420 protein-coding genes, 3 tRNA genes and 1 pseudogene (1 of these 424 only partly in view) are annotated in these 441,696 nt (G+C 67.7%); 216 read left to right on the forward strand and 208 right to left on the reverse strand.

Annotation, left to right across the window (positions count from 1 at the left end):
- Positions 1–91 precede the first annotated feature (91 nt).
- Both ACZYRS_RS07940 and ACZYRS_RS07945 read right to left on the reverse strand, forming a co-directional pair.
- Positions 92–168 (reverse strand) — tRNA-Pro (locus ACZYRS_RS07940).
- Between the two features lie 53 nt (positions 169–221).
- The gene (locus tag ACZYRS_RS07945) at positions 222–1,214 is read right to left on the reverse strand and encodes a polyprenyl synthetase family protein (protein ID WP_463418797.1); all 993 of its coding nucleotides are present in this window, start codon (positions 1,212–1,214) and stop codon (positions 222–224) included.
- Between the two features lie 183 nt (positions 1,215–1,397).
- Between ACZYRS_RS07945 and rplU the strand changes: the two genes are divergently transcribed.
- The 4 genes from rplU to proB all read left to right on the forward strand — a co-directional run bounded on the left by rplU (position 1,398) and on the right by proB (position 4,346).
- Positions 1,398–1,709, forward strand: coding sequence for a 50S ribosomal protein L21 (gene rplU, locus ACZYRS_RS07950; protein WP_042578903.1), 312 nt, complete (start codon positions 1,398–1,400; stop codon positions 1,707–1,709).
- Between the two features lie 12 nt (positions 1,710–1,721).
- Complete coding sequence (rpmA, locus tag ACZYRS_RS07955) at positions 1,722–1,982, forward strand: 50S ribosomal protein L27 (protein WP_013543198.1); 261 nt, start codon at positions 1,722–1,724, stop codon at positions 1,980–1,982.
- A gap of 71 nt (positions 1,983–2,053) precedes the next feature.
- Complete coding sequence (gene cgtA / locus ACZYRS_RS07960; RefSeq protein ID WP_198785126.1) at positions 2,054–3,130, forward strand: Obg family GTPase CgtA; 1,077 nt, start codon at positions 2,054–2,056, stop codon at positions 3,128–3,130.
- Between the two features lie 76 nt (positions 3,131–3,206).
- Positions 3,207–4,346, forward strand: a complete 1,140-nt coding sequence (proB, locus tag ACZYRS_RS07965; protein WP_463418798.1) for a glutamate 5-kinase — start codon at positions 3,207–3,209, stop codon at positions 4,344–4,346.
- Positions 4,347–4,411: 65 nt separating this feature from the next.
- Here the strand turns inward: proB and ACZYRS_RS07970 are convergent, their stop codons facing one another.
- On the reverse strand, positions 4,412–4,948 hold the full coding sequence (locus tag ACZYRS_RS07970; protein WP_463418799.1) for a CNP1-like family protein: 537 nt from the start codon (positions 4,946–4,948) through the stop codon (positions 4,412–4,414).
- Positions 4,949–4,952: 4 nt separating this feature from the next.
- Positions 4,953–5,621, reverse strand: coding sequence for an RNA pyrophosphohydrolase (locus ACZYRS_RS07975; protein ID WP_198785305.1), 669 nt, complete (start codon positions 5,619–5,621; stop codon positions 4,953–4,955).
- A gap of 145 nt (positions 5,622–5,766) precedes the next feature.
- Here ACZYRS_RS07975 and ACZYRS_RS07980 point away from each other — a divergent pair, with 145 nt between their 5' ends.
- A complete protein-coding gene (locus ACZYRS_RS07980) occupies positions 5,767–7,512 on the forward strand; it encodes a proline--tRNA ligase (RefSeq protein ID WP_463418800.1) in 1,746 nt (581 codons plus the stop codon).
- Between the two features lie 53 nt (positions 7,513–7,565).
- Positions 7,566–8,246, forward strand: a complete 681-nt coding sequence (locus ACZYRS_RS07985) for a lytic transglycosylase domain-containing protein (protein ID WP_463422466.1) — start codon at positions 7,566–7,568, stop codon at positions 8,244–8,246.
- Between the two features lie 60 nt (positions 8,247–8,306).
- Here the strand turns inward: ACZYRS_RS07985 and paeA are convergent, their stop codons facing one another.
- From paeA to hemA, 6 genes are all read right to left on the reverse strand, one after another.
- Positions 8,307–9,590, reverse strand: coding sequence for a polyamine export protein PaeA (gene paeA, locus ACZYRS_RS07990; RefSeq protein WP_463418801.1), 1,284 nt, complete (start codon positions 9,588–9,590; stop codon positions 8,307–8,309).
- Positions 9,591–9,642: 52 nt separating this feature from the next.
- Entirely contained in the window at positions 9,643–10,167 is a 525-nt protein-coding gene (locus ACZYRS_RS07995; RefSeq protein WP_198785131.1) for a cupin domain-containing protein, read from the reverse strand.
- Positions 10,168–10,183: 16 nt separating this feature from the next.
- Complete coding sequence (gene grxD, locus ACZYRS_RS08000; protein WP_093438925.1) at positions 10,184–10,510, reverse strand: Grx4 family monothiol glutaredoxin; 327 nt, start codon at positions 10,508–10,510, stop codon at positions 10,184–10,186.
- 32 nt (positions 10,511–10,542) lie between these two features.
- Entirely contained in the window at positions 10,543–11,391 is an 849-nt protein-coding gene (gene prmC, locus ACZYRS_RS08005) for a peptide chain release factor N(5)-glutamine methyltransferase (RefSeq protein ID WP_463422467.1), read from the reverse strand.
- Complete coding sequence (gene prfA, locus ACZYRS_RS08010; protein ID WP_463418802.1) at positions 11,391–12,479, reverse strand: peptide chain release factor 1; 1,089 nt, start codon at positions 12,477–12,479, stop codon at positions 11,391–11,393. The genes prmC and prfA overlap by 1 nt, the downstream gene beginning before the upstream one ends.
- 98 nt (positions 12,480–12,577) lie before the next feature.
- Positions 12,578–13,849 (reverse strand): glutamyl-tRNA reductase, encoded by a 1,272-nt coding sequence (hemA, locus tag ACZYRS_RS08015; protein WP_463418803.1) that lies wholly within the window; start codon positions 13,847–13,849, stop codon positions 12,578–12,580.
- 124 nt (positions 13,850–13,973) lie between these two features.
- Here hemA and ACZYRS_RS08020 point away from each other — a divergent pair, with 124 nt between their 5' ends.
- Positions 13,974–14,252, forward strand: coding sequence for a hypothetical protein (locus tag ACZYRS_RS08020; protein ID WP_198785135.1), 279 nt, complete (start codon positions 13,974–13,976; stop codon positions 14,250–14,252).
- Between the two features lie 7 nt (positions 14,253–14,259).
- Here the strand turns inward: ACZYRS_RS08020 and ACZYRS_RS08025 are convergent, their stop codons facing one another.
- The 4 genes from ACZYRS_RS08025 to ACZYRS_RS08040 are packed head-to-tail and all read right to left on the reverse strand — an operon-like array spanning position 14,260 to position 17,467.
- The gene (locus tag ACZYRS_RS08025; protein ID WP_463418804.1) at positions 14,260–14,781 is read right to left on the reverse strand and encodes a GNAT family N-acetyltransferase; all 522 of its coding nucleotides are present in this window, start codon (positions 14,779–14,781) and stop codon (positions 14,260–14,262) included.
- Positions 14,781–15,575: an ABC transporter ATP-binding protein gene (locus ACZYRS_RS08030; protein ID WP_463418805.1), complete on the reverse strand. Its 795-nt coding sequence runs from the start codon at positions 15,573–15,575 to the stop codon at positions 14,781–14,783. Before ACZYRS_RS08030 ends, ACZYRS_RS08025 begins: the two co-directional genes overlap by 1 nt.
- Entirely contained in the window at positions 15,575–16,471 is an 897-nt protein-coding gene (locus ACZYRS_RS08035) for an ABC transporter permease (protein ID WP_463418806.1), read from the reverse strand. The genes ACZYRS_RS08030 and ACZYRS_RS08035 overlap by 1 nt, the downstream gene beginning before the upstream one ends.
- A gap of 15 nt (positions 16,472–16,486) precedes the next feature.
- Positions 16,487–17,467 carry an ABC transporter substrate-binding protein gene (locus ACZYRS_RS08040; protein WP_463418807.1) on the reverse strand — a complete coding sequence of 327 codons (981 nt, stop codon included), beginning with the start codon at positions 17,465–17,467 and terminating at the stop codon, positions 16,487–16,489.
- A 220-nt stretch (positions 17,468–17,687) separates the two neighbouring features.
- Here ACZYRS_RS08040 and ACZYRS_RS08045 point away from each other — a divergent pair, with 220 nt between their 5' ends.
- The gene (locus tag ACZYRS_RS08045; protein WP_144299149.1) at positions 17,688–18,158 is read left to right on the forward strand and encodes an Lrp/AsnC family transcriptional regulator; all 471 of its coding nucleotides are present in this window, start codon (positions 17,688–17,690) and stop codon (positions 18,156–18,158) included.
- 16 nt (positions 18,159–18,174) lie between these two features.
- On the opposite strand, the gene ACZYRS_RS08050 is transcribed toward ACZYRS_RS08045, so the two are convergent.
- The 6 genes from ACZYRS_RS08050 to ugpB all read right to left on the reverse strand — a co-directional run bounded on the left by ACZYRS_RS08050 (position 18,175) and on the right by ugpB (position 25,687).
- Entirely contained in the window at positions 18,175–20,685 is a 2,511-nt protein-coding gene (locus ACZYRS_RS08050) for a DUF3772 domain-containing protein (RefSeq protein WP_463418808.1), read from the reverse strand.
- 62 nt (positions 20,686–20,747) lie between these two features.
- The gene (gene ugpQ, locus ACZYRS_RS08055) at positions 20,748–21,494 is read right to left on the reverse strand and encodes a glycerophosphodiester phosphodiesterase (protein ID WP_463418809.1); all 747 of its coding nucleotides are present in this window, start codon (positions 21,492–21,494) and stop codon (positions 20,748–20,750) included.
- A 3-nt stretch (positions 21,495–21,497) separates the two neighbouring features.
- Positions 21,498–22,505 carry a sn-glycerol-3-phosphate ABC transporter ATP-binding protein UgpC gene (gene ugpC, locus ACZYRS_RS08060; protein WP_198785142.1) on the reverse strand — a complete coding sequence of 336 codons (1,008 nt, stop codon included), beginning with the start codon at positions 22,503–22,505 and terminating at the stop codon, positions 21,498–21,500.
- A gap of 3 nt (positions 22,506–22,508) precedes the next feature.
- Positions 22,509–23,360: a sn-glycerol-3-phosphate ABC transporter permease UgpE gene (gene ugpE, locus ACZYRS_RS08065; RefSeq protein ID WP_093438956.1), complete on the reverse strand. Its 852-nt coding sequence runs from the start codon at positions 23,358–23,360 to the stop codon at positions 22,509–22,511.
- 36 nt (positions 23,361–23,396) lie between these two features.
- Positions 23,397–24,278, reverse strand: coding sequence for a sn-glycerol-3-phosphate ABC transporter permease UgpA (ugpA, locus tag ACZYRS_RS08070; RefSeq protein WP_198785143.1), 882 nt, complete (start codon positions 24,276–24,278; stop codon positions 23,397–23,399).
- A 98-nt stretch (positions 24,279–24,376) separates the two neighbouring features.
- Positions 24,377–25,687: a sn-glycerol-3-phosphate ABC transporter substrate-binding protein UgpB gene (gene ugpB / locus ACZYRS_RS08075; protein WP_198785144.1), complete on the reverse strand. Its 1,311-nt coding sequence runs from the start codon at positions 25,685–25,687 to the stop codon at positions 24,377–24,379.
- Positions 25,688–25,913: 226 nt separating this feature from the next.
- Between ugpB and serA the strand changes: the two genes are divergently transcribed.
- The 20 genes from serA to ACZYRS_RS08175 all read left to right on the forward strand — a co-directional run bounded on the left by serA (position 25,914) and on the right by ACZYRS_RS08175 (position 45,740).
- Positions 25,914–27,146 (forward strand): phosphoglycerate dehydrogenase, encoded by a 1,233-nt coding sequence (serA, locus tag ACZYRS_RS08080; RefSeq protein ID WP_198785145.1) that lies wholly within the window; start codon positions 25,914–25,916, stop codon positions 27,144–27,146.
- Positions 27,147–27,287: 141 nt separating this feature from the next.
- On the forward strand, positions 27,288–31,166 hold the full coding sequence (locus ACZYRS_RS08085) for a DUF3683 domain-containing protein (protein ID WP_463418810.1): 3,879 nt from the start codon (positions 27,288–27,290) through the stop codon (positions 31,164–31,166).
- Positions 31,163–31,603 (forward strand): HIT family protein, encoded by a 441-nt coding sequence (locus tag ACZYRS_RS08090; RefSeq protein ID WP_463418811.1) that lies wholly within the window; start codon positions 31,163–31,165, stop codon positions 31,601–31,603. Before ACZYRS_RS08085 ends, ACZYRS_RS08090 begins: the two co-directional genes overlap by 4 nt.
- 74 nt (positions 31,604–31,677) lie before the next feature.
- Positions 31,678–32,091, forward strand: a complete 414-nt coding sequence (locus tag ACZYRS_RS08095) for a gamma-butyrobetaine hydroxylase family protein (protein WP_463418812.1) — start codon at positions 31,678–31,680, stop codon at positions 32,089–32,091.
- Between the two features lie 157 nt (positions 32,092–32,248).
- Positions 32,249–32,980 (forward strand): bifunctional demethylmenaquinone methyltransferase/2-methoxy-6-polyprenyl-1,4-benzoquinol methylase UbiE, encoded by a 732-nt coding sequence (ubiE, locus tag ACZYRS_RS08100; protein WP_198785149.1) that lies wholly within the window; start codon positions 32,249–32,251, stop codon positions 32,978–32,980.
- A gap of 32 nt (positions 32,981–33,012) precedes the next feature.
- Positions 33,013–34,038: a Tim44 domain-containing protein gene (locus tag ACZYRS_RS08105; protein ID WP_463418813.1), complete on the forward strand. Its 1,026-nt coding sequence runs from the start codon at positions 33,013–33,015 to the stop codon at positions 34,036–34,038.
- 51 nt (positions 34,039–34,089) lie between these two features.
- On the forward strand, positions 34,090–34,647 hold the full coding sequence (locus tag ACZYRS_RS08110; RefSeq protein WP_198785151.1) for a ubiquinone biosynthesis accessory factor UbiJ: 558 nt from the start codon (positions 34,090–34,092) through the stop codon (positions 34,645–34,647).
- Entirely contained in the window at positions 34,644–36,209 is a 1,566-nt protein-coding gene (gene ubiB, locus ACZYRS_RS08115; protein WP_198785152.1) for a ubiquinone biosynthesis regulatory protein kinase UbiB, read from the forward strand. The genes ACZYRS_RS08110 and ubiB overlap by 4 nt, the downstream gene beginning before the upstream one ends.
- Before the next feature lie 12 nt (positions 36,210–36,221).
- Positions 36,222–37,670: a high affinity choline transporter 1 gene (locus tag ACZYRS_RS08120; protein ID WP_463418814.1), complete on the forward strand. Its 1,449-nt coding sequence runs from the start codon at positions 36,222–36,224 to the stop codon at positions 37,668–37,670.
- An 83-nt stretch (positions 37,671–37,753) separates the two neighbouring features.
- Positions 37,754–38,095, forward strand: coding sequence for an FmdB family zinc ribbon protein (locus ACZYRS_RS08125; protein WP_198785154.1), 342 nt, complete (start codon positions 37,754–37,756; stop codon positions 38,093–38,095).
- A 10-nt stretch (positions 38,096–38,105) separates the two neighbouring features.
- A complete protein-coding gene (locus tag ACZYRS_RS08130) occupies positions 38,106–38,738 on the forward strand; it encodes a DUF502 domain-containing protein (protein WP_042579585.1) in 633 nt (210 codons plus the stop codon).
- Positions 38,739–38,775: 37 nt separating this feature from the next.
- Complete coding sequence (gene aspS, locus ACZYRS_RS08135) at positions 38,776–40,581, forward strand: aspartate--tRNA ligase (RefSeq protein ID WP_463418815.1); 1,806 nt, start codon at positions 38,776–38,778, stop codon at positions 40,579–40,581.
- A gap of 7 nt (positions 40,582–40,588) precedes the next feature.
- Positions 40,589–41,062, forward strand: coding sequence for a dihydroneopterin triphosphate diphosphatase (gene nudB, locus ACZYRS_RS08140; protein ID WP_463418816.1), 474 nt, complete (start codon positions 40,589–40,591; stop codon positions 41,060–41,062).
- Positions 41,059–41,829 carry an endonuclease/exonuclease/phosphatase family protein gene (locus ACZYRS_RS08145; RefSeq protein ID WP_198785157.1) on the forward strand — a complete coding sequence of 257 codons (771 nt, stop codon included), beginning with the start codon at positions 41,059–41,061 and terminating at the stop codon, positions 41,827–41,829. Before nudB ends, ACZYRS_RS08145 begins: the two co-directional genes overlap by 4 nt.
- Before the next feature lie 73 nt (positions 41,830–41,902).
- Positions 41,903–42,634: a GTP cyclohydrolase I gene (folE, locus tag ACZYRS_RS08150; protein ID WP_042579581.1), complete on the forward strand. Its 732-nt coding sequence runs from the start codon at positions 41,903–41,905 to the stop codon at positions 42,632–42,634.
- Positions 42,635–42,636: 2 nt separating this feature from the next.
- A complete protein-coding gene (locus ACZYRS_RS08155) occupies positions 42,637–43,059 on the forward strand; it encodes a BLUF domain-containing protein (RefSeq protein ID WP_042579580.1) in 423 nt (140 codons plus the stop codon).
- Between the two features lie 12 nt (positions 43,060–43,071).
- On the forward strand, positions 43,072–43,953 hold the full coding sequence (locus ACZYRS_RS08160; protein WP_198785158.1) for an EamA family transporter: 882 nt from the start codon (positions 43,072–43,074) through the stop codon (positions 43,951–43,953).
- Between the two features lie 4 nt (positions 43,954–43,957).
- Positions 43,958–44,815, forward strand: a complete 858-nt coding sequence (locus tag ACZYRS_RS08165) for a DUF429 domain-containing protein (RefSeq protein WP_463418817.1) — start codon at positions 43,958–43,960, stop codon at positions 44,813–44,815.
- A gap of 121 nt (positions 44,816–44,936) precedes the next feature.
- Positions 44,937–45,134, forward strand: coding sequence for a CsbD family protein (locus ACZYRS_RS08170; RefSeq protein ID WP_198785160.1), 198 nt, complete (start codon positions 44,937–44,939; stop codon positions 45,132–45,134).
- Positions 45,135–45,221: 87 nt separating this feature from the next.
- Entirely contained in the window at positions 45,222–45,740 is a 519-nt protein-coding gene (locus tag ACZYRS_RS08175; protein WP_463418818.1) for a BON domain-containing protein, read from the forward strand.
- An 84-nt stretch (positions 45,741–45,824) separates the two neighbouring features.
- Here the strand turns inward: ACZYRS_RS08175 and ACZYRS_RS08180 are convergent, their stop codons facing one another.
- The 6 genes from ACZYRS_RS08180 to ACZYRS_RS08205 form a co-directional block, all read right to left on the reverse strand.
- Positions 45,825–46,385: a ferritin-like domain-containing protein gene (locus ACZYRS_RS08180; RefSeq protein WP_463418819.1), complete on the reverse strand. Its 561-nt coding sequence runs from the start codon at positions 46,383–46,385 to the stop codon at positions 45,825–45,827.
- On the reverse strand, positions 46,382–46,882 hold the full coding sequence (locus ACZYRS_RS08185; RefSeq protein WP_463418820.1) for a hypothetical protein: 501 nt from the start codon (positions 46,880–46,882) through the stop codon (positions 46,382–46,384). Before ACZYRS_RS08185 ends, ACZYRS_RS08180 begins: the two co-directional genes overlap by 4 nt.
- Positions 46,869–47,252 (reverse strand): phage holin family protein, encoded by a 384-nt coding sequence (locus tag ACZYRS_RS08190; protein WP_463418821.1) that lies wholly within the window; start codon positions 47,250–47,252, stop codon positions 46,869–46,871. Before ACZYRS_RS08190 ends, ACZYRS_RS08185 begins: the two co-directional genes overlap by 14 nt.
- 38 nt (positions 47,253–47,290) lie before the next feature.
- The gene (locus ACZYRS_RS08195; RefSeq protein ID WP_093438163.1) at positions 47,291–47,668 is read right to left on the reverse strand and encodes a hypothetical protein; all 378 of its coding nucleotides are present in this window, start codon (positions 47,666–47,668) and stop codon (positions 47,291–47,293) included.
- A 54-nt stretch (positions 47,669–47,722) separates the two neighbouring features.
- On the reverse strand, positions 47,723–47,887 hold the full coding sequence (locus ACZYRS_RS08200; protein ID WP_013543146.1) for a DUF1328 domain-containing protein: 165 nt from the start codon (positions 47,885–47,887) through the stop codon (positions 47,723–47,725).
- Between the two features lie 209 nt (positions 47,888–48,096).
- Complete coding sequence (locus ACZYRS_RS08205; RefSeq protein WP_463418822.1) at positions 48,097–49,416, reverse strand: CHASE3 domain-containing protein; 1,320 nt, start codon at positions 49,414–49,416, stop codon at positions 48,097–48,099.
- Between the two features lie 131 nt (positions 49,417–49,547).
- Between ACZYRS_RS08205 and ACZYRS_RS08210 the strand changes: the two genes are divergently transcribed.
- Positions 49,548–50,180, forward strand: a complete 633-nt coding sequence (locus tag ACZYRS_RS08210) for a response regulator (protein WP_007837167.1) — start codon at positions 49,548–49,550, stop codon at positions 50,178–50,180.
- Positions 50,181–50,187: 7 nt separating this feature from the next.
- Here the strand turns inward: ACZYRS_RS08210 and ACZYRS_RS08215 are convergent, their stop codons facing one another.
- Positions 50,188–50,598, reverse strand: coding sequence for a response regulator (locus ACZYRS_RS08215; protein WP_463418823.1), 411 nt, complete (start codon positions 50,596–50,598; stop codon positions 50,188–50,190).
- A 238-nt stretch (positions 50,599–50,836) separates the two neighbouring features.
- Between ACZYRS_RS08215 and ACZYRS_RS08220 the strand changes: the two genes are divergently transcribed.
- Positions 50,837–52,864, forward strand: a complete 2,028-nt coding sequence (locus ACZYRS_RS08220) for an AsmA family protein (protein WP_463418824.1) — start codon at positions 50,837–50,839, stop codon at positions 52,862–52,864.
- A gap of 9 nt (positions 52,865–52,873) precedes the next feature.
- On the opposite strand, the gene ACZYRS_RS08225 is transcribed toward ACZYRS_RS08220, so the two are convergent.
- The 3 genes from ACZYRS_RS08225 to gpmA all read right to left on the reverse strand — a co-directional run bounded on the left by ACZYRS_RS08225 (position 52,874) and on the right by gpmA (position 56,011).
- Positions 52,874–53,641 carry a HesA/MoeB/ThiF family protein gene (locus tag ACZYRS_RS08225; RefSeq protein ID WP_463418825.1) on the reverse strand — a complete coding sequence of 256 codons (768 nt, stop codon included), beginning with the start codon at positions 53,639–53,641 and terminating at the stop codon, positions 52,874–52,876.
- Between the two features lie 77 nt (positions 53,642–53,718).
- A complete protein-coding gene (locus ACZYRS_RS08230; RefSeq protein WP_093438276.1) occupies positions 53,719–55,161 on the reverse strand; it encodes a S41 family peptidase in 1,443 nt (480 codons plus the stop codon).
- Between the two features lie 106 nt (positions 55,162–55,267).
- Positions 55,268–56,011 carry a 2,3-diphosphoglycerate-dependent phosphoglycerate mutase gene (gene gpmA / locus ACZYRS_RS08235; protein WP_463418826.1) on the reverse strand — a complete coding sequence of 248 codons (744 nt, stop codon included), beginning with the start codon at positions 56,009–56,011 and terminating at the stop codon, positions 55,268–55,270.
- 105 nt (positions 56,012–56,116) lie between these two features.
- Between gpmA and ACZYRS_RS08240 the strand changes: the two genes are divergently transcribed.
- From ACZYRS_RS08240 to nadA, 6 genes are all read left to right on the forward strand, one after another.
- Positions 56,117–56,500, forward strand: a complete 384-nt coding sequence (locus ACZYRS_RS08240; RefSeq protein WP_233101659.1) for a rhodanese-like domain-containing protein — start codon at positions 56,117–56,119, stop codon at positions 56,498–56,500.
- 21 nt (positions 56,501–56,521) lie between these two features.
- Complete coding sequence (gene grxC, locus ACZYRS_RS08245; RefSeq protein ID WP_042579566.1) at positions 56,522–56,782, forward strand: glutaredoxin 3; 261 nt, start codon at positions 56,522–56,524, stop codon at positions 56,780–56,782.
- A 118-nt stretch (positions 56,783–56,900) separates the two neighbouring features.
- Positions 56,901–57,365 (forward strand): protein-export chaperone SecB, encoded by a 465-nt coding sequence (gene secB, locus ACZYRS_RS08250; protein ID WP_093438142.1) that lies wholly within the window; start codon positions 56,901–56,903, stop codon positions 57,363–57,365.
- Between the two features lie 25 nt (positions 57,366–57,390).
- A complete protein-coding gene (locus tag ACZYRS_RS08255) occupies positions 57,391–58,425 on the forward strand; it encodes an NAD(P)H-dependent glycerol-3-phosphate dehydrogenase (protein ID WP_463418827.1) in 1,035 nt (344 codons plus the stop codon).
- Positions 58,426–58,447: 22 nt separating this feature from the next.
- On the forward strand, positions 58,448–59,326 hold the full coding sequence (gene nadC, locus ACZYRS_RS08260; protein WP_463418828.1) for a carboxylating nicotinate-nucleotide diphosphorylase: 879 nt from the start codon (positions 58,448–58,450) through the stop codon (positions 59,324–59,326).
- Between the two features lie 7 nt (positions 59,327–59,333).
- Positions 59,334–60,452, forward strand: coding sequence for a quinolinate synthase NadA (gene nadA, locus ACZYRS_RS08265; RefSeq protein ID WP_463418829.1), 1,119 nt, complete (start codon positions 59,334–59,336; stop codon positions 60,450–60,452).
- 119 nt (positions 60,453–60,571) lie between these two features.
- Here the strand turns inward: nadA and ACZYRS_RS08270 are convergent, their stop codons facing one another.
- From ACZYRS_RS08270 to ACZYRS_RS08300, 7 genes are all read right to left on the reverse strand, one after another.
- Entirely contained in the window at positions 60,572–60,934 is a 363-nt protein-coding gene (locus ACZYRS_RS08270) for a 6-carboxytetrahydropterin synthase (protein ID WP_176659427.1), read from the reverse strand.
- A gap of 12 nt (positions 60,935–60,946) precedes the next feature.
- Positions 60,947–61,585 carry a 7-carboxy-7-deazaguanine synthase gene (queE, locus tag ACZYRS_RS08275; protein ID WP_463418830.1) on the reverse strand — a complete coding sequence of 213 codons (639 nt, stop codon included), beginning with the start codon at positions 61,583–61,585 and terminating at the stop codon, positions 60,947–60,949.
- A complete protein-coding gene (gene panC / locus ACZYRS_RS08280; protein ID WP_463418831.1) occupies positions 61,582–62,421 on the reverse strand; it encodes a pantoate--beta-alanine ligase in 840 nt (279 codons plus the stop codon). Before panC ends, queE begins: the two co-directional genes overlap by 4 nt.
- Before the next feature lie 20 nt (positions 62,422–62,441).
- Entirely contained in the window at positions 62,442–63,338 is an 897-nt protein-coding gene (panB, locus tag ACZYRS_RS08285; protein WP_463418832.1) for a 3-methyl-2-oxobutanoate hydroxymethyltransferase, read from the reverse strand.
- A gap of 73 nt (positions 63,339–63,411) precedes the next feature.
- Positions 63,412–64,989 (reverse strand): L-aspartate oxidase, encoded by a 1,578-nt coding sequence (gene nadB / locus ACZYRS_RS08290; RefSeq protein ID WP_463418833.1) that lies wholly within the window; start codon positions 64,987–64,989, stop codon positions 63,412–63,414.
- Between the two features lie 135 nt (positions 64,990–65,124).
- Positions 65,125–65,961 carry a segregation and condensation protein A gene (locus ACZYRS_RS08295; protein ID WP_198785176.1) on the reverse strand — a complete coding sequence of 279 codons (837 nt, stop codon included), beginning with the start codon at positions 65,959–65,961 and terminating at the stop codon, positions 65,125–65,127.
- A 71-nt stretch (positions 65,962–66,032) separates the two neighbouring features.
- The gene (locus ACZYRS_RS08300) at positions 66,033–66,239 is read right to left on the reverse strand and encodes a DUF3460 family protein (RefSeq protein ID WP_198785177.1); all 207 of its coding nucleotides are present in this window, start codon (positions 66,237–66,239) and stop codon (positions 66,033–66,035) included.
- 69 nt (positions 66,240–66,308) lie between these two features.
- Here ACZYRS_RS08300 and ACZYRS_RS08305 point away from each other — a divergent pair, with 69 nt between their 5' ends.
- Positions 66,309–66,785, forward strand: coding sequence for an outer membrane protein assembly factor BamE (locus ACZYRS_RS08305; protein WP_198785178.1), 477 nt, complete (start codon positions 66,309–66,311; stop codon positions 66,783–66,785).
- Here the strand turns inward: ACZYRS_RS08305 and ACZYRS_RS08310 are convergent.
- Complete coding sequence (locus ACZYRS_RS08310) at positions 66,782–68,425, reverse strand: SulP family inorganic anion transporter (protein WP_463418834.1); 1,644 nt, start codon at positions 68,423–68,425, stop codon at positions 66,782–66,784. The genes ACZYRS_RS08305 and ACZYRS_RS08310 overlap by 4 nt on opposite strands.
- Positions 68,426–68,574: 149 nt before the next feature.
- Here ACZYRS_RS08310 and ACZYRS_RS08315 point away from each other — a divergent pair, with 149 nt between their 5' ends.
- Entirely contained in the window at positions 68,575–70,305 is a 1,731-nt protein-coding gene (locus ACZYRS_RS08315; RefSeq protein ID WP_463418835.1) for an enoyl-CoA hydratase-related protein, read from the forward strand.
- Positions 70,306–70,316: 11 nt separating this feature from the next.
- Here the strand turns inward: ACZYRS_RS08315 and ACZYRS_RS08320 are convergent, their stop codons facing one another.
- A complete protein-coding gene (locus tag ACZYRS_RS08320; RefSeq protein ID WP_463418836.1) occupies positions 70,317–70,514 on the reverse strand; it encodes a hypothetical protein in 198 nt (65 codons plus the stop codon).
- A 31-nt stretch (positions 70,515–70,545) separates the two neighbouring features.
- Positions 70,546–72,642: a methionine--tRNA ligase gene (gene metG, locus ACZYRS_RS08325; protein ID WP_463418837.1), complete on the reverse strand. Its 2,097-nt coding sequence runs from the start codon at positions 72,640–72,642 to the stop codon at positions 70,546–70,548.
- 208 nt (positions 72,643–72,850) lie between these two features.
- Here metG and ACZYRS_RS08330 point away from each other — a divergent pair, with 208 nt between their 5' ends.
- From ACZYRS_RS08330 to ACZYRS_RS08350, 5 genes are all read left to right on the forward strand, one after another.
- Complete coding sequence (locus ACZYRS_RS08330) at positions 72,851–73,882, forward strand: isocitrate/isopropylmalate dehydrogenase family protein (protein ID WP_463418838.1); 1,032 nt, start codon at positions 72,851–72,853, stop codon at positions 73,880–73,882.
- 22 nt (positions 73,883–73,904) lie between these two features.
- On the forward strand, positions 73,905–74,612 hold the full coding sequence (locus ACZYRS_RS08335; RefSeq protein WP_463418839.1) for a phosphodiester glycosidase family protein: 708 nt from the start codon (positions 73,905–73,907) through the stop codon (positions 74,610–74,612).
- A gap of 50 nt (positions 74,613–74,662) precedes the next feature.
- Positions 74,663–75,349, forward strand: a complete 687-nt coding sequence (locus tag ACZYRS_RS08340) for a YceH family protein (protein ID WP_463418840.1) — start codon at positions 74,663–74,665, stop codon at positions 75,347–75,349.
- A gap of 69 nt (positions 75,350–75,418) precedes the next feature.
- Complete coding sequence (locus tag ACZYRS_RS08345) at positions 75,419–75,643, forward strand: hypothetical protein (RefSeq protein WP_463418841.1); 225 nt, start codon at positions 75,419–75,421, stop codon at positions 75,641–75,643.
- The gene (locus ACZYRS_RS08350) at positions 75,640–76,008 is read left to right on the forward strand and encodes a hypothetical protein (protein WP_463418842.1); all 369 of its coding nucleotides are present in this window, start codon (positions 75,640–75,642) and stop codon (positions 76,006–76,008) included. The genes ACZYRS_RS08345 and ACZYRS_RS08350 overlap by 4 nt, the downstream gene beginning before the upstream one ends.
- Before the next feature lie 21 nt (positions 76,009–76,029).
- Here ACZYRS_RS08350 and ACZYRS_RS08355 read toward each other — a convergent pair whose 3' ends face one another.
- Entirely contained in the window at positions 76,030–76,509 is a 480-nt protein-coding gene (locus ACZYRS_RS08355) for an Lrp/AsnC family transcriptional regulator (RefSeq protein WP_198785192.1), read from the reverse strand.
- 82 nt (positions 76,510–76,591) lie between these two features.
- On the opposite strand from ACZYRS_RS08355, the gene ACZYRS_RS08360 reads away from it, so the two are divergent.
- On the forward strand, positions 76,592–77,761 hold the full coding sequence (locus ACZYRS_RS08360; protein ID WP_463418843.1) for a M20 aminoacylase family protein: 1,170 nt from the start codon (positions 76,592–76,594) through the stop codon (positions 77,759–77,761).
- Between the two features lie 31 nt (positions 77,762–77,792).
- Positions 77,793–78,998 (forward strand): diaminopropionate ammonia-lyase, encoded by a 1,206-nt coding sequence (locus ACZYRS_RS08365; protein ID WP_463418844.1) that lies wholly within the window; start codon positions 77,793–77,795, stop codon positions 78,996–78,998.
- Between the two features lie 4 nt (positions 78,999–79,002).
- On the opposite strand, the gene ACZYRS_RS08370 is transcribed toward ACZYRS_RS08365, so the two are convergent.
- Positions 79,003–80,196, reverse strand: coding sequence for a patatin-like phospholipase family protein (locus ACZYRS_RS08370; RefSeq protein ID WP_463418845.1), 1,194 nt, complete (start codon positions 80,194–80,196; stop codon positions 79,003–79,005).
- A gap of 74 nt (positions 80,197–80,270) precedes the next feature.
- On the opposite strand from ACZYRS_RS08370, the gene apbC reads away from it, so the two are divergent.
- The 5 genes from apbC (at position 80,271) to tsaA (ending at position 85,185) form a co-directional block, all read left to right on the forward strand.
- Complete coding sequence (gene apbC / locus ACZYRS_RS08375; RefSeq protein ID WP_198785196.1) at positions 80,271–81,362, forward strand: iron-sulfur cluster carrier protein ApbC; 1,092 nt, start codon at positions 80,271–80,273, stop codon at positions 81,360–81,362.
- A 74-nt stretch (positions 81,363–81,436) separates the two neighbouring features.
- Entirely contained in the window at positions 81,437–82,384 is a 948-nt protein-coding gene (locus ACZYRS_RS08380) for a LysR substrate-binding domain-containing protein (protein WP_198785197.1), read from the forward strand.
- A gap of 187 nt (positions 82,385–82,571) precedes the next feature.
- Positions 82,572–84,227, forward strand: a complete 1,656-nt coding sequence (locus ACZYRS_RS08385; RefSeq protein ID WP_463418846.1) for an OFA family MFS transporter — start codon at positions 82,572–82,574, stop codon at positions 84,225–84,227.
- 119 nt (positions 84,228–84,346) lie between these two features.
- Entirely contained in the window at positions 84,347–84,694 is a 348-nt protein-coding gene (locus ACZYRS_RS08390) for a winged helix-turn-helix domain-containing protein (protein WP_042580543.1), read from the forward strand.
- Positions 84,691–85,185 (forward strand): tRNA (N6-threonylcarbamoyladenosine(37)-N6)-methyltransferase TrmO, encoded by a 495-nt coding sequence (tsaA, locus tag ACZYRS_RS08395; RefSeq protein ID WP_463418847.1) that lies wholly within the window; start codon positions 84,691–84,693, stop codon positions 85,183–85,185. Before ACZYRS_RS08390 ends, tsaA begins: the two co-directional genes overlap by 4 nt.
- Here the strand turns inward: tsaA and ACZYRS_RS08400 are convergent.
- Positions 85,146–85,814 (reverse strand): nitroreductase family protein, encoded by a 669-nt coding sequence (locus ACZYRS_RS08400; protein WP_463418848.1) that lies wholly within the window; start codon positions 85,812–85,814, stop codon positions 85,146–85,148. The two genes, tsaA and ACZYRS_RS08400, sit on opposite strands and share 40 nt — an antisense overlap.
- A 17-nt stretch (positions 85,815–85,831) precedes the next feature.
- Complete coding sequence (locus tag ACZYRS_RS08405; RefSeq protein ID WP_463418849.1) at positions 85,832–86,071, reverse strand: hypothetical protein; 240 nt, start codon at positions 86,069–86,071, stop codon at positions 85,832–85,834.
- Between the two features lie 117 nt (positions 86,072–86,188).
- On the opposite strand from ACZYRS_RS08405, the gene modB reads away from it, so the two are divergent.
- The 12 genes from modB (at position 86,189) to fdhD (ending at position 98,779) form a co-directional block, all read left to right on the forward strand.
- Complete coding sequence (gene modB / locus ACZYRS_RS08410) at positions 86,189–86,872, forward strand: molybdate ABC transporter permease subunit (RefSeq protein WP_463418850.1); 684 nt, start codon at positions 86,189–86,191, stop codon at positions 86,870–86,872.
- A 31-nt stretch (positions 86,873–86,903) separates the two neighbouring features.
- Complete coding sequence (gene modA, locus ACZYRS_RS08415) at positions 86,904–87,665, forward strand: molybdate ABC transporter substrate-binding protein (protein ID WP_463418851.1); 762 nt, start codon at positions 86,904–86,906, stop codon at positions 87,663–87,665.
- Positions 87,662–88,450, forward strand: a complete 789-nt coding sequence (locus tag ACZYRS_RS08420; RefSeq protein WP_463418852.1) for an ABC transporter ATP-binding protein — start codon at positions 87,662–87,664, stop codon at positions 88,448–88,450. Before modA ends, ACZYRS_RS08420 begins: the two co-directional genes overlap by 4 nt.
- A gap of 106 nt (positions 88,451–88,556) precedes the next feature.
- Positions 88,557–89,216 (forward strand): response regulator, encoded by a 660-nt coding sequence (locus ACZYRS_RS08425; RefSeq protein WP_463418853.1) that lies wholly within the window; start codon positions 88,557–88,559, stop codon positions 89,214–89,216.
- Positions 89,213–90,628, forward strand: coding sequence for a sensor histidine kinase (locus ACZYRS_RS08430; RefSeq protein ID WP_463418854.1), 1,416 nt, complete (start codon positions 89,213–89,215; stop codon positions 90,626–90,628). The genes ACZYRS_RS08425 and ACZYRS_RS08430 overlap by 4 nt, the downstream gene beginning before the upstream one ends.
- A gap of 142 nt (positions 90,629–90,770) precedes the next feature.
- Positions 90,771–91,136, forward strand: coding sequence for a DUF4148 domain-containing protein (locus tag ACZYRS_RS08435; protein ID WP_463418855.1), 366 nt, complete (start codon positions 90,771–90,773; stop codon positions 91,134–91,136).
- A 13-nt stretch (positions 91,137–91,149) separates the two neighbouring features.
- Positions 91,150–91,833 carry an aldehyde dehydrogenase iron-sulfur subunit PaoA gene (paoA, locus tag ACZYRS_RS08440; RefSeq protein ID WP_463418856.1) on the forward strand — a complete coding sequence of 228 codons (684 nt, stop codon included), beginning with the start codon at positions 91,150–91,152 and terminating at the stop codon, positions 91,831–91,833.
- Positions 91,830–92,816 carry an FAD binding domain-containing protein gene (locus tag ACZYRS_RS08445; protein ID WP_463418857.1) on the forward strand — a complete coding sequence of 329 codons (987 nt, stop codon included), beginning with the start codon at positions 91,830–91,832 and terminating at the stop codon, positions 92,814–92,816. Before paoA (ACZYRS_RS08440) ends, ACZYRS_RS08445 begins: the two co-directional genes overlap by 4 nt.
- Positions 92,817–92,834: 18 nt before the next feature.
- Positions 92,835–95,066: a molybdopterin cofactor-binding domain-containing protein gene (locus ACZYRS_RS08450; protein ID WP_463418858.1), complete on the forward strand. Its 2,232-nt coding sequence runs from the start codon at positions 92,835–92,837 to the stop codon at positions 95,064–95,066.
- 60 nt (positions 95,067–95,126) lie between these two features.
- On the forward strand, positions 95,127–97,481 hold the full coding sequence (locus ACZYRS_RS08455; protein ID WP_463418859.1) for an FdhF/YdeP family oxidoreductase: 2,355 nt from the start codon (positions 95,127–95,129) through the stop codon (positions 97,479–97,481).
- 55 nt (positions 97,482–97,536) lie between these two features.
- Positions 97,537–97,824, forward strand: a complete 288-nt coding sequence (locus ACZYRS_RS08460) for a hypothetical protein (protein WP_463418860.1) — start codon at positions 97,537–97,539, stop codon at positions 97,822–97,824.
- Between the two features lie 37 nt (positions 97,825–97,861).
- The gene (gene fdhD, locus ACZYRS_RS08465) at positions 97,862–98,779 is read left to right on the forward strand and encodes a formate dehydrogenase accessory sulfurtransferase FdhD (protein WP_463418861.1); all 918 of its coding nucleotides are present in this window, start codon (positions 97,862–97,864) and stop codon (positions 98,777–98,779) included.
- Here the strand turns inward: fdhD and mnmH are convergent.
- The 5 genes from mnmH to ACZYRS_RS08490 form a co-directional block, all read right to left on the reverse strand.
- Positions 98,713–99,783, reverse strand: coding sequence for a tRNA 2-selenouridine(34) synthase MnmH (gene mnmH / locus ACZYRS_RS08470; protein WP_463418862.1), 1,071 nt, complete (start codon positions 99,781–99,783; stop codon positions 98,713–98,715). The two genes, fdhD and mnmH, sit on opposite strands and share 67 nt — an antisense overlap.
- A gap of 199 nt (positions 99,784–99,982) precedes the next feature.
- Positions 99,983–100,780 carry a phosphonate ABC transporter, permease protein PhnE gene (gene phnE, locus ACZYRS_RS08475; RefSeq protein WP_463418863.1) on the reverse strand — a complete coding sequence of 266 codons (798 nt, stop codon included), beginning with the start codon at positions 100,778–100,780 and terminating at the stop codon, positions 99,983–99,985.
- Positions 100,777–101,568: a PhnE/PtxC family ABC transporter permease gene (locus ACZYRS_RS08480; RefSeq protein WP_463422468.1), complete on the reverse strand. Its 792-nt coding sequence runs from the start codon at positions 101,566–101,568 to the stop codon at positions 100,777–100,779. Before ACZYRS_RS08480 ends, phnE begins: the two co-directional genes overlap by 4 nt.
- A gap of 47 nt (positions 101,569–101,615) precedes the next feature.
- Entirely contained in the window at positions 101,616–102,428 is an 813-nt protein-coding gene (locus ACZYRS_RS08485; RefSeq protein WP_463418864.1) for a phosphonate ABC transporter ATP-binding protein, read from the reverse strand.
- Between the two features lie 14 nt (positions 102,429–102,442).
- Positions 102,443–103,297: a putative selenate ABC transporter substrate-binding protein gene (locus tag ACZYRS_RS08490; RefSeq protein ID WP_463418865.1), complete on the reverse strand. Its 855-nt coding sequence runs from the start codon at positions 103,295–103,297 to the stop codon at positions 102,443–102,445.
- Between the two features lie 110 nt (positions 103,298–103,407).
- On the opposite strand from ACZYRS_RS08490, the gene selD reads away from it, so the two are divergent.
- Complete coding sequence (gene selD, locus ACZYRS_RS08495) at positions 103,408–104,487, forward strand: selenide, water dikinase SelD (RefSeq protein WP_463418866.1); 1,080 nt, start codon at positions 103,408–103,410, stop codon at positions 104,485–104,487.
- A 150-nt stretch (positions 104,488–104,637) separates the two neighbouring features.
- Here the strand turns inward: selD and ACZYRS_RS08500 are convergent.
- From ACZYRS_RS08500 to ACZYRS_RS08550, 11 genes are all read right to left on the reverse strand, one after another.
- A tRNA-Sec gene (locus tag ACZYRS_RS08500) sits at positions 104,638–104,730 on the reverse strand.
- An 11-nt stretch (positions 104,731–104,741) separates the two neighbouring features.
- Positions 104,742–106,637 carry a selenocysteine-specific translation elongation factor gene (gene selB / locus ACZYRS_RS08505; RefSeq protein WP_463418867.1) on the reverse strand — a complete coding sequence of 632 codons (1,896 nt, stop codon included), beginning with the start codon at positions 106,635–106,637 and terminating at the stop codon, positions 104,742–104,744.
- Between the two features lie 13 nt (positions 106,638–106,650).
- Positions 106,651–107,865 (reverse strand): ferritin-like domain-containing protein, encoded by a 1,215-nt coding sequence (locus ACZYRS_RS08510; protein WP_463418868.1) that lies wholly within the window; start codon positions 107,863–107,865, stop codon positions 106,651–106,653.
- Positions 107,831–108,691, reverse strand: coding sequence for a phosphate/phosphite/phosphonate ABC transporter substrate-binding protein (locus ACZYRS_RS08515; RefSeq protein WP_463418869.1), 861 nt, complete (start codon positions 108,689–108,691; stop codon positions 107,831–107,833). Before ACZYRS_RS08515 ends, ACZYRS_RS08510 begins: the two co-directional genes overlap by 35 nt.
- Positions 108,692–108,702: 11 nt before the next feature.
- Positions 108,703–109,818, reverse strand: coding sequence for an acyl-CoA dehydrogenase family protein (locus tag ACZYRS_RS08520; RefSeq protein ID WP_463418870.1), 1,116 nt, complete (start codon positions 109,816–109,818; stop codon positions 108,703–108,705).
- Between the two features lie 50 nt (positions 109,819–109,868).
- Positions 109,869–111,317, reverse strand: coding sequence for an L-seryl-tRNA(Sec) selenium transferase (gene selA / locus ACZYRS_RS08525; RefSeq protein ID WP_463418871.1), 1,449 nt, complete (start codon positions 111,315–111,317; stop codon positions 109,869–109,871).
- On the reverse strand, positions 111,317–112,348 hold the full coding sequence (gene fdhE, locus ACZYRS_RS08530; RefSeq protein WP_463418872.1) for a formate dehydrogenase accessory protein FdhE: 1,032 nt from the start codon (positions 112,346–112,348) through the stop codon (positions 111,317–111,319). The genes selA and fdhE overlap by 1 nt, the downstream gene beginning before the upstream one ends.
- Positions 112,349–112,358: 10 nt before the next feature.
- Positions 112,359–112,982, reverse strand: a complete 624-nt coding sequence (locus ACZYRS_RS08535) for a formate dehydrogenase subunit gamma (protein ID WP_463418873.1) — start codon at positions 112,980–112,982, stop codon at positions 112,359–112,361.
- 10 nt (positions 112,983–112,992) lie between these two features.
- Entirely contained in the window at positions 112,993–113,970 is a 978-nt protein-coding gene (fdxH, locus tag ACZYRS_RS08540; protein WP_198785224.1) for a formate dehydrogenase subunit beta, read from the reverse strand.
- Positions 113,971–113,973: 3 nt separating this feature from the next.
- Entirely contained in the window at positions 113,974–117,051 is a 3,078-nt protein-coding gene (gene fdnG, locus ACZYRS_RS08545) for a formate dehydrogenase-N subunit alpha (RefSeq protein WP_463418874.1), read from the reverse strand.
- Between the two features lie 110 nt (positions 117,052–117,161).
- Positions 117,162–117,440 (reverse strand): hypothetical protein, encoded by a 279-nt coding sequence (locus ACZYRS_RS08550; protein WP_233101642.1) that lies wholly within the window; start codon positions 117,438–117,440, stop codon positions 117,162–117,164.
- A 197-nt stretch (positions 117,441–117,637) separates the two neighbouring features.
- Between ACZYRS_RS08550 and ACZYRS_RS08555 the strand changes: the two genes are divergently transcribed.
- A complete protein-coding gene (locus ACZYRS_RS08555) occupies positions 117,638–120,154 on the forward strand; it encodes an ABC transporter permease (protein ID WP_463418875.1) in 2,517 nt (838 codons plus the stop codon).
- A 107-nt stretch (positions 120,155–120,261) separates the two neighbouring features.
- Positions 120,262–121,722, forward strand: a complete 1,461-nt coding sequence (locus tag ACZYRS_RS08560) for an AAA family ATPase (protein WP_463418876.1) — start codon at positions 120,262–120,264, stop codon at positions 121,720–121,722.
- A 39-nt stretch (positions 121,723–121,761) separates the two neighbouring features.
- Here ACZYRS_RS08560 and ACZYRS_RS08565 read toward each other — a convergent pair whose 3' ends face one another.
- From ACZYRS_RS08565 to ACZYRS_RS08575, 3 genes are all read right to left on the reverse strand, one after another.
- A complete protein-coding gene (locus ACZYRS_RS08565; RefSeq protein WP_463418877.1) occupies positions 121,762–122,085 on the reverse strand; it encodes a type II toxin-antitoxin system RelE/ParE family toxin in 324 nt (107 codons plus the stop codon).
- Complete coding sequence (locus ACZYRS_RS08570; protein ID WP_463418878.1) at positions 122,082–122,354, reverse strand: type II toxin-antitoxin system Phd/YefM family antitoxin; 273 nt, start codon at positions 122,352–122,354, stop codon at positions 122,082–122,084. The genes ACZYRS_RS08565 and ACZYRS_RS08570 overlap by 4 nt, the downstream gene beginning before the upstream one ends.
- Before the next feature lie 78 nt (positions 122,355–122,432).
- A complete protein-coding gene (locus ACZYRS_RS08575) occupies positions 122,433–123,332 on the reverse strand; it encodes a LysR family transcriptional regulator (RefSeq protein ID WP_463418879.1) in 900 nt (299 codons plus the stop codon).
- Positions 123,333–123,458: 126 nt separating this feature from the next.
- Here ACZYRS_RS08575 and ACZYRS_RS08580 point away from each other — a divergent pair, with 126 nt between their 5' ends.
- The 3 genes from ACZYRS_RS08580 to ACZYRS_RS08590 are packed head-to-tail and all read left to right on the forward strand — an operon-like array spanning position 123,459 to position 125,441.
- Entirely contained in the window at positions 123,459–124,214 is a 756-nt protein-coding gene (locus ACZYRS_RS08580) for an SDR family oxidoreductase (RefSeq protein ID WP_463418880.1), read from the forward strand.
- Positions 124,215–124,266: 52 nt separating this feature from the next.
- The gene (locus tag ACZYRS_RS08585; RefSeq protein ID WP_463418881.1) at positions 124,267–125,163 is read left to right on the forward strand and encodes an SDR family NAD(P)-dependent oxidoreductase; all 897 of its coding nucleotides are present in this window, start codon (positions 124,267–124,269) and stop codon (positions 125,161–125,163) included.
- A 53-nt stretch (positions 125,164–125,216) separates the two neighbouring features.
- Positions 125,217–125,441, forward strand: coding sequence for a SlyX family protein (locus ACZYRS_RS08590; RefSeq protein WP_463418882.1), 225 nt, complete (start codon positions 125,217–125,219; stop codon positions 125,439–125,441).
- Positions 125,442–125,451: 10 nt separating this feature from the next.
- Here ACZYRS_RS08590 and trhA read toward each other — a convergent pair whose 3' ends face one another.
- From trhA to cyoA, 8 genes are all read right to left on the reverse strand, one after another.
- Positions 125,452–126,153, reverse strand: a complete 702-nt coding sequence (trhA, locus tag ACZYRS_RS08595) for a PAQR family membrane homeostasis protein TrhA (protein ID WP_463418883.1) — start codon at positions 126,151–126,153, stop codon at positions 125,452–125,454.
- Between the two features lie 62 nt (positions 126,154–126,215).
- A complete protein-coding gene (locus ACZYRS_RS08600; RefSeq protein ID WP_463418884.1) occupies positions 126,216–126,776 on the reverse strand; it encodes a response regulator transcription factor in 561 nt (186 codons plus the stop codon).
- Positions 126,773–128,173, reverse strand: a complete 1,401-nt coding sequence (locus ACZYRS_RS08605; protein ID WP_463422469.1) for an ATP-binding protein — start codon at positions 128,171–128,173, stop codon at positions 126,773–126,775. The genes ACZYRS_RS08600 and ACZYRS_RS08605 overlap by 4 nt, the downstream gene beginning before the upstream one ends.
- Complete coding sequence (locus ACZYRS_RS08610) at positions 128,157–128,948, reverse strand: SURF1 family protein (protein WP_463418885.1); 792 nt, start codon at positions 128,946–128,948, stop codon at positions 128,157–128,159. Before ACZYRS_RS08610 ends, ACZYRS_RS08605 begins: the two co-directional genes overlap by 17 nt.
- Positions 128,949–129,056: 108 nt before the next feature.
- Positions 129,057–129,476, reverse strand: a complete 420-nt coding sequence (cyoD, locus tag ACZYRS_RS08615; RefSeq protein WP_463418886.1) for a cytochrome o ubiquinol oxidase subunit IV — start codon at positions 129,474–129,476, stop codon at positions 129,057–129,059.
- The gene (gene cyoC, locus ACZYRS_RS08620; RefSeq protein ID WP_198785238.1) at positions 129,473–130,138 is read right to left on the reverse strand and encodes a cytochrome o ubiquinol oxidase subunit III; all 666 of its coding nucleotides are present in this window, start codon (positions 130,136–130,138) and stop codon (positions 129,473–129,475) included. The genes cyoD and cyoC overlap by 4 nt, the downstream gene beginning before the upstream one ends.
- Entirely contained in the window at positions 130,131–132,155 is a 2,025-nt protein-coding gene (gene cyoB / locus ACZYRS_RS08625) for a cytochrome o ubiquinol oxidase subunit I (RefSeq protein ID WP_198785239.1), read from the reverse strand. The genes cyoC and cyoB overlap by 8 nt, the downstream gene beginning before the upstream one ends.
- Positions 132,156–132,159: 4 nt before the next feature.
- The gene (gene cyoA, locus ACZYRS_RS08630) at positions 132,160–133,191 is read right to left on the reverse strand and encodes a ubiquinol oxidase subunit II (RefSeq protein ID WP_198785240.1); all 1,032 of its coding nucleotides are present in this window, start codon (positions 133,189–133,191) and stop codon (positions 132,160–132,162) included.
- A 182-nt stretch (positions 133,192–133,373) separates the two neighbouring features.
- Here cyoA and ACZYRS_RS08635 point away from each other — a divergent pair, with 182 nt between their 5' ends.
- Entirely contained in the window at positions 133,374–134,726 is a 1,353-nt protein-coding gene (locus ACZYRS_RS08635) for an MFS transporter (protein WP_198785241.1), read from the forward strand.
- A gap of 86 nt (positions 134,727–134,812) precedes the next feature.
- On the forward strand, positions 134,813–135,493 hold the full coding sequence (locus ACZYRS_RS08640; RefSeq protein WP_463418887.1) for an HAD family hydrolase: 681 nt from the start codon (positions 134,813–134,815) through the stop codon (positions 135,491–135,493).
- Positions 135,494–135,547: 54 nt separating this feature from the next.
- Here ACZYRS_RS08640 and paoC read toward each other — a convergent pair whose 3' ends face one another.
- The 9 genes from paoC to ACZYRS_RS08685 form a co-directional block, all read right to left on the reverse strand.
- Positions 135,548–137,758, reverse strand: coding sequence for an aldehyde oxidoreductase molybdenum-binding subunit PaoC (paoC, locus tag ACZYRS_RS08645; protein WP_463418888.1), 2,211 nt, complete (start codon positions 137,756–137,758; stop codon positions 135,548–135,550).
- Positions 137,759–137,760: 2 nt separating this feature from the next.
- Complete coding sequence (locus tag ACZYRS_RS08650) at positions 137,761–138,711, reverse strand: FAD binding domain-containing protein (RefSeq protein ID WP_463418889.1); 951 nt, start codon at positions 138,709–138,711, stop codon at positions 137,761–137,763.
- Positions 138,708–139,361: an aldehyde dehydrogenase iron-sulfur subunit PaoA gene (paoA, locus tag ACZYRS_RS08655; RefSeq protein ID WP_463418890.1), complete on the reverse strand. Its 654-nt coding sequence runs from the start codon at positions 139,359–139,361 to the stop codon at positions 138,708–138,710. The genes ACZYRS_RS08650 and paoA (ACZYRS_RS08655) overlap by 4 nt, the downstream gene beginning before the upstream one ends.
- 209 nt (positions 139,362–139,570) lie before the next feature.
- The gene (locus ACZYRS_RS08660) at positions 139,571–140,557 is read right to left on the reverse strand and encodes an AraC family transcriptional regulator (RefSeq protein ID WP_463418891.1); all 987 of its coding nucleotides are present in this window, start codon (positions 140,555–140,557) and stop codon (positions 139,571–139,573) included.
- Between the two features lie 132 nt (positions 140,558–140,689).
- The gene (locus ACZYRS_RS08665; protein ID WP_463418892.1) at positions 140,690–141,691 is read right to left on the reverse strand and encodes an isopenicillin N synthase family dioxygenase; all 1,002 of its coding nucleotides are present in this window, start codon (positions 141,689–141,691) and stop codon (positions 140,690–140,692) included.
- Entirely contained in the window at positions 141,688–142,431 is a 744-nt protein-coding gene (locus ACZYRS_RS08670) for an amino acid ABC transporter ATP-binding protein (RefSeq protein WP_463418893.1), read from the reverse strand. The genes ACZYRS_RS08665 and ACZYRS_RS08670 overlap by 4 nt, the downstream gene beginning before the upstream one ends.
- Positions 142,428–143,156, reverse strand: a complete 729-nt coding sequence (locus ACZYRS_RS08675) for an amino acid ABC transporter permease (protein WP_463418894.1) — start codon at positions 143,154–143,156, stop codon at positions 142,428–142,430. The genes ACZYRS_RS08670 and ACZYRS_RS08675 overlap by 4 nt, the downstream gene beginning before the upstream one ends.
- A gap of 13 nt (positions 143,157–143,169) precedes the next feature.
- A complete protein-coding gene (locus ACZYRS_RS08680) occupies positions 143,170–143,865 on the reverse strand; it encodes an amino acid ABC transporter permease (RefSeq protein ID WP_463418895.1) in 696 nt (231 codons plus the stop codon).
- A 171-nt stretch (positions 143,866–144,036) separates the two neighbouring features.
- Positions 144,037–144,864: an ABC transporter substrate-binding protein gene (locus tag ACZYRS_RS08685; RefSeq protein ID WP_013543072.1), complete on the reverse strand. Its 828-nt coding sequence runs from the start codon at positions 144,862–144,864 to the stop codon at positions 144,037–144,039.
- Between the two features lie 176 nt (positions 144,865–145,040).
- On the opposite strand from ACZYRS_RS08685, the gene ACZYRS_RS08690 reads away from it, so the two are divergent.
- Positions 145,041–145,460, forward strand: a complete 420-nt coding sequence (locus tag ACZYRS_RS08690; RefSeq protein WP_093437920.1) for a group II truncated hemoglobin — start codon at positions 145,041–145,043, stop codon at positions 145,458–145,460.
- A gap of 32 nt (positions 145,461–145,492) precedes the next feature.
- The gene (locus tag ACZYRS_RS08695; protein ID WP_463418896.1) at positions 145,493–146,716 is read left to right on the forward strand and encodes an NAD(P)/FAD-dependent oxidoreductase; all 1,224 of its coding nucleotides are present in this window, start codon (positions 145,493–145,495) and stop codon (positions 146,714–146,716) included.
- Positions 146,717–146,843: 127 nt separating this feature from the next.
- Here the strand turns inward: ACZYRS_RS08695 and ACZYRS_RS08700 are convergent, their stop codons facing one another.
- Both ACZYRS_RS08700 and radC read right to left on the reverse strand, forming a co-directional pair.
- Entirely contained in the window at positions 146,844–147,500 is a 657-nt protein-coding gene (locus ACZYRS_RS08700; protein WP_198785253.1) for a Smr/MutS family protein, read from the reverse strand.
- A complete protein-coding gene (gene radC, locus ACZYRS_RS08705) occupies positions 147,500–148,177 on the reverse strand; it encodes a RadC family protein (protein WP_463418897.1) in 678 nt (225 codons plus the stop codon). Before radC ends, ACZYRS_RS08700 begins: the two co-directional genes overlap by 1 nt.
- 129 nt (positions 148,178–148,306) lie before the next feature.
- Here radC and ACZYRS_RS08710 point away from each other — a divergent pair, with 129 nt between their 5' ends.
- The 5 genes from ACZYRS_RS08710 (at position 148,307) to ACZYRS_RS08730 (ending at position 152,276) form a co-directional block, all read left to right on the forward strand.
- Positions 148,307–148,750 carry an FKBP-type peptidyl-prolyl cis-trans isomerase gene (locus ACZYRS_RS08710; RefSeq protein WP_463418898.1) on the forward strand — a complete coding sequence of 148 codons (444 nt, stop codon included), beginning with the start codon at positions 148,307–148,309 and terminating at the stop codon, positions 148,748–148,750.
- Positions 148,751–148,805: 55 nt separating this feature from the next.
- The gene (ispH, locus tag ACZYRS_RS08715; protein WP_463418899.1) at positions 148,806–149,774 is read left to right on the forward strand and encodes a 4-hydroxy-3-methylbut-2-enyl diphosphate reductase; all 969 of its coding nucleotides are present in this window, start codon (positions 148,806–148,808) and stop codon (positions 149,772–149,774) included.
- A 2-nt stretch (positions 149,775–149,776) separates the two neighbouring features.
- Complete coding sequence (locus ACZYRS_RS08720; protein WP_463422470.1) at positions 149,777–150,736, forward strand: threonine/serine dehydratase; 960 nt, start codon at positions 149,777–149,779, stop codon at positions 150,734–150,736.
- 52 nt (positions 150,737–150,788) lie between these two features.
- Positions 150,789–152,120, forward strand: coding sequence for a serine--tRNA ligase (serS, locus tag ACZYRS_RS08725; protein WP_463418900.1), 1,332 nt, complete (start codon positions 150,789–150,791; stop codon positions 152,118–152,120).
- A 66-nt stretch (positions 152,121–152,186) separates the two neighbouring features.
- A tRNA-Ser gene (locus ACZYRS_RS08730) sits at positions 152,187–152,276 on the forward strand.
- A gap of 65 nt (positions 152,277–152,341) precedes the next feature.
- On the opposite strand, the gene ACZYRS_RS08735 is transcribed toward ACZYRS_RS08730, so the two are convergent.
- From ACZYRS_RS08735 to ACZYRS_RS08750, 4 genes and pseudogenes are all read right to left on the reverse strand, one after another.
- Positions 152,342–152,767, reverse strand: a complete 426-nt coding sequence (locus ACZYRS_RS08735) for a hypothetical protein (protein WP_463418901.1) — start codon at positions 152,765–152,767, stop codon at positions 152,342–152,344.
- A gap of 103 nt (positions 152,768–152,870) precedes the next feature.
- Positions 152,871–153,656: a response regulator transcription factor gene (locus ACZYRS_RS08740; RefSeq protein ID WP_463418902.1), complete on the reverse strand. Its 786-nt coding sequence runs from the start codon at positions 153,654–153,656 to the stop codon at positions 152,871–152,873.
- A 200-nt stretch (positions 153,657–153,856) separates the two neighbouring features.
- The gene (locus ACZYRS_RS08745) at positions 153,857–154,258 is read right to left on the reverse strand and encodes a phage holin family protein (RefSeq protein WP_463418903.1); all 402 of its coding nucleotides are present in this window, start codon (positions 154,256–154,258) and stop codon (positions 153,857–153,859) included.
- Positions 154,252–154,401 (reverse strand): annotated as a pseudogene (locus tag ACZYRS_RS08750) (VOC family protein); the annotation flags it as partial. The pseudogene ACZYRS_RS08750 and the gene ACZYRS_RS08745, both read right to left, overlap by 7 nt.
- Before the next feature lie 258 nt (positions 154,402–154,659).
- Between ACZYRS_RS08750 and shkS the strand changes: the two are divergent.
- Complete coding sequence (gene shkS, locus ACZYRS_RS08755) at positions 154,660–156,075, forward strand: surface-behavior sensor histidine kinase ShkS (RefSeq protein WP_198785262.1); 1,416 nt, start codon at positions 154,660–154,662, stop codon at positions 156,073–156,075.
- 69 nt (positions 156,076–156,144) lie between these two features.
- Here the strand turns inward: shkS and ACZYRS_RS08760 are convergent, their stop codons facing one another.
- The 8 genes from ACZYRS_RS08760 to ACZYRS_RS08795 form a co-directional block, all read right to left on the reverse strand.
- Positions 156,145–156,741 (reverse strand): LuxR C-terminal-related transcriptional regulator, encoded by a 597-nt coding sequence (locus ACZYRS_RS08760; RefSeq protein ID WP_013543036.1) that lies wholly within the window; start codon positions 156,739–156,741, stop codon positions 156,145–156,147.
- 75 nt (positions 156,742–156,816) lie between these two features.
- Positions 156,817–158,148 (reverse strand): tryptophan--tRNA ligase, encoded by a 1,332-nt coding sequence (locus tag ACZYRS_RS08765; RefSeq protein ID WP_463418904.1) that lies wholly within the window; start codon positions 158,146–158,148, stop codon positions 156,817–156,819.
- A 13-nt stretch (positions 158,149–158,161) separates the two neighbouring features.
- On the reverse strand, positions 158,162–158,833 hold the full coding sequence (locus ACZYRS_RS08770) for a site-2 protease family protein (RefSeq protein WP_198785264.1): 672 nt from the start codon (positions 158,831–158,833) through the stop codon (positions 158,162–158,164).
- A gap of 47 nt (positions 158,834–158,880) precedes the next feature.
- The gene (locus tag ACZYRS_RS08775; protein WP_463418905.1) at positions 158,881–159,516 is read right to left on the reverse strand and encodes an L-threonylcarbamoyladenylate synthase; all 636 of its coding nucleotides are present in this window, start codon (positions 159,514–159,516) and stop codon (positions 158,881–158,883) included.
- Between the two features lie 17 nt (positions 159,517–159,533).
- The gene (locus ACZYRS_RS08780; RefSeq protein WP_198785266.1) at positions 159,534–160,511 is read right to left on the reverse strand and encodes a DMT family transporter; all 978 of its coding nucleotides are present in this window, start codon (positions 160,509–160,511) and stop codon (positions 159,534–159,536) included.
- Positions 160,508–161,365 carry a 3',5'-nucleoside bisphosphate phosphatase gene (locus ACZYRS_RS08785; protein ID WP_198785267.1) on the reverse strand — a complete coding sequence of 286 codons (858 nt, stop codon included), beginning with the start codon at positions 161,363–161,365 and terminating at the stop codon, positions 160,508–160,510. The genes ACZYRS_RS08780 and ACZYRS_RS08785 overlap by 4 nt, the downstream gene beginning before the upstream one ends.
- 221 nt (positions 161,366–161,586) lie before the next feature.
- On the reverse strand, positions 161,587–162,633 hold the full coding sequence (locus ACZYRS_RS08790) for a transporter (protein ID WP_463418906.1): 1,047 nt from the start codon (positions 162,631–162,633) through the stop codon (positions 161,587–161,589).
- A gap of 9 nt (positions 162,634–162,642) precedes the next feature.
- Positions 162,643–164,286, reverse strand: a complete 1,644-nt coding sequence (locus ACZYRS_RS08795; protein WP_463418907.1) for an inorganic phosphate transporter — start codon at positions 164,284–164,286, stop codon at positions 162,643–162,645.
- A 159-nt stretch (positions 164,287–164,445) separates the two neighbouring features.
- Here ACZYRS_RS08795 and ppk2 point away from each other — a divergent pair, with 159 nt between their 5' ends.
- Both ppk2 and ACZYRS_RS08805 read left to right on the forward strand, forming a co-directional pair.
- On the forward strand, positions 164,446–165,366 hold the full coding sequence (ppk2, locus tag ACZYRS_RS08800) for a polyphosphate kinase 2 (protein ID WP_463418908.1): 921 nt from the start codon (positions 164,446–164,448) through the stop codon (positions 165,364–165,366).
- A gap of 141 nt (positions 165,367–165,507) precedes the next feature.
- Positions 165,508–166,554 carry an extracellular catalytic domain type 1 short-chain-length polyhydroxyalkanoate depolymerase gene (locus ACZYRS_RS08805; protein ID WP_463418909.1) on the forward strand — a complete coding sequence of 349 codons (1,047 nt, stop codon included), beginning with the start codon at positions 165,508–165,510 and terminating at the stop codon, positions 166,552–166,554.
- 9 nt (positions 166,555–166,563) lie between these two features.
- Here the strand turns inward: ACZYRS_RS08805 and ACZYRS_RS08810 are convergent, their stop codons facing one another.
- Entirely contained in the window at positions 166,564–167,490 is a 927-nt protein-coding gene (locus tag ACZYRS_RS08810) for an AraC family transcriptional regulator (protein ID WP_463418910.1), read from the reverse strand.
- Between the two features lie 113 nt (positions 167,491–167,603).
- Between ACZYRS_RS08810 and ACZYRS_RS08815 the strand changes: the two genes are divergently transcribed.
- Both ACZYRS_RS08815 and ACZYRS_RS08820 read left to right on the forward strand, forming a co-directional pair.
- The gene (locus tag ACZYRS_RS08815; RefSeq protein WP_463418911.1) at positions 167,604–167,990 is read left to right on the forward strand and encodes a hypothetical protein; all 387 of its coding nucleotides are present in this window, start codon (positions 167,604–167,606) and stop codon (positions 167,988–167,990) included.
- 84 nt (positions 167,991–168,074) lie between these two features.
- The gene (locus ACZYRS_RS08820; RefSeq protein ID WP_463418912.1) at positions 168,075–169,532 is read left to right on the forward strand and encodes an MFS transporter; all 1,458 of its coding nucleotides are present in this window, start codon (positions 168,075–168,077) and stop codon (positions 169,530–169,532) included.
- 37 nt (positions 169,533–169,569) lie between these two features.
- Here the strand turns inward: ACZYRS_RS08820 and ACZYRS_RS08825 are convergent, their stop codons facing one another.
- Genes ACZYRS_RS08825 through ACZYRS_RS08845 form a run of 5 tightly spaced genes read right to left on the reverse strand, consistent with a single transcriptional unit; the run spans position 169,570 to position 174,282 of the window.
- Positions 169,570–170,583, reverse strand: a complete 1,014-nt coding sequence (locus tag ACZYRS_RS08825) for an FAD-binding oxidoreductase (protein ID WP_463418913.1) — start codon at positions 170,581–170,583, stop codon at positions 169,570–169,572.
- A complete protein-coding gene (locus ACZYRS_RS08830) occupies positions 170,580–171,533 on the reverse strand; it encodes a PdxA family dehydrogenase (RefSeq protein ID WP_463418914.1) in 954 nt (317 codons plus the stop codon). The genes ACZYRS_RS08825 and ACZYRS_RS08830 overlap by 4 nt, the downstream gene beginning before the upstream one ends.
- A 2-nt stretch (positions 171,534–171,535) precedes the next feature.
- Positions 171,536–172,000 (reverse strand): aromatic-ring-hydroxylating dioxygenase subunit beta, encoded by a 465-nt coding sequence (locus ACZYRS_RS08835; protein ID WP_463418915.1) that lies wholly within the window; start codon positions 171,998–172,000, stop codon positions 171,536–171,538.
- Positions 172,001–172,035: 35 nt separating this feature from the next.
- Complete coding sequence (locus ACZYRS_RS08840) at positions 172,036–173,280, reverse strand: Rieske 2Fe-2S domain-containing protein (protein ID WP_463418916.1); 1,245 nt, start codon at positions 173,278–173,280, stop codon at positions 172,036–172,038.
- 21 nt (positions 173,281–173,301) lie between these two features.
- Positions 173,302–174,282 (reverse strand): Bug family tripartite tricarboxylate transporter substrate binding protein, encoded by a 981-nt coding sequence (locus tag ACZYRS_RS08845; RefSeq protein ID WP_463418917.1) that lies wholly within the window; start codon positions 174,280–174,282, stop codon positions 173,302–173,304.
- Positions 174,283–174,364: 82 nt separating this feature from the next.
- Between ACZYRS_RS08845 and ACZYRS_RS08850 the strand changes: the two genes are divergently transcribed.
- Positions 174,365–175,165, forward strand: coding sequence for an IclR family transcriptional regulator domain-containing protein (locus tag ACZYRS_RS08850; protein WP_463418918.1), 801 nt, complete (start codon positions 174,365–174,367; stop codon positions 175,163–175,165).
- Between the two features lie 42 nt (positions 175,166–175,207).
- On the opposite strand, the gene ACZYRS_RS08855 is transcribed toward ACZYRS_RS08850, so the two are convergent.
- From ACZYRS_RS08855 to ACZYRS_RS08870, 4 genes are all read right to left on the reverse strand, one after another.
- Positions 175,208–177,703 carry a DUF6351 family protein gene (locus ACZYRS_RS08855; protein ID WP_463418919.1) on the reverse strand — a complete coding sequence of 832 codons (2,496 nt, stop codon included), beginning with the start codon at positions 177,701–177,703 and terminating at the stop codon, positions 175,208–175,210.
- A gap of 187 nt (positions 177,704–177,890) precedes the next feature.
- Entirely contained in the window at positions 177,891–178,436 is a 546-nt protein-coding gene (locus tag ACZYRS_RS08860; protein ID WP_463418920.1) for a GAF domain-containing protein, read from the reverse strand.
- Positions 178,429–179,394: a Bug family tripartite tricarboxylate transporter substrate binding protein gene (locus ACZYRS_RS08865; protein ID WP_463418921.1), complete on the reverse strand. Its 966-nt coding sequence runs from the start codon at positions 179,392–179,394 to the stop codon at positions 178,429–178,431. Before ACZYRS_RS08865 ends, ACZYRS_RS08860 begins: the two co-directional genes overlap by 8 nt.
- A 44-nt stretch (positions 179,395–179,438) precedes the next feature.
- Entirely contained in the window at positions 179,439–181,274 is a 1,836-nt protein-coding gene (locus ACZYRS_RS08870; protein WP_463418922.1) for a gamma-glutamyltransferase family protein, read from the reverse strand.
- Between the two features lie 93 nt (positions 181,275–181,367).
- Here ACZYRS_RS08870 and ACZYRS_RS08875 point away from each other — a divergent pair, with 93 nt between their 5' ends.
- The 9 genes from ACZYRS_RS08875 (at position 181,368) to ACZYRS_RS08915 (ending at position 190,899) form a co-directional block, all read left to right on the forward strand.
- Entirely contained in the window at positions 181,368–182,309 is a 942-nt protein-coding gene (locus ACZYRS_RS08875) for a LysR family transcriptional regulator (RefSeq protein ID WP_198785284.1), read from the forward strand.
- A 138-nt stretch (positions 182,310–182,447) separates the two neighbouring features.
- Complete coding sequence (locus ACZYRS_RS08880; protein WP_429612001.1) at positions 182,448–182,777, forward strand: nucleotide pyrophosphohydrolase; 330 nt, start codon at positions 182,448–182,450, stop codon at positions 182,775–182,777.
- A gap of 127 nt (positions 182,778–182,904) precedes the next feature.
- Positions 182,905–183,588: a tetratricopeptide repeat protein gene (locus ACZYRS_RS08885; protein ID WP_463418923.1), complete on the forward strand. Its 684-nt coding sequence runs from the start codon at positions 182,905–182,907 to the stop codon at positions 183,586–183,588.
- A 117-nt stretch (positions 183,589–183,705) separates the two neighbouring features.
- Positions 183,706–184,974 carry an urea ABC transporter substrate-binding protein gene (gene urtA / locus ACZYRS_RS08890; RefSeq protein ID WP_176659534.1) on the forward strand — a complete coding sequence of 423 codons (1,269 nt, stop codon included), beginning with the start codon at positions 183,706–183,708 and terminating at the stop codon, positions 184,972–184,974.
- Positions 184,975–185,156: 182 nt separating this feature from the next.
- Positions 185,157–186,704 (forward strand): urea ABC transporter permease subunit UrtB, encoded by a 1,548-nt coding sequence (urtB, locus tag ACZYRS_RS08895; protein WP_463418924.1) that lies wholly within the window; start codon positions 185,157–185,159, stop codon positions 186,702–186,704.
- A complete protein-coding gene (gene urtC / locus ACZYRS_RS08900) occupies positions 186,701–187,927 on the forward strand; it encodes an urea ABC transporter permease subunit UrtC (protein WP_463418925.1) in 1,227 nt (408 codons plus the stop codon). The genes urtB and urtC overlap by 4 nt, the downstream gene beginning before the upstream one ends.
- The gene (gene urtD / locus ACZYRS_RS08905) at positions 187,924–188,802 is read left to right on the forward strand and encodes an urea ABC transporter ATP-binding protein UrtD (protein WP_463418926.1); all 879 of its coding nucleotides are present in this window, start codon (positions 187,924–187,926) and stop codon (positions 188,800–188,802) included. The genes urtC and urtD overlap by 4 nt, the downstream gene beginning before the upstream one ends.
- A gap of 12 nt (positions 188,803–188,814) precedes the next feature.
- Positions 188,815–189,507 (forward strand): urea ABC transporter ATP-binding subunit UrtE, encoded by a 693-nt coding sequence (gene urtE, locus ACZYRS_RS08910; RefSeq protein ID WP_042581180.1) that lies wholly within the window; start codon positions 188,815–188,817, stop codon positions 189,505–189,507.
- Positions 189,508–189,660: 153 nt separating this feature from the next.
- Complete coding sequence (locus tag ACZYRS_RS08915; RefSeq protein WP_463422471.1) at positions 189,661–190,899, forward strand: MFS transporter; 1,239 nt, start codon at positions 189,661–189,663, stop codon at positions 190,897–190,899.
- Here the strand turns inward: ACZYRS_RS08915 and ACZYRS_RS08920 are convergent.
- On the reverse strand, positions 190,875–191,834 hold the full coding sequence (locus tag ACZYRS_RS08920; RefSeq protein ID WP_463418927.1) for a sugar-binding transcriptional regulator: 960 nt from the start codon (positions 191,832–191,834) through the stop codon (positions 190,875–190,877). The genes ACZYRS_RS08915 and ACZYRS_RS08920 overlap by 25 nt on opposite strands.
- 137 nt (positions 191,835–191,971) lie before the next feature.
- Here ACZYRS_RS08920 and ACZYRS_RS08925 point away from each other — a divergent pair, with 137 nt between their 5' ends.
- The 17 genes from ACZYRS_RS08925 to ACZYRS_RS09005 all read left to right on the forward strand — a co-directional run bounded on the left by ACZYRS_RS08925 (position 191,972) and on the right by ACZYRS_RS09005 (position 213,543).
- Positions 191,972–193,324 (forward strand): sn-glycerol-1-phosphate dehydrogenase, encoded by a 1,353-nt coding sequence (locus tag ACZYRS_RS08925; RefSeq protein WP_463418928.1) that lies wholly within the window; start codon positions 191,972–191,974, stop codon positions 193,322–193,324.
- 31 nt (positions 193,325–193,355) lie between these two features.
- Positions 193,356–194,684, forward strand: coding sequence for an extracellular solute-binding protein (locus tag ACZYRS_RS08930; protein ID WP_463418929.1), 1,329 nt, complete (start codon positions 193,356–193,358; stop codon positions 194,682–194,684).
- Between the two features lie 28 nt (positions 194,685–194,712).
- On the forward strand, positions 194,713–195,618 hold the full coding sequence (locus tag ACZYRS_RS08935; RefSeq protein ID WP_463418930.1) for an ABC transporter permease subunit: 906 nt from the start codon (positions 194,713–194,715) through the stop codon (positions 195,616–195,618).
- A 24-nt stretch (positions 195,619–195,642) separates the two neighbouring features.
- Entirely contained in the window at positions 195,643–196,563 is a 921-nt protein-coding gene (locus ACZYRS_RS08940; RefSeq protein ID WP_198786704.1) for an ABC transporter permease subunit, read from the forward strand.
- A gap of 32 nt (positions 196,564–196,595) precedes the next feature.
- Entirely contained in the window at positions 196,596–197,348 is a 753-nt protein-coding gene (locus tag ACZYRS_RS08945) for a glycerophosphodiester phosphodiesterase family protein (RefSeq protein ID WP_463418931.1), read from the forward strand.
- Positions 197,345–198,892 carry an alkaline phosphatase D family protein gene (locus ACZYRS_RS08950; RefSeq protein WP_463418932.1) on the forward strand — a complete coding sequence of 516 codons (1,548 nt, stop codon included), beginning with the start codon at positions 197,345–197,347 and terminating at the stop codon, positions 198,890–198,892. The genes ACZYRS_RS08945 and ACZYRS_RS08950 overlap by 4 nt, the downstream gene beginning before the upstream one ends.
- A gap of 88 nt (positions 198,893–198,980) precedes the next feature.
- Positions 198,981–199,991, forward strand: a complete 1,011-nt coding sequence (locus tag ACZYRS_RS08955; RefSeq protein ID WP_463418933.1) for an aldo/keto reductase — start codon at positions 198,981–198,983, stop codon at positions 199,989–199,991.
- A gap of 482 nt (positions 199,992–200,473) precedes the next feature.
- Positions 200,474–201,958 carry an efflux transporter outer membrane subunit gene (locus tag ACZYRS_RS08960; protein WP_463418934.1) on the forward strand — a complete coding sequence of 495 codons (1,485 nt, stop codon included), beginning with the start codon at positions 200,474–200,476 and terminating at the stop codon, positions 201,956–201,958.
- A 4-nt stretch (positions 201,959–201,962) separates the two neighbouring features.
- Entirely contained in the window at positions 201,963–203,171 is a 1,209-nt protein-coding gene (locus ACZYRS_RS08965) for an efflux RND transporter periplasmic adaptor subunit (RefSeq protein ID WP_198786709.1), read from the forward strand.
- On the forward strand, positions 203,168–206,344 hold the full coding sequence (locus ACZYRS_RS08970) for a multidrug efflux RND transporter permease subunit (protein WP_463418935.1): 3,177 nt from the start codon (positions 203,168–203,170) through the stop codon (positions 206,342–206,344). Before ACZYRS_RS08965 ends, ACZYRS_RS08970 begins: the two co-directional genes overlap by 4 nt.
- A 29-nt stretch (positions 206,345–206,373) precedes the next feature.
- Positions 206,374–207,111 (forward strand): heavy metal response regulator transcription factor, encoded by a 738-nt coding sequence (locus ACZYRS_RS08975; protein WP_198786711.1) that lies wholly within the window; start codon positions 206,374–206,376, stop codon positions 207,109–207,111.
- On the forward strand, positions 207,108–208,490 hold the full coding sequence (locus tag ACZYRS_RS08980; protein ID WP_463418936.1) for a heavy metal sensor histidine kinase: 1,383 nt from the start codon (positions 207,108–207,110) through the stop codon (positions 208,488–208,490). Before ACZYRS_RS08975 ends, ACZYRS_RS08980 begins: the two co-directional genes overlap by 4 nt.
- A gap of 117 nt (positions 208,491–208,607) precedes the next feature.
- The gene (locus ACZYRS_RS08985; protein ID WP_463418937.1) at positions 208,608–209,546 is read left to right on the forward strand and encodes a VTT domain-containing protein; all 939 of its coding nucleotides are present in this window, start codon (positions 208,608–208,610) and stop codon (positions 209,544–209,546) included.
- Positions 209,547–209,669: 123 nt separating this feature from the next.
- Positions 209,670–210,941 carry an MFS transporter gene (locus tag ACZYRS_RS08990; RefSeq protein WP_463418938.1) on the forward strand — a complete coding sequence of 424 codons (1,272 nt, stop codon included), beginning with the start codon at positions 209,670–209,672 and terminating at the stop codon, positions 210,939–210,941.
- Positions 210,942–210,963: 22 nt separating this feature from the next.
- Complete coding sequence (locus tag ACZYRS_RS08995) at positions 210,964–211,989, forward strand: hypothetical protein (RefSeq protein ID WP_463418939.1); 1,026 nt, start codon at positions 210,964–210,966, stop codon at positions 211,987–211,989.
- Between the two features lie 92 nt (positions 211,990–212,081).
- A complete protein-coding gene (locus tag ACZYRS_RS09000) occupies positions 212,082–213,086 on the forward strand; it encodes a M35 family metalloendopeptidase (protein WP_463418940.1) in 1,005 nt (334 codons plus the stop codon).
- The gene (locus ACZYRS_RS09005; protein WP_463418941.1) at positions 213,076–213,543 is read left to right on the forward strand and encodes a hypothetical protein; all 468 of its coding nucleotides are present in this window, start codon (positions 213,076–213,078) and stop codon (positions 213,541–213,543) included. Before ACZYRS_RS09000 ends, ACZYRS_RS09005 begins: the two co-directional genes overlap by 11 nt.
- 57 nt (positions 213,544–213,600) lie before the next feature.
- On the opposite strand, the gene ACZYRS_RS09010 is transcribed toward ACZYRS_RS09005, so the two are convergent.
- Positions 213,601–214,020 carry a hypothetical protein gene (locus tag ACZYRS_RS09010; RefSeq protein WP_463418942.1) on the reverse strand — a complete coding sequence of 140 codons (420 nt, stop codon included), beginning with the start codon at positions 214,018–214,020 and terminating at the stop codon, positions 213,601–213,603.
- 196 nt (positions 214,021–214,216) lie between these two features.
- Between ACZYRS_RS09010 and ACZYRS_RS09015 the strand changes: the two genes are divergently transcribed.
- The 9 genes from ACZYRS_RS09015 (at position 214,217) to ACZYRS_RS09055 (ending at position 221,915) form a co-directional block, all read left to right on the forward strand.
- Entirely contained in the window at positions 214,217–215,587 is a 1,371-nt protein-coding gene (locus ACZYRS_RS09015) for a cache domain-containing protein (RefSeq protein WP_463418943.1), read from the forward strand.
- The gene (locus ACZYRS_RS09020; RefSeq protein ID WP_463418944.1) at positions 215,584–216,303 is read left to right on the forward strand and encodes a response regulator transcription factor; all 720 of its coding nucleotides are present in this window, start codon (positions 215,584–215,586) and stop codon (positions 216,301–216,303) included. Before ACZYRS_RS09015 ends, ACZYRS_RS09020 begins: the two co-directional genes overlap by 4 nt.
- A 435-nt stretch (positions 216,304–216,738) precedes the next feature.
- Positions 216,739–216,981 carry a hypothetical protein gene (locus ACZYRS_RS09025; protein ID WP_463418945.1) on the forward strand — a complete coding sequence of 81 codons (243 nt, stop codon included), beginning with the start codon at positions 216,739–216,741 and terminating at the stop codon, positions 216,979–216,981.
- A 113-nt stretch (positions 216,982–217,094) separates the two neighbouring features.
- On the forward strand, positions 217,095–218,207 hold the full coding sequence (locus tag ACZYRS_RS09030; protein WP_463418946.1) for a GmrSD restriction endonuclease domain-containing protein: 1,113 nt from the start codon (positions 217,095–217,097) through the stop codon (positions 218,205–218,207).
- Between the two features lie 41 nt (positions 218,208–218,248).
- Positions 218,249–218,926 (forward strand): HEPN domain-containing protein, encoded by a 678-nt coding sequence (locus tag ACZYRS_RS09035; protein ID WP_463418947.1) that lies wholly within the window; start codon positions 218,249–218,251, stop codon positions 218,924–218,926.
- A 121-nt stretch (positions 218,927–219,047) separates the two neighbouring features.
- Positions 219,048–220,022: a hypothetical protein gene (locus tag ACZYRS_RS09040; protein WP_463418948.1), complete on the forward strand. Its 975-nt coding sequence runs from the start codon at positions 219,048–219,050 to the stop codon at positions 220,020–220,022.
- 69 nt (positions 220,023–220,091) lie between these two features.
- Positions 220,092–220,736, forward strand: coding sequence for a DUF938 domain-containing protein (locus ACZYRS_RS09045; protein ID WP_463418949.1), 645 nt, complete (start codon positions 220,092–220,094; stop codon positions 220,734–220,736).
- A gap of 85 nt (positions 220,737–220,821) precedes the next feature.
- Positions 220,822–221,121 carry a hypothetical protein gene (locus ACZYRS_RS09050; RefSeq protein ID WP_463418950.1) on the forward strand — a complete coding sequence of 100 codons (300 nt, stop codon included), beginning with the start codon at positions 220,822–220,824 and terminating at the stop codon, positions 221,119–221,121.
- A 215-nt stretch (positions 221,122–221,336) separates the two neighbouring features.
- The gene (locus ACZYRS_RS09055) at positions 221,337–221,915 is read left to right on the forward strand and encodes a nucleotidyltransferase family protein (protein ID WP_463418951.1); all 579 of its coding nucleotides are present in this window, start codon (positions 221,337–221,339) and stop codon (positions 221,913–221,915) included.
- Between the two features lie 19 nt (positions 221,916–221,934).
- Here ACZYRS_RS09055 and ACZYRS_RS09060 read toward each other — a convergent pair whose 3' ends face one another.
- Both ACZYRS_RS09060 and ACZYRS_RS09065 read right to left on the reverse strand, forming a co-directional pair.
- A complete protein-coding gene (locus tag ACZYRS_RS09060; protein WP_463418952.1) occupies positions 221,935–222,225 on the reverse strand; it encodes an excalibur calcium-binding domain-containing protein in 291 nt (96 codons plus the stop codon).
- A gap of 142 nt (positions 222,226–222,367) precedes the next feature.
- Complete coding sequence (locus ACZYRS_RS09065) at positions 222,368–223,198, reverse strand: class I SAM-dependent methyltransferase (protein ID WP_463418953.1); 831 nt, start codon at positions 223,196–223,198, stop codon at positions 222,368–222,370.
- A gap of 259 nt (positions 223,199–223,457) precedes the next feature.
- Here ACZYRS_RS09065 and ACZYRS_RS09070 point away from each other — a divergent pair, with 259 nt between their 5' ends.
- The 3 genes from ACZYRS_RS09070 (at position 223,458) to ACZYRS_RS09080 (ending at position 225,804) form a co-directional block, all read left to right on the forward strand.
- On the forward strand, positions 223,458–224,564 hold the full coding sequence (locus tag ACZYRS_RS09070; protein ID WP_463418954.1) for an SMP-30/gluconolactonase/LRE family protein: 1,107 nt from the start codon (positions 223,458–223,460) through the stop codon (positions 224,562–224,564).
- Between the two features lie 118 nt (positions 224,565–224,682).
- A complete protein-coding gene (locus tag ACZYRS_RS09075; protein ID WP_463418955.1) occupies positions 224,683–225,099 on the forward strand; it encodes a nuclear transport factor 2 family protein in 417 nt (138 codons plus the stop codon).
- Between the two features lie 57 nt (positions 225,100–225,156).
- Entirely contained in the window at positions 225,157–225,804 is a 648-nt protein-coding gene (locus tag ACZYRS_RS09080; protein ID WP_463418956.1) for a hypothetical protein, read from the forward strand.
- A gap of 23 nt (positions 225,805–225,827) precedes the next feature.
- Here the strand turns inward: ACZYRS_RS09080 and map are convergent, their stop codons facing one another.
- The 3 genes from map to ACZYRS_RS09095 form a co-directional block, all read right to left on the reverse strand.
- Positions 225,828–226,622, reverse strand: coding sequence for a type I methionyl aminopeptidase (gene map / locus ACZYRS_RS09085; protein ID WP_463418957.1), 795 nt, complete (start codon positions 226,620–226,622; stop codon positions 225,828–225,830).
- A complete protein-coding gene (locus ACZYRS_RS09090; protein WP_463418958.1) occupies positions 226,619–226,876 on the reverse strand; it encodes a ParD-like family protein in 258 nt (85 codons plus the stop codon). The genes map and ACZYRS_RS09090 overlap by 4 nt, the downstream gene beginning before the upstream one ends.
- 77 nt (positions 226,877–226,953) lie before the next feature.
- Positions 226,954–227,349, reverse strand: a complete 396-nt coding sequence (locus tag ACZYRS_RS09095) for a RidA family protein (protein ID WP_463418959.1) — start codon at positions 227,347–227,349, stop codon at positions 226,954–226,956.
- Positions 227,350–227,463: 114 nt separating this feature from the next.
- On the opposite strand from ACZYRS_RS09095, the gene ACZYRS_RS09100 reads away from it, so the two are divergent.
- Positions 227,464–228,369, forward strand: a complete 906-nt coding sequence (locus tag ACZYRS_RS09100; RefSeq protein WP_463418960.1) for a LysR family transcriptional regulator — start codon at positions 227,464–227,466, stop codon at positions 228,367–228,369.
- 18 nt (positions 228,370–228,387) lie between these two features.
- On the opposite strand, the gene ACZYRS_RS09105 is transcribed toward ACZYRS_RS09100, so the two are convergent.
- Positions 228,388–229,131: an SDR family oxidoreductase gene (locus tag ACZYRS_RS09105; RefSeq protein WP_463418961.1), complete on the reverse strand. Its 744-nt coding sequence runs from the start codon at positions 229,129–229,131 to the stop codon at positions 228,388–228,390.
- Positions 229,132–229,232: 101 nt separating this feature from the next.
- Here ACZYRS_RS09105 and ACZYRS_RS09110 point away from each other — a divergent pair, with 101 nt between their 5' ends.
- A complete protein-coding gene (locus ACZYRS_RS09110; protein WP_463418962.1) occupies positions 229,233–230,129 on the forward strand; it encodes an AraC family transcriptional regulator in 897 nt (298 codons plus the stop codon).
- Between the two features lie 30 nt (positions 230,130–230,159).
- Here ACZYRS_RS09110 and ACZYRS_RS09115 read toward each other — a convergent pair whose 3' ends face one another.
- The 4 genes from ACZYRS_RS09115 to ACZYRS_RS09130 all read right to left on the reverse strand — a co-directional run bounded on the left by ACZYRS_RS09115 (position 230,160) and on the right by ACZYRS_RS09130 (position 234,503).
- A complete protein-coding gene (locus ACZYRS_RS09115) occupies positions 230,160–231,233 on the reverse strand; it encodes an NHL repeat-containing protein (protein ID WP_463418963.1) in 1,074 nt (357 codons plus the stop codon).
- A gap of 439 nt (positions 231,234–231,672) precedes the next feature.
- Positions 231,673–232,701, reverse strand: a complete 1,029-nt coding sequence (locus ACZYRS_RS09120; protein ID WP_463418964.1) for a MerR family transcriptional regulator — start codon at positions 232,699–232,701, stop codon at positions 231,673–231,675.
- Between the two features lie 79 nt (positions 232,702–232,780).
- Entirely contained in the window at positions 232,781–233,392 is a 612-nt protein-coding gene (locus ACZYRS_RS09125; RefSeq protein ID WP_463418965.1) for a DUF4329 domain-containing protein, read from the reverse strand.
- Positions 233,393–233,528: 136 nt separating this feature from the next.
- Positions 233,529–234,503, reverse strand: coding sequence for an AraC family transcriptional regulator (locus ACZYRS_RS09130; RefSeq protein ID WP_463418966.1), 975 nt, complete (start codon positions 234,501–234,503; stop codon positions 233,529–233,531).
- Positions 234,504–234,627: 124 nt separating this feature from the next.
- On the opposite strand from ACZYRS_RS09130, the gene ACZYRS_RS09135 reads away from it, so the two are divergent.
- The gene (locus tag ACZYRS_RS09135; protein WP_463418967.1) at positions 234,628–235,464 is read left to right on the forward strand and encodes an oxidoreductase; all 837 of its coding nucleotides are present in this window, start codon (positions 234,628–234,630) and stop codon (positions 235,462–235,464) included.
- Positions 235,465–235,507: 43 nt separating this feature from the next.
- On the opposite strand, the gene ACZYRS_RS09140 is transcribed toward ACZYRS_RS09135, so the two are convergent.
- Entirely contained in the window at positions 235,508–236,404 is an 897-nt protein-coding gene (locus ACZYRS_RS09140) for an SDR family oxidoreductase (RefSeq protein WP_463418968.1), read from the reverse strand.
- Between the two features lie 100 nt (positions 236,405–236,504).
- Between ACZYRS_RS09140 and ACZYRS_RS09145 the strand changes: the two genes are divergently transcribed.
- Both ACZYRS_RS09145 and ACZYRS_RS09150 read left to right on the forward strand, forming a co-directional pair.
- Complete coding sequence (locus ACZYRS_RS09145; protein ID WP_463418969.1) at positions 236,505–237,326, forward strand: helix-turn-helix transcriptional regulator; 822 nt, start codon at positions 236,505–236,507, stop codon at positions 237,324–237,326.
- A 31-nt stretch (positions 237,327–237,357) separates the two neighbouring features.
- Complete coding sequence (locus tag ACZYRS_RS09150) at positions 237,358–238,275, forward strand: LysR family transcriptional regulator (protein WP_463418970.1); 918 nt, start codon at positions 237,358–237,360, stop codon at positions 238,273–238,275.
- A 9-nt stretch (positions 238,276–238,284) separates the two neighbouring features.
- Here ACZYRS_RS09150 and ACZYRS_RS09155 read toward each other — a convergent pair whose 3' ends face one another.
- The 3 genes from ACZYRS_RS09155 to ACZYRS_RS09165 form a co-directional block, all read right to left on the reverse strand.
- Positions 238,285–239,151 carry a 2-keto-4-pentenoate hydratase gene (locus ACZYRS_RS09155; protein WP_463422472.1) on the reverse strand — a complete coding sequence of 289 codons (867 nt, stop codon included), beginning with the start codon at positions 239,149–239,151 and terminating at the stop codon, positions 238,285–238,287.
- A 2-nt stretch (positions 239,152–239,153) separates the two neighbouring features.
- Positions 239,154–240,365, reverse strand: a complete 1,212-nt coding sequence (locus ACZYRS_RS09160) for an L-dopachrome tautomerase-related protein (protein ID WP_463418971.1) — start codon at positions 240,363–240,365, stop codon at positions 239,154–239,156.
- 233 nt (positions 240,366–240,598) lie between these two features.
- Positions 240,599–240,748, reverse strand: coding sequence for a hypothetical protein (locus ACZYRS_RS09165; protein ID WP_463418972.1), 150 nt, complete (start codon positions 240,746–240,748; stop codon positions 240,599–240,601).
- On the opposite strand from ACZYRS_RS09165, the gene ACZYRS_RS09170 reads away from it, so the two are divergent.
- Complete coding sequence (locus ACZYRS_RS09170) at positions 240,747–240,995, forward strand: hypothetical protein (RefSeq protein WP_463418973.1); 249 nt, start codon at positions 240,747–240,749, stop codon at positions 240,993–240,995. The two genes, ACZYRS_RS09165 and ACZYRS_RS09170, sit on opposite strands and share 2 nt — an antisense overlap.
- Positions 240,996–241,052: 57 nt before the next feature.
- On the opposite strand, the gene ACZYRS_RS09175 is transcribed toward ACZYRS_RS09170, so the two are convergent.
- Entirely contained in the window at positions 241,053–243,143 is a 2,091-nt protein-coding gene (locus tag ACZYRS_RS09175) for an alpha/beta hydrolase (protein WP_463418974.1), read from the reverse strand.
- Between the two features lie 210 nt (positions 243,144–243,353).
- On the opposite strand from ACZYRS_RS09175, the gene ACZYRS_RS09180 reads away from it, so the two are divergent.
- Positions 243,354–244,409: an AraC family transcriptional regulator gene (locus ACZYRS_RS09180; RefSeq protein WP_233101835.1), complete on the forward strand. Its 1,056-nt coding sequence runs from the start codon at positions 243,354–243,356 to the stop codon at positions 244,407–244,409.
- Positions 244,410–244,469: 60 nt separating this feature from the next.
- Here ACZYRS_RS09180 and ACZYRS_RS09185 read toward each other — a convergent pair whose 3' ends face one another.
- From ACZYRS_RS09185 to ACZYRS_RS09210, 6 genes are all read right to left on the reverse strand, one after another.
- Positions 244,470–245,642, reverse strand: coding sequence for an ABC transporter substrate-binding protein (locus ACZYRS_RS09185; protein WP_198786942.1), 1,173 nt, complete (start codon positions 245,640–245,642; stop codon positions 244,470–244,472).
- Positions 245,643–245,671: 29 nt separating this feature from the next.
- Complete coding sequence (locus ACZYRS_RS09190; protein WP_463418975.1) at positions 245,672–246,379, reverse strand: ABC transporter ATP-binding protein; 708 nt, start codon at positions 246,377–246,379, stop codon at positions 245,672–245,674.
- The gene (locus tag ACZYRS_RS09195; protein WP_463418976.1) at positions 246,366–247,130 is read right to left on the reverse strand and encodes an ABC transporter ATP-binding protein; all 765 of its coding nucleotides are present in this window, start codon (positions 247,128–247,130) and stop codon (positions 246,366–246,368) included. The genes ACZYRS_RS09190 and ACZYRS_RS09195 overlap by 14 nt, the downstream gene beginning before the upstream one ends.
- On the reverse strand, positions 247,123–248,160 hold the full coding sequence (locus ACZYRS_RS09200) for a branched-chain amino acid ABC transporter permease (RefSeq protein ID WP_463418977.1): 1,038 nt from the start codon (positions 248,158–248,160) through the stop codon (positions 247,123–247,125). Before ACZYRS_RS09200 ends, ACZYRS_RS09195 begins: the two co-directional genes overlap by 8 nt.
- Positions 248,160–249,026, reverse strand: coding sequence for a branched-chain amino acid ABC transporter permease (locus tag ACZYRS_RS09205; protein ID WP_093437738.1), 867 nt, complete (start codon positions 249,024–249,026; stop codon positions 248,160–248,162). Before ACZYRS_RS09205 ends, ACZYRS_RS09200 begins: the two co-directional genes overlap by 1 nt.
- Positions 249,027–249,262: 236 nt before the next feature.
- Positions 249,263–251,479, reverse strand: a complete 2,217-nt coding sequence (locus ACZYRS_RS09210) for a DUF6351 family protein (RefSeq protein WP_463418978.1) — start codon at positions 251,477–251,479, stop codon at positions 249,263–249,265.
- 131 nt (positions 251,480–251,610) lie between these two features.
- On the opposite strand from ACZYRS_RS09210, the gene ACZYRS_RS09215 reads away from it, so the two are divergent.
- Positions 251,611–252,711 (forward strand): AraC family transcriptional regulator, encoded by a 1,101-nt coding sequence (locus ACZYRS_RS09215; protein WP_463418979.1) that lies wholly within the window; start codon positions 251,611–251,613, stop codon positions 252,709–252,711.
- 31 nt (positions 252,712–252,742) lie between these two features.
- Here the strand turns inward: ACZYRS_RS09215 and ACZYRS_RS09220 are convergent, their stop codons facing one another.
- The gene (locus tag ACZYRS_RS09220; RefSeq protein ID WP_198786747.1) at positions 252,743–253,387 is read right to left on the reverse strand and encodes a GntR family transcriptional regulator; all 645 of its coding nucleotides are present in this window, start codon (positions 253,385–253,387) and stop codon (positions 252,743–252,745) included.
- Between the two features lie 394 nt (positions 253,388–253,781).
- On the opposite strand from ACZYRS_RS09220, the gene ACZYRS_RS09225 reads away from it, so the two are divergent.
- Genes ACZYRS_RS09225 through ACZYRS_RS09240 form a run of 4 tightly spaced genes read left to right on the forward strand, consistent with a single transcriptional unit; the run spans position 253,782 to position 257,692 of the window.
- Entirely contained in the window at positions 253,782–254,849 is a 1,068-nt protein-coding gene (locus tag ACZYRS_RS09225) for a TauD/TfdA family dioxygenase (RefSeq protein ID WP_198786748.1), read from the forward strand.
- A gap of 54 nt (positions 254,850–254,903) precedes the next feature.
- Complete coding sequence (locus ACZYRS_RS09230) at positions 254,904–255,779, forward strand: ABC transporter substrate-binding protein (RefSeq protein ID WP_463418980.1); 876 nt, start codon at positions 254,904–254,906, stop codon at positions 255,777–255,779.
- Between the two features lie 17 nt (positions 255,780–255,796).
- A complete protein-coding gene (locus tag ACZYRS_RS09235) occupies positions 255,797–256,936 on the forward strand; it encodes an amino acid ABC transporter permease (protein WP_463418981.1) in 1,140 nt (379 codons plus the stop codon).
- A gap of 12 nt (positions 256,937–256,948) precedes the next feature.
- Positions 256,949–257,692 (forward strand): amino acid ABC transporter ATP-binding protein, encoded by a 744-nt coding sequence (locus tag ACZYRS_RS09240; protein ID WP_198786751.1) that lies wholly within the window; start codon positions 256,949–256,951, stop codon positions 257,690–257,692.
- A 123-nt stretch (positions 257,693–257,815) separates the two neighbouring features.
- Here the strand turns inward: ACZYRS_RS09240 and ACZYRS_RS09245 are convergent, their stop codons facing one another.
- Together ACZYRS_RS09245 and ACZYRS_RS09250 are read right to left on the reverse strand one after the other, a co-directional pair.
- Positions 257,816–259,024 (reverse strand): PrsW family intramembrane metalloprotease, encoded by a 1,209-nt coding sequence (locus ACZYRS_RS09245; RefSeq protein WP_463418982.1) that lies wholly within the window; start codon positions 259,022–259,024, stop codon positions 257,816–257,818.
- Positions 259,021–259,581: a hypothetical protein gene (locus ACZYRS_RS09250; RefSeq protein WP_198786753.1), complete on the reverse strand. Its 561-nt coding sequence runs from the start codon at positions 259,579–259,581 to the stop codon at positions 259,021–259,023. Before ACZYRS_RS09250 ends, ACZYRS_RS09245 begins: the two co-directional genes overlap by 4 nt.
- 90 nt (positions 259,582–259,671) lie before the next feature.
- Between ACZYRS_RS09250 and ACZYRS_RS09255 the strand changes: the two genes are divergently transcribed.
- On the forward strand, positions 259,672–260,106 hold the full coding sequence (locus ACZYRS_RS09255) for a DUF3806 domain-containing protein (RefSeq protein WP_463418983.1): 435 nt from the start codon (positions 259,672–259,674) through the stop codon (positions 260,104–260,106).
- Between the two features lie 78 nt (positions 260,107–260,184).
- Complete coding sequence (locus ACZYRS_RS09260) at positions 260,185–260,697, forward strand: C40 family peptidase (protein WP_463418984.1); 513 nt, start codon at positions 260,185–260,187, stop codon at positions 260,695–260,697.
- Here the strand turns inward: ACZYRS_RS09260 and kdsA are convergent.
- The gene (kdsA, locus tag ACZYRS_RS09265) at positions 260,694–261,539 is read right to left on the reverse strand and encodes a 3-deoxy-8-phosphooctulonate synthase (protein WP_463418985.1); all 846 of its coding nucleotides are present in this window, start codon (positions 261,537–261,539) and stop codon (positions 260,694–260,696) included. The two genes, ACZYRS_RS09260 and kdsA, sit on opposite strands and share 4 nt — an antisense overlap.
- A gap of 188 nt (positions 261,540–261,727) precedes the next feature.
- Between kdsA and ACZYRS_RS09270 the strand changes: the two genes are divergently transcribed.
- From ACZYRS_RS09270 to ACZYRS_RS09285, 4 genes are all read left to right on the forward strand, one after another.
- Positions 261,728–263,800: a carbon starvation CstA family protein gene (locus ACZYRS_RS09270; protein WP_463418986.1), complete on the forward strand. Its 2,073-nt coding sequence runs from the start codon at positions 261,728–261,730 to the stop codon at positions 263,798–263,800.
- 7 nt (positions 263,801–263,807) lie between these two features.
- On the forward strand, positions 263,808–264,014 hold the full coding sequence (locus ACZYRS_RS09275; RefSeq protein WP_013542989.1) for a YbdD/YjiX family protein: 207 nt from the start codon (positions 263,808–263,810) through the stop codon (positions 264,012–264,014).
- 117 nt (positions 264,015–264,131) lie between these two features.
- Positions 264,132–265,403 carry a glutamate carboxypeptidase gene (locus ACZYRS_RS09280; protein WP_463418987.1) on the forward strand — a complete coding sequence of 424 codons (1,272 nt, stop codon included), beginning with the start codon at positions 264,132–264,134 and terminating at the stop codon, positions 265,401–265,403.
- A gap of 131 nt (positions 265,404–265,534) precedes the next feature.
- Positions 265,535–265,954 carry a sel1 repeat family protein gene (locus tag ACZYRS_RS09285; RefSeq protein ID WP_463418988.1) on the forward strand — a complete coding sequence of 140 codons (420 nt, stop codon included), beginning with the start codon at positions 265,535–265,537 and terminating at the stop codon, positions 265,952–265,954.
- A gap of 12 nt (positions 265,955–265,966) precedes the next feature.
- On the opposite strand, the gene ACZYRS_RS09290 is transcribed toward ACZYRS_RS09285, so the two are convergent.
- The 5 genes from ACZYRS_RS09290 to ACZYRS_RS09310 all read right to left on the reverse strand — a co-directional run bounded on the left by ACZYRS_RS09290 (position 265,967) and on the right by ACZYRS_RS09310 (position 272,384).
- Complete coding sequence (locus tag ACZYRS_RS09290) at positions 265,967–267,622, reverse strand: ankyrin repeat domain-containing protein (RefSeq protein WP_463418989.1); 1,656 nt, start codon at positions 267,620–267,622, stop codon at positions 265,967–265,969.
- 177 nt (positions 267,623–267,799) lie between these two features.
- Positions 267,800–269,008, reverse strand: coding sequence for a cystathionine beta-lyase (gene metC / locus ACZYRS_RS09295; protein WP_463418990.1), 1,209 nt, complete (start codon positions 269,006–269,008; stop codon positions 267,800–267,802).
- A gap of 53 nt (positions 269,009–269,061) precedes the next feature.
- On the reverse strand, positions 269,062–270,081 hold the full coding sequence (locus tag ACZYRS_RS09300; RefSeq protein WP_463418991.1) for a Bug family tripartite tricarboxylate transporter substrate binding protein: 1,020 nt from the start codon (positions 270,079–270,081) through the stop codon (positions 269,062–269,064).
- Positions 270,082–270,135: 54 nt separating this feature from the next.
- Positions 270,136–271,710, reverse strand: coding sequence for a rhodanese-like domain-containing protein (locus ACZYRS_RS09305; protein WP_463418992.1), 1,575 nt, complete (start codon positions 271,708–271,710; stop codon positions 270,136–270,138).
- 83 nt (positions 271,711–271,793) lie between these two features.
- Complete coding sequence (locus ACZYRS_RS09310) at positions 271,794–272,384, reverse strand: cysteine dioxygenase family protein (RefSeq protein ID WP_463418993.1); 591 nt, start codon at positions 272,382–272,384, stop codon at positions 271,794–271,796.
- Between the two features lie 106 nt (positions 272,385–272,490).
- Between ACZYRS_RS09310 and ACZYRS_RS09315 the strand changes: the two genes are divergently transcribed.
- Together ACZYRS_RS09315 and ACZYRS_RS09320 are read left to right on the forward strand one after the other, a co-directional pair.
- Positions 272,491–273,369: a LysR substrate-binding domain-containing protein gene (locus tag ACZYRS_RS09315; RefSeq protein WP_198786765.1), complete on the forward strand. Its 879-nt coding sequence runs from the start codon at positions 272,491–272,493 to the stop codon at positions 273,367–273,369.
- Between the two features lie 102 nt (positions 273,370–273,471).
- The gene (locus ACZYRS_RS09320; RefSeq protein ID WP_463418994.1) at positions 273,472–275,559 is read left to right on the forward strand and encodes a TonB-dependent receptor; all 2,088 of its coding nucleotides are present in this window, start codon (positions 273,472–273,474) and stop codon (positions 275,557–275,559) included.
- 17 nt (positions 275,560–275,576) lie between these two features.
- Here ACZYRS_RS09320 and nikR read toward each other — a convergent pair whose 3' ends face one another.
- The 5 genes from nikR to ACZYRS_RS09345 all read right to left on the reverse strand — a co-directional run bounded on the left by nikR (position 275,577) and on the right by ACZYRS_RS09345 (position 280,288).
- Positions 275,577–276,059 carry a nickel-responsive transcriptional regulator NikR gene (gene nikR, locus ACZYRS_RS09325; protein WP_463418995.1) on the reverse strand — a complete coding sequence of 161 codons (483 nt, stop codon included), beginning with the start codon at positions 276,057–276,059 and terminating at the stop codon, positions 275,577–275,579.
- An 85-nt stretch (positions 276,060–276,144) separates the two neighbouring features.
- Positions 276,145–277,296: a HupE/UreJ family protein gene (locus ACZYRS_RS09330; protein WP_463418996.1), complete on the reverse strand. Its 1,152-nt coding sequence runs from the start codon at positions 277,294–277,296 to the stop codon at positions 276,145–276,147.
- A gap of 10 nt (positions 277,297–277,306) precedes the next feature.
- On the reverse strand, positions 277,307–278,494 hold the full coding sequence (locus ACZYRS_RS09335; protein ID WP_463418997.1) for a tetratricopeptide repeat protein: 1,188 nt from the start codon (positions 278,492–278,494) through the stop codon (positions 277,307–277,309).
- A 5-nt stretch (positions 278,495–278,499) separates the two neighbouring features.
- Positions 278,500–278,793 (reverse strand): hypothetical protein, encoded by a 294-nt coding sequence (locus ACZYRS_RS09340; protein ID WP_198786769.1) that lies wholly within the window; start codon positions 278,791–278,793, stop codon positions 278,500–278,502.
- Positions 278,794–278,803: 10 nt separating this feature from the next.
- Positions 278,804–280,288, reverse strand: a complete 1,485-nt coding sequence (locus ACZYRS_RS09345) for a DUF4331 domain-containing protein (protein WP_463418998.1) — start codon at positions 280,286–280,288, stop codon at positions 278,804–278,806.
- A 225-nt stretch (positions 280,289–280,513) separates the two neighbouring features.
- On the opposite strand from ACZYRS_RS09345, the gene ACZYRS_RS09350 reads away from it, so the two are divergent.
- The 4 genes from ACZYRS_RS09350 to ACZYRS_RS09365 all read left to right on the forward strand — a co-directional run bounded on the left by ACZYRS_RS09350 (position 280,514) and on the right by ACZYRS_RS09365 (position 286,624).
- On the forward strand, positions 280,514–283,009 hold the full coding sequence (locus ACZYRS_RS09350) for a type VI secretion system Vgr family protein (RefSeq protein WP_463418999.1): 2,496 nt from the start codon (positions 280,514–280,516) through the stop codon (positions 283,007–283,009).
- An 8-nt stretch (positions 283,010–283,017) separates the two neighbouring features.
- A complete protein-coding gene (locus ACZYRS_RS09355; RefSeq protein WP_463419000.1) occupies positions 283,018–285,453 on the forward strand; it encodes a hypothetical protein in 2,436 nt (811 codons plus the stop codon).
- Positions 285,450–285,962 (forward strand): hypothetical protein, encoded by a 513-nt coding sequence (locus ACZYRS_RS09360; protein ID WP_463419001.1) that lies wholly within the window; start codon positions 285,450–285,452, stop codon positions 285,960–285,962. Before ACZYRS_RS09355 ends, ACZYRS_RS09360 begins: the two co-directional genes overlap by 4 nt.
- Before the next feature lie 80 nt (positions 285,963–286,042).
- A complete protein-coding gene (locus ACZYRS_RS09365; RefSeq protein ID WP_463419002.1) occupies positions 286,043–286,624 on the forward strand; it encodes a hypothetical protein in 582 nt (193 codons plus the stop codon).
- Between the two features lie 19 nt (positions 286,625–286,643).
- Here ACZYRS_RS09365 and ACZYRS_RS09370 read toward each other — a convergent pair whose 3' ends face one another.
- The 3 genes from ACZYRS_RS09370 to ACZYRS_RS09380 are packed head-to-tail and all read right to left on the reverse strand — an operon-like array spanning position 286,644 to position 289,077.
- Positions 286,644–287,474 carry an urease accessory protein UreD gene (locus tag ACZYRS_RS09370; RefSeq protein ID WP_463419003.1) on the reverse strand — a complete coding sequence of 277 codons (831 nt, stop codon included), beginning with the start codon at positions 287,472–287,474 and terminating at the stop codon, positions 286,644–286,646.
- A gap of 38 nt (positions 287,475–287,512) precedes the next feature.
- Positions 287,513–288,043, reverse strand: a complete 531-nt coding sequence (locus ACZYRS_RS09375; RefSeq protein ID WP_463419004.1) for a nucleoside deaminase — start codon at positions 288,041–288,043, stop codon at positions 287,513–287,515.
- Positions 288,040–289,077 (reverse strand): ABC transporter substrate-binding protein, encoded by a 1,038-nt coding sequence (locus ACZYRS_RS09380; RefSeq protein ID WP_463419005.1) that lies wholly within the window; start codon positions 289,075–289,077, stop codon positions 288,040–288,042. Before ACZYRS_RS09380 ends, ACZYRS_RS09375 begins: the two co-directional genes overlap by 4 nt.
- Positions 289,078–289,444: 367 nt before the next feature.
- Between ACZYRS_RS09380 and ACZYRS_RS09385 the strand changes: the two genes are divergently transcribed.
- Positions 289,445–290,572: an aromatic ring-hydroxylating dioxygenase subunit alpha gene (locus tag ACZYRS_RS09385; protein ID WP_463419006.1), complete on the forward strand. Its 1,128-nt coding sequence runs from the start codon at positions 289,445–289,447 to the stop codon at positions 290,570–290,572.
- A 23-nt stretch (positions 290,573–290,595) separates the two neighbouring features.
- Here the strand turns inward: ACZYRS_RS09385 and ACZYRS_RS09390 are convergent, their stop codons facing one another.
- A complete protein-coding gene (locus ACZYRS_RS09390; RefSeq protein WP_463419007.1) occupies positions 290,596–291,897 on the reverse strand; it encodes a D-amino acid dehydrogenase in 1,302 nt (433 codons plus the stop codon).
- Positions 291,898–292,025: 128 nt separating this feature from the next.
- Here ACZYRS_RS09390 and ACZYRS_RS09395 point away from each other — a divergent pair, with 128 nt between their 5' ends.
- Both ACZYRS_RS09395 and ACZYRS_RS09400 read left to right on the forward strand, forming a co-directional pair.
- Positions 292,026–292,493 (forward strand): winged helix-turn-helix transcriptional regulator, encoded by a 468-nt coding sequence (locus tag ACZYRS_RS09395; RefSeq protein ID WP_257861421.1) that lies wholly within the window; start codon positions 292,026–292,028, stop codon positions 292,491–292,493.
- An 84-nt stretch (positions 292,494–292,577) separates the two neighbouring features.
- Entirely contained in the window at positions 292,578–292,979 is a 402-nt protein-coding gene (locus tag ACZYRS_RS09400; protein WP_463419008.1) for an OsmC family protein, read from the forward strand.
- A 4-nt stretch (positions 292,980–292,983) separates the two neighbouring features.
- Here the strand turns inward: ACZYRS_RS09400 and ACZYRS_RS09405 are convergent, their stop codons facing one another.
- Complete coding sequence (locus tag ACZYRS_RS09405; RefSeq protein ID WP_463419009.1) at positions 292,984–293,331, reverse strand: winged helix-turn-helix transcriptional regulator; 348 nt, start codon at positions 293,329–293,331, stop codon at positions 292,984–292,986.
- Between the two features lie 114 nt (positions 293,332–293,445).
- On the opposite strand from ACZYRS_RS09405, the gene ACZYRS_RS09410 reads away from it, so the two are divergent.
- A complete protein-coding gene (locus ACZYRS_RS09410) occupies positions 293,446–294,315 on the forward strand; it encodes an NAD(P)-dependent oxidoreductase (RefSeq protein ID WP_463419010.1) in 870 nt (289 codons plus the stop codon).
- A 15-nt stretch (positions 294,316–294,330) separates the two neighbouring features.
- Here ACZYRS_RS09410 and ACZYRS_RS09415 read toward each other — a convergent pair whose 3' ends face one another.
- Positions 294,331–295,386 carry an alpha/beta fold hydrolase gene (locus ACZYRS_RS09415; RefSeq protein ID WP_463419011.1) on the reverse strand — a complete coding sequence of 352 codons (1,056 nt, stop codon included), beginning with the start codon at positions 295,384–295,386 and terminating at the stop codon, positions 294,331–294,333.
- 226 nt (positions 295,387–295,612) lie between these two features.
- Between ACZYRS_RS09415 and ACZYRS_RS09420 the strand changes: the two genes are divergently transcribed.
- The 3 genes from ACZYRS_RS09420 to lpxO all read left to right on the forward strand — a co-directional run bounded on the left by ACZYRS_RS09420 (position 295,613) and on the right by lpxO (position 298,721).
- Positions 295,613–296,296 (forward strand): response regulator, encoded by a 684-nt coding sequence (locus ACZYRS_RS09420; RefSeq protein ID WP_198786782.1) that lies wholly within the window; start codon positions 295,613–295,615, stop codon positions 296,294–296,296.
- Positions 296,293–297,720 carry a sensor histidine kinase gene (locus tag ACZYRS_RS09425; RefSeq protein WP_463419012.1) on the forward strand — a complete coding sequence of 476 codons (1,428 nt, stop codon included), beginning with the start codon at positions 296,293–296,295 and terminating at the stop codon, positions 297,718–297,720. Before ACZYRS_RS09420 ends, ACZYRS_RS09425 begins: the two co-directional genes overlap by 4 nt.
- A gap of 104 nt (positions 297,721–297,824) precedes the next feature.
- Positions 297,825–298,721 carry a lipid A hydroxylase LpxO gene (gene lpxO, locus ACZYRS_RS09430; protein ID WP_198786784.1) on the forward strand — a complete coding sequence of 299 codons (897 nt, stop codon included), beginning with the start codon at positions 297,825–297,827 and terminating at the stop codon, positions 298,719–298,721.
- Here the strand turns inward: lpxO and ACZYRS_RS09435 are convergent, their stop codons facing one another.
- Positions 298,722–299,654, reverse strand: coding sequence for a LysR family transcriptional regulator (locus ACZYRS_RS09435; protein WP_463419013.1), 933 nt, complete (start codon positions 299,652–299,654; stop codon positions 298,722–298,724).
- 86 nt (positions 299,655–299,740) lie between these two features.
- On the opposite strand from ACZYRS_RS09435, the gene ACZYRS_RS09440 reads away from it, so the two are divergent.
- Positions 299,741–300,169, forward strand: coding sequence for a GlcG/HbpS family heme-binding protein (locus tag ACZYRS_RS09440; RefSeq protein WP_463419014.1), 429 nt, complete (start codon positions 299,741–299,743; stop codon positions 300,167–300,169).
- Positions 300,170–300,190: 21 nt separating this feature from the next.
- Here the strand turns inward: ACZYRS_RS09440 and ACZYRS_RS09445 are convergent, their stop codons facing one another.
- Positions 300,191–300,877, reverse strand: a complete 687-nt coding sequence (locus ACZYRS_RS09445) for a phosphatase PAP2 family protein (protein ID WP_463419015.1) — start codon at positions 300,875–300,877, stop codon at positions 300,191–300,193.
- A gap of 139 nt (positions 300,878–301,016) precedes the next feature.
- Between ACZYRS_RS09445 and ACZYRS_RS09450 the strand changes: the two genes are divergently transcribed.
- From ACZYRS_RS09450 to ACZYRS_RS09460, 3 genes are read left to right on the forward strand one after another with little or no spacing between them, the layout of a single operon-like run.
- The gene (locus tag ACZYRS_RS09450) at positions 301,017–301,697 is read left to right on the forward strand and encodes a response regulator (RefSeq protein WP_463419016.1); all 681 of its coding nucleotides are present in this window, start codon (positions 301,017–301,019) and stop codon (positions 301,695–301,697) included.
- A 4-nt stretch (positions 301,698–301,701) separates the two neighbouring features.
- Positions 301,702–303,051, forward strand: coding sequence for a sensor histidine kinase (locus tag ACZYRS_RS09455; protein ID WP_463419017.1), 1,350 nt, complete (start codon positions 301,702–301,704; stop codon positions 303,049–303,051).
- A 13-nt stretch (positions 303,052–303,064) separates the two neighbouring features.
- Complete coding sequence (locus tag ACZYRS_RS09460; protein WP_463419018.1) at positions 303,065–303,286, forward strand: oxidoreductase-like domain-containing protein; 222 nt, start codon at positions 303,065–303,067, stop codon at positions 303,284–303,286.
- 4 nt (positions 303,287–303,290) lie between these two features.
- On the opposite strand, the gene ACZYRS_RS09465 is transcribed toward ACZYRS_RS09460, so the two are convergent.
- The 5 genes from ACZYRS_RS09465 to ACZYRS_RS09485 all read right to left on the reverse strand — a co-directional run bounded on the left by ACZYRS_RS09465 (position 303,291) and on the right by ACZYRS_RS09485 (position 308,890).
- On the reverse strand, positions 303,291–303,767 hold the full coding sequence (locus tag ACZYRS_RS09465) for a nucleoside deaminase (protein ID WP_463419019.1): 477 nt from the start codon (positions 303,765–303,767) through the stop codon (positions 303,291–303,293).
- A 7-nt stretch (positions 303,768–303,774) separates the two neighbouring features.
- Positions 303,775–304,545, reverse strand: a complete 771-nt coding sequence (locus ACZYRS_RS09470) for an ABC transporter permease (RefSeq protein WP_463419020.1) — start codon at positions 304,543–304,545, stop codon at positions 303,775–303,777.
- Complete coding sequence (locus ACZYRS_RS09475) at positions 304,545–305,372, reverse strand: ABC transporter ATP-binding protein (protein ID WP_463419021.1); 828 nt, start codon at positions 305,370–305,372, stop codon at positions 304,545–304,547. The genes ACZYRS_RS09470 and ACZYRS_RS09475 overlap by 1 nt, the downstream gene beginning before the upstream one ends.
- The gene (locus tag ACZYRS_RS09480) at positions 305,372–306,406 is read right to left on the reverse strand and encodes an ABC transporter substrate-binding protein (RefSeq protein ID WP_198786791.1); all 1,035 of its coding nucleotides are present in this window, start codon (positions 306,404–306,406) and stop codon (positions 305,372–305,374) included. The genes ACZYRS_RS09475 and ACZYRS_RS09480 overlap by 1 nt, the downstream gene beginning before the upstream one ends.
- A 180-nt stretch (positions 306,407–306,586) precedes the next feature.
- Positions 306,587–308,890 carry an NADP-dependent malic enzyme gene (locus ACZYRS_RS09485; RefSeq protein ID WP_463419022.1) on the reverse strand — a complete coding sequence of 768 codons (2,304 nt, stop codon included), beginning with the start codon at positions 308,888–308,890 and terminating at the stop codon, positions 306,587–306,589.
- Between the two features lie 248 nt (positions 308,891–309,138).
- Between ACZYRS_RS09485 and ACZYRS_RS09490 the strand changes: the two genes are divergently transcribed.
- The gene (locus tag ACZYRS_RS09490; RefSeq protein ID WP_198786793.1) at positions 309,139–310,479 is read left to right on the forward strand and encodes an NAD(P)/FAD-dependent oxidoreductase; all 1,341 of its coding nucleotides are present in this window, start codon (positions 309,139–309,141) and stop codon (positions 310,477–310,479) included.
- 148 nt (positions 310,480–310,627) lie between these two features.
- Here ACZYRS_RS09490 and ACZYRS_RS09495 read toward each other — a convergent pair whose 3' ends face one another.
- Genes ACZYRS_RS09495 through gcl form a run of 3 tightly spaced genes read right to left on the reverse strand, consistent with a single transcriptional unit; the run spans position 310,628 to position 314,179 of the window.
- Positions 310,628–311,539, reverse strand: a complete 912-nt coding sequence (locus ACZYRS_RS09495) for a 2-hydroxy-3-oxopropionate reductase (RefSeq protein ID WP_463419023.1) — start codon at positions 311,537–311,539, stop codon at positions 310,628–310,630.
- Between the two features lie 40 nt (positions 311,540–311,579).
- A complete protein-coding gene (gene hyi / locus ACZYRS_RS09500) occupies positions 311,580–312,371 on the reverse strand; it encodes a hydroxypyruvate isomerase (RefSeq protein WP_463419024.1) in 792 nt (263 codons plus the stop codon).
- A 14-nt stretch (positions 312,372–312,385) separates the two neighbouring features.
- Positions 312,386–314,179 (reverse strand): glyoxylate carboligase, encoded by a 1,794-nt coding sequence (gcl, locus tag ACZYRS_RS09505; RefSeq protein WP_463419025.1) that lies wholly within the window; start codon positions 314,177–314,179, stop codon positions 312,386–312,388.
- Between the two features lie 192 nt (positions 314,180–314,371).
- Here gcl and ACZYRS_RS09510 point away from each other — a divergent pair, with 192 nt between their 5' ends.
- A complete protein-coding gene (locus ACZYRS_RS09510; protein WP_198786797.1) occupies positions 314,372–315,274 on the forward strand; it encodes a LysR family transcriptional regulator in 903 nt (300 codons plus the stop codon).
- Positions 315,275–315,277: 3 nt separating this feature from the next.
- Here ACZYRS_RS09510 and ACZYRS_RS09515 read toward each other — a convergent pair whose 3' ends face one another.
- The 3 genes from ACZYRS_RS09515 to ACZYRS_RS09525 form a co-directional block, all read right to left on the reverse strand.
- Positions 315,278–316,414 carry an AI-2E family transporter gene (locus ACZYRS_RS09515; RefSeq protein WP_463419026.1) on the reverse strand — a complete coding sequence of 379 codons (1,137 nt, stop codon included), beginning with the start codon at positions 316,412–316,414 and terminating at the stop codon, positions 315,278–315,280.
- 165 nt (positions 316,415–316,579) lie between these two features.
- Positions 316,580–317,284 (reverse strand): GntR family transcriptional regulator, encoded by a 705-nt coding sequence (locus ACZYRS_RS09520; RefSeq protein ID WP_463419027.1) that lies wholly within the window; start codon positions 317,282–317,284, stop codon positions 316,580–316,582.
- A gap of 7 nt (positions 317,285–317,291) precedes the next feature.
- Positions 317,292–318,641, reverse strand: a complete 1,350-nt coding sequence (locus tag ACZYRS_RS09525) for a C4-dicarboxylate transporter DctA (RefSeq protein ID WP_463419028.1) — start codon at positions 318,639–318,641, stop codon at positions 317,292–317,294.
- Positions 318,642–318,879: 238 nt separating this feature from the next.
- Here ACZYRS_RS09525 and ACZYRS_RS09530 point away from each other — a divergent pair, with 238 nt between their 5' ends.
- Entirely contained in the window at positions 318,880–319,479 is a 600-nt protein-coding gene (locus ACZYRS_RS09530; protein WP_463419029.1) for an esterase/lipase family protein, read from the forward strand.
- Positions 319,480–319,485: 6 nt separating this feature from the next.
- On the opposite strand, the gene ACZYRS_RS09535 is transcribed toward ACZYRS_RS09530, so the two are convergent.
- Entirely contained in the window at positions 319,486–320,106 is a 621-nt protein-coding gene (locus tag ACZYRS_RS09535; protein ID WP_463419030.1) for an imm11 family protein, read from the reverse strand.
- Positions 320,103–320,531, reverse strand: coding sequence for a hypothetical protein (locus ACZYRS_RS09540; RefSeq protein ID WP_463419031.1), 429 nt, complete (start codon positions 320,529–320,531; stop codon positions 320,103–320,105). The genes ACZYRS_RS09535 and ACZYRS_RS09540 overlap by 4 nt, the downstream gene beginning before the upstream one ends.
- Positions 320,532–320,657: 126 nt before the next feature.
- Here ACZYRS_RS09540 and ACZYRS_RS09545 point away from each other — a divergent pair, with 126 nt between their 5' ends.
- Positions 320,658–321,515 carry an aldo/keto reductase gene (locus ACZYRS_RS09545; RefSeq protein WP_463419032.1) on the forward strand — a complete coding sequence of 286 codons (858 nt, stop codon included), beginning with the start codon at positions 320,658–320,660 and terminating at the stop codon, positions 321,513–321,515.
- Positions 321,516–321,522: 7 nt separating this feature from the next.
- Here the strand turns inward: ACZYRS_RS09545 and ACZYRS_RS09550 are convergent, their stop codons facing one another.
- From ACZYRS_RS09550 to ACZYRS_RS09570, 5 genes are all read right to left on the reverse strand, one after another.
- On the reverse strand, positions 321,523–323,028 hold the full coding sequence (locus ACZYRS_RS09550; RefSeq protein ID WP_463419033.1) for a nucleobase:cation symporter-2 family protein: 1,506 nt from the start codon (positions 323,026–323,028) through the stop codon (positions 321,523–321,525).
- A 163-nt stretch (positions 323,029–323,191) separates the two neighbouring features.
- Positions 323,192–323,947 carry a GntR family transcriptional regulator gene (locus tag ACZYRS_RS09555; protein ID WP_198786808.1) on the reverse strand — a complete coding sequence of 252 codons (756 nt, stop codon included), beginning with the start codon at positions 323,945–323,947 and terminating at the stop codon, positions 323,192–323,194.
- Positions 323,948–323,996: 49 nt separating this feature from the next.
- Complete coding sequence (locus ACZYRS_RS09560) at positions 323,997–324,734, reverse strand: aspartate/glutamate racemase family protein (protein ID WP_463419034.1); 738 nt, start codon at positions 324,732–324,734, stop codon at positions 323,997–323,999.
- A gap of 30 nt (positions 324,735–324,764) precedes the next feature.
- On the reverse strand, positions 324,765–326,258 hold the full coding sequence (locus ACZYRS_RS09565) for an NCS1 family nucleobase:cation symporter-1 (RefSeq protein ID WP_463419035.1): 1,494 nt from the start codon (positions 326,256–326,258) through the stop codon (positions 324,765–324,767).
- 243 nt (positions 326,259–326,501) lie between these two features.
- Positions 326,502–328,229 carry a CehA/McbA family metallohydrolase domain-containing protein gene (locus tag ACZYRS_RS09570; protein ID WP_463419036.1) on the reverse strand — a complete coding sequence of 576 codons (1,728 nt, stop codon included), beginning with the start codon at positions 328,227–328,229 and terminating at the stop codon, positions 326,502–326,504.
- Positions 328,230–328,428: 199 nt separating this feature from the next.
- Between ACZYRS_RS09570 and ACZYRS_RS09575 the strand changes: the two genes are divergently transcribed.
- Positions 328,429–328,812 carry a DUF1090 domain-containing protein gene (locus ACZYRS_RS09575; protein ID WP_463419037.1) on the forward strand — a complete coding sequence of 128 codons (384 nt, stop codon included), beginning with the start codon at positions 328,429–328,431 and terminating at the stop codon, positions 328,810–328,812.
- Positions 328,813–328,843: 31 nt separating this feature from the next.
- Here the strand turns inward: ACZYRS_RS09575 and ACZYRS_RS09580 are convergent, their stop codons facing one another.
- From ACZYRS_RS09580 to ACZYRS_RS09595, 4 genes are read right to left on the reverse strand one after another with little or no spacing between them, the layout of a single operon-like run.
- On the reverse strand, positions 328,844–330,070 hold the full coding sequence (locus ACZYRS_RS09580; RefSeq protein WP_463419038.1) for a M20 family metallopeptidase: 1,227 nt from the start codon (positions 330,068–330,070) through the stop codon (positions 328,844–328,846).
- A gap of 17 nt (positions 330,071–330,087) precedes the next feature.
- Positions 330,088–331,866 (reverse strand): 2-oxo-4-hydroxy-4-carboxy-5-ureidoimidazoline decarboxylase, encoded by a 1,779-nt coding sequence (uraD, locus tag ACZYRS_RS09585; RefSeq protein ID WP_463419039.1) that lies wholly within the window; start codon positions 331,864–331,866, stop codon positions 330,088–330,090.
- A gap of 2 nt (positions 331,867–331,868) precedes the next feature.
- Positions 331,869–332,846 carry an allantoinase PuuE gene (puuE, locus tag ACZYRS_RS09590; RefSeq protein WP_463419040.1) on the reverse strand — a complete coding sequence of 326 codons (978 nt, stop codon included), beginning with the start codon at positions 332,844–332,846 and terminating at the stop codon, positions 331,869–331,871.
- 8 nt (positions 332,847–332,854) lie between these two features.
- Positions 332,855–333,520, reverse strand: a complete 666-nt coding sequence (locus ACZYRS_RS09595) for a GntR family transcriptional regulator (protein ID WP_233101840.1) — start codon at positions 333,518–333,520, stop codon at positions 332,855–332,857.
- 114 nt (positions 333,521–333,634) lie between these two features.
- Here ACZYRS_RS09595 and uraH point away from each other — a divergent pair, with 114 nt between their 5' ends.
- Positions 333,635–333,985: a hydroxyisourate hydrolase gene (gene uraH / locus ACZYRS_RS09600; protein WP_463419041.1), complete on the forward strand. Its 351-nt coding sequence runs from the start codon at positions 333,635–333,637 to the stop codon at positions 333,983–333,985.
- Between the two features lie 2 nt (positions 333,986–333,987).
- Here the strand turns inward: uraH and ACZYRS_RS09605 are convergent, their stop codons facing one another.
- The gene (locus ACZYRS_RS09605; protein ID WP_463419042.1) at positions 333,988–334,485 is read right to left on the reverse strand and encodes a hypothetical protein; all 498 of its coding nucleotides are present in this window, start codon (positions 334,483–334,485) and stop codon (positions 333,988–333,990) included.
- A gap of 53 nt (positions 334,486–334,538) precedes the next feature.
- Between ACZYRS_RS09605 and xdhC the strand changes: the two genes are divergently transcribed.
- The 4 genes from xdhC to ACZYRS_RS09625 all read left to right on the forward strand — a co-directional run bounded on the left by xdhC (position 334,539) and on the right by ACZYRS_RS09625 (position 339,884).
- A complete protein-coding gene (xdhC, locus tag ACZYRS_RS09610) occupies positions 334,539–335,345 on the forward strand; it encodes a xanthine dehydrogenase accessory protein XdhC (RefSeq protein WP_463419043.1) in 807 nt (268 codons plus the stop codon).
- Positions 335,346–335,636: 291 nt separating this feature from the next.
- On the forward strand, positions 335,637–336,842 hold the full coding sequence (locus ACZYRS_RS09615; protein ID WP_463419044.1) for a urate hydroxylase PuuD: 1,206 nt from the start codon (positions 335,637–335,639) through the stop codon (positions 336,840–336,842).
- A gap of 75 nt (positions 336,843–336,917) precedes the next feature.
- Positions 336,918–338,258, forward strand: a complete 1,341-nt coding sequence (locus tag ACZYRS_RS09620) for a glycerate kinase type-2 family protein (protein WP_463419045.1) — start codon at positions 336,918–336,920, stop codon at positions 338,256–338,258.
- A 183-nt stretch (positions 338,259–338,441) separates the two neighbouring features.
- The gene (locus ACZYRS_RS09625) at positions 338,442–339,884 is read left to right on the forward strand and encodes an NAD-dependent succinate-semialdehyde dehydrogenase (protein ID WP_198786821.1); all 1,443 of its coding nucleotides are present in this window, start codon (positions 338,442–338,444) and stop codon (positions 339,882–339,884) included.
- Here ACZYRS_RS09625 and ACZYRS_RS09630 read toward each other — a convergent pair whose 3' ends face one another.
- The 5 genes from ACZYRS_RS09630 to ACZYRS_RS09650 form a co-directional block, all read right to left on the reverse strand.
- Positions 339,885–340,601 (reverse strand): MgtC/SapB family protein, encoded by a 717-nt coding sequence (locus ACZYRS_RS09630; protein WP_463419046.1) that lies wholly within the window; start codon positions 340,599–340,601, stop codon positions 339,885–339,887.
- Between the two features lie 30 nt (positions 340,602–340,631).
- Positions 340,632–341,168, reverse strand: a complete 537-nt coding sequence (locus ACZYRS_RS09635; protein WP_463422473.1) for an NIF family HAD-type phosphatase — start codon at positions 341,166–341,168, stop codon at positions 340,632–340,634.
- 386 nt (positions 341,169–341,554) lie between these two features.
- The gene (gene mgtA / locus ACZYRS_RS09640; RefSeq protein WP_463419047.1) at positions 341,555–344,320 is read right to left on the reverse strand and encodes a magnesium-translocating P-type ATPase; all 2,766 of its coding nucleotides are present in this window, start codon (positions 344,318–344,320) and stop codon (positions 341,555–341,557) included.
- 41 nt (positions 344,321–344,361) lie between these two features.
- A complete protein-coding gene (locus ACZYRS_RS09645) occupies positions 344,362–345,132 on the reverse strand; it encodes a hypothetical protein (protein WP_463419048.1) in 771 nt (256 codons plus the stop codon).
- 205 nt (positions 345,133–345,337) lie between these two features.
- Positions 345,338–345,547, reverse strand: coding sequence for a hypothetical protein (locus tag ACZYRS_RS09650; protein WP_463419049.1), 210 nt, complete (start codon positions 345,545–345,547; stop codon positions 345,338–345,340).
- Positions 345,548–345,941: 394 nt separating this feature from the next.
- On the opposite strand from ACZYRS_RS09650, the gene ACZYRS_RS09655 reads away from it, so the two are divergent.
- The gene (locus ACZYRS_RS09655) at positions 345,942–346,412 is read left to right on the forward strand and encodes a low molecular weight protein-tyrosine-phosphatase (protein ID WP_463419050.1); all 471 of its coding nucleotides are present in this window, start codon (positions 345,942–345,944) and stop codon (positions 346,410–346,412) included.
- 4 nt (positions 346,413–346,416) lie between these two features.
- Here the strand turns inward: ACZYRS_RS09655 and ACZYRS_RS09660 are convergent, their stop codons facing one another.
- From ACZYRS_RS09660 to ACZYRS_RS09700, 9 genes are all read right to left on the reverse strand, one after another.
- The gene (locus tag ACZYRS_RS09660; protein WP_463419051.1) at positions 346,417–346,836 is read right to left on the reverse strand and encodes an acyl-CoA thioesterase; all 420 of its coding nucleotides are present in this window, start codon (positions 346,834–346,836) and stop codon (positions 346,417–346,419) included.
- Positions 346,837–346,850: 14 nt separating this feature from the next.
- Complete coding sequence (locus ACZYRS_RS09665) at positions 346,851–348,152, reverse strand: TRAP transporter large permease (protein WP_198786829.1); 1,302 nt, start codon at positions 348,150–348,152, stop codon at positions 346,851–346,853.
- Entirely contained in the window at positions 348,149–348,673 is a 525-nt protein-coding gene (locus tag ACZYRS_RS09670; protein ID WP_463419052.1) for a TRAP transporter small permease, read from the reverse strand. Before ACZYRS_RS09670 ends, ACZYRS_RS09665 begins: the two co-directional genes overlap by 4 nt.
- 3 nt (positions 348,674–348,676) lie before the next feature.
- Positions 348,677–349,729, reverse strand: a complete 1,053-nt coding sequence (locus ACZYRS_RS09675) for a TRAP transporter substrate-binding protein (RefSeq protein WP_463419053.1) — start codon at positions 349,727–349,729, stop codon at positions 348,677–348,679.
- Between the two features lie 46 nt (positions 349,730–349,775).
- The gene (locus ACZYRS_RS09680; RefSeq protein ID WP_463419054.1) at positions 349,776–350,984 is read right to left on the reverse strand and encodes an alpha-hydroxy acid oxidase; all 1,209 of its coding nucleotides are present in this window, start codon (positions 350,982–350,984) and stop codon (positions 349,776–349,778) included.
- A gap of 16 nt (positions 350,985–351,000) precedes the next feature.
- On the reverse strand, positions 351,001–352,617 hold the full coding sequence (locus ACZYRS_RS09685) for an indolepyruvate oxidoreductase subunit beta family protein (RefSeq protein ID WP_463419055.1): 1,617 nt from the start codon (positions 352,615–352,617) through the stop codon (positions 351,001–351,003).
- A 17-nt stretch (positions 352,618–352,634) separates the two neighbouring features.
- On the reverse strand, positions 352,635–354,794 hold the full coding sequence (locus ACZYRS_RS09690) for a thiamine pyrophosphate-dependent enzyme (protein WP_463419056.1): 2,160 nt from the start codon (positions 354,792–354,794) through the stop codon (positions 352,635–352,637).
- A 104-nt stretch (positions 354,795–354,898) separates the two neighbouring features.
- Complete coding sequence (locus ACZYRS_RS09695; RefSeq protein ID WP_198786834.1) at positions 354,899–355,567, reverse strand: c-type cytochrome; 669 nt, start codon at positions 355,565–355,567, stop codon at positions 354,899–354,901.
- Positions 355,564–356,760, reverse strand: a complete 1,197-nt coding sequence (locus ACZYRS_RS09700; RefSeq protein WP_463419057.1) for a PQQ-dependent sugar dehydrogenase — start codon at positions 356,758–356,760, stop codon at positions 355,564–355,566. The genes ACZYRS_RS09695 and ACZYRS_RS09700 overlap by 4 nt, the downstream gene beginning before the upstream one ends.
- A 127-nt stretch (positions 356,761–356,887) precedes the next feature.
- Here ACZYRS_RS09700 and ACZYRS_RS09705 point away from each other — a divergent pair, with 127 nt between their 5' ends.
- The 17 genes from ACZYRS_RS09705 to ACZYRS_RS09785 all read left to right on the forward strand — a co-directional run bounded on the left by ACZYRS_RS09705 (position 356,888) and on the right by ACZYRS_RS09785 (position 384,902).
- The gene (locus ACZYRS_RS09705; protein ID WP_198786836.1) at positions 356,888–357,802 is read left to right on the forward strand and encodes a LysR family transcriptional regulator; all 915 of its coding nucleotides are present in this window, start codon (positions 356,888–356,890) and stop codon (positions 357,800–357,802) included.
- A gap of 58 nt (positions 357,803–357,860) precedes the next feature.
- Positions 357,861–359,114, forward strand: coding sequence for an NRAMP family divalent metal transporter (locus ACZYRS_RS09710; RefSeq protein WP_198786837.1), 1,254 nt, complete (start codon positions 357,861–357,863; stop codon positions 359,112–359,114).
- 435 nt (positions 359,115–359,549) lie between these two features.
- Entirely contained in the window at positions 359,550–367,025 is a 7,476-nt protein-coding gene (locus tag ACZYRS_RS09715) for a non-ribosomal peptide synthetase (protein ID WP_463419058.1), read from the forward strand.
- 12 nt (positions 367,026–367,037) lie between these two features.
- The gene (locus ACZYRS_RS09720) at positions 367,038–368,357 is read left to right on the forward strand and encodes a glycosyltransferase (RefSeq protein ID WP_463419059.1); all 1,320 of its coding nucleotides are present in this window, start codon (positions 367,038–367,040) and stop codon (positions 368,355–368,357) included.
- 57 nt (positions 368,358–368,414) lie between these two features.
- Positions 368,415–368,630, forward strand: coding sequence for an MbtH family protein (locus tag ACZYRS_RS09725; protein WP_463419060.1), 216 nt, complete (start codon positions 368,415–368,417; stop codon positions 368,628–368,630).
- 199 nt (positions 368,631–368,829) lie between these two features.
- Positions 368,830–370,122: an acyltransferase family protein gene (locus ACZYRS_RS09730; RefSeq protein WP_463419061.1), complete on the forward strand. Its 1,293-nt coding sequence runs from the start codon at positions 368,830–368,832 to the stop codon at positions 370,120–370,122.
- Positions 370,119–371,084: a glycosyltransferase family 2 protein gene (locus ACZYRS_RS09735; RefSeq protein WP_463419062.1), complete on the forward strand. Its 966-nt coding sequence runs from the start codon at positions 370,119–370,121 to the stop codon at positions 371,082–371,084. Before ACZYRS_RS09730 ends, ACZYRS_RS09735 begins: the two co-directional genes overlap by 4 nt.
- A complete protein-coding gene (locus ACZYRS_RS09740) occupies positions 371,081–372,340 on the forward strand; it encodes a TCR/Tet family MFS transporter (RefSeq protein ID WP_463419063.1) in 1,260 nt (419 codons plus the stop codon). Before ACZYRS_RS09735 ends, ACZYRS_RS09740 begins: the two co-directional genes overlap by 4 nt.
- Before the next feature lie 186 nt (positions 372,341–372,526).
- Entirely contained in the window at positions 372,527–374,149 is a 1,623-nt protein-coding gene (gene xdhA / locus ACZYRS_RS09745; RefSeq protein ID WP_463419064.1) for a xanthine dehydrogenase small subunit, read from the forward strand.
- A gap of 2 nt (positions 374,150–374,151) precedes the next feature.
- On the forward strand, positions 374,152–376,620 hold the full coding sequence (gene xdhB, locus ACZYRS_RS09750; RefSeq protein ID WP_463419065.1) for a xanthine dehydrogenase molybdopterin binding subunit: 2,469 nt from the start codon (positions 374,152–374,154) through the stop codon (positions 376,618–376,620).
- 103 nt (positions 376,621–376,723) lie between these two features.
- Complete coding sequence (locus tag ACZYRS_RS09755; RefSeq protein WP_463419066.1) at positions 376,724–377,737, forward strand: LysR family transcriptional regulator; 1,014 nt, start codon at positions 376,724–376,726, stop codon at positions 377,735–377,737.
- Between the two features lie 75 nt (positions 377,738–377,812).
- Positions 377,813–379,213: an NCS2 family permease gene (locus ACZYRS_RS09760; RefSeq protein WP_463419067.1), complete on the forward strand. Its 1,401-nt coding sequence runs from the start codon at positions 377,813–377,815 to the stop codon at positions 379,211–379,213.
- A 119-nt stretch (positions 379,214–379,332) separates the two neighbouring features.
- The gene (locus tag ACZYRS_RS09765; RefSeq protein ID WP_463419068.1) at positions 379,333–380,847 is read left to right on the forward strand and encodes an ABC transporter ATP-binding protein; all 1,515 of its coding nucleotides are present in this window, start codon (positions 379,333–379,335) and stop codon (positions 380,845–380,847) included.
- Positions 380,840–381,982: an ABC transporter permease gene (locus ACZYRS_RS09770; protein WP_463419069.1), complete on the forward strand. Its 1,143-nt coding sequence runs from the start codon at positions 380,840–380,842 to the stop codon at positions 381,980–381,982. The genes ACZYRS_RS09765 and ACZYRS_RS09770 overlap by 8 nt, the downstream gene beginning before the upstream one ends.
- A gap of 336 nt (positions 381,983–382,318) precedes the next feature.
- Complete coding sequence (locus ACZYRS_RS09775; protein ID WP_198786849.1) at positions 382,319–383,239, forward strand: ABC transporter permease; 921 nt, start codon at positions 382,319–382,321, stop codon at positions 383,237–383,239.
- A gap of 50 nt (positions 383,240–383,289) precedes the next feature.
- The gene (locus ACZYRS_RS09780) at positions 383,290–384,462 is read left to right on the forward strand and encodes a BMP family ABC transporter substrate-binding protein (RefSeq protein ID WP_042582280.1); all 1,173 of its coding nucleotides are present in this window, start codon (positions 383,290–383,292) and stop codon (positions 384,460–384,462) included.
- A 71-nt stretch (positions 384,463–384,533) separates the two neighbouring features.
- Positions 384,534–384,902 carry a hypothetical protein gene (locus ACZYRS_RS09785; protein ID WP_463419070.1) on the forward strand — a complete coding sequence of 123 codons (369 nt, stop codon included), beginning with the start codon at positions 384,534–384,536 and terminating at the stop codon, positions 384,900–384,902.
- A 2-nt stretch (positions 384,903–384,904) separates the two neighbouring features.
- Here ACZYRS_RS09785 and ACZYRS_RS09790 read toward each other — a convergent pair whose 3' ends face one another.
- Entirely contained in the window at positions 384,905–385,795 is an 891-nt protein-coding gene (locus ACZYRS_RS09790) for a LysR family transcriptional regulator (RefSeq protein ID WP_463419071.1), read from the reverse strand.
- Positions 385,796–385,872: 77 nt separating this feature from the next.
- Between ACZYRS_RS09790 and ACZYRS_RS09795 the strand changes: the two genes are divergently transcribed.
- Genes ACZYRS_RS09795 through ACZYRS_RS09815 form a run of 5 tightly spaced genes read left to right on the forward strand, consistent with a single transcriptional unit; the run spans position 385,873 to position 390,838 of the window.
- A complete protein-coding gene (locus tag ACZYRS_RS09795; RefSeq protein ID WP_463419072.1) occupies positions 385,873–386,742 on the forward strand; it encodes an HpcH/HpaI aldolase/citrate lyase family protein in 870 nt (289 codons plus the stop codon).
- A gap of 37 nt (positions 386,743–386,779) precedes the next feature.
- Positions 386,780–387,769, forward strand: coding sequence for a tripartite tricarboxylate transporter substrate binding protein (locus tag ACZYRS_RS09800; RefSeq protein WP_198786853.1), 990 nt, complete (start codon positions 386,780–386,782; stop codon positions 387,767–387,769).
- Between the two features lie 21 nt (positions 387,770–387,790).
- Positions 387,791–388,975: a CaiB/BaiF CoA transferase family protein gene (locus tag ACZYRS_RS09805; protein WP_463419073.1), complete on the forward strand. Its 1,185-nt coding sequence runs from the start codon at positions 387,791–387,793 to the stop codon at positions 388,973–388,975.
- A gap of 7 nt (positions 388,976–388,982) precedes the next feature.
- A complete protein-coding gene (locus ACZYRS_RS09810; protein WP_463419074.1) occupies positions 388,983–389,879 on the forward strand; it encodes an amidohydrolase family protein in 897 nt (298 codons plus the stop codon).
- Positions 389,876–390,838 (forward strand): tripartite tricarboxylate transporter substrate binding protein, encoded by a 963-nt coding sequence (locus tag ACZYRS_RS09815; protein ID WP_463419075.1) that lies wholly within the window; start codon positions 389,876–389,878, stop codon positions 390,836–390,838. Before ACZYRS_RS09810 ends, ACZYRS_RS09815 begins: the two co-directional genes overlap by 4 nt.
- A gap of 4 nt (positions 390,839–390,842) precedes the next feature.
- Here ACZYRS_RS09815 and ACZYRS_RS09820 read toward each other — a convergent pair whose 3' ends face one another.
- On the reverse strand, positions 390,843–391,754 hold the full coding sequence (locus tag ACZYRS_RS09820) for a LysR family transcriptional regulator (protein ID WP_463419076.1): 912 nt from the start codon (positions 391,752–391,754) through the stop codon (positions 390,843–390,845).
- A 114-nt stretch (positions 391,755–391,868) separates the two neighbouring features.
- On the opposite strand from ACZYRS_RS09820, the gene ACZYRS_RS09825 reads away from it, so the two are divergent.
- Complete coding sequence (locus ACZYRS_RS09825; RefSeq protein WP_463419077.1) at positions 391,869–393,287, forward strand: aldehyde dehydrogenase family protein; 1,419 nt, start codon at positions 391,869–391,871, stop codon at positions 393,285–393,287.
- On the opposite strand, the gene ACZYRS_RS09830 is transcribed toward ACZYRS_RS09825, so the two are convergent.
- Both ACZYRS_RS09830 and ACZYRS_RS09835 read right to left on the reverse strand, forming a co-directional pair.
- Positions 393,288–393,920, reverse strand: a complete 633-nt coding sequence (locus tag ACZYRS_RS09830; RefSeq protein ID WP_463419078.1) for a DUF4303 domain-containing protein — start codon at positions 393,918–393,920, stop codon at positions 393,288–393,290.
- Complete coding sequence (locus tag ACZYRS_RS09835; RefSeq protein ID WP_463419079.1) at positions 393,920–395,086, reverse strand: DJ-1/PfpI family protein; 1,167 nt, start codon at positions 395,084–395,086, stop codon at positions 393,920–393,922. Before ACZYRS_RS09835 ends, ACZYRS_RS09830 begins: the two co-directional genes overlap by 1 nt.
- A 43-nt stretch (positions 395,087–395,129) precedes the next feature.
- Here ACZYRS_RS09835 and ACZYRS_RS09840 point away from each other — a divergent pair, with 43 nt between their 5' ends.
- Entirely contained in the window at positions 395,130–396,161 is a 1,032-nt protein-coding gene (locus tag ACZYRS_RS09840) for a GlxA family transcriptional regulator (RefSeq protein ID WP_463419080.1), read from the forward strand.
- Positions 396,162–396,465: 304 nt separating this feature from the next.
- Positions 396,466–396,717: a hypothetical protein gene (locus tag ACZYRS_RS09845; protein ID WP_463419081.1), complete on the forward strand. Its 252-nt coding sequence runs from the start codon at positions 396,466–396,468 to the stop codon at positions 396,715–396,717.
- Positions 396,718–396,828: 111 nt separating this feature from the next.
- On the opposite strand, the gene argC is transcribed toward ACZYRS_RS09845, so the two are convergent.
- On the reverse strand, positions 396,829–397,755 hold the full coding sequence (argC, locus tag ACZYRS_RS09850; RefSeq protein WP_463419082.1) for an N-acetyl-gamma-glutamyl-phosphate reductase: 927 nt from the start codon (positions 397,753–397,755) through the stop codon (positions 396,829–396,831).
- 123 nt (positions 397,756–397,878) lie between these two features.
- Between argC and ACZYRS_RS09855 the strand changes: the two genes are divergently transcribed.
- Positions 397,879–398,763, forward strand: a complete 885-nt coding sequence (locus tag ACZYRS_RS09855; RefSeq protein ID WP_198786864.1) for a LysR family transcriptional regulator — start codon at positions 397,879–397,881, stop codon at positions 398,761–398,763.
- Between the two features lie 9 nt (positions 398,764–398,772).
- Here ACZYRS_RS09855 and ACZYRS_RS09860 read toward each other — a convergent pair whose 3' ends face one another.
- From ACZYRS_RS09860 to ACZYRS_RS09875, 4 genes are all read right to left on the reverse strand, one after another.
- Complete coding sequence (locus ACZYRS_RS09860; RefSeq protein ID WP_463419083.1) at positions 398,773–399,666, reverse strand: amidohydrolase family protein; 894 nt, start codon at positions 399,664–399,666, stop codon at positions 398,773–398,775.
- Complete coding sequence (locus ACZYRS_RS09865) at positions 399,663–400,505, reverse strand: amidohydrolase family protein (protein WP_463419084.1); 843 nt, start codon at positions 400,503–400,505, stop codon at positions 399,663–399,665. Before ACZYRS_RS09865 ends, ACZYRS_RS09860 begins: the two co-directional genes overlap by 4 nt.
- 1 nt (position 400,506) lies before the next feature.
- A complete protein-coding gene (locus tag ACZYRS_RS09870) occupies positions 400,507–401,496 on the reverse strand; it encodes a Bug family tripartite tricarboxylate transporter substrate binding protein (protein WP_463419085.1) in 990 nt (329 codons plus the stop codon).
- Between the two features lie 130 nt (positions 401,497–401,626).
- Complete coding sequence (locus tag ACZYRS_RS09875) at positions 401,627–402,532, reverse strand: LysR family transcriptional regulator (protein ID WP_463419086.1); 906 nt, start codon at positions 402,530–402,532, stop codon at positions 401,627–401,629.
- A 120-nt stretch (positions 402,533–402,652) separates the two neighbouring features.
- Here ACZYRS_RS09875 and ACZYRS_RS09880 point away from each other — a divergent pair, with 120 nt between their 5' ends.
- Positions 402,653–403,714: an adenosine deaminase gene (locus ACZYRS_RS09880; RefSeq protein WP_463419087.1), complete on the forward strand. Its 1,062-nt coding sequence runs from the start codon at positions 402,653–402,655 to the stop codon at positions 403,712–403,714.
- Here ACZYRS_RS09880 and ACZYRS_RS09885 read toward each other — a convergent pair.
- Complete coding sequence (locus ACZYRS_RS09885; protein WP_463419088.1) at positions 403,675–404,976, reverse strand: MFS transporter; 1,302 nt, start codon at positions 404,974–404,976, stop codon at positions 403,675–403,677. The two genes, ACZYRS_RS09880 and ACZYRS_RS09885, sit on opposite strands and share 40 nt — an antisense overlap.
- A 97-nt stretch (positions 404,977–405,073) precedes the next feature.
- Between ACZYRS_RS09885 and ACZYRS_RS09890 the strand changes: the two genes are divergently transcribed.
- Entirely contained in the window at positions 405,074–406,033 is a 960-nt protein-coding gene (locus tag ACZYRS_RS09890) for a LysR substrate-binding domain-containing protein (protein WP_463419089.1), read from the forward strand.
- 62 nt (positions 406,034–406,095) lie between these two features.
- Here ACZYRS_RS09890 and ACZYRS_RS09895 read toward each other — a convergent pair whose 3' ends face one another.
- The 3 genes from ACZYRS_RS09895 to ACZYRS_RS09905 form a co-directional block, all read right to left on the reverse strand.
- Positions 406,096–407,358 (reverse strand): MFS transporter, encoded by a 1,263-nt coding sequence (locus ACZYRS_RS09895; protein WP_463419090.1) that lies wholly within the window; start codon positions 407,356–407,358, stop codon positions 406,096–406,098.
- Between the two features lie 145 nt (positions 407,359–407,503).
- Positions 407,504–409,699: a xanthine dehydrogenase family protein molybdopterin-binding subunit gene (locus tag ACZYRS_RS09900; protein ID WP_463419091.1), complete on the reverse strand. Its 2,196-nt coding sequence runs from the start codon at positions 409,697–409,699 to the stop codon at positions 407,504–407,506.
- Position 409,700: 1 nt separating this feature from the next.
- A complete protein-coding gene (locus ACZYRS_RS09905; protein WP_463419092.1) occupies positions 409,701–410,174 on the reverse strand; it encodes a (2Fe-2S)-binding protein in 474 nt (157 codons plus the stop codon).
- A gap of 105 nt (positions 410,175–410,279) precedes the next feature.
- Between ACZYRS_RS09905 and ACZYRS_RS09910 the strand changes: the two genes are divergently transcribed.
- From ACZYRS_RS09910 to ACZYRS_RS09920, 3 genes are all read left to right on the forward strand, one after another.
- Positions 410,280–411,230: a GlxA family transcriptional regulator gene (locus ACZYRS_RS09910; RefSeq protein ID WP_463419093.1), complete on the forward strand. Its 951-nt coding sequence runs from the start codon at positions 410,280–410,282 to the stop codon at positions 411,228–411,230.
- Between the two features lie 89 nt (positions 411,231–411,319).
- A complete protein-coding gene (locus ACZYRS_RS09915) occupies positions 411,320–412,120 on the forward strand; it encodes an SDR family NAD(P)-dependent oxidoreductase (protein WP_463419094.1) in 801 nt (266 codons plus the stop codon).
- Positions 412,121–412,244: 124 nt separating this feature from the next.
- Positions 412,245–413,345 (forward strand): BMP family ABC transporter substrate-binding protein, encoded by a 1,101-nt coding sequence (locus ACZYRS_RS09920; protein WP_463419095.1) that lies wholly within the window; start codon positions 412,245–412,247, stop codon positions 413,343–413,345.
- Here the strand turns inward: ACZYRS_RS09920 and ACZYRS_RS09925 are convergent, their stop codons facing one another.
- Complete coding sequence (locus ACZYRS_RS09925) at positions 413,346–414,227, reverse strand: LysR family transcriptional regulator (RefSeq protein WP_463419096.1); 882 nt, start codon at positions 414,225–414,227, stop codon at positions 413,346–413,348.
- 103 nt (positions 414,228–414,330) lie between these two features.
- Here ACZYRS_RS09925 and ACZYRS_RS09930 point away from each other — a divergent pair, with 103 nt between their 5' ends.
- From ACZYRS_RS09930 to ACZYRS_RS09955, 6 genes are all read left to right on the forward strand, one after another.
- The gene (locus ACZYRS_RS09930) at positions 414,331–414,936 is read left to right on the forward strand and encodes a short chain dehydrogenase (RefSeq protein ID WP_463419097.1); all 606 of its coding nucleotides are present in this window, start codon (positions 414,331–414,333) and stop codon (positions 414,934–414,936) included.
- A complete protein-coding gene (locus ACZYRS_RS09935; protein ID WP_463419098.1) occupies positions 414,933–415,916 on the forward strand; it encodes an NHL repeat-containing protein in 984 nt (327 codons plus the stop codon). Before ACZYRS_RS09930 ends, ACZYRS_RS09935 begins: the two co-directional genes overlap by 4 nt.
- Positions 415,917–416,006: 90 nt before the next feature.
- Positions 416,007–417,293: a guanine deaminase gene (gene guaD / locus ACZYRS_RS09940; RefSeq protein WP_463419099.1), complete on the forward strand. Its 1,287-nt coding sequence runs from the start codon at positions 416,007–416,009 to the stop codon at positions 417,291–417,293.
- Between the two features lie 73 nt (positions 417,294–417,366).
- The gene (gene dcd, locus ACZYRS_RS09945; protein WP_013542862.1) at positions 417,367–417,933 is read left to right on the forward strand and encodes a dCTP deaminase; all 567 of its coding nucleotides are present in this window, start codon (positions 417,367–417,369) and stop codon (positions 417,931–417,933) included.
- 111 nt (positions 417,934–418,044) lie between these two features.
- Positions 418,045–418,935 carry a KPN_02809 family neutral zinc metallopeptidase gene (gene ypfJ, locus ACZYRS_RS09950; RefSeq protein ID WP_198786880.1) on the forward strand — a complete coding sequence of 297 codons (891 nt, stop codon included), beginning with the start codon at positions 418,045–418,047 and terminating at the stop codon, positions 418,933–418,935.
- A 131-nt stretch (positions 418,936–419,066) separates the two neighbouring features.
- The gene (locus ACZYRS_RS09955; RefSeq protein ID WP_463419100.1) at positions 419,067–420,554 is read left to right on the forward strand and encodes a DEAD/DEAH box helicase; all 1,488 of its coding nucleotides are present in this window, start codon (positions 419,067–419,069) and stop codon (positions 420,552–420,554) included.
- Positions 420,555–420,623: 69 nt separating this feature from the next.
- Here ACZYRS_RS09955 and ACZYRS_RS09960 read toward each other — a convergent pair whose 3' ends face one another.
- From ACZYRS_RS09960 to ACZYRS_RS09975, 4 genes are read right to left on the reverse strand one after another with little or no spacing between them, the layout of a single operon-like run.
- The gene (locus ACZYRS_RS09960; protein ID WP_463419101.1) at positions 420,624–422,261 is read right to left on the reverse strand and encodes a rhodanese-related sulfurtransferase; all 1,638 of its coding nucleotides are present in this window, start codon (positions 422,259–422,261) and stop codon (positions 420,624–420,626) included.
- Positions 422,258–422,857 carry a cysteine dioxygenase family protein gene (locus ACZYRS_RS09965; protein WP_463419102.1) on the reverse strand — a complete coding sequence of 200 codons (600 nt, stop codon included), beginning with the start codon at positions 422,855–422,857 and terminating at the stop codon, positions 422,258–422,260. The genes ACZYRS_RS09960 and ACZYRS_RS09965 overlap by 4 nt, the downstream gene beginning before the upstream one ends.
- Positions 422,854–423,834 carry an ABC transporter substrate-binding protein gene (locus tag ACZYRS_RS09970; RefSeq protein WP_463419103.1) on the reverse strand — a complete coding sequence of 327 codons (981 nt, stop codon included), beginning with the start codon at positions 423,832–423,834 and terminating at the stop codon, positions 422,854–422,856. The genes ACZYRS_RS09965 and ACZYRS_RS09970 overlap by 4 nt, the downstream gene beginning before the upstream one ends.
- The gene (locus tag ACZYRS_RS09975) at positions 423,831–425,066 is read right to left on the reverse strand and encodes an acyl-CoA dehydrogenase family protein (RefSeq protein ID WP_463419104.1); all 1,236 of its coding nucleotides are present in this window, start codon (positions 425,064–425,066) and stop codon (positions 423,831–423,833) included. Before ACZYRS_RS09975 ends, ACZYRS_RS09970 begins: the two co-directional genes overlap by 4 nt.
- A 143-nt stretch (positions 425,067–425,209) precedes the next feature.
- Between ACZYRS_RS09975 and ACZYRS_RS09980 the strand changes: the two genes are divergently transcribed.
- From ACZYRS_RS09980 to ACZYRS_RS10015, 8 genes are all read left to right on the forward strand, one after another.
- A complete protein-coding gene (locus ACZYRS_RS09980; RefSeq protein ID WP_463419105.1) occupies positions 425,210–426,223 on the forward strand; it encodes an ABC transporter substrate-binding protein in 1,014 nt (337 codons plus the stop codon).
- A gap of 38 nt (positions 426,224–426,261) precedes the next feature.
- Entirely contained in the window at positions 426,262–427,389 is a 1,128-nt protein-coding gene (locus ACZYRS_RS09985; protein WP_463419106.1) for an LLM class flavin-dependent oxidoreductase, read from the forward strand.
- A gap of 3 nt (positions 427,390–427,392) precedes the next feature.
- On the forward strand, positions 427,393–428,217 hold the full coding sequence (locus tag ACZYRS_RS09990) for a class II aldolase/adducin family protein (RefSeq protein WP_463419107.1): 825 nt from the start codon (positions 427,393–427,395) through the stop codon (positions 428,215–428,217).
- 116 nt (positions 428,218–428,333) lie between these two features.
- The gene (locus tag ACZYRS_RS09995; protein ID WP_463419108.1) at positions 428,334–429,335 is read left to right on the forward strand and encodes an ABC transporter substrate-binding protein; all 1,002 of its coding nucleotides are present in this window, start codon (positions 428,334–428,336) and stop codon (positions 429,333–429,335) included.
- Positions 429,332–430,387, forward strand: coding sequence for an ABC transporter permease (locus ACZYRS_RS10000; protein ID WP_463419109.1), 1,056 nt, complete (start codon positions 429,332–429,334; stop codon positions 430,385–430,387). The genes ACZYRS_RS09995 and ACZYRS_RS10000 overlap by 4 nt, the downstream gene beginning before the upstream one ends.
- Positions 430,360–431,169: an ABC transporter ATP-binding protein gene (locus ACZYRS_RS10005; RefSeq protein ID WP_463419110.1), complete on the forward strand. Its 810-nt coding sequence runs from the start codon at positions 430,360–430,362 to the stop codon at positions 431,167–431,169. Before ACZYRS_RS10000 ends, ACZYRS_RS10005 begins: the two co-directional genes overlap by 28 nt.
- A 1-nt stretch (position 431,170) precedes the next feature.
- Positions 431,171–432,328, forward strand: coding sequence for a c-type cytochrome (locus tag ACZYRS_RS10010; RefSeq protein ID WP_463419111.1), 1,158 nt, complete (start codon positions 431,171–431,173; stop codon positions 432,326–432,328).
- A gap of 22 nt (positions 432,329–432,350) precedes the next feature.
- A complete protein-coding gene (locus tag ACZYRS_RS10015) occupies positions 432,351–433,322 on the forward strand; it encodes an ABC transporter substrate-binding protein (protein WP_463419112.1) in 972 nt (323 codons plus the stop codon).
- Positions 433,323–433,346: 24 nt separating this feature from the next.
- On the opposite strand, the gene ACZYRS_RS10020 is transcribed toward ACZYRS_RS10015, so the two are convergent.
- Positions 433,347–434,402, reverse strand: coding sequence for an AraC family transcriptional regulator (locus ACZYRS_RS10020; RefSeq protein WP_463419113.1), 1,056 nt, complete (start codon positions 434,400–434,402; stop codon positions 433,347–433,349).
- Positions 434,403–434,600: 198 nt separating this feature from the next.
- Between ACZYRS_RS10020 and ACZYRS_RS10025 the strand changes: the two genes are divergently transcribed.
- The gene (locus ACZYRS_RS10025) at positions 434,601–435,083 is read left to right on the forward strand and encodes a response regulator transcription factor (RefSeq protein ID WP_463419114.1); all 483 of its coding nucleotides are present in this window, start codon (positions 434,601–434,603) and stop codon (positions 435,081–435,083) included.
- A 33-nt stretch (positions 435,084–435,116) separates the two neighbouring features.
- On the opposite strand, the gene pdxR is transcribed toward ACZYRS_RS10025, so the two are convergent.
- On the reverse strand, positions 435,117–436,601 hold the full coding sequence (gene pdxR, locus ACZYRS_RS10030) for a MocR-like pyridoxine biosynthesis transcription factor PdxR (RefSeq protein ID WP_463419115.1): 1,485 nt from the start codon (positions 436,599–436,601) through the stop codon (positions 435,117–435,119).
- 128 nt (positions 436,602–436,729) lie between these two features.
- On the opposite strand from pdxR, the gene ACZYRS_RS10035 reads away from it, so the two are divergent.
- Positions 436,730–437,449: a GNAT family N-acetyltransferase gene (locus tag ACZYRS_RS10035; protein ID WP_463419116.1), complete on the forward strand. Its 720-nt coding sequence runs from the start codon at positions 436,730–436,732 to the stop codon at positions 437,447–437,449.
- Between the two features lie 9 nt (positions 437,450–437,458).
- Here the strand turns inward: ACZYRS_RS10035 and ACZYRS_RS10040 are convergent, their stop codons facing one another.
- Positions 437,459–438,430 (reverse strand): LysR family transcriptional regulator, encoded by a 972-nt coding sequence (locus ACZYRS_RS10040; protein ID WP_463419117.1) that lies wholly within the window; start codon positions 438,428–438,430, stop codon positions 437,459–437,461.
- A 140-nt stretch (positions 438,431–438,570) separates the two neighbouring features.
- On the opposite strand from ACZYRS_RS10040, the gene ACZYRS_RS10045 reads away from it, so the two are divergent.
- On the forward strand, positions 438,571–440,139 hold the full coding sequence (locus ACZYRS_RS10045; RefSeq protein ID WP_463419118.1) for a M20/M25/M40 family metallo-hydrolase: 1,569 nt from the start codon (positions 438,571–438,573) through the stop codon (positions 440,137–440,139).
- Positions 440,140–440,168: 29 nt separating this feature from the next.
- Here ACZYRS_RS10045 and ACZYRS_RS10050 read toward each other — a convergent pair whose 3' ends face one another.
- Positions 440,169–441,020 (reverse strand): symmetrical bis(5'-nucleosyl)-tetraphosphatase, encoded by an 852-nt coding sequence (locus ACZYRS_RS10050; RefSeq protein WP_463419119.1) that lies wholly within the window; start codon positions 441,018–441,020, stop codon positions 440,169–440,171.
- Positions 441,021–441,043: 23 nt separating this feature from the next.
- On the opposite strand from ACZYRS_RS10050, the gene ACZYRS_RS10055 reads away from it, so the two are divergent.
- On the forward strand, positions 441,044–441,696 hold the beginning of the coding sequence (locus ACZYRS_RS10055) for a hemolysin family protein (protein ID WP_198786901.1). It continues 658 nt past the right edge of the window; only the first 653 of its 1,311 coding nucleotides appear in the window; the start codon lies at positions 441,044–441,046; the stop codon falls past the right edge of the window.

The following is a 441,696-nucleotide window of genomic DNA, read 5'->3' on the forward strand; positions in this document are numbered from 1 at the left end:
AGAAAGTGCTTCACGATCATCGCTCATCGCCCCTGTGCTGTAAATCGCTACACAGCAACAGGCATGGCCATTATTTATGCCAGCCAAAGGCTGGTCGGGGTGAGAGGATTCGAACCTCCGGCCTCTACGTCCCGAACGTAGCGCTCTACCAGGCTAAGCTACACCCCGATTGGTTGCAAGAAAAAAGTAATCGTCCTAGATGCCAACTCTGGTGAGGTGTTTCAGGCACGTCGCTCAAGCAACTGAGCCGCCAATTGTAGCAAACCGGCGGCATGCGAATTGGACGGAAAGTCGCGCAATGCATCGATTGCGCGTTTTGCTTCGGCGGCGGCGGCGGCGCGCGATGCATCCAGCGCGCCGGTTTCGCGAACGATCTCCACGACCTTGCCCAGTTGAGCCGTGTCGCCGGCTTCGATCGCCGCGCGCACCAGGGCGCTCTGGGCCGGCGTGCCGCGTTGCATGGCAAAAATCAGAGGGAGCGTGGTCTTGCCTTCGCGCAGGTCGTCGCCGACGTTCTTTCCTGTTTCCTGGGCGTCGCCCGCGTAGTCAAGGACGTCGTCGATCACCTGGAATGCGGTGCCGAGTGCCTGTCCATAAGTGGCGCAGGCTTCTTCGACTTCTGGGGCGACGCCGGCCAGCACGGCAGCAAGGCGGGTGCTGGCCTCGAACAGCTTGGCGGTCTTCGAACGGATAACACGCAGGTACGCAGCCTCGTCCAGCGAAGCGTCATGCATGTTCATCAGCTGAAGCACTTCGCCCTCCGCGATCACGTTGGTTGCTTCCGCCAGGATTTCCATCACGCGAATGTTGTTTGCATCCAACATCATCTGGAATGCGCGCGAGTACAGGAAGTCGCCGACCAGCACGCTGGCCGGATTGCCGAACGATTCGTTGGCGGTCGCGCGGCCGCGCCGCAGGGTCGATTCGTCGACCACGTCGTCGTGCAGCAAGGTGGCGGTGTGAATGAACTCCACCACGGCCGCCAGGTTGAAGCGCTGTTCGCCCGTGTAACCCAATGCGCCCGACATCAGCAGCAGCAGCGCGGGCCGCAGGCGCTTGCCGCCGGCGGAGATGATGTATTGGGAGACCTGGCTGACCAGCGGCACGCCCGTATCAAGGCGGCGTGCGATCACGCGGTCGACTTCGACCATGTCGCCGGCAATCAGGTCCAGCACGGTGGCGGTGGGGGAGGTGTCGGCGGCGGGGACTGGCAAAGCGGAGGCGCGGGGCGCTGCTGAAGATGAAGGCGGCCCGGGGGCCGGAAGGCGCAAATTATAGGGAGGGCGGCCTGCTTGCCGGGGCTTGGTCGAGGCGATGGGTGCTAGCGAACACAAACCGCGCTATAATCTTGGGCTCTGCGGAATTCGCTGCGGAGACTCATTTCTAAGAGGTCTTACATGTACGCGGTCATAAAAACCGGCGGCAAGCAGTATCGCGTTGCTTCCGGCGAAAAAATTAAAGTAGAACAGATTGCTGCGGACGTAGGCCAGGAAATCGTGATCGACCAGGTTCTGGCCGTCGGAAACGGCGCTGAAATCAAGGTTGGCACGCCCCTGGTGTCCGGCGCAACGGTGACAGTCACGGTACTGTCGCACGGCAAGCACGACAAGGTCGGCATCTTCAAGATGCGCCGTCGCAAGCATTATCAGAAACGTCAAGGCCATCGCCAGCAGTTCACCGAACTGCAAATCGGCGCGATCGCCGGCTAAGGAGCACATTCCATGGCACAGAAAAAAGGCGGCGGCTCAACGCGAAACGGGCGCGATTCCAAGCCCAAGATGCTCGGCGTGAAGGCGTTCGGCGGCGAACTGATCAGCGCAGGCTCGATCATCGTGCGTCAACGTGGCACCCAGTTCCACCCCGGCGTGAACGTCGGCGTGGGCAAGGACCACACGCTCTTCGCCCTGGTCGACGGCCACGTGTCGTTCGGTCACAAGGGCGCGCTGAACAAGCACATGGTCAACGTGACCCCCGCGGCGTAAGCCTCGCGTCACTTCGATCAGCCCGAGGCCCCGCTTTGCCGGGGCTTCTTCATTTGTAGACTGGACATCCCATGAAGTTCGTAGACGAAGCCTTCATCGACATCGCCGCCGGCGATGGCGGCAACGGCTGCGTGTCGTTCCGTCATGAGAAGTACAAGGAATTCGGTGGCCCCAACGGCGGCGACGGCGGCCGCGGCGGCCACGTGTTCGCGGTGGCCGACTCGAACCTCAACACCCTGGTCGATTTCCGCTATTCGCGTCGGCACGAAGCCAGGCGCGGCGAGCACGGCATGGGCTCCGACATGTTCGGCGCCGCGGGCGACGACATCACGCTCAAGGTGCCGGTCGGCACGATCATCAGCGACGCCGAGACGGGCGAAGTGCTGTACGAGCTGCTGACCGAAGGCGAAGTCATCACCATCGCCAAGGGCGGCGACGGCGGCTTCGGCAACATGCGCTTCAAGAGCGCCATCAACCGCGCGCCGCGCCAGAAAACGCCCGGCTGGCCCGGCGAAAAGAAAAGCCTGAAGCTCGAGCTGAAAGTGCTCGCCGACGTCGGCCTCCTCGGCATGCCGAATGCGGGCAAGTCGACGCTGATCAGCGCCATTTCGAACGCGCGACCGCGCATCGCGGACTATCCCTTCACCACCCTGCATCCGAATCTGGGCGTCGTGCGCGTCGGCCCCGAGCAAAGCTTCGTGGTGGCCGACCTGCCCGGCCTGATCGAAGGCGCGTCCGAAGGCGCCGGCCTCGGCCACCTCTTCCTGCGCCACCTGCAGCGCACGCGGCTGCTGCTGCATGTGATCGACATGGCGCCGTTCGACGACGCCGTCGACCCGGTCGCGCAGGCCAAGGCCATCGTGGGCGAACTGAAAAAATACGACGCCGCGCTGTATGACAAGCCGCGCTGGCTGGTGCTGAACAAGCTCGACATGGTGCCCGGCGACGAGCGCGCGGCGCTGGTCAAGGACTTCGTCAAGCGGCTGCGTTTCAAGGGCCCGGTGTTCGAGATCTCGGCGCTCACGCGCGAGGGCTGCGAGCATCTGGTGCAGGCCGTCTACCAGCAGGTCAAGGCCCAGCAGGTGGCGGAACAGGAGCCGGTCGAGGTCGATCCGCGCTTTGTCCAGCTGCCGCCCGACCCGGCCTGAGTGCGGCATGGCATCGGCATCGATGCGACTCCATAGATAGCAAAATCAGCAGCCTTCACGACCGCGACACGCCTCCATGACCTCGAATTCCGGATCCACTGCCTTGCGGGATGCCCGCCGTATCGTCGTCAAGGTGGGCTCCAGCCTCGTGACCAACGAGGGGCGCGGTCTGGACGAGGCGGCCATCGGCGAGTGGTGCCGGCAGCTCGCGGCGCTGGTGCGTGAAGGGCGCGAGGTCGTGATGGTGTCCAGCGGCGCCATCGCCGAAGGCATGAAGCGCCTGGGCTGGCGCACCCGGCCGCACGAGATCCATGAACTCCAGGCCGCTGCGGCCGTCGGCCAGATGGGCCTGGCCCAGATGTACGAGACCAAGCTGCGCGAGAACGAAATCGGCAGCGCCCAGGTGCTCCTGACCCACGCCGATCTGGCCGACCGCGAGCGCTATCTCAATGCGCGCTCGACCCTGGTCACGCTGCTGCGCCTGGGCGTGGTGCCGGTCATCAACGAGAACGACACCGTCGTCAACGACGAGATCAAGTTCGGCGACAACGACACGCTTGGCGCGCTCGTGGCCAACTTGGTCGAAGCCGATGCGCTGATCATCCTCACGGACCAGAAGGGCCTCTTCACGGCCGATCCGCGCAAGGACCCGGACGCGAAGTTCGTGCACGAAGCGGCAGCCGGCGATCCGGCGCTCGAGGCCATGGCCGGCGGCGCCGGCTCCAGCCTCGGCCGCGGCGGAATGATCACCAAGATCCTGGCCGCCAAGCGCGCGGCCGGCTCGGGCGCATCGACCGTGATCGCCTGGGGCCGCGAGGCCGACGCCCTGCTGCGTCTGACGCGCGGCGAATCCATCGGCACGCTGCTGGTGGCGCAGACGGCCAAGCACCAGGCGCGCAAGCGCTGGATGGCCGACCACCTGCAGCTGCGCGGTGCCGTCATCGTCGATGCCGGTGCCGCGGCCAAGGTGCGCGCCGAAGGCAAGAGCCTGCTGCCGATCGGCATGACGGGCGTGTCGGGCGAGTTCTCGCGCGGCGACGTGATCGCGGTGCGCGATGCGCAAGGCATCGAGCTGGCCCGGGGCCTGGCGAACTATTCGAGCGTGGAAGCGCGCCTGCTGTGCCGCAAGCCCTCCAGCGAGTTCGAACGCTTGCTGGGCTACGTCGCGGAGCCGGAGATGGTCCACCGCGACAACATGGTGCTGATGCCCAGCTGACCGGCAGATCGGCAAAAGAAAAACGGGGCCCAGGGCCCCGTTCTTTCATTTCGGCGTCGCTTGGCTTATTGCACTTCGCGAACCGGATTGCGGATGTTCTGCACCATCTCCCCGACCGAGCTGCGCGGCGCGTTGCCGCGGCAGATGCCTTGGGCCGACAGCGCCAGCGTGTAGCGCGAATTCAGGTCGTTGATGCGCTTCCATTCCTGCTTCGTCACTTCCTGCCACGTGCCATTGTTGTAGCGGGCATAGCTCTTCACCTCGGCGGTCGAGCAGCGCACACCTTCGTAGAAGGCATTGGTGGCGCCGCCGCTGCGATTGCTGGCCACCACCACGTAGCGCACGATGCCGTCGGGCGTGATCGTGATCGTGCCCGGGTCGATGCCGAACTTCAGGCTCATGTACGGAGGCATCTCGATCGGCAGCAGGCGGCTTTCGCTGAAGGCGGGCGGCGGCGGTGCTGCCGTTTCTTCCCATTCCTTGTCCGTCTCGGAGCGCTTGGGCGGAGGCGGCGAGCCGGCCTGCGCCCAGTCGGGATTGTCGGTGTCGTGCTTGCCCGATGCGCACCCGGCAAGGATGGCGAAGCAGGCCAGAAGAAGCACGCGCTCAGCGTTGCGTCGGAAAGAAGGGCGCGTTGTTGTTGAGAGGAGGAGGTTCATCGCTCGCAGAAGGAATGTCGGGATGCGGATCGAAACTGCCGCCGGGCGGCAGGTCCAGACCCGCGGGCGCTCCGGCGTCCAGCGGATGGCGCTCGAATTCTCGGGCGCGCACGTTGCTGCGCAGGAAGCGGTTGCGGAAATCCTGCCGTGGCAGGTAGCGAGCAAGCTCGGTGAGCGCCATCTCGTAGACGCCGCGCTTGAACTCGACGACAACGTCGAGCGGCACCCAGTAGTCATGCCAGCGCCAGGCGTCGAATTCGGGATGGTCGGTGGCACGCAGGTTCAGATCCCAGTCGTGGCCGACGAGTTGCAGCAAATACCAGATTTGTTTCTGGCCCTTGTAGTGGCCCCGTGCGTCACGGCGGATGAACCGATCCGGCACCTCGTAGCGCAACCAGTCGCGGGTACGGGCCACGATGCGCACATGCTCCGGATGAAGCCCCACTTCCTCGTGCAGTTCCCGGAACATGGCTTGCTCGGGACTTTCGCCGCGGTCTATGCCGCCTTGCGGAAACTGCCAGGAATGCGTGCGTATGCGCTTGCCCCAGAAAACCTGGTTTCTCTGGTTGAGCAGGATGATGCCGACGTTGGGCCTGAAGCCGTCCCGGTCGAGCATAATCAAACCCCAATTTTTGAACTGAGTCGATTATGCATGCCGGGTTGCCCTCGGCAAGCGCGATGCCAGTCTCTCAGGGTCTCTCCGGGGGAGCAGTCCCCCACTTCCGAACGTCGAATCCAGCGAATCCAGCACACCGATCCCGATGAAAGCTTCCCGATTTTTTGTCTCCACGCTCAAGGAAGCGCCCGCCGATGCCGAGGTCGCGAGCCACCGGCTCATGATGCGGGCCGGCATGATCAAGAAGCTCGGCACGGGCATCTACACCTACATGCCGATGGGGCTGCGCGTCATCCGCAAGGTCGAGGCGATCGTGCGGGAAGAAATGAACCGCGCCGGCGCCGTCGAGCTCGCGATGCCGGTGGTCCAGCCGGCCGAGTTCTGGCAGGAGACCGGCCGCTTCGAGAAGATGGGCCCCGAGCTCTTGCGCATCAAGGACCGGCATGACCGCGACTTCGTGATCCAGCCCACGAGCGAAGAGGTGGTGACCGACATCGCGCGCCAGGAAATCCGCAGCTACAAGCAGCTGCCGAAGAATTTCTACCAGATCCAGACCAAGTTCCGCGACGAGCGGCGCCCCCGCTTCGGCCTGATGCGCGGGCGCGAATTCATCATGAAGGACGCCTACAGCTTCGACCGCGACCTGGACGCGGCCAAGGCCAGCTACCAGGTCATGGCACAGGCGTACCGGAACATCTTCGACCGCTTCGGCCTGCGCTACCGCGCCGTCGCGGCCGACAGCGGCGCCATCGGCGGCGACCTGAGCGAAGAGTTCCAGGTGATCGCCGCCACGGGCGAGGACGCCATCGTCTACTGCCCCGACAGCAATTACGCCGCCAACATGGAAAAGGCCGAGGCGCTCGCCCCGGCCGGTCCGCGCCCCGCCGCTGCCAAGGCGCTCGAGAAGACGCCGACCCCCGGCAAGAGCACCTGCGCCGACGTGGCCGAGTTCCTGGGCGTGCCGCTCGCGACCACCGTCAAGTCGCTGGTGCTGGCCACCGACATCCTGGACGCGGCCGGCAACCCGAAGGGTTCGCAGGTCTGGCTGCTGCTGCTGCGCGGCGACCACGACATGAACGAGATCAAGGTCAGCAAGGTGCCGGGCCTGGACCAGGGCTTCCGCTTTGCGACCCTCGCCGAGATCGACGAGCACTTCGGCTGCAAGCCTGGCTACCTCGGCCCGCTGAACCTGAAGAAGCCCGTCAAGCTCGTGGCAGACCGCGAGGCCGCCGTGCTGGCCGACTGGATCACCGGCGCCAACGAGGTCGACTTCCACATGACCGGCGTCAACTGGGGCCGCGACCTGCCCGAGCCGGAAGTCGTGGCCGACCTGCGCAACGTGGTGGCGGGCGACGCCTCGCCCGACGGCAAGGGCGTGCTGGCCATCGAGCGAGGCATCGAGGTGGGCCATGTCTTCGTGCTCGGCACGAAGTACAGCAAGGACATGAACGCCACCTATCTGGACGAAGGCGGCAAGCCGCAGTTCCTCGAGATGGGCTGCTACGGCATCGGCATCACCCGCCTGCCGGCCGCCGCCATCGAGCAGAACCACGACGAGCGCGGGATCATCTGGCCCGACGCGCTGGCGCCGTTCACCGTGGTGGTCTGCCCGATCGGCATGGACCGCAGCCCCGAGGTCAAGGTGGCCGCCGAGGCGCTCTACGAAGAACTGCTCGCCCAGGGCGTCGACGTGCTGCTGGACGACCGCGGCGAGCGCCCCGGCGCGATGTTCGCCGACTGGGAACTGATCGGCGTGCCGCACCGCGTGGTCATCTCCGACCGCGGCCTGAAAGAGGGCCAGCTCGAATACCAGCACCGCCGCGACACGGCGGCCACGAAGGTGCCGTCGGCCGGCATCGCCGACTTCATCGCCGGCAAGCTCGCTGCATGAGCTTCACTGGCCGTTGCAACGACGACCCAGGGGCAACCGCCGAGGCGGATGGCATGGCCATCTCGCGGCGCAGGTGCATCGGGTTCGCCGCGGCTTCGGGCGTGCTGTCTCTGGCCGCGTTGCCGGAGGCCGCGTTTGCCGGTGCGCAGATCGAAGAACCGCTGATCGACTCGGTGCGCACCGCGCTGAGTTCGGCCATCCACAACAAGGCGCCGCCGGTGCCGGAATTCACGACCACCGAGGCGCGCCTGGCCTACCTGCGCTGGCTCGGCGAAATGAGCGAGCGGCTCAAGAAGAAGATCGCCGACTGGCCCTCGCGCAAGGAATTCCTGCAGACCATCTGGTACGAGGCCAAGCGCTCGGGGCTCGACGTGAGCCTGGTGCTCGGGCTGGTGCAGGTCGAGAGCAACTTCCGCAAGTTCGCGGTGTCCAGTGCCGGCGCGCGCGGCTACATGCAGGTCATGCCGTTCTGGACCCGCGTGATCGGCGACAGCGATTCGGCCAAGCTCTTCCACATGCAGACCAACCTGCGCTTCGGCTGCGTGATCCTGCGCCACTACCTCGATCGCGAGAACGGCGACCTGTACATGACCCTCGGCCGCTACAACGGCAGCCGCGGCAAGTCGCCGTATCCGAACGCCGTGTTCGCGAACCAACGGCTCTGGGCCTACGACGACAAGGCGCGCGAACGCGACAGGGATCGCGAACGCGAAAAGGACCGTTCGGCAGCTTGAATCTCTGTTTCGGGAATACCGCGGAACCGGCTTCACCGGGCCGCAGCCTGGGGGGCGAGCCTAGGTCTTCGTGACCATCACCTGGTCGATGCGGTAGCTATCGACGTCCATCACCTCGAAGGTGTAGCCGCCCCAAGTGACGCTGTCGGTCCGCTTGGGCACGCGGCGCAGCATCACCATCAAAAAGCCCGCGAGCGTCTCGTATTCATCGGCATGCGGCAACTCGTCGATCTGCAGCGCGCGCTGCACATCCTGGATCGGCGTCACGCCGTCGATCAGCCACGAGTTCTCGTCGCGCTTCACGATCTGCTCCTCGTCGGGCATCGTGACCAGGTCGCCCATCACCGTGCTCATCACGTCGTTGAGCGTGATCACGCCCACCACCAGGCTGTACTCGTTGACGATGATCGCGAAGTCTTCATGCGCCTGCTGGAACTGCTCGAGCACTTCGGTCAGCGAGAGCCGGTCGGGAATCACCAGCGCCTTGTGCAGCGTGAGGCCCTGGTCGAAGGCCAGCGGCTGGCCGCTGAGCACGCGCTGGAACATCTCCTTGGCGTCGACATAGCCGAGCACGTGGTCGATGTCGCCATCGCACACCGGATAGGCCGAGAAAGGCTCGGCCACGATGCGCGCGCGCAGCACCGATTCGGGGTCGTCGTGCAGGAACCAGGCGATGCTGTCGCGCGCCGTCATCACGCTGCTCACAAGACGCGTGTCGAGCTCGAACACGTTGGCGATCACCTGCTGCTCGCGCACCGCGAGAACGCCGGCCCGCGCACCGGCCTCGGTCATCGCGAGGATGTCGGCCGAGGTGATCTTGTCGTCGCGCGCCATCGGCATGCCGAGCACCTTGAACAGCAGGTCGGTGCAGCGCGTGAAGAACCACACCAGCGGCTTGAAGGTGGTGATCAGCACCAGCATCGGCCCGACCATGCGCACCGCGATGCGCTCCGGATCGCTCATGCCCAGGCGCTTGGGAAAGAGGTCCGCGAACACCAGGAACACCGCGATCACGATCACGAACGAGCACAGGAAGGCCACGTTCGCGGACGCTTCCACGCTCAGCCAGCTCTCGAAGAAACGCGCGAAATACGGGCTGAGCGAGCCCTCACCGACGACGCCGCCGAGGATCGCCACTGCGTTGAGGCCGATCTGCACCACGGTGAAGTAGTGGCCCGGCTGCTCCTGCACGCGCAGCACGCGCTCGGCGCGCGGATCGCCCTCGTCGGCCATCTGGCGCAAGCGCAGGCGCCGCGAGGCGGCGAGCGTGATTTCGGCAAGGGAGAAGAACGCGCTCATCGCGATCAGCAAGACGATGACGAGCAGGCTTTGGGTGAGGTTCATGGTGGCACGGCGAAGAGTGCCATGGTGCCATGACTCGGCCGGCGAAAACCCCTCAGACGCCGCCGTGCGGATGGGTCGGGTCGACCCACAGGACCGATTCGGGTTTCTCTACAGGCTCGATGTCGAGATTGACGGCCACCGCCTCGCCGTCGCTGCGGCACAGCACGCATTCGAGCGTCTCGGTTGCGCTGGCGTTGATTTCCTGGTGCGGCACATAGGGCGGCACGTAGATGAAGTCGCCCGGGCCGGCTTCTGCGGTGAACTCGAGCTTCTCGCCCCATCGCATGCGGGCCCGGCCGCGCACGACGTAGATCACCGATTCGAGGTGCCCGTGATGATGCGCGCCGGTCTTGGCATCGGCATGGATGGTCACCGTGCCGGCCCAGAGTTTCTGCGCGCCCACGCGGGCGAAGTTGATGGCCGCGGCCCGGTTCATGCCGGGCGTCTGCGCCGTGTTGACGTCGAGCTGGTTGGCGCCGATCACGCGCACGCCGTCGTGCTTCCAGGCCGGGGCGGCGTCGCCGCCATCACCTGGATGGTCGTGCGAATGGCCGTGGTCCGCGTGATCGTGGCTCATGGCAAGCCTTGCGGAATCAGGCGGGGCTGCCGTTCACCACCTGCTGCAGCTCGCCCGACTCGTACATCTCCATCATGATGTCCGAGCCGCCGACGAATTCGCCCTTTACGTAGAGCTGGGGGATCGTGGGCCAGTTGCTGTATTCCTTGATGCCCTGGCGGATGCCGTCGTCTTCGAGCACGTTGACGGTCTTGAGCGTCTTGGTGTCGACGCCCACGGCCTTGAGAATCTGGATCGCGCGGCCGGAGAAACCGCACATCGGGAAGCTGGCATTGCCCTTCATGAAGAGCACGAGTTCGTTGGTCTTGACGAGATCGTCGATGCGTTGCTGGGCGTCGGACATGGGGACTCCTGAAAAGTGGGGGCTGAGGGGGATTATTTCACTGCGCGCCAGATTCCGCCCGAGCAGCGCTGGATGCCTGCCAGGTCGTCCCGGCTTTGGACTTCGGCGAAACCGCGGGTTTCGAGCAGTTGGCGCACGGCCGCCGCCTGGTCATGGCCGTGTTCGAGCAGCAGCCAGCCGCCCGCGGCGAGGTGATCGGGGGCGCTCTGGACGATCTGGCGGATGTCGTCGAGCCCGTCCGCGCCCGCGACGAGCGCGGAGGAGGGCTCATGCTTCAGCGCCGGTAGGTGCGGGTCGTTGGCGGCGATGTACGGCGGGTTGCTGGCGATGACCGTGTAGCCGTCGGCAGCGCCGTCGAGCCAATGGGCCCGGGCAAAGCGCACCGGCAGGCCGAGGCGCCGGGCGTTGGCCTCTGCGACGGCCAGCGCATCGGCGCTGGCATCGACCGCATCGACGTGCGCATCGGGGCGCGCATGCTGCAGCGCCAGCGCGATCGCGCCGCTGCCCGTGCCGAGGTCGAGCACGCGCGGGGCAGTGCTGCTTTCGAGGCATTGCAGGGCCCAGTCGACCAGCGTCTCGGTGTCCGGCCGCGGCACCAGCACTCGCGCATCGACCTGCAGATCGAGGCCGTGGAATTCCTTGGTACCGAGCAGATAAGCCACGGGCTCGCCCGCGAGGCGCCGCGACAGCTGCGACGAGAGCGCGGCCCATGCGGCATCGGACATGGCATCGGTGTCGTGCGCGAGCAGCCAGGCGCGGTCGTGCGGCGCGCGGCCCAGCGCGTGCAGCAGCAGCAACTGGGCATCGAGCCGATCGACGCCCAGGGCCACGGCCGCAGCCAGCGCCTCGGCCACGGTGGACGGTGCGGCGGCTTCGGTCATCACGCGGGCAGGCTCGATTCCAGCTCGGCCAACTGCTCGGCCTCGCGCGCGGCGCGCAGCGCCTCCAGCACGTCGCCGAGATCACCCTCCATGATCGCCAGCAGCTTGTAGAGCGTGAGGTTGATGCGGTGGTCGGTGAGCCGCCCCTGCGGAAAGTTGTACGTGCGGATGCGGTCCGAGCGGTCGCCGCTGCCGATCAGGCCCTTGCGCATCGCCGCGTCCTTGGCGGCGCGTTCGCTGCGGTCCTTTTCCTGGATGCGCGCCGACAGCACCTGCAGCGCCTTGGCCTTGTTGCGGTGCTGGCTGCGGTCGTCCTGGCACTCGGCCACGATGCCGGTCGGGATGTGCGTGATGCGCACGGCCGAATCGGTCTTGTTGATGTGCTGGCCGCCGGCGCCGCTCGCGCGGTAGGTGTCGATGCGCAGGTCCGCGGGGTTGATCTGCACGGCCACCGTCTCGTCGGGCTCGGCCAGCACGGCCACCGTGCAGGCGCTGGTGTGGATGCGGCCTTGCGTCTCGGTCGCCGGCACGCGCTGCACGCGGTGGCCGCCCGACTCGAAGCGCAGCTTGCCGAACACTTCGTCGCCCACGATGCGGATCACCACTTCCTTGTAGCCACCGAGTTCACTCGCGCTCTCGCTCACGATCTCGCAGCGCAGGCCGGCGCGCTCGCAGTAGCGCGTGTACATGCGCAGCAGATCGCCCGCGAAGAGGGCCGATTCGTCGCCGCCCGTGCCGGCGCGGATTTCCATGAAGGCGTTGCGCGCGTCGTCGGGGTCCTTGGGCAGCAAGAGGCGCTGCAGCTCTTCCTCGAGCTGCACCAGTTCGGCTTCGGCGCCGGCAATTTCGTCGCGCGCCATCTGGGCCATGTCGGGGTCGTCGAGCATTTCCTTCGCACCGGCGATGTCGGCTTCGCGCTGCTTGTAGCGCTCGTAGCGGCCGGCGATCTGCGTGACCTCGGCGTGCTCGCGCGAGATGGTGCGGTACTGCGCCATGTCGCTCATGATGTCTTCGCGCGAGAGCAGGAAGTCGAGCTCGCCCAGCCGCTGGACGTAGCGTTCGAGTTGGTGGCGCAGAAAGGATTTCACGGAAGAAAACGCTCGAAAAAATGGGGGACAAATGCCGCAAGCAGCGGCAGGGCGCAGGCAGGCCTCGGCACGCAGGGCCGGACCACTGACGAGCGTCGCTAACGCTCTTTGCGCAGGAACAGGCGCGAGATGGTCTGCGCGGTCTGCTCGCGCGATGCGGCATCGCCCGAATGCAGCTCGGCCATGGCGCCGTGCATCATCTTCTGCGTGAGCCCGCGCGACATCGCCTCGAGCACCGCATCGACCGATTCGCCCTTGGCCAGGAGCTTGCGCGCGCGCGCCATCTCGGCGGCGCGCCATTCGTCGGCCTGCACATTGAGCTGCTGGATCAGCGGCACCGTGCTGCGCTGGCCCAGCCAGTGCATGAAGCTCTGAACGCCCGCATCGATGATCACCTCGGCCTGCGCCACCGCGGCCTGGCGGTTGGCCTGGCCTTGCTGCACCACGTGCGCGAGGTCATCGACGGTGTAGAGATAGATGTCTTCCAGCGCCTTCACTTCGGGCTCGATGTCGCGCGGAACGGCCAGGTCGACCATGAACATCGGGCGGTGCTTGCGTGCCTTGAGCGCGCGCTCTACGGCACCCAGGCCGATGATCGGCAGCGTGCTCGCGGTGCAGCTGATCACGATGTCGAATTCGGCCAGCCGCGCCGGCAGGTCGGCCAGCCGCATCGCCTCGCCGCCGAAGCGCGTGGCGAGCTTTTCGCCGCGCTCCAGCGTGCGGTTGGCAATGGCGATGGACTTGGGCTCCTTGGCCGCGAAGTGCGTGGCCGCGAGGTCGATCATTTCGCCCGCGCCGACGAACAGCACGCGCGTCGTGCGCAGGTCTTCGAAGAGTTGTCCCGCCAGCCGCACGGCCGCGGCCGCCATGCTGATGGAATGCGCGCCGATCTCGGTGGCGGTGCGCACTTCTTTCGCGACGGCGAACGAGCGCTGGAACAGCTGGTTGAGCGTGGTGCCCAGGGCGCCGACGTTCTCGGCCGCGCGCACCGCGTCTTTCATCTGGCCGAGGATCTGCGCCTCGCCGAGCACCATCGAATCGAGCCCGCTGGCCACGCGAAAGACGTGGCGCGCAGCCTCGTCGTCGTGCAGGGTGTAGGCATGCGAGCGCAGCAGGGTGGGGGCCACGCCGCCACTTTCGGCGAGCCAGCCGACCGTGTGGTCCAGCGCGATGTGCTCGGAGGCGCAGTAGATCTCGGTGCGGTTGCAGGTCGAGATGATCGCGGCCTCCACCTGGGGATGGCGGCCGCTGGGGAACGAATTGCGCAGGCTCTGCAGGGTCGGGGCGATCTGGTCGAGCGCGAACGCAAAACGACCGCGCAGATCGAGCGGCGCGGTCGTGTGGTTCAAGCCTAGAGCCCAGACAGACATGGGCGTGATTATAAAATCAGCAGCGACCCGGGGCTTGCCGAGGGACAAATGGCTTTCCCTATAACAGCCATAACAACAGCCATAACCTTCGCCAGATGCTGGCGCCCCTCTCCCACTCTCCCCGATGGACCTGCTGGCCCTCTTCGATCACCTGCTTAATTTTGTGGCACCCGCGGCGTTCATCGCGCTGGTGCTGGCGCTCGTGGGCCGGTTCCTGGGCGGGCGCCGCACGGGCGTTCCGCGCTGGTGGGTGCAATGGGCGATCACCTTCGGCGCCGGCGTCGCGGTGCTCGTCGTCGGCCTTGTGGTGTTCGGGCGCGACGGGGTGATGACGACCTATGCCGCGCTCGTGGCGGTCTGCGGCACCGTGCAGTGGCTCGCGATGCGCGGCTGGCGCCGCTGATCCAGCGTCAGCCCAGCCGGCGGACCATGTAGACCGACGTGCCGGGATAGGTCGCGAGCCGGGCTTGCTGCGCCGGGTCTGCCGGCTGCGTCGCGGCATAGCCCTGCCGCTCCCAGAAACCCACCGAAGACTGCACTGACACCAGCGTCGATTGCCCCCATCCGGCCTGCGCCGCATGCGCCCACGCATGCCGCACCAGCCGCGGTCCGAGGCCCAGCCCTGAAGCGGCTGGATGCACCGCCAGGTCGTGCAGGTACAGCGCGTCGGCTTCCGGCGCGACCTCGAACTCGCCATGCAGCGCCGTGAGCTTGCCGGCGATCGAGGGATAGGCCGCCAGATAGGCCCTGACCTCTCCCTCTTGCCCGGCGACCCATCCCGTCTCCGGCGCCGCGGCCAGCCGCCGCGCGATCAGCGCACCGTCTTCCACGAAGCCCGCGCCGTAGCAGGCGAGCTGGATCGCGAGCACCGCGTCCAGGTCGTCCGCGCGCATCGCACGCACGAAGACGGCGCCCTCCGCCAAGCCCACCATCAGGCCAGCAACAGCTTGTCGTCGTCCAGCTTCTCGCCGCGCGTCTGCTCGAACATGCGCAGCAGGTCGGGCACATCGAGGCCCGAGCGCTCCGGCCCGGCCACGTCCAGGATCACCTGCCCCTCGTGCAGCATGACGGTGCGCGAACCGTAGTCCAGCGCCTGGCGCATGCTGTGCGTCACCATCATCGCGGTGAGCTGGCTGCCTTCGACGATCCTGGCGGTCAGCTCCAGCACGAAGGCGGCGGTCTTCGGGTCCAGCGCGGCCGTGTGCTCGTCCAGCAGCAGGATGCGCGAGGGCTTGAGCGACGCCATCAGGAGGCTCACCGCCTGCCGCTGCCCGCCCGAGAGGAGGCCGATGCGATCGGCCAGCCGGTTTTCCAGCCCCAGCTTCAGGATCGACAGCTTCTCGCGGAACAACTCGCGCAGGCCCCGGTTGAGCGCGAAGCCGAAGCCCCGCCGCTCGCCGCGCTTGTACGCCAGCGCCATGTTTTCCTCGATCGTCAGCGCCTCGCAGGTGCCGGCCATCGGGTCCTGGAACACGCGGGCCACCATGCCCGATCGCTGCCAGGCGTTCATGCGCGTGACGTCCTTGCCGTCGATCTCGATGCTGCCCTTGTCCACGATCAGGTCGCCGCTCACCGCATTGAGCAACGTGGACTTGCCCGCGCCGTTCGAGCCGATCACGGTGACGAACTGGCCGGTCGGAATCTCCAGGCTGAGCCCGCGCAGCACGCGGTTCTCGATCGGCGTGCCCGGGTTGAAAGTCATCTCCAGATGTTGTGCGCGCAGCATCAGTTCTTCCCCTTGAAGAGTCCGCGCAGCTTGCGCTTGTACGCGGGGATCAGCAGCGCTACCGCCACCAGCACCGCGGTCACCAGGTTCAGGTCCTGCGCCTGCAGGCCCATGAAGTCGGTGTTCAGCGCCATCGCGATGAAGAAGCGGTAGAGCAGCGCACCCAGCACGCAGGCCAGCGTGGTGATCACCATGCTGCGCGCGGGCAGGAGCGTCTCGCCGATGATCACCGCGGCCAGGCCGATCACGATCGTGCCCACGCCCATCGAGATGTCGGCCGTGCCCTGGCTCTGCGCGAAGAGCGCGCCGGCCAGCGCGACCAGCGCGTTGGAGAGCGCAAGACCCGCCATCGTGTGGAAGTCCGTCGAAATGCCCTGCGCCCGCGCCATGCGCGCATTGCCGCCGGTGGCGCGCATCGCCAGGCCCGCTTCGGAGGCGAAGAACATGTCCACCACGATCTTCGCGACGATCACGATCAGCAGCAGCAACAGCGGCTTGGCCCATTGCTCGGGCATGCCGCCGAAGTCGACCATGGTGAAGACGGTCGACTCGGTGATCAGCGCCACGTTGGGCTTGCCCATCACGCGCAGGTTGACCGAGTACAGCGCGATCATCACCAGGATGCTCGCGAGCAACTGCATGATCTTCAACTTGACGTTGAGCCAGGCCGTGACCCAGCCCGCGGCGGCGCCCGCCACGCAGGCGACCGCGGTGGCGGCCACCGGATTCCAGCCGAGAACGATCAGCGTCGCGGCCACGGCGGCGCCCAGCGGAAAGCTGCCGTCCACCGTGAGGTCGGGAAAATTGATGATGCGAAACGACATGAAGACGCCCAACGCGACCAGTCCGAATATCAGACCGATCTCGATGGCGCCCAGCGAAGCGATGAGCGACATAAAGAAGCTGGCTTCTTACTTCGTGGCCACGATCTTGGCGCTCTTCAGGAGCGATTCGGACAGCGTCACGCCCTGCGCCTTGGCGGCGGTGGGGTTCACCACCAGCTCGAAGTTGGTACTGGTCTGCGAGGCGATGGTGCCGGGCTTCTCGCCCTTCAAGATGCGCACCACGATCTTGCCGGTCTGGCGGCCGATGTCGCTGTAGTTCAGGCCCAGCGCCGCCACGGCGCCGCGCTCGACGGTGGCCGTGTCGGCGGCCACCACCGGCAGCTTGGCTTGCTGGGCGACCTTCACGATGCCTTCGAAGGCCGAGACCACGTTGTTGTCGGTCGGCGTGTAGATCACGTCGGCCTTGCCCACCAGGCTCTGCGCGGCGGTCGGCACGTCCACCGTGCGGGCGGCGGCGGCTTCGACCACGGTCATGCCGGCATCGGCGGCGGCCTTCTTGAGCGAAGCGACGATCGCCACCGAGTTGGCTTCGCCGGGGCTGTAGATCACGCCGATGCGCTTGGCGTTGGGCACCACCTGCTTGATGAGGCCGATGTGCTTTTCCAGCGGCGAGAGGTCCGACACGCCGGTCACGTTGGTGCCGGTGGCATCCCAGTTCTTCACCAGCTTGGCGGCCACCGGATCGGTGATGGCCGAGTACACGACCGGAATCGTCTTGGTGGAGGCCACCACGGCCTGCGCCGACGGCGTGGCGATGGCCACGATCACGTCGGGCGCATCGCCCACGTACTTGCGGGCGATCTGGGCGGCGGTGCCCACGTTGCCCTGAGCGCTCTGGTAGGTGAACTTGAGGTTCTTGCCTTCTTCGTAGCCCGCCGCCTTCAGCTCTGCCTTCACGCCGTCGCGCACCGCGTCCAGCGCCGGATGCTCGACGATGGCCGTGACGGCCACCGACTTGGTGTCGGCCGCGAACGAGGGCGCGGCGGCCAGCATGCCGAGGGCCAGGGCGACGGCGCTGAAGGGGGTGCGAAGCAGGGCGTTTTTCACGTGAGGGTCTCCGGATGGGGGATGGATGCGTCTGGGGTCTGAGATGTGGCCGCCAGCGTGCGCCGGGGCGGGGAATTCAGCGGGGCCGGGCGTTGCGCGTGCAATCCCGGCAGCCTCGAAGTCTAGATCGTACTTTGCACAATTAAGGTGCATGGACGGATCGGGCTTACCCCGCTTTAGGAAACATAATTGCATCCAATGGAGGATGTAAGAGATGAAATTGCACGAGATCGAACTCGACCGGATCGACCGGCGGATTCTTGACCACTTGCAGGTGCACGGCCGCGCCACCAACCTGGAGCTGTCGGAGGTGGCCAACCTGTCGCCCGCGCAGTGCATGCGGCGCCACCGACGGCTGGAGGAGCTGGGCCTCATCAACGGCTACGCGGCGCACCTGAATGCGCGGCACGTCGGCCTTGGCGTGATCGCCTTCATCCACGTGACCATGGCGCGCGGCCACGTCGACGAGCTGCCCAAGTTCCAGGACCTGATCGCCGACCTGAAGCAGATCCTGGAGTGCTACTCGGTGACCGGCGACTTCGACTATGTGCTCAAGGTGGTCGCGCGCGACCTGGAGTCGCTCTCGCAGTTTTTGATGCACACGCTGATGCACATGCCGGGCGTCTCGGCCGTGCGCTCGAGCGTGTGCCTCAACGAGATCAAGTGCACCACGGCGCTGCCGCTCGAGTAGGGGACAGGAGCGGGGCTCAGGTCGGCATGCCGGGAATCGGCGAGTTCTGCGTCGCGGGCGCCGGCGCGGCCGCGGCGGGCTCGGTGGGCGCCATCATGAAGGTGGTCGGCGTGGCCATCGGCAGGCCGGCTTTCTTGAGCTCATCGAGGATCACGAACAGCAAATCGCTGCGCACGCCGCCCGCCAGCCGCGGGCTCGCCACATAGGCGATCGCCTGGAAGATCAAGAGCCCGTTCTCGATGCCTTCCAGCGTGAGCGAGGGCGCCGGCGTTTCCAGCACGCCCTCGTGCGCGCGGCAGGCCTCCAGGATCAGCTCGCGCACGCGCTGCGCGTCGGTGGTCAGCGGCATCGGCAGGCGGATCAGCACGCGGCCCTCGGCATTGGCCAGCGTCATGTTGCGGACCGTCTTGGTGATGAATTCCGAGTTCGGCACGATCAGCGTGGAGCGGTCGCCCAGCTGGATCTCGGTGGCGCGCACGTTGATGCGCCGCACGTCGCCCTCGGCCGTGCCCAGCACCACCCAGTCGCCCACCTTCACCGGCTGCTCGGCCAGGAGGATCAGCCCCGAGATGAAGTTCTGCACGATCGCCTGCAGCCCGAAGCCGATGCCCACCGACAGGGCGCTGGCCACCCACGCGATGCGCTCGATGCCGATGCCCATGGCCGAGAGCGCGAACGCGATCACCAGGATGCCGCCCACGTAGCCCAGGAGCGTGGTGAGCGAGCTCTGCATGCCCGGCTCCAGTTTGGTGTTGGGCAGGTAGCTGCGCTCTAGCCAGCGCTTGAACACCCGCAGCACGATGAAGCCGATCACCGCCACCGCGATGGCGCTCAATATGGCGCCCGGCACCAGCTGGAATTCGCCCACCTTCACCCCGGTGCCGAACTTGCCGCTGCGCTGGAACACCTCGCCCGGCCCCGTGCCCAGCGGCGCGGCCAGCGCGATCAGCATGTAGAAGAAGAGCGCGACGCGGCTCAGCCCCGAGAGCACCGTGGCCGTCTGGTCCAGCGTCTGCGGCGCGAGGTTGAAGCTCTTCTGCAGCTTCTGGCCGAAGGTGCTGCGCGAGGACACCAGTGCCATGAACACGTCGTCGGCGAACTTGAACAGCACATAGAACGCCGCAGCCACGATGCCGCTCCAGGTGAGCTGCGAGGCCAGGAAGCTCGCGAGCGCCACGTAGCCCACGGCCACCAGCACCCAGATCGCGATGACCAGCACGCCGATCAGCGCGACCAGCAGGCCCACCCACATCGGCCGCTCGGGCAGGCCGGCCGCGGGCGCATCGGCGCGCAGCGCCTTCAGGCGATAGATGACGGTGCCGACCAGCGCGGTGAGCAGCAGCGCCGTAAGCACATGCGTGGTCACCACGGCGGCGAAGCTGGCGTCGATGAGGGCGTTGATCTCCGCGGGCGTCCAGGCGAGCGCGGCCACCAGTGCCACCAGCCATGGCAGCACCGACAGGCGGCTGGCCGTGGCGTCGGGAATGGGCGGCAGGCGCCACGAGGGGCGGGCCGCCGCCAGCAGCGCGCGCCCCAGGCCGATGACGAAGGCCATGAAGGTCAGCGCCTGCGCCGCCGATTGCAGCGCCTTGCGCGCCTGCGGATCCCACGTGGCATGGGCCTTGAGCACCTCCACGAAGCCGTGCGCGGCCACCGCGACCAGGAGCACGTGGCTCGCGACGATGGCGATCACCAGCAGCGAACGGCGCAGCCGCCCGGCCGGGAGCACGCGCATCGCCAGGCGCGTGAGGCCGCGCTCGGCCGCCCAGACGCCGAGCCATGCGAGCAGCAGCGCGCCGACGAGCGCGGCGATCACCGCCGTGCGGCTCTCCGGCTGCCACGCCTCTTCGAACCCATCGTCGAGCGCCGCCCCGATGGCCTGCAGCCGGGCGAGGTCGTCGGGCCAGGCCTCGCGCAAGTCGTTCCAGAACGCGCCGGTGAGCGGCGAGGCGGCGCGGCTGGTGAGCTCGGCCTCGAACTGCTGGCGCCGTTGCAGCACGAGGTCGGTGCCGCGCTGGCGCACGTCGATCGACAGCAGCTTTGCGAGGCGGATGTCGGCATCGAGCGCGTTGCGCTCCTTGGTCAGCTGCGCGCGCTGGCGCGTGATGTTGGGGTCTTCGGTGGCGCCGGCGGCGGGCGGGTTGCCCAGCTCGCCCAGGCGCGCGTTCAGGTCGGCCAGGTCGCCGGTGCGGGCGGCCACGAACTTGTCGGCCTGCACGCCGATGTCGTTGATCTGCGCGAGCTGCTTGCGCGCATCGTCCTCGCCGCCGGGGGTGGCGCCGGCGGCAGCAGCGGCAGCGGCTGCGGTACCGGGCACGGGCGCCGCCTTGGCGAACTGCGCGCGCAGCTCGGCGATGGTGGGTGCCGGCACTGCGGCGGCGGCGGTGTTGGCGCTGTTGTTGGGGTTGCCGTTGCCGGCGTTCATGCTGGCGTCCGGCTGCGCAAGGGCGCCGCCGCAGGTCAACAGGGTCAGCAGGGCCAGGATGGCGGGAAGGCACAAGCCCGCCAGGCGAGAGGTCCGATTCATGGCCGCATCATAGAAGCCGCCATTGCGTAAGAACGGGTAAGAAGTGCTGCGTCGCAGCAGCGTCACCCCGCGGGGCTGAAGAGGTCCACCCGGTCCGTGATGATGCCGTCGGTGCCCAGCGCGATGAGCCGCTGCGCGGCCCAGTCGTCGTTGACGGTGTAGCTCAGCGAGCGCAGGCCGGCGCCGTGCACCTGTGCGACGGTGTGAACATCCCACAGGGCATGGTTGCAGACGATCGCCTGGCAGCCGAGCTCCAGCGCGGTGTCGAGCCAGCCCTTTCGCAGCGAATCGAGCAGCAGGCCGCGCGGCAGCTCGGGCTGCACCGCGGCCGCGCCGCGCAGCGATTCGACCTGGAACGAGGTGAGGAACGGCGCGATCGCCGCGCCCTGCCACAGACGGGCCGCTTCGCGCGCCACGACTTCGCCGGTCTCGCGCTCGGTGCCGGGCGTCGGCTTGATCTCGATGTTGAGGAGGTAATCGTTCGCCAGACAGAAGCGCGCCAGGTTCTCCAGCGTGGGCAGCGGCTCGCCCGCGAAAGCGCGCGAATGCCAGCCGCCCGCGTCCAGCTGCGACAGCGCGCTCCACGTTTGCTGGCCACCGATGCCGCGGCCGTTCGTGGTGCGATCGAGCGTGGCGTCGTGCATGAGGAAGGGCACGCCGTCGGCGCTCAGCTTGGCGTCGCACTCGAACATGCGGTAGCCGTGCGCCGCGCCGAAGCGGAAGGCGGCGAGGGTGTTTTCAGGGGCCAGCTTGCCGGCGCCGCGGTGCGCGACCCAGCGGGGGTACGGCCAGGGGCTGCGTTCGGCCATCGTTCAGTCCGCGCGTTTGCCCGATCCGGCGTCGAACCAATGCAGCTTGTCTTCGCGCGCCGCGATCTTCACCGTGTCGCCTGCGACCGGCGGGTGATCGCCTTCGTCGGTGCGCATGATGATCTGCTCGTCGCCGATGCGGCCGTACACCAGGCGCTCGGCGCCCAGCAGTTCGACCTGCTCGACCTGCACCGTCCAGCCGCTTTCGTCCAGCTTCATGTGCTCGGGGCGGATGCCCAGGATCTGGCCCGCGCGCACGCCCGGGGCGTGCTTGAGCAGGTTCATCGGCGGCGAGCCGATGAAGCTCGCGACGAACGTGGTGGCCGGGCGCGAGTACACCTCCTCGGGCGTCGCGAACTGGTCCATCACGCCGCCGTTCATCACGATGATGCGCTGCGCGAGCGTCATCGCCTCGACCTGGTCGTGCGTGACGAAGAGCGAGGTGATGCCCAGCTCGCGGTGCAGCTTCTGGATTTCCAGGCGCGTCTGCGCGCGCAGCTTGGCGTCCAGGTTCGAGAGCGGTTCGTCGAACAGGAACACCCGCGGCTGCCGCACGATCGCGCGGCCCATGGCCACGCGCTGGCGCTGGCCGCCGGAGAGCTCGCGGGGCTTGCGCTCAAGCAGGTGGCCCAGCTCCAGGATCTTGGCGGCCTTGTCCACACGCACCTTGATCTCGGGCACCGGCACCTTGGCGATCTTCAGGCCGTAGGCCATGTTCGCGAACACGCTCATGTGCGGGTAGAGCGCGTAGTTCTGGAACACCATGGCGATGTCGCGCTCGGAGGGCTCCAGCTGGTTCACGACCTTGCCGCCGATGGCGATTTCGCCGGCCGAGATTTCCTCCAGGCCCGCGACCATGCGCAAGAGCGTGGACTTGCCGCAGCCCGAGGGCCCGACGATCACGATGAACTCATGGTCGGCGATCTCGGCGCTCACGCCGTGGATGACCTGGTTGGCTTTCGGCCCGTGGCCGTAGCGCTTGATGACGTTGCGTAGGGAAAGAGCAGCCATAACTTATTTTTCAGTGTCCACAAGGCCCTTGACGAACCACTTTTGCATCAAGACCACCACCAGTGCGGGCGGCAGCATCGCCAGGATGGCGGTGGCCATCACGACGTTCCATTCGTTCTGCCCGTCGCCGCCGGCAATCATCCGCTTGATGCCGACCACCACCGGGTACATGTCTTCGCTCGTGGTCGCCAGGAGCGGCCAGAGGTACTGGTTCCAGCCGTAGATGAACTGGATCACGAAGAGCGCCGCGATCGAGGTCTTGGAGAGCGGCAGCAGCACGTCGAAGAAAAAGCGCATGGGGCTTGCGCCGTCCATGCGCGAGGCCTCGGTGAGCTCGTCGGGCACCGTGAGGAAGAACTGGCGGAACAGGAAGGTCGCCGTGGCAGACGCGATCAGCGGCACCGTGAGGCCCGCGTACGTGTTCAGCATGTTCAGGTCCGACAGCACCTTGTAGGTGGGCAGGATGCGCACCTCCACCGGCAGCATCAGCGTCACGAAGATGGCCCAGAAGCAGATCTTCTTGAACGGAAAGCGGAAGTAGACGATGGCGAAGGCCGACAGCAGCGAGATGGAAATCTTGCCGATGGCGATGACCATGGCCGTGACGAAGCTCACCCACATCATGTGCGCCACCGGGGCGTTGGAGCCCGCGCTGTTCTCGCGCCCGAAGAGCGCGCCCTTGTAGCTGTCCACGATGTTCGAGCCGGGCAGGAGCGGCATCGGCGCCTGCACGATCTCCTGCGCGGTGTGGGTGGAAGCCACGAACGCCAGGTAGAGCGGGAAGGCGACGATGAGCACGCCCAGGATCATGATGACGTGGGCCAGGATGCCGTGGGTGCCGCGCTTCTCAACCATGCCGTGCTCCGCCGGATTTGTTTTGTTGTTGCTTCATCAGTACTGCACTTTCTTCTCGACGTAGCGGAACTGGATCACCGTCAGCGCCACCACGATCACCATCAGCACCACCGACTGCGCGGCCGAGCCGCCCAGGTCCAGGCCCTTGAAGCCGTCGTGGTAGACCTTGTAGACCAGGATGGTCGTGTCCTTGCCCGGGCCGCCCTGCGTGGCCGCATCGACGATCGCGAAGGTGTCGAAGAACGCGTAGACCACGTTGATCACCAAAAGGAAGAAGGTGGTGGGCGACAGCAGCGGGAACTGCACCGTCCAGAAGCGGCGCCACGGGCGCGCGCCGTCGATGGCGGCGGCCTCGATCAGCGACTTCGGAATGGACTGCAGGCCCGCCAGGAAGAACAGGAAGTTGTAGGAGATCTGCTTCCACACCGAGGCCATCACGATCAGCGTCATGGCGTGGCCGGAATCGAGCAGGTGGTTCCAGTTGATGCCGATCTTGCCCAGGGCATAGGCCACCACGCCCAGCGAGGGCGAGAACATGAAGACCCACAGTACGGCGGCCACGGCGGGTGCCACGGCGTAGGGCAGGATCAGCATGGTCTTGTAGAACATGCCGCCGCGCACGATGCGGTCGGCGAACACCGCCAGCATCAGCGACAGGCTGATGCCGATGCCGGCCACCAGCACCGAGAAGAGCGCGGTGGTCTTGAACGACTCGGCATACGCCGGGTCGTGGAACAGTTCTTTGAAGTTCTGCAGCCCGACGTATTCGACCGAGGTGCCGAACGCGTCCTGCTGCTGCAGCGATTGCAGGATGGCCTGCCCCGCCGGCCAGAAGAAAAACACGAGGATCACCGCCATCTGCGGCGTCAGCAACAGCCAGGGCAGCCAGCCCGAGCGAAAGAAAACGCGTTTTTCCATGATCCCTCTGAATAAAAAATCCCGCCCGGCCCGCCCTTGTGCAAGAGCGAACGGGGGCGGGCGATATTAGCCGGACCCGAGGGCCCGGCCGTCAATCGTTAGCTCTTGTTCGCCTTCTGGAAGCGTTCGAGCTGCTCGTTGCCGCGCGTGACGATGGCGTCCAGGGCTTCCTTGGCGGTCTTCTTGCCGTTCCAGACCTGTTCGAGTTCTTCGTCCTCGATGGCGCGGATCTGCACGTAGTTGCCCAGGCGGATGCCGCGGCTCTTGTCGGTGACCTTGCGGATCATCTGCGTGACGGCCACGTCGGTGCCGGGGTTCTGCTTGTAGAAGCCCGATTCCTCGGTGAGCTTGTACGAGGCGGTGGTCACCGGCAGGTAGCCGGTGCGCTTGTGGCTGGCGGACTGCACTTCAGGCGTCGAGATGAAGCTGAAGAACTTGGCCACGCCCTTGTACTCGGCCGGCTTCTTGCCCGACATGACCCACAGGCTCGCGCCGCCGATCACCGTGTTCTGCGGTGCGCCGGGCACGTCCGGGTAGTAGGGCAGGGGCGCCAGGCCGTAGGCGAACTTGGCGTTCTTGGCCACGTTGCCGTAGAAGCCCGAAGACGTGTTGATCATGGCGCACTCGCCCGAGACGAACGAGGCCTCGGGCACGTTGCCGCGGCCCTTGTAGATGAAGAGGCCCTGCTTGGCCATGCTGGCCAGGTTCTCGATGTGGCGCTGGTGCAGCGGCGAGTTCACCTTCAGGCGGGCGTCCAGGCCCTGCAGGCCGTTGGCCTTGCTCGCGAACTCCACGTTGTGCCAGGCCGAGAAGCTCTCCACCTGCGTCCAGTTCTGCCAGGCGGTGGTGAACGGGCACTTGTGGCCGCTCGCCTTGAGCTTGGCCGCTGCCGCGACCACTTCGGGCCAGGTCGAGGGTGCCTTGTCGGTGGGAAGGCCGGCCGCCTTGAAGGCGTCCTTGTTGAAATAGAAGATGGTGGTGGAACTGTTGAACGGGAAGCTCAGCATCTGGCCGTTGGGGGCGGTGTAGTAACCGGCCACGGCGGGGATGTAGGCGGCCGGGTCGAACTTCTCGCCCGCGTCCTTCATGACCTGGCCGACCGGAATGATCGCGCCCTTGCTGGCCATCATGGTGGCGGTGCCCACCTCGAACACCTGCAGGATGTGCGGTGCGTTGCCCGAGCGGAAGGCCGCGATGGAGGCCGTCATCGATTCGTCGTACGTGCCCTTGAAGGTCGGCACGATCTTGTATTCCTTCTGGCTCTCGTTGAACTGCTTGGCCAGGTCGTTGACCCATTCGTTGTTGACGGCGGTCATGGAATGCCACCACTGGATCTCGGTCTGTGCCTGTGCCACGTTGAACAGCGTGGCGGCCAGCGCCGAGGCCAGCGCGAGCGTCTTGAATCGCATGAAGACTCCTGAAGGGAAAATGAAAGCGCGGATGCTAGGGCATGTGGATGACACAGCCGGGTCACATTGGCGCACGGACCGCTGTCATCTTCCAATCGGGGAAACCCCTTTGGGACCAAGCCTGGCGCGGGCTGGGGACCTGCATGCTGCGCCGCACCATGCTAGCATCGCCCTCCCTTTTTCGGCCCAGCTTTTCGCCACGGCCAGGGCCCTTTGCGAGACCGCCATGAGCAGCAAAACCTCCCTCGACAAAAGCAGGATCAAGTTCCTCTTGCTCGAGGGCATCCACCCTTCGGCCGTGGAGGTGCTGCGCGCCGCCGGCTACACCAACATCGAGTCGCTGCCGGGTGCATTGCCCGACGCCGAACTCAAGGCGAAGATCGCCGATGTTCACTTCCTGGGCATCCGTTCGCGCACGCAACTGACGGCCGAAGTGTTTGCCGCAGCCCACAAGCTGGTGGCCGCCGGGTGCTTTTGCATCGGCACCAACCAGGTCGACCTGGAAGCCGCCCGCGAGCATGGCGTGGCGGTGTTCAACGCCCCCTATTCGAATACGCGCTCGGTGGCCGAGCTGGTGCTGGCCGAAGCGATCCTGCTCTTGCGCGGCGTGCCCGAGAAGAGCGCGGTGGCGCACCGCGGCGGCTGGCTCAAGTCGGCCGACAACGCGTTCGAGATCCGCGGCAAGACGCTGGGCATCGTGGGCTACGGCTCCATCGGCGCGCAGCTGTCGGTGCTGGCCGAGGCGCTGGGCATGCACGTGGCGTTCTTCGACGTGGTGACCAAGCTGCCGCTGGGCAATGCGCGCCAGGTGCGCGACCTGCACCAGCTGCTCGCGCAGAGCGACATCGTCACGCTGCACGTGCCCGAGACGCAGGCCACGCAATGGATGATCGGCGCGGCCGAGATCGCGGCGATGAAGCCGGGCTCGATCCTCATCAACGCCTCGCGCGGCACCGTGGTCGAGATCGACGCGCTGGCCGCCGCGCTGAAGGAAAAGAAGCTCCTGGGCGCCGCAATCGACGTGTTCCCGGTGGAGCCGCGCAGCAACAAGGACGAGTTCCAGTCGCCGCTGCGGGGCCTGGACAACGTGATCCTCACGCCGCACATCGGCGGCTCCACGATGGAGGCGCAGGCCAACATCGGCCTGGAAGTGGCCGAGAAGCTGGTGAAGTACAGCGACAACGGCACCTCGACCTCGTCGGTCAACTTCCCCGAGGTGGCGCTGCCCGCGCACCCGGGCAAGCACCGGCTGCTGCACATCCACCGCAACGTGCCGGGCGTGCTGTCGGAGATCAACAAGATCTTCTCGGACAACAACATCAACATCTCTTCCCAGTTCCTGCAGACCAACGAGAAGGTCGGCTACGTGGTGACGGACATCGATGCCGCCTCGTCGGACCTGGCGCTGGAGAAGCTGGCGAAGGTGAACGGCACCATCCGCAGCCGCGTGCTGTTCTGATGAGCCTTGGGGGCGCGACGACGGGGCCGCGCGCCTAGCACAAGGGCAAGACCCGGGTCACGAGGCAAGACCCCAAGGCCTGCCCTAAAATCGACCCCCCGGCTACATGGGCGCGCAGCGCCTGGCCAAGGGCCCCACCCGATGAATGCTCCGACCGCGTTGAACACGCTGTTGGCACAGGCCGCAGAGCCTGTCCGACTGCGCGAGATCCCGTACAACTACACCAGCTTCTCCGATCGCGAGATCGTGATTCGCCTCTTGGGCGAACGTGGCTGGGAACTGCTGCAGACCCTGCGCGCCGAGCGCCGCACCGGCCGATCGGCGCGCATGCTCTACGAAGTGCTCGGCGACATCTGGGTGGTGCAGCGCAACCCCTACCTCGTGGACGACCTGCTGGACAACCCGCGCCGCCGCGGCCAGCTGGTCGAGGCCCTGCGCCACCGCCTGACCGAAGTCCAGAAGCGCCGCACCCCCGACAGCGACATGCCGCGCGACCAGCTGGTGGGCGAGCTCACCGCGCTGGTCGGCGATGCGGTCGCCGCCTTCGACACCAAGTTCCGCGACGTCGCGGCGCTGCGCCGCAAGGCCACGCGCGTGCTGGGCCGGCTCACCGCCAAGGACAACATCAAGTTCGACGGGCTCTCGCGCGTATCGCACGTGACCGATGCGACCGACTGGCGCGTGGAGTACCCGTTCGTCGTGCTGTGCCCCGACACCGAGGCCGAGATGGCGCTCCTGGTGAAGGGCTGCATCGAGCTGGGGCTGACCATCATTCCGCGCGGGGGCGGCACCGGCTACACGGGCGGCGCAATTCCGCTGACCTGGAACAGCGTCGTCATCAACACCGAGAAGCTCGAGGCGATGACCGAGGTCGAGCACATGTCGCTGCCCGGGCTTGCCGACCCGGTGCCGACCATCTGGACCGAGGCGGGCGTCGTCACGCAGCGCGTGGCCGATGCGGCCGAGCGCGCGGGCTTCGTGTTCGCGGTCGACCCGACCTCCGCCGAAGCCTCGTGCGTGGGCGGCAACGTCGCGATGAACGCCGGCGGCAAGAAGGCCGTGCTCTGGGGCACGGCGCTGGACAACCTCGCCTCGTGGCGCATGGTGACGCCGCAGGCCGAATGGCTCGAAGTCACGCGCATCGGCCACAACCTGGGCAAGATCCACGACGCCGAGAGCGCCCTGTTCGAGCTGCAGTACTACGCGGCCGACGGCAAGACCAAGCTGCGCACCGAGCGCCTCGACATTCCCGGCCGCACCTTCCGCAAGGAAGGTCTCGGCAAGGACGTGACCGACAAGTTCCTCTCGGGCCTGCCGGGCATCCAGAAGGAAGGCTGCGACGGCCTCATCACCAGCTGCCGCTGGGTGGTGCACAAGATGCCTTCGCACACGCGCACCGTGTGCCTCGAATTCTTCGGCAACGCGAAGGACGCGGTGCCCAGCATCGTGGAGATCAAGGACTTCATGTTCGCCGAGCAGAAGCGCTCGGGCGTGCTGCTGGCGGGCCTGGAGCACCTGGACGACCGGTACCTGAAGGCGGTGGGCTACGCCACCAAGTCGAAGAAGCACGGCGGCTTGCCAAAGATGGTGCTGTTCGGCGACATCGCGGGCGACGACGCCGACGCGGTGGCCCGCGTCACCTCGGAAGTGGTGCGCATCGCCAACTCTCGCAGCGGCGAAGGCTTCATCGCCATCAGCCCCGAGGCGCGCAAGAAATTCTGGCTCGACCGCAAGCGCACGGCCGCCATCAGCAAGCACACCAACGCCTTCAAGATCAACGAAGACGTGGTGATTCCGCTGCCGCGCATGGCCGAGTACAGCGACGGCATCGAGCGCATCAACATCGAGCTGTCGCTGCAGAACAAGCTCGCGCTCACCGACGAACTCGAAGTGTTCCTCACGCGCGGCAACCTGCCGCTGGGCAAGACCGACGACGCGCACGAGATTCCGGCGGCCGAGCTGCTCGAAGACCGCGTGGCGCAGGCCGTGGCGCTGGTGCACGAGGTGCGCGCGCTCTGGGCCGGCTGGCTGCAGAACGTGGACGCGCTGTTCCCGCAACTGCAGGACCACAGCCTGCGCGCGAGCTGGAAGACGCAGCTGCGCCAGCCGCTGCAGGAAATTTTCTCGGGCGCCGAGTTCGCGCCGATCCTGGCCGAGTGCACGGCCATCCACAAGCGCGTGCTCAAGGGCCGCGTGTGGGTCGCGCTGCACATGCACGCGGGCGACGGCAACGTGCACACCAACATCCCCGTGAACAGCGACAACTACGACATGCTGCAGACCGCGCATGCCGCGGTGGTGCGCATCATGGCGCTCGCGCGCAGCCTCGATGGCGTGATCTCGGGCGAGCACGGCATCGGCATCACCAAGCTCGAATTCCTGAGCGACGAAGAGCTGCGCCCCTTCACCGAATACAAGGCCCGCGTCGATCCCGAAGGCCGCTTCAACAAGGGCAAGCTGTTGCGCGCGCCCGCGGGCGAAGCCATCACGCTGCACGCCGACCTCACCAACGCCTACACGCCGAGCTTCGGCCTCATGGGGCACGAGTCGCTGATCATGCAGCAGAGCGACATCGGCGCCATCGCCGACAGCGTGAAGGACTGCCTGCGCTGCGGCAAGTGCAAGCCGGTGTGCGCCACGCACGTGCCGCGCGCCAACCTGCTCTACAGCCCGCGCAACAAGATCCTGGCGACCTCGCTGCTGGTCGAAGCCTTCCTCTACGAGGAGCAGACCCGGCGCGGCATCAGCATCAAGCACTGGGAAGAGTTCGAGGACGTGGCCGACCACTGCACCGTGTGCCACAAGTGCTTGACGCCCTGCCCGGTGAAGATCGACTTCGGCGACGTGTCGATGAACATGCGCAACCTGCTGCGCAAGATGGGGCAGAAGAGCTTCCGCCCGGGCAACGCGGCCGCGATGTTCTTCCTCAACGCGACCAATCCGCAGACCATCAAGGCGGTGCGCGCGGGCATGGTGGGCATCGGCTTCAAGGCGCAGCGCCTGGCCAACGACCTGCTGCGCGGCCTGGCGAAGAAGCAGACCGCGGCGCCGCCGGCCACGCTGGGTCCGGCGCCGCTCAAGGAGCAGGTGATCCACTTCATCAACAAGAAGATGCCGGGCAACCTGCCCAAGAAGACGGCGCGCGCGCTGCTGGACATCGAGGATGCGGACTACGTGCCGATCATCCGCAACCCGAAGGCGACCACCTCGGAAACCGAGGCGGTCTTCTACTTCCCGGGGTGCGGCTCGGAGCGCCTCTTCTCGCAGGTGGGCCTGGCCACGCAGGCGATGCTCTGGCACGCGGGCGTGCAGACGGTGCTGCCGCCGGGGTACCTGTGCTGCGGCTATCCGCAGCGCGGCAGCGGCCAGTTCGACAAGGCCGAGAAGATGATCACGGACAACCGCGTGCTCTTCCACCGTGTCGCGAACACGCTCAACTACCTGGACATCAAGACGGTGGTGGTGAGCTGCGGCACCTGCTACGACCAACTGCAGGGCTATCAGTTCGACAAGATCTTCCCGGGCTGCCGGATCATCGACATCCACGAGTACCTGCTCGAGAAGGGCATCACCCTTGCGGACGCCGGCGGTGGCGGCTACCTCTATCACGACCCCTGCCACTCGCCGATGAAGCTGCAGGACCCGATGAAGACGGTGAAGGCGCTGGTCGGCGACAACGTGCTCAAGAACGACCGCTGCTGCGGCGAGTCGGGCACGTTGGGCGTGTCGCGGCCGGACATCTCCACGCAGATCCGCTTTCGCAAGGAAGAGGAGCTCAAGAAGGGCGAGGCCGAGTTGCGCGAGAGCGGCGCCGTCGGCGCCAAGGGCAACGTGAAGATCCTCACCAGCTGCCCGAGCTGCCTGCAGGGCCTCTCGCGCTACGGCAACGACCTGAACAACGGCCTCCTCGAAGCCGACTACATCGTGGTCGAGATGGCCAACAAGATCCTGGGCGACAACTGGATGCCCGAGTACGTGGCCGCCGCCAACCAGGGCGGTATCGAGCGGGTGCTGGTGTGACGGCGCAACAGGGCTGCCCGTTCTGCGAGGGCCCCGGTGGCCGCGTCGTGTTCGAGGGCGCGAAGCTGCGCGTGATCCATGCGGAGGAGGCGGGCTTTCCGGCCTTCTACCGCGTGATCTGGCGCGAACATGCGCCGGAGTTTTCCGATCTCGATGCCGCGGACCGCGTGCTGTGCATGGAAGCAGTAACGGCGGTCGAGCAGTGCCTGTGCGCGCAATTGAAGCCCACGAAGGTCAACCTCGCCGCGTTCGGCAACATGGTGCCGCACCTGCACTGGCACGTGATCGCGCGCTTCGACTGGGACAGCCACTTTCCCGCGCCGTTCTGGGCGGCCGCGCAGCGCGCGGCGCCGATCGATCGCGTGGCCGATCTGCAGGCGTTGCTTCCGAAGGTGGAGGCTGAGATGGTCCGCCGACTGGCAGTGCTGCAGGGCTGAACGCGAGGCCGGCGCCGCTGCGCGGCATACTGCGCCACTCCGAAAATCTTTCGAACGGGACACCGAATACCGCTATGGCAGGCTTGAAACCGGGCGCACCGACGCCGCAATCGATCACCGTGCACGGCCAGTCGCGCGTGCTCGAGGTGGGCTTCTCGGACGGCGCGACCTTCCGCATTCCGTTCGAACTCATGCGCATCTACTCGCCCTCGGCCGAAGTGCAGGGCCACGGCCCGGGCCAGGAAGTGCTGCAGACCGGCAAGCGCGATGTGGGGCTGGCCGACCTCGAACCGGTCGGCAACTACGCCGTGCAGCCCACCTTCAGCGATGGCCACAACACCGGCATCTACTCGTGGGACCTGCTCTACGAACTGGGCGCGAACCAGGCCAACCTGTGGGCGCAGTACGAGCGCCGGCTGGCCGAGGCGGGCATCGATCGCGATGCGCCGATGATCGACAAGGGCGGGTCTGCGTGCAGCAGCCACTGATGCTTTCAAATCTCCCGGTGCTATTGAAACGATAGCCCTCGAGGCAACAGCGGCGCGCGCTGCAGCGTCTCTTCATTTGAAGAAAAAGCAACAAATGCCCGCCGTAGGCGCGGGGTCGTCGCCTTGATGTGTGGGCTTCCGGCCTAACATCGGTTGCATGAGTACAACCCACTTCGGCTTCGAGAAAGTCGACGAAAGCGAGAAGGCGCAACGCGTTCGCGGCGTCTTCGATTCGGTGGCCTCGCGCTACGACGTCATGAACGATCTGATGTCGGTGGGCCTGCACCGCGCGTGGAAGGCCTACACCGTGATGGTGGCGAACGTGGGCGAAGGCTCGCGTGTGCTGGACATCGCGGGCGGCACCGGCGACCTCGCGCTCGCCTTCTCCAAGAAGGTCGGCGCCACCGGCCAGGTGGTGCACACCGACATCAACGAAGCCATGCTGAGCACCGGCCGCGACCGCCTGCTCGATGCCGGCGTCGCGCTGCCCACGCTGGTGTGCGATGCCGAGAAGCTGCCGTTTCCCGATGACCATTTCGACGTCGTGACGGTGGCCTTCGGTCTTCGCAACATGACGCACAAGGACGCCGCGCTCAAGGAAATGAACCGCGTGCTCAAGCCGCGCGGCAAGCTCCTGGTGCTCGAGTTCTCCAAGATCGCCAAGCCGCTCACCAAGGCCTACGACTGGTACTCCTTCAACGTGCTGCCGCGCCTTGGCAAGCTCGTGGCCGGCGACGACGCGAGCTATCGCTACCTGGCCGAATCGATCCGCATGCATCCCTCGCAAGAGGAGCTCAAGACCCTCATGAAAGAGGGCGGTTTCGGACATGTGGACTATCACAACATGACGGGTGGCATCGCTGCGCTGCATGTTGGAATCAAGTGTTGATGAGGCGAATTTTTCGCTCTAGAGGAGACGACATGAAAAGTTTGAGTTCTTTGTTCCTGGCAGCTGCGTTGGTGCTCGTGAGCGTGCAGGCCGACGCCGCCCGTGTGGGTGGCGGCAAGTCCTTCGGCCGCCAGTCGTCCAACGTGACGCAGCGCCAGTCCACGCCGCCTGCGGCCCCCGCGCAGCAGAACGCGACCAACTCGGCCGCCAAGCCCGCGACGCCCGCACCCGCAGCCGCCGCACCGAAGCGTCCGTGGGGCGCGATGCTCGGCGGTCTCGCCGCGGGCCTGGGCCTCGCATGGCTCGCACATTCGCTGGGCCTGGGTGCCGGCTTCGGCAACATCCTCCTGATCGGCCTGCTGGTGTTCGCCGCCTTCGCGGTGTGGCGCATCTTCAAGGCGCGTTCGGCTGCTTCGAACGGTGCCAATGGCCAAGGCGGTTTTGCCTTCCAGGGCGCCGGCGGCAACCCCGCCAACGCCAGCGCGCCGGTGCAGTACAGCCCGGCCAACGTGGGCAACGATGCGTCGGCACGCCCATGGGAGCGTTCGGCAACGGCCTTCGATGCCACGCCGGCCGACGGTGACCGCCATGGCAGCAGCCTCTCTGCAGCAGGCGCCGCAGCCGGCGGCAGCATGATCGGTTCGGCGCTGGGCGGTTCGCAGTCCTGGGGCATCCCCGCGGGCTTCGATGTGGACGGTTTCCTCGGCGCCGCCAAGCGCAACTTCGTGACGCTGCAGGACGCATGGGACCGCGCCGACGTGTCGATGCTGCGCTCGATGATGACCGACGAGATGGTCGAGGAAATCCGCACCCAGCTGGCCGACCGTGCGAGCCACACAGGCGGCGCGTCGAACAAGACCGAAGTCGTGATGCTCGACGCCAAGCTGCTCGGCATCGAAGAGCTGCCCGACGCCTACATGGCGAGCGTGGAGTTCTCCGGCATGATCCGCGAGGACGCCTCGGCAGGCCCGGGTCCGTTCCGCGAAGTGTGGAACATGACCAAGCCGACCAGCGGCGGTGGCGGCTGGCTGGTTGCCGGCGTGCAGGCGCTGCAGTAAACGGCAGACGTTCGCGGCCGCCGGGCCGCGTACAGAAACGATAATGGGGACATGGCCACACCATCGTCCCCTTTTTCTTTTCTCGGCGACCTCTTCAACCGCATCGGCGAGCGCCTGCAGCCGCCGGACTGGGCGGTCCACGAGGTCCAGCACCGCGCGGTCCTGTTTCTCAACCACGTGCTGCAGCAGGAGCCCGAGGCCCAGCAGCGGCTGCTGCGCCAGCAGGGCAGGGTGGTGCGCTTCCAGTGGCGCTTCGTGACCATGGAGCTGGTGGCCACGCCGGCCGGCCTGCTCGACCTGGCGCCGCCCGGCTCGACTCCTGAACTCACGCTCACCGTCACCGACGAATCCCCCTTCGAGATCGCCCGCGCCACGCTGCGCGGCGACAAGCCCTCGGTGCAGATCGTCGGCGACGTGCAGCTGGCCGCCGAGGTCAACTGGCTGGTCGACCATGTGCGCTGGGACGTCGAGGACGACCTCGCGCGCGTGATCGGCGATGTGCCCGCGCACACTCTGGGCAACGGCGTGCGGCGTGTCGCCGCCGCGCTGCGCCAGTTCGTCGGCGACCGCACGGCCAAGGCCGGCGGTTCGGCGGGCTCGGCCGAATGAGGCGCTTCTACCGCGGCCTGTTCATCGTCTGGGTCGCGCTGCGCTACGGCCTGGACGAGCTCGTGCTCACGAGCTTCCAGAAGCCCTGGCTGCGCGTGGTGGCCCGCGTCGTCTCCGTCGGCCGCAACCTCGATGCGCCGCGCGGCCAGCGGCTGCGCGAGGCGCTCGAGCGCCTGGGCCCCATCTTCGTGAAGTTCGGCCAGGTGCTGTCGACCCGGCGCGACCTGCTGCCGCCCGACATCGCCGACGAACTCGCCTTCCTGCAGGACCGCGTGCCGCCGTTCCCTTCGGCCGTGGCCGTGGCGACCATCGAGCGCGCGTTCCGCCGTCCGGTGGGCGATGTCTTCGTGCAGTTCGACGAGACGCCGATCGCGAGCGCCTCGATCGCGCAGGTGCACTTCGCGACCATCCGCACCAACCAGGGCGAGATCCGAGACGTCGCGGTCAAGGTGCTGCGCCCCAACATGCGCGGCGTGATCGAGAAGGACCTGGCGCTCATGGCCATGATGGCCGGCTGGGTCGAGAAGCTCTCGCCCGACGGCAAGCGCCTGAAGCCACGCGAGGTGGTGGGCGAGTTCGACAAGTACCTGCACGACGAGCTCGACCTGGTGCGCGAGGCCGCCAACGCGGCCCAGCTGCGCCGCAACATGGCCGAGCTGGACCTGGTGCTGATCCCCGAGATGTTCTGGGATTTCTGCCACCCCGAGGTGATCGTGATGGAGCGCATGAACGGCGTGCCCATCGCCCAGCTCGACCGCTTGCGCGCGGCCGGCGTCGACATCCCGAAGCTCGCGCGCGACGGCGTCACGATCTTCTTCACGCAGGTGTTTCGCGACGGTTTCTTCCACGCCGACATGCACCCGGGCAACATCCAGGTGAGTCTCGCGCCCGAGACTTTCGGGCGCTACATCTCGCTGGATTTCGGGATCATCGGCACGCTCACCGAGTCGGACAAGGAATACCTCGCGCAGAACTTCGTGGCGTTCTTCCGGCGCGACTACAAGCGAGTGGCCGAGCTGCACCTGGAAAGCGGCTGGGTGCCCGAGGGCACGCGCATCGACGAGCTGGAGGCAGCGATCCGCACCGTCTGCGAGCCGTATTTCGACCGGCCGCTGAAGGAAATTTCGCTCGGCATGGTGCTGATGCGCCTCTTCCAGACCTCGCGGCGCTTTCACGTCGAGATCCAGCCGCAGCTGGTGCTGCTGCAGAAGACGCTGCTCAACATCGAGGGCCTTGGCCGCCAGCTGGACCCCGAGCTCGACCTCTGGCACACCGCCAAGCCTTTCCTCGAGAAATGGATGGTCGACCAGATCGGGCCGAAGAAGCTGTTCCAGCAACTCAAGGCCGAAGCGCCACGCTACGCAAAATTGCTGCCGCAATTACCTCGATTGCTTCACGATTTCCTTGAGAATCGGCCACCCGATCACCGACGCGAACTGCTGGAGCTGCTGGCCGCGCAAAAGCGCACCAACAAGTTGCTGCAGACCATCATCTACGGTGGCATAGGTTTTGTATTGGGGTTGCTCGCCATGCAATTGCTGGTGCGTGTGAAGTTGTTCTAGAGGAGATTCCCCGTGCTGCTGACGTTGGTTGTCGTCTATCTGCTGGTCACCATCGCCATCGGGCTCTATGCCGCCAAGCGGGTGAAGAACACCACCGACTTCGCCATCGCGGGGCGGCACCTGCCGCTCTTCATGATCGTCACGACCACCTTCGCGACCTGGTTCGGGTCCGAGACGGTGCTCGGCATCCCGGCCAAGTTCATCGAGGGCGGGCTCAACGGCGTGGTCGAAGACCCGTTCGGCGCGGGCACCTGCCTGATCCTGGTGGGCCTGTTCTTCGCGGGCAAGCTCTACCGCATGACGCTCCTGACCATCAGCGACTACTACCGCGAGCGCTACGGCCGCAGCGTCGAGGTGGCCTGCACGCTCATCATCATGCTGAGCTACCTGGGCTGGGTCTCGGCGCAGGTCACGGCGCTGGGGCTGGTGTTCAACGTGCTGTCGGCCGGCGCCATCGGCATTCCGCTGGGCATGGTGATCGGGGTGATCTCGATCCTGGCCTACACGCTCTTCGGCGGCATGTGGTCGGTGGCGGTGACCGACTTCATCCAGATGATCATCCTGGTCTCGGGCCTGGCGATCATCGCCATGTTCGCGGGCAACATGGCCGGCGGCGCCGACAAGGTGGTGGCCTTCGCGGTCAGCAAGGACCTCTTCAAGTTCTGGCCCGAGCCCAACTGGCACGACATGGTGTTCTTCTTCGCCGCGGCCATCACGATGATGCTGGGCTCCATTCCCCAGCAGGACGTGTTCCAGCGCGTGATGTCGGCCAACAGCGTCAAGGCCGCCACGCGCGGGCCGGTGATCGGCGGCGTGGCGTACATCCTCTTCGCCTTCGTGCCGATGTTCCTGGTGGCCAGCGCGCTCCTGATCATGCCGGAGGAGGTGGCCGTGCTGCTGAAGGAAGATCCGCAGAAGGTGCTGCCCACGCTGGTGCTGCAGAAGATGCCGTTCGTGATGCAGGTGCTGTTCTTCGGCGCGCTGCTCTCGGCCATCAAGTCGACCGCCTCGGCCACGCTGCTGGCCCCGAGCGTCACCTTCACCGAGAACATCTGGCGCCAGTTCCGCCCGTCGGGCACCGACCGCGAGAACCTGCGGACCATGCGCATCACGGTGCTGCTGTTCAGCGCCGCCGTGCTGGCCTATGCCATCCGCATGCAGGGCACGCCGATCTACGAACTGGTCTCGGGCGCCTACCAGGTGCCGCTGGTGGGCGCGTTCGTGCCGCTGGTGTGCGGCCTCTACTGGCGCCGCGCCACCACGCAGGGGGCGATCGCGTCGATTCTTCTGGGCATCGGCACCTGGCTGCTGTTCCTGGCCATGCCCTGGGGCGCCGTGTTCCCGGCGCAGCTGGCGGGCGTGCTGGCCTCGTTCACGGGCATGGTGGCCGGCTCGCTGCTGCCGCAGTGGGTAGCGAACACTCACACGCCGCACCGGCCGCTGGCCACCGAGCCGGCCTGAAACCGCCCCGGCGGCAGGGTGGGCCCTTATAATCGAGGGCTTTGCGAGCGGCAGCTGCGCCGCTTTCCGGACCCTATTTCCCCATGCCCATCTACGCCTACAAGTGCAGCGCCTGCGGCTTTGCCAAGGACGCTTTGCAGAAGATGTCCGACGCGCCCCTCACGGTGTGCCCGGCGTGCGGCGCCAGCGCCTTCGAAAAGCAGGTCACGGCCGCCGGTTTCCAGCTCAAGGGCTCGGGCTGGTACGTGACCGATTTCCGCGAAGGCGGCGGCAAGAAGGCCGAGCCGGCCACCGCGCCCGCGGCGAGCGAAGGTGCCAAGCCCGCCGAGTCTTCTTCCTCTTCCTCCAGCGCCGCCGCGCCGAGCCCCGCGCCCGCGCCGGCTCCCGCCGCTGCCCCCGCCCCAGCCGCCAAGAGCGGCGACTGAGATCACACCCATGCTCGCCCTGCGCAAATGGTTGTTCTCCGGCTTGCTGGTGATCGTTCCGCTGTTCATCACCCTGGCGGTGCTCAAGTGGATCATCGACACGCTGGACCAGACGCTCTGGGTGCTGCCGGTCATGTGGCAGAAGTGGCTGTTCGAGAACAACATCCGCGGCCTGGGCGTGCTGCTCACGCTCGCAATCCTGCTGGTGGTCGGCGCCATCGCGAGCAACTTCGTCGGCAAACGGCTGCTCGGTTGGGGCGACGCCGTGGTGCGGCGCATTCCGGTCGTGCGCTCCATCTATTCGAGCGTCAAGCAGGTCTCCGACACGCTGTTCTCCGAGAACGGCAACGCGTTCCGCACGGCGGTGCTGGTGCAGTGGCCGCGCGAGAACGTGTGGACCATTGCCTTCGTGACCGGCGCGCCGGGCAACGAGGTGGCCGAGCACCTGGGCACCGAGGAATTCCTCAGCGTCTACGTGCCGACCACGCCCAACCCCACGGGCGGCTATTTCGTGATGCTCAAGCGCAGCGACTGCATCGAACTGAAGATGAGCGTGGACGAAGCGCTCAAGTACATCGTCTCGATGGGCGTGGTCGTTCCAGGCGGCCCCTCCACGGTGGCGATCAAGCCATCCAACTCATAAAAACGAACGCGCCACGACGGCGCCGGAAGTCATCTCCATGGCCATGCGTACTCACTATTGCGGTCTCGTGACCGAAGCCCTGATGGGCCAGACCGTCACCCTTTGCGGCTGGGTCAACCGCCGGCGCGACCACGGCGGCGTGATCTTCATCGACGTGCGCGACCGCGAAGGCTACGTGCAGGTGGTGTGCGATCCCGATCGCGCCTCCACCTTCGCCGTTGCCGAGAACCTGCGCAACGAGTTCTGCGTGCAGATCACCGGCCTCGTGCGCGCGCGCCCCGAAGGCACGACCAACGACAGCTTGAAGAGCGGCAAGATCGAAGTGCTGTGCCACGAGCTCAAGGTGCTCAACCCGTCGGTCACGCCGCCGTTCCTCTTGGACGACGACAACCTCTCGGAAACCACCCGCCTCACGCACCGCGTGCTCGACCTGCGCCGCCCGGCCATGCAGCGCAACATGATGCTGCGCTACAAGGTGACGATGGAGACGCGCAAGTTCCTCGACGCCAACGGCTTCATCGACATCGAGACGCCGATGCTGGGCAAGTCCACGCCCGAAGGCGCGCGCGACTACCTCGTGCCCAGCCGCGTGCACGACGGCAGCTTCTTCGCGCTGCCGCAGTCGCCTCAGCTCTTCAAGCAACTGCTGATGGTGGCCGGCTACGACCGCTACTACCAGATCGTCAAGTGCTTCCGCGACGAAGACCTGCGCGCCGACCGCCAGCCCGAATTCACGCAGATCGACATCGAGACCTCCTTCCTCGCCGAAGAGGAAATCCGCGAGATGTTCGAAGGGATGATCCGCACCGTGTTCCGCAACGCCGCGGGCATCGACCTGCCGGTGTTCCCGACCATGACGTACGGCGACGCGATGTTCAAGTACGGCTCGGACAAGCCCGACCTGCGCGTGAAGCTCGAATTCACCGAACTCACCGAGCTGATGAAGCGGGTCGAGTTCAAGGTGTTCTCGAACGCCGCGACGCAAAAGGACGGTCGCGTGGTCGCATTGCGCGTGCCTGGCGGCGGCGGCGAGGGCGGCTTGTCGCGCGGTGAAATCGACGCGTACCAAGAGTTCGTCAAGATCTACGGCGCCAAGGGCCTGGCCTACATCAAGGTGAACGATGCGGCAGCCGGCCGCGACGGCCTGCAAAGCCCGATCGTGAAGAACCTGGACGACGCCACGCTGGCCGAGATCATCGCCCGCACGGGTGCGCGCAACGGCGACATCCTGTTCTTCGGCGCGGACAAGGAAAAGGTCGTCAACGACGCCATCGGCGCGCTGCGCGTGAAGATCGGCCACAGCGCCTTCGGCAAGAAGAGCGGCCTGTTCGACGACCGCTGGGCGCCGCTCTGGGTGGTCGATTTCCCGATGTTCGAGTTCGACGAGGAAGGCCAGCGCTGGAGCGCCGTGCACCACCCGTTCACCGCACCGAAGGACGGCCATGAAGACCTCATGGACACCGCCCCCGAGAAGTGCATCGCCAAGGCCTACGACATGGTGCTCAACGGCATCGAGATGGGCGGCGGCTCGGTGCGTATCCACCGCGAGGAAGTGCAGAGCAAGGTGTTCCGCGCGCTGAAGATCAGCGCCGAGGACGCGCAGCTCAAGTTCGGCTTCCTGCTCGACGCGCTGCAGTACGGCGCCCCGCCGCACGGCGGCATCGCCATCGGCCTCGATCGCCTCGTGATGCTCATGACTGGCGCCGAGTCGATCCGCGACGTGATCGCCTTCCCCAAGACCCAGCGCGCGCAGGACCTGCTGACGCAGGCGCCCAGCCCGGTCGACGAGAAGCAGCTGCGCGAACTGCACATCAAGCTGCGCAACACCCCCCAAGCTGTGTGATGCGCCCATGACGACGAGCCCCCGGCCCTGGAAGATCCCGGAGTCGGTGCTGGTCGTCATTCACACGCCGGCGCTCGACGTGCTGCTGATCCGGCGCGCCGATGCCAACGACTTCTGGCAATCGGTCACCGGCAGCAAGGACGCGATCGACGAGCCGCTCGCGCTCACCGCCGCGCGCGAGGTGGCCGAGGAAACCGGCATCGAATGCGGCGAGGGCACTGCGCTCGCCTCGCAGCTGGTCGACTGGCAGTTGCGCAACATCTACGAGATCTACCCCGGCTGGCGTGCGCGCTACGAACCCGGCGTCACGCACAACACCGAGCACCTGTTCGGCCTCTGTGTGCCCGAGCGCCTGACGCCCCGGCTCGCGCCGGGCGAACACACCGACTGGCAATGGCTGCCGTACCAGGCGGCGGCCGATGCGTGCTTTTCCCCGTCGAACGCCGAAGCCATTCTGTTGCTGCCAGAATTTGCGCGATGAACCAGCCGGCAGCACCAGCAGCAGCGCACAGCCTCCGGGTCGCGACCTACAACATCCACAAGGGTGTGCAGGGCATCGGGCCCGCCCGGCGCCTGGAGATCCACAACCTCGGCCACGCCATCGAACAGCTCGACGCCGACATCATCTGCCTGCAGGAAGTGCGCAAGATGAACCGGCAGGCCGCGGCCCGCTTCGCGCGCTGGCCCGAGCTGCCGCAGGCCGATTTCCTCGCGCCCGAGGGCTACACCGCGGTCTACGAGACCAACGCCGTCACGCGCCACGGCGAGCACGGCAATGCGCTGCTCACGCGCTGGCCCGTGATCCGCACCGGCCACCAGGACATCTCCGACCACCGCTTCGAGCAGCGCGGGCTGCTGCACGTCGTGATCGAGGTCGAAGGCCAGCCGGTGCATGCCATCGTGGTGCACCTGGGCCTCATCAAGGGCAGCCGCGTGCGGCAGATCGCGCGCCTGCGCGAGTTCATCGACCGTGAAGTGCCGGCCGGCGAAGCCGTGGTGGTGGCCGGCGATTTCAACGACTGGGGCGCGCGCATGCGCTACGCCATGAACGCGATGGGCCTGCGCGACGCGAGCGACCTGCGCGGCCCGCGCACGCTCACCTACCCCTCGCGCCTGCCGGTGGCGCAGCTCGATTTCGTCTACGGCCGCAAGCTCGAGCCCGTGTCGTGCTCCGTGCCGCGCGGTCCGATCTGGGCCCGCATGTCCGATCACCTGCCGCTGGTAGCCGATTTCTCGCTACCTAATTGATAGCATCTCTCCGAGAAGGGGCGGGCGTTGCAGCCTGAATGCCCTGGAGTCATTCACTGGTACGATCCCCGCCATGCTGAGGAAAACCGACGTCGAACCGCTCCCCGATCGAAAAGACGATGACGAGGGCACGCCCGTCTCCGTCAAGATCCGCGAGCGCCTGAATGCAGCGCGCAAGCGCTTCAACGCCAACGACAACATCGCCGAGTTCATCGAGCCGGGCGAGCTGGAGTCGCTGCTCGACGAGGTCGAGGTCAAGATGAAGGCCGTGCTCGAGAGCCTGGTCATCGACGTGGCGAACGACCACAACACCGACAACACCGCGCGCCGTGTCGCCAAGATGTACTTGAACGAGGTGTTCCGCGGCCGCTACGTGCCGCCGCCTGCCCTCACCGAATTCCCCAACGCCGAGCACCTGAACGAGCTGATGATCGTCGGCCCGATCACCGTGCGCAGCGCCTGCTCGCACCACTTCTGCCCGATCATCGGCAAGCTGTGGATCGGCGTGATGCCCAACGAGCACACCAACGTGATTGGCCTCTCGAAGTACGCGCGCCTGGCCGAATGGGTCATGGGCCGCCCGCAGATCCAGGAAGAGGCCGTGGTGCAGCTGGCCGACCTGATCCAGGAAAAGACGCAGCCCGACGGCCTCGCGCTCGTCATGGAAGCCGAGCACTTCTGCATGGCCTGGCGCGGCGTGAAGGAAATGGACAGCAAGATGATCAATTCCGTGATGCGCGGCGTGTTCCTCAAAGACCCGAGCCTGCGCCGCGAATTCCTTTCCCTGTTGCCCAGAAAGAGCTGAACATGCTGGTCCGTCTTCTCTACGCGAGCCGCGCCGTCGACACCAGCCCCGCGGCCATCGAGGCGATCCTCACGAAATCGCGCACGCACAACCCGGCGTGCGGCATCACCGGCATCCTCTGCTACGGCGCCGGCACCTTCCTGCAGGCGATCGAGGGCGGGCGCGACGCCATCAGCGACCTCTACGGCCACATCCAGCGCGATGCGCGCCATAAAGACGTGGTGCTGCTGCACTACGAGGAAATCTCCGAGCGCCGTTTCGGCGGGTGGACGATGGGGCAGGTCAACCTCTCGAAGCTCAACGCCTCGACGCTGCTGAAGTATTCCGAGAAGCCCGAGCTCGATCCGTACAAGGTGTCGGGCAAGGTGTCGCTGGCGCTGCTGGAAGAACTGATGGCCACGGCCGCCATCGTCGGCCGCCACTGATCCTCCAGAGGGGTGCCGCTCTCCGCCTTCGCGCTGATCCTGCTCGCAGGGATCATCCACGCCGGCTGGAACATCGCCGCCAAGAAGGCGAACGGCGACGTGCGCTTCAGCTTCCAGACGAGCGTGTTCAACATGCTCATCTGGGCGCCCGTGGGCATCACGCTGGGCTGGAACGTGGTGCCGGGCTGGGGCCTCACCGAATGGGGCTTCGTCGTGCTCAGCGGCGTGCTGCACATCTTCTATTTCATCGTGCTGCTGCGCGGCTACCGCAGGTCCGACCTGACGGTGGTCTATCCGCTGGCGCGCGGCTCGGGGCCGCTCCTGTCGTCGCTCGCGGCGGTGCTGTTCCTGGGCGAGCGGATCAGCGCGATCGGCGTGGCGGGCATCGCGGGCGTGGTGGGCGGCGTGTTCCTGGTTGCCGGCGGCCCCAAGCTCTGGCGCAAGGCGCATGACCCGGTGCAGCGCGAGCGCGTGCTCAAGGGCATTCGCTACGGCGTGCTGACCGGCGGCTTCATCGCGGCGTACACGGTGGCCGACAGCTATGCGGTCAAGTTCCTGGCCATGTCGCCGATCCTGCTCGACTACTTCGGCAATCTCGTGCGCATGGTGCTGCTCGCGCCCGTGGCGCTGAAAGACCGCGCGACCACCGCGCGCATGTGGCGCGCGCAATGGAAATACGCGCTGCTGGTGGCGGCGGTGAGCCCGGTGTCTTATGTGCTCGTGCTGTACGCGGTGCAGCAGGCGCCGATCTCGCACGTCGCACCGGCGCGCGAGGTGTCGATGCTGTTCGCCGCGCTGATCGGCGGACACCTGCTGCGCGAAGGCGACCGGCTGCTGCGGCTCCTGGGCGCGCTCTTCATCGCGGCCGGCGTCGTGGCGCTCGCGCTGGGCTGACCTCATGCTCTTTGGCTGCGATTTCTCGAGCGCGCCGACGACACGCAAGCCGATCGTGGTGGCCATCGGGGACATCGGGACCATCGGGGCCACCGGGGCCACCGGCGAGATGGCCGGCGCAGGCAGCGTCGCACTGACCGGGCTCCATCGCTTTGCAACGCTCCAGGCCTGGGGCCAATGGCTGCGCGACACGCCCACATGGGTCGGCGGTTTCGACTTTCCCTTCAGCCTGCCGCGCGAGCTGGTCGAGCACCTGAAATGGCCGCTCGAATGGGCGCCGCTGATGGCGCACTACGCGAGCCTTGGCCGCGCAGAGATCCGCGACACCTTCGCCGCCTTCTGCGCCGCGCGGCCCGTCGGCGGCAAGTTCGCGCACCGGGCGGCCGATGCGCCCGCCGGGTCGAGCCCCTCGATGAAGTGGGTCAATCCGCCGGTCGCCTTCATGCTGCATGCGGGCATGCCACCGCTGCTGGCGGCCGGTGCCAGCCTGCCGGGCCTGCACGTGGGCAGCCGCACGGACCGCATCGCGCTGGAGGCCTACCCGGGCCTGCTGGCGCGCGAGTTGATCGGCCGCCGCAGCTACAAGAGCGACGACCTCGCCAAGCAGACGCCCGAGCGCCTCGCGGCCCGCACCGACCTGCTCGCCGCGCTCGAAGCGGGCGCGACGCGGCTCGGCCTTCGGCTCCAGCTCGGCGCCGACCAGCGGGCCGAGTTGCTGGCCGACGCCCGCGGCGACCACATCGACGCGGTGCTTTGCCTCGTGCAAGCCGCCTGGGGCCTGCAGCGGGCTGCGAGCCCCGGCCCCGGCTACGGATTGCCCTTGCAATTCGATCCGCTTGAAGGATGGATCGTCACGGCTTGAGCCTTCTTGTCCTACGCCGCTTCGGGCCTCCGGCCACGTTCCGGGGCGACGGGCGGCGACTAGATTGAAATGAGTGGGCCATACCGGCCCACGCATCTCATCCACACAGGAAGGAAGCGACATGAACAAGGACCAAGTGGCAGGCCGCGTCGACGAAGCCAAGGGCAAGCTCAAGGAAGTGACCGGCAAGGTCGTCGGCAACGAGAAGCTCGAAGGCGAGGGCGTTGCCGACCAGGCCGCCGGCAAGGTGCAGAAGACCTACGGCGACGTGAAGGAAAAGGCCAAGGACGCCATCAAGTCGGGCGCCGACAAGCTGTGACCGACCCGGGTTGCGCCGCAAGCACTGCAAGCGGCGCAACCCATTTCTCGTTCCATTTCCATGCGAACGATCGACAGGAGGATTTTCATGAATAAACCCCATCAACGCATCGCCATGCCGCCGTCGCGCGCATGGCTCGCCGTGCTCGTTGCCGGCGCCATGCTGACGCTGGCCGCCTGCGACAAGTCCGATAACCGCACCGCCGGCGAAAAGCTCGACAGCGCGGTCGCCAAGACCGAGCAGGCCGCCGAAACCGCCGCCGCCAAGACCGGCGAGGCCGTGAAGGACGCCAAGGCGAAGTTCGACGCCTCCGGCACCACCTCCGAGGTGAAGGACGGCATGGCCAACGCCAAGGAAGCCGCCAAGGACGCCGGTGCCGCCGTGAGCGCGACGGTGGACGATGCGGCCATCACCGCGTCGGTGTCCGCGGGCCTGGCAAAGGACCCGGACCTGAGCGCGATCAAGATCAACGTCGACACCAAGGCCGGCGCCGTGAGCCTGAAGGGCCCGGCCCCCACGGCAGCGGCGAAGGCCCGTGCCGAGGAAATCGCCAAGGGCGTGCAGGGCGTGACTTCAGTGAGCAACGAGCTCGAAGTGAAGAGCTGATCGTTCTTCTCTTCCCAATGAAAAAGCCCGGTTCGTCCGGGCTTTTTTCATGGACGGGCCGCTTGGGCCCGGTTGATCGGTCGGTCAGTGGCCGAGCCAGTCCTTCAGCTCGTCGGCGTGTTCTTCCTCGTCGGAAAGAATGTCCTCGAGCATGCGGCGGGTGGTCGGGTCCTTGTCGCCGATCAGCACGATCATCTGGCGGTACGTCTCCACGGCGATGCGCTCGGCCACCAGGTTGGCGCGCACCATGTCCTGCAGGTCGGTGGATTCGTCGTAGTTCGCATGGCTGCGGTCGAGCAGGTGGGTCGGGGCGAAATCGGGCTCGCCGCCCAACTGCACGATGCGCTCGGCAATGCGGTCGGCATGGGCCGACTCTTCGTTGGCGTGCACCAGGAACTCTTCGGCGATCGCGGGCGACTCGACACCGTTGGCGGTGAAGTAGTGGCGCTTGTAGCGCAGCACGCACACCAGCTCGGTGGCGAGCGCGTCGTTCAGCAGCTTGACGACGTCGTCGCGCCATGGCCCGTAGCTGGGCGTGACGGCGCCTTCGTCCAGGCTTTGGCCTGCGGCGTCGATGGCGCTCTGGTCCAGCACCAGGCGCTGGTGGGAATCCGCTGCCTTGGCGGAGGAAGCATCGGCTTTCATGGAGGGTCCTTTCGTGGGGGGCTTGAGGTCTTCTGCATCAACGTGTTGACGACGTCAGCCACGTCGGATGTCTTGAGCACCGCTGCCAGCACGGCAGTGACCGACAGCAGCCGCCACGGCTTCACGAGCACCAGCAATGCGCCGGTGGCCGCGGCCGCGGCCATGAGCTTGGCCGGCTCCTTGCGCGCGTAGTGTTCGAGCAAGGGGCGGGCGAGCTGGCCCATCGCATGGGCCGGGTGACGGCGCCACCAGCGCTGCGCCACGCTGCGCGCCACCGCACCCCAGACGTTGCCCCTGCCGTGCGGGCGGGCATCGTGGGGCGGCGCGGTCGAGGCGTCGTGGTGCGCGTATTCGAGGTCGTCGTCGTCGTAGGGTTCGGAGGCCGGATGGCGCTCGTCGCGCGCGTACTCGCCGCCATGGAGTTGCCTCACGAGCGCGCGGCGCGAAATGGCCAGGCGCTGTTGCGGGGTCAGCAAGGGGCGTTCATCGCGCGTCATGGTCAGCTCCGGCAGTGCGCAAGGCCTGCAGGTCGGCCTCCAGTTGCGAGCGCAGGTCTTCGAAACCGTAGCCCGGGCTCGGGCGCGTCGCGTACCAGCCGCAGATGGCCGCGATCACCACCGCGACGCCCGGCACGGCCACCAGCACCCAGTGAAAGCTGCCGTGCAGCACGCCGAGCAGCACGGCCACGCCGATCAGCCCGAGGGCCAGCATGACGCTGGCGGCGGCCAGCACCCCCGCGACGATGCGGGCGACAAGACCGCGCCCCGCCTCTGCAGATTCCTGGCGGACGAGGGCGGCGTAGTTGGCGAGGTGTTCAGCAACGAGATCCGGATGCCCGAGCACCGTGGAGAAAATGGGATGAAGCATGGTGCCGGGGATCGAGGGAACGAAGAAAACTCAGCGGATCAGTAGTCGTCCCGGCTGCGGCGGCTGGCCAGCACGATGAGCGCCGTGATGGCGGCGCCGGCGGCGGCGGCCAGCAGCACCGAGCGAACGGGCTGGTCGGAGATGTAGCGGCCCGTGACGTCGGCGGCCGCTTCGAGGCGGCGCTGTGCGCGTGCGCTGGTGGTCGATGCGGCGTCCAGGCCGCGCTGAACGGCTTGCTGCACGCGGGCTGCCAGCTGCTCGACGGCAGGCTCGGCATCGCGGCGCAGTTCGCGGACCTTTTCGCCCGCCGCATTCACCGCGTTCTGAGCGTAGGCGCGGGTCGATTCGACCGCGTCGTTGGCGGTCTGGCGCGCGTCGTCGGCGAGTTGCGAGGGAGTCTTGGTCGTCGTGTTCATGTGAAAGTCCTTTCCGGGAAGATGAAATGCGGGAGCCTGTTGATCGTAACTACGCTACTTGCGTCGGAGCAAGCCGGCCAGGAAACTCGCGATGGCAAGCACGGCGAAGATCACGAAAAGGATCTTGGCGATCCCGACTGCGCTGGCCGCGATCCCACCGAAGCCGAACAAGGCGGCAATGAGGGCGATGACCAGAAACACCACGGCGTAATGCAACATGCGGAACTCCTTCGAGGCTTTTCCTCGTTGTTTTTGAGAACGGCGCATCCGGTCTTCATGGGAAGCATCGGATGGCACAGGAGCAACCTTAAGTGGGGCCCCTCCTGCACCCTGTCAGCGACCGGGGGCGGGGAGCGTAGGAGACGACCGAGTCCACCCGCGCCGGGGTGTGACGCAATGCCGCGAATGCAGTTTCCTGCGAGCGACGCTCAGACGGGTTTGACCACGGGCAGCATCGCGCTCAGGCGCGTGCCCCTGTCGGGCGTCGAGGAGATCGTGAGCTTGCCGCGCGCCGCCTCCACGCGGTGGCGCATGCCCGCCAGGCCGTGCGTGGACGGGCGCATGCGCTGCGTGTCGAAGCCCTTGCCGTTGTCCGTGACTTCCACGATCACGTGGTTCTCGTAGTTCTTCATCACGATCGTCGCTTCGCCGGCCTCGGCGTACTTGCCGATGTTGGTCAGGCTCTCCTGCACCATGCGGTAGATCGTGAGCTGGCGCGATTCGTCCAGCGTCACCGGCTCCAGCGCCATCTCGACCTGAAGGCCCGAGCGCTCGGCGAATTCGCGCCCCAGGATCTCCAGTGAGGCGACCAGCCCGAGGTTCGAGAGCGACGAGGGCCGCAGGTCTTCGATGATGCGGCGCTTGAGCGCGATGCCGCTGTTGAGCAGGTCCGTGAGGTGCTGCAGCCGCTGGATGGCGTCGGGCGACTCCGCCAGCCGCGACTTCAGGCGCGCCACGTCCAGCTTGGCGGCGGTGAGCAGCGAGCCGAGCTCGTCGTGCAGTTCGCGCGCGAGATACCCGCGCTCGTTTTCCCGCACGTCCTGCAGGTGGGTGGCCAGCTCGGCCAGCGAGGCGGTGCGCTCGCGCACCTCGTCTTCGAGCGCATTGCGTTCGCGTTGCAGGGCTTCCTGCTGGCGCTCGCCGATGGAGCGCAAGGCATGCGTCTGGCGCAGGTAGAGGAAGAAGGCGATCAGCGCCGCGAGCGCCACGATGGCCGTGCCGATGCGCGCGAGCTGCAGCGAGCGCAGCACCTGTACTTGGCCGTCGTGCAGGGTCTTGTTGCTCACGTTGACCAGCTGCAGCGCGGTGGCGCGGATGGCGTCCATTTCCTCGCGCCCGACGTCGGTGGTGATGACGAACTTCCAGGCGTCTTCCTTGCCGTCCTGGCGCAGCCGCACGCTCATGTCCATCTCGGCCACCTTGCGCAGCACGTGCTTGGAGAGTTCGCCGATCTGGGCCAGTTCGGCCGGCCGGTCGGCGTACAGCTGCCGCAGGGTCGCCAGATTGCCGTCCACCTCCTTGATCGCTGTGTCGTAGGGCTGCCGGTAGCTGGCCTCGCCCGTCAGCAGGTAGCCGCGCTGGCCGGTTTCGGCGTCCAGCATGTTCTGCAGGATCTGGTTGACCACGCCGCGGCCCTTCTGCGCCTCGTCGATGTCGGCCAGGGAGCGCGTGGACTGGCGAAAGCCGGCCTCGTTGATGCCGATCAGGGCCAGGGCAGCCAGTGCCGCGAGCAGGAGGCTCAAGGCCATTCGAGGGGGGGCTAACCAGTGCATGAAACTTTCAAGGCTGCGTTCGGCGCAAGTTCGTGAATAATTGACAACATTCAGGGACCGGCATGTTGCGGCCTAGGTGGCGCGCAACACAACGACGAAAGTAACAGATGATCAAAATTGGAATTGTGGACGACCACGCCATCGTGCGATCGGGGCTCCGGCAGTTCTTCTCCGAGCACGTGGACCTGCGCGTGGCGGGCGAGGCGGCCAGCGGGCGCGAAGCCATCGAACTGGTGCGCACCACGGAGCTCGACGTGCTGGTGATGGACCTTTCCATGCCCGGCCAGAGCGGCATCGATGCGCTCGCCATGATCCGCGCCAAGGCGCCGGACGTCGGCATCCTCATCCTGAGCGGCTATCCGGAAGAGCACTACGCGATGAACCTGATCCGCCAGGGCGCGAGCGGCTACCTCAACAAGGAATGCGATCCGATCGAGATCGTGAACGCCATCCGCACCATCTCGCTGGGCCGCCGCTACATCACGCCGGCCGTCGCCGAACTGCTCGCGCGCCAACTGGACCGCAAGGACGACGCCGCACCGCACGAGCAGCTCTCGGAGCGCGAATTCCAGGTGTTCCTGAAGCTGGCCAAGGGCGAGACCGCGGGCGACATCGCCAAGACGCTGTCGCTGTCGGTCAAGACAGTGAGCACCTACCGCACGCGCCTGATGGAGAAGATGAACCTCTCCTCCAACAGCGACCTGACGTACTACGCGCTGAAGAACAAGCTCATCGATTGATGAAAACCTAGGCGCCGGGCGTGGAGGGCGAAGCGCGCAATGCCTTCGCCTGCTGCAGGCAGAAATCGACCAACGCGTCGATTTCGTTGGACTTGTCGAACACCGCATCGACGCCGAACTCGGCGCAGCGCCGCCGGATGTCCGGCGTCGCATAGTTGCTGAGCACCACCAGCATCTGGGTCGGCTTGCGGGATTTGCAGGCCTGCAGCACGCCCAAGCCGCTTCCCTGCTTGAGAAAAAGATCGACGATGGCCAGGTCCCATTGGTTGCCGGTGTCCAGCAGCCATGCGCGTGCGTGGTCTTCGGTCTCGGCGAATCCGACGACCGTGGCGCAAGTGAGTTCTTCCAGGGTGCCAATGAGGTTTTCACGGATCGTGAGGTTGTCTTCGACGACGTATGTCTGCAATCTGGAGTCCATGCCGAACCGCGCTTCCTCTCACGTTGGCGGGGTGCATTCCTGACGTCCTGCTGCCAGGAATGCCTGCACGTGGACCTTGAGGCTTCGCCGAAGCGCATCATGCAGGGTTCATGGTCCGCGTGTTGTAGGCGTGTTCCGACGACGGCGCCTGCGGCGCGTCGTCCGTAGGCAATACCGCACGGTCGGTGCGGTCCGTTGCCGACCCGTGAAGGGCTTCAAGAGGGTTATCCACGCAGTCATGGCTACGAACATCTTTGGCCCCCGCCCGCTTGGCCGCCGCCCGTTGTGGCAGAAATTGTTGGCGTCGCTCGTGCTGCTGTTCGTCGCCTTGCTGATCGTCCTCATGTTCTTTCCGTGGGACGTGCTGCGCGAGCCGGTCAACCGCTACGTGAGCGAGAAGACCGGGCGCAAGTTCGAGATCACGCGGCGGCTCGACGTGAACCTGGGCTGGCGCGCCGCCACCGTCAAGTTCGACGGCATCGAGTTCGCCAACCCTTCGTGGGCGCGCGACCCGTATCTCGTGAAGGCGGATCGCGCCGAGTTCGACATCCGCATCTGGCCGCTGGTCGCGAGCAAGATCGTCATTCCGCGCCTGGCGCTGTTCTCGCCCACCCTCGGGCTGCAGATGGAGCAGGACGGGCGCCGCACCTGGGCGTTCGGCAAGGACACCTCCGACGCCGGCACGGTGCCGAGCATCGGCCTCATGCAGATCGACAGCGGGGCCATCGACTTCCTGGCCAAGCATCTGGGCGTCGACCTGCACGCCGACGTGAACTACGACACCAGCCTGGGCGAGATGCCGCTGAGCTACCGCATCAAGGGCCGCTACAAGGGCCAGCCGCTCACGGCCGATGGCCGCACGGGCAACGTGCTGCAGATCGACGCGGCGGGGGCGCCGCCGTTCCCGCTCGAGATCAATGCGGCCGCCGGCCAGACCAAGCTGAAGGCATCTGGCACCGTGTCCGGACTGGCGGGGCTCGACGGCATCGACGCGAAGTTCCAGCTCAAGGGCCAGACGCTGGGCGCGCTGTTCCCGTTGCTGGGCATCGCGCTGCCGCAAACCTCGCCCTATGCGCTCAGCGGCGACCTGAGCAAGCGCGGCACGCTCTGGCAGGTGGCCGGGCTCAAGGGCAAGCTGGGCCTGTCCGACATCGCGGGCGACATGAAATTCGACCAGGCCACCCAGGTGCCGCACCTGGCCGGCGACCTGCGCTCCAAGGTGATGGACATGGACGACCTCGGCCCGCTCATCGGCCTGCCGCCCACGGCGCGATCGGCCACCGCGGTCGAGGGCGTGGCGCCGCCGCCGAGCATCACCCAGGTCAAGCGCCCGGCGGGCGCCAAGGTGCTGCCGACGGCGCCGCTGGACTTCGAGCGCCTCCGCGCCATGAACGCCGACGTCAAGTACACGGCCGACCGCATCCAGAACGTGCGCGAGATCCCGCTCGACCGCGGCAGCGTGCAGGTGAAGCTGAAGGACGGCGTGCTGACGCTCGACCCGCTGGACCTGGGCGTGGGCGGCGGCAAGCTGGCCGGCGCGATCCGCATCGACGCAGCGAAGAATCCGGCGGACATCCGCGCCTCGCTCGACCTGCGCGGCATGCAGCTCGCGCGCCTGTTCCCCAAGCTGGAAACCACGGGCAACAGCGTCGGGCGCCTGGACGGGCGGCTGAACCTCTCGGGTTCGGGCAACTCGGTGGCCACGTGGCTGGGCGGATCGTCGGGCGACGTGGCGGTGCTGGCGGGGCGGGGCCAGTTCGGCAACCTGCTGCCGGTGTTCGCGACGCTGGTGGGCGGGGACATCATCAAGTTCCTGCTGCGCGGCGACCGCAATGTCGAGCTGCGTTGCGCGGCCGTGGCGTTCGACGTCAACAAGGGCCTGATGACCGGGCGCACGCTGGTGGTGGACACGACCAATGCCGTCTTCACCGCCACCGGACAGGCCAGCCTGGCCAACGAGACGCTCGACTTCGTCGTGCGGCCGGAGCCCAAGTCCAAGAACATCCTTTCGCTGCGCACGCCGCTGGTAGTGCGCGGCACGTTCGGCGCGCCTTCGGGGGGGGTCGAGGTCGGGCCGCTGGCCGGACGCGGACTGGCCGCGCTCGCGCTGGGCGCCGTCAACCCGCTGCTCGCGCTGGCCGCGACCATCGAGACCGGGCCGGGGCAGGACGCCGATTGCAAGGACGTGGTGTCGGACGCCAACAAGCCCACCGCGGGTGCCGCGGCCCAGGGCGCAGCCCGCGCCAAGGGCGCGAAGCAGCCTTAGCTTGAAACCTCAGGCCAGGGGCGTCGCAGGGCGCTGTGAGCAGACGCTGCAGTGCGGATCGCGCACCACGCGCAGGGTGTCGAAGCTCGTGCTGCGTCCGTCGAACATCAGCAGCTTGCCGGCGAGCGAAGGGCCGATGCCCGCGAGCAGTTTCAAGGCCTCGCTGGCCTGCAGCGTGCCGATGGTGCCGACCACCGGGCCGAAGACACCCAATACAGCGCAACGCGTTTCCTCGAAGGCCGCATCGGGCGGGAAGAGGCAGGCGTAGCAGGGGGCGGCTGCGTCGCGGGTGTCGTACACGCTCAGCTGGCCGTCGAAACGGATGGCGGCACCCGCCACCAGCGGCTTGCCGTGCGCCACGCAGGCGCGGTTGACCGCATGGCGCGTGGCGAAGTTATCGCAGCAGTCGATCACCACGTCGGCGGCCGCGACGAGTCGCGCCAGCAGGGCCTCGTCGGCGCGCAGCGCGTGCGTCTCGATGGCGATGTCGGGGTTGATGTCGCGCATCGCCTGGGCGGCGGATTCGACCTTGGGGTTGCCCACGCGGGCGTTGGTGTGCGCGACCTGGCGCTGGAGGTTGGTGAGATCGACCTCGTCGTCGTCCACCAGCGTGATGTGGCCGACGCCGGCTGCCGCCAGGTAGAGCGCGACGGGAGAGCCCAGTCCGCCCGCGCCGATGACCAATGCGCGGCCGGCACTGACGCGCGCCTGGCCGTCGATGCCGAACTCTTCAAGCAGGATGTGCCGCGAGTAGCGCAGCAGGTCGTGATCGTCCATGCGCGCCCCGTTCCTCGCGAATGAAGAAGCTGCTGCCGGCGCGAGCCGCACGTTGCGTGCGGCCCCGCTCGCCGGCTTCAGTTTTCCTTCTTCTCGTCCTTGTTCTCGACAATGATCTGCGTCTTGCTGACGAGCACGGGCTGGCCCTTGAGGCGGTTGAGCGCCTGCACCAGCGGGAAGTCCTTGTCGGTGCCGAACTCGGGTGCCTTGCGGTCTTGCGGCGGCTTCTTGGCTTCTTCCTCGAGGCGCTTGCGGGCCTCGTCGCGGGCCTTTTCGCGTTCGGGGTCCTTGGTTTCCGGACCCTGGCCGCTGGCCAGGTGCTTCTCGAGATCGGCCTCGCGCATGCGCAGCGCGGCGAAGGGGCTGCCCTCGGCGCTTTCGTCGACCAGCACGTTGGGCACGATGCCCTTGGCCTGGATCGAGGTGCCGCTGGGCGTGTAGTAGCGCGCCGTGGTGATCTTCAGGCCCGTGTCCGGGCCGAGCGGGCGCACGGTCTGCACCGAGCCTTTGCCGAAGGTCTGGCTGCCCATGACGATCGCGCGCTTGTGGTCCTGCAGGGCGCCGGCCACGATTTCGCTGGCGGAGGCCGAGCCTTCGTTCACCAGCACCACCAGGGGCACGTTCTTGAGCGCCGCCGGCAGGTTGCGCAGCGGGTCGCTGCCGGAGCGGCGCTGGTAGAACTCGGGCGCCGCCTTGTAGATCGACTTGCTCTCGGCCAGCTGGCCGTCGGTGGTCACCACCGTCACGTTCTCGGGGAGGAACGCCGAGGACACCGCCACCGCCGCGTCGAGCAGGCCGCCCGGGTCGTTGCGCAGGTCGAGCACCAGGCCCTTCAAGTTCGGGTCTTCCTTGTACAGGTCTTCGACCTTCTTGACGAAGTCGTCGACCGTGCGTTCCTGGAACTGCGAGAGGCGAATCCAGCCGTAGCCCGGCTCCATGATCTTGCCGCGCACCGACTGGGTACGGATCTCTTCGCGCGTGATCGTGACCGGGAAGGTGCGGCTCTCGTCCTTGCGGAAGATGGTCAGCAGCACCTTGGTGTTGGCCTCGCCGCGCATGCGCTTGACGGCTTCGTTCAGCGAGAGGCCGCGCACGGCGGTGTCGTCGATCTTGGTGATCAGGTCGTTCGGCTTCAAGCCCGCGCGGAAGGCTGGCGAGCCTTCGATGGGCGAGACCACCTTGATGAGCCCGTCTTCCTGCGAAATCTCGATGCCGACGCCCACGAAGCGGCCGGTCGTGCCTTCCCTGAATTCCTTGAAGGACTTCTTGTCGAAGTACTGGGAATGCGGGTCGAGCCCGGCGACCATGCCGGAAATGGCATCGGAAATGAGCTTCTTCTCGTCGACCGGCTCGACATAGTCACTCTTGACCATGCCGAACACGGCAGCGAGCTGCTGCAATTCCTCGAGCGGGAGCGGCGCAAGCGATCCGCGTGCGACCGTCTGCAGGGAGACGGTGGTCAGGACGCCAGCTACGGCGCCGGCGGCGACCCAGCCGGTGATCTTCAGTTTCTGGCCCATCATGAGTGGTTGTCCTTGTCGGCGGCTGTCGAACCAATATACACAGCTTGGAAGCAATTTGTTTGCCGGGGTTCCACGGGGGGACCGGCAAGCGGGGGTTTTCTTTTCAGCCCTTGCCTTGCGAAGCCACCGCGGCGGCCGCCTTTTCGGCGGCTGCGGCATCGCCCAGGTAGTAGTGGCGCAGGGGCTTCAGGTCGTCGTCCAGCTCGTAGACCAGCGGAATGCCGTTCGGGATGTTCAGCCCGACGATGGCGTCGTCCGAGATGCCGTCCAGGTACTTCACCAGCGCCCGGATCGAGTTGCCGTGGGCCGCCACCACCAGGCGGCGCCCGGTGCGGATGGCCGGTGCCATCGATTCGTTCCAGAACGGCAGCACGCGCGCCACCGTGTCTTTCAGGCACTCGGTCAGCGGGATCTGCTCGGGCGAGAGCTTGGCATAGCGCACGTCGCTGCGTTCGCTGCGCGGGTCGTCCGCTTCCAGCGGCGGCGGCGGGGTGCCGTAGCTGCGGCGCCAGACCAGCACCTGCTCGTCGCCGTACTTCTTGGCGGTTTCGGCCTTGTTCAGGCCCTGCAGGCCGCCGTAGTGGCGCTCGTTCAGGCGCCAGGAGTGCACCACGGGCAGCCAGGTGCGGTCCAGTTCGTCCAGCGTGTGCCAGAGGGTGCGGGTGGCGCGCTTCAAGACACTGGTGTAGGCCACGTCGAAGTCGTAGCCCTCGGCCTTGAGCAGCCGGCCGGCCTGCTTGGCCTGTTCCACGCCGGTCTCGGTCAGGTCGACGTCGGTCCAGCCGGTGAAGCGGTTTTCGAGGTTCCAGGTCGATTCGCCGTGGCGGATCAGTACCAGTTTGTGCATGTGGGAGGCCTTTGGAAGCGCTTGGGAAAACCAGCATTCTAAAATCCCGGGTTTGCCATCCAAGGAACCCCCGTGAAATTGATCGAATTCGTCACCGCGAACTGGATGCTGATCCTGATCGCACTCAGCTCGGGCGGCATGCTGGCCTGGCCGCTGATCCGGGGTTCTGGCGGCGGAACGCTCACGGCCCAGGGCGCCGTGCAGCTCATCAATCGCGAACGCGCCGTGCTGGTCGACGTGCGCGAACCGGAAGAATTCGCCACCGGCCACATGATCGGCGCCAAGAACGTGCCCCTGAACCAGCTCGACGAAAAGCTGGCCAGCACGGTCAAGAACAAGAACGTGCCGCTTCTTTTGGTGTGCGCCACCGGCGCCCGCGCCCAGCGCGGCGTGGCCATGGCCAAGAAACTCGGCTACGAGCAGGCCCAAGCGGTAGCAGGCGGACTGAAAGCCTGGAAAGACGCTAATCTGCCTGTTGAAAAGGCCTGAAACTTCCCCGAGATACAGCGTATGCAAGCAGTCAAGATGTACACCACCGCCGTTTGCCCGTATTGCATTCGCGCGAAGCAGATCCTCAAGTCCAAGGGCGTCGAACAGATCGAAGAAATTCGCATCGACAGCGACCCCGAGGCCCGCAACACCATGATGGAGATCACCCAGCGCCGCACGGTGCCGCAGATCTTCATCGGCGACACCCACGTGGGCGGTTGCGACGACCTGATGGCCCTGGACAGCCGCGGCGGCCTCGTGCCCCTGCTGCAGGGCGCCTGAAACACAAAGCAGCCGGAACCGTCTTGTGACCGGGCGATAATCGTCTGCTCATCCATCTGCAGCCCGCTGCGGGAACCTCTCCCCGGCGGGCATTGTTTTGATCCTCGAAAGTTCAGCCATGGCCGACCAGCAAGCCCAAGATCCCGTGTTCCAGATCCAGCGCGTCTACCTCAAGGACCTGTCGCTCGAACAACCCAATTCGCCCGCGATCCTGCTGGAGCAGGAACAACCCACCGTCGACATCCAGCTCGGCGTGGACGCCCAGCCCGTGGCCGAAGGCATCTTCGAGATCACCGTCTCGGCCACCGTGCAGACCAAGATCCAGGACAAGACCGTGTTCCTGGTCGAAGCCAAGCAAGCCGGCATCTTCGAGATCCGCAACCTCCCCGAAGACCAGATGGGCGCCATCCTGGGCATCGCCTGCCCGCAGATCGTCTACCCGTACCTGCGCGGCAACGTGGCCGACGTGATCCAGCGCGGCGGCTTCCCGCCCGTGCACCTGGCCGAAATCAACTTCCAGGCGATGTACGAGCAGCAGCAGGCACAGGCCGCCGGCCAGCCTGCGCCGACCCTCGCGCAGTAAGCCTGCACAACTGCCGCCAACGCCGATGAAGATCTGCGTTCATGGCGCCGGGGCCTGGGGCTCGGCAGTGGCCGTCAATGCCGCTGCCCGCCACGAGGTCACGCTCTGGGCGCGCGACGCCGCCCAGGCCGATGCCATTTCGAAGGCCCGCGAGAACACCCGCTACCTGCCGGGGCTGGCGCTGCCGGCCTCGCTCGCGGTGCGGGCGGGGGATATCGGCCAGGCGCATGCCGGCGCCGATCTCGTCATCGTCGCCACGCCGATGGCGGCCCTGCGCGGACAGCTCGTCGCGCTGCGCGGCTGCACCGCGCCGGTGGCGTGGCTCTGCAAGGGCGTCGAGCCCGCGCTCGATGCCACATCCTTCGGCCTGCTCGCCCACGAAATCTGGGCGCAGGTCGCTCCCGATCTCACAGCCGGCGTCCTCAGCGGCCCGAGCTTCGCGCAGGAAGTCGCCGAAGGCCGCCCGACCGCGCTGGTCGCCGCCAGCCCGCATGCCGCCGTGCGCGATGCGCTCGTCGATGCCTTCCACGGACCGGCCCTGCGCGTCTACGCCAACGAGGACATCGTCGGCGTCGAAGTCGGCGGCGCGGTCAAGAACGTGCTCGCCATCGCCACGGGCCTGTGCGACGGCCTCGCGCTCGGGCTCAACGCCCGTGCGGCGCTCATCACCCGCGGCCTGGCCGAAATGACCCGCTTCGGCCTCGCGCTCGGCGCCCGCGCCGAAACCTTCATGGGCCTGTCGGGTCTGGGCGACCTCGTGCTGACTGCCACCGGCGACCTGTCGCGCAACCGCAAGGTCGGCCTGCTGCTGGCCCAGGGCCGCACGCTCGCGCAGGCGGTCGATTCGCTGGGCCACGTGGCCGAAGGCGTGTACTGCGCGCGCACCGTGGTGCAGCGCGCCCGAGGCTTGGGGCTGGAGATGCCCATCGCCGAGGGCGTGGTCGCGCTGCTCGACGGCCGCGTGAGCCCCCAGGACGCGGTCGCGGCGCTCACCGGCCGCGACCCGGTGCCCGAATCGGTACAGCCCGGCGCCACGGCTTCCCCTCGTCAATCCCCTTAAGAAAAAACAGAGACAAAGCGCCATGAGCCTTCGCTTCGATTTTTCAGCGTCGGCCGTGGCCGCGCTGGCCCTCGCCGATGCCACCCGCGCATTGCAGGAAGACGTCGCCGACGGTGACCTCACCGCCTCGCTGGTCGATCCCGCCCGCCGCGCCCACGCCCGCGTGCTGGCGCGCGAAGCCGCCGTGGTGTGCGGCGCGCCCTGGGTCGAGGCGACGATCAGGCAGCTCGATCCCGAGGCCCGCATCACCTGGCTCTGCGCCGAAGGCGAACGCTGCGCCGCCGACCAGACGGTGCTGGAAATCGAAGGCACCGCCCGCGCGCTGCTGACGGCCGAGCGCACCTCGCTCAACTTCCTGCAACTGCTGAGCGCGGTCGCCACCAAGACCGCGCTGTACGCCGACGCCGTCGAAGGCACGCGCGCCCGCATCGTCGACACCCGCAAGACCCTGCCCGGCCTTCGCCTCGCCCAGAAATACGCGGTGCGCACCGGCGGCGGCGTGAACCACCGCATCGGCCTCTACGACGCGGTGCTCATCAAGGAAAACCACATCGCCGCGGCCGGCGGTGTCGCCGCGGCGCTGCGCGCGGCGGCGCCGGTGGCTTCGCAGGCGGCCTTCGTCGAGGTCGAGGTCGAGACGCTGGCCCAGCTGCGCGAGGCGCTGGGCGCCGGCGCGCGCATGGTGCTGCTCGACAACATGGACCTGCCCACGCTGCGCGAGGCCGTCCGCATCAACGACGAGGCGGGCGCCGGCCGCAAGGCCGTGCTGGAGATTTCGGGCGGCGTCACGCTCGAGGGCCTGCGCGCCCTGGCCGAGACCGGTGTCGACCGCATCTCGGTCGGCGCGTTGACCAAGGATGTCAAAGCCATCGATTTCTCGATGCGTTTCCAGGAAAGCTGATCCGCCCATGTCGTCCCCGGTCATCGACGTCGACTACGAGCAACCCGCAGCGAAGGCAGGGGCGGTCTGCGACACCCGCCATGCCTGGGCCCGCGTGCCCGTCGAGCCCTCGGCGGACGAGCGCATCGCGCTCAAGGAACGCATCCGCCATCTGCTGCGCGAGCGCAATGCAGTGATGGTGTCGCACTTCTACGTGCATCCCGACCTGCAGGACCTGGCCGAGGAAACCGGCGGCATCGTGAGCGATTCGCTCGAGATGGCGCGCTTCGGCCGCGACCATGCCGCCACCACGCTGGTGGTGTCGGGCGTGCGTTTCATGGGCGAGACCTCCAAGATCCTCTCGCCCGAAAAGCGCGTGCTGATGCCCGACCTGGACGCGAACTGCTCGCTCGACCTGGGCTGCCCGGTCGAGGAGTTCAGCGCCTTCTGCGACCAGCACCCCGACCGCACCGTCGTCGTCTACGCCAACACCAGCGCGGCGGTGAAGGCGCGCGCCGACTGGCTGGTCACCTCCAGCTGCGCGCTCGACGTGGTGAGCGCGCTGCATGCGCAGGGGCGCAAGATCCTCTGGGGACCGGACCGCCACCTGGGCGACTACATCCAGCGCCAGACCGGCGCGGACATGGTCAGCTGGAACGGCGCCTGCATCGTGCACGACGAGTTCAAGGCACTCGAACTCGATCTGCTCATGAAAGCGCATCCGTCGGCGAAGGTGCTGGTGCATCCGGAGTCGCCGGCCGACGTGATCGCGCTGGCGGATGCGGTGGGCTCGACCTCCGCGATCCTGAACGCCGCGCAGCGCATGGATGCGAAGGAATTCATCGTCGCCACCGACACCGGCATGCTGCACAAGCTGCGCACGCTGAACCCCGGCAAGACCTTCATCGAGGCGCCCACGGCCGGCAACGGCGGCACCTGCAAGAGCTGCGCGCATTGCCCGTGGATGGCGATGAACGGGCTGGCCGAACTGGCGAATGCGTTGGAGACCGGCACGGGCGAAATCCATGTCGATCCGACGCTGGGCCTGCGTGCGCGGCTGCCGATCGACCGGATGCTGGCGTTCACCGCGGGCCTGAAGAACGGGCAGGCGCCCGGCAGCCTCGTCGCGGGCATCGGCGCGGCCTGATTCCGCATGGCTCCTTCCCCCTCTGGGGGAAGGTTGGGATGGGGGCAGGCAGAGCGCTCGATGGATACGCCGCTTGCCCCCACCCCCCAGCCCTCCCCCGGAAGGGGAGGGAGCAAAGCCTAGAACTCCAGCGTGCAGCTGTCGCCCAGCGCCTCGCGCCACACGCGCACCCGCGCGAGCGACGCCCGGAATTCCGGCAGCGCATCCGCAATGAACAGGCAGAGGTTTTCGAGCGTCGGCGGGTGCAGCCCCGCCACGTCGTCCAGCAGGTGATGGTCCAGCAGCTCGCGCACGTCTTCGAGCCGCCGCCTCAGCAACCCGAGGTCGATCACCATGCCCGTGACGGGATCGCGCTGGCCCTCGAGCCAGACTTCGGCGTGGTACGTATGGCCGTGGATACGGCGGCTGCCTTCCACTTCGATCTCGCGCTTGAGCGTGTGAGCGGCGTCGAAGAAAAAGCGTTGGCTGATGGTGAAGCGCATAAAAACGAGCGGCTATCGGATGCCAGTAATCTTGTGGGTCTGCACGCTCAGGCGCCAGGCGGGCTGGCGCATGCATTCGGCGATGCAGAGTTCGGTGTTGGCCACGCGCTCGGGGCCGTCCATGGGTTGCAGGAAGCGGTGGGCGAATTCGCCGGCGCGCGCCATCGTGTCGAGGTCGAATGCGGTCTGCGGCCACACCAGCTTGAGTTCCTGCCCGCGCTGCTGCACCCACGGCGCGCCGGCCTTCGGGCTGATGCAGAGCCAGTCGATGCCTTCGGGCGCGGCGACCGTGCCGTTGCTCTCGACGGCGATGCGAAAGCGCCGCGCATGCAGCGCATCGACCAGCGCCGCGTCCACCTGCAGCAGCGGTTCGCCGCCGGTGAGCACCACCAGCCGGTGCTCGGCGTCGTTCGCGGGCCACTGCGCGGCAATGGTGTCGGCGAGTTGGTCGGCGGTCTTGAACTTGCCGCCCAGCGTGCCGTCGGTGCCGACGAAATCGGTGTCGCAGAAACGGCAGACGGCACTGGCGCGGTCTTCCTCGCGGCCCGTCCAGAGGTTGCAGCCGGCGAAGCGGCAGAACACGGCCGGCATGCCCGCCTGGCCGCCTTCGCCCTGCAGCGTGTAGAAGATTTCCTTGACGCTGTAAGTCATGGCGCGGTCGCGTCGATCTCGAGGTTGTCGATCAACCGCGTGTTGCCCAGGCGCGCCGCGGCCAGTGCCACGAGCGCTTCGTCGGCCGACGGCGCCTGCAGGTCGGCGCGGCGGCGCAGCACCAGGTAGTCCGGTTGCCAGCCGCGTTCCGTCAGCGTCTGCATGGCGCGCGCCTCGATCGCGGCCAGATCGCGCTCGCCCGATTGCACCGCCGCAGCCATCGCCTTCAGCGCCTTCGACAACTTCACCGCCTCCGCGCGCTCGGTCTCGCTCAGGTAGCCGTTGCGCGACGACAGCGCCAGGCCATCGTCGGCGCGGAAAGTCTCGCTGCCCACGATCTCGATGGGCAGCGCGAACTGCCGCACCATGTGGCGGATCATCATCAGCTGCTGGTAGTCCTTCTTGCCGAACACGGCCACGCGCGGCTGCACGCAGGTGAAGAGCTTCATCACCACCGTGCACACGCCGATGAAGAAGCCGGGGCGAAAGTGCCCTTCGAGGATGTCGGCCAGCGCCGGGTCCGGGTGCACCTTGCAGGTCTGCGGCTCGGGGTAGAGCGCTTTTTCGTTGGGCGCGAACAGCACGTCGCAGCCGGCATCGCGCAGCTTGGCGCAATCGCTTTCCCAGGTGCGCGGGTAGGTGTCGAAGTCCTCGTGCGGCAAGAACTGCAGGCGGTTCACGAAGATGCTCGCCACCGTCACGTCGCCCAGCGGCTTGGCCTGCGCGATGAGCGCGATGTGCCCGTCGTGCAGGTTGCCCATGGTGGGGACGAACGCGGGGCGCTTGAAAGCCGAGAGGTGCTCGCGCAGTTCGGCGATGGTGTGTGCGATGTACATGGAGTCGGTCCCTTTTTTCTTTACCAGGCGTGGAGTCGATCGTCGGGAAAGCTGCCGTCCTTCACCGCGCGCACATAGGCCGCGAGGGCCTCGGCGATGCTGGAGGAATCGGCCATGAAGTTGCGCACGAACTTGGGCATCTTTCCGAGGTTGATGCCCAGCATGTCGTGCAACACCAGCACCTGGCCGGCGGTGGCCTTGCCCGCGCCGATGCCGATGGTGGCGCAGTGCGTGAGCTCCGCGGTGAGTTCGGCGGCGAGCGCGGCCGGCACCATTTCCAGCACCAGCATCGTGGCGCCCGCGTCCTGCAGCGCATGCGCGTGCTGTTTCAGGAGCGCGCCCGCGTCGCCCTTGCCCTGCACGCGGTAGCCGCCCAGCGCATGCACGGTCTGCGGCGTGAGGCCCAGGTGCGCGCACACCGGAATGCCGCGCTCGACGAGAAAGCGCACCGTCTCGGTCGTCCAGCCGCCGCCTTCGAGCTTGACCATGTGCGCGCCCGCCTGCATCAGCACCGTCGCGCTGCGAAGGGCGTGCTCCCGCGATTCCTGGTAGCTGCCGAAGGGCAGGTCGGCGATCAGCCAGGCCGTGCCCTGCACGCGGCGCAGGCCCCGCGAGACGCTGTCGGTGTGATAGCGCATGGTCTCCAGGCTCACGCCCACGGTGCTGGCCAGGCCCTGGCAGACCATGCCGAGCGAATCGCCGACCAGGAGGCAATCGACGCCCGCCGCATCGGCCATGGCCGCGAAGGTCGCGTCGTAGGCGGTGAGCATCGAGATCTTCTCGCCGCGCGCGTGCATGTCGGCCAGGCGCGGCAGGCTCACGGGCTTGCGCGAGGCGGGCGTGGAGGCCGGAGGCAATGTCCCGTAAGGCGTGGCGGACGTGGTTTCTGGCGGTGGGGTGGTGGTGCTGTTCGACATGGTTGGGTTTCTCCCTGCGGGCGTCGGTGGCCGGGCATCCTTGAGTGAAGAAAAACGCGAGATGGGTGGGTCGTCAGTCCGTCCGCGGCACCAGCACGGTGGGTGCCGTCGGCTCGGCGAGCGAAGGATAGTCGCGGCTGAAATGCAGCCCGCGGCTCTCGTGGCGGGCCTGGGCCGATCGCACGATCAGCCCGGCCACCTGGACCAGGTTGCGCAACTCCAGCAGGTCGCGCGTGACATGGAAGTTCGCATAGAACTCCTGGATCTCGGCCTGCAGCAGCGCGATGCGGTGGCTCGCGCGCTCCAGGCGCTTGTTGGTGCGCACGATGCCCACGTAGTCCCACATGAAGCGGCGCAGCTCGTCCCAGTTGTGCGAGATGACGACGGCCTCGTCGGCGTCGGTGACGCGGCTTTCGTCCCATGCGGGGATGTGGGCGCCGTCATGCGCGGGCGCGCCGGCGATGGCGCCCGCCGCGGCGCGCGCGAACACCATGCACTCGACCAGCGAATTGCTCGCCAGGCGGTTGGCGCCGTGCAGGCCGGTGCAGGCGGTCTCGCCGATGGCGTAGAGGCCTGGCACGTCGGTGCGGCCAGCGAGGTCGCTGAGCACGCCGCCGCAGGTGTAGTGCGCGGCCGGCACCACGGGGATCGGTTCGCGCGTGATGTCGATGCCCAGCTCGGCGCAGCGCGCGAGGATGTTGGGGAAGTGTTCCTTCAGGAACGCCGCGGGCTGGTGCGAGATATCGAGGTGCACGCAGTCCAGGCCGTGCTTCTTCATCTCGAAGTCGATGGCGCGGGCCACCACGTCGCGCGGCGCGAGTTCGGCGCGCTCGTCGTGTGTCGGCATGAAGCGCGTGCCGTCGGGCAACTTCAGCAGGCCGCCTTCGCCGCGCACCGCCTCACTGATCAGGAACGACTTGGCATGCGGGTGGTAGAGGCAGGTCGGGTGGAACTGGATGAACTCCATGTTCGACACCCGGCAGCCCGCGCGCCACGCGGCGGCGATGCCGTCGCCCGTGGCCGTGTCAGGATTGGTCGTGTAGAGGTACACCTTGCCCGCGCCGCCCGTCGCCAGGATCGTGTGCGGCGCGCGGAAGGCGAGCACCTCGCCGGTGGCGTCGTCCAGCGCGTAGAGGCCCACGCAGGCCGGGTCTTTCAGTCCGAGCTTGGTGCCGGTGACCAGGTCGACCAGCGTGTGGTGCTCGAAGAGCCTGATGTTCGGCGTGCGGCGCACCCGCTCGATCAGCACCTGCTGCACGGCCGCGCCGGTGGCGTCGGTCACGTGCACGATGCGGCGCTGGCTGTGGCCGCCCTCACGCGTCAAATGAAGGTCGCCGCCTTCTTCGGAGAACGGCACGCCCAGCTCGCGCAGCCAGCCGATCGCCTCGGGCGCATGCTCGACGACGAAGCGCGTCGCCTCGGGGTCGCAGAGGCCCGCACCGGCGACGAGCGTGTCTTCCACGTGCGCGTCGAAGCTGTCGCCCGCGGCCAGCACGGCCGCGATGCCGCCCTGCGCCCAGGCGCTGGAGCCGTCGTTCAGCGCGCGCTTGGTGAGCACGGCCACGCGGTGCGTGGGCGCCAGGTGCAGCGCGGCGGAAAGGCCTGCGAGGCCGCTGCCGACGATGAGGACGTCGAAATCGTGCGAAGCCATGAAGCGAAGGTCTGGTGGGGCGCCGGCTTACTTCGGGGAACACCGTGGAACCGGCTTTGCCGGGCCACAGGTGTTGCCCCCTGAAAGGGGGTTGGCGAAGCGACACGAAGTGCGCGAAGACTGGGGGTAAGCCATTTACGCGGGCGAATACGCCAGGCGCACGTAGATCGGCGCGAAGGCTTCGGCCTGCGTGATGTCGATCAGCGTTTCCTTCGCGAGCTCCAGCATCGCGATGAAGGTGACGATCAGCACGGGCGCGCCGCGCGACACGTCGAAGAGCTTCTCGAACTCCACGAAGCGCTGCCCCTGCAGGTGGCGCAGCACGATGCTCATGTGCTCGCGCACGTTGAGCTCTTCGCGCGAGATCTTGTGGTGCTGCACGAGCTTGGCGCGCTTCATGATGTCGGCCCACGCGTCGCGCAGGTCGATCACGTTCACGTCCGGAAAGCGCGGCTTGAGCGACTGCTCGATGTAGACCTGCCCCTTCCAGAAGTCGCGGCCATAGGTCGGCATCGCGCTGATGGCGGCGGCCTGCAGCTTGGTCTGCTCGTACTCGAGCAGCCGGCGCACGAGCTCGGCGCGCGGGTCTTCGGCCTCTTCGCCGTCGGCCACCTTCTTGGGCGGCAGCAGCATGCGCGACTTGATCTCGATCAGCATCGCGGCCATCAGCAGGTACTCGGCCGCGAGTTCGAGGTTCGTCTGGCGAATCTCGTCGACGTAGCTCAGGTACTGGCGCGTGAGGCCCGCCATCGGGATGTCCAGGATGTTGAAGTTCTGCTTCCGGATCAGGTACAGCAGCAGGTCCAGCGGACCTTCGAAGGCTTCGAGAAAGACCTGCAGCGCCTCGGGCGGGATGTACAGGTCCTTGGGCATCGCGAACAGCGGCTCGCCATAGAGCCTGGCGAGCGCGACCTGGTCGACCACCTCGGGCATGGCCATCACCGGCGTGTCGTTGTCCTCGTCTCTTCTCATGGCGCGATCGCTATCAATTCAATAGCTATCGGCGCAATGCGGACGAGGCCTGGATGCCGAACTGGCACCATTTACTTGGATTGGGTCTGGTAGACGTACGGCTGCATCGGCACGCGGGCTTCGCTGTACTCCTCCAGCAGGCCGCGGTCGAGGTTCTTGTCCCAGAGGAGGGCGCGGCCGGCGCGCTGTTCGGCTTCCAGCGTCGGCTTCTTTTCTTTCATCTCCTCGATGAAATTGGTGATCTCGGAAGAGTAGTGGGGGCGGCGGAAGATGGACATAGACTGGACCTTTGTAGCCAGAATTTTACCGGGGACGGCATGGGACATCGGCAACAGTGGCAGATCGGTATGGCAACGGCGTTGCTGGCGGTGGTGATTGGCCTGGCAGGCTGCGACAACCAGCGCATCGCCGAACTCGAGGAAGGCGTTGCCACGGAAGCCGATGTGCGCACGAAATTCGGCCAGCCCGAGAACATCTGGGACGCCCCGGACGGCAGCCGGATCTTCGAATACAACCGCCAGCCCCAGGGCCAGAAGAACTACATGATCACCATCGGCCGCGACGGCAAGATGAGTGCGCTGCGCCAGGTGCTCACGCCCGAGAACTTCGCCAGGGTGAAGCCGGGGATGATGATGGAGGAGCTGCGCAAGCTCCTGGGCAAGCCCGCCAAGGTCACGCCCTATGCGCTCAAGCGCGAGACCGAATGGGAGTGGCGCTGGGTGCAGCCGCCGAATTCGCCGATGGTGTTCACCGCGACGCTGAACGATGACCAGCGCGTGGTGCGCAGCGGCTCGTCGCCGGACCGCGCCACCGAGGCCAACTAGCCTTCAGCCGCGTGCGGCCTTCCGGCCGCCAGTTCTTGCGCGAACCCCGAGCGCTCGATCACCTCGCGCGGTTGCGGCTGCAGCGATTCGATCCGCAGCACCCCGTCGCGCGCGAGCACCGCACGGTGCAGTTGCCGCAGCGCATCGACGCCCGTGGCGTCCAGGTAGATGAGGTGCGTGGCATCGAGCACCACCGTCATGCCGCGCGGCGCGCGCTCGGCCGCGTTCACTGCCTCGTCGAGTTTGGCCGCGGCGCCGAAGAACAGCGCGCCGTAGATGCGGTAGGTGAGCACCGGCGGCTGCAGCGTCTCGAGCTCGACGCTGAAGAGCCCGCTCATGCGCCGGATGAACAGCGCGCACGCGAGCACGATGCCCGCCTGCACCGCCACCGTGAGGTCGAACACCACGGTGAGAAAGAAGGTGCCGAGCATCAGCAGCCGGTAGTGCCGGCTGAAGTGCCGCAACTGGCCGGGCGTGAACTCGCGCCATTCGCCCATGTTCAGGCCCACGAACACCAGGATGCCCGCCAGCACCGCGAGCGGCACGTGGCGCGCGAGCGGCGCGGCCAGCAGCACCACGAGCATCAGCGTGACCGCATGCACGATGCCCGCGACCGGCGAGCTTGCGCCCGAGCGGATGTTGGTCACCGTGCGCGCGATGGTGCCGGTGGCCGGCATGCCGCCGAAGAAGGGCGTGACCATGTTCGCGATGCCCTGCGCCATCAGCTCCTGGTTCGGGTCGTGGCGCGGCTGGCCGCTCACCTGGTCGGCCACGCGCGCGCACAGCAGCGACTCGATGGCGCCGAGCAGCGCGATGGTCAGCGTCGGCGTGACCAGTTGCTTGACGGTCTCCCACGAGAAGTCGGGCAGCGCGAAACCGGGCACGCCCTCGGGAATGCCGCCGAAGCGCGTGCCGATGGTCTCCACCGGCAGCGCGAAACCCCACGACACCAGCGTGAGCGTGACCAGCGCGACGATCGGCCCCGGCACGCGCGCGCCCATCTGCACAGCGCGCGTCTGCGCGATGTGCAATGGCAGGCGTGGCAATCGCCGCCACAGCACAAGCCCGGCCACGCAGGCCACGCCGAGCGCAAAGGCATAAGAGTTGAAGGTGCCGATCCGCAGTGCCATCGCGTGCAACTGCGAGAACACGTCGGCCGGCATCTTCTCGACCGAGAGCCCGAGCAGGTCCTTCAGCTGCGACAGCAGGATCAGCACCGCGATGCCGTTGGTGAAACCCACCACGATCGACAGCGGCACGAAGCGCACCAGCCGCCCGAGCCCGAAGAGCCCCGCGGCGAACAGCAGCACGCCGGCGCAGGCGGTTGCGATCAGCAGGTTGGCCACGCCGTAGCGCTCGACGATGCCGTAGACGATCACGATGAAGGCGCCGGCCGGCCCGCCGATCTGCACCGCCGAGCCGCCCAAAAGCGAGATCAAGAAGCCCGCGATGATCGCCGTCCAGATGCCGGCCTCGGGCTTGAGCCCCGAGGCGATCGCGAAGGCCATCGCGAGCGGCAGCGCCACGATGCCGACGGTGGCGCCCGCGCCCAGGTCCTTGAAGAACCGCTCCCTGCTGTAGTCCGCCATCGCGTCCAGCAGGCGGGGGCGAAAGCGGGTGAAGTTCAGCGGAGAAGGCATGGATGGCCGATTGTGGCCTGCGTGCTCCGGCGGGAGCGCCGCCGGCTTTCGTGCGTACTTTCGATCAACTTATCCAAAACGAAGGATGCAGATACAGTTTTCACATTAATTGACATTTTGAAACCAACATTACCGAGGGAGCCGGGCCCATGCACATCCTGCTTGTCGCAAGCGCGTTCAACAGCCTGACGCAGAGGGTTCTGGCCGAACTCCAGGACCGCGGCCACACCGTCGGGGTCGAACTGGCCCTGGGCAACGACGATGCCTTGCGCGACGCGGTGCGTGTGCATGCCCCGCAACTCATCGTGGCGCCGATGCTCACCACCGCGATCCCCGAAGACATCTGGCGCGCCCACACCTGCCTGATCGTCCACCCCGGCCCGCCGGGCGACCGGGGACCATCGTCGCTCGACTGGACGCTGCGCGGCGGCGCCGAAAGCTGGGGCGTCACCGTGCTCGCGGCCGTCGCCGAGATGGACGCGGGCGATGTCTGGGCCTGGTCGCCGCTGAAGGTGCCGCCGCTGGCCGGCAAGAGCGATCTCTACCGCGGCGAGGTGGCCGATGCCGCCATCGACGCGGTGCTGCTCGCGGTCGAGCGCTTCGCCTCGGGCACGTACAAGCCCAAGCGCCAGAAGGCGGCCGATCTCGCAGCCGGCTGGCGCCCATTCCTGAAACAGGCGGAGCGCCGCATCGACTGGGCCCGCGAATCGACCGAATCGGTGCTGCGCCAGTTGCGCGCCGCCGATTCGCAGCCCGGCGTGCTCGACGACCTGCTCGGTGCGCCGTGGTACCTGCACGGCGCGCACCCCGAAGACGAACTGCGCGGCACGCCCGGCGAACTCATCGCCACCCGCGCCGGCGCCGTCTGCCGCGCCACGACGGACGGCGCGGTCTGGATCGTGCAGCTGCGCCCCTGGCGCGCGCCGGGCTCGGGCCTCGCCAGCTTCAAGCTGCCGGCCGTCGATGCGCTCGGCGACCTGCTCCCCGCCGGCCTGCCCGAAGTACCCGCGTCGTTGCAACTGCCGCCCGCCCGCCGCACCTGGACCGACATCCGCTACAGCGAGCACGGCGAGCACGGCGAGCATGGCGCGGTGGGCGTGCTGAACTTCTCGTTCCCCGGTGGCGCGATGAGCAGCGTGCAATGCCGCCGCCTGCTGGAGGCCTATCGCTTCGCGTGCACCCGGCCGACCTCGGTGCTGGTGCTCGGCGGGCTGCGCGACTTCTTCTCGAACGGCATTCACCTGAACGTGATCGAGGCCGCGCCCGACCCGGCCGAGGAATCGTGGGCCAACATCCACGCGATGAACGACCTGGTCGAGGCGGTGATCACCACCACCGACCGGCTCACCGTCGCCGCGCTCGGCGGCAACGCGGCGGCCGGCGGCGTGATGCTCGCGCTCGCGGCCGACGAGGTGTGGTGCAGGGACGGCGCCATCCTCAACCCGCACTACAAGCTCATGGGCCTCTACGGCTCCGAATACTGGACCTACACGCTGCCGCGCCGAGTGGGCCAAGGCGAGGCCGAGCGGCTCACGCAATCGGCGCTGCCGGTGAGCGCGAAGCGCGCGGTCGAGCTCGGCATGGCCGAGCGCGTGCTGCAGGCCGCACCGGAAGAGCTGGGCGATGAAGTGATGCGGCTGGCCACGCAGCTGGCGGCCTCGCCTGATCTGACCGCCCGCATCGCGAAGAAGCGGGCCAAGCGCGCGGAAGACGAATCGGTGAAACCGCTGCAGCACTACCGCGATGAAGAACTCACGCACATGCGGCGCAATTTCTTCGACCGCAGCGAGCCGCATGCGGCACTGCGATCGGCGTTCGTGCGCAAGGAAAAGGCGCAGCACACGCCCGCGCACGTCGCGCAGCTGGGCCTGCCGCGCTGAATTCCAGCTGCTTACTTGCTGTCCGGAATGACCGCGTCCGCGGCGGCGCCCACGGCCTTGCCGGTGATGCGCGCGGTGCCGATGGCCGCGTCGGCCGCGAGACCCACCGCGCTCGCGCCCACGCTCACCGCGGTGCCCGCGACGGTGACCACCGCGCAACCGCTCAGCGCGGCGACGAGCGACGACAGCACAAGGGTGCGCAGCAGCATGGTGTGATCTCCTCGATCGGTGGTCGGTCGGTCAGCGAACCCGCATGCCCGGCGTCGCGCCCGGCCACGGTTCGAGCACGTGGATGCCCGGGTTGGCTTTTTCGTCGCCGTGGCTCGCGGCCAGCACCATGCCTTCGCTCACGCCGAACTTCATCTTGCGCGGCGCGAGGTTCGCGACCAGCACAGTGAGCTTGCCCACGAGCTGCTCGGGCTGGTAGGCCGAGGCGATGCCGCTGAAGACGTTGCGCGTCTTTCCTTCACCCGCGTCGAGCGTCAGGCGCAGCAGCTTGGTCGAGCCCTCGACCTTCTCGCAGGCCACGATCTTCGCGATGCGCAGGTCGATCTTCACGAAGTCGTCGATGGTGATCGTAGGCGCGATGGCTTCGCCGCCGGGGAGCGCCTCCGCCGTGGCGTCCACGGCAGCGGCGGCCACCGGTTCGGGCGCGTCGAACAGCCTGTCGACCACCTTCGCATCGGCACGCTGCATCAGGTGCTTGTACTCGCCGATCGCGTGGCCCACGGGCAGCGGCTCGGCGGCGTCGGACCACACCAGCGGAGTGATCTTCAGGAACGCCTCGACGTTCACGGCGAGCGCCGGCAGCACAGGCTTCAGGTACAGCGTGAGCAGGCGGAAGGCCTCGATGCACACCGTGCACACGTCGTGCAGGCGCGCCTCGGCGCCTTCTTTCTTTGCCAGCTCCCAGGGCTTGTTCTGGTCGACGTATTCGTTCACCTTGTCGGCCAGCGCCATCACTTCGCGCAGCGCACGGGCGTAGTCGCGGCCGTCGTAGAGCGAATGGATCTGGCCGGCCGCATCGCGCAGCTCAAACAGCAGCGCGTCGCCGTCGGCCGACACCTCGCCCAGCTTGCCGCCGAAGCGCTTGCCGATGAAGCCGGCCGCGCGGCTCGCGATGTTGATGTACTTGCCCACGAGGTCGCTGTTGACGCGCGCGACGAAGTCCTCGGGGTTGAAGTCGATGTCTTCGTTGCGGCCGTTGAGCTTGGCCGCGATGTAGTAGCGCAGCCACTCGGGGTCCAGCCCGATCGACAGGTACTTCAGCGGATCGATGCCGGTGCCGCGGCTCTTGCTCATCTTCTCGCCGCTCACCGTCAAGTGGCCGTGCACGTACACCGCGTCGGGCGCCTTGCGGCCGCTGAAGTGCAGCATCGCGGGCCAGAAGAGGGTGTGGAAGGTGATGATGTCCTTGCCGATGAAGTGCACCTGCTCCAGGTCCGGGTCGGCCATGTACTCGGTGTACGAGATGCCGTCGCCGCCCAGTTCGATGCAGCGCTTGTCCAGCAGGTTCTTGAGCGATGCGAGGTAGCCCACGGGCGCGTCAAGCCACACGTAGAAGTACTTGCCCGGCGCATCGGGGATCTCAATGCCGAAGTAGGGCGCATCGCGGCTGATGTCCCAGTCGCCCAGGCCCCCCTTGCCCTCGTCGTCCTTGTAGAGCCACTCGCGAATCTTGTTCTGCACCTCGGACTGCACGTGGCCGGGCGCGGCGGTCCATTCCTTCAGGTAGGCCTCGCAGCGCGGGTCCGAGAGCTTGAAGAAGAAGTGGTCCGAGCTGCGCAGCTCGGGCTTGGCGCCCGAGAGGGCCGAGTAGGGGTTGATCAGCTCGGTGGGCGCGTACACGGCGCCGCACACCTCGCAGTTGTCGCCGTACTGGTCCTTCGAATGGCAGTTGGGGCACTCGCCCTTGATGAAGCGGTCGGCCAGGAACATGCCCTTTTCGGGGTCGTAGAACTGCTCGACGCTCTTGGTCTCGATGAGGCCGGCGGCGCGCAGGTCGCGGTAGATGTCCTGCGCGAGCTGGTGGTTCTCGGGCGCGTCGGTCGAGTGCCAGTTGTCGAACGAGATGTAGTAGCCGTCCAGATACGGCTTGCGGCCCGCGGCGATCTCCGCCACGAAGGCCTGCGGCGTCACGCCGGCCTTGTCGGCCGCGATGGTGATGGCCGCGCCGTGCGCGTCGTCGGCGCACACGAAGTTGACCTCGGCGCCGTTCATTCGCTGGTTCCGCACCCAGATGTCGGCCTGGATGTACTCCATCATGTGGCCGATGTGGAACTTGCCGTTGGCATACGGCAGGGCGGTGGTGACGAAGAGCTTGCGCGGGGCGGACATCGGGGAGGGCGCTTTCGGGAGTGGCTGGCTGGCATCGGAGGCGGCCAGCGGCCGCGCATCCGGGAACCGGGCATTTTAGGTGGCCGCGTGCGGCCCGTGCCCGGCCCCGTGTTTGAGGGCGCGAGTGACCCACGAAAGCGCGGGGTGTCTCGCGCGCGACGTATGCTTCGACCCCCGATACAGAACGCCAGAAAGCGAGCCGCAGCCGATGACCACTCCCATTCCCGCAACCCTCATCCCCGGCGATGGCATCGGCCCCGAAATCGTCGACGCCACGCTGGCCGCGCTCGACGCGCTGAAGGCGCCCTTCACCTGGGACACGCAGATCGCGGGCCTGGGCGGCGTCAAGGCCTCGGGCGATCCGCTGCCCAAGGCCACGCTGGACAGCATCCGCACCACCCGCCTGGCCTTGAAGGGCCCGCTGGAGACGCCCTCGGGCGGCGGCTACCGCTCCTCGAACGTGCGGCTGCGGGAGGAATTCCAGCTCTACGCCAACCTGCGCCCCGCGCGCACCATCATCCCGGGCGGGCGCTTCGAGAAGATCGACCTCATGATCGTGCGCGAGAACCTGGAGGGCCTGTACATCGGCCACGAGCACTACGTGCGCATCGACGGCGACCCGCACGCCGTGGGCATGGCCACCGGCATCAACACCCGCCAGGGCTGCCGCCGCGTGCTCGAGTACGCGTTCGAGACGGCGATCGCCACCGGCCGCAAGAAGGTCACGCTGGTGCACAAGGCCAACATCATGAAGGTGCTGACGGGCCTCTTCCTGGAGACCGGCGAGCAGCTCTACGCGGAAAAGTACAAGGGCAAGTTCGAGCTCGATTCGATCATCGTGGACGCCTGCGCGATGAAGCTGGTGCTCAACCCCTGGCAGTTCGACATGCTGGTGACGACCAACCTGTTCGGCGACATCCTCTCGGACCTCGTGGCGGGCCTCGTCGGCGGCCTGGGCATGGCGCCGGGCGCCAACATCGGCACCGATGCGGCGATCTTCGAGGCGGTGCACGGCTCGGCGCCCGACATCGCCGGCAAGGGCATCGCCAACCCCACGGCGCTGCTGCTGGCCGCCGCGATGATGCTGGACCACACCAGGATGCCCGAGCTGGCCACGCGCCTTCGCACGGCCATCGACCAGACGCTGAACATCGACAAGGTTCGCACCGGCGACCTGGGCGGCACGGCGAACACCGCGGCCTTCACGAAGGCACTGGTCAGCCGCATCAACGGCGGTTGATCCGAAGACGCAAGGCGCGGCCATGAGAAAGCTCCTGCTTCTGCTGGCCGTCGTCCTTGCGAGCTGCGCTTCCGTTGCGGCGGACCCGCGCTACACGGTGGTGAAGGTCGACCTTCGCACAGAGAAGCTCGCGCTGTTCCTGAACGACGACACGGGCGTCGCGTTCAAGCGCTTCGACCGGCTGGAGGCCTGGCTCAAGGGGCGGGGCCGGCAGCTCGTCTTCGCGGTCAATGCCGGCATGTACCACGCGGACTTCTCGCCGGTGGGCCTCTTCGTGCGCGACGGCCGCGAAGAGGCGCCGCTCAACCTGGCGAGCGGCGCCGGCAACTTCTTCCTGAAGCCGAACGGCGTGTTCCTCGTCACCGACGACGGACCCCGGGTGATCGAATCCTCGGAGTACCCGGCGCTCGCCAGGCGCGGCGGCGTGCGGCTGGCCACGCAATCGGGCCCGCTGCTGCTGCGCCATGGCGTGCTGCACCCGGCGCTCATTCCGAATTCGGACTCGCGCAAGATCCGCAATGGCGTCTGCGCGTCGGGCCCCACGGCGATCTTCGTGATGAGCGAGACGCCGGTGAACTTCCACGATTTCGCGGTCTATTTCCGCGACGTGCTGCACTGCCGCGATGCCCTGTACCTGGACGGCACCGTCTCGGCGCTGCACTCCAAGGCCTTGGGCCGCAGCGACTTCGTGCGCGACCTGGGGCCGATACTCGGCGTGGTGTCGCCATGAACCCGTCGGCGGCCCTTTGTGTTTTCACTTCCGAATCCTGTCGTTGAGCCATGTCCACACCGCTGCCCATCCTGTCCCTCCTCGAAACCCGCGTGCTCGGCGTGCTCGCCGAAAAGCAGCGCACCGTGCCCGACAGCTATCCGCTCACGCTCAATTCGCTGGTCTCGGGCTGCAACCAGAAGACCAGCCGCAACCCAGTGCTCGAACTCACCGAGTCGCAGATCCAGTCGGCCATCGACAGCCTCAAGGGCTACAGCCTCGTGGCCGAAAGCAGCGGCGGCCGCGCGTTCCGCTACGAGCACAACATCGACCGCGTGCTGCGGATTCCCTCGCAGTCGGTGATCCTGCTCACGGTGCTGATGCTGCGCGGGCCGCAGACGGCCGGCGAACTGCGCATCGCCTGCGACCGCATGCACAACTTCGCGGACATCTCCTCGGTCGAGGGCTTTCTCGACGAGCTTTCGGAGCGGCCGGCCGGTGCGCTGGTGGTCAAGCTGGCGCGGCTGCCCGGCGCGCGCGAGAGCCGCTGGGCGCACCTGCTGAGCGGGCAGCCGGCGGAAGAGGTCGCGGGGCCGGCCGGCGCATCGGGCGACGGTTCGTACGGCTCGCACGATGCATCGCTCGGCGAAGTCGCGGCACTCAAGGCCAATGTGGCGCGGCTCGAAGCCGAACTGGCGTCGCTGAAGGCGCTGGTGGGGCGGGTGTGTTCGGAGCTCGGAATTTCCGAGGCGGGCTGACCGCGCCGGTTTTGCGTTGCGCTTGAACTGCGTTATCTTGCGCAGCGAATGACACCCAAACTCTCGCTGATGCTGACCGGCGTCGCCGTCCTGGCCGGCGTGGCCGTCTCGCTGATCGTGCTTTCCCTGCTGGTCGCCGCGCTGCTTCCGCGAGGGCATCGCGCCGCGGATGCGCTCAGGCGGTTCGCCGCGCTGGTGCCTTTTCTTGCGGTCGGCGCGGGCATGTCGGTTTATCTCCTGGCCATCCTCGCGTTTGTCTTCCTGTTCCCGGTCCTGACGATCTTCTATTCATGAAATACGACTGCCCGCATTGCAGGAAGCCCGGCATCACCGGTTTCGCAAAGCGCTGGTCCAGCCGCGCCGCGCCCGCAAAGTGCGAAGCTTGCGGCGGCCTGAGCCATGTGCTCGCGAGCACGTCGAGCGGCATCGCCGCGGCCGGCGTTCTCATCCTCGTGGTCTCGCTGATCGCCGCCGTCGGCTGGCCCTCGTCCTATTCCGCCGTGGTCTTCCTCTGCGGGCTGGTGCTGGCCGTGGCCTCGAACCTGCGCGCATGGAAGCGCGCGAAGCTGTGGCCGATCTCCAGGGAAAGCGCCGCCAACGCGACGACCGCGAGCTGGTTCATCACGGGCATCGCGGTGCTCCTGGGGCTTTCTTCCTGACGCGCGCGGCGGCGTCGCGGCCTACGCCACCGGCTCCGGCCGCACCGGCACGTCCACGCTGACCTTCACCGGGTCCATCGTCACCAGCGTGCGAAAGCGCTTGACGTTGTTGCTCTGGAAAAAGAGCTTTCGGCTCAGCGTCGTGTACTGCGCCATGTCCTGCACGACGAGGATCAGGATGAAGTCCCACTCGCCCGTCACGTAGTAGCACTGCTGCACCTGCGGGCAGTCCCTGAAGCTCTGTTTCATCGCATCGAGCAGGTCGATGCGCTCGCTCTCGACCTCCACCTCGGCCACGATGGACAGCGGATGCCCCAGCGCGGCGGGCGCCAGCACCGCGCCGTAGCGCTGGATCACGCCGTCGTCGCGCATGCGCTTGAGCCGCCGGTTGACGGCGGCCGTCGACAGGTGGATGCGCTCGCCGAGTTCGCTTTGCGACATGCGGCTGTTGGCCTGGATCAGCTCCAGCAGGCGAAGGTCCTGGGCGTCGAGAGAGGGCATGGCGGTGTGTGACGCAAAAACGTTGCGTGGAAGGGCCCGATTTTGCGTGCCCGTATCGCGGCATTGTCAATAGCATCGCGCCATGAAATTCCCCGATGAGCCCCAGCGCGACCAGCTTGCGGGCTGGCGCCGCCAGTTGCACGCGATGCCCGAGACCGGCTTCGAGGAAGCCAAGACCTCGGCCTTCGTCATCGGCGTGCTGAAGGCGCTGGGCCTGGAGGTGCACACCGGCATCGGCGGCACGGGGCTCGTGGCGAACCTGAAAGTCGGCAGCGGCCGGGGTGTCATCGGCCTGCGCGCCGAGATGGACGCGCTCAACATCACCGAGGTGCCCACCGACCGCGCCTACGCCTCGGCCACCCCCGGAAAGATGCACGCCTGCGGCCACGACGGCCACATGTCGATCGTGCTGGGCGCGGCGCGCCTCCTGCGCGAGCGCCAGGATTTCGACGGCACGGTGCGCTTCATCTTCCAGCCCGCCGAAGAGCACGGCCGCGGCGCGAAAGCCATGATGGACGACGGCCTCTTCACGCGCTTTCCGGTCGACGAGATCTACGGCCTGCACAACATGCCCGGCATGCGCGCGGGCACGATCGCCACGCGCGCGGGCGGCCTCATGGCCAGCGAAGACAACTTCGTCATCCACGTGAAGGGCCGCGGCACGCATGCCGCGCGGCCGCACATGGGGATCGACCCCATCGTCATCGGCGCGCAGATCGTGCTCGCGCTGCAGGCCATCGTCTCGCGCACGCTCGACCCGGGCGCGCAGGCGGTGGTCTCGTGCACCGAGTTCATCACCGACGGCATACGCAACGCGATTCCCTCGAACGTGGTCATCAAGGGCGACACGCGCAGCTACGACCCCCAGGTGCAGAAGATGCTGGCCGCGCGCATGCGCGAGATCAGCGAAGGCATCTGCCGCATGCACGGCGCCGGCTGCGAGTTCAGCTACACGCACGAGTTCGCGCCCACGGTGAATTGGGCCGACTGTGTGCCCGTCGCGGTGGCGGCCGCCACGGCGGTCGTGGGCGCGGAGAACGTCGATGCCAACGTGGCGCCGATGATGATTTCGGAGGACTTCGGCGCCTTCCTGAAAGTGGTGCCCGGCGCCTTCGTGTTCCTGGGCAACGGCGCCGAGGGCGCGCCCGGCAGCACGCCGCTGCACAACGGCAGCTACGACTTCAACGACGAGGTGCTCGCGACGGGCGCCCGTTACTTCGCGGAAATCGTCCGCCTGCGCCTTCCGCGCTGACCGACAGGACAACCCCTTTTTCTTTTTCCCCATGCTGGTCATCAACAAGAACGCCACCCGCGGCGCCTATCCCGGCGAGCTTCGCGACATCCTCAGCATCGCCGAGGCCCGGCGCACGCGCGCCTGGCTCTCGCGCTGGCCGTTGCTCGCGCCCGAACCCACGCCGCTCTGGCAACTGCCCGACATGGCGGAGGCGCTGGGCGTGGCGGGCATCTTCGTGAAGGACGAATCCAAGCGCTCGTCGCTCGGCAGCTTCAAGGCGCTGGGCGCGCCGGCCGCGCTGGTGCGGCTCATTTTGCGGGCCCATCCCGCGTGGGACCCGGTGGCCGTGCTGCGCGGCGCGCATGCGGCCGAACTCCAGTCGCTGGTCGCCATCAGCGCCACCGACGGCAACCACGGCCGCGCGCTGGCCGCCGCGGCGCAAAGCATCGGCGTGCGCTGCGTGATCGTGCTGCACCGGCATGTGAGCGTGGAGCGCGAAACCGCCATCGCGGCCTTCGGCGCGGAGATCGTGCGCATCGAGGGCAACTACGACACCTCGGTCGCGCATGCGGCCGCATTGGCGAAGACGCACGGCTGGCAGGTCGTCTCCGACACTTCCTACGAAGGCTACGAGGACATTCCGCGCGACGTGATGCAGGGCTACGGCATCCTGGCCGACGAGGTGATGGAGCAGCAGGAGGGCACGGCGATGTTCTCGCACGTGATCCTGCAGGGCGGCGTCGGCGGGCTGGCCGCGGGCGTGGCCAGCTACCTGTGGGAGCAGTACGGCGAGAAGCGCCCGACCCTCATCGTCGTCGAGCCGCGCCAGGCCGACTGCCTGATGCAGAGCGCGCTCAACGGCCATGCATCGAATGCCACGGGCAGCGTCGATTCGGTGATGGCGGGCCTCGCGTGCGGCGAAACATCGCCATTGGCCTGGCGCTTTCTCGCGCCCTCGGTCGATGCCTTCCTCACCATCGAGGACGGCGACGCCGTCGAGGCGATGCGCCTGCTGGCCCGGGGCTCGGCGCACGACAGCCCCATCGTGAGCGGCGAATCGGGCGCGGCGGGCATCGCGGCATTGCGCGTGCTCACGCTGTCGGACGACCTGTGGCGAAAGGTGCGTCTCGATGTGCGCTCGAAGGTGCTGCTGATCAGCACCGAGGGCGCGACCGCGCCTTCGGTCTACCGCGATCTTGTCGGGATCGATGCGGACGAAGTCCTGCGCGGGCAGCGGGCGCCGGTGCGGCTCTAGTTCTTCAGGCCGCGTTCCAGCCGAAGAACCGCAGCACGTCTTCGCGCTGTTTCATCGCATCGGCCCGCCCGAGCGCCATCAACTCGCGCGTGTAGCCCGACTCGAACAGCAGGTAGCTCGCGAGCGCGCCGCCCTTCACGTCGGCCGCGACCTTCGAGCCGCCCAGGAGGTGCCGCACCGCGCCGGGCAGCGAATCCACATGGCGCGCCGCGATCACGTCCAGGCGCTCCGAGGGCGAGATCACCAAGAGGTCCAGCGGGCGCAGCGCGCTCGACGCGCGCACCTCCTCGGGAATCAGCCCCAGCGTGTGGTTGATGCGGCGCAGCCGCTCGATGTCCACCGCCAGCGCATCGAGAAAGATGCTGGAGAGCGCATGGCCCGCGATCTGCGCCATCGTCGGGTAGCCGCTGTGCGTGTTGGGCGCATCAGTCTCGCGCGGCTCGTGCATGCGGCCCGCGCCGATCACCAGGATGCGCTCGGCGCCCAGGTGGATCGCCGCCGCGATGGGCGCCGACTGGCGCATCGAGCCGTCGCCGAAATACTCGGTGTGCCCCTGCATCGGCAGCGCCGTTGCCGGAAACACGAAGGGAATCGCCGAGGACGCGAGCAGGTGGTGGTGCGTGATGCGGTCGCGCACCGAAAGCCGCTGCGAGCGCACCCACGGCTCCATCGGCACCGCGGCCTCGAAGAAGGTGACGTGCTCGCCCGAGCTGTAGCTCGATGCGGTGACGGCCAGCGCCTTCACGTGGCCTTCGTGCATCAACTGCGGCAGGCGGTCCAGCGGCACCATGCGCTGCAGCAGCTCCGACAGCGGCGTGTTGTCCAGCAGCGACTTGGGCTTCACGCGCATCCAGTTGGCCGCAAAGCGCCCGAACCCCAGCAGCATGCGCCAGCGCGCGCCGCTGCCGATGACCGAGAGCGAATCGGCGCGGTACACCTGCTCGGCGCGAAAGCTGCGCCAGACCTCGGCGATGTGCGCCACCACACGGTCGAAGTCGTCCGCGCCGCAGGCGAGCGCCGCCGCGTTGATGGCGCCGGCCGAGGTACCGGTGATGACGGGAAAGGGGTTGCCCGTGCGGGCGGCCGGGCCGGCCGCGCGCCGCATTTCGGCGATGGCTTCGAGCACGCCGACCTGATAGGCCGCCCGTGCGCCGCCTCCGGTGAGCAGAAGGCCGGTGGCGGGGCTTGTCTCTGTCATTTTGGTTATTGGCAGGCTGTTCGGTGAGGGCTTGGGGAGCACCTTAGACTACCCGCCATTCAGGAGTTTGATCAATGGCCATCACCCAAGACGCGATCATGGGCGCCCTCAAGAGCGTCACAGACCCGAACACCCACAAAGAATTCGCGGCGACCCGTTCGCTCAAGAACCTGCAGATCGCCGACGGCGACGTGTCGTTCGACCTCGAACTGGGCTACCCCGCGAAGAGCCAGCACGCGGCGATCCGCAAGGCGCTGGTGGCCGCGGCCAGGACGGTGCCGGGCGTGGAGAACGTGTCGGTCAACATCGTCACCAAGGTCATCAGCCACGCGGTGCAGCGCGGCGTGCAGCTGATGCCCAACGTCAAGAACATCATCGCGGTGGCCTCGGGCAAGGGCGGCGTGGGCAAGAGCACCACGGCGGCCAACCTGGCGCTGGCGCTGGCCGCGGAAGGCGCGAGCGTCGGCCTCCTGGACGCCGACATCTACGGCCCGAGCCAGCCCATGATGATGGGCATCGAAGGCCGCCCCGACAGCCCCGACGGCAAGACCATGGAACCCATGCAGCGCCACGGCGTGCAGGTGATGTCCATCGGCTTCCTGGTCGACCAGGACCAGGCCATGATCTGGCGCGGCCCGATGGCCACGCAGGCGCTGGAGCAGCTCTTGCGCCAGACCAACTGGAAAGACCTGGACTACCTCATCGTCGACATGCCCCCCGGCACCGGCGACATCCAGCTCACGCTGAGCCAGCGCGTGCCGATGACCGGCGCGGTGATCGTCACCACGCCGCAGGACATCGCGCTGCTCGATGCCAAGAAGGGCATCAAGATGTTCGAGAAGGTCGGCGTGCCGATCCTGGGCATCGTGGAAAACATGGCGGTGCACATCTGCTCGAACTGCGGCCATGCCGAACACATCTTCGGCAGCGACGGCGGCAAGAAGATGGCGGCCGAGTACCAGATGGAGTACCTCGGCGCGCTGCCGCTGGACATCAAGATCCGCCTGCAGGCCGACAGCGGCGCCCCCACCGTGGTGGCCGACCCCGAGGGCGACGTGGCCGGCATCTACAAGGCGGTGGCGCGCCAGGTGGCCGTGGGCATTTCGGAGAAGGCGAAGGATTTCTCCTCGAAGTTCCCGACCATCTCGATCAGCAAGAACACCTGAACCCGGAATGCGCGTTTGCGTTTGCCTTTGATTCGCCCGGTTGTGCCTGAGGTGCGTCGTTCGGAGGGCCGGGAATGAACCTGCTCGCCTCGATGCGCTACCTGGTCGCCCTGAGCGAGCACAAGCATTTCGGCCGCGCCGCGCAGGCCTGCCACATCACGCAGCCCGCGCTGTCGAATGCGCTGCGGGCGCTGGAGACCGAGTTCGGCGTGGTGATCGTCAAGCGCGCCCGCGTGTACGTCGGCCTCACGCACGAGGGCGAGCGCGTGCTCGCCACGGCGCAGCGCATGCTGCGCGACAACGAGGTGCTGCTGCAGGAGCTGCGCAGCGACGTGGACAACCCGCACGGCCGGTTGCGCATGGCCGCGGTGCCCACCGCCATTCCGATCCTGTCGCGCTTCGCGGCCATGCTGCACCAGCGCCACCCGGGCATCGTGCCGGCGGTGCTGTCGATGAGTTCGCAGGAGCTGGAGACCGGGCTCGAGAGCCTCTCGATCGACCTGGCCCTGGGCTACACCGAGCGCATGCACCTGCCGGGCATCAAGCTCACGGCGTGGCCGCAGAGCATCGAGCACTACTTCCTGCTGCGACGCGCCAGGACGCCGTCGACGGACGAGTTGCGCATCGGCCAGCCCATCACCTGGGCCGAGGCCGGCAAGCTGCCGCTGTGCCTGCTCACCACCGACATGCACAACCGCGCGATCATGAACCAGGCCCTGCGCGAGGCCGGCGTGCCGGTGACGCCGGCCATCGAGACCAACTCGGTGCTCACCCTCACGCTCGCCGTGAGCGCCGGCACCGTCAGCAGCGTGCTGCCGGGCGCGATGGTCGCGGCCGTGCGCAGCCACCGCGAGCTGGAGGCGCTGCCGCTGGTGGCGCCCGAGGTGCGCACGCCCATCGGCTTCATGACGCAGGACGGCGTGCGCTCCTCGCGCGCGCTCGATGCAGCGCTGGCCTTCCTGCAGACGCCCGAATGGGCCGAGCAGGTGCGCCTGCACAGCGGGACGCTCGGCGGCGACTGAGCGCGCCCCTCTCCATTTCCGGGCCGGGGCATTTAGTTATTGAATCGGCCCATGCGCCGATCGAATTTGACGGCGTGTAAAACGTTCAGACACACTCCGCGGCCCGGATTCAACACAAAAGTTACTCGTCCGGCGAACAAGGAGAAATATGGCAGGCTCAACTGCGGGCGTTCTCGATGGAGAACGCATGGCTGGAGACGGGGTGCAGCAGCAACCCGGCTTCCTCGATAAAGAACGCATCATCGCGGGCCCCGGTTTCAACCGCTGGCTGGTTCCCCCGGCCGCACTGGCCATCCACCTGTGCATCGGCATGGCCTATGGCTTCTCGGTGTTCTGGCTGCCGCTGTCCAAGACGCTCGGCACGGCCGGCACCGGCACCGCCTGCGCGAAGGACGTGAGCTTCTTCGCCGAACTCTTCACCACCACCTGCGACTGGCGCGTGGCCACGCTCGGCTGGATGTACACGCTGTTCTTCGTGTTCCTGGGTTGCTCGGCGGCTCTCTGGGGCGGCTGGCTCGAACGCGCGGGTCCGCGCAAGGCCGGCGTGGTGTCGGCCGTGTGCTGGTGCGGCGGCATGCTGCTGTCGGCGCTGGGCATCCACCTGCACCAGTTCTGGCTGATGATCCTGGGCTCGGGCGTGATCGGGGGCATCGGCCTCGGCCTGGGCTACATCTCGCCGGTGAGCACGCTGATCAAGTGGTTCCCCGACCGCCGCGGCATGGCCACCGGCATGGCCATCATGGGCTTCGGCGGCGGCGCGATGATCGGCTCGCCGCTGGCGGTCGATCTGATGAAGCGCTTCTCCACCGCGACCGACGTGGGCGTGATGCAGACCTTCGTCGTGATGGCGCTGGGCTACTTCGTCTTCATGATGGCCGGCGCGCTCGGCTACCGCGTGCCGCCCTCGGGCTGGAAGCCGGCCGGCTGGACGCCGCCCGTGGCGCAAAGCAGCAACGCCATGATCACGCAGCGCCACGTGCACGTGAAGAAGGTCTGGGGCATTCCCCAGTTCTGGCTCGTGTGGCTGGTGCTGTGCATGAACGTGAGCGCCGGCATCGGCGTGATCGGCATCTCCTCGCCGATGCTGCAGGAAGTGTTCGGCGGCGCGCTCATCGGCGTGTCGCAGAAATTCGGCGAACTCGACAAGGTGCAACTCGCGGCGATCGCCGTGGTGGCCGGCGGCTTCACCGCGCTGCTGTCGCTGTTCAACATCGGCGGGCGCTTCGTGTGGGCCAGTCTCTCGGACAAGCTGGGCCGCAAGCTCACCTACACGGTGTTCTTCGTGCTCGGCGCGATCCTGTACGCGAGCATTCCCTCGTCGGCCGGCGCGGGCAGCAAGCTCCTGTTCGTGGGTGCGTGCTGCATCATCGTGTCGATGTACGGCGGCGGCTTTTCGACCGTTCCGGCGTACCTGGCCGACCTCTTCGGCACGCAGTTCGTGGGTGCCATCCACGGCCGCCTGCTCACCGCGTGGGCCACGGCCGGCATCCTCGGCCCGGTGGTGGTGAACTACATGCGCGAGTACCAGCTGGGCCTGGGCCTGCCGCGCGAGCAGGTCTACAACCAGACCATGTACATCCTGGTGGGCATGCTGGCGATCGGCTTCATCGCCAACCTGCTGGTGCGCCCGGTGGCCGACAAGCACTTCATGACCGAGGCCGAGCTGGCCGTCGAGAAGAAGCTCGCGCACGAGAAGGCCTCGGCGGCCGAAGTGGGCAGCGGCTCGGGCCGCGCCGACACGGTGAGCCCGGCGGTCGTGGTGCTGGCCTGGGCGGCCGTGGGCATTCCGCTCGCGTGGGGTGTCTACAAGACGCTCATCAGCGCGGCGAAGTTCTTCCACTGAGCCGACACGCGGCTCCCCGATGACGATGCGGCCGGTCGGGTTCACACCCGCCGGCCGCATCGCCGTTTCCCGGCCGACATAGCGCTGATGGTGGCGGATGGTTTACCCTTCGCGCCACGATGAAATCCAAAGTCCAGTTCCGCCTGCGCGTCTATCGGGACGACACCATCGCCATCGGCCCCGGCAAGATCGCCGTGCTCGAGGCCGTGGCCGAGACCGGCTCGATCTCCGCGGCCGCCCGCTTGCTGGGCATGTCGTACCGCCGGGCCTGGATGCTGGTGGACGAGATGAACAAGGCCCTGACCTCGCCCGCGGTGAACACGGCCGCCGGCGGCTCGCGCGGCGGCGGCACGGCGCTCACGCCGGTGGGCGAGGAAATCGTCAAGCACTACCGGGCGATCGAGAACGCCGCCAAGCTGGCAACGGCCGCCGACATCCGCGCGCTGACGCGGCTGCTGGCGCCATGACCGCTTCCGCCGACCCCGTCGTCTGCCGCCCCGTCGGCGTGGTGCGCAGCCGCTTCACCGAGGCCACCGGCATGCCGATCCAGACGGCCAGCGCGCCCGACGAGCCGGGGCACCTGGAGGTCTTCGCAGAGTTCGCCCCGGGCCTTCGGGACATCGAGGGCTTCGACTACCTGATCCTCATCACCCACCTGCACCAGTGCGCGCACGAACGGCTGGAGGTGGTGCCCTTTCTGGACAACGCATCGCACGGCGTCTTCGCCACGCGCGCGCCGGCGCGGCCGAACCGGCTGGGCCTGTCGATCGTGCGGCTGGTGTCGGTGGAAGGCACGACGCTGCACTTCAGCGGCAACGACATGATGGACGGCACGCCCGTGCTCGACATCAAGCCCTACGTGCCGCGCTTCGACGTGCGCGAGACCGAGCGCGTCGGCTGGTTCGGCGCCAGGCTCGATCAGCTGCCGGGCATCCGGTCGGACGGCAGGATGGGCTGATCACCGGGCGGGGCCGGGAGCGCGTCCGGGCCCGGGCCCGGCGTCAGGTCGTTGCCCTGCCAGCACGACCACACGTCCTGCGAGAGCGTCTCGCGCGCCTGCGGCGGCGCTTCCTGGATGGTGCCCACGCTGATGAAGCCCGCCAGGTATTCGCCGGGCTGCACGCCCACCTGCCGTGCCAGCGTCTGGTCGAAGCAGCGCTCGCCGCTCAGCACGATCGCGCCGTAGCCCAGCTGGTGCGCCGCGGCCAGGATGTTGCCCAGCGCCGCGCCCGCGCAGAGCCATTGCTCGCGGCCGGGAATCTTGCTGCGCTCGCGCGGCGACACCACGAACCCCAGCAGCAGCGGCGGCCGCGTGGCGTGCTCACGCGCCCGCTTCAAATCCGACGGGCTTGCGAGCGGATCGCGCCTGAGCTTCTCCTGCTCGAAGCACCAGGCCAGCGCCTCGCGGTTCTGCGGGCGGAACTCGATCACGCGCCACGGATGCAGCCCGCCGTGGTCGGGCGCGCGCAGGCCCGCCTGCAGGATGCCGTCGAGCTCGTCGGGGTTGGGGCCGGGCTGCTGCAGCCGGCGCGGCGACACCGAGCGCCGCGTCAGCAGGACTTCGAGGATGCGTTCCGCACCCGTCATGTGCCGCCACATCGCAGTCATTGCTCCTGGCGGTCGACCCACACGGCCTTGCGGCGCAGGACCTCGCCGATGTCGTGCGCATCGGCCTGCGCGACGAGAAAAGACTGGCTCTCGCCCCCGGGCGCGATGATGGAGATCACGAAGCCGTCGGAGTCCATCGCGCGCTCGATGCGCCATTCCTGCACCTGCGTCACGTGGCGAAGCTCCGGCCTGCCGGAGATCGAACGGACGACGGTGTCGTGGGCGGAAGGGCGCATGGGCTTGCAGGTTGGCGGGTGTGCAACGCTATGTTCACCAGTATATGAAGACTGCGCGATTCGCGCACCCCCGTGAGAACCTTAGGGCTCACCATGTAACAATCGCGCCGTATTTTCATGAACACGACGAGCTCACTCATCGCCTCGACCGACTGGTCGCCCCTGGTCCTGTCGCTCAAGGTCGCGGCGGTCGCGACCGTGCTGGCGCTGATCGCGGGCGTGGCGCTGGGCTGGGTGTTCGCGCGCAAGCGCTTCTTCGGCCGCACCGTGCTGGAGGCCGTGTTCATGCTGCCGCTGGTGCTGCCGCCCACGGTGATCGGCTACGCCATCCTGGTGGCGGCCGGCCGCCGCAGCTCGCTGGGCGCGTGGCTGCGCGAGCACCTGGACTACACCATCATCTTCAGCTGGCACGGCGCCGTGGTGGCCTCGGCCGTGGTGGCGCTGCCGCTGGTGCTCAAGTCGGCGAGCGCGGCGTTTGCAAATGTGGACCGCTCGCTCGAGGCCGCCGCCAGCACGCTGCGCCAGTCGCCGTTCTCGGTGTTCCTGCGTGTGACCCTGCCGCTCGCCTGGCCCGGCATCCTGGCCGGCACGCTGCTCGCGTTCGCGCGGGCCATGGGCGAGTTCGGCGCCTCGCTGATGGTGGCCGGCTCGATCCCCAAGCAGACCCAGACGCTCTCGATGGCCATCTACGACGCGGTGCAGGCCGGGCACGACGACCTGGCGCTGCTGCTGGTGATAGTGACTTCGGTGCTGTCGATCACGGTGCTCGTGCTGTCGAACCGTTTCTTCTCGCTTCGCTGATTTCGTTCTTCAATAATCCCAGGAGATACCCATGCGCTCATTCCGCCTCTTGTCCGTCGCCTTTTCTCTGGGTGTGGCTCTGGCCCTGCCGCTGGCCGCCGCCGCGCAGCAGATCACCGTGTCCGCGGCCGCGAGCCTGACCGATGCGTTCAAGGAAATCGGCCCGAAGTTCGAGGCCGCCAAGCCCGGCGCCACCGTGCGCTTCAACTTCGCCGCCTCGGGCGTGCTGCTGCAGCAGATCGGGCAGGGCGCGCCGGTGGACGTGTTCGCCAGCGCCGACCAGGAAACCATGAACCGCGGCGTCGAGCAGAAGCTCATCGACACCGCCACCCGCAAGGACTTCGTGACCAACAGCCTCGTGCTGATCGAGCCCGCCAAAGACGGCGTGGGCGTCAAGTCGCTGCAAGACCTGACCGGCGCCAGCGTCAAGAAAATCGCGGTCGGCAAGACCGCCACCGTGCCGGTCGGCCGCTACACCAAGCAGGTGCTCGATGGTGCGAACCTCTGGACCGTGCTCGAACCCAAATTCGTGCAGGCCGACAGCGTGCGCCAGGTGCTCGACTACGTGAGCCGCGGCGAGGTCGAGGCCGGCTTCGTCTACCGCACCGATGCGGCGGTCGCGGGCGACAAGGTCAAGATCGTGCTCTCGCCCTCGGGCAGCAGCCCCGTGACCTACCCGATCGCGGTGGTGGCCGAGAGCAAGCAGAAGGCCGTGGCCGGCGACTTCCTCGCCTTCCTCGCGACCGACGCTGCGCAGCAAGTGCTCGCCCGCTACGGATTCGGCAAGCCATGATCGACGTCGATCTGAAGCTCACGGTCAAGGACGGGGCGCGCCGCTTCGACCTGGCCGCGCGCTTTCAGACCGACGTTCCCTTCGCCGCGCTCTACGGCCCCTCGGGCGCGGGCAAGTCGCTCACGCTGCAGGCCATCGCGGGCCTTCTGCATCCGTCGTCGGGGCATGTGCGCCTGGACGGCCGCACGCTCTACGACTCGGCCCGGCACATCGATGTGCCGGCGCCCGAGCGGCGCATCGGCTACCTGTTCCAGAACTACGCGCTGTTCCCGCACCTCACGGTGCGCGAGAACGTGTCCTTCGGCCTGACCTCATGGCGCCGCCGCCGGCTGCCGCCCAAGGAGGCGGAGACGGTGCAGGCCCTGCTCGAAGGCTTCGGCCTCGCTGCCCTGGCCGACAGCCGGCCGCAGAACCTCTCCGGCGGCCAGCAGCAGCGCGTGGCGCTCGCCCGCGCGCTGGCCTGCCAGCCGCAGGTGCTGCTGCTGGACGAGCCCTTCGCCGCGCTCAACCCGATGCTGCGCAACGAACTGCGCAACGAGCTCGCGCAGGTGCGCCGCCAGTGGGGCATTCCGGTGCTGATGATCACGCACGACATCGAGGACGTTCTGGCGCTCGCCGACGTCGCCTTCGTCTACAAGGACGGCCAGGTGGTGCGCGAGATCGACCTGCACACCGCCCAGAGCCGCGACATCGCGCTGCGCGAAGTGGCCGGCGTGCCGGTGGTCGAAGAGACGCCGCTGCGCAGCAAGTTGCGCGGCCTCCTGATGCAGGACGTGCAGTCCTGACCTTAATGGGGCTGTCCGGGGGCTCGCCCCCCGGCCGATTCGGCGTTAACGTTGACCTAACGGTTCTGAGCTACCTTCCGCCTCGCACCAACAAAAGGGGGCCGGTGTGCGCACGCTGCTTGTCGAAGACGACGAAATGATCGGGAAGAGCCTTGTCCGCGGCCTGGAGCGGTCGGGCTGGGCCGTGGACTGGGTGCGCGACGGCCTGCTCGCGCAGAGTGCGATGACCGACGGCGACTACAGCTGCGTGCTGCTCGACCTGGGCCTGCCCAAGGCGGACGGCCTGGAGGTGCTGCGCCGCGCGCGGAGTCTCAAGGACGACACGCCCATCCTCATCCTCACCGCGCGCGACGGCCTCGGCCAGCGGGTCGAGGGGCTGGACCTGGGCGCCGACGACTACCTGCTCAAGCCCTTCGAACTGCCCGAACTGCTGGCCCGCATGCGCGCGGTGGTGCGGCGGCGGCACGGCGCCTCGAACTCCGTCATCGGCAGCGGCAACGTGCAGCTGGACCTCACCACGCGCGAGATCCTGCACAACGGCACGCGCGAGGTGCTCACCGCCCGCGAATTCGCGCTGATGCACGCCATGCTGGAGCGCCCCGGCGCGATCTTCTCGCGCGAGCAGCTGGAGAGCCGCATCTACGGCTGGGGCGAAGAGGTGATGAGCAACGCGGTCGACGTGATCATCCACAACATGCGCCGCAAGCTCGGTGCCGACACCATCCGCAACGTGCGCGGGCTGGGGTGGCGCGTGGTGGATTCATGAGCGTTCAGCCGAGCCGCCGCTGGTATTCGCCGGGGTCCCTGCGCAACAAGCTGCTGCTCTGGCTGGTGCTGGTGCATGTGCTCGCGGCCATCGGCGTGGCGTGGTTCACCTACACGAGCTACGACCGCCTCATCGTCACCTTCAAGGACGACCAGATGCAGACGCTGGCCGACTCCTACGCCAGCAACGAGAACGTGCCGGTGCTCAAGCCGGGCGACCGGCAGGGCATCTACCACCGCGGCGCCTTCATCGTGCAGATCTGGAGCGCGCGGGGCGAGCTGCTGGCCACCTCCTGGCCGTCGCTGGCCGTGGGTCGCCAGCCGGGGGAGGGCCTGCATGTGGTGCGGCTCGGCCCCGGGGACCACGAGACATGGCGCGTCTACTCCACCGGCCCGGTGGCCGAAGGCGGGCGCTTCAGCGTGCAGGTGATCCAGAACGGCGGCTTCGTGCGCGCGCTGGTGGAGCGGCGCGCGCTGCAGTCGGCCGCGCCCATCGCCTTGCTGCTGCCGCTGTCGCTGGCCGTGCTGTGGCTGGTGGTCTGGACCTCGTCGCGCAAGCTGCGCAGCGTGGCGCTCGATGTGGCGGCGAAAGACGAGCGCAGCCTGTCGGAGCTCTCGGTGTCCCACGTGCCCGACGAGATCGCGCCGCTGGTGGAAGCCTTCAACAGCCTGCTGCTGCGCCTGCGCCAGGCCTTCGCCGCGCAGCGGCGCTTCGTGCAGGACGCCGCGCACGAGCTGCGCACGCCCATCGCCGCCCTCGGCCTGCAGCTGGACAACATGCGCGCCGAGGTGCCCGGCGAACGCGCCGCGGAGCACTACACGCAATTGAAGGGCGGCGTGACGCGCGCCCAGCACCTCATCGAGCAGCTGCTGCGCATGTCGCACCAGGAGAGCCACGCACCGCGCGAGCCGGCGGTGCCGCTGGACGTGGCCTCGGTGCTGCGCGACAGCATCGCGCAGCTGATGGTGATTGCCGACCGGCGCCGCATCGACATCGGTTTCGACGGTGAGACGAGCGCGACGGTGAACGCACCGCCCGCGGAGCTGCGCAGCATCTTCGGCAACCTGATCGACAACGCGTTGCGCCATTCGCCCGAAGGCGGCGTCGTCGACGTGCGGCTGCATGCGGCGGGCGGGCGGCCGGTGGTCGACGTGGTGGACAACGGCCCCGGCATTCCGCCCGAGGCGCTGGAGCGCGCCTTCGACCGCTTCTACCGCGTGCCCGGCACCGCGGCCGAAGGCAGCGGCCTGGGCCTGGCCATCGCGCAGATGGCGGCCGAGCGCAACGGCATGCGCATCGTGCTGGACAACCGCAGGGACGAGCGCGGCGCGGTCCTCGGGCTGATCGCGCGGGTGCACCTGCATGCGCCGGAGCGCGCGGCGGCACCTGAACGCGCCGCGGCGCGCGGCTGAACCTGAACGCGCCGCGGCACGCGGCTTAACGCCCAGTTAACTCTCGCATAAAGGACGCATAAAGCGCGGTTTCTACAGTGAGCCCAGGCCGACACAGCGGCCGCCTCTCGAGGGTCTTCCTCGGTTCTCAACAGGAGCTCACATGCGAAACATCACCCACCTGCTGGCCGTCCTTGCCACCAGCCTTGCCGCCAGCCTCGCCGCCTCGGCCCATGCCGAAACCTACGACGGCGTGCACCAGGGCGCGAACCTGCGCGAGCGCGACGCGGTGGCGGCCGAGGCCGTCGCCACGGCCCACGCCCCCAACCAGAACGTGACGCGTGGCTCGCGCGGCGCCGACCCGTTCACCTCGACCGCGTCGCGCGAGGCGGTCTACGAAGACGCGGTGCTCACCGCCCATGCGCCCGACCAGAACGTGACTGGCGGCTCGCGCGTGAACAGCGTCGTCGTCTCCACGATGCCGCCAGCGAAGGCGCAAGCGTCCATCGCGCCGGCCTCGCGCTTCTGAGCGAAAGCACGTGATGGACGCGATGGATTCGATGGACGCGACGGACCCGGCGATCCAGGACGGCTGCACGCGCCGCACCGTCCTCCTCACCAGCGCGGCCGGCGTGGTGGCGGCGGCGCTGCCGCTCGCCGGCGGCGCCGCACCGGCCGGCGACGGCGCGCCGCTCGCGCAGCTCACGCTGCGCATCAACGGCCAGCCGCATGCGCTGGCCATCGATCCGCGCGTCACGCTGCTCGACCTGCTGCGCGAGCACCTGCGCCTCACCGGCGCCAAGAAGGGCTGCGACCACGGCCAGTGCGGCGCCTGCACGGTGATGGTGAACGGCCGGCGCATCAACAGCTGCCTCACGCTGGCCGTGATGCACGACGGCGACGCAGTGACGACCATCGAAGGCCTGGGCGATCCGAAGGCGCTGCACCCGATGCAGGCCGCCTTCGTCAAGCACGACGGCTACCAGTGCGGCTACTGCACGCCGGGCCAGATCTGCTCGGCGGTCGGCATGCTCGACGAAATGCGCCGCGGCATGCCCAGCCACGTGACGCGCGACATCGCGGTGCGCCCGCTCTTGAGCGACGAGGAGCTGCGCGAGCGCATGAGCGGCAACATCTGCCGGTGCGCGGGGTATCCGAACATCATCGCGGCCATCCGCGAGGTGGCAGGAAAAACTGCGGGAGAAACTGCGGGAGAAATGGCATGAGAGCCTTCACCTACGAACGCGCGCAGACCCCGGCCGAAGCCGCCGCGGCCGTGCAGCGCCAGCCCGGCGCGAAGTTCATCGCGGGCGGCACCAACCTGCTCGACCTGATGAAGCTGGACATCGAGCATCCGGCGCACCTGGTCGACGTCAACCGCCTCGCGCTCGACCGCATCGAGGCCACGCCCGACGGGGGTCTGAAGATCGGCGCGCTGGTGCGCAACAGCGACCTGGCGGCCGACATCCGCGTGCGGCAGGGCTATCCGCTGCTCGCGCGCGCCTTGCTCTCGGGCGCCAGCGCCCAGCTGCGCAACAAGGCGACCACCGCGGGCAACCTGCTGCAGCGCACGCGCTGCTTCTACTTCTACGACACCACCAAGCCCTGCAACAAGCGCACGCCCGGCAGCGGCTGCGCGGCGATGGAGGGCTTCAACCGCATCCACGCGATCCTCGGTGCGAGCGACCAGTGCATCGCGGTGCATTCGTCCGACATGGCGGTGGCGATGCGCGCCTTCGATGCGCGCGTGGAGACCGTCTCGGCCAACGGCGGCGCGCGGCAGATTCCGATTGCCGACTTCCATCGCCTGCCCGGTGCGACGCCGCACGTGGAGACCGCGCTCGCGCCGGACGAACTCGTCACGGCCGTGGTGCTGCCCGCGCCGCTCGGCGGGCGGCAGCTCTACCGCAAGGTGCGCGACCGGGCGTCGTACGCCTTCGCGCTCGTGTCGGTGGCGGCGGTGGTCGTGCGCGAAGGCCGCACCGTCAGAGAGGCGCGCCTGGCCTTCGGCGGCCTCGCGGCCAGGCCCTGGCGCAACGAGGAGGCGGAGCAGCGCCTCGTGGGCACCGATGGCGGCGCGAACGCCCGCCGTGCCGTCGCCGACGTCTTGCTCGCCGACGCGCGCGGCCACGGCCACAACGATTTCAAGATTCCCCTGCTGCGCCGCACGCTCGACGTGACGCTGGCGCAGGCGATGGCAACCACCTGAGCGGGAGAAGGCAGCACCATGCAATTCACCACAGCCGCCGGACCCAGCCCGCTGGACCGCGAGCGCATCCTGGGCAAGCCGGTCGACCGCATCGACGGCCCGCTGAAGGTCTGCGGGCGCGCCCGCTACAGCTACGAATACCACGAGGAGGTGCCGAACGCGGCCTATGGCTGGATCGTGCTGGCCGGCATCGCCAAGGGCCGCATCGTCCGCATCGACACGGCCGAGGCGCGGCGCGCGCCGGGCGTGCTGCTGGTCTACACCTATGCCAACGTACCGCGCATGGTGCCGCGCGGGCGTGCGAACCTGGTGTCGCAACTCTCGGGGCCCGAGGTGCAGCACCACGGGCAGGCGGTGGCCTTCGTCGTTGCAGAAACGCTGGAGCAGGCGCGCGCCGCCGCGCACCAGATTCGCATCGACTACGAAAGCACCCCGGGCCGCTTCGACCTGGCGGCCGCGCGGGCCACCGCGGTGAAGCCCGGCGACGACCCGAGCGCCGGCAGCGAGAGCGCCGCCGACACGGCCGTGGGCGACTTCCAGGGCGCCTACGATGCGGCCCCCGTGCAGCTGGACCAGAACTACGCCACGCCCGACCAGCACCCCGCGATGATGGAGCCGCAGGCCACCATCGCGCGCTGGGACGGCGACCGGCTCACGCTCTACACCTCGCACCAGATGGCCAACTGGGCCGCGAGCGACGTGGCGGCGATGGTCGATGTGCCGGTCGAGCAGGTGCGCGTGATCTCGGCCTTCGTCGGCGGCGGCTTCGGCTCCAAGCTGCGCACGCATGCGGACGCGGTGCTCTCGGCCTTCGCCGCGCGCGAGCTGCAGCGGCCGGTGAAGACGGCGCTGGCCCGCGAGCAGCTGCTCAACCACACGACGCGCCGCGCCGCGACGCTGCAGCGCGTGCGCCTGGGCGCCACGCCCGACGGCCGCCTCACCGCCATCGGCCACGAGACCTGGACCAGCAACCTGCCCGGCCGCAGCTACTACGAGGGCGCCTCGCGCCAGACGCGGCTCCTGTATGCCGCGCCGAACCGCATGACCGCGCACCGCCTCGCGCCGCTCGACCTGCCCGAAGCCGCCGCGATGCGCGCGCCCGCCACCGCCAGCGGCCAGCTGGCCTTCGAGGTCGCGCTCGACGAGCTCGCGGAGAAGTTGCGCATGGACCCGGTGCAGCTGCGCATCCTCAACGACAGCCCCTGCGACCCCGAGCGCGGGCCCTCGCGGCCTTACTCCGGCCGCAAGCTCATCGAGTGCCTGCGCGAAGGCGCGAGCCGTTTCGGCTGGGCGCGCCGCAGCGCCACGCCGGCCCGGGTGCGCGAGGGCCGCTGGCTGGTCGGCATGGGCGTGGCGAGCGCCATCCACCACCACTCGGTGCGCCCGTCGAGCGCGCGCCTGCGGCTGGACGCGCAGGGGCGCCTGACCATCGAGACCTCGATGACCGACATCGGCACCGGCACCTACACCGTGCTCGCGCAGATCGCCGCGGAAATGACCGGCATCCCGATGGACCGCATCGGCGTGCGGCTGGGCGACACGGCCTTTCCGGCCGGCGCGGGCTCGATCGCCTCCATCGGCGCGTCGAGCGCGGGCGCCTCGGTCTTCCACGGCTGCGAGGAACTGTGCGCCACGCTCGTGCGGCGCGCGGGGTTCGACGCGAAGACCGCGCGCTTCGAGGCGGGGCGCCTCGCCTCGGGCCGGCAGTCGCGCGCGCTGGGCGACCTGGCCGGTGCCGAAGGCCTGGAGGTGCTCGGCACGGTGGAGCCCGGCGACCTGCACCGCCGCTATGCGCAGGCCGCGTTCGGCGCGCACTTCTGCGAGGTGGGCGTGGACATCGACACCGGCGAGACGCGCGTGCGCCGCATGCTGGGCGTGTTCGCGGCCGGGCGCATCCTCAACATGAAGATGGCGCGCAGCCAGGCCATCGGCGGCATGGGGTTCGGCGTGGGCGCGGCGCTGACCGAGGAGGCCGTGGTCGACGTGCGCCACGGCTATTTCGTCAACCACGACATGGCCGAATACCTGGTGCCGGTGCATGCCGACATCCCGGCCATCGACGCGGTCTACCTGCAGGACGCGGACGACCTGGCGAGCCCGATCAAGTCCAAGGGCATCGGCGAGCTGGGCACCTGCGGCTCGGGCGCGGCGGTGGCCAACGCCATCTACAACGCGACCGGGGTGCGGGTGCGCAGCTACCCGATCACCCTGGACAAGCTGCTGCCGGGGCTGCCGTCATTTCCTTTTTGAATCGGCGCATGTCCCGATTCAATTTGACGCTCTCCGGGCTCGCGGCGAACACTCGCTGCCATGAGCAGTGAGCAGAAGATCGAGTTTTACAAGGGCCCCGCGGGCGGCTGGGGCGCGCTTCGCAGCGTGACGAACGCGCTGCTGCGGCAGGACATTCCGCTCAAGGGCGCCAAGACGCTGCTCTCGGCCAACCAGCCCGACGGCTTCGACTGCCCCGGCTGCGCCTGGCCCGACCGCAACCATGCCTCGACCTTCGAGTTCTGCGAGAACGGCGTGAAGGCCGTGGCCGCCGAGGCCACCGCGCGGCGCGCCGGCCCCGAGCTGTTCGCCAAGCACACCATGGCGCAGCTGGCCGAGCAGAGCGATTTCTGGCTCGAAGACCAGGGCCGCCTCACGCATCCCATGGCCTACGACGCGGCCAGCGACAAGTACGTGCCCATCGATTGGGACGATGCCTTCGCGTTGATCGCGCGCCACCTGAACGCGCTGCCCGACCCGAACCAGGCCATCTTCTATACATCGGGCCGCGCGAGCAACGAAGCCGCGTTTCTCTACCAGCTCTTCGTGCGCGAGTACGGCACCAATAATTTCCCCGACTGCTCGAACATGTGCCACGAGCCCAGCGGCAGCGGCATGCGCCCGCAGATCGGCGTGGGCAAGGGCACGGTCACGCTGGAGGACTTCGAGAAGGCCGACGCCATCTTCATCTTCGGCCAGAACCCCGGCACCAACCATCCGCGCATGCTCGGCGAGCTGCGCGCGGCATCCAAGCGCGGCGCGCGCATCGTGAGCTTCAACCCGCTGCGCGAGCGCGGGCTGGAGCGCTTTGCCGATCCGCAGGACAAGCTGGAGATGGCCACGCTGGGCTCCACGCCCATCAGCACGCACTACTTCCAGCTGCGCGTGGGCGGCGACTTCGCGGCCGTCAAGGGGATGATGAAGCACGTCATCGAGCGCGAAGACGCGCTCGTCGCGCGCGGCGAGGCGTCGGTGCTCGACCACGCCTTCATCGCGACGCACACCACCGGCTTCGAGTCGCTGGCCGATGACCTGCGCGCCGAATCGTGGGACGTGCTCGCGCAGGAGTCGGGCCTCACGCAGGAGCAACTGCGCGCCGCGGCCGAGGTGTACCTGGGCGCCAAGAAGGTCATCGCCTGCTGGGGCATGGGCATCACGCAGCACCAGCACTCGGTGGCGACGATCCAGATGATCGTCAACTGGCTCATGCTGTGCGGCCACATGGGCCGCGAGGGCGCGGGCGCCTGCCCGGTGCGCGGCCACAGCAACGTGCAGGGCGACCGCACCATGGGCATCTGGGAAAAGCCGCCGGTGGCGCTGCTCGACCGGCTGCAAGAGGTGTTCGGTTTCGAGCCGCCGCGCGAGAACGGCCTCGACACGGTCGAGGCGATCCAGGCGATGCTCGACGGCAAGGGCCGCGTGTTCTTCGCGCTGGGCGGCAACTTCGCGGCCGCCACGCCCGACACCTACCAGACCTGGAAGGGCCTGCAGCAGTGCGACCTCACGGTGCACGTGACCACCAAGCTCAACCGCAGCCACATCGTGCACGGGCGCGAGGCGCTGATCCTGCCGTGCCTGGGCCGCACCGAGATCGACATGCAGGCCGACGGCCCGCAGGGCGTGACGGTGGAAGACTCGATGAGCATGGTGCACATCTCGATGGGCATCAACCCGCCCGCGTCCGAGCACCTGCTGTCGGAGCCCGCCATCGTGGCGCGCCTGGCGGCCGCCACCATCGGCGCGCGCAGCAAGACGCCGTGGCTCTGGCTCATCGAGGACTACGCGCGCATCCGCGACAAGATCGAAGCCGTGTTCGACGACTTCAAGGACTTCAACGCCCGCGTCGCCGTGCCCGGCGGCTTTCGCCTTCGCAACACCGCGAGCGAGCGCGTGTGGGCCACCGCCTCGAAGAAGGCCGTGTTCTTCACGCACGCCGTGCCGCGCGACACGCCCTCGCACCGGGCGCGCGCGCGCCTTCGCGACACGCAGGTCTTCACGCTCTTCACCACGCGCTCGCACGACCAGTACAACACCACCATCTACGGCATGGACGACCGCTACCGCGGCGTCTTCGGCCAGCGCCGCGTGGTCTTCATCCACGCCGAGGACATCCGCGCGCTCGGCATGAAGGACGGCGACTGGGTCGACCTGCAGACGGTGTGGAACGACGGCCAGGAACGCCGCGCCGACCGCTTCAAGCTGGTGGCCTACGACATCCCGCGCGGCAACATCGCCGCCTACTACCCCGAGACCAATCCGCTGGTGCCGCTGTCGGCCGTGGCCGAGAACGCGGGCACGCCGACGTCCAAGTCCATTCCCGTGGTGCTGGTGCCGCACGAGCTGCCGATCCAGAAGCTGTCGGAGGATGCGGCGGACGGGATGGTTGCAGCGGCATGAGCCGCCGGGCCGCTCCCAAGGCGAATACCGCAGCGCGGAGCGCGGAGGTTGTCGAATGAGCGCATTGCTCGAAGACAGCCTCTCGGTCGCCATCCTGCGCATGCTCGCGCAGGAGCCGGCGGGCAGCGGTGTTTCGCTGCCGCGCCTGGGCAAGCGGCTCGGGCAGGGCGCGAGCGTGCTGATGCGCCGGCTCACGCTGATGGGCGACGCGGCCATCGGCGGCGTGCGCGGCCCCGGCTGGGTGCGCGTGGCGCAGCAGGACGACCGCTGGGTCGCGCACCTGGAAGCCCCCGGCCGCGCGCAGGTCCAAACACTGCCCCCGGCTGACGAAACCGCCGGCTGAGCGGACAATGGCCGGCCGACCCGGAGCCACCCTGTCCATGCCACAGCCAGACCTCGCCGATTCCGAAGACACCCTGCCATCGCTCTCCCGGCACGCCGTGCGCGTGTTCGGCGAACGCGGCGTGGCCCCCGAAGGCGCCGTGCGCGACGACACGCTGGCGGCCGAGGTGCCGGTCGCGCTGGTCTTCAACGGCGTCTCGCACGCGGTGATGATGGCCACGCCGCTCGACCTGGAAGACTTCGCGCTCGGCTTCGCGCTGAGCGAAGGCATCCTGGACAGCGCCGCCGACTGCCGCGGCATCGAGGTGCAGACCATCGATGCCATCTCGGCGGGCCTTCCCGAAGGCATGCCCGGCATCGAGGTGCGGCTCGACATTTCCACCCGCAGCTTCGAGCGCCTGAAGGGCCGCCGCCGCAGCCTGGCGGGCCGCACGGGCTGCGGCGTGTGCGGCGTCGAAAGTTTCGCGGGGCTGGACATCACGCCGCAACCCGTGCCGCCGCGCGACTGGATCGAACGCATCGACCTCGAAACCGTGCTGCGCGCCTTCGCCGCACTGCCCGCGCGCCAGGTGCTGAACGCCGAAGCCGGCGCGATCCACGCCGCGGGTTGGGCCACGGTGGAGGGCGAACTCACCGACGTGATGGAAGACGTGGGCCGCCACAACGCGCTCGACAAGTTGCTGGGTAAGCTGGCGCGCGCGGGGCGTCTTGATGAACCAGGCTTCGTGCTGATGTCCAGCCGCGGCAGCCACGAGCTCGTGCGCAAGTGCGGGCGCCTGGGCATCGCGGCGATGGCGACCATCTCGGCGCCCACCGCGATGGGCGTGCGCATGGCCGAGCTCAGCGGGCTGCGCTTCTGGGGGCTGTGCCGCGCGCCGCGTGGCGTGCTCTACGCCGACGGGCTGACGCTGCCTTCGAACGCGCGCACCGCGTCGGCCACAGCCTCGATGCTCTGATCGCTGAGATCAGCCGCCGCCACGCTGCGGCGGCGCTCCCAGGCCTTGAAGTGCAGCTCCTGCGACTTCTGGTAATGCGGGTCGTAGTGCAGCGCCATCAGCTCGGCGAAGAGCTTCGGCAGGTTGGCCTCGTGCGCCCATTGCTGCCAGCGCGCCACCGTTTCCTTGCCCTGCATTTCCTTGAGCACGCCGAGCTTGTCGGCCAGCGCATCGCGGTCGTCGCCGAGATAGGCGTAGTCGCGCAGCAGGTAGTCGAGCCGCGCCTCGGGCGTGGCCGCCACCTCGATGCAGGGCGCCGCGCGCATCTGCGCCACCAGCGACAGCGGCAGCGAGAGCCGGCCGATGCGGATGCTCTCGCCCTCCACGTACAGCGGGCGCTTCAGGTCGATGGTTTCGAGCACGGTCGCGATGCGCGTCTCGAAATGCTTTTGCGACGGCTGCGGCACGCCGGGCAGCGAACCCAGCAGCGAGCCCTTGTGGCTCGCGAAGTCCTCGAGGTCGAGGGTCTGCTCGCCGCGCTCGGCCAGCGCGTGCAGCACGCGTGTCTTGGCGCTGCCGGTGGCGCCGCAGATCACGCGCAGGTCGAGCTGCGGCGTCAGCGAATCGATCTGCGAAATCACGTGGCGGCGAAAGCTCTTGTAGCCGCCGGCGAGCTGCTGCGCGTCCCAGCCGACGAGCCGCAGCCACGTCACCATCGAGCCGCTGCGCATGCCGCCGCGCCAGCAGTAGACCAGCGGCTTCCACTTCTCGGGCCGGTCGGCCAGCGTGTCGCGCAGATGCCTGGCGATATTGGCCGCGACCATCGCGCCGCCGATGCGCCGGGCCTCGAAGGCGCCGGTCTGCACGTAGACGGTGCCCACGATGCGGCGCTCCTCGTCGTCGAGCACCGGGCAATTGATGGCGCCGGGAATGTGGTCGAGCGCGAACTCGGCCGGCGAGCGGGCGTCGATGATCGTGTCGAAGGCGTGGCGGTCGCCGACCCGCACGGGCTGGCGATGACTCATGGCAGGAACCTCATGCCCCGATTGTCGCCCTGTGAAGGTGTGAACGAATCCGCCATGCCCGCTCATCCCACCCAGGCGCACCCACTCGGCGTTGCAAATGCTCGCCATAGCCCGAGCTATGGCTGCGCTTTGCGCCTTGATTGGGCGCGCCTGGGCGGGCTGCTCGGCCACGCCGAATTCATTCACACCTTCTGAGGCTTCAGGCGTAGGCCGGGCCCAATCCCCGGCGCAAGCGAGCGCTCGCAAAGTCCACCAGCGTCACCAGTACGAACATCGCGATCAGCACCGTCATCGCCTGCTGCTGCTGGAAGATCGACAGGTGAAAGTACAGCAGCTGCCCCAGCCCGCCGCCGCCCACGAAGCCGAGCACCGCGGCCATGCGGATGTTCATCTCCCAGCGGTAGAGCGTGTAGGCCACCCACTGCGGCAGCACGATCGGCAGGCTCGCATAGCTGAAGGCCGCGACCGGGCCGGCGCCCGAGAGCGTGAGCGCGTGCTCCGGCTCGCGCGGGGCGTTTTCCAGCGCCTCGGCGAACAGGCGGCCCAGCACGCCGGTGGTGTGCAGCGAGAGGGCCAGCGCGCCCGCGAACGGGCCGATGCCCGCGGCCAGCACCATCAGCGCGGCCCAGACCAGCTCGGGCACGCTGCGCAGGAAGTTGAGGATGAAGCGCGCGACATGCCGCGGCACCCATCCCGCGCGGCCCGACGCAGGCAGCGCGAGCACCGCGCCCGCGATGGCCGCGAGCACCGTGCCCAACGCCGACACCGCCAGCGTCTGCAGCGCGCCATTGCCGACCTTCGCGAGAAAGTCCGGCGACACATCGGGCGGGAAGAACTCGGCGATGAACTTGCCCATGAGCCGCAGCGATTCGGCCGAGCCCAGCGCGCGGTAGTCGATGCCGAGGTAGACGAAGCTCGCGACGACCGCCACCGCGATCAGCCCCACGGCGAACCAGCAGCGCAGGCACGCAGGCGGACGCGGCGGAAGACTCTTCATGCGAGCAGCCTCCGGAGCGCATTGCTCATCGCATCGGCCAGCAGCACCAGCGCGAGGAACACCAGCAGGATGCTGCTCGCCTCGCCGCCGTTGAGCATCTTCATCGACTGGTCCATCAGCTGCCCGAGGCCGCCCGCGCCGACAAAGCCCATCACCACCGAGGCGCGCACCGCGCATTCCCAGCGGTAGACGGTGTACGAGGCCAGCTCCTGCGCGGTGTGCGGCAAGAGGCCGTAGCAGAGCGCCGCGAGCCGGCCGCTGCCGCCTTCGAGCAGCGCGCGCGCGGGCCGCGTGTCGGTCGATTCGAGGATCTCCGCATAGACCTTGCCGAGCATGCCGCCGTAGGTGATGGCCAGCGCCAGCACGCCGGACGCGGGGCCGAGGCCCAGCGCGCGCACGAAGAGCAGCGCCCAGACGATTTCGGGAATGGCGCGCAGCACCATCAGCAGCCGGCGCGCGGCCTGCCGCACGATGCCGGCCTGCACGCGGCCCGGCCCCGGGCCGATGCGCGAGATGGAGAGGGCGCGCGTCGTCACGAACGCGAGCGGCGCGCCGATCAGGAGCGCGAGCGCGGTGCCGGCCGTGGCCATGGCCAGCGTCTCCAGCGTGGCCTTGGCGAGCAGCGCAAGGAAATCGGGCGAGCCCGCGGGCGGAAAGAAGCCCGCGAGAAAACCGCCGATCACCGCGAGGTTGCCGCTGCCGAACAGCGCCCACGGCTTGAACTCCGAGAGCGCCAGCATCGGCCAGGCGATGATCAGCGCGGCGAGCCAGGCGGCCAGCCGCCGCATCGCCTGCGGATCGCGGTAGACGACAGTGGTGGCGGTGGCGGTCGTGTTCACGGACAGTCCGGGCGCTGGAACGCGGCTTCGGCAGCGACAGGCTGCGGCGCCCGCTGCACCGCCACGCCGCCTTCACTCGCATAGAGCGCATCGAGCATCGCGGGCGTGACCTCGGCGGTCGGCAGGTCGAACAGCACCTGCCCATTGCGCATGCCGACCACGCGCGGAAACCAGCGCAGCGCGAGGTCCACCGCATGCAGCGAAGCCACCAGCGTCGCGCCCGTGGCCTCGCTCTGCGCGACGAGCTGCCCGATGGCGGCGTCGGCCAGCGTCGGGTCGAGCGCGGAGACGGGCTCGTCGGCCAGCAGCAGGCCCGGGCGCTGGTACAGCACGCGCGCGATGCCCACGCGCTGCAGCTGCCCCCCCGAGAGGCGGTCGCAGCGGTCGAAGAGGCGCTCTTCGAGAGCGAGGCGCGAGAGCACTTCATGCGCGCCCGCGATGTCGGAGGGATGGAAAAGCGATCCGAGCGCGCGCAGCACCGACCATTCGCCCAGCCGCCCCGCGAGCACCGCGGTGACCACGCGCAGGCGCGGCGCGATCGGCGGCGCCTGGTGCACGGTGCCGATGCGCGCGCGCAGCTTTTTCAGTGCGCCGGCTGGCAGATGCCAGGGCTTCGCACCGAGCACTTGCACCTCGCCCTCGCCGGGCCGCAGCGCCGCGCCGAGCACGCGCAGCAGCGTCGTCTTGCCCGCGCCAGAAGGGCCGATGACGGCGATGCGCTCGCCATCGCGCGCGGCCAGCGTCACCCCGGCCAGCGCGCGCTGGCCGTTGGGATGCACCACGCCCACGCCGTCGAGCGAAAAACCCATCCGCTCGTTCCCGCTTACTTGATGAGACCGGCCGACTTGCCCGCCGTCTCGATGCCGTCGTAGTTCGACGACTTCGTGGGAATGAACTTGCTTGCGCGCTGCAGCGCCATGATGTCCTTGTGCGCCGGGTTGGCCGGGTCGAGCTTGAGGAACGCATCCGTCAGCTTCTTCTGCAGCGCCGGGTCCATGCCGGGGCGCACCGTCCAGTTGTAGTCGTAGTAGGTCGGCGTGGTCGCGAGCACGCGCACCTTGGCGGCGTTCGGGTTCTTCGATTCGACGAGCTTGTCCCACACCGAGGCGTTGAGCACACCCGCTTCGGCGCGCGAGGCGGCCACGAAGGCCACGGTCGCGTCATGCGCGCCCGAGAACGCGACCGTCTTGAAGTCCTTCTCGGGGTTGATGCCCGCCTGCAGCAGGAAGTAGCGCGGCATCAGGCTGCCCGAGGTGGAGGAGGGCGCGCCGAACGCGAAGGTCTTGCCCTTCAGGTCGGCCAGCGTTTTCGCGGTGCTGTCGATGGGCACGATGAACTTGCTGGTGAACACCTCGTCCTCCGCGCGCTGCACGATGGGCACCGCGCCGCCGTTGGTGCGGATGCGCGCCTGCACGAAGGTGAAGCCGCCCAGCCACGCCATGTCGATCTTGTTGGTCGCCAGGCCCTCGACCACGGCGGCGTAGTCGGTCACGGGCGTGAACTGCACGTCCATGCCGGTTTCCTTCTTCAAGTAGTCGCCCAGCGGCGTGAACTTGCGCTGCAGTTCGGTGGGCGCTTCGTCGGGGATGGCCGAGACGCGCAGCACGCCCTGGGCGAGGGCGCTGAAGCCAGCGAGGGAGACGGTCAGCGCGAGCGCGATCCGGGAGAGCTTTTTCATGGAATGACCTGTGGTGAAAACGGAAAAAAAGGGGTGTATCGGCAGTGATGGGCGCAGCGCGGGCGGGGCTTCGATAATCGCGGCTTGTCTCATTCGAACGAAGCGCTGCCATGACCGATGCCGCATCCTCCAGGCTCCTGAACCCGCTCGCGCCGCTGCGGCTCACCAGCTTCTCGCATGGCGGCGGCTGCGGCTGCAAGATCGCGCCCGGCGTGCTGTCGCAGATCCTGAAGAACCACGCGGGGGGAATGATCCCGCCCGAGCTCATGGTGGGCATCGAGACCGCCGACGACGCGGCAGTCTACAGGTTCAACGACCAGCAGGCGCTGATCGCCACCACCGACTTCTTCATGCCCATCGTGGACGACCCCTACGAGTTCGGGCGCATCGCGGCCACCAACGCCATCAGCGACGTGTACGCGATGGGCGGCCGCCCGATCATGGCGCTGGCGCTCGTGGCCATGCCGATCAACCAGCTGCCGGTGGAGGTGATCGCCGAGATCGTGCGCGGCGGACAGGACGTGTGCCGCGCGGCGGGCATCCCGATCGCGGGCGGCCACACCATCGATTCGGTCGAGCCCATCTACGGCCTCGTCGCGATGGGGCTGGTGCATCCGGACCGCGTGCGCCGCAATGCCGATGCGAAGGCCGGCGACGTGCTGGTGCTGGGCAAGCCGCTCGGCGTGGGCGTGCTGTCGGCGGCGCTCAAGAAGGAGCAGCTGTCCGAAGCCGGCTACCGCCAGCTGATCGAGAACACCACCAAGCTCAACACGCCCGGCATCGCGCTCGCGGCGCTCGACGGCGTGCATGCGCTGACCGACGTGACCGGCTTCGGCCTCGCCGGCCACACGCTCGAACTGGCGCGCGGCGCGAAGCTCACCGCCGTCGTCGAATGGTCGAAGGTGCCGCTGCTCGACAACGTGGCCGCAATGGCCGCGGAGGGCTTCGTCACCGGCGCGTCGGGCCGCAACTGGGCGGGCTACGGTGCCGACGTGGAACTGGCCGCGGGCCTGCCGCCCACCACGCAGAACCTGCTGAGCGATCCGCAGACATCGGGCGGCCTGCTCGTGAGTTGCACGCCCGAAGCGGTCGATGCGGTGCTGGAGATCTTCCGCAAGGAAGGGTTTACGCAAGCGGCAGTGATCGGCCGTGTCGAAGCCGGAAGGCCCGCGCTGCGCGTCGTGTCCTGAGTCGAGGGCGTTCCCGCGCCAGCGCGTCGAGTGGGCAGTCGCCGTCGCGAGCGGTTCGAGCTTGTGCCGAGAAGCGCAGACGTACATAAGTACGTCGAACATCGCAGGTGCAAGCTCGGACCGCGCAGCAGGCGAATGCCCGCTCGACGGCGGAAGGGGGAAGGAGTCGAACCTTCCCGGCGACGCATGGCGCCACCCACTGGGTTTGAAGCCCAGCCGCCCCACCAGGGACGATCCCCTCCCATGAGCGCTGTTCACGGCCCCGCCCCGAACAGCGACGTATCGGGCCGCAGCAGGTGCGTGTCTTTCACGCGCCGCGTATAGCCCACACGATCGAAAAATTCCAGCAGCTGGATCGCGCGCTTGCGCCCCAGCCCCGTCGCGTCGCGAAAACTCGCGGCCTGCAAGCCCTCGGGCTGCGCGAGGCAATCGCGCGCCAGCACGGCCAGCCGCTCGACGGTCGCCAGCGGATAGTACAAGTCCTTCACCACCTGGAAGGTCTCGCCGCGCCGCGCGAGGCTCGCGAGGGTCTGGCGCACCATCGCCTCGCTCGCGCCGCTGTCCTTGGCGAGGTCGCGCACCCAAGGCGGATCGAAGCCGCCGTCGGCGAGTTTCGGCAGCAGCTTCTGCGCGAGCTTCTGCTCCACCTCGTTGAGCCGCGCCGCGTGGTCGGGCAGGTGCAGCCAGGTACCGCTGCGCACCAGCGCGCCGCGCGCGACCAGCGCATCGAGCGCGTGGCGCCACAACGCATCGTCGGTGCGCGGGCCGGCCAGGCGCTTGAGGCGGCGCGCATCGGGGCCGACTTCGTCGGGCGCCGTGCGATGGAATTCCGCGAGGCGCTCGGTGATCTGCGCTTCAAGCGCGGTCAGGTGTTCTTCCGCGATGGCCGTGTGCACGATGCGCACCGCATCGCCGGGCAGCGGCAGCGCGGCCTCGTCGGCCAGCGAGAGCGCACGCGCAAGCTGCGCGGCATCGACACCGAGCGGCGCGTTGTGCAGCAGCGCTGCAACGCGCGGCGCGCGCTCATCGATGGCCCAGGCCGCGAGCGTGCGCAGCCGTTCGGGCGTGCGCCGGTAGCGCACCGGCGCGAAGGGGTCGAGCACGCGCGCGCCGGCCACGGTGCGCGTGGCCGAGGCATCGCGCAGCACGCCGCGGTCGCCGTGCCAGGCGCCGACTTTCTCGCGCAGCACCAGTTGGGCGAGCGCCGTTTCTCCGGGCGCGAGCGCGTCGCGGTCGAGCAGCGCGACCGAGGCCATCACGTCGCTCGCGCCGAGGTGCGCATGCACCGTCGCGCCCGAGCGCAGCGCCTTGGCCTCGTCGGGCCACAGCGTGAGCAGCACGTCGATGCGGTCGGTCGCGAGCGCGATGGCCGGCGTGCAGACCCAGTCGCCGCGATGCGCTTCGTCCTTCGTCACGCCGGCCAGCGCGAGCGCGCAGCGCTGACCGGCGTGCGCCGATTCGGCCTGCTGGTTCTGCGCGTGAATGCCGCGCACCCGCACCGAACGCTCGCCGGGCCCGAGCCGCAGTTCGTCGCCGATGCGCACCGTGCCGCTGAAGACCGTGCCGGTCACGACGGTGCCGACACCCGCGAGCGTGAAGGCGCGGTCGACGGCCAGGCGAAAGGCGAGACCGTCTTCGCGCGTGCGCTCCTCGCGCGCGACGTCGAGCAGCCGCGCGCGCAACGCCTCGATGCCCTCGCCGGTGGTGGCCGACACCGCGAGCATCGGCGCGTTCGCGAGCGGCGTGGGCGCGAGCAGTGCCGCGACCTCCGCGCGCACCTCGTCGATCCTCGCCGCGTCCACACGGTCGGCCTTGGTGATCGCCACCGTGGCATCGCGCACGCCGAGCAGCGCGACCACCGCGAGGTGCTCGCGCGTCTGCGGCATCACGCCGTCGTCTGCGGCCACCACGAGCAGCGCATGGTCGATGCCGGTCGCGCCGGCCAGCATGGTGTGCAGCAGGCGCTCGTGGCCCGGCACGTCGACGAAGCCGAGCGACACGCCATCGGGCGCATGCAGGTACGCGTAGCCCAGCTCGATGGAAATGCCGCGCCGCTTTTCCTCGGGCAACCGGTCGGTGTCCACGCCGGTAAGCGCGCGCACCAGCGTGGTCTTGCCGTGGTCGATGTGGCCTGCGGTGCCGATGATCATCGCGTGGGCCCCGTCACATGAAATTGCGCGTGTGCAGCGCGGAGAGCCGCTCCGCCTCGTCGCGCTCGAACCCCAGCCGCGCGAGGCGCGCACGCCGGCCCGCCGCCATGTCGCGCTGCAGTTGCTGCACGGCCGCGTGGCCGCGCGCGATGGCGGCCGGGGACAGCTCGCCGGCCGCGAGCAGCACCAGCGCATCGAACACTTCCTCGTTGAGCCCCGCGGTGCTGGCGAGCGCGTCGTAGCGCACCTCGATCGCGTTGCGCAGCTTCGATTGGTAGTCGGGCTGCACCGAGAGCCGGTATTCCAGGTGCGCCATGCCGAAGGCCACGTGCCGCGCCTCGTCGCGCGCGGTGAGCCGCGCGATCTGCCGCGTCACCGGGTCGGGCGCGTTCGCCTGCAGGAAATTCAGCAGGTTCACGAAGCTGCCTTCGCCCAGCACGGCGAGCAGGAAGGTGGCGACCGAGAAATCCGGCGCATCGAACAGCGTGCGCAGCGACGCCTGCCCGCCCGCCGTCGAGAGCGCGGGCTCGTGGCCGCGCAGCGTGGCGCGCCGCGTGAACACCTCGACATGCCGCGCCTCGTCGGCGCACTGCAGTGCGAGCAGCTGCAGCACCTCGCGAAAGTGCGGGTGGATCTGCCCGAGGTGGCGCGCGGGCACCAGCAGCGCGGCGTTCTCGTTCTCGATGAGGTAGGTCATCACCTGCACCACGGCGGCTTCGATGGTGGGCGGCAGGTCGAACGCGGCATCCCACTCGATGGCGGTCGCCGGGTCCCATTGGGCGGCCGCGGCCTGCCGGTAGAGATCGCCCGCTGTCGCGGCCCAGACCTCGTGGCGGCGGTGCAATGCGAAGAAGAAATTCGGACTGCCCGCCTCGACGGTGGCGCCGCGCGCGGCCAGGCCCCAGCCGGCTTGCGCATCGTCGGCGGGCGCACCGTTGATGTCGCCCAGCGCGGTGCCGGTCGCCTGCGCATCGCGCCAACGTCCTTCGGCATGCGGGCCGCGCGTGATGCGGGCTTGCGGCCGTCCCTCCACGGTGTCGAAGCGCAGCGGATGCCCCTGGCTGCGGCACCACGCTTCCAGATGCATCTCCCAGTCCGGCGAGCGCCCGCGCACCTGCAGCTCGCCCCCCACCGGCCGTTCGGCCAGCGCGCGGCGAATGAGCAGCAGGGCGCCCTGGTCCAGGCCCAGCGACTCAATATCGATAGTCGGGGTTGAGGATGGCGCCATCGCGGCTGTAGAAGTTTTCGTCGTCCACCGCGCGCTCGAGCAGCGCGTAGCCGCTGGTGCGGCCCGCGCGCCATTCGCGCAGGCCCTCGAGTTCGAGCAGCGGCCGCACCTGCGCATCGTCCCAGCGCATCGCCATCAGCAGCGCGACGAAGCGCTCGATCAGTTCGGCAGGCGCGCCGGGGCTGGTGGTGAAGTTGCAGTGGTCGTAGGCCCCGGTGCGCGCGATGACGCGCGTGCTGCCCGAGGGCAGCGTGCCGTCCAGGCCGAAGGCCAGGTGGTTGCCGTCGATGAGGCAGCAGGCATCGACCTCGCCCGCCATCAGCGCCACCGCCGCATCGCGCTCGCCGCCGATGTGGTCGCCGTGCTTGCCGCCGAGCACGTCGAAGTAACGCAGCAGGAAGTCGCGCGGCTTCACGAGGCCTTCGCTGCGCAGGTGATCGAGCGGGATCAGCGTGGCCTGCGGCGAATCGAGCGCGCCCATGCCCACCGTCCTGCCGCGCAGGTCGGCCAGCGTCTGCACCGGGCTGTCGGCGCGCACGACGATGGCCGAACGCAGGTCGCAGTCGGTGTCGCGCATCGCCACGGCCTGCACCTGCTGGCCGCGGCTGCGCGCGATGCGGTCGGCGCGCACCCAGGCGAGCGGCGAGTTCCACGCCAGGTGCAGCGTGCCGTCGAACTGCGCCTCGACCTGGCGCTCGTAGTTCGAATACAGCACGTAGTCGAAGGGCAGGCCGTGCTTCGCGAAGAAGGCCTTGAAGCCCTCCCAGATGGTGACGACCTTGGGCGCGTAGGCGACCGCGCCCATGATCAACGTCGGTTCGGACATCGGATGGTCTTTCAGAACAACGGCAGGCCGGTGATGGCCTTGCCGATGAAGTCGTAGAGCACGTCGGAGGTGGGGGCCATCACGCTCGAGGCGCGCGCATCGCGGAACAGGCGCTCGATGCCGGCTTCCTTGCGGAAGGCGGCGCCGCCGCACACGCGCATGGCGATGTCGGTCACTTCGAGCGCGGTTTCCGCCGCGGCTGCCTTCACTTCGAGCACGCGCAGCATGGTGTCGGGGCGGCCCGCGCCGATGGCGGCCACGGTGTCGTCGAGCAGCGTCTGCACCATGTCGGTCTTGATGCGGGCGCGCGCGAGGTAGGCGCGGATGGTGGGCAGGTCGGCCAGTGACGAGTCGAGGTGCACGTGCTTGGTCTGGCTCACGTGGCCGATGGCGCGGCTCAAGGCGCCTTCCATGAGGCCGACGGAGCATGCCGCGCTCAGCACCGAGAACCAGGGCAACACCACGCCCATCATCGTGTCGAAGCCCTTGCCGTCTTCGCCCAGGCGCGCGTCGGCGCCGATGCGCACGTTCGTCGCGGTGATCGGCGTGGAGGCATTGCCGCGCAGGCCCAGGCCATCGAAGCGGCCGGGCTGGGTGAGGCCATCGGACTTCGCATCGACCAGCCACAGCGTGCTCGCGCCTTCGGCCGCGAGCGGCTTGCTCGACCAGACGTAGCTGTCGGCCTCGAAGGCGGAGGTGACCCAGCTCTTGCGCGCATCGAGCACCACGTTCGCGCCGTCCGCGCGGGCGGTGCCGGTCGGCGCCCAGAAGTGGCTGCGCGAATCGGCCTCGGAGAAGGCGAGGGTGCCCAGGTGCTTGCCCTCGGCGATCGCCTTGCGCACGGCCTCGGGGCCCTGCTGCTCGAGCACGGCGGTGGCGCAGTAGTGCATGCACACCACCATCGCGGTGGAAGGGCAGGTCTGCGCGATGCGCGAGACCACCTGCGCGGCTTCCTTCAGGCCCAGGCCCTGGCCGCCGACCGACTTGGCCGAGACCAGGCCCAGGAGGCCCGCCTTGCCCAGCGCCTGGATCGTCTCTCGTGGAAAACGTGCCTCGCTGTCGGTGCGCAAGGCCAAGGGCTGCAGCGTTTCCGTTTCGATACCGGCGAGCACGTCGAGGGGATTCATCGCTTTTTCCTGAGGGGTTGAGGGTTAGGGGTTGAGGTCGGGGAAGGGAACTACACCAGCCGCTCGCGCAATTCGCCGAGCTGGGCCGTGAAGGGGGCGCTGTCTTCGAGGCAGCGCAGATCGAGAAGGAGCCGGTCTTCCGCGATGCGGCCGATCACCGGCAGCGGCAGGCCGCGCAGGGCGGTGGCGAGCTTGTCGAGCGCCGTGCCCAGGCCTTTCTTCGCGGTGCCGGCCGGTGCGAGCGCAAGGCCGGCGGAGGGCAGGCGTTCGACCGGCAGCGAGCCCGAGCCGATCTGGCCCAGCAGCGGCACCACCTCGACGGTAAAGCGTGGCGACACGGCCGCCTGCACGGCAGGCAGGAGCGCCTCGGCCATTTCGCGGATCGCATCGGCGGGACGCGTGAGCAGGCGCAGCGTCGGCAGGTCTTTGGCGAGGCGCTCGGGCCGCAGGTACAGCGAGAGCGTGGCTTCGAGCGCGGCCAGCGGCAGCTTGCTCATGCGCAGCGCGCGCTTCATCGGGAACTTGCGGATGCGGCCCACGGCCTCCTTGCTGCCGACGATGAGCCCGGCCTGCGGGCCGCCCAGCAGCTTGTCGCCCGAGAACGTAACCACATCGCAGCCGGCCGCGAGCATCTCCTGCGGCAGCGGCTCGCGCGGCAGGCCGTAGTGCGCCAAGTCGACGAGCGAGCCGCTCCCCAGGTCGGTGGCCAGCGGCACGCCGCGCGCGTGCGCGATGCCGGCGAGCGTGGCTTCATCCACCGCCGCCGTGAAGCCCTGCACCGCGTAGTTGCTGGTGTGCACCTTCATCACGAGCGCGGTCTGCGCGTTGATGGCGCGTTCGTAGTCCTGCGGGTGCGTGCGGTTGGTGGTGCCCACTTCGACCATGCGCGCGCCGGCGCTGGCCATCACGTCGGGCATGCGGAAGGCGCCGCCGATCTCGACCAGTTCGCCGCGCGAGACGATCACTTCGCGCTCGCGCGCGAGCGCCGCGATGGTCAGCAGCACCGCGGCCGCGTTGTTGTTGACCACCGTCGCGGCCTCGGCGCCGGTGATGGTGCACAGCAGCTCCTCGACCAGCGAATCGCGGTCGCCGCGGCTGCCGGTGGCCAGGTCGTATTCGAGGTTGTTAGGCGAGGTCATCACCGCGAGCAACCGCTGCAGTGCCGAGTCGGCCAGCAGCGCGCGGCCGAGGTTGGTGTGGATGACGGTGCCGGTGAGGTTCAGCACGGCGCGCATGCGCGGTGCGAGGCGGCCTTGTACGCGAGCGGCGAGCGCCTCGCTCAGCGCTTGCGGCTGTACCTGCGCTGTGGCGAGCGTGCCGGCCACGGCCCGCGCGCGAAGCCCTTCGAGCAGCGCGCGCGCTTCACCGACAACGAGAGTGCGGCCGTGCTCGGCCAGCAGGATGCGCGGCGCATTGGCGCGCAGCAGTTGATCGACAGAAGGCAGATCCTGGGGCCTTGCCGTCGAGCCGTGGACCACGGACTCTTCGGGCGCTGCCATCAGCCGCCCCCGCCGTCGTCGAGAATTTCTTCAGGGTCGCCGAACAGCAGCATCAGGTTGTGGCCGCTGCGTTGATGTCCGGCTTCGGAGACAAGCAGGTCGAGCGTGACGCTCGCCAGGTCATCGGCCACAGGTTCGACCTCGGGGTCTCGCTCCATCGCGATCTGCTTCAGGTAGTGGCCGCAGCTGTCGCAGCACTCGGCCTTCACCGCGCCTTCGCGCGCGCCGGTGGCGGGCAGCTCGATGCCGGGCTCGGGCGCGAGCGATTCGAAATGGATGCCCTTGGTGCTCTCGCAGTGCGTGCACTTGATGCGCACGTAGTGCCACTCGGTGCTGCACAGCGAGCAGTGCAGGTAGCGAAAGCCCGCTTCGTCCGCGCCGATGCGCGTGATGCTCGCGGTGGGCGCGCTGCCGCAGCATGGGCACTCGTTGCCGGGATCGGTGCGGCCGAAAATGTTCTCGCCGTTGCGCTCGGCCACCTGCAGCACGAGCTGCGTCCAGTAGGCCTGAAGGCCGGAGGCGATCAGCGGCGCAGCGGCCAGGTCGAGGCCGAACATGATGCGGCGCGAGAGCAGGTCGGCCTGCTGGTCGAGCCAGGCGTCGTCGGCGGCCACCACGCGGTCGAGCGTGTCGCGCGCCGGGCCTTCGGGCAGGCGCACACGAAAGAGGCCGAGCAAGCGCCGCAGCTGCACGCGCCACACCGCATCGCGCGTCCAGCCGAACGCGGGCATCGGCGGCTTGAGCACCTTCGCGGCGGCTTCGAGCGCTTCGGATTCGGGGAGCGAGACGGCGGGGTAGTCCTGCAGCACATGGTGCTGCGCCTGCGCGAGATCGGCGATGAAGACCAGGTACTCGCGCATCGGATGCGAGGCCGCGAGCTGGCGCAGCCGCAGCTGCCGGTCGGAGAACACGGCCGCGCGCACCGGCAGGCGCAGGAACGGCATCTGCCGCCCCGCCTGCATGGCGATCTGCTCGGGGTCGAGGACGCGCGTGGTGCGGATCGGTGGCGGCGTACCGGTCGGGCTTGTCATCGGCGCAGTATCACTCACCGCGTGTCATTTTGCGATGCCACAAGGGATGGTTGAGCTTGGCCCATCCCTCGGTGACGGTGCCGCGCGTCATCGCGCGGATGCTGCCCTTGACCCACAGCGCGGCATAGATGTGCGTGATGACCGAGAGGATCAGCACCGCCGCCGAGACCGCATGCACCACCACCGCGATGCGCCGCACGAGGATCGGGAAGAAGCCGACGAACCACGGGCTCCAGAACATGAAGCCCGTCACCAGCAGCAGCAAGAGGCTGATGCCGAAGGCCCAGAACACCAGCTTCTGGCCGGCGTTGTATTTGCCCACCGGCGGCATGCTGGACTTGTCGCCCTTGAGCAGCTTGGGCGCGTTCTTGATCCAGTCGCGGTCGCCGCGGTCCATGAGGTTCTCGCGCCACATCGTGAAGAACAGGAACGCGAAGCCCAGCACCATCAAAAGGCCCATGAAGGGATGCAGGATGCGCGTCCACTGGCCGCCGCCGAAGAGCGTGCTCAAGAAGAACAGGCTCGGGTGGAAGAAGGCCAGGCCCGAGAGCGCGGCCGCGAAGAACATGATCGCGACGAACCAGTGGTTCATGCGCGTGGCGTCGCGGTAGCGGCGAAGGTAGTAGCGGGTCATCGCGTTCTCCTCATGCACGGGGTGCGTCGCGGGGCGGTTCGACGGGCCGGGCAGCCGATGCGGGCGGCTCCTCGATCACCACCACGTCGTCGGGCCGGCCATCGAGGTCGGCATCCGGGTGCTCGTCCTTCGGCTCGATCGGCCCGGTCTTCATGTAGTGGAAGAAGCTGCCGACCACCGCGCCGATCATCGCGACCATCGCGAGTGGCTTGGCCACGCCCTTCCAGAGCGACACCAGCGGGCTGATGTGCGGGTCTTTCGGCAGGTTGGCGTACAGGCCCGGGCGGTCGGCATGCTGCAGCACGTACATGACGTGCGTGCCGCCCACGCCGGCCGGGTCGTACACGCCGGCGTTGGCGAAGCCCCGGTCCTTCAGGTCGACGATGCGCTCCGAGGCGTACTCGTGCATGTCCTCCTTGGTGCCGAAGTGCAGCGCGCCGGTAGGGCAGGCCTTCACGCACGCCGGCTCCAGGCCCACGCCCACGCGGTCGGAGCACAGCGAGCACTTGTAGGCCTTGTTGTCGGCCTTGCTGATGCGCGGCACGTCGAACGGGCAGCCCGTCACGCAGTTGCCGCAGCCCACGCAGTGTTCGCTGATGAAGTCGACGATGCCGTTGCTGTACTTGATGATCGCGCCCGGCGCCGGGCAGGCTTTGAGGCACCCGGGGTCGTCGCAATGCATGCAGCCGTCCTTGCGGATCAGCCATTCGAGCTTGCCGGCCTCGGGCTCGACCTCCGAGAAACGCATCACGGTCCAGGAGGCGGGCGTGAGGTCGTTCGGGTTGTCGTAGGTGCCGTGCGTGGTGCCCACCTCGTCGCGCAGGTCGTTCCACTGCATGCACGCGACCTGGCAGGCCTTGCAGCCGATGCAGGTCGACACGTCGATCAGCTTGGCCACTTCCTGCACCTGCGGGCGGCTGCGGATGTCGGGCGACGGCGTGGTCGTGGCCGAGCGGGCGGCGATGTCCAGGGTTTGGAGGGATGACATCGCTTATGCCTTCTCGATATTCACGGTGAACGACTTGTACTCGGGCGTCTGCGTGTTCGCATCGCCGACGAACGGCGTGAGCGTGTTCACCAGGTACCCCGGCTTCGCGATGCCCACGAACCCCCAGTGGTTCGGCAGGCCCACCGTATGCACCGTGCGGCCATCGACCTGCAGCCCGACGATGCGCTTGGTCACCAGCGCCACGGCCTTGATGAAGCCACGCTTGCTCCAGACCTTCACCATGTCGCCGTTGGCGATGCCCTTGTCCTTGGCAAGCTCCTCGCCGATCTCCACGAACTGCTGCGGCTGGATGATGGCCGAGGTGCGCACGTTCTTGGTCCAGTAGTGGAAGTGCTCGGTGAGCCGGTAGCTGGTCGCCACGTACGGGAAGTCCTTCGGCACGCCCAGGCGCTCCAGGTCGCCCTTGAAGATGCGCGCCGCGGGATTGGCGCGCGCCTTCGGGTTGTTCGGGTGCATCAGGTTGTTCACCAGGGGCGACTCGAAGGGCTCGTAGTGCTCGGGCAGCGGCCCCTCGGCCATGCCGGTGGGCGCGAAGAGCCGCGCCACGCCTTCGGCCGTCATGATGAAGGGGCGCACCGCCTCGGCTTCCATCGGGTTCGCATCGGGCCGGATGTCGGGCACGTCGGCACCCGTCCATGCCTTGCCGTTCCACGCGACGAGGCTGCGCCGCGCGATCCACGACTTGCCGGTCGCCGGATCGGTCGAGGCGCCGTTGTAGAGGATGCGCCGGTTCGCCGGCCACGCCCACGCCCAGTTCTGCACCATGCCGATGCCGTAGGGGTCGGCGTTGTCGCGCCGCGCCATCTGGTTGCCCGCCTGCGTCCAGGCGCCGGCGTAGATCCAGCAGCCCGAGGCGGTCGAGCCGTCGTCGCGCAGCAGGCCGAAGCCCGAGAGCTGCTCGCCGGCCTTGGCCGTCGGCGGCTTGGTCGGGTCCTTCGGATCGAGCAGGTCGGTGAGCGCGCGGCCGTTGTATTCCATCGCCAGCTCTTGCGCCGAGGGCGAATGCGCGATCTTGTAGGGCCACGTGAGCTTGACGATCGGATCGGGGAACGCGCCGCCGTCCTTGATGTAGGCCTGGCGCATGCGGTTGAAGATGCCCGCCACGATCTCGATGTCGCCCTTGGCTTCGCCCGGCGGCTCCGCGCCCTTCCAGTGCCACTGCAGCCAGCGGCTGGAGTTGGTGAGCGAGCCGTCTTCTTCCGCAAAGCACGTCGATGGCAGGCGGAACACCGTGGTCTGGATGTCGGTGGTCTTGACGTCGTTGAACTCGCCGAAGTTGCGCCAGAACTCGCTGGTCTCGGTCTGCAGCGGATCGATGGTGACCAGGAACTTGAGCTTGGACAGGCCCTCGATGATCTTCTTCTTGTCCGGGAACGAGCCCACCGGGTTGAAGCCCTGGCAGATGTAGCCGTTCAGCTTGCCCTGGCTCATGAGCTCGAAGGCCTGCAGGATGTCGTAGAGCTTGTCGATCTTGGGCAGGTAGTGGAAGGCCCACTCGTTCTCGGCCGTGGCCGCATCGCCCCACCACGACTTCTGCATGCTGACGAAGAACTTGGGGTAGTTCTGCCAGTAGCTCATCTGGTTGGGACGCAGCGCCTTCAGCGCCCGGGTCTTGTAGTAGTCGGGCAGGTTCTGCTCGCTGTCCCGCGCGAGCGACATGTAGCCGGGCAGCGAGTTCGACAGCAGGCCCAGGTCCGTCAGGCCCTGGATGTTGCTGTGGCCGCGCAGCGCGTTCATGCCGCCGCCGGGCACGCCGATGTTGCCGAGCAAAAGCTGCACGATGGCACCCGTGCGGATCATCTGCGAGCCCTGGCTGTGCTGCGTCCAGCCCAGCGCATACATGATGGTCATGGTGCGCGTGGGCACGCTGGTGCTCGCGATGTACTCGCACACCTTCAGGAACTTGTCCTGCGGCGTGCCGGTGATGCGGCTCACCAGCTCGGGCGTGTAGCGCGAATAGTGGCGCTTCATCACCTGCAGCACGCACTGCGGGTCCTGCATGGTCATGTCGACCTTGGCCATGCCGGCGTCGTCCAGCGCGTAGTTCCACGACTTGGGGTCGTAGTTGCGCTTCTCGGCGTTGTAGCCGCTGAAGATGCCGTCCTCGAACTTGTAGTCAGGCCCGACGATGAAGGTCGCGTTGGTGTAGTTGCGTACGTACTCCGTCTGGATCTTGTCGTTGCTCAGGAGGAAGTTGATGACCCCCGCGAGGAACGCGATGTCCGAGCCCGCGCGCACCGGTGCGTAGTAGTCGGCCATGGCGGCCGAGCGCGTGAAGCGCGGGTCCACCACGACAAGGCGCGCCTTGTTCTGTTTCTTGGCCTCGATGACCCACTTGAAGCCGCACGGATGCGCCTCCGCGGCATTGCCGCCCATGATCAGCACGACATCCGCGTTCTGGATGTCCTGCCAGTGGTTGGTCATCGCACCGCGTCCGAACGTCGGGGCCAGACTGGCCACCGTAGGTCCGTGTCAAACGCGTGCCTGGTTGTCGAACACCAGCATCCCGGTCGAGCGGAATGCCTTGTGCGTGATGTACCCGGTTTCGTTGGACGAGGCCGAGGCGCAGAGCATGCCCGAGCTGGTCCAGCGGTTGACGGTCTTGCCGTCGGCGTTGGTGGTCTGGAAGTTGGCGTCGCGGTCGGCCTTGAGCAGCTTGGCGATGCGGTCCAGCGCCTCGTTCCAGCCGATGCGCTTCCACTCGGTGCTGCCGGCCTCGCGCACTTCGGGGTACTTCAGCCGCATGGGGCTGTGCACGAAGTCCAGCAGGCCCGCGCCCTTGGGGCACAGCGTGCCGCGGTTCACGGGGTGGTCGGCATCGCCCTCGATATGGAGGATGTCGGACACCACGTTCTTGGCCTTGTCGCCCAGGCTGTACATGATGAGCCCGCAGCCCACCGAGCAGTACGGGCAGGTGTTGCGCGTCTCGGTGGTGCGCGCGAGCTTGAAGTTGCGCGCCTCGGCCAGCGCCGCAGTCGGCGAGAAGCCGAGCGCCACGATGCTCGAGCCGATCAGGCCCGCGCTGCTGACACGGAAGAATTGCCGGCGGCTTATGTCCATGACATGGCCTCCTGCATCGGTGAAGTCGGTTGTTTCATCGGGGTCTTCTTCTGTTTTGCGTGGGAAAGAAAAACGGGAAAACGAAAAATGTGGGGCCGGCCATGCGGCCGCTATTTGGGTGCCGTGCCGTCGCCGCCGCTCGGCGCGGGCGTGCCGCCGGAGGAAGCCCCGCCCTGGCCGCTCATGCCGCCCACGGCTGCGCCGCCTTCGGACGGGCCTTTGTGGGCGGAGGTGGGATCGACCTTGTCGCCGGAGTCGGCGGGCTTGACGCCGCTCGGGCTGGCGCCGGTGCTGGAAGAGGGCGCCGCGCCGCCCGCAGCCGCGGTGGGCTTGGGATCGCAGGCGCTCAGGAGCAAACCCAGGGCCAGGCAAAGGCCGACGGTTTGCAAGCGCTGACATCGTGACATCGACACTCCTTGTGGGGGAAGGCGGTCCGGCTGTTTTTATGGCCTCTGTGTTGCCGACACTGGCAACAAGATGCTTTTTTCGCATCATGCGACAGCATGCCGCCGCGATCAAGGGCCTCGGAGGGCGCAATAACCCTTGAATCCATCTGTCGCGTTAGGCGTCGGCTATCGTTCGCGCCATGACCGACTCCCTCCGCCTTGGCTGGCGCACCCTCTGGCGCGACCTGCGCGCCGGCGAGCTGCGCCTCTTGATCGTTGCCGTGCTGCTGGCCGTGGCCGCACTCACGGCCGTCGGCTTCTTCGCCGACCGGCTGCAGGGCGGGCTGAAGCGCGATGCGCGGCAGTTGCTGGGCGGCGATGCGGTGATCGTCAGCGACAACCCGACGCCCGAGGCCTTCATCGCGCAGGCCAGATCGCTGGGCCTGGAAGGCACCGCCACCTATGGCTTTCCCACCATGGCGCGGGCCGACGACGTGCAGGGCGGCGCGAGCAAGCTGGTGGCGTTGAAGGCGGTGACCGCGGGCTATCCGTTGCGCGGCAACCTGCAGACCTCGACCACCTTCGCCGGGCCGGGCGCGATCACGCGCGACATTCCGCCGGCCGGCGAGGTGTGGGTCGATGCCTCGCTGCTCGATTCGCTGGGCCTGAAGATCGGCGACCCGCTGCTCCTGGGCGACACGAGCCTGCGCGTGGGCCGCATCATCACGCTGGAGCCCGACCGCGGCGCCGGCTTCATGAGCTTTTCGCCGCGCGTGATGCTCAACCAGTCCGACGTGGCGCGCACCGGCCTCGTGCAGCCGGCCAGCCGCGTGGGCTACCGGTATGCGGTGGCGGGCAGCGATGCGGCGGTCAAGCGCTTCACCGACTGGGCCGAGGCCAGCATCAAGAAGGGCGAGCTGCGCGGCGTGCGGCTCGACTCCTTCGAGGGCGGCCGGCCCGAGATGCGCCAGACGCTCGACCGCGCCGAGAAATTCCTGAGCCTCGTCGCGCTGCTCGCGGCGCTGCTCTCGGCTGTGGCCGTGGCACTGGCCGCGCGCGGCTTCGCGGCCAGCCATCTGGACGACTGCGCGATGCTGCGCGTGCTCGGCCAGAGCCAGCGCACCATCGCGATGGCCTATGCCTTCGAGTTCGCGGTGATCGGCCTCGTGGCGAGCGGCATCGGCGTGGCCATCGGCTTCGCGGTGCACTACGTGTTCGTGCTGCTGCTGGCCGGGCTGGTGGAGACCGCGCTGCCCGCTGCCACGCTGTGGCCGGTGGCCTTCGGCCTCGGGATGGGTCTCACGCTGCTGTTCGCTTTCGGTTTGCCGCCGGTGCTGCAGCTGGCGCGCGTGCCGCCGCTGCGAGTGATCCGCCGCGACGTGGGCGGGCTCAAGCCCGCATCGCTCGCGGTGCTGGGGATCGGCGTGGCGGGCTTCGCCGCGCTGCTGATGGCGGCGAGCAGCGACATCAAGCTGGGCCTCATCGCGGTCGGCGGTTTCGCCGGTGCCGTGGCCGTGTTCGCATTGCTCAGCTGGCTCGCGGTGAAGGTGCTGCGCCGCAGCGTCAACGAGACCACCGCGCCGCGCTGGCTGGTGCTGGCCACGCGGCAGATCTCGGCGCGGCCGGCCTATGCCGTGGTGCAGGTCAGCGCGCTCGCGGTCGGCCTCCTGGCCTTGGTGCTGCTCGTGCTGCTGCGCACCGACCTCGTCGCCAGCTGGCGCAAGGCCACGCCGCCCGATGCACCCAACCGCTTCGTCATCAACGTGATGCCGGACCAGAGCGATGCCTTCCAGAAGTCGCTGCGCGATGCGGGCGTGGGCAAGTTCGACTGGTACCCGATGATTCGCGGCCGCCTGGTCGCCATCAACGACAAGCCGGTGACCCCCGACGACTACGTGGAAGACCGCGCCAAGCGCCTGGTGGACCGCGAGTTCAACCTGAGCAACGCCATGGAGGCGCCCGCCCACAACAGCATCACCGCGGGCGCGTGGAAGCCCGGTGCGGCCGGCGAAGTGAGCGTCGAAGAAGGCCTGGCCGACACGCTGGGCCTGAAGCTCGGCGACACGCTGCGCTTCGACATCGGCGGCATGCAGAACGACGCGCGCATCACGTCGCTGCGCAAGGTCGACTGGGGCTCGCTGCACGCCAACTTCTTCGTGATGTACACGGTGGCGTCGCTGCCCGACGTGCCGGTCACCTACATGGGCGCCTTCCGCGCGCCCGAGACGCGCGGCTTCGACAACGCGCTGGTGCGCAGCTACCCGAACGTGACCAACGTGGACATGAGCGCGACCATCAACCAGGTGCAGCGCGTGCTCGACCAGGTGATCCGCGCGGTGGAGTTCCTGTTCGGCTTCACGCTCGCGGCGGGACTGGTCGTGCTCTTCGCCGCGGTGACTGCGACACGCGAAGAACGTGCGCGCGAGTTCGCGGTGATGCGTGCGGTGGGCGCGCGCGCGAGCCTCTTGCGGCAGGTGCAGCGCGCCGAGCTCATTGGCGTGGGCCTGCTCGCGGGCTTTCTCGCGAGCATCGTGGCCTCGGTGATCGGCTGGGGGCTCGCGCGCTACGTGTTCGAGTTCACCTGGACCGCATCGCCGCTCGTGCCCGTTGCGGGCGCGCTGGCCGGCGCGGTGCTCGCGCTGGCGGCGGGGTGGTGGGGCCTGCGCGACGTGCTGCGCCGGCCGGTGGTCGACACGCTGCGCCGCGCGGCCGAATAGGCACCGGCAACGACGTACAGTTTTTTTCTTTCGCGATCGGCAAGACGGGGCCGGGGATGCAATACATTCCCCGGCCCCGTATCCATTTCAAGAAGAGAAATTCCTGCATGCGCTTGGCGTCATTCCAGATCACCAACTTTCGCTCGATCACCGACAGCGGCCCCATCGACTCCCCACAGATCACGGCGATCCTCGGTCGAAATGACAGCGGCAAATCGAACCTGCTGCGCGCGCTGCACAGCCTGAACCCGGCCGAAGGCCTCATCGAACTCAGCCCGATCAAGGACTTTCCGCGGCACCGGCGCCTGGAGGAATGCCAGGGCGACACGCCCGTCGTCGTAACGCGCTGGGCGCTCGACGACAGCGAACGCGCCGAACTCAAGGCGATCCTTCCGCGCGCATCGGACGTGCGCCACGTCACCGCGGGCCGTGGCTATGCCGCGATGCGCTGGACCGGCTTCGAGGGCCTCGGCGAACTCTCGCTCGACGTGTCGGACATCAAGGGCAAGGTCCGCAAGATCGTGCCCGCCGTCAAGGCCGCGGCTGAGAAGGTCGCCGAAGCCGCCCGCGCCACGCTGGAACAGGAGGCCGACGCCTTCGATGCCGCGATGATCCCGAGCCCCGACTACATCAGGTGGTCCGAAGGCGCGGTGAAGGCGCTGCAGGCCTTGCGCAAGGCGATGGCCGCGGCCGATGCCGAGCTCAGCGACAAGCAGGAGCAGATGCTGGTCGAGCTCGAAGACATGGCCCGCGCGATCGCCAACGACACGCCCGCGCTCGCGAAGGCCAGGCAATGGGTGCTCGAGAAACTGCCGCGCTTCGTCTACGTGGACGAGTACCCCGCGCTGCCCGGCCGCCAGAACATCGCCGACCACCTCGTGCGCAAGGGCTGGGGCCAGGCGACGCCCGAGCAACGCAGCTTCGAGAAGCTCTGCAAGGTCGCGGGGCTCGATCCGCAGCAGCTGCAGGACCTGCTCGAGAAGAACGACCAGGCCACGCGCAACCAGCTCGCGAACCGCGCCGGCTCGGTCGTCACGTCGGAGATCCGCCGCGTATGGAAAGACCGCGAACTCAAGGTCCGCTTCAACCTCGACGGCCCGTACATGGACACGCTGGTGTCCGACCCGAACGGCGCCTACGAGGTGGAGGTGAACCTGGACGAGCGCAGCCGCGGCTTCCAGTGGTTCTTCTCGTTCTACATCACGTTCTTTGCGGACACGCGGGGCGCGGGTGATGCCATCCTGCTGCTCGACGAGCCGGGCCTGCACCTGCACGCGCACTCGCAGGCCGACCTGCTCGCGCACTTCGAACACGACTTCGGCAACCAGATCGTCTACACGACGCACTCGCCGTTCATGGTTCCCGTGCACCGGCTTGACGCGGTACGCACCGCCAGCATGAGCGAGGCCGCGGGGACGACGGTGAGCAACAAGGCCGAAGGCGATGCGCGGACGCTCTATCCGTTGAAGGCGGCGATCGCGCTGGCTCGGGCGAATGCAGCGCCTGTCGAGGCACCATCGGGAACAGCCGGCGAGCAGGCGGAGAGCCCGCTGGCGTACGTGGCATAAGCCTGCGTCGCACCCCTCAGGCGGCGGATACGTTCAATCTCAAACGGCGCCGACCATGCGCCGCATGAGCAGGCCTTTGAGGTCTCTTCGCGTGTCGCAGACGAGGTGGATGTGGGCGATATCCACCCGTGCTTCGTAAATGATGCGGTTCATGCCCGAGATGACTTGCCGGTACTGGGCCGCGTTCAGATTTTCCAGCTCCTCCGGAATTCGGCCCGCCAGGGGATGCGCTTGGATCATCGCGACGGATTGCTTGATCTTTTCGTAGCTCGCCGCCCGGGTGTCCGTGCTGAAGTTCTTGATGATGTAGCGCCGCAGGTCCTTCAGGTCGGCCTCGGCGGACCGCAGGAACACAACCTTCATGGGGTGTCTTCTTGGTCCAGGTCGGCGAACACTTCGTCCGCAGGCCGGAATTGGCCCTGCTCGATCTCGCGATTGCCGAGCGCCAGGACTTTCAGGAGGGCGAGGGTCGCGTCCTGTTCTTCGTAAGAGCGCACATCCATCACCACGAGCTTGGCCTCGCCGTTCTGGGTAATGACCATGGGCTCGCGGGTGTCCGAGAGGGTCTTCACGATGTCCGCGGCATGGCTCTTGAGATAGCTGATGGGTTTGACCTGCGTGGAGAAATTCATTGCGCTCTCCCTGTGGTGGTTGATCGGACTGGTTATGGTCTGAATTCGGTTTTCTCCTGCTGAACGCCGCGTACAGCGTCATGGCTCATGTCCGGCCGCCTCGAAGATATCGCGCAGCCACTGCGTGAACACGCGCACGCGCGCCGACAGCTGGCGGTTCTGCGAATACAGCACCGTCACCGGCATCGGCGGCGGCGCGAAATCGGGCATCAGCACTTTCAGCCGGCCGTCCGCGAGCTCGGCGGCCACGCGGTAGCGCGGCACCTGCACCAGCCCGAGCCCGGCCACCGATGAGCCCGTGTAGAGATCGGTGCCGGTCACCGAGACGGTTGCCGGCAGGTCCACGGTCGTCACCCGGCCGTCCACCGTGAATTCGAGCGGCACCACCTTGCCCGTGCCGCTGGAGATGTAGTTGACCGCGCGGTGCGAGGCCAGCGCTTCGATGCTGTTGGGCTCGCCGTAGCGCGCGAGGTAGTCGGGGCTCGCGACCGTCACCTGCGGCAGCAGCGCGACGCGCCGCCCGACCATCGACGAGTCCTGCAGCGTGCCCGCGCGCAGCACGCAGTCGACGCCTTCGCGCACGAGGTCGACCAGCCGGTCGTCCTCGCCGATGTGCAGCTGCAGCTCCGGGTAGCGCGCGAGAAAGCCCGGCAGCGCCGGCACCACGAAGTGCCGCGCGAGCGTGCCCTGCAGGTTCACGCGCAGCAGGCCCTTGGGCGCCTCGTTGCGAAACGATCCTTCGGCCTCTTCCATGTCGGCCAGCAGGCGCACGCAGCGGCGGTAATAGGCCTCGCCGTCCTGCGTGAGGCGCACGGTGCGGGTGGTGCGCTCCAGGAGGCGCGTGCCGATGCGTTCTTCCATGCGCTTGATGAGCGTGGTGACGGTGGCGCGCGGGATCTGCAGGTCTTCGGAGGCCTGCGTGAAGCTCTGGCGCTCGGCGATGCGCACGAAGGCCTGCATTTCCTGGAAGCGGTCCATGGGGGCGCGCGTGCTGGCTATTGTTTAAGTGAATGGAATTGTATTGGCGATTGGCGGGTGATTATCTTTTGGACGGAACGATCGATCATTCGTCTCACCAACCAACCACTGCAAAGGAATCGCACCATGACCACCACCAGCAACACCACCAGCAACGCCCGGGTCGCCATCGTCACCGGCGCATCGCGCGGCATCGGCGCCGCCGTCGCGCAGCGCCTCTCGAAGGACGGCTTTGCCGTCGCCGTCAACTACGCCACGGGCTCGGCGCAGGCCGATGCGCTGGTCGCCGAACTCACGGCGGCCGGCGGCAAGGCCATCGCGGTCAAGGCCGACGTGGCCAGCGCCGACGAAGTGCGCGCCATGTTCGACACCGTCGAGGCGCAGCTGGGCAAGGTCGACGTGCTGGTCAACAACGCCGGCGTGCTCAAGACCGTGCCGCTGGCCGACCACACCGACGCGCTCTACGACCAGACCTTCGACATCAACGTGCGCGGCACCTTCAACACACTGCGCGAAGCGGCCACGCGGCTGAACGAGGGCGGGCGCATCGTCAACTTCTCGAGCACCACGCTCGCGCTGAACATGCCCGGCTACGCGATCTACAACGCCACCAAGGCGGCGGTCGAGGCCTTCACGCACGTGTTCGCCAAGGAGCTGCGCGGCCGCAACGTCACGGTGAACGCCGTGGCGCCGGGCCCGATCGCGACCTCGCTCTTTCTGGACGGCAAGACCGACGAGCAGATCCAGGCCTTCGCCAAGATGCCGCCGCTGCAGCGCCTGGGCCAGCCGGAGGACATCGCCTCGGTGGTGGCCTTCCTGGCCGGTCCCGATGCGGGCTGGGTCAACGGCCAGATCCTGCGCGCCAACGGCGGCGTCGCCTGAAACCTTTCACTTCTTCATTCACGCACTCAATCCAACCTTTCGGAGAAACACCATGCAAAAGCAAATCATCCTGGTCACCGGCGCAGGCACCGGCATCGGCAAGCTCAGCGCGCAATCGCTGGCCGAAGCCGGCCATGTGGTCTACGCGTCGATGCGCGACATCGCGGGCCGCAACAGTGGCCGCGCCGCGGAGATGCGCAGCCATGCCGCGGCCAAGGGCCTGCAGCTGCACCCGCTCGAACTCGACGTGCTCTCGCAGGCATCGGCCGATGCCGCCGCCGCCACCATCGTGCGCGAGCAGGGCCACATCGACGTGGTGATGCAGAACGCCGGCCACCTCGTGGTCGGCCCGACCGAGGCCTTCACGCCGGAAGAAATCGTCAAGGTGTTCGACACCAACGTGCTCGGCGCCCAGCGCGTGAACCGCGCGGTGCTGCCGTACCTTCGCAAGCAGGAGTCCGGCTTGATGCTGTGGATCAGCAGCAGCACGACGAAGGGCGGCTTCCCGCCGTTCATGGGCCCCTACGGCGCAGCCAAGGCGGCGATGGATTCGCTGGCCGTCACGCTGGCCTACGAGATCGCGCGCTTCGGCATCGAGACCTCGATCATGGTGCCCGGCGCCTTCACCCAGGGCACCGACCATTTCCCGAGCGCCGGCAAGCCCGCCGACGCTGCCACCACCGCCGCCTACGGCCGCTACGACGGCGTGATGGACCAGATCGGCCAGAGCCTCTCGGCGCTGATGCCCGACGACGCCGATCCGCAGGCCGTGGCCGACGAGATCGTGCGCATCGTGGGCCTGCCGGCCGGCCAGCGCCCGATGCGCTCGGTGATCGACTTCGTGGGCGACGGCGCCAGGGAAGTGTTCGAGGTGTCGGAGCGCGTGCGGATCGAATTCGCGCACCGCATCGGCATGGGCGACCTGCTCGAAGCGAAGATCAAGCGCTGAAAGCCGGGGAGGGCGTCACGAAAATCCGGTGGATCTTCCTGTCCAATAGCGGCATGGACTATCCACCGAACGAGCTCGCGGAGCGCCTGACCGAACTCGAAATCAAGTCGAGCTACGCCGACGACCTGCTGGAGCAGCTGAACATGACGATCTACCGGCAACAGCAGCAGATCGACAGCCTGATCCAGCAGGTGGCGCACCTGCGGCAGCAGACCCAGAACGCGGGGCAGGACGGCGCGGCGCGTAACTTGCGCGACGAGCTGCCGCCGCACTATTGAAAGAGAAAGCTCAGCCGTGCGAGTGCCAGAGCACGGCGAAGAAATGGCAGGTGCTGCCGGCCAGCACGAAAAGGTGCCACACCGAATGGGCGAAGCGCACCTTGTTGTCGAACAGGAAGACCACCGCGCCAGCCGTATAGAACAAGCCGCCCGCCACGAGCCACCCAAGCCCCGCTGGTGACATGCGCTCGTACAGCGGCACCGCCGCCATCAGCGCCATCCAGCCCATCGCCACATAGAGGCCGGTCGACCACAACGGGTGCTGCAACCGGTTGAAGAGCTTGGCGCCCACGCCGAGCGCGGCGGCCGCGCAGATCGCGCCGAACAGCGTCCAGCCCCATGGCCCGCGCAGCACGCCGAACAGGAAAGGCATGTAGCTGCCCGCGATGAACAGGTAGATGGCTGCGTGGTCCAGCCGGTTGAACCAGGCCTTGGCGCGGCCGATCGGCAGCGCGTGGTACAGCGTGGAGATCAGATACAGCACTATGGCCGTGCCCGCGAAGAGCGAGACGCCGACCACGCTCGCGGCCTGGCCCTTCTGCGCGGCGCTGTAGACCAGGATCGGCAGCGAGGCGATCGCCAGAGCCAGCCCGAGGCCGTGGCTCAGGGCATTGAAGAGTTCTTCCATCGCGGTCTGGTCGCGGGCCGCGGAGGCCGGCTTCTTCGAGTCGGCGGGAAAGGGCTGCGTGTGCACGGGCGGGTTATTCGTCATCAGGAACAGAACCTCTGGAATCGGTTTTGGTTCCGCAATTCGCGCGAAACCGGCAGATCATGTTACTTGACCTGTTGTTTGCCGAGTTTGCGCGCCAATGTGCGCCGATGCATGCCGAGCCGCCTTGCGGTCTCGGAGATGTTGAAGCCGGTCTCGGCCAGCATCTCGTGGATGCGCTCCCACTCGAGCGTCTTGATCGAGGTCGAGCGGTTGGTCAGCTCCACCTCGGTGGTGCCGGCGGCGCGGCCGAAGGCGGCCTCGATGTCGTCGGTGTTCGAGGGCTTGGCCAGGTAATGGCAGGCGCCCAGCTTGATGGCTTCCACGGCGGTGGCGATGCTCGCGAACCCCGTGAGCACCACGATCAGCATCTTCGGGTCGTGCTGGTGGAGCATCTGCACGCAGGCCAGGCCCGAGGCCTCGCCGTTGAGCTTCAGGTCGACAACCGCATAGCCGGGCGATTGGTCGGGCGGCCGGGTTTCCAGCAGCGCCTGGACCTCGTCGGCATTGCTCGCGTGCATCACCGCATAGCCGCGGCGCTCGAAGGAGCGGCTGAGCGTGCGCGCGAAGGCGCCGTCGTCCTCGACGATCAGCAACTGGCGGGGGGCTTCGGCGGTTTCGGTCATGGCTTTGCTTTGGCGATGGGCTCGAGGGGCTCGGCCGGCGCGACTTCTTCGTCGTCGCCTTCCTCCTCTTCGAGCACGATGGCCGCGAGCGGCAGCGTGACGGTCACGATGGCGCCGCCCTCGGGCCGGTTGCGCGCCGCGACGCGCCCGCCCAGGGTGCGCGCCACGTTGGCCACCAGGAACAGCCCGAGCCCGCCGCCCGGTCGGCCCTTGCTCGACTGGTAGGGCTTGCCGAATTCCTTGAGGATGGCCGGCAGGAAGCCCGGGCCAGCATCGGTGACCGTGATCGTCAGCGCGTCGGCATCGTGCGACGCTTCGAGGCGCAGCCAGTGCGGCGAGGCTTCCAGGGCGTTGTCGAGCACGTTGCAGATCATCTGCTTGAAGGCCGAGTCGGAGACCATGGGCAGGTCCTGGCCGAAGCGGTTGTCGTAGTCGAACTCCTCGACCGGGCGCGTGGTGCGCCATTCCTCCACGAGGTCATCGAGGAAGGTGCTGACTGTGGTTTCCTCGGACGATTCGCCGCGCGCCTCGCCGGCCGACAGGAGGATGCCGCTCACGATGCTTTTGCAGCGCTGGATCTGCAGTTCCATCTCGGCCACCTCGGTCAGCAATTCGGGGTCGGAGCTGAAGTGCGGCAGCCGGCGCCAGTCGCCCAGGATCACCGCCAGCGTGGCGAGCGGCGTGCCCAGCTCGTGCGCTGCGCCCGAGGCGAGCAGGCCCATGCGCACGATGTGCTCTTCTTCCGAGGCGCGCTGGCGCAGGTCTGCGAGGCGCGCATCGCGCGCGCGCAGGTTGCCGCTGATGCGGGTGATGAAGATCACCAGCAGCGCCGCGTTGAGCGCAAAGCACACCAGCATGCCCTGGATGTAGGGGCTCCAGAGGCCCCGGTGGTGGTCCAGCGGCAGCGCGAGCGGGCGCGAGAACAGCGCCAGCCCCGCGAAGCACAGGCTGGTGATGACCACGATGGTCCAGGTCGACCAGGCCTTCAGCAGCACCGCGCCCAGGATCACCTGCAGCAGGTACAGAAAGACGAAGGGGTTGGTCGCGCCGCCGCTCAGGTAGAGCTGCGCCGTGAGCGTGGTCACGTCGACCAGGAGCGCGAGGAAGAGCTCGCCATTGGTCACCCGGCGGTGGGTGCGCGAGCGCAGCAGGCTCACCATGTTGAAGAGCGCAAGGCAGGTGAGCACCTGCAGCATGTTGTCCAGCGGCAGCCGGATGCCGAAGCCGTAGTGCACCACCAGGATGGTGGCCACCTGCCCGACCACCGCGAACCAGCGCAGCTGGATCAGCTGCTGCATGTTCTTGTGGCCGGTGGCGTTGTCCAGGCTCGCCACGCCGGCGCGCGGGGCGTGCAGCTCGCCCGCGACCGCTGCCACGGTTTCAGTCGCGATGCGCATCGGGGCGGGGGCGGGGGTCGGCATGGGCCGCATTTTCGCCGCTGCCGCCGGCAACCCTTGCAGAGCGCCTGCGCCCGTCGCGCCAGACGAACCACGCCGCGCCCAGCACCATCAGCGCGAGGCCGTACCAGGTGAGGGCGTAGACGAGATGGCTGTTGGGGAAGGCGATGACCGTGAGGCCGCGCACCGGATAGCCGGCTGTCTCGGCAGACAGCGACGGATCGGCTTCGGCATCGACGAAGTAGGGCGCCACGTCACTCAGTCCGCGTGCCGCGCCGATGGCCTGCACGTCGCGCGAGAACCAGCGGTCCGCGGCGGGCTCGTTCTTGCGCAGGAATCCGCCCTTGGGCTCGGTGATGCGCAGCAGGCCGGCAATGGTGACTTCGCCCTTGGCCTCGGTGGCCGCGCGGCTCGCGCGTTCGCGCGCTTCGGGTGGCACAAAGCCGCGGTTGACCAGAATCACCGTGCCGTCGGCCGCTTGCAATGGGGTCAGCACCCAGAAGCCGGCGCCCAGCCGCGTGCTGGCTTGCGTGAGGGTTTCCTTGTCGTGCAGGAAGGTGCCGGTGACGTGCAGGTGGCGGTATTCGTCATTGGCCGCGCTCACTTTCGGCCAGTCGGCGCGCGCGGGGGGCTCGGCGGCCGGGGCGTGCACGCGCTGGTCGACGCGGGCGATGAGATCGAGCTTCCAGGCCCTGCGCTCGACCTGCCAGGTGCCGAGCGCGAAGAAGCCGGCAAAGGCCAGCAAGGCAAGGGCTGCCAGCGCGAACCGTTTCACGATGCGAGTCCTTCGGTCTTCGCCACCCGTTCGGGCTGAGCTTGTCGAAGCCTCGCGCCCGCCAGAAGCAGCCCTTCGACAGGCTCAGGGCGAGCGGTTTTCATCACCTCAGGGCATGTTCTTCATGTCGTGCACCGACATCGGCATCATGTTGGTGTTCATGTGGTACATGACCCACAGCGAGCCGGCCAGCGTGATGACCACGAGCACGATCGTGAAGATCAGCGCCAGCATGTTCCAGCCGCTCTCGGACTTGGCGTCCATGTGCAGGAAATAGATCATGTGCACCACGATCTGCACGGCCGCGAAGCCCAGGATCACCAGCGAGGTGGTGTTTGCGCTGGGGATCACCTTGCCCATGACGAGCCAGAACGGAATCGCGGTGAGCACCACGGCCAGCACGAAGCCGGTCATGTAGCCCTTGAAGGTGCTGTGGCTCACGGGGCCGTCGTCGTGATGGTCGTCGTGGCCATCGTGTGCGCCATGGCCATGGCCATGTGCGGCGGCGGTGTCGGTGTGGGCGCTCATGCCATCGATCCCATCAAATACACAAAGGTGAAGACGCCGATCCACACGACGTCCAGGAAGTGCCAGAACATCGACAGGCACATCAGGCGGCGGCGGTTCGCGGCGGTGAAGCCGTGCTTGGGCAGCTGGATCATCAGGACGATGAGCCAGATGATGCCGAAGCTCACGTGCAGCCCGTGGGTGCCCACCAGCGCGAAGAACGACGAGAGGAACGCGCTGCGCTGCGGGCCCGCGCCTTCGTGCAGCAGGTGCGCGAATTCGTAGAGTTCGAGGCCAATGAAGCCCGCGCCCAGCAGACCCGTGATGGCCAGCCACACGAGCACGCCGCCCATGCGCTTTTTCTGCATCTCGAGCATCGCGAAGCCGTAGGTGATCGACGACAGCAGGAGCAGCGAGGTGTTGATCGCCACCAGCGGCAGGTCGAAGAGATCAGCGCCCGAGGGGCCGGCCGCGTAGCTGCGGCCCAGCACGCCGTACACCGCGAACAGGCACGCGAAGATGAGGCAGTCGCTCATCAGGTAGAGCCAGAAGCCCAGCAGCGTGCCGTTCTCGGGGTGGTGGTCGTTGCCGACGTGGAACAGCTCGAACACGGGCGGCTTGCCGGTGTGGTCGCTGTGGGGGTGCACGCCCGCGGGCGTCTGGAGAGCGGTGGTATCAGACATGGGCAGCTCCCGAGACTCCCGAGACACCCAGGAGGCGCGTGCGTTCGCCTTCGGTGCGAACGACGTCTTCCGCGGGGATGTAGTAGTCGCGCTTGTAGTTGAAGGTGTGCGTGATCACGGCGACCAGCATGGCGACGAAGCCGACGCCCGCCACGAGCCACATCTGCCAGATCAACGCGAAGCCGCAGAGCGCCGCCAGGGCCGCGATGATGAAGCCGGCGCTGGTGTTTTTGGGCATGTGGATCGGGGTGAAGCCCTCGAGCGGACGCTCGTAGCCGCGGCGCTTCATGTCGGTCCAGGCATCGTTGTCATGGATGCGCGGCGTGAACGCGAAGTTGTAGGCCGGCGGCGGCGAGGAGGTCGACCATTCGAGCGTGCGGCCGTTCCACGGATCGCCCGTGGTGTCGCGCAGCGACTCGCGGCGGATGTAGCTCACCACCAGCTGGATGATGAAGGAGGCGATGCCCAGCGCGATCAGCACGGCGCCGAAGGCGGCGATCTGGAACCAGATCTGCAGCGACATGTCCTGGAAGTGGCTCATGCGGCGCGTGACGCCCATCAGGCCCAGGATGTACAGCGGCATGAAGGCGAACCAGAAGCCCACGATCCAGAACCAGAACGAGCACTTGCCCCAGAACGGATCCAGCTTGTAGCCGAAGGCCTTCGGGTACCAGTAGGTGATGCCGGCCAGCATGCCGAACAGCACGCCGCCGATGATCACGTTGTGGAAGTGGGCGATCAGGAACAGGCTGTTGTGCAGCACGAAGTCGGCCGGGGGAACGGCCAGCAGCACGCCGGTCATGCCGCCGATCACGAAGGTGATCATGAAGCCGATGGTCCACATCATGGGCAGCTCGTAGCGGATGCGGCCGCGGTACATGGTGAAGAGCCAGTTGAAGATCTTCGCCCCTGTCGGGATCGAGATGATCATCGTCGTGATGCCGAAGAACGAATTCACGCTGGCGCCCGAGCCCATGGTGAAGAAGTGGTGCAGCCACACGAGGTACGACAGGATCGTGATCACGACCGTGGCGTACACCATCGAGGCGTAGCCGAACAGGCGCTTGCCCGAGAAGGTGGAGACCACTTCCGAGAAGATGCCGAAGGCCGGCAGGATCAGGATGTACACCTCGGGGTGGCCCCAGATCCAGATCAGGTTCACGTACATCATGGCGTTGCCGCCCAGGTCGTTCGTGAAGAAGTTGGTGCCGACGTAGCGGTCCAGCGACAGGAGGGCCAGCACGGCGGTCAGCACCGGGAAGGCGGCGACGATCAGCACGTTGGTGCACAGGGCCGTCCAGGTGAAGACGGGCATCTTCATCATGGTCATGCCGGGCGCGCGCATCTTCACGATGGTCGCCAGCAAATTGACGCCAGAGAGCAATGTGCCCACCCCCGCTATCTGCAACGACCAGATGTAGTAGTCCACCCCCACGTCGGGGCTGAAGAGAATGCCCGACAGCGGCGGGTACGCGAGCCAGCCGGTCTTGGCGAATTCGCCCACGAACAGCGACGCCATCACCAGGCCCGCGCCGAAGGTGGTCATCCAGAAGCTGAAGTTGTTCAGGAACGGGAAGGCCACGTCGCGCGCGCCGATCTGCAGCGGCACCACGAAGTTCATGAGGCCCGTGACCAGCGGCATCGCCACGAAGAAGATCATGATCACGCCGTGGGCGGTGAAGACCTGGTCGTAGTGGTGCGGCGGCAGGAAGCCCGCGTTGTCGCCGAAGGCGAAGGCCTGCTGGGCCCGCATCATGATGGCGTCGGAGAAGCCGCGCAGCAGCATCACCAGGCCCAGGATGATGTACATGATGCCGATCTTCTTGTGGTCGATGCTGGTGATCCAGTCGCGCCACAGCGTGCCCCACACCTTGAAGTAGGTGATCGCGCCCAGGAGGGCGATGCCGCCGAGCACGACAGCGATGAAGGTCACGAGCAGGATGGGCTCGTGATAGGGAATCGCTTCCCAGGTGAGGCGGCCGAAGACGAGCTTCGTCAGGTCAAGGTTCGCAAGCATCGTGTCATTCTTCGGTGGTGCACATCGCGGTGACGTACTTACGCCGGGGCGAGTTGAGGGTGTCGGGTTGCCAGTTCGGAAGGGCGGCGGTGGCGACGTTGAAGGCGCCGGGCTTGCCCATGCCGCCGTCCGCGTCGATGGCCATCATCTGGCTCATGCACATCTTGTTGCGGTCGACGCAGCGGTTGAGGATGGCGTTGTACAGGTCGGCGTCGACGGTGGCGTAGTGGCGCACGGGCTCGCGCTCGCTCGGCACTTCCAGCTTCATGTAGCCCTCGCGGGTGAGCTCGCCCTCCTTGGAGGTCTTGGCCTTCTCGACCCACTTGTCGAAGTCTTCCTTGTTCAGGCCGTGGAACTTGAAGCGCATGCCCGAGAAGCCCGCGCCGCTGTAGTTGGCCGAGAAGCCTTCGAATTCGCCCGGCTTGTTGATGACGGCATGCAGCTTGGTCTCCATGCCCGGCATGGCATAGATCTGGCCGGCCAGCGCGGGGATGAAGAAGGAGTTCATCACCGAGGAGGCTGTGATCTTGAAGCTGATCGGCACGTCCACCGGCGCGGCCAGTTCATTGACCGTGGCGATGCCCTGCTCGGGATAGATGAAGAGCCACTTCCAGTCCAGCGCCACCACCTCGACCACCAGCGGCTTGGTCTCGGGCGAGATCTGGCGCTTGGCGTCCAGGCGGCTCAGGGGGCGGTAGGGGTCCAGCGTGTGGGTGCTGATCCAGGTGATCGCGCCCAGCGCGATGATGATCAGGAGCGGCGCCGCCCAGATCGCCAGCTCGAGCTGCGTGGAGTGGTCCCAGTCGGGGCTGTAGGTGGCCTCCTTGTTCGACTGGCGGTAGCGCCAGGCGAAGAAGATGGTCAGCCCGATCACCGGGATGATGATGATCAGCATCAGCACCGTGGAGACGACGATCAGGCGTCCCTGCTGGTTGGCGATGTCGCCGGAGGGGTTCATGAGCACCGTGTTGCAGCCCGCCAGGAAGGCGAGGGGGAGCAAGACGAGCCATCGGCGAAGGGAGTGGAGGGTGGGCATGCCGAAGAGAAAGAAAGAGGTGCGTGGGCTGCGCAAAGACTCCACAATCTACGACCAAAGGGCCTGGCCGCCTATTGGACGTTTTGTCCTATGGCGGGAATCCCCGTTCGGTGAGACGCTTGGAGCCTCTGTTCAATGGTCTACCTTTGTCACTGCCGGTGACACCCGAATTACAAAACGCAATGACGACGACGTCCAGCATCAGTCCGCAAGGCGCACAGCCTGTGCCGAACACGTCCGGAAACGGCGCCAGCCTGAACCAGAGCGGCGACGCCGATCACTCGCACATCGCCCCGGGCGAGATCGCGGTCGGCGTGATCATCGGCCGCGCTTCCGAGTATTTCGACTTCTTCGTCTACGGCATCGCCTCGGTGCTGGTGTTCCCGTACGTATTCTTCCCGTTCGAGCAGCGCCTGGAGGGAATCCTTTACGCGTTCGTGGTCTTCTCGTTCGCCTTCATTGCACGGCCGTTCGGAACTGTCATCTCGATGGCCATCCAGCGACGATTCGGGCGCGAGACCAAGCTCACGATCGCGCTCTTCCTCCTGGGCACCTCCACCGCCGGCATCGCCTTCCTGCCGGGCTACGACAGCATCGGCTTCACCGCGATCGTGCTGCTGTCGGTGTTCCGCTTCTGCCAGGGCCTGGCACTCGGCGGCTCGTGGGACGGCCTGCCCTCGCTGCTGGCGCTGAACGCCCCGCCGAACCGCCGCGGCTGGTACGCCATGCTGGGCCAGCTGGGCGCGCCCATCGGCTTTTTCATCGCCAGCGCGCTGTTCGCCTTTCTCTATGCGAGCCTGTCGATCAAGGACTTTCTCGACTGGGGCTGGCGCTACACCTTCTACGTGGCCTTCGCGATCAACGTGGTGGCGCTCTTCGCGCGCCTGCGCCTGGTGGCCACCGAAGAGTATTCGCGCCTGCTCGAAGAGCGCGAACTGCAGCCCACCAGCGTGGTCGAGCTGACCCGCTCGCAGGGGACCAACCTCTTGATCGGCGCGTTCGCCGCGCTCGCGAGCTACGCGCTGTTCCACCTGATCACCGTGTTCCCGCTCTCGTGGATCACGCTGTACTCGGACCAGTCGATCACCGAATTCCTGGTGGTGCAGATGATCGGCGCGGTGTTCTGCGCCGGCGGCATCGTGGCTTCGGGCCTGATCGCCGACCGCGTGGGACGCCGTTTCACGCTGGGCGGCCTGGCCGCGCTGATCGCGGTGTTCAGCGGCTTCGCGCCCACGCTGCTCGATGGCGGCCGCCTCGGGCAGGACGTGTTCATCCTGCTGGGCTTCGTGCTGCTGGGCCTCTCGTACGGCCAGGCGGCCGGTGCCGTGACCTCGAACTTCGAGCCCAAGTACCGCTACACCGGCGCAGCGCTCACGGCCGACCTGGCCTGGCTCATCGGCGCCGCGTTCGCGCCGCTGGTGGCATTGGGTCTGTCGGCGCACTTCGGGCTGGCGTACGTCAGCGTCTACCTGCTCTCGGGCGCGGCCGGCACGCTCGCGGCGCTGGGGCTGAACCGGGCGCTGGTGCGCGACTGACCTCGCCGAAGCTGTCGATGAAAAGGGGCCGCTCGGCCCCTTTTTCTTTTCCGTGATCGGGGCGCGTGGTGGCTTAGGATTCGCCCATGTTCGCCGCCGCCATCTTCGACATGGACGGGCTGCTCATCGACTCGGAGCGGCCCATCATGGCCGCCTGGATCGAAGCGGCCCGCACGCTCGACATCGAGCTTTCACACACCCAGTACCTGCAGGTCGTGGGCCTCGCCACCGTGGAGTCCGAGGTGATCCTCGGCACGCTGCTCGGCGGACCCGAGGCCTACCGCCATGCGATCGCGCATGTTCGCAAGCTCTTGCAGCTGGAGCGCTCGGACGGCACACCGCTCTTTCCCATCAAGCCCGGCGCGGCGGAGTTTCTCGCGGCATTGCGCCAGCGCGGCACGCGCTGCGCGGTGGCGTCGTCGTCCACCAGCGGGCAGATCCAGGCCTGCCTCGGGAGCCTCGACGTGCTGCATCACTTCGATGCCTTCGCGGGCGGCGACGAGGTGGCGCGCGCCAAGCCCGATCCGGCGCTCTACCTGCTCGCGGCTTCGCGCCTGGGCGTGGACCCGTCGCAGTGCATCGCCTTCGAGGACAGCGAGAACGGCGCCAAGGCCGCGCTGGCCGCGGGCCTGCGCGTGGTGATCGTTCCGGACCTGAAGCACCCGCCCGCATCGATCGTCGAGCGGGCGTTCCATGTGCTCGCGTCGCTGCACGACGCGACGCCGCACCTGCCGCGCTGGTTCCCCGGCGAACTGCTGCAGCCGTGATCCGGCGCGCGCTGCGCCGAGCCGCATGCGCGGCACAGGCCGCCGCGCCCTCGCTCACGCCATCGGCGGCAGGCCGGCGAGCAGCTTGTCCAGCGTGATCGGATAGTCGCGCACCCGCACGCCCGTCGCGTTGTAGACCGCATTGGCCACCGCGGCCGCGACGCCGCACATGCCCAGCTCGCCCACGCCCTTGGCCTTCATCGGCGAAGAGATCGGGTCCGTCTCGTCCAGGAAAATCACGTCCTGGTGCGGGATGTCGGCATGCACCGGCACCTCGTAGCCGGCCAGGTCGTGGTTGACGAAAAAGCCATGGCGCTTGTCGAGCGCCAGCTCCTCCATGAGCGCGCCGCCCACGCCCATCGTCATCGCGCCGATCACCTGGCTGCGCGCGGACTTCGGGTTGAGGATGCGGCCCGCGGCGCACACCGCCAGCATGCGCCGCACGCGGATCTCGCCGGTCGCCGCATCGACGCCGACTTCCACGAAGTGCGCCCCGAACGTGGACTGCTGGTACTTCTTGTCCAGGTCACCGTACTCGATGCCGTCTTCGGCCGAGAGGCCTTCGGCGCCCGCGGCTTCGGCCAGGGCCACCGAGCGCCCGCCGGCGCGCACCATGCCGTCCGAGAATTGCGCCTCGCCGGCGGGCAGGCCCAGCTTGCCCGCCACCGCTTCGCGCAGCTTCATGCACGCGGCATAGACGCCCGAGGTCGAGTTGTTGGCGCCCCATTGCCCGCCCGAGCCGGCCGAGACCGGATAGGCCGAATCCCCCAGCCGCACCGACACCTTGTCCAGCGTCACGCCCATGGTTTCGGCCGCGGTCTGCGCAATGATGGTGTACGACCCGGTGCCGATGTCGGTCATGTCCGTCTCCACCGTGACCATGCCCCGGTTGTCCAGCCGCACGCGCGCGGCCGACTTGGTGAGCAGGTTGTTGCGGAACGCGGCGGCCACGCCCATGCCGACGAGCCAGCGCCCGTCGCGCCGCTGGGCAGGCGCCGCATTGCGCTGGCTCCAGCCGAAGCGCTCGGCGCCCATGCGCAGGCATTCGTTCAGCCGGCGCTGGGAGAAGGGGCGCTCGGGCTTCTCGGGATCGACCTGCGTGTCGTTGAGCACGCGAAACTGCACCGGGTCGAGCTTGAGTTTTTCGGCCATCTCGTCCATGGCGATCTCCAGCGCCATCAGGCCCGGCGCCTCGCCGGGCGCGCGCATGGCATTGCCCTCGGGCAGGTCGAGCACGGCCAGGCGCGTGGTGGTCAGGCGGTTGGCGCCGGCGTACAGCAGCCGGGTCTGGTTGACCGCCGTCTCGGCCTGCCCGCCGGGCAGGTCGCCCGACCAGCCTTCGTGCGCGATGGCGGTGATGCGCCCGTCCTGCGCTGCGCCGATGCGGATGCGCTGGATCGTGGCCGGCCGGTGCGTGGTGTTGTTCATCATCAGCGGCCGCTGCAGCGCCACCTTCACCGGGCGCTTGGCCGCGCGTGCGCCGAGCGCGGCGAGCACCGCGTCCGCCCGCACGAAGAGCTTGCCGCCGAAGCCGCCGCCCACGAAGGGCGAGACCAGGCGCACCTTGTCCTTCGCGATGCCCAGCGTCTTGGCGACGTCGCCGACGCCCCAGGCGATCATCTGGTTGGAGGTCCAGATCGTCAGCTTGTCGCCCTGCCACTGCGCGATGGAGGCGTGCGGCTCCATCATCGCGTGCGATTCGTCGGGCGTGGTGTAGGTGGCGTCCAGCTGCACAGGCGCCGCGGCGAATGCGCCCGCGAAATCGCCGGTCTTGGTCTGCGGCTCGCCCGAGAACGGATTGGGCTTGGGCATCTGCGCGCCCTCCTTCTCTGCGGCCAGGTCGAAGCGGCCGGGCGAACGCTCGTACGCGATGCGCACCAGCTGCGCCGCGGCGCGCGCCTGCTCGAAGGTGTTTGCGACCACCAAGGCCACCGCCTGGTGGTAGTGGTCGACCTCGGGGCCTGCGAGCAGCTTGGCGGTGTTGAAGTCGCCCTTGCCCAGCTTGCCGGCGTTGCGCGCGGTGACGATCGCCAGCACGCCAGGTGCGGCTTGCGCGGCGGCCAAGTCGATCGAGGCGATGCGGCCCTTGGCGATGCCTGCGCCCACGACATAGCCGTAGGCCGCGCGCGGCACCTCGGTGTTGCGTTCGTAGGCGTAGCGCGCGGTGCCGGTGGTCTTGAGCGGACCGTCGATCCGGTCGGTCGGCTTGCCGATGACCTTCAGCTGGTCGATCGGGTTGGTGGTGGCGGGTGTGTCGAATTTCATGCTCAGCTCCTGGCCTGTGCCAACGCCGCGGCCAGCGCGCGCTCGGCCAATGGCAACTTGAATGCGTTGTCGTGCGTCGGCTGCGCGTCCGCGAGCAGCGTGGCGGTCACCGCCTTGGCGCCTTGCGGCATCGCGGCCTCCGCCGCTTCCACGCGCCACGGCTTGTGCGCGACACCGCCCAGCGCAACGCGCCCCGATCCATCGCGCTGCACGATGGCCGCGACCGAAACCAGCGCGAAGGCGTAGGAGGCCCGGTCGCGGACCTTGCGGTAGATGTGCGTGCCGCCGATGGGCTTGGGCAGCGTGACGCCGGTGATGAGCTCATCCCGCTCGAGCGCCGTCTCGATGTGCGGCGTGTCGCCGGGCAGGCGATGGAAGTCGGCGATCGGGATCACGCGCGTGCGTCCGTCGGGGCGAACCGTTTCCACTGCCGCGTCCAGCACGCGCATCGCCACCGCCATGTCGCTCGGGTTCGTCGCGATGCAGGCCTTGCTGCCGCCGACGACCGCGAGCTGGCGCGTCACCCCGCCGATGGCGCTGCAGCCGCTGCCGGGGCGGCGCTTGTTGCAGGGCTGGTCGGTGTCGTAGAAGTAGGCGCAGCGCGTGCGCTGCAGCAGGTTGCCCGCGGTCGTGGCCTTGTTGCGCAGCTGGCCCGAGGCGCCCGCCAGGAGGGCCCGCGAGAGGATGCCGTAGTCGCGCCGGATGCGCTCGTCCGCGGCCAGGTCGGTGTTGCGCACCAGGGCGCCGATGCGAAGGCCGCCCTCGGGCGTCGGCGCGATCCGGTCCAGCGCCAGGCCGTTCACGTCCACCAGGTGCACCGGGGCCTCGATCTGCAGCTTCATCAGGTCCAGCAGATTGGTGCCGCCGGCGATGAACTTGGCGCGGGGGTTCGCGGCAATCGCCGCCGCGGCCTGCGTGGCCGATTGCGCGCGCTCGTAGGTAAAAGGTTTCATGCCCGGCTCCCGGCCACCTCGGTGATGGCTTCCACGATGTTGGAATAGGCGCCGCATCGGCAGATGTTGCCGCTCATGCGCTCGCGAAGCTCCTCGGCCGAGAGGATCGGCCTGACCGTGAGATCGGCGCTCACATGGCTCGGCACGCCGCGCTTGACCTCGTCGATCACCCCCACGGCCGAGCAGATCTGGCCCGGCGTGCAGTAGCCGCACTGGTAGCCGTCGTGCTTGACGAAAGCGGCCTGCAGCGGGTGCATGTTCTGCGGCGTGCCCAGCCCCTCGATGGTGGTGACCTGCGCGCCGTCATGCATGACCGCGAGCGTGAGGCACGAATTGATCCGCCTTCCGTCCACGATCACCGTGCAGGCGCCGCATTGGCCGTGGTCGCAGCCCTTCTTGGTGCCGCTCAGGTGCAGGTGCTCGCGCAAGGCGTCCAGCAAGGTGGTGCGGGTGTCCAGCTCCAGCGGGTGCGCCGTGCCGTTGACGTTCAGCGACAGCTTCATCCGGGGCGAGGGGCCCGCCGGTGGCGCGCTCGAGGCCGGCGCGGCCACGGCGGGCGTGGGCGACGACACCGCGGCCGCGGTGGCGGTCGCGGCGCTGACGATGAGGGCGTTGCGTCGCGAGATCAAGGGGATCGTGGGGCTTTCCATGGGGGCTCCTGTCGTTCGGGGTTCGGAGGGGGCGGATGCGCGTCGGCAATCACTGCTGATATCGCGAGCCTGCTGCGATGGCAATAGGAGACCGGCTGCTCTTGCCGGTCGATTTGCCGACATCGTGGGGCGCGGCTGGGCGCGGGCCCTTCAGGGCATTCTTCTGGAGCGGGTCGCGCATCGATAGCGCATTTCGCTCCTTTTCTTGCCTATTCCGATGAACTCGCAGTTGCTCCGGCCACGTGCAGCGCCCCATGCAGCGCCTCGTTCCCGCCACCGCCCCGCAGCACCTCGACGTCTCTCTTGGGCGGTGCGCCGAACAGCCGGCTGTATTCGCGGCTGAACTGCGACGGGCTTTCGTAGCCGACCTTGAAGGCGGCGGTGGCTGCGTCGAAGTGTTCGTTCAGCATCAGGCGCCTGGCCTCGTTCAGCCGCAGCCATTTCTGGTACTGCAACGGGCTCATCGCGGTGAGCTGGCGAAAGTGATGATGGAACGTGGGCGCGCTCATCTGCACGCGGCCCGCCAGGTCTTCCACGCGAAGCGGCGAGGCGTAGTTCAGCTTGAGCCAGTCGATGGCCCTGGCGATCCGGTGGCCCTGCCCGTCCACCGCGGCGATCTGGCGCAGCTTGGCGGACTGGTCGCTCAGCAGCAGCCGGTAATGGATTTCGCGGTGGATCAATGGCGCGAGAACCGGAATCGCGTCGGGTTCATCGAGCAAGTCCAGCAGCCGCGCGATGGGCGCCAGCAGCGAGGGCGTTGCCGTGCCGATTCCCACGCCGATGCCCAGCTCGGCGCGGCGGCCACGGTGCGGCTGCAGGCCGCCTTGCGCGGCCAGTTCGGCCAGCGTGCGCACGTCCAGCTTCAGCACCATGCCCAGGCACGGCTGCGCCGCACTCGCGCTGCGCACCTCGGAGTTGGCGGGCATGTCCAGCGAGGTGACGAGAAAGCGCGAGGTGTCGTACGGGTAGGCCGCGCCGCCCACCCACATCTGCTTGGCGCCCTGCGCAACGAGCACGATGCTGGGCTCGATCATGCAGACGACAGGCGGCGCGGGCGCGTCGCGCCGAAAGAAGCTCAGGCCGGCGATCGGCGTGTCGCAGTCGCCCATGCGCGGCATGCGCGCGCCGATGATCCGCGCCATCGCTTCATGCGGCGATGTGCTTGGAGCGAGGGTGTCGTGGGGACCGGGCGTCATGTCGGCGAGGCTTGCGCGAGCACTCTACCCGCGGGCCCGTGCGCGATCCACAAAAAGCGTGCGTCCTCAGAGGAACAGGCAAGAAATCCAGCGGTGTGCGCAATCCCCGAGCATCGCTTGCGCGAGCCCGGCTCAGAGCACTTCGTCGCGCAGTTGCGGAAACACCTTCGAGACCTTCGCGAGCAGGTAGTCGCCGTAGCGCCCGCTGAAGGCGTGCACATTGGCGCGGTCCCAGCGCTCGGCGCTGTCGTCGCGCGCCTGGGCGCCCGCGAGCCCGTCGATGCGCTGCACGCGCGCCTCGAAATTCGGATCGAAGAACAGCGGAAACGACAGCCGGTCGCGTCCCGAGGTATTGCGCTTGACGCGGTGCGGCGTCGACTTGTAGAGCCCGCCGGTCATGCGGTCGAGCATGTCGCCGATGTTGCAGACGAAGGAGCCCGCGATCGGCGGCGCGTCGATCCAGCCGCCGGGCGTGTGCACCGCGAGTCCGCCGACGTTGTCCTGGTGCAGGATGGTGAGCAGCCCGTAGTCGGTGTGCTCGCCCACACCCCATTGCACGTCGAGCCCTTCGGGCACGGGCTGCGAGGGGTAGTTGAAGAGGCGGAAGAGGATCAGCGGATCGGCCGTGTAGCGCTCGGCGAAGTACGCAGCGGGCAGGTCGAGGCTCAGCGCGATGCCTTCCATCAGGCGGTGACCGAGCTGCGTCACCGCGGCCATGTACTCGAGGATGGTCTCGCGAAAGCCCGGCACATCGGGAAAGAGGTTGGGCCCGTGCACCGGCGTCTTCGCCTGCACCAGCGGGTGCGTGGCGGGCAGCTCGGTGCCGAGGTAGAGGCCTTCCTTCCAGTCGGGCCGGCCCGAGGTCAGTTCGCCGCCGAGCGGGAAGAAGCCGCGCCACGCGCGCCCGCCGAGGGCCATGCGCCACTGCATCTTGGTTTCCTCGGCCAGTTCGAAGAATTGGTGGCTCAGGGCTTCGAGCCGCTGCACCAGCGCCGCATCGACGCCGTGACCCGTGACGTAGAAGAAGCCGTGCGCGCGGCAGGCGGCGCCGATCTGCGCGGCCACCTCGTCGCGCCCGGGCGCGCCGGCCACGAGCGGCGCGACGTCGATGAGGGGAAGGGATGCGTCGGTCATGCGTCTCTCGAAAAAGGCGAGCGGATGTCGGACAAAAACTGCTGCGCGCGCGGATGCTGCGGCCGGTTGAAGAAATCGTCGGGCGTCGCGCGCTCCAGCACCTTGCCCTCGTCCATGAAGATCACGCGGTCGGCCACCTCGCGCGCGAAGCCCATCTCATGCGTCACGCAGACCATGGTCATGCCGTCGCGCGTGAGGTCGCGCATCACCAGCAGCACTTCGCCGACCATCTCGGGATCGAGCGCGCTGGTGGGCTCGTCGAAGAGCATCAGCGGCGGCTGCATCGCAAGCGCGCGCGCGATCGCCACGCGCTGCTGCTGGCCGCCCGAGAGCTCGCTCGGCCACGCATTGGCCTTGTTGGCCAGGCCCACGCGGTGCAGCAGCGCCATCGCGCGCTCCTCGGCATCCTTGCGAGTGAGGCCGCGCAACTGCATCGGCGCCATCGTGCAGTTCTGCAGCACCGTGAGGTGCGGGAACAGGTTGAACTGCTGGAACACGAAGCCGATGCGTGAGCGGAACGCGTTCACGTCGGTGCCCGGCGCATGGATGTCCTGGCCGTCGAAAAGAATGCGGCCCGACTGGATCGGCTCCAGCCGGTTGAAGGTGCGGATCAGCGTCGACTTGCCCGAGCCCGAAGGCCCGCACACCACGACGACCTCGCCCTTGTGGATGGTCTCGTTGATGTCGACCAGGGCCTGGTAGCTGCCGTACCACTTGTTGACGTTCTGCAGTTCGATCATGCGGACACCTTGGGGGCCGAGGCGGAAGTGGAAGCGATGGTGGACATGCCGCGGCGCGCGAGCCGGCGTTCGAGCCAATAGGCGAAGCGCGACAGGCCGAAGCAAAGAACGAAATACGTGCCGCCCAGGATCAGGTAGATCTGCGCCGGCTTGGTGAACACCTGCGTGTTGATCTGCGTCGCGATGAACGACACTTCCGCCAGACCGATGATGTAGCCGAGCGACGTCTCCTTGATGGTCGAGACGAACTGGTTCACGAGCGAAGGCAGCATGCTGCGCAGCGCCTGCGGCAGCACCACCAGGCGCATCGCGCGGAAGTAACTCAGGCCCAATGCGCGCGCGGTCTCCATCTGCCCGCGCGGCAGGCCCTGGATGCCCGCGCGCACGATCTCGGCGAGGTAGGCGGCATCGAAGATCACGAGCGCAATCAGCATGGTGGTGAACTGGTCGGTCTTCACGCCCGTCACGCTGGGCAGGAAGAAGTAGGCCCAGAAGATCACCATCAGCAAGGGCAGGCCGCGCACCACGAACACGAAGCCCGTCACCGGCCAGCGCAGCCACCGCCACGGGCTCACGCGCGCCAGCCCCAGCACGATGCCCAGCGGCAGCGCGAGCACGAGGCCGCACGAGGCCAGCAGCAGCGTGAGCACCAGCCCGCCGAGCGGGCCGTTCGGGTACTGCCCGATGAGGAAGTAGACCCAGTAGTCGTTGATGATCTGCAGCATCGCGCGGGCGTCCTCAGATCGTTCGCACCGGGAAGCGGTGGTGGTACCAGGTCGCGAGACCCGTAATGGCCAGCGACACCGTCAGGTACGCCGCGCTCGCGAACGCGAACGACTCGAAGCTGCGGAAGGTCGCGCTCTCCACCTGCCCGGCCTGGTACATGAGCTCGGCCACGCCGATCACGGTGGCGATGGAGGTGTTCTTCCAGAGGCTCAGCGTCTGCGAGATGAGCGGCGGCACCGTCACGCGCAGCGCCTGCGGCAGCACCACGCGGCGCATGGTGTCCAGGTAGCTGAAGCCCAGCGCGCGGCCCGCCTCGAACTGCACCGTCGGGATCGCGCGGATGCCGCTGCGGATGTCTTCGGCCATGAAGGCGGCCGTGTAGAGCGCGAGTGCGACGATGGCGCTGTAGGCCTCGATGTGCCCCGCATAGAGCCATTGCTTGATGCCATCGGGCAACAGCTCGGGTGCGCCGAAATACCAGAAGAGCATGTGCGCGAGCAGCGGGATGTTGCGGATCGACTCCACGTACGCAAAGCCCAGCCAGCGCAGCGGCGCGATCGGCGAGAGGCGCAGGAGCGCCACCACCAGCGCGATGGGCAGCGCCAGCAAGAGCGAGGCCGCCAGCAATTGCAGCGAGAGCACGAGGCCCGCGACCAGCATGTCGTGGTACTTGCCGGTCAGCAGCAAGGAATAGTCGAACAGGGGCATGGGGGGCGACAGTATCACCGTCGCGGAGGGTGGGGCTCAAGCTCCCTCCCCCGCTGGGGGAGGGTTGGGGTGGGGGCACGGCGGCGATCGATGCGCCGCGGCGTGTTCAGAGGCCGTTTGCCCCCATCCCGGCCTTCCCCCAGAGGGGGAAGGAGAAATTCCAAAAACCGGTCAGTCGATCTTGTCGCTGTCGAACTTGAAGTCGCGCGTCTCGAAGCCCGAGGCGGTCGTCGGGCCATACCACTTCACGAAGATCTTCTGCGCCTCGCCCGACTTCTCGAGCTCGCGCAGCGTGTCGTCCACCACGGCCTTCAGGCCGCTCTCGCCCTTCTTGATGCCGATGGCCAGCGCCTCGGTGCTCAGGTTCTGCTTGAGCACCACGTACTGCGCCTTGGCCGGGCCGAGCTTGGCGTAGCTGCGCAGCAGCGCGGCCTCGTCGTCCACGTAGCCCACGCCCTTTCCTTGCTGCAGCGCCTGGAAGGCCTGCTGGCTCGTGTCGAAGGTCACGACCTCGGCCGTGGGCACGGCCTTGCGGATGTTGGGCTCCTGCGTGCCGCCGCGGATGGTCAGCACCTTCTTGCCGCCCAGCTGCGGAATGTCGGCGATGCCGCTGTCCTTCTTCACGATGGCCTTCTGGCCGGTCACGAAGGTGGTGAGGGAGAAGTCGATCTGCGCCTCGCGCTCCTTGTTGTGCGTGAGGCCCGCGGCCACCAGGTCCACGTGGCCCTGCTGCAGCTCGGGAATGCGCGCGGCCACGGCGATCTGCTTGAGCACCGGCTTCACGCCGATCTTCTTGGCGATGGCGTTCACCAGGTCGACTTCGTAGCCGACGATCTGGCGCGTCTTCGGATCGACGAAGGTGGCGGGCTCGTCGGTGCCGAGCACGCCGACCACGAGTTCGCCCTTCTTCTTGATGTCGGCGAGCTGGTCCGCGTGGGCGACGGTGCCCAAGAGGAAGGTGGAAGCGGCAAGGGCCGCGGCGAGCAAGGTGTGGCGCATGGTTGTTCTCTCTCCGGATGGAAATTCAGGGCCGAACCATAACAAGAAGCGCTGGGGATACTAAATCGTCAATCGCGATATGCATATACGCACGCAGATGCCGCTTCCAGGGCTGGGTTAAATTCGCAGCCGGGGCTCGCACCTTCGCCGCCCTTCGATATTCGATACTCCCGCCCATGCAGATTCAAGAAAAGCCGCCCGCCGGCACGCCCTTCGAGTGGATCGGCGGCGAACCGAAGGTGGAAGCGCTGGTCGAGCGCTTCTACGACCTGATGGACCTCGAACCCGCCTACGCGCAACTGCGCGCCGTGCACGGCACGAGCCTGGACAACGCGCGCCAGCGCCTCTTCTGGTTCCTGTGCGGTTGGCTCGGCGGGCCGCAGCACTACACCGACCGCTTCGGCCATCCGATGCTGCGCGCGCGCCACCTGCCGCAGAGCATTGGCGGCCACAGCATCGGCATCAAGGAACGCGACCAGTGGCTCGCCTGCATGGACCAGGCGATGGGCGAGACCGGCGTGCCCGATGACCTGCGCGCGCGCTTGCGTACGTCTTTCTTCCAGACCGCCGACTGGATGCGCAACCGCGGCGAATAAAACAGACCCCGACTTCCGAAAGCCTCTCCCTCATGAACCCCATCGTCATCATCGGCGGCGGCCACGCCGCGGCCCAACTCTGCGCGGGCCTTGCCGAAGCCGGGCAGGGCGCGCGCGTGCACCTGGTCTGCGAGGAGGCCTGCGAGCCGTACCACCGGCCGCCGCTGTCGAAGGCCTTCCTCAAGAGTGCCGAGGAAACCACGCAGCCGCACAAGGCCGCCGACTGGTACCGCGAAGCGGGCATCACGCTGCACCTGGGCGATGCGGCCGTGGCCATCGACCGCGAGGCGCACACCGTCACGCTGCGCTCGGGCGCGGTGCTGCCGTGGGAACGGCTGGTGCTCGCCACCGGCACGCGCGCGCGCCAGATGCCCGACCTGAAGCAGGGCCTTGAAAACGTCGCGAGCCTGCGCGCCGCCGACGAGGCGCATCGCCTGCGCGAACGTCTTGCGAATGCCGAGCAGGTCACGGTGCTCGGCGGCGGCTTCATCGGGCTCGAAGTGGCGGCCACTGCCAAGGCGCTCGGCAAGCGCGTGCAGGTGATCGAGAGCGCGCCGCGCCTCCTGGGCCGGGCCGTGTCGCCCGAGCTGTCGGCGCACGTGCTCGCGACGCATCGCGCGGCGGGCATCGACATCGTGCTCGGCGCGCAGACCGGCGCGTTCGAGGTCGAGGGCGATCGGCTGGTGTCGGTCCAGGTCAACGGCGTGAAGCAACCTGTGGACCTGCTGCTGCTCGGCATCGGCGCCGTGCCCGAGACCGCATTGGCGCAGGCCGCGGGCATCGAGTGCGCCGACGGCATCGTGGTCGACGGCCACATGCAGACCAGCGCCGCCGACGTGCTCGCCGTGGGCGACTGCACGCGCTTTCCCGATCGCCGCGCGGGCCGCGCGCTGCGGCTCGAATCGGTGCAGAACGCGAACGACCAGGCGCGCACCGCAGTCGCCACGCTGACCGGCGCGCCGCGACCGCACGATGCCGTCGCGTGGTTCTGGTCCGACCAGGGCGCGATGCGGTTGCAGATGGTGGGATTGATGCCGGCCGAAGGCACGCCGGGCCTCGCCAGCGTGCGCCGCCCCGGCCCCAAGCCCGAAGCATTCTCGCTGTTCCACTATGTCGACGGGCAGCTCGCGTGCGTCGAATCGGTCAATGCGCCGGTCGATCACATGATGAGCCGCAAGCTCCTTGAAGCGGGCCGCAGCCCTGACCCGGTGGCGATTGCGGATGCGACGGTGCCGCTGAAGAATCACCTGGCGTAGTGCATTGCTCCCCCGCTGGGGAGAGGGGTGGGACAGGGCACGATGGCGATCGATGCGCCGCAGCCTGTTCAAAGGCCGCTCGCCCCCATCCCGGCCTTCCCCCGGAAGGGGAAGGAGCAAGTCAAAGTCAGCGGCGCACGGGCGCCAGCAGCACCACCAGCGCCCCGGCACCACCTTCGGCCGGCTTGGCCTGCACGAACGCGATCACCTCGTTCTTCTGGATCAGCCAGCGCTGCGTCTTGGTCTTGAGCACCGGCTGCTTGCCCGGCGAGCCGAGCCCCTTGCCATGCACCACGCGCACGCAGCGCAAACCCTGCTTGTGCGATGTGCGGATGAAAGCGCCGAGCGCCTCGCGCGCCTCGTCGCTGCGCAGGCCGTGCAGGTCGACCTGCGCCTGGATCGACCAGTCGCCCTTGCGCAGCCGCGCCGTCACGTCCGTGCCGATGCCGGGGCGGCGAAAGCTCATGGCGTCGTCCACGTCCAGCAGCGTGGTCACGTCGAATTCGTCGGAGAGCGATTCGCGCAGCACGCGCTGCTCGTCCAGCTGGTGCTGCACCGGGATCGGCGCGGGCGGCTCGGGCGCGAGCGGCACCGCCGCCTTGCGGCGCAGCGGTTCGGTGGCGCCGATGGCGCGCGCGAACAGGTCTTTCTCGGCCGCGCGCTTGCGCTCGGCGGCCGCTTTGGCGGCGGCCTCGGCCGCTTCGCGCTCGCGCGCCTCGGCCAGCACGCGCTGCACCTGCTTGAGGTCGGCGAGGTTTTTGATCGAAGGGGGACGCGAGGCCATCAGAGCAATCCTTTTTCGGCCATCGAGAAGCTCTGGCCTGGGCTCACGATGACATGGTCGATCACGCGCACGTCCACCAGCGAGAGCGCGGCCCGGAGCGTCTGCGTGAGCGACTCGTCGGCGCGCGAGGGCTCGATGGCGCCGCTCGGGTGGTTGTGCGCCAGCACCACGGCCGCGGCCTGGTGGTGCAGGGCGCGCATGACGATTTCCCGCGGATAGACGCTCGCCTGCGTGAGCGTGCCGCGAAACAGCTCCTCCAGCACGATCAGCCGGTGCTGCACGTCGAGAAACAGCACCGCGAACACCTCGTGCGGCCGCGAGCCGATGTGCAGCTGCACATACTGCTTGACCGCCTCGGGCGAATCGAACACCGTGCGCTCCTTGAGCTGCTCGGCCATGGCGCGGCGCGCCAGCTCGAGCACCGCGATGAGCTCGGCGCGCTTGGCATCGCCCCCCATGCCCTTGACGATCTTGAGCTCCTCGGGCCCGGTGTGCAGCAGGCCCGAGAGGCCGCCGAAGCGCTCGAGCAGCTCCTGCGCCATCTGCAGCACGTTCTTGCCCGGCACGCCGGTGCGCAGCAGCAGCGCCAGCAGTTCGGCGTCGGCCAGCGCGCCAGCGCCCCGGGCGATGAGTTTTTCGCGCGGGCGGGCGTTGGCGGGGAGATCCTTGAAAGCCATCGGAACCTGGGGGGAATGTGGGGAAAGCCGGGGAAACCTTGGGCGGAACGGGTGGAAGCGCCCCGTCCGTAAAATGCAGTCCAGTTTATCGGGACACCCACCTTGTCTTTGCCTACCTCCGTTGCTCTCATGTCCCACGTCGTGACTTCCGGCTCCTTCCTGACCCTGCACTACCGGCTCGCCGGTCCGGCGGGCGACATCATCAACACCTTCGCCGACAAGCCCGCGACCCTGTCGCTCGGTACCGGCGAACTTTCGCCTGCCATGGAGCAGCGCCTGATGGGCCTGGAAGAGGGCACGCACGCCACCTTCGAGCTGCCTGCCGGCGAGGCCTTCGGCGACCGCAATCCCGAGATGCAGCAGTGGGTGGCCAAGAAGCTGCTCGCGCAGATGGGCGACCCCGACGAGAAATACGCGGTAGGCGACGTGGTGCAGTTCCCCACGCCCGACGGCACGGGCAGCTATGCGGGCGCGGTGATCGAATCGAGCGAAACCGCGGTGCGCTTCGACTTCAACCATCCGCTCGCAGGCCAACCCGTGACCTTCGAGGTCCAATTGATCGGGGTGCTATGAGCCGCCGGGCCGCTCCCAAGGCGAATGCCGCAGCGCGAAGCGCGGAGGTTGCCGAATGAACCCGGGCATCGAGGAGGTCATCCTCGCCGAGCCGCGCGGCTTCTGCGCGGGCGTGGACCGCGCCATCGAGATCGTCGAGCGCGCCATCGCCAAGTTCGGCGCGCCGATCTACGTGCGCCACGAGATCGTGCACAACACCTACGTGGTGAACGAACTCAAGGCCAAGGGCGCGATCTTCATCGAGGAACTGTCCGACGTGCCGCCCGGCGCCACGCTGGTGTTCAGCGCGCACGGCGTGAGCAAGGCGGTGGAGCAGGAGGCGCGCGACCGCGGCTTCGAGATCTTCGATGCCACCTGCCCGCTGGTGACCAAGGTGCACGTGGAGGTGGCCAAGCTCGCCAAAGAGGGCTACGAATTCATCATGATCGGCCATAAGGGACACCCCGAGGTCGAGGGCACGATGGGCCAGCTCTCCAGCGGCATCCATCTCGTGGAAGACGTGGCCGACGTCGCGAACGTCGCGCCGGCGCAGACCGACAAGCTCGCGGTCGTCACGCAGACCACGCTCAGCGTGGACGATGCCGCCGAGATCGCCGCCGCGGTGCGTGCGCGCTTTCCGAACGTGCGCGAGCCCAAGCAGCAGGACATCTGCTACGCGACGCAGAACCGCCAGGACGCGGTGAAGATCATGAGCCCGCAGGTGGACCTCGTGATCGTGGTGGGCAGCCCCACCAGCTCCAACAGCAACCGGCTGCGCGAGCTCGCACAGCGCCTGGGCACCGAGAGCTACATGGTCGATTCGGCAGACGAGCTCAAGCCCGAGTGGTTCGAGGGCAAGGGCCGCGTGGGCCTCACGGCCGGCGCCTCGGCGCCCGAGGTGCTGGTGCGCGAGGTGATCGACCGCGTGCGGGCCTTCGGCGCGGTGTCGGTGCGCAAGATGGACGGCATCGAGGAAACCATCAAGTTTCCGCTCCCCAAGGGCCTCAAGCTCGACGATATTCCGCCTCCGGGACACATCTCTTGAACATGCAAACGACCGACTGGCGCTCCGAGATCGAGAGCGCTTCCCGCAGGCTGCACGAACGCGCCGGCGAATTCCTGCGCGAGACGCCGCTGTGGAAGCTGCCCGCATCCGCCTTCGGCCTGGCCACCGCGCCGGGCGTCGAGGTGTGGCTCAAGCTCGAACACATGCAGGTGAGCGGCAGCTTCAAGGCCCGCGGCATGATGAACCGGCTGCTGGCCAACGACATTCCCGAGAGCGGCGTGGTCGTGGCGTCCGGCGGCAATGCCGGCATTGCCACGGCGGCTGCCGCCAAGGCGCTGGGCGTGCGCTGCCAGGTGTTTCTGCCCGGCGTTTCGCCCGAAGCCAAGCGTGCGCGCCTGCGGGCGCTGGGCGCCGAAGTGGTCGTGGTCGGCGAGCTGTATCCCGACGCGCTGGCCGCCTGCCTCTCGCGGCAGAAGGAAACCGGCGCGTTGCTCACGCACGCCTACGACCAGCCCGAAGTCGTGGCCGGAGCCGGCACGCTGGGCCATGAGATCGAAGTGCAGGGCGGCTTGCCCGATTCGGTGCTCGTGAGCGTGGGCGGCGGCGGCCTGATCGGCGGCCTCGCCGGCTGGTTCGAGAAGCGCGCCCGCGTGGTGGCACTGGAGCCCGAGAAGGCGCCGACGCTGTTCCGCGCGCGGGAAGCCGGCGAGCCGGTCGATGTCGACGTGGGCGGCATCGCGGCCGATTCGCTCGGCGCGCGGCGCATCGGCGCGATCTCCTGGGAGATCACGCAGCAGCAGGTGCAGGACGCATTGCTGCTGTCCGACGAATCCATCCGCGCCGCGCAGCAGTGGCTGTGGAAGGAACTGAAGCTCGCCGTGGAACCGGCCGCCGCGCTGCCGCTGGCGGCGCTGCAGACCGGCGCCTATGTGCCGCGCGAGGGCGAGAAGGTGTGCCTGATCATCTGCGGGGCGAACGTCGATCCGGCCACTGTCGCCTGAGGTCCTCGGGCCGGGGGAGGGCGCGTGCGTCGCGCCCACCTAAAATCCCCCCATGCTCGACATCACCCTGCTCCGAAAAGACCTGGCCTCCGCTGTGGCCGGCCTCGAAAAACGCAAGAAGAACCAGCCCTATCTCGACGTGTCGGCGTTCACCGCGCTCGAGGCCGAGCGCAAGACGGTTCAGACCCGCACCGAGGAAATCCAGGCGCGCCGCAACACGCTGAACAAGCAGATCGGCCCGCTCAAGGCCAAGGGCGAATCGACCGACGCGCTGATGGCCGAGGTCAACGCGCTCAAGGCCGAGCAGGAATCGCAATCCAAGCGCCTCGAAGAAATCCAGCCCGAGCTGCAGGCGCTGCTGCTCGCCGTGCCCAACCTGCCGCACCCCAGCGTGCCGCTCGGCGAGGACGAAACCGGCAACGTCGAGATGCGCCGCTGGAGCCCGCAGGGCGGCGCCGGTGCGAATGCCACGCCGCTCGGCTTCGCCGCGAAGGACCATGTGGACCTCGGCGCGCCGCTGGGGCTCGATTTCGAGATGGGCGCCAAGCTCGCGGGCTCCCGCTTCACCGTGATGAAGGGGCCGATCGCCCGGCTGCACCGCGCGCTCGCGCAGTTCATGCTCGACACCCAGACCGAGAAGCACGGCTACGCCGAGTGCTATGTGCCCTACATCGTCAACGCCGCCACGCTGAGCGGCACCGGCCAGTTGCCCAAGTTCGAAGGCGACCTGTTCGCCGCGAAGAAGGGCGGCCAGGACGGCGAGCCCGCGCCCGATCATTCGGCGCTGTACCTCATCCCGACCAGCGAAGTGCCGCTGACCAACTTCGTGCGCGACGAGGTGGTGCCCGAGGCGCAACTGCCGATCAAGCTCACGGCCCACACGCCGTGCTTCCGCTCCGAAGCCGGCAGCGCCGGGCGCGACACGCGCGGCATGATCCGCCAGCACCAGTTCGACAAGGTCGAGATGGTGCAGATCGTGCACCCCGAGAAGAGCTACGACGCGCTCGAGCAGATGACTGGCCATGCCGAAGCGGTGCTGCAGGCGCTGGAGCTGCCGTACCGCGTGGTGCTGCTGTGCACCGGCGACATGGGTTTCGGCGCGACCAAGACCTACGACCTGGAGGTCTGGCTGCCGGCGCAGGACACGTACCGCGAGATCAGCTCGGTCTCGAACTGCGAAGCCTTCCAGGCGCGCCGCCTGCAGGCGCGTTTCAAGAACGCGCAGGGCAAGAACGAGCTCGTGCACACGCTCAACGGCTCGGGCCTGGCGGTGGGGCGCACGCTGGTGGCGGTGCTCGAGAACCACCAGAACGAAGACGGCTCGATCAACGTGCCGACCGCGTTGCGGCCGTATCTGGGCGGACTGGAACTGTTGCGCGGTTGAAAGCCTGAGGGCCGGGGCTTCAAAAGCCCTGTTTTTATCCGCTATAATCGCAGGCTCGACAGCACCGGAGAGGTGGCAGAGTGGTCGAATGTACCTGACTCGAAATCAGGCGTACTAGCGATAGTACCGAGGGTTCGAATCCCTCCCTCTCCTCCAATAAACAAGCGCCCCCTGGGCGCTTTTTTATTGCCTGTTCTCAGGTGTCAGGTGCTGGGGCTCGCTCAGCAGCGGCCCTTCTTCGCCTGTCCCGGCGGGCAGTGGTATCCGTCGTCATGGCCATGGTGCCGGTCGTGGCGCTCGTAGCGGTCATCGCGATGGCGCCTGTCGCGGCGTTCCGCACGGCGCCAGTCGCCATCCCTCCAGCGCCAGCCGCCATCGGCGCGCACCCATTGGCCCGGCGCATAGGCGTAGTCCGGACGCGCGGCCACGAAGTAGCCCGGGCGCCAGGCGTAGGCGCGTTCGTTCCATTGCCAGCGTCCCGGCACCCAGACCTGCCCGGAGCGGGGGCGCGGCAGGCTTTCGTAGCGCGGGGCGGGCGGGGGCAGCTGGACGATGCCGGGCACGTTGATGTTGACGGACACCTGCGCCAGTGAAGGCAAGGTCGTTGCGGCCATCGTGGCGGCCAGCAGGATGTGGCTGATCCTCATGAGAGTCCCGTTTTGTTATGACTGGACCTTCACAACGCGGCGGGCCGAAAAACGAAGACAGGGATGTCCCTCGACCCGGGCGACCGGGGCGGCGTCTGCCGGACTAAGGCGCGGGCCCGGCGACGATGTCTGGCATCTGCGCGGTGCGCGCCTGGATCGCAGCCCGTGACTGCCGCGCCGCCGGTGCCGCCTCCGCATGCGCGGCGCCATCGATCACGTCGAGCCGATAGCCGAAGCTGCGCAGCGCCACCAGCATGAAGCCGTTGGACGGCCGCAGGTCCAGCTTGGCCCGCACGCGCGACAGGTGCGTGTCCAGCGAGCGCGAATGCACTTCGAAGTCGGCCCCCCAGATCTCTTCGTAGAGGTGCTCCCGCGACAGCAGGCGCCCGATGTTCCGGAAGAGAAACAGCGCCAGGTCGTACTCGCGGTGCCGCAGTTCGACGCGCCGGCCGCGGACCTTGACGGTGCGCCATGCCGGCAGGAACTGGTAAGGCCCGAAGACCAGCTGGGGCTCGTGCAGCGCGGGGTAGGAGCGGCGAAGCAGCCCGCCGATGCGCGCTTCGAGTTCGGCGCCGGAGACGGGCGCGACCAGGAAATCGTCGGCGCCGGCATGCAGGCTCATCGCCATGTCCGCGGCGTCGGCCCTGGGGGTCATGAAAAGAATCGGAAGGCGGTTGGCGGCGGCGCGCCGTATCGCCTTCACCAGCGCCGGGCTGTCGATGCCGGGCAGGCGCCAGTGGAAGATCAACAGATCGAAACGCTGCGCCTGCATCGACTGCAGCAGCGCGGTTCTGTCCGTGTATTCATGGCACTCGTGTCCGAGGCTCGTTGCGGTGTGACAGACCAGCCGCAGCTGATCCCGCTCGTTGTCGAGTATTGCTATGCGCATTCCATCCCCTTACTTTCACGCGGCGCCTTGCGGAGCCGTGGCCCATCTTGGACGAAGCCACGCGTGCCGGCAATGCTTTGGCGCGTAAAAGAGAGCAATAGCCGCTCTGCGGCCGGGAATTGGTCGATGTTGGCGACCGTATGGAACGCGATTCCATCGGAAGCCCGGCCAAGGCCCTTGCAGGCCCTGCCGTGCAGTCCTCAGAGCCAGTTGCCGCTCTGCGGCATCTGGACCTTTTCGGCCGGGTCGTCGCTGGTGACGAACGAGCCGATCACGATGCTCAGTAGCGAGATGAAGATGCTCGCGAAGAGCGCGGTCCAGAAGCCCGAGACCTTGAAGCCCTTCACCAGCCCGGCCACCAGCAGGATCATCAGCGCGTTGATGACCAGCAGGAAGAGCCCGAAGGTCACCAGCGTCAGCGGCAGCGTGAGCACGATGAGCAGCGGCTTCACGATCGCGTTGGCCAGCCCGAGCAGCAGCGCCGACACCACCAGCGCCCCGGTGCTGTCGAACTTGAGTCCGCGAAACAGGAGGCTGGCCACCCAGAGCGAGACGCCGGTGATGGCCCAGTGGACGAGGAAGGGGGTGATGTTGTTCAGCATGTCGGTGGCGTGTCGGGTGAGGTGTCGGGTGCGGTGTGGCAGCACACGCAGAGTTTGTTGCCGTCCGGATCGCGGAAGCAGGCGCCATGGTAGTCCGCGTGGTGGTGGAGCATCGGTCCTGGCGGACCATCGCAGGTGCCGCCGTCGCAGCTCGCCCATGAGCGCCGTGTAGCGACCGAAGGCGCGCTCGAAGTCGCTCACGCCGACGAAAACATGGGGCAGCACGCGGGTGGGTTCCTTCTTGTTCGGTGAATCCCCGGATCTCTGCGGATTATGGCGATCGATCTTCTGCGGTTACCTTGGGAAACAATGGCTGGCGGCCCGTTAATATCGCCATCTCTCGGTGCCTCTGCATGGGGCCCATCTTCAATGGCCGGACAAGAACAAGGGGCCTGCGCCATATGGCCAATCCGTCGATCGCGAGCTTGACACCGGCACCGGCCTCGGCCGACGAGGCCGAATCGTGGGTGCGCGGCGAACTCATCCGCAGCCTGATGCGCTCCGCGCGCGGCTCCTACATCGTGTCCGCGGCGCTCATGCCGGCCATGGTGGGCCTGAACTGGGCCTACGTGCCGCGCTGGGAGTTGCTCACGTGGCTCCTGGCCGGCTTCATCGCCACGGCCTGCCGCGCCTGGGGGGCGCGCGTCTATGCGGTGCGCTACGCCGGCCGCAGCTCGGTGGCGCAGCAGCAGTTCACCGAACGCTACGGCTTCATCTGGAGCACCAGCGCGGTGGTGTGGGGGCTGTCGATCCTGCTGTTCTTCGAGCGCACGCCGCAGGTCAACCAGTTCATGAGTTGGCTGATCGTGGCCGGGGTGGGCACCTTTCCGCTCAACGGGCTCGCGCTGCATCCGCCGCTGCTCAAGCGCTACGTCAACACGCTGTTCATCACGATGCTGGGCGCGGTGCTGCTGCGCCTGATCACCATCAACCTGCACCAGCCGCAGTTCCAGTACGGCTACCTGATGCCGATCCTGCCGATCCTGCACTGGTTCCTGTTGCTGCGGGCGGGGCGCCACATCCACGAGACGGCGCGCAACAGCCTGGAGCTTTTGTTCCACAACCACATCCTGATCAAGTCGCTCACGCAGCAGCGGCAGGCGGCGGTATCGGCGGTGGCGATGAAGAACCGGTTCCTGGCCAGCGCCGCGCACGACATGCGCCAGCCGGTGCTCGCACTGTCGCTCTACGCCGACTGGCTGCGCAACGAGCCCGAGCTGGTGCTCGAGCTGGCGCCCAAGATCGTGCGCGCCACGCACGCGGTGAATGCGCTGTTCGATTCGATGTTCGACCTCGCGCGCATCGACTCGGGCCAGGTGCGGCTGCACATCGAGCGCGTCGACATCTCCGAGCTGCTGCACGACCTCGAACTGCAGTACCGCCCGGTGGCCGAGAGCCGCGGCCTGGACTTTCGCGTGCATGTGGCCGAGGGCTCGTTCCTCACCGACCCGATTCGCGTGCGCCGCATGATCGGCAACCTGCTGGCCAACGCCATCAAGTACACGACCGAAGGCGGCGTGCTGCTGGCCGCGCGGCAGACGCGCGACGGCATGCGCGTGGAGGTGTGGGACACGGGCATCGGCATCGCGCCCGAGCACCTGCGCGACGTGTTCCTGGAGTTCTACAAGGTGGCCGACCATGCCGGCACGTCCGACGGCTTCGGTCTGGGCCTGGCCATCGTGGCGCGGCTCTCGCACGTGCTGGGGCATCCGATCAGCGTGCGCTCGCGGCTGGGCAGCGGCAGCGTGTTCCGCGTGGCGCTGCACGACGCCGACGAGGCGGTGGCGCAGGCGCGCGTGAGCGCCTCGGGCGGCTGAAGAAGAAAGTACTGCCCAAAGAAAACCGCGCACGGGGCGCGGTTTCGAAGGAGCGGTCTCTCGCCGGGATCAGCCCGACAACAGGCCGTTGGTGCGGGCGTAGTGCAGCGCTTGCGTGCGGCTCTTCACACCCAAGCGACGGAACAGGCGCCACAGGTGAACCTTCACCGTGTGCTCGCTGATTTCCAGGTCGGTCGCAATGTCGCGATTGCTCATGCCCTTGTCGAGCATGGCGATCAGCTGCGTCTGGCGCTTGGAGAGCTTGCTGCTCGCCAGCGGTGGCTCGTCGGCCTCTTCGGAGCCCGCCATCAGCAGGCCGCGCAGGGCGGCTGCCAACTCATTGGAGCTGGCCGACTTCTCGATGTAGGTGTCGGCGCCCGCCTCGATGCAGGCGTCTTCCATGTCCGCGGCCGGTGCCGCCGAATACACGGCGATCGGCACGTTGGGGTAGACCTGCTTGACCGCGATCACGCCCGATACGCCATTCGTGTCCGGAAGCTTCAGGTCCAGGCAAAAGAGGGTGGGCGCGCCACGCTGCTGCACCGAGCTTGCGAGCTTGTCGAGCCGCTCGAGCTCGACGATGTTCTCGGCGGGTCGCAGGCGTCGCAACACCATCACGATCGCGTCGCGCATCAGGGGGTGGTCGTCGATGACATAAATGCTCATGTTTTCTTCCTTTGTGATCGCACCGTCTTCTCTCGTCTCGCTCACCGGCGGATAAGCCGATGGGCCCTTGCCGGTTCAACTGCCATCTGTCGTGGTCGTTGCTTCCGCCAATGCCTCCAGCGCCTCTGTCACGGCGCGTGTTTGTTCTGTGTCGATGGGCTCCAACTGCTCGGCCAACGCGGCCAGCGCCGCACCGCGCTCGGCCTGCAAGACCGCGATGGTACGGCCGGCTTCCTGCGGCGAGGCGAATCCACGGCTCTGCAGCAGGGTTTCGCCGCGCGCATCGAGCAGCTTGAAATAGAAAAGTCCGTCGCCGCGTTCGCGGTACTGCTTGAAGCTGGGCCTGGCAACCTTGGCCGTCTTGGCGCTGCCCTTGTCGCGGCCCGCCGCGAGGTTGCGCAGGCCCACCGCGTGGCGCAGGCGCGTCATGAAGGGCTGCGACAGCGCGCTGGCCTTCTCCGCGCCGATGAGGAGGATGCGCTCGATCTCCGCCGGCTCGCTCATCAGTGCCTCGTAGCGCTTACGCAGCGGCGCCACTTCGACTTCGATGCGCTCGAACAGCAATTGCTTGGCGTCGCCCCAGCCGATGCCGTCGGCGTAGGCCTTGCGCAGCATCTGGGTCTCGTCGGCGTCGGCAAAGGCCTGGTAGATCTGGAAGAGCGCCGAGCCCTCGGTCTCCTTGGGCTCGCCGGGCGCGCGCGAGTCGGTCACGATGCTGGCGATCTGCTTTTGCAGGTAGGCGCGCGACGCGAACAGCGGGATCGTGTTGCCGTAGCTCTTGCTCATCTTGCGGCCGTCCAGGCCGGGCAAGGTGGCGACGGCATCGTCGATCTCGGCCTCGGGCAGCGTGAAGTGCTCGCCGTACTGGTGGTTGAAGCGCTGCGCCATGTCGCGCGCCATCTCGATGTGCTGCACCTGGTCGCGGCCCACGGGCACCTTGTGGGCGTTGAACATCAGGATGTCCGCGCCCATCAGCACCGGGTACATGAAGAGGCCGGCCGTCACGTCGGCGTCGGGGTCCTCGCCCTTGGCGATGTTCTTGTCCAGCTGCGCCTTGTAGGCATGCGCGCGGTTGAGCACGCCCTTGCCGGTGACGCAGGTGAGGAACCAGGTGAGCTCGGGAATCGCGGCGATGTCCGACTGGCGGTAGAAGGTCACGCGCTCCGGATCGAGCCCGCAGGCCAGCCAGCTCGCGGCGATCTCCAGCGTGGAGCGCTGGATGACCGCCGGGTCCTGTACCTTGATGAGCGCGTGGTAGTCGGCCAGGAAGAAGAAGCTCTCGACACCGGGCGCGACGCTCTGCCGCACCGAGTGGCGGATCGAGCCGACGTAGTTGCCGAGGTGGGGCGTGCCCGACGGGGTGATCCCGGTCAGGACGCGCAGGGGAGCGGAAGAAGACGAGGCCATTGGAACGACAGACTTAGAGCAGCAATGCCTTGAGCGGCGTGATGAGCAGGTTGATGACGAAGTAGCCGACGTCCATCAGCGGGCGCAGCCAGAAGGTGCTGACGACGCCGGCGAGCACCAGCGCCATCACGATGAAGAACCCATAGGGCTCGATGCGCGCGAGAAAATTCTGTGCGGGCCCGCTGGGCAGCAGCCCGGCCAGCACGCGGCCACCGTCGAGCGGAGGCAGCGGAAACAGGTTGAAGGCCCACATCACGAGGTTGACCAGCACGCCGCCTTGCGCCATCTTGATGAAAAAGGTTTCATCGACACCGGCCGCGACCAGCGCCACCAGCACGAGCGCCCAGAGGATGGCCTGGATGAAGTTCGACACCGGCCCCGCGAGCGCCACCCAGATCATGTCGCGCTTGGGATGGCGCAGCCGCCCGAAGTTCACCGGCACCGGCTTCGCATAGCCGAAGAGGAACGCGCCCGAGGTCGCAAAGTACAGCATCAACGGCATCAGGATGGTCCCGATGGGGTCGATGTGCTTCATCGGATTGAGGGTGACCCGGCCCATCGACTCGGCGGTGTTGTCGCCGAAGTGGCGAGCCACATAGCCGTGGGCCGCCTCGTGCACGGTAATCGCGAAGATCACGGGCAGTGCGTAGATCAGGACGGTCTGTATGAGATTGGAAATATCCACTGGGCGATTGTGTCAGACGAGCATTAGTTATCGGTTCCAACTTCTTTCTACAGACCGAGCACCGCGAGCGTCCCGCGTCCCTGCCGCACCACGACCGGATCGTCGCCTGTGCCCATGGGCGTGAGGTCCACCACGGTGGTCGGCTGCGACGGGCACGCGCCCGCATCGATGACCGCGCCGATCTGCTTTTCGAAGCGTGCGCGAATAGTTTGCGCGTCGTTCAGCGCCTCGGTCTCGCCGGGCGCGATCAGCGTGGTGGCCAGGAGCGGCGCGCCGTGCAGCGCGAGCAGCTCCAGCAGCACCTTGTGGTCGGGTACGCGCAGGCCAATGGTCTTGCGCTGCGGATGGCTCACGCGGCGCGGCACTTCCTTGGTGGCTTCGAGCAGGAAGGTGTAGGGGCCGGGCGTCGCGGCCTTCAACAGGCGGTACTGCTTGTTGTCGACGCGCGCGTAGTTGGCCAGCTCGCTCAGGTCGCGGCACAAGAGGGTCAGGTGGTGCTTCTCGTCGACCTGGCGAATGCGGCGCAGCTGGTCGACCGCGTCCTTGTCGTCCAGGTGGCAGGCCAGCGCGTAGCTGGAGTCGGTGGGCACGGCCACGATCTCGCCGCGCGCGAGCAGCGTTGCGGCCTGCTTGAGCAATCGCTGCTGCGGGTTCTCGGGGTGGACTTCGAAGTACTGGGCCATAGAGCTGTCTCCTCTGATCAGGATTCCGCCGGTTCGATCGGCACGCGGCGCTCGCGCACCGTGAGCCATGCACCGGCGGCGCCGCAGACCGCGATCATCGAAATGCCGATGAGCGAATAGCGGTCGGGCACTTGGGAAAAAATGAGCCAGCCGCCCAGCATGGCAAAGGCGATCTGCGCATAGAGATACGGCGTGAGCGTGGAGGCGGGCGCGCGCTGGTAGGCCAGGATCAGGATGAAGTGACCCACCGTGCCCATGAATCCCATGAGGCACAGCAGCGCCCACCACTCCCACGAAGGCAGGGCGGTCCATGCGAAAGGCAGCGCGAGCGACGCGATGAGCGCGCCGACCCAGCCGGTATAGAAATGCATCGTGAGCGGATTCTCGGTCTGCGCGAGCTTGCTCGTGAGCACCTGGAACCAGGCGTTGGTCAGCACCAGACCGATCGGCAGAAGAATGGCCCAGCTGAACGCATCGCCGCCGGGCCTCAGGATCACCAGCGTGCCGATGAAGCCGCCCGCCACCAGCGCCCAGCGCAGCGGCGAGACGTACTCCTTGAGCGTGGTCGCCGCGAGCAGCGTGATCACCAGCGGCGCGATCAGCACGATCGAGGTGAATTCGGCCAGCGGCATGTAGCGCAGGCTGAGGAAGGCCAGCGTGCTCGACACCAGCAGCAACGCGCCGCGCAGCAGCTGGTAGCGCGGGTGCCGGGTGCGCAGCAGCGCCGTGCCACGCAAGGGCAGAAGCACCGCCGTGGTGGCGACGGCCTGGAACGCATAGCGGAACCACACGCCCATCAGGATCGGCACGCCGGCTGTCGATGCCTTGGTGGCCGTGTCGAGCGTGGCGAAGCAGGCCACCGCAACGATCACCATGCCGATGCCCGCGAGGATGCGTTCGGACTCCTTGCTGCGGCTCATCTGCTGCGCCGCGCGTGCATTCGCCAACGCAGCGCTGGCCGCGCCGTCGATGCCGGGCCCGGGGCTCTGGCTCACTGCTGGATGCGGTGGCCGAGCAGTTCCCACACCGGCGTCAAGGCGCCAGGCAACGGTGGCAGCTTGCCGAGATCGCAGTGGCTCTCGTCGGGGCTGTGGAAATCGCTGCCGCGGGATGCGGCGAAATCGAACTCGAGCGCCTTGTCGGCGTACTCGACATATTCGGCCGGGGTGTGGCTGCCGGTGACCACCTCGATCGCCTGGCCGCCATGCGCCTTGAACTCGAGGAACAGCGCGTACTCCTCGTTGGCCGAGAACTTGTAGCGGCCCGGGTGCGCGATCACGGCCATGCCCTTGGCGGCGGTGATCCAGTGCACCGCGTCCTTCAGCGACGCCCAGCGGTGCGGCACGTAGCCCGGCTTGCCTTCGGTGAGGAACTTGCGGAACACCTCGGAGGTGTCGCGGCAGTGCCCCTGCTCGACCAGAAAGCGCGCGAAGTGCGTGCGCGAGATGAGTTCGGGATTGCCGACGAATTTCAGTGCGCCTTCGTACGCGCCATGGATGCCGACCTTGGCCAGCCCCTCGGACATTTCCTGCGCGCGCTTGCCGCGGCCGCCGCGCGTGTCGTAGAGGCCCTGCGTCATCGCGGCGTCGTCGGGGTCGAAGCCCAGGCCGACGATGTGCACGGTTTCGTTCGCGAAGGTCACCGAGATCTCGGTGCCCGTGAGGTAGCGCATGCCGTTGTCGCGCGCCGCGGCCGCTGCGCGGTGCTGGCCGCCGACCTCGTCGTGGTCGGTGAGGGCCCACAGCTCGACCCCGTTGGCGGCTGCGCGTGCAGCCAGTTCTTCGGGCGTCAATGTGCCGTCGGAGACCACGGAGTGGCAGTGAAGATCGGCATTGAGAATGGAGGACACCCCGCCATTCTAGGGGGTCTGGAACGCTGATGCGGGCGCATGGATGCTGTGTGAGACGCTACTAAATAAATAGCATTAACGTGACACGGGATGCGGGCTCGCGAGGTGTGAAGAAACCGTAGCGAGCGCCTTGAGCTCGCAGCGAGGACCGCAACCGTACTCCGTACGGTGAGGACCGCAGGTGCGAGATCGAGGCGCGCAGCAGGTTTATTCGCACCTCGTCAGCGCTTCTTGCGGAATGCCGCCCATGCCGCCACCGCGGTGAAGCTCGCGACGATCGCCACCACGATCCAGAACCCGTGCTTGTGCTCCGCCAGCGGAATGCCGCCCACGTTCATGCCGAACAGGCCCGCCAGGATGTTGATCGGCAGCGCCAGCACCGTCACCACCGTCAGCACGAAAAGGCTGCGGTTGTTGTCCTCGTTGACGTTGGCGGCGATCTCTTCCTGCAGGAGCTTGATGCGCTCCTGCAGCGCCTGCATGTCGCGCAGCACCACCGAGAACTCCTCGGTCGAGCCGCGCAGCGCCTGCGCATCGGGCTCCGACATCCATGACGGCGGCCCTTGCAGCAGCCGGAACAGCGCGGCCGGCTCGGGCGCCAGCAGCCGCTGCAGCCGCACCAGCAGGCGCCGCAGCACCCCGAGGCGCGCGCGCTTGTGGTCGAGCCGGCCGGCGAGCAGTTCGTCTTCGATGTGGTCGATGCGCGAGGTGACGCCGCGCACGATCTTCACCAGCACGTCGGCCTGCGCGCGCAAGAGGTGTTCGAGCAGTTCCGTGCTCGAGCGCGGCGCATCGCCTGCCTTCACCGCCGTGCGCAGCGCATCGACCGAGCGCAGCGGCTTGGTGCGCGCCGTGACCACCAGGCGCGGGCCCACGCTGATCCACAGCGTGGAGATATCGGAAGGCTCGAAGCTGAACTCGAAGTGCACGTCGTTGATGACCGCGATCAGCGAGTCGTCCGCGCGCTCGATGCGCGTGGAGGGCAGGCCGTCGTGCAGCGTCTCGTAGAACGTGTCGGAGAGATCGGCATGCCGCACGAGCCAGCGCTCGGCCTGCGCGTGGCTCAAATTGAAATGCAGCCACACATACGCGCCACCGCCGTCATCGACAGCGGCGTCTTCGGGCTGCGCGCCGAGCCACGCCGCCGCCTCTGCCGAATCGATGGCGCGCGCGGGCTCGGGCGCCGCGGCGTCGAACAGGTAGCCGCAGATCAGCCCGGCTTCGTCGCCGCCATAGGACTGGGCGGCGAGATCATGGAATGCCGACAAGGTGCGTGATCAGAAAAGACGGGTGAAGAGCCAGTAGAGCGAGCCCGACAGCAGCATGGCCACCGGCAGCGTCAGCACCCAGGCGAGCGCCAGGTTGCGCAGCGTGGACATCTGCAGGCCCGAGCCGCTGGCCGTCATGGTGCCGGCCACGCCGGAGGAGAGCACGTGCGTGGTCGAGACCGGCAGGCCATACATGTCGGCCGCGCCGATGGTGAGCATGGCCACCACTTCGGCCGATGCGCCCTGCGCGTAGCTCAGGTGCGTCTTGCCGATTTTTTCGCCCACGGTGACCACGATGCGCTTCCAGCCGATCATCGTGCCCAGGCCGAGCGCGATGGCCACGGCGATCTTGACCCACAGTGGAATGAAGCGCGTCGCATCGTCCAGTTCCTGGCGGAAGGCGTTGACCCGCAGTTGGGTCTCTTCGTCGAACTTCGCGGCGCCGCTCTTGTCGAGGTGGCGAATGGCCTCGGAGGCCAGGTACATGTCGTTGCGCACGTTGGCGACGGCCTCGGCCGGCACCGCGGCGAGCGAGCCGTGCTCGCGCACCTGCTGGCCGATGCTGCCGGCGGTCGCGGCCAGCGCGGGCAACACCTTGTCGTTGAACTCGCGGGTGCGCACATAGGTGGAGAGCGCGTCGCGCGAAGCCGCCGGCGTTGCCGCAGGAAGTGCCGGCAGCGAGGTCGGCACGCTGCGGTTGAGCGCGTTCTGCGCCATCTCGGCCACGGCCACGAACTTGACCGTCTCGTTGGCGGGCATCGCGCGGTTCAGCGCATAGGCCATCGGCACCGTGCCGACCAGGATCAGCATGATCAGCCCCATGCCCTTTTGTCCATCGTTGGAACCGTGCGCGAACGACACGCCGGTGCAGGTGAGGATCAGCAGACCACGAATCCACCACGGGGGCGGCGTGTTGCCCTTGGGCTCTTCATACAGCGCGTGGTTCTTCACGAAGGCGCGCAGCGCCAGCAGCAGCAGCGCCGCGCAGCCGAAGCCCACCATCGGCGAGAGCAGGAGCGAATAGCCCACTTTGGTGGCTTGCCCCCAGTCGACGCCGCTGGTGCCGTCGCGCCCATGCATGAGCGCGTTGGCAATGCCCACGCCGATGATCGAGCCGATCAGCGTGTGCGACGACGACGCCGGCAGCCCCAGCCACCAGGTGCCCAGGTTCCAGATGATCGCGGCGATCAGGAGCGCGAACACCATCGCGAAACCCGCGCCCGAGCCCACCTGCAGGATGAGCTCCACCGGCAGCAGCGCGATGATGCCGAAGGCCACCGCGCCGCTGGACGCCAGCACGCCCAGGAAATTGAAGAAGCCCGACCACACCACCGCGAAGTTGGGCGGCAGCGAGTGCGTATAGATCACCGTGGCCACCGCATTGGCCGTGTCGTGAAAGCCGTTGACGAACTCGAAGCCCAGCGCGATCAGGAGCGCCACGCCCAAAAGGATGTAGGGCACCCAGGTCGTCATGGGCGCGCCCGAGGCCGTGACGTCGCCCACCAGGCTCCACGCCGTGAAGAGCAATCCCGCGGCCAGCAGGCCCACGAAAGTGATCAGCGTGACCGGACCGGGCTTGGCATCGAGCTTGGGCCGGTGCGCCTCTGTGGGCGCGGCCGGCATCTCCGTATTCGGGGCGGCGAGCGTGTTCATGGGCGGTTTTTTTAGGGTGTTGGAGTGGCTGCACATGGTGTTCGCGCCATGTGACAACGGCGTGTCGGCCTACGAAAAGCCGCCGCCAAACCGTCACGCCGCAGTCATACGGGGCGTGCAGCATGCTTTTTTCTTCCTCTCACTTCCTTCTTCTTCATCATGCTGCCGAGCGCCCTTCCCGACCACGAAGACCTGATGCAACGCATCGCCCGCGACCTGATCGACAGCTACGACGAAGAGCTCGAGCTGGAGATCGAAGACCGCAACATCGACGGGCTCGACCCCGCCGCCGTGGTCGCGACCGACAAGGCCGCGCGCCAGGCCTATTTCAAGGAGCTGTTCCGCCTGCAGGGCGAACTGGTCAAGCTGCAGGACTGGGTGCAGCACAGCAAGCAGAAGGTCGTCATCCTGTTCGAAGGCCGCGATGCGGCGGGCAAGGGCGGCGTCATCAAGCGCATCACCCAGCGCCTGAACCCGCGCGTGGCCCGCGTGGCCGCGCTGCCCGCGCCCAACGACCGCGAACGCACGCAGTGGTACTTCCAGCGCTACGCGGCGCACCTGCCGGCGGCCGGCGAGATGGTGCTCTTCGACCGCAGCTGGTACAACCGCGCCGGCGTCGAGCGCGTGATGGGTTTTTGCAGCGACGACGAGTACGAGGAGTTCTTTCGCACCGTGCCCGAGTTCGAGAAGATGCTCGTGCGCTCGGGCATCAAGCTCATCAAGTACTGGTTCTCCATCACCGACGACGAGCAGCACATGCGCTTTCTCGGCCGCATCCACGATCCGCTCAAGCAGTGGAAGCTGAGCCCCATGGACCTGGAGAGCCGCCGCCGCTGGGAGGAATACACCAAGGCCAAGGAAATCATGCTGGAGCGCACCCACATCCCCGAGGCGCCGTGGTGGGTGGTGCAGGCGGTCGACAAGAAGAAGGCGCGCCTGAACTGCATCAGCCACCTGCTGGGCCAGCTGCCCTACCAGGAAGTGGCGCATGCGCCGGTCGAACTGCCGGCACGCGTGCGCCATGACGATTACCTGCGTCAGCCCGTGCCCGCCAACATGATCGTTCCGGAGATTTACTAACCCCCAGTCTTCGCGCACTTCGTGTCGCTACGCCAACCCCCTTGCAGGGGGCAACACCAGCGGGCCGGCAAAGCCGGTTCCGCGGTGTTCCTGGATTGAACTCTCGTTTGGCCGCCCGGCGCTTTGCCTTCACACTGCGCCATGGCCCGTCGTTCCACCGCTTCCGTCTTCGCCCGCGCCTACCAGCGCAACCTGAAGGCACTCACGAAGATCACGCTGAGCAACAGCAAGCGCGTGGCGGGCCAGGTGCAGCGCGCGACCGCCAAGCGCCTGAAGCCGCCGCCCGGCAAGGGCGACTGGCTCAGCGGCATGGCAATCGGCGCGGGCGGGGCGCGCGGCTATCACCTGTTTCGCCCCGCGGGCCTGCAACTCGAGCCCGGCGAGAAGCTGCCGCTCATGGTCATGCTGCACGGCTGCGGCCAGACCGGGCGCGACTTCGCCGCCAGCACGCGCATGAACGCGCTCGCGGCGCGCCAGCGCTTCCTGGTGCTCTACCCCGAGCAGGACCGGCTGGCCCATCCCCAAGGCTGCTGGAACTGGTACGAGCGCCGCTCCGGCAAGGCCGACGCCGAAGCCGCGACGCTGATGGCCGCGGTCGACCAGGCCTGCATGCTCTACCCCGTGGACCGCGAGCGCATCGCGCTGGCCGGACTCTCGGCCGGCGCCAGCATGGCGGCGCTGGTCGCCACGCGCTACCCGCAGCGCTTTCGCGCCGTCGTCATGCATTCGGGCGTGGCGCCCGGCGCCGCGAAATCGTCGGCCACAGCGCTCGGCGCGATGCGCGGCCAGAACGTGCCGCCGATGCCCGTCACCGCGGTCGGCAAGGCGATGGGCGCCGCGGCCGTCTTCGCGACGCTGCCGCCGATGCTCGTGCTGCACGGCGATGCCGATGCGGTGGTGGCGCCGAGCAACGCCGTCAACAGCGCGGCCGTGTGGGCGACGGCCGTGGGTGCGCGGCCCGGGCTGCCGCGCGACGTGCAGCGCGGCAAGCGCCGCCCGATGCGCGTGACCGACTTCAAGCGCAAGGGCCGCACGGTGGTGTCGCTGTGCGAGATCGCGGGGCTCGGGCATGCGTGGAGCGGCGGTGCGTCCAGGCTGCTCTTCAGCGACGCGGCCGGACCCGATGCCACGCGCATGACCTGGGCCTTTGCGACCACGCAGTTCAGGCACGCGGCCAAGGCGGCCTGAAGAAGCTTCTCAGGCCGCGACGCTTTCGCGCGCCGCCGCGCGCCACGCACCGGGCGCCATGCCCTTCTCGCGCTTGAAGGCCTTGCTGAACGCGGCTTCCGATTCATAGCCCACCGCGCCGGCGATGGTGCCCAGCGCCGCGTTGCCCTGGCCCAGCATGTTGCCGGCCTTGAACATGCGCCACTGCGTGAGGTATTCCAGCGGCGCCTGGCCCACGCGCTCGCGAAAGCGCTGCGCGAAGGCCGAGCGCGACAGGCTCGCGGCGGCGGCCAGGGCTTCAACAGTCCAGTCGCGCGCCATGTCCTTGTGCATCGCGCGCAGGGCGGGGCCGATGCGCACGTCGGCCAGTGCGGCCAGCCAGCCCGTCTGCGAATCGCCGGCGGCCGCGACGTGCGCGCGCACCGCCTGCACGAACACGATGTCGGCCAGCCGGCTCACGAGCAGGCCGGAGCCCAGGCCGGGCTCGCCGGTTTCCATCGCGAGCAACTGCAGGGTGCCCTGCAGCGCGAGGGCACGGGCCTGTTCCATCTTCACGTGCAGCAGCACCGGCAGCAGGTCGAGCAGGGGGCGCGCGGCGCGCTGGTCGAAGTGGAACCAGCCGCAGATCACCGACGCTGCGGTGCCCGTTCCGCCGAGTTCGACGAGGCCGCCGATGCGGTCGCGAATGACCGATGCGCAACTCACCGTGGGCGTGTTCGGCTGGTCGCGCAGCACGTAGGGCGTGCCGTGCGCCAGCACATAGCAGTCGCCCGCGGCGAGCGCGACGGGCTGGTCCACGCCCTCGACTTCCAGCAGGCAGCCGCCGCGCACCACGAGGCCGAACCGCGCGCTCTCGCCGCCGGCCAGGCTCACGCCCCAGGGCGCGCCGGCTTCGAGCCGGGCATACAGGGCGCTGCGCACGCGCATGGCCGCGAAAACGTCGTCGAGCGGGTCCAAGAAGGCTCCTGTGGCGGTGGACGAATGGACAAGATTGTCGGCTTTGCAGGCATTCACTGTCCACCACCCGAGGCAGAAACTGCAGTCTCACTCTCTCAACCCCGGAGCAGACCATGAATGCCAACACCAACTTCGCCGAACTCGCCGACCGCTACGTCGCCCTCTGGAACCTGACGGACGCAGGCGCCCGCCGCGATGCCATCGCCAGCCTCTGGGTGCCGCAGGGCGAGCACTACGTACGCACGCTGCAGGCCAAGGGCTACGAGGCGCTGGTGCAGCGCGTCACCAGCTCGCACGAAAAGAATGTGCGCGACGCCGGCTTCGTCTTTCGCGCCACCGGCGATGCCCAGATGCTGCGCGACACCGTGATGTTTCATTGGCAGATGGTCCCTGCCGCGGGCGGTGCGGTCGCTGCGGTCGGGCTGGAGTTCCTGCTGCTGGCCGAAGACGGCCGCATCGCCATCGACTACCAGTTCATCCTGCCGACGCCCACCGCCTGATCGCCCGATCGTCTGAAAGAAGGCCGGCCATTACCTCGGAGGTCATTGCCGCCAGCTGCCGTCACTCCAACACTCGAGCCCGACATGACCCCTTCCAACCCCGCCGCTTCTACGACATCGCTTTCTTCCCCGGGCATTCACGGCGCGGTCGCGGCGAAGCCCGGCCCGCTCGCCCTGTGGGTCATGCTCAGCGGCACCTTCCTGGTGGTGCTGGACTTCTTCATCGTCAACGTCGCGCTGCCCTCGATGCAGCGCGAGCTGCTCGCGAGCACCGCGACCTTGCAGCTGGTGGTGGCCGGCTACGGCCTGGCCACGGCCGCGGGCCTCATCACCGGCGGCCGGCTCGGCGATCTCTTCGGCCGGCGCCGCATGTTCATGCTCGGCCTCTTGCTGTTCACGCTGGCCTCGGCCGCCTGCGGCGTCGCGCCGAATGCCGAGTGGCTGGTGGCGGCCCGCGTGCTGCAGGGCCTGGCCGGCGCGCTGCTGCAACCGCAGGTGCTCGCGATGATCGGCCTGGCCTACACCGGCGAAGACCGTGCGCGCGCCTTCGCGGCCTACGGGTTCACGCTGGGGCTCGGCGCCACGCTGGGGCAACTGGTGGGCGGGCTGCTGATCCATGCCGACCTGGCGGGGCTGGGCTGGCGCGCGTGCTTTCTCATCAACGTGCCCATCGGCCTCCTGGCATTGGCGCTGGCGCCGCGTGTCATTCCGCCGCTCAGGAACGCAAGCAACAGCAAGCTCGACCTGGTCGGCATGCTGATCGTTGCAGCAGGCTCCGTCGCGGTGGTGCTGCCGCTGGTGGAAGGGCGCGAGCAGGGCTGGCCGCTGTGGAGCTGGCTGTGCCTCGCGGCAGCGTTGCCGCTCCTGGCCGCCTTCGGGTTCCAGCAGCGCCGACTCGCCGCGGCAGGCGGCGCGCCGCTGGTGGCGCCCGCGCTGCTCGCGAACCGCCGCTTCGTCATGGGCCTGTTCACCACGCTGGCCTTCTACATCGGCAACGCGTCGCTGTACTTCGTGCTGGCGCTCTACCTGCAGCAGGGCCTGGCGCTCGGTCCGCTGACCTCGGGCATCGTCTTCACGTCATTGGCGATCGGCTTCTTCGCGACCTCGATGGCCGGCGCGCGCATCGCACGCCGCTTCGGCGGCAAGCCGCCCATCGCGCTCGGCGCGCTCGTGCTGGCCGCGGGGCATGCGCTGCAGTTCGTCAACGTCGCGGGATGGCCTGGCCATGCGCACCTGATCGCCTGGATGGTCCCGGTGTTGCTGTTGCAGGGCGCAGGCCTCGGCATGGTGATGGCGCCGCTGGTGTCCACCGTGCTGGCCGGGCTGCCGCCGCAGCATGCGGGCGTGGCGTCGGGTGTGCTGTCGATGGTGCAGCAGGCGAGCAACGCGCTGGGGGTGGCGCTGATCGGCATCCTGTTCTATGGGCGGCTCGGCGCTTTGACCGATGGGGCGAACTACGCCGCTGCGTTCGGCGTTGCACTGGTTTATCTGACGGCCTCGGCGCTGCTGGTGGCCGTGCTGTATCGCAGAGTCGTGCGGTAGCGGCTGCCCGGAAGCGTCGAGGTTCCGTCTCTCATCCTCAGGAGCGGGCGGCCGGTCCTTCGACGAACACATCCGAGTGGAAGTCGCCCGCGTCGAGTCCGCGATGCCGCACCGCCGCGTCACGCACCGCGTTCACCATCGCCGGCGAGCCACAGCAATAGAGCTCGTGTCCCTTCAGGTCCGGACAGGTGGCCAGCAACGCTTCGTCGGCACGACCCGCGAAGTCACCGTCACCTGCCGCGCCGTCGTCACTCAGCGCGCTGACAAAGCGCATCTGCGGCCATTGCTTCTGCCAACGCGCGACCGCCGTTCGCAGGTAGATGCCGTCGGCCTGCCGCGCCGCCCAGATCAGCGTGATGGGCCGGTCGATGCGCCGCTTGAGCATGTCGTCCAGGATGGACTTCACCGGCGCGAAGCCGGTGCCGCCCGCCACGAACACCACGGGCCGCGCCTGTTCCTCCTGCAGCGAGAACGCGCCGAAGGGTAGCTCGATGTCGACGAGCTCGCCGGCCGTCAGCCGCGGCACGCGCGCGCTGAACGCGCCGCCCGGCACGTGGCGCACATGCAGCGTGACGGCATCGCTCTCATGCGGCGCGTTGGCCATGGAGTAGCTGCGCGTGCTGCCGTCGGGCAGCGAAAGTTGCAGGTACTGCCCGGCCCTGAACTTGGCGCGTTGCCCCGTGGGCAGGCGCAGCTGCAGCACCGACACGTCGGGCGCGGCCAGTTCGTTGCGAAACACCTTCGCCGTGAAGCGCTTGCGCGCGGCGGGGTCGATGCGGCGCATCGCGGTCGGCGCGATCTCGATGTCGCCGCGCGGCGCGCACATGCAGAACAGCACCTGGTCCGGCAGGCAGGTCTCGTTGGTGAGGGCGCCCGTGCCGATGGCCGCCACCTCGCCGCGAACCACCGCGCCGGCGCAGTTGCCGCAGACGCCCTTGCGGCACGAGTAGGGCAGTTCGATGCCGGCGCGCGCGGCCGCGTCGAGCACGCTTTCATTGCCGGCGCATTCGAAGGCGACGTCGCTGCCCGTGACGGCGATGCGATGGCTCATGCCAAGCCTCCCGACAGCAGCGCGATGGTGCGCAGCAGGGCTTCCGGATCGGCGATGCCGCGCCCCGCGATGTCCATGGCACTGCCGTGACCGACGCTCGAGAGCAGCGCGTCGGCGCCGATGCTGAGCGCACTGGCTGCCTGCGGTGCGAGCAGCTTGACGGGGATGTGGCCCTGGTCGTGCAGCATCGCCACGTAGAGGTCATGACTGCGTTGCGCCAGCAGCATGTCGGCGCCGGCGGGGCCGTCCACGCGAAAGCCTTCGGCGCGTAGCGTCTCGACAGCGGGCACCACGATGGCCGCGTCCTCCGGCCCGAACAGTCCGCCTTCGGACGCATGCGGGTTGATGCCGAACACGCCGATCGACGGATCGGCCGCGCCCAGCAGCGCGCAGGCCTTGGCCCCCGCGCGAACGGCATGCGCGACCAGTTCCGGTGTCAGCCGGTCGAGCGCGGTGCGCACGCTTTCATGCAGCGTGACATGCACGATGCGCAGCCCGCCGCCCACCAGCAGGAGGAACACGTGGTCTTCGGGCACACCGCACACGCGCGCGACCAGCGACGGGTAGCCGCTGAACGCGATGCCCGCCTGGTGGATGGCGGTCTCGTGGTGCGGGCAGGCCACCACCGCATCGACCTCGCCGCGCCGGCAGGCTTGCATCGCGGCGGTGGCGGAAGCGACGGCCGAGGCGCCTGCCGCCGCATCGATGCGGCCGGGCACCGCGGCGCTCGCGGGCAGTTCGCCTGCGTTCACGAGCCGCACGTCGCGCAGCAGCGCGGCCATGCCCAGCGCTGCCGCCGTGCGTTCGAACACGCTGGCCGGGCCGTAGAGCGTGATGCGCGCGCGGTCGGCCTCGGGCAGCGCGGCGAGCGCCTTCAGCGCGATCTCCGGGCCGATGCCGTTGGGGTCGCCGGCGGCCAGCGCGAGTTGTCGGGAAAAAGGGGCCTGCATGGTCACAGCGGCAGCGCGAGCAGCGTGTCGGTCACGGTGCTGTCGCACACGGCCACGCGCGACTGCAGGCGCAGTTGCCCGTCGTGCCGCACGAAGCGGTCCTGGTAGACGCCGGTGGCGAACACCTCGGTCTGCCCCGTGGCCATGATGCGCGCCACGAGGAAGGGCGTGCGCGCCTCCGCGAGTTCGGCATCGGCCTTCTGCACCAGCGGCATGCCCAGCAGGTGCCGGTAGCGCTGGCGCTCGTAGATGTTGGCTTCGCGCAGCGCGGCGATGCGGTCTTCGAGCATCGCGCGCGAGTCGGCGTAGACGATGCCGGCCGCGAGGCCTTCGCGCTCGTTCTCGATGTGGGTGATGCGGTAGTGGCAGTCTTCGGTGAAGAAGCCGGGCCATCGCTCCAGCGCATCGCTGTCGATGGCGTCGGCGTAGGCCGCGTTGAAGGCGCACAGCGCCAGCAGGTCGATCATGTGGGAGTCCTCGTTCTTCGGATGCGGCTCGGGGCTCAGGCACCCATGTGCTGGCGGTAGGCCTTCCAGAAGCCGCGCACCGAGGCCTCCGTGGCACGGCCTTCGCCGGAGACGGCCGTATCGCCGCCCATCTCGACGACGGCCTCGTGGTCCGCCGCGCCCGCGATGCCGCGCTGCACGAAGCCGCCGACCGCGCCGTCTTCCATCGAGATGAAACCGGCGGGCCCCACGAGGTTCGACTGCTTCAGGCGCACCTTGCGCTGTGCTGGGGTGTCGTCGGCGTAGCCGATGTAGGTCCAGTTGAGCTCGGTGCGCGCCGTGCCCTTGGGCAGCACCTGGCGCACGGCCAGGCAGTTCTGGATCTGCTGCAGCACGAAGCCGGGGAACGCCGAGAGAATCTGCAGCGTCACGCCGTCGTCGTACTCCTTGAAGCCGGCCAGCACGCTCGGGTCCTTCAGGCGGTAGCGGTCGTTGTCGGAGCGAAGGGCCTGCTCCTTGTACGAAGCGTCCTTCTCGGCGGCCGTGTCGATCATCGAGAAGCTCACATGGTGGCCGCCGGTCTCGTCCACGATCACGCCGCCTTTCTGCGACAGGCGGTTGAGCTCGAAGGTGGTGAAGAACATGTGCAGGAGGCTCGCGTGGTAGCTGTCCTTGACGTTCTCCACATAGAGCTTCCAGTTGTTGGGCAGCGCCTGCGTGAAGCGGCCGATGACCTCCACCGGCTTGTGCAGCACGCGCTCGATGCGCTGGCAGATCTCCTCGCCCAGGTACTCCTCGATCGAGGGCACGTCGTCGCTGAAGCTGCCGAACACCAGGCCCGAGAAGCTCGCGATGCGCAGCTTGCGCGGGCCGTGCGCCTCCTTGCAGAAGCTCGCGGGCATGCCGCCCTGGCCCTTGACGCCCTTCTCGAAGGCCACGCCCGTGAGGTCGCCCTGGCGGTTGTAGCTCCACGCGTGATACACGCACTGGAAGTTGTCGCTGCGGCCCGATTTCTCGAGCGCGATCAGCGCGCCGCGGTGCGCGCAGCGGTTCTCGAAGGCGTAGATCTCGCCGTCGTCGTCGCGCACCACCACCACCGGCGTCTCGCCCGCGAAGGTGGTGCGGTAGCTGCCGGCGTCGGGCAGCTCGGCCTCCAGGCAGAGGTAGTTCCACACCGGGCCGCGGAAGATGCGCACCTGCTCGTCGGCGGCGAGCTGCGCGTCGCTGTACACGGCGAACGGAATGCGCGTGAGGCCGGGGCCGGACCAGTGGACCGGTTGGGGTTGGATGTCGTTGTGCATGAGGGTTCTTCGCTGGGTCGCTTATTCCATGGTGACCTTGGCGGCCTGGATGACCTTGTGCCACTTGGCCGATTCGACCTGGATGAACTGGCCGGTGCGGGCGCTGTCCCAGCCGCGCGGCTCGGCGCCTTGCTCGGCGAATTTCTGCTTCACGTCGGGCAGCGCGAGCGCCGCGGCCATCGCCTTCTGCGTGGCATCGACCGTGGCCGCGGGCGTGCCCGGCGGCGCCACGACCGCGAACCAGGTGACCGCGTTCATCGCGGGCAGCTTCTGCTCGGCGAAGGTGGGCACGTTGGGCAGCGCCTTGGAGCGCTGCTCGTCGGCCACCGCGAGGATGCGGACCTTGCCGGTGCGCTCGAACTGCAGCGACGAGGAGACGTTGTCGAAGAACACGTCCACCTGCCCGCCGATGAGATCGACCAGCGCGGGCGCGGTGCCCTTGTACGGCACGTGCGTCATCTCGGTGCCCGTGAGCTGCATGAAGAGGCTGGCCGTCAGGTGCGAGGTGGTGCCGTTGCCCTGCGAGGCGAAGCTCACCTTGCCGGGGTTGGCCTTCAGGTAGGCGATGAACTCGGCCACGTTGTGCACCGGCAGCTTGGGGTTGACCACCAGCACGTTGGGCACGGTGGCCAGCACGGTCACGGGCACCCAGCGCGTCGGGTCGAACGCGAGCTTCTTGTACAGGTGCTGGTTGATGGCGATGGGCGCGGGCGGCGAGGCCAGCAGTGTCTTGCCGTCGGGCTCGGCGCGGTAGACCACGTCGGCGCCGATGTTGCCGCCCGCGCCGGTGCGGTTCTCCACCACCACGCCCGCGGGGTACAAATCGCGCAGCTTGTCGGCCACCACGCGGGGCAGGATGTCGGCGGTGCCGCCGGCGGGGAAGGGCACCACGAGGCGTGCGATCTTGTTGTCGTTCTGTGCGTGGGCCTGCGCCTGGAGCAAGCCTGTCAGGCAAGCGCAGGCCAGCAGCGCAAGCGTGCGCCGGGTGAGTCTCTGGAACATTGGCTGTCTCCGTGTTCTTCGTGCATCGAGGGGATTCCAGTGTCTCTTTGCCAGGGCGTGCGCAACAAGCTAGATTTGCGCAATGCGCAAAAACCAGGCGAGTTCTCCTAGCGAGGAGGCCACACCCGACAAGAATTTCGTGGCCTCGCTGCAAAAGGGCCTCGACGTGCTGACCTGCTTCGGCCGCCAGCACAGCCGCCTCACGGTGTCGGAAGTGGGGCGGCTCACGCAGAGCTCGCCGGCATCGGCGCGCCGCTCGCTGCTCACGCTGCAGACGCTGGGCTACCTCGACAGCGACGGCAAGCGCTTCTGGATGCTTCCGAAGGCGCTGCTGGTGGCGCACGCGTACCTCGCTTCGCGGCCCGCGCCGTCGCTCGCGCAGCCGCTGCTCGATGCGCTGTCCGAGCGCACGCGCGAGTCGGCGTCGCTGGCCATGCTGCAGGGCGACGACGCGATCATCATCGCGCGCTCGACCGCGCGGCGCAGCCTGAGCACGGGGCTGGGCATCGGTTCGCGGCTGCCCGCGTACTGCGCGGCACTGGGGCGCGTGCTGCTCGCGGGCTTGCCGCCCGACGAAGCGGCGCGGCGCGTGCATGCCATGCCGCGACCGCGCCTGAGCCCACGCACCGTCACCGATGCCGATGAAGTGCTGGCGCTCGTCGCGCGTTGCCGCGAGGAGGGCTACGCCAGCAACGACGGCGAACTCGAACTGGACGTGCGCTCGATGGCCGTGCCCGTGTTCGACCGCGCGGGCCAGGTCATGGCGGCGATGAGCATCGCCGTGCGCGCCGAACGCATGACGCTGGCGGAGGTGCGCGAAACCTTCCTGCCCGCGTTGCGCAAGGCGGCCGGCAGCCTGGTGACGCGGCTGCACGCCGCGTGAATCAGGCGTGCGGCGCGCGGCCGATCACGAAGGTCACGAAGGTCACGAACTCGCCGGCCGCGGCCCCAGCGGCTTGCCGCCGGCACCGCCCCTGAAGGTCATCGGCGCCGCCGTCTGCACCTGCCCCACGCCCGGCTTGCTCCAGTCGCACACGCCTTGCGCGAAGGCCGCCTGCAGGCGCGACCATTGGAGCGGCGAGAAGGTGACGGGCGCGTAGTCGGCCGCGGCCAGCGGCTTCAGCTGGCACTTCAGGATGTCTTCCGCGAGCGGTCCGCCGGCGACCTGGCGCGGCGAGCCTTGCGGCAAGAGCACCGGGTCGGCATCGCAGGTCGCCGTGTTCAGCACCTTGGTGGAGAACGTCGTGTCGGCCGACAGGTAGCACAGGTCCGATGCGGATGCCGGCTTCGCGGCGGCCACCTGCTGCTGCGTGCGCTCCGCGTTGGTCCATTCCTTCGGGCTCGCCGTCACGAGGCCCGTGAGCCACGCATCCATCGCGAGGAACGCTTCGACGGGAATGGAAGGCGGCGTGCCCGCCGGACCGAAGCGCCACAGCGCATGGTTCGCATGCCCGCCGGCCGCCGCATCGATGCGGGCCCGGTGCGCGTAGCTGCGCCAGTATTGGTGGATGCCGGCCTGGCCGATCGGAAGGTTGTAGGTCTCGTCGTAGGCGCGCAGGTCGATCGTCGCGACCTTGGCGAGATTGCCGCCGGGCGAGACGAGCCCGGCGCGGTAGGCGATCGAGAGCGAATCGGCATCCGCCACGGCGCGCGCGGTGGAGAGGTTGCCGTCCGTGTCCTGGCCGCCGACCTTCTCGTTGAGCGTGACGAATTCTTCCGCCGAGATCGCGCCCGACTTCAGCGCCTTCAGGCCGTACTGGATGCCCACGTTGTCCAGGTTGCTCAGCCCGCGCACGCCGCTGGGCGCGAGCGCGTTGGCCGTCGTGCCGTAGACGCTCGATGCGCCGTCCGTGATGCCGCAGCGCGGCCCCGTGGGATTGCCCGCGGGGTCGTAGACCAGGGAGGCCGGGAGCTGGCAGTTGTTGGTCGGCGCGCCGCTCGGCACGATCGCGCCGGTGGCGTTGTCGGCCACGGCCAGCGGCGTGTAGTTGCCGGCTTTCAGGAGGCCGCCGAAGAAGGTGAGCCAACCGTGGCAGGCGGTGTGGTCCAGGTGCCCGTTGATCGCTTTCTTCTTCGCGTTGACCTGCACCGGGGTCGCGCCCGCCTGCAGGGCCGTCCACGCAGGCGACTGGTAGAAGTTGACCAGCTGCACGCAGTCCATCACCTCCATCGCGGTCGTCTCGGAGTCGGCGAAGTCCACGCCCAGCTGCGTGCCGTCGATCACGCCGGGCAGCAGCGAGGCCACGCTGTTCTGGTTGATCGCGCCGCCCGAGCCGCCGTTGCCCATCATGTAGAGCACCTCGCCGTAGCTGTCGATGACGTGCTCTTTCATCATCAGCGTCGTCTCGGCCACCAGGTAGCGGTTTCCGTTGAGTTGGGAGTCGGTCATGCTGTTGTCCACGACCATGAAGCCGCGCGACAGCGCCGCATCGTCGGCCCAGTTCTGCGACGAGCGGAACTGCAGCCGCGGAAAGCCGGTGCCCGCGCCGAACGAATAGAGGAGCTTGCGGTTCCACTGCGGTTGCGGAGCGGTCGCGGTCCAGGGGGCGGCCGGGTCGAACAGCACGGCGATGTCGTAGATGCCGCGGTTGATCGTGCCGCGCTCCACGCGAACGATGTAGGGCACCTTTGCGCCGGTCGTCGTGGTGGTGCTCGCGACCGCCGATGCGGACGTGGTGCCCGCCACATAACGCTGCAGGCACGAGTTGGCCGGCGTCGGAGGAACGGGCCCGCCCGCGGTGGCGGGGCTGGGGTCTGGCAGCACGAACGCGCAGCCGCCGTCGCCCGGCGCCGCCGTCACGGGGGTGAGCGTGCGATAGAAGAGCTTGAACTCGGTGGCGATGCTGCACTGCGCATCGGTGGCGCTGGTCGAGAGGCCGCTGGCGTTCGACGCGGGCGTCGCCCCCGCGCCGGCCGTGGGCGCCGGCGTGGCGCAGACGTACGGCGTGAATTGCGTGCTCGAGAGCACCGGCCCGCTGCGCGGCGCGTTGACGACCGTGAGCGTGGCTTCGCGGTTGAGCTTGGTGCTCGCCTTGATCGTGTTCGGTCCTACCGCGAGGCCCGTGGCCAGCCCGGTGATGCGGCCGTCGGCGCGCCGGGCGAACGCATCGGTGATGTCCTTGCCGTTCAGCGTGACCTTCAGGCCGCCGGCATTGCCGCCTTCGGGCACCAGCTCGACCAGCACGTCGCCGTCGCTGACCAGGTCGGCGCGGGTCGAGAGCGTGCGCACTTCCATGTGGCCGGTGGCACTGCCGTCGCCGCCGCTGCCACCACCGCCGCCGTTCCCGAAGTTCCAGGGGAACCCGCCGCCGCCACCACCGCCGCCGCAAGCGGCAAGCAGCAGGGACAGGCTCGCCGTCGAACCGGCCAGGCGCATCTGTCGGGGAATGCGCATCGGCGCGCGCGTCGGTCTTGTTGTCATGGTTTTTTGTCTCCTGTCCTGCGCTGCAGCGCACGCCCTTCGGGCCGGCCGGCCCGAACGAGGCGGCGCGCGCCTTGGACATGGAGATTCTTGGACGACCCGGCGCCGCCGGTCCTATCCCGGCGATGCCATTCGCATGACTTTCGGGACGCCTGAGGGTTTGCCCTTGGAGCGCGTCTCTCCCCGTTCAGGCGCCCATCGCATCGCCGCGCGCGCGCAGCACCCACGGCGTGGCCAGCAGCGCCAGCAGCCGCACGCGCGCAATCTCCTCGGGCGTCCAGCGCGCCCGTGTGCCCAGCACGTTGAAGGTGGCGGCGCACCGGCCGTCCTCCAGCAGCGGCACGTTCACCACGGCGCGCAGGCCCAGCGCGGCGATGAGCGCGTGGTCGTCGAACACCTGGGCCAATGCCGCATCGCCCTCGCCGATGAAGACCTCGGCGCGCACGAGCAGTTGCCGCGTCCACGGCGTGAGCGTCTTGCGCTTGCGGCCGGCCACCGGATAGGCCTGCGGGTTGGAGGACCAGAGGCGCTGCAGCTGCACTTCGTCCGGCGGATCGTCGGCGGTCGTCGCGTTCAGGTTCACCGTGAGCAGGCCCGGGCCGAGCAATGCGAGGCGCGCCGCCTCGATGTGCGCCATCGCGGCCTCGAAGGTGGCGGCGCGCGGCAGGGCGTCGCAGAGCGGCACGCAGACCGAGAGCGGCAGCACGTCCGCGTCCACGTCCAGCTCAGTCAAGCTTGATCCCCAGGTCCTTGATGATCTTGTCGTAGCGCTGGGTGTCCCTGCGCAGCGACGTGGCCAGTTGCTCGGGCGTGCTCTTCACCAGCTCGACGCCCATCGAATCCATGCGCGCGCGGACTTCGGGCACCGCCAGCGCCTTGTTGATCTCGGTGTTCAGGCGCGCGACCAGTTCGGCAGGCATGCCCGCCGGGCCGAACGCGGCGTACCACACGCTCATCTCGTAGCCGGGCAGCGTCTCGGCGACGGTGGGCGTGTCGGGCAGCAGCGAGGAGCGCTTGGGCTCGGTCACGGCCAGCAGGCGCAGCTTGCCCGCCTTCACGTGCGGCAGCGTCTGCGTGCCCGCGGAGAACAGCACCTGCGTCTGGTTGCCCACGGTGTCGAGCACCGCCGGCGCGCCGCCCTTGTAGGGCACGTGCAGCATGTCGATGCCGGCGGCCTTCTTGAACATCTCGGCGCTCAGGTGGTTGGTGGAGCCGCCGCCGGCCGAGGCATACGCGAGCTTGCCCGGGTTGGCCTTGGCATAGGCGATGAACTCGCGCAGGTTCCTGGCCGGCACCGATGGGTTGATGACCATCGTGTTGATCACGTTGGCCACCAGCGCGATGGGCGTGAAGTCGTCCGTGCCGTTGAAGGGCATGCCGGGCATGAGCGTCGGGTTCATCGCGTGCGTGCTCATCGAGCCGATGAGGAGCGTGTAGCCATCGGGCTTGGCCTTGGCGACGAAGTTCGAGCCGATGTTGCCGGAGGCGCCGACGCGGTTGTCGACCACCACCGGCTGGCCCATCGACTTGGTGAGCTGCTCGGCGATGGCGCGCGCCAGGATGTCGGTGGAGCCGCCCGCGGCCCACGGAACGATCAGCGTGATCGGCTTCTCGGGATAGGCGGCGAAGCCGGCCTGCACGGTACAGGTGAGGGCCAGCACAAGCAGGCCCCGCAAGACACGTTGGAACATGGTGATGAAGTCCTTGGAACGAAATTGAATAAGGCGAAAGCGCGTCAGCGACCCACCGCGTAGCCCTGCATGCCGCGCGGATTGGCGCCGGCGCGCAGCACGAGCCGGCCTTGCGCATCGCGTTCGCGGCTGCAGGCGGACATGCGGCTTTCGGACCAGGCATCGCCGACCTGCACGCGGTGGCCCATCGCACGCAGCGCGTCGATCGTCTCGGGCTCGAAGCGCGATTCCAGCGTGAGCGTGTTGAGCGTGGTCTGGCGCGGCCAGAACGAGCTGGGCGCGTGCTTGACGTGCCAGGCCGGCGCATCGATGGCCTGCTGCAGGTTCATGCCGTGCACCGCATGGCGCAGGAAGAAGCCGACCGACCACTGGTCCTGCTGGTCGCCGCCGGGCGTGCCGAAGGCCATGTAGGGCTCGCCGTCGCGCAGCGCCATCGACGGCGACAACGTGGTGCAGGGCGCGACGCGCGGCTCCACGGAGCCGGGCAGGCCTTCGTCGAGCCAGCTCATCTGCAGCCGGGTGTTCAGCGCGAAGCCCAGCGCCGGAATCGTCGGGCTCGACGACAGCCAGCCGCCCGAGGGCGTGGCCGCGACCATGTTGCCGTGGCGGTCGACCACGTCGATGTGGCAGGTGTCGCCCACGAAGAGTTCGCGCTCGGCCCATTCGGCGACCGGCGGCAGCGCGGCGAAGGTGGGCTCGCCGATGCCGAAGCGCGTGTCGGCGGTGCGCAGCGTTCGCGCGCTCACGTCCAGGTCGGGCAGGCGCGGCGCGAGGCCCAGGGGCGTACCGGGCCGCAGGACTTCGGAGGCGCGCTGCAGATCGACCGTCGCCCAGCGTTCGCGCAGGTAGGCCTCCGACAGCAGCGCCTCTTGTGCATCGCCGCGCGCGCCGGATGCCGTGCCGTACCACGCGAGCCGGTCTGCCAGCGCGAGCTTGGCGGCTTCGGTGATGCGATGCACGAAGCCCGCCGAGCCGGGCACATGGTGTTCGAGCCCGGCGTGGCGCAGCATGCCCAGCTGCTGCAGGAAGGCCGGCCCCTGGCTCCAGAAGCCGCACTTGGCGACCGTGTAGCGCCCGAACTCGGCCGTGAGCGGCGCCTCGGTGGCGACGCGCCATTCGGCCATGTCGTCGAAGCGCAAGAGGCCCGCGTGCGCTTCGCCGCTGCTGTCGCGCACGGGGGTGTCGCGGCAGTAGCGATCGATCTCACGCGCGACGAAACCCTGCTGCCAGGTGCGGATCGCCGCATCGATCACGCCAGTGCGGCCGCTGCCTTCGCGCTCGGCCGTCTCCACGATGCGGCTGTAGGTCGCGGCCAGCGCCGGCAGCCGGAACAGCGAACCGGGCTGCGGCAGCTTGCCGCCGGGCAGCCACACCTCGGCCGACGAATGCCAGTGTTCGATGAAGAGCCCACGCACCGCGAGGATCGCTTCGGCCACCCGCGGCACCAGCGGAAAGCCGTCGCGCGCATAGCCGATCGCCGGCGCCAGCACCTCGGCCAGCGACCAGGTGCCGTGCTCGCGCAGCATGGTGAGCCAGGCCGAGAAAGCGCCCGGCACCGTCGCACCCAAAAGGCCGATGCCCGGCACCTGCTCGAAGCCGAGCGCGCGGAAGGCCGAGGCGGTGGCATCGGCCGGCGCGCAGCCTTGTCCGCGCAGGGCGTGCATGCGCTGCTCGCGCTCGCTCCACAGCAGGATCGGCGCCTCGCCGCCGGGGCCGTTCAGGTGCGGCTCGACCACCTGCAGCACGAAGCCGCCCGTCACGGCGGCGTCGAAGGCGTTGCCGCCGCGTTCGAGCACGCCCATCGCAGTTTGCGAGGCGAGCCAGTGGGTCGATGAGGCGACGCCGAACGTACCGGCGATTTCAGGGCGGGTGGTGAACATGCGGCCGAGTGTAAAAACATCGGATAGCCGGAAGCACATATTTGCTGATGAATGCATGCATCGATTGCTATGGCTCTGAATTAGCATCCCGGCATGTCAGCGCCCACGCTCCAGCACCTCACGCCGCGGCTCAAGCTGCGCCATTTCGCGCTTCTGGCCGAACTCGAGCGGCAGCGCTCGGTCAGCCGCGCGGCCGAGCACCTGGGGCTCAGTCAGCCGACCGTCACGCGCGCGCTCGGCGAGATCGAGAACATCTTCATGACCCCGCTGTTCACCCGCAGCCGGCGCGGCCTGGAGCCCACGCCCGCGGGCCTCTTGGTACTGGCGCGGGCACGCGTGGCGCTGGCCGATGCGCAATCGCTCGGGCAGGACCTGGCCGCGCTCGGCACGGGGCTGCAGGGGCGGCTGCGCATCGGCGTGCTGCCGTTCCTCGCGCGCGCCACGCAGGACGCGGTCTGGCAGCACCTTTTGGCCGTGCGGCCGCGCCTGGGCTTCGTGGTCGAGGAGGCCACGACCCATGCGCTGGTGCAGGCCGTGCGCGCGCGCACGCTGGACTGCGCGATCTGCCGCTTCACCTCGGCCAGCGCCGAAGCCGGGCTGGCGCAGGAGTTTCTCTACACGCAGGAGCCGCGCCTTGTGGTGTCGCGCGCGGCCGCGCAGCGGCTGGCGCGGCGCGGGCTGGACTGGGAAGCCTTTGTGTCCCTGCACTGGATCTTTCCGCCGGAGGACACGCCGATCCGCCAGATGATCCATTCGATCTTCGCCTCGGCGGGGCAGCCGGTGCCGGTGCCTCTGCTGGAGGCCTATGCGCAGAAGACGCTGGTCTCGGTGCTGCGGCACATGCCCGACGCGGTCACCATCCTGCCCGACGACATCGCGCAGGAAGTGGCCGACGCGAGCGGCGCCCGCGTGATGCCCCAGCGCCTGCAATGGAACCTGCCGCCCGTGGGCGTGGTGCGGCTGCACGATGCGGCCAATGCGGGGATCGTGGATGCGATGACGAGGGCGTTGCAGGGCCTTCGCCGGGGGACGTAGATCCGCCGCTGCATCGGATGTTCGCGCGGCTGTGACCGCGTGCGCGTGGAAGGGAAGAGCCGCCAGCGCCTGCGGCTAGGATGGCTTTCCCCTCCGGGCAGCCGCTGCGCCAGCGGCTCGCCGAACCTCAGGTGCCCCATGGAATCCGAACTCAAATCGCTGGTCCAGGCCCTGCGCGACTTCGCGCAGGCCCGGGCCTGGGAGCCTTACCACTCCCCCAAGAACCTCGCCTCGGCGCTCTCGGTCGAAGCGGCCGAACTGCTCGAACATTTCCAGTGGCTCACCGAAGCACAGAGCCGATCGCTCGACGCCGAGAAGCGCGCCGAGGTCGGCGCCGAGATGGCGGATGTGTTCCTCTATCTGCTGCAGCTCGCCGACAAGCTCGGCATCGATCTGGTCGATGCGGCCCGAAGCAAGATGCTCGTCAACGCGCAGAAATATCCGGCCGACAAGACACGCGGCCTCTAGGTCCTGGGTCTTCCTGGCGTGTCCTCCAGGTATCGCGTGGCGATGCTTTCCTGAATTAACGGCTGGTGCCGCAAGGCGCTCACTAGTCTGCCCCGTCCTTTCATCAAGAACGAACAGGGAGACTCGAATGAAACGTCTTTGGATCGCCATCGCAGCCTCGTTGCTGCTCACCGCCGCTGCCGCATCCGCCGACCCGCTGCCGACAAACCAGCTGCCGATGTACGGCGGTCGCGCGAAAACAGAAGCGATGAAAAGCGCCGATGCCGACTTCATCGCATCGATGGAGAAGCAGGGCCTCTCGCGCGCCGAGGGCGCCGGGCAGATGCTCAGGCTGGGCTGGACGGCCTGGGCCAAAAGAGACATGGCGACGGCCATGGCGCGCTTCAACCAGGCGTGGCTGCTGGACCCGGAGAACGGCAATGTGTATCACGGCTTCGCGCTGGTGGGCGCTGTCCGGGGCGATGCGCCATCCGACGTGGAGCCCCTGTTCCGGTTGGCAACGTCGAAGCGGAGGGTCGATGCCGAGGCCTTTGTCGACTACGGCTATTTCCTTGCATCGGAGGGTCGCCTGGACGCCAGCCTGCTGCAGTTGAACAAGGCACTCGAAGTCTCGGCAACGGCTCGCAACGCGCGCTCCAACATCGCGTTCGTGTACTACCTGAAGAACGACTTCGCCAGTTCCTGCGCCTGGGTTCAAAAGGCCGCGGCCAACGGCGACAGGATGGAAGCAGCGTTTCCTGAAGACATCTGCGCCCGCGCCGACAAGCCGCTGGACAGGAAGGCGAACGACAGCGCACGCCCACCCGCCTGAGTACCTCCGTGTACGCCACCCGGCGTATTTCCCCTTGTTGGTGCATTCCGCAGACTCCTCTCCATCGCCAGCCGCGTGCTGTCGACAAGGTTCAACCCAACCGGAGCAGGAGTCCACATGCAACGTCGTTTCACACTCAAGGCGCTCACCGCCGCCGTCGCGCTGGCCAGCATTTCTGCTGCGCCCGCATTTGCCGCCGACACCATCAAGGTCGGCGTGCTGCACTCGCTGTCGGGCACGATGGCCATTTCGGAAACCGTGTTGAAAGACACGGTGCTGATGGCCATCGACGACATCAACAAGAAGGGCGGCGTGCTGGGCAAGCAGCTCGAGCCCGTGGTGGTCGACCCGGCCTCCAACTGGCCCCTCTTCGCTGAAAAAACCAAGCAGCTGCTCGGCCAGGACAAGGTCTCGGTGATCTTCGGCTGTTGGACCTCGGTGTCGCGCAAGTCGGTGCTGCCGGTGGTCGAGGAAATGAACGGTCTCCTCTTCTACCCCGTGCAGTACGAGGGCGAAGAGCTCTCCAAGAACGTGTTCTACACGGGCGCCGCGCCCAACCAGCAAGCCATTCCGGCCGTCGATTACCTGATGAGCAAGGAAGGCGGCGGCGCCAAGCGCTGGGTGCTGCTGGGCACCGACTACGTCTACCCCCGCACGACCAACAAGATCCTGCGCGCCTACTTGAAGAGCAAGGGCGTGAAGGACACCGACATCGACGAGAAGTACACACCCTTCGGCCACAGCGACTACCAGACCATCGTGGCCGACATCAAGAAGTTCTCGGCCGGCGGCAAGACGGCGGTGGTCTCCACCATCAACGGCGACTCCAACGTGCCCTTCTACAAGGAACTGGGCAACGCGGGCCTGAAGGCCAAGGACGTGCCGGTCGTCGCCTTCTCGGTGGGCGAGGAAGAACTGCGCGGCGTGGACACCAAGCCGCTGGTGGGTCACCTGGCGGCATGGAACTACTTCATGTCGATCAAGAACCCGACCAACACGGCGTTCATCAAGCAGTGGAGCGACTACGCCAAGGCCAAGAACATCGCCGGCCACAAGGACAAGCCGCTCACCAACGACCCGATGGAAGCCACCTGGATCGGCATCCACATGTGGAAGCAGGCCGTGGAGAAGGCCAAGTCGACCGACACCGACAAGGTGATCGCGGCGATGGCCGGCCAGACCTTCACGGCTCCCTCGGGCATCGTCTCCAAGATGGACGAGAAGAACCATCACCTGCACAAGAGCGTGTTCATCGGCGAAATCAAGGCCGACGGCCAGTTCAGCGTGGTGTGGAAGACGCCGGGTCCGGTGAAGGCCAAGCCCTGGAGCCCGTACATCGAAGGCAACGACAAGAAGCCTGACTACCCGGCCGGCAAGTCGATGTAAGTGTGTTTCTCCCTCCCCCTCTGGGGGAGGGCAGGGGTGGGGGCTGACGGCGGTCGATCGAGCACCGCGCTTGTCCGGGCGCCGCGTGCCCCCACCCCAACCCTCCCCCGGAAGGGGAGGGAGCCAACCCAACTTCCAAGTTCATGATGCTTCGACGAACCCTTCACTGCGCATTCGCCGCCATGCTCTTCATGGCAACGGCCGCCCACGCGCTGACCGCCGACGAAGCCCGGGCCATCGCCTCCGGCGAGTCCGAAGCCCGCATCGCCGCGCTCAACAAGGCCGTGCTCACCGCCGACGAGAAGACCGCCGCGTTCATCCGGGCGATGTCCGACGATGCGGTGAAGTACACCGAAGACAAGGTCTTCGTGATGAAGGACGACAAAGGCTACGACCCCGTGACGGGCACCGAGCTGAAAGTGCCCGACACCGCCGAAGACGTCGTCAACAACAACCTCATGCGCGGCGCGCTCGATGCCGCGCAGGCCGCGCTCAAGCTCACGAGCAAGGACGACGCGGTGCGCGCCGAAGCCGCGCAGGCGCTCTTCAAGGAGCCCGACGAATCGCGCATTCCGATGGTCGAGAAAGCGCTGGCCGCCGAGACCAACCCGAAGATCAAGGCGCAGCTCGAACTCGTGCGCGCCGCCGGCATGCTCACCAGCGCCGACAAGGCCAAGCGCCTCGCCGCGGCCAAGGAGCTGGGCAGCAACCGCAACCCCGACACCAAGCTGCTGCTGAACCAGCGCCTGGCCGACGAGACCGAGGCCGACGTCAAGACGGCGATCGCCGCCTCCATCGCCAACATCGACGGCGCGCTGGTCTGGGGCGACCGCATCAACGCCGTGTTCAGCGGCATCAGCCTGGGCTCGGTGCTGCTGCTCGCGGCGCTGGGCCTTGCCATCACCTACGGCCTCATGGGCGTCATCAACATGGCGCACGGCGAGCTGATGATGATCGGCGCCTACGCCACCTACGTGATGCAGGGCATCTTCCAGAAGTACATGCCCGAGGCGGCGTTCGGCTGGTACCTGGTCGCCGCGATTCCCGTGTCGTTCCTCGCCTCGGCGCTCGTGGGCGCGGTGCTCGAGCGCGGGGTCATCCGCTTTCTCTACGGCCGGCCGCTGGAGACGCTGCTGGCCACCTGGGGCATCAGCCTGATGCTGCAGCAGCTGGTGCGCACGCTCTTCGGCGCGCAGAACGTCGGCGTGGAAAACCCCGGCTGGATGAGCGGCGGCTTCACGATGCTGAGCAACGTCACGCTGCCGTGGAACCGCATCTGCATCATCATTTTTGCTGTGCTCGTGTTGCTCGCGATGGGCTGGCTCATCGGCAAGACGCGCCTGGGCCTCTTCGTGCGCGGCGTGACGCAGAACCGCCCGATCGCCTCGTGCATGGGCGTGAACACCGCGCGCATCGACACCTACGCCTTCGCGCTCGGCTCGGGCATCGCGGGCCTGGCGGGCTGCGCGCTGAGCCAGATCGGCAACGTCGGGCCGGACCTCGGCCAGAGCTACATCGTGGACAGCTTCATGGTGGTCGTGATGGGCGGCGTCGGCCAGCTCGCGGGCACCGTGTATGCGGCGCTGGGGCTGGGCATTCTCAACAAGTTCATCGAAGGCTGGGCGGGCGCGGTGCTCGCGAAGATCGCGGTGCTTGTCTTCATCATCATCTTCATCCAGAAGCGTCCGCAAGGCATCTTCGCGATGAAGGGCCGGAGTGCAGAGGCATGAGCAAAGTCGTTTTGCCAACCAAAGGGCCGCTCTTGAGCGGCAAGGGCTGGACGGCCTTCTTCGTCGCATTGATCGTGGTGTGCGCCGTGGCGCCGGTGCTCAATATCGTGGTGCCGGCGGACAGCCCGCTGCACATGAGCGACTACGCGGTGGCGCTGGTCGGCAAGATCATGTGCTACGCCATCTGCGCGCTGGCCATGGACCTGATCTGGGGCTACACCGGCATCCTCTCGCTCGGACACGGCCTCTTCTTCGCGCTCGGCGGCTACATGATGGGCATGTACTTGATGCGCCAGATCGGCCGCGACGGCAACTACAAGAGCGACCTGCCGGACTTCATGGTGTTCCTGGACTGGAAGACGCTGCCCTGGCACTGGACCTTCAGCGACAGCTTCATCGCCACGCTGATCCTCATCGTCGCGGTGCCGGGCGTGATCGCCTTCGTGTTCGGCTTCTTCGCCTTCCGCTCGCGCATCAAGGGCGTGTATTTCTCGATCATCACGCAGGCCATGACCTTCGCGGCGATGCTGCTGTTCTTTCGCAACGAGACGGGCTTCGGCGGCAACAACGGCTTCACCGACTTCAAGCGCATCCTGAACATCCCGATCGCCACGCAGGAAATGCGCATGACGCTCTTCGCGCTCACCGGCCTCACGCTGCTGGGCTTCTTTCTCTTCGCCAAATGGCTCATCGGCAGCAAGTTCGGCCGCGTGCTGCAGGCCATCCGCGATGCGGAAACGCGCGTGATGTTCTCGGGCTACAACCCGCTGCCCTACAAGCTCACGATCTGGGTCATCTCGGCCGTGATGTGCGGCGTGGCCGGCGCGCTCTATGTGCCGCAGGTGGGCATCATCAACCCGGGCGAGATGAGCGCGGCCAACTCCATCGAGATCGCGATCTGGGCCGCCGTCGGCGGGCGCGCCACGCTGATCGGGCCGATCATCGGCGCCTTCATCGTCAACGGCGCCAAGAGCTGGCTCACCGTCGCGTACCCGGAGTACTGGCTGTACTTCCTGGGCGCCTTGTTCATTGCTGTCACGCTGTTCCTGCCGAACGGCATCGTGGGTCTGGTGAAGAAGTGGTTGACCAGGGAGAAGGCGGCACCGGCCGCGCCGAGCGCAGGCCGTGAAGAGGCGCAGCGCGCCATGGCCGCCGGGCAGGGCATGGAGCCAGAGGCGCTGCACGCGCCGCTCGCCGCCGACGTGAAGGGAGCCCGCGCATGACGCCCGATTTGATGGACGCCGGCGCCGAGCGCGCGGCGCGCGCCAGCGGCATTCACTGTGCGAGCGGCAGCACCGAGTCGGGCGGCCGCGAGGCCGGCTTCGGCCGCATCGCGACGCCGGGCGAGGTCGACGTCACGCACGGCCGCATCCTCTACCTGGAAGACGTGAGCGTGAGCTTCGACGGCTTCAAGGCCATCAACAAGCTCTCGCTGGACATCGCCCCGGGCGAGCTGCGCTGCATCATCGGCCCCAACGGCGCGGGCAAGACCACGATGATGGACATCATCACCGGCAAGACCCGGCCCGATTCGGGCACCGTATTCTTCGGCAGCACCATCGACCTCCTGCGCCACCGCGAAGCCGACATCGCGCAGCTGGGCATCGGCCGCAAGTTCCAGAAGCCGACGGTGTTCGAACACCTCACCGTGTTCGAGAACCTCGAACTCGCATTGAAGACCAACAAGGGCGTGCGCGCCTCGATGCTGTTCAGGCTCGATTCCGCGCAGAGCGATCGCCTCGCCGAAGTGCTTCAGACCATCCACCTGGCCGACAGCGTCTCGCGCCTGGCGGGCAACCTGAGCCACGGCCAGAAGCAGTGGCTGGAGATCGGCATGCTCCTGATGCAGGACCCCAAGCTGCTGCTGCTCGACGAGCCCGTGGCCGGCATGACCGATGAGGAAACGGCGCGCACCGCCGAGCTCTTCCTCACGCTCAAGGGCAAGCATTCGCTGATGGTGGTGGAGCACGACATGAGCTTCATCCGCACCATCTCCGAGATCGTCACCGTGCTGTGCGACGGCTCGGTGCTCGCGCAGGGCACGCTCGACGAGGTGCAGGCCGACGAGCGCGTGATCGAGGTCTACCTGGGCCGCTGAGGAACCGAAGCCATGCTGACAGTCAAGAACATCCACCAGTACTACGGCGGCTCGCACATCCTGAGGGACGTGAGCTTTCAAGCGACGCTCGGCAAGGTCACCGTGCTGCTGGGCCGCAACGGCGTGGGCAAGACGACGCTGCTCAAGTCGCTGATGGGCCTCGTGCCCATCAAGAGCGGCAGCATCGAGCTGGAGGGCAAGCCGATTCAGAAGGCCACGCCGTACGACAGGGCGAGGGCGGGCATCGGCTTCGTGCCGCAGGGCCGCGAGATCTTCGCGCGGCTCACGGTCGAGGAGAACCTGCGCATGGGCCTGGCCTACAAGAGCGGCAGCACGCCCATTCCGTCGGAGCTGTTCGAGCTCTTCCCGGTGTTGAAGCAGATGATCAACCGCCGCGGCGGCGACCTCTCGGGCGGGCAGCAGCAGCAACTGGCCATCGCGCGCGCCCTCGCGCCCAAGCCCAAGCTCCTGATCCTCGATGAGCCGACCGAAGGCATCCAGCCGAGCATCATCAAGGACATCGGCCGCGTCATCCGCATGCTGGCCGACCGCGGCGACATGGCCATCGTGCTGTGCGAGCAGTACTACGACTTCGCGCAGGAGCTGGCCGACGACTACCTCGTGATGGAGCGCGGCGAGGTCATCGCGCGGGGGCTGGGCAAGGACATGGAAGCGCAGGGCGTGCGCCAGCTCGTGGCGATCTGACCGATCCTCGGCGGGGGCGGTGCGAGGCCGCGACACCGCAGGGTCTTGGCATCTGCGTATCGGCCTCGATTCAGGGTTTACCCTAAAATCGACCCTTGCCCGTCGCCGCCGGGCGCCCTCCCAGGAGCCTGGCCTTGAACGCCTCCCCCCGCGCTGGACAGCGCGGACACCACTGTTTCCGTCACTTCGCCGTCGTCGAAGCCCGTCAATTTCGTGCGGGCCGTGCTCGCGCTCGGCGTCGGCGGCTTCGCCATCGGCACGGGCGAATTCGTCATCATGGGCCTGCTGCCCGAGGTCGCGCGCGACATCGACGTCAGCATTCCCCAAGCCGGCCACGTCATCAGCGCCTATGCGCTCGGCGTGGTCGTCGGCGCCCCGGTGCTGGCCGTGCTCGCGGCAGGGTGGGGCCGGCGCGCCTTGCTGATCGCACTGATGGCCGTGTTCGCGGCCGGCAATTTCGCCAGCGCGATGGCGCCGGGATATCTCTCGCTCAACCTGCTGCGCTTTGCCACGGGCCTGCCGCACGGCACCTATTTCGGCGTGGCCGCGCTCGTGGCGGCCACGCTCGCGCCACCCGGGCGCCGTGCGCGCGCCGTGGGCCTCGTGATGCTCGGGCTCACCGGCGCCACGCTGGTGGGCGTGCCCATCGCCGCATGGCTCGGCCAGCTCTTCGGCTGGCGCGCGGCCTTCGTGTTCGTCGGCGTGATCGCGCTCGTGGCCGTGGTGCTCCTGCGCCGCGACGTGCCCGACATCGCCGCCGCGGCCGGCGCCAGCCCGTGGCGCGAGCTCGGCGCGCTCAAGCGCAAGCAGGTGTGGTTCACGCTGGGCATCAGCGCCATCGGCTTCGGCGGCATGTTCGCGGTGTTCAGCTACATCAAGCCGACGCTCACCGAGGTGGCGCACCTGTCGGTGCACAACGTGCCCTTCGTGCTCGCGCTGTTCGGCCTGGGCATGGTCACCGGCAACATCGTGGGCTCGCGGATGGCCGACAAGTCGCTCATGCGCACCATCGCCGGCGTGCTCGTGTACGCGGTGCTGGTGCTCGCGCTCTTCACCTTCGCGGCGCAGCACGTGGTCACGGCCGCCATCGGCGTGTTCCTCATCGGCACCACCGTGGCCATCGGCCCGGCGCTGCAGATTCGCCTGATGGACGTGGCCGGCGATGCGCAGACGCTCGCCGCCGCGCTCAACCACTCGGCCTTCAACATGGCCAACGCGCTGGGTGCGTGGCTGGGCGGCGTGGCCATCTCGGCGGGGCTGGGCTGGACCTCGACCGGCTGGGTCGGCGCACTCCTCGCGCTCGCCGGCATTGGCATCTTCGGCTGGGGCGTGATGAGCGCGCGGGCCGATGCGCGCCTTGACGCCGTTCAGCGCGCGCCGAGCGCCTCGTAGAGCTTCAGCGCCGCGCGCGCCGTCTGCTCGTCGCAGATCAGCACCGACAGCAACTTCGCCCGCAGCACGGCCGCGATGATCGGCGCCTTGTTCTCGCCGCCCGAGGCGACGATCACCGTCGGAATACGCGCGAGCTCTTCGAGCGAGGGCGCCACCACGCGCTGGTTCAGTGCGTGCTTCACGGGCTTGCCGTGGCGGTCGAGGAACTGGCCGATGATGTCGCCCACCGCCTTGGCCTGCCGCAGCCCGGCCACGGGCACGTCCTTGGGCAGCCCGTAGCGCACCAGCAGTGAACGCGTGCTGAGGTCGCCCACGCTCAGCAGCGCGACGTCGTTGGCCGCGATCTGACTGAACGCTTCCTTGAACACATCCTGCGAGACGATGGTGTCGCGCGACTTCGCGCTGCCCGCGTACAGCGGCGCGGCCAGGTAGCTGCACTGCGCGCCGAGCCGCGCGGCGAAAGCGCTCGCGGTCTCGAAGGTGTTGATCTCCAGCCCGCGCGTGAGCCCGCCCATGATCGAGTTGACGTGCAGGTTCGGCCATTGGCCCGGCGTGACGTGGCGGATCGCCTCGCGCAGCGTCGCGCCCCAGCCCACGCCCAGGCCCCGCACGCGCTGCGTTTCCAGCAGCCGCGAGAGGTATTCGCCCGCCGTGCGGCCCAGCAGCACCGGAATGAGGTCGGGGCTCTCGGGCGTCGGAATGATCACCGCTTCGCGCAGGCCGCACACCGTGCGCAGCTCCTCTTCGAGCCTGAGGCACCCCTCGTGGCGCGAGTTGATCTTGATGCTCACGAGCCCGCTCTCGCGCGCCTCGCCGAGCAGCCGGTTCACGCGCAGCCGCGTGAGCCCGAGCTTCGTGGCGATGCCGTCCTGCGTGAGCCCCTCCATGTAGTAGAGCCAGGCCACACGCACGGCCACCTGATCTTCCTCAGCCATCCGAATGCTCCGTTGTTGTGTGCCGATTCTGCCGCGTGATGGTGAAAACACCGGGTAGTCACCTGCTTGAAACAAATGCATTTCAGAATATACACTTGTTCATCGCCGGCGAATCCGGCGCAAGAATCCCTGGAGACATGAGCGAACAGACATCCCCGCTGCGGGCCGCATTGCGCGATGCCGCGGTCACGAAAGAAGTCGTCGTCGAGCGTGCCGCGGTGCGCGCGATGCCCGACGTGCTGCAGCGCGCCGCCCCCGGCGCGCGCTGGATGCTCGTGACCGACGAGACCACCTGGGACGTCGCGGGAGAGGCTGCACAGGCCTTGCTCGAGGCGCGCGGCATCGCGCTCGCGCCGCCGCTCATGCTGCCCGCGCGGCCACGCCTCAAGCCCCGCGTCTCGGCCTCGGCCACCATCGCGCGCCAGCTCGCCGCGCACGACCTCACGCCGGTGGCTGTGGGCTCGGGCGTCATCAGCGACCTGGTCAAGCACGCGGCGTCGATCGCGGGCAAGCCTTACGTCTGCTTCGCCACCGCCGCCTCGATGGACGGCTACGCCGCCTCCGGCGCGGCGCTGCTCGATGAGGACGGCTTCAAGCGCACGCTCGCGTGCCCGCCGCCCGTCGCGGTGCTCGCTGACCTGGGCGTGCTGGGCGCCGCCCCCGCGCGCATGACGGCATGGGGCTACGGCGATCTCGCGGGCAAGACCGTGGCCGGCGCCGACTGGCTGCTGGCCGATGCACTGGGCGTCGAGGCCCTGAGCCGCCGCCCCTACGACATGGTGCAGGCGCACCTGCGCGACTGGCTCGGCGCGCCCGGCCGCATCGCCGCGCGCGATCCCGAGGCCACGGGCGACCTCATGGCGGGCCTCCTGGTCAGCGGCTTCGCGATGCAGGCCCACGGCAACTCGCGCCCGGCCAGCGGCAGCGACCACCAGTTCTCCCACCTCTGGGAGATGGAGAACCTGCAGATCGACGGCGAACCCGCCGCGCACGGCGCCTGCGTGGGCGTCGGCTGCGTCGCGATGCTCGCGATGTACGAATGGCTGCTGGCGCGGCCCGATGCCGCCTTCGCATCGGCTGCAGTGCAGGCGCAAGACGGCTGGGACGACAGCGCACTCTCACGCGAGATCGAGGCCGCCTTCGACCGCGAAGAATTCCGCACCGCCGCGCGCGAGGAGATGCAAGCCAAGCGCGCCGCCGGCGGCCGCCGCGCCCGCATCGAAAACCTCATCGCCCTCTGGCCCGACCTGCGCGCCCAACTCGCGCACCAGCTCATCGGCGCGGCCGACATGCAGCAGCGCCTGCGCACCCTCGGCGGCGCCGCGCACCCCGACGACCTGGGCATCGCCGCCGCGCGCCTGGCCGCCGACTACCGCCGCGCGCGCCTCATCCGGCGCCGCTACACCGTGCTCGACCTGCTCGACGAACTCGGCTGGCTCGATGCCGCGATCACCGATCTCTTCAGCCCCGGCGGCTTCTGGTCCGCCTGAACCTGCACCCCACGATCCACAGGAGACAGCGATGAATCTCGAACGACGCAGCACCCTGGCCACGCTGGCCATCTCATCCGCGCTATGGCTCGCGAGCGCCATGCCGGCAGCGGCACAACCCGTGCAGATCCAGTGGTGGCACGCCATGGGCGGCGCGCTGGGCGAGCGCGTCGACGAACTGGTGAAGAACTTCAACGCCTCGCAGCAGAAGTACGTGGTGGTGGCCGTCAACAAGGGCAACTACGACGAGGTCATCAACGGCACCATCGCCGCCTACCGCGCCAAGCGCGCGCCGGCGCTCGTGCAGATCTACGAACGCGGCTTCATGACCATGCTGCTCTCGGACGCGACGATGCCCGTGCAGGACCTGCTCGACCAGCGCGGCTACAAGGTCGAGTGGGCCGATTTCGTCAAGCCCGTGGCGGGCTTCTACAGCTACAAGGGCAAGCTCATGACGATGCCCTTCAATTCGTCGTCGCCCATCCTCTGGTACAACAAGACGCACTTCGAGAAGGCCGGTTTCGCCAAGCCCGCCGAGACCTGGCAGGAGCTGGAAAAGCAGCTCTACGCCATCAAGCAGAAAGGCATCTCGGCCTGCGGCTCGGTGCTCGCGGGCGACTACCACTGGAGCCTGCTGGAGAACTACAGCGCCATCAACGACCTGCCGTACGCGACCAAGGCCAACGGCTACCAGGGCCTGGACACCGAGTTCACCTACAACAAGACCTCGGTGGTCTCGCAGGTCGGGCGCATCAAGAAATGGATCGACGACGGCGTGATGCAGATCGCCGGCCAGGGCCTGAGCCCCGAGCAACTGTTCACCTCGGGCAAGTGCTCCACCTTCTTCGCCTCCACGGCCGCGCACAGCGGCATCGAGCGCGAGGCCAAGATCGACTGGAGCGCCACGTACCTGCCGTGGGAAGAGGGCAAGCAGCCCCGGAACAGCACCATCGGCGGTGCGTCGCTGTGGGTCATGAAGGGCCAGAAGCCGGCGGAGTACGAAGCCGCCGCGGCGTTCCTGGACTACCTCGCCAAGCCCGAGACGCAGGTCTGGTGGCTCAAGGCCACGGGCTACGTGCCGTTGACCAACAAGGCCTATGAAATGGCGAAGTCGCAGGGCTACTACAAGGACCACCCGACGCGCGAGATCGCGATCCTGCAGCTCACGCGCGGCACGCCCACGGCCAACTCCACGGGCTTTCACTTCGGCAACTTCACGCAGACCATGATGGCGCAGCGCGACGAGTTCGAGAACGTGGTCGCGGGCAAGAAGACGCCGCAGGTGGCGATGGACGATGCCGTCAAGCGCGGCAACGAAATCCTGCGCCAGTACGAAAAGCTCAACAAGGGCCGCTACTGAAGCGGCACCGGGCCCGGAAGAACGAAGCATGGCCAAGCCCGAAGCAGGACTCAAGCGCGCGCACTTCAAGGACGTGCGCCTGCCCGTGCTGCTGCTCCTGCCGCAGCTGGCGATCCTGCTGTTCTTCTTTTTCATTCCGTCGTTCCGCGCGCTCGGGCAGGCCTTCTTCCTGTCCGACCCGTTCGGCAACACGGTGCACTTCGTGGGCTTCGACAACTTCGCGCAGCTGCTGCGGAGCGAGACGTACCACGAGTCGGTGAAGGTCACGGTGGTGTTCACCATCCTGCAGAACCTGCTGACCATCGCGGTCGCGCTGGTGCTGGCCTTCGCGAGCGACCGCGTGATCCGCGGGCGCGGCATCTACAAGGCGATCATCCTGCTGCCCTATGCCATTGCGCCGGTCATCGCGGGCATCCTCTGGGCCTTCCTCTTCAACCCTGCGGTCGGTCCGCTCGCGCACGTGCTGCATGCGATCGGCTTTGCGTGGGACCCGAACCGCGTGGGCTCCGACGCGATGATCCTGGTGATCCTGGCCGCCTCGTGGAAGCACGTCTGCTACGACTACATCTTCCTGCTCGCGGGCCTCCTGGCAGTGCCTTCGTCGCTGCTCGAGGCGGCGGCCGTCGATGGCGCGGGGCCGCTCAAGCGCTTCTTCAGCATCGGGCTGCCGCTGCTCATGCCGACGATGTTTTTCCTCGCGGTGATGAACTTCGTCTACGGCTTCTTCGAGATCTTCGCCATCGTCGATGCGGTCACGCAGGGCGGGCCGGCGGGCGCGACCAACGTGCTGGTGTTCAAGGTCTACGTCGATGGCTTCATCAACCTGGATCTCGGGTCCTCGGCCGCGCAGTCGGTCATCCTGATGATCTTCGCGCTCTTCATGACGCTGCTGCAGTTCCGCTACGTGGAGCGGCGCGTGAGCTACGACGTATGACGCTTCAGACAAAGGACCGCCGCCATGGTTGAACGCGCCCCCGTGCTCGATGCCGTCTGCCACGCGATCCTGCTGGTGGGCGTGGCGTGCGTCTGCGTGCCGCTGTACCTCGCCTTCGTCGCGGGCTCGCTCACCATCGGCGAGGTGCAGCAGGTGCCGCTGCCATGGCTCCCCGGCGACCAGTTCGTGCAGAACCTGCGCACCGCATGGACGCAGGCCAACTTCGGCCGGCTGTTTCTCAACTCGTTCATCGTCGCGCTGGGCATCACGGTCGGCAAGATCGCGGTGTCGCTGCTGTCGGCCTTCGCGATCACGTACTTCCGCTTTCGCTTTCGCATGACGGCGTTCTGGCTCATCTTCGTGTCGCTGATGCTGCCGATCGAGGTGCGCATTTCGCCGACCTACGAGTCGGTCGCCAATGCGGCGCTGCCGGTGCAATGGCTGGTCGAGACGCTGCACCTGTCGCAGCTGTGGAATGCGGTCACCGGCCACAGCATCGACATCCAGCTCTCGTGGAACATGGTCGATACGTACCCGGGCCTGATCCTTCCGCTCATCGCCTCGGCCTCGGCCACCTTCCTGTTCCGCCAGTTCTTCCTCACGGTGCCCGACGAGCTGTGCGAAGCGGCGCGCATCGATGGTGCCTCGCCGATGCATTTCTTCTGGACCATCCTGCTGCCGCTCTCGCGCTCGAACATCGCGGCGCTCGCAATCATCCTGTTTCTCTACGGCTGGAACCAGTACCTCTGGCCGCTGCTCTTCACCACAGACAAGGACATGGCGACCGCGGTGATCGGCCTGAAGCACCTGATCCCGCGCGCCGATTCGCAACCGGCCTGGAACGTGGCAATGAGCGCCGCGCTCCTTACCATGCTGCCGCCCATTCTCGTGGTGGTAGCGTTGCAGCGGTCGTTCGTCAAAGGGCTGGTGGACAGCAGCAAGTGAAGCGCATGCAACCAACAAGGACACTGCAGAAAATGATCATCGTGGGGCACCGCGGCGCACGCAACCTCTGGCCCGAGAACAGCCTGGGCGGCTTTCGCAAGCTCATCGCATCGGGCGCCGATGCGGTCGAGTTCGATGTGCAGGAAACGCGCGACGGCACGGCCGTGGTCATTCACGATCCGCTGCTGGACCGCACCACCGAAGGCACCGGCCCCATCCGCGACCGCACGGGCGCCGAGGTGCTGGCGACGCGGCTGCGCGAAGGCCAGGGCGAGCACGGTGGTGAGCGCGGCGAATGCGTGCCGTCGCTCACCGAGGTGCTGCGCCTTTTCGCGCCCACGCGCATGGAACTGCATGTGGAGATCAAGACCGACGCGGCCGGCGAACTGCCCGCGGGCGCCGTCGCGCGCATGGTGCAGGCGCTGCACGACGCGGGCGTGGCCGAGCGCAGCTACCTCACCTGCTTCGTGCCCGAGGTGCTGGAGCAGGTGCTCGCCTGCTGGCCCGGCGGCCGCGTGCTCGCGTCGCTGGACCACCGCTCGGCCGAGATGCTCGGCGGCATCGGCCGCGCGCTCGCGCGCTATGCGGCGATGCCGGGGTGCGTGGTCGCCGTCGAGAAGAAGCTGCTCGCGGCGACGTGGTCGCAGTGCCTGGCCGCGCTCGGCACCGAGCGGCTGGGTGCATGGGTCATCAACGAGCCCGACGAGATCGCGCACTGGCTCGCGATGCCGATACGGCAGATCACCACCGACCGGCCCGACCTCGCGCTGGCCGCGCGCCGATGAGCGCATGGCCGATATCGCGACGGCGCCTGCTGTGCAGCGGGCTCGCCGCCGCGTCGCTGGGCCATCCTTTTCTTCAACTGCACGCGCAGCAGGCATCGCGCGACCTCTTCACGCTGGGCGTGGCTTCGGGCACGCCCCGGCCCGATGGCATGGTGCTGTGGACGAGGCTCGCACCCGAGCCGCTGCAAGGCGGCGGCATGGGCGATGCGCCGGTCGATGTGCGGTGGGAGGTCGCGGAGGACGAGCGCTTCCGGCGCATCGTCGCCAAGGGCACGGCGACGGCCACGGCGGAGCTCGCGCATTCGGTGCATGTCGAGGTACAGGGGCTGCAGCCGGGCCGCCCGTACTGGTACCGTTTCACTGCAGGCGGCGCACGAAGCCCCGTCGGCCGCACGCGCACCGCGCCGGCGGAGGGCGACGACGCTTCGCAGTCCATCCGCTTCGCCTTCGCCTCGTGCCAGCAGTACGAGCAGGGCTACTACGCGGCGTACCGCGACATGGCCGCGCAGCCGCTGGACTTCGTCGTGCACCTGGGCGACTACATCTACGAAAGCTCCTGGGGTTCACGCCACGTGCGCCGCCACGAAGGCGGCATCCCGACGCAACTGGCCGAGTTCCGCGACCGCTACGCGCTCTACAAGACCGATGCGCACCTGCAGGCCGCGCACGCCGCCTTCCCCTGGCTCGTGACCTGGGACGACCATGAGGTGGCCAACGACTACACCGACGACGTCTCGCCGCGCACCATCGACCCCGCGCAATTCCTCGCGATCCGCGCCGCCGCGTACCAAGCGTGGTACGAGCACATGCCCGTGCCCGCGAGCATGCGGCCGCGCGGCGCCGATGCCATCATCTACGGCCGCCACCGCTTCGGCCGCATGCTCGACGTGCTGCTGCTCGATGGGCGCCAGTACCGCTCGCACCATGCGTGCCTCGCGGGCCGCAGCGCCTCGCCGCTGGCCGATTGCGCCGACCGGTCCGCGCCCGGGCGCAGCTTTCTCGGCGCGAAGCAGGAGGCGTGGCTCGCGAACGAACTGGCCGCGCCGCCCGCGCGCTGGACCGTCATCGCCCAGCCCACGCTGCTCGCCGAGGCCGACCGCAAGCGCGGCCCCGAGCACGGCTACTGGATGGACGGCTGGGACGGCTACGCGGCCTCCCGCACGCGCCTCCTCGACGCGCTGGCCGCGAACAAGGCGCGCGGCGGCGATGCGCTGGTAGTGAGCGGCGACGTGCACGCGTTCTGGGCCGCCGACCTGCGCCGCGAGCCGGAAGGCGCGGCCATCGCGACCGAGTTCGTCGGCGGCGCCATCACCTCCGAAGGCCCGAGCGCCGCGAGCGTGGCCAACATGCTTGCGAAGAACGAGCACCTGCGCTACGGCCGCGCCGACAAGCGCGGCTATGCGCTCATGACGCTCGATGCGCGCGGCTGCGCGGTCGAGTTCCGCGCGGTGGACGATGAGAAGAACGCCGACTCGGCCGTGGCCCCCATGGCCCGCTTCTCGGTGGCGCGCGGCGCGCCCGGCGTGCATCTGGAAACCACCTGAAATCTCCCGCGCCTGCAGGATTGCGCGGCCGTGCCTATGATGGCCGCCGCCCCCCATCCCTCCCTCATCTCCCTCGGAGCGCGCCCCCATGAGCATTCCCACCACCCGACTCGGCCGCACCGGCCTCACCGTGTCCCGCCTCGCCCTGGGCACCATGACCTTCGGCCTGCAGACCGACGAGGCCGTGTCGCACCAGATCCTGGACAAGGCGGCCGAAGGCGGCATCAACTTCCTCGATACCGCCGACGTGTACCCGCTCGGCGGCACCGTCGAGACCACCGGTCGCACCGAAGAGATCATCGGCAACTGGCTCGAAAAACAAGGCCCCGCGGGCCGCCGCCGCTTCGTGGTCGCCACCAAGGCGGTCAACAAGGTCGGCCCGAATCCGTGGGACCAGGGCGCATCGCGCAAGCACCTGCTCGATGCCATCGACCTCTCGCTCAAGCGCCTGAAGACCGATCACGTCGACCTCTACCAGCTGCACATGGACGACCGCGAGACGCCGCTCGAAGAGACGCTCGAGGCGCTCGATGTCATCGTGAAGTCGGGCCGCGCGCGCTACATCGGCGTGTCTAATTTCCTGGCCTATCGCCTGGCCCGCGCGCTGGGCAAGTCCGACCTGCACCGGTTCACGCGCTTCGTCTCGGTGCAGCCGCGCTACAGCCTGCTGTTCCGCGAGATCGAGCGCGAGCTGCTGCCGCTCGCGAGCGAAGAGGGCCTGGGCGTGATCCCCTACAACCCGCTGGCCGGAGGCCTCCTCACCGGCAAGTACAAGCCCGGCGCCAAGCCCCAGGAGAACACCCGCTTCACGCTCGGCACCGCCGGCAACATGTACCAGGACCGCTACTGGAACGAGCGCAGCTTCAACACCGTGACGCAGCTGCACAAGCTGGCCGACGAGGCGGGCGTGCCGCTCGCGACGCTGGCGGTGGCGTGGGTCATGGCCAACCCGCTGATCACCGCGCCGCTGCTCGGCGCGAGCCGCCCCGAGCAGCTCGAGGCGACCATCGCGGCGGCCGAGTACAAGCTCGATCCGGCGCTCAAGCAGAAGCTCGACGAGCTCACGGCCGAGTACCGCAAGGGCGACGCGCCGCGCTGAAATGCATTGCTCCTTCCCCCTCTGGGGGAAGGCCGGGATGGGGCAGGCAGAGCGCCCAAGGCGAGCGCCGCCGTGCCCCCACCCCAACCCTCCCCCAGATGGGGAGGGAGCAAAACCCAAGCCATCGACGTTCAACATCGCGCGCTGATTGCATTGCTCCTTCCCCCTCTGGGGGAAGGCCGGGATGGGGGCAGGCAGAGCGTCCGAGGCGAGCGCCGCCGTGCCCCCACCCCAACCCTCCCCCAGTGGGGGAGGGGGCAAAACCCAAGCCATCGACGTTCAACATCGCGCGCTGATTGCATTGCTCCTTCCCCCTCTGGGGGAAGGTTGGGATGGGGGCAGGCAGAGCGTCCGAGGCGAGCGCCGCCGTGCCGCCACCCCAACCCTCCCCCAGTGGGGGAGGGAGCAAAACCGGAAACTGTCAGAACTGTCAGTTAGTGGACAGCGAAGGGTTTGATGGGGGTTCTTAGAGTGAACCCACCATGGTTCTCTTTGCTGCAACTCCCTCTTCGTACAAGGCGACAGCCATCGCGCTCGCCGCACTGCTGCTCGCGGGCTGCGCCGTCGGCCCCGACTACGTGCGGCCCTCCATGGACCTGCCGGTCGCCTACAAGGAAACCGGCCCCTGGAAGACCGCCACCCCGCAGGTCATCGACGCCAGCCATCCCTGGTGGGAGGCCTACGGCGACGGCACGCTGAGCGCGCTGGTCGTGCAGGCCAACGCCGCCAACCAGAACATCCGCGTCGCCGAGGCCCAGTACCGCGAGGCACAGGCGATAGCAGCCGCCGCGCACGCGGGCTTCTTCCCGACCGTGGGCATCAACGCAGGCGGGACCCGCGCGCAGACCAACAGCACCGGCGCCGTCAAGCTGGGCACCACCGACACCCTGGGCCTCGCCGCGAGCTGGGAGCCCGACCTGTGGGGCGCCGTGCGCCGCTCCGTCGAGGCCGGCAACGCCGACGCACAGGCCAGCGCCGATGACCTCGCCGGCGCGCGACTGAGCATCCAGACCACGCTCGTGCAGGACTACCTGCAGATCCGCGTCATCGACCTGCAGCGCGACCTGTATGCCAGCACCACCGCGGCCTACGCCAAGGCGCTCGAACTCACGCAGCACCAGTACGCCGCGGGCACGGTGCTGCGCTCCGACGTGGCCCTCGCGGAGAGCCAGCTCAAGACCGCCGAGGCGCAAGCCGTCGATCTCGAAGCGCAGCGCAGCCAGCTCGAACACGCCGTCGCGGTGCTGACAGGGCAGGCGCCCGCATCGTTCTCGCTGCAGCCGCTGGCTTCATCCGCACAGGCGACGCCCGCCTCGCTCTCGTCCACCGAGGCGCTGCGCGTGCAGCTCCCGGTCACCCCCGCGGGCCTGCCTTCGGAACTGCTGGAGCGCCGCCCCGACATCGCGGGCGCCGAGCGCCGCGTGCAGGCGGCCAACGCCAACATCGGCGTGGCCAAGGCGGCGTACTACCCGCAGATCGTGCTCAGCGCGAGCGGTGGATTCAGTGCCGGCAACCTCGCCTCGCTCTTCAACACACCCAGCCGCGTGTGGTCGCTCGGCGCGGCACTTGCGCAAACGGTGTTCGACGGGGGCCTGCGCAAAGCCCACACCGACCAGGCCGTGGCCGTCTACGACGCCTCGGTCGCGCAGTACAAGCAGACCGTGCTCGGCGGCTTCCAGCAGGTCGAGGACAACCTCGCGGCGCTGCGGGTGCTCGACCGCGAGTCCGCGCTGCAGGCGCAGGCCGTGCAGGCCTCGCAACTGGCCGAGCGCCTGGCGCTGAGCCAGTACCGCGCCGGTACTGCCACCTACCTGAGCGTGGTGACGGCCCAGCAGCTCTCGCTCACCAACCAGCGCACCGCCGCGCAGGTGCTCGGCCGCCAGCTCGCGGCCAGCGTCTCGCTGATCGCGGCCACCGGCGGCGGCTGGACCGCCGACGCCGCCGCTGCAACGACTTCCGGAAATTGATGCCATGACGACGACAACCCAAGCCCCCCTTCAGCGCCGCTCGACCTGGGTCGCGGCCGCCACGCTCGTGATCGTTTTGGGCGGCGGCGCCTGGGCGCTCAACCACAACAAGGCCTTCGGCGCCAAGCCCGAAGCCCCCAAGACACCGCCCGTGCAGGTGACGACCGCGCGCGTCACGCCGCAGAACGTGCAGGTCTACCGCTCGGGCATCGGCACCGTCGCCTCGATGGCCACGGTCACCGTCAAGGCGCGCATCGACGGGCAGCTGGACAAGGTCGGCTTCACCGAAGGGCAGGACGTGAAGGCCGGCCAGCTGCTCGCGCAGCTGGACCCGCGCACGCTGCAGGCGCAGCTCGCGCAAGCGCAGGCCACCCGAGCGAAGGACGAGGCGCAACTGGCCAACGCCCGCGCGGACCTGAAGCGCTACACCACGCTGATCGCGCAGGACGCCGCCACGCAGCAGCAGCTCGACACGCAGAAGGCGCTGGTCAACCAACTCGCCGCCACCGTGCAGACCGATGCCGCGCAGGTGCAGTTCGCCGAGGTGCAACTGAGCTTCACGCGCATCGTCTCGCCGATGAACGGCCGCGTCGGCGCGCGGCTGGTGGACCCGGGCAACATCGTGCATGCGGCCGACACCAACGGCCTGGTCGTCATCAACCAGATCGACCCCATCGCGGTGCAGTTCACGCTGCCCGAAGAGGCGGTGCAGGACATCAACCGCGTGCAGCAGCAGAGCAACCAGCCGCTCGCGGTGGTGGCCTACGACCGCGCCGGCAACCAGATGCTGGGCGCCGGCAAGCTCATCCTGCTGAACAACCAGATCGACACCACCAACGGCACCGTGCAGCTCAAGGGCAGCTTCGCCAACCCGCAGCACACGCTGTGGCCCGGCCAGTACGTCAACGTGCGGCTGGACCTGGACCGCCGGCCCGACTCGCTCACCGTGCCCGCCGCCGCCGTGCAGCGCGGCCAGGACGGCACCTACATCTGGGTGGTCGATGCCGAGAACAAGGCCAGCAACGTGCCGGTGCACGTGCTGCAGATCGCCGACGGCGTGGCCGTGATCGACAAGGGCCTGGCAGCCGACCAGCGCGTGGTGGTCGATGGGCAGTACAAGCTCAAGCCAGGCTCCAGCATCGTCGAGCCGCCGCCCGCCAAGAAGGCCGCGGCCGCCACCGCTGCCACCACCCCCAGCGGGAGCGGCAATTGAGCATCTCCGCCGCCTTCATCAAACGCCCCATCGGCACCACGCTGCTGGCGCTCGCCATCCTCTTGGTCGGTGCGGCGGTGTTTCCGCTGCTGCCGGTGGCACCGCTGCCGCAGGTCGACTTTCCGACGATCCAGGTCTCGGCCAACCTGCCGGGCGCGAGCCCCGAGACCATGGCGTCCAACGTGGCGCAGCCGCTGGAGCGGCAGTTCTCGCTGATCGCGGGCCTCTCGCAGATGACCTCCACCAGCGGCCTGGGCTCCACGCAGATCACGCTGCAGTTCGACCTGGACCGCAGCATCGATGCCGCCGCGCTCGACGTGCAGGCGGCCATCAACGCCTCCACCGGCCAGCTGCCGGCCAACCTGCCGAGCCCGCCCACGTTCCGCAAGGTGAACCCGGCGGATTCGCCGATCCTGATCCTCTCGGTGCAATCGAAGACGCTGCCGCTCACCGAGGTGAACGACTACGCCGACAACATCCTCGCGCAGCAGATCTCGCAGATCGCGGGCGTGGGCCTGGTGAACATCGGCGGTGCGCAGAAGCCCGCGGTGCGCGTGCAGCTCGACCCGACCAAGATGGCCGGGCTGGGCCTGAGCCTGGAGGACGTGCGCACCGTGCTCGCATCGGCGACGGTGAACGCGCCCAAGGGCACGATCGACGGGCCGAACCAGAGCTTTACCGTCTACACCAACGACCAGCTCCTGAAGGCGCAGCCGTGGAACGACGTGCTGCTGGCCTACCGCAACGGCGCGCCGATCCGCGTGCGCGACATCGGCGTGGCCGTGGACGGCCCCGAGAACGCGAAGATCGCCGGCTGGGCCTACGCCGGCGCCGCCGCGCCCGCGGGCAGCACCGTGCAGAACGGCCGCTCCATCGTGCTGGCCATCACCAAGCAGCCGGGCGCCAACGTGATCGAGACGGTGGACCGCATCAACGCCGCGATGCCGCGCCTGAAGGCATCGATTCCGCCGACCGTCGACGTCAACGCGATCATCGACCGCACGCAGACCATCCGCGCGTCGGTGAAAGACGTGGAGTTCACGCTGCTGCTGACCATCGCGCTGGTGGTGGCCGTGATCTTCGTGTTCCTGCGCAACGTGCCGGCCACGCTGATCCCCAGCGTGACGGTGCCGCTCGCGCTCCTGGGCACGGTGGCGGTGATGTACCTGCTGGGCTATAGCCTGGACAACCTCTCGCTCATGGCGCTCACCATTGCGGTCGGCTTCGTGGTGGACGATGCCATCGTGATGCTGGAGAACATCTACCGCTACGTGGAAGAGGGCATGTCGCCGCTGGAAGCCGCGTACAAGGGCGCGGGCGAAATCGGCTTCACGATCATCTCGATCTCGGTGTCGCTCATCGCGGTGTTCATTCCGCTCTTGCTCATGGGCGGCATCGTGGGGCGGTTGTTCCGCGAGTTCGCGGTGACCGTGACGCTCACCATCGTGGTGTCGGTCGTGATCTCGCTCACGCTCACGCCGATGCTGTGCTCGCGCTTCCTGAAGAACGAGCACGCGCGCAAGCACGGGCGGCTCTACCAGCTGTTCGAGCGCGGGTTCGATGCGATGCTCAACGGCTACAAGCGCGGGCTGCACGTGGTGCTCGATCACCAATTCATCACGCTGATGGTCTTCATCGCCACGGTGGCGGCCACGGGCTTTTTGTTCATGGTCATCCCCAAGGGCTTTTTCCCGCAGCAGGACACGGGCTTCATCTCGGGCTTTGCCGAATCGGCGCAGGACGCGTCGTTCGCCTCCATGAACGCCCGCATGCTCGAGCTGGCCGACGTGGTGCGCAAGGACCCCGATGTGACCGGCTTCGGCATGAACGGCAGCTCCTCGACCTACAACACCGGCAACTTCTTCATCAGCCTCAAACCCAAGGACGAAGGCCGCAGCGCCACCGCCGACGAGATCATCACGCGGCTGCGCCCGCAACTGGCCAAGGTGCAGGGCGTGAACCTGTTCCTGCAGGCGGGGCAGGACATCCGCGTGGGCGGCCGGTCGTCGCGCACGCAATACCAGTACACGGTGACCGATGCTAACCTGGACGAGCTCAACACCTGGGCGCCCAAGCTGCTCGCGCGGTTCAGGCAGCTGCCCGAGATCACCGACCTCGCCTCGGACCAGCAGAACGCCGCCGCATCGGCCGTGCTCACCATCGACCGCGACCGCGCATCGAGCTTCGGCATCTCGCCCGCGACCATCGACGCGACGCTCTACGACGCGATCGGCCAGCGGCAGGTGGCGCAGTACTTCACCCAGCTCAACAGCTACCACGTGGTGCTGGAAGTGACGCCCGCGCTGCAGCAGGACCCGGCGCTCTTCAGCAAGCTGTACCTCACCTCGCCGCTCACCGGCCAGCAGGTGCCGCTGTCGACCTTCGTGAAGGTGGACACCAGCAAGACCGCGTACCTCTCGATCAGCCATCAGGGGCAGTTCCCGGCGGTGACGATCTCGTTCAACCTCGCACCGGGCCATGCGCTGGGCGATGCGGTCAACGCCATCAACAAGGCGCAGGCCGACATGGGCCTGCCGCAGTCGCTCAGCGGTTCGTTCCAGGGCACGGCGCAAGCGTTCCAGGATTCGCTGTCGTCGCAGCCTTACCTCATTGCCGCGGCGCTGGTGGCGGTGTACATCGTGCTGGGCCTTTTGTACGAGAGCTACATCCACCCGCTCACGATTCTCTCGACGCTGCCCTCGGCCGGCGTGGGCGCGCTGCTCATCCTCATGGCGGGGGGCTACGACCTCAGCGTGATCGCGCTGATCGGCATCATCCTCTTGATCGGCATCGTGAAGAAGAACGGCATCATGATGATCGACTTCGCGCTCAAGGCCGAGCGCGAGCAGGGCATGGCGCCGCAGGAGGCGATCTACCAGGCGTGCCTCCTGCGCTTCCGTCCGATCATGATGACCACGATGTGCGCGCTCCTCTCGGGCCTGCCGCTGATGCTGGGCCACGGCTCGGGCTCGGAGCTGCGCCGGCCGCTGGGCTACGCGATGGTCGGCGGGCTGATACTCTCGCAGGCACTCACGCTGTTCACCACGCCGGTGGTCTACCTGTACCTGGACCGCGCCCACTACTGGTACCTGCGCCGCAAGGAAGCGCGCAAGGCCCGCAAGGGTGCAGGGAACGGCGAAGAGATCCCGCCGGTGGCGCAAGCGCACGGTTAGGTGCCAGCCGAATGGAGCGAGACACGCACATGAAGATCCTGATTGTCGAAGACGAGCTGAGAACCGCGGACTACCTCTCCAAGGGGCTGACCGAGCAGGGCTGCACGGTCGACATGGCGCACAACGGCATCGACGGCCAGCACCTGGCGCTCACCCACGAGTACGACGTGATCGTGCTGGACGTCATGCTGCCGGGGCAGGACGGCTTCGCGGTGCTGCGCGCGCTGCGCGCCGTCAAGGAAACGCCGGTCATCATGCTCACCGCGCGCGACCGCGTCGAAGACCGCATCAAGGGCCTGCACGAAGGCGCGGACGACTACCTCATCAAGCCCTTCTCGTTCCTCGAGCTGCTGGCGCGCCTGCAGGCGCTCAACCGCCGCGGGAGGAAGCAGGAGCCCGTGCAGCTGCGCATTGCCAACCTGCAGATCGACCTGCTCGCGCGCAAAGCCTTCCGGGGCGCGACGCGCATCGACCTCACCGCCAAGGAGTTCGCGCTGCTGGCGGTGCTCGCGCGGCGCCAGGGCGAGATCCTCTCGAAGACCGCCATCGCCGAGCTGGTGTGGGACATGAACTTCGACAGCAACACCAACGTGGTCGAGGTGGCCATCAAGCGGCTGCGCGACAAGATCGATGCGCACTTCAGCCCCAAGGTGCTGCACACCATCCGCGGCATGGGCTACGTGATGGAGGTGCGCGAGGCGAGCGAACAGCGCGACGCCGACGCAGGCGGCCAGAACGAAGCACAAGGGGAGGGCGGCGCCCCGTGAAGCGCTCCATCACCGTGCGGCTGGTGGCGATGTTCACGGTGGCGGCGCTCGCCACCTTCGCGCTCATCGGTGCCGCGCTGCACGGCGTGCTCGCGCGCGAGCTGGAGCGCCACCAGTACGAGGAGCTCGACACCACCGTCAAGAGCCTGCAGTTCTGGATCCAGGCCATCGGCACGCCCGAGCGCTGGTCGCGCGTGCAGGCCCGCATGGACGCGCTCACGCCCGAGGACGGCAGCGTGCGCTTCTGGGTGCTGAGCGACGACCCGCGCTTCCAGTACGGCAAAGGCCTGGCCGAAATCGACGGCCTCACCCGCGAGGCCAACGGCCGCAGCACCGACATCGTGCTGCCCGGGCAGGAGCGGCCGTTCCGCACGCTCTCGGTCCACGTGCCGCCGTTCGAGAACCGGCCGGCGGTGCGGCTCATCGTGGGACGCAACTCCGAGCCCTACGAACGCACCCGCGAGACCTTCCTGACCGCGCTGCTCGCGCTCGGGCTCGGCGGCGTGCTGGTGGTGGCGGTCGCGGGCTACTGGATCGCGCGCGTCGGGCTGCGGCCGCTCGAGCGGCTGTCGGGCGAAGCGCAGGCACTGCGCCCCAAGACCCTGTCGCAGCGCCTGCAGACCACGGCGCTGCCGGTGGAGCTCTCGGCGCTCGCCGAGGCCTTCAACGGCGCGCTCGCCCGGCTCGAAGAGGCTTACGGGCAGTTGGAGGCCTTCAATGCGGACGTGGCGCACGAGCTGCGCACGCCGCTCGCCAACCTCATCGGCAGCACGCAGGTCGCACTCTCGCGCCAGCGCAGCGCGGGCGACTTCGAGGAGGTGCTGCAGGCCAACCTGGAAGACCTGGAGCGGCTGCGCTCCATCGTCAACGACATGCTCTTTCTCGCGCGCGCCGACCGCGGCGAGGTGGCCACCGGCCTCGTGCTCACGCCCGTGGCGCAGGAGGTGCGCAAGACCATCGACTTCTTCGAGTTCGTGCTCGACGAAAGCGGCTCGCGCGTCGGCATCGCGGGCGACGTGGAGGCAGAGGCGCGGCTGGAGAGCGCGCTCTTTCGCCGCGCCATGTCGAACCTGCTGCAGAACGCCATCGAGCACTCGCCGCCGGGCGCGCAGATCACCGTCACGCTGCGGGAGGAAACCGCGGCGACATGGATTGCCGTGTCGAACCCCGGCGCGGCCATCGGCCAGCTGCACCTGCAGCACCTGTTCGACCGCTTCTACCGCGTGGACGCGTCCCGCAACGACAGCGGCGAGCACCACGGCCACGGCCTGGGCCTGGCCATCGTGAAGGCGGTGGCGAGCATGCACGGCGGGCAGGTCAGCGCATCGAGCGAGGGCGGGGTGAACACCTTCGCTTTCAGTGTCTCGCGGACCGGCTGAAACGCGCTTTCGAATGGCCTGCGCCCGGTACGTTCTTGGGCCATACCGGACAATCGGGGCTCGCATGAACCCCGCTCCCACCCCGCAACTGCTTGGCGCATCGACCGAAAGGCTGGCATGGCGCAGCTGATGTCGCTGCTGGTGCAGAACGCGATCCTGGTGGTGTTCGCCGCGAGCTTTGCCGCCCGCCTGGGCCTGCCGGTGCCGGCCGCCGCGGTGCTGGTGGTCACCGGCGCGCTGCTGGCGGCGGGCGATGTGTCGGTCGTCGGCGTGGTGCTCGCCGCGGTCGTCGCCAACCTCTTGGGCGACGGCGCCTGGTTCTACGCGGGCCGCCGCTTCGGCTACCGCTTCATGCGCCTTTTGTGCCGCATCTCGCTGTCGCCCGACTCGTGCGTGCGGCGCGGCGAATCGCTCATCACCGACTGGGGTGGCCTATCGCTCGTGGCCGCCAAGTTCGTGCCGGGCGTCTCGGTGGTGGCTCCGCCGATGGCCGGCGCGCTGGGCATGTCGGTGCGGCGCTTCATCAGCTTCGACGTGGGCGCCGCGCTCATCTGGACGGGCCTGTTCCTGGGCCTGGGCTGGGCCTTTCGCGACCAGATCCAGGAAGTGCTCGCCGTGCTGGCCCAGGCCGGCGGCATCGCCACCGCCGCGATCGCGGTGCTGCTGCTGGTGATCCTGGCCGTGCGCTACTGGCGCCGCCGCGCCTTCATGCGCCTGACGGGCATGCCGCGCATCTCGGTGGACGAGCTGTACGACATGCTCGGCGGCGAGGAGCCCCCCTTGATCATCGACGTGCGCGGCAAGGCCGGCGTGCAGGTCGATCCGCGCCGCATTCCGGGTGCGCTGCCCTACACCTTGAAGGCGCTGCAGCACCGCCACCTGGACCTTGCGATCGACCCCAACCGCGACGTGGTGCTGTACTGCAACTGCCCCAACGAGGTGTCGGCCGCGCAGGCCGCGCGCGTGCTGCTGGCGCGCGGTGCGCGGCGCGCCTTGCCGCTGACCGGCGGGCTCGATGCGTGGGTGGCCTCGGGCCGGCCCACCAGCCTGCACTGACCAGCCCCGCGCCTGCAGGAACAAGCCTCGCGTGCTAAGGTGCCCCGGGGCCGGGTTAACCCTTGGCGCCCCCTCTTTCCGCTCCCTCCGCTCCCACCGCTCCCCCAGTTACCGAGGCCTCCCGTGCCACTCCCCGACGCTCCCACTCCCTCCGCGGCGAACATCGCCCGGGCCGACAAGGCCCACCGTGCCAGCCATGGCGAACACGCGCCAACGCTGACGCCTGCCCTCACCTTCGTCTTCGCCGTGGCCTGCGGCCTGTGCGTGGCCAACATCTACTACGCCCAGCCGCTGATCGGCCCGATCTCCGACGCGCTGCAGCTGCATGCGGGCCTGGCGGGTTTGATCATGACGCTGACCCAGCTGGGCTACGGCGCCGGCCTCCTGCTGCTGGTGCCGCTGGCCGACGTGATCGAGAACCGGCGGCTCATCATCGGCGCGCTGTTCGGCGCGGTCATCGGGCTTGTGGGCATCGCGCTCTCGAACTCGGCCGTGACCTTTCTCGCGGCGTCCTTCATGGTCGGCGCCTGCGCAGTCGCGGCGCAGGTGCTGCTGCCCTTCGCTTCGCACCTCGCGCCCGAGGCCTCGCGCGGCAAGGTGGTCGGCAACATCATGGCGGGCCTCCTGGGCGGGATCATGCTGTCGCGCCCCTTCGCCAGCATGGTGGCCGCGAGCCTGGGCTGGCGCGCGCTGTTCTGGATCTCGGCCGTGCTCATGGCCACGCTCATCGCCGTGCTGTGGCGCGTGCTGCCCGAGCGTAGGCCGCATGCCTCGATCGGCTATGCACGCACCATGGCGTCGCTGCCCGGCATCGTGTGGAACACGCCGCTGCTGCGCCGCCGAGGGTGGTACCAGGGAATGATGTTCGCGGGCTTCCAGGCCTTCTGGACGGCCGTGCCGCTCGCGCTGGTGCACGAGTTCGGCATGGGCCAGCGCGGCATCGGCCTCTTCGCGCTCGCGGGTGCGGCGGGGGCGCTGCTGGCGCCGGTCGCGGGGCGCTTGGCCGATCGTGGATGGACGCGGCCCGCGACGGGCGTGGCGATCGTCGTTGCGCTCTTGTCCTTCGTGCTCGGCGCCGTATCGATGCACTTCCATTCGCTGGCCGGACTGGTCGCCGCGGGCATCCTGCTCGACGGCGCGGTGCAGCTGTGCCAGGTGCTGAACTTCCGCAGCCTCTTCATGCTGGCGCCCGAACTGCGGGGGCGGCTCAACGGCCTTTTCATGACCTTCATCTTCATCTGCGCGGCCGTGGCGTCGGGCATTGCGGCGGCGGTGTATGCGTTCCACGGCTGGACCGGGTTGTGCCTGCTGGGGGGCGGGTTCGTGTCGATGGCGTTGCTGCTGTACCTGACGGAGTTCCGTCGCCGGCCCGTGCCTCTGGCAGTCGGCGGATAAGCGAGGTTCCCGCCGCCGCGCCATGAACCCACCGGTCTTCTCGCGAAAGATCCCCGTCACGCAGATGGACGCTCGCGGCATCGGGGCGATCGTGGTCCTCTGCACGGTGTATTCCGCCCTGATGATGATGGGTGCCGCATGGCTCTTCGACGAAGACGCGACCGGTTGGCGTGCCGTGCTGAGCACCGTCGCGCTGCTGGTGCTCATCGCCGTGTGGATGGTCGGCCTCCTCGTTGTCGCCGCTGCGTGGATCTGGGTCGAAGAGCGCTGGCTCGCATCGGTCAAGCGCCGGCCGAAGGCGTTCAGCGCCAGCGCGCAGGTCGACGTCAACGAGCGCGGCCTGTCGATCGACGGGCTCGGCCATGTGCAATGGATCGACGTGCTGACCATCGAGGGCATTCCCGACAGCGACAACTACCTGGTCGTTCACACGCGCCCCTTCAACAAGCTGATGCTCACGGCGCCTGTCGATGAACTGGCACCGGTCATCAACCACTATCTCGCGCTCAGGAGCGATGCAGGGGCAATGGCGACAGCGACAGGCATCCTGCAAAGCCGCGCCATCGTTTTTTGCTGGCGATGTTTTCTCGCATGGATCGTGGCGGGGTATGCGCTCGCCGCCGCTGCGGGCGTGGCACTGGTGCTGTACGCGCCCGACGTCGGCTTCCTGAAGACGGTGGTGGCGCTCTGCGTGCTCCTGCCGATGATCGCGTGGCTGGTATGGGCCATTCCCTTCGCGCAGATCGGCCTCCTGTCGCATTCGCGGGTGCGCGCCTTCGAGCTCGACGGCGCACGGTTGCGCAGCACCGATGGCGCATGGCAGATCGACTTGATGCAGGCCCGTATCAGTCATCGGCATGCGCGCGGCCTTGGGTACGAATTCGACTTTCTTGCGATCCGGCCGAAGAGGGGCAAGAACCTGGATCTGTTGCTTGAAGGCGGGGCGGATCAGGAGGCGCTGCTGGAGGCGTTGGGCGGGCGTGGGTTGCTGCCGCAAAACGAAAACTCCGGACGCACCGACATACCCCCGAGCGAAATCCAGCGATAGCGAGGAAAACGCCCAACCCGATTCACGTTAGGCAACAGTGTCATTCGGTGCATCGACCTAAAACCTGAAGTCCAAAACTTCGGGAGCAGGGAATGATGCGCAGAACTCTTGTGGTCGGCGATCCGCCGATCTGCGGCGGCCGGGTGCTGCCTTATGTCGGCGCGCTGAGCTCGATCATCCACGGCCACCAAGTGGCCCTCATCGGCGGCCGAGCCTATTGCGAGGGATGCCACAGCGTCGGCATCATCGCCAAGGCCGGCGGCCCGCGGCGCGAGGGCTTCATCTCCGAGGTCGCGTTGGCGGGGGATGTGGTCGTGTGCCACTGTCCTCGTCCGCAGCCCATCGCCTCGACCCTTCAAGCCACGGCGTGGTACGACGACTTGTGGCAGGGTGCCGATGGCGCGCCACTCCCCGATGTGATGGATCTCCCCGTCCCGCAAGACCACGCCGGACGCATCGGCATGAAGAGGTTGGTGGACGACGGGGTCAAGCATCCGCCGGAGGCCGAGCAGACCGAAAACATCTGTCCGAACATGACGAACAAGGCGTTCTGTGCCCTGATGCTGGACCTGCGGGACAAGGCGATATCGCTCATCGAGAAAAAGCGCCTTCCGGAGCTGGAGCGTTGGGGAGAGCCTGATCAGCGTCGCGTAAAGGACTGGTTCGGCATAGCGGGCGAACCCATGCGCGATTACCTGAAGACGGGCCTCGCAGCCTGCGCACGGGTGCTCCGCGCCTTGAATTGCAGCAACTTCGTCCGCTTCTCCGAAGTCGCGTTGAAGAACGTCGGCTGCATACTGCCGCGCAACGCCGACGACGCCGCTGCGGCGGTCTGCAGGCCGGATATCCAAACTCGCACCATCGCGATCAACCTGAAGTTCTGCGAGCTTCGCCCGCTCTCTGCGGACGAGGACTCGATGCTTTCGACATTGATTCACGAGATCACTCATTTCGATGACTGCTTCGGCAGCCTCGACACGCTGTACTACCTGCGCTCGAGCCGCGACGCAGCGAAATCGTCGCCTGAAAAAATGAGGGCAAACGCGGACAGCATCGCGGGGTATGTGGTCTGGGGCGAGGTGTTCTATGCAAGCTAGAGCACTCGTATCGATCCTTGTCCTCGCGGGTTGTACTTGCGCGTCGGCATGCCAGCGCATCGTTCAAGTCCCGCTGGCCTTCGCCGAAGGTTCAGCAGATCTCGACAGCGCCCAGATCGTCAAGCTGGTTGCATGGATCGATCGCGCCCAATCGATGTTCGCGAATTACGTCGATGCGTCCGTTGAAGCGGGCGCGTCGATCGAGGCAACGGGAACGTCTCTCGCCGCGACACGAGAGCTGGCGCGCAGGCGTGCCGAGAACACCGGGCGCGCGCTGCGCATCCTGCTCCCTGTGAGGTTGCCCATCAGGCTCTCCTCGCATGCCTATCGAGAGAGAAATCAGCTTGGCGTGTCGAGCAACGATTTCGCATCGGTGCAGCTCTATCCGGACGCTGTGGCTTTGAACCTGCCGGACTGCAATCCGAAACCGATCCCCGAGTTCAAGTACGAGCGCTGAGATTTACCTGAGGGCATCGAGCCCTCAGGTTTCATCGTTAGCTGGTGCGACACACGTTCACTCCAATCGCGTCATCGGGCACTCCAGCACCAGCCGTTGCGGCAGGGGAGAGCCTCGCCAGTCCGGCAGGTCTGTCTTATGAAACGCCTCGAGCGACGGATAGCCGTCCGCAGTCCAATCCGTGCCATCGATCTGTTCGAGCGCGAGCACCTCGTACAGGCAATGATTGCCATATGCCTTCAAGCGAAAAGCAATCCGCTGCTTGCCATCGATCTGGCTTTTTTCAAGCACTTCGTAGGCACTGCGCCGGCAGGTGCTGAAGCTCGATTTCCATTCGATGGCTTTGCTGCGAACGTGAAGCCTGCCGTTGCAGGCCCTGCCGGTGCCGCTGAAACTGCCGGTGAATGTGGCATCGGCGGCCGACGTCGAGCAGGCGATTGCCAGGAGGCATAGCCCGAGCACGTTGCCTAGTTGCATGCGACCCCCTGCGGCTTTCCTTGCACGCGGCACTTGGTGCATAGCTCCATGCTTCATCCCTCGTTAGTTGGCGTGCCTGTGTTGTAGGCCGATCCGGCTTGGCGCACTGTCAACCAACGTCACCCCGCATGGACTTTTTCCGCGAACCCTCGGACCAATTTCTCCCACCCGCCCCCAGTGTTAGTCTTCCTCCCCCATGAACCTCCGCACCAAGATCGTCGCGCTGGCCGTCGCCCCGCTGCTCGTCGCGCTGGTGCTCGTGGCCTTGGCGGTGCGACATCAGGAGCACGACCTTGCGCAGCGCGAGCGCGCGCTCATCGAGCGCAGCTACATGGCCCAGCGGCGCAGCGAATTGCGCAGCTACGTCGAGCTGGCCGTGAGCAACCTGCGGCCGCTGTACGACTCGGGGCAGGACGACGAGGCCACCCGCAACGAGGCGCTGCGCCGCCTGGCGGCGCTGGACTACGGCGACGACGGCTACTTCTTCGTCTACGACCTGGAGGGCAACTCCCTCATGCATTCGCGCCAGCCCGAGCTGGTCGGCCAGAACCTCTGGGGCATGCGCGATTCGAAGGGGCGCTTCACCATCCAGGAGCTCATCAAGGGCGCGAAGGAAAACGGTGGCGCCTACGTCGAGTACGAATGGCGCAAGCCCTCCAGCGCGCAGATGGCGCCCAAGCTGGGCTACGTGACGGCGCTGCCGCGCTGGAACTGGATGGTCGGCACGGGCCTGTACCTGGACGACATCGAATCGACCATGGACGCTCTCGACAAGCAGATGAACGCCAACGTCACCGCCACGCTGCTGTGGATCGCGGGCATCGCGGCGCTGTGCCTGGGCGTGGTGAGCGCGGCGGGCCTGTTTCTGAACCTGAGCGAACACCGCGTGGCCGAGGCCAAGCTGCGGCTCCTCGCGCGGCGCGTGGTGCAGTCGCAGGAAGAAGAGCGCGGCCACCTCGCGCGCGAGCTGCACGATGGCACGAGCCAGACGCTGGTGTCGGCCAAGCTCCTGATCGAATCGGCCGTCGATGCGCTCGGCCGCGACCACCACGCGGCGCCGCCCGCGCTCGGCAAGGCGCTGCAGCGCCTGAACGATTCGCTCACCGAAGTGCGCCGCATCTCGCACCGCCTGCGCCCCGCGCTGCTCGACACGCTGGGCCTGCCCGCCGCGCTGGAGCGCCTGGGCCACGAGTTCGGCGAAGAGGGCAGCATCGACGCGTCCATCATGGTCGAGGGCGAGCCCTTCGAGCTCTCGCAGGAGACCAAGACCGCGCTCTTTCGCGTGACGCAAGAGGCGCTCACCAACGTGCGCAAGCACGCCGAGGCGCACCGCGTGCACATCGCGCTGGGCTTCACCGACGAGGCCGTGCGGCTGGAGGTGAGCGACGACGGCGTGGGCTTCGACGTCGAGGCGATGCAGCTGGACCCGCGCCACGGCATCGGTCTTCGCAACATGCGCGAGCGCATCGAGGCGATCGGCGGGCGCCTGGCGATGCGCTCGGGCCGCGGCCACACGTCCATCGAGGCCGAGGTGCCGGCCCGCAACGCGAGGGCTGAATCGGAATGACAGCAGCAGCACCACCACCACCCGCACCACCCGCACCACCTGCACAGTGGCCCACGCAGCAGGCACCCAAGCCCATCCGCCTCTTCATCGTGGACGACCACCCGCTCGTGCGCGACGGCCTGCGCGCGCGCCTGGGCGCGATGCCCAACCTGGAGATCGTCGGCGAGGCCGGCAGCGGCGCCGAGGCGCTCGCGCTCATCGACACGCTGCGGTGCGACCTCATGCTGGTGGATGTCGGCATGAAGGACATGAACGGCATCGACCTCGCCACGCTCGTGCTGCAGCGCGATCAACAGCAAGCGCCATCGCACCCCGCGCCGCACATCGTGATGCTCAGCATGTACGACAACCCCGAGTACGTGCAGAAGGCCATGCAGGTGGGCGCGCGCGGCTATGTGCTCAAAGACGCGCCCGCGGCCGAGATCGTGGCCGCCATCGAGGCGGTGTCCGCGGGCGGCACGTTTTTGAGCCCGGCCGTCTCGAAGAAGCTCTTTCGCAACCAGGCGCCGCGCCCGCTGCTCACGCCGCGCGAGAGCGAGATCCTCACCGCGCTCGGCCGCGGCGAATCGAGCAAGCAGATCGCGCGCGACCTCTCCTTGAGCGTGCGCACGGTGGAGGCGCACCGCCAGAGCATCAAGCGGCGCCTGGGCATCGAAGGGCAGGCGGAGCTCATCAAGTACGCGGTGGAGCATGCGCGGGAGTTCGGGCAGGGGTGATTTTCTTGCGCGATGCGCGGCCGATGTAGCCGTCGATTGAACCGTTGCTCAAGCCGCTGATAAAGCCGCTGATAAAGCCACCGACGAAACCTTCGATTCGGCCGCAACAGTGAACTCTGGAGAGGACTGTCAGAGCTTTGTGTATTGCGGTTGCCGCGCGTCGATTGACCGCGCAATTCGAGAATTAATGGGCAGAATTTTTTCGCTGCGCGGGGCTGTGGTTCTCTACAGTGAATGCCCTTGGGTGCTGACGACCCACCACTCACACACACCGATCGGATCGATGGACAGATGAACCGCTTTGCTTCACGGCGGGCTGTCGCTGCGATGAGCAGCGATGCGAACGTGAGGCGCAAAAGGCGACGGCCACGGTGCGCGAACACCATGGCCGTCTAACCAAATGACGTGCACTACTTTTTACTGAAAGCACAACACATGGCTGATCGAATTATGTCCCGGGGTCCCCGGACGAACTCTTCCAACGAAAACCCACCGAGCGCGAAGGACCTGCTCGAAAACAAGCTGGAGCAACTGAGAACCTTCCTCTGGTGCCTCTACGGCAACGATGGATGGTTCGAAGATGTGGGAGAGAAACACAGAGACAACCTGCTTTGGCTTGCTTCTGATTTGGTGGAGGAGGCGGTGATGTTGAATCAGGAGAGTGCTCCTAGCAAGTAGTTTCTCCCGAAGACCAAGCGCCGATGCTTTTGTTTGCACGGTGCTTGGCGCACTTCCTTTTGTGCGCTACTGTAACCACCCGTACGAATTCAGAACTGTCAACTAAGGGCGGCATGGCCACGAAGAAAATTCTCACCGCAGATCAGGAGTCGCTAGCCGACGCTTTGTTTCCACAAGAGCCCATAGAAGAACTCGAGGAGGCAATACTTTCTATATCGCCAGAGCGCCGCATTCTCCGCACAGAGCAATATGATTTCTCTGTGTCGACGCTCATTGCGATGATGGAAAAGAATGAAGTGATTATTCCCGAGTTTCAACGTCGCTATGTCTGGAGCGATCGGCAGGCTTCGAGATTAGTGGAGTCGCTCATCATTCAATGCCCGATACCTGTTATCTATATGAATCAGGAGCGCGACGAGACTTTCTCAGTGATCGACGGAAATCAACGACTAAATAGCCTGAAGCGCTTTCTTGAAGATGTATTCCCGTTGTCTGGATTGACGAGTTATCCGGAATTGAGCGGACTTAAATACTCAGAACTAGACAAGCGATTTCAGCGGCATATTAGCAATCGAGTTCTTCGGTGCACTGTCATTCTCAAAGAAACTCACCCTCAAGTGAAGTTTGATGTGTTTGAGCGCCTGAACTCCGGTGCGGTCGCGTTGACTCGTCAGGAATTGCGGCATGGACTGTATTACGGCTCTCTTCTGAAGGCTGCGTCAAAGGTTGCTAAGGAATTGAATCTCGAGAATCATTTTGGGACACGAAAAGATAAGCGAATGAAGGCCGAAGAGTTGGTCATACGCTACTGGGCCCTCAGTGAGGGCATTGGTGAGTATGAAAAGCCGCTAGCTACTTTTATCTCAACATATGCCGAGACTAATCGAAACTCGGACGATGATAAAATTGACAGATTAACTGGTGGCATCAAGCTTGCACACAAGCGTGCAGTCCGGTTGTTCGGGCCGCACGCTTTTACTTTTTCAAGAGACGATGGCCATTCTCGCTTTAATGCGGCAGTATTTGACGCGCAAATGGTTGCCTGCGCAAAGCTCACTGCCAGTCGTTTCGCTACGCTTGACGCTGATAAAGATGAAGTTCGTAAAGCGTATGAGGAGTTGCAAAGAAACCCCGATTTTGGAAGAAGTGTAACGCTGGCGACCAGCGACAAGGCTGCTTTGCAAGGTCGCATTCGCAAGGTTAGTGGTCTGCTTAAGAGCATATGACGTATAGACGCAGCCGCGCGCGTCTAGAGTTCGAGACGCAATTGGATCAAGCGATTCTAGAACTCATGCCGCTGTATAAATACACTATGAAGAGCGGTGGAGGTGGTGGCTCACGCTTGTTAGCGGCGTACTATGTCTTTGCTTTTGCTCAGCTTGAGGTTTATATCAAAGGTTTCGTTGAAGATTCGCTTAATACTTTAAGTACGCTGAGCCCGAAATTTGATAAATGGCCAGATCTTATGGTGGGCTATCTCTTGCATCGAAGCGAGAACCTCGGTGCCGAATATCGAAAATTCGGTATTAGCGATGATGAAGGAGCCATCCTTGATAAGGTCGCTCAGGCAGCGCGCAAGATTGCTCTGTGGGGCAGCGGTGGCCCAATGCCGGCTGTGATCGAGGCATCGGCTTTCCTTGAAAAGAAAAAGTATCCTTCACCCAAAAATCTTCCACAACTTTTCAGAAGGCTTGGAATACGGCAGATTTGGGCGCTTGTTAGTTCCACGGGGAAAATGAATAGCGAGCTGATTCTTACGTCGTTGAACGATTTGCGCACCGGAATAGCGCATGAGGGACGGGTGCCGCCTGGATTCGGTTTAGAGGATTTTAGGGACCGACTTAAGCAAATGAGGAGCTTTGTCGCCGCGTTAGATCGAGGTGTTTCGACTCATTTTTGCCCGAATGTTATGTCAAGAGCTGCTTGGAACGGCGCAATGGCCTAGCGTGCAAGATTTGCTCGTTAGATATCCTTGCTATGCTGTTCGTTGCTTAGTGGAGTTACCAATCTGTAGCACTATGTCTCTCTAGATATTGTCGCGGCTTCAGAATTTCAATGAAGAGAAAATGAAGGTCATCATCGCAAATTTTGGCAGAGGCAATTATCTCTGGCCGCAGTGTTTGGACCGTAGTACCGTTGCCACTATTGAAGATGTTCATCTTCGTCCATTTTTTCAGAGTGGTGATAAAAAGGGCTATGTTGAATTGTGTATGGCGACTGCAAAGACTGTTCGGGGGCGTGCTCCTACCCAAGCAGTCGCTTCTCGTTGGTTCAACGTCGGATTGGAAATCGCAGAGACCAACGGAGACATGTGGATCCATCGAGAAAAAGACGACATATGGTGGACCATTACAAAACCCGATCCAGTAGAAACGGAGTTGCAAGAAGCTTATCTGCCTTCGTATACTGGACAAATGGTTTATGTTATCCACAAGCCAGCAGAAGAATGGTCAAACCGTGATAAAAAAGGAAAACGCCTGAGCTGGGATGCAATTCATCCTAAGGCTAAAAATTTTCTTTTCACCGAGAGTACGCTAATTCAATTTTCGCTGGACAACGCGAATTATGTTCAAACATTGATTAATGGGGGAGAGCTTGCGCCCTGGCATGAAAGAAAATCTTGGGTAGATAAACTTGGAAGTGCAAAGAAGGCGCCTGTCGTTATCTTTAATCCAATTCAGATGGCTGCGTTTCGCATGGTGTCTACGGCGATGATGACTGTTGCAGCGGCTAATGGTCAGATCGTGGAGCGCATCCAAAAGAACAAGGAAAATATGTTCAGCGACGAGGAAGAGTTCCGCCGATTTGTCGAAGGGCTGATTCGGGATCAAGATGGGCTATGTGCTTTAAGTGGCCTGCCGCTGCAGTACGACTCGGTATTTGAGGACGCCGAGATGCTGGCCTCGTTAGATCGAATTGACAGCGATGGGCACTACGAGCCAAATAACCTGCAAGTGGTTTGTCGCTTCATAAATCGGTGGAAGAGCAACGATAAGGATTTAAATTTCTTACGGCTTCTCGCTGCAGTCCGCGGAATTTAAAGACTAAGGATTAGCTTTTATTTTCGGGCTATGGGCAGTAATTCCCAGGCACCTCCCGTTCCTATCGAAATGTCCGAACTTCTTCACAGTCCAGCCGCTGACCGCAACAAGCGGTCCATCCGTGACGCGTTAGCCGGCATCATTCGCGGCCAAGGCATCGCCTTAGAGATCGCCTCCGGCACAGGCCAACACGCCACGTGGTTCGCTGCCTCCATGCCCCAATGGATCTGGCAACCCACCGACGCAGACCCCCGCACGCTCCCCGCCCTCGCAGCCCGCGTCGCAGAAGCCGCACTCCCCAATCTCCGCCAACCGCTCCTCCTGGACGTGATGTCGCCTCAATGGCCATCTCAGGGCCCCGCGTTCGCTGAAGAAAGAGGAGGAGAAGGGGAAGAAGAAAAGTTCGACGCCATCTACTGCGCCAACATGCTGCACATCGCGCCGTGGCCCACATGCGCCGCCCTGATGCAAGGCGCTGCGCGGCATCTGCGCGCTGGCGGGTTGCTCGTCACCTATGGGCCTTACATCGAAGACGACGTCCCCACGGCGCCGAGCAACACGGCGTTCGACGAAGACCTGCGCGCCCGCAATGCCGCATGGGGCATCCGCCGCCTGGAAGACGTGGCGGCCGAGGCGCGCCGCGCAGGCCTCGCGTTGCGCGAGCGGCATGCGATGCCGGCGAACAATCTGCTGCTGGTGTTCGGGCTGCAGTAAAAACTGCAGGGTTTCTCCTTGGCAGCACGCGCATTCGCTGTGGACCGCCGTCCTCAACAATTCATCCGATAGAAAAAGCAAACTTATGAAGAGCCTCGCTGCTGAAGTTGTTCGATACCTTTGGGCACTCGTGTTCCTGGCCGACGACACGTTTCGCGACGACAACTTTGTAGCCGACGAGATCGAGCGAATCAGCTTTGAAATGGCCGATGAGTACTCGCCAGAGGAGCAGCGGGCCGTCATGGCCGTTGCCCGCGCGTGGCTGGACGCTGCCACTGCAGAACCGGATGCCCATGGATACACGCCGCGAAAGTCATCAACCCCGGAGCAGCGCGAATTTCTCGAATCGCTGGCGAGCGGGGCTTTCATGAACGCGGCGGACTGAAGAGCGACAGTCGAGCCTCAGTGGTCCGAAGCCAGCCTTCGTTGTACTGATCGGCTGGCGTGTAGCGCTGCATCGCAACGCTCGACGCTGTCTGCGATGCGTGAGTTGGGTTGTACTGCGCCACCGCATCCAGCACGCTGCTGCTCACGGGCCTCGCATCGTTGTTGCCATCCGCCAATTCCCGCCGCACATGCCGGCCCCGTTTCCTTCACGCCATGCAAGAACGTTTCATCGCCGACATCCTCAAGAACCGCAACAACCGCGCAATCCTCGAGCGATGGCGCGCCTTGTCTCTCCCCGATGGATGGCTGGTCGCCGGATGCCTTTTTCAAACGGCGTGGAACCTGCGGTCCGGCAATGCGCCGGAGGCAGGCATCAAGGACTACGACCTGTTCTACTTCGACGCCAGCGACACGAGCGATGCCGGTGAGCGTCGCGTGCAAGCGCAAGTCGATGAAGTGCTCGGCGACCTTGGCATCACGGTCGAGGCATCGAACCAGGCGCGTGTTCACCTCTGGTACGAATCGTATTTCGGCCATCCCTACGAGGCACTGCGCAGCGCCCGCGACGGTATCGATCGCTTCCTTGTTCCAGCAACGTGCGTCGGCGTTCGGCCGGGCGAGCTCTACGCGCCGAACGGCCTCTCGATGCTCTACGACGGCGTGCTCACGATGAATCCGCTGATGCCGTATCGCGAGCTCTTCAATGAGAAGGCCGCGTCGTACCGCGCGCGATGGCCGTGGCTACAGATTCAGGCAGACGGTCTTTCTCACAATGAGACTGCTGCGCGCTGAGCGTTCCGGGTAACGTTTTTCAACGGCACCACTGCTGCTCGCAAGGCACCCCGTCGTTGTTCCCATCCATCTTCACCCCGGGGCAGTTCTTCAGAAAGTAGGTGGCCTCCGCGCAAGAGGTCATCTGCGAACAGTACTTGCGCCCGTCGCAAGAGAAACTCGCCGTCGAAGGCGCAGCGCCCGGCTTGCTGGAGAAATTGAGCGCCGCCGGCTGCTCGCTCTGCATGGCCGAGAGCCGCTTCGCCTGATAGTGCTCATAGCCCTTCCAGGCGCCGAAAGCCAAAAGCGCAATCACGAGCAGTCGCATCATGTTCGTCTCCTCCGCCTCCGGGCGTGTGCGCGCGAGCTTACTTGAGCCGGTCGAAAGCAACCAGACCTGAAAACGCGACCCGGTGCGGCGGGCTATTACGGTACGGCGGCGCGATCAAGCAGCTATGTTTGAAAACCGCGCCTCAGCCTTTTCTCTTTGCAGCCACACACAGGTCCTGAAAAGAAAGATGCGGCCCCGCTCCCCCTGACCAGGAGCCCGGATACACCTCGAGCGCATCGAACCCAGTCTCCCGGTAGATGCTGCGAAAGACTTGTTCCGGCACCGCAATGGCGTCCTCGACGTTGTGGAGATCGGAGGTCATGAAGCCCTCCATCTGGTACCTGAAACCCGGCGCATCGCGCTTCAGGCGGATCGACTCCAGTGTCGATACGTTCAGCATGAAGCAGGTGTGCAGGCACTTGCCGCCCGGCTTCAGAACACGCGCCGTTTCACGAATGTAGTTCTCGATCGCCGGCGGTGCGAGGTGGGTCAGCACCGACGTGGAAAACACGATGTCGAAGCTCGCGTCCGCATACGGAAAGCGGAAGGTCTCGACGCTCTGCTTTCCCTCGGGGTTGTAGAAAGCATTGAAGACGTCGGCAGCCTGGAAATTGAAGTTCGCGAAGCTGGGCGTGATGTGGCGAGCACAGTAGTCGATGCCCAGCGGCATGATGTCGAAGCCCTCGTAGCGGCCCTGCTCATTCAGGAAGGCCGTCAGGGGCATGGCCATGCGGCCGATGCCACATCCGACATCCAGAACCTGAGAGTCCCGTTTCAGGTCGCACAAGTCCAGAAAGTGCGTGAAGAAATGAAGGCCCGTCTCGAAGTAGGAGCCTCCGCCATACGGCGTCGAAAGGTAGTCCGGTGGCGCGATGTTGTTGGCCGTAAGGCACAGCTTGTTGACGGCATGCACGCCCTTCAGGAGATTGATCTTCAACCTCTGCCGAGCGCTCAGCTGCATCCCTTTTTTCATGGTTTGTTGCTCCCGTTAATCGCATAAAAATCCATGCGCAGGGTAGCTCTGAGTCCTCCGCGGTTCGGGTGCGAGGCTTCAGTTCCAAGGCCGGAATGTGCGGTTCTGCTCCATAGTCGAATTCCAAACAGAGAGAGGAAAAAACGCGCAGGAACATAGGCGACTGTGGTCCCGTGGTTGTTGAAATGATCAAAATGTTCGTTAACCCATTCGAGCGAAATTCGCCAGAATCGGCCCCTGCAAAACAACGAGAGATCGCATGCTGAAGAAGTCCTTTGCCCTGCTCGGCCTCCTGCTCCTCGCAGCCATCGCCTACCTCGCCCTCTGGCCCGTCCCCGTCAAGCCCGTCGTCTGGTCCGCGCCGGCCGACCCCGGCTACACCGGCGCCTTCGCGGTGAACGACCAGCTCGCGCACCTCAACATGATCGACCTGGGCCGTGAAGAGGGCCCTGAGCACATCGCCCTCGGCCCCGACGGCAAGCTCTACACGACGGTGCTCAGCGGCAACATCCTTCGCATGAACCCCGACGGCAGCGCGCAGGAAGCCTTCGTCAACACGGGCGGCCGCGTGCTCGGTTTCGACTTCGATGCAAGCGGCAATCTCATCGCGGCCGATGCCTTCAAGGGCCTGCTGTCGGTGAGCCCCACCAAGCAGATCACCGTGCTCACCCACCAGGTCGACGGCCAGCCGATCCGCTATGCCGATGGCGTGGTGGTGGCGCGCGGCAGCGGCACGATGTATTTCACCGATGCATCCACGCGCTTCTCGCCGGCCGAGTGGGGCGGCACTTTCGAGGCCAGCGTGCTCGACATCCTGGAGCAGTCCGCCACCGGCCGCGTGCTGGCCTACGACCCGGCCACCAGGACGACGCGCGTGGTCGCGCGCGGCCTCGCGTTCGCGAACGGCATCGCATTGAGCGCGGATGAAAAAAGCCTGTTCGTCGCCGAGACGGGCAAGTACCGCGTCTGGAAGATCAGCGCCGAGGCGCGCGATCTCGATGCCGCCGCGGGCACGAACCCGCAGGCCGCGGTGCTGCTCGACAACCTCCCGGGCTACCCCGACAACCTCATGCGCGGGCTCGACGGCAAGATCTGGGTGGGCCTGGTGAAGCCGCGCAATCCGACCATCGACAAGCTGGCCGACAAGCCGTTCCTGCGCAGCGTGACGATGCGCCTGCCGCGCGCGCTGTGGCCGGTGCCCAAGGCCTACGGCCACGTGGTGGCGTTCAACGAAGACGGCAAGGTGCTCGCGAGCCTGCAGGACGCGACGGGCGCGTACCCGGAGACGACCGCCGTGACCGAGACGCGCGGGCGGCTCTATGTGCAGAGCCTGCATGCGAAGGGGTTGGGGTGGTTGAAGCGTTAGCGGGGTCATCCCCCGATTGCTCCCGCAGGTAGCCAGGCGCATCATGCGATCCTCGCGCGCGACCGGCCAGGCCGCGGCGCGACGCTTCTCTTCTGCACCCTGGCCGAAGGAGACATGCATGACCGAACAGGAAGCCAACGTGGCGGCGCTGCGCAAGGGCTATGACCTCTGGAACGGTTCCCAGGCCGCGAGCGCGCAGCACTGGATGGACATGATCGATGACGACGTGCGATGGCGCTCGCTGGGCGATGGCGCGGCCGGCGCGGAGTTCACCAAGGAGTGCGGCTCCAAGCAGGAAGTGCTGCGCTACTTCGAGCAGATGGGCGCGCAGTGGACCTTGATCAGCTACGACGCCAACGAATTCATCGCCCAGGGCGACCGCGTCGTGATGCTCGGCAGCTGCGAATGGGCGCACCGGCAGACCGGCAAGGCGGTGAAGACGCCGAAGGTGGATGTCATGCGCTTTCGCGACGGCAAGATCGTCGAGTTCATGGAGTACTACGACACGGCGGCGGTCTCGGCGGCGACGAGGTAGAGGGCGTTGCGGGCAGCGGCTTTGCGAGAATCGCGGCTTCAAGAGAGCCGCATCCCCATGTTCTTTTCTCGCAAACCGAAGCCGCCTCCTTCGAGGCTCATCCAGCTGCACGAATACCTCGACCTGCTGCACGGCGGCACCGAGGCGCACGACCCCGGCGATGCCATCAAGCGCAGCGCGGTGGCGCTTGCGGAGAGCCTTCGCGAGCCGCTGCGGCTCAAGGACTGGGCGGCGCCCGAACTGGCGCAGGTCTTCGCCCGCCGCGCCAAGGCGCACGACGCGCTGCTGGTGCATGTGCCGCTGGCGATCAACGATTGTTTCTTCATCGCCATCTTCAGGAACGGTGCATCGAGCGCAGAGGAGCATCTGGTTTTCGACATCGGCGCGGAGTACCAGACGCCGATGCTGGACTGTCCCGATTTCGGCGTGGCGGAGCAGGCGAGCGAAGCCAACATCCGCCACTGGGTTCCGTTGCTGCGCAACGAGGCGTCTGCCTTCGCCGTCGTCGAACTGCGCGGCGGAACGTACATGCAGGTGTACGCCGATGCCAAGGGCTTTCACCTGGAGCACCAGCTGGTCACGACGGGGGCGCACTATCACAGCGCCGAACCCCTGAGCGCCGATGCGGCCGTGGAGACGCTGGTGTCCTATGCGTGCGGAAAGTACGAGTGGGCGTACAAGCGCTGGGAGTGGCTCGCGCTGTAGGTGCTGCACGCGCTGCAGGTGCGTCAGACCGGTGCGTAGCTGCCCGTGCCGCCTGGCCAGGCCGTGAGCACTTCGTAGCCCTCGGGCGTGACGGCCACCATGTGTTCCCACTGGGCGGACAGGGACCTGTCCTTGGTCACGACGGTCCATCCGTCGGGCATTTGCCGGGTGTCGCGCTTGCCTGCGTTGAGCATCGGCTCGATGGTGAAGACCATACCCGGCGCCAGCCGCAGGCCCTGTCCGCGCTGCCCGTAGTGCAGCACCTGCGGCTCGTCGTGATAGATGCGGCCGATGCCGTGTCCGCAGTATTCGCGCACCACGCTGAAATGCTCGCGTTGCGCGATCGACTGGATGGCGTGGCCCACATCGCCCAGCGTTGCGCCGGGCCTGACCTGCCGGATGCCGGCCAGCATGGCTTCGTAGGTCGTCTCCACCAGCCGCCGCGCCAGCACGCTGGGCTCGCCCACGAAGAACATGCGGCTGGTGTCGCCGAACCAGCCGTCCTTGATGACGGCGACATCGATGTTGACGATGTCGCCCTTCTTCAGGATCTTGTCGGCCGAGGGAATGCCGTGGCACACCACCTGGTTGACGGAGGTGAGGATGGTCTTCGGATACCCCTGGTAGCCCACGTTCGCCGGAATGGCGCCCTGCACGTTGACGATGTGGTCGTGGCAGAGCCGGTCGAGCGCGTCGGTGCTCACACCCGGCACGACGTGGGGCTCGATCATGGCGAGCACCTCGGCCGCAAGCTGGGCGGCCCGTCGCGACATCGCGAGTTCTTCCGCGGACTTGATGGGAACGCTGCCGCCGGTCACTGGTGTTTTCCGTTCGAGGATGAGCGCGGCTTGCCGGCGGGGGCGGTGGCGGCCGCGGTGATGTCCAGGCCGCCCGAGAGCTCGGCCTGAATCAGCAGCTGGCAGACTTCGCGGTAGTCGAGCTCCGGATGCATCTCGGTCAGCATGCCGACCCGCATCCAGTGCTCTGCCTGCGAATTGATGGACCTGCTGAGCGCATTGCCCGCCACGCGCAGGTTCTCATGCATCAGGTCCGAAATCTTGACGATACCCATCGGCGACGACCTCTATATGAAACGTATATGCATTATATACATTGCGTATGGTCTGGCGCCGGCCGGGTCGCGCTCCCTTAATCGGTATGCGCCACTGCCTTGATCTCGATCAGCTGGTGCGCAAATGCCAATGCCGTCACACCGATCAGCGTCACCGCCGGCCGATGCGTTCCCATGTAGGCCTTGAACACCGGCACCAGCGCCTCGGTGTGCGCTTGCGGGTCCGTCACGTAGATCACCAGCTCCGCGAGATTCGTCCTGGTCACGCCGAATCCCGCGAGCACACGGTCGAGGTTGTCCAGCGTCTGCCGGGTCTGCTCGGCGATGTCGCCTTCGCCGACGAACGCGCCCTGCATGTCGTGCGAGAACTGGCCCGAGATGTAGATCGTGCCGTTCACGCTGTACCCTTGGCCGACGCCGAAGGCTTCTTCCCACGGCACGCCGTGGCTGTAGAGGGCGGGTTGTTGTTTCATGAAGATTTCCTTGCAGTCAGTGGATGAAACGACTGTAGTCACGCCATTGGCGAAGCGGTTTCTACACAGACGCGACGAACGTTCCACATCGATTACCGACGATCACCACGAACCATGCTGCGTGCGAACCTGAATGAAATCCTGGTCTTCCTGTCCGTCGTCGACGAAGGCAGCTTCATCGCCGGCGGGCAGGCCATGGGCCTCACGCGCTCGGCGGCCGGCAAGGCCGTGAGCCGGCTGGAAGACCGGCTCGGCGTTCGCCTCTTGAACCGCACGACGCGCACGTTGAGCCTCACCGACGAAGGCCGGGTGTTCCATGAGCGCGGGCTGCAAATCCTCTCGGCGGTCGACGAAGCCGAGGCGAGCGTGGCGGGCCGCAGCGGCACGCCGCGCGGCGTGCTGCGCCTCACCGTGCCCGATGCCTTCGGCCGGCTCGTGGTGCTGCCGCTGCTGCAGAAATACCTGGCAGCCTGGCCCGATCTGCAGGCCGAGGTGAGCTTCACCGATCGCGTGGCCGACATCGTCGAGGACGGCTTCGACCTGGCCGTGCGCATCGGCGCGCAGGAGGCCAGCGCCGACACGGGGCTCGTCTCCCGCGTGGTCGCCAAGTACAAGGCCGTGCTGTGCGCTTCGCCCGCCTATATCGCCGGGCGCGGCGAGCCGCAGGACATCGATGCGCTCGCGGCGCACGACTGCCTGTTCTTCAGCAGCCGCAACCAGAAGCAAAGCTGGCGCCTGCGCAGCGACGGCGGCGGCGCGTGGGCCAAGGCCCCGGGCCGCAGCCGCCTGCGGCTGGACAGCGGAGAAGCCCTGCGCGACGCGGCCGTCGCGGGGCTGGGCATCGCGTTGCTTCCGGACTTCCTGGTGGCGGAGGACCTGGCCGCAGGCCGGCTGCAGCAGGTGCTGCCCGGCATCGATGCGGGGGAGGTGAAGATTCTTGCGCTCTATCCGACGCGGCGTCTGCTGGAGCCGCGTGTGAGGCGCTTCATCGACCTGATGGTCGAAGAGCTCGGGGACTGAGCCCATTCGCTAGGACGCTCATGCCTTCGCGGAGAGCGCGATCGCATCGGCGCCCGCCGGATACCGCAGCCTGGCGCTCGCATCGTTTGCCGCATGCCACACGGCCTCGGCCACATCCGCTTCGGTCGTCACCGCGCTGGGGTTCCCCAGTGTCGCGAAGATCGACTGCGCCAAGGGCGCATACGCCTCGGGAATCAAGCCCTGCATGCGCTCGGCGCCGTTGGCGGTGAAGCGCGTGCCCGGCCCATAGCCCGGCTCCACGAGCTTCACGCGAACGCCGAAGGGTTCGAGCTCGAATGCGAGCGATTCGGTGAAGCCCTCGATCGCGGTCTTGCTCGCGGTGTACGCCGCCACGAGCGGCATGGGCGCCAGCGTGACGGTCGAGGTCACATTGATGACCAGCCCCGATCTGCGGAGCCGGAACTGCGGGAGCACCGCCTGGGTCATCGCCATCATGCCGAAGGTGTTGGTCTCGAAGATCTCGCGCACGGTGGCCATCGGCGTCGCCTCGAACGCGCCGAAGAGGCCCAGGCCCGCGTTGTTCACGAGCACGTCGATGGGGCCGGCGGCTTCGAGCGCGGCGGCGATGCTCTCGGGCTTCGTCACGTCCAGCGGCAGCACGCGCAGGCGCTCCGAGCGGGGCAGGAGTTCGGCACGCGGCGTGCGCATGGTCGCGACGACGTGCCAGCCCTGCGCATGAAAGTGGCGCGCGGTTTCGAGGCCATAGCCAGACGAGCAGCCGGTGATCAGGACGGTCTTCATTGGGGTTTCCTTGGTGAGTGAATGGAAGATGCGTCACGATATCGGCGATGGGCAGGACTTTCTATAATCATCAGTCCATCATTTGTTTGCAGGAGTCCGGCATGACCGATCCACTCGCCGAGGTTGTCTCGCTGCTTCGGCCGCGCGCGGTGTACTCGAAGGTCATCAGCGGCGCCGGTGCGTGGGCCGTGCGTTACTCGGCCTTCGGCGAGCCGAGCTTCTGCACGATGCTCGAGGGCGAATGCGTTCTTGCAGTCGATGGACAACGACCGATCACGCTCTCGGCCGGCGACTTCGTGCTCATGCCGTTCACGCCCGGGTTCACGATGTCGGGGCTCGAGCCCGCGGCACCGGTCTTCGTGGACCCCAAGCTCGCACCCGCGCCGGTCGATGACATCCGCCACGGCCGTCGCGAAGGCCCGGCGGACGTGCGCATGCTCGGCGGCTACTTCGCCTTCGATTCGCCGGACGCCTCATTGCTCGCATCGCTGCTGCCGACGCTGCTGCATGTGCGCGATGTGGGGCGGCTGTCGGTGCTCGTGCAACTCGTGAGGGAAGAGTCGCTCGACGCGAAGTCGGGGCGCGACCTGGTGCTCGAACGGCTGGTCGAATTGCTGCTGATCGAAGCGCTGCGCTCCACACCCGGCGAAGGCGCGCCGCCGGGGCTGCTGCGCGGGTTGGCGGACGCGCGGGTGTCGATTGCGCTACGGCACCTGCACGGCGACCCCGCGCAGCCGTGGACGGTGGCCGAGCTCGCGAAGAAGGCGGCGCTGTCGCGGTCGGCGTTCTTCGAGCGCTTCTCGCGCGCCGTCGGGCTGCCGCCAATGGAGTACCTGCTGGCTTGGCGAATGGCGGTTGCCAAAGACCTGCTCGCCCGCAACGACTTCGGCATTGCGGAAGTCGCGGAGCGCGTGGGCTATGGCTCGGCCAGCACGTTCAGCACGGCGTTCAGCCGGCATGTGGGGCAATCGCCGGGGCGGTATGCGCGGCAGCACTAGCCGGCGCTGCATTGCCGGCCTCCGCTGTCGTCAATAGCGGCGCAGCGCCTTGGGAATGGTCGCGACGATCAGCTTCTTGTCGCCCAGGATCATCAGGGTCGTGCCGTCCTTGCTCACCTGCATCCTGGGCCTGTAGCAGGAGTATTTGGGATAGGTCGACGCCTGGCAGGCGGGAAAGTCGGCCAGCGTGAAACTCCCGACCGGAGGCAGGTTGATGTTCGTGCCGGCCGGCGCGGTCGTGTCGAAGGCACGGACGACCGGCAGCGCCGTGGATCCGGGCTCGACGACGTAGTTCAGCGTGTAAGCGCGGCGCCCATCCGGCGACAGCCGGGCTGTCCGCAGGTCATTCACCTGCGGCAGCGTACCCACGGTGCCGAACGCGCGGTCATAGACCGTCGCGCCGCTGAACAGGAAGCGGTTGCCATCGTCGCTCAGGCTCGTCATCCAGTAGAAGAATTCGAGCCCGACGGGGTTTGTCCGGAGCACGCCGTCGCCCCCGTCCATGTAGAGCATCGGCGGCATTGGGCTGAGGCCCGCGGTCTGGGTCACCATCAACCTGGACCCATCGCCCGAGACCGCGAAGTACGGTCCTCCGTAGCACATGGAGCAGGCGACGGTTCCGAAGGTCTGTGTGCGCGGCTCGAAGAATCCCAGGTTGTGCCAGTTGTAGCCCGCGCCCGATGGCATCCAGAGCCGGCCGTCGCCGGTGAATGCGATGGCCACTTCGGTGTTGCTGCCCTGGTCGCCAATGCCGAAGGGCGCGAGATGGGTGCTCTTCACGCTGAACGTGGCCAGGTCGATCAGGTGAACCTGGTTGCTGCCATCTGTCGCAGCCAGCACGCTGGCATCGGGCGCGAGCGCGATGTCCTGCAAGCCGGGCAGGGAGAGCGAGGTGCTCGTCCAGCCCATGCCGTTGGTGCGAAACCGCACGATGGCACTCAGGCCGATCGATTCGTAGGTGGTCGGGTACGAGGCGTAGATGTCGCCGTGGACCGCGTCGTAGACCATGGTCCGGGGCATGCCGAAGGCGCTGGTGTCGAGCGTCCTGTACACCGAGACGCCCTCGCTGGCGGCCCGCCCGGCGAGCGCGGAGACGACATCCACGCCCTGTGCCTGCAACGCTGCGATTCCTCCCGACGAATCGGCCGGCCCCCCGGCAGAGAGCCCTTGAACGCCGGACGGGTCTTCTGCCGCGTCCTTGTTCGCGGCCTGCGGTGACGACAGGGACTGGCCGATCGGCAAGCCGTTGGTGCTCCCACCGCCACTACCACCCCCACCGCCGCAAGACACGAGCGCTGCGCCCAGCAGCAATGCCAGGGCAGCCCTGCAAGTAAGTGTTCTCATCCCTCACACCCCACGTTCGTGAATACTTTTCGTTTTGATGACTGCGCGCTGAGGCGATTTCACCTACTCGCAGGCGCGGCGTATTCTGCACGAGGTCAACGAAAAAAAGCACCCCGGACTCGCCCCCTGGTGTTTGTGCCAGGGGGCTGTCTGAGCGGACAGACGGGCGGCCGAGGTGCCCAGGATTGGGGGGCGGACCTCACGCCACTTGCGGCCGCCATGCAATGACGCCCTGCGTCCGCACCCGCACTTCGGGGGAGGCCAGGCAGGTCGCAACAGCCTCGTAGCCGGGTGAGCCCGGCCAGGGCGAAACCCGGCTCGGCACGCTGTGATTGGCCGGGCAAAGGATGATCGATTCGTCGGGACCCACGGCGCCCAGGTCCAGGATCACGCAGGAGCGCGTCATCAGGAAGAGCGGCGGGGCATCGGGGCCGCGGCGGCGCAGGTGCGCGATCACGGCTTGCTGGGTGGCTGCGTCCAGGCCCTGTTCCACCATGTCGATGACCACGGCGGCCGGGCCTTCGGCCTCCAGCGCGGCGATCAGCGCGGTCAACGCATCGGACACCGTGGCGCCCTCGTCGATGAGCCACGTCAGGGCCTGTTCGAAACGCCGCGCGAGGGCCGGGTCTGCGGCGAGTTGCGCTGCCGCGCCGTTGCCTCCCAATCGCTCGAGCCCGAGGAATACGGCAGACGGCAGGGTCTCGGCCAGGCGCATCGCGAATCGGGTCTTGCCGCTGCCCAACGGGCCGACGATGTAGTTCAGCGGGCGGACATCGCGCAGCCTGAACAGCTCGCCGCCCCAGGGCCAGGGGAGTTCGAATTCGATGTCGGGCCCCGTGGCCGATGCCAGCAACTGCGTAAGTGCCTGGGCCGTCGGCGTCCGCCCGCGGGCGAGATCGGCCCGCAGATGGCGGACCTTCTCGATGGTGTCCGCGAGCTGATGAGCGCGGCCTTCGAGCGCCGCCTGGTGCGTGGCCAGCGCGGTTTCCAGTGCCTCTGCATCGCCCTCCAGCACACGCGCGACCTGGGCGAGGCTCAGGCCCAGCGCGCGCAGGGCCACGATCTCCGCGCCGCGCATCATCTCGCCGGGGCCGTAGGAGCGCCATCCGGCGGCGTTGCGAGCCGGGCGCACGAGGCCGCGCTGCTCGTAGAGGCGCAGGGCCTTGGCGGAAACGCCGAGCCGCCTTGCAGCTTCGGCGGGGTTCAGGAGTCGGGCGGAAGCATTCAAGAATCACCTCGTGGTTTGACCGGACACCGCCTTTATCGAGGCGGCCGCAGGGGCCGGGTCAAGGGGCGCGAGGTGAACCTTACCGCAGCGGCGCCATCGTCGGCCCCTTGCGGTCGGGCACGCGAGGCTTTGGCTTGACCACGGCTTTCTCCGGTGCGGACGGCGAGAAGAATTCGTACTTCAGGTCGAGCTTGCGCTTGATCTTCTTCCAGTCCGGCACCGGCCCCGTGTCGGCGTTGCGCAGGCACTGGCCGGCGATGTAGGTCTTCTGCGTCGCGCGCTCGAACTTCAGGAAGAGGCCCGAGACGCTGCCGATGTAGGCGTCGACTTCCGCGCCGTTCGCCACGCCGATGTCTTCGTCCGAAAAGACATCGGGCTGCATCGTCATGCCGGCGCCCACGACGTTGGGATGCGTGTGGAAGTAAGCCACCGCCACCGCTTCGGCCCCGACCGGCATGCAGCCCTTGTTGCGCAGCCGAAGCCCGAGGCTCACGCTGTTGCGCTCGCCCACGAAGTACGGCGCGACGTGGAACTTGTCGTTGAACTTGCAGATGACGCCGCCGAACTCGTTGCGGGTGCCGATCGATTGCACCAGCAATGCCTGCAGCGCGGCGCGTGCAGCCTCCTCGGGGGTGTCGAAGGGCTGGTCGGGTTCGGGGAAGGGCGGCGGGGTGAAGATGGTGGTGGCCATCCTTCGAGTCTGCCGGGGGCGAGGGCGGTTTGCCATCCGCCGGAGTGGATATGACGGGCGGCCGAAGTGTCGGGGCGGCATGGCGGGGAGCCTGGGGTCGCCCGTGCGGGAGAGCCTCCGCAAGATACCGTGACGATCAATGCGATGTCACCCACACCTGCTTGCCCGGCAGAGGCGGCATGGCGAAGCTCGACTTCAGGCGGGCAATCTCCTCGCTCGGGCTGAGGCCGAAGAAGCGCTTGAACTCGCGGCTGAACTGCGACGCGCTTTCATATCCCACCTCGATGCTCGCGGCGGACGCCGTCTTCTCGTTTCGCAGCATCAGCAGGCGCGCCTGATGAAGGCGTACCGACTTGAGGTACTGCATGGGAGAGCTCTGGGTGATGGTGCGGAAGTGGGCGTGAAACGTAGGGGTGCTCATCCCCGCCTCGCGTGCCAGGCGATCGACGGTGAGGCGTTCGCTGAACGTGGTGTGGATGCGCCGCACGGCCTTGGCGATCTTTCCGAACTGGCCCCGGCCGGCGAGCGCCGCGCGCATCGATGCACCTTGCTCGCCGATGAGCACGCGAAAGTAGATCTCGCGCACGATCGCCGGCCCGAGCAACGCAGCTTCCACCGGTGAACCCATCGCCTCGAGAAACCGGAGGACGGTCTGCGCCAACGCGTCGTCCATCGGTGTCGAGAACATGCCGGCCGGTGCGCTCGGCGGACTCTCGGTGAGTTCATCGACCTGCAACGCAAGACCGGCCAGGACGGTGAGATCGAGGCTGAAGTAGATCGCGAGCAAGGGCTCGTCGGCGCTCGCATCGGTTTCCATGGTGAAGGGCACCGGCACGGACACCGCAAGGTAGTGCTGCGCGTCGTAGAGGTAGACCTCGTTCGCCCAGAGTCCGCGCTTGCGGCCCTGGCAGACCACGACGATCCCGGGTTCGTAGAGCACGGGGGTCGATGCCAACGGGCGATCGGAGCGAAGAAAGCGCACGTCGGGCAGCGCCGTCAGTGTGTAGCCCTCTTGTGGCGCGAGCCGCTGCAGGAGCGCCACCATGCGGGCCTGCCGCGCCTTGCGGGCGCCGGCTGCGAGATCGGGAGGCGATGCGCGCAATTTCTTCATTCATCGCACTGTGCATCAAATCGGACTGAAGATCAGCATAAATCAGGCGTCGCTCATAGGATTAGGCAAACCAAACATCGCATCGGGACTGGCCCGCGGCGCCTTCGATTCCGAGAATCGATGCATGAAAAACACCAGGACATTCTTCATCACAGGCGTCAGCAGCGGCTTCGGTCGCGCCATCGCCAATGCCGCACTGCACGCGGGCCATCGCGTCGTCGGGACCGTGCGAAGCGAGCAGACCGCGGCGGAATTCAAAGCGCAAGCCGGCCCAGAGGCGCATGTGAAGCTGCTCGACGTGACGCAGTTCGACGCCGTCGCACCACTCGCTGTCGCCGTCGAGGCCGAGCACGGGCCGGTGGACGTCGTGATCAACAACGCGGGGTATGGCCACGAGGGCATCCTCGAGGAATCGTCGCTCGACGAAATGCGCCGCCAGTTCGATGTCAACGTCTTTGGCGCGGTCGCGGTCATGAAGGCGTTCCTGCCATTCATGCGCCAGCGCCGGCGCGGCCACATCATCAACATCACCTCGATGGGGGGCTACATCACGATGCCCGGCATCAGCTACTACTGCGGCAGCAAGTTCGCCCTGGAAGGGATCTCCGAGACGCTGGCCCAGGAAGTGAAGGGCTTGGGCATCGCGGTCACGGCGGTGGCCCCGGGATCGTTCAGGACAGACTGGGCGGGTCGCTCGATGGTTCGCAGCGCCCGTTCCATCGATGACTACGACAGCCTGTTCGATCCGATCCGGCAATTGCGCGTGGACAAGAGCGGCAAGCAGCTGGGCGACCCCGACAAGGCCGCGGCCGCGATCCTCGCTTTGGTGGACATGCCGCAGCCGCCGCAGCACCTGCTGCTTGGCAGCGACGCGCTCGGGCTGGTCCGCGCAAAACTGGACGAAATGCAGTCGAGCCTGACGCGCCACGAGGCGCTGACACGATCGACCGACATCGCTTGATGGGCGCGTCCATCGGCCTCGATCGATCGACGCGCAACGACAACTAGCGCATGGCGCCGTAGTCGGCTCGACCGAGGTCCGCCAGCAGACCCGGACCGGTGGCTGTCCACCCCAAGCGGTCGCGGGTCAGCCTGGAAGAGGCGGGCATGTCCAGCTCGGCGAACATGGCCAGCCATCCGAAATGCGCGCCTGCTTCGTCCCGGGTCACTGACGTTGCAGGAATGCCCAGGCCGCGCGCGATGACCTCGGCGAAGTCGCGCATGCGGACGCCTTCTTCGGCCACCGCATGCCAGCAGGCCCCTGGGGCGTGCTGTTCCAGTGCCAGGCGATAGAGCAGGGCCACATCGTCGACATGCGCGGCGGGCCAGCGGCCCAGGCCCTCTCCCACATAGGCGCAAACGCCCTTTGCCCTGGCCAGTTCGATCAGGGGCGAGATCAGGCCCTGCTTGACGGTGTCGTGCACCTGCGGCAAGCGGACGACGGCGACCGATACCTTCCTGGTCCGCAGCTCGGCACCTGCGATCTCCGAGGCCACGCGAGGGTTCGGATTGTCGAGATTCGCCACGTCTTCGACCGCGACGGTGCCCGGCCCTGCGCTGCCCATGCCGGTGCCGGAGGTGATGATGAAAGGCTTGTTGCTGCCCGCGAGCGCCTCGCCCATGGCATGGATGACGCGGCTGTCTTTTTGCGTGTTCTCCACGAACTTCGAGAAGTCGTGGTCGAACGCGGTGTGGATGACCGCATCCGCCGCGGCCGCGCCTGCCGCGAGGCTTTGCGGATCTTCGAGCGTGCCGCGATGCACCTGGGCTCCTGCTTCGGTCAGCCAGCGGGCGCCCGCATCCGAGCGGCAAAGGCCCAGCACCTGATGCCCGTTCTGCAGCAGTTGCCGCGTCACACGGGAGCCAATGAAACCGGTCGCGCCGGTAAGAAAAACACGCATGGTCAGTTCTCTCTTTGGGGTTGGTGGCCCATTGAAGCGTGACGAACTAGACTGGTAAAGACGTTAGATCATCCTGTTATAGGAACTACCACCCTCCCAAATGGCCACCGACTTCGCGCTGTTCGGCAGCTACCTTCGCAGCCGGCGCACCCGCCTGGACCCGGCCGCCTTCGGCATCTCCGCCGCGCGTCGCCGCACGCCGGGCCTGCGGCGCGAGGAGGTCGCGCAGCGCGCGAGCATCAGTCCGACCTGGTACACGTGGCTGGAGCAGGGACGCGGCGGCGCACCCTCGGCGGGCGTGCTCAACCGGCTGGCGGACAGCCTCTTGCTGACCGAACTCGAACGCCAGCATCTGTTCATGCTGGCGCTGGGCCGGCCGCCCGAAGTTCGCTATCGCCCGGTCGAGGGCATCACCTCGCGCCTGCAGCGGGTGCTGGACGCGTTCCCGCTCAGCGCAGCCATCGTCAAGACCATGACCTGGGACGTGGTCGCATGGAACCGCGTCGCCGCGGCGCTGCTCACCGACTACGGCAAGCTCGCGCCGGAGAAGCGGAACATCCTTCGTCTTCTCTTTTGCTCCCCTCAGGTGCAGCAGGCGCAGGAAGACTGGGCCAAGGTGGCGCGCGTGGTCGTGGGTGCGTTCCGCGCGGACGTCACCCGGTCGGGCTCGAACGAGGAGGTGTCCCGGCTCGTTGCCGAACTGTCCGAGGAGAGCGCCGAATTCAAGTCCCTGTGGGCCGACAACGAAGTCGTGGCAATGAGCGAAGGTGCCAAGCGCCTGCACCATCCGGTCGCCGGCACCGTGAACCTGGAGTTCTCCACCTTCGCGGTGGAAGGGCGGCCTGAACTGGGCATGGTGGTTTTCAATCCGGCTTCGCCGGAAGATGCGCTGCGTGTCCAGGGCCTGCTTGCGGGTTCGTGAAAACGACGCGCCGCGAAGGATGAACAGGCCGATGAAAATCCAGAACATCGAAGATCTGCGCCTCCTGGTCGAGGCCGCACGCACCGGCTCCCTCACGGCCGCGGCCCAGGTGCTGAAGATGACGCCCGCAACGGCCAGCAGCATGCTCAAGCGACTCGAAGGCCAGTTGGGGGTGCGGCTCTTCGAGCGGTCCACGCGCTCCATCCGGCTGACCAGCCAGGGCCAGAACCTCTTGGGCTATGCCAGCCGCGCGTTGGCGCTGATCGACGAAGGCGAGGCGCAGGTGCTGTCGGAAAGCTTCACGTTGTCGGGGACGATTCGCGTCGCGGCGCCGTCGGACCTGGCTCGCAGCGTATTGCTGCCATGGTTCGACGCGTTTCTCGCGGCCAACCCGGCCTTGCGCCTGGGGCTGTCGGTCAGCGACAGGGTGCACGATGTGCTGCGCGACCCCGTGGACGTTGCCTTGCGCTACGGCGTGGCGACCGACCCCAACGCCGTCGTGCGAGGCCTTGCCATGACGCGCCGCGTGCTGTGCGCGTCGCCGCGTTATCTCGCGCGTTTCGGCACGCCTCAGGCACCTGAGGATCTGCATCGCCACAACTGCCTGGTCTTCGAACTGCGCAGCACGCGTTATGTCGATTGGCGTTTCGAGCGGGATGGCGAATGGGCGAGCGTGAAGGTGGCCGGCGATCGCGAGGTGGACGACGCCTCCATTGCTCACCAGTGGGCGCTGGCGGGCGAGGGCGTTCTCTACAAGTCGGAGCTGGATCTGATTCACGATCTGGCATCGGGCCAACTGGTGCGCCTGCTGCCGCAGTGGCGCGGCGAGCACTACCCGTTGAACGCGGTGTTCGCCAGCAACCGCTTCATGCCGCTGCGTGTGAGGAGCCTGGTCGATTTCATCGCCGCGCGTCTGGCGGAAGTTCCGATGCTGAAAACCTCTGCGTAGGTCGGTGCGCTATTTGAAGTTCACATCGACAGAAACCTTGCCTGGCAATCCTTCATAGGTCGCGGTGATGCGCGACCCCGAACGGGGTGGCAACAAAGGTGAAAAGGAACCGAGGCTGATGAGATCGCCCGGCTTCAGTGTCACCCCCTCGGACGCCAGTGCGCCTGCGAGCCAGACGACCGCCTGGAGCGGATGGCCCAGCAGATCGCTGCCGCGGCCTTCAGCGAGCGCCGTTCCTTTGTCGTCGGTCACCCGGATCTTCATGTCGCGCAGCGCGTCCAGCATCGCGTGGGCGTCGGCGCGCGATGCCGGCACCCCGATCGGCTGGCCCGCCACGCCGAGCCGGGCGGCCACGTTGATGGCGGCAAGTCCCGCGCCGTCCAGCCGCTGGGGTGTCTGCACCATGAGATCGGGCAGTTCCAGGAACGGGATCACCTGATCGATCGCGTCGAGCACTTCCTGCGGCGTTCGCGCGGTGTTGATCGCATCGCTGCGTACGCGTACCAGCATGTCGGCTTCGAACAGCGGCCGAGCGCCGAACGCGGCATCTACCGTCGCCCCGTTCGCCAGCACCATGCCCTCATAGAGACGACCCCATACCGGCTTGTCGGTGTTGAAGCGCTTCTGCACGGCCGCGTTGGTCAATCCGGCCTTGTAGCCGATCACCGGGCCAAGCCGCGAGACGAAAAGCGCATGGAGCTTCGCGCGGCTGCACGCGGCATCCGCATCGCTCAGCCCCTCGGGCGCAGCGGCCGGGGTTCGGGCGATGTACTTCTCGGCGAAGTCGGCAACCGCCGCATCGTCGAGGCAGGCCGCATGGGCTGCGACGCATCCGCAGGCAGCCACGCAGAGGAGAAGGTGTCGCAGCATCATCATCATCAGAAGCCCGGCTGGCCGGCGGCGAGCGGCTTGAAGCGGTAGATCCGATAGGGCGCCTTGTTCCTGGCAATGCCGTCGGCTTGCAAGGCGCTCGTCAATGTCAGCTGCGCCGCGCCGGTGTACATGTGGCCGTCGCTGTTGTAGGTCACCCCATCGGGCCACACCATGTCGGGATCGGCGACGAAGCGCCGGTACTTGCGGGTGTCCGGCGGGATGATGCCGATGGCGCGTTCGCCGACCTCGGTGAGGTAGAGGTTGTCGTCGCGGTCGATCGACAGGCCGCCGTTGAACGGCTTGTCGGCGTAGACCTGGACCTTGGTGCCAAGCTGTGCCGCGTCGAGCTTGCGATCGAGCAAATCGCTCATGCGGATGCGGTACATCCTGTAGCCCGACAGCGGTGCGAAATAGAGCCATTCGCTCCGGCGATCCAGCGCAATGCCGTCCACGCCGACATGAAGCGCGAAGGTCCCGGCGGTCGCCGTGCCCTGGTCCCAGCGGATGGGGTCCTTGACGGGCTGGACGCTCGGGTGCCCTTGCAGGAGGCGGCGACTCTTGCCGGTCGCAAGATCGACGACCACCAGCGCCGCCTTGTCGCCCATGCCCTTGGAATCTTCGCCGATGGCCTCGTCTGCAATAACGATCACGTTGTGCTTTGCATCCACCACGAAGTCGTTGTGCTGCGACTCGGTCACGGTGGCCTCGCCGCCGATTCGTATGACGCGCTCCAGCTTGTTGCGACGGGTGTTCCACCCCACCAGCTTGGGCACCAGGCCCGCGGGACGCCCGGCCGCCTTGTCGACCGACTTGGCCGAGTCCAGCATCCAGAGGATTCCCTTGCTGTCCGTGTGCAGGCCGAGCACCCAGTCCAGGCAGTGGTCGAATTCCTTCTTCCAGGTGCCGTCGGCGTTCTTGCAACTCTGCCAATCGACGCTGGGGTATGGGGTCGTGGACTTGCGGTCCTCGTTCAGGAGCGCGACCTGCACGGCCGGCGAGTAGAAGGGGTGGTACCCGATCACGATCCTGCCGTTCCCCAATTGGGTGATGCCGCCGACACCGGCCGCATCGAGTTCTGCATAGAGCTCCGGCTTCGCCGCGAGGGCGTCGCTCGCATTGGCTTCGGCGAGCGCGGAAGACGGCGCGACGGCGGTGGCGAAGATGCAGGTAAAGCCTGCCAGGACAGCGCGCATGCGGCTGCGGGAAATCGTGTTCACTGTTCGGTCTCCTGTCGTTTGGGGCTGTCCGGAGTCCGTCGTGTCGCGGACTCTCGGCGAGTCAGTGTCATGGCGGAGCAGGTGCATGAAAAGCCGCGAAACGGCGAAACACTTTCAACGAATTTCAGGGAATCCGGCGAAGACTGGCTATCGGCCTGCGAAGCGGCGCAGGTGCGCGCTCGCGCTCACGGTCACAGTCACGTTGAACAAGGCGAGGGGTCAATGTGACCCCGTCATGGGGCCAATGCCTTGTTGTCGCTCAGACCTGCGTGACCGCGTTCGAGATCGGGTTCATGGATGGCGGCCGTGACTTCGTTCACGAAGCGCGCTCGTATTCGCTTCAAGGCGAAACCCTGGCGCGGGTCGGAGCGTAGGAGGTTCATGCCACTTTATTTCTTGATGAGGCTCCAGCACGTTCAGCTGCCGTTGCGCGTCGACGCGCCCGAAGAGGTCAGGCTTGTGTCGGTGCTCAAGGCAACCGGCTTGATCGAGGCGAAGATTCACGCTCTCGAGTCGACAGGGCCCTATATCCCGTCGCAGTCCGCGACGGTGACGTGCATCACCGAAGAAGGCATGGCCGAACTCGACAGCTGGATCGGCGAGTTCGGGTCAAGGCGTCGCCGGGCGTGAATGCCGAACGGCGCGCGGCCGGCCCGAAGGCCTGCCGCCTCCGAGCCGGCCGCATCTTCAGCGCGTGTTGACGACGCCCAGTTCCTTGGGCGACGGCACCGCTGCCAGCTTGCTGCCGGTGCGGGCGAACACCCAGTCCACCAGCGTGTTGGCCACCAGGCTCACACCCGGCTGGCCGGGCGCCGCTGCACCCGGTATGCCTGCGAGCGAATCGTCGGCCGAGACGAAATCGGTGTGCTTGTAGTACTGCGACGAGACCACGGGATCCACGCGCGACCTGGCTGCCGCCTCCGCGGACTGCACCGTGCCTGTCGATCCGATGTTGGTGTAGTCGGTCACCAGCGGAAAGACGGACGGATTGGTCGGCGACGCCGGCCCCTGGTGGGCGTAGTACAGCGGCACGTTGACGACGCTCTTGTCCACGTCGATATGGATGCCCTTGTGGTCGAAGACGAAGGTCGGGCCCGCGCCCACGAACGACATCTCCGCCTCATAGCGCTCCGAGGGATACCAGTTGGCCGTGACGATTTCGCGGGCATCGACGGTCCGCTGGCCGCTGGTGCGGAAGTTGTACGCGATCGGTTGGATGTTGGTCCGGTTCGTGGTCCACGAATAGCCGCGAAGGAACTGGCTGGCCTTGCCGACACCGACCTTGGTCGTGGCCGGGATCGACGAGCCGCCGCCCGCCTCGATCCAGCCGTACACCTTGGTCGCGTCGATCTGGCCGATGCGCGGCACGCACTTGCCCGAGGGCAGGATGTCGCAATCGGCCTCGGTGCCGGCGACCGGCTTGAAGTCGAGCAGCCCCAGGCTTTCGCCCAGGCTCACGATCAGGGAGTCCTGCAGATTGACGGCCAGCGGCGCGGGTGGCGTCGTGGGGGCCGTGGTCGGGCTGGTGTCGAAGCCCATGCCGGCGCGCGCGACCTGGCTCAGCCGGATCGCGCCGAGAAAGGCGTTGCCGGTGTCCGCGGCGGTGCCGGGGAAGGCGGTCGTGGTGAGCATGCCTGCCTGGCGCGGGGGAAACAGCGATTCCGCCTTCTGGTCGTCGGTCGTGTAGCGCAGGCTCGCCATCTCGCGCGCGCCGACCGCCGGCCCCGATGCCGAATTGGCGCCCGTGGCATCGGTGTAGACCGCGCGCGCGCCGCTGCGCAGGTCGTCGATCGCGGTCTTCAGCGTCGCGACCTGCGTGGGCGTGGGCGAAGTGAGGGTCCCGTAGCCGCCGCCGTCCAGCATCACGATGCCGGCCAGGTTCTGCTGGCCGCGCAGGCCATCGGTGCCCAGGCGGCCTGCAAAGACGCTGGTGAAACTGCCGCCCTGCGAATGGCCCGCGAGGAAGACGTTCTTGCTGCCCGACTCCTGCTTGACGAGCGCGATCATTTTTTCGACGTCGCGCGCGTAGGTCTCGAAACCCCAGTCCGCCATGAAACTCAGGTCGCTCTGCAGCAGCGGACGCCAGGTGGAGTCCACGGCGCCGACCAGGGTCTTGGGCGACGCGACGGGGAACTTGCCTTGCCCGTCCAGCGTGGTCCGCCCATCGGAACCCATGACGGACTTTCCGAAGTAGTAGCTGACGGCGGCTGAAGGATTCCTGTCGACCAGCGCGTTGCGGGCGCCCAGCGTATCGGCCAGGTGCGCGCCGCGGCGCTGCACGATCCACACCTCCAGCCGGCAATCGACGGGGGCGGTGCCGTTCACGCAACCGCCTTTCTTTTCATTGGCCTTCTGCACCAGCTGCGCGGCCAGGTACATCCAGTGGCCCGGCGTGCTGGAGAAGCCGGGCATGACGACCATCACCGCATTGGCGGCCCGCGGCGTCTCGCCGTCCAGGGCCGAACGCACGCGCAGGAAGGTGGCGGCATTGAACTCCTTGGGGGTCTGCAGCACGCTCGGATCGGTGGGCTGCGCGCCGCCTTCGATCTGCACGTATTCGCCCACCACATCCGGATAGTCCGGCATGCGCGCCTTGGCGAGCGGATCGACGGCCGGTGGATTGGTGACGGGAGGCGGGGAGCCGTTCCCCGCGGGTGGCGGCACGATCACGGGGAACTGCGTGCCCCCTCCGCCGCCACCGCCGCAGGCCGCGAGTGCGATGGCCACCAGCGCAGCTGCGCCGCTCAGGCGCATCGGCCTTCTTGTCGAATTCGTCATCTTGTCTCCGTAGCTGTTTTTATGAGACCGGGACGCCGCGCCTCATGAGGAGGCCGCATTGCCGGTCGCTCCCGGCCACGTGACCGGGTGCGCCTTGATGCTAGGAAGAATGCCTGCCGACGTGTTCCCGCTTCGCGCCAGAGAATTTGCAGATCCTGCCAAACTGCACTACGCTCGCGCGCCGATTCGAGCTTCAGCTGCGGCCCTGCCTTGGACCCCTTCAGCGCGACCCTTCCCACTTCCTACGTCAACGCCTTCGTCGAAGGACTGGCCCTTTCGCATGCGGACCTGAACCTGCTGGTGCGCCGCGCCAGCATTGACGCCCGGTTGCTCGCGCTGCCCGGCGCGCGGGTGACGCAGGAGCAGTTCGCGACCCTGTTCCAGCTGCTGGTGGCGCACCTGGAGGACGAGATGCCCGGCCTCTACGGCCGGCCGCTGCGCCGGGGCACGCTCAAGATCCTGCTGATCCTCATGCTCGACGCGCCCGACCTGGCGACCGCCATGCGGCGCTGGCAGCAATTCGACCGGGTGCTGCACGACGATTTCTCCTTCGAGGTCCGCCGCGAGGGCGCACTGGCCTCGATCGCCATCCGGCTCTACCCGACCCAGGCGCGCAGTGCGCGGCTCGTGCAGGAACTGCACCTGAAGCTCGTGCACGGCATCGCCTCGTGGATCGTGGGCAAACGGCTGGGCATCGAGCGGGTCGACTTCGCGTTTCCCCGGCCGCCCGACGCGGCCGAGTACGTCTACATCTTTCCGGGACCGGTCTACTTCGACCAGCCCGCCACGGCGATGTACATCGATGCGGCCTATCTGCAGCAACCGGTGCGAAGCCGCACCCGCTCGGAACTGCGCGACTTCCTGCAAGGCGCGCCGCAGAACTGGTTCTTCGTGCCCTTCGACAAGACGCTGCTGAGCCATCGCCTGCGCAGCCACCTGGAGTCGCGCCTGCACGAGAGCAGCAACATCCAGTCCGCGGCGCTGGCCCTCAATTGTTCCGAGCGCACCCTGGCGCGCCACCTCAGCGCGGAGGGAACGACGTTCCAGCAGGTCAAGGATGTGCTGCGCCGCGACATCGCCGTCCAGAAGCTGCTCAAGAGCCGCGAGAGCATCGCCGCGATTGCGCGCGCGACGGGCTTCGCCACCGTCAGCGCGTTCCATCGGGCATTCCGTTCGTGGACGGGAAGCACGCCGCTGGCCTACAGGCGCCAGGCGGGCCGCGCGCACCGCGTGGCGGCACCCCAGGGGGTGGCGCTCACGCAATGAGCATGTTCATTACGCGCCACTCATTGCGCACCATTGCGCGAGCGGCGCCCCTTGATCCCGTTACTTCATCAACTCGCTCAGGCTCACCGGCCTGACCTTCCCGCCATCCACCGTCGCCACCAGCGGATCGACGATGGTGCCGCCGACGGCGTCCACGCCCTTGAAGGAGCCTGCATTGGTCTTCTCGGGCAGCTGGATGAGCGCGTCTCCGATCTTGGCGCGGATGGCCGCGGCGTCGGTGGTCGTGCCGGCCATCTTCATCGCGCCCGCGAGCGCGTGGACCAGCGCGTAGTTGTAGGAAGACTCGGTGGTCGGGTCCTTGTCGGCGCCGTAGGCCTTGCGGTAGGCCGCGGCAAAGGCCTTGGGGCCCGCGCGATCGTCGTACGACACCGGCAGCACGCCGATCGCGCCTTCCAGCGGCGCGAGGCCGCCCGTGACCTTGGCCATCTCGTCCAGCTTGGCCTGGTCCATGATGAGGAAGCCGCCCTTGAAGCCCAGCTCGCGCGCCTGCTTGGCGACCAGCGCGGTGGGCTCGGAGGGACCGCCGATGAACAGCACGTCGGGCTTCTCGGCCAGCACGCGGCTCACGCCGCTGTAGAAGTCGGCCGAGCGGTTGTACGACATGGGGTTGTTCGACACCACGGTGCCGCCGGCCTTGGTCCAGGCCGGTTCGAACAGCGCGCTCCAGTTCTTGGCGTACTCGTGGTCGCCCGGCAGCATGCCGACCTTCTTGCCGTACTTCTTCATCTCGTAGCGGGTGAAGGGCTCGATGTACGAATTGAACGTGGGCGGAATGCGGATGGTGAGCTTGTTGCCGGTCTCGGTGATCTTGGGCGTGCTGGAGTACGCCATCACGATGAACTTCTCCTGTTCGTTGAAGGCCTGCATCGCATAGATGCCGCCCGAGTGCGGCACGAACACGGCCGGCGTCTGGTGCTGCTGCACCAGGCGGCGCGCGTTGATGGCGGCTTCGGCCGGCGCGTACTTGTCGTCGAGCGCCACCAGCTCCAGCTTGACCTTCTTGCCGGCCACCTCCAGGCCCGCCGCGTTGATCTCTTTGATGGCCATCTCCATGCCGTTGACCACGTTCTTGCCGTAGAGCGCGGCGCCGCCGCTCAGCGGTCCGGTGAAGCCGATCTTGACGGTCTCCTGCGCGAAGGCGGTGCCCGCGCCGAGCAGCAGGACGGCGAAGGGCAGGGCGGCAAGCCTGCGGCGTGAAAGGGCGGTCTTCATCATTGCGTTGGTCTCCTGGTTGTAGGGGGTCAGGCCCCGATGTACGCGGCCCGCACGGCCTCGTTGTTGAGCAAGGACTCGCGATCGCCCTCCAGCGCGATGCGCCCGCGTTCGATCACATAGGCGCGATGCGCGATGGCCAGCGCCGAGTAGGCGTTCTGCTCGGCCAGCAGCACGGTCGTGCCCTGCCTGTTGATGCGCTCGATGACCTCGAACACCTGCTTGACCACCAGCGGCGCCAGGCCGAGCGAGGGCTCGTCGAGCAGCAGCACCTTGGGACGTCCGAGCATCGCGCGGCCGATGGCCACCATCTGCTGCTGGCCGCCCGAGAGCGAGCCCGCCGGGTCGTTCTGCTTCACTTCGAGAATGGGGAAGAGGCTGAACACCTCGTCGAGCGAGCGCTGGATGCCGGCCTTGTCGCGCCGGTGCACATAGGCGCCCAGCGTGAGGTTCTTGCGCACCGACATCATCGGGAACAGCTTGCGGCCTTCGGGGCAATGCACGAGGCCCGCGGCCACGATCTCTGCCGGCCGATGCCCCGCGATCTCGCGCTCGCCAAGACGAATGCGCCCCGCGCTCGGGCGCTGGATGCCGCTGGCCGCCATGAAGATCGACGTCTTGCCCGCGCCGTTCGCGCCCAGCAGCACGACCAGCTCGCCGGGCTCGGCATGCAGCGTCACGCCGCTCAATGCGCGAAAGCTGCCGTAGTGCAGGTCGACGCCTTCAAACCGCAGCATGGTCGGCTCCCAGGTAGGCTTCGATGACATGCGGATCGCGGCGTATTTCGGCGGGCGTGCCCTCCGCGATCTTTGCGCCGTTGTTCAGCACGACGATCTTGTCGGCCAGCCGCATGATCATGTCCATCTTGTGTTCGATGAGGCACACGGTCTTGCCGTGGTCCACCAGCTTGCGGATCAGCGCGGCCAGGCCCACGGTCTCCTCGGGGTTCACGCCGCCGGCCGGTTCGTCCAGCAGCATCAGCTCGGGGTCGGTGGCCAGCGCGAGCGCAAAGGCCACGCGCTTGCGTTCTTCCTGGGTGATGTCGGCCGCGATGCGGTGGGCCACGTGCGAGAGGCCGACGAAGTCGAGCGCCTCCTCGGCCTTGTCGCGGCACAGGCGTTCCTCGTCGCGCAAGCGCCGGCTGTTGACGAGCACGTCCCACAGGCCCGAGTGCGTGCGCAGCCGATGACCCACGATGAGGTTGTCCAGCACCGTCGCGTTGTCGAACAGGTGGGTGCTCTGGAAGGTGCGCGCGATGCCCAGCCGCGCGATGTGGTCGGGGCGCATGCCGGTCACGTCCTTGCCGTTGAACACGATGCGCCCCGAGCTCGGCTTGTGCGTGCCTGCCACGAGGTTGAAGAAGGTGGTCTTGCCCGCGCCGTTGGGGCCGATGATGGCGCTCACCTGGCCGCGTTCGAAACGCGTGCTCACGCTGTCCACGGCGGTGAGGCCGAAGAACTGCTTGGTCAGGTCGTGGATCTCAAGCATTTGGTTGCGCCTCGGTGGTCGTCGCTTTTTTCGGGGCGTAGGGGGCGGAGGGCGCGGAGTGGGAGGGCGCGGCGGCGCGCCTGGCATCCGCGCGCCGCGCGCGGCGCTTGAGCCAGGTGCCCACGATGCCGTCGGGCAGGAAGATGATCAGCGCGATCAGCACCGGCCCGAACACCACCATGCGGTAGTCCTGAAGGAACTGCAGGCTCTGCGTCAACCACGTCACGAGGAAGGTGCCCACCAGCGGGCCCAGCAGGGTGCCGATGCCGCCCACCAGCACGAACATCACGAGGTCGAAGGTCACGGCCTCGCTCGCCAGGTCGGGCCCGAGAAAGCGCACCTGCCCCGCATAGAGCGCGCCGGCAAAGCCCGCATACACCACCGACAGCACGAACGACAGCGTCTTCGTGCGCATGAGGTCGGTGCCCAGCGCTTCGGCCAGCGCGTCGCTGTTGCGCACGGCCATGAAGCTGCGCCCGAGCAGCGAGCGCACGATGCGCGCCATGACCCAGATGCCCAGCACCAGGAAGGCCAGCACCAGGTAGTACTGCGACAGCGGCGTGCCGAACTGCAGCGGCCCGATGCCCGTGGGCGCGGGGATGCCCATGATGCCCACCGGCCCGTGCGTGAGGCTTTCCCACTTCTCGATCAGCAGGAACATGATGTAGCTCACGCACAGCGTGAAGATCGAGAAGTAGTGGCCCTTCAACCGCAGCGACAGGATGCCGATGAAGTAGCCCAGCACCGCGGTCACGAGGCCCGCCGCGGCGAAGGCGATCCAGAACGGCACGTGATGGTCCACCGTGAGAATGCCCACCGTGTAGGCCCCCACCGCCATGAACGCGCCGTGCGCCAGGTTGAACTGCCCCGTGTAGCCGGTGATGAGGTTCAGCCCCAGCGCCGCGATGGCCATGATGAAGGCCTGCGTGGCCACCGAGATCAGGTAGTTGTTCTGCGCGAACAGCGGAAACGCCAGCGCGACGGCCGCCAGCAGCGCCCATCCGGCCTTGCCTTGGAAGAGCCGGCCCATCAGCGCGCTCCCTTCGGCGTGAACAGGCCTTGCGGTCGGAACGACAGGATCACCACCAGCAGCACGAAGGCGATGATGTCCTTGTAGTCGGTCGAGAAATAGAAACCGCCGAAGCTCTCGGCCATGCCGATGATCAGCCCGCCCACGATGGCGCCGGGAAAGCTCCCCATGCCCCCGAGGATGATGATCACGAAGGCCTTGGTGATGACCAGGTTGCCCATGGCCGGATACACCAGGTTGATCGGCGCATAGAGCACCGCCGCAATGGCGGCCAGCGCCCCAGAGATCGCGAACACCAGGAGCGTCACGCGCGTCGCGTCGATGCCCACCAGCGCCGCGCCGTCGCGGTTCTGCGCCATCGCGATGATGGTCGAGCCCAGCACCGTGTGATTGAGAAAGAGGTGCAGCAACACCATCAGCCCGAACGCCCCCGCGATGATGAGCAGGCGCTGCAGCGGCGCCGTGAGCCCGAACACTTCGACGATCTGGCCGTAGGGCGTGGGCATGCGATGGAAGTCCGCGCCGAACATCGCCTGCGCGCCGGCCTCGATGAACAGCAGGATGCCGATGGCCGCGATCATGTCGTGCAGCTCGGGCGCATTGCGCAGCGGATGGAACACCAGCCGCTCGGCCAGCATCGCGATCACCGCCACCACCACGGCGGCGCCGGCCATGGCGAGCCAGTAGTTCAGGCCGAAGGCCGTCATGAGGTAGTAGCCCGCGAACGCGCCCGCCATGTAGAAGGCCCCGTGCGCGAAGTTCGGCACGTGCAGGATGCCGTAGACGAGCGTGAGGCCCAGGGCCACCAGGCTGTAGACGCCTCCCACGGTCAGGCCATTGAGCAGTTGCTGAAAGAACAGTTCCACGTCGCTCCTTGTTCGTTGTGCCGTGTTCGGCAGCGCGGAACGATGCCGGCTGCCAAGGCACAGGATTGTGAAAGCCAGCGTGGGGTCCGTCGACTCAGGTTTGCCCGCACCAGCGCTGTCGCTTCAGCGACTCGACGGTGGTCGCTGACGCGGCTGCGCTTCCGGAGGCGACGCTGCTGCATCGCCTCGCGAAAGCGCCATGCCCCCCGCGAGAGGGCCGGAAGAAGCTCAGACGTTCAGTTCAGTTCGCCGTACTTCTGGTAGGTGCCCTTGAGCGCAACCTGTCCCACGCCGGGCTTGGACCAGTCGCACACGCCGTCCGGGAACACGGTGTTCAGCCGCGTCCATTGCAGGGGCGTGAACGTGGGCACGTAGTCGGCGGCGGCCAGCGGCTTGAGCTGGCACTTGCTGATGTCGTTGGTCGCCGGTGCGCCGGCCTGTTGCCGCGGTTCGCCGTGCAGCGGGTACAGCGCCGAGCAGATGCCGGTGGCGCCGTAGGCCGGCGACTCGTTGAAGCGCGTGCCGTTCACGTCGAAGCAGGCATCGGTTGCCGTGCCCGGCTTGTGGGCGACGACCTTGTCGATCGACAGCGGCGCGGGATCGTCCGTGATGCCATCGAGCCAGGCGGTCATCACGTCGAGTGACAGCGATGCGAGCGGATAACCCGTGCGCGGGCCGACCCAGATCACCTGGTTGTCCGTGCGGCCGTTGGCGCGCTGCAGCCGTGCGCGCACCACCAGGTCGCGCTCGTGCGAGTGGATGTCGCCCGATGCGTCGTTGTAGGTGCGCGAGTGCAGGATCGGCACCTGCGCCAGGCCGCCGCCGCCCGAATTGACGAGCCCGCTTTCGTAGGCGCGCTGCAGGGCCAGCGGGTCGCCCACCGTGCGCTTGGGCACCGGGTTGCCGTCCTTGTCGTAGCCGCCCACCTTCTCGTTGAGCAGCACGAACTCTTCGGCGCTGATGGCGCCCTTGTTGACCGCCTCCAGGCCGTACTGCAGGCCCACGTTGTCCAGCGGACTGCGCGCGAAACCGGTGGCCGGGTCGCGGCCCACGACGTTGGTGCGCATGTCGGCGGTGGTGCAGCGCGCGCCCTTGGGGTTGTTGATCGGGTCGTAGACCTTGGTCGTGTCCTTCAGTGCGCAGCCTGCCGCGTTGGTCGCGACGATGGTGTTGACGAAGCTCAGGTCCCAGGCGCGGCAGGTGCCGTTGGTGAAGCCGTCCACGGCCGCGCGCTTGGGGTTGGTCCAGGTTGCCAGGTCGGCCTTGTAGACGTTCTCCAGCAGGCGGCAATCGGCCACGTGCAGGCTGCCGTCGGGGAAGGTCAGCGACGGTTGCAGGCCGTCCAGCAGGCCCGGGTAGATCTGCGTGATCACCAGCTGCTGGATGGCGCCGCCCGAGCCGCCGCTGCCGACGGTCCACTTGGGCACGCCGTAGGTCTCCACGAAGAGTTCCTTGAGCATCATCAGCGTCTCGCCCTGCAGCACCGCGTTGCCGCGCTGGCCGTTCACGAGCTCGGTGGAGATCATGTAGGCGAAGCCGCGCGAGAGCTGCAGGTCGGCGAGCGCATCGGTCGCCTGGTTGACGCCCTGGTTGTACTGCGTGCCGGCCCCGCCGCCGAAGCTCACGACGAGGCGGTGGTTCCAGCCCGCGCTGGGCTTGTACTTGGCCGGGTCCACGCTGTCGGCCGTGGGCTCGTCGAGCACGCCGATGCGGTAGATCGTGCGCCCGACGGTGCCCGAGTCGACGCGCACGATGTAGGGCACCTTCTTGCCCTCTATGGTCGTGGTCTCTGCCAGATCCGTCGGACGCGACAGCGGATCGGCCAGCGGCTTGAAGCTGCCCGCGGCCGTGCGGTAGAAGTAGTCCAAGTGCCGCGTGGCCGAGCAGTTGGCGTCCAGCGGCGCGCCCATGTTCGACTCGACGGTGCGGCATTCGTAGGGCGCGAGCAGCGGGCCGGCCAGGATCGGCCCGGTCTGCGCGTAGTTGGTCAGCACGAGCTTGGCCTCCGACGCCGTGCGGCCTTGCGCGCTCGCGGTGACCGACAGCGTGTTCTCACCCTCGGTCAAACCCTTTATCACGCCGCGCAACTTGCCGGTATCGTCGGCACTGAGTTGTTCGGTGACCGTCTTTCCGTTCAGCGCCACCGTCAGCTGCGACGTGCTGCTGCCTTGCGGCGCCTTCACCTCGACCAGTGCGTCGCCGCCGCTCACGTACTGTGGCTTGGAGGAGAGCAGGGCGATCGAGGGCTTGTCCAACTGCGCCGGCGGCGGGTTGTTGTTGCCGCCACCGCCGCCGCCGAAGATGGGCGCAAAGCCGCTGCCGTTGTCCGAGGAGCCTCCGCAGCCCGCGAGCATTGCCGCGCCGGCGAGGGCGAATGAAAGTAGATGCAGATGTCGCGAATGCGGCCGCGCATGCGGCTGCGCGATCGATGCCGAATCGAGCGTGTGTTTCATGGTTGTCTCTCAGTTGTTCTAGGAATCGACCCGATGACTCTCTTGCTGCCTCCTCGGGTCGGAGCCGACTCTAGCCAGCGCATCCCGACCCGTGTTCTCGGATCGCGCCAACTTCGTTTGCATATCGCGCCATGTTGATTGCTGCGGCCAAGGAACACCGAAGCGCGCAGGCCTTCGAGCAGCGGCCGACGCTGCCCATCTCCTACGTGCAGAGCTTTCTGCACGGCCTTGCGCTCGAGGGCGACACGCTGCATCGGCTGCTGCGCCAGGCCACCATCTCGCCCGCGCTGATGGCGCAGCCCGCGGGCCGCGTGACCGAGGAGCAGTTCTCGCAGCTGTTCCGCGGCGTCGCGCTCGAACTGGACGACGAGATGCCCGGCCTCTATGCGCGGCCGCTGCGCTGCGGCACGCTCAAGATACTGAGCATCCTCATGCTCGACGCACCCAACCTGCACACCGCGCTGCGGCGCTGGGCGCAGTTCAACCACGTGCTGGACGACGGCTCGCGGTTCACCGTGCGCCGCGACGAGCGCCATGCATGGGTGCGCGTGGACGCCTATCCGCCCAGGAGCCGCAGCGCGCGCCTGGTGCAGGAGCTGCACCTGAAGCTGGTGCACGGCATGTGCTCATGGGTGATCGGCGCGCGCATCGAGCTGGCGCGCATCGACTTCAGCTTCGCGCGGCCGCACGACGCGGCCGACTATCTCTTCATGTTTCCGGGGCCGGTGCACTTCGACCAGCCGCACACCGCGATGGCCTTCGACCTCAAGTACCTCGACCGGCCGGTGCAGCCGCACTCCAAGCTGGAGCTGCGCAGGTTCCTGATGCGCGCGCCGCTGGACTGGCTCTTCGTGCCGGTGGGGCAGAGCAGCACGACGCAGCGCGTGCGCACCTTCCTGGAAGCGAACCTCGGATTCGACAGCGACATCGCGCATGTGGCCGCCGCCTTTGGCCTTTCGGCGCGCACGCTGGTGCGCCACCTGCAGGCCGAGGGCATGAAGTTCCAGGACATCAAGGACGCGCTGCGGCGCGACATCGCGATCTCTCGCCTGACGCGAGGCACCGAGCCGCTGATCGCCATCGCCGTCGACCTGGGCTTCTCGAGCGTGGCGGCTTTTCACCGCGCCTTTCGCAGCTGGACCGGCGGCACGCCCGGCGACTACCGTGATCGCGAGGCGACTGCGACGTCGCGCGAATTGCCGGAGGCCTTGCTGCAGGCCGGGACACGGTGATGACGCAGGCGCGTTGATGCGGCGCTCGCCGTCACGGTCCGGCCAACGCCGCCTGCGTGTGCTCGATGTGCTTCTCCAGCAATTCCACCGCGAGCGGAATGTCTTTGGCGATGCAGGCCTTCAGGATCTGGGTGTGTTCGGCCTGCGATGACTTGCGCCCCACCTTGTGCGACTGCAATGCCCGCAGGTGCCGGGCGATGCCTCGCACGCTCTCCTCGATCATCTTGAGCAGCTTGTCGCGCCCACAGGGGCGGTACAGCGTCAGGTGGAATTCGAGATTCAGGTCGGCCCACTCCTGCGGCGATTCGCTGCCGGCGTAGCGCGCGATGATTTCCCTGGCGGCGCGGTGGTTCGCGGGGCGCAGGTGCGGGATCGCCAGCTTGAGCGCTCTCGTTTCCAGCGCGATCCGGATGTCCAGCGCCTCGATCAGGTCCTTGATCGACTGCGATGCAACGGTCGATCCCTGGTGGGCGCGGTGTTCGATGAGGCCTTCGGCCTCCAGGCGCTTGAGCGCCTCGCGAACGGGGATGCGGCTGACGCCGAAGCGCTCGGCCAGCGCCTGTTGCTTGAGTTGCACACCGATCCCCAGTTCACCGCTCAGGATGAGTTGCCGCAAGGATTCCGTGACGGAATCGGCCGAGAGGATCTGATCGCCGATCGGTGCCTGGGCCACCATTCGAACTCCCTTGTTGTCTTCACCACGAACTGCGCGGAATTCTACGGAAGATCCCATCTCGGATCCGTCGCTCGAAGGGGAGGGCAGACGTCGAACGCGGCGCGATTACCTGGATGCAGCGCGAGGAACTGGGAGAACTGATCCTGGATTGGATCCAATCTGGAACGCTTCTTGCTCGACATTTTCTTTGGAGGCTGGGGCGAAAACAAAGGCCCCGAATTTGTGCGTCGCGCCCAATATTGGATCCAATGTTGGATTTCATCATGGAGCCATTCGGTAGGTGTTTGCCCTCGATTGCCCCCCGCCCCGGTTGCGGCGGGCGCGACTAGCTGCATAACATCGGCGCCTGTCTATACATCGATAGACAAAGCCACATCATCTTTCTGGAGAGTTCATGTCCGAGTCGAGTTATCTGAACGGCACTTGCGTTTGGTCTGGTGCTGAGATGGGCCAAAACCATCGATGGGTCAAACAGTTTCCCTCGATCGTGCTGGCGCAAATCGATGCGGCGTTGCAGAAGACGGAGGGGCTCGATTGGCGCAGGATCGATCGTCAGAACTTCGCGCTCCCCGATGCCGCCGCGTTCTTCGACGAGGTTCGCCAAGAGCTGGAGAACGGCTCCGGCATGGTCAAGATCCGCGGCCTCGACGTGAGCCGCTACCACCAGGAGCAGCTGCGCCGGCTCTGGTATGCCTTCGGTGCCCATCTGGGCACGCCGATGTTCCAGAACTACCGCGGCGAGGTCATGCGCGAGATCAAGGACGAGGGAATGGGCGTCGGCGCGAAGCTCTACGGGGCGACCGTCGACGAACACGGCCAGCAGTTCCTGTCTTCGGGTGCGCGCACGTTGTCGCCGGGACAGCTGCGCTTTCATACCGATCGCTGCGACGTGGTCGGGCTGCTGTGCGTGCGCCAGGCCTCCGAGGGCGGCGTCAGCAAGCTCGCCAGCAGCGCGACCGTCTACAACAGGATCCTGGAGCGCCGGCCCGATCTGCATGCCCTTCTTTGCAAACCGATTCCCCGCAGCCGATTCGGCGAGGAGGCCGGCGGCGAGCATGTGGCCTACGATCTTCCGATCTTCGGCGTGCGCGACGGCAAGCTCACGAGTCACTTCTCGCTGACCTACATCGAGAACGCGCAGATGCTGCCCGGTGTCCGCAAACTGAGCGATGCCGAGTGGGAAGCCATCCACATGCTGATGGACGTCGCCGAAGAAGAGTGCTTCGAGATGCGCTTCGCGCCCGGCGACATTCAGCTGCTGAACAACCACGTCATCTATCACGGCCGCACGGCTTTCAAGGACAACGTGCAGACCGGCGAGGACCGCATGCTCATGCGGCTGTGGCTTTCGGTGCCCAACTCACGCGCGCTGCCCGGCGACCATGCCGTGCTGTGGGGCGATGTCGCCTCGGGCAAGCCGCACGGCGGGATCGCGCAGCCCGCTGCGGCACTGCCTGCTTGAATCAGGGCATCGAACCTGCCGCCTCTCAATTCCAATCAACCAACGGAGCCCGACATGAAATTCCACAAGCGCAAGCAACCAACTTCCAACGCACGGCCGATCTCTTCGGTACTTGCCGCACTCATCGTGAGCGCCGTGTCGTGCACGGCCTTTGCGGCACCGGACTACGGCAAATGCGAAGTCACGGGCCAGCGCGGATCGGTGAAGCTGGAAACGGTGGTCCCGGGCGCGCTTTCCGTGCGGCCCGTGCTGCCTTCGCCGGGGTGGTGGAACGGGGACTCGATCGACACGATCAAGGACGGATTCGAGTACTGCATGGCCGCCAACATGGCGTACCGCGCGGGCCTGGATCGCGTGGTGGTGGTGAATCGCTCGTTCGCCCAGATCCTGACCGGACAGGCCCAGGGCTTCGACATCGCGCTGAGCCAGGTGACCATCACGGACGAGCGAAAGAAGGTGGTGAACTTCACCGAGCCGTACTTCAGCTCGGACCAGGGGATTCTCGTGAAGGCCGGCGTCAAGGCCGACAAGGAGAGCATCAAGAAGATGCGTCTCGGCGTGAAGCAGGGGACCACCATCCTCGGCTACCTTGCAGACAACGTCAAACCCGTGGAGCAGCCCAAGGTCTTTGCCGAAGCGGCTGCGATGTATGCGGCACTGGCCGCCGGCCAGGTCGATGCGGTGCTGTACGACACGCCCAATCTGCTAGCCCGTGCCAAGCAATCCAACGGGATGTTCGAGGTCGTCGGCCGCTACGACACGGGTGAGCGCTGGGGTGGCCTCGTCAACAAGGACTCGGTGAACATGCCGACCTTCAACAAGTTGATCGAGGAGATGAAGCGCGACGGCACGTTCGCGAGACTGGCGAACCAGTACCTGACGCCCACGCTAGGTGCCGATCCCACCAAAGTGCCTGTCTTCAACCCCTGAGACCCGAGACCCCGACCATGAACAGCGCACCGCAGCAGTCCGCCGGAATGCCTCCTCCAGCCGCGGGGCAGGAGCGCCGCCTGAACATCGGGGGCATGCCGAAAGTGCCGCTGGTGCTCTTTGCCTTTGCACTGGTGGGCGTGCTCCTGGTCGTCGCGGCCAGCTGGTACACGATCCAGTCCCTGCGTGAAGCCTTGAGGGGCAGCGCCTGGGATGGCTGGTGGACGTCGGTGGGAGCAGGCGCCCTGGCGATCGCATCGCTCTGCGTGGCCTGGCCGCTGGTGCGCGCGTTCCATCGCTGCCGTGGCGTTCGGGCGGCGGCGGGCCGCATGGATGTCGTGGCGGCGCGCATCGAGAGATCCGACGCCTGCGTGCAGAGCTGGATTGCGCTGGGCTACACGCTGGCGCAATTCATCGTGGTGCTGGGCTTTCAGTTCCTGCTGGCCAACAACCAAGCGGTCGCCAAGACATTCTTCCTGGTGCCGTTGATCGTCAAGACATTCCCGCTGGTCCTCGATGCGTTCTGGGTCAACGTGAAGATCTTCCTGATCGCGGAGGTCCTCGTGCTGGTCTGGGGATTGGTCGTGGCGCTGGCGATGTTCGCTCCCGGGGCGGCCGGAAAGCCCTTGCGCTTCATCGCCACCGCCTACGTCGACGTGTTCCGCTCGATCCCCGCTGTCCTGGTGATCTACCTCGTCGGCTTCGGCCTTCCCTTGACGGGCGTGCCCATCCTGAAGGACCTGTCGCTCACGACCTATGTGGTGGTCGCGCTGACGCTGACCGTGGGTGCCTACGTCGCCGAGATCTATCGAGCCGGCATCCAGAGCGTTCACTGGAGCCAGACGGCCGCTTCCCGGTCGCTGGGGCTGTCGCACATGCAGACGCTGCGGTTCGTGGTCGTGCCGCAGGGCGTGCGCCAGATCATTCCGCCGCTTCTCAATGCGTTCATCGCGCTGCAGAAGGACACCGCGCTGGTCAACGTGGTCGGGGTCGTCGACTCGTTCAATCAATCGATGATCGTTGCCTCCAACTACTACAACCTGTCCGCCGCGACCACCGTCGCGCTGCTCTTCATCGTCATTTCCATCCCCCAGACGCGCTTCGTGGAGCGGATGGCCCGCCGCGACCGCGCCCGCATGCGGGCGGGCAACGCTTAACAAAGTTTCAACATGTCCTTTATCGAGATCCGGGAAATTTCGAAGTCGTACGGCGACCTGCCGGTGCTCAACCGGTTGGCGATGTCGGTCGAAGAGCATCAGGTGGTGAGCCTCATCGGCCCCTCGGGGTCCGGGAAGTCGACGCTGCTGCGTTGCATCAACGGCCTGGAGCCCATCGATTCGGGAGAGATACGGGTGCACGGCGACCGCATCACGGGGCCGGGCGTGGACGTCAACTCCCTGCGCCGCGACATCGGCATCGTGTTCCAGGGCTACAACCTGTTCCCGCACATGACCGTCCTGCAGAACGTGACGCTCGCGCCGATCCAGGTCCTGAAGCAGCCGAGGGCCGAGGCCGAAGACCGCGCCATGGAATTGCTCAAGCGCTTCAGCCTCGCGCACAAGGCCAAGGAATATCCCGATCGCATGTCGGGCGGCCAGCAGCAGCGCGTTGCGATCGTCCGCGCACTGGCCATGGACCCCATGGTCCTGCTGCTCGATGAAATCACTTCCGCGCTGGATCCCGAACTGGTGTCCGAAGTGCTCAACATCGTGCGCGACCTGGCGAACGAAGGCATGACCATGCTGCTGGCAACCCACGAAATGGGTTTTGCACGGGAGGTTTCGTCGAAGGTGTGTTTCCTGTGCGACGGCGTTGTCTGCGAGGAGGGGCCGCCGGAACAGATCTTCGCCGAGCCGCAGCGGGACCGAACCCGTTCGTTTTTGCGCAGCATCCGGGAGGCAAAGCGCATCTAGCGCGAACGATCGTGGCGATCGCCCGGCTCACCTTGATCGGTTGGGCTCGCAGCTCGAGGGCCGGGCTGGCGAGGGGCGCTCGTGGCGGCAACCGTCAGTTGCCGGCAGCGTCGGCGCCGCGCTTCATCGCGGCGCTGCTGCGATGAGCGGCTCCAGTTCGGCCCGCAGCCGCCTGATCGCCACCTCGTGCCGCAGCGTCTGCGCCCCGCGCCCGTACGTCATCGCCTTGCGCACGAGGCGCAACTGCTCGCGCTGCAACTGCGTCTTCAGCCATCGCGCGCGCAGGCCGAAAGTCCAGCCCATCTCGCGGCGGACCTTGTAGCGCTGCAGCGGTGCGCCCAGGCGCACCCATTCGTCATCGCGGATGAGCTCGCGCTCGGGCACGAAGTAGGCCGCGAGCGCATGCAGGTACGCGCCGTTCTCGCGCGCGGCAACGCGCCAGAACAGCCCGACCGCGATCATCGCGGGGATGCCCTTGACCACGAGCATCACGGCCATCTCGCCGTAGCCGCCGTCGAAGAGGTCCTCCAGCCACGGCGAGTTCCAGATGAAGTGCATGGCCCACGCGAGCGCGAAGCACAGGAGGGCCACGGCAGTGCGCGTTGCCTTCGATCGCTCCGGGTGCAGCAGGAACCATGCGACGCCGAAGGAAGCGATCGTCGTGTAGGCCGCGTGGCTCCAGAGGCCGCTCAGGAGGCCACGCGTGAACAGGTTCAGGAACACCGGAGCCACCTGGTTCTCGAGCGGAAAATGCATCGACGCGTTGACGGTGTACGTGAGGTTCTCGATCACCTGGAAGCCCAGCCCCGCCATCGCGCCCACGATCAGCACCGAGAGGTAGGTTTGGAACTGGTTGCGCGCGACCAGCACCAGCAGGATGACGCCCGCGAGCTTGAGGAACTCCTCGGTGATCGGCCCCGCGATGGCCGGCCCCCAGAGCGCGACGAAGTCCGGCGACACGAGCTTGGCGCACAGGCCCTGGATGGCCATGTTCGCCGGCGCGGCGAAATACACCGCGCCGAAACCACCCCATGCGAAGGCCAGCACGAAGGCCTCGGGCGGGTGCTGCTCGAGCAGGTCCAGCGTGCGGAAGACCAGAACGAAGATCAGCGTGTACACGCCCCACACCAGGAGCCCCAGCAACGCGGTGACGGGCACCACGCGGAACCCCATCGAGAACATGTTGACCGTGTAGAAGAGCCCGTTGACGATCATCGCCGCGAGCAGCCAGAACGCCGCGCGTTGCGGCTGGAAGAACGAGTCGGTGCCCACCGGCCACTCGCCGCGGTCCTGCTCTGGGCCGGTGAGGCTCTGGGTGTTGCCGGCGCTCATGGCGAAGCCTCCAGGTCCATCGATTCCAGCATGCTGCGCGCCTCGGCCATCGCTTCGTTCAGCCCGTCGCTGGCACCGTAGAAATCGATCTGCACGAGCGACTTGCGCTGCAGGTCGACCACCTGCCAGAAGCGGCCGGCGAGCTTCGATCCGTAGTACGCGAAGGTCTTGCCCTGCAGGCCCCATGGTGTGACGAAATCGGAGACGTCGCCGTCGATCTCCAGGTGCTGGCCGCGCTCCATGAGCCGTTGCTGGCGCACCAGCGGCCCATCGGGACCGCCCACCCAGGGACCGGTGGTGACCAGGAACTTGTGGCCCCCCTTGAAGAGCATCAACGACCTGCCGGCCTTGGAACGGGCCACGTCCATCTCCCATCCGTTGGCGGGCTCGAACCGGGCATGGCCGACGGCCACGGTCTGCCCCACGGGCAAGGGCCGCGCGCCGGGCGTGCGGTTGTTCCAGAAGGTCAGGCCGCCCACGTAGGCGGCGATGGCCAGCAGCACCGCGAGCGCGCCTGGCCAGGTGCGGTACGGGATGCGGCGTGAGGGCTCGGGCATGCGTGGATCGTGCCATACGATGCTGGCCCATCGACACGACTTCATGGCAAAGTGCCGGCCATCCCAACGAGTCGAAAAGATACGCGCGCCATGGAACAAAAAATCGAGGCTCCCACCACCGACGACCTTCATGCCATCGCACACCAGTTGATGCACGCGGCGGAACTGGTGTCCGAAGCGACGGGCCTTGCATTATCGGGAACGACGGCCGACCTGGCGGCACTGCAGAAGGTCATCGACTCGAAGATCGTCGAACCCGAGGCCACCTATTCGCTGCAGGCGCTGGGCCTGGCCTTCGGCAAGGTCTTCATCGAAACGCAGGAGAGCTACGACTGGTGGATGGTCGAAGACGAGTACGGCAGGGACCCCGCGATCCGCTACAAGCAGACGACGCTGCTGCTGTTTCCGCAGACGATGCTTTCCAAGCGGATCGAGGATGGCGAGCCGGTCGATGTGGCGGAGATATTCAAGGGGTTGCAGGAGATGGTGCGGGAGGTGCTGGCGGAGCATTACCCGGGCGCGTAGAGGCAAGTCCCGAGCGTCGGACCGTATCCTGGCGAGCCGGTAAAGTCCGGTCACGTCCACAAGACCCGCCATCACCCCATGCCCGACACCACCGTGCCAACGCAACGCCCCCGCATGCCGCTGCACCGACTGCTCCCGATGGCCGTCTTCCTGTTGATGGTCGGTTGCGCGAGCCCACCCGCGCCGCAGCGGCCATCCGTCTCCAACATCCCGCCGCTCACCACCGAGCAATCGAACAGCATCACGATCCACGCGCTGGGCCTGGTCGGCACGCCGTACCGCTACGGCGGCAACACGCCCGAGGGGGGCTTCGATTGCAGCGGGCTCATCGGCTACGTGTACCGCAGCAGCCTGGGGCAGGTGCCGCCGCGCACGGTGGCGCGCATGGCGTCGTTCGGGCGGCCGGTGGCGATGTCCGAGATCCGTTCGGGCGATCTCGTGCTCTTCGGCAATGCCTCGCCGTCGCACGCGGGTATCTATGTCGGCGACGGGCGCTTCGTGCATGCGCCGTCGACCGGCGGCGAGGTGCGGCTCGACCGGCTCGACGGCGTCTACTGGTCGCGCCAGCCGACGCAGGCGCGGCGGCCCTAGATATTCAGCACCGGGAACGACTTCACCAGGTCGTCCAATGCCTTGAGCTGCGTGAGCAGCGGCTCCAGCTGCGCGAGCGGCAACGCGCTCGGACCGTCGCACCGGGCTTGCGCCGGGTCTGGATGCGCCTCGAGAAAAAGCCCGGCCAGGCCCACGGCCATGCCGGCACGCGCCAGGTCCACCAGTTGCTCGCGCCGGCCACCCGACGCGGCGGCGCCCGCCTCGCGCTGCTGCAGTGAATGGGTCACGTCGAAGATGACGGGCAGGTCTTGCGTCACCTTCTTCATCACGCCGAAGCCCAGCATGTCGACCACCAGGTTGTCGTAGCCGAAGCACGTGCCCCGGTCGCACAGGATGATCTTCTCGTTGCCGGCTTCCTTGAATTTCTCGACGATGTTCAGCACCTGCGACGGGCTCAGGAACTGCGGCTTCTTGATGTTGATGACGCGGCCGGTCCTGGCGAGCGCCACCACCAGGTCGGTCTGCCGCGCCAGGAAGGCGGGCAGCTGCAACACGTCGACCACCTCGGCGACCTGGGCGGCCTGCCAGGGTTCGTGCACGTCGGTCAGCAGCGGCACGCCGAACTCGGTCTTGACCTCCTGGAGAATCTTCAGCCCCTCGTCCAGGCCCGGGCCGCGGTACGAATGAATCGACGAACGGTTGGCCTTGTCGAAGCTTCCCTTGAAGACATAGGGAATGCCCAGCTTGCCGGCAACGCGCACGAATTCGGCCGCTGTGCGCAGGGCCAGGTCGCGTGACTCGAGCACGTTGACGCCGCCGAACAGCACGAAGGCGCCGTCGTTGCGAACATGGATCTGGGGATGGATGGTGACGATGGACATGGTGGGAGTTCTCCGGATACGTGGCGGCATTCTCACGGCCCGCGGGGGCGGGCGATCCGGTTTTTCCCAGGCGCTCCCTCGGGTTTTCCATTAAGCAAAGCCACGCAACCGCACCACGCGGTCTGACGGATGGCAACGGGCCGCAGTCACGCAAGACTCCTCGGGTTCAATACCGAGGAGACATCCGCATGCACAGCATCCGCCGCCACCTGGTGTGGCTGGTCGTGGCCGTGGTCGGCGCATTCGCGCTGGGCACCGTGGCCCTGACCCGTGGTGAAAGCGTCAACGCCCTGTGGGTGGTGGCCGCCGCGATCTGCACCTACCTGATCGCCTACCGCTACTACAGCCTGTTCATCGCCGAGAAGGTGCTGGGGCTGGACGGCAACCGCAAGACGCCCGCGCACCGCCACAACGACGGCCTGGACTACGTGCCGACCGACAAGAACGTGCTGTTCGGCCACCACTTCGCGGCCATCGCGGGCGCGGGGCCGCTGGTGGGCCCGGTGCTCGCGGCGCAGATGGGCTACCTGCCCGGCCTCTTGTGGATCCTGGCCGGCGTGGTGTTCGCGGGCGCGGTGCAGGACTTCATCATTCTCTTCATCTCCACGCGGCGCGACGGCCGGTCGCTGGGCGATCTCGTCAAGCAGGAGATGGGCGTGGTGCCCGGCATGATCGCGCTCTTCGGCACCTTCATGATCATGATCATCATCCTGGCGGTGCTGGCGCTGATCGTGGTGAAAGCGCTGGCCGAATCGCCGTGGGGCACGTTCACGGTGGCCGCGACGATTCCGGTGGCGCTCTTCATGGGCGTGTACCTGCGGTTCATCCGCCCGGGGCGCATCGGCGAGGTGTCGCTGATCGGCTTCGTGCTGCTCATGCTCGCCATCTTCGGCGGCCAGGCCGTGAGCCAGAGCCCCGAGTGGGCGCCGCTCTTCACCTTCGACGGCAAGGCGCTCACCTGGATGCTGGTGGGCTACGGCTTCATCGCCGCGAGCCTGCCGGTGTGGCTGCTGCTCGCGCCGCGCGACTACCTCTCGACCTTCCTGAAGATCGGCACGATCATTGCGCTGGCCATCGGCATCGTGTTCGTGATGCCGACGCTGCAGATGCCCGCGGTCACGCAGTTCGCGCAGGGCAACGGGCCGGTGTGGTCGGGCAGCCTGTTCCCGTTCCTCTTCATCACCATCGCGTGCGGCGCGGTGTCGGGCTTTCACGCGCTCATCTCCTCGGGCACCACGCCCAAGATGCTGGACAACGAGCGCCATGCGCGCTTCATCGGCTACGGCGGCATGCTGGCCGAATCGTTCGTCGCGGTGATGGCGCTGGTGGCCGCCTCGTGCATCGAGCCGGGCGTCTACTTCGCGATGAACAGCCCCGGCGCATTGGTCGGCACGACCGCGCAGCAGGTGGCCGCCACCGTGTCGGGCTGGGGCTTCGTCATCACGCCCGAGATGCTGCTGCAGACCGCCAGGGACGTGGGCGAGACCACCATCCTCGGCCGCGCAGGCGGCGCGCCGACGCTGGCCGTGGGCATGGCGCACATCCTGCACCAGGTGATCGGCGGGCAGGCCATGATGGCCTTCTGGTACCACTTCGCGATCCTGTTCGAGGCGCTCTTCATCCTTACCGCGGTGGACGCCGGCACGCGCGCCGGCCGCTTCATGCTGCAGGACCTCTTGGGCAGCTTCGTGCCCGCGCTCAAGCGCACCGATTCGCTGCCGGCCAACCTCGTGGCGACGGCGCTGTGCGTGGCGGCGTGGGGCTACTTTCTCTACCAGGGCGTGGTCGATCCGCTGGGCGGCATCAACACGCTGTGGCCGCTCTTCGGCATCTCCAACCAGATGCTCGCCGCGGTCGCGCTGCTGCTGGGCGTGGTGGTGCTGTTCCGCATGAAGCGCGAGCGCTATGCGTGGGTGGCCATTGCGCCGGCCGTGTGGCTGCTGGCCTGCACGCTCACGGCGGGCTGGCAGAAGATCTTCTCGGCGGACCCGAAGATCGGCTTCCTCTCGCATGCGGCCAAGTACACCGAGGGCCTGGCCAACGGCGTGCTCGTGGCACCGGCGAAGACGCCCGAGGCGATGTCGCGCATCGTCTTCAACGACCGGCTCGATGCGGCGCTGTGCGCGCTCTTCATGTTCGTGGTGCTGAGCGTGCTGGTCTACAGCATCAAGGCGTGTCTCGCGGCGCGTACGGCCAACCGGCCGACCACGCAGGAGACGCCGTTCGAGCCCGCCGGCGTCGCATCGGCCGCGGCGCACTGAGCACGCCATGGCCCTCGCATTGCCCGAAGCCGGGCGCTACTTCGCCCGCTCGCTCAAGCAGTCGCTGCGGCTGATGGTCGGCCTGCCCGACTACGACGCCTACCTGACCCACATGGCGGCCACGCATCCGGACCGTCCGCCGATGAGCTACGAGGCCTTCTTTCGCGAGCGGCTGGAGGCGCGGTACGGAGCAGGCAAGGGGCGTTGCTGCTAGGGGCCGGTCCGTACATCGTTCGCTTGACCCGCGCGGAACGCGGGTGATAGCCTGCTTCGCCTGCGAGGAGCAGGCTTTTTCTTGCGCTGGCCATCAGCGAACATCAGAACGGACCTCATGACTTTTTCCAAGCGCCCATCCCCCGTCAAGAACCCCGCGCCGCTGCGCGCTGCCTGCCAGGGCGTGCTGCTCGCCTGCGCGCTGCTGGCCGCGGCCGGCAACGCCATGGCCCAGAAGCCGCACCAGGGCGCGCTGGACGCGGCCACGCAGCAGAAGGACGAGGCGCTGAAACTGCTGGAGCGCATGGTCAACATCGACTCCGGCTCGACCGTCACCGAGGGACTCGCCAAGGTCCGCGAAATGGCCGTCGAGGAACTGCGCCAGCTCGGCGCGCGCATCGAGACCTTTCCGGCCGATCCGCACCCCGGCACCAACGTGGTCGCCACGCTGACGGGGCAGGGCAAGAAGAAGATCCTGATCCTGGCCCACATCGACACCGTGTTCAAGGACGGCACGGCCGCGGCCAAGCCCTTCTACATCAAGGACGGCCGCGCCTACGGCCCCGGCGTGATGGACAACAAGGGCGGCGTGGTCGCCGGGCTGCAGGCGCTGAAGGTGCTGCAGAAGATCGGCTTCAAGGACTACGGCCAGATCACCTTCCTCATCGACACGAACGAGGAGATGGGCTCGGTCGGCACCACCGCGCTCATCGAGCGCGTGGCCAAGCAGCACGACGTGGCGCTCAACCTGGAGCCGGGCCGTCCGGCCGACGGCCTCGTGGTGGAGCGCAAGGGCTCGGCCACGGCGCTCGTCGAAGTGAAGGGCCTGGCCGCGCACGCGGGCGTCGCGCCCGAAACCGGCCGCAACGCCGCAATGGAAGTGGCGCACCAGGTGCTGCAGCTCTCCAAGACGGCGGACGCCGCGAAGAAGACCACGGTCAACTTCACGGTGCTCACGGCCAACGGCGCGACCAACGTGATTCCCGCGAGCGCGAGCGCCAAGGGCGACGTGCGCGTGGCCACGCCCGACGAGTTCGACCGCGTCGAGAAGGACCTCATCCGCATCTCGCAGAACAAGCTGATCCCCGACACCGAGGTGCGCGTGCGCCTCGTGCGCGGCCTGCCGCCGATGCCGCGTTCGCCCGCATCGGATAAGTTGGTCGCGATGGCCGAGGGCATCTACGCCGAGATCGGCAAGAAGCTCACCATCGAGAGCAGCGGCGGCGCGGCCGACGCGAGCCTGGTGGCGGGCGTGGGCGTGCCGGTGCTGGACGGCTTCGGCATCGTGGGAGGCGGCATCCACACGCCCGAGGAATACGCCGAGGTCGAGAGCGTGGTGCCGCGCGTGTACCTGCTCTCGCGCATGCTGATGGACCTGAGCGCGAACTGAGCGCGAACTGGGCCAGCATTGAAGCAATCAGCCTCAGGCGCCGCCTGAGGCGCCCTGCGTGAATTCCAGTTTTTCTTCCGGCGCGCGCAGGGGCACGATGCCTCCACATCAATGACCTGTGGAGAACGCCGATGCCATCCGAACTCAACCAGATCGCCAGTTGGTCGCTGCGCTGGCGCATCTTCCTCGCGGGCGCGCTGTGCCTCGCGGCAGCGCTCGCCGCGGCAGGGCCTTCCGATCGCGGCCTCGAGCTGCACGCGGCGCAGCGCTTCCAGCTCGCGCTCGAAGCCCAGACCGCGCGCGACTACCGCACGATGCTCGATCAGCTGCGCGAGGCCGCCACGCAGGGCGATGCCGAAGCGCAGGAAATGCTCGGCATGGTGCTGCTCACCGGGCCGGTGCTCTACGGCATGTCGGTGCGCGCCGACCGCTGCGAGGCGCGCCAGTGGATGCGCCAGGCCGCGATGCAGGGGAGCGAAACGGCCAAGGTGCAGCTGACGTTTCTCAACCGCCTGCGCCATTCGCCTGCGGGCGTGATGGCCTGCGATTGAGAGGACTGCGCTTCAAGGCACCCTGGACGCGCCGAGCAGGTAATCGCTCACCTCGTCGGAGAACCACACGAGTTTTCCATCGACGATCACGCCGTCCGAGCCGCCCAGGTCGGGCTGCGCGGTGGGCATGCCGTGCGCGACCAGCGCCTCGGCGCAGCCCACCCAGTCGCCGTCGTCGGTGGGCTGGTTGAGCGAGGCCCACGACAGCGAGCCGCTGGCGTTGTCGCCGAAGCCGTGCTGCTCGGTCCATGTCGCGCCGTGCGCGAGCAAGAAGCGCGCGAGCGCCGCATCGCCGCGGAACACCGCGTGGTTCAGCGCCGAGCCGTCCCAGTCGCCGCCGGTCGTGGCGACCGGCCAGCCGAGCTCGACCATGAGCTGAATGGCCGCACCGCAGCCCGGCTGCGCGGCCAGCTCGGGGAGCAGGCGCAGTTGCGCGGGAGACAGCGTGGCAATCACCTGAGGATGTTCCGTCTGGATGCGCCGTGCGGCAGGCTCGTCGCCGCGCGCGCATGCGGCGACGAACGCTTCGTCGGGCGGCAATGGCGCGTCGCCGCCGGTCCGCTGTGCGAGCAGTTGCGCCACCTCCGTCAGCCCGAAGCGCAGCGCGAGCGTGCGCGCATCGACACCCTCGGGCGTGCGCACCGACGCATCGGCGCCCGCGTCCAGCAGCGCCTCGATGTGCGCGGCCGAGCGCCGCCGCCGGATGGCCCACAGCAGCGGCCGTCCCAAGTCGCTCGTGGGCTCGCCGGGCGCGGCCTCGTTCGGATCGCCGCCGTGCGCGAGCAGCAGCTGCAGCGATTCGAGCCGGTCGAGATCGAGCACGCGGTAGAGCGCATTCGTGCCGCCGACACGCGCGCCGGCCTTCAGCAGCAGGCGCGTGCAGGCGGGTTCTTCGAGCGAGTGGTAGAGCGATTCGCCGTCGTTCGGATCGGCACCGGCGTCGAGCAGCAGGCGCGTGATTTCCACATCGCGGTTCTGCCCGGCCGCGCCATACAGCGCGGACAGACGGTCTGTCTCGGACGGCGCAGTGAGCGACGCGGGCGGCCAGCGGCTGCCGATGGCCTGGTCCGGATCGGCGCCTGCATCGAGCAGCAGCTCGGCGCAGGCGCGCAGGCGCTCGCGAAAGGCCGGCAATTGCATCAGGCTGGAGTACGCGACGGCATTGAGCGGCGGGAGCATGAGCGGACCGCCCGCGCGACGGACCCATTCGGGATCGCGCGCGATCGCCTGTCTCAGCACGTCCTCATCGCCGATGGCACACGCGAGGTGCGGGTCGTCGTCCAGGAGGCTGGGGCTTTCTTCGAGCAGGCGCGCAGCCACCGCGGGCCTCGCGAGGTTGTTGCCACCCGAGATTTCGCCCGCATACGCGGCGCGCAACCAGAGCAGCACCGCGCGCGCCGGGTCGTTCGCCTGCGCGATGCGTGCGAGCACGAAGCCCTGCAGATCGACCCACGACACGAAGCCGTATTCGCGCGCAAGGCACGACTGCGCGTCGTGCAGGCGCAGGCCGAGCGCGGCGATGGCCGCATCGTCCTTGCGGGCGGCGGCAGGCAGTGCGTCGCGGAATCGGGAGAGGGCGGCGGGATCGCCGCTGCGGTAGGCGGCAAGCAACGCTTTGGCTTGCTTCTTGAGATGCCCGAGATCGGGCCGTGCGGGAATGCGTTTCACATGAACCTCCGTGCATGAAGCGCCGACGACCCGCAAATCCGGCTGCACAAAGGAGCTGGTTGGTAGCGCCGCGCGAGCGCGCGGCAGCATGCGAAAGCAAGTGGGTTCAACCCTTCCCGCGGGCCCGGGCGCGGCTTGCACCGCGAGGGCGATGTTAGGCCATGAGGCGCCGGAGGGTCAACGCGAACTGCTCATGGCCTCGAAGCCTTGCGCAAGATCGCGCTGCAGATCGGCCGGCGCTTCCAGGCCGATGTGCAGCCGCACGACCGCGCCGCGCGCGCTCCAGTCGGTCACGCTGCGCGCGGCGCGCATGTTGGTCCAGGCCACGAGGCTTTCATAACCGCCCCACGACGAGCCGCGGCCGAAGAGCGCGAGCGCATCGACGAAGCGCTCGACCGCCGCGTTCTCGGTGCCTTGCTTGAACTCGAACGAGAGGAGCCCGTTGGTGCCGTTGCAATCGCGCTTCCAGATCTCATGGCCGGGGTGCTGCGGCAGCGCGGGGCAGAACACCGTCGCCACCTCGGGCCGCGCCTGGAGCCAGTGCGCCACCTCGAGCGCATGCCGCTCGTGCATTTGCAGCCGCGCGGAGAGCGTGCGCATGCCGCGCAGCACCAGCCAGGCATCGTCGGGGCTCACGGTCATGCCGAAGGCGTCGCAACGCTCGTTGAGCGGCTGCCACGCCTCGCGCGTGGTGGCGACGGTGCCCATCATCACGTCGGAATGGCCCGAGAGGTACTTGGTGGCGGCCATGGTGGAAATGTCCGCGCCGAGCGCGAGCGGCCGGTACTGCACGCCCGATCCCCAGGTGTTGTCGGCCGCGAGCAGCGCGCCGCGCGCATGCGCGAGCTCAGCGAGCCTGGGCAGGTCGCACATCTCGTAGACCAGCGAGCCGGGGCACTCGGCGTAGACGAGGCGCGTGGTGGGCTCGAAGAGGTCTTCGATGCCGCTGCCGTCCGCCGCGAAGAAGCTGCTGCGGATGCCGTAGGGTTCGAGAAACGAATGCACGAGGTTGCGCGTGGGCTCGTACACGCTGTCGGACATCAGCACATGGTCGCCGGGCTTCAGGTACGACAGCAGCACCATGCCGATGGCCGCAAGGCCCGTCGGAAAGAGGCGCGTGCGGTAGGCGCCTTCGAGTTCGCTCACCGCGTCTTCGAGCGCGAAGGTGGTGGGCGTGCCGCGCGCGCCGTAGCTGAAGGCGCGCTCGTCGTCGCGGCGCGCGCGGGTGTCGCGCATCGCGGCCACGCTGTCGAACAGCACGGTGCTGGCGCGCACCAGCGGCGTGTTGACGGGCGTGCCACCGAAATAGGCAGGCGATTTGCCGGTGCGCGTGAGCCGCGTGTCGAGCGCCTGTGCAGCGGGGTCTTCTTTGTGCGAGTCGGACATGGTGGGGTTCTGTCGAGCGTGGGCCAGGCCTCTATGGTGCGCTAACCGATGAATCAATCCGCCTTCGCGCCGGAGAGTTTGACGATGCGGGACCACCGGTCGATGTCTTGCTTGAGCTGCGCGGCGAAGGCTTCGGACGAGTTGGCCACCACTTCGCTGCCGCCGTCGTTCACCAGCTTGGTCACCTCGGGCAGGCGCAGCGTGCGCACGATGGCTTCGTTCAGATAAGCCACGCGCTCGGGCGGCGTGCCGGCCGGCGCGAAGAAGCCGTACCAGTCTTCGAAGCGCGCGCCCGCGTAGCCCAGTTCCTCGAGCGTCGGCGACTTGGCGAATACGCCGATGCGGCGCGGGCTGGTCACCGCGAGCACGCGCAGCTTGCCGTTCTGCACGAGGCCCGCCACCGAGGCGGTGGAGGTGACGAGCACATCGACCTGTCCGCCGAGCAGGTCGGTGAGCGCGGGGCCGGCGCCCTTGTAGGGCACGTGGGTCATGTCGATGCCGTTGTCCTTGGCGAGCACCACGCCCACCAGGTGCGAAAGCGTGCCGTTGCCCGGCGTCGCATAGGTCACCTTGCCGGGCGCGGCCTTGGCCTTCATGGCGAGATCGGCAAAGCTCTTGAGCGCCGAGTTGGCATCGACCACGAGCGCGAGCGGCGCGGCGTTGATCTGCGTGATCGGGATGAAGTTCTTGATGGGGTCGAAGCCGGCCGAGGCGTAAAGCGTGGGGTTCACCGCCATGATCGACACCTGCGAGGTGAGCACGGTGTAGCCGTCGGGCCTGGCGTCGGCCACCGTCTTGGCGCCGATGTTGCCGCCCGCGCCGCCGCGGTTGTCGACGACCGCCGCCTGGCCCATGATTTCCGGCAGCCGCGTGGTGACCAGCCGCGCCGTCGCATCGTTGCCGCCGCCGGGCGGGAAGGGCGAGATGAACTTCACCGTCTGCGAGGGAAAGCCGTTGCGCGCGGGCAGCGGTTCGGCCGATGCGGGCTGCAAGGCCAGTGCCGCGAGCCATGTGGCGGCAATGGAAAGGCGGGCAAGGCGGGCACAACGTGAGACGCGAAAAGCAGACGACATGGCAGGACTCCTGGGGATAGGAACGGACAACGACGAGCGGAAGGAAAGCGGTGGCTAGGTGTGCGATGCGGCAGCGGGCAGCCTGAAAGCCGCGCGCTCCTGCGCATCGAGCTGCGCGACGAGGCCGGTCTCCCACGCGAGGTAGCGGCGCGCGGCCTCCTTGTTGCCGTCGTGCCGGTCGTGCACGAAGAACAGGTAGTCGATGCAGTCGGCATCGGCGGGCAGCACGGGTGTCGCCTCGATGGGCAGGCCGGCGGCGCGCCATGCGGCCATGCCGCCTTCGAGGAGCAATGGTGCGTGGTCCGTGAGTTCGGACGCGGCGGCCCAGGCGGCGAGCGCGGCCTCGTCGGCGACCAGCACGGTCTGGCGCGCCTCGCCCTTCATGTCGGCGGCCAGGCGCGGACGGATCGACCAGCGCGCCTGCGGGATGTGGCCGGCGCGGAATTGCATGCTGCCGCGCAGATCGACCAGCGCGACATCGCCTTGCGCTAGGCGGGCGCACAGCGCCTGTGCATCGATGGTCTTCAATGCGGGCGCGTTCGGCGCGGCGGCAGGGGCCAGCGACAGCCCACTCGCCAGCCCGCCTTCGAGCACGCTCGCGTCGTGCCCCATCTGCCGCAGCCAGCTCGCGATGGTCGGTGCGCGCACGCCGTCGTTGTCGAACAGCACGAGCCGCGCACCGCGCACGCCGAAGTACTGGTCGCCGGCCTGCATCAGCTGGCCGCCGGGCGTGTGCTGCGCACCGGGCAGGCTCCCGGCCGCGAACTCCTCGGGCGTGCGCACGTCGCAGAGGAAGAGGGTGCGGCCAGTTTCCGCGGCCCATTGCTGCACGGTGTTCGCGGACATCGTGGGCACGTCGAAGCGTTCGGCCAGCGCCTTGGCCGCGGGCCGCAAGTCGGTGTTGCCGCTGTCGGCCGCATAGCGCTGCGTGCCGCCGTGCCCGAGCGTGTGGTCGTTCAGGTACCAGCCCTGCGTGCCGTTCTCCAGCGCATAGACGGGGTTGGGCAGCCCGAGGTTGATGAGCGTCTGCGCGCCGATGATGCTGCGCGTGCGCCCCGCGCAGTTGATGACGATCGGCGTGGTCGTGTCGGGCACGAGGCGCCGCACGCGGTAGGCCAGTTCGCCGTTGGGGCAGCAGGTCGCGCCCGGGATGTTCATCTTGTGGAACTCGCTGACCGGGCGGCCGTCGAGCACCACGACCTTGTTGTTGCGCGCGAGCATGCCGGCCAGTTCGTTGGCGCTGACGCGGGGCGTGTGATACGTCTCCTCGGCCAGTTCGCCGAAGGTCTTGGACGGCAGGTTGACGCCGGCGAAGAGCACGTAGCCCGCGGCCTTCCAGGCGGGTGCGCCGCCTTGCAGAACGTGCACGTCGGTGTAGCCCAACCCAGCGAGTTGCGCGGCTGCGCGCTGGGCCACGTCGGATTCACCATCGTCATACGCGACCACGCGCACGCCGCGGCGCGGCACGAGGCGCGGTGCATCGACTTCGAGCCGGCTGAAGGGCAGAGGGATGCCGTAGAACAGGTGCGCCTCGCCGTACTGGCCGTGCTCGCGCACGTCGAGCAGCGCGATCTCGCCGCCGTCGTGCAGCCAGGATTTGAGGGTCTTCGGGTCGATGTGAGAAGTCATGAATGCAAGTCGTTGGGACGAACGCGGTCCTGCAAGGCGCGCGCCTCGCATGAAGAAGATGGATCGGAGAAGGTGGTGGGGGTCTAGCGGCGCGTCTGCACGCCGATGCCCATCGTCTGGTACGTGCCTGCAGCCATGTCGTAGGCGGTGCGTGCGTTCAGCGTCTCCAGCGCGCGGCCGTACATGTGCAGGTGGCGAATGACCTGCTCGCCCTGGATCTCGACCGAATGGATGTCTTCGGGCATCAGCGCGATGCCCTTGCCGGGCGCGACGATGACAAGTTCAGTCTCTTTCAACTTGCCGACGCCCGGCACGGCACCGTCGTCGGTGCGCGCATACACGCGGTTGTGCTCGGTGCCTTCGACGGCCGCGATGCAGGCCCAGGTCGTGTGGTTGTGCGGCACGATCTTCTTGCCCGGGCGCATCACGTTCAGGTACAGCGCGTAGCTCTGGTCCGGGTCTTCGGCGATCAGGTAGCGGGCCTGGGGCTCGCCCGCTTCGGGCGCCGGAAAGTCGGCCGCGCCCCAGTACTCGGCGTGCGCGGCCAGGTCTTGCAGCGATTCGAGCACCGCATCGAGTTTTTCGCGGGTCGGTTCAGCGCCGCCGATGGCTTTCTTCATTTCGCCGATCGATGCCTCGACCGCCTGGCGGCGTTGCTCGGATGGGGTGCTCATGCGGTTTCTCCAGTGGGGTTGCCTGTTTCGTGTGCATTCACTGTAGTGACGGCGGCGTGACGCCACAATCCAAGCGGCGCAAGAAACACATCAATAAAATTAATGTATGCCCACGCTCGATCTTGAACTGCTGCGCTCGTTCGCGGCCGTCGTCAGCCACCACAGCTTTGCGGCGGCGGCCGTGCATCTCGCGCGCACGCAGTCGGCCATCACGCAGCAGATGCAGCGGCTCGAAGAGCAGATCGGCCATCCGCTCTTCGTCAAGCAGGGCCGCCAGAAGCGGCTGACCGAGCACGGCGAGCGCCTGCTGAGCTATGCGCACCACATGCTCGCGCTCAACGACGAGGCGCTGCGCAGCCTTCGGCAAGGCCAGCTCGAAGGCAACCTGCGCATCGGCGCGCCGCACGACGTGGCCGAGACGATGCTGCCGCTGTTGCTGACCGAGGTGGCGCGCACCTCGCCCCTGTTGCAGCTGGACATCCACATCGGCCGCAGCCCTTACCTGATGACATCGCTCAAGAGCGGCGAGGTCGACATGATCATCTCCAACCGCGCCGATCCGCAGTCGCAGTTCGAAGGCGTGGTGCTGCGCAATTCGCCCACCGTGTGGCTGTGCGCCGCGGGCTATGTGCACGACCCGACGAAGCCGGTGCCGCTCATCATGGCGGACGGGCCGAGCATCTTTCGCCGCATCGGGCACGAGGCGCTCGATGCGGCGGGCGTGGCATGGACGCCGCGCTACACCTCGTCGAGCCTCATCGGCATCAAGGCGGCGCTGCGGGCGGGGCTCGGCGTGACGGCGCGCGGCGTGGAGCAGCTCGACGCGGGCCTGCGCGTGCTGGGCGCGGGTGACGGCATGCCGCGGCTGCCCGATCTTGCGTACTACCTGTACGTGCGCAGCCATGTGGTGAACCCGGTCACGCGGCAGGTGTTCGAGACGCTGAAGAAGCACCTGCGCTTGCCGCGGACCGACATGCCGGCCTGAGTGGCTTGGAGGGGCTTGCGGCAGCGCCGAATCCGCCGGCACCTTCTTCGCGTAATCGATGGGCGTGCGAAAGATCCCATCGGCTTCGAGACAAAGGTGTTCATGAAATTTCCCTCTGGCCTGGTTTCGAAGCCCTGGCTGCTTGGTGCGCTGTTGAGCAGTGCCGCAGCGTCCGCCCAGCAGACCCACCTGCCTGCCATCGAGGTCGTCGGTCCGCGCGATGCCGTCGTCGGCACAGCCGACAGCGCCAGCGAAGGCGCGGTGGAGCGCGAGTCGTTCCAGACCCGGCCCAAGCTGCGCCCCGGCGACATCGTCGAGGCGGTGCCCGGCGTGGTCGCCACGCAGCACTCGGGCGACGGCAAGGCCAACCAGTATTTCCTGCGCGGCTTCAACCTGGACCACGGCACCGATTTCGCCGTCACCGTCGACGGCATGCCGGTGAACATGCCCACGCACGGACACGGCCAGGGCTATGCCGACCTGAACTTCCTCATTCCCGAGCTCGTCTCGGGCGTGCGCTACCGCAAGGGGCCGTACTTCGCCGAGGGCGGCGACTTCTCGCTCGCGGGCAGCGCATCGCTGGACTACTTCAGCGTGCTGGAGGCGCCCTTTGCCGAAGTCACGCTTGGCGCCCGCAACTTCAAGCGCCTGCTGGCCGCGGGCTCGAAGACCCGCGAGGACCAGACCTGGCTGGGTGCCATCGAGATCGAGGGCAACGACGGCCCCTGGGACGTGCCCGAGAACCTGCGCAAGGTGAGCGCCGTGGCGCGCTACTCGCAGGGCTCGCCCACGCGCGGCTTCAGCCTCACCGGCATGGCCTACAAGAGCCGCTGGACCGCGACCGACCAGGTGCCCGGGCGCCTGATCGACAGCGGCGAGCTCTCGCGCTTCGGCTCGCTCAACCCCACCGACGGCGGCAGCACCCAGCGCGTGAGCCTGTCGGGCAAGTGGTTCGACAAGGGGCCGGAGGGCGAGACGACGGTGAGCGCCTATGCCATCGACTACCGCTTCGACCTCTTCTCCGACTTCACCTATTTCCTGAACAACCCGGTCAACGGCGACCAGTTCGAGCAGACCGACCGCCGGCGCATCTTCGGCGCGCAGGCCGCCCGCACGATGCCCACGAAGTTCGGCGGCCTGGACGGCGTGCTGAGCTTCGGTGCGAGCTGGCGCGGCGACCGGATCTCGGAGGTGGGCCTCTACAACACGCAGGCCCGCGAGCGGCTGGCCACGGTGCGCAGCGACAAGGTCTCGCAGGACCTTGTCTCCGTGTACGGCCAGCAGCTGGTGTATTTCACCGAGCGCCTGCGCGGCTACGCGGGCGTGCGCGGCGACATGCTGCGCTACCGCGTCGATGGGCGCGAGCCCATCTATGGCGCGGTCAACAGCGGCAAGGGGCACGACGCGATCGCCAGCCCCAAGGCGGGCCTGGCCTTCGCGCTGACGCCGCAGCACGAGCTGTACCTGAACGCGGGCGTGGGCTTTCACAGCAACGACGTGCGCGGCGCGACCATCGCCATCGATCCGGCCAGCGGCGCGGCTGCCGAGCGCGTGCCGGCGCTGGTCAAGGGGCGGGGCGCGGAGGTGGGCTGGCGCTTCCAGCCGGACGAGAACTTCACCGCGACGGTGGCGCTGTGGCAACTGAGGCTGGACTCCGAGCTCGTGTATGTCGGCGATGCCGGCACCACCGAGCCCGGGCGCGCGAGCAGCCGCCGCGGCATCGAGGCGACGCTGCGCTGGAAGCTGGCCCGCGCCTGGCGCATGGAGCTGGACGGCGCGGTGTCGCGCGCGCGTTTCAGGGGGCGCGCGCCCGAGGGCGAGGGCAACTACATCGACAACGCGGTCGAGAAGGTGCTGGCCGCGGGCGTCACTTACACCGAAGGCCCGCTGACGGCATCGCTGCGGCTGCGCTACCTGGGTCCGCGTGCGCTGGACACCACCAACAGCATTCGCTCGCGCTCGGCCACGCTTGTGAACTTCGGCGCGCGCTATGCCGTCAACAAGCACCTAACGCTGGGGCTCGATGTGTTCAACCTGGCCGGCAAGAAGGGCAACGACATCGAGTACGCCTATGCGTCGTGCACGGCGGGCGAAGTGACGACGGGCGCTTGCAACGGCGGCGTGAACGACCGGCATGTGCATCCGATGGAGCCGCGCACCGCGCGTGTCAGCGCACGCTGGACGTTCTGAGCGCCGTGCGGTCCGCGTCAGTTCATCGGGGTGAGGTGCGAATGCGGATGCGCCGGCGAATGCGCGTGCGCATGCGGCGTCGCGTCGTCCGTCAGCGCCACGACATTCGCGTGGCCGTGGCGAACGCCGCGCAGCGAGATCATCTGGTCCACCACGCCTTGCACGGCGGCCACCGGACCGCGCAGCACCACGCACTCCATGCAGCTGCCGTGGTCCAGCGGCGTCTGGTGGCAGGCGACGGCCATGCCATGGTGCGCATGGCGCAGCGCCAGCAGCCGCGAGGCCAGCGCGAGCTCGCGCGTGTCGTACACGTAGCTGACGTTCGCGATGCACGAGGACACGGCCGCGTCGAACTGCATGCCCCGCAGGCCCGCGCGGCCCAGCCCGTAGCGGATCAGGTCGCGCACGGCTTCGGAGCGGCTCGTGTAGCGCTTCTGCGCAATGAGCATCTCGAACTGCCGTGCGAGTTGCGCGTCGAGGGAAATGGTGAAGCGGTTCATCGGCGGTATGCCTGCAGGTACGCGAGCCGCCACCCGCCGGATTCAGCGCGCCTGTCTTCCCTTCCCTTCTCTTCTTTTTCTTTTCTCAGGAGAACGGCAGCACCTTCACGTCGAGCACCCGTTCGCACAGCCACACCGTGGCCAGCGCCACCGCAGCCATCGAGCCGCCGTGCAAGACCAGCGGCGGATACCGCCGCCAGTTGCGCAAGGCCAGCAGCACCGCGAGCGCCACGGCCACCACCGCCAGTTGGCCGGCCTCCACCCCCAGGTTGAACTGCAGCAGCGCGAGCACGAACTGGCGCGTCGGCAGTTCGAGTTCGCCCAGGGCGCCCGCGAAGCCGAAGCCGTGGATCAGGCCGAAGAGAAAACTGAAGAGCTTGCGGCGCCCGCGCAGCACCGGCCAGATGTTGTCCAGCGCCGCCACGATGATGGTGACCGCGATGGCGGGCTCGATGATGCGCGGCGAAATCGTCACGATCTTCAGCCCCGCGAGCGCCAGCGTGATCGAGTGCGCGATGGTGAACATCGTCACGATGCCCAGCATCGGCCAGGCCGCGTCCTTCCATGCGAGCACCGGCGTCCAGCCGCCGCCCTGGCGTTTCAGCACGGCGGGCAGCAGGAGGCAGATCAGGAACAGGATGTGGTCGTAGCCGATCAGGATGTGATGGATGCCGTCGGCGAAGAAGCTGGCGGGCGCCGCGGCTTCTTGCGCCCCCGCCCACGCGATGGAGACGGGGCCGGCCGACGGGTCCAGCGAGCGAAGCAGCGGCGTGGCGGCGCCCCTGGTTTCGGCGCGCAGCAGGCCGCGGTGCGTCGGGTCCACGTCCTGGAAGAGGCGGTAGTCGATGGACAGCGCATCGGCCGCGCCGCAGGGTGCGCGCATCTGCAGCACGAGGTAGGCACCGTCGATGCGGTTCTCGATGGCGGGCGCCTGGGTTTCGGCGGGCACGCACTGGCCACCCTGAAGCCGCAGCCGCCCCAGCGCGTAGGCCTTGATGTCGCCCAGGCGTGTGCGCACCTCGCCCCAGGAAAGTTTCTGGTCGGCGTTGGCGTCCAGGTCCAGCACCGCATCGAGGTCGCGCAGCGCGATGTCCCAGCGCAGGTCGATGCGGTCGCCATCGCGCGAGAGTTGCAGGTAGGCGTCGCTGGCCTTGTGGGCGTGCGCCGGAAGCACGAGCAAGGCGAGCATCCAGAAGAACAGCGAGGCCAGCAGGGAGCGACGTGTGCGCGAGGTCATGGCGTGGCGTTCAAAGCAGCGCGTCGACACGCGCATCGCGCAGACCGATCTGCTGCACCAGGGCCCTGACTTCGGCGCGCGCCGGCTCGTCCTTCGCCGCGACGGCCGCGCGTGCGAACAGCAGCAGGTCGATGGGTTCGCGCTGCAGCTTCACGTTGAGCCTGGCGAGGTCGAGCGCGCGCCTTGCATCGCCTTCGACGTCGAGCGCGAACATCGCTTCCTCGCGCGCATGGACCGCGGTGGTGCCGGGCCGCTCGGCGGCCGCGCCGAAGCGGGCCTTGAGTTCGTCCGCGTCCGCGCCCGCGCCCCCGAGACCGCGCGCGGCGATGGCCATGCGCAGCAGCACGGCATCGCTGCGCGCCTCGGTGTCGAGCAGCGCGGGAATTTCCTTCGGCCGGCCGGCGCGCTGAAGGTAGTCGCTGTAGGCGAGCAGCAGATAGCCCGAGCGCTCGGCCTGCAACGCGCGGCGATAGGCGGCGTCGGCCTCGGCGGGGCGGCCGGCGAGCTCCTCGATTTCGGCCAGGCTCGTGAGCAGCCACTGGCGCGTGCCGGCCTGCTCGCGGGCCCGGAGCTGCGGGTCGTCCAGCAGCTTCTTCAAGGTGCCTCGCGCCTCGTCGTGGTTGCCTCGCAGGCCGGCGTTTTCCGCGATGCACGCGAGCGCGTAGAGCGCCGGTCCGACCCGGCCGAGGGCGCGGCAGGCCGCGTCCGATTCGCTGTAGCGGCCGCGCACGCGGTAGATGGTGGCCAGCGTGATCCAGGCCTGTGCGTTGGACGGTTGCCGGGTGAGCGCGGTCTTCAGCAGCGCCTCCGCGCCGTCGAAGTCATGCAGGAACTGCGCGACGGTGGCGCGCATCACCAGCACGGCCGGTGGCGTCTCGTTGGACGGCATGGCGGCCCAGTGGGCGAGGGCGCCCATGGCATGGCCGGCGTAGCGCGCGTCGCCCTGCGATCTCGCGAGTTCGAGGTAGCGGGCGGCGGCGGCGATGGCCACGGTCGCGTCGGTCGGCCGCTGCTGGAGCTCGCGGCGCAGCGTGCGCGCCTCGCGCGACCATCCGGCGACCGAGGGCAGCGATTCGACGACCTCGTGGTCGTCTGTGGGAACGCGGGGCGCGGCGCCGACCGAGGTCGTCGCCGCGGCTATCCAGAGGGCCGCGGCCCACGCCTGCAATGCGTACCGCGTGGGCAGGCGCCGGCGCATCGCCGTCACTCGGTGGAGACGGGGTCCTTGGTTTCCGAGGTCGGCGGCGGATCGAACATCGCGACGTCCGCGGCCTCGGCCATGTCGAGCCCGCCGCCGGTCACCAGCGCCTTGACGTAGGCAATGAAGGTGTCGTACGCATCCGCTTGGGGCGGGGGCATCGTCGGCGGCTGGCCCCCGCCGGCGGGCGGGAAGGGATAGAAGCTGAAACCCCCGCCGCCGCCGCCACCACCGCAGCCCGCGAGGGTTGCAGCGACCAGGAGCGGGCCGGCGACGCGATAGAACTTGTTCTTCGTCATGGCGTTCTCCTTATTGAGCGCCTGGCAGCGGCGTGTTCAGGTAGGGGAAGGTTTCCGGGAACTGCGCCGCGCTCTGCATCGCGCCGTCGGTGATCGGCGCCGAGCCCGCGGGCGCGTCGGACGGCTTGCAGCCGACCTTGAGCGTGTCGTTGGCGCCGGTGGCCACGCACAGCACGCCCATGGCCACGCGCAGTTCCGCATCGACCACGTCGTCGCCGGGGCGGCGGCCGTTCGGGAAGCCGGCCAGGTCGTTGCCCAGCACGCCCAGGTTGTTCTGGCCGGCCTTGGGTGTCGGCGCGGTGCCGGTGTTCAGCCGCAGCATTTCCGAGGCGGTCACGTTCGCGGGCTTGTTGACGCCTTCCACGCCGGTCAGGAACGCGGCCACGAGGTCGGTGCGCGGGAAGTTCGTCGGTGCCGGCGCGCCAGGGAACAGCGTCTGCACGAGCGCGGGCAGCGTCGGGTTGGTCACGTAGTCGGCGAACTGGCCGTCGTCCTTCGGCCTGGAGCTGTTGAAGCGGTCCTTGTCCTTCAGGCCGATGACGACCTCGTTGACCAGCGGCATGCCCAGGCGCGAGACCTGCGCCCATGCGCCGCCGGCCAGCGTGGTGGTGCCGTGGCCGCGCTTGGGCGGGCTGGCCACGAGCTGGCCCTGGCGCACGCTCGCGGTGGTCCAGCCGCCGATGATCGGCTTGCCGGCCGTGGTGACGCAGGCGATGGGCACTTCGAGCGCCATGGTGGTGACGTTCTTGCCCGCGAGCGCATCGGGGTTGCCGTTCGGCGCGCCGAGCGGGTTCAGGTTGATCAGGTCGAAGACCTGGCCCAGCGCCACGCTGAACGGGTCCTTGCGCTGCCCGACGAACACGCGCCCCGGTGCCGCGCAGCCCGGGATGTTGACGTTGTAGAGATGCTGGGCCGCATAGGCGGCGTAGCCCGTGGGGCCGCCGAAGGTCTTGTCGCCGATGTTGTCGGTGGGCTTGTCGAATTCCTTGACGCCGCCGGCCGCGGTGATGGCCTCGCTCACCCCGGTGCGGCGGTCGCCGCGCACGATGTTCAGCGTGAAGGTCTCGCGCAGGTTGCTGGTGGCCTGGTTCGGGCCCGTGATGCCGCCGGCCTGCACCAGCGGAATGGAGACCTGCTTGCCGGCGATCGGCAGCTGGATGTCGCGCAGCGTGTTCTTGAAGCGGAACTGGAAGGTGATGTTCTCGACCGCATCGCCGTCGGTGTCCAGGTGGATCTCGTAGAGCGCGTTCGGGTCCATCGCGAAGTAGTTCGGGCCGCCGTACGGGCTCTGGTCGGGCTGGTAGTTCGCGATGAGGGTGACGTAGTCCTGGCGGCCGGTCTCGTAGCTGCGGAACATGTAGAAGTCGGTGGCATCCACCTTCGGCGTGCCGGCAATCGAGGGCGCCTCGCGGTGACTGGAGGCGAAAGCGCCGGATGCCGTCAGCGTGCAGGCCGCGAGAACGCAGGCGTGCAAGGGAATTCGAACGAAATTCATGGCTGTCACCCTCGGTAGGAGTCGGTTATGGAAGAGGTCCAGACCGAATACGGAGACAAGCGGCAATCGGTTTGTCGGACAGCAGGCCGGGAACTTCATACGAAATGCGCGCTGCGTCATACGGGCGGTGACATATCTCCCGTTTTCGGCGACTTTGTGACGCGAGGCCTTGCGGGGGTGACGATTGTTCGCAGTGTTATCCGGCGCGGCCGGAACACTGGGGCGATGACTTCATCTCGCACGCTTCGCGTCCAAAGCCCTGCCATTCCCTTTGTCCTCGGCCGCCCGGCGCTCGAGCCCGTGCGGTTGTCGGGCCGGGAATGCGTCAATGCACTGTTCGAGTACGAACTGCTGCTCAAGACGCCCGACGACCTGAACCTCGGCGCCAGCGGCGCGGCGGACTTCGATCTCGATGACTTCATCGGCCGCGAGATCGGCTGCCTCATCGAACTGGACGAAGGCGCGCCCCGCGAGATCAACGCGCTCATCACCGATGCGGCCTTCTGGGGCGAGGAGGGGCGGCATGTGCAGTACAGGCTCACCCTGCGCCCGTGGCTGCACCTGGCCACCTTGTCCACCGACTGCAGGATCTTCCAGAACCTGAACGTCGTGCAGGTCCTCGATGCGCTGCTGGCCGACTACGCCTTCCCCATCGACAAGCGGCTGATGGAAACGTACCCCGTGCGCGACTACCAGGTCCAGTACAACGAAAGCGACTTCGATTTCTTCTGTCGCCTCTGCGAGGAGTGGGGCATCAGCTACCACTTCGCGCATTCCGAAGGGAAGCACCGCCTGGTCCTCTGCGATGCGATGGGCGCGTACGGCCCCTGCGAGAGCGCCGCATACCGGGAGGTGGAATACCACCCGCCCGGCTGGAAGCTCGATGCCGAATACCTGCACAGCGTCGTTCCCTGCCATCGGCTCACCAGCGGTCAGTACGCCAGCCGCGACTACGACTACACGCGGCCCCGCGCCGACCTCGGCGCGAGCCGCAAGGACCCGCGCCCGACCGGGCAGGCCGACCAGGAGGTCTACCAATGGCACCACGGCTCGGCCGGCAGTCACAGTGCGCAACCTCGCGCGGGCATGGACGCAGCCAACGATCCGCAAGGCGAGGGCCGCCAACTCGCCCTGCTGCGGATGCAGGCACTGCGAACCCACGGGGCGAGGGTGCAGGCCAGCGGCAATCTCCGCGGCATGGTGGCGGGCAGCACGTTCAGGCTCGCAAGGCATCCGAGGGAAAGTGCCAACGCCGAGTACCTGATCATCGAGACCCGCTTTCTCATCGAGGACGTCGCGCAGGACAGCCAGGTCAAGGAGGCGGCTGCCGACAGAAAGCAGCAGTGGCGCATCAGCGTCGACTTGACGGCCCATCCCGTCGCCGAAGTGCTTCGCCCGGTGCACACGCGCTCGAAGCCCTTCACGCACGGCCCGCACGTTGCCGTCGTCGTAGGGCCTGAAGGCCAGAACCTCTGGACCGATGAACTCGGCCGCATCAAGGTGCAATTTCCCTGGGACCGGCTGGGCCTGAGGAACCAGCACAGCACCTGCTGGATTCGCGTGAGCTCGCCCTGGGCCGGCAACCAGCTGGGCGGCGTGCAGATCCCGCGCATCGGGCAGGAGGTCATCGTCGATTTCATCGGCGGCGATCCGGACCTGCCGGTGTGCACGGGGCGCGTGCACAACCAGTCGAACCTGCCGCCGTGGACGCTGCCCGGCCAGGCGGCGCTCTCGGGTTTCAGGTCGAGAGAGCTGACCAAGGAAGGCGGCAACAGCGCCGCGGGACGCAGCAACCACCTGGTCCTGGACGACACCGACGCGAAGATCCAGGCGCAGCTCAAGTCCGACCACCAGCACAGCCAGCTGAGCCTGGGGCACATCACGCGCATCGAGGACAACGCCGGGCGCAAGGACCCGCGCGGCGAGGGCTTCGAGCTGCGCACCGATGGGCATGGCGTCGTGAGGGCCGCGGACGGGCTGCTCATCACCACCGAGGTGCGCGGCAATGCGGCCGGCCACATCAAGTCCATGGACGAGACGCTGGCGCGGCTCACAGGAAGCCGCGAGCGGCATGAGAGCTTGTCGACGGCCGCCCAGCAGGCTGAAGCTCATGCGGCAGGCGACCAGGATGCGGTGACCCGGGTGCTGAAGGCGCAGAACGACGCGATCAAGGGATCGGGCGGGAAGCCGGCCGAGGGCCGTTTCTCCGAACTGGCCGAACCGCATCTCGTGCTGGCCAGCCCTGCGGGCATCCAGAGCACGACGGCGCAGTCCACCCACATGGCCAGCGGCGAGCATCACGCGCTGACAAGCGGCGGCCACACCAGCGTGAGCGCGGGCAAGAGCTTCCTGGTCAGCGTGCAGCAGGCCATCCGGATGTTCTCGTACAAGGCCGGCATCCGGCTGGTGGCGGCCGGCGCGAACATCGAGTTCAAGGCGCTGCAGCAGAGCATCCACCTGCTGGCCAAGCTCGACATCACCCACGCCGCCAACCGCATCACGATCACCGCGAAAGAAGAACTGGTGGTCAACGGCGGCGGCAGTTTCAGCCGCTGGAATGCGCAGGGTATCCAGCACGGCACCCAGGGGACGTGGGTCGAGCACGCGGCCAGTCACTCGTTGATCGGGCCGATGAACCGGCCGGTCGATACGACGGCCTTTCCGCGCCCCGAGTTGCACCTTGCTTCCCGCAAGGACGCGGCGTATCCCTTCTCGCTCTGAACGCCGCCATGATCATCAGTCCTCCCTTCCTGCCCGATCGCGCGGGCTCATCCGAAGAAGCGTGGCTCGACGCCGCGATGGCACAGCCCGCTTCGCGATTGGCTAGCACCCATGCACCCGAAGGCTCGTTTCCCTTGAGCCTGAAGCTGGGGTGGCACAACGGGATTCACATCCAGGCGCCTTCGTCGGGCGGCGCTTATCTGCCCGTGCGTGCCGTTGCCGACGGCAAGGTGGTTTTCGTCCACGCGCCGACGGTGCAGAACAACGACGTCGCCCATCCGCTCAACTACAACCCTTTTCATGCCGACACGCCCACGGCCGCGTGGACCAGCGATGGGTTTGTCGTCATCGAGCACAGGACCGAGATCGGTGCGGAAGGGACCGCTGTCACCGAGGTCGTCTACTACAGCGCCTGCATGCACATGGCCAGCATCGCGAACTGTCCGCGAACGAGAGCGCCTTGGACGATCGGCGATGCCGTCTACCGAAAAGAAGAGCTGGGCGCACCTGGCCAGATCTACGGCCACGACGGGCAGGTTCATTTCGAGATCTGCTGCGACGAAGCCAACCTCCGACGGCTGACCCGACGTGGGCCCGATTGGGTCGATCCGTTGGACCCGCCGCCGCCCACTGCCGATGGCCGCAGCGACAGCGTCTTCGGCAGCGTGTATGTCTATCTGCCCGCCGGCACCACCACCAGCACGAATCAACCGGCCAGCCATTTGCGCACAGTCAGCAATGCAGGCGGTGGCAATGCGACCGGTGGCCAACCCTCACCCCACACGCTGCGCAACCCGCAGTGGGTGCAGATCACCTGCGAGAAGGGCGTTGCGACGCTCACCAGCTGCGACAGGTTGGGTACGCGCATCGGTGCACCGCGCAGCGACAGCCGGTACGACTACATCAGCAGCGGCAGCGCGTCGGCCGCAGTCAAGGCTGCGGCAAGCCAGAGTTTCGAATACGACCTGTATACCGTCTGCAACGATCGCCACGGCGCGCTGGACGTCGCGACGCGCGCCGCGAGCAGCCCCAGCGGCTGGTACGAGTTGCTGCGCTTCGGGCGCAATCTGGGAGCGGACCCATTGCCCACGAATGCCGCCCACTGGCGCAAGATCGTCACGCCAGCGGGCGAGGTCTGGGCCGACCTGAACGCGCCAGGCACCTTCAAGTTCAGCGATGCGGACTTCCTGCCGGTCATGGGTTGGAACTGCTTCGACGACGACCCGAATGCGGACCTTCGATGCGACTCGCTTCGCATGAAAACGCTGATCCGCGATCTGGACCCGACGAACGACCGGCGCATGGACCGCGTCGAGTTGGCCAAGCGGCTCGGTGACGCTGGTGTGAGAGAGAAACTGCGCAGAGTGATCTGCAAGTTTCCGTGCGAGTGGGATCAGAAGACCGTAGAGACTCGCTACGGGTGGCTGGAGACCGAAGATTTCAAGCCAACCGATGACGACGCCACAGGCGCGCAGAAGTGGGATCGCTTTGTGAAGCACGCCCGTGCGATCACTTTCACTGATCTACCAAAGCCATTCCAGGAAGCTGACTGGCGATTCCACCCAAGGGAGTTCATCGGCTTGATGCGCAAGTGTGGATGGTTAAGTTTGAGAGAGATTGCTCAGTTGCTTCCGAGAAGATCGGTGGCTGCCGGACGCGTAAGTTGGGTGGAGTCTGTGCGGCGATTCCGCGATGGATCGACACAAGGCAATGGCATGCCGCCCGGCCTGCAGATCGCCCTCGACAAGGCGTTTCGCAAATATGGACTGACGGAGTCCGCCCTGCGACAAGCACACTTCATGAGTCAGTGCCTGCAGGAAACGGGTGCATTGCAATACAACACGGAAACAGGAAACGATCGCTATCTGCGAACGATGTACGAAGTCATCACGCCTGTAGAAGCTGGCGCCGACTACGACGATCGCGGCGGCGTTGCGTGGCGGCTTGGAATGGTCTATCACAAGGTAAACGGGCATCGTGTCCTTTACAGCAGGAACGAGTATGTCGCTCTGCGGCCAGCGCAAGTGCAGGCCAAAGCGCAGTCACTCGGCAACGTCCAGCCTGGTGACGGTCAGCGATTCAGGGGACGAGGTCTTGTTCAGCTGACCGGACGCGTCAACTACTCAAGTTATGCGAGCTATCGAGGAAGGAACTACACCATTGACCCCAACCCGGCCTCGTTGGCTGCGGATGCATTCATATCGACGGATGTGGCGCTGAAGTACTGGATCAATGCGGGAACCTTGAGAGGCGCAAGCATCAGCCACTTGGCTGACGCCGGAACTTCGCCCCAGACGATCGAACTGGTGACACGTGCCGTGAACGGTGGAATCACGCATCTGGAGAATCGCGCGGAATATTTTGGCTACGTCTGGAGCTTGTTGAATGACGAACCTATGCCGAGGGATAGCAGCACTATCGAGAGGCAGAAGGAAGGCACATGAATCACCTGAAACGTGCCTGCCACGCAGTGGTCGCGGCAGCCACGATTGCGACCCTTTCGGCAGGCTTGTGCGAGGTGAGGGCCAAGCCAACGGTTCCCTCACACTGCAAACCAGGCGAAGTCACCTATTTTTCCTGCGAGCTTGAAAGGGCCAAAAAAGTCGTCTCGCTTTGCGGCCCGTCAACCGTTCGCGAATCTAGCCCTGCAGCAGGATTGGAGTACCGATATGGGGATCCTCCTTCCATCGAGTTGACGCTACCTTCCCGGCACAACCGCACAGCGAATTTCTTTCGAGGAGAGCACCTGAATCCATATGAGGAAAGCACTGTTGTCGATTCGGTTCTTTTCGAATCGGCGGGAGTGTCTTATGGCATTTCGGTGCGAGATGGCAAAAGCAAGTTCACCGGCGTGTGGCGGGCAGAGGGGAAAAAATACAAGGAGCAAGCTTGCTCGAAGAAAGTTGACAGCGGCTCCCTCCCTGACTTGGTCCTGCGATTGCCACCGCCCTGAGGACGGTACGTCAGCTCGAACAGATTCGCCCGCAGGATCAAAGACAAAGTGCGCCTGAAATTTTTCTAGGAGAACAAGCTATGAAATGGATGGCCTGCTTGCTATTGCTGTCGCTCATTGCCCCGACGTACTCTCAACAAAGAATGAGAGGTGGAGAGTTTTCTGAAAACCTCAAATCCAAATGCCGGTTGAAATTTGGCAGGGAAGTTGTTGAAAAAATAGATGATGCAGATTTGATTGTGTCGAAAATAGATGGCCGAGATCATTTCTCCGCTGAGTTCACTTTAAAAATTCAAGAGGCGAGAAAAGAAGTAGAGGCCCGAGTGGATATATATTGTTCGGCGCAAGGAAATTCGATGGAGACGTCGCAATCTTCCGCGACACCTCGTGACCGGATCGAGCAAGAAGATTCAGGCGGCCGCTACTACAGGCACGTAGCGTGGCAAAGAAATACGTCCGGGATCAAATGGAAAGGGCAGGTCGCGCATGTCGATGCTCTCCATGGCGATGGAGCCGTATTGCCGATGAATTTCTATCTGGCTTGCCTGAGAGTAGAAGGCAACGTGTGCCTTCAAATCGACGTTCAGCCGCCAAGAACGGCAACAGGAAAAGTGCATTCGACCATCATGAGAATGATCGGCCGCATCGAGTATTTCGATTGAGGGGCAGCAGGCGACTCGCTCAGGTCGACCAGATCCGCGGCTTAGCCGCAGGCAATCCCCAAAGCTCGCCTCTCCACGCCTGCCACACCTGCCGCAGCAATTGCATCGCCGGCTCCACCACCGGCGCCAGCACGCGCAGCACGACGACCTCGGCATGCGGACTCGTCGCACCAGCACTGTCGAACAACCCGTGCGCCTCGAGCAGCGCGCGCGCATGCGCAAGCAAGGCTTCGCGGCGCGCCCGCGTGGCCGGCGAGCCCGACACGAAGAACAGCGATGCGATGCACTTGTGCCCGCCGAAGCCCAGCGGACTTTGCAGCAACCGCTGGTCCGCCGCATCGATGCGCCCGCGCTCCAGCCACACCCCGGGCACCTCGATGTGCTGCAGATAGGTGCCCCGCTCGAACGGCTGGTTCGCGTTCGGCAGGCCGAGCGCGGTCACGTCCCATCCGATCATCTCGGCGCCCGGTTCGACCTCGATGGTCAGCCGGTTCTCCGCCTGGCAGCCGCTGTAGCAGATCGCCTCCAGCGGCAGCCATTCGAGTCGCGCGCCCCGGGCGAGCCGGATGCGCGTGCGTTGCAGCGCCAGTTCGCCTTCGGAGCGGTAGAAGCGCGAGGCACCCGGCGTGGTGATCAGGCCGTGGCTGCCATCCGCGCCCTCGATGTCGATGTCGAGCGTGTCGCCGCCGACCAAGCCACCGGGCGGATGCACCAACACGTTGTGGCAGATCGCGTCGCCCTCGGGGTACAGGCTCTGCAGGATGCGCAGCGGCCCGTCGTGGCGGAAACGGGCGACGGTGCGGTCGGATTCTTGTCGATAGTCGAGATGGAGATGGGCGTGCCAGGGCATGCGCCGAGTCTATCGAGCAGTGAAGCCGTGCAAGTCGCTCAAACCTTCCAGGCGCCGTCGTGTGCAGCCGCCGACTCGTCCAGCAACGCCGGCCCGATGCATTCGATCGGATGCGGCGACGCGCGGAACACATCGCGGCACGACAGCTCCGCATCGCGCTGGTTCTGCCGCTCGCCGCGGAACACGCGCAGGCGTTCGGCGTCGATGCCGAACACCACGCGGCCGATGTTCGACCAGAAGATCGCGCCCGCGCACATCACGCAGGGTTCGCCCGAGGCATAGAGCGTCGCGCCCGCGAGCGCTTCGCGCGAGATGCCGCGGCCGGCCAGCGCGCGGACTGCGTTCGTCTCGGCGTGGCCGGTGCAGTCGCCTGTCTCGCCCGTGTTGTTGTAGGCCTCGGCCAGCACCTCGCCCTCGGCCGAGACGATGACCGGGCCGAAGGGCCGGTTGCCGCGGCGGCGCGCGAGGTGCGACCAGCCGATGGCCTTGCGCAGATACCGCCCGTCGCGCTCGTCGAGCGCGGTTTCTTCGGGGAGCGAGGTGGTGTTGTTTGTGTTGCTGAAATTCATGCCTTGGAGATCATGCGTTCAATCACGCGTTCGTTATGCGATGGGAGCATCGAGGTGTTGAAGATGGCGTCAGCCGCGGGCTTGACCTTGAGTCCGAAGACCTCGGCCACCTCGTCGACCTGTTGCTCCAGCGTGAGCTTCCTGATGTCGCCGAGGCCGTGGCCGCGCGTGTCCGCCGCGCCCACATATTGCGCCGTGACGCCCCAGCGTTCAAGCTCGATCTTCTCCTCGAGGATGGGCTCGCGCTGGCGCATGGCGGCGATGCTCGGCGCGGGGTTGGCGAAGGTCTCGACGATGGCGCGGTTGGTCGCACGCAGGAACGCGGCGACCACCTTCGGGTTCTGCGCGATGAGGTTGCTGCTCGCGAGGATCGCGTTGCCATACAGGTTGACGCCCGCGTCCGCGTATTTCAGCACCGAGAGCTCCTCGGGTTTCATGCGCGCGAAGAGCGAGATGGCCGAGTCGTGGAAGTAAGTGGCGGCATCGACGTCGCCGCGCACCATCACGTTGTCGCGCGCGCTGAAGTCGGTGGTCTGCCACTGGAAGGCGTCGCTGCGCATGCCCTGCTTGCGCGCGACCATCGGCCAGGCGCGGCGGGTCGATTCGACAGCGGCCGCGGCGACCTTCTTGCCCTGCAGGCTCTTGAAGTCGGCCGTCACGCCGCGGTCCTTGCGGCCGATGATCACGAAGGGCGCGCGGTTGTAGTACTGGTACACGGCCTGCACCATCGGCGTGCCCGGGTTCTGCGCGTTGAACTCGACCAGCGAGCTGATGTCGCCCAGGCCCATCTGGTAGACGCCGCTCGCGATGCGCGTGATCGAGGCGACCGAGCCGGCACCGGTGTCGATGGTCACGTCGAGGCCTTCGTCCTTGTAGTAGCCCTTGGCGTGCGCGAGGAAGAAGGGCGCGGTCTGGCCGTTGATGCGGAAGTCGAGCGTGAACTTGATCGGAGTGAGCTTGCCGGTGCCTTGGGCCAGGACTGAAGGGGCGGCAAGGGTCGCGGCGCTGGCCGCTAGAAAGAATCGACGTTGCATGGGGGGCCTCGGAATCTTCGGGTCTTGAAAAAACCTTCCGCTGCAAGACGATCAAGAAAGCAGAAGGCGCTTCAAGAGCAATTTCCGGGCGGGCGCACGTTGATGGTGCGTGCGCTGCTGAACGCTTCTACTCTTGCCCGCATCCATGCACGACGCATGCCAAGGGCTTTCGCTCGGGGTTTTCTCGGGCTTTGCGTGGAAAGGCGTGCATCGGCCAGCGGGGCGCGCCACAATCCGGGCGCGCAATTTGCAAGGCAGCTTGCGCAGAGTAGAAGCGTTCAGCCGCGCGATGCCCCACGCATCCCGGCAGGAAATTGCTCTTTCAGGTTCGTACGTACCCACGCGCAACACAGAAGGAGTTCCACGCATGCTCGTTACCCGACAACCCGTCTTCCGCAAGTTCTGGCATGCCGTCATGCCGCTCACCGAACTGGCCGCTGGCCCCAAGCCTTTCAGGCTGTTGGGCGAAGACATCGTTCTCTTCATCGACGCCGACGGCCAGCCCGCCGCGCTGCGCGACCGCTGCTGCCACCGCACCGCGAAGCTCTCCAAGGGCTGGTGCGTCGATGGGCAAGGCAAGGCCTGCGGACAGGGCGCAATCCAGTGCGGCTACCACGGCTGGACCTACGACCGCAGCGGCCAGGTCATCCGCATTCCGCAGTACGAGGCCGACCGCAAGATCTCGCCCGAGTACCGCACCACCGCCTACCGTTGCACGGCGCGCTACGGCTACGCGTGGGTGGCGCTGGAGGAGCCCATCGCCGACATCCCCGACATTCCGGAGTTCGCAGACCCGGGCTATCGCACGATCTTCCAGTTCCACGAAGAGTGGCAGACGAGCCCGATGCGCGCGCTCGAAAATTCATTCGACAACTCGCACTTCAGCTTCGTGCACCGCGCCACCTTCGGCGTGGCCGCGAGCCCGAAGCCGAGCAAGTACGAGCTGGTGGAAAACGAATCGGGCTTCTACGCCGAGACGGTCATCGAGGCGACCAACCCACCCAAGTTCCACGCGATCAGCGGCGTGACCGATGCGATCACCACGCGCCACATGCGCAACGCTTATTTCCTGCCGTTCTCGCGCCGGCTCGACATCGAGTACCCGAGCGGCGTGCGCCACATCATCATCAACTGCTTCACGCCCATCGACGACGGGCGCATGCAGCTGTGCCAATGGCTCTTTCGCAACGACACCGAGGCCGACTGCGCGGCGCAGATGCTGATCGACTTCGACGCGGAGATCACGCGCGAGGACAAGGACATCCTCGAATCGACCGACCCCGATGCGCTGGTCGATACGCGGCGGCGCGGCGTGGAGTATTCGATGGAGTCGGACCGGCCCGGCATGCTGATCCGCAAGCACCTGATGCAGTTGCTTGCGAAGCACGGGGAGGCGGAAGTGCACCGCGGGAATTCCGCGGGCCCCGTCATCACCACCACCGTTCGGGCTGAGCTTGTCGAAGCCTCGCGCAGCGCTTCGACAAGCTCAGCGTGAACGGTTCGGGGGCAGGGTGCTGCTCAAGCCGGCGCTGTAGCCGGTTGCGGGCGCGCGCCGCGCGAGGGCGCCTCTTCGTAGCGGTCCATGCCGAGCCCGTCGGTGCGGATGTCCGGCTGCTGGCCCATCACCATGTCCGAGATCAACTTGCCCGAGCCGCAGGCCATGGTCCAGCCCAGCGTGCCGTGGCCGGTGTTGAGGAACAGGTTCGCATAGCGCGTGGCGCCGACGATGGGCGTGCTGTCGGGCGTCATCGGGCGCAGGCCCGTCCAGAAGGTGGCGCGTGGCAAGTCGCCACCGGGGAAGAGGTCGCTCACCACCTTCTCCAGCGTGGCGCGGCGGGCCGGATTCAGGCGCAGGTCGAAGCCGCCGAGCTCGGCCATGCCACCGACGCGGATGCGGTTGTCGAAGCGCGTGACCGCGACCTTGTAGGTCTCGTCGAGCACCGTCGATTGCGGCGCGAGCGATTCGTCGACCAGCGGCACGGTCAGCGAGTAGCCCTTGACCGGATAGACCGGAATGTCGAGCCCCAGCGAAGCGACGGCGGCGCGCGAGTAGCTGCCGAAGGCCATCACATAGCGATCGGCCGTGAGGATCTTTCCGGTGGTGGTGCGCACGCCGGTGATGCGGCCGCCCTCGGTCTCCAGGCCGTCGATGGACTGGCCGAAGCGGAAGTCCACGCCCAGGCCGCGCGCGATGTCAGCGAGGCCCCGGGTGAACAGGTGGCAGTCGCCGGTTTCGTCGTTGGGCAGGCGCAGGCCGCCGGCGAGGCGGTCGCGCGCGCCGGCCAGCGCGGGCTCGATGCGGGCGAGGGCGTCGCGGTCGAGCAGCTCGTAGGGCACGCCGCATTCCTCGAGCACCGCGATGTCGCGCTGCACCGCATCGAGCTGCGCCTGCGTGCGAAAAAGTTGCAGCGTGCCGCCCGTGCGGTGCTCGTAGGCGAGGCCGGTGTCGGCGCGCAACTGCTGCAGGCAGCCGCGGCTGTATTCGGCCACGCGCATCATCCGTTCCTTGTTGACCGCGTAGCGCTCGGGCGAGCAGTTGCGCAGCATCGCGGCCATCCAGCGCAGCTGGAACAGCGTGCCGTCGGGGCGGATCGACAGCGGCGCGTGCTTCTTGAACATCCACTTGATCGCCTTGAGCGGAATGCCCGGCGCGGCCCACGGCGTGGAGTAGCCCGGCGACACCTGCCCGGCGTTGCCGAAGCTGGTTTCCTCCGCGGGGCCGGACTGCCGGTCGAGCAGCGTGACTTCGGCGCCCGAGCGCGCGAGGTAGTAAGCCGTGGTGGTGCCGATCACGCCGCCGCCGAGAACGATGACTTTCATGGTGTATTCGCCGATTCGTATGGAATGCATGGAATCTAAAGTGCACAATGCAGTGGATTCCATTGTTTTTCAGGGTTTGGCGGCGAAATCCACTGCCATCAATCGCCCAATGCAACCTGCGGAGTGAAATGCCGGAACTCGACCGAATCGACCGCAAGATCCTCGACCTGCTGCAGCGCCAGGGCCGCGTCTCCATGACCGAACTGGCCGAGCACATCGGCCTCTCGGCCTCGCCTTGTGCCGAGCGCGTCAAGCGCATGGAGCGCGACGGCGTCATCACCGGCTACCACGCGCGCGTGTCGCCCGAGGCGCTGGGCAAGACGCTCCTGGTGTTCGTGGAGATCAAGCTCTCGGCCAAGTCGGGCGACGTGTTCGACAAGGTCAGGCAGGAGCTGCTGCACATGCCCGAGGTGCTCGAATGCCATCTGGTGTCGGGCAGCTTCGACTACCTCGTGAAGGCGCGGCTGAGCGGCATGAGCGAGTACCGCCACCTCTTGGGCGACATCCTCAAGAAGCTGCCCGTGGCGGCCGAGTCGCACAGCTATGTGGTGATGGAGGAGATCAAGGAAACGCTGGTGCTCGCCGTGGACCGCTGACGTCTGCCGACGCACGCCGGCGCGGCCGCTACGATCGCTCGCGCTTCCCATCCTCCTCTTCAGACCCTCAAGGAAAAAACGGCAATGACCCTCACGATCCACCGCGACGGCACGACCGGCACGCGCCACATCCTCAAGATCCGCAACCACGAGATCGCCGTCGATGCCTCGCCGGCCGGCGGCGGCAGCGATGCGGGCCCCGAGCCGCACGACCTGTACGACGCCTCGCTCGCGGCCTGCAAGGCGCTCACGGTGCTGATCTACGCGCGCCGCAAGGGCATCCCGGTGGAAGACATCGAGGTGATCGTCGACCGCGACGACAGCGAGGAGCGCAAGGGCGTCTATCGCTTGAAGTCGGGCCTGCGCCTGACCGGTGACCTCACCGAAGCGCAGCGGGACGAACTGCTGCGCGTGGCGGGCAAGTGCCCGGTCCACAAGCTCATGACCGAGGTGAAGACCGAGATCGAGACCGGCTGGGCCGACTAGCGCACTAGCCTTCGGCCTTCTTGCGCGCGGCGTCCACGCGCTTGGCATAGCGGTCGCCCCAATCGGCCAGCGGCCCGAGCGCCGCATTGAGCGTGGCGCCGAGTTTCGTCTCCGAGTATTCGACCCGCGGCGGCACTTCGTGGAACGCTTCGCGGTTGACGAGGCCGTCGGTCTCCAGCTCGCGCAGCTGCTGGATCAGCATCTTCTCGCTGATGTCGGGCAGCAGGCGCTTGAGTTCGCCGAAGCGGCGCGGCTGCACATGCAACTCCCAGAGGATGACCGCTTTCCACTTCCCGCCGATGACTTCGAATGCGGGCCCGATGCCGCAGTTGTAGGGTTTGCTCGCCTTCATGTGCCGATCCATTACTGACGTTTTGGTAAGTACCGCACTTTATGGTAGGTACTTGACCGTTGGCAAGTTGAATTCCTACGATGCGGGCGTCATCACAACCTGCCTCGAATCATCATGAACAACAAGGAAATCTCGGTCATCGGCCTGGGCTCGATGGGCGTCACCATCGCGCGGCTCTATCTCGAACAGGGCTACAAGGTCACGGTGTGGAACCGCACCGCGGAGAAGGCCGACGCGCTGGTCGCCAAGGGCGCGGTGCTCGCGCGCAGCGCGGCCGAAGCCGTGCGCGCCGCGCAGGTCGCGGTGATGTGCGTCTACGACTACCGCGCCGCCGAAGCCATCCTCGCGATGGAGGGCGTCGCCGCCGCGATGGATGGCCGCCTGCTGGTCCAGCTCACCACCGGCAGCCCCAGCGATGCGCGCGATGCCGAGCTGTGGGCGCACCGCCAAGGCGCCACTTACCTCGAAGGCGCCATCCAGGCCGCGCCGGACCAGATGGGCCAGCCCGACACGCCCATCCTCATGTCGGGCGCGCAAGCCGTTTTCCGCGAAGCACAGCCGCTCCTGAAAGTGCTGGGCGGCGGCACCGTGTACCTGGGCGAGACGGCCAGCGCCGCAGCGGCGATGGACCTCGCGACGCTCTCCACCATCTACGGCACGCTGCTCGGGTTCATGCACGGCGCGCGCATCGCCGAGCACGAAGGCTTCGACGTGGCCGACTACGGCCGCATCGTCGCGGGGATCATGCCGACCTTCGCGGGTTTCCTGCAGCACGAAGGGTCGGTGATCCAGTCAGGCGACTTCAAGATCTCGCAGAGCCCGATGCGCATCTCGGTCGAGGCAACGCAGCGCATCCTGCAGACGGCGCAGGAGGCGGGCATCAACACCGAGTTTCCGGCGTTCGCCGCGGGGCTCTTCAAGCGTGCGGATGCGGCGGGGCTCGGGGGCGAAGAGATCGCGGCGCTGATCAAGCTGCTGCGCTGACCGGCGCACCGCGCGTCATGCCCACGTCATGAAGCGGATCGCGCGCAGCACATCGGCTTCGCGCTCCATGAGGAAGTCGCCGTGGGCGCAGTTGTCGAGCGTCACGTGGTGCGGTGTCTTCAGCGCTGCCACGAGACTGTTCGCGTCGGTGATGCGCGCGCGGCGATAGATGCGCAGGAAGTCGGCCGCGTCCTTCTCCGTCTTCGCGTCGAGCGGCATCTCCAGCCACGAGAACAGGTCCCGGTTGTCGGCGAACAGCGCGGTGATCACCAGCGAAGGCACGCGCACCTGCGTGTAGTCGGGCGAGAAGGTGTGGGCTGCGGTGTCCATGGCGGTCTCGACGCTCTCGGGTGTGTTGGGGCGCACGCTGCCATCGGGCTGCACGTCGAGCGCATCGCGCAGGTTCGCTTCGAGCGGCGGCCACCAGGCCTTGAATTTGCGCCGCTGGAAGGCGATGGCCGCCTGCATCGACTGGCTGTCCTCAGGCGTCGCGACAGGCTCGGCCAACGCCTGGTTCGTGGGCAGCTCCTCGCCGCCGGTATCGCCGTCCACCGTGTAGTCGAAGGAGGTGTCCAGGTAGATCAGCCCCTGCACCCGTTCGGGAAACCGGCCCGCAAACCGCGTGAGTTCGTTGCCGGCGATCGAATGACCGGCCAGCACCACGCGCTCGAGCGCGAGGTCGTCGAGCACCGCCTTCAGGTCGGCGACGAGATCGTCCACCTCGTAATGCTGCGTAGCGCTTTGGACGGGCAGCGGCTTGCCGGAGAGGCCGTAGCCGCGCCGGCTGATCGCCACCACGCGCGAGAAATCGCTCGCCAATGCCGGCGCGAGGCCGTCGAAGTAGCGCGCGTTGCCGCCGAGGCCGGCCAGCAGCACGATGACGGGGCCCGCGGTGCCGGGCTGGTGCCAGTCGCGCACCTGGAGCGAGACCTCGGGTGCGCTGGACACCTTCACGCGGCGTTCGGTGACGGAGACAGCGGCGGGGCCGGTGCCCACCCCACCGCCGCCACTGCCGCTGCCACCACCGCCGCCGCAGGCCGTCATGGCGAGCGCTGGCGCAAGGGCGGCCATGGCGCGCAGGATGTGCCTGCGCCGGGGTTGGAACCGGAAGGGCCGGAGGGGTTGCGAGGGAAGGCGATTCACGTCGATGTGCTTTCTGCAGGGGAGCGGTCCAGTGTGTGTTTGGCACCTGAAGAAGCCCTTCGCCCTTCATGAAGATTTCCTGAACTCCCTGCGCGGGGCTTGGCAGATACTTCGCCCCATTCCGACCAATGGGCGATGCCGCCCTGCACATCCCATGAACCTTCTGCTTGTTGAGGACGATCTCGATCTCGGCAACGGCGTGCGCATCGCGCTGGTCAACCAGGGCATGGACGTGGTGTGGGTGCGCCGCCTCGACGACGCCCTGCGCACCCTGGCCGGCGGCACGTTCGACATGGTGCTGCTCGACCTGGGCCTGCCCGATGGCGACGGGCTCGACCTCCTGTTTCGCCTGCGCCGCGACCGGCAGATCTTGCCGGTGCTGGTGCTGAGCGCGCGCGATGCGCTCAACGACCGCCTGCGGAGCCTGGACGACGGCGCGGACGATTACCTCGTCAAGCCTTTCGCGCTCGCCGAATTGCTCTCGCGCGTGCGGGCGCTGGCGCGCCGCAGCTACGGCTTCAACGACGAGACCATCCGCATGCGCGGCCTCGCGCTGCACGAGCCCACGCGCGGCGTGATCGTCGATGGCGAGCCGGTGGACCTCTCGCGCTGCGAGTTCGACCTGCTGGCGCTGCTGCTCAAGCGCACCGGCCGCGTGGTCACGCGCCGTGTGATGGAAGAGCAGGTGCTGCCCGGCGGCCAGGCCAACGGCAGCAACTCGCTGGAGGTGCACATCTCCAACCTGCGCAAAAAGATCGGGCAGGGCTACATCCGCACCGTGCGGGGCATCGGCTACGTGATCGACATGCAGTCGCTGGTGCGGAGCACGCCCCGATGATGCAGGCCCTGGCGCTGCGCTGGAAGAAGTGGAAGCAGCCTTCGCTGATGCGGCGCCTGCTGCTCGCGCAGATGGCCGTGGTGGCGCTGCTGTGGACCATGGCCATCGCGCTTCTGCTGTACGACTCGTACGAAGACCCCGAGCTCCTGAAGTACGAGAAGATCTTCCGCTCGATTCTCTCGATCACGGAAAACCTGGCCGATCAACCCGCCCGGCAGCAGCAGAGCCTGGCGGCCTTCGACATGGCGCTGCTCGAATCCGTGGGCGACGGCAATGCCGCGTCCGACACCGCGCCGGTCATGCAGGTGTGGCAGAAGGACAAGCTGATCTACCGCTCCACGGCGGCCGTGCCCGTCATCCTCAACACGGTGCCCGACCGCATCGAGACCGTGAAGGCGGGCGGCCGCGAATGGCGTGCGCGCACGCTGGTCTCCTCCAATGGCGACACGCGCGTGATGCTGGCCGAGCCCAGCGTCTGGCGGCTGACGGTGACGGTCATGTACCGCGGCTTCTACGTGCTGCCGCTGGTGATCAGCCTGCCGTTCCTGATCTTTCCGGCGTGGCTCTCGATGCGCGTCGCGCTGCGGCCCTGGCGGCAGGTGACCAAGGAGACCTCCGAGCGCGGCCCCGCCGACATGACGCCGCTGTCGTACACGCCGCCCCACAAGGAACTGCAGCCGCTGGTGCAGAGCATCAACAGCCTCTTGCAACGCGTGCGCGACAGCACTTCGCGCGAGCGCAGTCTGATCGCCGACGCGGCCCACGAACTGCGAACGCCGCTCGCGGCCATGCGGGTGAACGTGGAGGCGTTGAAGGAGCAGAGCACCGACGAAGGCCAGCGCGAGCTCATGGGCAACCTGCTGCGCAGCAACGACCGCGCGGCGCGGCTGGTGGGGCAACTGCTGCAGCTCATGCGCAGCGATGCGGTGCTGCACGGCGGCCTGCCGGTCATGCTGTCGCTCGACGCGCTGGTGCAGGACCGTCTGGCGATGATCGAAGGCCTCGCCCGCGCCCGCGGTGTGGAACTGGAGCTCGATGGCGAAGGCCACGTGCCGGTGCTGGGCGAGCGCGAAAGCCTGGCCTCGATGGTCGACAACCTCATCAACAACGCCATCAAGTACAGCCCGGAGAACGCAATGGTCACGGTGCGGGTGGCGCGCGAGGGCGCCCGGGCGGTGCTGACCGTGGCGGACCGGGGCCCGGGCATTCCGCCCGCGCTGCGGGAGCGCGTGTTCGACCGGTTCTTCCGCAACCCCGACCAGACGCAGAGCGGCAGCGGGCTGGGGCTTGCCATCGTCAAGTCGGTGGTGGACAGGCATGGCGGCAGCGTCGTGCTCGACGAAGCCCTGGGCGGGGGCCTCAGGGCCACGGTGCGGCTGCCACTGGCGGTGGCCGAGGCGCCCCAGCCCATGCTCTGCACCTGAAACCTCCCCCCGGACGCGGCCAAAGGCCGTGGTCAGGTCCATTTGGGGACAGAGATTTACAATGTACAGCTACCCCCGGCGCCGTCTACAGGACACTTTCAACAATGAAGTGGGTCATTCTTGCTATCTTCGCGCTCAGCGCGCTCTACGTTCACTTCCGCGGGCAGGTGCGGCATCGCTTCTTCAGACAGCTCTCTGATCACTCGACCTTCCTCGCGCCGCTGAACGTCTTCATGTACCTTTTCTCGAAGGTGCCGGGTACGCCGTACCTGTCGCCCGCCGAGTTTCCCGAGATGCGGGTGCTCGAGCAGAACTGGGAAGTCATCCGCGAAGAGGCGCTGGCCATGCGCAACGGCGGCAGCATCAAGGCATCGAGTCAGTTCAACGACGTGGGCTTCAACTCCTTCTTCAAGAGCGGCTGGAAGCGCTTCTACCTGAAGTGGTACGACGAGGCGCATCCCTCGGCCGCCATCCTCTGCCCGCGCACGACCGAGCTGCTCAAGGGCATCGGCACCATCAAGGCGGCCATGTTCGCGGAGCTGCCGCCCGGCAGCCGCCTCGTGCGCCACCGCGACCCCTTCGCCGGCTCGCTGCGCTACCACCTAGGCCTGTGGACGCCGGGCGTGGAAGGCTGCTACATCGACGTGGACGGCCAGCGCTACCACTGGCGCGACGGCGAGGCCGTGGTGTTCGACGAGACCTTCATCCACTACGCCGAGAACACCACCGACCACGACCGTGTGATCCTGTTCTGCGACATCGAGCGTCCTCTGAAGTACCGCTGGGCGAGCGCCGTGAACCGCTGGTTCGCCAAGAACCTGCTGGCCGCCGCGAGCTCGCCCAACGATGCGGGCGACAAGACGGGCGGCATCAACCGCGCGTTCAAGTACATCTACCAGATCCGCGTGGTCGGCAAGCGGCTGAAGGCCTGGGACAAGCGCGCGTATTACCTCGTGAAGTGGTCGATCTTCGGCGGCCTCGCGCTCTGGATCTTCTGGTAATCACGCAAGGCGCCCGGCGTGGGCGCCGACCATTTCCGCCAGCGCGTCGGCCACGGCCCTGACGCGCGGCGAGCGCCTCACATCGGGGTGCACCACGCTCCACACCTCCCGCATCACAGGCCGGCCTTCGCCGGGCACCTCGACCAGTGCGGCGTCGCCGCGCGCCATGAAGTCCGGCAGCATCGCGAGGCCCAGGCCTCCGCGGCAGGCGTTGTGCAAGGCCGTGAGGTCGTTGCTGCGCAAGACGAAGGGGCGCGCACCGGCGAGCTCGGCCAGCAACTGCTGGTGCGGCACGTTGCCGGGCGAATCGCTGTAGCCGAGGAAGCGCCAGTCGCTCTCTGCGCGCGTGAGCCACACCGGCGCGGCATAGAGGCGAAAGGCCAGTTCGCCGAGCTTGCGGGCGGCCAGGCCCGGCTCGGTCGGGCGCATGAAGCGGATCGCGATATCGGCATCGCGTCGCTGCAGGTTGGCGCTGCGCAGTTCGCCGACGATATCCAGCGCGATGCCCGGCCACCGGTCGCCTTGCGCGACTTTCGCGGCCTGCGCGGCCCACAGCGGCACGATGAAGTGACTGGCGAAGGCCGGCGGCGCGGAGACGCGCACCGTGCCCTGGTGGGCCGTGTTCGCCGCGGCGGCACGCGCGAAGGCCAGCACCTCCTGTTCCAGCCGCTCGGCGGGTGCGAGCAGCGCTTGGCCTTCCTGCGTCAGCGCCCAGCTTCGCGGCAGGCGATCGAAGAGGCGCACGCCGATGTGCGACTCCAGCGCGCCGACGCGGCGCGCGACCGTCGAGTGCTCCACGCGCAACTGCCGCGCCGCGCCCGAGAGGCTGCCCTCGCGCGCCACCGCGACGAAGAAGCGGATGTCGTCCCACGCAAGGGATGCGAGAGAAGCGGGCGCGATGGCATCGGGGCGGTGAGCTGGCGATTCGTGCACAACGGATGCGAAGTTTTGGGGAATGGCCAGGCATTCTGCCCGCCGATATCGTCCTGTGCATCGTTTGTCATTTCACAGGAATCGCCATGAGCACCATGCAACAACCCATCATTTCGTACGGCGCGCCCGTGTCCCTCGACATCGCCCGGCGCGTGGCCGCGGCCGCCGAAGCCAAGGCGCGCGCCCACGGCTGGCCCATGGTCATCGCGGTGATGGACAGCGCCGCCAACCTCGTGGTGCTGCACAAGATGGACCACGCGCAGACCGGCAGCGTCGAGATCGCGCAGGCCAAGGCGCGCAGCACCGTGCGCTTCAAGCGGCCGACGCGCGTGTTCGAAGAGGCACTCGCCGCGGGCGGCCTCAACCTGCGCCTGCTGGCCACCGAGGGCGCATGCCCGCTCGAAGGCGGACTGCCGCTGATGCACGAGGGCTGCCTCGTCGGCGCCATCGGCGTCTCGGGCATGCAGTCGACGCAGGATGCGCAGGTGGCGGCCGCGGGGGCGCAGGCCCTCTGACTGCCTGTCTGACCGCGCGGCTCAGGCCTCGGCCAGCACCAGCCGTTCGCGCTTCGTGCGCGCCCAGCTGACGAGCACCGCGAGCAGCGTGCCGCCGACCACGTCGAGCAGCACGTGCTGCCGCGTCGCGAGCGTCGAGTAGACGATGCCGAAGGCCCACAGCAGGTTCACACAATGCGTCCACGCGGGCGCGCCCACGCTGCGCAACTGGCGGCCCAGCAGCACGGCGGTGAACACCGCGAAGGCCACGTGCAGCGACGGGAAGGCATTGCCGCCCACGTCGGTGGCCTTCAAGAACTGCAGTGCCGGGTACTGCGACCAATCGACCGCGAACACCGGCACCGTGGTCGGAAAGAACCAGAACACCACCAGGCCGATCGCCGCCATGACCGCGGCGCCCTGCGCGCAGGCCCAGAGCTCGGCCTTGTCCTTCGCAAGCGCAGGCGCGAGCGAGATGTAGAACCACAGCGAGCCGTACAGCAGCATCGCGTCGTCGCTCACGGCCACCCAGTGGTCGAGAGGCGTGAGCGGCATCACCGTCGGCGTCGACGGCGGGTTGTGCATCACCCAGAAGTACAGGAAGAAGAAGCCCGAGATGCCGGCCGTGGTGCCGATCATCTTGACGAACCAGAGCGTCGCGATCCGCTGTCCCAGTGCCATGTACCAGGGCACGGAAGGAAGGGCGGCGGGGCTCGAGCGGGATGTCACCGATGCGGCTTTCGGAAAGGGGATCGCCCCAGCTTATGCAACTGCATTGCGTGAACATTGCGCCTGGGCGGTGTAGGGGCTCTCCTAGAATGTCCCGCCCATCCGCTCCACCGCCTCCCCGCATCCTCTGCATTCCCTCATGAGAATCCTGCTTGTCGAAGACGAAGTCGATCTGGCGCAGGCGCTCGCGTCGGCCTTGCGCCAGAACCAGGCGGTGGTCGATGTGGCGGGCTCGCTGCGCGAAGCCGAGGAGGCCGCGCTCGGTGCGCAGCACGATGTGATCGTGCTCGACCGCGGCCTGCCCGACGGCGACGGCCTCTCGCTCGTGGCGTTCCTGCGGCAGAACGACATCGCCGCCGCCGTGCTGGTGCTCACCGCCATGTCCGACGTGGCGGAGCGCGTGCTGAGCCTGGACGGCGGCGCGGACGACTACCTCGCCAAGCCCTTCTCGATGGACGAACTCATGGCGCGCGTGCGCGCATTGGCGCGGCGCCCCGCGGTGCGCGCCAACTTCGTCATGACGCTCGGGCAATTGCGCTTCGACCACCACGCGCGGCAGGCCCACATCGGCGAGGCAAGCCTCACGCTGCCGCGACGCGAACTGCTGGTGCTGGAGACCCTGCTCGAGCACCGCGGCCGCACCGTGCTGCGCGAGGCGCTGCAGGACCGCGTGTACGGCCACAAGGACGACATCCAGTCGAACGCGCTCGACACGCACGTCTCGCGTCTGCGCTCGAAGCTCGACAAGGCCGGCGCGCAGGTCGAGATCCACGCGATCCGCGGCGTGGGCTATCTCATCTGCGCGGCATCGGCGGCCTGACGCCATGAGCCTGAGCCTGCTCTCGCTGCGCTGGCGGCTGATCTGGAGCCTGATCCTGCTGCAGGTGGTGGTCGGCTCGCTGGTGCTGGGCGGTTTCATCGGCCTCGCGTGGGTGCTGGGGCGCGTGGTCGACGAGACCGGGCAGGAGACCGTCGCGGTGATCCAGCGCGCGCTGACCCGCGACGCCGCCGGCAAGCTGATCGTGGTGCCGACAGCCGAGTTCCTGCGCCTGCAGAACGGCGACCCGGGCTTCTGGTTCATCGCGCGCGATGCCAAGGGCGCTGAAGTGCGTCATGGCGACGTGCCGCCCAAATACGCCACGCTCATGACCACGCTCGACGGCATGGCGCGCATCGCCATCGAGCCCGCGAAGGACAACACCCAGCCCAAGGCCCGCTTCGAGCGCGTCGAGACCACCGCCGGCCCGGTCAACGTGCTCGCGCAGACCGGCAGTCCGCTGTCGGTGAAGAACACGTTGAAGGGCACGGGCCTCGTGTTCCTGTTCCTGGTGGCGCCGATGGCGCTGCTCACCAGCCTGGGCGTGATCCTGGCCACGCCCTTCGTGGTGAAGCGCGGCCTGCAGGGCGTGGTGGCCACCGCGGAGCATGCGGAGGGCATCGACGTGCACGAGCGCACCACGCGCCTGCCGCTCGCGAACGTGGCCAGCGAGATCCGCCCGCTGGTCAACGCCGTCAACCGCGCCTTCGACCGGCTCAACGAAGGCTACGACCGGCAGGAGCGGTTCCTCGCCGACGCCGCGCACGAGCTGCGCACGCCGATCACCACGCTGCAGATCCACCTGGAAGGCCTGCCGAACGATCCGCTCAAGGTGAAGCTGATGCAGGCCTCGGCGCGCCTGGCCACGCTGGCCGAGCAACTGCTCGACCTGCAGCGCCTTGACCACGTCGTGCCGCAGGAAGAGCCGGTGGACCTGAAGGCGCTGTGCGAGCGCGTGGCGGCCGACATTGCGCCGCTGGCGATCCAGAACCGTTGCACGCTCTCGGTCGATGCGCCGCAGCCGCTGATGGTGCACGGCGATGCGCCTTCGCTCGAACGCGCGCTCACCAACCTGATCCAGAACGCCATCGAGCATGGCGGGCAAGGCTGCGACATCGAGGTGCGGCTGTGCGCGCCCTCGTGCATCGAGGTGCTGGACTCGGGGCCCGGCATTCCCGAGGCGGACCGCGAGCGCGTGGTGGCGCCGTTTCACCGGCTCGTGCCGCGCGGGCGCGGCGCGGGGCTGGGGCTGCATCTCGTGGCCGAGGTCGCGCGTTTGCATCGCGGGCAACTGACCATCGGATCGAGCGAATCGGGCGGCGCGAAGATGCGGCTCGAGCTGAACCTCGACGCGTGAGAATCCCGTCGCCATGAACCCCATCGACCGGCTGCCCGAGCCCACGAACCTGGCGAGCGCGCAGGCGCTCATCGCGCGCGTGCAGGCGGTGCTCGATGCAGAGGGGCTCGCCATGCGTGCACCGCCGCCCGAGCCCACCACCTGCTGCGGGCGCGGATGCAACGGCTGCGTGTGGGAGGGCTGGCTCGCCGCGGTGAACTACTGGCGCGACGAGGCTTCGCTGTTGCTGGCCTAGTGGCCTACCGCGTTTCCCAGAACCCGCGGTGCGTGGCGATCATTTCCTCGGCCACTTCAGGCACCGGGCCGATCACCTCGACGTGCTTCTGCCCACGCGCGAACACCTCGCGGCACGGCAGGCTCAGCGTCGGGTTCTCGGGGTGGTCGCCCGTGAGCGCGAGCAGCGCCGATTCTTCGGCGCCATAGACGACACGCCCGATGTTCGCCCAGTAGCTCGTGCCCGCGCACATCGCGCAGGGCTCGAAGGTGGTCACCAGCGAGCACTGCCAGAGGTAGTCGGCCGGCCAGTTCTGCGCGGCGTGGCGCGCGAGCGTGGCCTCGGCGTGGTTCACCGTGTCGATGTTGCCCTGCTCGGCGAGGACGGTCTCGCCATCAGGCGCGACGAGCACCGCGCCGAAGGGATGGCGGCCCATCGCCATCGCGCGGCGGGCTACTTCGTCGGCGCGCCGCAGTGCGCGAAGGATCTGTTCGTGGGTCATGCGCGCCTCACTGGTTCTGCGAGCCGCGGTGGGCCCAGCCGGTGGTGTGTTTTTCGATGACGCTGAAGAGCTCGTACATCAGCATCGCCATCGCGCCCACCACCATCAGGCCCGCGAAGGCCAGGCCCATCTGCATGGCCGAGCCGGCGGAGATCAGCAGGTAGCCGATGCCCTCGTTGGCCGCAGTCATCTCGCTCACCGTGGTGCCGACGAAGGCCAGCGTGATCGCCACCTTCAGCGAGCCGAAGAAGTAGGGCATCGATCGCGGCAGGCCGATCTTCATGAGCACGTCCCAGCGCTTGGCACCGAGCACGCGCAGCACGTCTTCGAGCTCGGGCTCCAGCGTGGCCAGGCCGGTCGCGATGTTGACCATGATCGGGAAGAAGCTGATGAGAAACGCCGTGAGAATCGCCGGCCCCGCGCCGATGCCGAACCACACCACCAGGATCGGTACGAAGGCCGCCTTGGGCAGCGCGTTGAAGGCCGTCATGAGCGGATAGATCGCCGCATACGCGATGCGCGAACTGCCGATGACGAAGCCCATCAGCACGCCCACCACGATCGCCAGGCCAAAGCCCGCCATCGTGACCCAGAAGGTGCGCCACGCGTGGCCCGCGATGATTTCCTTGAACTCCCAGAACTGCGTCCAGATGCGCCAGGGGCTGGGGAAGATGAAGTCCGAGACCTCGAAGCCTGCGCAAATGATCTGCCACAGCAGCAGCACCGCGACCAAGAGCAGCCAGGGCGACCAGCGCTCGATCTGTTTCGAATTCTTCATCATGCGACCGCCTTGCCGCGCATCGCGCCGATGTGCCCGCGCAGTTCCAGCACGATGTCGGTGAACTCTTTCGTGTAGGTGAGTTCGAGCTCGCGCGGACGCGGCAGCTCGATATCGCGTTTCACCACGAAGCGGCCCGGGCTCTTGCTCATCACGTACACCGTGTCGGCCAGGAACACCGATTCGCGCAGGTCGTGCGTCACCAGGATTACGTTGAACTGCTGCTCGGTCCAGAGGTCGCGCAGGATGCACCAGAGCTCCTCGCGCGTGAACGCGTCGAGCGCGCCGAAGGGTTCGTCCAGCAGCAGCATCTTGGGCTCGTGGATGAGCGCGCGGCAGATGCTCGCGCGCTGCTGCATGCCGCCCGAGAGCTGCCACGGAAACTTGTCTTCGTAGCCCGCGAGGCCCACCTTCTGCAGCAGCCGGCGCGCGCGCTCGACGTATTCTTTTCGCCTGGCCTTGAAGTTCGAGCGGTAGGGCTCCACGATCTCCAGCGGCAGCAGCACGTTGTCGACCGTGGTGCGCCACGGCAAGAGCGATGGCGCCTGGAAGGCCATGCCCGAGATCTTGAGCGGTCCGGTCACCGGCGCGCCGTCGATGCGGATCTTGCCCATCGAGGGCATCTTCAGCCCCGTGGTGAGCTTCATGAAGGTCGACTTGCCGCAGCCCGAAGGCCCGACGATCGCGATGAATTCGCCGCGCTTGACCTTCAGGTCGATCGCCTCGACCGCGAAGTGGTTCTCGCGCAGCAGCTCCTCGTTGTAGGCGAGCCAGACGTCCTGGAATTCGACGAAGGGGGCGGCGGTGTCGCTCGTTGCGTCCGCCATCACTTGCGCAGGATTCCGCTGAGTTCGGCGGCCGGCGGCAGCAGGGCGGCGGTCCACACGGCATCGGGGCTCACGCGGGTCTTGGTGTTGAAGGCGTCGGACACCTGAGAGGCCATGAGCGACATGCGGCCCGCGTTGACGCCGCCGAAGCCCTCGGCGCGCGCGTCGGCGCTGTTGATCACCGTGTCGATGGCCAGCTGCAGGCGGCGGGTTTCCAGCTTGCTGTCGATGATGCCGTCGCGCGCCTTCACCGACTCGATGCCCATCGCCGGATTGGCGATGACTTCCTTGGCGCCCTTGGCGAAGGCCGAGAGGAATTTCTTCACCGCCGCGGGGTTTTCCTTGATGAGCTTGGGCGACGCGATGATCACGTTGCCGTAGAGCTTCACGCCGTAGTCGGGGTAGGGCAGCACCACCACGTCGGCCGTCTTGGCGCCGCGCGCCTCCAGGTTCAGGAGCGAGGTGAAGGTGAAGCCGGTGATGGCGTCGATGTCGCCGCGCATCAGCATGGTCTCGCGCAGCGTCGGGTCCATGGCGGTCCAGTTCACGGCGCCGATGTTGTTGGCCTTGGCGAAGATCGGGAACGCGCGGCGGCCCGCGTCGAACACCGGCGCGCCCAGCTTCTTGCCGGCCAGGTCCGCGGGCTTGGTGATGCCGCTCTTCTTGAGCGCCATGACCGAGGCCGGCGTGTTGTTGTAGACCATCATCACCGCGACCGGCTTGTTGGGGCTGTCGGGGTTGTTGGCGTGGAATTCCATCAGCGCCGCGAGGTCGGCAAAGCCCATTTCGTAGGCGCCCGAGGCCACGCGCGTGACCGTGCCGCCCGAGCCATTGCCCGCGTCGATCGTCACGTCCAGGCCCGCCGCCTTGAAGTAGCCCTTGGCGGCGGGGTGCAGGAACAGCGCCGCCGGTCCCTCGAAGCGCCAGTCGAGCTGGAACTTGATCGGCGTCGGGGCCTGCGCATGGGCCGCTGAAAGGCCGAAGCTCAGGGCCGAGGCGGCGAGAAAGGACTGGAGCAGTTGGCGCTTGTTCATGCGGGATCCGTGAAGGTGAATGCTTCGGCATTCAAGCAAAAACGGTGCCCGCACGCGATTGGTGCGAACCCTTCCGGGCTGGCCACGGCGGTGCGCAACGGAGTGCTTCCAGTGCAAAAACACGAAAAAACGCCCCGCTGCGTCACCACGGCGGGGCGTTTTCGCTGGAGGCAGCGTGGGTTACTTCAGCGCGGTCGTCGCATTGGCCACCGCCAGCGCCGTCATGTTGACCACGCGCCGCACGGTCGACGAAGGCGTCAGCACATGCGCCGAGCCCGCCCCGCCCAGGAGGATCGGGCCGACCGTGATGCCGTTGGCACCGGTCATCTTGAGCACGTTGTAGAGGATGTGCGCCGAGTCCAGGTTCGGGCACACCAGGAGGTTCGCCTCGCCCGTGAGCGTGGTCTCGGGCAGCGCGGTGCGGCGCACTTCTTCCGAGAGCGCGGCGTCGCCGTGCATCTCGCCGTCGCATTCGATGTCGGGCGCCATCTGCGCGAACAGGTCGCGCGCCAGGCGCATCTTGCGCGCCGACCCGCGGCTGGAGGTGCCGTAGTTCGAGTGCGAGAGGAAGGCCACCTTGGGCGGCAGGCCGAAGCGGCGCACCTCTTCGGCGGCCATGAGCGCGATGCTCGCGAGCATCTCGGCGCTCGGGTCTTCGTTCACGTTGGTGTCGGTGATGAAGACCGTGCGCTTCTCCAGCGTGAGCGCGTTGAGCGTCGCGAAACCCGGCGCGCCGCGCTTCAAGCCGATCAGGTTGCGGATGTGCTCCAGGTGCACGTCGAAGCGCCCGACCAGGCCGCAGATCATCGCGTCGGCATCGCCCAGGTGCAGCATCAGCGCGGCGATGGTGGTGTTGGAGCGGCGCACCATGGTCTTGGCGGCCTCGGGCGTCACGCCGCGGCGGCCCATGAGCTTGTGGAAGGCCTCCCAGTACACGCGGAAACGCGGGTCGTCCTCGGGGTTGACGATCTCGAAGTCGGTGCCCGCGCGGATGTGCAGGCCCGCCTTCTTGATGCGCGCCTCGATCACGGCGGGCCGGCCCACCAGGATCGGGTGCGCCAGGCCTTCATCGACGGCCAGCTGCGCGGCGCGCAGCACGCGCTCGTCCTCGCCCTCGGCGTAGGCCACGCGCTTGGCGGTGGCCAGCTTGGCGGCGGTGAACACCGGGCGCATGAACATGCCGGTCTGGTAGACGAAGCGCGTGAGGTGCTGGCGGTAGGCCTCCATGTCCTCGATCGGGCGGGTGGCCACGCCCGAAGCGGCGGCCGCCTTGGCCACGGCCGGCGCGATGCGCAGGATGAGGCGCGAATCGAAGGGCTTCGGAATGATGTAGTCGGGCCCGAACGAGAGCTCCTGCCCCGCGTAGGCCGTGGCCACCTCTTCGCTGATGTCGGCCTTGGTGAGGTCGGCGATCTCGCGCACGCAGGCCAGCTTCATTTCTTCCGTGATCTTGGTGGCGCCGCAATCGAGCGCGCCGCGGAAGATGTACGGGAAGCACAGCACGTTGTTGACCTGGTTCGGGTAGTCCGAGCGGCCGGTGGCGATGATGCAGTCGGGCCGCACGGCCTTGGCCAGCTCGGGGCGGATCTCCGGCTCGGGGTTGGCCAGCGCCAGGATGATGGGCTGCGTGCCCATGGTCTTGACCATGTCGGCCGACACCACGCCGGGGGCCGAGCAGCCGAGGAACACATCGGCGTCCTTCACCACGTCGGCCAGGGTGCGGGCGCCGGTGTCTTTCTGGGCGTAGCGCGATTTCGATTCGTCGAAGCCGCCCGCGCGGCCGATGTAGATGAGGCCCTTGGAGTCGCAGGCGTAGATGTTGGCGGGCTTGGCGCCCAGGCCGACCATGACGTCCAGGCAGGCGATGGCGGCGGCGCCCGCGCCCGAGACGGCGATCTTCACGTCCTCGATCTTCTTGCCCACGAGCTCCAGGCCGTTGATGAGCGCCGCGGCCGAGATGATGGCCGTGCCGTGCTGGTCGTCATGGAACACCGGGATGTTCATGCGCTCGCGCAGCTTCTTCTCGATGTAGAAGCACTCGGGCGCCTTGATGTCTTCCAGGTTGATGCCGCCCAGCGTGGGCTCCAGCGCCGCGATGATGTCCACCAGCTTGTCGGGGTCGTTCTCGGCCAGCTCGATGTCGAACACGTCGATGCCGGCGAATTTCTTGAAGAGGCACCCCTTGCCTTCCATCACCGGCTTGGCGGCCAGCGGGCCGATGTTGCCCAGGCCCAGCACCGCGGTGCCGTTGGTGACCACGCCCACGAGGTTGCCGCGCGCCGTGAATTCGACCGCCAGCGACGGGTCGGCGGCGATGTCCAGGCACGGATAGGCCACGCCCGGCGAATAGGCCAGCGACAGGTCGCGCTGGTTCAAGAGGGGCTTGGTGGGGGTGATCGAAATCTTGCCCTTGACGGGCGAGCGATGGTATTCGCGCGCTGCCTCGCGAAGTGCTTCTTCTGCGGGGGAGAGGGGTGCAGCCATGAAATGTCTCCTTGTTTCTGACGGGCAATGAGGCTACCGCAAAAGCGCGACCCTCTCCCGCGGGGGGAATGCCGAAAACGCCTGAACCCATAGCTTGCGCGAAACCGGGGCGGCCGGTTCGCTAAACTCCGGCGCTGTTGATCGAGGTGCATCCAGGTGAATCGAGGTTAACCATAAGAAAGCCGAGCCTTGCCGCGAGGGCGGCGGGCATCGTCAACCCAAACACAAAGACAACGGAGGGGCAGCGCATGACACCCGGACCTTTCACCAGCACCGACCCGGACGTCGTGGTCATCGGCGGCGGCCCTTCGGGCTCCACCGTGGCCGCGCTGCTCGCGGACAAGGGCCACGACGTGGTCCTGATCGAGAAGGCGCAGCACCCGCGCTTTCACATCGGCGAATCGCTGCTGCCGATGAACATGCCCCTCTTCGACCGGCTGGGCGTGCGCACCGAGGTCGAGGCCATCGGCATCAAGAAGCACGGCGCCGAGTTCGTCTCGCCCTGGCACGACCACACGAGCCACTTCAATTTCGGCGAGGCGATGGACAAGAGCTTTCCGTACGCGGTGCACGTGCGCCGCTCGGAATTCGACGAGCTGCTGTTCCGCCATGCCGGCAAGCGCGGCGCGCGCACCTTCGAGGGCCAGCGCGTCACCGGCGTGGACATGGACGCCGGCAAGGGCACGCCCGACAACCGCCCGCTGGTGAAGATCAAGGCCGACGACGGCACCGAGACCACCTGGCGCCCGCGCTTCGTGATCGATGCGAGCGGCCGCGACACGCTGCTGTCCAACCAGTTCGACGCCAAGCAGCGCAACCGCAAGCACGCGAGCGCCGCGCTCTACGGCCACTTCGCCAACGCCGAGCGCCGGCCCGGGCGCTTCGAGGGCAACATCACGCTCTTCTGGTTCGACCACGGCTGGTTCTGGTACATCCCGCTGAAGGACGGCACCGTGAGCGTCGGCGCCGTGGCCTCGCCCGCGTATTTCAAGCGCCGCCAGGGCGCGTCGCTCGAAGACTTCCTCATGCAGACCATCGCGCTCGCGCCCAAGCTGGCCGCGCGCCTTGCGAACGCGACGCTGATGGAGGGCGCCACCACCACCGGCAACTACGCCTACGACTCCAAGTTCTGCCGCGGCGACCGCTTCATGATGGTGGGCGATGCCTACGCCTTCGTGGACCCGATGTTCTCCTCGGGCGTGTACCTGGCGATGAACAGCGGCTTCGAGGCCGCGACCGCGGCCGACCATTGGCTCAAGGGCGAGGCGAAGGAGGCCGAGCGCGCCTTCCGCCACTACGAGAAGGTCATGAAGCACGGGCCGAAGATGTTCTCGTGGTTCATCTACCGCATCACCTCGCCGGCCATCCGCCGGCTCTTCATGAATCCGCGCAACGTGTGGCGCATGCAGGAGGCGCTCCTGTCCATCCTGGCCGGCGACCTGTTCCGCGACACGCCCATCGGCCCGCGCTTCTGGGGCTTCAAGGTGACGTACTACGCCTCGTGCATCGGCATCCTGCCGCAGGCCGTGAAGACCTGGGCATGGCGCAGGCGGAACCTGAAAGAGTCGCTGGAGGCAGCGAAAACCTGACGCGATGCCTTCGCGTCATCACCGTTCTCCCTGAGCCTGTCGAAGGGCTGGCGCCCGATCGGGCGAGGCTTCGACAAGCTCAGCCCGAACGGTGGTCGTAATTCCGCCCGAACGGTGGTCGTGACTCCGCCCGAACGGGAGTGATCGATCAGTCCGGCGTGACGGTGTGCTGGGCGAGCGCTTCGAGCGCGCGCACCAGTGCCGAGTGATCCTGCTGCCCATGGCCGAGCGCCGCGCAGGCGTTCATCAACTGCGCCGCACCCGCCGTCTGCGGCAGCGCAACGCCCAGCGAACGGGCGCTCTGCAGCGCGAGGTTCAGGTCCTTCTGGTGCAGCGCGATGCGGAAACCCGGCGCGAAGGTGCGCTTGATCATCCGCTCGCCGTGCACTTCGAGGATGCGCGAGCTCGCAAAGCCGCCCATCAGCGCCTGGCGCACCTTGGCCGGATCGGCGCCCGCCTTCGAGGCGAACAGCAGCGCCTCGCCCACCGCCGCGATGTTCAGCGCCACGATGATCTGGTTGGCCACCTTGCAGACCTGGCCGTCGCCCACGGCGCCCACCAGCGTGACGTTCTTGCCCATCTTGTCCAGCAGCGGCTTCACGCGCTCGAAGGTGCCTTCGTCGCCGCCGCACATGATCGTGAGGCTCGCGGCCTTGGCGCCCACTTCGCCGCCGGAGACCGGTGCGTCGATGTACCCGCAGCCCAGCGCCACGATGCGCTTGGCGAAGGCCTTGGTGGCGATCGGGTCGATGGAGCTGCAGTCCACCACGATCTTGCCGCGCGAGTCCTTCAGGCCCTCGGCCACGCCGTGCGTGCCCGGCTCGCCGAACAGCACCTTCTCCACGTCGGGCGTGTCCGGCACCATGATGAAGATGATGTCGGCCTGGCGCGCCACTTCGGCCGCCGAGGCGCAGATCTTCGCCTTCGAGATGAAGGGCTCGGGCGTGTTGCCCTGCGTGTTCACGAAGAGCTGGTGGCCGGCGTCGAGCAGGTGGCCCGCCATGGGCGCGCCCATGATGCCGAGGCCGATGAATCCGATTTTCTGGGGTGTGGTCGTCATGTCTCTTTTTCCAATCTGAAGTCGTGTCTTGTTGCCTGGCTTATTGCCTGTCTTCTTGCGTGAGCGCTTCGCGCCATCCGAGGCCGTCGACCGTGTCCTTGCGCGGCTTGTATTCGCAGCCGATCCAGCCGTCGTAGCCCAGCGCATCGATGTGCCTGAAGAGCCACGGGTAGTTGATCTCGCCCGTGCCCGGCTCGCCGCGGCCGGGGTTGTCGGCCAGCTGGATGTGGCCGATCTGCGCGAGGTGCTTGGTGAGCGTGTTGCCCAGTTCGCCCTCCATGCGCTGCGCGTGGTAGATGTCGTACTGCACCCTCAGGTTCGGCGAGCCCACCGCCTCGATCAGCGCGAGCGCCTTGTCGGTGCGGTTCAGGTAGAAGCCCGGAATGTCGAAGGTGTTGATCGGCTCGATCAGCATGCGGATGCCGGCCGCTTCCAGTTCCCGCGCGGCCAGGCGCAGGTTGTCGATCACCGTGCGGTTCACCACGTTGATGTCGGCGCCCTCGGGCACCTTGCCGACGAGGCAGTTGACCTGCGGGCAGCCGAGCGCGCTCGCGTAGTCGATCGCCATGCCGATGCCTTCGGCGAATTCGCCGGTGCGATCGGCCAGGCACGCGATGCCGCGCTCGCCCTTGTCCCAGTCGCCGGCGGGCAGGTTGTGCAGCACTTGCGTGAGGCCGTTGGTGCGAAGGGCTGCGGCGAGTTCCTTCTTCTCGAAGGGGTAGGGGAAGAGGTATTCCACTCCCTTGAAGCCCGCCTTGGCGGCGGCTTCGAAGCGTTGCATGAACGGCAGCTCGGTGAAGAGCATCGTGAGGTTGGCTGCGAACTTGGGCATGTGTGTCTCCGTGCTCAGTCCAGCATCTCGGCCGCCACCGCGGTGGGCGCATCGGCGGGGTGCTCGGCCAGCGGCTCGAACTCGGTGATGTTGTCGATCTCGGTGCCCATCGCGATGTTGGTCACGCGCTCCAGCATCACCTCGATGACCACCGGCACGCTGAACTCGGCCATGAGCGCTTCGGCGCGCTGGATGGCCGGCGCGATCTCTTCCTGCTTGTTCACGCGGATCGCCTTGCAGCCCAGGCCCTCGACGACCTTCAGGTGATCGACGCCGTAGCTGCTCTCGATGCCCGCGTCGGGGCCGGCGTTGATGTTGTCGAACGCGAGCTGCACGCAGTAGTCCATCTCGAAGCCGCGCTGCGCCTGGCGGATGAGGCCCAGGTACGAGTTGTTCACCACGATGTGGATGTACGGCAGCTTGAACTGCGCGCCCACGGCCAGCTCCTCGATCATGAACTGGAAGTCGTAGTCGCCCGAGAGCGCGACGATCTTGCGCGTCGGGTCGGCCGCGCGCACGCCCAGCGCCGCGGGAATGGTCCAGCCCAGCGGGCCGGCCTGGCCGCAGTTGATCCAGTGGCGCGGGTTGTACACGTGCAGGAACTGCGCGGCCGCGATCTGCGAGAGCCCGATGGTGCTCACGTAGCAGGTGTCGTTGCTGAAGTTGTTGTTCATGCACTGGTACACGCGCTGCGGCTTCATCGGCACTTCGTCGAAGTTGGTCTTGCGCAGCATGGTCTTCTTGCGCTCGATGCACGATTTGGCCCACTCGCGGCGGTCGGTGAGCTTGCCCGCGGCCTTCATTTCCTCGGCGACGGCGACGAACTGTTCGAGCGCGGCCTTGGCGTCCGAGACGATGCCGAAGTCGGGCGTGAACACGCGGCCGATCTGCGTGGGCTCGATGTCCACGTGCACGAATTTGCGGCCCTTGGTGTAGACGTCGACCGAGCCGGTGTGGCGGTTGGCCCAGCGGTTGCCGATGCCCAGCACGAAGTCGCTCGCGAGCATCGTCGCGTTGCCGTAGCGGTGGCTGGTCTGCAGGCCGCACATGCCGGCCATGAGCGGATGGTCGTCGGGAATCGCGCCCCAGCCCATGAGCGTCGGGATCACCGGCACGCCGGTGGCTTCGGCAAAGCGCACGAGCAGGTCGGACGCATCGGCGTTGATGACGCCTCCGCCGGCCACGATCAGCGGGCGCTCGGCGGCTTGCAGCATGCCGATGGCCTTCTCGATCTGGGCGCGCGTGGCGGCCGGCTTGTAGGGGGTGAGGGGCTCGTAGCTGTCGATGTCGAACTCGATCTCGGCCATCTGCACGTCGAAAGGTAGGTCGACGAGCACGGGGCCGGGGCGGCCCGAGCGCATCAGGTGAAAGGCCTGCTGGAACACCTGCGGCACCTGGCCGGGCTCGCGCACGGTGACCGACCACTTGGTGACGGGCTTGGAGATCGATTCGATGTCCACCGCCTGGAAGTCTTCCTTGTAGAGGCGCGCACGCGGCGCCTGGCCCGTGATGCAGAGGATCGGGATCGAATCGGCCCAGGCCGAGTACAGGCCCGTGATCATGTCGGTGCCCGCGGGGCCCGAGGTGCCGATGCACACGCCGATGTTGCCGGCCACCGCCCGCGTGTAGCCCTCGGCCATGTGCGAGGCGCCCTCGACGTGGCGCGCGAGGATGTGCGAGATGCTGCCGCGCTGGCGCAGCGCCGAATACATCGGGTTGATGGCCGCGCCGGGCACGCCGAAGGCCTGCGTGACGCCTTCTTTTTCCATCACAAGCACGGCGGCCTGTACTGCTTTCATCTTTGCCATGGACTGTCTCCGTTAAGTGACGTCCACTGTAGGAAGCGGGGGGCGTTCAAAGAAGACGGCTGGAGACCATAAAACCTATTCCGTGGCGGAATAACTGGCTACCATGGTCGCCGCCGGGCCGCCCCAAGGCGACCGCGCCCCCGTGGGGGGCAGCGATACACGCAGTGATGAGCGTGGGGGCAAGGAGTACTCATGGACAGACTGTTGGCAATGGAAATGTTCGTGCGCGTGGTCGAGACCGGCAGCTTCTCGAAAGCGGCGCGCGAATTCAACACCACGCAACCCACCGTGACCAAGCAGATCGCGGCGACGGAAACGCGGCTGAAGGTGCGGCTGCTCAACCGCAACACGCGCGGCGTGAGCCTCACCGAGCCGGGCGCGCTCTATTACGAGAAGTGCAAGACCATCGTGCGCGACGCGGAGGAGGCCGACAGCATCGTGCAGCTGCGGCAGAACCAGGCGCAGGGCCTCCTGCGCGTGGGCACCTCGGTGGCGTTCGGGCGGCGCGTGGTGGTGCCGCTCGCACTCGAATACATGCGCCGGCATCCGCAGGTGCAACTGGACCTGAGCTTCGAGGACCGCTACGTCGACCTCATCGCGCAGGGCATCGACGTGGCCATCCGCATGGGCAAGCTGGCCGATTCATCGCTGGGCGCGCGCTACCTCGGCGCGAACCCGTGGGTCATGGTCGCGGCGCCGGGCTACCTGAAGAAGCACGGTACGCCCAAGCGCGCGCAGGACCTGGGCGCGCACGTGGCGCTCATCTACAGCAGCGTGGTGGGCGACGAGTTCTGGCGCATGCACACGCCCAAGGGCGAGCCGGTGACGGTGCCGGTCTCGGGGCGCTTTCGCTCGAACAACCTCTCTGCCGTGCTGGCCGCCGCGCGCGACGGTCTCGGCATCGCGCTCATGCCGCGCTATGTGGCCAGCGAGTCGATGGCGGCGGGCAAGGTGGTCGCGGTGCTGGGCGACCACGCGCTGCCCGAGCAGGAGATCCACGCCGTGTTCCCGTCGCCCAAGCTGGTGCCGGGGAAGGTGTCGGGGTTCGTCGCGTTCCTGCAGGGGCGGTTCGACGAAGGCTGGTGGAGCGCTTAGCGCTCAGCCCTTGTGCTTGTGGTTCTCGGGCAGGACGGCGGGGTCGGCGGCTTCGGGCGCCTGCGGCGGCTCGATCACCTGGTGGCCGTTGCCCACGTGCCCCGAGTCCGCGAACAGGCTCCACGCCGCCATGAACAGCGCCGCGATCACCGGCCCGATCACGAAGCCGTTGATGCCGAAGATCGCCATGCCGCCGATGGTGGACATGAGCACGATGTAGTCGGGCATCTGCGTGTCCTTGCCCACGAGCACCGGGCGCAGGATGTTGTCGACCAGGCCGATCACGAACACGCCCACGAAAATCAGCACGCCCCCCTGCCAGAAGTGCCCCGTGGCCAGGAAGTAGATGGCCACCGGCCCCCAGATGAGCGCCGCGCCCACTGCCGGCAGCAGCGACAGAAAGGCCATCAGCACCGCCCACAAGAGCGCGCCCTGCACGCCCAGGAACCAGAAGGCCAGCCCGCCGATGGTGCCCTGCGCGATGGCCACCGCCACGTTGCCCTTCACGGTGGCGCGGATCACGGTGGTGAACTTGTTCAGCAGGTAGTGCGTGTGCGGCTTGGCGAGCGGCACGGCGTCGCGCATGGTCTTGGAGAGCGTGGCGCCGTCGCGCACCAGGAAGTACAGGAGGTACAGCATCACGAAGAAGCTGACGATGAAGTCGAAGGTGTTCTGCCCGATGGTCAGCGCCTGGCCCGCGATGAGCTGGCTGCCCTGGCCTGCGGCGGCCGAGATGCGGTCCTGCCAGGCCTGCATGTCGCCCAGGTTGAAGCGCTCGAAGATGTTGAGCAGCCACTGCGGCGTCGCGTTCAGGATCTGCTGGAAATACGCCGCGAAGTTGATCTGCCCCGAGCGGATGTTCTGCGTGACCAGCGCAATCTCCTGCACCAGCGACACGCCCACCATCGCCAGCGGCAGGATCACGATGAACAGACAGATGGCCAGCGTCGAGAGCGCGGCGGCGTTGCGCTTGCCGGGCATCTTCCTGAGCAGCCACTTGTAGAGCGGCGTGAACAGGATCGCCAGCGCCACGCCCCACAGCACCGCGCCGAAGAACGGCAGCAGCACCCAGACGAAAGCGGCGGTGACGGCGGCGAGCAGGGCGAGGAACACGCCGCGCTGGAGTTGGGGTGAATTCATAGGTGTCTCGGACTGTAGCCGAGCGCGGCGGCGCGATCCTGTCAGCGGGCACGCCCTTGTGCACCGCAGCGTCGTGGGAGGCCGCATCGGCGCCAAACCCCCGCCTGCCGGGGGCGGCGTGCTATGTCATCGATAGCGCGCCGCGGCACTAATGCACGGATGGCTTCAGCGTTTGGCGCGCGGCAGCGCGACCGGCGCCAGCGTGGCGCGCAGGCGGCTCGGCGCATCGGGCTCGGCGGCGGCGTCCACCTCGAGCGCGCGCTCGACGTTGCCGATGTGCTCGAGCATCAGGCGGCGCGCCTTGTCGGTGTCGCCTTCTTCGAGCGCCGCGACGATCGCGCCGTGCTCCGCGCACGACTGCCCCGCCTCGTGCTTGGACTGGTAGAGCGTGGCGGCGAGCGTGGTGCGCGCCGTGAGGTCGCGCAGCACATCGACCAGCAACTGGTGCCCCATCTGCTCGGCGAGGCACACGTGAAAGTCCGCCAGGAGGAAGGCGCGCGTGGCGGCATCGGCGCCTTCGATGGCGCGCTGCTCGTCGGCGATGTGGTCGCGCAGTTTGCGGATCACCTTGCCGAGCGGCCGGCCCTCGCTCTCGGCCAGGATGCCGGCCTCGACGATGCGGCGCGCCGAGAAGGCATCGCGCGCCTCCTCGGCCGAAGGCTCCACCACGTACCAGCCGCGGCGCGACTGCACCTCGACGAAGCCGCGCGCCTGCAGCTGCATGAGCGCCTCGCGCACCATCGTGCGGCTCACCGCGAAGTTCTCCGCCAGGGCCTGCTCGCCCAGCCGCTCGCCTGGCGCGAGCTTCTGCGCGAGGATGGCTTCGACCACGCGCTCGGCGATGGCGGTGGGGCTGACGTCGGCGGGCATATGTTTTTCAGTGGGCGGTGGAAGCTGCGGTGCCGGTGTGTACCACGGGCACATCGAGTGCCGCGGACGCTTCGGCCAGCGGCTCGTCGTCCGGCGAGTAGGTGCCGTCGAGCACCGCATGCGCGCGCTCGCGGTCGATGTCGCCTTCCCACGCGGCGATCGCCACCGTGGCCACGCAGTTGCCGATCAGGTTGCCCAGCGCGCGGGCGATGCCCATGAACCAGTCCACCGACAGCACCAGCACCAGGCCGATGGCGGGAATCGCCGGAATCGCGTGCAGCGTCGCGGCCAGCACCACGATGGCCGAGCCCGGCACGCCGTGCGCGCCCTTGGAAGTGACCAGCGCGATCGCAAGAATCGTGAGCAGGTCCGCCATCGAAATGGGCGTGTTGGTCGCCTGCGCGATGAACACCGCCGCGAGCGTGATGTAGATCGAGAACGCGTCGAGGTTGAACGAATAACCCGTCGGGATCACCAGCCCCACCGTCGAATCGCGGATGCCCATGCGGCGCAGCTTGGCCATGATCTGCGGCAGCACGCTGTCCGAGGAGGTGGTGGCGAACACGATGGTAAGTTCTTCGCGCAGGTACCGCAGCAGCTTCCAGAGGCTGAAGCCCGACAGGCGCATCACCAGCCCCAGCACCACGAACACGAAGATCAGCACCGCGCCGTAGAAGAGCGCCACCAGCATGCCCAGTTGCTTGAGCGAGCCGATGCCATACTGCCCCACCGTGAACGCGATGGCGCCCAGCACACCCAGCGGCGCGAGCTTGATGATGATCCCCATGATCTTGAAGAGCACCAGCGAGAGCGCATCCACCACCACCGCCACCGGCTTGCCGCGATCGCCCAGGAGCGACAGCGCGCAGCCGAACAGCACCGCGAACAGCAACACCTGCAGCACGTCGCCGGTCGCGAAGGCGTTGACCACCGTGGTCGGAATGAGCTTCATCAGGAACTCGACCGTGCCGCCGCTGGTGAGCTTGTCGGCGTTCGACGCGTAGGCGCTCATGGCGGCCGGATCGAGCTTGGCCGGGTCCACGTTCATGCCCGCGCCCGGCTGGAACAAGAAGGCCAACGCGAGGCCCATGGCCAGCGCGATGGTGGTAAGCACCTCGAAATAAATCAGCGCCTTGACGCCCACGCGCCCCACGCGCTTCAAGTCCCCCGCGCCCGCGATGCCGTGCACGACGACGCAGAACACCAGCACCGGGATGATCATCTTGATCAGCTTGATGAAGCCGTCACCCAGCGGCTTGAGCTTGACGGCGTACTCGGGCCAGAAGAGGCCGGCGAGCACGCCCAGCACCAGCGCGATGACCACCTGACCGAAAAGCGATTTGGCGAAGCGAGGCATGGGGAGTCTCCTGTCTTTATGGCTTGTCTAGAGTTGCATGCAAGGATCGCTTTTTCTTGCATGCAAGAAATGTAGGCAAGAACGTGCAGGGGCTGGCAGAGGGTATTCCCGGTCGTTGGAGGAGTGCGTGTGGCGCGACTTGAGGGTATCGGCAGCCGATGCTTTTTGGATCCGTCGGGCTCGGCGGACCAACTGTCTCGTACGCTTGGCGCATTGGACTTCCACCTCACGCAGTGACATGCATGCCATCCTCATCCACGGCTTGGGTCGCACGCCCTTGTCCATGCTGCTGCTTGCCAAGCGCTTGCGTTCCCAAGGAATGACCACCCACCTCTTCGGCTATTCAGCCGCGTTCGAAAGCTGGGACTCGTGCGTCGGACGCTTCTGCGGATTCATCGCCGCACGCACGAACGGCGAGCGCTTCATCGTCGTCGGCCATTCGTTGGGATGCGTCTTGACGCGGGCGGTGCTGCCCAGATTGCCCCATGCGCCAGAGCTCGGGATTTTTCTGGCGCCACCGAGCATGGCATCCAGCTTGGCCATCAAGCTGTCGAGGCTGTGGGTGTTCAGGCTGCTGACGGGCGAGATGGGTCAACTGCTCGCAAGACGCGACTTCATGGACGCCTTGCCCGTGCCCGACATTCCCTTGCGCGTGTACGCCGGCACCAAGGGGCCGCGTGGCCGGTGGATGCCGTTCGGCGATGAACTGAACGACGGCATCGTCTCGGTGAAGGAGGTTCAGCTGGGATCGATCCCGGTTCAACTGCTTCCGACCATCCACACCCTCATCATGAATTCGCGCCAGGTGACCGCCGATATCGTGGAGGCCTTGAAGTAGCGTCCCTCAAAGGCAGAGCGGCTTGTAGTTGAACTGTTCCGCCGCAACAAACTGAATTCCCACCAACCGCTGCCGCTCGCACTCCCGCTTGAACCCCGCCGTGCAGACCAGCCTGCCGCGCACATCCACCGCCCGCACGATGCCGAAGTTCTTCATCCTGCGCGTATCCACCACGGCACTGGTGAGAGTCTCTAGGTAAGGCACTTGCGGAAAGTACCTGTCGAAGACCCGCTCGCCGCTCGCGAGGTCCTTCTCCACCGTGTACTCCGAGCGCTCCATGTCCAGCACCGGCAGCCACGTCGAGGTGAGCATGAACGCGTACGACTTGCGCGCCGGCTGCCGGTCCGGCTGCAGCATGGTCACCGGGATGCAGCGCACCGCCATGCCGGCCGCGCGGCACACCTGCGCGAAGCGCGCCGAGACCAGCCAGCCGGCCATGGCGTAGTCGAAATCGACCGCGCCGTGACTGGCGCGGTACTCGTACGCGGCGGTAATGGCGAAGCGATCGGGGTTCGGGTCGAAAGGGTCCCATTGCCACTCGTGGCTGAGGTCGCCCGCCAGCAAGGGCGGGCAGCCGTGCGCCTTGCTGGTGTCGTCGTATTCAAGGACGTAGTGGCAGCCGCTCATGCGCGGCCGTCCGTCGCGATGCAGGCGTGCCCGACCGCCGCCATCTGCGCCAGCTGCACCACCGCCTGCGCGAAGAGCGCGGGCTGCGCCTCGAAGGTGAAGCGCGTGTGCGCGGGCAGATCGAGCGCGTCGGCGCCTTCGGGCGTGAGGGTGAGCGCAAGGCCGTCGTCGCGCACCGCGAGCACCAGGACCTCGCCGCTGCAGGCCAGGTCCTGGCTCGTGCGCTCCAGGTACAGCGCGTCTTCTTCCAGGATTCCGGTGGAGGTCTTGCCGCAGACGATGTGCAGCACGTCCAGCGGCTCGCCCAGCGAGGCGAAGCCGAGCGTGAGCCAGAGCAGGCCGTCGCTGTCGTCGTCTTCGCCGCCGATGAAGAGTTCGACCACGTCGAAAACGGTGGCGACAGGGTCGGGCGCGGCGTGGTTCATTCCGGATTGATCGAGGGCTTCCGCGGCGACTCTAGGAGGCCGGCGGTCGGTCCGCCAGTGTCGAAAGTCACCCCACTCGGACCGCGGGCATGGCGGCCTTTCGCATCGCGCTCGTACCATGCCCGCATGCGAACACTCCCACTCCCCACCGGCGGCCAGATGCCGGTCCTGGGCCTCGGCACCTGGCGCATGGGCGAGGTGGCCTCTCGCCGCGCGGCCGAGGTCGCCGCGGTGCGCGAAGCGATCGTGCTGGGCTACCGGCTCATCGACACCGCCGAGATGTACGGCGAAGGCGGCGCCGAGACCGTGCTCGGCCAGGCCATCGGCGAGGCGCTGCGCGCGGGCGACGTGCGGCGCGATGAGCTCTTCATCGTCAGCAAGGTCTACCCGCACAACGCGAGCCGCCGCGGCACGCGCGAGGCCTGCGAGCGCAGCCTCACGCGGTTGGGGCTCGATGCCATCGACCTCTACCTGCTGCATTGGCGCGGCAGCCATGCGCTGCGCGAAACGGTCGAGGCGATGCATGCGCTCGTGGCCGATGGGCGCATCGCGCACTGGGGCGTGAGCAACTTCGACACCGACGACATGCAAGAGCTGGAGGGTGTCATCGGCGGCGGCCCGGGCTGCGCGGCGAACCAGGTCTATCTGTCGCTCGGTGAGCGCGGTCCGGAGTTCAGCCTGTTGCCGTGGCTGTGCGAACGCGGCATGCCATTGATGGCCTACAGCCCGATCGACCAAGGTGCATTGGCCGATGACGATGGGCTCGGTGAATTGGCGCAGCGCCTGGGCGTGAGCGCCGCGCAGCTCGCATTGGCCGCGGTGATCGCGCGGCCCGGCGTCGTCGCGATTCCGAAGGCCGTGCGCAGCGTGCACCTGAAAGAAAACCTCGCCGCCGCCGAGCTGACGCTCGATGCCGCGACCCTCGCCGAGCTGGACCGCCTGCACCCGCCGCCGCGGCGCAAGATGCCGCTGGCGATGATCTGATTTCTTCCTAGTGCGCCTCGGCCTGCTTGGCCGCGGCGATAACCGCCTGCTCGTCGTGCTTCGCGCCGTTGAGGAACAGGTTCAGCAACACCGCCGCGATCGACGCCAGCAGGATGCCCGACTCGATCAGCGAGTGGATCGCGTGCGGCATCCACTGCTTGAAGTTCGGCGCGATCAGCGGAATCATGCCGACGCCGATCGACACCGCGACGATCATCGCGTTGTGGCGATTCGTCTTGAAGTCCACGCCCGAGAGAATGCGAATGCCGGTGGCCGCGACCATGCCGAACATCACGAGGCCCGCGCCGCCGAGCACCACGGTGGGCAGCGACTCCACGAGCGCGGCCATCTTGGGCAACAGGCCCAGCACGATGAGGATCACGCCGCCCGCCACGCACACATAGCGGCTCTTGATGCCGGTGACGGCCACGAGGCCCACGTTCTGCGAGAAGCTGGTGTACGGAAAGGTGTTGAAGACGCCGCCGATGAGCGTGCCCAGGCCGTCGGTGCGCAGGCCCTTGGCCAGGTCCTTCTGCGTGATCTTGCGGTCGGTCATGTCGCCGAGCGCGAGGAACATGCCGGTGGATTCGATCATCACCACAATCATGATCAGCGTCATCGTGAGGATCAGGATCGGGTCGAACTGCGGCATGCCGAAGTGAAAGGGCAGCACGATATCGACCCAGGCGGCCTTGCCGACTTTCTCGTAGGTCATGAGGCCGGTGACCGAGGCCACCACGGCACCGATCACGATGCCCAGCAGCACCGAGATGTTGGCGACGAAGCCCTTGGCGTACTTCACGATCAGAAGGATCGACACGAGCACCAATGCGGCCACGCCGAAGCCCGAGAGGTCCGCGTACTTGGGGTTGGGCACAGTGGGCATGATCGCGAAGCCCTTGGGCACCGCGGGAATCGAGCTGCCCGGCGACGTCACTTCGGCGAGCCACTTCGCATACACCGGGTCGACCAGCGCGGGCGCCGTCGGGCCCACCGGGTTGCCGAAGATCCAGTTGATGCCCACGCGCATCAGGCTGATGCCGATGACCGCGATGATCGTGCCCGTGACCACCGGCGGAAAGAACCGCAGCATGCGGCTCACCAGCGGCGCGATGAGGATCGACACCACGCCCGCGCCGATGATGGCGCCGAAGAGCAACTGCGCGCCGTTCTGCCCGGGGTTGGCATTGGCGATGGCCACCATCGGCGCAACCGATGCGAAGGTCACGCCCATCATCACCGGCAGCTTGATGCCGAAGAACTGCGTGGCGCCCAGCGCCTGGATCAGCGTGGCGATGCCGCAGCAAAAGAGGTCCGCCGAAATCAGCAGCGCGACCTCGTCGGGCGAGAGCTTGAGCGCGCGGCCGACGATCAGCGGCACCGCGACGGCGCCCGCGTACATCACCAGCACATGCTGCAGGCCGAGGGCCGCGAGCTTGCCCGAGGGCAGGCGCTGGTCCACCGGGTGGACTGTTGAAGCAGCGGAAGAATCGGAAAGGGTCTCGGCCGTCATCGTGTATCTCCTGGCGCAGCAAGGGGAGAGAAGGCGCGGACGGCGCATCGTTTCGCGGCGTCCACAAAGTGTGTACGCGAAACTGTATACAATTTATGCGGCAATACGGATGCAGGAAAACCCGCATCGCCCGCGCGCAATGGTGTCGGGCTGTTTCCTGCGTTTAGGCGAGCAATGCCTTGACCAGATCCAGCTGCCGGTCGGGCTTGTCGGTGCCCAGCTCCAGGCTCGCCTCGATGCGCTCGAGGTGCTCGGTCATGCAGGCCACGGCGCCTTCCACGTCGCCCTTGCGGCAGATGCGCAGGAAGTCGGAGTGCTCGTCCGACGAGCAGTGCGGATCGTTCGACGAGTGATACAGCATCGCGATCAGCGAGCTGCGCGCCACCAGCTCGCGCACCAACTCGGTCAGCGTGTGGTTGCCCGTGGCCTCGGCCAGCGCAACATGAAAGTCGCCCAGCACCTTCTCGCGCACCGTGCCCATCGCGGGGCTCTGGCGCAGCGCGGTGCGCTCGAACTTGATGTGCTGCTCCAGCACCTGGTAGTCGCGCGGCCGCGCATTCGCGATGAACAGGCGCACCACTTCGCTCTCCAGGATGCGGCGCACCGCGAACACCTCGCGCGCCTCCTGCACCGTGGGCTGCGAGACGAAGGCGCCCTTGTCGGGAATCATCTCGATGAGCTTGTCCTTCGACAGCATCAGCAGCGCCGCGCGCACCTTCGTGCGGCTCACCGAATAGACCCGGCCCAGCGCCTCTTCGCGCAGCCACGTGCCGGGCGGCAGGCGCTTCTCGACGATGGCGGTGGCGATGTCCTGGGCGATGCGCTCGATGGAGCTTCCCTTGCCAACGGCTACACCGTTCTCGGCCGGCGCGGCGATGGTTTCGGGAAGGGCAGGGGATTTGGAGCTGGCGCGGGGCATGCGGAGATTGTGGCTCAGCGTTCGATGGCTCTGCGTGCGCCCACGCGCATCACCCGCGCAGCGTGAAGCCTTCGAGCGCGCCCGTCATGGTCTTGGGCAGCGGCCGCGCGAGCTCGCCGCGCTTGCTGGTCTTGAGTTTCAGTGTGACGAGCGATTCGATGAGCTTGGTTCCTGCGGCCACGCCGTCGATCACCGGCACGCCGAGCAACTCGCCGATGTGTTCGCACAGGTCGGTCATGCCGGCGCAGCCGAGCACGATGCAGTCGGAGCCGTCTTCTTCCAGCGCGCGCCGGCATTCGTCGACGATGCGTTCGCGCGCATGCGAGCCCGGCTCTTCGAGTTCGAGCACCGGCAGCTCGCAGGCGCGCACGTTGGCGCAAAAGCGCTCCATGCCGTAGATCTCGGCCAGGTGCCACGCTTGCCCCATCGTGCGGCCGAGCGTGGTGACCACGCTGAAGCGGCTGCCGATCATGCTGGCCAGATGCATCGCCGCTTCGGCGATGCCGACCACCGGTCCACGCGCGAGTTCGCGCGCGGCCTTCAGGCCCGGGTCGCCGAAGCAGGCGATCACGTAGCCGTCGATGCCCTCGCGCTCGCCCGCGGCGATCTCTTGCAGGAGGCCGGGCACGGCCAGCGCCTCGTCGTAGTGGCTCTCGATGGAGACCGGCCCCATGGCCGGGCTCACCGCGACGATCTCGGTGCCGGCGTGCGCCACCGCGCGGGCGCAGGCGCCGATCTTCTCGGTCATGCTCCAGGTGGTGTTGGGATTGATGATCTTGATGCGCACGGCGCGGCCCTTTCTTTCTCTTTCAGTGTTTCAAGTCTTGTTGTTGCGGTTCAGCAGCACGTAGAGCACGAAGCCCAGGCCCATGCCGATGAACCACGCATAGTTCGCGCCACCGCGCAGCACCGGCACCATCACGCACAGGATGGGCACGAGCGCCGAGGGCACCAGCGCCTGGATCGCCTTCGGGTTGTAGCCGTTGCTGTACCAGTACTTGCCCTCTTTGCTCATGGTGTAGAGCGCATCGACGTCGATGTATTGCTTGCGAACGATGTAGTAGTCGGCAATCAAAATGCCGAACAGCGGCCCGATGAACGAGCCCAGCACATCGAGCGTGTAGTGAATGACTTCGGGGCTGTTGTACAGGTTCCAGGGCGTGAGAAACACCGAGCCCACCGCGGCGATCATGCCGCCCGTGCGCCAGCTGATGTGCTGCGGCGCCACGTTGGAGAAGTCGAACGCCGGCGAGACGAAATTGGCCACGATGTTGATGCCGATGGTGGCGATCATGAAGGTCAGCGCGCCCAGCACGACGGCGGTGGTGCTGTCGATCTTGCCCACGGTGTGCACCGGATCGGTGATGAGTTCACCGAAAACGGGCAGCGTGGCCGCGGTGGTGATCACCGTCAGCAGCGAGAAGAACACGAAGTTGATGGGCAGGCCCCAGAAGTTGCCCTTCTTCACCGCATCGAAGCTCTTGCCGTAGCGCGAGAAGTCGCCGAAGTTGAGCATCGGGCCGCTGAAGTAGCTCACCACCAGCGCAATGGCCGAGAGCATCACCGGCAGCGCGTCCCAGCCCTGGAACTTGATGCCGCCCAGGTTCAGGTCGATCTTGCTCCAGCCGGCCTTCCACACCAGCCAGCCGCACAGCACGGCCATCACCACGTACACCGCGGGCCCCGCCCAGTCGATGAACTTGCGGATGGCTTCCATGCCGTGCCAGAACACGAAGGCCTGCAGCACCCACATGACCATGAACGCCACCCAGCCCAGCGTCGAGAGGCCCACGAAGCCGTGCTGCGCCACGTCGGCATAGGGCGCCAGGTTCGGGAACATGTGCAGCGCCAGCACCATGAAGGCGGCCGACGCGAGATACGTCTGCACGCCGTACCAGGCCACCGCGATCAGCCCGCGGATGATGGCCGGAATGTTCGCGCCCAGCACGCCGAAGGGCGCGCGGCACACCACCGGGTAGGGCACGCCCGTCACCTGGCTGGGCTTGGCCACCAGGTTGCAGAAGAACTGCACGATCACGATGCCCACCAGCAGCGACACCAGCACCTGCCAGCTCGAGAGGCCCAGCGCGAACAGGCTGCCGGCCGTGATGTAGCCGCCCACGCTGTGCACGTCGGACATCCAGAACGCGAAGATGTTGTATTGGCCCCAGGTCTGCTTCTTCAGCGGCGCGAGGTCCTCGTTGGTCAGGCGCGGGTCGTAGCCGGGCTTGATGAGGGCATTCGATTCCGCGTGCGGCGCAAGGCCCGCTTCGCTGGCCCCGGCGGGGGCGTGGCTGACGACTGTGCTCATGGTCTTTTCCTCGTGCAGAAAGTGTTTGAGAGAAGCCCGCTTTTTGACGCAAATATCGCGCCACATATCGAGTGCGTTATTTGTATACAAAAATTGAACGCAATCAAGACCATTCGGGGAATCATATATCCGTAGATTCCCTGATGCACGCGCCGGGCGCGCCAAAGAAAAAGCGCCATGGCCCGCGAAGGGCCATGGCGCCTGGCGCCCCGAAGCGGCGTCTTGCGCGACTGCGCTATTGCGCTACTGCGCCGCCACCTTCACGAACACCGGGTTCGAATAGAACCACAGGTCGCTGTAGTTGCGCGCGTTGATCGCGTTGAAGCGCGCCACGTTGTCCGCGCCGGTCGTCTGCGCGTCGAACAGCGGCTCGCCGCCCGCCGTTTCGTTGGGCACGTCGGTGCCCAGGTTCGTGCCGCGCAGGCGGAAATACTGGTTGCCTGCCGCCTTCACCGTGTAGCTCACCGAGAAGTAGCCGTCGGCCTCCAGCTTCCAGTCGCTGCGCGTGAAGCGCTTGACCACGCGGGTCGACGGGTTGGTGTCGCGCGCGTAGCCCGGCGTGCCCGGTGCCTCGCGGCCGGTCACGTCGCCCGCGATGAGGTCGACATGATCCACGACCGGCTTCACGTTGGCCAGGACGCCGCTGCCCAGCTGGAACTCGTAGTTGTTGCGCTCGGGGCTCCTGAAGCGGATGGTGATCTTCAGGTCTTCGCCCGGCGCGGCCGCCACTTCGGCGCCCATCTCGCCCGCGGCCTTGGCGCTCTGCACCTTGAAGTCGAGCGCGTCGATCAGCCCGCCGTTGACCGCGAAGAGCTTGCCCGAGCGAAACGCCGCGAGCAGCGACTTCGGGTCCCTGATGTCGCCCCAGAGGTGGTTCTTCGCGTACTCGCCCGGCGCGTAGCCGCTGCTGTACTGGCCTTGCGACACGGTGAAGTGGTAGTCCGAATCGGCCACGTTCCAGATGTGGCGGCCTTCGGAGAGCAGCGCGTCCCAGGTGCCGCCGAGTTTCGCGACCAGGTAGTCCACGCCGCCATAGGTGCGAGAGGGCAGGTTGGCCGGCGTGTAGGCGCTGTTGTAGCCGCCGCGGTCGGGCTCCATCTGGTTGCCGACCATGCCCTCGAGCGAGAACACGATGTTCGGTGCGGCATCGTTCATCTCGCGCAGCTGGGCGATCGTGTACTTGCCCGGATTGCGCGAGGGATGGTTGATCTGCAGGTAGCTCGTCTCGGGGTAGTTCTTCTTGAGCCAGGCGATCGCCGCGAGCACGTCGGCATGCGTGGAGAAGGCCTTGGTGTCCCTGGCGTTCCAGGCGGCGACGTCCTCGGGCGCGAAGAGCGCGGCGGCGCGGTCGGTGAAGAGGTATTCGAACTGGCTCACGGCCTTGAGCGCGGAGGCCGACATCGGGTCGTCCGTGAGGATGCCGACGTTGCCGTGGTCGTGCGTGGGCATGTCCCACTCGAAGGACGAGAAGATCGTCTTGTCCGCGTACTTGCCGCCGGCCTGCAGCGCCTTGATGCGGGGCACTTCGTACTTGGCCATGCCTTCGGAGAAGGGAATCTGCGCAGGCAGCTTCTTGCCATCGTTGTCGTACGAAGACAGGCGCAGGTGGTTGGAAAGCACGGCCCAGTCGAGCCCGAACTTGTCGAAGGCCTTGGCCAGCACCTGGTCGAGCGTGGAGATCTGCTGCGTGTCGTCCGACTGCATGGTGTGGATGTGCAGGTCGCCGACGGTCCAGCGGCCGGTCGGCTCGGTGGGCGGTGCCGGTGGCGCGGGCGGCACGGACGGCGGCGCGGGTGGCTGTGCGGCAGGCGCGGGCGCCGGCGCTGCCGGAACGATGGGCAGCCCGGCGAACGGATTGCCGCCGCCGGAGCCGCCGCCGCAAGCGGTCAGCGCGGCCGCGGCGAGCGCGAGGGTGGAGAAGAGGACAGCGGGGGCAGCGGCGGTACGGGAAGCGAGCAGATGAGATTTCATGACGGCAGACATGGCGACGGCCAGCAAGGCTGGCCGTCGCTTGAGGGTTTCAGAAGAAACCGGAGTCTGGAATGCTGTCGTGACGCGGCGATGAAAGTGAGGTGAAAGGTTTGAACGGGAAATGCCGCAGTCCAAGCCGCAAGAACGCTCGCTACAGTGAACGGCCGGCAGACGTCTCCTGCCAGAAAAAGGACAACGCGTGCGACACCTTCTCCCATCGATTCTTGTCGCGGCCCTCGCGACCCTTTCCTTGAGCGCGGCCGCGCAACCGATCACCAGCGAAAGCTGCAACGCCAAGCGCGAGGCCATCGAGCGCGACATCGACGCGGCCAAGGCCAAGGGGCAGGCGCAGCGCGTGCGCGGCCTGGAGCGCGCGTTGAGCGCCAACCAGCGCAACTGCAGCGAAGAGCGCCTGCAGGCCGAGCACCGCAAGCGCGTCAAGGCGCAGGAGCGCAAGGTGGCCGAGCGGCAGCGCGAACTGGCGCAGGCCAAGGAGAAGGGCCGCGCCGACAAGATCGCGCAGCGCGAGAGCAAGCTGCGCGAGGAAGAGGCAGAGCTCGAAAAACTGAAGGCCGCCCGCTGAAGCGTGCGGGCGGCCTCGAGGCTTGCGGGGCTCAGGCCAGCAGGTCGCTCAGCGTGCGCGCCACCACCTTGGTGGCGCGGCGCAGGTCTTCGAGCACCACGCGCTCGTCGCTGCGCTTGGCGTGCGACTCGAGCACCGTGCGCGGTCCGGCGCCGTAGATCACGCCCGGAATGCCCGCTTCGCCGTAGAGGCGCACGTCGGTGTAGAGCGGCGTGCCCATGGCCTTGACCGGCTCGCCGAACAGCTCGCCGCCGTGCTTCTGGATCGCATCGACCAGCGGCTTGTTGCCCGCGAGCGGCTTCATCGAATTGGCCAAGAGCAGGCGCTTGATGTCCACCGTGATGCCGGCACTCTCTGCGGCCGCATCGGCGATCACCTTGCGGATCGTGGCTTCGACCTCGACCGGGCTCTCCTCGGGGATCATGCGGCGGTCGAGCTTGAACACCACCTTGCCGGGCACGACGTTGGTGTTGGTGCCGCCTTCGATGCGGCCGACGTTCAGGTACGGGTGCGTGATGCCCTCGACCTTCGAAGTGACCTCCTGGTAGAGCGCGTTCTGCGCGTAGAGCGCGTTGAGGATCTTCACCGCGCCCTGCAGCGCATCGACGCCGGTGGTCGGAATGGCGGCATGGGCCATCTTGCCGTGCACCGTCACCTCCATCTGCAGGCAGCCGTTGTGGGCCGTGACCACTTCGTAGCTGAAGCCGGCCGCGATCATCAAGTCGGGCTTGGTCAGGCCCTTCTCGAGCAGCCAGCCCGGGCCGAGGATGCCGCCGAATTCTTCGTCGTAAGTGAAGTGCAGTTCGACGCTGCCCTTGGCGGGCTTGGCGACCGCTTCGAGCGCGCGCAGTGCGAAGGTGAAGCTCGCGAAGTCGCTCTTGCTCACTGCGGCGGCGCGGCCGTAGAGGCTGCCGTCGGCGATCTCGCCGCCGTAGGGGTCGTGCGTCCAGCCTTCGCCGGGGGGCACCACGTCGCCGTGGGCATTGAGCGCGACCGTCAGGCCGCCGCTGCCGTACTGGCGGCGCACGATCAGGTTGGTGATCGATTCGAGGCCGTAGTCCTTCACCTCCTGCGCGGGCACGGCGTGCTTCTCGGCATCGAGGCCGAAATCCTTGAGCAGCTCGGCCGTGCGCTCGGCGTGCGGCGCGTTGTTGCCGGGCGGGGTGTCGGTGGGCACGCGCACGAGTTCCTGCAGGAACTTCACTTCCTCGTCGAAGTGGGCGTCGATCCAGGCGTCGAGCTTGGCGTAGTCGGTCATGGTTGTTCTTTTGAAAGTCAATGAGCTTGTTCAGCGGCGAGGTCGGCCAGCAGGTTCTGGAAGGCCTGCACCGCGAGCTGGATGTCGTCGTTGGTGCTCGATTCGAGCGGGTTGTGGCTGATGCCCGAGTTGATGCCGCGCACGAAGAGCATGGCCTGCGGCATCACCTCGTGCAGCTTCATCGCGTCGTGGCCCGCGCCGCTTGGCATGCGGAAAAGCGGAATGCCCAGCGCATCGACCGCCTTCTCCCAGCGCTGCTGCCAGTCGGGCGCGCTCGGCGCGGCCGAGGCGCGCATGCTTTCCTCGATCTCCAGGCGCACGCCGCGGCGCTCGCAGATGGCCTTGAGTTCGGCCAGCACGTCGTTGGTGAGCGCATCGCGCTGCGCGTTGTTCGGGGCGCGCATGTCCAGGCTGAACTTGCAGCGTCCCGGCACCACGTTGATGGAGCCGCTGGGCACTTCGAGCATGCCGACGGTGCCGACCGAGTCGCCGTCTTTCGCGGCGCGCTGCTCGGTGTAGAGGATGAGTTCGGCCACCGCGGCGGCGGCGTCGCGGCGGCGGTCCATCGGCGTGGTGCCGGCGTGGCTGGCCGTGCCGATCACTTCGCCCACGAAGCGCACGCCGCCGTTGATGGCGGTGACGATGCCCAAGGGCAGGTCGAGCTCGGTGAGCACCGGGCCCTGCTCGATGTGCACCTCGACGAAGCCGAGGTAACGCGCCGGATCGCGCTGGATCTTCGGAATGTCTTCTTGCTTCAGGCCCGCGTGCTGCATGGCCTCGCGCATGGTGATGCCGTCGGCGTCCTTCTGGTCGAGCCAGCGCTGGTCGAAATGGCCGATGAGCGCGCCCGAGCCGAGGAAGGTGGCCTTGTAGCGCTGGCCTTCTTCTTCCGCGAAGCCGACCACCTCGAAGGCGAAGGGCAGGCGCTTGCCTTGCCGCGCGAGTTCGCGCACGCAGGCGATCGGCACGAAGATGCCCAGGCGCCCGTCGTACTTGCCGCCGTTGCGCACGGTGTCGTAATGCGAGCCGGTGAGCAGGGTCTTGGCATCGGGCGTCGCACCTTCGTAGCGGCCGACGACGTTGCCCACGGCGTCGATGTGCACCGAGTCGAAGCCCACGTCGCGCATCAACGCGCTGATCTGCGCGGCGCAGGCGCGGTGCGCATCGGTGAGGTAGGTGACGGTGAGCTGGCCCTTCTCGGCATAGCCCGCGTCGGTGTGTGCCGAGAGCTGTTCCTGCCAGTCCCACACGTCGTTGCCGAGCGAGACGTCGGCGGCGAACTTGTCGTTCAGGCGGATCTCGGCGATGCGGTGGATGTTGCGCAGCGCTTCGCCGAGTTCGAATTCAGGATGGTTGAAGAGACGCCGCTCGAAGGTGTCGATGATCTCGCGCTTTGCGAGGCCTGTGCCGCGCGGGCCGCGCACCGCGAGGATGAACGGAAAGCCGAACTTCGCGTTGTAGTCGGCGTTGAGCTTCTGGATCTTCGCGAACTCCTCGGGCGTGCAGTCGGTCAAGCCCGCCTTGCTCTGCTCGTTGGTCGATTCGGCCGTGAGCGTCTTGCTCACCATGGCCTTGCCTGCGAGCTCGGGGTGGGCGCGGACGAGGCCGATCTTCTCTTCGTTCGACGATGCGGCCAGCGCCTGCACCAGGGCGTGCTTCAGGTGCGCGAGCGAGCGGAACGGGCGCGCGGCGAGCGCGCGCTGCGCGATCCACGGCGAGTGTTCGTAGATGCCGTCGAGCAGCGCGACGGCTTCGGCCGGCACGGCGGCGTTGAGTTGGGAGAGGGTGAGGCTCATGGTCAGCTTCCTGTGACGGCCGATGCGGCGCCGGATGTGAAGGGATGCGCCTGCTTCCAGTGCCGCGCGATGTCCACGCGCCGGCAGACCCACACGCGGTCGTGCTGCGCGATGTGGTCCAGAAAGCGCTGCAGCGCGGTGATGCGGCCGGGCCGCCCGAGCAGGCGGCAGTGCATGCCGATGCTCATCATCTTGGGGCTGTTGTCGCCGCTCGCGTCGCCCTCGGCGTAGAGCGCGTCGAAGGTGTCCTTCATGTACTGGAAGAAGGGGTCGGCGTGCGAGTAGCCCTGCGGCAGCGCGAAGCGCATGTCGTTCACGTCGAGCGTGTAGGGCACGATGAGCTGCGGCACCACGCTGCCGTCGGTCTTCTGCACCTTCATCCAGAACGGGAGGTCGTCGCCGTAGTAATCGCTGTCGTACTCGAAGCCGCCGTAGTCGGCCACCAGGCGCCGGGTGCGCGGGCTGTCGCGGCCGGTGTACCAGCCGAGCGCGCGCTCGCCGGTGAGCTTTTCGATGGCTTCCATGCCCAGGCGCATGTGCTCGCGCTCGGTGGCTTCATCCAGGTTCTGGTAATGGATCCAGCGCCAGCCGTGGCAGGCGATCTCGTGGCCCAGTTCCTTGAAGGCGGCGGTGAGCTCGGGGTAGCGCTGAAGCGCCATGCCCACGCCGAACACGGTGAGCGGCAGGCCGCGCTTCTCGAACTCGCGAAGGATGCGCCAGACGCCCGCGCGCGAGCCGTACTCGTAGATGCCTTCCATGCTGATGTGGCGGTCCGGGTAGCTGGCCGGATTGAACATCTCCGAGAGGAACTGCTCGGAGCCCGCGTCGCCGTGCAGCGTGGCGTTCTCGCCGCCTTCCTCGTAGTTGAGGACGAACTGCACCGCGATGCGCGCGCCGCCCGGCCACTGGGCATGCGGCGGGTTGCGGCCATAGCCGACGAGGTCGCGCGGGTAGGGCAGGGTGGTGTCGTAGACGGTCATGGTGTGGATCAGGACAGCGCGAGGGAGATGTCGTTGGTGGGAACCTTGCGGTCGAAGGTAAGGTTCGCCTCGACGTGTTCCAGGTGTTCGGTCATGAGGCGCACGGCGCGTTCTTCGTCGCGCGCGGCCAGCGCCTTCACGATGTCCGCGTGCTCGTCGTTGGAGTGCTCGGCGGCGCTGGTGCTCTGGTACATGAGCGTGATGAGGGCGCAGCGCGAGATGAGTTCGCCCAGGATCTGCGCCAGCACCGTGTTGCCCATGAGCTCGGCCATGCGCACGTGGAAGTCGCCCAGCAGCTCGGTGCGGCCCGAGATGTCTTCGCCGGACACGGCGGATTTCTCGAGCGCGACGTGTTCCTTCAGCGCCTTGATCTTGGCGGGCGTGACGGTTCGCACGAACTCGCGCGTCATCTCCGCCTCGAGCATGCGGCGCACCGCGAACACCTGCTTGGCCTCGTCCACCGCCGGGGCAGCGACGAAGGCGCCGCGCGCGGGTTCCAGGCGAATGAGCTTGTTCTGCGAGAGCTGGAAGAGGGCCTGCCGCACCAGCGTGCGCGAGACGCCGAAATGATCGGCCAGCTTCTGCTCGGCGAGCTTGGTGCCGGGCTGCAGGCGGTGCTCGACGATGGCCTTCGTGAGGGCATCGACGATCGAACGGGTGGTGGAGGACTCCATGTTTTTCATGATAGACCCAAAGCCGGTAACTGTATACACTTTTGTCCACCGGAATTTCCCGCACCCGATTCGAGCCCATCGCTCGATCTTTCTCGATCTTTGAAGGAGCGCCCCATGGGCTTGAGCACTCACGTACTGGACACGATGCACGGCGGCCCCGCGGCCGGCATGGAAGTGGCGCTGTACACCACCGACGGCGATGCCGCCACGCTGGTGAAGCGCTTCACGCTGAATTCGGACGGCCGCAGCGACGGTCCGCTCTACGACAACAATTCCATCAAGGTCGGCACCTACCGCCTGGTGTTCGACGTGGCGGGCTATTTCAAGGCGCGCGGCGTGAAGCTGCCCGAGCCCAATTTCCTGAACAGGGTGTCGCTGGATTTCGGCGTGGCGCACACCGACCAGCACTACCACGTGCCGCTGCTGGTGAGCCCGTGGAGCTACTCCACGTACCGCGGCTCCTGAGGTCAGTCGCCTTGTTGCTGACCTTCGGTGAGCGTGTCGAGCTGGAATCGACCGCTCTTGTCCCAGAGCCAGGTGTCGGTCCACGTCACTGCGCCCAGGCGCGTGGCGGCCGGGAAGGGTGCGGCCTGCAGCACGGCGCGTTCGATCTCGGCGATGACCTCGGGCGCATGCTGCGGCGCGCGCAGCCAGTGCATCGAGACCACCTTGCCGCCGGTGTCCAGGTTCACCTGCAGCGTGCCGACCGCGTAGAGCATGGGCGGCATCTGCCCGCTGTAGATGCGCGAGCGGTTGAGGTCGTACACGTGGCGCGCGGCATCGCGCCGGTAGTCGCGCGCGGTGGCCGCGTTCGATGCGCGCGGCACCGCGCCGGAAGTGCCGGCCTTCGCACCGCTCAACTGGCCGGGAACGGCCCCTGGGCTGCCGCAGCCGGCGAGCCAGAGGGCGCACGAAAGAACGGATGCCGCCAGGGCAAGGCGGCGCGGCGTAAGCTGGACATTCATCGCCGGGTTTATACCGTGAGTCTTCGCGGACCCGGCAACCGAAGGTATCGGGCATGAGCGGTGCGGTCGATCAATTGCTGGCCCGTCTTCGCAGCGAAGACGCGGTGCTGGTGCGCGTCGAGTCCACGCAGGGCTCGGCGCCGCGCGAGGCGGGCACGTGGATGGCGGTGTGGGCCGATGCGCTCACGGCCACCATCGGCGGCGGGCAGCTCGAGTTCCAGGCCACGCAGGAAGCGCGCGACCTGCTCGCCGGAAAGCGCGCCATCGACGGCGTCCAGCGCTACCCGCTGGGCCCCAGCCTGGGGCAGTGCTGCGGCGGCGTGATGTACCTGTCGTACCAGCGCATCACCGCGGCCGATGCGCCCGCATTGCAGCGCGAGCTCGTCGCCAAGCTCAAGCCCGTTGCGCTCTTCGGCGGCGGCCATGTGGGCGCCGCGCTCGCGCGGCTGCTCGCCGCGCTGCCGTTCTCGGTGCGCTGGATCGACAGCCGCGACGGCGTCTTTCCCGATGAGCTCCCCGCGCAGATCGACACCGAGCATTCCGAGCCCGTGCAGGACGCCGTCGCCGCGCTCGCGCCCGGAAGCCGCGTGCTGATCATGAGCTTCAGCCACGCCGAAGACCTGGACATCGTCATCGCGTGCCTCAAGCGCCTGCGCACGCGCAACGACCTGCCCTACATCGGCCTCATCGGCAGCAAGACCAAGTGGGCCACCTTCAGCCACCGGCTCGAAGCGCGCGGCTTCACGGCCGACGAGCTGGCGCGCATCACCTGCCCGATCGGCGTGCCCGGTATCACCGGCAAGGAGCCCGAGGTGATCGCGGTCGCGGTGGCGGCACAGTTGTTGCAATCGTTGGGCTGATGTCCGGGACGTTCGGGAATGACAGAGCCGTTCACGCTGAGCCTGTCGAAGCGCCGCGCACGGCTTCGACAAGCTCAGCCCGAACGGCCGTCATCGGTTTCGCATAAAAAAGCACCCCGTCCTTTGCCAAAACTGTATACACTTTCAGTCCACAACAAGCCGCAGCGGAGCGAGGCCCATTTCATGGAGCCTGCGTTCGCGGCACTTTCTCTGCTTACAGCGCCCGCAGTGGTGAGCAGGCTGAAATCCCTCTTGGACGCCCCACGCGTCTAGAGGGTTGCGAGAGAGCACATGGAAAGCTATTACCTCGACTGGGCCAACCTGCTGCTGCGCTGGGTCCACGTCATCACCGCCATCGCCTGGATCGGCGCCTCCTTCTACTTCGTGATGCTGGACAACAGCCTCGAAAAACCGCAGGACCCCGAATCGCTCGACAAGGGCGTGGGCGGCGAGCAGTGGGCCGTGCACGGCGGCGGTTTCTACAACATGCAGAAGTACGCGCTGGCGCCCAAGAAGCTGCCGGACCACCTGCACTGGTCGTACTGGGAGAGCTACTCCACCTGGATCACCGGGTTCACGCTCTTCACCATGTCGTACCTGTGGAACGCGAGCACCTACCTCATCGACAAGTCGAAGATGGACTGGCAGCCCGGCGCCGCCATCGCCGTGGCGCTGGCTTTCTTCGTGGTGTTCTGGATGGTCTACGACGGCATCTGCCAGATCTTCGGGCGCCGCAAGAACGGCGACACCATCGTGGGCGTGCTGATCGCGATCTTCATCGTCTTCGCGACCTGGCTGGCCTGCCAGTGGTTCGCGGGCCGCGCGGCCTTTTTGCTGGTGGGCGCCATGATGGCCACCACGATGAGCGGCAACGTGTTCTTCTGGATCATCCCCGGCCAGCGCAAGAACGTGGCGGCGCTGCGCGAGGGCAGGCCCGTGGACCCGGTGCACGGCCAGCGCGGCAAGCAGCGCAGCGTGCACAACACCTACTTCACGCTGCCGGTGCTGTTCGCGATGCTGAGCAACCACTACAGCTTCACCTACACGCACAAGTACAACTGGATCGTTCTGCTGCTCATCATGCTGGGCGGCGCGGCCATCCGGCAGTTCTTCGTGGTGCGGCACCGCTTCAAGCTGGGCAACGCGGGCAACCCGCTGCCGTATGCGCTGGTCGGCATCGTGGTGCTGGGCCTCACGATCGTGTGGATGAAGCCCGAGCCGGCCGCCGCCCCGGTGGCTGCCGCAGCGGCGCCCGCTGTTGCATACGCCGACGTGCAGAAGGTGCTGGAGCAGCGCTGCTTCATGTGCCACGGCGCGGCCGTGCAGATGAAGAACGTGCGCGTCGATTCGCCTGAACAGGTCACCGCGCATGCGCAGGCGATCTACCAGCAGGTGGTGGTCACCAAGATCATGCCGATGAACAACGCGACCGGCATCACCGACGAAGAGCGCGCATTGATCAGCCGCTGGTTCCAGGGCGGCGCAAAGACCAACTAGCTCGCAAACTAGACCGCGGTCAAGAGAGCGGGCCACCGCTCCCCGCACAATTGCCGGATGGAGACAACGCAAGCCATGACCGCATCGACCCCGTCCTTCGGGCCCGCGCCCGATCCGCGCGAAGCCCCCCGCGCCTTCCTCGAACACCTGTACCGCGTGGCGGTGGACCGGGCGTTGCCGCTGTCCACGCTGGGCGCCCATCTGCCCAAGCCCCCGAAAGGCCGCACGCTGGTGCTCGGCGCCGGCAAGGCGGGCGGCTCGATGGTGCAGGCGCTCGAAGCCCTGTGGCCGGTCGACGCGCCGCTCTCGGGACTCGTCGTCACCCGCTACGACCACATTCCGCCGCGCCCCGAAGGCGTGCCGCAGCGCATCGAGATCGTCGAGGCCGCGCACCCCGTGCCCGACGCGGCGGGACAGCAGGCGGCCGAGCGCATCCTCGCGCTCACGCAAGGCCTCACGGCCGATGACCTCGTGCTGTGCCTGATCTCGGGTGGCGGCTCGTCGCTCCTGGTGCTGCCGGCCGAAGGCCTCACGCTGGCCGACAAGCAGCGCATCAACAAGCAACTGCTCGACAGCGGCGCCGGCATCGGCGAGATGAACTGCGTGCGCAAGCACCTCTCGCGCATCAAGGGCGGCCGGCTCGCGGCAGCGTGCGCGCCGGCGCGCGTGGTGACGCTCACCATCAGCGACGTGCCGGGCGACGACGCGGCCGTCATCGCGAGCGGCCCCACGGTGCCCGATGCGACCACCTGCGCCGATGCGCTGGCCATCCTCGACCGCTACGGCATCGAAGTGCCCGCGCCCGTGCGCGCCCAGCTCGAAAGCGGCGAGCTCGAGACACCCAAGCCCGACGACAAGGCCTTCGCCGGCCACGAAACGCACATGATCGCCACGCCCCAGCAGTCGCTCGAAGCGGCGGCCAGGGCGGCGCGCGAGGCGGGCATCGAGGCGCACATCCTCAGCGACGAAATCGAAGGCGAATCGCGCGAAGTCGGCAAGGTGCATGCCGCGCTGGCCCGCGCCGTGGCGCACCGCGGCGAGCCGTTCGCACGGCCCTGCGTCATTCTTTCGGGCGGCGAGACCACGGTCACCATCCGCCCGCGCCAGCCGGGCCAGGCCAAGGGCCGGGGCGGCCGGGCGGGCGAGTTCTGCATGGGCCTGGCCGGTGCGCTCATGGGCCAGCCGCAGGTGTGGGCGCTGGCGGCGGACACCGACGGCATCGACGGCGTGGAAGACAACGCCGGCGCCTTCGTCGTGCCCGACACGCTGGCGCGCGCCGCGGCCGCGGGCAAGAAGCTGTCGGACCACCTCGACCGCAACGACGCGTACGGCTACTTCGACGCCATCGGCGACCTGTTCGTGACGGGGCCGACGAACACCAACGTCAACGATTTCCGCGCGCTCCTGATCCTGTAACGGGACGAAAAAAGGGGCGGGAAGGGCGATTTCCGGGCCCCGGCGGGGTTGGGCGAAGTCGGGTTAATCTATGCACCCGGCGGCGATTTGCCGCCGCTGTTGCATGCGCACCCTCCCAAGGTGCCGCACCGCGCACCCCAGATTTCCCCTTTTCATCATCCGTCCCCGAAGGAAAAGTTCGCCATGACCGCCACCTACACCGACACCCGCCTCCTGATCGACAACGAATGGGTCGACGCCACCGGCGGCAAGACGCTGGACGTCGTGAACCCCGCCACCGGCAAGGTCATCGGCAAGGTGGCGCATGCCAGCATCGCCGACCTGGACCGCGCCCTGGCCGCCGCCCAGCGTGGCTTCGACAAGTGGCGCAACACGCCCGCCAACGAACGCGCCGCCGTCATGCGCCGCGCCGCGGGCCTCATCCGCGAACGCGCCGGCGACATCGCCAAGCTGCTCACGCAGGAGCAAGGCAAGCCGCTCGCCGAAGCCAAGGGCGAGACGCTGGCCGCCGCCGACATCATCGAATGGTTCGCCGACGAAGGCCGCCGCGTCTACGGCCGCATCGTTCCTTCGCGCAACCTGGCCGCACAACAGCTCGTGCTGAAGGAGCCCCTGGGCCCCGTCGCCGCCTTCACGCCGTGGAACTTCCCGATCAACCAGATCGTGCGCAAGCTTGGCGCAGCGCTGGCCACCGGCTGCTCGTTCCTGGTGAAGGCCCCTGAAGAAACCCCGGCCTCGCCCGCCGCGCTGTTGCAGGCCTTCGTCGATGCCGGCATCCCGCCCGGCACCGTGGGTCTCGTGTTCGGCAACCCCGCTGAAATCTCGAACTACCTGATCGCCCACCCGATCATCCGCAAGGTCACCTTCACCGGCTCGACCCCGGTCGGCAAGCAACTGGCCGCGCTGGCCGGCTCGCACATGAAGCGCGTCACGATGGAACTGGGCGGCCACGCCCCGGTGATCGTGGCCGAAGACGCCGACGTCGCCCTGGCCGTCAAGGCCGCCGGCGCCGCCAAGTTCCGCAATGCGGGCCAGGTCTGCATCTCGCCGACCCGCTTCCTGGTGCACAACAGCCTGCGCGAAGAGTTCGCCCGCACGCTGGTCAAGTACACCGAAGGCCTGAAGCTGGGCGACGGCCTCGCCGAAGGCACCACCATCGGCCCGCTGGCCAACGCACGCCGCCTCACCGCGATGGCCTACGTGCTGGAAGACGCGCGCAAGAAGGGCGCCACCGTGGCCGCCGGCGGCGAACGCATCGGCGACTCGGGCAACTTCTTCGCCCCCACCGTGCTGACCGACGTGCCGCTGGACGCCGACGTGTTCAACAACGAGCCCTTCGGCCCCATCGCCGCGATCCGCGGTTTCGACACGCTCGACGAAGCCATCGCCGAAGCCAACCGCCTGCCTTTCGGCCTGGCCGGCTACGCCTTCACCAAGTCGATCAAGAACGCCCATCTGCTGAGCCAGAAGCTCGAGCTGGGCATGCTGTGGATCAACCAGCCGGCCACCCCGTCGCCCGAAATGCCGTTCGGCGGCGTGAAGGATTCGGGCTACGGTTCGGAAGGCGGCCCCGAGGCGCTCGAGGCGTACCTGAACACCAAGGCCGTCTCGATCATGGGCGTCTGATCAATCGTCTGCGCTGGCGTTCCAGAAGGCTTGCTGGACGCCGCTCAGCGCTTCGAGTTCTGCAATCACCTGGTCGAGCTCCAGCGGCTCGACCGCGGTGGCGTACAGCGTCGCTTCGATCTCCGTGTCGGCCGGCCCGAAGGCGTGCTGGTCGACATCGCGCACCGGGTAGTTCGCCGCTTCGAGCAGGAGCAGCAGCTGGTCCATCACCTCGGGCCGCGCCGCGCGAGAGCAGATCACCCGCACCGTGTAGGTCGCCTCGCTCGACTCTTCCTTGATCGGGCGACGGTTGATCCGGTTGACCACCGGCAGCAGCAGCGTGTTGCTGGCCAGCACGAACAGCGCCGCAATCATCGCCTCGCCGATCAGGTCCGCGCCCGCGCAGGCGCCCACCGCCGCCGACCCCCACAGCGTGGCCGCCGTGTTCAGGCCCGTGATGTTGGTGCCTTCCTTCATGATCGCGCCCGCCCCCAGGAAGCCGATGCCCGAGACCACATAAGCCGCCACGTGCACGGCGCCGTCGTGGCCGTGCAGGCGGTTCGCCATGTCCACGAACACCGCCGCACCCACCGCCACGAGCGTGTTGGTGCGCAGGCCCGCGGCGCGCTGGCGTATCTGGCGCTCCAGGCCGATCAGCGAGCCGAGGGTGAAGGCGATCGCCACGCTCACGAAGGTGTCGAGCAGCGAGGGCAGGTTGAAGTTTTGAATGGCTTGCATCGGATGTTTTTCAATGGAGAGCGCGTGCGTTCAGTCCGGGGATTGCATGCGCTTGGCGTGTTCGCGCCACGCCCTTTTCTCGACCGTCCGGACGTTCGGCGCCTCCGCGAGATGCGCGAGGTAAGCCGCCAGCAATGGCAGTTCGGCGTCGGACCGGTCGCCCAGGAACTCGCGCACCGTGACGAGATTGCCGTAGCTCCTCGCGTACTTCGCGGGCGTGTCGTCGACCGCGATGATCGATTCGAGCGGATAGCCCCTGGACTTCAATTTCTGCAGGTTCTTGATCGTCTGATAGCCACCCGTCGTGAAGTCTCGTGCCGTCGTGCAGCGCGCGCTGGACCATACGAACTCCAGGCCGCCGTTCGGAAAGATGCGTTCGACAACCTGCGACGCGTAGCTTTCGCCTGATGCAGTCCAGACGCCCACCTTGAACTGCGCGAGCACGCTGCTCAGGAAGTCGGCGAGGTGCGGTCGCAGATGAACGCGATACGGCCCTACGCGGAAATCCTCGTCGTGCGCAAGCGTGCCTTCGGTGGCGTGGATCAGCGTTTCATCGAGGTCCAGCACCAAGAGTTTGCGGGGCTTGGGTGTCACATGCATGTCAGAAGGCCTCCCATCGGGAGCTCAAGCATATTTGAGGTCGATGGATGGGGGCGTTGCATGAAGGCAATGCGCGTGTTCGGGGTGGCACTCCCGCCGACGGTGGGCTCTGTTTCGCGAATGTCCCCCGGCCTGCGGCCTCCTCCTTGATTTCGCGAAACAGAGCCCACCATCGGCGCGAGCGCTTTCAGAGCGGTCGTTGATCGCGGTTCACCCCGAGCGTGTCCATGTGCACAGGGCATCGGGTGCTCCCCGCAGCGAAATCAAGGAGGAGGGGCGAAGCCCCGGGGGACATTCGCGGAGGGGAGCACCCGGTGGCCTGTGCGCGCGCCCTGAACAGCAACGCGTGACCCTCACTGCCACCCATAGCGACGCGCGTACCACCCCTTCACTGTCTGCGTCAGCACCGCATACCCCACCAGCATCGTCACCAGCCAAGGGAAGTAAGCGAGTGGCAGTGCCTGCAGCTTGAAGTAGTGCGCGAGCGGCCCCATCGGAAGCCAGATGCCGACAGCCGCGATCGCCGCACCCATCGCCAGCAGCGGCCAGGCCGCGCGGCTTTGCAGGAACGGGATCTTGCGGGTGCGGATGAGGTGGACGATCAGCGTCTGCGACAGCAGCCCCTCGATGAACCAGCCCGACTGGAACAGCGTCTGGTGCTCCACCGTGTTGGCCGCGAACACGAACCACATCACCGTGTAGGTCAGGATGTCGAACACCGAGCTCAGCGGCCCGAAGAACACCATGAAGCGCCCCAGGTCCGCCGGGTTCCAGCGCTGCGGCGACTTGAGGAATTCCTCGTCCACGTTGTCGAATGGGATCGCGATCTGCGACACGTCGTACAGCAGGTTCTGCACCAGCAGATGGAGCGGCAGCATCGGCAGGAAGGGCAGGAACGCGCTCGCCACCAGCACCGAGAACACGTTGCCGAAGTTCGAGCTCGCGGTGAGCTTGATGTACTTGAGCATGTTGGCGAAGGTGCGGCGGCCCTCGACCACGCCTTGCTCCAGCACCATCAGGCTCTTCTCCAGCAGGATGATGTCGGCCGACTCCTTGGCCACGTCCACCGCGCCGTCCACCGAGATGCCGATGTCGGCCGCGCGCAGCGCCGGTGCGTCGTTGATGCCGTCGCCCATGAAGCCGACCACGTGCCCGTTGGCATGCAGCGCGTGCACGATGCGCTCCTTGTGCGCGGGCGTGAGCTTGGCGAACACCTGGTGCTGCTCGACCAGCGCGCGCAATTCATCGTCGCGCAGGTCCTCGATCTCGCGGCCCAGCACGATGTGGCCGGCCTCGATGCCCACGTCGCCGCAGACCTTGCGGGTGACCAGTTCGTTGTCGCCCGTGAGCACCTTCACCGCCACGCCGTGCTCGGCCAGCGCGCGCAGCGCGGGCGCGGTCGACTCCTTCGGCGGATCGAGAAAGGCCACATAGCCCAGCAGCGTAAGGCCCGATTCGTCGGTCACGCTGTACGCCGGCTTGCGTGCATCTGCACCGAAGGTGCGGCTCGCCACGGCCACCACGCGCAGCCCCTGCTTGTTCAGCTCCGACGCCACGCGATGGATGCGCGCGAGCAGCTCGGCATCGAGCACCAGCACCTCGGCACCGCGCTCGACCGACGTGCACACCGACAGGATCTCTTCCAGCGCGCCCTTGCAGATCAGCAGGTGCTCGCTGCCGCCGTTCCCCACCACCACCGACATGCGGCGGCGCGAGAAGTCGAAGGGCACTTCGTCGATCTTGCGATAGGCCGTCTGCAGGCGCGTCTCGGGTTGCATCTCCGCGTGGTTCAGCACTGCCTTGTCGAGCAGGTTCTTCAAGCCCGTCTGGTGAAAGCTGTTGAGGTACGCCAGCTGCAACACGTGGTTCGAACCTTCGCCCCACGCGTTGGTGTGGCGCTCCAGCACGATGCGGTCCTGCGTCAGCGTGCCGGTCTTGTCGGTGCAGAGAACATCCATCGCGCCGAAGTTGTGGATCGCTTCGAGGCGCTTGACGATCACCTTCTGGCGCGACATCACGACCGCGCCCTTGGCGAGCGTTGCCGTCACGATCATCGGCAGCATCTCGGGCGTGAGGCCCACCGCGATCGACAGCGCGAACAGCGCCGCCTCCCACCAGTCGCCCTTGGCCACGCCGTTGATCACCAGCACCAGCGGCGCCATCACCAGCATGAAGCGGATCAGCACCCAGCTCACGCGGTTGATGCCGGCCTGGAAGGCGCTGGTGCCGCGGTCGGTGGCCGTCACGCGCTGCGCGAGGGCGCCGAAGAAGGTGCGGTCGCCGGTGTGCACGATGAGCGCGGTCGCGGTGCCGCTGATCACGTTGGTGCCCATGAAGAGCAGGTTCTCGCGCTCGAGCACGCCGGCCTCGTGGTCGCCGCGGTCGATGGGAAACTTCTCGACCGGCATCGCCTCGCCCGTCAGCGCGGACTGGCTGATGAAGAGATCCTTCGCGGTGAGCAGGCGCGCATCGGCCGGGATCATGTCGCCGGCCGAGAGCGCGATCACGTCGCCCGGCACGAGGTCGCGCATCGGCACCTCGACGCGCACCGTGCCCGCGTGCGTGGTGTCGAAGCCCTCGTCGCCCGCCGCGCCCGCCCTGCGTCCCGGCGCGGGCCGCAGCACCGTGGCGGTGTTGCTCACCATGGCTTTGAGGCGCTCGGCCGCCTTGTTGGAGCGCGACTCCTGCAGGAAGCGCAGCACCGTCGACAGCACCACCATGCTGCCGATCACGAGCGTGGCCTTCATGTCCTCGGTCACGTACGAGACCAGCGCCAGCACCGTGAGCAGCAGGTTGAACGGATTGCGGTAGCACTGCCACAGGTGCGTCCACCACGGCAGCGGCTGCTCGTGGCGAACCTCGTTGCTGCCCAGGCGCTTGCGCAGCACCTGGGCGTGGCCTTCGCTCAGGCCTTGCGGCGAGCTGTCGAGCTTCACGAGCATCTCGCCCGCATCGGTGCGCGATGCGGCGGCCAGCGCCTTCGCGATGTCGGGCGGCATGGCGACCGATGTCACGCCGACGGGCTTCGACCCCAGCAGGGTCTGCCAGCGCTCGAAGTGATGCAGCATGTGGCGGCTGCGCAGGAAGCTCTCGAAGAAGGACTTCAGGACGTTTTTCATGTTGTTTTCTCCTTGATTGGGAAGGCGAGGAAGCCGTGAGGTCAGCGCACGAAGGCCCAGGTGAAGCCCAGCGTCCACCACGCGGGTGCGTCGGCGCGCAGGCCGCGTGCGTGGCTCAGGTCCACGCTCAGCGCCTGCACCGGCGTCCAGCGCATGCCGGCGCGCCACGCGTTGCCGCCGCCTTCGCGGAAGCGCTCGGCGACGAACGAAACAGAGGGCAGGGCGGACCATTCGATGGCCGCGCCCGAATGGCTGGTGCTCGGTTGCGCGCGGTGGAAATCGCGACCCACGTTGATGTGCGCGCGCCAGCTGTCGTCGATCTGCCAGGTCACGGGGATCACGATGCTGCTGGTGGCGAAGTGCAACGCGGTGGCGTGTGCGTCGCTCTGCCACCCGGCCGTGGCGAGCACGCCGGCGCTCACGCTGTCGTTGATCGCGAAGGCCCACTTGATCTGCGGGCCGGCGCGCACGGTGCGGCCTTCGCTGCCGTGTTCACGCTCGAGGTTCAGGCCGAGTTCGATCGGGCCGACGCGGCAGGCCGGGCCGATGTGCAGCAGGCCTTGCGAGCTGCGCGCGTGACGGTCGGTCCACGTCTCGACCTGGCACTGGTCCGCGTCGAGGATAGCGGCGTCGTCCACCGAATGATGGCCACCGACGGCATGCGTCTGCGTTGCCGCGAAGCCGCAGAGGTATGCCGCCCAAAGCCGCAACGGCAGCGGTGAATGGAAGGGGCGTCGGGGATGGAAGCGGGGTGCGTCGAGGCGGCCGATCGTGGCCGTTCGCGCGACACGCCGCAGGCGTTCGCGGGTCATGGGAGGTTCTCCTTCGGGTGCGGCGCCCGCGAAGGAAGAACCTCCCGCTTCACTCAGCCGGCAGGGGTCCTCCGCAGCGCGGCGCTGCGTGGGTTGGATGCAATCGATGGGTTCAATGAAGGCGGCGCGCTAAGGCGCGAGCGAGGGTCCGGGTCCATGGTGGCCTCCTTGCGTTTTTGCGGTGCGGTGCGGTCTTGCGGGCGCGTCAGCGGTGCGCTGCGCGGGGCGGCTGCTCGAGCAACAGGAAGAAGCTGCGGATGCGCCGCGTGGTCCAGAGCGCGGCGGCCCGGTCGAGCATTTCGTTCTCGACGTCCTGCGCCGTCGGCGCGCGCGCGGGCTCGTGCGCCGACGGGCGGACGGGGTCCTGCATCGGCGGCTGCTGTTGCTGCTGTTGACGAGTTTGAAATTGACGCATGACAAGGCTCCTTCGCGCTGAAGGGCCTCGCGCACGGACACGCAAGCTGACTGAAAAAGTCAGTGACGCGGAACGACGAAATTCGGAAGGGGAGAACCGCTGGCCTGAATGGCGAACGGGTCACGCTGCGTGCACGGCGGCCACAGCGCGAGAGAGCCTGCGCTAGAGGGCCGGATGTGTCACGCCTGCCGAGGCACGCGTTGTCTTGTCACTGATCCAACTGGCACTGTCCACGCACGGGGCTCCGAAATGAAGATGCGGGATTGTTGCACCGCGTCACAATGAGCGTCAACCATTTGGGCCAAGTCCTGCACTGCGAGCAGGGTCGTTATCGCCTCATTGTTGCGATTTGGCGTCGACCCATTCCGCAACCTTTCAACAGTCTTTCATTCCGATGACGAAACCTGCCGTCCTGTTCATCTGCACCGGCAATATCTGCCGCTCCCCCACCGCCCACACATTGCTGCTTCACAAGGCGCGCCTCGCAAACGTGGCGATCGACGTCGACAGCGCCGCCATCTCCGACGAGGAGCGCGGCAACCCGCGCGATCCGCGCTCGATCGCCGAGGCACGCCGGCGCGGCATCCAGATGCACGCGCACTGCGCGCGCCAGGTCCGCGCGAGCGACTTCGAGCGCTTCGACTGGATCGTCGGCATGACCGCGCACCACTGCGCCGCGCTGCGCCGTCTCGCGCCCGCGGGCACAGCCCACAAGGTGCACCTGCTCACCGAGTTTTCCGAAGCGGACGAAGGCGATGTGCCCGACCCCTGGTACGGCGGCCGGGAGGCCTTCGTCGAAGCTTTCGACCTGATCGATCGCGGCGTCGAGGGCCTGCTCGCGAAGCTTCAGGCCCGAGCCGTCTGACCGGCTATTCGCAGAGCGCGCGAATGTCCGGGGGAATCGGTACCGCGCGGATGCCGCCGCCGTCGCGCTTCGCCGCGAAGATCCGCACCTCTTCGCATTCGAGGATCAACTCGTCGCCGCGCGTCACGCGGTAGGTCTGCACGAAGCTCTTGTCGCGCCACTCGGTGATGCGCACCGCAATGTCGAGCGTGTCGCCGTAGCTCGCGGATTTAACGAAGCGCGTGTGCGTATCGACCAGCGGCGTGCCGATCACGCCGATCGTCCGCGCCGTCTCTTCCCATCGCGGCACGCCGCAGCCCGCGAAGAAATGCCGCGAGGCCGCATCGATCCAGCGGAAGAAGTTGGGAAACCAGACGATGCCGGCCGGGTCGCAGTCGCCGAACTCGACGCGCGCGGTGTAGGTGATCTCTTTGCCTGTGTTCATCGCTTCGTTCTTCATCAGCCCATTCTCGTCGGCAGCCACAGCGCGATGACCGGGAACGCGATCAGGATCACCAGGCGCACGATGTCCGTCACGATGAACGGCAGCACGCCCTTGAAGATGGTGGTGAAGCTCACGTCCTTCACCACGCTCTTGATGACGAAGACGTTCATCCCCACCGGTGGATGGATGAGCCCGAGCTCCACCGTCATCACGATGATCACGCCGAACCAGATGGGGTCGAACCCCAGGTGCACGATCACCGGGAAGATGATGGGCACCGTGAGGATGATCATCGCCATCGCGTCCATGAGACAGCCGAGCACCAGGTACATCAGCATGATGAGCGCGAGCACGCCGTAGCGCCCGATCCCGAGGCCCGTGAGGAATTCGGTGAGCTTCTGCGGGCTCTGCGTGATGGTGAGGAAGTAGCCGAAGAGCAGCGCGCCGATCAGCACCGTGAACACCGCCGCCGCCGTGCGCGTGGCCGAGAGCAGCGCCTCGCGGATCTTCGGGCCGTCGAGCTTGCGCCTGACGAGCCCGAGGATGAACGCGCCGCTCGCGCCCACGCCGCCCGCCTCGGTCGGTGTGAAGAAGCCGCCGTAGAGCCCGCCGATCACGAACACGAAAAGCACCAGCGGCGCCCACACGTTGCGCAGGTCCTTGAAGCGCTCCGACCAGGGCTTCACTTCGCCGCCGGGGAGCCAGTCGGGCCGCAGCTTCACGATGATCGCGATCGTCAGCACGTACATCGCCATCGCCAGAATGCCCGGCACGATGCCCGCCATGAAGAGCTTGCCGATGTCCTGCTGCGTGAGGATCGCGTAAACCGCGAGCACGGTGGACGGCGGCAAGATCGCGCCCAGCGTGCCGCCCGCGGCGATCACGCCGGTGGAGAACGACTGCGGATAGTTGAAGCGCCGCATCTCCGGATACGCCACCGCCGAGAACGTGGCGGCCGTGGCCACCGACGAGCCGCAGATCGCCGCGAACCCGCCGCAGGCCACCACGGTGGCGACGCCCAGGCCCCCGCGCAGGTGGCCGATCATCGAGTTGGCGGCCTTGAAGAGCTCGCGGCTCACGCCCGACACCGACACCAGCGCGCCCATCAGCATGAACATCGGGATCACGCCGAAGGTGTAGTCGGTCACGGTGCGCATGGAGGTCTGGCCCACCAGCTTCAGCGCGGGCCCGGGGCCCACGAGGTAGCTGTAGCCGGTAACGCCGACCAGGCCCATCGCCATGCCGACCGGCACGCGCAAGAGCATCAGCACGAAGAGGGCGACGAAGCCCAGGATGGCAACTGCGTCGGGGCTCATTCGTCGGCCTTTTGTTCGGGGTGGATCTCTTCGAGTTGTTCGGGATGAAAGATCAGCCGGTACGTGCGGATCGCGATCAGCAGCACGGCGCACACGTCGCCCGCCCACGCCACCGCATAGAACGGCCAGGTCGGGATGTTCATGTCGTAGGTCAGCACGTTGTCGACATAGGTGCCGCGCACCTTGTCGAACAGCATCGCGGTCTGCACCGCCACCACGAACAGGAGAACGAGCGTGGCGAACACGTCGATCACGCGTTTCATGCGCGGGCCCGCCGCCGTCCACACCAGGTCCACCGTGATGTGGCCGCCGCGGTAGCTGGTGGCCGCGATGCCCCAGAAGATCAGGATGCCCAGCAGCATGCGGCCGAAGTCGTAGGCGTCGGGGATCGAGGTGTCGAAGAACTTGCGCAGCACCACGGCCACGAAGATGTTGAGCGCGACGATCCCCACGAAGATGGCGGCGAGCCATTCGATCGTGTTGATCGCGCGGTCCATGTAGCTGGCGGACCGGGCTGCCATCGCTCAGAGCGCCGACTTGTATTTCGTGAGGCTGCCTTTCAATGCATCCATCACCGCCTTCGGGTCCTCGCCCACCTTCTTCACGCTCTCGGCCCATTGCGCTTCCGACGGCGCGGCGGCCTTGCGCCACGCATCGAGTTGCTCGGGCGTGAGCTTGTAGACCTCGTGGCCAGCCTGCGCGGCGATCTTCGCGCGGCCGCCGAACTCGAAGTCGGCCCAGGGCCCGGCCACCTTCTGCGCCCACTCGCTGGTGCAGTGGTCGTCGATCACCTTCTTCTGGCCGGCCGACATGGCGTCGTACTTGCCCTTGTTCATCACCCACACGAAGGGCGTGACGTACAGCGGCGCATCCATGTGGTACTTCACCACCTTGTCGATGCCGAAGAGGCCGATCGATCCCCACGGGAAGGTGATGGCATCGGCCACGCCGCGCTCCAGCATGTCGCGCGACTCGGGCGCCGAGGCCTGCACGTTGGTGCCGCCCAGCGAGGTGATCAGCTGGCCCACGGTGCTCGTGGCCGGGCGCACCTTCATGCCCTTGATGTCGGTGGGCAGCGTGATCTTCTTGCGCGAGTGGAAAGTGCCGGGGTCGTGCACGAACGCGAAGCAGTACTTCACGTCCTTCATCTCCTTGGCCGCGTAGTTGCGGTACCAGGCGTCGATGGCGGCCGAGCCCTCCTTGCCGTTGGCGAAGAGGAACGGCAGCGACGCGCCCGCCATCACCGGAAAGCGCCCCGGCTGGTAGCCTGGGTTCACGTACGAAAAGTCGGCGATGCCGTCGCGCGCCATGTCGTAGTGGTCGAAGGCCTTGCCCAGTTGCTCCGAGGGAAAAAGGATCGCGGTGAGGGTGCCGTTCGATTCCTTCTTGATGTCGTCGGCCCACGCCTGCAGCGCGGGGTTGAGCGGATGCTGCGCGGGCACCCAGCTGGAGAGCTTCAGCTGCACGGGCTTGTCCTGCGCGTGCACGGCGGGCGTGCCGAGCACGAGCGCGGCGCAGGCCGCCAGCAGTGCGAGGGGCGAGCGGTGGCGATGGGGATGGCGGACGGTGGTTTTCATGGTCTCCTTCTTTATGGTCTGTGTGAAATCGTCGAGACCGGTCAGCCTAGGCAGCGGCGTGCACCGGGTAAATGGAGGCTTTCCCGCGCGGGGTTTCCTGGGGGTGAGGCCGTGGGGGCAGGCCGACGTGGTGCCGGCCGAGCTCGCTCACCCGCCTGGCGCCGACGAGCGTCATCGTGCGTTCGGTTTCCTGCGCGAGCAGTTGCAGCACCGAGAGCGCGCCGCGCCCGCCGTCGCACGCGAGGCCGTAGACCGGCGCGCGGCCCACGAGCGCCGCGCGCGCGCCGAGCGCGAGTGCCTTCACGATGTCGCTGCCGCGCCGCATGCCGCCGTCCACGAGCACCGGAATGCGGCCCTCGGCCGCGTCCAGGATGGCCGGCAAGGCGCCGATGGTGGCCGGCGCCGCATCGAGCTGGCGTCCGCCATGGTTCGAGACCACGATGCCGTCCGCGCCGTGGTGCAGGGCGCGCCTGGCGTCTTCTGCGCCGAGCAGGCCCTTGATGAGGAGCGGCCCGTCCCAGAGCCTGCGCAGCCAGGCGATGCTGTCCCAGGTGAGCGTGCGGTCCATGGTGCGCGAGAGCAGCGCGGCCTGCGTCTGCGCGGACATCGGCGCGTCGTCGTCGTCCGGCAGCAGGTTCGCGAACAGCGGCATGCCGCTGCCCGCGAGCCGCGCCAGCCACGCGGGATGCCGCGCCATGTCGATGAGCGTGCCAGGCGTGAGGCGCATCGGCACGCGGAAACCGTGGCGCAGGTCCCGCTCCCGCAGGCCGCTCACCGGCACATCGACCGTGAGCACCAGCGCCTCGAAGCCGGCCGTGCGGGCCCGCTTCACGATGCGCTCGGCGATGGCGCGCTCGCCCATCACATAGAGCTGCATCCACAGCGCCGCCTCGGGCGCGGCCGCGCGCACGTCCTCGATGCGCACGTTCGATGCGGTCGAGAGAATGAAAGGCACGCCCGCGCCTTGCGCGGCACTGGCCAGCAGCGCATCGGCGCCCGGGCGCACGAGGCCTGCGAGGCCGATGGGCGCGACCGCGAAGGGCGCGCGCCAGCGGCGCCCGAAGAGCTCGATGCCGATGTCCATCGCGCTGGTGTCGCGCAGGCACTCGGGAATCAGCGGCAGCTGCTCGAGGGCGTCGCGGTTGCGCTGCAGGCAGCGTTCGTCCTCGGCGCCGCCGTCGACATAGTCGAACACCAGGCGCGGCAGCAGCCGGCGCGCGCGGCGGCGATGGTCTTCGACGTTGAGCAGTGCCATCGTGTCGCTCCTCGCTTCAGGCGCCGCTGTTGGGCTTGCGCTTCATCCAGCGAATGGGCTGGGCCTTGACCGGGCGCGCGGGCGCGCCGTGCGCGACCAGCGCGGCATCGAGCGCGCGGCCGGCGTCGTCGGCCAATGCCGCAGTGCGTGCCGCTTCGATGGATTGCGCGCGCACGGCCGGCGCCTGGCCGGGCTGCGCTGCGAGATGGTCGGTCACGTGCAGCAGGTTCTCCTTGCCGCGTTCGTTGGTGCTGCCGTAGCCCTTGATGAGGCGGCCGCACAGTGCGAGTTCGTGGCCCAGCGCCCAGGCTTCGCGCGTGCCGCGCTCCACCGCAGCGAGCCAGCGTTCGATCAGCGCCTGTTCCTCGGCGAAGCGGCTGCCTCGGCGGCGCAGCCAACGCAGTGAAGACAGGAGCCGCAGCGACGCCATGCCGAACACCGAATGGCTGCCCACCTTCAGCGGCAGCGCCCACGGCGCGAGGCCGCGCGCCTGCCGGCCGCGGTCCCACGCGGTCACGCGGCGCGACAGTGCCGGCGGCAGCAGCGCGGCGAACTCGGCGGCGCCGGGCTTGAAGTGGTCGTAGACCTTCACGATGTCTTCGTCGGTGGCGCGCACTTCCTGCCGCACGCGCTGCGCGCGGCTCGCGCGGCCCTTGAGCGCGGCCACGCGCACGATGTCGTCGAAGGCCATCCACAGCGCGAGCCAGCGCGCGGCCTCGCGGGTGATGGCGAAGCCGTGGGCGCCGGCCGGGTCGGCGGCGCGCTCGGCATCGAGCACCTTGGCCAGGCGGTCGGCGTACAGCGTCGCGTAGGCGGTGTCCTGGTAGTCGAGCACGCGCGCGTGGCCGAGTGCGAGCATGTCGTGCACGGCGGGCGGAAAGCGGCGCGCCAGTTCGTCGGGCAACGCGCGCGCGGGCGGCGGCGCATCTGCGGTGTCTCCGGCCATCACGCTGTTGACGAACGCGGCTTGCGTGCGCGGCGCGCTCACGGCATCGAACGCGGCCGCGAAACCGCGCAGGCTGGCGGCGGCCATCTTGTTGAGCTTCTCGGGCGCACTCGTGTCACCGCCGCGCACCACGTGCTCGTAGGCTTCGCGCGGGAACGGGAAGAGGCCGCTGCCCGCGATGGCGCCGAGCATCACCGCACTCACCACCGTGCCGCTGTCGCGCGCGATGGCGTTCATGTCGAACACATGGTGCTCGCGGCTGAAGGCTTTCACCACATCGACCAGGCGCTGCGCATCGGCGCGCCCGTCGCCGGGCTCCATGCGCTCGGCGGTGGTGAAGATGCGCGCCGACGAGCTGATGACCAGCGTGCGCAACGGCGCGCTCATGCCGTTGCCGATCTGCCGCGCAGTCTCCAGCAGTTCCGAGGACACGATCGCATCGAGCGCACCCGGCACCGGGCTCAGGCTGAACACCGGGCGCCTGCCGGCCAGCTGCGCGAGCGGCACGGGGAACACCTCGATGTAGTAGGTGGTGGCGCCGGTGCGCTGCGCGACGCCGGGGATCGATGTGCTCTGCGCGGCGTAGCCGGCATGGCGGGCGATGTCCACCAGCCATTCGGTGAGCACGCCGCCGCCTTCGCCGCCGAGGGCGCAGACGAGGAGGGTAAGGGGCCGGTTCTGTTCCATGGCGCGGCTCATGTGGCTCATGCGGGTTGCAACGCGCGAACGACCGCGCCGCGCAGCGAATGCACGAGGCGCTCGTGCCACTTCGGGTTCTGCACCACCTCGGCCCGATAGAAGCTCGGGCACAGCGTGGCCGCATGCGCGTTCGCGCCGCAGAGGCCACAGCCCACGCAGCCGTCGATCACGGTGGCGACCGGGTCGACCTTCAGCGGATCGGGGTTGTCCTTCAGCGTGAGCGTGGGGCAGCCCGAGAGGCGGATGCATGCATGGTCGCCGTTGCACACGTCTTCATCGACGCCGTATTTCACGCGCACCACGCGCTCGCCTTTCCTGAGCAGGCCGGCGATCCAGGGCTTGATGCGGCGCTGGCGCTCCAGCTGGCACTCGCCCTCGGCGATCACCACCTTCAGGCCGTTGAAGTCGCTGGTGAGCGCCTCGGTCAGCGTCCGGCGCATGCGCTCCACGTCGTAGGTGGTCACGGTGCGCATCCACTTCACGCCCAGGCCGGTGAGCGTGGCCTCGATGGTCTGGTTCTTGTCGACCAGGCTCTGCTGCTTGTCGACGGCGCGCTCCTTCGTTTCTTCGTCGGGCGTGGAGATGATGTCCTGCGTGCCCGTGGCCGAGGTGTAGCCGTTCTTGAAGATCAGCAGCACCGCGTCGTCGTCATTGAAGAGCGCGCTCTGCACGCCGGTGAGCAGGCCGTTGTGCCAGAAGCCGCCGTCGCCCATGATCGAGAGCGTGCGGCGGTTCATCATCGGCGCGACGCCCGCGCGGCTCGCGAGACTCATGCCGTAGCCCAGGATCGAATGGCCCATCGAGAACGGCTCGAAGGTGCCGAAGGCGTGGCAGCCGATGTCCGCCGCGATGTGCACGGGGCCGGTCTCCTGCTGCGCGAGCTTGAGCGCGGAGAACACCGGCCGCTCGGGGCAGCCGATGCAAAAACTCGGCGGGCGGTTGGGCAGCGGCGCGGTGAGCTGGCGCGCGACGGCCTCGCGGCGTTCGCGATTGCCCGCGAGCCACGCCTGCGCGGACGACAACGCCTCGCCCGCTTCGATGTACTTCGCGGCGAAGGCGCCGATGCCGCCCGACAGCACCTCCACGCCGTACTCGCCGGCCGCGGGCAGCATGTCCTTGCCGTGCAGCGGCGTCTGGATGTCGCGCCGGCGCAGGAGCGTCGCGATGTCCTGCTCGATGTACTCGGGCTGGCCTTCCTCCACCACCAGCACCGCGCGCTTGCCCACGCAGAAGTCCGCCACCTGCTCGGGCACCAGCGGGTAGGTCACGTTGAGCACGAGGATCGGGATGTCGGTCTCGCCGAACGCATCGGCCAGGCCTTGCTGCTGCAGGCTGCGCACGAGCGCGTTGTACAGCCCGCCCTGCACCACGATGCCCAGGTCCGCATGGCGCTCGCCCGGCATGAGCTCGTTGAGCCCGTGCTCGACGATGTAGCGCCGCGCCGCCGGAATGCGCGCGTCGCCCTTGAGCTTCTCGTGGCGGAAGGTGACGGGCGGGTGCGCGAGACGCATGTAGTCGAAGCCCGCGGGCTCGGTCATCAGCGCGCGCGTGGAGACCGCGGGCGCAACGTTGTCCTTGCACTCGAAGCTGCCGCGCACGTGGCAGGTGCGGATGCGCAGCTCCATGAGGCAGGGCATGTTCGAGGTTTCGGAGAGGCGAAAGCCCTCTTCGACCATGCGCACCATCGTGCCGAGCTCGGGCCGCGGATCGACCAGGCACATGCTCGACTTGAGCGCGTAGGCGTGCGTGCGCTCCTGGATCACGCTGGCGCCTTCGCCGTAGTCCTCGCCCACGACGATCAGCACGCCGCCGGTCACGCCGGGCGAGGAGAGGTTCGACAGCGCATCGGCGGCCACGTTGGTGCCGACGATCGATTTCCACGTCACCGCGCCGCGCAGCGGGTAGTGGATGGAGGCGCCGAGCATCGCCGCGGCCGAGGCTTCGTTGGAACACGCCTCGACGTGCACGCCCAGTTCGTCCATGTAGGCCTTGCCCTGCACCATGACGTCGAGCAGGTGCGACACGGGCGCGCCCTGGTAGCCGCCCACGTAGGCCACGCCCGACTGCAGCAGGCCCTTGGTGATGGCGAGGATGCCCTCGCCGTGGAAGGTGTCGCCTGCGCCGAGACGCAGCATTTCTACTTCCTTGCTGAATGAGACTTCCAAGAGATTCGGCTCCGATGTGGGTGGTTTTGGGGTGGGGCGGGGTGTTTTTGCGTGCGCGGTGCGCTGCGTCCGCATGGCGCACTCGCAGGTGTCGTACGACGGTGTTACTTCGGTGGAGGCTTGGCGGGAGCGCCCGGAAAGCGCGCGACGTAGTACGCGAGGGTGTCCAGGTCGTCGGGCGCGATGCGGCTCACCGCCTCGCCCATCGCCTGCGTGTAGCCCGGGCGCTTGCCGGTGCGAAAGCCCTGCAGCGAAAGCTGCAGGTAGTCTTCATGCTGCTGCCCGATGCGCGGCACCTGCTGGCCACCGCTCAGGTCGGCGCCGTGGCAGATCACGCAGCGATGCTCCTGCGCCAGCGCCTGGCCGCGCGTCATGCGCGCGGCGTCGGGTGGTGTGGCGGCCGCTGGCGCCGGTACCGCGGGCAAGGTGGCGATGAACTCGGAGAAGCCGCGCAGGTCGGCGTCGGTCATGGTCTTGGCGACCGCCGTCATTGCCGGGTTGTCGCGCCGGCCCTCGCGAAAAAGAAACAGCTGCGTGATCGCATAGAACGAGTGCTGACCCGCGAGCACCGGCGTGCCGGCCATGTCGCTGCGGCCGCTCGCGCCGTGGCACGAGGCGCACAGCGACGCATAGCGCTGCGCATAGCTGGGCTGCGCCGATGCGGCCGAAGCGGCCGATGGCGCGGGCTTCGCGCCCTGCGCAATCGCCGATGACAACGCCAGCGCCATGAAGCCCGCCGCGATCGCTTTCGCAATGACGCCGGCTCTCTTCATCGTCCGCCGTAGCTGATGCGGTAGATCGCACCGGCGTGGTCGTCGCTCACGAGCATCGAGCCGTCCTTGAGCACGAGAAAGTCCACCGGGCGGCCGAGGTAGGTGTTGTTCTCGACGAAGCCCGTCATGAAGGGCTCGACCTTCGCGCCGCCCTTGCCGTCGGGCCAGGCGACCGCGATGTCGGCGTACTTGGTGGTGCGGTTCCACGGGCCGTGGCGGGCGATGAACATCGCGCCGCGGTACTTGGCCGGGAAGCTCTTGCCGTTGTAGAACGTGAGGCCCAGCGCGGCGGCGTGCGGGCCGAGCAGCGCGGCGGGCTTCTGGTAGTCGTCGCAGCGCTTGCCCCAGCCGAATTCCGAATCGAGGAGGTTGCCCTGGTGGCAGTACGGGTAGCCGAAGTGCTGGTCGGGCTTGGCCACCACGTTGAGCTCGTCGTTGGGCAGGTCTTCGCTGAGCCAGTCGCGGCCGTTGTCGGTGAACCAGAGGTTGCCGGTCTTGGGGTCGAAGTCGAAGCCCACCGTGTTGCGCACGCCGCGCGCGATCGTCTCGATGCCGCTGCCGTCGGGGTTCATGCGGAAGATGCGCGCATGCGCGTCGTCGGGCTCGCACAGGTTGCAGGGCGCGCCGACCGCGTAGTAGAGCTTGTCGCCGTGCATGCGCAGGTACCGCCAGCTGTGGTCCTGTCCACCGGGGAGCTTGTCGTTGAGCACCACGGGCGTGCCGGGGTTGTCCAGCTTGTCCTCGATGCCGTCGTAGCGCACGATCTGCTTGTGCGTGGCCAGGAAGAGCGCGCCCTTGTAGAACTCGATGCCGGTGGCGAACTCGGTCTTGTCGATGATGGTCCTGGGCTTGCGGTCGCCCTTCTCGGCGATCGCATAGACCTTGTTGCCCACGAACAGCGTGCTCACGAAGACGGTGCCCTTGGCGCCCTGGCGCAACTCGCGCGCATCGAGCACGCCCGACGCCCAGGTCTCGACCTTGAAGCCCGGCGGGAGCTTGAACTTGGCCGTGGGCAACTGGTCGGGCGCAGTGGGAATCGGGAAAGAGGGCACCGGTGCGAGGCGCGTGGCCGCTTCGTTCTTCGGTCGGCCTTTGGCCCATCCGGGTTCCTCGGCGGGAGGTTGCTGGGCCCACGCGGCGGCAGTGGTGAAGAGCAGGGCGGCGAGCACCGCATGCGGACGGAGTAGGGCCATGTCGTGTCTCCTTCTTGTCGTGGGCGTTCGAACGGGCCGACTGGGGGGCTGGAGGTCGGCTGGAATACCGCTCGCCAGTGTGCGTGCCATGGGGTTTGCGTTCAATAAAATAATCGAGCTAAGCAATATGAATGGCATGCATATCGATTCGATCGACCTCAACCTGCTGCGTCTGTTCGATGCGGTCTACCGCGAGCGCAGCGTGAGCCGCGCGGCGGAGTCGCTGGGCCTCACGCAGCCGGCGGCGAGCCACGGCCTCGGGCGGCTGCGGCTGCTCCTGAAAGACGCGCTCTTCACCCGCGCCCCCGGCGGCGTGGCGCCCACGCCGCGCGCTGACCGCCTCGCGGTGGCGGTGCAGGTGGCGCTCAGCACGATCGAAGCGGCGCTGCACGAGCCCGATCGCTTCGAGCCGCTGGTCTCGCGCAAGAGCTTTCGTATTCACATGAGCGACATCGGCGAGGGACGCTTTCTGCCCGCGCTGATGGCGCGGCTGGGCGAACTCGCGCCCGGTGTGCGGCTGGAGACCCTGCCGCTGCTGCCCGCGGAAGTGGCGCCCGCGCTGGACAGCGGCCGCATCGACTTCGCCTTCGGCTTTCTCTCGAACGTGCGCGACACGCAGCGCGCGCACCTTCTGAAGGACCGCTACATCGTGCTGCTGCGCAAGGGCCACCCCTTCGTCAAGCGCCGGCGCAAGGGGCAGGCGCTGCTCGAGGCGCTGCAGGAGCTCGACTACGTGGCGGTGCGCACGCATGCCGACACGCTGCGCATCCTGCAGCTGCTCAACCTGGAAGACCGCCTGCGCCTCACGACCGAGCACTTCATGGTGCTGCCGGCCATCGTGCGCGCCACGGATCTGGCGGTGGTGATGCCCCGCAACATCGCGCGCGGCTTCGCGGAGGAGGGCGGCTACGCCATCGTGGAGCCGCCGTTTCCGCTGCGCGATTTCAGCGTGTCGCTGCACTGGAGCAAGCGCTTCGAGGGCGATCCGGCCAACCGCTGGCTGCGGCAGGTGATCACCGCGCTGTTTTCGGAACGCAGGTGAAAGAAATGCGCTGCGTTCATGCAGTGGTCAGGCTCGGCATGACAGCATCGCGCCCGTCATGAAGAAACGCATTCCCTCATTCCTGCGCCACGTCGGCCCCGGTGTCGTCACCGGCGCGGCGGACGACGACCCGTCGGGCATCGCCACCTACACGCAGGCGGGGGCGCAGTTCGGCACGGGCCTCTTGTGGACGGTGTTTCTCTCGCTGCCGTTCATGGTGGCGATCCAGCTGGTGTCGGCGCGCATCGGGCGTGTCACGGGAAAGGGCGTGGCGGCCAACCTGCGCGAGCACATGCCGCGCAGCTTTCTCATCGTGCTGGTGGCGCTGCTGGTGGCGGCCAACACCATCAACATCGCGGCCGATATTTCCGCGATGGGCGAGGCGCTGCAGCTGGTGGTGGGCGGCGGCGCGCATTTTCATTCGCTGGTGTTCGGCGTGGTCACGGTGCTGCTGCAGGTGTTCGTGCCGTACCGCAAGCTCGCGCACATCCTCAAGTGGCTGACGCTCACGCTCTTCGCTTACGTGGCCGCGGTGTTCGTGGTGCAGGTGGAGTGGGCGCGGGTGCTGCATGACCTGGTGGTGCCGCGGCTGCAATGGCGCGGCGACTACTGGATGATGATCGTCGCGCTCCTGGGCACCACGATCTCGCCTTACCTCTTCTTCTGGCAGGCCTCGCAGGAGGTCGAAGAGCTGCGCCTCAAAGGCGGCAGGCGCGGCACCGACAAGCAGGTGCGCCACGACCTGCGGCGCGTGCGTCTGGACACCTGGGTGGGCATGACCTTCTCCAACCTGATCGCGTTCTTCGTGATGGTGGTCGGCGCCTCCGTGCTGTACGCGGCCGGCGTGCACGACGTGACCTCTGCGGCACAGGCGGCCGAGGCGCTGCGGCCGCTGGCCGGCGACTTCGCGTTCTGGCTCTTCGCGGGCGGCATCATCGCCACGGGCCTGCTCGCCGTGCCGGTGCTCGCTTCGTCGGCTGCCTACGCGGTGGCCGAGGCCTTCGGATGGGAAGAGGGCCTGGAGCGCCACTGGCGAGAGGCCAAGGAGTTCTACGCGATCATCGCGGTCGCCACGCTGGTGGGCACGGCGCTGGACTTCACGCCGATCGACCCGATGAAGGCGCTCTACTGGAGCGCGGTGATCAACGGCGTGGTGGCCGTACCGATCATGGCCGCGATGATGATCCTGGTGACGCGCGAGAAGGTGATGGGCCCCTTCACTTCGGGGCGCCGCATGCGCTGGCTGGGGTGGGGCGGCACGGCGCTGATGGGCTTCGCGGCGCTGATGATGGGGTGGGACATCGTGCGCTGAGGCGCTGCAGCCGACACTGTTCGACAACCGAAAGTACGCGCCCTGGAGCGCGTATTTTTTTGCCCCGCGTCGGTCGGGTGCGCGCGTGTATCACGCCGGCGAAATCCCCTACAAGGTCCACACCAAGTTGCTGCGTCGCAACAATCTTTTGGGGTGCATGGCGCGCGAAATACGATGAAAGCCTTCGATTCCGGAAACCCCGATTCGCATCGCAACTTCCGGATGAAATCTTTCGCGCTCAAAGACCTTCGTGAAATGTTTTTAGCTCAAAAACGGTCACTGAAAATGTTGCAACCACTTGTACATTGGTCTGGCAATGTGAACGGATTGTCACCGCGGAGCACCGGCATTTCTCCTTGAGCGGCCGATGCACGACGCGTCCATTTCACGCGCACATGCATCGTTGCCGAATTCACTCAAGACCTGGAGAAGTGCATGAGTACCGTCGATCAGCTGGGCCGCACCGCCCCCCTCACCTCGGGGCAGATGGCGATGTGGCTCGGCGCGAAGTTCGCGTCGCCAGACACCAATTTCAATCTCGCCGAAGCCATCGACATCGACGGCGAGATCGACCCCGACATCTTCATCGCCGCCATGCGGCAGGTGGCCGATGAAACCGAAGCCACGCGCTTGCGTTTCGTCGACACGGCACAAGGACCGCGCCAGGTCGTCGCGCCGGTTTTCACCGGCGAGATTCCGTACCTCGACCTGAGCAACAAAAGCGATCCGAACGCCGAAGCCGAGCGCTGGATGCGCGCCGACTACACCCAGGGCATCGACCTCGCGCACGGCCAGTTGTGGCTCTCCGCACTGATCCGCCTCGCGCCCGATCGCCACATCTGGTACCACCGCAGCCATCACATCGCGCTCGACGGCTTCAGCGGCGGGCTCATCGCGCGCCGCTTCGCCGACATCTACACCGCGATGGTCGACGGCAATGCAGCGGTGCCCGAAGACTCGCGCCTCGCGCCGATCTCGCAGCTGGCCGAAGAAGAACACGCCTACCGCGAGTCCGGCCGCTTTCCGCGCGACCGCCAGTACTGGACCGAGCGCTTCGCCGACGCGCCCGATCCGCTGAGCCTCGCTTCGCACCGCTCGGTCAACGTCGGTGGCCTGTTGCGCCAGACGGTGCACCTGCCCGCAGCCAGCGTGCAGGCCCTGCAGGCCATCGCGCAGGAGCTGGGCACCACGTTGCCGCAGATCCTGATCGCCACCACCGCGGCCTACCTGTACCGCGCCACGGGCATCGAGGACATGGCGATCGGCATCCCCGTGACCGCGCGCCACAACGACCGCATGCGCCGCGTGCCCGCGATGGTGGCCAACGCGCTGCCCCTGCGTCTCGCGATGCGCGCGGACCTGCCGATTCCCGAACTGATCCGCGAAGTCGGCCGCCAGATGCGACAGATCCTGCGGCACCAGTCGTACCGCTACGAGCACCTGCGCAGCGACCTCAACATGCTGGTGAACAACCGGCAGCTCTTCACCACCGTGGTCAACGTCGAGCCTTTCGACTACGACTTCCGTTTCGCGGGCCATGCAGCCAAGCCGCGCAACCTCTCCAACGGCACGGCCGAAGACCTGGGCATCTTCCTGTACGAGCGCGGCAACGGGCAGGACCTGCAGATCGACTTCGACGCCAACCCCGCGGTGCACACCGCGGAGGAACTGGCCGACCATCAGCGCCGGCTCATCGCCTTCATCGACGCCGTGATCCGCTTGCCCTTGCAAGCCATCGGCCACATCGACCTGCTCGGCGCCGAAGAGCGCAAGCAACTGCTGGTGACGTGGAACGACACGGACCACGCGGTGCCCGACACGCACCTCACCGCATTGATCGAAGCGCAGCTCGCCGCCAACCCGAAGGCCATCGCCTTGCGCTTCGAGGGGCAGGAGATCGACAACGAAGAACTGAACCGCCGCGCCAACCGCCTCGCGCATCTGCTGCGCGCACGCGGCGCGGGCCCGGAGCGCATCGTGGCGCTCGCAATTCCGCGTTCGATGGACCTGATGGTCGCGCTGCTCGCCACGCTGAAGACCGGCGCGGCGTACCTGCCCGTCGATCCCGATTTCCCGCAGGACCGCATCGCCTTCATGCTCGGCGACGCGCAGCCCGTGTGCCTCGTCACGACCGAAGCCCTCGCGGAGTCGCTGCCGAAAGCCGCCCCCACTTTGCTGCTCGATGTAGCGCAAACGATTGCGGATCCGGCGAGTTGCGACGACACCAACCTCGATGTCGCGATCGACCCTTCGCACCCGGCCTACGTGATCTACACCTCGGGCTCCACCGGCATGCCCAAGGGTGCGGTCGTGTCGCACCGCGCCATCGTCAATCGCCTCTGCTGGATGCAGGACCGCTACGGCCTGAAGGCCGACGACCGCGTGCTGCAGAAGACACCGTCGAGCTTCGACGTGTCGGTGTGGGAATTCTTCTGGCCGCTGATCGACGGCGCCACGCTGGTGCTCGCGAAGCCGGGTGGCCACAAGGGTGCGGCGTACCTTGCGAACCTCATCGCGGAAGAACGCATCACGACGGTCCACTTCGTACCGTCGATGCTCGAGGTCTTTTTGCGCGAGCCCACGGCCGCCGCATGCACCACGCTGCGCCGCGTGATCTGCAGCGGCGAGGCGCTGTCGCCCGCGCTGCAATCGCAGTTCCAGCAGTTGCTCACCTGCGAGCTGCACAACCTGTACGGTCCGACGGAGGCCGCGGTCGACGTCACCTCGTGGGAATGCGAGCGAACGGGCGATGCGCAAGCCGCGAGCGTGCCCATCGGCCGCCCGATCTGGAACACCCAGATGCACGTGCTCGACAGCGGCCTGCAGCCCGTGCCGGCCGGCGTGACCGGGGAGCTCTACATCGCGGGCGTCGGTCTCGCACGCGGCTACCTCCAGCGTCCGCTGCTCAGCGCCGAACGCTTCATCGCCAACCCCTACGGCGCGCCCGGCAGCCGCATGTACCGCACCGGTGACCTCGCGCGCTGGCGCAAGGACGGCAGCCTCGACTTCCTCGGCCGCGCCGACCAGCAGGTGAAGATCCGCGGCTTGCGCATCGAGCCGGGCGAGATCGAGTCGGTACTGCTGCAGCACCCGCAGGTCGCGCAGGCCGCGGTGGTGGCGCGCGAAGACGTGCCCGGCGAGAAGCGCCTCGTGGCCTATGTTGTCGCAGCCGATGCCGCCGATCCGCAAGCGGCCGAACTGCGCGCGCACCTCGCGCAATCGCTGCCCGAGTACATGGTGCCGTCGGCCTTCGTCAGCCTCCCGTCGCTGCCGCTCGGCCCGAGCGGCAAGCTCGACCGCAAGGCGCTGCCGCCGCCCGAAGTGCAGGCCGCCACGCCGTATGCCGCGCCGCGCACGCCGACGGAGAAGATCCTCGCCGGCCTCTGGGCCGAGACGCTGCACCTGCCGCGCGTGGGCGTGCACGACAACTTCTTCGAGCTCGGCGGGCACTCGCTCATGATCGTGCAGCTGATGTCGATGATCCGCCAGCAATTCATGATCGACCTGCCGGTCGACACGCTGTTCCAGGTCTCCACCATCGCCGGTCTCGCGGAGCTGCTCGACCAGGAGTCGGTCGCCCGCCCGAGCCTCGTGCCGATGCCGCGCCCCGCGCGCATTCCGCTGTCCTTCGCGCAGCGGCGCCTCTGGCTGATGAACCAGCTCGAAGGCGCGAACCCCGCGTACAACATGCCGCTCGCGCTGCGCCTGTCGGGCACGCTCGACCGAGCCGCGCTGCATGCGGCGCTCGGCGATCTGGTGGAGCGCCATGAAAGCCTGCGCACCGTCTACCCGAACGAAGACGGGCTGCCGTACCAGCACATCCTCGATGGCGCCGATGCGAGCCCGGCCGTGATCGAGGCCGACAGCAGCGAAGAAGACATCGCCGCGCAGCTTCACGCCGCGGCGGGCCACGGCTTCGAACTCGGCAGTGCGGCGCCATTGCGCGTCTCGCTCTTCAAGCTCGCTGCCGACGAGCACGTGCTGCTCTTGCTCACGCACCACATCGCCGGCGACGGCGCCTCGCTGCTGCCGCTGGCGCGCGACTTGAGCGTGGCCTACGCCGCGCGCTGCGAAGGCAAGGCGCCCGGCTGGGAGCCGCTGCCGCTGCAGTACGCCGACTACGCGCTGTGGCAGCAGGAACTGCTCGGCAGCGAAGACGACGCCGAGAGCATGGCTGGCCGCCAGCGCGCGTTCTGGCGTTCCTCGCTGGGCGACCTGCCCGAACAACTGGCCTTGCCCGTCGATCACGCACGGCCGCTCGCGCCCACCTACCGCGGCGACGTGGTGCCGCTGCAGATTCCCGCGCACGTGCACGAACGCATCCTGCAACTGGCGCGCGACGGACAGGCCAGTGTCTTCATGGTGCTGCAGGCCGCGCTCGCGGGCCTTTTGAGCCGGCTCGGCGCGGGCGACGACATCGTCATCGGCAGCCCGGTCGCGGGGCGCAGCGACCATGCGCTGGACGAGCTCATCGGCTGCTTCGTCAACACGCTGGTGCTGCGCACCGACACCTCGGGCCAGCCGAGCCTGCGCGAACTGGTCTCGCGCGTGCGCGCCACCAACCTCGCCGCGTATGCGAACCAGGAATTTCCGTACGACCGCCTCGTGGAGCTGCTGCGCCCGGGCCGCTCGCGCGCCAACCTGCCGCTGTTCCAGGTGATGCTGGGCTTCCAGAACACGAGCCGGCTGTCGTTCAGCCTGCCGGGCCTGTCGATCACGCCGCAGCCGGTGGCCATCGACACCGCGAAGTTCGACCTGTCGTTCATCCTCGGCGAGCAGCGCGGCGCCGATGGCCTGCCGGGCGGCATCGCCGGCGGCATCCAGTACAGCACCGACCTGTTCGAGCGCAGCACCGTCGAGGCGATGGGTGCACGGCTGGTGCGATTGCTCGAAGAGGCCTGCGAGGCGCCCGACGACGCGGTGAGCAGCCTTGCCATCCTGAGCGCGGAAGAAACCGACCGCCTGCTGTCCGACTGGAGCGGCCGCACGCGCGACATCGCGCCGCTCTCGTTCGCCGCCATGGTCGCGTCGCATGCCGCAGAGCGACCGCATGCAGCCGCGGTGGTGCTCGACGACGCGACCGTCGGCTATGCCGAACTCGACGCGCGCGCCAACCGGCTCTCGCACCTGCTGCGCGCACAGGGCATCGGTGCCGGTGCCATCGTCGCGACGGTGTTGCCGCGTTCGCTCGACCTCATCGTGGCGCACCTGGCCATCGTGAAGGCGGGGGCTGCGTACCTGCCCATCGACCCCAACCACATGGCCGCGCGCAGCGCCTTCGTGTTCGAGGAAGCAGCGCCCGCCGCGGTGCTGACGCACGACGCGCTGCTGCCCGAACTGGCCGGCGTTCCCCGCTGCATCGCGCTCGACAGCGACAGCATGGTGGCCGCGCTGGCGATCCAGTCGAGCGCACCGCTCGCGCAAACCGCGGCGCCCGGCGATGCCGCCTACATCATCTACACCTCCGGCTCCACCGGCGTGCCCAAGGGCGTGGTGGTGCCGCATGCGGGCCTGAGCAGCCTGGGCACTGCGATGGCGGAGCGCCTTGCCATCGACCACGACTCGCGCGTGCTGCAGTTCTCCTCCAGCGGTTTCGACGCCTCGGTGATGGACCAGCTGATGGCCTTCCATGCCGGCGCCGCGCTGGTGGTGCCCGGCCCGCAGCAACTGCTCGGCACGGACCTGGCCGACCTGCTCGAGAAGCAGGCCGTGAGCCACGCGCTGATTCCGCCCGCCGCGCTCGCGACGCTGCCGCACGGCGAATTCCCGCACCTGCTGACGCTCGTGGTCGGCGGCGATGCCTGCCCCGCCGCGCTGGCGGCGAAGTGGTCGCAGGGCCGCCGCATGGTCAATGCCTACGGCCCGACCGAGATCACCATCTGCGCGAGCATGAGCGCACCGATGACGGCCGATGAATTGCCCTCCATCGGCCAGCCGATCTGGAACACGCGGATGTACGTGCTCGACAGTGCCTTGCAGCCGGTGCCGCCGGGCGTCGCGGGCGAGCTCTATATCGCGGGCAGCGGCGTGGCGCGCGGTTACTTGAATCGTCCCGCGCTGAGCGCGGAGCGCTTCATCGCCGACCCTCATGGCGCACCTGGCAGCCGCATGTACCGCAGCGGCGACCTCGCGCGCTGGCGCGCCGACGGCAGCCTCGACTTCGTCGGCCGTGCCGACCAGCAGGTGAAGATCCGGGGCTTTCGCATCGAGCCGGGCGAGATCGAATCGGTGCTGCTCGAGCACCCGCAGATCACGCAAGCGGCCGTCATTGCCCGCGAGGACACCCCCGGCGAAAAACGCCTGGTCGCCTACTTCGTCGCAGGCGCCGAGCCGCAGCCCACCGAGCTGCGCGCCCACATGGCGCGGGCCTTGCCCGACTACATGGTGCCCTCGGCCTTCGTGCGCCTGCCGTCGCTGCCGCTCACGCAAAGCGGCAAGCTCGACAAGAAGGCGCTGCCGGTGCCCGACCAGCAGCCGGTCGCGCTGTACGTCGAGCCGCGCACGCCCACCGAGAAGCTGCTCGCGGCCCTCTGGTCCGAGACGCTGCAGCTCGCGCGCGTCGGCATCCACGACAACTTCTTCGAGATCGGCGGCCATTCGCTCATGGCCATCCAGCTTGGCATGCGCATCCGCCAGCAGGTGCGCGCGGACTTTCCGCATGCGGAGGTCTACAACCGCCCGACCATCGCCGACCTGGCCGCCTGGCTCGACAACGCCGGCGGCACGGCCGAGGCGCTCGACCTGTCGCGCGAGCTCGACCTGCCCGCGCACATCCGCCCGCAGGCCACCGCGCCGAAGCTCGCACCACGCCGCGTGTTCCTCACCGGCGCGAGCGGCTTCGTCGGCAGCCACCTGCTCGCGGCATTGCTGCGCGACACCACGGCCTGCGTGGTCTGCCACGTGCGCGCGCCCGACGAAGAGGCCGGCGAGCAGCGCCTGAAACGCACGCTGGCCCAGCGCCAGCTCGGCGCGGTGTGGGACGACGCGCGCATCAAGGTCGTGACCGGCGACCTCGGCAAGCCGCGCCTGGGCCTGGACGACGCGGCCGTGCAGCTGGTGCGCGATGGCTGCGACGCCATCTACCACTGCGCCGCGCAGGTCGACTTCCTGCATCCCTACGCGAGCCTGAAGCCCGCGAACGTGGACAGCGTGGTCACGCTGCTCGAATGGACGGCGCAGGGCCGCGCCAAGCACATGCACTACGTCTCCACGCTCGCGGTGATCGACCAGAACAACCAGGAAGACACCATCACCGAGCAATCGGCGCTGGCCTCCTGGAGCGGCCTGGTCGACGGCTACAGCCAGAGCAAGTGGGTCGGCGACGCGCTGGCGCGCGAGGCGCAGGCGCGCGGCATGCCGGTGGCGATCTACCGGCTCGGCGCCGTCACCGGCGACCACACGCACGCGATCTGCAATGCCGACGACCTGATCTGGCGCGTTGCGCATCTCTATGCCGACCTGGAAGCGATTCCCGACATGGACCTGCCGCTGAACCTCACGCCGGTGGACGACGTGGCGCGGGCCATCCTGGGCCTTGCGGCGCAGGAAGCCTCGTGGGGCCAGGTGTTCCACCTGATGAGCCAGGCGGCGCTGCGGGTGCGCGACATTCCGCACGTCTTCGCGCGCATGGGCATGCGGCTGGAGCCGGTGGGCCTGGAGCCCTGGCTGGAGCGCGCGCATGCGCGGCTGGCCGTCGCGCAGGACCGCGACCTGGCGGCCGTGCTCGCCATCCTCGACCGCTACGACACCACCGCCACGCCGCCGCAGGTGAGCGGCGCGGCCACGCATGCGCAGCTCGAAGCCATCGGCGCGCCGATCCGCCCGGTGGACCGCGACCTGCTGCAGCGCTATTTCGTGGACCTGGGCATCGACACCAAGGCGCGCCGCGCTTTGGAAACCACCACTTCATAGGAGCCAACGGAAATGGCACGCTATCTCATCGCCGCCACCGCCTTGCCGGGCCACGTCCTGCCGATGCTGGCCATCGCGCAGCATCTGGTGAAACAAGGGCACGCGGTGCGGGTGCATACCGCGAGCCAGTTCCGCGCACAGGCCGAGGCGACCGGCGCGGGCTTCACGCCCTTCGAGCGCGCGATCGACTTCGACTACCGCGACCTGGACAAGCGCTTTCCCGAGCGCCAGCGCATCGCCTCGGCGCATGCGCAGATGTGCTTTGGCCTCAAGCACTTCTTCGCCGACGCGATGGCCGCGCAGCACGCGGGCCTGCGCGCGATCCTGGAGGACTTCCAGGCCGACGCCATCCTGGCCGACACGATGTTCTGCGGCACCTTCCCGCTGCTGCTGGGACGGGAGCGCGAAGACCGCCCGGCGATCGTCGGCATCGGCATCTCGGCGCTGCCGCTGTCCAGCTGCGACACCGCCTTCTTCGGCACCGCGCTGCCGCCGTCGTCCACGCCGGAAGGGCGTGTGCGCAACAAGGCGATGAATGCCAACCTCAAGCAGGCGATGTTCGGCGAGGTGCAACGCTATTTCGACACGCTGCTCGCGCGCGCCGGTCTGCCCGCGCTGCCCGACTTTTTCGTCGACGCGATGGTGAAGCTGCCCGACCTGTACCTGCAGCTCACCGCGCCGTCGTTCGAATACCCGCGCAGCGACCTGCCCGCGTCGGTGCATTTCGTCGGCCCGCTGCTCTCGCCCGCGAGCCGCGACTTCACGCCGCCCGACTGGTGGCACGAGCTGGACGACGGCCGCCAAGTCGTGCTGGTCACGCAGGGCACGCTGGCCAACCAGAACCCATCGCAGCTGATCGGCCCGACGCTGCAGGCGCTGGCGGGCGACAAGAACATCCTCGTCATCGCCACCACCGGCGGCCCGGTGCCGCCGGCGCTCGCGGCGAACCTGCCCGCCAATGCCCGCGTGCTGCCGTTCCTGCCTTACGACCGGCTGCTGCCCAAGCTGCACGCGATGGTCACCAACGGCGGCTACGGCTCGGTCAACCATGCGCTGAGCCTGGGCGTGCCGCTGGTGGTGGCCGGCACCTCCGAAGAGAAACCGGAGATCGCCGCGCGCGTGGCCTGGTCGGGCGCGGGCATCAACCTCGCGACCGGGCAGCCGAGCGCGCGGCAGATCGGCGACGCCGTGCGCAAGGTGCTGGGCAACTCCACCTACCGGCAGCGCGCGTCGATGCTGCGCGAGGACTTTGCATGCCACCGCGCGCTCGCCGGCATCGCCGGCGCCCTCGAAGCACTGGTGCAAACCACCGCACCCGCGGAAATGGCCTGAGCGCCGCACACCCTCCTCACCCTCTCCGCACCCTCCGTACCCGCAAGGAAATTTCAGATGAGCAACCCGTTCGACGACAAGAGCGCCAGCTTCCAGGTGCTGGTGAACGACGAGGGCCAGCACTCGCTGTGGCCCGCCTTCATCGCCGTGCCTGCCGGCTGGCAGGTGGCGCTGGCGCCGACCGACCACGACGCGTGCAGCGCGTACATCGAGGCGAACTGGCAGGACATGCGCCCGCGCTCGCTCGTTGCCAGGGATGCCGCCAGGGCATGAGGATGTTCGCCCTGCACCGGCGCGGCGCCGCATGGGCGCATGCATCGAGGTTCCAGTCGCCGGTGGCCGGTGAGGTGACCGGCACCTTCGCGCCGGACAGCGAACACGCCGAACCCGCTGAACCCGCCGAGGGGAAAAGCGCCGTTCCCGCAAAGCCGCCGGGGCCCGCCATGCCACTGCAACGCAGGCCGCGCTTGCGATGAGCGTCTTCTCCGTCTGGCCGTACTTCCTGCTCATGCTGGCCGTGCTCGGCATGCTGGTGCTGCCGGTCTTCCGCGTGGCCGACGAGCCGCCGCAGCGCGACCCACGCACCACGACGCTCGACGGGCTGCGCGGATTTCTCGCGCTGAGCGTCTTCGTGCACCACCTGATGGTCACGCACGCCTACGTCGCGAGTGGCGAGTGGACCTTTCCGCCCCCGGGCTTTCCCACGCTGCTCGGACAGGTCGGCGTGGGCGTCTTCTTCATGATCACGGCCTTCCTGTTCTGGGGCAAATTGCTCGATGCCGGGGGCCGGCCGGACTGGCGCGGCCTCTACGTCGGCCGGCTCTGGCGCATCGGCCCGATGTACCTGGTGGCGATCGGGCTGATGTTCCTCGTGGTCGCCTGGAAAACCGGGTTCGTGCTCAGGGAGCCGGCGTGGTCCGTGCTGGCCGCGGCGCTGCAGTGGCTGGCCCTGGGCATCGTGCCGCAGCAGCCCGACATCAACGGCTATGTCGGCACGGCCTTCATCCTCGCGGGCGTGACGTGGACGGTCTTCGCGGAATGGCTGTTCTACGGATCGCTGCGGCTGATGGCGCCGATCGCACGCGGGGGGCGCACGCCGCGCTTCGTCGCCGCCGGCTTGTTGCTGCTGTGCCTGCCGGCGCTAACGATCGCGGCGCTTCCTTCGGCCGGCTCGCCCACGCACCCCACGCTCGCGCTGGTGGTCGGCGCGCTCGCCTGGGTGCTGGCGTCGTTTCTCCTCGGGATGCTGTCGGCGTGGCTGCTTCGCCGCGACGGCGCGAACCAGCGGCGGGAGCGCCTGCCCGAATGGGCCGCCTCGCTCCTCGCGCTGGCCTGCCTGGCCGCCGTGTTCCTCGGGTTCCCGCACATGGTCGGCCCCGTGCAGGTGCTGCTGCTCTGGGCCTTCTTTCATCTGGTCTGCCGCGGCAGCACGCTGTTCGGCCTGCTGGCCACGCGCGCGGCGCGGCGCATGAGCACGGTGAGCTACAGCATCTATCTGCTCCAGGGGCTCGTGCTGACCGTGGTCTTCGCGATGCTGCCGGTGCGCGACTTTGCGATGGCCGGGGCGATGCAGTACTGGCTGGTCGGCACGCTGTGCGCGATGCTGCTCGTGGCGGCATCGGTCGCCAGCTACCGCCTCGTGGAGAAGCCGGGCATCGCACGCGGCAGGCGAACGATCCAGCGGCTGAAGAAGACCGATGCCGTGGGCACGCCATCGCATCGCGGCCATCCAACAGAGCCCTCCCTGCAAGGAAGCCGACGATGAGCGCCCCGTCCTTCGCGTTCGGCGCCGTCGTCGTCACCTATTTCCCGACCGGCGAACAGGTGGCGAACCTGCACGCGCTCGCCGCGTCGTGCGCGCACCTGTGCGTGGTCGACAACACGCCGGAGGCGGGCGATTGGCAACAGGCGCTCGTGGATGCGGACGTCCCCGTGCTGAACAACGGCAACCGCGGCGGCATCGCGGGCGCGTTCAACCGGGGCATCGCCGACCTCGAAGCGCGGGGCGCCGAACTCTTCTTCCTGCTCGACCAGGATTCGAAGCTGCCGCCCGGCTACTTCGCCGCCATGTGCGAGGCGGCGATGACGGCCCGGGAGGGCAAGGGCGAGGAGGGCGCGGCCTTCCTGATCGGCCCGCTAGTGCACGACACGAACCTGGACGCGCTGATCCCGCAATTCGGCCTCGAGGGCAAGCGCGTCTTCCAGTTCGACCTCGGGCAGCCCTTCACCGAGCCGCTGGTGCGCTGCGCCTTCATGATCTCCTCGGGCTCGCTGATCTCGCGTGCCGCCTGGGCCACGATCGGCCGCTTCGACGAGCGCTACGTGATCGACCACGTGGACACCGACTACTGCATGCGCGCCCTCGGCCGCGATGTGCCGCTGTACCTCAATCCGCACGTCGTGCTGCGGCACCAGATCGGCGATATCCAGGCCCGGTCGCTGTTCGGCTGGAAGGTCCACTTCATCAACTATCCGGCCGCGCGGCGCTATTACATCGCGCGCAATGCGCTGGCCCTCTCGCGGGCGCATGTGCGCGCCTTTCCCGCGATTCTTTTCATCAACGTCTACACGCTCAAGCAGATCCTGCCGATGCTGATGTTCGAGCGCGACCGGCTGAAGAAGACCCTCGCGCTGGTGCTCGGCTGCTTCGATGGTCTTTTCGGGCGGCTCGGGGGTCTTTGCGAGGCGCATCCGCGGGTGGGCAAGTACCTGAGCCGCCGCGATTGAACACTACCCTTCATGCGCCGCGCGCACGCCGCGCCGCGCTCGCCTTCATCTTCGTGACCGTGCTGATCGACTTCCTGGCGTTCGGCCTGATCCTGCCCGGCCTGCCGCACCTGGTGGAGCGCCTGGCCGGCGGCAGCACCGCGACGGCGGCGTACTGGATCGCGGTGTTCGGCACGGCGTTCGCGGCGATCCAGTTCGTGAGCTCGCCGATCCAGGGCGCGCTGTCCGACCGCTTCGGGCGGCGGCCGGTGATCCTCCTGTCGTGTCTCGGGCTGGGCGTGGATTTCGTGTTCATGGCCCTGGCCACCAGCCTGCCGTGGCTGTTCGTCGGCCGGGTGGTGTCGGGCGTTTTCTCGGCCAGCTTCACCATCGCCAATGCCTACATCGCCGACGTGACGCCGCCGGAAGACCGCGCCCGCAGCTACGGCATCGTGGGCGCGGCGTTCGGCATGGGGCTGGTGTTCGGGCCGGTGCTCGGCGGGCAGCTGAGCCACATCGATCCGCGCCTGCCGTTCTGGTTCGCCGCCGGCCTGACGCTGCTGAGTTTTTGCTACGGATGGTTCGTGCTGCCCGAATCGCTGCCGCCGGAGCGACGCGGCCGCAGGTTCGACTGGTCGCATGCCAATCCGCTCGGCGCGCTGGTGCTGCTCAGGCGCTATCCGCAGGTGGCGGGGCTGGCGGCGGTGTTCTTTCTGGTCAACCTGGCGCAGTACGTCTACCCCAGCGTGTTCGTGCTGTTCGCCGACTACCGGTTCCACTGGAAGGAAGACGCCGTGGGCTGGGTGCTCGGCGGGGTGGGCGTGCTCAGCGTGCTCGTCAACGCCTTGCTGATCGGGCCGGGCGTGAAGCGCTTCGGCGAGCGCCGGGCGCTCTTGTTCGGCATGGGTTGCGGCGTGCTCGGCTTTGTCGCCTACGGCTGGGCCGATGCCGGCTGGGTGCTGCTGGCCGCGCTGCCGTTGGGCACCTTGCTGGCGTTCGCGGGACCGGCGGCGCAGGCGCTGGTCACCCGCGAGGTCGGCGCGGCCGAGCAAGGCCGCATCCAGGGGGCGCTCACCAGCCTGGTGTCGGTGGCGGGCATCGTCGGGCCGGCGATGTTTGCCGGCAGCTTCGGCTATTTCATCGGCCCGCGCGCGCCGGTGCACTTGCCGGGCGCGCCGTTCTTCATCGCCGCGGCGTTTCTCTGCATCGGCATGCTGATCGCGTGGCGCTGCGCACAGCCCAAGGTGGCGGCGGCAGCGGTGCCCGAGCCCACCTGAAACGGCGCCGCGGGTGCGCTCTGTGCCCATGGCCCGGGAATTGCTCGCTTTCTCCAGGGTTTCCCCCTAGGTCGCATACCCGCGCCCACATACGCAATATGGCTGCGGCGGTATGTGCGCGGCGGCGCAAGCGACTAACGTCCAGGCTTGGCCGGAAACACCGAGCCGCCCACGAGCCCGAAGAGCATGAGTACAGAGCGCAACACCATCCAACCCGTCCGCTTTTTCCACCGCGGCAAGATCGTCGACGTCAGCGGCGTGCACCCGACCCGATCGGTGCTCGACTGGCTGCGCGAGGACGCGCACTGCACCGGCACCAAGGAAGGCTGCAACGAGGGCGACTGCGGCGCCTGCACCGTGGTGATCGGCGAGCTGGCCACCGACGCCGACGCGCCGGGCGCCATCGGCGGGCTGCAACTGCAGACGGTCAACGCCTGCATCCAGTTCCTTCCCACGCTGCACGGCAAGGCGCTCTTCACGGTCGAAGACCTGAAGGCGCAGTGCGCGGCGCCACCGTCACCCGACAAGAAGCACCCGGTCCACACGCTGCACCCCGTGCAGCAGGCGATGGTCGACTGCCACGGCTCCCAGTGCGGCTTCTGCACGCCGGGCTTCGTGATGTCGCTGTGGTCCACCTACGAGCACCACCAGGCCGAGGGCACGCAGCCTACGCGCCAGCAGCTGGCCGACGACCTCTCGGGCAACCTGTGCCGCTGCACCGGCTACCGCCCGATCCTGGATGCGGGCCAGCGCATGTTCGACCTGCCGGCAGTGCGGCTCGACACGAAGCCTGCGATGGCGGCGCTCACCGCCCTGCAGAACGACGGCCAGGACCAGGACCTGAACTACGCCGCGCCGCTGGGCGCCCGCATCGACCACTTCCACGCCCCCAGGACCATCGCCCAACTGGCCGCACTGCGCGAGCAGAAGCCGCGCGCCCAGCTGCTGGCCGGCTCCACCGACGTCGGTCTCTGGGTCAACAAGCAGTTCCGCGACTTGGGCGACATCATCTACGTGGGCGACGTGGCCGAAATGAAGACCATCGAGACCCGTGAGAACGGCCAGGGCGGCGAGCTCTACATCGGCGCCGGCGCCTCGCTCGAATCCGCCTTCGAGGCGCTCGTGCAGCGCGTGCCCAGCCTGCAGGACGTGTGGCTGCGCTTCGCCTCGCCGCCCATCCGCCACGCCGGCACCATGGGCGGCAACGTGGCCAACGGCTCGCCCATCGGCGATTCGCCGCCGGTGCTGATGTCGCTGGACACCGAGATCGAGCTGCGCCGCGGCGACGCGGTGCGCCGCATGCCGCTGCCCGACTTCTACATCGACTACATGAAGAACCAGCTGCAGCCCGGCGAGTTCGTGCAGGGGCTGGCGATTCCGCTGGCCGCCATGCGCCGCCAGGTGCGCGCCTACAAGATCAGCAAGCGCTTCGACTGCGACATCTCGGCGCTGTGCGCGGGCTTCGCGATCGAGCTGGAGGAGGGCGGCGACACGGTGAAGGCCGTGCGCCTGGCCTTCGGCGGCATGGCCGCCACCGTCAGGCGCGCGGCGAACGCGGAAGCCGCGCTCGTCGGCAAGCCCTGGACGCAATCGAGCGTTGCCACCGCCAAGCTCGCGCTGGCGCAGGACTTCAAGCCGCTGTCGGACATGCGCGCCTCGGCCGACTACCGGCTGCAGGTGGCCCAGAACCTGATCCAGCGCCTGTGGCTCGAAACCCGCACCGAAGACGCGCTCTCGCTCGAAGAGACCAGCGTCTGGAGCGTGATGCCCCATGCCTCGCCCGCCAAAGCCACGGTGGAAGGAGCCTGACCATGAACAAACCCATCGACGCCCGCCTGCTGCAGCCCGCCGAGGCCTTTGCCGATTACCTGAAGAACACCGCCGCGCGCATCGACCCGGCGGCCGAAGCGGTCGCGCACGACCTGGGCGCGCGCGTGGGCATCAGCCGGCCGCACGAATCGGCGCACCTGCATGTGGCGGGTGAAGCGACCTACATCGACGACATTCCCGAACTCACCGGCACGCTGCATTGCGCGCTCGGGCTCTCGCCGGTTGCCAACGGCCGCGTCACGGCGCTGTCGCTCGATGCGATCCGCGCGATGCCCGGCGTGGTGACGGTCATCACCGCCGACGACATTCCCGGCACCAACGACTGCGGCTCGATCATTCACGACGACCCGATCCTGCTGCCCGTGGCAGACGGCGGCGAGATCCGCTACCTCGGCCAGCCCGTGTTCGCGGTGATCGCCGAGACGCGCGAAGCCGCGCGACGTGCGGCTTCGAAGGCGAAAGATGCGCTGACCATCGAGGCGAAGCCGCCCGTCATCACGCCGCAGGACGCGCATGCGCGCGGCCAGTACGTGGTGCCGCCGATGCACATCGTGCGCAGCGGCGGCAGCGCCAACGAAGGCGATGAGGCCGCTGTGCGCGCCGCCATCGCCAAGGCGCCGCATCGCCACACCGCCACGCTCGACGTGGGCGGGCAGGAGCAGTTCTACCTGGAAGGCCAGATCAGCTACGCCATTCCGAAGGAAGGCGGCGCGCTGCACATCCACTGCTCCACGCAGCACCCGAGCGAAATGCAGCACCTGGTGGCGCATGCGCTGCACCTGCAGTCGAACGAAGTGCATGTCGAATGCCGGCGCATGGGCGGCGGCTTCGGCGGCAAGGAATCGCAGTCGGCGATCTTTGCGTGCGTGGCCGCGATTGCCGCGCGCCAGCTGCAGCGCCCCGTGAAGCTGCGCCTGGACCGCGACGACGACTTCATGATCACCGGCCGGCGCCACTGCTTCTGGTACGAGTACGACGTGGGCTACGACGACGAGGGCCGCATCCTCGGCGCGGAGATCACCATGGTTTCGCGCGCCGGCCACTCGGCCGACCTCTCGGGCCCGGTGATGACGCGCGCGCTCTGCCACTTCGACAACGCCTACTGGCTCCCCAACGTGGCGATGCACGGCTTCTCGGGCAAGACCAACACGCAGAGCAACACCGCGTTCCGCGGCTTCGGCGGCCCGCAGGGCGCCATCGCGATCGAGAACATCATGGACTCGGTGGCGCGCGAGTTGAAGCGTGATCCGCTCGATGTGCGGCGCGTCAACTTCTACGGCAAGGCCGAGAACAACATCACGCCCTACCGCCAGACCGTGACCGACAACATCGTCCACGAACTCGTGGCCGAGCTGGAGGCCAGCAGCGACTACCGCGCGCGGCGCGAGGAGATCGCCGCCTTCAACACGAAGAGCACGGTGCTCAAGCGGGGCCTGGCGCTCGCGCCGCTGAAGTTCGGCATCTCGTTCAACGTGAAGCACTTCAACCAGGCCGGCGCGCTGGTGCACGTGTACACCGACGGCTCCATCCTCGTGAACCACGGCGGAACCGAGATGGGGCAGGGCCTCAACACCAAGGTGGCGCAGGTGGTGGCGCACGAGCTGGGTGTGAGCTTCGAGCGCGTGCGCGTCACCGCGACCGACACGACCAAGGTGGCGAACACCTCGGCCACCGCCGCATCGACCGGTGCCGACCTGAACGGCAAGGCCGCGCAGGATGCGGCACGCCAGATCCGCGAGCGCCTGGCCGAGAGCGCGGCCGAACGCCATGGCGGCAAGGCGAGCGCGGTGCGCTTCGCGAACGACAAGGTCGAGGTCAACGGCCGCACGCTGGCGTTCAGCACCGTGGTCGGCGAGGCCTACCTCGATCGGAAGCAACTCTGGTCCGACGGCTTCTACGCCACCCCGGGCCTGAGCTGGGACAAGGACAAGATGCAGGGCCGCCCGTTCTACTACTACGCCTACGGCGCGGCGGTGAGCGAAGTGGTCGTGGACACGCTCACCGGCGAATGGAAGCTCTTGCGCGCCGACATCCTGCACGACGCGGGCAAGTCGCTGAACCCGGCGGTGGACATCGGGCAGGTCGAGGGCGCCTTCATCCAGGGCATGGGCTGGCTCACCACCGAGGAGCTGGTGTGGCACCCGCAAAGCGGCAAGCTCACCACGCACGCTCCGAGCACCTACAAGATTCCGACGGCCAACGACTGCCCGCCGGTCTTCAACGTGCGCCTGTTCGAGGGCCAGAACTTCGAGGACTCCATCCACCGCAGCAAGGCCGTGGGCGAGCCGCCGCTGCTCTTGCCGTTCTCGGTGTTCTTCGCGATCCGCGATGCGGTGTCGGCGGCCGGCGGCCACCGGGCCGATCCGCCGCTGAAGGCGCCGGCCACGAGCGAATCGATCCTTCGTGCCATCACCGCCGTGCAAGCGGTGGAATCCGCATCGGCCGAATGAAAACGGGCCGTGCTCGCACGGTCCGAGCTTCACTCCAACACCCGGTTTGCCCCAATGCTGCGCTGTATAACTGTTCGCACAGACAAGAAAGGTGTGAACAGCCATGAGAGACCAAGCGCTTTTCGACAAGATCGATCTTCATCTGATCCGGGTGCTTCACACCGTGCTGACCGACCGCAGCGTCTCGCGCGCCGCCATCCGCCTGGGGATGTACCAGCCGGCCGTCTCGGCCGCGCTCAAGCGCCTTCGCGAGCTCTCGGGCGATCCGCTCCTGGTGCGCTCGGGCTCGGGCATGGTGCCCACCGATGCGGGGCTGCGGATGATCGAGCCGGCGGCCAGCATCCTGCGCGCGGCCGAGATGCTGTTCTCCGATGCGCGCGGCTTCGAGCCGCAATCGGCGGCCACCACTTTCCGCATCGCGGCCAGCGACTACATGGACCCGCTGTTCCTGCCGATGCTGGTGGCGCACGTCAAGCGCGAGGCGCCGCTGTGCCAGATCGAGATCCACGCGCTCTCGCCCGATTCGGATTACCACGGGCACCTGGCGCTCGGGCAGGTCGACCTGGTCATCGGCAATTGGTTAAAGCCCCCGGAAGACCTGCACATGGCGCGGCTCTTCGGCGACGAGGTGGTGTCGCTGGTCAACCAGGACCATCCGGCGGTGCGCCGCGGCTGGGACCTGGAGACCTGGCTCGCGGCCGAGCACATCGCGCCCACGCCCATGCACCCGGGCGGGCGCGGCATCATCGACCAGATGCTCGACGAGTTGGGGCGGCAACGCAACATCACCGCGCGCTGCGCGCACTTCAGCCTCATTCCGGACATGGTGGCCTCGAGCCTCTTGGTGCTCACCACCGGGCGCCAGTACTGCGAGCGCTTCGCCGTGCGGCTGCCGGTGAAGATCCTCGAATGCCCGGTGGCGCTGCCGCGCCTCATGTACTACCAGCTCTGGCACGAACGCACCCATTCGTCGAGCTCGGCGCGGTGGCTGCGCGAATGCATCAAGGACGTGGCGGCGTCGCTGCGGCCCGCGTCTTCCGCCATACCTGGGGCATCCGGCGTGTCCGGCACCGCGACGCGCCTGCCCGCCGCCGCCCCTGAAAAACCGGACCCCTGAGAAACCCCCGTTCGCGCCGGCGTCGTGAGCGGGGCAACGATGAAACCGCCACTACAACAGCTGGAGACAAGCGAAATGAGTACGTTTGAACAGGCGCCCAAAGGCGCCGAGCCCCACACCCCGGGGCATTTCGAGTCCGCGCGTCCGCGCGCGGCTGTGGGCAGCGCAAGCGGCTCGGGTCTGCTTGAACGCGTGTTCAAGCTCAGCGCGCACAACACCACCGTGCGCACCGAGGTCATCGCGGGGCTCACCACCTTCCTCACGATGGCCTACATCATCTTCGTGAACCCGACGATCCTCGGCGACGCGGGCATGCCCAAGGGCGCGGTCTTCGTGGCCACCTGCCTGATCGCCGCGCTGGGCACATTGATCATGGGCCTGTACGCCAACTACCCGATCGCCATGGCGCCGGGCATGGGCCTGAACGCCTACTTCGCCTACGTGGTGGTGCTGGGCATGGGCTACACGTGGCAGGTCGCGCTGGGCGCGGTGTTCATCTCGGGGTGCCTGTTCCTCATCGTCACGGTCACCGGGTTGCGGGAGCTGTTCATCGCGGGCATACCGCAGTCGTTGCGAACGGCGATCACGGTGGGCATCGGCATGTTCCTGGCGCTCATCGCGCTCAAGAGCGCGGGCGTCGTCGCCGCATCGCCCGCCACCTTCGTCACGCTGGGCGACCTGCATTCGCCGCCGGTGGTGCTGGCCACGCTGGGCTTCCTGGTCATCGTGACGCTCGACCGGTTGAAGGTGCGAGGAGCGATCCTCATCGGGATCATGCTGGTGACGGTGCTGTCGTTTTTCTTCGGCGGCAACAAGTTCCACGGCGTGTTCGATGCGCCGCCGTCGATCGCGCCCACCTTCATGCAGCTGGACATCCTGGGCGCGCTCAAGGGCGGCATCCTGAACGTGGTGCTGGTGTTCTTCCTGGTCGAGATGTTCGATGCCACCGGCACGCTGATGGGCGTGGCCAAGCGCGCGGGCCTGCTCGTGCCCGGCAAGATGGAGCGCATGAACAAGGCGCTGCTGGCCGACAGCGGCGCGATCTTCGCGGGCTCGCTGCTCGGTACATCGAGCACCACGGCGTACGTGGAAAGCGCGGCCGGCGTGCAAGCGGGCGGACGCACCGGCCTCACGGCGGTGGTGGTGGCGGTGATGTTCCTCGCCTGCCTCATGATCTCGCCGCTCGCGGGCTCGGTTCCGGCCTATGCCACCGCACCGGCGCTGCTCTTCGTGGGCTGCCTCATGCTGCGCGACCTGGTCGAGCTCGACTGGGAAGACACCACCGAGGTCATCCCCGCCGCGGTGACCGCGCTGGCCATGCCCTTCACCTACTCGATCGCCAACGGCCTGGCCTTCGGCTTCATCACCTACGCGGTGCTCAAGCTCTGCACCGGCCGGGCACGGGAAGTGCATGCGATGGTGTGGGTGATCGCGGCGATCTTCTTGTTCAAGTTCGCCTACATCGGCGGACACTGAGAGGCTGAGCAGAGCGCCGTCGGGCGCCGATGGTCGCCAATGGGCGCGGAAGCCGCTATTAAACTTATAGCTGCTTCCGCTTTGTTGCTGTTGAACGAGACAAACCCACGAAACCCGGCATGACAACCCCCCGACTCCAGCTCGCGCACATCACCAAGCGATACCCCGCGGTGGTGGCCAACAGCGACATCTCGCTGGCCGTTGCCCCCGGCGAAATCCATGCCGTTCTCGGCGAGAACGGCGCGGGCAAATCGACGCTGATGAAGATCATCTACGGCTCGGTCAAGCCCGACGAAGGCACCGTCACCTTCGACGGCCAGGCCGTCACCCTGCGCAACCCCCAGCAGGCGAGGGCGCTGGGCATCAGCATGGTGTTCCAGCACTTCAGCCTGTTCGACACGCTCACCGTGGCCGAGAACGTGTGGCTGGGCCTCGATAAATCGCTGCAGCTCGCGGAAGTGGCGCGCAGCATCACCGCCAAGGCCAGCGAATACGGCCTGGACATCGACCCCTCGCGCCCGGTGCACACGCTCTCGGTGGGCGAGATGCAGCGGGTGGAAATCATCCGCGCGCTCCTGACCAACCCCAAGCTCCTGATCCTGGACGAGCCGACCTCGGTGCTCACGCCGCAGGCGGTCGTCAAGCTCTTCACGGTGCTCAACAAGCTGGCCTCCGAGGGCTGCAGCATCCTCTACATCAGCCACAAGCTGCACGAGATCCGCGAGCTCTGCACCGCCTGCACGGTGCTGCGCGGCGGCAAGGTCACGGGCGTGTGCAATCCGCAGAACGAGAGCAACGAATCGCTCTCGCGGCTGATGATCGGCAGCGAGCCGCCGCCCTTGCAGCACCGCCCGGTGCATGCGGGCGCGGTGGCGCTGCGCGTGAAGGGCTTGACGCTCGCGCGCGAAGACCAGTTCGGCGTCGACCTGGACGGCATCTCGTTCGAGGTGCGGGCCGGCGAAGTGGTCGGCATCGCGGGCGTGTCGGGCAACGGGCAGAAGGAACTGCTCTACACGCTCTCGGGCGAAGACGTGCGCGCCGACGCTTCGATGGTGCAGGTGTTCGACAGGCCCGCCGGGCGGCTGCGGCCACGCGCGCGCCGCGCGCTGGGCCTGCACTTCGTGCCCGAGGAGCGCCTCGGCCGCGGCGCGGTGCCCACGCTGGGCCTCGCGCACAACCTGCTGCTCACGCGCAGCAACGCGGTGGGCAAGGGCGGATGGATTCGCACCTCGGCACTCGAGAAGCACGCCAGGGGCATCATCGAACGCTTCAACGTCAAGGCCGGCGGCCCCCATGCCGCGGCGCGATCGCTCTCGGGCGGCAACCTGCAGAAGTTCATCGTCGGCCGCGAGATCGACGCCAACCCCAAGCTCTTCATCGTCTCGCAGCCCACCTGGGGCGTGGACGTGGGCGCGGCCGCGCTCATCCGCGGCGAGATCCTCGCGCTGCGCGATGCCGGCTGCGCGGTGCTGGTGGTGAGCGAGGAGCTCGACGAGCTGTTCGACATCAGCGACCGCCTGCACGTGATCGCCAAGGGGCGGCTGTCGCCCTCCATCGACCGCGCCGCGGCCACGCTGCCGCAGATCGGCGAATGGATGAGCGGTCTCTGGAACAAGGAGGCGGCCCATGCTTAAGCTCGAACCCCGCCCGGAGCTTTCGCGCTTCTGGACCTTCGCCTCGCCGATCCTGGCGCTCGTCATCACGGTGCTGATCGGCGTGGCGCTTTTCGCCGCGCTCGGCAAGGACCCTGTGAAGGGCCTCATGGTGTTCTTCTACGAGCCCATCAAGAATGGCTACGCGCTCGGCGAGCTGATGATCAAGGCGACGCCGCTGCTCATCATCGCGCTGGGTCTCGCGGTGTGCTTTCGCTCCAACGTGTGGAACATCGGCGCCGAGGGGCAGTTTGTGTTCGGCGCCATCGTCGCGGGCGGCGTGGCGCTCCTGGCCGACAAGAACACGGGCTCGTGGATCGTCGTGGCCATCCTCGTGGCGGGCACGCTCGGCGGCATGGTGTGGGCGGGCATCGTGGCGTTCCTGCGCGACAAGTTCAATGCCAACGAAATCCTCGTGAGCCTGATGCTGGTCTACGTGGCCACGCTGCTCTTGAGCTACATGGTGTTCGGCCCGTGGAAAGACCCGCAGGGCTACAACTTTCCGCAGTCGAAAACCTTCGAGGCGGTCACGCAGATTCCGCGGCTCTTCAAGGGCTCGCGCGTGAGCATCGGGTTGATCATCGCGCTGGTGGGCGTGGGGGCACTGTGGGTGTTCCTGTTCCGCACGCGGGCGGGCTTCGCGCAGCAGGTCGGCGGGCTCGCGCCGGCGGCGGCGCGCTATGCGGGCTTCTCGGCGCGGCGCGCGGTGTGGATCGCGCTGCTCACCTCGGGCGGCGCGGCGGGCCTGGCCGGTGCGCTCGAAGTGGCCGGCCCGCTTGGCCAGCTCACGCCGTATGTGCCGGCCGGCTACGGCTTCGCGGCCATCATCGTGGCCTTCGTCGGGCGGCTGCATCCGGTGGGCATGGTGTTCTCGGCCATCTTGATGAGCATGTTCTACATCGGCGGCGAACTGGCGCAATCGCGCCTGGGTCTGCCCAAGTCGCTGACCGGCGTGTTCCAGGGGCTGCTGCTCTTCACGCTACTCGCGTGCGACACGCTTATCGCCTACCGCATTCGCCGCAAAGCGGCAGCCAAAGCCATTCTCACGACGAGTTCGCTGCAAGCCAGCACGCCGCTGACCGCGCCTGTTGCGCGTTCGAGCGAAGGAGCGCTTTGATGACGGATTGCTCTTCGATTCGGGCGATGCGTGCGCCGTGGCGCGATCACGCCGACGGGGTGCCTTGCTCCGCGAATGTCCCCCGGCCTGCGGCCTCCTCCTTGATTTCGCTGCGCAAGGCACCCCATCGGCGTGCTCGTTGTTCAGTGCGGTCGTTGATCGGCCGCACACCCGCAGCGTGCCCCTGTGCGCAGGGCATCGGGTGCTCCCCGCAGCGAAATCAAGGAGGAGGCGAAGCCGGGGGACATTCGCGGAGGGGAGTACCCGGTGGCCTGCGCACCCGCCCCGAACGCACCCGTCAGAACAGCAACACCAACCAGCGCTGGAGCCATTGACATGGACAGCTACGCACTCCTACTCGGCTCGACACTGAGCGCCGGCACCGTCCTCGCGATCGCCGCACTGGGCCTCTTGATCAACGAGAAAGCCGGCATCGTCAACCTCGGTGCCGAAGGCATCATGCTCTGCGCCGCCATCGCCGGTTTCGCGACGGTGGTCACCACGCACAACCCCTGGCTCGGTTTCCTCGCGGGCATGGCGGCGGGCGCATTGCTCGCTGCCTTCTTCGGCGTGCTGGTGATCTGGCTCAACACCAACCAGTACGCGACGGGGCTCGCGCTCAGTCTTTTCGGCGTGGGCTTCTCGGCCTTCGCCGGCATCAACTTCGTGCAGGCCAAGCTGCCCGAGAGCGTGTCGTATGCGATCCCGGTGCTGGCCGACATTCCGCTCGTCGGCCCCGCGCTGTTCCGCCATCACCCGATGGTGTATTTCGCGGTGGTGCTGACCTTCGGGCTCATCTGGTTTTTGTACCGCACGCGCGCGGGCCTCGTGCTGCGCTCGGTCGGCGAATCGCCCGAGTCGGCGCATGCGCTGGGCTACCCGGTGCGGCGCATCCGCTTCATGGCGGTCGTCGCGGGCGGCGCGCTCTGCGGGCTGGCGGGGGCGTACCTCTCGACCGTCTACACGCCCCTGTGGGTCGAAGGCATGGTCGCGGGCCGCGGCTGGATCGCGCTGGCGCTCACCACCTTCGCCACCTGGCGGCCGATTCGCGTGCTGCTGGGCGCCTACCTCTTCGGCGGCGTCACGATGCTGGGCTTTCACCTGCAGAGCAGCGGCGTCGATGTGCCGCCCCAGTTCCTGAGCATGCTGCAGTACATCGCGCCCATCGTGGTGCTGGCGCTGATCTCGCGCAACCCGGCGTTCATCCGCATCAACATGCCGGCTTCCATAGGGAAACCGTTCTACCCCGGCTCATAATCGCGTTTTTCGTTTTTCCGCCAACCCGTCCTTTTTGAGGATTTCCGACAATGAATGATCTGAACAAGCGCTCCCTGCTCAAGCTGGCCGCCCTCACGGCGGTCGCTTCGGCGGCCCTGATCGGCTGCGGCAAGAAAGAAGAAGCGGCAGCACCGGCCGCGGCCCCCGCGCCGGCCCCGGCACCTGCTGCAGCCGCGCCGGCCCCGGCCGCGCCGCTCAACATCGCATTCGCATACATCGGCCCGGTGGGCGACGGCGGCTGGACCTTCGCGCACGACAACGGCCGCAAGGCGCTGGAGAAGGAATTCGGCGACAAGATCAAGACCACCTTCGTGGAAAGCGTGCCCGAAGGCGCCGACGCCGAGCGCGTGTTCCGCGACATGGTCGGCCAGGGCAACAAGCTGATCTTCGGCACCACCTTCGGCTACATGGAGCCGATGCTCAAGGTGGCCACCGACAGCAAGGACGTGAAGTTCGAGCACGCCACCGGCTACAAGACCGCCGACAACATGCGCACCTACGACAGCCGCACGTACGAGGGCGCGTACATGGCCGGCGTCATCGCCGGTGCCATGACCAAGAGCAACACGCTGGGCGTGGTCGGCTCGGTGCCGATTCCCGAGGTGCTGCGCAACATCAACAGCTTCACGCTGGGCGCGCAGTCGGTCAACCCGAAGATCACCACCAAGGTCGTGTGGGTCAACGAGTGGTTCAGCCCGCCCAAGGAAACCGAGGCGGCCACCGCGCTCATCAACGGCGGCGCCGACATCCTGTTCCAGAACACCGACTCGCCCGCCGTGCTCAAGACCGCGCAGGAAAAAGGCAAGCGCGCCTTCGGCTGGGATTCGGACATGACCGCCTACGGCCCCAAGGCCCACCTGGGCTCGGCCACCATCAACTGGGCGCCGTACTACATCAAGGCCACGCAGGACGCGCTGGACGGCAAGTGGGCCACCGGCCAGGCCTGGTGGGGCGTGAAGGAAGGCGCCATCGACCTCGTGTCGATCGCCGAGGACGTGCCGGCCGAAACCAAGGCCAAGGTCGAGGAAGTCAAGAAGGGCCTGAAGGACGGCAGCTTCGTGATCTGGAAGGGCCCGATCCTCGGCCAGGACGGCAAGGAAGTGGTCGCCAAGGACGCGGTCGCCGACGACAAGTTCCTGACCGGCATCAACTTCTACGTCAAGGGCGTCGAAGGCAAGGTGCCGGGCGGCGACAAGAAGTAATCGCCGCGGCGATGCAGACAACAAGGGTCGCCCAGGGCGGCCCTTTTTTCATTGGAGGAAGGATTCGCACCATGAAGCTCATGTTCACCGCCGCGCTGCTGCTGTCGGCCTCGCTGTCGTTCGCCGCCGCACCCGCGAAATTTTCGAAGGAGGAACAGCCGCTGCAGAAGGCCGTCTCCGACACCGAGATGTGCTTTCACTTCGCGGGCGAGTTCAACGGCGACGGTTCCGCGTACGACAAGGAAGTCAACCGCATGCAGCGCAAGCACTGCGGCAAGGCGGGCCAGCAGCTGCTGCTGAAGGCGTATCGCGCGAACCCGAAGGATGCGCGCCTTTATCCCGCGGTGCTGATGCTCAACAGCCTGTCTACGGAGTTCCTGTCGAAGGCCGAGGTGGCGCGGCTGTGCGCGGTGGCTAAGACGGAACTGGTCTGTCAGTAAGGTCAGTGAGGCCGTGAGCGCTTGCCCGCCACCACGACCTCCGCGCTGTCGACGAACCCCCGGATCAACCGCTGCCGGTGCGATGCGCGCTGCCACAGGATGCCGAAGCGCCGTGGCTCCGAAGGCATCGGCAGAGGGATCTTCGCCACGCGCTGGCCCTCGAGCAGCGGCGAGGCGATATCGGGCACCAGCGAAACGCCCAGCCCGCGATCGACCATCATCGCGATCGCCAGCAGCGAGCTGAGCTCGAAGCGTTCCTGCGGCACGATGCCCGCGGCGCGCAGGTACCGGTCGGCCTGCTTGCCGCCGCCCAGCGCCCGGTCGTAGCGGATGAGGGGCGAAGTTCGCAGCAGCTCGTGCGGATCGCGCTTGGCAAGGCGGCTCGGCGCGAGCAGCACCAGCGGCTCTTCCCGCAGCAGCGACCAGTCGAAGGTCTTGGCGAGCACGTAGGGCGGATACAGGCACACGGCCGCGTCGAGCTCGCCCTGCTGCACCGCCTTGTAGAGCGTGGCCGTGGTGCCCGATTGCAGGAACACCTTCACGCCCGGATGCGTCTTCACGAAGCGCGCGAGGATGTCCGGCAGCAAGCTGTGGATGGCCGTGTTGATGGTGCCGATGAGGAGTTCCCCGCCCGCCGCGTCGCTGTTGAGCAGCGTCTTGATGTCGCCCACCTCGCGCAGCAGGTTGCGCGCGCGCTGCACCAGCAGGTGCCCCGCCTCGGTCGGCTGCACCGTGCGGCCCGCGCGGGCGAGCAGCGGCGCATTGAGCTCGCGCTCCAGCGTGCGTATTTGCTGTGCCACGGCGGCGGGCGTCAGGTCGAGGCGGCGCGCGGCCTCCGACATCGAGCCCGACTCCACCACCAGAAGAAAGCTTTGCAGGTAGGCTGTTTCCATGAAAGATAAATTTTCTATGATCTGATCATAGAAGCCATGTGTTTTTCTTTGCTCATGCGCTGCGCACACTGCGCTGCATGAGAAGCAAACTGTTCGTTCCCGGAACCCGCCCCGAGTTGTTCGCCAAGGCCTTGAGCGGCGCAGCCGATGGCGTGTGTTTCGACCTGGAGGATGCGGTGTCCGAGCCGCGCAAGGGCGAGGCGCGCGATGCCGTGCGGCAACTGCTGCGAAGCGGCGAGCCGGCCGCATCGGGCAAGACAGTGATCGTGCGCGTCAATGCGATGGACACGCCGCACTTCGCCGACGACATCGCCGCGGTCGCCCAGCCCGGCGTGCACCTCATCAACATTCCCAAGCCCGAGAGTCCGGCGCATGTGCGCGCGGCCGTCGAGGCCATCGAGCGCGCCGAGCAGGCGAACGGCGTGCGCGCGCCCATCGGCCTGCTGCTGAACATCGAGGCGCCGTCGGCCTTGCGCACCGCGGCGCAGCTGGGCGCTGCGCATTCGCGCGTGGCGGGGCTGCAGCTGGGGCTCGGTGATCTGTTCGAGCCGCTGGGCATCGCGCGGCGCGAGCCGGCCGCGATCGGGCAGGCGATGTTCGCGATGCGCATCGCCGCGGGCGAGGCGGGCGTCTATGCCTACGACGGCGCGTTCGCGGATATTCGCGATGCCGACGGCTTTCGCGCCGAGGCCATGCTGTCGCGCAACCTCGGCTTCCTCGGCAAGACCTGCATCCACCCGAGCCAGATCGCGATCGCCAACGAGGTGTTCCGGCCCACCGATGAAGAGATCGCGCACGCCTGCAAGGTGGTCGAGGCCGCGCGCGACGCCGATGCCAGGGGCGTGGGCGCCTACGTGGTGGACGGAAAAATGATCGACATCCCTTTCGTGATTCGCGCACGCGCCATCGTCGCGAGCGCGCGCAGCCTGGGCCTGCTGCCGGGCTGAGTTTTTCGCTTTCTTAAAAAATCAGGAGACAAGACAAATGAAGATTTCACCATCGCTTGGCCTGCGCACGCTCGTTGTTGCTGCCATCGCCGGCGGCTGTCTGTTGAGCGGCAGCGCATTCGCACAGACCGCGTACCCGACCAAGACCATCACCATCGTCGTCCCCTATCCCGCGGGCGGCTCCAACGACACCTTCGCGCGCCAGGTGGCCAAGGAACTGGGCGATGAACTGAAGCAACCGGTCATCATCGACAACCGCCCCGGCGCGAGCGGCAACACCGGCACCGGGCAGGTCGCCAAGGCCGCGCCCGATGGCTACACGCTCGTGGCCGTGTCCTCGAGCATGACGACCAACGCTGCCGTGCAGTCGAAGCTGCCGTTCGATCCGGTCAAGGGCCTCGCGCCCATCGCCATGTTCGCCAAGGGCCCGTTCATCGTCGCGGTGAACAACGACTTTCCCGCCAAGACGCCGGCCGAGCTCATCGCGGCCATCAAGGCCAAGCCGGGGCAGTACAACTACGCCTCCTCCGGCTCGGGCAGCGTCAACCAGTTCGGCACCGAACTGCTCAAGGCCAAGGTGGGCGACCTGCAGATCGCGCACATCCCCTACAAGGGCATGGGCCCGGCCGTGACCGACCTGATCGGCAACCAGACGCAGCTGTTGATCTCCAGCGGGCCGTCGCTGTTGCCGATGGTGCGCGCGGGCAAGCTGCGCGCGGTCGGCATCACGAGCCTGAAGCCCAGCCCGATCGCGCCCGACCTCACGCCCATGTCCACGGCCGTGCCCGGCTACGAATTCGAACTCTGGTGGGGCCTGCTGGCGCCCGTGGGCACGCCGCCCGACGTGGTGGCGAAGCTCAACGGCGCGGTGAACAAGATCATTGCCAAGCCCGAGATCACCGCCAACTTCCTGCGCGAAGGCGCCATCGCCACGCCGCTCTCGCCCGCGCAGTTCGGCACGGTCATCGCCGAGGACGTCGAGCGCTGGAAGAAGCTGGCCAAGCAGCAGAACATCACCGCCGACTGAGCATTGAAGAAAGAACGATCCATGACCATCGACGCCCCGCAAGACGACACAAGCCTGCCCGCGCGCACCGGCCCTGCGGGGCCGCTCAGCGGCCTGCGCGTGCTCGACCTGAGCGCCTACATCGCGGGGCCCTACGGCTGCTCGCTGCTGGCCGACCAGGGCGCCGAGGTCATCAAGATCGAGCCGCCCACGGGCGACAACCTGCGCAAGTACCCCTCGACGCTCGAAGCCGAGAGCCGCGCCTTCATCGGCGTGAACCGCAGCAAGCTGGGCGTGGTGCTCGACCTGAAGAATGCCCAAGACCTGGCCGCGCTGATGGCGCTGGTGCGCACCGCCGACGTGTTGGTGCACAACTTCCGCCCGAGCGTGCCGCCGCGGCTGGGCATTGCGTACGACCAGCTGAAGGCCGTCAATCCGCGCCTGATCTATTGCAGCCTCACGGGCTACGGCGAGACCGGTCCGCTGCGGGAGAAAGCCGGCTACGACCAGGTGCTGCAGAGCATGACCGGCATGTGCGCGCTGCAGGGCAAGCGCGGCGAGCCGCCCGAGATCATCTACGGCTCGGTGGTCGACTACTACGCGGCCGCGCTGGTGGCCGCGGGCGTGGCCTCGGCGCTGTACGAGCGCGAGAAAAGCGGCGAAGGCCAGTTCGTCGGCGTGTCGCTGTTGCGCTCCGCGCTCACGATGCAATCGGCGCGCATGGTGTGGGCCGAGGGCGAGCCCAAAGACGTGGGGCGCGACATGCGCTCGGGCGGCATCACCGGCCTGCACCCGACGCGCGAAGGCCACCTGTACATCTCGGCCAACACGCCGCACTTCTGGCAGGCGCTGTGCGCCAAGGTGGGCCTGCCCGAGCTCGCGGCCGACGAGCGCTACGACTCGGTGCGCAAGCGCGCGCAGCACTTCGCCGAGATCGTGCCGCGCCTGCGCGAGGCGCTGGCTGCGCGCACCGCGCTCGAATGGGAAGAGCTCTTCGGCGAAGAGGTGCCCTGCGCGGCCGCTCGCACCGTCGAGGACATGTTCGACAACGAACAGGTGCTGGCCGAGGACATGGTCGCGAACTTCGCGCACCCCACGCTCGGTTCGTATCGCGGCTTCACGCGCGCCGTGAAGTTCGGCCGCACGCCGGGCCCCGAGCCCTTCGCCGCGCCGACGCTGGGGCAGCACACCGACAAGGTGCTGAAGACCGCGAGCGCGGCGGACTGATACGCGCATGGACGCCGTCTACCCCAACAGCAGCGGCACGCGCCGGCCCGCGAGCGCGGCACCGGCGGGCGCGTGCGATGCGCACATGCACATCTACGACCGCCGCTTCGCGCTGCACGGCTCGCCCGATGCGATGGTCGACAAAGCCACCGCCGCCGACTACCGCCTGCTGCAGCAACGCATCGGCACCGAGCGCACGGTCGTCGTGCAGCCGCGCGTGCACGGCACCGACAACAGCGTGACGCTGGATGCGATCCGCGCGCTCGGCGCCACGCAGACACGCGGTGTCGCGGTGCTCCGCCCCGACGTGAGCGATGCCGAGCTCGAGCGCCTGCACGCGGGCGGCATTCGCGGCATCCGCTTTACGCTCTACACGAGCGCCAATGCCGCCACCGATTTCTCGATGGTCGAGCCGCTCGCGCAGCGCGTGCACGCGCTCGGCTGGCATGTGCAACTGCACTGGAGTGCCGACCAGATCGCGGCGCACGCGGACCTGCTCGCCCGCCTGCCATGCACCATCGTCTTCGACCACCTCGCGCGCCTGCCGCTGCCCGATGCGCTCTCGCATCGCGCGTTCGATGTGGTGAGCCGGCTGCGCGACAACGGCCGCACGTGGGTCAAGCTCTCCGGCCCCTACCTCGATTCGAAAGCCGGCGCCGCGGGCCGCTACGCCGACACGACGGCCATCGCCAGGGCCTGGGTCCGCCAGGCGCCCGAGCGCGTGGTGTGGGGCAGCGACTGGCCGCACCCGACCGAGCCGGTCAACAAGCCCGACGACGCGGTGCTGTTCGATCTCCTGAGCCAGTGGGTGCCCGACGAAGCCGTGCGCCATCGTGTGCTGGTGGAGAACCCGGCGCAGCTCTACGACTTTCCCGAAACGACAAAGACCGAGACATCCGAATGACGAAGAGACGCCTCCTGAAATCCATCGCCGCGCTGGCCGCGTGCGCCCCGTTGCTCGGCTGGGCCGCGTGGCCCGACAAGCCCATCCGCATGGTCGTGCCGTACGCCGCGGGTGGCGGCGCCGACAACACCGCGCGCGTGGTCGCGCAGCAGCTGAGCGCCGCGCTCGGCCAGCAGATCGTCATCGACAACAAGCCCGGCGCGGGCGGCGTGATCGGCGAAGACAACGTGGCCAAGGCGCCCGCCGACGGCTACACCGTGCTCTACGACGCCTCGGCGTTCTCGGTGAACCCGTCGCTGCGCAAGTTGCCGTTCGATGCGGCCAGGGATTTCATTCCCGTTTCGCTGGTGGCCACCGCGCCGCAGATTCTTGTCGTGCCCGCCACCGCGCCCTACAAGACGGTGGCCGAGTTCCTCGATTTCGCGCGCAAGAACCCCGGCAAGCTGAGCTTCGCCTCGGCCGGCGGCGGCACCGGCTCGCACCTGGCCGGCGAGGCGCTGAACGAGCAGGCCAAGGTCAACCTGATGCACGTGCCCTACAAGGGCGGCGCGCCCGCACTGACCGACGTGATGGGCGAGCAGGTGTCCTCCTACTTCGGCAACGTGGCCTCGACCCTGGGCTACGTCAAGTCGGGCAAGCTGCGCGCGCTCGCGGTGAGCTCCAGCAAGCGCGTGAACGGATTGCCCGATACGCCGACGCTCGCCGAGTCGGGCCTGCCGGGCTACAACGTGGTCGAGTGGAACGGCGTGTTCCTGCCCAAGGGCACGCCACCCGATGTGGTGCAGCGGCTGGGCAAGGCCGTGCAGGCGGCGGTCAACGACCCCGTCGTGAAGCAGAAGCTCCTGCAGTTCGGCCTGGAGCCCGCAGGCACCACGCCCGAGGCGTTCGCGAAGTTCGTGCAGGACGAGACGGGGCGGGTGAGCGCGCTGGTGAAGGCGCGCAACATTCGCGTCGACTGAACCGCTACCGCGCCATCGCCCCCGTTTCATTCACCTCGTGGATGAGGTCGATGAACGCGCGCAGCCCCGCGGAGATGTGCCGCCGCCCCGAGTAGTAGAGCGCCAGCCCCGCGACGGCCGGCATCCGGTCGTCCAGCACGCGCACGAGGCGGCCGCTCGCCACGTCTTCCTCGATGTACCACTCGGCCACTTGCGCGAGGCCCATGCCTTGCCGCGCCGCATCGAGCATCAGGGCCGGCGCATCGAGGATCAGGCGGCCCGGCACCTCGAGCGCCTGCACCTTGCCCTTGGCCATGAATTCCCATGGCGAGGGCACGCCGCTGGGCAGGCGGGCGCGTATGCATTGGTGCGCGGACAGATCGGCGAGCGAGCCCGGCGCCGGGTGCTTCGCAAAGTAGCCGGGCGAGCCGACCACCACCATGCGCAGCCTCGCGCCGATGGGCACGCGCACCATGTCGCGCGGCACCAGTTCGCTGGGTCGGATGCCCACGTCGAAGCCTTCGCCGACGATATCGACCATGCGGCCTTCGGTGACGATGTCCACCGTCATCGCCGGATGGCGCCGCAGGAACTCGCAAACGATCGGCGCGAAGACCATGCGCGCCGCGCCCAGCGAGCTGTTGATGCGCAGGGTGCCGGTGGGTGTGGCGCGCTGGTCGTTGAGGTCGCTCATCGCGCCCTGGATCTGCGCGATCGCCGGCTCGATGCGGGCGAGGAACGCGTGACCCGCCTCGGTCAGCGACACGCTGCGCGTGGTGCGGTGAAAGAGCCGCGCGCCCAGCCGCGCCTCCAGCCCGGCCACCGCGCTGCTGAGCGCCGAGGTGGACATGCCCAGTTCCACCGCCGCGGCCCGGAAGCTCTGGCGCCGTGCGACGGCCAGCACCGCCTCGAATTCAATCAGCCCTGTCTTGTGCATTGTCCTGAATACCGGGATGCGTCATGCGAGATTTTCCATCTTATCAAGATGATCGCGCGGCCATAGATTGCCCATGACCCGGGGATTTCCGGGGAAAGCAAACGGAGCAGTCCCATGCGTCACCTCTCTCACGCCTACATCGACGGCGCCTTCGTTCCCGTGCAGGGCAGCGAAGTCGTCGACATCGTCAACCCCGCCACCGAGGCGTGCATCGGCACCGTCACGCTCGGCAACCGCGACGACGTGCGGCTCGCCATCGCCGCCGCGCAGCGCGCGCAACCGGCCTTCGGCCGCAGCACGAAAGAAGAGCGCATCGGGATGCTGCGGCGCCTGCAGGCGGCCGTGCTCGCGCGCACCGACGAGATCCGCGAAGCCACCATCGAGGAGTACGGTGGCCCGCTGTCGCGCGCGCAATGGGTCGCCGACTACGCCTCGCAGTGCTTCGCCAACGCGGTGAAGACGCTTGAGGCCTACGCGTTCACGCGCCAGGTCGGCGAGGCCACGGTGGTCATGGAGCCGGTGGGCGTCGCCGCGCTGATGACGCCGTGGAACAGCACCGCGGGCTCCATCTGCAACAAGCTCGCGAGCGCCCTCGCGGCGGGCTGCGCGTGCGTCATCAAGCCTAGCGAGCTGAGCCCGATCCAGACGCAGGTGATTGCAGAAGCCATCCACGATGCCGGCCTGCCGCCCGGTGTGGTCAACATCGTGAACGGCCGCGGGGCCGATGTCGGCAGCGAGATCAGCACGCACCCCGGCATCGCCAAGATTTCCTTCACCGGCTCGACGCCCACGGGCAAGGCGATCCTGCGCGCGGGCGCCGAGACGATGAAGCGCGTGAGCCTGGCGCTCACGGGAAAGTCCGCCACCGTCATCCTCGAAGACGCGGACCTCGCGCAGGCCATACCGCTCGCATTGAGCGCGGGCTTTCTCAACAGCGGCCAGGCCTGCATCGCCGGCACGCGCATCCTGGTGCCGCGCGCGCGGCTCGCCGAGGCGATCGAGCACGTCAAGACCACGGTGGAGGGCCTCATCGTGGGCGATCCGCGCGATCCGCAGACGCTCATCGGGCCGTTGGTGAACCAGGCCCAGTACGACCGCATCCAGCGCTTCATTCGCTCGGGGCTGGAGGAGGGCGCCACGCTCGTTGCAGGCGGCGAAGGCCGGCCGGCGCATCTGTCGCGCGGCTACTTCGTGAAGCCGACCGTGTTTGCCGACGTGCGCAACGACATGCAGATCGCCCGCGAAGAAATCTTCGGCCCGGTGCTGTGCCTGCTGGCCTACGGCGACGAAGAAGAGGCGGTGCGCATCGCCAACGACTCGCCCTATGGATTGCAGGCGTACGTTTTTTCTTCGGACACCGGGCGCGCGCGCCGCGTTGCCGAGCGGCTGGAGGCGGGCGGCGTGATGGTCAACGCGATCCGGCCCGCGCTCACGGCGCCATTCGGCGGCGTCAAGCAATCGGGACTGGGCCGGGAGTACGGCGTGTTCGGGCTGGAAGCGTTCCTGGAGCCGAAGACCATCGTGTCGGCGTGATCAGGCGGAGGGCGCGTCCCAGCGGGCCTTGAACCTGGCGAACACCGCGGGCGGATTCAGCCGCTTCGCCGAGTCGTTCTCGAACACCTCCGCATCGTCGGAGTCCGAGATGCTGCAAAAGAGCGTCAGCGCCTGCCTGTCGGTGCCGGTCCCGAAGAAGCCCTCCTGGTCCAGATCGGCCAGTGCATTGACCATCGCGTCGTGCAACTGCGAACGAAAGGCGGCGAAGGCGCGGCCGCCGCTCTTCTGCTTCAGCACGTGGGCACGCAGGCGATCGCTCACGGCGGTGAAGTCTCCTGCATGCTGGTGTTCGTAGGCCCACTCCGCAGTCCCCCAGCGTGAATAGGCGATGTCCGCTGGCTCGGTGCAATCGTTGTCCAACAGGATGCGCTGCAGCGCTTCTTCGCTGTTCGCGCTCGGGCACACCGTCATCGCGCCGTCGTCGGTGTAGAGGGCCATCGCGTAGAAGCGTTCGTTCGGGTGCTGCGCGCGCAACGCGGCGAAAGCGGTGCGGGCGGCTTCGCGAATCTGGGTGCGCAGCGTTTCGAAGTCGAAAGAGGTCATGCGAGATGGAGGACAAGTGAGCGAGCCGCGATGGTAGATCGGCGTGCTTTCACCGGTCTCGGCCGCCATCACCCCGCGCACGCCGCCACGCCCGGCCCCGGGTATTCCATCTCCTGCATCACCCATTCCCGCCGCGCCTCCCCATGCCGCGCGGCGATTTCGCACAGCGTGCGGTCCAGCTGCTGCACCGGCTTGAGCGACGAAGACAGCGGCAGGCGCATCGATCCTTCGCGCGCCGGTTGCGTCACGAGCACCAGCCCACTGCGCAACGTGACCGGGCCGGGCGCAGCTGCAGACGCCGCATCCACGCTGACGTGCCCCGTGCGCGTCCACGCATCCGCAGCCAGCGCGAGCGCGATGTCGTCGGTGCCGTTCTGCACATCGACCTGCCGGTGCTCGCCGCGCCAGAACGCGGCCTTGTTGAGCAGGTAGCTGCCGCCCCGCTTCATGTTCAGGCCGAAGGGCGCGCTGTCGTGCTCGGGGCTCCATGAAGTCACACCCAATTCGGCCGCCATCGACTTCGCCTTCTGCGGCCCGCCGATCGCCTCGACCAGCGCCAGCATCGTCGGCACCGAGGCGGTGATGCCGGTGGTGGTGGCGACGTCGCGGTCCATCACGTAGCGTTGGTGCGGCACGTAGGTCGCGCCGGGGTGGCGCTCGAGCAGCGTCTTGCGATCGAACCAATGGCCTGCGAAACGGCGGCCGTCGAGCAAGCCCGCGTGGCCGACCACCAGCGCGCCGGAGCAGACGCCGATCACCCGCGCGCCCCGCGCCGCCTGCTGCTTCAGCCACGCGGCCACCGCGGGATCGTCTTCGACGATCATCGCGGGCACGATCACATAGTCCGCGCCGGAAGGGTTCGCACGATCGAAGCTCGCGAAGTCCTGCGCCCCTTCCACCTGCAGCGCGGGGTACAGGGTCACCCGCCCGCTCTTCGGCGCCACGATCCGCACATCGGCCACGTCGGCGCGCTGGAGCACCGCGTGCGGCAGCAGCAGGTCGGTCATCTCGGTGCCTTCGTTCAGCGCGAGCACGGCGACCACCGGCCTGCCCGCGCGGCGCGGCTTCAGGGCGTCCACGAAGGCCTGCTGCTCGCGCTCTCTCGCGGCCGCGTCGGCCTGTGCGGGCGGCAGCGGCGCGCCCGCGCCGCAGGCTGCGAGGGCAAAGGCTGCAATACTGGCGCCGGTCAGCGCCCACACTGCTCTGTACAGCGCTCTCCGCACCGCTTTCCACATGGCTCTGTTCTCCTGTCAACGTGACGATGACCCGAGGTTAAGAATGCCCACGCCGACCCACAAGGACGAAGACACCGCGGTTTCTGCCAGCGACGTGGTGCTGGTGGTGTTCGACGGCGTCGAGGTGCTCGATGCCGCCGGCCCCGCCAGCGTGTTCAGCAAGGCCGAGCAGATGCGCCCCGGCACCTACCGCCTGCACATCGCCTCGCCCGGCGGCGGCACTGTGTCGACCAACGGCGGCTTGCAGTTCGGCGGCACGCTGACGCTGCAGCAGCTGCCCGCCACCATCGACACGCTGATCGTGGCCGGCGGCGACGAGCCCGCGGTGCGCGAAGCCATCATCGAACACCGCATCGGCGTGTGGCTGAAAGAGGCCGCACCGAACATCCGCCGCGTCGCGAGCGTGTGCAGCGGTGCCTTCGCGCTCGCGGCGGCGGGCCTGCTCGACGGCCGCGAGGCCACCACGCACTGGCGCTGGTGCGACCAGCTGCAGGCACTGCGGCCGCAGACGCGCGTGCAGCGCGAGCGCATCTATGTGCGCGATGGGCCCGTGTGGACATCGGCCGGCGTCACCACCGGCATCGAACTCGCGCTCGCATTGGTCGAAGACGACCTCGGCCACGCCGTATCGATGGACATCGCGCGCACGCTCGCATTGCCGATGCTGCGCGGCGCCGAGCAACCGCAGCTGAGCCAGGCGCTTCAGGCACAAGGCGCGGCGAGCCATCGCCTGCGCGAGCTGGTCGCGTGGATCGGCACGCATCCGCAGGAGGCGCTGTCGGTGGAACTGCTGGCCGAGCGCGTGCAGATGAGCCCGCGCAATTTCGCGCGCGCTTTCGCGGCGGAAACGGGCAGCACGCCCGCGCGCTTCGTCGAGCAGACGCGCGTCGCGGCCGCGGCGCAATTGCTGCTGCAGACGCAGTGGCCACAGGAGCGCATCGCGGCGCGCAGCGGCTTTCGTTCGGTGGATGCGCTGCAGCGCGCGTTCGCGCGGCAGCACGGCGTGACGCCGCAGCGCTATCGGGATGCACGCGATGCACGCGATGCAGCGCCGCGCCGCAAGCCAGGAAATTAGCAAGTCACACCGGTTCACAGTTGATCCGCGCGAACCGAGACTTACTCGACATATTCAGTTGCCGCGCCGGCCTTCTCTTCTCTAAAGTGAATGCCCCGACATCAACCGAACCCACCTAGTGGGCGTGGAGGCCAGCACCCAGCGATCCCTGCATGCGTGAACCGCTCACCTTGCGGCGGGTCGTCGATGCGTCTCTTGCGCATCGATGCAAACGCGAGGCACAAAAGGCGACGGCCGGGGGCGCGAACCACCCCCAGCCGTCTGACCAAATGAAGTGCAACCCCTTTAAGAAAGAGCACACCAAGTGGCTAAACGAACTATAGCCGGGCACAACACGCCCGTACCCCCCGAAGTCTCCGCCCAGACCGCATCGGACATCCTCGAAAACAAGCTCGCGCAGCTCAAGTCGCTGCTGTGGTGCTGCTACGGCGATGCCGACTGGCTCTGGGAGGCCGGCCCGCAGGCCCGGGACAACGTGATGTGGATCGCCTTCGATCTCGTGAGTGATGCGGTCGATCTGCATCAGGAATGCATGCGCAAGGGCGCTCGCATCTGACATCGGCCGGCGCCGCCGGTCGACCTGGGGCCTCCGCGTGGAGGCCCCCCGAAGATCAGCGTGTTCGATGAGCGCATGGCGCACCGAAACGCCGGAGCGAAAGCAGCGCGCTCAAGCGCCCAACATCAATTCGAGGTTCTGAACGGCCGCGCCCGACGCGCCCTTGCCCAGGTTGTCGAACACGGCGGACAGCAGCACCTGCCCGTGGCCCGCGTTGGCGAACACGCCCAGTTGCAGATCGTTGGTTCCGTTCAGCGCCTGCGGATCGAGGTGCGTCATCGCCTTCGTCTCCTCCAGCGACAGGACCTTGACGTGCCGCGCATTCGCGTAGTGCTGCGCAAGGCATGCCTGCAGCCTGGCGCCGTCGACGCCGCCCGCCAGCAAGCGCAACTCGATCGGCACGGTCAGCACGATGCCCTGCCGGTAGGCCCCGTAAGCCGGCACGAAGAACGGACGGTGCGCGAGCCCGGCGTAGCCCTGGATTTCGGGCGTGTGCTTGTGCTCCAGCGCGAGGCCATAGACCTGCGATGCCGCCACGTTTGGAGCGTCGCTCGCTTCATGCGCATCGATCGCAGCCCTTCCACCGCCCGAATAGCCGGAGGTCGCATAGACGGCAGCCGGGTAATCGCGCGGCAGCAAGCCCGCTTCCACCAGCGGCCGCAACAGGGCGATGGCACCTGTCGGATAGCAACCCGGATTGGTCACGCGCCGCGCCTGCGCAATCCGTTGCGCATGCCCCTCGGCCATCTCGGGAAAGCCGTAGACCCAGTCCGGGTGCGTGCGATGCGCCGAACTCGCGTCGATCACGCGCACACCCGGGTTCCGGATGAAGCCGGCCGCCTCGCGCGCCGCCGCATCCGGCAGGCAAAGGATCGCGATGTCGCAGGCGTTGATCGCCTCCGCGCGGCGCTGCGCGTCCTTGCGTTCGGCCGCCGGCAGGGTCAGCAGCTGCAGGTCGGTGCGGTCGCGCAGGCGCTCGTGGATCTGCAGCCCGGTGGTGCCCTGGTCACCGTCGATGAAGATGGTCGGAAGACGCATGGTGTCGCTCGCTCCTGATTCGGTCTCTGGATGGATAAGCCCCAATTTTTCCTCGGCCGATAAAATAAGAAAAGTTGAATTTGATGAACTTCTGATTCATCTTTCCTGAAGAAGATATCTCCCATGCGTGAAATCAGCCTCGATCGATTGCGTACGCTGGTCGCCATCGCGGACCACGGTTCCTTCGCCGCCGCAGCGCAGGTGCTGCACCTCGCGCCGCCGACGGTCAGCCTGCACATCGCGGAGCTGGAGAAGCGCGTGGGCGCGCCGCTCTTGTCCCGGCGGCGCGGGAACGTGCGGCCGTCGGCCGTCGGCGAATTGCTGGTGGAACGTGCGCGCCGGCTGCTGGTCGAGATCGAATCGACGCTGGACGACGTGAGCCGGCAGGTGCTCGGCTTGGCCGGGCGCGTGCGGCTCGGCGCCTCGACGGGCGCGATCTCGCACCTGTTGCCGCAGGCCATCGCGCGGCTTCGCGAGGACCACCCGGACATCGACGTGCAGATCGCGGTGCTGACCTCGCAGGACGCGCTGGCGCACCTCGCGCAAGGCAAGCTGGACGTCGGGCTGGTCGCGCTGCCGCAGTCGCCGGTCGCGGGATTGACGATCCGCCCCTGGCGCCGCGACCCCGTCATGGCTTTCCTGCCGGCCGATTGGAGCGCGCCCGCGCGGGTTTCGCCGGCGTGGCTCGCGACGCAGCCGCTGATCCTCAACGACACCACCACGCGCCTGTCACGCCTCGTCACCGAATGGTTCGCGCTCGGCGGCCACCGGCCCGCACCGCGGATCGAGCTCAACTACAACGATGCGATCAAGAGCCTTGTCGGCGCGGGCTACGGTGCAACGCTCCTGCCGCATGAGGCGGGCGCGTTGCAGCCGGATGCGCGCATCGCGATGCGTCCCTTGCGCCCCGCCTTGTGGCGGGAGCTGGGCATTGCCCACCGGTCAGGCCACGTCGAACGCGCGACGCAGCGCGTGCTCGATGCGCTGTGGGCGCTCAAGGCGCGTTGAGGGCCGAATTCACTGCGCGGCGTCTGAGGATTCGATCTGCGGCTCCGCCCACTTCAGCACCCGCGACAACCCGCGCCCCATCACCCAGGGCAGTTCATCGCGCGGAATGAAGTCGAGCGCTTCGACGAAATGGTCCACCGCCTCCCGGTAGGTGCAGGGCAGGCGCGAGACGTCCGATCCCCAAAAGGTGCGGCGCGGCCCGAAGTGCTCGTACACGCGCTTCAGATGCGGGCGCAGGTTCGCGAACGGATAGCCCTCGGTGCTGTAGCACGGCGCGGCCGAGGCCTTCACCGAGACGTTCTCCAGCGCGCCCAGGCGCAGCATCGCGTCCAGGTCCGCGAAGCAGGCGTCGTCGCGCAGGTCGCTGCGGCGGCCCAGGTGGTCGATGATCAATTGCAGCCCCGGATGCCGCCGCGCGATGCGCTCCAGCGCGCCGAGCCGCCCCGGAATGAGCAGCATGACCGGGATGCCGAGCCGCTCGCAATCGACCCAGAACGCGTCCAGCGTGGCGTCGTCCAGCCATGCATCCCACGGCGGCTTGTGAAAGGTCATGCGGATGCCGGCCATGTGCGGCTGCGCGAGCCACGAGGCCAGCGCCTGCGGTGCGCCGGGCGCGGTCGGGTCGAAGCGGCCCATCACGGCGAAGCGGCCGGGGTATTGCGCGGCCGCTTCCAGCGCGGTGTCGTTGAAGTCGCCCACGGGCGAGGGCGGCACGATCACCGCGCGCGCCACGCCGGCGGCGTCCATCAGGGCCACCATCTCCTCGGCACCGATGGGCTCGGCGCGGTGCGGCCGGGCGCCGGGCACGGCGACGAAGACGGGGCTCGCGCGATGCTCAGCGGGCCACGGGCGGTCGGGCCGGTGGGCCTCCCACACATGCACCTGGGCATCGGTGACGATCATGCGGCGCCGCGCGGGTTGCGAAAGTACAGGTCGATGGCGTTGAGCCCCAGCACGCGGCGCATCGCGGCATCGGGCACCGCCTCGTCGAGCCACGCGATCGTGCTCGCATAGGTGGTGGATTCCACGCCCACGAAGGGGCAGTCGCTCGCCCACAGCATGCGGTCGTAGCCCACGCGGCGGCACAGTTCGCGGGCCAGTTCCGCGGCGTGGTCGCCCAGGCGATAACCGCCCGACAGCTTGACCCAGGTGCGGCCCTTCTCGACCGAGCGCGTGACCGCCTCGAAGCCCGCGCAGCGCTCGCGCAGCACCGGGTCGGGCCGGCCGATGTGGTCGATGACGACCTTCACGCCCGAGCGCTCCAGGTGCGGCAGCACCTGCGGAATGCGGGGGCCGTCCAGGTGCAGGTGCACGTGCCAGTCCATGTCGGCCAGCCGGTAGAGAAACTTGCGGTAGTCGAAGCTCGAGAGGTCCGGCAGCGCCTTCATGCTGATGAAGGGCAGGCGCACGCCGACGAAGCCGTCGCGTGCGAGCGCCTCGAGTTCGTAGCGGCTGGTGGAGGGGTCGAGGATCGCGGTGCCGCGCCACAGCGGCCGCGTGCGCAGCGCCTCGGCCATGTAGTCGTTGCAGTCGCCCCAGGGGCTGGCCGCGGCGATCACGCAGAATTTCACGCCGTGTTCGTCCAGCGTGGCCTCCAGCTGCTGCGCGGTGAACTCGTAGTCGGGGCTGTGCCGCGGGTCGGGCAGGAGCGGCATGTTCTTGCGGAAGACGTGGACGTGCGTGTCCACCAGCGGTGCGTCGGGGCGCTGCACGTTCGTGCCGGGAATATTGGAAACAGGCATCTCAGATCTTGATGTTGGCTTGCTTGATGACCTGTGCCCACTTGAGCCGGTCGCGTTCGAACACCGTGGCCATCTCGGCCTGCGTGCTCGCCTTCGGGTCGACGCCCAGCCCTAGCAGGCGCTTGCGCAGCTCCGCCTCGGCCAGGATGTCGCGCATGGCCGCATTGAGGGCGGTCGCGATGGCGGGCGGCGTGCCCTTGGGCGCAAAGAGCGCGTTCCAGCCGGTGACTTCGTAGCCGGCCACGCCCGCTTCCTTCACGGTGGGCACCTTGGGCAGCCACGGCGTGCGCGCGGGGCCGGTGGTGGCCAGCGCGCGCAGCACGCCGGCATCGATGCCGCCGCGCAGCGCCGCGTAAGACTCGAAGCCCACGTCCACGTCGCCGCGCTGCAGCGCCATCTGCACCTCGCCCGAGGTCCTGAAAGGCACGATGGCCGCGTTCAGCTGCGTGACCGACTTGAAGAGCTCGCCCGACAGGTGCTGCGTGCTGCCGGGGTTGATGGTGCCGAGCGTGAGCTGGCGCTTCTTGCTCTCGGCCAGCAGCGCTTTCAGGTCGGCGAACGGGCTGTCCTTGGCGACCAGCAGGTTCAGGTCGAAGTAGCCCAGCGACGACACCGGCACGAAGTCCGCCTGCGGATCGAAGGGCAGCTTCAGGAGGCTCGTGGCGATGGTGGTGCCGTTGCTGAACAGGATCAGCGTGTAGCCGTCGTGCGCCGCGCCGAGCACGTACTGCGCGGCCACCACGCCCCCCGCGCCGGGGCGGTTGTCGATGACGACCTGCGTGCCGAGCTTCTCGCCGAGCTTCTGCGCGGTGAGCCGCGTGGAGATGTCGGCCAGGCCGCCCGGGCCGAACGGCACGACGATGCGGATCGGCTGCGAGGGGTACTTGCCCTGGGCCTGCACGGCGCTTGCGCCGACGAGGCCCGCGCCCGCGGCGAATGCGGCCAGGACGACGCGGCGCCGGCTCGGGTCATGGAAAAAACGAGGATGCATGGTGTCTCCGCTGTCTTGCGCACGGTCTTGTGCTGGATCGGCGGCAGTCTAGGGACGGGGCTGGCCCGCGCACAACTGAATTGTTTGGCGCGGGCATGCACGGCATTCATGCCCCCGGCGATGCGCTCATTTATCCCGCGCCGGCCGCGAGGTGCTCGCGCACCAGCGCGGCGGCCGTCGCCGCGAGAAAGCTTTCTTCCGCGCGCAGCGGCACGCCGGGGCGCGTGGCCACGACCAGGAGGCGCGTGATCTCCGGGCCCTCGATGGGCACCGCCGCCACGCCGTCGCCGGCCCGCACGCACAGCCGGGGCACGACGGTCAGGCCCAGGCCGCCGCGCACCATCTCCACCGCCATGGCGGTGCGCTGCGCCTCGTAGCGCCAGTTCACCTGCTCGCGCAAGGGCCCGAGCGCATCGTCGATCGTCATGCTGTTGCCCGAGGGCAGGCTGATGCGGATCATCGGCTGCGCGAGCAGCTCGCCCCAGGCGACGCTGGCCCGCGCCGCGAAAGGGTGGTCGGCCGGGCAGGCCAGCACGAAGGGCTCGCGCGCGATGGGCTGCGCCGAGAGCTTCTCGGGCACCCCCTGCGCGAGCGTGATGCCGAAGGCGGCCGTGCCGGCCTGCACGAGCTCCGCCACCTCCACCGGAGAGCTGTCGAAAAGCCGCACCTGCACCTGCGGAAAACGCTCGGCCGCGCGCCGCAGCAGCGGCACCAGGATGCTGGCCGAGACGGTGGGCACGCAGCCGAACGCGACCCAGCGCGTGGCGTCCTGCCCGTGGCGGCGCACGTCGTCGAAGGACACTTCGAGCTGCTGCACCGCGCTGCGCGCGCGCGGCAGCAGGGCGTTGCCGGCCTCGGTGAGCGCAATGCCGCGGGAGGTGCGCACGACCAGCGCCACGCCCAGGCTCTCTTCGAGCTTGCGCATGCGGTGGCTGACGGCGGTCTGCGACAGGTGCAGCCGCGCCGCGGCCATCGCGAAGCTGCCGCTCTCCACCACCGCGAGAAAGGCCTGGATGCCGAGGAAATCGATCTGCACTGCTTGTCTCCAATCGTTCTTTGCATGGGGTGCCCGTATGGCGCGAATATAGACACCGCGATAAACACCGCGCCGCCTGCGCTTATGCTGTGCGGGATCACAACGCAGAGTCTCCCCGCCATGACCGATTTCCGCCCCGCCTACGACACGCGCTTCGACAGCATCCCCGCCGACCGCCTTCCCGAACTGCTGCGCGCCATGCCCAAGGCCGAGCTGCACATGCACATCGAAGGCTCGCTCGAACCCGAGCTGATCTTCGCGCTCGCGCAGCGCAACGGCGTGGCCATTCCGTATGCCAGCGTCGAAGAACTGCGCAAGGCCTACGCCTTCACCAACCTGCAGAGCTTCCTGGACATCTACTACGCCGGCGCGAGCGTGCTGCTGAAAGCGCAGGACTTCTACGACATGGCCTGGGCTTATCTCGAGCGCGCCGCGGCCGACAACGTGGTGCACACCGAGATGTTTTTCGACCCGCAGACGCACACCGCGCGCGGCGTGCCGATGCAAACGGTGATCGACGGCCTGCACCGCGCATGCGCCGATGCAGGGCCGAAGCTCGGCGTGAGCGCCTCGCTCATCCTGTGTTTCCTGCGCCACCTGAGCGAGGAAGAGGCGTTCGAAACGCTGGAGCAGGCGCTGCCGTTCCGCGACAAGTTCATCGGCGTGGGCCTGGATTCGAGCGAGGTCGGCCATCCGCCCGAGAAGTTCGCGCGCGTGTTCGCGCGCTGCCGCGACCTGGGCCTGCACCTGGTCGCGCATGCGGGCGAAGAGGGCCCGCCCGGATACGTGTGGAGCGCGCTCGATGTGCTGAAGGTCGAGCGCGTCGACCACGGCGTGCAGAGCGCGAAAGACCCGGCGCTGATGAAGCGGCTCGCGCAAGACCGCATTCCGCTGACCGTGTGCCCGCTGTCGAACCTCAAGCTGTGCGTGTTCCCGGACCTGTCGCAGCACAACCTGGGCGCGCTGCTCGATGCAGGGCTGGTCGCCACCGTCAACTCCGACGACCCCGCCTACTTCGGCGGCTACATGAACCAGAACTTCACGCAGACCTTCGAGGCCACGGGCCTCAATGTGCGGCATGCCTGGCAGCTCGCGGCCAACAGCTTCGAGGGCAGCTTCATCGACGAGGCCGCCAAGCGCGCTTACGTGGACCGGCTCAACGCCGTCTTCGCGAGCTTCTGATCGGCAGCGGCCAGCCGCGGCACCAGCAGCGGCATCGCCACCAGCGCGCAGGCGCTCGCCGCGAGCCACACCATCGGCCAGCCCTGCAGCGCGAGCAGGTGCGGAATCGAGAAGGGCGTGACGAAGCACACCAGGAACACGCTGGTGTTCGCCATGCCCAGCGCGGTGCCGGCGCGTGGCGCGCCCGCCAGCGTGGCCAGCTCGGTGTAGGCCACGCCGTGCCAGGCCGACACGCACACGCCGCTCACCCCCAGCAGCACGACCAGCGCGATGCGCAGCGCCAATGAATCGGCCGTGTGCGTGCCCGCGGCCATCACCAGCACGGCCAGCGCGGCGAACAACAAGACGCTGAGCGCGCTGCAGGCGCGCAGGTAGGCGGGGCGGTTGCGGCGGCGGTCGGTCCAGCGGCCGCTCCACACGCGCATCACCATCGCGCCGACCTGCGTGAAGACCATGGTGGCCGTGATCGTCGCGAGGCCCGCGTGGCCGAAGTCGTGCAGGAACACCGTGCCGAAGGACAGCACCGCGAACTGCGGCGCGCAGAGGATGCCGATGCCCAGCACGATGCGCCAGACGCGCGCATCGCGCAGCGGGCCGGTCTTCGGCGCTTCGGCCGTGGCCGATGAGGTGCGCGGCGCATCGCGCGCGATCGGCGGCTCGTGCACCCACGCCCAGCTCATCAGCGCACTCAGCGCGCACAGCAGCGCGAGCAGGCCGTAGAGCGCGGCGAAGCCGAAGTGCAATGCGACGAACGGCAGCACCAGCGCGCCGATGCCGCCGCCCAAGGGCACGGCAGTCTGGCGAATGCTCATCGCGAGCCCGCGTTCGCTGGCGTCGAACCATGTCATCACTGCGCGGCCGCTCGCGCCGTTGACGCTGCCGCCGAGCAGGCCGACCAGCAGCAGGCCCGCAGCGAGCCAGCCGAGCCCAGGGATGTGCTGCCCGCTCGGCGCGGCCCAGAGCGCCATCGCGACGAGCGCGATCGCCGTGCTGCCAAGGCCCGTGAGCAGCACCGGCCGGTCGCCCCAGCGGTCCGTCAGGAGGCCCCACGGCAACTCGCTCACCGCGATGCCCAGGCCCATGAGGCCGAGCACGAGGCCGAGCGTGGCGTTGTCCAGCTGGTAGCCGGTGCGCATCAGCACCGCGGTCATCGGGATGCCGCTGAAGGCCACGGAGAACGCCGCGTTGGCGGCCACGCCCGCGGCCAGCACCTTCCAGCGGTGGCGGGGCGAATGCGAAAGAGAAAGAGGCGACTGGGTCATGGTGAGGCGAAGTCTCCGCCGTTGCCAAGGTTTTGAAAATCAGAAAATAATGAGCGAATCGTCCACAAAAACAGGACGATCAGAAAAGGATGAATCCATGTCCCAGGTGATGTTCGATCTCGACGTGCTGCGCAGTTTTTCCACCGGCATCGCGCTCGGCAGCTACGCCCGCGCGGCCGACCGGCTGGGGCGCTCGACCTCCGCGGTGAGCGCGCAATTGAAGAAGCTGGAGGCGCAGGCCGGCACCGTGCTGTTCCGCAAGGCGGGCCGGGGCCTGGAGCTCACCGATGCCGGCGAAACGCTGCTGGCCTACGCGCATCGCATGCTCGAACTCAACGAAGAAGCGAGCGCCGCCATGCGCGGCGCCGACCTCCAGGGCTGGGTGCGCCTGGGCCTGCAGGAAGACTTCGGCGAGACGCTGCTGCCCGCCGTGCTCGGCCGCTTTGCGCGCGCGCATCCCAAGGTGCGCATCGAGGCCTGCGTCGCGCGCAGCGCCGAGTTGCGCGAGCGCCTCGAACTCGGAAAGCTCGACCTCGCGCTCGCGTGGGATGCGGGCGACCATCCGCCGTCGCTGCATGCCGAACGCGTGGCGCGCCTGCCGCTGCAGTGGATCGGCCCCGCGTCCGTCGGCGTGCTCGATGCGCCGTGGTGGAAGGAGCGCGAGCGCCGCGAAGGCGCAGGCCGCGGCGCGCGCAAGTCCAGGGAGCCGCTGCCGCTGGTGCTGCTCGATGCGCCGTGCCCGCTGCGCGACATCGTCACCAAGACGCTCGACCGCGCCGGCGTGCCGTGGCGCCATGCGTTCACCAGTGCCAGCCTTGCGGCCTTGTGGGCCGCGAGCTCGGCGGGCCTCGGCCTCACGGTGCGCACGCCGTTCGGTCTGCCTTCGCACGTGCGTGCGATCGACCGCACGGTGGTGGGCCTGCCGGCGCTGCCGCAAATGTCGATGGCGCTCTACCGCGCGCAGGCCAACGCCGAGGCGCCGGTCGGCCGGCTCGCCACGCTGTTGCTGGAGGCGGTGCGGCAGCATGTGCAGGTGGCTCCGGCGCAAATGCACTGAGCGCTATCGCTCGGATCGTGTGGCTCCCCGAAGGCAGCGCAGCGCCGCCGTCGGCGAACAGCTCAGCGAGTGGGTGGCGTGGAAGCCGGCGCGGAAGCGGGCGTGGTGGACGCGGCCCGCCGCGCGAGCCAGTTCCACCCGGCGCCTGCGGCCATGAGCACGCAGGTGCCGAGGAACACGGCGCGCATGCCGATGTGCCCGCCCACGAAGCCGCCCAGCAGCGGGCCGGCTACCTGGCCCGTGTACTGCGCCGAGGTCGAGTAGCCGAGCATGTTGCCGGCCACGCGCTCGGGCACGTTGTGGCGGATCACGCTCGCGATGCAGGGCAGCAACCCGCCGAGCGACAGCCCCATCAGAAAGCGCAGCACCACCAGCTGCCAGCCCGAGGTGACGAAGGCCTGCGGAATCAGGAGCACCGCCGACACCGCCAGGCACCCGACGATCACGTTCCAGTGCCCCACGCGGTCGGCCAGCTTGCCCAGACGCGATGCCGAAAGGATGCTGCCGAGCGCGGCCGCGGACATCACGAGGCCGGCCATCATGGTCACGCGGTTCGGGTCTTCGACCAGCGTGGCGACGTAGACGGTGATGATCGGTTCGATCGACATGTTGGCCAGCATCAGCAGCATGCCGGTGAAGAGCATCGCGATGAGCGGGCGCTTGTCGGGCACGGCGGCCCAGCCGGTGTCGGGCGTGTCGCCCTGCTTCGCGGCCGAGGGCGCTTTCTTCTCCTCGCGGATCAGGAGGGCGGTCGCGAGAAAGGCCACGAAGATCATCGCGCCCGCGGCGAAGAAGGTCGCGCGGATGCCGATGAGCGGCGGCAGCGCGCCGCCCACGAGCGGGCCCACGAGGTTGCCGGCCATGATGGCCGAGGACATGGTTCCGAGCGCCCAGCCGGTGCGGTCCTTGGGCGTCTGCGTGGCGACCAGCACCATCGAGCCCGAGGCGTAGCCGCCCAGCAGGCCCGCCAGGAGGCGCAAGCCGACCAGCTGCCACACGTTGCCCGCCATGCCGATCAGCGCCATCGCCACCGCCATGCCCAGGCTCGCGCGGATCAGCATGGGCTTGCGGCCATAGCGATCGGCCAGCCGGCCCCACAACGGCGCCACCAGCGCGGCGCTGAAGAAGGTAGCGCCGTAGGCCACGCCGGACCACTGCACGATGGCCGCGTGGTCCTTCACGCCCAGCTGCTCGACGTAGAGCGGCAGGAAGGGCAGCAGCAGCGTCATCGCCACGATGGTGGTGAAGGAGCCGAACATGCAGACGGCGAGGTTGCGCTGCCAATGCGCGTGAGCGGCGCCGGCGTGGGAGATCGGATTCGTCATGGGGCGAACCATTGTCCGGCCGCATGGCCGAATCCGTGCGTGCCGATTCACGGCGGCACCCATCGTGGCGTTGCATGGGTGCGCGCCGCGGGCACTGCGGGCGCTGTGGGTGCCGTGCGGGCCGGTCGCCGTGACCGGCCGCCGGTCAGGCCGTCTTGAGCAGCTCCGGATCGATCGGCAGCTTGCGCAGCCGCTTGCCCGTCGCCGCGAAGATGGCGTTCGCGAGCGCCGGCGCCAGCCCCGAAGTGCCGGGCTCGCCCATGCCGCCGGGGGCTTCCTTGCTCGCGACGATGTGGGTCTCGATGACCGGCGTTTCGTTCATGCGAACCACGCGCACGTCGTGGAAGTTCGATTGCTCGATGCGCCCGTCCTTCAGCGTCGCCTTGCCCCAGAGCGCGCCCGAGATGCCGAAGATCACGCCGCTCTGCACCTGGGCCTGCACGGTGTCGGGGTTGACGATCACGCCCGCATCCAGCGCGCAGACCACGCGCTTGACGGCCACGTCGCCCGACTTGGTGACCTCCGCATCCACCACCAGCGCCATGAAGGTGCCGAAGGCGAACTGCAGCGACACGCCGCGCCCCTGGCCCGCGGGCAGGGGCTGGCCCCAGCCGGATTTCTCGGCGGCCAGCTTGAGCACCGCCAGCGCGCGCGGGTTCTGCGCGAGCAGCGCGGTGCGGAAGGCGACGGGGTCGGTCTTCGCGGCGGCCGCGAGTTCGTCGATGAAGCTCTCGACCACGAAGACGTTGTGCGTCGGCCCCACGCCGCGCCAGAACGCGGTCGGCACCGGCGGCTCGTGGTTCACGTAGTCGACCAGGATGTTGGGCAGCGCGTAGGGCGGCTTCTCGGCGCCGTCGATGGTCTCGGGGTCGAAGTTGTTGTTGTAGGCCGGCGGCAGCCAGCGCTTGAGGATCGAGGAGCCGGTGATGCGGTGGCTCCATGCGACGGGCTTGCCCTGGGCGTCGAGGCCGGCGCTCACGCGGTCGTAGAAGTAGGGGCGGTACATGTCGTGCTGCGTGTCTTCTTCTCGCGTCCAGATCACCTTGACGGGGCCGTCGACCTTCTGCGCGATCTGCACGGCGCGCGTCACGCTGTCGACCTCCAGCCGCCGGCCGAAGCCGCCGCCCAGCAGGTGGTTGTGCACCGTCACCTTCTCCACCGGCAGGCCCGTGACCGCGGCGGCCGCGGCCTGCGCGCGGGTGAGCACCTGCGTGCCGACCCACACCTCGCAGCTGTCCTTGCGCACGTGCACCGTGCAGTTGAGCGGCTCCATCGCCGCGTGGACGAGGAACGGCACTTCGTAGACGGCCTCCAGGCGCTGCGCGGCGCCCGCCATGGCCTTGGCGTTGTCGCCTTCCTTGCGCACGACCGCGCCCTGTTTCTGCGAAGCCTGGGCCATCGATTGCACGATGCTCTCCGTGCTCACCTTGGCGTTGGCGCCGTCGTCCCATTCGACGACGAGGGCCGCCAGGCCTTTCTTCGCCGCGCCCATGTGGTCGGCGACGACGGCCACGCAGTCGTCCAGCCGCACGACCTGGCGCACGCCGCGCACCTTCAGCGCGGCGGCATCGTCGACGCTGCGCACGCGGCCGCCGAACACCGGCGACTGCTTGAGCGTGGCGACCTTCATGCCGGGCACGCGCGCATCGATGCCGTACATCGCGGTGCCGTTCACCTTGGCGGGCGTGTCCAGGCGCTTGGCGGAGGTGCCGATCAGCTTGAAGTCGGCCTGTGGCTTGAGCTCGACCTTCTCGGGCACGGAGAGCTTGGCCGCATCGGCGACCAGTGCGCCGTACTTGAGGCGGCGCCCGCTCGCGGTGTGGACCACCTCGCCACGCGCGGCGCGGCACGCGGTCGGCTCGACGCGCCAGCGCTGCGCCGCCGCCTGCACGAGCACCGTGCGGGCCGTGGCGCCGGCACGCCGCATCGGCTCGTAGGCGCCGCGGATCGTGGTGGAGCCGCCCGTCACCTGGAAGCCCAGCAGCGGGTTGCCGTAGAGCTTGTCGCTGGGGGGCGCGTGTTCGAGGCGAACGCTGGCGAGGTCGATCTCCAGCTCCTCGGCAATCAGCATCGGGATGCTGGTGTACGTGCCCTGGCCCATTTCGATGAAGCCCATGACCACGGTCACCTGCCCGTCGGGGGCGATGCGCACGAAGGCATTGGGTGTCCAGGGCGCGGCGCCTGCACCGGTCGTGCCCGCCGCATCGGCCGGGGAAGAGGCGGTGCCGAAGCCGACGCCGATGAGCAGGCCACCGCCAATCGCGGCGCCCACCGAGAAAAAGCCGCGGCGCGACAGTGCGGTGTCGGCTTCAGGGGTTGTCGTCAATCGATCGAGGATCATGTCAGGCCACCTTTGCTGCTGTCTTGCCGGAAAGGGCGCGCGCCGCTTCCTTGATGCCGGCGCGGATGCGCAGGTAGGTGCCGCATCGGCAGATGTTGCCGCTCATGGCGCCGTCGATTTCTTCGTCGGTGGGCGAGGTGTTCTTGGCGAGGAGGGCCGTGGCCGACATCAGCTGGCCCGATTGACAGTAGCCGCATTGCACGACTTCCAGGTCGAGCCAGGCCTTCTGCAGTGCGCGCCCGACGCGCGTGCCCGCGAGCGATTCGATGGTGCTCACGTTGGCCTTGGCCACCGATTCGACCGGCGTGATGCACGAGCGCGTGGCCACGCCGTCGATGTGCACCGTGCAGGCCCCGCACATTCCGAGGCCGCAGCCGAACTTGGTGCCCGTCATGCCGAGCACGTCGCGCAGCACCCAGAGCACGGGCGTGTCGCCGTCGACGTCGACCGGGCGATCGATTCCATTGACTTTCATAGAGCTTCTTTCTTGTGGCGCCGCGTGGGACGGCTGGTTGACCGGTGGGAGGATGTCACGTAGCCTTTAGACCGGAATGTCGAAATTACCTCTTTTCAGGACATCATGCACAAGCGCATCGCCGTTGTCGTTTTTCCGGGCTTCCAGATCCTCGACCTGGCCGCCGTCGCTGCCTTCGAGCTGGCCAACAAGCACGCGGGCAAGCCGGTCTACAAGGTCGAACTGCTGTCGGAAACCGGCGGCACCATTTCCAGTTCGTCGGGCATCGGCGTCGAGACGAAGCGGCTGACCGCATCGAAGTTCGACACGCTGGTGATGACCGGCGCGCTCACCATCGAGCCGACCTCCACAGGGCTGTGCAGGATGCTGCGCGCGGGCGAGCGCAGTTCGCGCCGCATTGCCAGCATCTGCACCGGCGCCTTCGGCCTGGCGGATGCGGGTCTGCTGGACGGCCGGCGCGTGACCACGCACTGGGCCTTCGCGCAGGAACTGCAGAAGCGCCATCCGCAGGCCAAGGTGCAGCCGGACCGCATCTTCATCAACGATGGTTCGCTCTGGACATCGGCCGGCATGACGGCGGGCATCGACCTGATGCTCGCGCTGGTGGAGGAGGACCTGGGCGTGGAGGCCGCGCGCATGGTCGCCAAGAACCTCGTCGTGTACCACCGCAGGGCAGGCGGTCAATCGCAATACTCGGCGCTGCTCGAGCTCGAGCCCAAGTCCGACCGCATCCAGCAGGCGCTGGTGCATGCGCGCGCCAACCTGCGCGACGCGCTCTCGGTCGAAGACCTCGCCGAGGTGGCGCACCTGAGCCCGCGCCAGTTCAGCCGCGCCTTCAAGTCGGAAACCGGCCAGTCGCCCGCGCAGGCGGTGGAGCACCTGCGCGTGGAGGCGGCGAAGGCGCTGATCGATGCGGGCGGACTGGCGCTCAACGTCGTGGCCGACGAAACGGGCTTCGGCGATCCCGAGCGCATGCGCCGCGCGTTCCTGCGCACGCTGGGCCAGCCGCCGCAGGCCGTGCGAAGGGTGGCGAGGCAAATCCTCGAGGCGGCCTAAAAGGTGGGATATACGACATTTACGCCATCGCACTGACGGAGGAAACTTCCTTTCATGCCGCAACCACGCGGCTTCCAAAGGAACCTCCAATGACTGCGACATCCAAGGGCACCGCCCTCATCACCGGCGCTTCTTCAGGCATCGGCGCCATCTATGCCGACCGGCTCGCCCGCCGCGGCTTCGACCTCGTGCTGGTCGCGCGAAATCAAGACCGCCTGCAGGCGCTGGCCGCCAAGCTCACGGCCGAGACGGGCCGCAAGATCGAGACGATCGCCGCCGACCTCACGGACAAGAAAGACATCGCGCGCGTCGAAGCCGCCATCCGCACCAACCGCGAGCTCACGCTGCTGGTGAACAACGCCGGCGTCGGCGCCACCGCGCCGCTGCTCGCCTCGGACATCGAGAAGATGGAAGAGATGATCGCGATCAACGTGAACGCGCTCACGCGCCTGACCTATGCGGCCGTGCCGGGCTTCGTGGCGCGCGGTGCGGGCACGCTGGTGAACATCGCGTCCATCGTGGCGGTGTCGCCCGAAACGCTCAACGGCGTTTACGGCGGCAGCAAAGCCTTCGTGCTCGCGTTCAGCCAGTCGCTGCAGCACGAACTCGGCGAGAAGGGCGTGCGCGTGCAGGCCGTGCTGCCGGGCGCGACGGCCACCGAGTTCTGGGACATCGCCGGCCTGCCCGTGAAGCACCTGCCGAGCGCGATCGTGATGAGCGCGGCGGACATGGTCGATGCGGCGCTCGCGGGGCTCGACCAAGGCGAGAAGGTCACGATTCCCTCGCTGCCGAGCCAGGACGAGTGGGACGCCTTCGATGCGGCGCGGCGTGCCATGTCGGGCCGGATCTCGAGCTCGGTGCCTGCATCGCGCTACGGCGTTACGGCTTGAAGGGAACGAGCGCGGAGGCAGCCGCAGTGGCCTGAAAACGGTCGCACTAAAATCCGAATCCCGCAGTTGGGCGTCCCGGCCGGCTGCGGGTTTTTGCTTTTCCGGGGCCATGTAGAGGACCACCATGTACAAAAACCTCGCGGGCCGCGCCGTTCTGGCGTGGGCAGCCGCCTGCTTTTTATCTCCCGCTTTTTCGCAACCGCAGGCTTCGAAGGAACCGCTGAAGATCGGCTTCGTCTACGTCACGCCGGTCACCGATGCCGGCTGGGTGCGCCAGCACGAAGAGGGCCGCAAGGCGGTCGATGCGGCGCTCGGCGCAAAGGTGAAGAGCACCTTCGTGGAGAACGTGGCCGAAGGCGCCGATGCCGAGCGCGTGATCCGCGATCTTGCGCAGCAGGGCAACCGGCTCATCTTCACGCCCAGCTTCGGCTACATGGAGCCGACACTGAAGGTGGCGCGCGATTTTCCCGATGTGAAGTTCGAGTCGATCACGGGCTACAAGCCCACGGCCAACGTCGCGACCGCCAATGCGCGCTACTACGAAGGCCGCTATCTCGCGGGCATCGCGGCAGGGCGCATGACGAAGACGAATGTCGCGGGCTATGTGGCGGGCTTTCCGATTCCCGAGGTGCTGCAGGGCATCAACGCATTCACGCTCGGCATGCGCTCGGTGAACCCGAATGCCAAGGTCGTCGTGGTGTGGCTCAACGAGTGGTTCGATCCGCCCAAGGAGCGCGATGCGGCGATGGCGCTCTTCAACCAGAACGCCGATGTCGTTGCGTTCCACACCGGCTCCACGGCCGTGATGGCGGCTGCGCAGGAGCGCGGCAAGATGGCCATCGCGTACCACTCCGACATGCGCAAGATCGCGCCCGATGCGCAGCTCGTCGCGGTCACGCACCAGTGGGGCGGCTACTACACGCAGCGCGCGAAGGCGGTGCTCGACGGCAGCTGGAAGAGCGGCAATCTCTGGGGCGGCGTGAAGGAAGGAATGATCCGCGTCGGCGACTTCGGCACCAAGGTGCCCAAGGCCGTGCAGCAGGAGGTGCTCGCGCGCCAGCAGGACATCGCGGCCGGCAAGCTGCAGCCGTTTCGCGCGGTGGCCGCCGATGTGCGCGACAACGAGGGCCGCGTCGTGATCGCCAAGGGCGCGCAGCTGGGCGACGAGCAGATCCTCAAGATGAACTGGCTGGTCGACGGCGTGCAGGGGCGCGTGACGCGCTAGCTAACCCAAGCGCTCGACCACGAAGTCGACGAAGGTGCGCAGCTTGGCGCTCGGCCGCGCTTCGGGCAATCGCATGATGTGCACGGGGCGCGTCGGCAGTTGCCACTCGGGCAGCAGCTGAACCACCTGGCCCGCGGCCAGGGCGGGGCCGAGCAGCGCATCGGCCTGCACGATCACCCCCACGCCGGCCATCGCGGCCGCGAGCAGGGCCTGCCCGTTGTTGGTGGTGAGCGGGCCGCGCACCGGCACATGCACCGTCTGCCCGTCGCGCGTGAAGCGCCATGAATGGTTCGGGCCCCAGGTGGCGAAGCCCAGCAGCGGAAAGGCCTCCAGGTCCGACGGGTGCTTCGGCTGGCCGTGGCGCGCGACCCAGGCGGGGCTCGCGACCGCGAACATGCGCGCCAGGGCGAGCGGCCGCGCGATGAGGCGTTCATCGACCGCCGCGCCCGAGCGGATGCCGCAGTCGAAGCCCTCTTCGGCCAGGTCGACCACGCGGTCGTTCAGCACCAGGTCCACCTTCACCTGCGGATAGGCGGCGATGTAGTCGCCGATCACCGGTGTGAGCCGGTGCGCGCCATAGGCCACGGGCGCCGTGACGCGCAGCACGCCCTGCGGCATGGCGCGCAGCGACTCGGCCACGCCGTCGGCGGTGTGCACGCTCGCGAGCACGTCGCGGCAGCGCTCCAGGTAGGCCGCGCCGATTTCCGTGAGGGCGTGGCGCCGCGTGGTGCGCTCGAGCAGGCGCGCGCCCAGCTGGTCTTCGAGCGCGCGGATGTGCTTGCCGACCATCACCGCCGAGAGATCGAGCGCCTCGGCCGCCGCGGCGAAGCTGCCCGCGTCCACCGTCGCGACGAAGACTTCCATGGCGCGCAGCTTGTCCATATTGAGAACCCAGGGTTTCGAATTGCCGAACCGGATGGCAATTTATCAAACTATCCATTCGCAAAACAATGGGCGCTTCCTGATTCATTTGGCGAGGTTTCTCATGAAGATTCTTGTGGTGGGCGCTACGGGCGCCATAGGCAGTGCGGTGGCCCAGGTGCTGGCCGAACGCGGGCACGAGGTGGTGCGGGCGGGGCGCACGCGCGGTGACGTGCAGGTCGACATCACCAATGACGCGAGCGTCCAGGCGCTGTATGCGGCGGTGGGGCGCGTCGATGCGATCGTCTCGGCGACGGGCGGCCTCTTCTTCGGCCCGCTCGCCGACATGCGGCCGGCTGATTTCAACGTCGGCCTGCAGGACAAGCTGCTCGGCCAGGTGCGGCTCGCGCTGCTGGGCCAGCACGTTCTGGCCGATGGCGGCTCGATCACGCTGACCACGGGCGTCGCGGCCGAAGACCCGGTTCGCGGGGGAAGCAATGCGGCGGCGGTGAATACGGGGGTCGAGGGTTTCGTGAAAGGCGCGGCGATCGAGCTGCCGCGGGGCCTGCGCATCAATGCGGTGAGCCCGACGCTGCTGACCGAATCGCTGGCCGCGTATGGCGCGCTCTTTCCGGGCGTCGAGACCGTGCCGGCCGCGCGCGTGGCGCTGGCCTATGTGCGCAGCATCGAAGGTCCGCTGACGGGGCGCGTGTTGCGCGTGTGGCAATGAGCAGGCGCACACGGTTGGCCGGCGCGTTGCTCGCGCTCGCCATGACCGCGGCCACCGCCGCACCGCCCGACGTGCAGGCGCTGCCCGAGGACTGGTATCCGGAAAGCGTCGCCATCGGACCGGACGGTGCCTTCTACGTCGGCAGCTGGCGCCAAGGCGCCGTTGCGAAATTGAAGCCAGGCGCCGCGCCGAAGGCCCAGGTGCTGGTGAAGCCCGGTGCCGATGGCCTCGCGAACGGGCAGGGCGTGCTGGTCGATGCGAAACACGGGGCCCTGTGGGTCTGCTCGGGCAACAGCGGCTTCACCACCGTGCCGCAGACGCCGAGCGCGCTCAAGCGCTACGACCTCGTCACCGGCGCGCCGCGCGCGAGCTACGCGATGCCCGATGCAGGCTACTGCAACGACCTGGCGCAAGACGCGCGCGGCAACCTGTACGTGACGGACTCGTTTCATCCGCGCGTGCTGCGGCTCGCGCCGGGCGCGGCCGCGCTCACGGTCTGGAAGGAAGACCCGGCGCTCGCCGGCGAAGGCCCCTACAAGGGACTGAACGGCATTGCCATCGATGGCGGGCGCGACGTCTACGTGAGCCTCGTGGCGGCGTCGTCGCACCTGCTGCGCATCGGGTTGAACGCGGACGGCCAGGCCGGCGAGGTCACGCGCATCGAGGCGCCGCGCGTGATGAAGAACGTCGACGCGATCCGCGCGTGGAAGCCCGGGCGGCTGGTGCTGTTCGAGAGCAATGCCTTCGGCGACGGGCCGTACGGCGGGCAGGTCACGGTGGCGCGCGTCGATGGCGCGAAGCTCGGCCTGCAAACGGTGGTGGCCGGGCTCAACGATCCGTCGTCGGGCGCGGTGCGGGGCGATCGCGTCTATTTCATCGAGTCGAAGTACGCGCTGCTCACGAAGCGCAAGGACGGCGACGGGGCCGTGCCGCGCGGCGTGCCCTTCGACATCCAGTCGCACGCGCTGCCGCGGGATTGAGGGGGCGGCGGAGAGTGCATTCGGCATATAGCACTCATATGCGCATGGAAATTGCGGTGGCGCGGGGCTGGATTACCCTCCGCAGCCACGATGAAAAAAGCCTACCGCGCCTCCCTCCTGCGATTCGACGACGCGGGCCTGCCCGTTTTCGATGAAGACGGCCTGCTGGTCGTCGCCCCCGATGCCGCCGGCCGCCAGCGCGTCGTCGATGCCGGCAGCCACGCCGCCGTGTCGCCGCGCCACCCCGATGCGGACGTGGCCCACCTGCCGGGCCGCATCCTCGCGCCGGGCTTCGTGGACATGCACATCCACTTTCCGCAGACCGACATCATCGGCGCGCCGTCGCCGGGCCTCTTGCCCTGGCTCGAGAACTACACCTTCCCCGCCGAGAGCAAGTTCGTCGACCCGGCGCATTCGCGCGAAGTGGCCGATGTGTTCTTCGACGAGCTGCTGCGCAACGGCGTGACCACCTCGCTCACCTTCGCGACCTCGCACGTCGCCTCGGTCGATGCCTTCTTCGAGAGCGCGCGGCGCCGCGGGCTGCGCATGATCACCGGCAAGGTGCTGCAGGACCGCAACTCGCCCGACGGTGTGCGCGACGAAACCGAGCAGAGCCTCGTCGACACCGAATCGCTGATCCGCAAATGGCACAACGTGGATCGCCTGGGCTACGCCATCACGCCGCGCTTCGCGCCCACCAGCACCGATGCGCAGATGCGCGGCGCCGGCGAGCTGGCCGCGAAGTACGGCGACACCTGGATCCAGTCGCACGTGGCCGAGAACCGCGACGAGGTGCAGTGGGCGCGCGAGCTCTACCCGAAGTCGCGCTCGTACCTGGACGTGTACGCGGGCTTCGGCCTGATGCGCGAGCGCGCCGTGTACGCGCACTGCATCTACATCGACGACGAAGACCGCCGCCTGATGCGCGAGACGAAAACGGCCGCGGCCGTGAGCCCGACGAGCAATCTCTTCCTGGGCAGCGGCTTCTTCGACTTCGGCGCGGCCGACCGCATCGAGTCGCCCTACGGCCTTGCGAGCGACGTGGGCGGCGGCACCAGCTTCAGCCCGTTCCACACCATGCTGGCCGCCTACTACGTGGGCCGCGAGGGCCAGACCAAGACCGGCCTGAGCATCCCGCCCTCGCGCCTGTGGTGGCACCACACCGGCGGCGCGGCGCGTTCGCTGGGGCTGGGTGGCGTGGTCGGCAATCTGCAGCCGGGGTGCGAGGCCGACTTCCTGGTGCTGAACCCGTCGGCCACGCCGCTGCTGGCGCGCAAGACGAAGCTGGCGAACACGCTGGAAGAATTGCTCTTCGCGATGATCGTGCTGGGCGACGACCGGCTGATCGAGCGCACGGTGATTTCGCAGGCGGGCTGAGCGGGGAGGGCGGACCGTTTGGCGCGTGCCACAATTCGCGCCATTCCCCCCGCAGCAGCATCAGCGACCGCATATGAGCATCAAGAGCGACAAATGGATTCGGCGCATGGCCGAGCAGACCGGCATGATCGAGCCCTTCGAGCCCGGCCAGGTGCGCGAGGCCTCCGGCCACAAGATCATCAGCTACGGCACCTCCAGCTACGGCTACGACATCCGTTGCGCGCCTGAGTTCAAGGTCTTCACCAACATCCACAGCACGGTGGTCGACCCGAAGAACTTCGACGAGAAGAGCTTCGTGGACATGCACGGCGACTACTGCATCATCCCGCCCAACAGCTTCGCGCTGGCGCGCACCGTCGAGTACTTCCGCATCCCGCGCAACGTGCTGACCATTTGCCTGGGCAAGAGCACGTACGCGCGCTGCGGGATCATCGTCAACGTGACCCCGTTCGAGCCCGAATGGGAAGGCTACGTGACGCTGGAATTCAGCAACACCACGCCGCTGCCGGCCAAGATCTACGCGGGCGAAGGCTGCGCGCAGGTGCTGTTCTTCGAGAGCGACGAAGTCTGCGAGACCAGCTACAAGGACCGCGGCGGCAAGTACCAGGGCCAGCGCGGCGTCACTCTGCCGAAAACCTGACGCGCCGCCGGGTTCGGCACTGACGCCCGGTTACCCCGGGCCGTCCCGGGGCAAGTACCATCCAGAAACTATCCGGCAACAGTTGTTGTGCACGCTGGGAAGGAGACTGCGATGAGATGGGAAGGCAACGAACAATCGGACAACGTTGAAGATCGCCGCGGCGAAGGTGGTGGAGGCGGCGGTGGCGGCGGCTTCATCGGCGGTCGCGGCATCGGCATCGGCACCATCGCGGTCGCGCTGATCGCCGGCTGGGTCTTCGGCATCAACCCGCTCACCGTGCTGAGCCTGCTCAGCGGCGGCGGCGGTCCGGCCCAGGTGCAGCAGGCGCCGCAGGGCCCCGCGCCCAAGCCGCCGTCGGGCGATCGCGAAGCGGCCTTCGTCTCCACCGTGCTCAAGAACACCGAAGTGGTGTGGACCGACATCTTCCGGCAGAACGGCGGCAGCTACCAGGCGCCCCGGCTCGTGCTGTTCCGCGGCGCCACGCCCACGGCCTGCGGCACCGGGCAATCGGCCATGGGCCCGTTCTACTGCCCGGGCGACAAGAAGGTCTACATCGACCTCGGTTTCTACGAGACGCTCAAGAACCAGCTCGGCGCGCCGGGCGAGTTCGCGCAGGCCTACGTCATCGCGCACGAGGTCGGCCACCACGTGCAGGACGAGCTGGGCATCACCGCCAAGGTCGACGGCATGCGCGGGCGGCTGAGCCAGTCGCAGAACAACGCGGTGAGCGTGCGCGTCGAGCTGCAGGCCGACTGCTTTGCGGGCGTGTGGGCGCACCACTCGCAGGAATCGAAGAAGTGGCTCGACCCGGGCGACATCGAGGCCGCCATGAACGCCGCGCAGAAGATCGGCGACGACGCGCTGCAGCGTTCCGCGGGCCGCGCGGTGGTGCCCGACAGCTTCACCCACGGCTCCAGCGCACAGCGCCAGAAGTGGTTCGGCGCGGGTTACCAGAGCGGCGACATGAAGTCTTGCGACACCTTCAATGCGCGCAACCTCTGACATTCATCGGCTGCAACAGCCCGTGGTCATTGGCTTTGATGCTATTGAATAAATAGCAATATCGGCGGCACGGACGTTGTCACCGCGCCGTCACTGCCGTTTTTTGCGGCAATGCGACAATAACGGGCTCAATGACAAGCTCCTTCTCCAATCTATCGCTGGCAGAACCGCTGGCCCGCGCCGTAGCCGAAATGGGCTACGAGACCATGACACCGATCCAGGAGCAGGCCATTCCGGTCGTGCTTTCGGGCCAGGATGTGATGGGCGCCGCGCAGACCGGCACCGGCAAGACGGCAGCGTTCTCGCTCCCCCTGCTGCAGCGCATGCTCAAGCACGAAAACGCCTCCACCTCGCCCGCGCGGCACCCGGTGCGCGCGCTCGTGCTGCTGCCCACGCGCGAGCTGGCCGACCAGGTCGCGCAACAGGTCAAGCTGTACGCCAAGTACACGAACCTGCGCAGCACGGTGGTGTTCGGCGGCATCGACATGAAGCCGCAGACGCTGGAACTGAAGAGGGGCGTCGAGGTGCTGGTGGCCACGCCGGGGCGCCTGCTGGATCACATCGAAGCCAAGAACGCGGTGCTCAACCAGGTCGAATACGTCGTGCTCGACGAGGCCGACCGCATGCTGGACATCGGCTTCCTGCCCGATCTGCAGCGCATCCTGAGCTACCTGCCCAAGCAGCGGACCACGCTGCTGTTCTCGGCCACGTTCTCGCCTGAAATCAAGCGGCTGGCCGGCAGCTACCTGCAGAACCCGGTCACCATCGAAGTGGCGCGGCCGAACGAAACGGCCTCCACCGTCGAGCAGCATTTCTACAGCGTGTCGGACGACGACAAGCGCCGTGCGCTCAAGCAGATCGTCAAGCAGCGCGGCATCACGCAGGCCTTCGTGTTCGTCAACAGCAAGCTCGGCTGCGCGCGCCTCGCACGCTCGCTGGAGCGCGACGGTCTGCGTACCACCGCACTGCACGGCGACAAGAGCCAGGACGAACGCCTGAAGGCGCTCGCCTCGTTCAAGGCCGGCGAAGTCGACCTGCTGGTGTGCACCGACGTCGCGGCCCGGGGCCTCGACATCAAGGATGTGCCCGCCGTCTTCAACTTCGACATTCCGTTCAACGCCGAAGACTACGTGCACCGCATCGGCCGCACCGGCCGCGCCGGCGCCTCGGGCCTGGCCGTGAGCTTTGCCAGCGGCGGCAACGATGCCCGCCTGGTGGCCGACATCGAGAAGCTCATCAAGAAGAAGATCGAGCTCGAACCCGTCGAATTCGAGGAAGACCGCCCGCGCGGCCGCATCAACGACGGACGCCGCCACTGGCGCGAAGAAGGCGAAGCCGGCGATGCACGCGACGTGCTCGACCAGCCGCGCGAACGCAGCACCAGCAGCAGCTTCGGTGCCGACGCCCCCCGCCGTGGCACCGGCGGTGGCGGACGCCCGCACCGTGCGCCTTCGGCACCGCGCGATCCGTTCTTCGACAAGCCTTACGAGCCGGGCGAGGCCGATGCCACGCCGGCATGGGAAGCCGCCGCCAAGGCAGCGCCCGCGCGCGGCATTTCGAGCAACATCAAGAGCAAGCGCAAGGTCGCGGCGCTGTTCAAGAGCGCAGAGCCGAGCTGATCGGTTCCAACGCTGCGAAAAAAAGGCCGGGTGATCCCCCGGCCTTTTTCTTTGGCGCATCCTGAGCGGTCAGATCACCTTGAAATGATGTGTCCCGTCGCGCCCCAGTTGCTCGACGAGGCCGTACTCCCAATCGAGGTACGCCTGCATGGCCTCCGCGGGCGCATCGGTGCCTTCGTAGGGGCGGCGATAGCGATCGGTGCGCGCCGTCGCAAGGTGCATCTCGCCGGTCTCCGCTTCGAGGCCTGCTGCGAACCATGCCGCATTGCCACCAGCGAGCACCAGCACTTCGACATCACGCTGGCCACGCGCATCGAGCAGCGCGCGCAGGTCGGCCGCGGCATAGCGCGCGAGCAGGCTGCTGCCGCACGTCAGCACATAGCGCTGCGATGCAGGAATCACCGCATCGATCGCACCCGCGAGCTGCGCGCGAATCACGTACCAGGCGCCGGGGATGTGCCGCTTCACGTAGTTCGCGCTGGTGGTCACGTCGAGCACGGCGGTGCCGGGGTGTTTCAGCAAATCGGCCAGCGCCTTGGGCGCGATCTCTCCGACGGCGGCCGCAACCGGCGGGTAGGCGGGCGAGGGCGCAGCCTTCTCGGTGAACGCAGAAGCGGAAGGCGCCACGTCGGGCACATAGACCTCCCACCCCATCTGCGCGAGCCACGACGCGCTCATCGACGCGCGCACGCCATCGTCGTCCGCCAGCACGATGCGCGCGCCGCGCACGGGCACCTGGTGATCCGTCTCCTGCACCAGCTGTCCACCGGGCGCGCTCGCAAAGCCGGGCAGATGGCCTGCCGCATATTCCTCGGGCGTGCGCACATCGAAGCGATAGACGGTGCGGTGCGGCGCCTCCAGCGTCTGCAACGCGTCGAGCGCGATGCGCCGCACGCCGGCCGCATCGGCCACGCGCCGCGCATCGGCCTCTGCCTGCTTGCGATGCGCCTCCGACACCGCGGCAGGCGCCTGCCGGCCCGCCCCATGGTCCAGCACCTGCCCCGCGAGCTTCCAGCCGATGGTGCCGTTGCGCAGCGCCGCCACCGGGTTCGGAATGCCCGCATTCACCAGCGACTGCGTGCCGATGATGCTGCGCGTGCGCCCCGCGCAATTGACGATCACCTGCGTGGCCGGATCGGGCGCGAGCTCGCGTACGCGCAGCACCAGTTCCGCGCCGGGCACGCTCGTGGCCGACGGGATGCTCATCGTCTGGTACTCGTCGAAGCGGCGCGCATCGAGCACCACCACGTTGGCCTTGGCCTCGACCAGCGCCTTCACTTCGGGCGCGGAGAGCGAGGGCGTGTGCCGCTCGTGTTCGACCAGTTCGCCGAACGACTTGCTCGGCACGTTCACGTCGCGGAACAGCTCGCCGCCCGCCGCGTGCCAGCCTTCCAGGCCGCCTTCGAGCAGGTGCACGTTCGTGTAGCCGAGCGCGGCGAAGGTGCGCGCGGCGAGCGGCGCGAGATCGGTGCCGCCGTGCGCGCCGTACAGCACGATGAACGTGTCCCGCCGCGGAATGCGTCGCCAGGCCTCGACCTCGATCTTCGAGAGCGGCAGGTTCGCGGCCCACAGCGGATGTTCCTGCGCGAACGGGTCTTCCTCGCGCACATCGAGCAGCGCCGTCTCTTCGCGCGCGAGGAGGCGTTCGCGTACAGCGGCAAAGGACACAGCGGCAAAGGACACAGGGGGAAAGGCAGCGGTCGTCATGCGAAGGTCGATCTGAGTTCTTCGGAGCGGTCCCAGAGGTTGGGAAGCAGCGTGTTGGAGTAGCCCGAGACGAAGGGCTTGCGCCCGCCCTCGGCCGGGTAAGTATGCCGCCGTACCGCGCCGATGTTGGCGCCGTAGACGTGGATGCTGATCGACAGGCGGTCGGCATGCGCGTTGTGCACGCGGTGCACGTCGCCGACGGTGGGCGACACGGCCTCCACGTCGCCCGCATCGAGCCGCACCGCCTCGCCGTGCGGCTGCGCGCGGCCCTCGCCGTCGAACGCATAACCCTGGCTGTACTCCGCGCCGCGCAGCATGCCGATGAGGCCCCACACCGTGTGGTCGTGGATCGGCGTGGCCTGCCCCGGCCCCCAGACGAAGCTCACGACCGAGAAGCGCTCGGTGCTGTCGGCATGCAGCAAGAACTGCTGGTAGCGCGCGGGGTCGGGGCGGGCGAAGGCATCGGGCAGCCAGTCGTCGCGCGCCACCAGCGTGCGCAGCAGCGCGCCGCCTTCGGAGAGGATGCGCGGTTCGTCGGGCGCGCTGTCGAGCAGCCGGCCGAAAGCGCCGACGAAGTCGCGCAGCGGCGCGATCACGCGGAGCGCTTCCAGAGCTGGGTGTCGGTGATGGCGCGCACGTCCACGCGCACCGGCAGGATGCCGTCGCGCGCCGAGCGATCGGCCACGGCCTGCAACAGGGCGATGTCCGCCTCGCTCACCGGCCGGCCCGCCACCGACGCACGCGCCGTGATGATGCGCGCCGACTCGATCGGCAAGCGCGTGAGCTGGCTGTACGCCTGCGCATAGGCCTCGGGATTGGCCAGCGCCCAGTCGCCCGCGCGGCCCAGCCGGTCCAGGAACTGCACGATGGCCGCGCGCCGGGCCGGATCGGCCAGCGAATGCTCGCTCGCGGTGATGAAACCGAGGGCGGTGTTGATGCCGCGCCCATCGCGCAGGATGCGCCCGCCCTGTTGCACCGCGATCGTGTAGTACGGATCGAAGACGGCCCATGCGTCGATCTGCTTCGATGCGAAAGCGGCCGCCGCATCGGTCGGCAGCACGAACTTCACCGTCACTTCGCTGCGCGGCACGCCGGCTTCTTCGAGCGCGCCGTAGAGCTGGTACTGCGAGATGCTGCCGCGCGCCGACGAGACGATCACCGTCCTGCCGCGCAGATCGGCCACGCTGCGCAGCTTTGAGTCGGGCTGCACCACGATGCCCAGCGAATCGGCCTTGCCGACGCGCGTGGCGACGATCTTCAGCGGCGTCTTGCCGACGGCCGCGGCCAGCACCGGCAGGTCGCCGGCCATCGCGGTGTCGACGGCCGCGCTGCGTTGCGCCTCGAACAGCGGCGCGGCCCCTTGGAAATTGGCCCAGCGGTAGGCGAACGGCGCGCCTTCGAGCGCTTTCGACGCCTCGAACAGCGAACGCAAGCCGCCGGCCTGGTCGCCGAGGATCAGCGTGGTCTGCGGCTGCGCCCACGCACGCAGCGTGCCGGTCGCGGCCAGCGAGAGCGCCGCGCCCTGCTTCAACCAGTTGCGGCGCGAGGCGCTGGAGAACAGCAGATCGGTCATGCGGAAACTCCCGCCGGCAGCAGCGCGCGCTTGCCCGCACTGACCAGGATCGCGTCGTTCTGCGGCGTGTGGATGCGGCTGCACAGCACGTCGCGGTAGTGGCGCTCCAGCGGGTTCTGCCGTGTGAGGCCGTGGTTGCCGCTCAGCTGCAGCGCCAACTCGACCACGCGGATCGCGTTGTTCGTCACCGTGTACTTGAGGAGGCCGCTGTCGGTGGCCGGCTGCGCGTGGCCGCTGTCGACGGCCGAGGCCGCGTCGTCGAGCAGCACGCGGCTGGTGCGCAGCAGCGCCTCGATCTCGCCGACATGCTCCTGCACGCGCGGCAGGCTCGCGAGCGGCGCGCCCAGGCTGCCGGGCGCGCGCTGGTTCAAAAAGCTCACCAGCCAGTCGCGCGCGGCTTGCGCCACCGCGTCGTAGAGGCTGCCGAGCAGCACGACCATCCAGGCCTGCTGGGTGGCGTGCGCGTCGATGTCGGTCTGGCTGCCGGCGTCGGGCGCCCAGTCGGCGGGCGTGCGCAGGTCGACCGCGTGGTCCAGCTCGATCGCGACGTTCTCGAAGATCACTTCGTGGCTGCCCGAGGCGCGCAGGCCCAGGTGGTCCCAGCTGGCGATCACGCGCACGCCGGGGGCGCGGCGCGGCACCAGGAACACGCCGGTGCGCGGCGTCGCCTCGTCGGTGCGCGCCCACACGGCGAGCCAGGTCAGGCCCTCGATGCCGGTGGTGTAGAGCTTGTGGCCTTCGATCGTCCAGCCGTTGCCTTCGCGCCGTGCGACGGTCGATGGCAGCCCGCCGCGCGAGGGCGAACCGAGCGCCGGCTCCACGCGCAGCGCGTTGATGAGCGCACCGCGCTCCACCGCGTCGCGCGCCACGCGTTCGCGCAGTTGCGGCGGCCAGCGGTTGTCGCCGCGCGTGAGCGCATGGTGCTGCAGGTAGGTCATCGTGAGGATCAGCGCCGTGGCCGGCTCGCCGCGCGCCACGGCCGCGATCACGCGCCGGGCCGTCGCCAGCGTGGCGCTGCCGCCGCCGTGTACCGCGGGGGCGACGAGGCCGATGATGCCGCTCGCCTGCAGCGCCTCGAAGTTCTCTTGCGGGAAGGCGCCGCTGCGGTCGTGGTCGGCGGCGGTGGCCGCGAACTGTGCCGACAGCCGGGCCAGCAGCGTGGCATCGACGGTGGCGGAAGGGGATGGTTCTTCAGGCGTGGCCGACAGGCGGCGCAAGGGGAGTGCACTCATGGTTCCCGCACGGTACCGGCCTGTCGGCGCGCCGAAAACGACGCATCCCGCATATGCAAACTCGTTTTTCTGCGTTCGCATTTGCGGGGCGGCTCGGTACGGTCACGCTTGCCTCCAGTGCTGGAGAAGAAAGACCGCAACGCATGAAATTCGATGTCCCGCTCGATCGCCGCAGCCTGCTGCAGATGGCCGCCGCATGGGCCGCTGCCGGCCTGGGGAGCAGCGCCGCGCAGGCCGCAGCGCCGTCGCGCGACCAGGCCTCACTCTCGGGCGTCACCCTGCGCGTCGGCACCTACAAGGGCCTGTGGCGCCCGCTGCTGCAGGCCTCGGGCCAGGCCAACACGCCCTACAGGATCGACTGGCGCGAGCTCAACAACGGCGTGCTGCACATCGAGGCCATCAACGGCGATGCGCTCGACCTGGGCTCGGGCAGCGAGATCCCGCCGGTGTTCGCGGCGCGCCAGAAGTCCAGCGTGCGCCTGGTGGCCGTGACGCACGAAGACCTCAACAACCAGGCCACGCTCGCACGCAAGGACGCACCGATCCGCTCGATCGCCGACTTCAAGGGCAAGCGCGTGGGCTACGTGCGCGCCACTACCTCGCACTACTACCTGGCCAAGCAGCTGGCCGAGGCGGGCCTCTCGTTCAGCGACATCCAGGCCGTGAGCCTCACCCCCTCGGACGGCCTTTCGGCCTTCGCGCGCGGCGACCTCGATGCGTGGGCCATCTACGGCTACAACGGCCAGATCGCGCGCACCCAGTACGGCGCGCGGGTCATCAAGACCGGCGTGGGGTATCTCTCGGGCAACTTCCCGATCTACGCCAACCCGCGCGCGCTGGACGACACGCTGCGCCGCGCGGCATTGAGCGACCTGCTGCAGCGCCTGCAGCGTTCGTTCGCATGGATCAACGGCAATTTCCTCGCCTATGCGCGCGCGCAGTCGGCCGAGACGCGCGTGCCGGTCGGCGACATCGTCGAACTCTTCAACGGCCGCAGCGGCGACTACAGCCTCGGCCCGGTCACCGACGCGGTGGTGCGCAGCCACCAGGACGTGGCCGACACCTTCCTGAAGATCGGCGTGCTCGACGGCCCAGCCGATGTGAAGCCGCTGTGGGACCGCAGCTTCGAGAACGCGCTGCGCCTGCCGGCCGCCTGAAAACACCCCCAACACCTCGACACAACACAAGGACACCCATGAGCCAGACCACGCAGAACACCCAGAACGACGTTGAATTCATCGGCATGATCCAGGGCCAGAAGGTCTCCGAAATCCACGCGGCCAAGGGCCCGGCCATCGACCGCGACTACGTGCGCGCGTTCGCAGAGGCGCACGAGAACGCCGGCTTCGACCGCGTGCTGGTGCCGCACCATTCGACCGGCCCCGATGCCACGCTCACCGTGGCGTACGCGGCCTCGGTCACCGAGCGCATCCACTTCATGCTCGCGCACCGCCCGGGCTTCGTCGCGCCCACGCTCGCGGCGCGCCAGTTCGCCTCGCTCGACCAGTTCAGCGGCGGGCGCCTGGGCGTGCACTACATCTCGGGCGGCTCCGACGAAGAGCAGCGCCGCGACGGCGACTGGCTCGACCACGACCAGCGCTACGCCCGCACCGACGAATACCTGGACGTGCTGCACAAGGTGTGGACCGCCGACAAGCCCTTCGACCACGAAGGCGCGCATTACCACTACCAGAACGCGTTCTCCGAAGTGAAGCCGCTGCAGACGCGCAACGGCAAGCCCCATGTGCCGGTGTATTTCGGCGGTGCGTCGGAGGCGGCGATTCCGGTCGCCGGCAAATACGCCGACGTGTATGCGCTGTGGGGCGAATCGCTCGACCAGGCGCGCGAGCTCACGACGCGCGTGCGCGCAGAAGCAGCCAAGCACGGGCGCAGCGTGCGCTTTTCGGTGTCGTTCCGCCCGATCCTCGCGGAGACCGAAGAGGCCGCGTGGGCGCGCGCCGAGAACATCCTGGCCGAGACGAAGCGCCTGCGCGTGGTGCAGGGCTACAACCGCGGCGGCCCGCAGCAGAGCGAGGGCGCCAAGCGCCTGCTGGCCGCGGCCGACAAGGGTCCGCGCGTGGACAAGCGCCTGTGGACGGCCGTCGCACAGGAAATCGGCGGCCGATCCAACAGCACCGCGCTCGTCGGCACGCCCGAGCAGGTGGCCGATGCGCTGCTCGACTACTACGACCTGGGCGTGACGACGTTCCTCATCCGCGGTTTCGATCCGCTGGAAGACGCGACCGACTACGGACGCGAGCTGATTCCGCGCACGCGCGAACTCGTCGCGCAGCGCGCGCAATCGCAACGCAAGGCGGCCTGAGCGATGAGCGCTGTTCTCTCCATCGACCGCAACGCGGCCCAGCCGCTCAAGCTCAACCCGAACCCGCAGCAGAAGTACTGGTTCGACCCGGTCCCGCCGCGCACCAGCGTGCAGGCCGAGCGCCGCCACCGGCAGGAGCGCCTGGCGGGCGCCTTCCGCCTGTTCGCACGCTTCGGCTTCGCGCAGGGCCTGGCCGGCCACATCACCGCGCGCGATCCGGAGCTTGCCGATCACTTCTGGGTCAACCCGCTGGGCATCCATTTTTCGCGCATCAAGGTGTCCGATCTGCTGCTCGTCAACGCGAAGGGCGAGACGGTGATCGGCGACCGGCCGCTCAACAAGGCGGCCTTCGCGATCCACGCCGCGATCCACGAGCACAACCCGAAGATCGTGGCCGCGGCCCATACGCACTCGACCTACGGCAAGGCCTGGTCCACGCTGGGCCGCAAGCTCGACACGATCACGCAGGACAGCTGCGTGTTCCACGACGACGTGGCGCTCTTCGACGACTTCACCGGCATGGTGGTCGACACCAGCGAAGGCGACCGTATCGCGCAGGCGCTGGGCGACAAGAAGGGCGCGATTCTCAAGAACCACGGCATCCTGACCGCGGGCCCGACGGTGGAGGCCGCCGCGTGGTGGTACATCGCTCTCGACAACGCCTGCCACACGCAGCTCCTCGCAGAAGCCGCGGGCAAGCCGCAGCCCATCGACGAGGAAACAGCGCGCCATACGCACAGCCAGATCGGCGGCCCGGAGGGGGCCATCCATTCCTTCTACAGCCTCTACGAAGGCCTCGTGGAAGCGGAGCCCGAGCTGCTGCTTTGAGGCCAGGACCCGTTCAATAGAAACCGTTCACGCTGAGCTTGTCGAAGCGCCGCGCAAGGCTTCGACAAGCTCAGCCCGAACGGCTCGTAACGCATGACATCTTCCGGAATCCGCCTATGACTGCATCCCTTTCCCGCCGCAGCGTCGTGCGCACAGGCGCCGCCGCCGCCGTGGTCGCCTCGGGCGGCCTGATCGCCTCGCAGGCCTTCTCGCAGCAGGCGCGCAAGCTCACCTTCGCATGGAACGCCGCCGCGTTCTGCCTCTCGCCGGTGGTGGTGGCGCAGGAGCGCGGCTACTTCGAGCGCAACGGGCTGCAGGTCGAGTTGATCAACTACACGGGCTCCACCGACCAGCTGCTCGAATCGCTCGCCACCGCGAAGGCCGATGCGGCCGTGGGCATGATCCACCGCTGGCTCAAGCCGCTGGAGTCGGGCTTCGACGTGAAGATCGTGGGCAGCTCGCACGGCGGCTGCGTGCGCCTGGTGGGCGCCAAGGCCGCGGGCGTGACCAACCTGGCGAGCCTGAAGGGCAAGATCATCGGCGTGTCGGACATCGCGAGCCCGGGCAAGAACTTCTTCTCGATCCTGCTCGCCAAGAACGGCATCGATGCCGACCGCGACGTCACCTGGCGCCAGTACCCGGCCGACCTGCTGGACATCGCGGTGCAGAAGGGCGAGATCCACGCCATCGCCGACGGCGACCCGAACGTCTACCTGATCGAGAAGCGCAACAAGGGTGCGTTCGTCGAGGTGGCGAGCAACCTCTCGGGCGAATACAAGGACAAGGTCTGCTGCATCGTCGGCGCGCGCGGCGAGCTGGTGCGCAAGGACAAGCCGACCGTCGCGGCGCTCGTGCGCTCCATCGCGCAGGCCTCGGACTACGTGGCCGAGAACCCGAACGAATCGGCCAAGCTCTTCGCCAAGTACTCGCCCAAGGTGCCGATCGAGGACCTGCGCGCGCTGCTCGGCACGCTCACGCACAACCACCATCCGCTGGGCAAGAACCTGCGCGACGAGGTGGCGTTCTACGCGCGCGATTTCCGCAGCGTCGGCGTGCTCAAGAAGACGACCGATCCGGTGCGCTTCGCGGAGCACGTGTCTTTCGATCCACTGGCATGAGCGCGGTCATCGATCGGGTGCTGGAGGCGCCGACCGCGTCGGGAAGCTGGCGCCCTACCGAGGCCGCCAAGGCCGCTCTCCCCGCGCGCGCCGCCGAAGGTTTCTGGCGCACCGGCGTGCTCGCGACGGCGGCATGGCTCGCGCTGGGCCTGCTCACGGTCTACTGGCCGAACAAGGCCGTGGGCTTCAGCGACTGGGCGTACACGGACGAGTTCGGCATCGCCGCCATCGCCGTGGGCGCGCTGCTTCTGGCCGTCGCGTTGCTCGGCTCGCGCGCAGGCCGCGTGGCGCGCGTGCTGCGGCCCGCGGGCCCGTGGCTCGTCGCATTGCCGGTGCTCTTCGCCATCTGGGAGATCGCGACGGCCAAGCTCGCGCTGCTCCCCACGCCGTTCTTCGCGCCGCCGCAAAGCCTGGTCGAGACCTACATCGACGACTGGCGCCGCCTCGGCGAAAGCCTGCTGCATTCGGCGCGCCTGCTCGCGCACGGCTTCATGCTCGGCGCGCTCGCTGGCTTTCTCACGGGCGTGACCATCGGCTGGTCGCGCATCGCGGGCTACTGGGTGCATCCGGTGCTGCGCTTCGTCGGGCCGGTGCCGGCCTCGGCGCTGCTGCCGCTCGCGTTCTTCTTCTTTCCCTCGAGCTATGCGGCGGCGGTGTTTTTGATCGCGCTCGCCACGGGCTTTCCGGTGGCGGTGCTCACCTGGTCGGGCGTGGCCGGCGTCAACCGCAACTACTACGACGTGGCGCGCACCATGGGCGCGAGCGAGCGCTTCCTGGTGCTGCGCGTGGCGATTCCCGCCGCGCTGCCGCAGGTGTTCGTGGGCCTCTTCATGGGGCTGGGCGCCGCGTTCTCGGTGCTCGTGACCGCCGAGATGATGGGCGTGAAGGCGGGCCTGGGCTTCTACCTCTCGTGGGCGCAGGGCTGGGCCTCGTACTCGAACATGTACGCCGCGCTGATCGTGATGGCCGTGCTGTGCTCGGGCCTCATCACGCTGCTCTTCAAGGTGCGCGACCGCGTGCTGTCGTGGCAGAAGGGGACCGTGAAGTGGTAGCCATTGCCGACACCGCTGTGCGCCAGGCCGGCGCGCGGATCGACATCCACGGCGTGAGCCACTGGTTCGATGTGCTGGCGGGCCCGCTGCAGGTGCTCGACGACATCGACCTCACGGTGAAGCCCGGCGAATTCGTCGCGCTGCTCGGCCCGAGCGGCTGCGGCAAGTCGACGCTGCTGCGGCTGGTCGCGGGCCTGGAGCCCGCCACCGCCGGCCGCATCACGCAGGACGATGTGACGATCACGCGGCCCGATCCGTCGCGCATCGTCGTCTTCCAGGACCCGACGCTCTACCCGTGGCGCAGCGTGTGGGACAACGTGGCGCTCGGCCTGCAGGCGCGCGGCGTGCTGAAGGCGCAGCGCGGGCGTGTGGACGAGGCGCTCAAGCTCGTGGGCCTCACCGATTTCGCCAAGGCCTTTCCGCACCAGCTCTCGGGCGGCATGGCGCAGCGCGTGGCCCTGGCGCGTGCGCTGGTCAACGACCCGCAACTGCTGGTGCTCGACGAACCGCTCGGCAAGCTCGATTCGCTCACGCGCATCGCGATGCAGAGCGAGCTGGTCAACCTGTGGCAGCGCGCGGGCTTCTCGGCGCTCCTGGTGACGCACGACGTGGAGGAGGCGCTCTTCCTCGCCAACCGCGTGATCGTGCTGAGCGACCGGCCGGCGCGCATCGCGGCGGAGATCGTGGTCGACCTGCCGTATCCGCGGCATCGCGGCCACGCGCGGCTCGCAGAGCTGCGGCACGAAGCGCTGCGGCACCTGGGGCTCGACGCCACCTGGTGAGATGAACAGCACGCCCGAGGCCGATTGGCTCAACCTGCTGATCGGCCTGCTCCAGGGCGCGCAGCTGCAGCTGCTGCGGGTGCTCGATGCGCTAGGGTTCGCAGCGCAGGCGCATGGCCAGCCGGCGTGGCCGTGGGCGTTGCGGCTCTCGGGCGAGAACCTGCTGATCGATGCCGGGCAGGCACGCAGCCTCGCGTGGACGCTGGTGTGCGTGGCCGTCGCGGCGCTGGCGTTGCTGCTTGCGCTGGCCTGGCGGCGTCCGCGGCTCTACCTCTTCGCGCTGGTGCCGATGCTGCTGATCGCAGCGCCCTGGCCCGAGGCGCACGTGGTGCTGGTGCCGGCGACGCCGACGAGTTTCCAGTCGTCGCCCACGGGCTTCACCGCCGCCTCCATTGCCAAGGGCCGCGTGCTCTATGCGCAGAACTGCGTGGCCTGCCATGGCGCGGACGGCAAGGGCGAAGGGCCGCTGGCCGCTTCGCTCGCGGTGTGGCCGCCGAACCTCAGCGGCCCGCTGCTGTGGCGGCGCGCCGATGGCGACCTGCTCTGGCGCATCCTGCACGGCACGCGCGATGCGCAGCGGCAGCCCACGATGCCCGGCTTCGCCGCGCGGCTGGACGAAGCCGACGCCTGGGCGCTGATCGACTACATGAAAGCCCAAGGCGCGGGCCAGAGCCTGCGGGCGCTCGGCAACTGGCCGCAGCCCATCGGCCTGCCCGACATGGCGGTGCGTTGCGGCGCGCAGCCGCCGCGGCTGCTCGCGAGCTGGCGCGGGCAGCGCGTGCGCATCGTGGCAGGCAACGCCGCGCCGGCGGAAGACCCGCGGCTCGTGACGGTCCAGTTGGTCGCGCCTTCGGAAGCCGCGCCGGCCGCAGCCGATTGCGTGGCCGATTCGCCCGCCGCCTGGGAGGCGCTCGCTCTCATCGCCGGCACCGACCGCCTCGCCGGCACGCAGCTCATCGCCGACCGCGACGGCTGGCTGCGCGCGCGCGGCGAGCCCGGCAAGGCGGGCTGGTCCGACGACGACCTGCTGTGCCGCAGCGAACGCGCGCCTGCCGCGTCGGCGAGCGGCACCGCACTGCCCGCCGATGGGCTGGGCGCACTCATTGCCCGCATGGACGCGGAGCCCGTGCGCTTCGTCAAGGGCGGCTTCATTCACTGACTTTTTCAACGGACCCGAACCCATGACCTCGAACCTCGACACCTCACGCCGCAAGCTCCTCACCCAAGGCCTCGCCGCCGCCACGGCCGCCGCCTTGCCCGCCTTCTCGCTGCCGGCCCGCGCCCAGGGCCGCCCGGTGCTCAAGGCCGGCGACCAGAAGGGCGGGCTGCGCGCGCTGCTCGAAGCGGCCGGCGGGCTCGAGGGGCTCGGCTACGACATCCAGTGGTCCGAATTCCCCGCGGCCGCGCCGCTGGCCGAAGCGCTGAATGCGGCGGCGGTCGATTCGGGCCCCATCGGCGATGCGCCGCTGATCTTCGCGCTGGCCGCGGGCACGCGCGTCAAGGCCATCGGCGCGAACCGCTCCGACTCCTACGGCACCGCAGTGCTCGTGCGGCCCGATTCGCCGCTCAAGAGCGCGGCCGACCTCAAGGGCAAGAGCATCGCGACCAACCGCGGCTCCATCGGCCACTACGTGACGCTGAAGGCGATCACCGCGGCGGGGCTGAAGCCCGAGGAGGTGAACCTCCGCTTCCTCGCGCCGGCCGACGCCAAGCTCGCGCTCACGCAGGGCTCGGTCGATGCCTGGGCCACCTGGGAGCCCTACACCGCGCTGGCCGAGGTGAGCCGCCATGCGCGCGTGCTGGTGAGCGGGCGCGGGCTGCTGCCGGGGCTGAGCTACCTCGCCGCGACCGACGCGGCCATCGCGGCCAAGCGGCCGGTGCTGCAGGACTTCCTGCAGCGCGTGGTGAAGGCGCAGCTCTGGTCGTACCGCAACGTCGATGCCTATTCGGCCGCGCTGGCCCGCATCATCGGCATCCCGCCCGAGGCGGCGAAGCTGCAGTTCGAGCGGCGCCAGCAGAAGTGGGTGGCCATCGACGCGCAGGTCATCGCCGACCAGCAGGGCACGGCGGATTTCTACCGGCAGGTGGGGCTCATCAAGCAGCCGCTCGATGTGAAGGGCACGTTCGACACCGGCTTCGGCGTCGCCGGCTAGGCGTCGCAGGTCAGGTGCCGCGGGTCAGGCGGACGGCAGTTGCCAGGGGTCTGGAGGATCGGCCCGGTACGTCTGCGAGAGCGCGCGAAACTCCTGCGGTGCCATGCCATAGGCCCGGCGAAAGGCGCGGGTGAAGTCCGACGCGCTCTTGAAGCCGACCGCATAGGCCACGTCCGTCACCATCATGTGCGGGTAGCGGGCGAGCTCGTCGGCGGCCTGGCGCAGCCGCAGGTGCCGGATGTAGGCGCCCAGGCCCCCTTCGTGCTGGAACATGCGGTAGACCGTGGGGCGCGGCAGGTGCAGCGCGTTGAGCACGCCTTCGGGCGTGAGTTCGGCCCGGTGCAGGTTCGCCTGGATGTGGCGCCGCACCCGGCCGAACAGCGCCGCCCGTGCCGCCGAGCGCGCATTGCCGCTCAGGCCCGCCTGCTTGCCGAAGGCCGCGACCACCAGCTGCGCGGCCGTGCGCACGGCGCTGTCGGCCGCGGCGGCGGTCATGGCGGAGATGTTCGCCCCGAGCGCCGCCACGTGTTCGAGCGCCAGCCGCGTGAGCGGCGTCGTGTCCTGCACCGTGCGGCCGTGGATGGCCTCGGGGTCGGGAAAGGTCTCCTGCACCAGCGCGGCCGGCACGAAGAAGGTGAGCACCCGGCAGTGGCTGCGCCGCATGCGCACCGGCTGGTTCATGTCCAGCGCCAGGATCTTCGCGGTGGGGATGGCGGCGGACGCGCCGTGCCGCAGCGCGATGTCGTCGACGCCGCCCTCGGCGAACACGTGGAAGACGTAGTCGCGCACGCTGTCCGTGGAAATGCGCGCCAGCGAGCGCTCCAGCAGCATCGCGTCGGAGCGGCAGTCGGTGAAGAGGAGGCCCTCGACCTTGTAGCGATCGATCTCCGCCCGGAAAGGCTGTTCGACGTCGGCCTTGGACGGCAGCACGTCGATCACGTGCCCCACGCGCTCCCGCCAGGCCAGCAGTTGCCGCTGCCGCGGCTCGCCCAGCACGCTGAAGTGGCTGTGCGCCACGCCGCCGCCGTGTGCCGCAAGCAAGGAGGCCGGGGAGGTGCCTCGGGGGGGCAGAAGGGTCATTGGGAGGGAAAGTTCGCGAGCTGCGACGGCGAGATTCCTGCACCAATGAACGGGAAAAACCGTTAAAAAAAGCGCAGAACCGACGGAATTCTCTCAATAACTGAGACGGACGGTCAAGTCCGCCGAACCGGTGCGACCACTCTTGCCTTCGCGCGGCCGCATGGCCGAACCCGATTTCTTGAGCGAGCGAGTACTGAAATGCCCACAGGAAAAACCGATCCCTCTGCAACTGTTGCAACCGCCGCCACTGCAGGTACGTTCGGTCATCTCTACAACGAGGCCGACGAGGACGAACTGGCCGCCCTGATGTTTTCCATGGAGCGCGGCGAAGCGCCCGGCGCCACGCGCATCGCGCGCCACATGCTGGCCCTGATCGCCGCGGCCGCGAAATCCCGGGCGCCTTCGGCCATCGAGACGAAGCCGCGCACGGACGGCGCATCGCCCGCGGGCGACGCGCCGTCGGGCGGGCCGCTGTCGCCGCGCGAGCTGCAGGTGCTGCAGATGGTGTCGCAGGGGTGGACCAACCGCCGGATCGCCCAGGCGCTCAGCCGCTCGGGCAACACCATCGACACGCAGATCAAGAGCATCTACCGCAAGCTGGACGTCAACTCGCGGACCCGGGCGGTCCGCAAGGCGATGGAGCTGGGCCTGCTGAGCTGGGACGCGGGCCGCGCGCAATAGCAATGGCCGGTTCCGCCAGCTCGTGCGAGCGCGTCAGGCGCCGCTGCGTTCCGCGGCGCGCGCCAGCTGCGACAGGCGCTTGACCAGCGGCTCGAAAAGCTCCGCCGACGTGTTGCCGTAGCCCAGCACCAGCCCGTTGTCCGACGGCAGCGGCTGCACCGCGAAGCTCGACAGGGCCACGGGCGCCAGGTGATGGCGCAGGGCCTCGGCGGCGATCTGCCGGTCGTCGAAGCGGGGCGGCAGGCGCACGGTCAGGTGCAGGCCGCAGTAGCCGCCATCGATCTCGTGCGGCACTTTCAGGTGCCGGGTCAGCGCCAGCCGCAGCGCCTGCTGCCGGTCGCGGTACAGCCGCCGCATGCGGCCCAGGTGCCGGCCGAACTGCCCGCTCTCGATGAAGTCGGCCATGGCCAGCTGCTCGTGGCGGTGGCCGCCCCGCAGCATTTCCTCCAGCGGCGCCTGCACGCCGGCCACGAGCTGCTCGGGCAGCACGAGGAAGCCCAGCCGCAGCGACGGGAACATCGTCTTGCTGAAGGTGCCGATGTAGAGCACGGGCGCATCGGGCACCAGCCCCTGCATCGCGCCGATGGGCTCGCCGGTGTGGCGGAACTCGCTGTCGTAGTCGTCTTCGATGATCCAGGCGCCGTGCGCTCGCGCTTGAGCGATCAGCGCGAGCCGGCGCGCGATGCTCAGCACCGCGCCGGCCGGGTACTGGTGCGAGGGCGTCGTGTAGACCAGGCGCGGCGGGTGCTCGCGCCAGTCCCGCGCGCTCGCGCAGAGGCCCTCGGCATCGACGCGGATGGGCACCATGCGCAGGTCGCCGGCGCGCATGGCCGACTTCACGCCGCGGTAGCCGGGCTCTTCGATCCAGCCCGTTTCGCCGGGGTTCGACAGCAGCCGCACGCACAGCGAGATGGCCTCCTGCGCGCCTTCGGCGATGACGACCTGCCGCGGCGCGCAGCGCACGCCGCGCGCGATCGCCAGGTGCCGCGCGATGGCTGCGCGAAGCCGGGGCTCGCCCAGCGGGTTGCCGTAGCCGAGCGTGGCCGGGCTCGCGGTGCGGATGGCGCGGTCGAGCGCGCGCCGCCAGGCGGCCGCGGGAAAGTGCGAGAGGGCCGGCACGCCGGGGCGCAGGGCCGCGTCGGGTTCGGTGAAGGGCGTGCCGGGCTTGATGGCGGCCAGGCGCCGCGCGGTGGCGGGCGTGGCGGGCGTGACGGCCGATTTGCCGGCGCGCCGGGGCAGGGCGGGCGACGACAGCTTGGTCACCCGCGTGCCCTGGCGGTCGGGCTGCACGTAGCCCTCGGCGGCCAGGTGCTCGTAGGCGGCGGTGACGGTGTTGCGCGAAATGGCGAGCGCCTCGGCCAGCGCGCGCGAGCCCGGCAGCCGGCTGCCCGGGGCGAGGTGGCCGTCGAGGATGGCGCGCTTCAGGCGCTCGTGCAGCTGGCGCTGCATCGGGCCGGCGTCGCGGTCCCTGGCGAGCGGTGATTCGAGCAGTGCGGCGAGGTCTGGCGGGTTGGGCATGAAAGCGAGGGGCGGGCGTGGCACCACGAAATGAGCGCATCGTGGCACTTCTCATGGCGCCACGGTGGACGTACTTTAGCGTTCTCCGGCCTCGCCGCTTCCTCGATCCTTGAAAGACGCTTCATCCCATGCCAGCCCGCCACAACGAATTCGGCCAGTCCCTCGGCCCCCTCATGCCCGAATGGAGCGCCCGCCCGCTGCCGCCGCGCGAGCCCCTGGAAGGCCGCTATTGCACGCTCGAGCCCGTGAACGCGACCGGGCACGCCGACGACCTGCACGCCGCCTACGCGCAGGCCCCCGATGCCCGCGACTGGACCTACCTGGGCGTGGAGCGGCCCGCCGATCCGAATGCCATGCGCGCCCACATCGAGCGCCTTGCGCAAACCACCGATCCGCTGCATTTCGCCGTCATCGACAGGCAGAGCGGCCGGGCGGTCGGCACGCTCGCGCTGATGCGCATCGACGCGGCGAACGGCGTGATCGAGGTCGGGCACGTCAATTTCTCGCCGCTGCTGAAACACACGCCCACGTCCACCGAAGCCCAGTACCTGCTGATGAAGCTGGCCTTCGACGTGCTGGGCTACCGGCGCTACGAATGGAAGTGCGACAGCTTCAACGAGCCCTCCAAGCGCGCGGCAGCCCGCCTGGGCTTCCAGGCCGAGGGCGTATTCCGGCAGTACAGCATCTACAAGGGCCGCAGCCGCGACGCGTCCTGGTTCTCGGTCATCGACAGCGAATGGCCCGTGCTGCGCACCGCCTTCGAGCGCTGGCTCGCGCCGGAGAACTTCGACGCGCAGGGCAAGCAGCGCATGGCGCTGGACAAGTTCCGGCTGCCGCGCGCGGACTGAGGGCGGAACTCACGCGGCCTTGCGCGCCTTTGCCGGCTTCCTGGCGGGCGCCTTCTTCGCCGCCGCATGCGCGCCCGGCTCGGGCAACTGCTCGCGCAGGTAAGCCAGGAAGGTGCGCACCACCTCCGGCAGCGTGCGGTCGGCCAGCGTCTGCAGCTCGACCGCGCGTCCGCGCATGCCGGGCTCGCGGATCTCGGCCGCGTGCAGCTCGCCGCGCTGCACGCGCTCGCGCACGGTGATCTCTCCGGTGATGGCGAGGCCGCCGCCATGCAGCACGAAATTGGCGAGCGCCTCGAAGCGGTTGCTCACCAGCACGGGCTCGAACACGAGGCCGCGGTTGCTGCAGCCCACGTCGAACAGCTGGCGCACGGTGTTCTCGGGGCTGCTGAGCGCGATGGGAAAGGGGTGCATCTGCGCGAGCGTCACGCTGCGCGACTTCGCCAGCGCATGGTCGGGCCGCATGATCGCGAACACCGACGCCGGCTGGCGATGCGCGACCCGGATGCCGCGCACCGCCGCGCGGCTGTAGGTGAGGCCGATGTCCGCCTCGCCGAGCAGCACGGCATCGCTCACCTGCGTCGGGCCGGTGGCATCGAGCCGGAACCGCACGCCCGGGTACTCCTCGCGAAAGGCCGCGATGGTGCGCGGCAGGAACTCGTTGGCGAAACCCGAAGAGCAGGCGATGCGCACCCGCCCGCTCAGCGGCCCCTGCAGCGCCTGGATGTCCGAGAGCACCCGCTCGGCCTCCAGCGCGCCGCGCAGCGCGTGCGCCGCCAGCAGCTCGCCCGCGGCGCTGGGCACCATGCCGCGCGGGCGGCGTTCGAAGAGCGGCACCCCGAGCAGCGCTTCCAGCGTGGCCACCTGGCGGCTCACGGCCGAGATGCTGACGTTCAGCCGCGCGGCCGCCTCGGTGAGCGAGCCGGTGCGGGCCACCTCGAGGAAGTAGCGCAGCGAGGTTTCCTGGAGGCGGCGGCTTGGCATTGGGAGTTGGGGCGGCGGTGCGCGAGGTTTGCGGGAAATGCAAAGGTAGCTCAAGAAAATAGCAATTGCCGAAAAGGTGCGCGCTTTTTATGCTGCACAGACAACCCTCCTTCGTCCTGCTCCCTTCTCCGCTGCCATCCATGCCCATCGATTTCGCGCTCGCTCATTCCCCCCGAAACACCCGCCGCCTGATGGCACTGGTGCCCACGGCCGTCCTGCTGCTGGCCCATGGCCTCGCAGGCGCGGCCGAACTCTCCCCGGCCCTTGCCGAGCGCCATGCGCAGGCCACCTACCGCGAGTACTTCGACCTGCTGGCCCTGCCCAACGACGCCACCGTGCCGGAAGACATCCGCAAGAACGTCGACTGGCTGGAGCAGGCCTTCCAGAAGCGCGGCTTCAAGACGCAGCAGCTGCCCAACAACGGCAAGCCGATGCTCTACGCCGAGTTCCCGGGCAGCGACCCCGCGCGAAAGACGGTGCTCTTTTACATGCACCTGGACGGCCAACCGGTCATTCCCGCGCAGTGGGCGCAAAAGAGCCCGTGGACGCCCGTGCTCAAGCGCAAGACGGAGAAGGGCGAGTGGGAAGAGATCGATTCGGCCCCGCTCTTCAGCGGCCCGCTCGACCCCGAGTGGCGCGTGTTCGGCCGGGCCTCGGCCGACGACAAGGGCCCGATCATGATGATGCTCGCCGCCATCGATGCGCTGAAGGCCGGCGGCGGGCAGCCGGCGGTGAACGTGAAGGTGATCCTGGACAGCGAGGAAGAAAAGGGCTCCCCCTCGATCAGCCAGGTCATGCAGGCGCACCGCGAACTGTTGCGCAGCGACGCCATCGTGATCCACGACGGCCCCATGCACGCGACCAACCGGCCCACGCTGGTGTTCGGCAACCGCGGTGCGGCCGACGCGCGGCTCACCGTGTACGGCGCCAAGGTGCCGCTGCACAGCGGGCACTACGGCAACTACGCGCCCAACCCGGCGCAGCGCCTGGCGAGCCTCTTGGCCTCGATGAAGGACGACACGGGGCGGGTGACCGTTCCCGGCTACTACGACCACGTGAAGATCGGCGAGGCCGACCGCAAGATCATGGCCGCCGTGCCCGACGACGAGGTGGCGCTCAAGCGGCGCCTGGGCATCGCGCGCACCGACCGCGTCGGCGCCAACTACCAGGAGGCGATGCAGTACCCCTCGCTGAATGTGCGCGGCATGGCCTCGGCCGCCGTGGGCGACAAGGTGGCGAACATCGTCCCCGACAAGGCCGAGGCCGAGATGGACCTGCGCACCACGCCCGATTCCGATGCGCCGTACCTGGGCAAGCTGATCGAGGCGCACATCGTCAAGCAGGGCTACCACCTCGTGAAGGGCGCGCCCACCGACGAGGAGCGCGCCCGCTACGACAAGATCGCGAGCTTCAGCTACCGCAGCGAGGGCGCCGACGCGGCGGGCTCGCCGATCAATTCACCGATCGGCCAATGGGCCTACAAGGCGCTGACCGACACCTTCGGCGCCACGCCCGCGCCGGTGCGCATCCGCATGATGGGCGGCACCGTGCCGACGGCGGAAATCGTGCGCGTGCTGCAGGTGCCCTTCGCGATCATTCCGCTGGTGAACGCCGACAACAACCAGCACGCGGCGAACGAGAACCTGCGCATGGGCAACTACGTGACGGGCGTGCAGACGGTCTACGCGCTGATGACGCACGGGCTCTGAGCGAACGGGGCGCTCACCACCCCCTCCTTTCAGGCCTGCTTGCCGGGCTTCTGCGCCGCTTCGCACTTCACCTGGATCAGTTCGCGCTCGGCCAGCGTCGCGCCGATGCGCACCGCGCTCAGGCAGCCGCCCCAGACGCAGCCCGTGTCGGTGGAGAGCAGGTCGGGCCGCGAGAGCCAGCCGAGCGTGGACCAATGGCCGAAGGCGACGGTGGCGGCCGCGGTCTTGCGGCCCGGCACGTCGAACCAGGGCAGGAGGCCCTCGGGGGCGGGGATGGCGCCGTCCTTGGTCTCGAACTCCATCTCGCCTTCTGGCGTGCAGTAGCGAAGGCGCGTGAGCGCATTGACGATCACGCGCAGGCGCGCGCTGCCGGTGAGCGCGTCGCTCCATTGCGCGGGCTCGTCGCCGTACATGGTGAGGAGGAAATCGCCGAGCGCGGGGCCGCGCAGCACCGATTCGACCTCCGACGCGAGAGCGAGCGTGTCGCCCACGGTCCACTGCGGCAGCACGCCGGCGTGGACCATCAGCAGGTCGCCGCCCCCGACCTGCATGTGCAGCGCCATGTGCTGGTGGCGCACCCAGTCGAGCATCGCCTCGCTGTCGGGCGCGGCCAGAAGGCCGGCCAGCGTGTCCTTGCGGCCGGCCTTGCGCGCGCCGTGCGCCACGCCCAGCAGGTGCAGGTCGTGGTTGCCCAGGAGGCTCTGCGCCGAGGCGCCGTAGCCCTGCACGCGGCGCAGCACGGCGGCCGATTCCGGCCCCCGGTTGACCAGGTCTCCGAGCAGCACGAGGGTGTCGCGGCTGGGGGAGAAATCGATCTCGCCGAGCAGCCGCCCGAGGGCAGGGTCGCAGCCCTGCACGTCGCCGATACAGTAAAGTGCCATTCCCTCATTCTCTCCCCCTGTTCATGGATGTCTTCCTGCTGGCCTTGCTGACCACCCTCAATGCGGTGTTCGCAATGTCCGAAATGGCCCTTTCAACCAGCCGGCGCGCACGCCTCGCAGCCCTGGCCGAAACGGGGGACACCGGCGCGGCCGCCGCGCTGAAATTGATGGAATCGCCCACGCAATTCCTCTCGACCGTGCAGATCGGCATCACCTCGATCGGCATGCTGAGCGGCATCGTCGGCGAGGCCGCCTTCGCCGCGCCGCTGGCGGTGTGGATGGAAAGCGTTGGCATGGGCGCGGGCACCGCCAGCATCGCCTCCACCGCGGTGGTGGTGACCTGCATCACCTTCTTCACGATCATCTTCGGCGAGCTGGTGCCCAAGCGCATCGGCCAGCTGTATCCCGAGCCGGTGGCGCGCTGGGTGTCGCGCCCGATGCGGGGCCTGGCCAAGGGCGCCAAGCCCTTCGTGTGGCTGCTGGCCGGCGCCACGGCCACGATGCTCAAGGTGCTGCGCATCGATGCCAATGCGGCGCGCTCGGTGACCGAAGAAGAAATCTCGGCCAGCCTCGAAGAAGGCGTGGATGCCGGCGTGATCGAGCAGCACGAGCACCAGATGGTGCGCAACGTGTTTCACCTGGACGACCGGCGCCTGTCGTCGCTGATGATCCCGCG

The organism is Variovorax sp. AC194 (assembly GCF_979257995.1).

What these genes read in the sequence shown, in the direction of transcription:
- ACZYRS_RS09800 (WP_198786853.1), top strand. Translation starts at nt 386,780, where the DNA reads ATGAAGATTTCACCATCGCTTGGCCTGCGCACGCTCGTTGTTGCTGCC.
- ACZYRS_RS08600 (WP_463418884.1), bottom strand. Translation starts at nt 126,776, where the DNA reads ATGACCGAAACCGCCGAAGCCCCCCGCCAGTTGCTGATCGTCGAGGAC.
- ACZYRS_RS09550 (WP_463419033.1), bottom strand. Translation starts at nt 323,028, where the DNA reads ATGACGGCCGAGACCCTTTCCGATTCTTCCGCTGCTTCAACAGTCCAC.
- ACZYRS_RS09360 (WP_463419001.1), top strand. Translation starts at nt 285,450, where the DNA reads ATGAATCACCTGAAACGTGCCTGCCACGCAGTGGTCGCGGCAGCCACG.
- ACZYRS_RS09275 (WP_013542989.1), top strand. Translation starts at nt 263,808, where the DNA reads ATGGCCCTCGCATTGCCCGAAGCCGGGCGCTACTTCGCCCGCTCGCTC.
- ACZYRS_RS08125 (WP_198785154.1), top strand. Translation starts at nt 37,754, where the DNA reads ATGCCCATCTACGCCTACAAGTGCAGCGCCTGCGGCTTTGCCAAGGAC.
- ACZYRS_RS08865 (WP_463418921.1), bottom strand. Translation starts at nt 179,394, where the DNA reads ATGTTCCAACGTGTCTTGCGGGGCCTGCTTGTGCTGGCCCTCACCTGT.
- ACZYRS_RS09345 (WP_463418998.1), bottom strand. Translation starts at nt 280,288, where the DNA reads ATGAATTTCGTTCGAATTCCCTTGCACGCCTGCGTTCTCGCGGCCTGC.
- paoA (WP_463418856.1), top strand. Translation starts at nt 91,150, where the DNA reads ATGGACGCGATGGATTCGATGGACGCGACGGACCCGGCGATCCAGGAC.
- ACZYRS_RS09645 (WP_463419048.1), bottom strand. Translation starts at nt 345,132, where the DNA reads ATGACCCGCGAACGCCTGCGGCGTGTCGCGCGAACGGCCACGATCGGC.
- ACZYRS_RS08130 (WP_042579585.1), top strand. Translation starts at nt 38,106, where the DNA reads ATGCTCGCCCTGCGCAAATGGTTGTTCTCCGGCTTGCTGGTGATCGTT.
- ACZYRS_RS08460 (WP_463418860.1), top strand. Translation starts at nt 97,537, where the DNA reads ATGAGCGCATTGCTCGAAGACAGCCTCTCGGTCGCCATCCTGCGCATG.
- ACZYRS_RS08230 (WP_093438276.1), bottom strand. Translation starts at nt 55,161, where the DNA reads ATGGGCCAGAAACTGAAGATCACCGGCTGGGTCGCCGCCGGCGCCGTA.
- ACZYRS_RS10035 (WP_463419116.1), top strand. Translation starts at nt 436,730, where the DNA reads ATGCCAGCCCGCCACAACGAATTCGGCCAGTCCCTCGGCCCCCTCATG.
- ACZYRS_RS09655 (WP_463419050.1), top strand. Translation starts at nt 345,942, where the DNA reads ATGACGAAACCTGCCGTCCTGTTCATCTGCACCGGCAATATCTGCCGC.
- ACZYRS_RS08485 (WP_463418864.1), bottom strand. Translation starts at nt 102,428, where the DNA reads ATGGGTTTTTCGCTCGACGGCGTGGGCGTGGTGCATCCCAACGGCCAG.
- ACZYRS_RS09105 (WP_463418961.1), bottom strand. Translation starts at nt 229,131, where the DNA reads ATGAAGACCGTCCTGATCACCGGCTGCTCGTCTGGCTATGGCCTCGAA.
- proB (WP_463418798.1), top strand. Translation starts at nt 3,207, where the DNA reads ATGACCTCGAATTCCGGATCCACTGCCTTGCGGGATGCCCGCCGTATC.
- ACZYRS_RS08510 (WP_463418868.1), bottom strand. Translation starts at nt 107,865, where the DNA reads ATGGCGCCATCCTCAACCCCGACTATCGATATTGAGTCGCTGGGCCTG.
- ugpA (WP_198785143.1), bottom strand. Translation starts at nt 24,278, where the DNA reads ATGGAAAAACGCGTTTTCTTTCGCTCGGGCTGGCTGCCCTGGCTGTTG.
- ACZYRS_RS09790 (WP_463419071.1), bottom strand. Translation starts at nt 385,795, where the DNA reads ATGGAAACAGCCTACCTGCAAAGCTTTCTTCTGGTGGTGGAGTCGGGC.
- ACZYRS_RS08560 (WP_463418876.1), top strand. Translation starts at nt 120,262, where the DNA reads ATGCGCTTGGCGTCATTCCAGATCACCAACTTTCGCTCGATCACCGAC.
- ACZYRS_RS09770 (WP_463419069.1), top strand. Translation starts at nt 380,840, where the DNA reads ATGCTTAAGCTCGAACCCCGCCCGGAGCTTTCGCGCTTCTGGACCTTC.
- urtE (WP_042581180.1), top strand. Translation starts at nt 188,815, where the DNA reads ATGCTGACAGTCAAGAACATCCACCAGTACTACGGCGGCTCGCACATC.
- ACZYRS_RS09680 (WP_463419054.1), bottom strand. Translation starts at nt 350,984, where the DNA reads ATGGCACTGCTCAACGTCGAAGACCATCGCCGCCGCGCGCGCCGGCTG.
- ACZYRS_RS09935 (WP_463419098.1), top strand. Translation starts at nt 414,933, where the DNA reads ATGAGCAGGCGCACACGGTTGGCCGGCGCGTTGCTCGCGCTCGCCATG.
- ACZYRS_RS08670 (WP_463418893.1), bottom strand. Translation starts at nt 142,431, where the DNA reads ATGATCGAACTGCAGAACGTCAACAAGTGGTACGGCAGCTACCAGGCC.
- ACZYRS_RS08680 (WP_463418895.1), bottom strand. Translation starts at nt 143,865, where the DNA reads ATGCCCCTGTTCGACTATTCCTTGCTGCTGACCGGCAAGTACCACGAC.
- ACZYRS_RS09025 (WP_463418945.1), top strand. Translation starts at nt 216,739, where the DNA reads ATGGCTGATCGAATTATGTCCCGGGGTCCCCGGACGAACTCTTCCAAC.
- ACZYRS_RS08455 (WP_463418859.1), top strand. Translation starts at nt 95,127, where the DNA reads ATGAGCAGTGAGCAGAAGATCGAGTTTTACAAGGGCCCCGCGGGCGGC.
- ACZYRS_RS09280 (WP_463418987.1), top strand. Translation starts at nt 264,132, where the DNA reads ATGACTTTTTCCAAGCGCCCATCCCCCGTCAAGAACCCCGCGCCGCTG.
- ACZYRS_RS09520 (WP_463419027.1), bottom strand. Translation starts at nt 317,284, where the DNA reads ATGCCCGCCGACGTCAGCCCCACCGCCATCGCCGAGCGCGTGGTCGAA.
- panC (WP_463418831.1), bottom strand. Translation starts at nt 62,421, where the DNA reads ATGTACATCGCACACACCATCGCCGAACTGCGCGAGCACCTCTCGGCT.
- ACZYRS_RS09400 (WP_463419008.1), top strand. Translation starts at nt 292,578, where the DNA reads ATGACCCTCACGATCCACCGCGACGGCACGACCGGCACGCGCCACATC.
- folE (WP_042579581.1), top strand. Translation starts at nt 41,903, where the DNA reads ATGCTGAGGAAAACCGACGTCGAACCGCTCCCCGATCGAAAAGACGAT.
- ACZYRS_RS09425 (WP_463419012.1), top strand. Translation starts at nt 296,293, where the DNA reads ATGATGCAGGCCCTGGCGCTGCGCTGGAAGAAGTGGAAGCAGCCTTCG.
- ACZYRS_RS09480 (WP_198786791.1), bottom strand. Translation starts at nt 306,406, where the DNA reads ATGAACAAGCGCCAACTGCTCCAGTCCTTTCTCGCCGCCTCGGCCCTG.
- ACZYRS_RS09985 (WP_463419106.1), top strand. Translation starts at nt 426,262, where the DNA reads ATGAGCCAGACCACGCAGAACACCCAGAACGACGTTGAATTCATCGGC.
- ACZYRS_RS09125 (WP_463418965.1), bottom strand. Translation starts at nt 233,392, where the DNA reads ATGGCCACCACCATCTTCACCCCGCCGCCCTTCCCCGAACCCGACCAG.
- ACZYRS_RS09825 (WP_463419077.1), top strand. Translation starts at nt 391,869, where the DNA reads ATGCGTCACCTCTCTCACGCCTACATCGACGGCGCCTTCGTTCCCGTG.
- mgtA (WP_463419047.1), bottom strand. Translation starts at nt 344,320, where the DNA reads ATGAAAAACGTCCTGAAGTCCTTCTTCGAGAGCTTCCTGCGCAGCCGC.
- ACZYRS_RS08665 (WP_463418892.1), bottom strand. Translation starts at nt 141,691, where the DNA reads ATGACCGACGCATCCCTTCCCCTCATCGACGTCGCGCCGCTCGTGGCC.
- ACZYRS_RS08740 (WP_463418902.1), bottom strand. Translation starts at nt 153,656, where the DNA reads ATGCGCATAGCAATACTCGACAACGAGCGGGATCAGCTGCGGCTGGTC.
- ACZYRS_RS09715 (WP_463419058.1), top strand. Translation starts at nt 359,550, where the DNA reads ATGAGTACCGTCGATCAGCTGGGCCGCACCGCCCCCCTCACCTCGGGG.
- ACZYRS_RS09365 (WP_463419002.1), top strand. Translation starts at nt 286,043, where the DNA reads ATGAAATGGATGGCCTGCTTGCTATTGCTGTCGCTCATTGCCCCGACG.
- ACZYRS_RS09050 (WP_463418950.1), top strand. Translation starts at nt 220,822, where the DNA reads ATGAAGAGCCTCGCTGCTGAAGTTGTTCGATACCTTTGGGCACTCGTG.
- ACZYRS_RS08175 (WP_463418818.1), top strand. Translation starts at nt 45,222, where the DNA reads ATGAATAAACCCCATCAACGCATCGCCATGCCGCCGTCGCGCGCATGG.
- ACZYRS_RS08520 (WP_463418870.1), bottom strand. Translation starts at nt 109,818, where the DNA reads ATGAATCCCCTCGACGTGCTCGCCGGTATCGAAACGGAAACGCTGCAG.
- ACZYRS_RS09410 (WP_463419010.1), top strand. Translation starts at nt 293,446, where the DNA reads ATGAACAACAAGGAAATCTCGGTCATCGGCCTGGGCTCGATGGGCGTC.
- ugpC (WP_198785142.1), bottom strand. Translation starts at nt 22,505, where the DNA reads ATGGCTGCTCTTTCCCTACGCAACGTCATCAAGCGCTACGGCCACGGG.
- nikR (WP_463418995.1), bottom strand. Translation starts at nt 276,059, where the DNA reads ATGAACCGCTTCACCATTTCCCTCGACGCGCAACTCGCACGGCAGTTC.
- ACZYRS_RS09060 (WP_463418952.1), bottom strand. Translation starts at nt 222,225, where the DNA reads ATGATGCGACTGCTCGTGATTGCGCTTTTGGCTTTCGGCGCCTGGAAG.
- ACZYRS_RS08105 (WP_463418813.1), top strand. Translation starts at nt 33,013, where the DNA reads ATGAAAAGTTTGAGTTCTTTGTTCCTGGCAGCTGCGTTGGTGCTCGTG.
- ACZYRS_RS08945 (WP_463418931.1), top strand. Translation starts at nt 196,596, where the DNA reads ATGATCATCGTGGGGCACCGCGGCGCACGCAACCTCTGGCCCGAGAAC.
- ACZYRS_RS09020 (WP_463418944.1), top strand. Translation starts at nt 215,584, where the DNA reads ATGACAGCAGCAGCACCACCACCACCCGCACCACCCGCACCACCTGCA.
- ACZYRS_RS09310 (WP_463418993.1), bottom strand. Translation starts at nt 272,384, where the DNA reads ATGAGCACCCCATCCGAGCAACGCCGCCAGGCGGTCGAGGCATCGATC.
- ACZYRS_RS09130 (WP_463418966.1), bottom strand. Translation starts at nt 234,503, where the DNA reads ATGAAGAAATTGCGCGCATCGCCTCCCGATCTCGCAGCCGGCGCCCGC.
- aspS (WP_463418815.1), top strand. Translation starts at nt 38,776, where the DNA reads ATGGCCATGCGTACTCACTATTGCGGTCTCGTGACCGAAGCCCTGATG.
- ACZYRS_RS08215 (WP_463418823.1), bottom strand. Translation starts at nt 50,598, where the DNA reads ATGGACTCCAGATTGCAGACATACGTCGTCGAAGACAACCTCACGATC.
- ACZYRS_RS08795 (WP_463418907.1), bottom strand. Translation starts at nt 164,286, where the DNA reads ATGAACACGCTCGCCGCCCCGAATACGGAGATGCCGGCCGCGCCCACA.
- ACZYRS_RS09795 (WP_463419072.1), top strand. Translation starts at nt 385,873, where the DNA reads ATGAGAAGCAAACTGTTCGTTCCCGGAACCCGCCCCGAGTTGTTCGCC.
- ACZYRS_RS09140 (WP_463418968.1), bottom strand. Translation starts at nt 236,404, where the DNA reads ATGCGTGTTTTTCTTACCGGCGCGACCGGTTTCATTGGCTCCCGTGTG.
- ACZYRS_RS08405 (WP_463418849.1), bottom strand. Translation starts at nt 86,071, where the DNA reads ATGCGCCCTTCCGCCCACGACACCGTCGTCCGTTCGATCTCCGGCAGG.
- ACZYRS_RS08930 (WP_463418929.1), top strand. Translation starts at nt 193,356, where the DNA reads ATGAATCTCGAACGACGCAGCACCCTGGCCACGCTGGCCATCTCATCC.
- ACZYRS_RS08565 (WP_463418877.1), bottom strand. Translation starts at nt 122,085, where the DNA reads ATGAAGGTTGTGTTCCTGCGGTCCGCCGAGGCCGACCTGAAGGACCTG.
- ACZYRS_RS08025 (WP_463418804.1), bottom strand. Translation starts at nt 14,781, where the DNA reads ATGGTGGGCTTGGCGGAGGGCGCCGTCTTCGTGCGTGCGATGCGCGCG.
- ACZYRS_RS08650 (WP_463418889.1), bottom strand. Translation starts at nt 138,711, where the DNA reads ATGAAACCTTTTACCTACGAGCGCGCGCAATCGGCCACGCAGGCCGCG.
- ACZYRS_RS08330 (WP_463418838.1), top strand. Translation starts at nt 72,851, where the DNA reads ATGACCACTCCCATTCCCGCAACCCTCATCCCCGGCGATGGCATCGGC.
- ACZYRS_RS08020 (WP_198785135.1), top strand. Translation starts at nt 13,974, where the DNA reads ATGGACCTGCTGGCCCTCTTCGATCACCTGCTTAATTTTGTGGCACCC.
- ACZYRS_RS09840 (WP_463419080.1), top strand. Translation starts at nt 395,130, where the DNA reads ATGCCCACGCCGACCCACAAGGACGAAGACACCGCGGTTTCTGCCAGC.
- ACZYRS_RS08700 (WP_198785253.1), bottom strand. Translation starts at nt 147,500, where the DNA reads ATGGCCTCGCGTCCCCCTTCGATCAAAAACCTCGCCGACCTCAAGCAG.
- serA (WP_198785145.1), top strand. Translation starts at nt 25,914, where the DNA reads ATGAGCAGCAAAACCTCCCTCGACAAAAGCAGGATCAAGTTCCTCTTG.
- ACZYRS_RS09700 (WP_463419057.1), bottom strand. Translation starts at nt 356,760, where the DNA reads ATGGCCCTACTCCGTCCGCATGCGGTGCTCGCCGCCCTGCTCTTCACC.
- cyoB (WP_198785239.1), bottom strand. Translation starts at nt 132,155, where the DNA reads ATGCTTGCGAACCTTGACCTGACGAAGCTCGTCTTCGGCCGCCTCACC.
- ACZYRS_RS08240 (WP_233101659.1), top strand. Translation starts at nt 56,117, where the DNA reads ATGCTGATCCTGATCGCACTCAGCTCGGGCGGCATGCTGGCCTGGCCG.
- rplU (WP_042578903.1), top strand. Translation starts at nt 1,398, where the DNA reads ATGTACGCGGTCATAAAAACCGGCGGCAAGCAGTATCGCGTTGCTTCC.
- mnmH (WP_463418862.1), bottom strand. Translation starts at nt 99,783, where the DNA reads ATGAGTCATCGCCAGCCCGTGCGGGTCGGCGACCGCCACGCCTTCGAC.
- nudB (WP_463418816.1), top strand. Translation starts at nt 40,589, where the DNA reads ATGACGACGAGCCCCCGGCCCTGGAAGATCCCGGAGTCGGTGCTGGTC.
- ACZYRS_RS08775 (WP_463418905.1), bottom strand. Translation starts at nt 159,516, where the DNA reads ATGGCCCAGTACTTCGAAGTCCACCCCGAGAACCCGCAGCAGCGATTG.
- ACZYRS_RS09545 (WP_463419032.1), top strand. Translation starts at nt 320,658, where the DNA reads ATGCGAACACTCCCACTCCCCACCGGCGGCCAGATGCCGGTCCTGGGC.
- ACZYRS_RS09405 (WP_463419009.1), bottom strand. Translation starts at nt 293,331, where the DNA reads ATGAAGGCGAGCAAACCCTACAACTGCGGCATCGGGCCCGCATTCGAA.
- ACZYRS_RS09785 (WP_463419070.1), top strand. Translation starts at nt 384,534, where the DNA reads ATGAAGCTCATGTTCACCGCCGCGCTGCTGCTGTCGGCCTCGCTGTCG.
- dcd (WP_013542862.1), top strand. Translation starts at nt 417,367, where the DNA reads ATGAGCATCAAGAGCGACAAATGGATTCGGCGCATGGCCGAGCAGACC.
- ACZYRS_RS08935 (WP_463418930.1), top strand. Translation starts at nt 194,713, where the DNA reads ATGGCCAAGCCCGAAGCAGGACTCAAGCGCGCGCACTTCAAGGACGTG.
- ACZYRS_RS09910 (WP_463419093.1), top strand. Translation starts at nt 410,280, where the DNA reads ATGCACAAGCGCATCGCCGTTGTCGTTTTTCCGGGCTTCCAGATCCTC.
- nadB (WP_463418833.1), bottom strand. Translation starts at nt 64,989, where the DNA reads ATGGCTTCGCACGATTTCGACGTCCTCATCGTCGGCAGCGGCCTCGCA.
- ACZYRS_RS08875 (WP_198785284.1), top strand. Translation starts at nt 181,368, where the DNA reads ATGTCAGCGCCCACGCTCCAGCACCTCACGCCGCGGCTCAAGCTGCGC.
- ACZYRS_RS09340 (WP_198786769.1), bottom strand. Translation starts at nt 278,793, where the DNA reads ATGACGAAGAACAAGTTCTATCGCGTCGCCGGCCCGCTCCTGGTCGCT.
- ACZYRS_RS09165 (WP_463418972.1), bottom strand. Translation starts at nt 240,748, where the DNA reads ATGAACCTCCTACGCTCCGACCCGCGCCAGGGTTTCGCCTTGAAGCGA.
- ACZYRS_RS08270 (WP_176659427.1), bottom strand. Translation starts at nt 60,934, where the DNA reads ATGCGCTTCACCATCAGCCAACGCTTTTTCTTCGACGCCGCTCACACG.
- ACZYRS_RS08155 (WP_042579580.1), top strand. Translation starts at nt 42,637, where the DNA reads ATGCTGGTCCGTCTTCTCTACGCGAGCCGCGCCGTCGACACCAGCCCC.
- gcl (WP_463419025.1), bottom strand. Translation starts at nt 314,179, where the DNA reads ATGGCAAAGATGAAAGCAGTACAGGCCGCCGTGCTTGTGATGGAAAAA.
- ACZYRS_RS08925 (WP_463418928.1), top strand. Translation starts at nt 191,972, where the DNA reads ATGAGCGAACAGACATCCCCGCTGCGGGCCGCATTGCGCGATGCCGCG.
- ACZYRS_RS09380 (WP_463419005.1), bottom strand. Translation starts at nt 289,077, where the DNA reads ATGCAACGTCGATTCTTTCTAGCGGCCAGCGCCGCGACCCTTGCCGCC.
- ACZYRS_RS09210 (WP_463418978.1), bottom strand. Translation starts at nt 251,479, where the DNA reads ATGAAACACACGCTCGATTCGGCATCGATCGCGCAGCCGCATGCGCGG.
- ACZYRS_RS08675 (WP_463418894.1), bottom strand. Translation starts at nt 143,156, where the DNA reads ATGCTGCAGATCATCAACGACTACTGGGTCTACTTCCTCATCGGGCAG.
- ACZYRS_RS08190 (WP_463418821.1), bottom strand. Translation starts at nt 47,252, where the DNA reads ATGCTTCATCCCATTTTCTCCACGGTGCTCGGGCATCCGGATCTCGTT.
- ACZYRS_RS08635 (WP_198785241.1), top strand. Translation starts at nt 133,374, where the DNA reads ATGACGACGACGTCCAGCATCAGTCCGCAAGGCGCACAGCCTGTGCCG.
- ACZYRS_RS09055 (WP_463418951.1), top strand. Translation starts at nt 221,337, where the DNA reads ATGCAAGAACGTTTCATCGCCGACATCCTCAAGAACCGCAACAACCGC.
- ACZYRS_RS09095 (WP_463418959.1), bottom strand. Translation starts at nt 227,349, where the DNA reads ATGAAACAACAACCCGCCCTCTACAGCCACGGCGTGCCGTGGGAAGAA.
- ACZYRS_RS08445 (WP_463418857.1), top strand. Translation starts at nt 91,830, where the DNA reads ATGAGAGCCTTCACCTACGAACGCGCGCAGACCCCGGCCGAAGCCGCC.
- ACZYRS_RS08815 (WP_463418911.1), top strand. Translation starts at nt 167,604, where the DNA reads ATGAATGCCAACACCAACTTCGCCGAACTCGCCGACCGCTACGTCGCC.
- apbC (WP_198785196.1), top strand. Translation starts at nt 80,271, where the DNA reads ATGGCCATCACCCAAGACGCGATCATGGGCGCCCTCAAGAGCGTCACA.
- ACZYRS_RS09385 (WP_463419006.1), top strand. Translation starts at nt 289,445, where the DNA reads ATGCTCGTTACCCGACAACCCGTCTTCCGCAAGTTCTGGCATGCCGTC.
- ACZYRS_RS08845 (WP_463418917.1), bottom strand. Translation starts at nt 174,282, where the DNA reads ATGTTCCAGAGACTCACCCGGCGCACGCTTGCGCTGCTGGCCTGCGCT.
- ACZYRS_RS08835 (WP_463418915.1), bottom strand. Translation starts at nt 172,000, where the DNA reads ATGATCGACCTGCTGGCGCTGTGCGCCTTCAACGCGGCCTACGCCGAC.
- grxC (WP_042579566.1), top strand. Translation starts at nt 56,522, where the DNA reads ATGCAAGCAGTCAAGATGTACACCACCGCCGTTTGCCCGTATTGCATT.
- ACZYRS_RS09540 (WP_463419031.1), bottom strand. Translation starts at nt 320,531, where the DNA reads ATGAACCACGCCGCGCCCGACCCTGTCGCCACCGTTTTCGACGTGGTC.
- paoA (WP_463418890.1), bottom strand. Translation starts at nt 139,361, where the DNA reads ATGGAAAGCCCCACGATCCCCTTGATCTCGCGACGCAACGCCCTCATC.
- ACZYRS_RS08345 (WP_463418841.1), top strand. Translation starts at nt 75,419, where the DNA reads ATGCTGACCGGCGTCGCCGTCCTGGCCGGCGTGGCCGTCTCGCTGATC.
- ACZYRS_RS09970 (WP_463419103.1), bottom strand. Translation starts at nt 423,834, where the DNA reads ATGACCGATCTGCTGTTCTCCAGCGCCTCGCGCCGCAACTGGTTGAAG.
- ACZYRS_RS08580 (WP_463418880.1), top strand. Translation starts at nt 123,459, where the DNA reads ATGACCACCACCAGCAACACCACCAGCAACGCCCGGGTCGCCATCGTC.
- ubiB (WP_198785152.1), top strand. Translation starts at nt 34,644, where the DNA reads ATGAGGCGCTTCTACCGCGGCCTGTTCATCGTCTGGGTCGCGCTGCGC.
- ACZYRS_RS08490 (WP_463418865.1), bottom strand. Translation starts at nt 103,297, where the DNA reads ATGAAAAAGCTCTCCCGGATCGCGCTCGCGCTGACCGTCTCCCTCGCT.
- ACZYRS_RS09015 (WP_463418943.1), top strand. Translation starts at nt 214,217, where the DNA reads ATGAACCTCCGCACCAAGATCGTCGCGCTGGCCGTCGCCCCGCTGCTC.
- ACZYRS_RS09630 (WP_463419046.1), bottom strand. Translation starts at nt 340,601, where the DNA reads ATGCAAGCCATTCAAAACTTCAACCTGCCCTCGCTGCTCGACACCTTC.
- ACZYRS_RS09810 (WP_463419074.1), top strand. Translation starts at nt 388,983, where the DNA reads ATGGACGCCGTCTACCCCAACAGCAGCGGCACGCGCCGGCCCGCGAGC.
- ACZYRS_RS09805 (WP_463419073.1), top strand. Translation starts at nt 387,791, where the DNA reads ATGACCATCGACGCCCCGCAAGACGACACAAGCCTGCCCGCGCGCACC.
- ACZYRS_RS09870 (WP_463419085.1), bottom strand. Translation starts at nt 401,496, where the DNA reads ATGCATCCTCGTTTTTTCCATGACCCGAGCCGGCGCCGCGTCGTCCTG.
- ACZYRS_RS08400 (WP_463418848.1), bottom strand. Translation starts at nt 85,814, where the DNA reads ATGACGGGTGCGGAACGCATCCTCGAAGTCCTGCTGACGCGGCGCTCG.
- ACZYRS_RS08940 (WP_198786704.1), top strand. Translation starts at nt 195,643, where the DNA reads ATGGTTGAACGCGCCCCCGTGCTCGATGCCGTCTGCCACGCGATCCTG.
- trhA (WP_463418883.1), bottom strand. Translation starts at nt 126,153, where the DNA reads ATGACGAATAACCCGCCCGTGCACACGCAGCCCTTTCCCGCCGACTCG.
- ACZYRS_RS09990 (WP_463419107.1), top strand. Translation starts at nt 427,393, where the DNA reads ATGAGCGCTGTTCTCTCCATCGACCGCAACGCGGCCCAGCCGCTCAAG.
- ACZYRS_RS08185 (WP_463418820.1), bottom strand. Translation starts at nt 46,882, where the DNA reads ATGACGCGCGATGAACGCCCCTTGCTGACCCCGCAACAGCGCCTGGCC.
- ACZYRS_RS09250 (WP_198786753.1), bottom strand. Translation starts at nt 259,581, where the DNA reads ATGCCCGAGCCCTCACGCCGCATCCCGTACCGCACCTGGCCAGGCGCG.
- ACZYRS_RS08840 (WP_463418916.1), bottom strand. Translation starts at nt 173,280, where the DNA reads ATGCACAACGACATCCAACCCCAACCGGTCCACTGGTCCGGCCCCGGC.
- rpmA (WP_013543198.1), top strand. Translation starts at nt 1,722, where the DNA reads ATGGCACAGAAAAAAGGCGGCGGCTCAACGCGAAACGGGCGCGATTCC.
- ACZYRS_RS09580 (WP_463419038.1), bottom strand. Translation starts at nt 330,070, where the DNA reads ATGACCGACTACGCCAAGCTCGACGCCTGGATCGACGCCCACTTCGAC.
- ACZYRS_RS09930 (WP_463419097.1), top strand. Translation starts at nt 414,331, where the DNA reads ATGAAGATTCTTGTGGTGGGCGCTACGGGCGCCATAGGCAGTGCGGTG.
- ACZYRS_RS09615 (WP_463419044.1), top strand. Translation starts at nt 335,637, where the DNA reads ATGGAAAGCTATTACCTCGACTGGGCCAACCTGCTGCTGCGCTGGGTC.
- ACZYRS_RS08315 (WP_463418835.1), top strand. Translation starts at nt 68,575, where the DNA reads ATGCACATCCTGCTTGTCGCAAGCGCGTTCAACAGCCTGACGCAGAGG.
- ACZYRS_RS09375 (WP_463419004.1), bottom strand. Translation starts at nt 288,043, where the DNA reads ATGAATTTCAGCAACACAAACAACACCACCTCGCTCCCCGAAGAAACC.
- ACZYRS_RS09420 (WP_198786782.1), top strand. Translation starts at nt 295,613, where the DNA reads ATGAACCTTCTGCTTGTTGAGGACGATCTCGATCTCGGCAACGGCGTG.
- kdsA (WP_463418985.1), bottom strand. Translation starts at nt 261,539, where the DNA reads ATGTCCATCGTCACCATCCATCCCCAGATCCATGTTCGCAACGACGGC.
- ACZYRS_RS09390 (WP_463419007.1), bottom strand. Translation starts at nt 291,897, where the DNA reads ATGAAAGTCATCGTTCTCGGCGGCGGCGTGATCGGCACCACCACGGCT.
- ACZYRS_RS08685 (WP_013543072.1), bottom strand. Translation starts at nt 144,864, where the DNA reads ATGCGCCACACCTTGCTCGCCGCGGCCCTTGCCGCTTCCACCTTCCTC.
- ACZYRS_RS08085 (WP_463418810.1), top strand. Translation starts at nt 27,288, where the DNA reads ATGAATGCTCCGACCGCGTTGAACACGCTGTTGGCACAGGCCGCAGAG.
- ACZYRS_RS08710 (WP_463418898.1), top strand. Translation starts at nt 148,307, where the DNA reads ATGTCCCACGTCGTGACTTCCGGCTCCTTCCTGACCCTGCACTACCGG.
- ACZYRS_RS09440 (WP_463419014.1), top strand. Translation starts at nt 299,741, where the DNA reads ATGAGCACCATGCAACAACCCATCATTTCGTACGGCGCGCCCGTGTCC.
- ACZYRS_RS08765 (WP_463418904.1), bottom strand. Translation starts at nt 158,148, where the DNA reads ATGGCCTCGTCTTCTTCCGCTCCCCTGCGCGTCCTGACCGGGATCACC.
- ACZYRS_RS08050 (WP_463418808.1), bottom strand. Translation starts at nt 20,685, where the DNA reads ATGAATCGGACCTCTCGCCTGGCGGGCTTGTGCCTTCCCGCCATCCTG.
- argC (WP_463419082.1), bottom strand. Translation starts at nt 397,755, where the DNA reads ATGCGTCTTCCGACCATCTTCATCGACGGTGACCAGGGCACCACCGGG.
- ACZYRS_RS08760 (WP_013543036.1), bottom strand. Translation starts at nt 156,741, where the DNA reads ATGAGCATTTATGTCATCGACGACCACCCCCTGATGCGCGACGCGATC.
- ACZYRS_RS09080 (WP_463418956.1), top strand. Translation starts at nt 225,157, where the DNA reads ATGTTCTTTTCTCGCAAACCGAAGCCGCCTCCTTCGAGGCTCATCCAG.
- ppk2 (WP_463418908.1), top strand. Translation starts at nt 164,446, where the DNA reads ATGCTGCCGAGCGCCCTTCCCGACCACGAAGACCTGATGCAACGCATC.
- ACZYRS_RS09510 (WP_198786797.1), top strand. Translation starts at nt 314,372, where the DNA reads ATGGACAGACTGTTGGCAATGGAAATGTTCGTGCGCGTGGTCGAGACC.
- ACZYRS_RS08095 (WP_463418812.1), top strand. Translation starts at nt 31,678, where the DNA reads ATGGCAGGCTTGAAACCGGGCGCACCGACGCCGCAATCGATCACCGTG.
- ACZYRS_RS09595 (WP_233101840.1), bottom strand. Translation starts at nt 333,520, where the DNA reads ATGGAGTCCTCCACCACCCGTTCGATCGTCGATGCCCTCACGAAGGCC.
- ACZYRS_RS08435 (WP_463418855.1), top strand. Translation starts at nt 90,771, where the DNA reads ATGCGAAACATCACCCACCTGCTGGCCGTCCTTGCCACCAGCCTTGCC.
- ACZYRS_RS08960 (WP_463418934.1), top strand. Translation starts at nt 200,474, where the DNA reads ATGGTTCTCTTTGCTGCAACTCCCTCTTCGTACAAGGCGACAGCCATC.
- ACZYRS_RS08350 (WP_463418842.1), top strand. Translation starts at nt 75,640, where the DNA reads ATGAAATACGACTGCCCGCATTGCAGGAAGCCCGGCATCACCGGTTTC.
- ACZYRS_RS09675 (WP_463419053.1), bottom strand. Translation starts at nt 349,729, where the DNA reads ATGAAAACCACCGTCCGCCATCCCCATCGCCACCGCTCGCCCCTCGCA.
- ACZYRS_RS09515 (WP_463419026.1), bottom strand. Translation starts at nt 316,414, where the DNA reads ATGAATTCACCCCAACTCCAGCGCGGCGTGTTCCTCGCCCTGCTCGCC.
- ACZYRS_RS08830 (WP_463418914.1), bottom strand. Translation starts at nt 171,533, where the DNA reads ATGCAGGCCCCTTTTTCCCGACAACTCGCGCTGGCCGCCGGCGACCCC.
- ACZYRS_RS09995 (WP_463419108.1), top strand. Translation starts at nt 428,334, where the DNA reads ATGACTGCATCCCTTTCCCGCCGCAGCGTCGTGCGCACAGGCGCCGCC.
- ACZYRS_RS10045 (WP_463419118.1), top strand. Translation starts at nt 438,571, where the DNA reads ATGCCCATCGATTTCGCGCTCGCTCATTCCCCCCGAAACACCCGCCGC.
- ACZYRS_RS08030 (WP_463418805.1), bottom strand. Translation starts at nt 15,575, where the DNA reads ATGCTGCGCGCACAACATCTGGAGATGACTTTCAACCCGGGCACGCCG.
- ACZYRS_RS10020 (WP_463419113.1), bottom strand. Translation starts at nt 434,402, where the DNA reads ATGACCCTTCTGCCCCCCCGAGGCACCTCCCCGGCCTCCTTGCTTGCG.
- fdhE (WP_463418872.1), bottom strand. Translation starts at nt 112,348, where the DNA reads ATGACAAGCCCGACCGGTACGCCGCCACCGATCCGCACCACGCGCGTC.
- ACZYRS_RS09460 (WP_463419018.1), top strand. Translation starts at nt 303,065, where the DNA reads ATGAACCCCATCGACCGGCTGCCCGAGCCCACGAACCTGGCGAGCGCG.
- ACZYRS_RS08300 (WP_198785177.1), bottom strand. Translation starts at nt 66,239, where the DNA reads ATGTCCATCTTCCGCCGCCCCCACTACTCTTCCGAGATCACCAATTTC.
- ACZYRS_RS09010 (WP_463418942.1), bottom strand. Translation starts at nt 214,020, where the DNA reads ATGCAACTAGGCAACGTGCTCGGGCTATGCCTCCTGGCAATCGCCTGC.
- ypfJ (WP_198786880.1), top strand. Translation starts at nt 418,045, where the DNA reads ATGAGATGGGAAGGCAACGAACAATCGGACAACGTTGAAGATCGCCGC.
- ACZYRS_RS08920 (WP_463418927.1), bottom strand. Translation starts at nt 191,834, where the DNA reads ATGGCTGAGGAAGATCAGGTGGCCGTGCGTGTGGCCTGGCTCTACTAC.
- ACZYRS_RS09100 (WP_463418960.1), top strand. Translation starts at nt 227,464, where the DNA reads ATGCTGCGTGCGAACCTGAATGAAATCCTGGTCTTCCTGTCCGTCGTC.
- ACZYRS_RS09245 (WP_463418982.1), bottom strand. Translation starts at nt 259,024, where the DNA reads ATGAGCGCCGGCAACACCCAGAGCCTCACCGGCCCAGAGCAGGACCGC.
- ACZYRS_RS08590 (WP_463418882.1), top strand. Translation starts at nt 125,217, where the DNA reads ATGGACTATCCACCGAACGAGCTCGCGGAGCGCCTGACCGAACTCGAA.
- ACZYRS_RS08205 (WP_463418822.1), bottom strand. Translation starts at nt 49,416, where the DNA reads ATGGCCTTGAGCCTCCTGCTCGCGGCACTGGCTGCCCTGGCCCTGATC.
- ACZYRS_RS08430 (WP_463418854.1), top strand. Translation starts at nt 89,213, where the DNA reads ATGAGCGTTCAGCCGAGCCGCCGCTGGTATTCGCCGGGGTCCCTGCGC.
- ACZYRS_RS07975 (WP_198785305.1), bottom strand. Translation starts at nt 5,621, where the DNA reads ATGCTCGACCGGGACGGCTTCAGGCCCAACGTCGGCATCATCCTGCTC.
- ACZYRS_RS09005 (WP_463418941.1), top strand. Translation starts at nt 213,076, where the DNA reads ATGCAAGCTAGAGCACTCGTATCGATCCTTGTCCTCGCGGGTTGTACT.
- ACZYRS_RS09090 (WP_463418958.1), bottom strand. Translation starts at nt 226,876, where the DNA reads ATGGGTATCGTCAAGATTTCGGACCTGATGCATGAGAACCTGCGCGTG.
- ACZYRS_RS09075 (WP_463418955.1), top strand. Translation starts at nt 224,683, where the DNA reads ATGACCGAACAGGAAGCCAACGTGGCGGCGCTGCGCAAGGGCTATGAC.
- ACZYRS_RS08570 (WP_463418878.1), bottom strand. Translation starts at nt 122,354, where the DNA reads ATGAATTTCTCCACGCAGGTCAAACCCATCAGCTATCTCAAGAGCCAT.
- ugpQ (WP_463418809.1), bottom strand. Translation starts at nt 21,494, where the DNA reads ATGGCCGAACGCAGCCCCTGGCCGTACCCCCGCTGGGTCGCGCACCGC.
- ACZYRS_RS08870 (WP_463418922.1), bottom strand. Translation starts at nt 181,274, where the DNA reads ATGTTCACCACCCGCCCTGAAATCGCCGGTACGTTCGGCGTCGCCTCA.
- ACZYRS_RS08180 (WP_463418819.1), bottom strand. Translation starts at nt 46,385, where the DNA reads ATGAAAGCCGATGCTTCCTCCGCCAAGGCAGCGGATTCCCACCAGCGC.
- ACZYRS_RS09455 (WP_463419017.1), top strand. Translation starts at nt 301,702, where the DNA reads ATGAGCCTGAGCCTGCTCTCGCTGCGCTGGCGGCTGATCTGGAGCCTG.
- ACZYRS_RS08735 (WP_463418901.1), bottom strand. Translation starts at nt 152,767, where the DNA reads ATGAGGATCAGCCACATCCTGCTGGCCGCCACGATGGCCGCAACGACC.
- ACZYRS_RS09485 (WP_463419022.1), bottom strand. Translation starts at nt 308,890, where the DNA reads ATGGCTGCACCCCTCTCCCCCGCAGAAGAAGCACTTCGCGAGGCAGCG.
- ACZYRS_RS08165 (WP_463418817.1), top strand. Translation starts at nt 43,958, where the DNA reads ATGCTCTTTGGCTGCGATTTCTCGAGCGCGCCGACGACACGCAAGCCG.
- puuE (WP_463419040.1), bottom strand. Translation starts at nt 332,846, where the DNA reads ATGACCGTCTACGACACCACCCTGCCCTACCCGCGCGACCTCGTCGGC.
- paoC (WP_463418888.1), bottom strand. Translation starts at nt 137,758, where the DNA reads ATGAAATTCGACACACCCGCCACCACCAACCCGATCGACCAGCTGAAG.
- ACZYRS_RS09475 (WP_463419021.1), bottom strand. Translation starts at nt 305,372, where the DNA reads ATGGCGGACGCAACGAGCGACACCGCCGCCCCCTTCGTCGAATTCCAG.
- lpxO (WP_198786784.1), top strand. Translation starts at nt 297,825, where the DNA reads ATGAAGTGGGTCATTCTTGCTATCTTCGCGCTCAGCGCGCTCTACGTT.
- ACZYRS_RS08690 (WP_093437920.1), top strand. Translation starts at nt 145,041, where the DNA reads ATGCAGATTCAAGAAAAGCCGCCCGCCGGCACGCCCTTCGAGTGGATC.
- ACZYRS_RS09270 (WP_463418986.1), top strand. Translation starts at nt 261,728, where the DNA reads ATGCACAGCATCCGCCGCCACCTGGTGTGGCTGGTCGTGGCCGTGGTC.
- xdhA (WP_463419064.1), top strand. Translation starts at nt 372,527, where the DNA reads ATGAGTACAGAGCGCAACACCATCCAACCCGTCCGCTTTTTCCACCGC.
- ACZYRS_RS10050 (WP_463419119.1), bottom strand. Translation starts at nt 441,020, where the DNA reads ATGGCACTTTACTGTATCGGCGACGTGCAGGGCTGCGACCCTGCCCTC.
- ACZYRS_RS08695 (WP_463418896.1), top strand. Translation starts at nt 145,493, where the DNA reads ATGAACCCCATCGTCATCATCGGCGGCGGCCACGCCGCGGCCCAACTC.
- panB (WP_463418832.1), bottom strand. Translation starts at nt 63,338, where the DNA reads ATGTCGAACAGCACCACCACCCCACCGCCAGAAACCACGTCCGCCACG.
- ACZYRS_RS09775 (WP_198786849.1), top strand. Translation starts at nt 382,319, where the DNA reads ATGGACAGCTACGCACTCCTACTCGGCTCGACACTGAGCGCCGGCACC.
- ACZYRS_RS09300 (WP_463418991.1), bottom strand. Translation starts at nt 270,081, where the DNA reads ATGTCGTCTGCTTTTCGCGTCTCACGTTGTGCCCGCCTTGCCCGCCTT.
- metG (WP_463418837.1), bottom strand. Translation starts at nt 72,642, where the DNA reads ATGTCCGCCCCGCGCAAGCTCTTCGTCACCACCGCCCTGCCGTATGCC.
- ACZYRS_RS10010 (WP_463419111.1), top strand. Translation starts at nt 431,171, where the DNA reads ATGAACAGCACGCCCGAGGCCGATTGGCTCAACCTGCTGATCGGCCTG.
- ACZYRS_RS08950 (WP_463418932.1), top strand. Translation starts at nt 197,345, where the DNA reads ATGAGCGCATGGCCGATATCGCGACGGCGCCTGCTGTGCAGCGGGCTC.
- urtC (WP_463418925.1), top strand. Translation starts at nt 186,701, where the DNA reads ATGAGCAAAGTCGTTTTGCCAACCAAAGGGCCGCTCTTGAGCGGCAAG.
- ACZYRS_RS09735 (WP_463419062.1), top strand. Translation starts at nt 370,119, where the DNA reads ATGAGCGCCCCGTCCTTCGCGTTCGGCGCCGTCGTCGTCACCTATTTC.
- cyoD (WP_463418886.1), bottom strand. Translation starts at nt 129,476, where the DNA reads ATGAGCGCCCACACCGACACCGCCGCCGCACATGGCCATGGCCATGGC.
- ACZYRS_RS09190 (WP_463418975.1), bottom strand. Translation starts at nt 246,379, where the DNA reads ATGCTGCGGTTTGAAGGCGTCGACCTGCACTACGGCAGCTTTCGCGCA.
- ACZYRS_RS09495 (WP_463419023.1), bottom strand. Translation starts at nt 311,539, where the DNA reads ATGACGACCACACCCCAGAAAATCGGATTCATCGGCCTCGGCATCATG.
- ACZYRS_RS09315 (WP_198786765.1), top strand. Translation starts at nt 272,491, where the DNA reads ATGCCCACGCTCGATCTTGAACTGCTGCGCTCGTTCGCGGCCGTCGTC.
- ACZYRS_RS09815 (WP_463419075.1), top strand. Translation starts at nt 389,876, where the DNA reads ATGACGAAGAGACGCCTCCTGAAATCCATCGCCGCGCTGGCCGCGTGC.
- ACZYRS_RS08555 (WP_463418875.1), top strand. Translation starts at nt 117,638, where the DNA reads ATGACCGACTCCCTCCGCCTTGGCTGGCGCACCCTCTGGCGCGACCTG.
- ACZYRS_RS09920 (WP_463419095.1), top strand. Translation starts at nt 412,245, where the DNA reads ATGTACAAAAACCTCGCGGGCCGCGCCGTTCTGGCGTGGGCAGCCGCC.
- grxD (WP_093438925.1), bottom strand. Translation starts at nt 10,510, where the DNA reads ATGTCCGACGCCCAGCAACGCATCGACGATCTCGTCAAGACCAACGAA.
- ACZYRS_RS09070 (WP_463418954.1), top strand. Translation starts at nt 223,458, where the DNA reads ATGCTGAAGAAGTCCTTTGCCCTGCTCGGCCTCCTGCTCCTCGCAGCC.
- nadC (WP_463418828.1), top strand. Translation starts at nt 58,448, where the DNA reads ATGAGCCTTCGCTTCGATTTTTCAGCGTCGGCCGTGGCCGCGCTGGCC.
- ACZYRS_RS09925 (WP_463419096.1), bottom strand. Translation starts at nt 414,227, where the DNA reads ATGGACAAGCTGCGCGCCATGGAAGTCTTCGTCGCGACGGTGGACGCG.
- ACZYRS_RS08305 (WP_198785178.1), top strand. Translation starts at nt 66,309, where the DNA reads ATGGCAACGGCGTTGCTGGCGGTGGTGATTGGCCTGGCAGGCTGCGAC.
- ACZYRS_RS09045 (WP_463418949.1), top strand. Translation starts at nt 220,092, where the DNA reads ATGTCCGAACTTCTTCACAGTCCAGCCGCTGACCGCAACAAGCGGTCC.
- ACZYRS_RS09890 (WP_463419089.1), top strand. Translation starts at nt 405,074, where the DNA reads ATGTCCCAGGTGATGTTCGATCTCGACGTGCTGCGCAGTTTTTCCACC.
- ACZYRS_RS09755 (WP_463419066.1), top strand. Translation starts at nt 376,724, where the DNA reads ATGAGAGACCAAGCGCTTTTCGACAAGATCGATCTTCATCTGATCCGG.
- ACZYRS_RS09760 (WP_463419067.1), top strand. Translation starts at nt 377,813, where the DNA reads ATGAGTACGTTTGAACAGGCGCCCAAAGGCGCCGAGCCCCACACCCCG.
- ACZYRS_RS08110 (WP_198785151.1), top strand. Translation starts at nt 34,090, where the DNA reads ATGGCCACACCATCGTCCCCTTTTTCTTTTCTCGGCGACCTCTTCAAC.
- ACZYRS_RS08965 (WP_198786709.1), top strand. Translation starts at nt 201,963, where the DNA reads ATGACGACGACAACCCAAGCCCCCCTTCAGCGCCGCTCGACCTGGGTC.
- ACZYRS_RS09820 (WP_463419076.1), bottom strand. Translation starts at nt 391,754, where the DNA reads ATGCACAAGACAGGGCTGATTGAATTCGAGGCGGTGCTGGCCGTCGCA.
- urtD (WP_463418926.1), top strand. Translation starts at nt 187,924, where the DNA reads ATGACGCCCGATTTGATGGACGCCGGCGCCGAGCGCGCGGCGCGCGCC.
- ACZYRS_RS10040 (WP_463419117.1), bottom strand. Translation starts at nt 438,430, where the DNA reads ATGCCAAGCCGCCGCCTCCAGGAAACCTCGCTGCGCTACTTCCTCGAG.
- ACZYRS_RS09450 (WP_463419016.1), top strand. Translation starts at nt 301,017, where the DNA reads ATGAGAATCCTGCTTGTCGAAGACGAAGTCGATCTGGCGCAGGCGCTC.
- ACZYRS_RS10025 (WP_463419114.1), top strand. Translation starts at nt 434,601, where the DNA reads ATGCCCACAGGAAAAACCGATCCCTCTGCAACTGTTGCAACCGCCGCC.
- ACZYRS_RS08035 (WP_463418806.1), bottom strand. Translation starts at nt 16,471, where the DNA reads ATGTCGCTCATCGCTTCGCTGGGCGCCATCGAGATCGGTCTGATATTC.
- selB (WP_463418867.1), bottom strand. Translation starts at nt 106,637, where the DNA reads ATGATCATCGGCACCGCAGGCCACATCGACCACGGCAAGACCACGCTG.
- ACZYRS_RS09555 (WP_198786808.1), bottom strand. Translation starts at nt 323,947, where the DNA reads ATGCCCCGCGCCAGCTCCAAATCCCCTGCCCTTCCCGAAACCATCGCC.
- ACZYRS_RS08220 (WP_463418824.1), top strand. Translation starts at nt 50,837, where the DNA reads ATGGCTACGAACATCTTTGGCCCCCGCCCGCTTGGCCGCCGCCCGTTG.
- guaD (WP_463419099.1), top strand. Translation starts at nt 416,007, where the DNA reads ATGAAAAAAGCCTACCGCGCCTCCCTCCTGCGATTCGACGACGCGGGC.
- ACZYRS_RS08320 (WP_463418836.1), bottom strand. Translation starts at nt 70,514, where the DNA reads ATGCTGCTGCGCACCCTTGTGCTGTCGTCGCTCGTCGCCGCGCTGAGC.
- modA (WP_463418851.1), top strand. Translation starts at nt 86,904, where the DNA reads ATGCGCTCATTCCGCCTCTTGTCCGTCGCCTTTTCTCTGGGTGTGGCT.
- selA (WP_463418871.1), bottom strand. Translation starts at nt 111,317, where the DNA reads ATGGCAGCGCCCGAAGAGTCCGTGGTCCACGGCTCGACGGCAAGGCCC.
- ACZYRS_RS09895 (WP_463419090.1), bottom strand. Translation starts at nt 407,358, where the DNA reads ATGACGAATCCGATCTCCCACGCCGGCGCCGCTCACGCGCATTGGCAG.
- ACZYRS_RS09730 (WP_463419061.1), top strand. Translation starts at nt 368,830, where the DNA reads ATGAGCGTCTTCTCCGTCTGGCCGTACTTCCTGCTCATGCTGGCCGTG.
- ACZYRS_RS08535 (WP_463418873.1), bottom strand. Translation starts at nt 112,982, where the DNA reads ATGACCCGCTACTACCTTCGCCGCTACCGCGACGCCACGCGCATGAAC.
- ACZYRS_RS08340 (WP_463418840.1), top strand. Translation starts at nt 74,663, where the DNA reads ATGTCCACACCGCTGCCCATCCTGTCCCTCCTCGAAACCCGCGTGCTC.
- ACZYRS_RS09900 (WP_463419091.1), bottom strand. Translation starts at nt 409,699, where the DNA reads ATGATCCTCGATCGATTGACGACAACCCCTGAAGCCGACACCGCACTG.
- ACZYRS_RS08365 (WP_463418844.1), top strand. Translation starts at nt 77,793, where the DNA reads ATGCTGGTCATCAACAAGAACGCCACCCGCGGCGCCTATCCCGGCGAG.
- phnE (WP_463418863.1), bottom strand. Translation starts at nt 100,780, where the DNA reads ATGAAGAGTCTTCCGCCGCGTCCGCCTGCGTGCCTGCGCTGCTGGTTC.
- ACZYRS_RS07985 (WP_463422466.1), top strand. Translation starts at nt 7,566, where the DNA reads ATGGCCATCTCGCGGCGCAGGTGCATCGGGTTCGCCGCGGCTTCGGGC.
- ACZYRS_RS09830 (WP_463419078.1), bottom strand. Translation starts at nt 393,920, where the DNA reads ATGGCGGCCGAGACCGGTGAAAGCACGCCGATCTACCATCGCGGCTCG.
- ACZYRS_RS09065 (WP_463418953.1), bottom strand. Translation starts at nt 223,198, where the DNA reads ATGAAAAAAGGGATGCAGCTGAGCGCTCGGCAGAGGTTGAAGATCAAT.
- uraD (WP_463419039.1), bottom strand. Translation starts at nt 331,866, where the DNA reads ATGAGCCTCACCCTCTCCCAACTCAACGCCGCCGTGCCGGCCGAAGCC.
- ACZYRS_RS08720 (WP_463422470.1), top strand. Translation starts at nt 149,777, where the DNA reads ATGCAAACGACCGACTGGCGCTCCGAGATCGAGAGCGCTTCCCGCAGG.
- ACZYRS_RS09725 (WP_463419060.1), top strand. Translation starts at nt 368,415, where the DNA reads ATGAGCAACCCGTTCGACGACAAGAGCGCCAGCTTCCAGGTGCTGGTG.
- ACZYRS_RS09370 (WP_463419003.1), bottom strand. Translation starts at nt 287,474, where the DNA reads ATGCCCTGGCACGCCCATCTCCATCTCGACTATCGACAAGAATCCGAC.
- ACZYRS_RS09670 (WP_463419052.1), bottom strand. Translation starts at nt 348,673, where the DNA reads ATGGCAGCCCGGTCCGCCAGCTACATGGACCGCGCGATCAACACGATC.
- paeA (WP_463418801.1), bottom strand. Translation starts at nt 9,590, where the DNA reads ATGAACCTCACCCAAAGCCTGCTCGTCATCGTCTTGCTGATCGCGATG.
- ACZYRS_RS09620 (WP_463419045.1), top strand. Translation starts at nt 336,918, where the DNA reads ATGACCGCATCGACCCCGTCCTTCGGGCCCGCGCCCGATCCGCGCGAA.
- cyoA (WP_198785240.1), bottom strand. Translation starts at nt 133,191, where the DNA reads ATGCCCACCCTCCACTCCCTTCGCCGATGGCTCGTCTTGCTCCCCCTC.
- ACZYRS_RS08360 (WP_463418843.1), top strand. Translation starts at nt 76,592, where the DNA reads ATGAAATTCCCCGATGAGCCCCAGCGCGACCAGCTTGCGGGCTGGCGC.
- ACZYRS_RS09695 (WP_198786834.1), bottom strand. Translation starts at nt 355,567, where the DNA reads ATGAAGAGAGCCGGCGTCATTGCGAAAGCGATCGCGGCGGGCTTCATG.
- ispH (WP_463418899.1), top strand. Translation starts at nt 148,806, where the DNA reads ATGAACCCGGGCATCGAGGAGGTCATCCTCGCCGAGCCGCGCGGCTTC.
- ACZYRS_RS09335 (WP_463418997.1), bottom strand. Translation starts at nt 278,494, where the DNA reads ATGCGCCGGCGCCTGCCCACGCGGTACGCATTGCAGGCGTGGGCCGCG.
- nadA (WP_463418829.1), top strand. Translation starts at nt 59,334, where the DNA reads ATGTCGTCCCCGGTCATCGACGTCGACTACGAGCAACCCGCAGCGAAG.
- ACZYRS_RS09185 (WP_198786942.1), bottom strand. Translation starts at nt 245,642, where the DNA reads ATGAAGACCGCCCTTTCACGCCGCAGGCTTGCCGCCCTGCCCTTCGCC.
- queE (WP_463418830.1), bottom strand. Translation starts at nt 61,585, where the DNA reads ATGACTTACAGCGTCAAGGAAATCTTCTACACGCTGCAGGGCGAAGGC.
- ACZYRS_RS09225 (WP_198786748.1), top strand. Translation starts at nt 253,782, where the DNA reads ATGTCCGAGTCGAGTTATCTGAACGGCACTTGCGTTTGGTCTGGTGCT.
- ACZYRS_RS08390 (WP_042580543.1), top strand. Translation starts at nt 84,347, where the DNA reads ATGAAATCCAAAGTCCAGTTCCGCCTGCGCGTCTATCGGGACGACACC.
- ACZYRS_RS09135 (WP_463418967.1), top strand. Translation starts at nt 234,628, where the DNA reads ATGAAAAACACCAGGACATTCTTCATCACAGGCGTCAGCAGCGGCTTC.
- ACZYRS_RS08955 (WP_463418933.1), top strand. Translation starts at nt 198,981, where the DNA reads ATGAGCATTCCCACCACCCGACTCGGCCGCACCGGCCTCACCGTGTCC.
- ACZYRS_RS08225 (WP_463418825.1), bottom strand. Translation starts at nt 53,641, where the DNA reads ATGGACGATCACGACCTGCTGCGCTACTCGCGGCACATCCTGCTTGAA.
- ACZYRS_RS09865 (WP_463419084.1), bottom strand. Translation starts at nt 400,505, where the DNA reads ATGCCTGTTTCCAATATTCCCGGCACGAACGTGCAGCGCCCCGACGCA.
- xdhC (WP_463419043.1), top strand. Translation starts at nt 334,539, where the DNA reads ATGAGCGGTGCGGTCGATCAATTGCTGGCCCGTCTTCGCAGCGAAGAC.
- urtA (WP_176659534.1), top strand. Translation starts at nt 183,706, where the DNA reads ATGCAACGTCGTTTCACACTCAAGGCGCTCACCGCCGCCGTCGCGCTG.
- ACZYRS_RS09975 (WP_463419104.1), bottom strand. Translation starts at nt 425,066, where the DNA reads ATGAGTGCACTCCCCTTGCGCCGCCTGTCGGCCACGCCTGAAGAACCA.
- ACZYRS_RS08335 (WP_463418839.1), top strand. Translation starts at nt 73,905, where the DNA reads ATGAGAAAGCTCCTGCTTCTGCTGGCCGTCGTCCTTGCGAGCTGCGCT.
- secB (WP_093438142.1), top strand. Translation starts at nt 56,901, where the DNA reads ATGGCCGACCAGCAAGCCCAAGATCCCGTGTTCCAGATCCAGCGCGTC.
- ACZYRS_RS09710 (WP_198786837.1), top strand. Translation starts at nt 357,861, where the DNA reads ATGAAGAAACGCATTCCCTCATTCCTGCGCCACGTCGGCCCCGGTGTC.
- ACZYRS_RS08170 (WP_198785160.1), top strand. Translation starts at nt 44,937, where the DNA reads ATGAACAAGGACCAAGTGGCAGGCCGCGTCGACGAAGCCAAGGGCAAG.
- ACZYRS_RS09195 (WP_463418976.1), bottom strand. Translation starts at nt 247,130, where the DNA reads ATGCTTGAGATCCACGACCTGACCAAGCAGTTCTTCGGCCTCACCGCC.
- ACZYRS_RS09660 (WP_463419051.1), bottom strand. Translation starts at nt 346,836, where the DNA reads ATGAACACAGGCAAAGAGATCACCTACACCGCGCGCGTCGAGTTCGGC.
- ACZYRS_RS08210 (WP_007837167.1), top strand. Translation starts at nt 49,548, where the DNA reads ATGATCAAAATTGGAATTGTGGACGACCACGCCATCGTGCGATCGGGG.
- ACZYRS_RS08855 (WP_463418919.1), bottom strand. Translation starts at nt 177,703, where the DNA reads ATGACAACAAGACCGACGCGCGCGCCGATGCGCATTCCCCGACAGATG.
- ACZYRS_RS09465 (WP_463419019.1), bottom strand. Translation starts at nt 303,767, where the DNA reads ATGACCCACGAACAGATCCTTCGCGCACTGCGGCGCGCCGACGAAGTA.
- ACZYRS_RS08885 (WP_463418923.1), top strand. Translation starts at nt 182,905, where the DNA reads ATGAAACGTCTTTGGATCGCCATCGCAGCCTCGTTGCTGCTCACCGCC.
- ACZYRS_RS08385 (WP_463418846.1), top strand. Translation starts at nt 82,572, where the DNA reads ATGGCTGGAGACGGGGTGCAGCAGCAACCCGGCTTCCTCGATAAAGAA.
- ACZYRS_RS09855 (WP_198786864.1), top strand. Translation starts at nt 397,879, where the DNA reads ATGCGTGAAATCAGCCTCGATCGATTGCGTACGCTGGTCGCCATCGCG.
- modB (WP_463418850.1), top strand. Translation starts at nt 86,189, where the DNA reads ATGAACACGACGAGCTCACTCATCGCCTCGACCGACTGGTCGCCCCTG.
- urtB (WP_463418924.1), top strand. Translation starts at nt 185,157, where the DNA reads ATGCTCTTCATGGCAACGGCCGCCCACGCGCTGACCGCCGACGAAGCC.
- ACZYRS_RS08880 (WP_429612001.1), top strand. Translation starts at nt 182,448, where the DNA reads ATGGAATCCGAACTCAAATCGCTGGTCCAGGCCCTGCGCGACTTCGCG.
- ACZYRS_RS09260 (WP_463418984.1), top strand. Translation starts at nt 260,185, where the DNA reads ATGCCCGACACCACCGTGCCAACGCAACGCCCCCGCATGCCGCTGCAC.
- cyoC (WP_198785238.1), bottom strand. Translation starts at nt 130,138, where the DNA reads ATGTCTGATACCACCGCTCTCCAGACGCCCGCGGGCGTGCACCCCCAC.
- ACZYRS_RS09470 (WP_463419020.1), bottom strand. Translation starts at nt 304,545, where the DNA reads ATGAAGAATTCGAAACAGATCGAGCGCTGGTCGCCCTGGCTGCTCTTG.
- ACZYRS_RS08255 (WP_463418827.1), top strand. Translation starts at nt 57,391, where the DNA reads ATGAAGATCTGCGTTCATGGCGCCGGGGCCTGGGGCTCGGCAGTGGCC.
- ACZYRS_RS09650 (WP_463419049.1), bottom strand. Translation starts at nt 345,547, where the DNA reads ATGCGTCAATTTCAAACTCGTCAACAGCAGCAACAGCAGCCGCCGATG.
- ACZYRS_RS09395 (WP_257861421.1), top strand. Translation starts at nt 292,026, where the DNA reads ATGCCGGAACTCGACCGAATCGACCGCAAGATCCTCGACCTGCTGCAG.
- ACZYRS_RS09220 (WP_198786747.1), bottom strand. Translation starts at nt 253,387, where the DNA reads ATGGTGGCCCAGGCACCGATCGGCGATCAGATCCTCTCGGCCGATTCC.
- ACZYRS_RS09040 (WP_463418948.1), top strand. Translation starts at nt 219,048, where the DNA reads ATGAAGGTCATCATCGCAAATTTTGGCAGAGGCAATTATCTCTGGCCG.
- ACZYRS_RS08355 (WP_198785192.1), bottom strand. Translation starts at nt 76,509, where the DNA reads ATGCCCTCTCTCGACGCCCAGGACCTTCGCCTGCTGGAGCTGATCCAG.
- fdxH (WP_198785224.1), bottom strand. Translation starts at nt 113,970, where the DNA reads ATGTCATCCCTCCAAACCCTGGACATCGCCGCCCGCTCGGCCACGACC.
- ACZYRS_RS09240 (WP_198786751.1), top strand. Translation starts at nt 256,949, where the DNA reads ATGTCCTTTATCGAGATCCGGGAAATTTCGAAGTCGTACGGCGACCTG.
- uraH (WP_463419041.1), top strand. Translation starts at nt 333,635, where the DNA reads ATGGGCTTGAGCACTCACGTACTGGACACGATGCACGGCGGCCCCGCG.
- ACZYRS_RS07995 (WP_198785131.1), bottom strand. Translation starts at nt 10,167, where the DNA reads ATGAGCCACGATCACGCGGACCACGGCCATTCGCACGACCATCCAGGT.
- ACZYRS_RS10000 (WP_463419109.1), top strand. Translation starts at nt 429,332, where the DNA reads ATGAGCGCGGTCATCGATCGGGTGCTGGAGGCGCCGACCGCGTCGGGA.
- ACZYRS_RS09685 (WP_463419055.1), bottom strand. Translation starts at nt 352,617, where the DNA reads ATGGAACAGAACCGGCCCCTTACCCTCCTCGTCTGCGCCCTCGGCGGC.
- radC (WP_463418897.1), bottom strand. Translation starts at nt 148,177, where the DNA reads ATGGCTTTCAAGGATCTCCCCGCCAACGCCCGCCCGCGCGAAAAACTC.
- shkS (WP_198785262.1), top strand. Translation starts at nt 154,660, where the DNA reads ATGGCCAATCCGTCGATCGCGAGCTTGACACCGGCACCGGCCTCGGCC.
- metC (WP_463418990.1), bottom strand. Translation starts at nt 269,008, where the DNA reads ATGTCCGACTCGCACAAAGAAGACCCCGCTGCACAGGCGCTCGACACG.
- ACZYRS_RS09150 (WP_463418970.1), top strand. Translation starts at nt 237,358, where the DNA reads ATGAAAATCCAGAACATCGAAGATCTGCGCCTCCTGGTCGAGGCCGCA.
- xdhB (WP_463419065.1), top strand. Translation starts at nt 374,152, where the DNA reads ATGAACAAACCCATCGACGCCCGCCTGCTGCAGCCCGCCGAGGCCTTT.
- ACZYRS_RS08605 (WP_463422469.1), bottom strand. Translation starts at nt 128,173, where the DNA reads ATGCGCATCGCGACTGAAACCGTGGCAGCGGTCGCGGGCGAGCTGCAC.
- ACZYRS_RS09860 (WP_463419083.1), bottom strand. Translation starts at nt 399,666, where the DNA reads ATGATCGTCACCGATGCCCAGGTGCATGTGTGGGAGGCCCACCGGCCC.
- ACZYRS_RS10015 (WP_463419112.1), top strand. Translation starts at nt 432,351, where the DNA reads ATGACCTCGAACCTCGACACCTCACGCCGCAAGCTCCTCACCCAAGGC.
- ACZYRS_RS09535 (WP_463419030.1), bottom strand. Translation starts at nt 320,106, where the DNA reads ATGAGCGGCTGCCACTACGTCCTTGAATACGACGACACCAGCAAGGCG.
- ACZYRS_RS08370 (WP_463418845.1), bottom strand. Translation starts at nt 80,196, where the DNA reads ATGACAGAGACAAGCCCCGCCACCGGCCTTCTGCTCACCGGAGGCGGC.
- ACZYRS_RS09665 (WP_198786829.1), bottom strand. Translation starts at nt 348,152, where the DNA reads ATGAGCCCCGACGCAGTTGCCATCCTGGGCTTCGTCGCCCTCTTCGTG.
- ACZYRS_RS09305 (WP_463418992.1), bottom strand. Translation starts at nt 271,710, where the DNA reads ATGACTTCTCACATCGACCCGAAGACCCTCAAATCCTGGCTGCACGAC.
- ACZYRS_RS08515 (WP_463418869.1), bottom strand. Translation starts at nt 108,691, where the DNA reads ATGTCCGAACCGACGTTGATCATGGGCGCGGTCGCCTACGCGCCCAAG.
- ACZYRS_RS09415 (WP_463419011.1), bottom strand. Translation starts at nt 295,386, where the DNA reads ATGGCCGCCCTTGCGCCAGCGCTCGCCATGACGGCCTGCGGCGGCGGT.
- gpmA (WP_463418826.1), bottom strand. Translation starts at nt 56,011, where the DNA reads ATGCACAAACTGGTACTGATCCGCCACGGCGAATCGACCTGGAACCTC.
- ugpB (WP_198785144.1), bottom strand. Translation starts at nt 25,687, where the DNA reads ATGCGATTCAAGACGCTCGCGCTGGCCTCGGCGCTGGCCGCCACGCTG.
- tsaA (WP_463418847.1), top strand. Translation starts at nt 84,691, where the DNA reads ATGACCGCTTCCGCCGACCCCGTCGTCTGCCGCCCCGTCGGCGTGGTG.
- ACZYRS_RS09155 (WP_463422472.1), bottom strand. Translation starts at nt 239,151, where the DNA reads ATGATGATGCTGCGACACCTTCTCCTCTGCGTGGCTGCCTGCGGATGC.
- ACZYRS_RS09705 (WP_198786836.1), top strand. Translation starts at nt 356,888, where the DNA reads ATGAATGGCATGCATATCGATTCGATCGACCTCAACCTGCTGCGTCTG.
- ACZYRS_RS09880 (WP_463419087.1), top strand. Translation starts at nt 402,653, where the DNA reads ATGACCGATTTCCGCCCCGCCTACGACACGCGCTTCGACAGCATCCCC.
- ACZYRS_RS08310 (WP_463418834.1), bottom strand. Translation starts at nt 68,425, where the DNA reads ATGCCTTCTCCGCTGAACTTCACCCGCTTTCGCCCCCGCCTGCTGGAC.
- ACZYRS_RS08450 (WP_463418858.1), top strand. Translation starts at nt 92,835, where the DNA reads ATGCAATTCACCACAGCCGCCGGACCCAGCCCGCTGGACCGCGAGCGC.
- ACZYRS_RS09960 (WP_463419101.1), bottom strand. Translation starts at nt 422,261, where the DNA reads ATGACGACCGCTGCCTTTCCCCCTGTGTCCTTTGCCGCTGTGTCCTTT.
- ACZYRS_RS09320 (WP_463418994.1), top strand. Translation starts at nt 273,472, where the DNA reads ATGAAATTTCCCTCTGGCCTGGTTTCGAAGCCCTGGCTGCTTGGTGCG.
- ACZYRS_RS08575 (WP_463418879.1), bottom strand. Translation starts at nt 123,332, where the DNA reads ATGGACCGCTTCCAGGAAATGCAGGCCTTCGTGCGCATCGCCGAGCGC.
- hemA (WP_463418803.1), bottom strand. Translation starts at nt 13,849, where the DNA reads ATGTCTGTCTGGGCTCTAGGCTTGAACCACACGACCGCGCCGCTCGAT.
- ACZYRS_RS08995 (WP_463418939.1), top strand. Translation starts at nt 210,964, where the DNA reads ATGAACCCACCGGTCTTCTCGCGAAAGATCCCCGTCACGCAGATGGAC.
- ACZYRS_RS09000 (WP_463418940.1), top strand. Translation starts at nt 212,082, where the DNA reads ATGATGCGCAGAACTCTTGTGGTCGGCGATCCGCCGATCTGCGGCGGC.
- prmC (WP_463422467.1), bottom strand. Translation starts at nt 11,391, where the DNA reads ATGACCGAAGCCGCCGCACCGTCCACCGTGGCCGAGGCGCTGGCTGCG.
- ACZYRS_RS08975 (WP_198786711.1), top strand. Translation starts at nt 206,374, where the DNA reads ATGAAGATCCTGATTGTCGAAGACGAGCTGAGAACCGCGGACTACCTC.
- ACZYRS_RS09915 (WP_463419094.1), top strand. Translation starts at nt 411,320, where the DNA reads ATGACTGCGACATCCAAGGGCACCGCCCTCATCACCGGCGCTTCTTCA.
- ACZYRS_RS09350 (WP_463418999.1), top strand. Translation starts at nt 280,514, where the DNA reads ATGACTTCATCTCGCACGCTTCGCGTCCAAAGCCCTGCCATTCCCTTT.
- ACZYRS_RS09110 (WP_463418962.1), top strand. Translation starts at nt 229,233, where the DNA reads ATGACCGATCCACTCGCCGAGGTTGTCTCGCTGCTTCGGCCGCGCGCG.
- ACZYRS_RS08640 (WP_463418887.1), top strand. Translation starts at nt 134,813, where the DNA reads ATGTTCGCCGCCGCCATCTTCGACATGGACGGGCTGCTCATCGACTCG.
- ACZYRS_RS09285 (WP_463418988.1), top strand. Translation starts at nt 265,535, where the DNA reads ATGCCATCCGAACTCAACCAGATCGCCAGTTGGTCGCTGCGCTGGCGC.
- hyi (WP_463419024.1), bottom strand. Translation starts at nt 312,371, where the DNA reads ATGCCCAAGTTCGCAGCCAACCTCACGATGCTCTTCACCGAGCTGCCG.
- ACZYRS_RS09235 (WP_463418981.1), top strand. Translation starts at nt 255,797, where the DNA reads ATGAACAGCGCACCGCAGCAGTCCGCCGGAATGCCTCCTCCAGCCGCG.
- serS (WP_463418900.1), top strand. Translation starts at nt 150,789, where the DNA reads ATGCTCGACATCACCCTGCTCCGAAAAGACCTGGCCTCCGCTGTGGCC.
- ACZYRS_RS09145 (WP_463418969.1), top strand. Translation starts at nt 236,505, where the DNA reads ATGGCCACCGACTTCGCGCTGTTCGGCAGCTACCTTCGCAGCCGGCGC.
- ACZYRS_RS09330 (WP_463418996.1), bottom strand. Translation starts at nt 277,296, where the DNA reads ATGACCTCGCGCACACGTCGCTCCCTGCTGGCCTCGCTGTTCTTCTGG.
- ACZYRS_RS08200 (WP_013543146.1), bottom strand. Translation starts at nt 47,887, where the DNA reads ATGTTGCATTACGCCGTGGTGTTTCTGGTCATCGCCCTCATTGCCGCC.
- ACZYRS_RS08805 (WP_463418909.1), top strand. Translation starts at nt 165,508, where the DNA reads ATGGCCCGTCGTTCCACCGCTTCCGTCTTCGCCCGCGCCTACCAGCGC.
- cgtA (WP_198785126.1), top strand. Translation starts at nt 2,054, where the DNA reads ATGAAGTTCGTAGACGAAGCCTTCATCGACATCGCCGCCGGCGATGGC.
- ACZYRS_RS08660 (WP_463418891.1), bottom strand. Translation starts at nt 140,557, where the DNA reads ATGACGCCCGGTCCCCACGACACCCTCGCTCCAAGCACATCGCCGCAT.
- ACZYRS_RS07980 (WP_463418800.1), top strand. Translation starts at nt 5,767, where the DNA reads ATGAAAGCTTCCCGATTTTTTGTCTCCACGCTCAAGGAAGCGCCCGCC.
- ugpE (WP_093438956.1), bottom strand. Translation starts at nt 23,360, where the DNA reads ATGGTTGAGAAGCGCGGCACCCACGGCATCCTGGCCCACGTCATCATG.
- ACZYRS_RS09885 (WP_463419088.1), bottom strand. Translation starts at nt 404,976, where the DNA reads ATGACCCAGTCGCCTCTTTCTCTTTCGCATTCGCCCCGCCACCGCTGG.
- ACZYRS_RS09215 (WP_463418979.1), top strand. Translation starts at nt 251,611, where the DNA reads ATGTTGATTGCTGCGGCCAAGGAACACCGAAGCGCGCAGGCCTTCGAG.
- ACZYRS_RS08295 (WP_198785176.1), bottom strand. Translation starts at nt 65,961, where the DNA reads ATGAGAAGAGACGAGGACAACGACACGCCGGTGATGGCCATGCCCGAG.
- ACZYRS_RS08820 (WP_463418912.1), top strand. Translation starts at nt 168,075, where the DNA reads ATGACCCCTTCCAACCCCGCCGCTTCTACGACATCGCTTTCTTCCCCG.
- ACZYRS_RS09355 (WP_463419000.1), top strand. Translation starts at nt 283,018, where the DNA reads ATGATCATCAGTCCTCCCTTCCTGCCCGATCGCGCGGGCTCATCCGAA.
- ACZYRS_RS08480 (WP_463422468.1), bottom strand. Translation starts at nt 101,568, where the DNA reads ATGCGGCGGCTGGCCGCCTGGCTCGCCGCGCTGATCATCGCCTGGCCG.
- ACZYRS_RS09780 (WP_042582280.1), top strand. Translation starts at nt 383,290, where the DNA reads ATGAATGATCTGAACAAGCGCTCCCTGCTCAAGCTGGCCGCCCTCACG.
- ACZYRS_RS08145 (WP_198785157.1), top strand. Translation starts at nt 41,059, where the DNA reads ATGAACCAGCCGGCAGCACCAGCAGCAGCGCACAGCCTCCGGGTCGCG.
- ACZYRS_RS08745 (WP_463418903.1), bottom strand. Translation starts at nt 154,258, where the DNA reads ATGCTGAACAACATCACCCCCTTCCTCGTCCACTGGGCCATCACCGGC.
- ACZYRS_RS08420 (WP_463418852.1), top strand. Translation starts at nt 87,662, where the DNA reads ATGATCGACGTCGATCTGAAGCTCACGGTCAAGGACGGGGCGCGCCGC.
- ACZYRS_RS08585 (WP_463418881.1), top strand. Translation starts at nt 124,267, where the DNA reads ATGCAAAAGCAAATCATCCTGGTCACCGGCGCAGGCACCGGCATCGGC.
- ACZYRS_RS09905 (WP_463419092.1), bottom strand. Translation starts at nt 410,174, where the DNA reads ATGAAAGTCAATGGAATCGATCGCCCGGTCGACGTCGACGGCGACACG.
- ACZYRS_RS09530 (WP_463419029.1), top strand. Translation starts at nt 318,880, where the DNA reads ATGCATGCCATCCTCATCCACGGCTTGGGTCGCACGCCCTTGTCCATG.
- ubiE (WP_198785149.1), top strand. Translation starts at nt 32,249, where the DNA reads ATGAGTACAACCCACTTCGGCTTCGAGAAAGTCGACGAAAGCGAGAAG.
- ACZYRS_RS08195 (WP_093438163.1), bottom strand. Translation starts at nt 47,668, where the DNA reads ATGAACACGACGACCAAGACTCCCTCGCAACTCGCCGACGACGCGCGC.
- ACZYRS_RS09175 (WP_463418974.1), bottom strand. Translation starts at nt 243,143, where the DNA reads ATGACGAATTCGACAAGAAGGCCGATGCGCCTGAGCGGCGCAGCTGCG.
- ACZYRS_RS09625 (WP_198786821.1), top strand. Translation starts at nt 338,442, where the DNA reads ATGACCGCCACCTACACCGACACCCGCCTCCTGATCGACAACGAATGG.
- ACZYRS_RS09835 (WP_463419079.1), bottom strand. Translation starts at nt 395,086, where the DNA reads ATGTGGAAAGCGGTGCGGAGAGCGCTGTACAGAGCAGTGTGGGCGCTG.
- ACZYRS_RS09255 (WP_463418983.1), top strand. Translation starts at nt 259,672, where the DNA reads ATGGAACAAAAAATCGAGGCTCCCACCACCGACGACCTTCATGCCATC.
- selD (WP_463418866.1), top strand. Translation starts at nt 103,408, where the DNA reads ATGACCGATGCCGCATCCTCCAGGCTCCTGAACCCGCTCGCGCCGCTG.
- ACZYRS_RS08850 (WP_463418918.1), top strand. Translation starts at nt 174,365, where the DNA reads ATGCGCAAAAACCAGGCGAGTTCTCCTAGCGAGGAGGCCACACCCGAC.
- pdxR (WP_463419115.1), bottom strand. Translation starts at nt 436,601, where the DNA reads ATGCCCAACCCGCCAGACCTCGCCGCACTGCTCGAATCACCGCTCGCC.
- ACZYRS_RS09980 (WP_463419105.1), top strand. Translation starts at nt 425,210, where the DNA reads ATGAAATTCGATGTCCCGCTCGATCGCCGCAGCCTGCTGCAGATGGCC.
- ACZYRS_RS09955 (WP_463419100.1), top strand. Translation starts at nt 419,067, where the DNA reads ATGACAAGCTCCTTCTCCAATCTATCGCTGGCAGAACCGCTGGCCCGC.
- fdhD (WP_463418861.1), top strand. Translation starts at nt 97,862, where the DNA reads ATGCCACAGCCAGACCTCGCCGATTCCGAAGACACCCTGCCATCGCTC.
- ACZYRS_RS09720 (WP_463419059.1), top strand. Translation starts at nt 367,038, where the DNA reads ATGGCACGCTATCTCATCGCCGCCACCGCCTTGCCGGGCCACGTCCTG.
- ACZYRS_RS09170 (WP_463418973.1), top strand. Translation starts at nt 240,747, where the DNA reads ATGCCACTTTATTTCTTGATGAGGCTCCAGCACGTTCAGCTGCCGTTG.
- ACZYRS_RS08825 (WP_463418913.1), bottom strand. Translation starts at nt 170,583, where the DNA reads ATGAGCCATCGCATCGCCGTCACGGGCAGCGACGTCGCCTTCGAATGC.
- ACZYRS_RS09565 (WP_463419035.1), bottom strand. Translation starts at nt 326,258, where the DNA reads ATGAGCACAGTCGTCAGCCACGCCCCCGCCGGGGCCAGCGAAGCGGGC.
- ACZYRS_RS09570 (WP_463419036.1), bottom strand. Translation starts at nt 328,229, where the DNA reads ATGAAATCTCATCTGCTCGCTTCCCGTACCGCCGCTGCCCCCGCTGTC.
- ACZYRS_RS09605 (WP_463419042.1), bottom strand. Translation starts at nt 334,485, where the DNA reads ATGAATGTCCAGCTTACGCCGCGCCGCCTTGCCCTGGCGGCATCCGTT.
- ACZYRS_RS09230 (WP_463418980.1), top strand. Translation starts at nt 254,904, where the DNA reads ATGAAATTCCACAAGCGCAAGCAACCAACTTCCAACGCACGGCCGATC.
- ACZYRS_RS09490 (WP_198786793.1), top strand. Translation starts at nt 309,139, where the DNA reads ATGACACCCGGACCTTTCACCAGCACCGACCCGGACGTCGTGGTCATC.
- ACZYRS_RS09200 (WP_463418977.1), bottom strand. Translation starts at nt 248,160, where the DNA reads ATGGGCCGGCTCTTCCAAGGCAAGGCCGGATGGGCGCTGCTGGCGGCC.
- ACZYRS_RS08985 (WP_463418937.1), top strand. Translation starts at nt 208,608, where the DNA reads ATGGCGCAGCTGATGTCGCTGCTGGTGCAGAACGCGATCCTGGTGGTG.
- ACZYRS_RS08380 (WP_198785197.1), top strand. Translation starts at nt 81,437, where the DNA reads ATGAACCTGCTCGCCTCGATGCGCTACCTGGTCGCCCTGAGCGAGCAC.
- ACZYRS_RS09525 (WP_463419028.1), bottom strand. Translation starts at nt 318,641, where the DNA reads ATGCCTCGCTTCGCCAAATCGCTTTTCGGTCAGGTGGTCATCGCGCTG.
- ACZYRS_RS09030 (WP_463418946.1), top strand. Translation starts at nt 217,095, where the DNA reads ATGGCCACGAAGAAAATTCTCACCGCAGATCAGGAGTCGCTAGCCGAC.
- ACZYRS_RS09765 (WP_463419068.1), top strand. Translation starts at nt 379,333, where the DNA reads ATGACAACCCCCCGACTCCAGCTCGCGCACATCACCAAGCGATACCCC.